The sequence below is a fragment of the Streptomyces vietnamensis genome, from assembly GCF_000830005.1.
Lineage (GTDB): Bacteria > Actinomycetota > Actinomycetes > Streptomycetales > Streptomycetaceae > Streptomyces > Streptomyces vietnamensis.
Genome location: NZ_CP010407.1, coordinates 7,169,612 through 7,630,984, shown reverse-complemented (window position 1 = coordinate 7,630,984; position 461,373 = coordinate 7,169,612). Strand labels below are relative to the sequence as shown.

Sequence of the window (461,373 nt, the reverse complement as noted above, 5' to 3'; positions counted from 1 at the left end):
GGTCGATTCCGTGTTCCTCGACCTGGAAGACCTCGTCGGTCGCTGTCCGGCCCGTGGTCACGGGCGCCGTCTCGTGTTCGAGCACACCGCACTCCTGTCGTGGACGACGCCTGCACGCCGTCTTGAATGCCGTTCTAACTTTTAGAACGGCATTCAAGATGTGCGACGGGTTCAGGCCACGTCAAGACCCTCGGAGGTTGCGGTTAAGGTCGATCTCGCAGACAGCGGAGACGCGACGGACAGAGACGAACGGAACGGGACGGCGGCGGTGGCAGGCGCGGCACGACGGCGGGACGGCAACATCACCCAGGAACGGATGCTGGAGGAGGCCATGGCGGCGATCGCCGAGGACGGCCTCGCCTCCCTCACCATGTCGGCCCTCGCCGAGCGGCTCGGCACCAGCGGCGGCCACATCCTGTACTACTTCGGCAGCAAGGACCTGCTGCTGCTCGCCGCCCTCCGGTGGAGCGAGGCCGCGCTCGCCGAGGAGCGGCGCGCCCTGCTCGCCCGGCGGATCACGGCCGAGCGCAAGCTCGACCTCTTCCTCGAGCTCTACCTCCCGCGCGGCCCGCGCGATCCGCGCTGGACCCTGTGGATCGAGCTCTGGGCCCGCACCCCCGGCAACGCCGCGCTCCGCGAGGCCCAGGCCGAACTGGACACGGGCTGGCAGGAGGACCTGGAGACCCTGCTCACGGCGGGCGCGGCACGCCGGCGCTTCGCCCCGCTGGACGCCGGCGCGCGCGCCTCCGAACTCCTGGCCCTGCTCGACGGGTTGAGCACCCGGGTGGTCCTCGGCCAGGAGCCGGGCCGGGATCCCCGGCCCGCCCTGGAGGCCGCGCGCTCGGCGGCGCGCGCCCTGATCCCCCTCAACGCCGAGGAAAACGAAAGGGAATGACTGGACGTCAGCCCCGGTAGGCCTCCAACAGCCGCAGCCACGCCTCGCTCAGCGTCGGATACGCGGGGACGGCGTGCCACAGGCGGGCGATCGGCACCTCGCCCGTGACGGCGACCGTCGCCGAGTGGAGGAGCTCCCCGATGCCGGGCCCGACGAAGGCGGCGCCGAGCACCACCTCCCGGTCGAGGTCGACGACCATCCGGGCGTGCCCTCGGTACCCCTGGGCGTAGAGGCCGGCCCCGGCGACGGACCGCATGTCGAGGTCCACGGCCCGGACCCGGTACCCGGCGCGCTCCGCCTCGGCGAGGGTGAGTCCGACGGCGGCCGCCTCGGGGTCGCTGAACACGACCTGCGTCACGGCCGCGTGGTCGGCGGTGGCCGCGTGCGCGCCCCACCGCCCGGTGTCCAGGGCGGAGTCGCCGCCCTGCGCGCGGGCGGCGATCGCGGCGCCCGCGATCCGGGCCTGGTACTTGCCCTGGTGGGTCATGAGCGCGCGGTGGTTGACGTCGCCGACGGCGTAGAGCCAGTCGCTTCCGGTGACCCGGAGGCTGTCGTCGACGTCGAGCCAGGAGCCCGGGGCCAGACCGACCGTCTCCAGGCCGATGTCCTCGGTGCGCGGCTTGCGGCCGGTCGCGAACAGCACCTCGTCGCCCTCGACGTGGTCGCCGCCCTCCAGGAGCACGGTGACCGGGCCGGTGCCCCCGTCGCGCACCACCGCGCTCACCGCCGTGTCGGTACGGACGTCAGCGCCGCGCGCGGTGAGCGCGGCGGCCACGTGCTCGCCGAGGAACGGCTCCATGCGCGGCAGCAGCCCCCCGCCCCGTACCAGCAGGGTCACCTTCGCCCCGAGGGCCTGGTACGCGGTGGCCATCTCCACGCCCACCACTCCCCCGCCGACCACGACGAGCCGCTCGGGCACCCGGTCGGAGCTGGTCGCCTCACGGCTGGTCCAGGGATGCGCCGCGGGCAGCCCCGGCAGTTCGGGGAGGAGGGCGCGGGTGCCGGTGCAGACGGCGACCGCGTGCCGGGCGGTCAGCACATGGCGCTCGCCCTCGGGACTGGTGACCTCGACCTTGCGCGGCCCGTGGAGGCGGCCGTGGCCGCGGAAGACCCGTACGTCGATCGAGTCCAGCCAGTCGACCTGGCCCCCGTCCTTCCAGTGGCCGACGACCTTGTCCCGGTGGGCGAAGACCTCCATCGCGTCCAGCGGGCCGTAGACCGACTCGCGCAGACCCGCGACCTTCCGGGCGTCCGAGCGGGCGATCGCGGGACGGAGCAGCGCCTTGCTGGGCATGCACGCCCAGTACGAGCACTCGCCGCCGATCAGCTCGCTCTCGACGATCGCCGCGGTCAGGCCGCCCGCCCGCACCCGGTCGACGACGTTCTCGCCGACCGGGCCCGCGCCGATCACCACGACGTCGTAGGTGTGCTCGTCTTCCACCGTTCGTGTCATGGCTCCCAGTCTGGTGGCAGCGGTGCGGAATAGCGCGGCTCGATACGCCGTTGTGCCGGGCGAGTCCCCGGGGGACCGTGAGGACCACGCCAGGAGACCCGAAAGGTAGGCAGCATGAGCACCGTAGAGCTCACCAAGGACAACTTCGACGAGATCGTGAGCGGGAACGAGTTCGTGCTCATCGATTTCTGGGCTTCGTGGTGCGGTCCCTGCCGTCAGTTCGGCCCGGTCTTCGAGGCGGCGTCCGAGCGGCACCAGGATCTCGTCTTCGCCAAGGTGGACACCGAGGCGCAGCAGGAGCTGGCCGCGGCGTTCGAGATCCGCTCGATCCCGACCCTGATGATCGTCCGCGACAACGTGGCCGTGTTCGCGCAGCCGGGCGCGCTGCCGGAGAACGCCCTGGAGGACGTCATCGGGCAGGCGCGCAAGCTGGACATGGACGAGGTCCGCAAGTCGATCGAGGACGCGCAGGCGAAGTGACCCACGGCGAGAGGGGTACGGGAGGCTCTCCCGTACCCCTCTCGCGTGCTGTCGCGGACTTGCGGGCCGTCAGCGCTCCAGGACCAGCGCCAGGCCCTGGCCGACGCCGATGCAGAGGGCGGCGAGGCCCGTGCCGGAGCCGGCGGCGGCGAGCTGGTGCGCCACCGAGCCGGCCAGTCGGGCGCCGGACGCGCCGAGCGGGTGGCCGATCGCGACCGCTCCGCCGCGAGGATTCACGATGTCGGGGTCCAGTTCCGGCCATTCCGCGAGGCAGCCGAGCGACTGGGCCGCGAAGGCCTCGTTGAGCTCGAAGGTCCTCAGGTCGGCGAAGGAGCGCCCGGCCTTCTCCAGGGCCCGGCGGACCGCCGCGACCGGGCCGAGGCCGAAGAGCTGGGGCTCGATCCCGGTGACCGCGGAGGTGCGGATCCGTGCGAGGGGCTCGCGGCCGGTCTCGCGCAGCCCGTCCTCGTCGACGAGGAGCAGGGCGGCGGCGCCGTCGTTGAGCGGCGAGGAGTTGCCCGGGGTGACGGTGCCGCCCTCGGGGCGGAAGGCCGGCTTGAGCTTGGCGAGGGCCTCCATGGACGTGGAGTCGCGGATGCACTCGTCGCGGGCGAGGTCCACGCCGGGGTACGGGACGACCTCGTCGTCGTAGAGCCCCTTCGCCCAGGCCTCGGCCGCCTTGCGGTGGCTGGCGAGCGCGAAGGCGTCCTGCTGCTCGCGGGTGATGCCGTGCTTGTCGGCGACGAGCTCCGCGCCCTCGCCGAGCGAGACGGTCCACTCGGCGGGCATCTTCGGGTTGGTCATGCGCCAGCCGAGGGTCGTGGAGTGGAGCTGCTGGTGGCCGGCGGGGAAGGCCCGCTCGGGCTTCTGCAGGACCCAGGGGGCGCGGGACATCGACTCGACGCCGCCCGCGATCGCCACGGAGGCGTCGCCGAGGGCGATGGCGCGGGCGGCCTGGATGACGGCTTCGAGGCCGGAGCCGCAGAGGCGGTTGACGGTGACGCCCGGGACGGTGACGGGCAGGCCCGCGAGGAGGACGGCCATCCGCGCGACGTCGCGGTTGTCCTCGCCCGCGCCGTTGGCGTCGCCGAAGTAGACGTCGTCCACGCGCGCGGGGTCGAGCGCGGGCGAGCGGTCGACGAGCGCGCGGACCACGTGAGCCGCGAGGTCGTCGGGACGCACGCCGGCGAGGGCGCCGCCGAACTTCCCGATCGGGGTGCGGACGGCGTCGACGATGTAGACGTCGCGGATGCTCATCGGTTCTCTCCCACGTGACCTGCGGAACGACTCTGTTCGCCTGGTGAATCAATCTTCGCCCGATCGGGCGCGCAGAGTCTCTGCCGGACGGCCCGCCGTGTCAACGGGCCGCTTCGGGACACCGGAGAGGGGGCGGGAGGGTCAGCGGGCAGCGGCGGGGCGGACCAGGGCCGTGAGGCCGTAGTCCAGCTCGCGGCCGTCGACGAGCAGCGCCTCGACGGTGAGCGTCTCGGGGTCGATGTCGGCTCGGATGCCGTGCCCCTCGTAGATCGGGTAGCCCGTCTCGCCGTGCCGCCCGGTGGCCTCGACGACGGCCGAGCGGACGGCGCTGTCCGCGACGGCGGCGCCGCCGCGGTCCTCGACGTGCTCGGGCACCAGCAGGATCTCGAACCGCTTCGGAACTGTGCTCATGCACCGAAGCTAAGCGCTCGGCCGGGCTCCCGCCGGGCGACACCGGGGTGCCACCGGGCTCCTGCCGGGCGGCACCGGGACGCTACCGCGCTCCCGCCGGACTCCCGCCCGGCGACGCCGAGGTGCCACCGGACTCCCGCCGGGCGACGCCGAGGTGCCACCGGCCCCGGCGGGCCGCCCGGTGGGAGTCCGGCGGGGCCGTCAGCTCGATTCCCGCCGGACGACCCGCGAGTCGAGCAGGTCGCGGGAGACCGGCGGGGCGTCCGGTTCCCGTACGGCGCGGTCGACCAGCTCCGCCAGCTCGCGGCCGACCACCATGTCGATCCGTACGGTGGAGAGCCGGGGGCGAAGGAGCCGGCCGAGGAGCAGGTCGTCGGCGCCGATGACGGCGGTCTCCTCGGGCACGGAGATCCCGGCGTCCTGGAGCGACCGCATCAGAAGCATCGCGTACTCGTCGTTGTACGCGAAGACGCCGTCGAGCCCGAGCTCGCGCCACCGCGCGGCGAGCGCGTCGGCCGACTCCTCCTCGTACCGCAGCGGCAGGGGTACGACGGTGGCGCCGGCGGCCTCGGCCGCGCGGCGCGCGCCGTCGAGCCGGGGTCCGGAGAACATGGCGAGGCCCGGCTCCTCGGGGACGATGACGCCGATCCGGCGCCGGCCGGTCTCCAGGAGGTGCTCGGTGGCGACCTCGCCGACCCGGCCCTGGTCCATGACGAAGGCGTGGGTGCCCTCCACGCGCTGGGTGCCGAGAGTGATCACGGCCCGGGCTCCGGACCGCTTGAGGATCTCGACGCCCTGCCCGGTCAGCTCGACCTCGCCGAGGGAGACCACGGCCACCGGCCGCAGCTCGGCCCAGGCGCGGGCGGCCTCCTCGGCCTGGAGGCCGACGCTGCCGTACTGCACGACCGTGTAGTCGAGGCGGCGCAGGGCCCACTGGAAGTCGTTGAAGAACTGGCTGTACAGCGGCCCGACGGGGACGTGGGGGGTCGGGAGCAGCACCATGCGGCTGTGGCCCGCGCGCAGGCTGCGGGCCGCGGCGTGCGGCACGTAGCCCAGCTCCTCGGCCGCCTCGCGCACCCGCTGCCGGGTGGGCTCGCTGATGCGGACGGCCGAGGTGTTGTTCAGGACGTACGAGACGGTGGCCCGGGAGACGCCCGCGAGCCGGGCGACATCGGCGCTGGTCGGGACCGCGCGCCCGGAGGGGCGCTCGGGGGACTGTTCGGTTGGCTGGCTCATCGATCCGGCATCTTTCCAGAAGGATCCGGCGCAGGGTCTGGCGGATGGCCGGATCTGAGTGCTACACAATGCTCACACGTGCCACTGACACGTGTCACCTCCCCCGTTCCATCCGCTTCTCGCCCCCGCATCGGGCGATCTCCTCCAGGAGGGCAAAGTGGCCCTTTCCTCCCCCGCCACCGGCACCGCCGACTCCCCCACGGCCCCCCGGCCGACGCGCGGCCTGCTGCCCCTGCTGCTCGCCGGCAACACCGCGATGTACGCGCTGTACATCGGCGTCCCCGGCATGCTCCTCGCGCTCCAGATCGAGGACATCGACCCCGCCGGCAAGGTGGCGAACTTCGGCCTCGTCTCCGGCATATCCGCGATCTTCGCCACCGTCTTCAACCCGGTCGCGGGCGCCCTCTCGGACCGCTCGGGCCGCCGCAACCCGTGGATCCTCGCCGGCGGGCTGCTCGCCCTCCCCGTGATGCTGCTCCTCGGCAGCGTCCACACGATCCTGCTGGTCACCATCGCCTGGTGTCTGGGGCAGGCCGTCATGAACATCTACCAGGCGGCCCTCACCTCCGTGGTCCCCGACCGGGTCCCGCTCGCCGCGCGCGGCAAGGCCTCGGCCGCCGTCGGTCTCGGCCTCCCCATCGGCTCCACGATCGGCGCCCTCGTCGGCGCGGCCTTCTCCGAGCACTACCGCACCGGCTACCTCGTCTTCGGCGCGATCGTCGCCGCCACCGCCGTCCTGTTCACCACCTGCGCCCGTGAGGAGCGCATGCCCCCGAAGGCGCCGCTGCCGGTCAAGCAGCAGATCGCGGCCTTCGGCAGCGCCCTGAAGAACCACGACTTCCGCTGGGCCTTCATCGGCCGCGCCCTGCTCATCCTCGGCTACTTCGCGGTGAGCGGCTTCCAGCTGTACATCCTCAAGGACCACACCGACCTGCCCGCCGGCCTCAGCGCCGAGGAGGCCGTGGCGATCCTCATGCCGGTCAACTCGGTCGCCATGGTGGTCTCCACCGTGCTCGGCGGCTGGCTCTCGGACCGCTTCGACCGCCGCAAGCTCTTCGTCGGCGCCTCCGCCGTGCTGGCCGCCGTCGCGCTGCTCATCCCGGCCGTCTCGGCGAGCTGGACCGCGATGCTGGCCTTCTCCGTCGTCAACGGCCTCGGCTTCGGCTGCTACATGGCCGTCGACACCGCCCTGGTGACCATGGTGCTGCCCAAGGCCGAGGACGCGGCCCGGGACATGGGCGTCCTCAACGTCGCCAACGCGGGACCGCAGATCGTCGCCCCCTTCGTGGCCTCGCTCGTCGTGTCGGTGAGTGGCGGATACACGGCGCTCTTCCTGGTCGCGGCCGTACTGTCGGTACTCGGCGCGCTGGCCGTGCGCCCCATCCGCAGCGTGCGCTGACCCCGGCTGACCCCGGTAGGCGCCTGCCGCGGCCCCTCCGCGGCGTGCACCGACCCGTGTCGGCGCAGGCCGCAGCCCGTCCATGGCGGGCGCCGGCCCGTGTCGGCGCCCGCCGAGCACCGTCCACGGCGGGCGCCGGCCCCCGTCGGCGCCCGCCCAGTACCGCAGGAAAGGCGGCACCGTGCGCCTGCACACCACCACGTGGGGATCCGGCGACCGGACCGCCCTGCTCGTCCACGGCATCATGGCCGACCACCGCACCTGGCGCCGGGTCGGACCGGCGCTCGCGGAGCGCGGCTACCGGGTGATCGCCGTGGACCTGCGGGGGCACGGGGCGAGCGAGCGGGCCGCGGGCCCGGAGGCGTACCGCCCGGAGGACCATGCCGACGACCTCGTCGCATCCCTGCCCGCCGGCGCGGAGCTGGCGATCGGGCACTCGCTCGGCGGGCTCGTCCTCGCGCAGGCGGTGGAGCGCCTGGCGCCGGCCCGCGCGGTGTACTCCGACCCGGCCTGGCACCTGGCGGCCGGCCCCTGCGGCTACCGGGCCGAGCTCTTCGTCCGGGGCAAGGGGATGACCCGGGAACAGATCAGGGGGTTCAACCCGCACTGGCCGGACGAGGACGTCGACGTCGAGATGGCGTCGGTACGGGACTGGGACGAGCGGAGCGCCCACGGCCTCACGCCCTTCGTGGGAGCCGACCTGTGGCCGCTCCGGCCCGTGGTGCCCTCGCTCGTGACCCTCGCCGATCCGAGCACGCTGGTGCGGCCGGAGGACGCCCGGATGCTGGCGGACCGCGGATTCGAGCTCCGTACGGTGAAGGGGGCGGGGCACACGATCCACCGGGACGACTTCGACGGGTTCATGTCCGCCCTGGACGGCTGGATCTGACGTACCGTTCAGGCATGGACGAAGCGTCGATGGACAGTGCGATGGTGGGACTGCTCGGCCGTGTGACCGGCACCGTCGGCCCCGGCCTCGTCGGCGAGGTGATCGTCCGGATCCGCGGCGGCGCCGAGCACTTCCTCGCGTATCCCGCCTCGCCGAAGGAGCGGATCGAGGTCGGGACGGTCGTGATGGTCATGGAACATCTCCCTCCGCGCACCGTCTATGTCACAGCCGCGTACGACAGTTGACCGAACCGTTGAGTGTGCGCCCGTCACGGGCGCACACTCCCTTCACCGGATCCGCTCGGCTCCGGTGAAGGGGGACCTAGTCCAATGGGCATCGGCATTCTGGCGGGCGTCGTCGTCGGCGCGCTCGTCGTTCTGATCGGTGTGTTCAAACTGATGTGGCGCGTCGCGGAACCCAACGAGGCGCTCATCATCTCCGGCTCCAACCACAAGATGGAGGGCCTCGGCGACGGCATGGGGTTCCGCATCGTCACCGGTCGCGGGACCCTCGTGCTCCCCGGCGTCCAGGCGGTGCGGAAGCTGTCGCTGGACCTCAACGAGACGCAGCTTTCGGTGGAGTGCGTGACGCACCAGGGCATTCCGCTGAAGGTCCGCGGTGTGGTGATCTTCAAGGTCGGTGACGACTTCGTGTCGATCGCCAACGCGGCCCGCCGCTTCCTGGACCAGCAGAAGCTGATGAGCGAGCGGGTGCACATCGTCTTCGCCGGTCATCTCCGCGCCATCGTCGGCGGGTTGACGGTAGAGGACATGATCCGTGACCGGGAGAAGCTGACCGGGCAGGCCCGTTCGGCCTGTGGCACGGAGATGGAGAAGCTCGGCCTGATCGTCGACTCGCTGCAGATCCACGAGATCGAGGACCCCACCGGGTACATCAAGAACCTGGCCGCCCCGCACGCGGCCGCCGTCCAGCGGGACGCGCGGATCGCGCAGGCGGAGGCGAACCGGCGGGCGACCGAGGCCGAGCAGCAGGCCGCGGCGCGCATGTCGGAGGCGACCCGCGACAGCGAGATCCTCCAGGCGGGCTACCAGGCCGAGCGGGACCAGGCCTCCGCCCGGGCCCGGCAGGCCGGCCCGCTCGCCGACGCGGCCTCGCGCCAGGAGGTCGTCGTCCAGGAGACCCGGGTCGCCGAGCTGGAGGGCCTCCGCAAGGAGCAGCAGCTCCAGGCGGAGGTCCGCAAGCCGGCCGACGCCATGGCGTACGAGACCCGGACGCTGGCGGCGGCCGAGCGCGACGCCCGGATCTCGGCCGCCGAGGCCGAGGCGAAGGAGACGGAGCTCGCGAGCGCGGCCAAGGCGACGGCGACCCGGCTCACCGGTGAGGCCGAGGCGGCGGCGCAGCACGCCAAGGGCCTCGCGGTCGCCGAGGCCACGCGCGCGAAGGGCCTGGCGGAGGCCGAGGCGATCAAGGCGCGGGCGGCGGCGCTCGCGGAGAACCAGGAGGCCGTGGTCGCCCAGCAGCTGGCCGAGAAGTGGCCGGAGATCGTCTCCGCGGGCGCCTCCGCCTTCGGGAACGTCGACCAGATGGTGCTGCTCAACGGCGCCGACGGCATGGCGGACGTCTTCGCGAAGGCGCTGACCATGGGCGGGACGGGTCTGGGCCTGGCCCGGCAGCTCCTGGCCACGATGAGCCCGGCGGCGCAGGAGAAGCTGAGCGGGACGGTTCTGCCGGCGCCGCGGGCCGAGGAGAGCGTGGAGATCCCGGTGGGCGACGGTCAGTAACCGCGTACGAGTACGAAGGGCCCGGTGCCGTCACGGCACCGGGCCCTTCCGTGCGATCCGCTCGGCCTAGTTGTGGCCGAACTTGCGTTCCTTGCGGTGGGACGCGTGCTCGACGAGGGACGTCGGTGCCACGTCTCTCGTGGGGGTCGGCGCGCTCTTCTCCTTCGCGGCCGCTTCGGTGCGGTGTTCATGGCCGCCGGTACGGGCTCCCCGGTTCGTCCGGGTCTGTTTCTTGCCCACGATCGTGCCTCCCGTGACGGGTGTCGGACGGTGGTCCGTATGCCCTCAGCCTGGCACGGGGGTGGAAGACCCGCATGTCAGAGCGGGTCACCGAGCACCCGCCGGAAGGCGGCGAGGGTCGGGGTGCCGGTGGAGCGGTCCAGGACGGCGAAGACGATCTCCTCGAAGTGGCCGGCGAAGCGGCCGTCGCCGGTGAGGAGGGCCTTGAAGGTCGCCGCGACCTGGGCCGGGTCGTTCTGGAAGACTCCGCAGCCCCAGGCGCCGAGGACGAGTCGGCGGTATCCGGCCGCGGCTGCGGTCTCCAGGACGCGTTCGGCGCGGGAGGCGAGGGCGGCCGGGACGCGGTCGGCGAGTTCGGGGGTCTGCCGGCGGACGACGCCCGCGTTGGGGGCGGGCGAGGTGAGGAAGCCGACCGTGAAGGGGGCGGCGAGCAGGTCGCCGCGGTCGTCGCGGAAGACAGGGACCCGGGGCGAGTGGATGACCCGGTCGGTGTAGAAGGCGTCCCGCTCGGCCCGGTGGTGGGCGTAGTACTCGGGGGCGCGCAGCAGGGTGGCGTGGAGGGCGGAGGACCGGCAGAGCGCCTCCTCCTGGGCCTGGGCGCCGTTCAGATAGCCGCCGCCCGGATTGCGGGCCGAGGCGAAGTTCAGGACGGCGACCGGGCGGGCGGGGTCGGCCGTGGTCATCCGGCGGGCCGCCGCGAGGCTGCTCTCGGGGGTGACGGTGAGGGTGGGCGTGCGGTCGGTGTCCGGGGTGACCGGGACGGGTTCGGGGCCGTGGAGACGGGTTCCGGCCAGGGCCGCGGCCAGGTCTTCGGTCAGGACGACCGTGCGGCCGTCGGGGGCTCGGTAGTGGCCCGCCGCGACGATCTCCTCGGTCCGCCGCGCGATCTCGCGCAGTCGTGCACTCATGCCTTTCAGCATGATCGTTTCGTACGTGTGGGAACAACGGGTTTTCCGGGGCTGCGGGGGAATCAGGACAAGCGGGGGCACAGGGGGCGCACGCGTGCCGTCCGAGGCGCTCTTGCACGCCGCCCCGTGGTGGCTTTAGGTGGAAGCAGCGGTTCACCCGAGGACCAGGAGGTGCACGGATGTCGCCCAGCGGCATACCGCGTGGCGGCCCCCCTCTCACCGAGGCGGAGGCGGAGGACCTGCTGCGATGTATCTGCTTCAAGACGGGTCCGCCCCGCACGGTGGGGGTGGAGCTGGAGTGGCTCGTGCACGAGCTGCGCGACCCCCGTCTTCCGGTGCGGCCGCCGAGGCTCGCGGCCGCGCTGGACACCGTACGGGCCCTGCCTCTGGTGTCGGCCCTCACGTTCGAACCCGGCGGGCAGCTGGAGCTCAGCTCGCGCCCGGCCGGCTCCCTCATGGAGTGCCTGGACTCGCTCGCCGCCGATCTGGACGCGGTGCGGGGGGCGCTCGGACCGCTCGGCCTGACCCTCAGCGGATACGGGGTGGACCCCTGGCACGCGCCGCGCGGCCGGGTGCTCCACGAGCCGCGGTACGACGCGATGGAGACCGCGCTCGACCGGACCGGGCCCGCCGGGCGGGCGATGATGTGCGACTCGGCGTCGGTGCAGATCTGCCTCGACGCCGGCTTCGAGGAGCCGGGTCCGCTCGGTTACCACCGGCGCTGGCAGCTGGCCCATCTGCTCGGCGCGGTCCTCGTGGCCGCTTTCGCCAACTCCCCCGTGCACGGCGGGCGCCGGACGGGGTGGCGCTCGACCCGGCAGGCGCTGTGGACGGACCTGGACCCGCGGCGGGCGCTCGCGCCGTCGCCGGACGGGGAGCCGCGCGCGGAGTGGGCGGCGCACGTCCTGGACACCCCGGTGATGTGCGTACGGGCCGAGGAGGGTCCGTGGGCGGTGCCGGAGGGGCTGACGTTCCGGGAGTGGCTGCGCACGGGTCTCCCCCGTCCGGCCGACGCCGACGACCTGCGCTATCACATGACGACCCTGTTCCCGCCGGTGCGGCCGCGCGGTCATCTGGAGCTGCGGATGGTGGACGCGCAGCCGGGCCCGGACGGCTGGATGGTGCCGGTGGCGGTGACGACGGCGGTGTTCGACGACCCGGAGGCGGCGGAGACCGTGTACCGGGCGGTGAAGCCGCTCGCGGAGCAGGCGGGCTCCGGTCCCGCCCCGCGCAATCCGCTGTGGCGGGCGGCGGCCCGTGACGGTCTGGCCGATCCCGAGCTGCACGCCGCGGCCCGGGCGGTGTTCTCCGCCGCGCTCGACGCGCTGCCCCGGATCGGGGCGAGCGAGGAGGTGCGGCGGGCGGTCGCCGCCTTCCAGGAACGGTACGTGATCCCCGGGAGCTGCCCGGCCGACAACCTCCAGGTGGTGACGTCATGAGCGGGGTCCCCGACGATCAGGAGTCCATGCGGCGGCGGGCCCTCGACGCCCTCACCACCGCGCGGGACCGCACCGCGCTCCTCACCTCCTGCGTGGAGGACGGTGAACTCACCGCGCAGCACTCGCCGTTGATGTCCCCGCTGGTCTGGGACCTGGCGCACGTCGGCAACCAGGAGGAGCAGTGGCTGTGGCGGGCCGTCGCGGGGCGCGAGGCGCTGCGGCCCGAGATCGACTCCCTGTACGACGCCTTCCAGCACCCGCGCGCCGCCCGCCCGTCGCTGCCGCTGCTCTCGCCGGGCGAGGCACGGGCCTATGCCGGCGACGTACGGACCCGGGTGCTCGACGTCCTGGAGAGCACCCCGCTGGAGGGGCGGCCGCTGCTCGACGCGGGCTTCGCCTTCGGGATGATCGCCCAGCACGAACAGCAGCACGACGAGACGATGCTGATCACCCATCAGCTGCGGACGGGGCCGGCCGCCCTGACCGCTCCCCCGCCGCCGGTCCTGCGGTCGGGTCCGCTGCCCGCCGAAGTCCTCGTCCCCGGCGGCCCGTTCACCATGGGGACCTCGGACGAGCCGTGGGCCCTGGACAACGAACGGCCGGCGCACCACCGTGTCGTCCCCGCCTTCCACATCGACACCGTCCCCGTCACGAACGGCGCCTACCTCGCCTTCATGGCCGACGGCGGCTACACGGACCGGCGTTGGTGGCGGCCGGAGGGCTGGGCGCAGATCCGGGAGCACGACATCGGGGCCCCGCTGTTCTGGCGCCGGGACGGCGGGCAGTGGCTGCGCCGCCGGTTCGGGGTGACGGAGCCGGTGCCCGAGGAGGAGCCGGTCCTGCACGTCAGCTGGTACGAGGCGGATGCCTACGCCCGCTGGGCGGGACGACGGCTCCCGACCGAGGCGGAGTGGGAGAAGGCCGCCCGGCACGACCCGGCCACCGGGCGCTCCCGCCGCTACCCGTGGGGCGACGCCGATCCGGGTCCGGAGCACGCGAACCTCGGGCAGCGGCACCTGCGGCCCGCGGCGGCCGGCAGCTATCCGGCGGGCGCCTCGCCCCTCGGCGTACGGCAGCTGATCGGTGACGTGTGGGAGTGGACGGCCAGCGACTTCCTGCCGTACCCGGGGTTCACGGCCTTCCCGTACAAGGAGTACTCGGAGGTGTTCTTCGGTCCGGAGTACAAGGTGCTGCGGGGCGGTTCGTTCGCGGTGGACCCGGTCGCCTGCCGGGGAACCTTCCGCAACTGGGACCTGCCGGTGCGGCGCCAGATCTTCTCCGGCTTCCGGACGGCGCGCAGTGCGGAGCTCGACTGATGTGCCGTCATCTCGCGTACGTGGGCGGGCCGGTGGCGCTGGGAGAGCTGCTTGTCCGGCCGCCGCACGCCCTCCTTCGCCAGTCCTGGGAGCCCCGTACACAGGACAGCGGCGTGGTGAACGCCGACGGCTTCGGCGTGGGCTGGTACGCCGAGGGGGATCCGGTGCCGGCGCGCTACCGGCGGGCCGGCCCGATCTGGGGCGACCTGTCCTTCGCCGACCTCGCCCGGGTGGTGCGCGCCGGGGCGTTCCTCGGAGCGGTCCGGGGGGCCACGTTCCCCGGCGCCGACGGGGAGGCCGCGGCGGCGCCGTTCACCGCCGGGCCCTGGCTGTTCAGCCACAACGGCGCGGTCGAGGGCTGGCCTGACTCCCTCACCGCGCTCGCCGGGGCGTTGCCGGCCGGGGAGCTGCTGCGTCTGGAGGCGCGCAGCGACTCGGCGCTGCTCTGGGCGCTCGTGCTGCACCGGCTGCGGGCGGGGGACGCGCCGGGGGCGGCGCTCGCCGACACCGTCCGGGAGGTCGCGGCCGCGGCCCCCGGTTCCCGGCTGAACCTGCTGCTCACCGACGGCGACCTGATCGCCGCGACCGCCTGGCGGAACAGCCTCTGGTACCTGCCGGGCCCCGGCCGGGTGGCCGTGGCCTCCGAACCGTACGACGACGATCCGCGCTGGCGGGAGGTGCCCGAGCACACGCTCGTCACCGCCGACCGCGCCGACGTCACCCTCACCCCGCTCAAGGAGCCGTCCGCGTGAGCCCGTTCCAGCTGACCCGTACCCTCGCCGCGGACGCCGCCGGCGCCGATCTCCGCGCCGACGTCCTCCACGGTCTGACCCGCTCCCCCAAGGAGCTGCCGCCCAAGTGGTTCTACGACGCCCGGGGCAGCGAGCTCTTCGAGGAGATCACCCGGCTGCCCGAGTACTACCCCACGCGCGCGGAGCGGGAGATCCTGGCCGCGCGGGCGCCGGAGATCGCCGCCGCGACCGGGGCCCGGACGCTGGTGGAGCTGGGTTCCGGCTCCTCCGAGAAGACCCGGTTCCTGATCGACGCGCTGCTGCCGGACCTGGACGCGTACGTGCCGGTGGACGTGAGCGAGTCCGCGCTGGTCGGGGCGGCCGAGTCGCTGCTCGCGGACCGTCCGGACCTGTGGGTGCACGCGCTCGTCGCCGACTTCACGCGCGGGCTCGCGCTGCCGGGGACGCCGGGGCCGCGCCTGGTGGCCTTCCTCGGGGGCACGATCGGCAATCTGCTCCCCGTCGAGCGGCGGACCTTCCTGCGTTCGGTCCGCGCGATGCTCACGCCGGGCGACGCGCTGCTGCTCGGCACGGACCTGGTGAAGGACGAGGCGACGCTCGTGGCCGCCTACGACGACGCGGCCGGGGTGACGGCCGAGTTCAACAAGAACGTGCTGTCCGTGATCGACCGCGAGCTGGGCGCGGACGCCGATCCGGCCGCCTTCGACCACGTGGCCGTCTGGGACGCCGAGCGGGAGTGGATCGAGATGCGGCTGCGCGCCCGCCGCGCGCTGACCGTGAAGATCCCGGAGCTGGATCTCGTGGTGCCGTTCGCGGCGGGCGAGGAGATGCGGACGGAGGTGTCGGCGAAGTTCCGTCAGGCGGGGGTACGGAAGGAGCTGGAGGCGGCGGACCTGGAACTGTCCCGCTGGTGGACGGACGGCGAGGGCAGGTTCGCACTGTCCTTGGCGACGGCTCGCTGAGGGACGCCCTGCTGAGGGACACCCTGCTGAGGGAGACCCTGCTGAGAAACGCCCTGCCGGGAGACGGCCTGCTGGGCCGCGGCGGCCAGGGCCCGGCGGTCTGAATACCGAATACTGGATATCGGATCCAGTATTCGAATATCGGCGACCATCCGCCGCGCGCTGACGACCCGCCACAAGGACGCTCCGAGCGGATCGTCCCCGACGTACGCGGCGGCCCCGGTGGGCCGGTAGTCGATCCGTACCGGCAGCACGGCGCACCCGGCGTCCAGGGCGGCCTGGAAAGCGGCCGGGCGGAAGCGCCCCCCGGCCCGCCCGCACCAGGTCGAGCCCTCCGGGAAGACGACCACCCGGCCCCCGCCGGCGAGCACCCCGGACATCGCCCGCACGGTGCCGGGCAGGGCCCTGAGCCGGTCGCGGTCGATGAAGAGGGTGCCGCCCAGGGCGGCGAGCGTGCCGAGGACGGGCCAGCGGCGGACCTCCGCCTTGGCCACCATCCGGCCGGGCAGCACGGCCGCGACGAGGGGGATGTCCAGCCAGGAGACGTGGTTGGCGACGACGAGCAGCGGGCCGTCGAGCGCGGCGGCCGTCCCCTCGTACCGCACGCGCACGCCGAAGGCGCGGACCACCGCCCGCACCCAGCTCCGGGCGAGGGCGAGGCGGGCGGCCGCCGGGAGCAGCCCGGCGGCCGGGGCGAGCAGGACGCCGAGGAGGACGGCGCCGATCCCGGCGGTCAGCCGGGCCACGGCGAGGACGGCACCGGCCCGTTCCGTCGGGTGGTCACGGCCGCCGGAAGGGTGGGCGGTGCAGTGGCCCGGGGTGCAGGGCGCCGTGGGAAGCCACGGCGAGAGGGCCGTGGCCCCGGTCACGACGCGGGGACGAGCGAGAGGAAGTGGCGGAGGTAGCGCGGGTTGGTGCGGCGCATCGAGAGGAGGACGTAGAGGTCGGCGGTGCCGAAGTCGGGGTCGTGCGCGGGGGCTCCGCACACCCAGGCGCCGAGCCGCAGATAGCCGCGGAGCAGCGGCGGGAGCTCGGTGCGGCCCTCGGGGCGGGCCACGCCGTCGGGGCTCCACAGCTTGTGCGGGGCGACCCAGTACTCCTCGGGGGCGAGGTGCTTGGCCTTGACGGTGTCCCAGGTGGCGGCGGCGAGGGTGCCGCCGTCGGCGAGCGGGATCGAACAGCAGCCGGCGAGCCAGTTGTGGCCGGTGCGGGTCATGTAGCGGGCGAGGCCGGCCCAGATGAGGGCGATCACGGCGCCGTTGCGGTGGGCGGGGTGGACGCAGGAGCGGCCGACCTCCACCAGGTCGTGCCGGACGGGGGCGAGGCGGGCGAGGTCGAACTCGGTCTCGGAGTAGAGGCGTCCGGCGACGGCGGCCCGGTCGGGCGGCAGGATCCGGTAGGTGCCGACGACCTCGCCGGTGCCCTCCTCCCGGACCAGGAGGTGGTCGCAGTACGCGTCGAAGGCGTCGCCGTCGAGGCCGGGTTCGGGGCCGTCGAGCAGGGCGCCCATCTCACCGGCGAAGACCTGGTGGCGCAGCCGCTGGGCGGCCCGTACGTCCTCCTGGTCCCGGGCGAGACCGACGACGTACCGGGGCGTGGGCTCCCCGGCCGGGGCCTGGGGCTGCGCGGGGACGGCCTGGGGCTGCGCGGGAACGGCGAGCGCGGGCGCCGGCGCGGGGACGGCGAGCGTGCGGGTCGGTGCGGACATGGCGGGCGCCTCCGGCGGACGGAAGGGGAAGGGGCGGGACCGGGCCGCGTGAGCGGTGGCCCGGCCCCTTACTTCTTCCGTCGCCGACTGGATTCGACATGACCGTCCGGGGGCTCGCGGGTGTGCGAACGCTGAATGCTATTCGGCGAGGGTGTCCGTGATCGCGGCCGAGGCCTCCTCGGCGGCCTTCACGGGGTCCTCGCCCTGGAGGACGGCCGTCATGTACGGCTTGATGGGGTTGTCGGCCTCGACGTCCGCCCACTGCGGGGAGTTGGGGGTGGCCCGGCCGCGTGCGGCGCCCTGCGCCATGACGGCGGTGGCCTCCTGGCCGGCGACGACGGAGGCGAGGGCCTTCTTGTTGGGCACGTAGCCCATGGCGCGGGCGAGTTCGGTCTGCCACTTCTCGCCGGCGAGCGCCTTGACGACGTCGAGGGCCGCGCCGCGCCGCGGTGCGTTCTCCGGGATGATGAGGTCGGAGCCGCCGGTGAAGACGGCGCAGGGCTTGCCGGCCTTCTTGCCGGGTATCGGGAAGTAGCCGAGCTTGTCCTTGAGGTCCGGGTTGGCCTTGAGGATGGCGGCGACGGCGCTGGGGGTGGCGATGAGCTGGGCGACGTCGCCCTCGGCGAAGACGTCGGCCTGCGGCGGGGTCTGCTCGTCGGCGTTCTTCGGGCCGGAGCCGAGGGCCTGGAGCTTCTTGTAGAAGGCCATGCCGCGCTGGGCGGCCGGGCTGTCGAGCGCGCCGGTCCACTGGCCGCCCTTGTCGACGGCGAGTTCGCCGCCCTCGTCCCAGATGAAGCCGGAGAGGGTGTACCAGTCCTGTCCGGCGAGGTAGATGCCCTGGGAGCCGTTCTTGTTGAGCTTCTCGGTGTCGTCGAGCCACTCGGCGCGGGTGGCCGGCGGCTTGTCGATGCCGGCGTCCGCGAACAGCTCCTTGTTGTAGATGACGATGCGGTTGGCCGCGTACCAGGGGATGCCGTACTGGGCTCCGCCGATGCTGCCGGGCTCGGCGAGGCCGGGCAGCCAGTCCTCCTTGCCGAGGTCGCGGACCGACTCCAGGGTGAGGTCGAACAGCTTGTCGGTGTCGGCGTACTGGGCGACCTGGGTGTTGCCGACCTCGATGACGTCGGGGCCGCCGGAGCCCTGGATCGCCTCGGTGACCTTCTTGCCGATGCCGGTCCACTCCTGGATGGTGAACTCGAGCTCGACCCCGTCGTGCTCCTGCTCGTACGCCTCGGTGAAGCGCGTGAGGAAGTCCTCGCTGACGCTGTCCCGCATGAGCCAGACGTTCACGGTCTTCGTCCCGCCGTCGCCGCCCGGGAGCATCCCGCAGCCCGCGAGGGCGAGCGCGGTGGCGGCGGCCAGGGGGCAGGCGAGAGGGCGGTTCTTCACGTGGGTCACCTTCTGCTCAGGTCCGGCACGGGGTCGTGCGCAGGGGGACTGACCCGGCGTGGGGGACCGAACGGGGTGTTCGCGCGGGTATGTGGCCTGGATTCTGGTCTGGACCAATGGGATGGTCAAGTCCTTGACGATCCCGCTCCGCACCCGGACGGACGACCCGCTCCGTCACCGTCGGTGGTTACTCGCGGGTTCGTCCGGCCCCGTCGTGTCGCGCGCCGCCGCGCCCTGGGGCACCGTGGAGGGAACGCACCGAGAGGAGTTCGGCCCCCATGTCGAATCACACCTACCGTGTCACCGAGATCGTCGGCACCTCCACCGAGGGCGTCGACCAGGCCATCCGCAACGGCATCGAGCGCGCCTCGCAGACCCTGCGGGGCCTCGACTGGTTCGAGGTGACGCAGGTACGCGGCCACCTCGTCGACGGCGCGATCGAGCACTACCAGGTCGGTCTGAAGGTCGGCTTCCGCCTGGAGGACGAGCAGTGACCCGGTCCTGACCGGTCTCAGGTGCGGCCCTCCGTCTCCTGAGCCTCCCTCAGCACCTCGGAGGGCTCCGCCCAGCGGGCCCGTACGACACGGAAGCCGGCCGCCTCCGCCGCGTCGCACACCGCCAGGTCGTCGTCGACCAGCATCCTGACCGTGCGGTCGGCGGCGAGGCGGCGCAGGATCTCCACCTTGGTCACCCGGGCGGGCCGGAAGTCACGGTTGCGCCGCATGTGGACGGGCCCCTCCGGGAGCCCGTACGCGGCCAGCCACTCCAGGGTCGAGCGGCGGCAGCGCTCGGGCCGCCCGGTGAGGTAGACCACCTCGCACTCCCCGGCCGCCTCACGGCACAGAGCGACGCCCTCCTCCAGCGGCGGATCGTCGGGCGCCGCCGCGAAGAAGGCCTCCCAGTCCTTGGGCCTGCGCTCCAGGAAGTGCTGGCGGTGCGCGGTCGCGGCCAGCGTGTTGTCGAGGTCGAAGACGGCCAGGGGCCTGTTGTCGGATGTCACGGACCCCAGCGTAGGAGCCGCGGGGCGAGGACACCCGGGGGATCACGGGCGGGGAAGCCGGGCCACTGGAAGCCGAGCCGGTGCGGGCGGAACGGGTCGGCCGGGCAGGTGCGGACGCGCATGAGGCCGCGCCCCGAGAAGACACCGACCGGGTCGATCCCCCGCGGGTCGTCCGCCGCGTCGCGGTCCCCGACCGGCACCGGCTCCGCGAGGCGCCGTCGCTCCTCGACGGTGAAGTCCCGCCCCCGGGCCCCGCCCTGGACGCGCCGGCAGAGCCGTACCTCGGACGGCGGGTGCCCCGTGCCCTCGGGGTGTACGGCGGCGCACCGGCCGCCATGGGGCGAAATCGTCATCTAAGATGCAGGGCGGCCGCGGGGCTGCGGCCTGTCGCGGGATGTCGGGCCCGGCGGTCCCCATGACGTCGATCACGAGGATCCCGGGAATCGTGTGACCACCGGCGTGCGTCTCAGTGGTGCGGGAAGCCCAGCCCAGCCCGCCCCGCCCACGAACAGAAGAGCCCCCAGGGAGAAGTGAGGTATGCCGGTGATCTGCGTCGGAGGCATGATCGGAATCGGCAAGACGAGTGTGGCCGAAATCCTCGCCAAGGAGCTGGGCAGCGAAGTCTTCTACGAGAGCGTGGACGACAACCCGATCCTTCCGCTCTTCTACTCGGCGAGCCCCGAGGAGATCCAGGCGAACCGCTACCCCTTCCTGCTCCAGCTCTACTTCCTGCAGACGCGGTTCGCCGCGATCAAGGAGGCGTACAAGCAGGGCGACAACGTGCTCGACCGGTCCATCTACGAGGACTGGTACTTCGCCAAGGTCAATCACGACCTGGGCCGGATCAGCTCCCTCGAGATGCAGGTGTACGAGGGGCTGCTCGACGAGATGATGCGCGAGATCGACGGCCTGCCGTACCGCAAGGCACCCGACCTCATGGTCTACCTCAAGGCGGACTTCGAGACGGTGCTGCACCGCATCGGGCTGCGGGGACGCGACTTCGAGCAGGACGAGAGCCTCGTCGAGTACTACCGGACGCTGTGGTCCGGCTACGACGACTGGGTGCACAAGCACTACTCGGCCAGCGAGGTCCTCGTCATCGACATGAACCGCACGGACGTGGTGAACAACCCCGAGGACGCGGCCCGCGTGGCGCAGCAGGTCAAGGACGCCCTCGCGGCGACCGGACGCCGCGGCTGAGCCCGCGCCCTACGGCCGTCCCCGCGCCGGGGCCCGGCGGGCCCGTACGGTGAGCGCCTGAAGGGGCCAGGCCAGCAGGGTGCCCAGGGGGGCCACCACGAGGGCCAGACCGAGGTGGGCCGCGGCGGGGGGCGGGACGCAGAGCTCGGAGTCCTGGACGAGGCAGCCCAGGAGACTCAGCAGCATGCCGAAGGCCGCCATGCCGAGCAGGCCCGCGCCGAACGCGGCCAGGGCGCCCCGGGCGAGCGGGAGCGGTGCGTGGCCCCCGCCCGCCCAGAGGGCCGCCGCGACCTGGCCGGCGATCAGCACCCCCATCGCCATCAGCTCGGGGGCGGGGACGCCGGTCAGCGCGACCAGCAGCGCCGACACCGCGGAGGCCGGTGCCACCGGGATGCCGAAGCGGACGAGGAAGCCCGGTGGCGGCCCCGGCGGGCCGAATCCGGTGAAGGTGTGCCGGGCACCGGGACGCCACGACACGTACTGCCCGACCAGCGGTACCACCACGGCCGTGAGCATCACCGGCACCACCAGTGACGTGATCCGGTCGAACGCCAGGAAACCCGCGCTGCCGACGAGGACCACCGCGCCCGGCAGCGACGGCGCGATGAACACCGCCGCGTACAGCGTCATCAACGGAAGCGTCAGCAGGAAGTCGACCATCGGCAGCACACCGGCCGCGCCCACCGCGAGAACCGTCCACAGCACCCGTCGCGGACGGCGGCCGCGGGCCAGGACCGGCCCCCAGGCCCCCGCGACGAGCACCAGCCACCGCACGAGGGCCCAGCCGCACAGACCCGTCAGGGCGAGGTACGGGAAGGCCAGCGACGCCCCTTTGCCGCCCACGCTCACCAGGCTGAAGGCCCCCGACGGGGACAGCAGCCGGAACACCCCCAGGCCGAGGCCCAGACCGAGCCCGGCCTGCCGGACCCGTGCCGGGGTGAGGGAGCCCGGGGCGTGCGCCACCGCCTGCCACAGCACCGTCCCCGCCGCGCCCACCATCAGGATCCCGGACAGGACCGTCGCGGCGAGCTCCGTGACCGGTCCCGCCTGGCTGCCGCCGCCGATCGGCCCCAGGCTCACCATGTCGTAGACGAAGGCACCCGCCGCACCGACCGCGCTCATGTCCCAGAAGCCGACCTCGTACAGGACCCGGCGGTCGGTCAGCGCCCGCGCCCGCTGGGCGAGCGGCGGGTGGACGCTCAGCAGACCGGGGCCGACTCCCCCGCTCAGCAGACGGCGTTCGGCCCCCGCGCCCTGCTGCCGGGCGGGCGGGTCGCCGAACAGCCTGCGCAGGCCGTCGGCCGAGCCCTCCCACTCCGCCACCCGCGCGTCGGCGTACAGCTCCCGGCTGCGCAGCACCGCGTTCTTGAGCAGGGTCACCAGTGCGGCGAGCAACGGGACCTGGGCGGCGAACGCCAGGACGGTGCCCGCGAGCGCGCCCCCGAGGAGCAGGGAGGCCGGGGCCGCGACGGCGGCCAGCACCGCCAGTACCGGCATGCTCGCCCGCCACAGGATCAACGTCAGGAAGGCGATGTCCAGGTCCCGGTTGCGGATGTGCGCCAGTTCATGGAGGACGATGCTCCGGAACGCCGCCCGGTCGAGGGAGTACAGGGTGACGAGCCCGCCGCTCAGGGCAACCCGGCGCCGTCCGAGGCGTCCGAAGGCGAGCGCGTGGACCTCCGGGTTCAGCGGTTCGGCGAGGAAGACGACCCGCGCGCGTACGCCCGACTCGCCGAGCAGGCCCGCCAGATACGCGGACAGCTCGGGCATGCCGGTGAGCGGGCGGTAGCCGCGCCGCCGGGTCCGGTGCCGGGGCAGGCCGACGTAGGCGCCGAGGAGGGCGAGGAGCAGGCCGGCCGAGACCCCGGCGGTGACCAGTGGGCTCGCGTCGGCGCGCGGGTCCTGGCAGTCGCCCAGGTCGAGCTCGGTGGGGATGCGGATGTCCGTGGCGGAGCCGCGTTCACGGGCCGCCTCCTCCGTCGCCCGGGCGGAGCATTCCTGGTACCCCTGTATCTCCTCCCACCGCACCGAGGACAGGAGGACGGACGAGGTGCCGTTCACCATGAGGGCCGACACGGTGGCCATCGCGGCGATCAGCAGCGCGAAGCGCACCGACGTGCCGGAGGGAAGCGTGAACGGGCCCGGGCGACCGGGTGCCGCCGGTCCCGGCGTCCGCCGCCTCACCGGACGGCCCCGGCCGGCCCCTCCCCACCCGGCTCGCCGGCCTCCGGCCCCTCCCGGGACAGGGTGGCGAGCTCCGCGACGATCCCGTCCGCGATCGCCTGTGCCTGCGGCTCGGGCACCCGCCACCGGAGCGCCGCCTGCCTGGCCACCTCGCGCAGCCGGGTCAGCTGCTCGGCGGTCAGCCGCTCCACCTCCACGGGCGTGGCGGCCGGTTCGACGGCCCGTCGGGTGCGGCGGCGCAACAGCCTCGGTAACAACCGGCTCCGGGTGGTGTCCACCGCCTGCGCGGTGGACTGCTGCGCGAGGTGGCTGAGGACCTGGGCCGCGGCGGAGAGCGCCGCGGTGCTGATGAGCGCGGCGACCACGTCGAGGCCGATCCCCAGCGGCTCGTCGCGGTGGACCGGCCACAGCCGGTACTTCACGGGCGACCGGTGGAAGGCCTCGGCCGTCATCGGGAACTGGGGCAGCTCGTGCGGTGCCGCCGCCTCCACCGCGCGGCGGGCAAGCCGGGTCGCCGTCCCGGTGTCGTAACGCCCGACGTCGCCGTCCCCGCCCTGGTACTCGTATCCGCGCACGTGGTCGGACACCTCCCCCACCATCCGGCACTTCCGCCAACTCGCCATGATGCCAAAGACGTTGGGGGCGATACGAGGGTGACGCAAGGTGCACCGAACGGATCCGGCCGCCGCCGACCTCCGTGAGGACGACCCGCGGCACGGCCAGGGGCCACGGCCCGGTCCGGGCCGCGAGCGCGCCTGCGCCTACGCGGGCAGCGCGGGGAACACGACCACCGAGCCGTCCTTGTAGCGGGCCATCTCGATCGCCACGTCCGTCGCGCGGCTGTTGACGGTGACGCCGGCGCTCAGCCGGTGAATCCGGTGTGCCGCGCTCATGAGGCGATCGACTTCACCGGTCGTGAAGACGGGCAGCAAACCGTTCGGGCGTGCCGGCTCAAGCGCCGACAGGCGTACCAGGACCTCGGCGATGCCCGACTCCAGTTCGTCGAGGCGCTGCTGATCGCGCTTGAGCGCGCGGGTGAAGCTCTCGAACGGATTGCCAGGATCGCTCTGGGCGTGCTCGACGGCCTGGAGGACGACCACCCGCCGCTTCAGCGCGATGGCCAGGGAAGCGAGTTCGAGGTGGGTGCGGAAGGCGCCACCATGGTCGTCGACGCCGGGGAACGACTTGGTCAACGTGCCGAGTTCGACGGCCTTGCCCTCAGGCAGTCTGTCGAGCGCGCTCTGCCATCGGGCAAGGCGGCGGTCGGCTTTGCCCAGCGCCGTGTTGATGGCATGCACCGCCGAGTCGAGTCCCAGCGAGACACCGATCCTGCCCTGGTCGAGCAGGATGGCAGTGGCTTTGTCGATGGCGTCGCGGCAGCCGTCGAGTTCGCTGTGCTCGTCGTCGAGCTTCTCCTCCTGAAGTTGCTCCAGCAGCTCCGTGATGCGCTCGATGGCCTGCTGGCGCTTGTGGTCGGCGTGCGCGCTCACCCCCACCGCCACGGCCATGAGCACGAGCGGAGCGGCCACGGTGAGCGCCGTGCCGCCGGCGGCCGCGGCACCGGCGGTCGCACCGGCGCCACCGACCGTGCCCGCCGCTGCCGCTCCTCCGACCGGCACGAACCGCGCTTTGGCGGTGATCCTGCCCGTCGAGTTCACGAGCTCACCGAAGATGCCGCCGGCACCCCTCTTCGGCACCATCGGGCGAACGATGCCCTGCCCGAACCGGGTGGCGACCTTCGCCGGGACCACCATGCGATACAGACCCTCGCCGGAAGCGGTCGCCCTGGCCACCGTGAGGGAACTTCGCGCCGATTGCGTGATGAACTGAGACAGGTGCTGCGCCAGGGGACTCGCGACGTCCAGCGGGATGCCACGGCCGCGGTCGATCCTGTCGGGCAGCGGATGCACCTCAAGTGTGGCGATCGGCTCGTCGGCCAGGACGGCCAGCACTCCGCGCAGTTCAGCCAGACGCTCAGCCGTCATCGACTCGCCCGCGGTCAGCCCTGGCATGCGGACATCAGCGGTCGCCAGCGTCCACACGGGTACGGTCGTCATGCGTTCGTCAGCCATCGTCCCCCCTTGTTCTCCGGCAGGAGCCTACGTCGGATTCCGCGTCGGCAACGACGACGGTGTCGACGTCGAGGCCCTTGGCGACGGCGTGGTGGGCGAGGCCGGCGGATCCGGCGGAGCGCAAGGAGAACGGGCGGCCATGTCCAGGACGATCTCGATCGACTCGATCAGCCCAGGAAGCTCAACCGCACCCGACGGTTGGCATTGTCCTTGTTGGTGTGCACCAAACTCCGCCAGGACAACCCTCAGCGTAGCTGTGGAACTTGTCGATGCCGGAGCTTCCCCCGCTGATCGTGATCTCAGGTCGAGGAGTCATGGGCCACGAGGTGGAGGAAACGGTCCGACAGAGCGTGCAGCCACTCGGTCCGTTCCGTGGCGATCTCCTTCAGTCGTGCGCTGTCGCTGCGGGCTACGAGATGGCCCATGTAGCGCTCGTTGAAGCGGGCGTACTCCTGGTGCAGGGTGCGCAGCGCCCGCGCCACCGTGCGCTCAGGTGCGCCGACGAGCCCCGCGAGCGGGGTGGCGTGTTGTTTCCATCGGCCTTCGACGGCCTGGCGGAGCCGGCCGTCGAGGTCGCCGGCCCGCCCGATGGCCCTCAGCAGTTCGCCCGGTTCGAGGCCCAGGGCGTCCGCAAGCAGCAGGGCCTGCCGGTCGGTTCCGCTCCAGAGGTGGTCGCTCTCGGCGCGAGCGTAGTCGTGCACTTCCATGCCGATACGCAGGGCCAGCCGCTCGGCGCTGAATTGCCGGGCCAGGCGATGCTCGCGAAGAGATCTCGGCTTCCGGTCCATGAGCACCGGCACAGGGCACCACAGCGCGCTGGCCAGCGCGAAGAGTTCGGCCTCCGAAGGCGCCACCGCCCCCGACTCCCAGGACACGAGGGCCTCCACCGAGCGGTACAAACCCAACTGCGCCATGCCGACGACGACCTGTTCATGGGTCAGGCCGATACGGAGACGGGCGGCCCGGGCCTGGGCGGGAGAGAACGGAGGGGTGGGCATGTGCAGATCACCTCAGTGAGCGGCTCCGCGGAACACCGGGCTCGGCGGAGCGGGAAGGGGGGTCAGCGGGCCGTAGCGGTCTGCGTACCCGTCCCGTCGTCGTACGCGGCGAGGCCGTCCCAGTCGATGTCCTCCCGCTTCCCGCGACTCTCGAAGACGTGGAAGAACAGGTTCAACAGGACCGCCGTCAACGTGCCGAGCGTGATTCCACTGCCCAGGACGGCCCGCACCTCGGTCGGCATGCGCTCGAAGAAGGGCGCGACGGCCGTCGGGAGCATTGCCGTGCCGAGACTGACGGCCAGGATGATGGCGTTGCGTTCCTCCCGCAGGTCGACCTTGCCGAGGATCTGAATGCCGACGGTGGCCACCATGCCGAACATCGCGACGGCCGCCGCGCCGAGCACGGGGTGGGGGACGGAGGCCACCAGGGCTCCGGCCTTCGGCACCAGGCCGAGAAGGATCATGAAGACGCCGGCCGCGACGACGACGAACCGGCTGGTGACGCGGGAGATGCGCACCAGACCGATGTTCTCCGCGAACGCCACGTACGGGAAGGAGTTGAGCACCCCGCCCAGCACGGTGGCGACGCCGTCGGCGCGCAGCGCGCGGCTGACCGTGTCACCGTCGACCCTCCGTCCGGTGATCTCGCCCATGGCGTACACGTCTCCCGTGGTCTCCACCATGGTGATGAGCATGACGACGACCATCGCCAGCATGGGGAAGACCGAGAAGTGCGGCAGACCGTAGTGGAAGGGAGTGCTGACGCCGAGCCAGTCCGCCTGGTCGACCGCCCCGAGGTCGGCGTCGCCGAGCAGCCAGGCGACGGCGGTTCCTCCCACCAGTCCGAGCAGGATCGCGACGCTGCGCAGGGGCGGCCCGCCGAACCGCATCACCAGCAGGATGAACAGGAGGGTTCCACCCGCGTACGCGAGGTTGACCGGGTCCCCGTAGTGGGGCCCGCCCATGAGCACCGAGCCGCCGCCGACGTCCTGGAGCGCCACCGGGATGAGGACGATGCCGATGACCGTGAGGAGGGTGCCGGTGACGATCGGGGGGAAGTACGTGGTCAGCCGCCCGGCGAAAGGGGCGAAGAGGAAGGCCGCGACTCCACCCGTGATCACGGCGCCGTACACCACGAGGAGGCCGGCGGTGCCGCCGCCCGCACCCTGTCCGATGGCGATCATGGGCGAGACCGCGGTGAAGGTCGCGCCCTGAACGAGCGGCAGCCGGGCTCCGATCCGCCAGAAACCCCACGCCTGGATGATGGTGGCGATCCCGGCAGTGACCAGGTCGGCGTTGATGAGGTAGACGAGCTCCTGCCCGGAAAGGCCGAGGCTGCTGCCGAGGATCACCGGTACGAGCACCGCACCGGCGTAGAAGGCCAGGACGTGCTGGAATCCGTAGAGCGCGAGGGTGGGGAGTGGAAGTACCTCGTCCACCGGGTGCGGGGTGGTGAGGGATCGTCGGCGCGAGGCCTGTGGTGCCATCTCTGCCTTGCCTTGAGGGTAGGTGAATGAGAGGGAGCGCGACGCCGGGTCGCGCAGAGAGCCTCGAAGGAGGGGTCCGGGCGGCCGCGCGGATCAGGCGGTTCACCGGCTGGCGGCACGGGGTTACCGGCGCGGCCAGGCGTCCAGACATGGAGGCGTGAGGGAGCCGGGGCGAAGGGCCCGGGCCAGGCACAGATCCTTGCGGACAGGCAGGACGTCACGCAAGGCAGCAGCCATGGTTTTTTAACCAAAACCCCTCGGTAACTTATGAATCCACGGGCATTTTCCGCATCGAGTGCGGATTTCGTTGCTCCTCGCCAGCCCAAGGATGGCGCGCACCTCTCAGTGGCAGCACCTCTGTACGCACCCTTGACGAGGCTCCGACGCCGCCGGGACCGTCGACCGGACCCTCGTCTGCGTGGACTCGACCACCGTGCGGGCCCACCAGCACGCGGCCGGGGGCCGCAAAGAAGGCCCCGGGAGGGCGAGGCGCTCGGCCGGTCGCGCGGCGGGCTGACCAGCAAGATCCACCTGGCCTGCGACGGTCAGGGCCGGCCGCCGGCTTTCACGCTGACGGGCGGGAACGTGAACGACTGCACCCAGTTCCAGCCGGTCATGGGACGGATCCGCATCGGGCGGCCGGAGCCGGACAGGCCCCGGACCCGGCAACACCTTCTCGGACGGTGACTTCGGCCGCCTCGACACCCTCCTGAAGCAGATCGTCGAGGCGATCGTAGTGCCCGGCGCCACCCACCCGTCCATCGCCGTCACGCTCGACACACCCTGGAACTCGTGCCCGGCACGGTGACCTCCGACCTCGCCGGATCGGCCGTGGACAACGGCGGGTTCATGACCGGCAGCGGCTGGATCACCTTGCCGGCCGGCGACTATCCGGCCGACCCGGGGGCCACCGGGCGCGCGAACTTCGACTTCGTGTCGAAGTACAAGCAGGGCGCGAGCATGCCCACCGGCAGCACCGAGCTCCAGTTCAAGGCACGGGCTGGTGACACGGCCATGCGGACCCGCTCTTCGCCATGGTGGCCAAGGCGTCCCTGAAGGCAGTGGCGTCCCTCATCTCACGGTGACTCTCCACCAGCCACCCCGCTCAAGTGTCCGGTCCAGGAGCAACGGCTCGATCCGCGCCCACTTCGCGCGGGGACGCTGACGATCGGCACGGCTGACACGCCGAGCTTCGGCCTGCCGACAAGGCGGTCTACCTCCGCTTCGGCGAGTCGCTTCTCCAGGAGCGCTCGAAAAGGCGAGTCTGCCGAGGTGCAGGCGGCCGTGTCCAAGGATGTGAGAGGGCGCCGAGAAGCCGACGCCGAGGACATGCTCGAACCGTGCGACCTGAAGGCGCTGCTCGAGTACTTCCGGCAGGACTTCCTGATCCCGCGCGGCACCGACAGCCGAGGCCATCACCGGCGGCGGTCCGGTCGCTGGAAGCTCGCACGGGCTGCTACCCGTCCCGCCAGGCACCCACGGTCCAGAAGACCGCGAAGCCCGTCCACACGATGGCGAACACCCAGATCACGGGGTGGCCGCCGAACAGTGCCATGGAGCCGAGCCAGCCGACCCCAACGGCCACGAACAGCAAGCCGAAGTTGGGGAAGGCGAAGAGGCCGGAGAGCCGCCCGCTCAGCAATGCCCATGCACCGCCCGCCAGGATCAGGCAACCCAACGCGAGCCACGGGAGAACCGCCTGCTGCGAGGAGGGCGCGTAGGAGTCGACGTGGCCGCGAACCCTCAGCTCCACGACGTCCCCCTGCCACAGCCGGACTTCGGCGTGGTCACCCTTCCTGGCGTCGTGGTACGTCTTCGACCCCACGCCCAACCAGGTGGTACTGCCCAGCCGTTGGACCTTCAGGTCGTAATACGTCGTACAGGTCGTACCGCCGCCTCCGCCTCCGGCGGTGGTCACCCCGCCAGCCGTCACCCCGCCGATGGCGCCACCGGCGGTGTTCATACCGCCTCCGGCCGTGATGCCTCCGGTGGTGATGCCTCCCGTCGTGCCGCCGCTCGTGCCGTTGGACGTGCAGCGCTCACCCGTCCGCCGGTCGAGTACCGTGCCCGCTTCGCGCCGCACGCACAGTTCCCCCTCATCCCCGTCCCCGCTCCGGCCCTCGCCCTGGCAGACCGGTGCGTCGCGGTACTCCATGGTCGCTCCGTAGCCTTCAGCGACCTGCTGACCGCAGAGCAGGACTCCCCACCCGGCCGCGAGGACGAGCAGCCCCCGTAACCAGTGGGGCAGCCGCCCGCGGTACCAAGCGTTGCCGTACCCCCTGCTCTTCACCCAGCTGTCATCCCCGTTCGTTGAATTCTCATGCGTCGGCACCGCCACGGAACGTTGCGCAAGAGCCAGAACCGGGCAGGCTGGAATTCCAACCCGCCGCTGTCGGAGCGCCGGGCGTCAGGTCCACGGGCCCGGCGTCTTGCAGGACCCGACCCTGGTGGTCCTGAAGCCCCAGAGTGTCCATGTGGCCGCCGGGGTCCCCGCCGCCACGAGCAGCCATGACCAGCCAAGCGGGTGCCGGGCCGCAAGCGCGGACTGGCGGTGGACGTTCTCGGCCTGGTCATCGCGATCGTCGTTCTCGCCGCGAACACCCACGACAACACCGCGGGCATCAATGTGCGGCGGTCAGGTCACGGAGTAGAAGCGGATGGCGACTTCGGAGTCGTCGCCGCGGGCGAGACCGATGAAGACGGTGCGGGCGAGCCAGAGATGGGCGGAGGCGGCGGTGCGGAAGACGGGGGAGGTTCGGTAGTACACACCTGCCTCGGACACCTGCAGGGCGCCGTCGTACTGGGCGGGGGCCGTGGGGTCGTCCTCGTGGTAGTAACCGCGGTTGGTGATGTCGATGACCGCGCCGTCGTCGGCTTGAAGGAGGTATCGGGCATCGAGCTGGTAGACCCCGCCGCGTCTGTCGCACCAGTCGCCGCCGCCGGCCAGGACAGTGCCGCGCAGGCGGGGGCCATCGACAGTGCCGCCGGAGATGGGGACGTACTCGGTGACTTCGCCTGAACCGTGTCCGATGTGCAGGGAGGGCGCAAGGAAAGCACGGACCTCGAAGGCGAAGTCGAGGGCGGGGGTGAAACCCGGCCCGACGACGGTCTGCGACTCTGGGGCAATCACGGCACTCCGTAAGGCTGCGGGGCTGGCGTGGCGGTGTGGCAGATCGTAGACAGGCCACGCCCAGCCCCGTCAACGGCGTTGACATAGCACTGCTCTGCAGCGTTGCGGCTCAGCGGCCGTCGACCACACAGGGCAGAAGCCTCAGACGTTTCCGCCTCGGGCCGGCGCTCCGCACTTCTTGTTACCCCAGCAGGAGCAGCACCCAGCAGCGCGAGCCACAAGGGGCGCCAACGGCATCAGGTCCTCCCCGGGTTTCGACGCGAATCCCCCGCCCCCTACCCGGACATGACGAAGCCGTCCGCCGGCGTGACCACTCACGCCGACGGACGGCTTCGCAACGACCTCGCCCTGCCGGCCATCGAGGCGGCCCGGAGATCACGGCCTACCGTCCAGCCCCGGAGTATCGACCCGCCGCGCAGTCGACACGACTGACGGGCGCCCCATCGGCTCGGCCCTGCTCAACGATGCCGGAACGCGGCCGTGTGCACGGCGGCCATGTCGGCGGCCTCCCCGCGGCGCAGGTCCACGGCCGGCCGGGTCCCGGCCGCGGCCGGCCCGGTTGGCGACGGTCACGGGGAGTCCCTACGCGCTCAGGCCGATCCGGCGCGGCTGCGCAGCTCCTCGAGACGGCGCAGCGCGGTCTGCCGCTCAGCCTGGAACCGGCCGACTCGTGCCTGGGTGAGGGCGGTCCAGTGGTCGACGGACTCCCGGGCGTGGTCGAGCGCTTCGGCAAGCCGGCCCTGGGCGGCCAGTTCGTCCCGGTCGCGGTCGGCCTCCTCGGCGTGCCGCAGCAGCGCCTGGGTGGGGTCCTCGGTGGAGGTCCGGGTGGCCTCCGCGCGAGCGGCCTGGCGGCGACGGCGCGCGGCGCCGGCGTATCCGGCCAGGGCGATCAGCCCACCGGTGAGGGCGGCGGAGACAAGCTTCATCAACAGATCATCCATGGTCGCAGTATGGTCCGGCGGACCATCACTGTGGAGATTATTTCTAGAAAAATATTTCAGTTCTTCATGTGCCTATACTCCCTCCATGGCAAAGCAGTCCCGTGGCGAGGCCACCGTCGAACGCCTCCTGACCGCGGCACTGGAGGTGTTCGCCGCGTCGGGGCAGGCCGGGTTCACCGTCAACGCGGTGACGAAGGCGAGCGGGGTCAGCCTCGGCAGCCTGTACCACCACTTCGGCAGCTTCGACGGCCTGGCGGCGGCGCTGTACGGGCACTGCCTGGGGCAGACGTACACGGCGGCGCTCGCCACCGTCGATCGCTCCCGGACCGCCCGTACCGGCATCCGGTCGTTCGTGACCACGTACCTGCGCTTCATCCAGGAGAACCCGGCCGTGGCCCGCTACCTGCACGGCTCGGCGTACTCCAGCTATCTGGCCGTCGACGCCGACCGGGCCCGCGGCGTCGAACCGGACCACTTCCCCCGGGTCGCCGACCACCTGCGGCGCTGGGTCGACTCGGGCGACATCGCACCCCTCCCCGGCCCGCTCTTGGAGGTCCTGGTCGTCGGCCCGGTCGCGGTGGCCGCCCACCGCTGGCTCGCCACCCCGGAGGACATCGACCTCAACCAGGCGGCCCGGATTCTCTCGGACCGCATCTGGGCGTCCGTCCGGGCCGAGTAGGCCGCTTCATAGGCCATCGCGCCAGGAGACACGTCAGCGGCCAGCGGCCTCCAGCCGAACGAAGCCGCCCGCGGCGCGGAAGGCAGGAACGGAGCCGTCGACCGCGAAGCCCATAAACGCACAGCGCCCCTGCAGCGCGTAGGTGTCGGCGGACGTGGTCGACCATGAGCGGGCCGCCCTCCTCATGGACAGGGAGCGTACGGTCACCGCACCCCGCCCCGCCCCAGGCCCAGCACCACCGATTAAATTCGGGGCCTCACCTGGACGACGCCGGCAGCCAGCGGACCAGCGTCATGCCGCCAGTCGCATCGCCTCCTGGGCGAGGGCCTGGGTCCTGCCGATCTCAACGACCGGTCGCCTGTAGCTCACGTCGATCCCGGAGCGCGTGGTGAACTCCACCAGTTCGTACCGCAGCGCACCCACGGCCGGAACAGCCACCGCGTCCAGGACGGCAGTCAACGCGGGGAGCTCTGCAGCAAGTTCCCATGACGTCGACACGAGGGGCAACACCCCCAGTTCGGGAAGGTCCGCCAGCCGGAAGCCTATTCGGACCTCCGGCGTCGGCCCGCGCCCTGCCTGGGCTGCCGCCCTTCGGTCAGCCAGGCTCGTCGGACAACCACACAGCGATCCCCGTCCGCCCGCCGGCTCCAAGAACCGAGTTCCGTCGCAGACATGGAAAGTCTCAGCCCAGGAAGCTCAACCGCACCTGACGGTCGGGGTTGTCCTTGTTGGTGTCCGCCGATCTCCGCAAGGACAACCCCGACCTCACTCCCGCGCGCGTACGTTCCAGTGGCGAGGAGCTACCGGGGAATGACTTGCCGTGCCATGCCATCGTCCCGCTCCGGCGTGACCACTGTCTGGATTCTCGTCCTCAATCGGTGCCGACGTCCCGTCCTGATCGGTGAGCTGGTCCACGTCCTCGAACACCATCTCCAGCGCCGCGCGCAAACCCAGCTGTTGACCTTCTCGATACGCCCGTACGTACTCCGTCTCTCCGAGTGCTTGGCGGGCATGGTCCAGGCCTCGCTCACGGTGGGCGGCCATAGCGGCGAATCCGAAGAGCCGAGGAACGCCGGACGGGTGCCAGACGCGATCCGCGGCCCCCAGCACCAGGGCCGCTGAGCGGGCGCCACCGCAGGAAGCAAGTACCCAAGCAAGTGTCTCGCTCAGCGTCGCCTCTCCCATCTGTTCGTCGATCTCCCAGGCGTGCTGGAGCGCGCGTCGGAGCAGACCGAGAGCCTCCTTCGCTCGCCCTGTCTCTCCGTGCTCGATCGCGAGGGCCCACAACAGATAGCAGCGGTGCCAGGTGTCTCCCTGCGCTTCGGACATGTCCAAGGCCTCTTGAAGCAGCGTGGTGGAGCGAGCGTGGTCACCTTGGATGACGGCGGAGAAGCCGAGTTGGGCGATGCACTGCGGTTTCGTCAGCAGCATCACGGACCAGTGCCCCGTCCCCAGTGCGGACAGCGCGTAGCGTGCGCAGCCCTCGGCATCCTCGGCCATCAGCGCCATCAGGCTCCGCAGTTGCAGGAACGCCGCGGTCAGTTCGGCCCCGGCCACCTCGGACGCCGTGACGTCCACATCGGGCACAGCCGCCAAAGCCTGTTCACCCCGGCCGATCATCTCGAGGGTGCTTGTGCGGTCCCCGTGAAGGATCAGCAGAAAGCTGGCAACCCATACGGCCCGGCACCACGTCAGGGTCGTCTCCGGATGGGGTGGGAGCGGGTGCCGCTCGATGATCCTTCGCATCCACTGAGCACCCTCTCCCACATGGCCTGAGGTCAGGCAGTGCAGCCACAGGCCAAGGGACGCACGCAGCACCGTCTCCGCAGGCTCGCCGGCTGCCTGGGGTGACGTCACGATCTGCCGCAAATTCGCGTGCTCGGAGCGTAGGCGCCGCAGCCAGTCGGCCTGTTCGGACGATCCGTAGGCTGCCCCGGCCTGTGCGGCGAGGCCGAGGTACCAGGCGCGATGACGACGCAGTGCGCCCTGCGCCTGACCACTCTCCGCCAGGCGCTCCTGCCCGTAGGCCCGGACGGTCTCGAGCATGTACAGGCGGCTCCGGCCGCCTGTCTCCACCCTCGTGAGCAATGACTTGTCCACGAGCCCGGCCAGGGACTCGAAGACTTCTTCAGGGGTGGCAATGTCCTGCGCTTCGTCTGCCGCGGTGCGCCCGCAGAGTTGCTCGGCATCAGTGAGCAAGACTCCGCCGGAGCACAGGGACAGCTGCTGCCAGGCGGCTCGCTCGGCATCGGTGCACAGCTCGTAGCTCCAGTCGAAGAGCGCGCGCAACGCATGGTGACGAGGGTGAGCCGTACGGTCGCGTCCGCCAGGGCCGAGGAGAGCGAACCGGTGATCCAGCCGTTCGAGGAGCTCGTCGAGAGTCAGCGTGCGCAGCCGACGTGCGGCGATCTCCAGCGCGAGAGGCAGCCCGTCCAGCGTTCGGCATACTTGGGCGAGAACGGTCTGATTCGCCCTCGTCACCCGGAAGCCTGGAGACGCGGCCCTTGCTCGGTCGACGAAAAGGGTGACCGCCGGCGAGGCCGCGCGAAACTCGACCTCGTCACCGGCTTCGCCTCGATGGCCGCCCCCCAGGACGGGCAAGGCCAAGGGCTTCACCTGCAACACATACTCTTCCCCGATATCGAGGGGCTGCCGACTGGTGGTGAGGATGCGGAGCTCCGGCAAGAGCGTGAGCAGGGCGCGGACGGTTTGAGCGCTCGCATCCAGAACGTGCTCACAGTTGTCGAGCAGGAGGAGCACGCTACGCCCCTGTAACGCTCTGGTGAGTTCATCCAGAGGATCCTGCTCGGCTGCGGTCTGCACACCGACCGCCGCGGCGACCGCTGCCGCGACGGCATCGCCGCGGTTGACATCGGCCAGCTCCACGCGGTAGCTGCCATCCTTGAAGCGGCCGGCCACGTGTCGGACAAGTCGTCCGGCCAACCGCGTCTTGCCCACACCGCCGACTCCGGCCAATGTGACCAGTCGGCAGCGTTCGATCATTTCGCTGCCTACCTCGAGTTCGCCCTCGCGGCCCACAAAACTAGTGGCTTCCTCCAGACCCACGTCGCGCGAGTCGAATGACACAGATGTCCGTTCCTTCTCTGGACCGAACATGTCGTGCCGGACTTGCTCCCAGCGCTTTTCCCATGGGTCTGGATCCGCGCCGCAGGCGCGGACGTAGGCCAGCAGCACCTGCAGGGTGGGGAGTCGACGCCCAGCAGCGGCCTGGGAAAGGGTACTGGCCGAGAAATGGGCCATGTCGGCCATCTCCATGTAGGTCAGGCCGGCCCTTTCACGCAGGTCACGCAAACCCAGCGCGAAGCGTTCCAGTGGGCCGGCCTGCGGATCGAGCGGTTGCTCCCGACGTCCCGGCTTTCCTGCCAACTCTGTTCACCTTTCAGGATGTTCAGTTTGATGATTCGTTGATTATGACTGTTCGCACAACGTGGCGATCATCTCGACCGCCCCCGATGCTCGGGGGTGACCGGACGCCCGACAGCGGACCGGAGTGGACCGCAGACGATGCACCGACGGAAAGAGGATTCACCATGTGGAACAAGTGCCAGCGCTGCGATGGCAAGGGGCAGTGCACCACGTGCGACGGAACCGGATACCGCGGCGTGTGGAAGTGCGACAGCTGCCGCGGCAGTGGCGACTGCAAGGCATGCGACGGCCGTGGCTGACCACACGATCGCGCCAGTGTGGCCTGATCCTCCGGTGAGGACTTGTACCTCGCGGCGCGTACTCCCACCACCTCGAACAGGAAGCTGAAATGTGGAAGCGCGTTCTTTGTGGGGCCTTGGTGTGCTTGTCAACGCTGGTTGCCCTGGGGCTCGCAGCCTGGGCGCTTCTGGGAGACCTGGACCAGGCTGATCAGGTGGCTAGTGTCTGCGGAGCAATCGCGGGCGTCATCGCGGCTGTCGTGCCGCTGGTGATCCTCTTGAGGACGCCGAGCACCCCATCCGCGGTAATCACCATGCGCGCCGGACGCGGCTCGCTTCTGGCCCAGGGAAGCATCGAGCGGTCACACGCCCGCGTGCCTCGTGACGGCTCGTCACAGGTCGATGCCGGTGAAGATGTGCACATGGCGGCGGGAGACGGTTCCGTCCTCTCCGGTGCTGGTCTTCGAGACGTAGTAGCGGGAGAGGACGCCATCTCCTCATGACAGGTGCCCGAGACGCTGACGATCCCCTCGACGGGGCACGGCCGTCCGTACCTCCCCCTCCCACTCATCCCCCCTCCACCAGGTTCACTGCGGGCGACGGGGCACTGCTGGCAGGCCACAACATCACGAATCCGAGCACCGGCCCGTCCATCGGCCGGGACAACCGGGGCACCGTCGCCGGCCGGGACATCAACAACACGACCAAGAAGGGAGGGCGCTGGTGGATCCCGCTCATGGTCCTGCTCCTGGCCGGAACGGGTGGGGGCGTGTACTGGGCCACGCAGGGAACCGGAAAATCCGTCCGCGATGTCGGAGCTCAGCCCGGCGAAGCTGGTGTGCGCGACACGTGGACCACCACCTCCGAAGCGGTACGGAGGGGAGATGGGGAGACCGTGTGTGCCCTCATGACGGTGGACTACCGCAAGAAGTTGGAAGACACGGCCCCGGACAAGTGCGCCAAGGCTGTGGGGGAACTCTTCGCCAGCTCGGAGTCCTCGACGCTGGACGAGGCGGCATCCGGCAGTCTCCGAGAGGTGGCGGTGCAGGGGGAATGGGCCGAGGTCGTTCAGGTGCGGCCAGGCGATCCGGAGCCGTCCTACAGCTACATGGAGCGCTTCGGCGACAGATGGCGCTGGTCGCATCGGGTCCTCTTCGCCGAGTTCCACCCCGAGAAGTGTCCACAGGTCACCTGGAACGATTCCGGATCGCAGGATCCCAGGTGCCGCCTGGAATCACTGTTTCCGCCTGACGCGTCCGGGCAGTAACTGCCCGGCGCACCCCGACGTCGCCAGGCTCGGAGAGGGCCTGGCGACGCACACGCAGCTAGGTCACGCCGAGCGCGCGCTACGACCTGATCTACGCCACTTCGAGGGGTTTCCTCTTCCTGGGTGAGCCTGCGGCCATCTTGCCTCGTTCGCCTGCGCACCGGGGTGTTGGACGACGTCTGCTCAAAACAACGATCAGCGGCTTCTGGACCGGATTCTGGATGATCAGCACCGGCGGCTGGCGCCGCAGAAGGGACGGGACGACTTCTTCACATTCTTCGCAGCCGACAAGGCACTGCAGGATTGGGATCTGGACAACGACGAAATCATCGACGGCATAGTCGACGGCGCACACGACTGCGGCATCGACGGCATCTGGTCATTCGTGGACGGCCGCTACGTCACTTCTGACGCCCACCAGTACCTCACTCAGCGTGCCAGCACCATCGAGCTGGTCGTGCTTCAGGTGAAGACCTCGCCCGGCTATCAGGAAACGGTCTTCGAGAAGCTCCACTTCCATCTGCCCACGCTTCTCGACATGAGCCGCGACGAGGACGAGCTGGGCTCTCACACCAATGCGAAACTCCTCGAGCGCACACGACGCTTCCTCCGCGTTCTCGAAGACCTGGCCTCCTCGTTCCCACAGGTGCGGGTCAAGGTGATCTACGCCAGCAAGGCGGCTGAGGGCCCTCGCCCCAACGTGAAGGCGAAGGGAGATCGGCTCCGTCGAGAAATTTCCAAGATCACATCGGACACACAGGCGACGATCGAGTATCTCAACGCGGCAGACCTTCGCGAACGAACCGCCCGTGGCGCGAAGGCGGTGGCGCAGCTCGTCTTCACCGAGACCCCCATGAGCACGTCTCTCGGGGAGGGGTACGTGTGCCTGGCACGGCTCGATGAGTACTACCGCTTCATCGCCTCGGACAACCAGGCCCTCCGACTGGAGCCGTTCGAGTCGAACGTGCGGGACTACGCCGGTTCCACAGCGGTGAACAATGCCATTGGTGAGACTTTGAAGTCGGGCACCGGCGAAGACTTCTGGTGGTTCAACAACGGTGTCACGGTCGTCGCCGACGCAGCGCAGATCGCGGGCAAGAAGATCGTCATCAAGGATCCACAGATCGTCAACGGACTTCAGACGAGTCACGAGGTCTACAGCTTCTTCCAAGCCGGTGGTCATCACCGCGATCGCTCTCTGCTCGTCAAAATCGTGGTCGCACCGGAGAACGGGACGGCTCGCGACAGGATCATCCGGGCCACCAACAGTCAGACCCAGCTGCCGGCCGGTGCGCTGAGGGCCACCGAACCGATTCAGAAGGACATCGAAGAGAGTCTCACGCATGGCGGCGGCGGCTACTACTACGAGCGGCGCGCCAGCTACTACCGCAACCTCGGGTTCCCGCTTGATCAGGTGGTCTCCATGGCGCGGTTGGCACGCGAGTTCACGGCCTTCGCGCTCCGCGAGCCGCACGTCGCGCTCAGGCACTCAGAGGCCTTACTGCTCGAGGACAAGCACTACCACCAGATCTTCTCCTCGAAAGTGGACCTTGACCTCTACCGTCTGTCCCTCGACGTCCACACCCGGATTCGGCAGCACCTGAATGCGTACGCCGAGGATCGCCCCCTTCTCGGGGAGACCATCGAGAACTGGCTCTACCCCTTGCCGCAGTGTCCGCCTACGCGCTCACGCGGCTGCGCCGGCCCACTCCACGTGATCTCCTGAACATCGACCTCGACCACCTCAACACCGAGCTCATGGACCGTCTGACAGGCGTGCTCGACCAGTACTTCAAAACAGCCCTACGCAATAACAAGGCCGGCGGGGTCGACCGGATCGCCCGAAGCCCCGAATTCACCAACCGCATCCGCCAGACGGTCGTGTCCCAAAGTCGCTTCCACATCGAACATGCGTCGAAGGACGTCTGAATCACTCAGCGACAGATGCGTTCCTCGGCGAACACGTCCCCCCGCAGGGTGCCGGGGCGCCGCTGCACCACGCGGCGCCTCCGGTTCGCAGGGGCGGATGCGTCATGCAGCAGCGAGCCGCTACCCGAGGAACGACAACCGCACCTGCCGCTGCGGGTTGTCCCTGTTCGTGTCCACCAACCTCCGTTAGGACAACCACAGGTTAGCCGGATGACTACGTGCCCTGGGATGACCACGGCGGCTAGAACACCAGAAGGTGTTCTACCGCGGCGAGCGGGTGGTGCTGGTCTGGGACGGGCTGTCGGCTCACTGGAGCCGGGTGATGCGGGCCCGGGCCGCCGAACAGGACTGGCTCGCCTGGAGCGATTACCCGCCTACGCACCCGAGCTCCACCCGGTGGAACTGCTGTGGTCCTCGCTCGAGAAACGCGAGCTCGCCAACCTCGCCGGCGACCACCTCGCCGACGTCGCCGAGGCCACCGAAGAGGGCATCCACCGGATCAACCAGAACCGGCAGCCGCCCTGATCCTTCCTCGCTCACACCGGCCTCACCCTCCACCCACCAGCACCACAGACCTAACGAAAAGATCAGTAAGCCACCGCCTGACCAGGCAGCCATCTCGACGTTGTCCCCGCTTTCGGAACCCGAGCTGGCGCAGCGATGCCTCGCACACCTGCCGCACGCAGGCGGTGTCACCGCGGACTGGGGTGGGCACGCCCCCGGGCCCGACTAGGAGCTGTCCGGCCGATCATGTGACTGTGATGGAACATGCATGATGTCGCCCAGGTCCTGGCATCTGCGACGCCACCACGGCCAGGCATTTGGAGTGTGAGGGTCGGGCAGAGTACGTGCCAGGAAGTCGGCGTCGGCTTCTTTGACGGCCGAAGCGATTTCCCGGGCCGCTCGTCTGTCGAGAGCCCCGATGGCTCGCTCTATCAGGAAGCGGTCGTCCCAGATGTCGTAACCGGGCAGATGCGGTTTGGGCAGGTAGAGCGGCCATCCTGAACGGTGCACGAAGCCCCGCCAGCATCGGACGGCGTGTTCGAGCGCTTGGACAGGAAGGCCGCGTTCGGCCTCGAACCGGGCCGCCTGGCGACGCGTATGGGGTGAGAACTGTGAGGACCGGCGCCGGTAGTCCCGAAGATGGGACCGACAGGCAGCGTCCAGACGTAGAGCAGCCGCCGTCTTGCGGGGCATGACTCTTCTTTCGAAGTGGTAATCTCGGCAGGTCACTCTACTGCCTGGTCTTGCGGTGGTTCACGTCCTGAGCCAGATGGCCAGCGCCGCAGCGGTTGCGGTGCCGAGGTAGACATAGCCACGTTTGTCATATCTGGTGGCGACGGCTCTGGCGTGCTTGAGCTTATTGATGGCCCGTTCGACGGTGTTGCGCTTCTTGTACCGCTCTTCGTCGAAGCCGGGTGGCCGTCCGCCGCGTGAGCCTCTGCGCCGGCGGGCGGCCTGGCTGTCGGTCTTCTCCGGGATCGTGTGCCGGATGCCCCGGCGCCGCAGGAAGTTCCGGACGGGCCCGTTGCTGTAAGCCTTGTCGGCGGCAACGCTGTCGGGCTTCTTGCGGGGTCTGCCCGGCCCGAGGCGAGGGATGCGGATCTTCTCCAGCACCGGCTGGAGCTGGGTGCAGTCCGCCCGCTGACCTGGTGTGATGATCAGGGACAGCGGGCGGCAGCGGCCGTCCGCGCTCAGGTGGAGCTTGGTGGTGAATCCGCCGCGCGAGCGGCCCAGGCCCTCACCTCCCGCACCACCTCCACCAGGCGGGCGACGAGGCTCTGCCACGGCGTCTCGTCCTGGTGTTCTGCCAGTTCGGCCCCCTTTGAGCCGGGCGCCGGCGGTGGGTCGGTGCGGGCACCGGCGGCATGCTGATGCGCACGGACGATGGTGGAGTCGACCGCGACGTCCCAGTCGATCTCGCCTGCGGCGTCGGCGGCGGCCTGGACCTGCTGGAGCAGACGCTCCCAGGTGCCGTCGGCCAACCACAGGCGGTGGCGTTCGTAGACGGTCTTCCACGGCCCGAACCGTTCGGGCAGGTCACGCCACTGCACGCCGGTCCGCACTCGGTGCAGAATCCCGTCGATCACCTGCCGGTGGTCCCGCCACCGGCCACAACGCCTGTTACTGACCGGCAGGAACGGCCGCAGCTGTTCCCACTCGGCATCGCTCAGATCACCCCGCCCCATGCTCACATCAACGGCTTGGGCACGCTGGCCGTCACGTGGCCGGCACGACACCTTCGTGCCGGCCACCCTCCGATCTGGAGAGGAAGACCCGACGGGTTGGCAGCTCGATTTCCGTGACGACGACGGCGATCTCCTCTCCGACCTCGAAGTCTTCCACCGGACTCACCGCAGGCCGGCCGTGGACTGCTCTGAAGGGGGCCAGCCCGACAATCCCGTCCCCGAGGTCGACGAAGACGCCGAAGGGAAGCACCTTCTCAACCGTCCCGCAGAGTTCCTGGCCCACTGCTGTGCGGTCGGCGAAATCCTGAAGAGGGTCGGGTTCCAGTGCCTTCAAGGACAGCCTGGCCTCCGCGTTGTAGGTGTCGAACTGGAGGAACTCGCACGAGACACGCTGGCCTACCTGAACGACATCGGTGGCAGCGTCGATGTGCCGCCATGACAGTTCGGGGACGCCGATGAACCCGACACCGGGGAAGAGGGGATGGGCAGGCCCGTCGTCCAGGGCCACGAAAACCCCGAACCGTTCGATCGCCGCGACGGTCCCGGACAGGATGTTGCCGCGGTGCAGGGACTCCAGGAACGCCCAGAGTTCCGGGCTTTCAGACTGCCAATCCATACCGACACCCTGGCATACGAGATCGTGGGCCGACCATGCCCTCGACGAGCTACCCCCTCGCCATGCCTCAGCAGTCGGCACCATGATCGGCCGGACAAGTCCTAGGCGCACCCCGTCCGCTGTTCTCGGGGCGGAGGACGTTCTGTACCGGGGCACACCCCGGGGTTGACGCCTTGCCACCCGCCGAGCAACCCTGGAATGAGAAGAAATCAGTGGTACACAATTAGGTAATGCGGGCGCGGTACTTGACGGGGCCATCCGCCCTCCCAGGACAGCTCAGGCTATGCCCTGATTTTGTGAGAGCACTGCATCGTCCGCGGAAACCGAGCGGAGGCAGAGAATGCCTGGCAAGACCAGTGCATCTCCCCAGCGCTTCGTCGTTGTCTCAGGTGACGGTATTGCGGACTGGGTGATCGCACGCAAGGCAGAAGTCGGGCGTCGTCGCGGGACCGGAAACAAATGGCAGACCCACGAAGCGGAAATCAGCGCGGGAGAACTTCCCGGCGGTGCCCGGCTCCTCGCAGAACTCGTGGAAGCCGTGAGGCCTGCAGATTTCAACGTTCGGACACAACGGTGGCCGGATTCGAGGGAAACTGAGAAACCGAAGCCACAGAACACGAAGCGTCTGGAGAAGGACGAGAAGCCCGAGAATGCCGAGCCTTTTGGTGAAGCAACAAAGATCAGCCACTACTACACCACTCTGGGCCTGTTCCCATTGGACGCTGAAGCGGAGAAGGAAAAGGAGGAGGACGAGAACCCCGTCGGGCGTTGGCGCGTGGCCGAAAATCTCGGAATCACCAAGCAGAGCAGCACGAAGCCTATCGACGTCGACGGCGATGTCAAGGAAGCGGAACTCGTCTTGATCGTCGACTCGGGCCTTGGTTATTGCAACCATCCCGGGAACTTGTTGAGTGCTATCGACAGGAAACGTCCGCCGAGTTCCGACGTAGCACCTTGGATATTGCTTAAGCTGGGCGGCGAAAAGTTCATCCAGATCGGCTCCAACAGCCCTCTGTGGGGGGCGCTGAAAAATCACAAGGACAGGCTCATCGTGGTGACAGCCGCGGATGACCTGCGTCGAAATGCTGGCGTGGAGATCAGTCAGGGAGTCTCTTGGGAGCGCGCTGCGGGCGACTGCACTACCGCTTTGCGTCGGATGCCCCTGCTGATCCAGTGTCGCTACGTGATCGTGTCCTTCGGCCCGGTGGGTGCGCTCCTATTCGATCGCGACGGCGAGGATAGGGGTGGGGGGAGGGTCAGGAACTATCTGCTGCTCTTTGATCCGGCCAGGCTCGAACGGTCGCCGGATTTCTGGGGCCACGGGCAGATGTGGGGTTACACCTCGACGCTCATGGCTGCTCTTGCCAGTGTGCTGATGAACCAAAGTCAGATAGAACCGGATGCAGCACGCATCAAGAGTGGAGTTCAAATCGGGCTGCGGGCCATGCACAGACTCTACGAGTGCGGATTCGGCAAGGCACGACTCACTCCTCCCAAGGCGCCGGATCTGCCGGCTGAGACGGGGCTGCCCGCAAATGCTGCTGCGCCGGTGACAGGAAGTGCTCCGCAGCAGAAGGTGGAACGCTTCAGGCCGGCGTTTCCCGTGAATGATGTCGCATCGGTCATCAAGGACGGATTGGATGAGGGCAAGAGTAAGGATCCGAAGGGCTGGGCGCGTGGCAAGCCTCCCGCCACGTTGGCCGAGGCAGAAGTGGATCCGACGGAGCCCTTCAGTTCATGGTCGATACTTGCCAACAACCATGAACGTCGTCTCCACCAGCTCGCTCGGGACATTGTGCTGAAGGGACCGACTATAGCTCTGGCGGATGTCCCGCGTGGCAAATACGGAGATCTCGTCACGGTGGATCGTGACGAGATAGAAAGCTTCCAGTCGGTCAGAGCGCTGGTCAGGGACTACGCAGAGAAGGGCGGTACCCGCGCACTGCCCCAGCCCAGACAGCGGATTCTGGAACCGCTGTCGATCGCCGTGTTCGGTGCTCCTGGATCCGGAAAATCAACCGCGGTCAGGGAGGTTATCTATTCACTGAAGATTCCGGATATAAGATTCGAGTTCAAAGAGTTCAACCTGTCGCAGTTCCGCGACACGTCCGATATGGAGGACTCGCTGCACCTGGTGCGCGATGACGGACTGAGGGGAGGTATACCGCTAGTTCTTTGGGACGAATTCGACACCTATTTTGAGCGTAAGCTCGGGTGGCTCCGGTATTTTCTCTCACCTATGCAGGATGGAACCTTCCAGCAGGGCCAGGCGGTGCATCCAATAGGGCAGTCAATCTTCGTCTTCGCCGGCGGCATATCCTCCAGTCTGAGCAGTTTTCAGAGTCAGGAAGGATTCACCGAGGCCAAAGGCCCTGACTTCGTGAGCCGGGTTCGTGGTGCCATGGAGCTCAAGGGAATCGACAAAACAGCCGGCGACGAACTGTACATCATCCGGCGTGCTGTTCTGCTCCGTTCCATTTTGGAAAAGGAGACCCAGCTATTCAGGACCCCAGTGGCAGATAACGATGTGATCGACCCGGGTGTGCTCAATGCACTACTGGAGGTCGACTCGTACCGGCACGGCGTTCGATCCATGAAAGCTATTGTGGCCACCAGTTCACTGTCCGGAGAATACTACTTCGGGCGGTCTAATCTCCCAGCGGAGACGCAGCTCAACCTGCATGTGGTGGCCCGAACATTCTATGACGAGATGCGGGATTCCACGTCGGTGAATGTTCCGTTGGGGACCCTTCTCGAAGCGAGTCCGAGTGGCAACGGGAAGGTCAGGAGGTGAGACCGTCTACGCAGGACGCGCTCGGTCACGGTGGCTCCATCTCGGCCAGGGGCGGGCCGGGCCACGCGCGTCCACAAGCGGGACACCGGTGCGGGGTTCGTAAGCCCCTGCGCCGGTCTCCAGTAGCTGGTCCTCACTAAGGATCTTCAGAGTGGTCACCGATCGGGTGACGGTCGAGGCTGGATAGCAGGCGAGGCCTTCGGGCAATGGTTCGAGATGTCTGACGTCTCAACCGCTGCGACCGGAGGCCTCGTTGGTCACCTATCCTGCCGCACTCGACCTGCCGCACGCGCTCGTGGAGTGGGTCACGATGCTGATCGTCACCCGCGAGGGTGACCGCCGCTGCAAACTGCGGCCCTCGCAGCGCGCGGTCATCGCCCTGGTATACCTGCGCGAGCACACCACCTATGCCAAGCTCGCCGCGGGCTTCCGGATCAGCGAGGGCACCGCCCACGCCTACGTACAGAGCGTGATCAAGCTCCTCGCCGCGAGGGCACCGTCCCTGACCCAGGCACTGCGCCGGGCGCGTCCCGCATACGTGTTGGTGGACGGCACCATCGCCGAGTGCGACCGGGTCGGCGATCGCGAACGGGACTACTCGGGCAAGGCCCGTCGGCACGGCGTGAACATCCAGGCCGTCACCGATCCGGCGGGCGAGCTGATCTGGTACTCGCCGGCACTGCCCGGCCGCACCGTCGACATCACCGCCGCCCGCACCCACCGCATCGTCACCGTCTGTGAACGACTGCGGATCCCCGTCCTCGCCGACAAGGCCTACGCAGGGGCCGGCGGAACGTTCCAGGTGCCGTTCAAACGCCACCTCGGACGCCCTCTCACCATGAGACAAGCAGCCGTCAACCGTGCACACGCACGACTCCGCTTCCCTGTCGAGCGGGCCTTCGCCCGCCTCAAGGCCTGGCGGATCTTCCGCAAAGCCCGCATCAGCCCCAACCGACTCACGTCAATCACCAAGGCCGTTCTCACCCTCGAGCGGCGACGCTGAAGATCCTTACTGAACCTCTTTCATCTTGAATAGCCGCAGGTCAGGAGCATATGGACGACCTGGAGGATCGTGCTGATGCGGCGGGTGGAGCATCTGGCTCGCCGTAGCAGTCGCCAGGACCTCAGCTGTACGAAAGCGCCTTCTCCCAGAGTCCTCAGCCGGGCGTGGTCACGGTTGAACTGCTGGTAGTGGGCGGGGTGTTCGTGGTGGTGGTACGGCGTGCGGAACGTGGCGCCGGCGCCCTGATAGGCGCGGTCCGCGAGAACGAGGATCTGCCGGGTCAGGCAGGCCTGGACGATGCCGTGGGCCCGGGCCGCGGTGAGGTCGCGGGTCCGGCCCGGGGTCGCGCGGGAGAACCAGAGCGGTGCGCCAGACGGGCGATGACCTGCACATTCATGCCATGCCTGCGGTGCTTTATCGAGTAGTACGGCTCGTCCGCGCGGATCCGGTCGATGGGGATCAAGGGGCCGTCAATGATGACGTGGGCGCCTTCACCGAGGCCGGTGAGGGCTTCATAAAGGCCGGACGCCCGGGAAGCCAGAACGTCCAAGGTGTCGCCGACGTACCGCCAAGCGGTGGCCTGGGATATCCCGAAGCCGGCTCCGAGCTGCGAGAACGTTTCGTTCTTGCGCAGATGGACAAGGGTGAGCAGTGCCTGTTGGAAGCAGCCGAGCTTGCGTCAGCGTGTGTTGCGGGCCCGGCGGTGTTCGTGAAGCAGCCAGGCAACATGCTCGACGAGCTCATGCGGGACGTCGAGCGTGGCAGGATACGGAACCAACAGGGCCCCTTCGGTCGCCGGTGTGTTGAGTGGAATCACCACGCCAACGACGAGGGGCCCTGTCTCGTCACTACACCCGCTGACTAGCCCATTTCACCCTTCAGCACAGGATGAAAGAGGTTCAGTGACATAGCGGCTCGCGCCTGGCGGACGCTGCGAAGCCTGGACCGCGCCAGGATGCGGTGCCCAGTCGCGCGGGAGATCATGTTGGTGTCCCGATGCATCGCGTCTTGGACGTCAAGGGCCTCTGGGAGAGAACATGTCCCGTCTACTGACGCTTACACTGACGGTGGCCATCGGTGCTGCAGGAGTTGCCTGTGGCACCCAGACCGTCACTGAGAGCCCAGCTACCAGCACGCCTGGACAAACCACCGGGCCTGGACAGCCGACGTCAAAGCCCAGTGCCTCGCCTACGTCAGCCGCGGTCGGCGACACGCTGAATCTCACCGGTTTCACCGGCAAGGCGAAACTCGCCGTCACCGTCGTGAAGGTGGTTGATCCGGCGACCGGCAAGGACACGCGCCCCGGAGCGGGAGAGCGGTACGTCGCCGTGCAGATTCGCCTGCACAACACAGGCGCCGAGGTCTACAGCGACGCACCCGACAACAGCGCCAAGGTCGTCGACGCTCAAGGCCAGCGGTTCAACTCCTGGATCACGGAAACAACTGCGGGCCCGGGCTTCGGCGGGACGGTGACGATCCCTGTTGGCGACACCGCGCTCGGGTACATCACCTTCAAGGTGCCGTCCGACTCCAAGATCACGAAGATCCAGTTCACGATGGAGAGCGGCTTCGCGAACAACACCGGTCAGTGGCACGTGCCATGACCGTTAAGGCTAGGTGTATTGACCCGCAGCGTTGTTGACGCGGGTGATGGGCGGGTGTCCGTCGAGTGCGGTGTGGCAGCGGTGGTGGTTGTAGGTGTGGAGGAAGTCTGCCAGGGCTTCGGTCCGCTCGGTGTTCGAGGTGTAGGGCCGTAGGTAGGCCCACTCGTCGAGGAGGGTGCGGTTGAAGCGTTCGACCTTGCCGTTCGTCTGCGGACGGTAGGGCCGGATCTTCTTGTGGGCGATACCCGCTGCCGTGAGGGTCTGGGTGAAGAGCTTGGACTTGTAGCAGGCGCCGTTGTCGGTCAGGACGCGTTGGACGGTGATGCCGTGGCCGGCGAAGAACGCGTTTGCCCGCTGCCAGAAGGCGATGGCGGTGTGCTGGCGTTCGTCGGGCAGGACCTCGCTGTAGGCCAGGCGGGAGTGGTCGTCGACGGCCGAGTGGATGTAGCTGTAACCGATCACCGGCGTGCAACTCTTGCGCTCGGTGGTGGTGGCCTGACGGTTTCGGTCGCCGGCTGCGCGGCCGACGGTCCGCCATCCGCCGCCGTCGGGGATGTTGCCGAGCTTCTTGATGTCCACGTGGACCAGCTCGCCGGGCCGGTCGCGTTCATAGCGGCGGATCGGCTGACCGGTGGGCCGGTCCAGCCAGGCCAGCCGGTTCAGGCCGTGCCGGACCAGGATCCGGTGCACGGTCGAGGCGGGCATGCCCAGGATCGGGCCGATCCGGGCAGGGCCGAGCTTGCGCTCGGAACGCAGCCGGCAGACCTTCGCCTCGACCACGGTGACGGTCCGGTGCGGGGTGGTGCGGGGACGGCTGGAACGGTCGTGCAGGCCCGCATCACCTTCGGCCCGCCAGCGGCGGACCCATTTGTGGGCCGTGGGACGGGATATGCCCATCTCCGCGGCCACATGCGCGACAGGACGGCCGGCAAGGACACGTTCGACCAGGATCCGCCTGCCGTGAACGGTCAGCCGGGCATTACGGTGGGACACGAAGACCTCCGTGCGGTGAAGCCTAGACACCTCCACCACACCGGAGGTCTTCGCCATGATCAAGACCAGCCAGCGTTAACAACGCTCGTGATCAATACAGCTAGGCCGTGTTTTAGGAACCATTGGGCTGGCTGGTCTGGTTAGTGTCGAGTGCCCATCGACGGGAACGCCTCACGTCTCTGGGAGATGGGCACCCCTCGGCGGCACCTGCGGTCATGCCCCCTGGAAGACCAGGGCCAGTACCTCAGTCAGGCGCCGCTTCAGCCCTTCCGCGTGCGGGGGGTGTACGGGGGCGGGGGCGCCGTCGATCCGGACGCCGGTGTCGGCGAGGAGGTACAGCATCCTGAGTGTGCGCATGGCGTTGGAGGTGTGCGCGGCCACGGTGGGAACGCCGCGCCGGCCGGCGGCGAAGTCCGTCTCAATCGCGTCCAGCCAGCCGGTGGCCTCGGCCTCGGAGAGTTCCGGGCGGGTCAGCGTGCGGGCGATGCCTTGGGCGAGGCGGTCATCTTCCTGCTGGGCGAAGATCTCGTCGGTCGGGGCCACGAGCCGCTCCGCCGCCAGGTCTAGCATCTCCTTCGGGTCGACCTCCGGATGGAGCCCGAAGGCGCCCAGCAGGTCGGCGCCGTGTGCGACGGCGTGGAGCCAGCCGAGTTCGCGGTCGTACCCGCGCAGGTCCGTCTCGGCGGGGAACCAACGCCGGAAGGCGGCGAGCCACGTCGGGTCGAAGTCGCCGCGACCGACGATCATGTCGAGCACGAGCGGGGCGAAGGTACGTGCCTGGATCTCAGGGTCGTCGAACCGGTCGGCCATCACAGTGCCCAGCCGGGTGCGCATCGGCTTGTCGATGACGTCCCGTTGGATCCAGGTGCGCAGCACCACGTAGGGGGCACCGTCGCGGATGTTTGGGTCCGGGTGGCGGAGGGCCTCGGCCAGTTCTGCGGCGAGGGCCGGAAGTTCGGCCGCCGCCGGGGCGGGGCAGTCGTTCTCGTAGAGGTACAGCCAGCGGGCCGCGTCGATGGGAGGCATGTCGTCGGTCTTGGTCACTGCCTCGCCTTCGGGGAGCGTCTCCGACAAGGCAACCGATTATCGGACGGATGCGGGGCGACAGGCGGCCCTGGCTCAGGGTGACCACCTGCCCGTAGCCAGGCCAGTCGGCGACTACGGGACCTCCCCTTGAGTCTGCTGCTCGTTCCCGGTGGCCGGGATGACACGGCCCGACGGCCGGGGTTCACACCCACTGGTTGATCGCCGCGACGTGAACGGCCGCCTCGAAACGCACGGCGAGCTTGTCGTATCTGGTCGCAACAGCCCGGTACTGCTTGAGGCGGCTGATCCCGCACTCCACCGCGTGACGCGCCTTGTAGTCCTGCCGGTCGAAAGCCGGCGGGCGGCCACCTGAGGATCCGAGGCGCTTGCGGTTGCGGATCTGGTCGGCCGGCTCCGGGATCGTGCACCGGACCCCGCGTCTGCGCAGGTAGGCGCGGTTGGCACGCGAGGAATACGCCTTGTCTCCCCGCACCCGCAGCGGTTTGCGTCTGGGGCGCCCACCGCCGGGCCTGGGCACCCGGATGGCTTCGAGGACCGGCTCGAACTGCGGGCTGTCGCCCCGCTGGCCCGCCGTTACCAGCAGCGACAGCGGCTTCTGGCCCTGCTCGCACGCCAGATGGATCTTCGTGGTGAAGCCACCGCGGGACCTGCCCAGCCCATGATCGTCCGGCTCGTGGCCGACCCCGCCGGGCGGTTCCTTCTGCCCAGCGCCGTTGCGGCGGGCACCGGCCGCATGCTGATGGGCCCGGCAGACCGTGGAGTCGACGTTGACTTCCCAGTCGATCAGCCCGAACGAGTCGGCCCTCGCCTGCAACAACGTCAGCAGCCGCGCCCATACGCCCTGGCGCTGCCACCTGCGGAACAGTCCGTAAACGGTCTGCCAGGGCCCGTACTCACACGGCAGGTCACGCCACGGAACACCGGTCCGCACCCGCCACCGCACACCGTCCACCAACATCCGCCGGGACGCCGACCTGCGACTCACACCAGCGGCAGGCAGCAACGACTCCAACACCGACCACTGCTCATCAGACAGATCCCCACGCCCCACACCATGATCATCACAGCGCGAGGCGTGAACCGGAACCCCGACCTAAAACACGGCCTAGGTGTATTGATCACGAGCGTTGTTAACGCTGGCTGGTCTTGATCATGGCGAAGACCTCCGGTGTGGTGGAGGTGTCTAGGCTTCACCGCACGGAGGTCTTCGTGTCCCACCGTAATGCCCGGCTGACCGTTCACGGCAGGCGGATCCTGGTCGAACGTGTCCTTGCCGGCCGTCCTGTCGCGCATGTGGCCGCGGAGATGGGCATATCCCGTCCCACGGCCCACAAATGGGTCCGCCGCTGGCGGGCCGAAGGTGATGCGGGCCTGCACGACCGTTCCAGCCGTCCCCGCACCACCCCGCACCGGACCGTCACCGTGGTCGAGGCGAAGGTCTGCCGGCTGCGTTCCGAGCGCAAGCTCGGCCCTGCCCGGATCGGCCCGATCCTGGGCATGCCCGCCTCGACCGTGCACCGGATCCTGGTCCGGCACGGCCTGAACCGGCTGGCCTGGCTGGACCGGCCCACCGGTCAGCCGATCCGCCGCTATGAACGCGACCGGCCCGGCGAGCTGGTCCACGTGGACATCAAGAAGCTCGGCAACATCCCCGACGGCGGCGGATGGCGGACCGTCGGCCGCGCAGCCGGCGACCGAAACCGTCAGGCCACCACCACCGAGCGCAAGAGTTGCACGCCGGTGATCGGTTACAGCTACATCCACTCGGCCGTCGACGACCACTCCCGCCTGGCCTACAGCGAGGTCCTGCCCGACGAACGCCAGCACACCGCCATCGCCTTCTGGCAGCGGGCAAACGCGTTCTTCGCCGGCCACGGCATCACCGTCCAACGCGTCCTGACCGACAACGGCGCCTGCTACAAGTCCAAGCTCTTCACCCAGACCCTCACGGCAGCGGGTATCGCCCACAAGAAGATCCGGCCCTACCGTCCGCAGACGAACGGCAAGGTCGAACGCTTCAACCGCACCCTCCTCGACGAGTGGGCCTACCTACGGCCCTACACCTCGAACACCGAGCGGACCGAAGCCCTGGCAGACTTCCTCCACACCTACAACCACCACCGCTGCCACACCGCACTCGACGGACACCCGCCCATCACCCGCGTCAACAACGCTGCGGGTCAATACACCTAGGCCCTGCTTCCGCTGCACCCCGGAGGTTGTCTCAGTTGCTAACCCTCGACTCCGCCAACCTCCGTTAGGACAACCCCAGCCTATCCGGATGGCAACGCACGCCGGTCCAGCCGCGGCCGTCACCTCGCGGGGTGACCACCATGGCTGAAGCGTCCGCTCGGTATGCGGTGGCGGGCCGTTCCCAGCCCATCACGCTGGCGTCACGGCTTCCTTGCCGAGCCGGATTACGAGTCGTAGCGTTCGGTCACCACCATCGTCGTCCCTGCGAGTACCGCTCCCACGGGCGCCTCAGCCCACTCGGCGAGCAGCAGCGGCTTCTCGTCCACGGACTTCAGCAAGTGAGTAATCTCCTCGGCGGTCGGCGCGACCGGAAGGGCGCAGCCGACCACGGCGTGGCCTGTCGCGCTGGTGTGGTTCCCGGGCTCCTCGTCGGGATCGTCCGGTACCCAACGGCTGACCTCGATCTCCCACGAAGCCTCGTGGTCGCCTGGTTCCGGAGCTTCGATCGTCAGATAGAAGCCGTCGGAGTCATACGGCTCCACGAAGAGGCGACAGCTGGGGTCATCGAGTGAAGCCCAAACGTCGCCGCCCTGGGAGTGCGCGGTGACCAGCACCCGGAGGGCAGCGACCGCCTTCTCCCGTTCTTCCGAGGTGAATTCCGACTCACGTCGGTCGAGCTGCTCGCGCGTCTCGTCGCTCAGCGTGTCCAGCCCGTCGTCGTACTTCACGAAGGGGTGCCCGAACTCCCAGCAGCGCTCGGTCTCCGGATCCTCCTCCGAGGAAGTTCCCGAGAAGTCCGCGAGTCCTGCCTGCAATCCATGCTTCTCTGCCTCCAGTTCGGATCGGATCGCCCTGCTGACCGTGTCGGGGAGAGCTGCCACGGCACTTTCCAGGTCGGCGAGCGCCTGGTGAAGCCGCAGGCAGACGTACTCGTACCACAGGCTGTGGGCACCGCCGAGAAGAGCGGTGCGGGCGGCAGGGTCGGTCAGCGCGGCGAGGTGCGTACGCGGGTAGTAGCCCACACGCCGTTCCCGGCGGTCGTGGATGCTGACAGGGACGGTGGCGAAGGCGGAAATCCGATTGAGGGCGTCGACGACCGGAACCGCGAGGCGAGGCTCGGCAAGACTCGTCACGGTCTTGGACACGACGCCGTCCGGACCCTCGTAGGTCGCCAGGATCTGAGTCTTTCCACGGGTGGCGTGCTGAGAGTAGATGGTCAAGGAAACGCCTTTCGACTGTCCGGCACACGACGGCCGGACAGAACAAGTGCACAGGAAGCGGGAAGGAGGTGATGGCGAGGGCGCTTTCCGACGCTCCGTACCTCAAGATGATCGGGGGTGGCCCAGGTGCTGTCCCAGGCTCCATTCCTGCCCGCAGGCTAGACGGATGCCCTGCACACCGCAAGTGGGTTGTCGCCCCTGTGCGGCCAGGAAGGACGGCGACGCACCGGAAGGAAACCCCACACTCCCAGGGGACGTCGGGTCCCAGGTCTACCGAGCCGCAGCCCGACGTCTTTCCGGTTCTCGGACAGCCCTGCGCCACCGACGACCCCCGCGCTACGGTCTGCTTGAGATCATCATGGAAGCAGGGGGACATGGCCGGTAACACGGACGAGGACGGCCCAAGCGGTACGTGGGCGCGCGAGCTCTGGCACTACGCGCAGACCGTGCTCAAGGAGTGGCAGTCCACGCAGGTATGGCAACCCGCCCAGCAGTTGCGTGCAGCATCGCACAGCAACGCACGCGACTACGCCGGCCGTTTCCTCCTGGAGCTACTCCAGAACGGCCACGATGCTCACCGCGGAGGCCGGAACGACGGAAGCGTGCACGTCCTGCTCGACGAGGACGAAGGGGCACACGGCACGCTCTATGTGGCCAACGGCGGCACGCCCTTCACCTGGTCCAGCATCCAGGCCGTCTGCAAGCTCGCCCGGAGCGAGAAGACCGTCGGCGAGGGCATCGGGAACAAGGGTGTCGGCTTTCGTAGCATCCTGGAAATCACGGATGCCCCGGAAGTCTACAGCGCCAGCACAACCCGAGAGGGCCCAGCTGTACTGGATGGGTACTGCTTCCGGTTCGCGGTACGGGACGACCTGCGGGTGCTGCTCGGTAACGAGGACCTCGTACGCAAAGCGGAGGAAGAACTCCCGCCCTTCCAGGTCCCCTTCCCTCTCTCGGACGTGCCTCTGACTTGCAAGGAGCTGGCCGCCGACGGTCATGTGACGGCCATCAGGATCCCGCTGCGCAACGAGGCCTCCCGACGCGCGGCCGTCCGGCGCCTCGACGAGCTCGGCGCCGCGAAGGCCCCAGTGATGCTGTTCCTGGACCGGCTCAACCGACTGCTCATCGAACGACGAGGGGGCAAAAATCCCCAGCGTACGGAACTCACCCGGAACGAAGTGCCCTTGGGGACCGTCAGCGTCCGGACCCAGGCACACGTCGCACATGCCGGTGCTGCGCGGACCGTCCCGACCGTCTCCCTTGCCCGTGTCGAACTCGGCTCACTGGGCACATACCTCGTGGCCAGAGGCCGCGTCCCCGTGGCACGGCTGCGCGGCACGATCGAGGCGGCCACCGAGCTCGGGCAGCTAGATGATTCGTGGGGTGACTGGAAGGAACCAGCGGTGGTAGAGGTGGCGTTGCCCCTCGACGGCACCGAGTCGCTGCGCGGTGGCCGGATCTACACCTTCCTCCCGCTGGGCGAGGACGCCGCCGCACCCCTGCGCGGGCACCTCAACGCACCGTTCTTCACGAAGGTGGACCGTACGGCCCTGGACCGGGAGCACCCGCTGAACAGCATGCTGTTCGCGGCGGCCGCCGAGACCTCTCTGGCGGCAGCCTCCGCGCTGCGGGAGCGAGACCGGCCTTCAGACCGCAAGTTGGCGGTCGACCTTGTGACCTGGGAGCACGAGCCGCGCTCCCACAACCTGCTGCGCGAAGCGGCGCATCAGGTGCACGGGGCTGAGTTCGCGGACGTTCCCGTCGTACCACTCCTGAACCGGGAAGCTCCGCACGGTTCCTGGGGCACGCCCCGCGATTCTGTGCTCTGGCCCGACCTCGGACTGTCGGTACTCACAGCCGAGGCGGCCGGGGCGGTCGGCATCGCCGTGGCGGATCCGGCCGTCGGGGCCAAGTCCCTGAAGCGTCTCGCGAGGTTGTGCGATGCGCTCAAGTGCCCCTTGGAGCCCTCGGCACAGCAGCGGGCAGACCACGCCGAGCGGATCGTGGAGGCCCTGCCGCTGCCCGCCCCCGATGCGCCCGTCGACAACTGGAACAGCGTTTACGCCGATCTCGCCCTACTGTTCAAGGACGAGGGCGGAGTACTGCAGGGCAGAAAACTGTTGCTGGCGGACGATGGGAAGCTCCGGCGTGCCAACGGCGGCTCTGCCACGGGCACAAAGGACGGCTCGCGGCGCAAGGCGACCAGGCGGGAGGCCTTTTTCCAGCCGACTCGCGGCGAGACAGCGGGCGACGAGGGCCTGGCCGTGCCCGACGCCTTGAAGAGGCGCATGTTCTATCTACACCCGGGGCTGAACTGGGTGGAGGAGGAAGGCCACGTACGACGCCAGGAAGCTCGGTTGTTCTTGGAACGCTTCAAGCTCGTACGGCGCTTCGACGCCGCCGGCCTGCTCGACCACGTCCGCCGCGCCCTCACCGAGAGCAACTCGGCGCGGCTGCGCGACCAGGCCCTTCGCTTCGTGTTCCGCCTCTACCGGTCGAGGCAATCCGCGCAGTCACTGCAATTGCGTCTGTTGGGGTTGTACGTTCCCTCTGCCGAGGGCCCCGCCATCAAGGCTGCCGGCGCTGCTTTCGGGGCCGGATGGACCGGGACCCACGGCGACGATCTCGCCTCCGTCGTGGCCGAGGGCCGTGAGTCCTCGGCCGGTCTCCGCTTCATGGCAGAGCGACTCCTGGCGCCTCCTGAGGTTTTCCTCAGACGGGGCGAAACCCTAGAGGAGTGGCGGGAGTTCCTCAGCGATCTCGGCGTCACCGACGGACTGCTCCCCGTAGTGTCCTCCGGCGCGGAGACGCAGGCCGAGGGTGGCACGCTCACCACGCTCGGACTGATCAGCATGGCGAAGGTGTCCGAGGAGGTCGCCAATCAGTGGCGGCCGTTCATCGACCGCGCGAAGAGCCGTGTCGCCCATCCGTACACCCCGTATGTGGGAACCCCCGCGTTCCGGCTACCGGGTCAGGACGTCGCCGGGCGGCTGAGCGAACCGGGCAGGATCGCCTATGCACGGCTGGTCCTTCACGGCCTGGCCCGATGGAACAACACTCACCTCACCAGCAACTGGAACCGGGACCGAACTGGCAATAAGGACACGCAGCACGTCCCAACCCCCCTGTCCGCTTTCATCCGTGGCCAGCGCTGGCTCCCGGTGCGAGGCCGTGGCGGAACCATCCGCTTCGTCCGGCCAGACGAAGCGTGGCATGCCCCCTCGACCCTTGAGCAGGAGCCGGCCTTCGCCCCGACCGTCCTGCGGCAGCTCCGCCCCCTGCTGGACGACGATCAGGTCCTACGACGGCTGCGTAACGCCGGGTTGCCGACCTGGGGCGACCACAGGGACAGCGCCAGGCTCATCGCCACCCTGGGCGAGCTGGTGAAAACGGATGCCGTGGACGACGGGGACCGACCCTCCCTTCAGCGGGCCAACGAACGCGCCTGGCAGAACCTGGCCGCACAGATGACCTCGATCGAGCCGCTCATCGGCTCGACCCTGCTCGCAGAGCGGGGTAAGAAGCTCATCGCGGTTGACTTCGCTACGCTCCTCGACGGCTCAGTACGGCTGTACGTCACCGGAGACCGGGACAATCTAAAGGCACGCCTGGCCAGGGAGCTCAAGCTTCCGCTGCTCGTGGTGCCGGGGGCGGCGGCTAAAGTCGCCCGCATCCTCCGTCACCGCTGCCCGAACACGATACGGCATGCCGATGACGCTGATCTGGCGGTCGAAATCGTCAGCACCTCCGGCACTACCGTCGTCGGAGCCTCCGGCTCCACCGAAGGGCTGGGAACGCCGCTCGTCGACGAGCTGCCGTGGCTTCCACTCGCGGTGGGCGCCCTGGTCGACCATCCGCCCCGGGGCGGCCGCCCGACCGACGCCGAGCTCACCGATTTCGTCGCCGCCGTCCGCCGCGTCCGCATCCACCGCTACGTCTCGCTGAAGATCACTCTCGACGGAGCCGACGTGGAACTCCCGGAGCGGCAGGACGGCATGCTCCCCCTACCCGACCCCTCCCATCCGCTGATCCTCACCCCGGACCTGCCCCTTTCCTGGGACTTCGTGGCCCGGATCGGCTACGCGGTCAGCCAGGTCCTGGACCGTCCGGAATACACCGTCCCGCTCAAGCTCGCTGCCCGCGAACTGGAGCGGGGGCACGCATCCCTCGAAGAGCCGACCGAGCGGCAGCTCGCGGCGGTGCTCGATCTCTCCCTCCACCAGGTCAGGGAGACCGCTCACCGCCTCGACGGGTCCCTCGCGGGAGTACTGGAGCGCTGCCACCCCTTCCTCGTACACGCCCTCGGCTCCGACCGGGCCAGGGAGCTGACGGACACGGCTCCGGCCGACGCCCGGGAGTTCCTCGCCCGGCTCGAACCGTACGCAGGCGCACTTCCCCTGCCCGCCGCGCAGCTCATCGGGGCCGCGCGCGACGCGCGAGACATCGACGGCCTCCGGGCCCTGGCCGAAGTCGACTTCGCGGACCTGAACCGCACTCTGGCAGGGCTTGCGCCCCGGTACCGCCCGATCAGCCACGCGGAGGCCCACGACGAGGCTGTACGCCGACACGTGGATTTCGGTCGCGGCATCCTCATCGACCGGCTGCGCTGGGCCCGTCGGGAAGAGTTCGATGCCCGTAGACCCATCGCCGACTGGCCCGCTACCCGCTCCCTGAAATGGATCACGGCTCCGGAAGAGTGGGCACTCACCGTCGACACCGCCGACGACGACCTCCTGCGGGCCCTCGTCGAACAGGCACTCACCGCCCGTCTAGGGGCGCCCGCCCCGACCAAGGGCGAACGGCTTGCCGCCATGGACAGGTTGCGCAGCCACAACCACGCGGTCATCGCCAAGACAACACCCGACCTGATCGCCCTGTTCAAGGCCGCGAAACGGCCGCTACCCGCAGCGCTGGCGAAGGCGGCCGCCGCAGAAGAAGTCACCGCCCTGCTAGACGAGGCGGGCGCACTCGACTTCCGCGAGCTCTCGGCCGACGATGTCGTCGGCTGGCTCGCGGCCCTGGGCCAGTGGCCGGCCGGCATAGCTGCCTCCTCGGAGCCCCAGGCACACGGGCTCACTCCCGCCGATCTGGACCGAGCGCGGAACGCTACCGAGCAGGCCCGCGCCGAACGAGCCAAGCGCAAGCGGATCATCTCTATCGGTGAACAGGACTTCGACATCGAGTCAGGCGACTTCACCGAGCTGGCCTCGGAGCTTCGCCGCGCTCTGGAAGCCGACCCGCCCCCCAGCGGCAGTGCCCGCAGGCGCTGGGCCGCGCTGAAACCGATGCCGCTACGGAGGGCGGCTGGCCCCTCAGGTGGACGGCCGGGCGCGCGCGCCGACGGGGAGCGCGGGTTGTCGTCGGTCCAGCGCTCGGCGATCGGCTTTGTAGGCGAGTGGTACGCGTACCAATGGCTTCGCGAACAGGACCAGGCAACCGACGAGACCAGCTGGGTCTCCGGCAACCGGACCCACGTGTTTCCCGGGCCCGGCGGAGACGACAGCCTCGGCTACGACTTCATGGTCGGCTCCGGCAAGAACCCGCGGTTGTACGAGGTCAAGGCCACCCAGGGCCCGGGCGGACAGATCGAGCTCGGCGAAACCGAGGTACGGGCGGCGCAGAAGTACTCCGGCAGTGACCGCTGGCGGATCCTGGTGGTCACCTCGGTACTGGACGCGGAGCAGCGGCAGGTACGTATGCTGCCGAATCCGTTCAGCGAGCGCGGCCGCGGGCTCTACCGCGAGGAGGGTGGCGCGCTCCGCTTCGCCTACCGGCTGTGAGGTGCAGCCTGTCCATCCCCCACAGCCACTACGCGCCTGGGCCCACCGCATCCATGCACCAGCCGGCACCGCCCGGATCCGAAGCTGATGGCTCTCGACGATCGACCGCGTCCATCCGTCTTCGCCTGACACACATAGATATGGGCAGACATCTAACATGATGAAGGGGCCAGCCCCCAGCACGGGGGATCCCGGCCCGGCCGTGGTGATGCCCTGGTCGACTATGGCCAGCAGAACGACACCAGCCTTACGTGCGACATGCCGCACGGGTCGTCTCGGTTGTTGTCCCGCGACTCCGTCAACCTCCACTAGAACAACCCCGACTCTAGCCGAACCGCCGCAGAGCCATCACTGCGTCCAGGGACCGCCAGCCCCGCACGGCCGGTCGCTGCTGAGCGCAGAGGCGTCAGGGAAGTCTGCAGCCTCGCCGTGCGGCCTGAGCAACGTCATAGGGCGCCAGACCCCACCGGCAAAGGCACCTGTGCGCGGTTCGGTCGAGCACTCTTCCGCCACTCACTGCCCACTGTCAGTGCCCAGGTCTATCGTCATGCGTGATGGTTCAAGAATATGACGGCGTCATGCGTCAGCTGCTCCCGTAACGCGGATGCGCGGGGATCGGAGTGAACGTGGCGGGTGGGGGCGGTGGCCGACTAGAGTCGGACGACCTGGTGCAGGATCGGGAGATCGAGGACGGCCGAGGCGATCGACTCGCCCATGGCCATATCGCAGGACAGCTGCACCACCTGGTGAGCTCCGTTCCGACACCGACGAACATCGCCGTGTGGGGGCCGTGGGGGTCGGGCAAGTCAGGTGTGGCCAACCTCCTCCGAGGTGAGCTGGCCAGGGACCGAGGTGTGCGGTTCGTGCGCTTCGACGCGTTCAAGTACGCGGAGAACCCGCTGCGTAGGAACTTCATCATCGCCGTCGCCACCGCGCTGGGCATCGAGGACCGCAAGTACCACGAAGACCTCTACAGCGGACAGGCCACCGCCAGAATCGAGTTCAGCGGTGGCGCCTTTCTGAAGTTGCTGTGGACCTACGCACGGATGTTTGCGGTGATCGCCAGCGCATCTGTGCTGGTGGTAGCCGTGCTGGCGTGGGTGAGAAGTGGCCCGTTCCAGCAGACGTTCATCGACATGGTCACCGACGTCCTCAAGGCCGGTCTGGCGCCGGCAGCGCTGCTCACGTCCTTGACGGTGCTCGTATCCCGCACGCTCACTCGTGAGCACAAGACCGACGCCGCCGACAGTGACGAGCAGTTCGAGAGGCTCTTCAGCTCGCTGGTGGAGCAATCGAAGGTCAAGCGCCTGGTCGTTTTCGTGGACGAGCTGGACCGCTGCGCTCCCTCGGATGTCGTGGCAACCCTGGACGCGCTGAGGACGTTCCTCGGTGTGGAACGGTGTGTCTTCATCGTGGCGGCTGACCAGCAGGTCCTTGAGGAAGCGCTGACCCGCGCTCTGCAACAGGCAACGCCTGCCGACACGGTGAACCCTTACTACAGCAGCGGAAGCGGTTATCTCGACAAGGTTTTCCCCTACCAGATCAGCCTGCCTCCTCTGTTCGTCGGGCGAGTGACCAGCTTCGCCGCCGGACTTGTCCGCGGGCGCGGTGGGGTGTGGGCGAAGGTGGACGTCGACCTCATCGTCAGCATCCTGATTCCGTCCCACGTCCGCAGCCCTCGCCGGGTGAAGGCCCTGCTCAACGCCTTCGTCCTCACGTACCGTCTGGCTGAGCAGCGAGCGGCGGACGGGCTTCTGGAAACCGATCCGTCTTTGCGCGCGGAAGAGATCGCCCGCCTGGTCTGCCTTCGGGTGGAGTTCCCCTTGTTCGCTCGCGATCTGCTGCTGGATCACCGACTGTGCGAACACGTCGTGCGCTACGCGGATGACGCCGAGGCCGAGCTTGACGGATTCGTCTCTGCCGACGTCGAGGAGGCGGCCAAGGCGTACGCGCGAGCACAGGCCTCCGTCGATGTTCATCTCACTGCTGCCGACGAGCGCGCGGAGGGCCGTGAGGCGGCCCGTACGAATCACGGACGCCAGCTGGTGGCCTACCTCCTCAAGACCCGGAGGATTCCGGGACCGGGACGTGACCTGATCTTCCTCCAGAGCAGCGGCAGCGTCTTCGGCCTGCCGGCCGCCTTGGCCGAGACCATTGAGCAGCACGCGCAGAACGCAGACCTGGTGGCGTTGAAATCCTTGGTGGCCGAACTCGACGTCCGGGACCGGGTGGCCGTTCTCTCCCTCCTGGCCCAACAAGCCAGGGAGGTGATCGGCCTGGAGGGCAGGAACGTTGCGCTGGCCGTCCTGGCCATCTGCTCGGACCCTTCCTTCCCCCTCAACGGCGGAGCGGACGCGGCGCTGGAGAGCATCACCGCCCACCTCGTCGGCTCTCCTCAAGAACTTCCGGCAGATGTGGTGCCCGGGTGCTGGCGGCTGGCCTTGGCCGGGAAGCGGGGGACAGCCACGGACCTGGGCCGGATCGCTCTTCAGCATGCGGAACTCGACGAGGACGTCGATCTCGCGATGCTTCTCCTCGGCCACGCCTCGGCCGCACTGGCGGTGGACGCGGAGCGGGTGCGGCAGCTGCTCTCAGACCACCTCCTGGGCAGCGGAGCCGACGAGGTCGTCGCCATGCTCAAGCAGCTTCCTTTCGGGGAAGCCGAGCGCCTCGTGGAAGCCTGCGCCGAAACCCTGACGATGGAGCTCACCACAGCGATCGAGAACCACGACGCGTGGAAGAGGACGGCTCAGGAACCGGACCCCGCCGTTACTAGCGGGGCGATAGCCACTACCACGCCTGTGGCCGACATGGAGGAGCCCTCGTCACCTGATCCGGCGCTGCGGGCCCTCGCCTCGACACTAGAACATTGGTATGAGGGTGCCCCCGCGGCAGCGCACACCATCGTCCGGATCCTTCTCGGTCTCGGGTCGACGGGTGGCCGGAGTACGGTGGAGGCGAATCTCATGTACGTCCCCGCGGTACGGGATGTGTCCCTGGCCCGGCTCGTTCTCATCAGCGCGAGGCGCCGAGACGTAAAAAGTTGGCCGAAGTGGCTCGGCGTTCTTGCTCCCGGACTCGAACTCGACGCCGTCAAGCCCCAGATCGAATCTATGTACCAGCATTTGTGGAATCTGGCGACGGAGGACGAGTCTCCTCTGGAAGCGGACATCGTCGGCGATGCGGCGGACGCCTTCGTTCGTCTCGTCAACGACAGGCCAGCCTCCCAGCACCCAGACATCGCTGCCATCGTCCTGGCCTCACTCGACGGATTCGCGAAGAGCGATGAGGACGCGGCCGCACGGTCCATCGTCATCGGCGCACTCCATCCCTTGGTGGAGAGCGGGCTGCTCGACCGTCGGGTCATACTTCAGAACGAGAGCGCCTCGGTGGCAGCCACGCTGTCCGAATCCGACACCACTACGCTGCCCCGGGAAGACGGTGAGTTGCTGAACTACCTCGTCGGCACCGTCGTCGAGTGCCTGCGCGACTTCACCACCGCGGCCGAGCACCCGCTATCCCTGGAGCAGGTCACCACGCTCGTGGAGGCCGTGGAGCACTGCGGGTGGCTTCCCGACCCGCAGCGCACCCGGTTGCGCATTCTCTGTTGACTGCACGCCGGCCGGGAGGCCGTGTCACGGATGTCGCTCGACGCGCCCCCGTCCGCGCTGCAGATGGCTTCCTACGCCCGGCGGCATCCCGAACTGGGACCCACCACGGTGGCGGACTGGATCCGTGTGGAGGAGCCGTCTCCCGCAGATCTCCACTCGGCGGCCGCCGCGCTCATCAAGACTTCTCAGTCCTCGGCCATCAGCTCCCTCGCCTCGGCCGTCCGGGACCGTCTCAGTTTGCTTCCCGTCCTCGACCAGGCCGAGTTCTGGCGCGAGCTGATAGGCCGGGCCCGCACGGCCCACCCCATCGATGTCCTGGTCGCCGCCGGCTGGCAGCAACTCCCCGACGCGTACGCCGCTGAACTCCTGTCCGATCGTTACGACACCGCGAGCAACAAGCTCGAACGGCAGGCGGTCCTTGACCTGTGGCACGCTGCGGCCGTCACCGACGATACGGCACGGCGTCTCCTCCTGGACCGTGTTCTCATCCCCATGCTGGGCACCAATCAGACCGCAGCGGACACTGCGCTCTCGTATCTCCCGAGATTGGTCCGGTCGATTCCGGGTGGCAGAAAGAAGGCTCTTCGGCAGGCGGTGGAAGGGAGGTTCACGTCATGGCCCGGCCTGAGAGGGAAGGCGATCACAGCGTTGAAGACAATCGGATACGACACCGAGCGTGTGGGGCTGCTTCGCCGCGAGCGCATCAGCCGGGGCAACGACGACTGAAGACTCGGCTGAGCGCGAGCGTGGGGCCGAGGGCGGCCGCCGACGCTTCCCACAGATGTGTGGTCGTGTCGTCGATGGCCTGGCAGCATGCAGGAAGGGGGTCGGACGGAGACGGCCCGCCCTCGCGGTCAGAGCGACGGAACGGGGACTTCTGCCCAGACGGTCTTGCCTTCGGCCATGTACAGGACACCCTAAGTTACCCGTGTCACTCGCACAGATGTGAAACCCGCGGTCACCTTCGTCGACGGTCTTGGCGTGCCGCAGGTGGGGCTGTGAGGGCTCCGTCGCTCACCTCGCACGTGAGCATGCATCCCCTCCGAGGAGGCGCAGGGTGATCGGCAGGGCGCCGTAGCGGATGGCGTTGGTCACCAGTTCGCTGACGACCAGTGGCACGGCGAACGCCTCGTCGCCCGCCCCTACCCGGTCAGGCGTCGGTCGACTTCGCAGCGTGCCCGTCCCACGGCCACCGGGGACGTCCCACTCGACCAGATCCGTCTGCGGGAGGAGCCGGGTGCGGGCAACGAGGGGGATTTCGTCGTCGGAAGGCAGGGGCCGCCACGTCGTCCGCCATGTGTCAGGGCTGCGGCCGAGGAGGGCGAGGGCAGGAGTCGGACGTTCCGTGATCGGGCCGGTGTGCGGGGATGAACTCACCGAGTACAGGCAGAGGGGGGTGCCAGCCGGCAGTGTGTACTCGGCGCAAGCGAAGGGAAGGCCGCCGTAACCCAGCAGAATTCGTACGGCAGGGGTTCCGACTCGATGGATTCGTCGGCGGAGCGAGCGCCTTGGGGCCGTACGCCTCTATCCAGACGGGAAGCCTGCCGTTCTCGATCCAGGGGATGCGGATCGCGTTCCCGTCGACCTCGGCTCCCGGTCCTCCGCAAGATCACGGATGACCTCGATGGCCTCGCCGAGGCGAGCAAGGGTGTTGAGCCTGCCGCTGGCGACGCGCATGGCGGAATCGCTTGCGGCCGATGCCACAGACGGCCCGGTTGCCGTACACGTCATTGAGGGCGGCAGGGGCGGGCGCCTTCACCACCCAGATACGCGTCCCTGGATCAATCAGCCTCAGGATCGTATGGCGCGCTCCCCAGTTGTCTCAGGTGCTCACCATCGACTCGAGCAGCGTCCAGCGCCCCTTGAGATCTCCGGCTACGTCAACCTAGGGGATTCCCCCGACCGTGGGAATCCCGCCCAGGGCGCACTCACGCTCAACGCCCGCAAGGAGGCGGCTAGGGCCGCCAGGGGCTGCGGAACCTCGTCGGCACCGTGGCCTCAATGGCAACCATCCTGTCAGTCGTGACGCTCTCGCCTACCGCTATTGAGATGCCCTCCGGCCCCAAACGGGATGTCGCTGTAGACGACTACCTGACTGTCGAACTCCTTTGCGCCGGGTTGGCCAAGATCCGGCTCGATCGGCAGCACGCCCTCGAGGGCCACGTACCCGACGGTCGTGACCCGAGCGCGGGGTTGTTGCCTCGTGCATGGCGGACGGGGTTTACCAGGCTGTGGTGGGTGGGCCATCACCAGTCGGTGAATTGGCCGCAGGACGATCTCGATGTGCTTGCCGCGTGTCGACTTCCCCTGGGCGAGTGGCCGGTGCGACTCGCCCTGTCCGGGGCTGACCTTGATCAATCGTTGCTGGAGGGCGACGAGCTGTCGGAGTTCTCCGAGCAAGCATCCGCGCTGGCGGCCAAGACCGACGTGGAGGCCGAACTCGTCGAGAACCAGATCTTCGCCCAGCTGCTCGCGACCGCGCAAGCCAACGGCCGGACCGAGGAGGAGGTGCAGCGGGCCTACGTAGAGCTCCGCCTGATGCACATCCGCAACCCGGTCCTAAGCGATCTTGATGTGCTGCGGCGCGCGCAACAGATGCCAGCTGCCGGCACGAGCGGCGAACCGCACTTCAAGCAGCTGGTCCACACCGCTTATCGGTTTCAGCAGGCGCCCGGGGGCGCCGCGCTACGAGTCTGCGGCTCGTGCGGCAACCCGATGCCCGGCGTGGACCGCTCCTGCCAGGTCCCGGGGTGCCAGGGGAGCGCGGTGCAGAAGAGCTTGCGGACCGTGGAGGGCTATTGGGTTCAACACCGGGCCACTCGTCGTTTCCACCATGACCCGGGTCTGGTCGAAGCCCGAATTTTCGACGCAATCAACACGCTGCCAAAGGATCTCGTGCGCCTGGAGGAGTATCCCGGGCTGGATGCCTGGGACGGTGCCGTGTGGTTCCGCCAGCCCGGCTCTGACCAAGCCGAGTGCTGGCTCTTCGACGCGAAGGACTGCGTCAGCGCGACGCTGCTGGGACGTCGCTTCACCTGCGACCGACGGTTGCGCGCCGTTCACCGCTTTCTTGTCATGGCCAATCACCGAGCCACGCCAGCGTACTTCGCCGACCTCGGCCGTGAGCTCGATGGCCGGGTCAACGGTGTTGAGGTCGTCGACGAGGACACCTTCATCCGCCGGGTCACCAAGCGATCCAGGGAAGTGGGGCAGCACGCGTGAGAGACACCCGAACCTGGATGGGCGGCCTGGTAAAGGAGCTCGGAGACGAGTCCGTCCGTACACTCCTCGGCCCGCTGCTGCCGCGTGAGTTCTGCCAGCTCGAGCTCGGGCTCACGTTCCTGGCCGATCACATGCCGGGACAGGGAGTCGGTGCTCTGTGGCCGGTGCTCTCCACGTACGCCTCCCCCAGACCTGGTCTGGAACGCGAGGTACGGGCGCTCCGGCTGTTGATGGGCGACATGGCTCGCTCCGGACAGTTTCTGCGGACTCTGGATGCGTATGCCCAGCTACCGGCGCAGGTCCGCGGCTTCGAGCGTGGCGAGGCTCCTGGCCGTCAGGTCCGTCCTTCCACTGTGTTCGCCCCGAAATCTTCGCCTTACCTCGTGGGCCGTCACGACACCTATCGTCAGGTCCTGAAGGAGCCGGTGCCGTACAGCACGCAAACACAGCGCCGCCTTGCACCGCCCGGCTCCGTGTGCATCTTCCAGCGCGCAGACGGTTCCACGGAGTCGGTACATCTCCCGGAGTGGATCAATCCGGGCGAGGTTCCGGTGTCGGCCCCACCCGCCACCGGGCGCACCCGGGAGGCATTCTCGTTCACGCGGAGCGAGCTCGTGGAGACCGGGGAGGAGATGGACCGGGGTCTGGAGCATCACCCTCACATCACCAACAGGAACTTCGCCGGTCGTCTCGGCGACCTGGACATGGCGGTCCCGGACGTGGCGACGGGGAAGTTGCGAGATGACTGCACGGACTTCATGGTCAACGGTGTCATGCAGTCGATCGGGCTGATGAACGCCGGCAAGTCGACGCTCTTGGATGGGTTGACCGTGCTCGGTGTGAAGCGCGGGATGCGGGGCGGCTACGTCTTGCCCTCGGTCGGTGAGAGCTTCGCGAAGACGTCGTTCTTCCGGACCCTGGGCATCGATGCCGTGCCGAAGATCGGGCAGCGCGAGCGAATCCGGCACGTCGCTGCGTATTGGCGCAGTCTGCTCCAGGACGGCGAGTCCACGTTTCCGGAGCATCCAGATGCGGCAGCGCGCTTCGCGGTCGATGTATGCCTCCTCGATCCGCTGATCGGGGGTGAGCCGCTGGAGGAGGGGGAACGGCCCTGCCGAAACGCCCTCCAAGTCGTCGGGCAGCGCGGAAAGTGTGACTGCCCGCTTCTGCCGGTCTGTCCTCGGCAGCGTGCCGACAACGAGCTGGGCACCGCGCAGGTGCAGATCACCACGCCGGCAGGCCTTGTATTCTCTCGGGCGACCTGGTCGAACGCCTCAATGAGGGTCGTGGAACGCTTCCAGCACGACCTGGACTTCCTGTATGTCGACGAAGCCGACGACGTACAACGCGCCTTCGACGAGGCGTTCCTGCAGCATGAGGTCCTCACCGCCCCGGACAGCGGCTGGAGCACGCGCACGCGGCACGGCATCGCCGATGGCCTCGACCGCGATTGGCACCGGCCGTTGCAGCACCCGAAGGTCCAGCAGTTCGAGGAGCTCGAACGACGCCACGGACAGGCGCGGGTCCACCTCTACCAACTGCTGGTCGCCCCGGAAGGGGAATCGCTGCGTGCCCTGCTTGCCGAGGGCCCGTTCACCGGCCACTCCCTTCTCTTCCGCCTCACCCGCGACATGTACGGGCTCGGTGAACGCCAGGACTTCCGCCACGACGCCGACGGCGAGGACGCAGCCAAGGAGTTCTTCGAGGAGTTCCTCGCACCACTGGCCTCACAGCCCTTCAGCGAGCCTTCCGAAGGCTTCGCTCCCTTGCTCCACGCGATGACCGCCGCGCATGACACTGGTACCGACCCGAACGGTCTCGCACTCGACTGGCTCCGTGAGCACACCCCCGGAGACAAGGACGAGGACGAGCCAGTCGACATCGATGAGGAGGCCATCACTGGGGACGGCGAGGGCTCTGACGTCGAGCGCGAGCTCACCGATACCGAGGACGAGGCCACCCAGGAGGAGGCTGCACGCGTCCAGCTCCTCCAGGCAGGCATCTGGGCGGCCCGCATCACAGCATCCTTCTTCGAGATGGGCAAGCTCTATCCGGCAGTTGCCGAGGTCTTGCGGCTTCCGGAAGATCTGAGCTTCCTCGGTGAGCAGCCGCCCAAGGATCTTCTCGCCCTCGTGCCCGAACAACCGGCCGGCAATCTCATGGCGCTGCAATGGCAGCCAAACCCGGCTGGCGACAGCGGCGCCCTGCACCTGGTCTGGCTGCGCGGTGTCGGCCGATGGCTGCTCCATCACCTGCACGATCTTCTGGCTCCGGAGGGCATCGACGGCCCTCATGTCATCCTCACCTCGGCGACGTCCTGGATGCCGACGTCTCCCAAGTACCACATCGACCTTCCCGTCTCACTGGTCCTGCGGACCCCGCCCGCCTCCCAAGATGCGCTCCGCGCGAGTCGCATGCACCTGCGGCCAGGACGCGTCGCCGGGGCCGCGCCGGTATTCGTCTCTGGAAGCGGAGGTGACCGAGCTCGTCGAGAGCAGGCCCTGATGCAGGTGACAGCCTCTGTCTGCGTGCCCCGGCCGGGTGCCCCAGAGTCCCTGCTGAACCAGGTACGCCAGCACCTGGCCGCCGACCGGCAGCAAGCCCTGTTCGTGGTGCTCAGCACCCGCGACGCCGAAACCGTCGCCGACTACGTGAACCACAAGACTCCGTACAAAGCTCTTCACGTGGTCCGTGATCACGACGATCCCGGCCCTTACGGACTCATCCGCCGCAGAGTCTCGACCTTCGCGCGCAGCGGCGCGGACATCCTGGTCGCCTCCGAAGGTGCCATCCAGCGCGGTCACAACATCCTCAACGCTCGCGGGGTTGCGGCCCTGGGCGCGATCTTCTACCTCGTTCGCATCCACCCGCCGGCCGACGACCCCTCCTTCGTGCTGTCGCTGCTCGGCGCGGACGCCATGCGCCGCCTCAATAACCCGGCTGACCTCAGCCATCCAGCTCTCGACGCTGTCGACCTGGCTCTGAACCTCCGCCACGGTGCGCGCAGAACGTGGCGCCACTTCGGGCAACCGATTCTTTTCAGCCGGCTCACGGACAAGGCCCACCGGGACGCGTTCACGTCCAACCTGCTCAACTCGACCTACCAGACGAGCGGGCGAGGTATCCGCGGCAACGAGCCGATCCTGATCTACCTCTGCGATGCCGCGTTCGCACCCCGCGCCGCCCAGTTGGACGAGACCGCCGCCGACACCGAGCGGACCAGCGTCCTCGTCGCCGCGCGCACGATGCTGCGTGAACTCCTTACCGAGCCACCCGCCACCGCGGGACCCGAGGAGCGCCTGTCCTACGAACTGGCCCAGGCATGCTGGAGTCTTGCCGGCCACCTCTACGAAACTCTCGACTGGGGACGCTGATGCCCGCCTACCGACACCAGCAAGCTGCCGTGTTTGTCTTCGACGAGCACGCTCATCTGCCCGTTCAGGGGTATACGGCCGCGTGCCCCACCGCGTGGCTCAAGCACCTGGAACCCGCTTGGGCTTCTCTTCCGCGCCGACGCAAGGAGCCCGGGAGCCTTCCGACCAGTTCTCTGAAGCAGATCGTCCAGCTTCTCGACCCGCGGATCAGCTCCATCCATTGGAACCTGCACGAGCCGGAGTACATCCGGGCAACCACCCCCGTCGACATGCCCTTCCACTTCGCTGTTGCCGCTTGGGCGGCCACGGACGTGGCCCCACACCTGCCCGAGAAGGACTGGGCCGAGATTCTCGGCGAGCACCCACTCGTGTGGGAGCCACACGACATCGACCTCGCACAGCACCAGCTCCACCCCAATGGAACCGGGAACCCCGGAGACGCGGTCTTCAGCCTGCTGCCCAGTCTGCTCGCCGAGCGCGTCGCCGCGTCCGGCCTGAATCTGCGCGGTCACGACTACAAGGCGTGGCTCGGCCCCACTCGCAGCGACGGCCGACGCGCGGTCTACCTCGGGCCGCCCGCTACACTCACCGATCGCGACGGCGCGACTGGCCTGTACACCCCATACATCGACTTTCACCTGGAGACGATCCCCGGCGAAGCCCAGGTCCGTGTCCACGCCGACCTCCACATGGCCCGCTTCGCTGCGCTCCCTTCGTCGTACGTACCCCGCCGTGGCGCCCACCCTGCGAGCGTCACCGTGCTGCTGCACGCTGACGCGGGCTTCGTGACCTCGGAGGAACGGCGCATGCTCGTGCAGGCGTCCGCAACCGTCCTGGGGAGCGGGGACGAAGCCCGCTGGAAGTGGTCACCGGGCGTAAGCAAGCTGCTGGCCCTGCTCACACGTCACCGTTACCCCGATCCCGACATTCTCCGCACCGCTCCCGAGACACTCTCCGAAAGCAGCAATGATGCGGTCGCCGCGTTCGCGATTCATAGCAGCGGAATGAAGTACTACCTTCCCGCTGATCCAGAAGCGGACAAGAATGCGCGCCGGCGCACTGCTGGGCACCCTGCAGCACCTGGATACCAGCCCATCGACCACCTTGAGGTGTTCGATGCCCTCGCCCCCGTCCTCGCACCGTTCGGGCTGCTCCCCGCCAGCCCGACGACCAAGGCGAAGACCAAAACGAAGGCCCTCCAGCCAGTCAACACCGCACCTGAGTGCCACTACCAGCTGGAGCACTGGACGGCTTCCCCACGCACGCGGGAGACGCTTCATCTCGCCCTCACTCATAAGCTGGGACTCACGAAACTGGACGGCACCGCAGCGTCGGATTCCCAGATCACCTACGCCGGTCCATTCGTCCTGACCATCCACCACTGTGACCCCGGCGACCTCGTCGGCGGCATCCCCCGGTCCGGCCACGACGAACCATCAGTGCGGCGCACCGAGGACGAGCGAGCCGTCGCTGAACGGGTCCGGCGCATCACCGAGGCATTCCCCAGGCCCGCCGACCTGCGCGCCACGGTCATCGAGTTGGAAGACGACGGCTTCTTCCTGCGTACACGGCAAGGCGATCCCAAGCCTCTCTTGAAGAGGACGCTTCCTGCCCTCGGCCGGCGCGTACAGTGCATGCGTCCCGTGCGCCCGGCCCCGGAGCCTGGCAGCAAGCAGAAACTACTAGAGGGCACGGACCACCGTGTGAGCGACGTCGAGCGAGCGGCGTCCTCCGTTCTCGACGCACTGCGCCAAGTCGGCCACGTCGCCGACATCCCCGCTCCACTCGGCATCACCGACTCCTTCGAGCTCTCCACCGTATGGATGTCGTACGCCCCGGACGGACGGGCCGTCCCCATGCTCATCCGCATGCGTCCGGGACACGACCCGACAGCCCAGCTCATGCCCACCCCAAGCCAGCGCGTCGAACCCGAGATCCCCTTCACCGAGCTGCCCGAAGCACTCACCGCGGGACGCGGTCGTATCCGTCTCGCCAAGAGCTACCGCGCCGTCGCGGACTTCCTCATCCAAGCCCTGGCCCTGGACTCGACCACCGACCGCGTCTTCCTCGCACGCGCCGCCGTCTTGCGCCGCCGCGATCTCTGGCCCTGGCTCCAGGACTCGTACCTGACCCCGAATGCCCTGCACCTGCCTGGCACCGGGTTCGAGAGGCCTGATGCGGTACCCGCACCTCGCAAGCCCGGCGATCACCCCGGCTTGCGGATCATCCGGGTGCGCGAGGCCGATGACAGGGATGCCGTCCCCCACCTCTTCGGCGTCCCGTGGGACGAAGAACGCCAACAGCGCACACCCGGCAGCGGCCGATACTCCGGCCTCGCCCGAGTCAGCGACACCGTCTTCTACGGCATCAACCCTCGCTCGGACCAGAACCAGACACCCCTCGGCATCACGAAGCTCGACCCCACCCAGCTTCAGAACGCCACCTGGTCCGTCAGCAATCCCCGCCCCCTGGAGATCACCACCGCCTTCCTCCAGGACGGCGACGACCCTGCCGAGTTCGCCATGTACGTCCAGGCCCAGCGCCGCTCCTACACCCACACGGCCAACGACACCCAGTGGCCGGCCCTCATGCACCTAGCAGAGCTCATGGACGAGTACCTCGTGTGAGGTGCGTTTCTCCGTTCTTGCAGACGGTCCCGACTACTGGGGGTGATACGCGAGCGGGGTGGAAACGGTCTCCGGGCAGTGGTCGGCCATGGCGTCCCGCTGCTGGCGGACCGCGCACCTCTGGTGGCCGGGCTTTGCTGCACCACTCACAGCGGTCACTTTCGGTCAGCATCCAGCTGCCCGATGTCCTGATCAGGCCGAAAGCTCCTCAAGCTGATCTCATGGCCGATTAGAGTAGTGGCAGATCAGAGCGCCGATCGAGTGAGGCGCGTCGGAGAAGGTGAGTCGGTACGGATGAGCGGGGTGCCCACGCGGATCGGCCGGTACACGGTGGCGCGGGAACTCGGCTCGGGCGGGATGGGTGAGGTCTATCTCGCCTACACGCCGGCAGGTGATCTGGTCGCGGTGAAGGTGATCCGCAACGACAAGCTCGATCCGCTGACGCGTGCGCGCTTCGAGAAGGAGGCGCTGATCGCCCGCACGGTGATCGGCACGAACCGGGTGGCCCGCTTCCTGGACGCGGACCCTTACGCAGACCGGCCGTGGCTGGCCATGGAGTACGTGGCTGGGCGCACGCTGCTGGCCTGCGTGGACAGCGATGGCTTGCTTCCCCTGCCTCTGGTGGCCAGCCTCGGGGCATTGCTCGCCGAGGGCTTGTCGGCAGTCCACTCCGCAGGGCTGCTCCATCGAGACCTGAAGCCGCAGAACGTCATCCTGGGTGATGACGGACCGATGATCATCGACTTCGGGCTGGGCGCGTTCATGGATGCCTCGCAGGAGACGCTGTCGCACAGCGGCATGATCATCGGCACGGTCCGATGCATGCCGCCTGAGCAGGCCGGCGGTCATCCGCAGGTGTCACCTGCAGCGGATGTGTACGCGCTGGGCACGGTCCTGCTGTATGCGGCGGCTCGCCACTATCCGTACGACGGATCACGCTGGGAAGCGATCGCGGCGCAGGTCACCAATGCCGAGATCGCTCCAGACCTCTCTGGTGTGCCTGCGCCGCTGGTGCCTCTGTTGGAGTCGATGCTCGCCCACGCGCCGGAGGAGCGGCCGACTCTGCAGGTGGTCTCCGATGCGTGCGCGAGGGTTCTCTCCGACTCCGGGACGACACCGGCCGCCGCCCGTCTCGCGCTGATCGCCCACACCAACGGGGGCGGGGCTTCGTCGGCGCCGGGTGAGCCACTGACGGTGTCCTTCGAGAAGCTCATCCACGAGCAGGCCGACCGCATCGAGCACGACGAACCGGCAAGCCCGCTCGACGACCCTGCGCGCGTATCGCAGGCCGAAGCAGACGAATCAGAGCCAGATCCGGACGAGCCAGAGGTTCTCCTGCCCGAGCCGGCCCCGGGCTCCAAGACGCGGAACGACCCACCGAAGCCGGGGGCGGCCAGGGGACGCCCCCCTGCATCGAAGCGGATCGCGGACGAACTGCGCGCGTTGTATGCCGCCGATCCCGTTCTGTGACTCCTGCGCTGACAGTGCCAGGTGAGAGTCTTTGTCGGAATGGCGTGCCCGGACGGCGTAGTCCGTTGTTTGCAGGCGCCTGGAGTGTGGGCGGCCCTCGGTGGCCGCTGGTGATGGATCGGAGCGGACGTTGAGCGTCGAGGCGGAAGCCGTGGGCGGCCAGGGCGATGCGGCGTGGGACGCCTGGGTGCCGGAGGATGCTGCGGCTTCGCGGCGAACCACCGGACCCGCCGGCTACGCCCCGGGGTCGCAGGTGCTGATCCGCGACGAGCTGTGGCTCGTCCGGAACTCCAAGGACGTCGGCGAAGACGGGTGGATGGTGGAGGTCACCGGCATCTCGTCCTTCGTGCGCGGCACGGACGCGGTCTTCTACAGCCGGCTCGACGCGATCCAGGTGCTGGACCCGCGGGAGACGCGGCTCGTCCCGGACGACTCACCCAACCACCGGCGAGGCCGCCTGTTCCTTGAAGCGGTGATGCGCAAGACGTTCCTGCCGCAGACCGAGCATGGGCTCGCGCTGGCCGACGGGTTCCTCATGGACCAGCAGGTGCACCAGCTGCGGCCCGCCGAGCTGGCGCTGTCGCTGGAGAAGAACCCGCAGCCGCGGATCCTCATCGCCGACGTGGTGGGTCTGGGCAAGACCCTCGAGATCGGGGTGCTGCTCGCCGAGCTGATCCGGCGCGGGCGCGGTGAGCGCATCCTGGTCGTGACCCCCCAGCATGTGCTGGAGCAGTTCCAGCGGGAGCTGTGGACCCGGTTCGCGATCCCGCTCGTCCGTCTGGACTCCACCGGCATCCAGCGCATCCAGCAGGACATTCCGGCCGGCCGGAACCCGTTCGCGTACTTCAAGCGCGCGATCATCTCCGTGGACACGCTCAAGAGCGACGTCTACGCGCACCACCTCGAGCACACCAACTGGGACGCCGTCGTCATCGACGAGTCCCACAATCTGGTCAACCGGGGGACCAAGAACAACGAGCTCGCCCGCCTCCTGGCCCGGAAGACCGATGCGCTGGTGCTGGCGTCGGCCACGCCCCACAACGGTCGTGCCGAGTCGTTCGCCGAGTTGATCAAGATGCTGGACGAAGCGGCCATCGCCAACCCGTCGAAGTACGAGGTGAAGGACCTCGAGCACCTCTACATCCGGCGTACGAAGACGACGGCGGAGGTCCGCGACTCGCTGAAGGGCTCCTGGGCCGACCGCGGACCGTCCCAGCCGATCCACGTAGCGGCCGGCGAGAAGGAGCTCGCCGTCTTCCAGGAGCTCGCCACGCGCTGGATTCCGGCCGACCCCGACCAGTCTTCGGTCAGTCGGCACCAACTGGTGCCCTACCAGCTCCTGAAATCCTTCCTGTCTTCACACAAGGCGCTGCTGGAGGCCGTGAAGACGCGGCTGGCAACGCTGGACAAGCAACCGGCTGCCGAGTCCGCGAGAGGCGGGCAGCGGACGGCACGCCCGGTCGACCCGACGGTCCGGGAGGCGGCCAGGCAGGCGGAGCGAGCGGCCTTGCTGGACCTCCGGGACGTGGCCGAGCGGATCCAGGACGAGGACTCGGCGAAACTGTCGGCTCTCCTGGACGAGCTGCGCACCATGGGTGTCGGACCCGGCTCGGAGACCCGCGTGGTGGTGTTCTCCGAGCGCATCCCCACACTGAAGTGGCTCGCGGAGGCAGTCCCGACCGCGCTCGGCTTCCCGCGCGGTGCCGGCCCCGACGAGAACAAGCCCTGGCTAGCCTTCGGCGGCGCGGTGCAGGTCATGCACGGGGACGCCACCAGCGACGAGGAGCAGCAGGCCATCGTCGAGAAGTTCGGGCTGCGCGACGACCCCGTACGCATCCTGTTCACCGGCGACGTCGCCTCCGAAGGCGTCAACCTCCACCAACAGTGCCACCGGCTGATCCACTTCGACCTACCGTGGTCCCTGATCCGTATCGAGCAGCGCAACGGCCGTATCGACCGCTACGGCCAGGAGCACCGGCCGGAGTTCCGGGCTCTGATCCTCACCAGCGACCTCCCCTGGCGGACGGACGAGACCAGCGGGGAGCCTCGTACGCTGGACGACCGTCTCGTGGGCGAGAAGCTGCTCAAGCGCGAAGAGGAAGCGCACAAGATCGAGGGATCGGTGGAGGCCGTCACCGGCCTGTACCGGGCCAAGGAGGAGGAGAACCGCCTCACCCAGGACCTGATCGCCGGCCGGACCGTCGAGGAGTCCATCAAGCAGTCCCAGCTGGGAGGTGCCGCGTTCCTCTCCGGACTGCTCGGCCAGGTGGGCGCCGTTCCGGAGCATCCCGAGGTCCGGCGGGCATATGTGCCACGCCTGTTCTCGTCCACCGCTGACTACTTCGACGAGGCACTGCGTCAGGTCTGCCGTCCCAACCCCGAGGACCAGCTCTCGCTGCGCCGCGACGACGACGGCACGATCGCCTTCGAACCCCCGCGCGACTTGCTGTACCGGCTGAAGGCGCTGCCGAAGTCGTACCTCGACGAGCAGCGGATCATGCCCCGGAAGGCCGAGCCGGGACGGATGCGCATCACCTTCTCCAAGGACCTCGCAGACCGGCGTCTGAAGGCAGCCCGCGAGTCGTCCAAGTCGCAGTGGCCGAACGTCTCCTACGTCACCGACGTCCACCCAGTCCTGGACTGGCTGACCGACAAGGTGCTCGTCGAGGTCGGCCGCCACCAGGCCCCCGTCCTCGCCGCATCCGTGGACTCACCGACCTTCCTGGTCCAGGGCATCTGCTCCAACGCGCTGGGCCGGCCCACCATCGTCGAGTGGATGGCCGTCCACGGCGACCCGAACGACCTTCAGGTGACACCTCTGACCCCGGAGGTGCTGGAGGACTACGGCCTGGGTCCGACGATGCCCGGCCGCGCCGCGCCGCACGACCTCGACAGCCTGACGGAGCTCGTCCCCGGCGCCATCAACAGGGCGGAGCAGCACCTCCGAGACCTGAGGGAGGCGTACGGCGAAGAGATCGAGGAGATCCTCGCCCCGTCCCGCAAGCGCGTCGTGCACTGGCAGCAGGAAGCCCTGTTCTCCTCCGACGGGACGGGCAAACGCGGAGTGAACCTCAGCGCCAGCAGGCGCCTGAGCCTGCTCAAGTCCCTGCAGACCACGGGCGAGCCGATGCTGCGTCTGCTCGCCGTCCTGGAACCGCTCAACGCCGCTGAAGGAGGCACCGACCGATGAGCACCGACTTCGACTCCTTCAGCAACCGCGGCGAGTACTTCGCCGCGCACTACTTCGCCGAGCAGCTCGGAACCGACCTGAAGAAGGGCCTGTTCGCCACCTGGGCCCTGCGCGAAGGCGATGAGAACGACCCGCGGAAGACACCTCGGGAGCTGCTCCGCTCGCTGCGCGGCGCCTACCTCTCCGAAGACGTACGCGGCTACTTCGCAGACGCCGCCGAGCGCGACGCCGGGGACGAGATCCGACTCAACACCCACAACAACCCCGAGTGGCGCAAGCACCTCGCCGAGTGGCACCAGACGATCCTGCACGCCCTCGGCTTCGAGGCCACTCCCACCGAGATCACCGTCCACCGTGCCGGACGCGACCACTCCCTGCCTGTGGCCTACCACGGCCACGGGATCATCGCCCTGGATTGCGGCTGGGCCGCCGACAACGACGCCGCCCTCGACGCGACCGGACCGGGCCGACTGCTGCACCCGCTGCGTGTCAGTGCAAGCGAGACGTACGAGACCGGCCAGACCCTGGCGTCCTGGCTGTTCCAGAGCGAACTCGGCGAGGCCGGCGGACCCCGCCCCCGCTTCGTCCTGTTGCTGTGCGGCGGCGTGCTCGTCCTCGCCGACCGCCAGTCCTGGAACGAAGGCCGCTACCTCGCCGTCAACCTCGACGCGGCCCTGGAACGCAACGACCGCACCCAGCAGGGCGAACTCGCCACCATCGCCGCGCTGTTCAGCCTGGACGTGCTCCGGCCCGGCGAGAACGACCAGAGCCGGGCCATCGACGCCCTGCTGAAGTCCTCCGGCGCCAACGCCGCCGGCGTCTCCGGCGAACTGCGCCACGGGCTCCAGCGCTCGGTCGAAATCATCGCCAACGAAGTCCTCGCGCGGATGGCCGAGCCGAAGAACGGCGTCTCCCCGGCCGACATCGAAAGCCCCAAGATTCCCTTCGCCCGGGAACTCACCCGCGAATCCCTCCGCTACCTCTACCGGATCCTGTTCCTCCTCTACGCCGAGGCCCGTCCCGAGCTCGGCATCCTCCCCGCAGACGACGGAAGCTACGAGGCCGGCTACTCCATGGCCCGCCTGCGCGAACTCGTCGAACGCGACGAGGAGCTCGTCGAGGAGGAGGCCCGCAACGGCTTCCACCTGCACGAATCCCTGGACGTCCTCTTCAACAAGGTCAACTTCGGCCACCGTCCGTACGGCACCGAGGACGACGACGACCAGCCCGGCGACGACGAGGAGACCCGCGCGGCCAAGGCCGCCCGCCGCAGCGAGGACCGCGGCCTGCGCTTCGAACCCCTCCGCAGCGAACTCTTCGAGCCCGGCTCCGTACGCCTCATCGGCAGGGGTGTCGTCGACCCCCGCAGCGACGAGGACGACGCCCCGCGCTGGCTCGACCTGCGCCTGCGCAACGCCGCTCTGCACGAGGTACTGCGCCTGCTCACCATGAAAAAGGGCAAGCGCGGCGAGCGGGGCGGTTTCATCTCCTACCGCAACCTCGGCATCAACCAGCTCGGCGCCGTCTACGAGGGCCTGATGTCGTACACCGGCATCATCGCCGAGGAGGAACTGTGCGAGGTCGCCAAGGGCGGCGACCCGGAGAAGGGCTCCTGGCTCATCCCCTCTCACAAGCAGGACCAGTATCCCGACAAGACCCTCGTCCACTACGACGAGGACGACGCGCGCAAGGGTCTGCGCGGCGTCAAGAAGTACGAGCAGGGCTCGTTCGTCTACCGCCTCGCCGGCCGCGACCGCGAGACCTCGGCCTCGTACTACACGCCCGAGTCGCTGACCCAGGTCACGGTCGAGCTCACGCTCAAGCACCGCCTCGACCAGGAGCGCGACGCCGACGACAACGTCATCAAGACCCGCGCGTCGGAGCTGCTCAAGTACAAGATCTGCGAGCCGGCCCTCGGCTCCGGTGCCTTCCTCAACGAGGCGATCAACCAGGTCGCCGAGGAGTACCTGCGCCGCCGACAGGACGAGCTGGGCGTCACCATCCCGACCGCAGACGCCCTCACCGAGAAGCAGAAGGCCAAGGCGTACATCGCTCTGCACAATGCGTACGGCGTCGACCTGAACGCCACTGGTGTCGAGCTCGCCGAGGTGTCGCTCTGGCTCAACACCATGCACCCCGGCATGCGAGCCCCGTGGTTCGGCCTCCACCTGCGCCGAGGAAACAGCCTCATCGGCGCTCGCCGTGCTGTCTACGCGGCGGACGACGTCACCGGCAAGGAATGGCTCAAGGCCAAGGGCGCCCTGGCCCCGGCCCCGCTGCCCTTCCTCAAGGACGGCGAGCCCCAGCCACTGCCCCAGGACGCAGTCCATCAGTTCCTGCTGCCGAGCCCCGGGTGGGCCGCGGTCGCGGGCTCGAAGGAGGCCAAGGAGCTGGCGAAGGAGGGCGTCGAACAGCTCGCGGCTTGGAAGAAGGGCATTCTCCAGCGCCCCAAGCGCAACAAGACCGGCAGGGCGAAGAAGGAGCCGGTGTCTCAGTTCACCCGGCTCCGGGACGCCGCCCGTCGCGTCGAGTTCCTCTGGTCGCTTGTCGTCAAGCGCATGGAGCTCTCCGAGCAGGCGATCGCCCGCCGGATAGACGTCTGGGGCGCTGACTCCACCGACCCCGAGTACGCCTTCCTCCACCGCCCTGACCAGGCGGTTACGAAGGAGCAGGTCCTCGAAGACCTCTTCAACGCCGCGGACACTCCGTACTGGCGCCTGAAGAAGATCATGGACGCCTGGTGCGCGTTGTGGTTCTGGCCCGTCGACAAGGCCGGGCTGCTCGACGGGACGGCCGGGGAGTACTCGGCACGGCTGGAGGTGACGGGAGCGGACAGCCTCAGCCGCCTGCTGGACGGCGCGCCGCTGGTTGCGGAGCCGCCCGCGCCTCCCGCCGATCCGGAACCAGTCGCCGTGCCGACGCCCGCACCCGTTCCGCGGTTCGTCGAGGCGACGGCCCTGTTTGCGTTCGGTCCAGAGCAGACCAGTTTTGCGGACCTTGAGCTGAGTGCCGATGACTCGGTCGTGGAGGTCAAGGAAATCAAGCCGCGGGGAGGGTCCCAGAGCTCAGCGCCGAAGCCGAAGGCCGCGGAGCGGCGGCCGATCGTCCCGCTCAAGGACTTGGACGACTGGCTGGAGTTCCTGGAGGCCATGCTCGGCACGGCCGACGTGCCCGAGGGAACCCTCATCGACAGCTTCAAGGACCTCGAAGCGCTCAAGAGCTTCGAGGAGACGCTGCCAAGCTTCATGGGCATGGACGCTGGCAACCCGGAGGACCGCTTCCCGTGGCTGAGGCGAGCGCGTGATATCGCGGAGGAACAGGGCTTCCTGCACTGGGAACTAGATTTTGCGCTTGTCTTCGCTCAGGCAGGCGGATTCGACCTCCAGGTCGGCAACCCGCCCTGGGTTCAGCCAACATGGGACGAAATTTCCGAATTCGCGGAACTCGACCCGTGGTTCGGAGTTGTGGGTGGCATCTCTCACCCTGAGTACGCTGAACGCCGTTCCCGTCTTGTCGCCGGGTCCAACGCGAAGACAAGTCTCGCCAGACGCAATAGCTTCGCGTCAGCCAACTCCACCTTCCTCGGGTCCGAAACGACGTACCCTGAACTCGCGGCCGAACAGACCGATCTATACCTGGCCTTCATGTGCGCGGCATGGAATCACGCAAACGACAGCGGCATCTCCGGCATGGTGCACTCCGAAACCCATCTCACAAGCACGGGATTCGAGAGGGTACGTGCGGCAGCACTGCATCGTCTGAAGGTCCATTGCCATTTTGTCAACGGCGGAAACTGGGCCTTCCCCGAACCCGTAGACCACAACACACATTTCGGTGTCCATATTTACGGATCAAGTGGCGAGATTTCATTCATTCAGCTGGGAAATCTGTACCACTCCTCCGTCGTCATGGATTCACTCAAGCATGACGGGAACGGCCCGATCCCCGGCATAAGGATTTCCGGCAAGCCTGACTTGCGACCCCATCGAAGCCGCCTCATTCGAGTGAATGATCAGCTACTGGCCGAGTGGCAGGACCTTTCGGATCAGATTGGTGAGCCAATCGGACACACCGTCCTCTTCACCCCGACCACGACAGCCGAGCGCGCGGCGATGTCGGCACTCAGGAGCTACACAAACCGGCTCGGCAAAACGGAATACATCAGTTCTGGATTCCATGAGACGGGCGCTCAAAAGAAGGGCATCATTAAGAAGGGTCATTTTGAGCCTTCCACCTTCCACGAGGCCATCCTCAGCGGGTCTCATATCACCGCCTCAAATCCTTTCTCCAAAGAAAGTCCCAATCTGGGGAGCCACGGAAAGCCAGTCAACCTGGAGACACTCTCCTCAGACGCGATTCCCGCAGTAAATTACCGACGAGCCGCTTCTGAGGCAGATTTCTCCGAATCCCTGCGAAAGTGGAACGATTCGCCCTATTCCGAATACTTCCGTGTCTGTTGGCGTAAGCTGACGCCAAATAATATGGAGAGGTGTCTCAACGTTGCCCTGATCCCGCCTGGCCCAACGCACGTGGACGGTCTTTACTCAATGTCACGCGGGGACGCCCATCTCAACCTACTGACCGTCGGATTCTGGAGCACCCTGCCCGTCGAATACATTCTTCGCCTGACAGGGAAGAAGAATCTACACGACCGAGATGTGCGCAAGATGCCCGTACCTCAGGCAAATCACCCTCTCGCCGAGAAGCTCAGCCTGAGGACGGCCCGGCTCAACTGCCTGACATCCGCGTACTCAGATATTTGGCGAATTGCAGCCAGTCAAAATTGGGCAACGGACCGATGGATCCTGTCAAATCCTCCTCGGGAACCGTTGGGACGCCCCATAGGTGAGTGGTCACGTTCAAGTCCGTTGCGGACGGATCACGGCCGCTGGTGCGCAATGGTCGAACTTGATGCTCTCGTTGCGGTCTGGCTCGGCATGGATGCAGAGTCACTCTGCACGATTTACAAGACCAGATTTCCGGTTCTCTTTGAGCGAGAAGAGAAAATATGGTTCGACGCGCACGGACGGAAGATCGCCGAAGACTACAAGATCTTTGGACATGGCCAAACGAAGGAACACTATGAGCAGCTGCTAACTCACCTTGCAAATCCCGAGATTGCTGCTGCACCCGACGGCTACATTGCACCCTTCTACAAGGCAGATCGAGAGGCGGAAATGCGAGCTGCCCACGCTGTCTTTCAGAAGCAGCTTAATGACGCCGTCGCCCGTGGCGAGTGGGATCCGGAGAAGCAGGAGGTGCCGAAGCCGTGAGGCCGACGCTTCAGGCACGCGGGCTCAAGGAGAGCCTGCTGCAGTATCTGTCGACTACGTACGCGCTCACGGACGAGGGTGCGCGTGAGGCGCTGCACCGGTTCCTCGGGGACGAGACGTCGGGGATGTTCCGGGGCCCGTATCTGCGGATCCGGACCCCGTTCACCGTGGCCGGCGAGGAGTGGCGCAAGCATCTGGAATGGCAGCGGGAGGGCTTCAAGCCGTACGTGCATCAGGCGGTCGCCTTCACGCGACTGACCTCGGCGCATGGCCACACCCCGCAGCCGACGCTGGTCACCACCGGTACCGGTTCCGGTAAGACGGAGTCGTTCCTGTACCCCGTGCTGGACCACTGCCGTCGGGAGCGGGCCGCGGGCAAGACCGGAGTAAAGGCGGTCTTCCTCTACCCGATGAACGCCCTGGCCACCGACCAGGCACAGCGCATCAACGAGCTCCTCACGGAGAACGCCGAACTGGGGAAGCTGTCGGCCGGCCTGTACATCGGTGAGCGCGCGGCGACGCAGTACGAGAAGGTGCGGACCCGGCGCTCGGACATGCAGATGTCCCCGCCGGACATCCTGATAACGAACTACAAGATGCTGGACCTGCTCCTCCAGCGTGCGGACGACGCCCCCCTGTGGCGGGAGTCGGACATCCGCTACGTCGTCGTGGACGAGTTCCACACGTACGACGGCGCTCAGGGCACGGACGTCGGGATGCTGCTGCGTCGTCTGGCCGCCGCCGTGGGGGCGGCAGAGGAAGGCCGCCCGCTTGGGAAGATCTGTCCGGTGGCAACGTCGGCGACGCTCGCTTCCGGTACGGACGAGGATGGCACGGCGCAACTGCTGGAGGTGGCGACCCACGTCTTCGGTACGGAGTTCACGAAGGACTCCATCGTCGGGGAGAACCGGCTCACGGTCGAGGAGTTCATCCCGCTCGGCGAGGTGACCATGCAGCCGATGCCGACGCCCGACGAGCTGCTGGCGCTGCCCGATCCGGCGACCGGCGACGGGGCGCTGCTGGATCTGATCGAGAAGGTGACGGACGTCCGTGACCTCGATCCCTTCGTGCTCGGTGGGAACCTCAAGCGGCATCTGTTCACTCGTGCGGTGATGCAGGCGCTCGGCGGCGGGGTGAAGACCAGCGCCGAGGTGCTGGACGTGATGTGGCGTGCGGGCGCGGCCGGCTGGTCCCAGGCCGTGGCGCGGCAGCCGGAGAAGGCGGCTGAGGCGCTGGCGCGGTTCGTCGCGCTGCTGTCGTACGCGCGTGCCCCTGAGTCTTCCCCCGCTGAGCCCCGGCCCTTCGTGCACGTCGAGGTGCACCAGTGGGCGCGTTCGGTATCGCGACTGCTGCGCGGCGTACTGCCGTGGCCGAAGGCGGAGTTCCGCTGGGACACGGCGGGCGCGGCCGACGCGAGCGCGGCCGACAGCGGCCGTATGGCTCCGGTGACGACGGCGACGTCGGGGCAGAGCGCGAACCTGTTCCTGCCGGCGATCTACTGCCGTGACTGCGGGCGGTCGGGCTGGGCGGTGTTCTCACCGGAGAGCGATGACCACGACGTCCAGTTCGACACGTACAAGATCCGGCGGGCGTCGCTCGGCCAGGACAAGGCCCGGGTGCGGAACCTGATCGCTGCGACGGACCGGGAGGCCCGGGAGGGCTCCGGGGCCGCGTTGCTCACGGCGACCAGTGGCAAGGGAGGCTCGGCCGCATCGCAGGGTGCCGGCGGGCTGCTGATGGTGCTGGACGGCACCCGTAAGCGGCTGCGGCTGCCCGATCCGCTGAACGACTACGACCGGGAGACCAAGGAGCCCCGGCTGACGGCCCGTGACTCGGCATTCGTACTGGTGAACTTCGGGGAGACCGCGAACACCGCGGCCAAGGAGGACTGGTGTCCGGCGTGCGGTGAGCGCAACGCGATCCGCTACCTCGGTACGGGCGCCGCCGCGATGGCCGCGGCGTCCGTCACGCAGCTGTTCACCGGCGGAGAGCTCGACAGGGAGCTCCGCGAGGACAAGACGCTGATGTTCAACGACTCGGTGCAGGATGCCGCGCACCGGGCCGGGTTCGTCGCCAACCGCTCGTACACCTTCTCGCTCCGCGCCCTCCTCACCGATCATCTGCGGCACGATAAGCCGACCGCGCTGAACGATCTGATCGCGAACGTCGTCACCGCCACGACGGACAGGGACACCCTCTCTGCAGTGGTGCCACCGGACCTGCACGGCTTCAAGGGCGTGGACCGACTCCTGTCCGGCCAGGGCCGCGGTGGAGACTTGAAGACGTGGCGGCTGATCGGTCAGCGGCTGGCGTTCGAGGCGCTGATGGAGTTCGGCTTCCGGTCCCGTAACGGCCGTACGCTCGAGCTGACACGGACAGCCGCCGCACAGGTCCGCATCGACGACCCGGCAGCCGTGATCGCGCTGGTCAAGCAGTTGCACGAGGAGTGCGTACAGGACGGGCTGCCGCTGATGGCACAGGACGACGCCCGCTATCTGGCGTTCGTACGCATCTTCCTGGAGCGACTGCGCACCCGCGGTGCGGTCGCACACCGATGGCTGGACAAGTACATCGACGAGGCGGGCACCAGCCGGTACTACATCTGGGGCAAGCGGGCTCCGGGCATGCGGGCCTTCCCGAAGGGCATCGCCGCCCCCGTGTTTCTCCTCGGGCAGCCCAAGAACGGCAGCGAGTTCGACTTCGCGACCGGTCGGCTGTCCTGGTACGAACGGTGGGCCGGGCGGTGCCTGGAGCTGCCGCGCGAACTGGCACCCGAGCTGTGGAGCCGACTGCTGCCCGAACTCGCCTCGATGGGGCTGCTGTCGGTGCGCACCCCGAACGACACCTCGGTGCGGGTGTACGGGCTCAAGCCCGGCAACATCGAGGCCCGGCTGCTGGACGACGAGCAGGTACGGGTCTCGTACGTGAGGTGCCCGGTGTGCTTCTGGGAGCAGACGGTCCACCCGTCCTTGCTGGACCAGTGGCACGGCCAGCCCTGCCCGTCCTACCGGTGCCGCCGAGGTCGCCTGGTGGCTGGCGACCGGCCCGAGGGTCTGGGGATACACCACCGCGACCGCGACTACAGGGATGACTACTACCGTCGGCTCTACCTCGGCGCGGGCACCTATCAGGTGGTCACCGCCGAGCACACGGGCATGCTGACGCGTCACCAGCGCGAGAAGGTCGAGGAGGCGTTCAAGCACGGCAGCGGGTTCAAGGACCCCAACGTGCTGTCCTGCACGCCCACGCTGGAGATGGGTATCGACATCGGCGACCTGTCCGCCGTCGTGCTGGCCGCGCTGCCGCGCCGCCCCGCCTCCTACGCGCAGCAGGTCGGCCGGGCCGGCCGCCGTACCGGAAATGCCTTCCTGCTGACCATCCCCGACCGTCGGCGCCGTGACCTGTACTTCCTCGAGCGGCCGAAGGACCTGATCGCGGGCACGATCGTGCCGCCCGGGTGTTACCTGTCGGCCGTCGAGATCCTGCGGCGCCAGTACCTGGCACATCTGCTCGACCTTGCAGCGGCCGGCCGTCTCGTCCGCACGGACGGCGTCGTGCTGCGCGCACTGCCGCACAAGGCGCCTCGCCTGTTCGGCCCGTCCGGCTATCTGACCGACTTGGTGGAGCTGGCCCTCGATCAGGGCGAGGAGCTGGTCAAGGGGTTCCTGCGGCTGTTCCCGACGGGCGTCAGCGAGCAGGCCAAGGCCGATCTGGAGGCCTTCGCGACGCACGGCCTGCGCAGCACCGTGGAGAAGGCGGAACGCGAGTGGCGACGTGCCGAGGACGCCCTGCGGGCGCGGCTGCGCGAGATCGACGAGGCCCACGGCGAGCTGCACGACAGCGACCCCGACCAGGCGCGCCAGAAAGCAGAACTCGACGCCGAGCGGCGCGGGGTGGGCAGGCAGCTGCTCCACCTGGGCGACATCACGGCGCAGAGCGCCCTGTGTGACCTGGGTCTGCTTCCGAACTACGCCCTCATCGACTCGACGACGACGCTGTCGGCGACCCTGTACGGCGAGGACGGCATCGACCCGAAGACGGACAAGGTGGTGTTCACGTCCGAGACCCTCTCCTACGAGCGTCCCCGCCGCCTCGCGATCCAGGAACTGGCGCCGGGCAACACCTTCTACGTCAACGGCTACCGGCACGAGATCACGGGCTTGGAGCTCGCGACGGGCGGGCGCCAGGAGTGGCGGACATGGCGAGTGTGCCCGGGGTGCGGCTACGTGCGCACCGAGAACGCCACCGACGATCGCTCGCCGTGCCCCCGGTGCAGGACGAGCCAGATCGCCGACGACGGCTCCTGCCTGTTCCAGGTCGTCGAGCCGGCCACCGTGACGTCGCGGGACAAACGTGAGGACGCCCGGATCCGCGACGACAAGGACGACCGCGACCGCCGCTCGTACACCGTCGTGGACGCGGTGGACATCCCCGTCGAGAGGATCGAGCAGGGCCTGTCCTGGCGGCACGACCGGGAGACGTTCGGCGTGGACTACTGCCGGACGGCGATGATCCGCCGGATCAACGTGGGCCCGGTCCGCTACGACGCTCCCGCCCGTGACGACTTCGCCGGCCATCTGGTCCGGCTGAACCCGTTCCACGTGTGCACCGCCTGCGGGGCCGCGAGCGCGGACGGCCGTCCCGTCTTCGATCACGACGCCGATGCCCTGGAATCGGCAGCGGCCCGTGCCCCGCAGCTCAAGCACCACCGCCCGTGGTGCCCGCTGCGCCGCGGCAAGAAGGACGGCGTCACGCAGGAGCAGGTGCTGCTCGCCCACCAGCTGCAGACCGAGGCCCTGCGGATCCTCATCCCGGCCGCGACAGCCGACGTGGACGCACGGGTGCACTCCTTCCGGGCCGCCCTGCGGCTCGGTGTCGACCTGCACTTCGGCGGTGACCCGCAGCACCTGGACACCACGGTGGCCTCCATGCCGGACGTCGCCAGCGGCGAGCGCCGCTGGTTCCTGGTGCTCTTCGACTCCCTCCCGGGCGGTACCGGCTACCTGGACCGGCTCACCGATCGCCATGCCTTCCGGAACACCCTTGCTCGCGCGTACGAACAACTCAAGGCATGTCCGTGCGCGGAAGAGCAGCGGCGCGCCTGCCACCGCTGCCTGCACCGCTACACCCCCGAGCAGTTCCAGGACCTCGTGTCCCGGCAGGCGGCGCTCAGCATGCTGGAGTCGCTGCTGTTCAAGGGAGACGGCGAGGACGGCTGGGACATCAGCGATGTGGAGCACACCGGGCTGGTCGGGCTGGACGCCCAGGTCGAATCCGACCTGGAGGCACGCTTTCTGACCGCCCTGCGGGACTGGGTGAAGGTCACCGACGACGCGGCCCTGGACGAGGACGGCCACGCCAGCGGGCATCTGCGGTTCACCGACGGCTCGGACGTGATGCACTGGAGGCTGACCGCCCAGCGGCAGCTCGAAGGCACCCGGACGGACTTCACCTTCACCCGCGTCGGCGGTCCGGTGCAGAGCGTGCACGTCTATCTGGAGGGTTTCCGCTTCCACGCAAGCCGGGAGCACAACCTCATCGCCAAGAACGCGTCCCAGCGCACCCTGCTCCGTGCCGACGGAAAGATCGTCTTCCAGATCACCTGGGCCGACATCGACCTGTTCGAACAGCGTCCGGGGCGCACCAAGCCCGTCTGGCCGCCGTACCGGGGCACCGCCCAGGAGCAGGCCAAGGCCGCGTACGAGCAGTACGGCGGCAACCGTGCCCACTTCGGCGAAGCGATCTTCGCCAACCCGATCGACACGCTCATCGCCTATCTGCGGGACCCTGATGCGACCCGCTGGACCCGGCGGGCCCGCGCCCTGGTCACTGGGCTCACCGCCGTTCCCGCCACGGCCCCCGTGGCCGCCACTGGCAAGCGCAGTGAGCTCGTCGCCGCGCTGCGCGAGCAGCTCGGCGCCTTCGGAGCCGGCCGACGGGATGACAAGCCGGTCGTATCCGACACTGGCGGCATCGGTCCGGTCCACGTGTTCCGCACCCAGGACGAGCACGGCCTTCCGATCGTGTTCGCGCTGGACGTCGCAGACCCCGACAACCTGCGGTGGACCGCCCTGACGGTCCTCGACGACAGCGACGCCGTCCTCGACACGGACGAGCACAAACTGCGGTGGCGGTCCTGGCTGTACTGGACGAACATCACCCAGTTCCTGTCCCTCGCCGGTGGGGACGGTGTACAGCTCGCGGCCAGTCGCGCCGCAGACTTCGAGGTCGAGGTCCTCGCCGTCTGTGGTGGTCTGGGCGAACTCGACTCACTCTCCGCCGCCCTCGCACCCGTACCCACGCCCGCGCCTGCTGTACGGCCTGTGGTCTCCGAGCCGAGCGTCGACTCGCCGGCCGAAGCCGCCCTTCGTCAGATCATCCGGGACGCGGTCTGGGACGAGGACATCCTGGAGATCCTGCGCGAAGACCCCGACGAGGCACCAGACCTCCTTCGCCTCGCCGAGACACTCGCTGAGCACGGCAAGCAGGCTCCGGTCTTCGGATTCGAACTCGGCAACAGCCGCTGGCAGGCGGACTTCGCCTGGCAGACTCCCAACCTCAAGATCGCAGTCGTCGCCATCCACCAAGGCGACGAGGACGTCGAGTCCCAGCGGCGCGACGCCGCCTACGCCGAGGACGGCTGGACGGTCCGGACCGCCGCTGCATGGATCGACCACCTCGACACCCTGCTCGACCAGCTCCCCGACACGGAAGGCACCATCCGATGACCGCCCGGCTCAGCCTGTACCGCAAGGCCGAACAGGAGCTGTACAAGCTCGACCGCTCGGTCAAGGCCCAGTTCTACGACTTCTGCCACGTCTTCCGGAACAACCCGAACCAGCCGGGCCTGAAGCTGAAGAAGCTCAAGGGCGACTCGCGCATCTGGTCCGCGCGGGTCAACGACTCCTACCGCGCCCTGCTCACCCCGACCGGGGTCGACACGGACGGCACCGAGAGCTGGCTGGTCATCGCCGTCCGCCACCGCAAGGATGTTTACGAAGAGCTCCAGGTCGCGGTCAACCGCGTCACCGGCGAGATCGAGTTCGTCGACCTCGCGGTCGTCGGCGACAGCGCCCTGCGCCGCGTCGGCATCACCCTGACCCCGTCCGAACCGGACCGGACCACGGTGCCGGCCGAGCCCGAGCCGACGCCGCAGCCTCTGCCCACGGCGGAGACCGAGGCTTCTCCCTTGCTCGCCGCGTACGGCGCCGATCAGCTGCGTGAGCTGGGTGTCGCGGACCAGCTGATCGAGCTGGCCCTCGCTGTCACCGACAGCGCCGAGCTGGACCAGCTCGTCGAGGGCGCCCCGCTGCTGTCGAAGGACGTCCTTTACGGCCTCGCCGCCGGTATGTCCATCGACGAGGTCCGCAAGGAAATCACCCAGCCCGTCGAGCTCGGCCACGAGCCCGATCTCGGAGACTTCGCCGCGGCCCTGAGCCGTACCAAGGTCACCGCCGTCGACGATGCCGTGCAGGCGGCCATCGACGAGGGAGACTTCCGGGCCTGGAAGGTGTTCCTCCACCCCACGCAGGAGCGCATCGTCCACCGCCACTACAAGGGCCCTGCTCGCGTCTCCGGCGGGCCCGGCACCGGAAAGACGATCGTCGCCCTGCACCGGGTCAAGCACCTGGCCGAGCAGCTGCCTCCCGGCAGCAACAAGGCGATCTTGCTGACCACGTTCACCAAGAACCTGACCACGGACCTGCGCCTGCGTCTGGCTTCGCTCATCGAGCCCGAACTCCTCGCCCGGGTCGAGATCGCTCACATCGACCAGCTCGCCGCGCGCGTCCTGGGCGAGAACACCGCACCCGGCCGAGGCCGACAGCGTGTCTACGACCACGTGGCGCTGAACGAGATGCGCCAGCTCCTCGCCGAACTCGACGACCGCCGCTGGGAGCCCGAATTCCTCCTGGAGGAGTGGGAGCAGGTCATCCTCGGCCAGTCCGTCCCCACCCGCTCCGCCTACTTCCAGGCCCGCCGTGCCGGGCGGGGCCGCTCGCTGACCCGGCCCGAGCGCAACCACATCTGGAAGCTCATTGAGCAGTTCACCGCCCGCCTCGACAAGCTCGGCGTGGAAACCTGGGGCCAGGCATCGGAACGCGCTGCCCGCTTCGAGATGGAGCGGGCCGCGAAGATCAGGGCGCGGCGCGAGTACAAGGAGGAGGTCGGCGGCAAGGACCTCATCCACCGCGACAACAGTTCCGGCATGCGCTACCTCAACCACCGCTACCGGCACATCGTCGTCGACGAGGCCCAGGACCTCAGCCCCGCACACTGGAAGATGCTCCGTGCCATGGCCGACCCCGACCAGCCCAACGACATGTTCATCGCCGGCGACACCCACCAGCGCATCTACGACCACCAGGTGGCCCTCGGCGCCCTTGGCATCAACATCCGCGGCCGCTCCTCCCGCCTGACCCTCAGCTACCGCACCACGAAGGAGATCCTCACCGAGGCCCTCCGTGTGGTCGACCCCGTGAAGCCCGGGCAGAAGGTGAGCTACGACGACCTGGACGACGGCACCGACAACCTCGCCGGATACCGTTCCGTCCTCCACGGCCCTGCCCCGGCCTTCACCCCGTACGACACCTGGGACGACGAGCTCGCCGGCCTCGCCGCCACCCTGACCACGTGGCGCAAGGAGCTCTCCACCGACGAGAACGGCTCGCCCAGAGACCCGAGCGGCCACATCGCCGTCTGCGTCGCCGACCGTGACATGGTCAGCCAGACCATGTACTACCTCGTCACCAAGGCTGGCATCACCTGCGCCGAACTCACCAAGGAAGGTCCCAAGGGTGACGGCGAGGTCCACGTCGGCACCATGCACCGCTTCAAGGGCCTTGAGTACCAGCGCCTCGCCATCGTGGGCGCCAGTGACGGCATCGTCCCCCGCACCCACGTCATCGACCGCTACCGCACCGAGGACCCGCCCCGCTACGAACGCGAGCAGCGCAAGGCCCGTTCCCTGCTGTTCGTGGCGACTACGCGGGCCCGGGACGCACTGAACATCAGCTGGCACGGCAAGCCCAGCCCCTACCTGCCGGTCTGACACAGATGTCGGCCTCCCTTGTCCTCGGGGAGGCCGACATTCTTCTGCTCGGTGGGATCAGAACTGCGAGAGGGAACTCGCCTCGTACCGCAGCTGATAGGCCCGCACGCCACCGCCGTTCATCCGGTAGATCGTGATCGCGGAGAGGAACTGCTCCTTCACCTCCAGGGTGCGCCGCCGCTCCTTCCCATCGATGTCACTGATCCAGTCCTCCACATGATTCGGCAGTTTGAAGGCAAGCTCGTAAGCACCTTCCTCACCCAGCGGCGACAGCGTCCACTCCGCCGAACCGCCACTGCCGCGTCGACGAATACGCACCGCATGGTCCGGCTGGGCATCCGCGTACGTCGTGAACGCCAGATGATCGCTGGCGGCCAGCGGCAGGATGAACGGTGCCGACGGGAAGCCCAGCAGCAACTCGACACCGCTGTTCTGCTGGAGCGCGGCCGCGAAGCCGGCGATCGCCGCCCCAGCTTCATCCCTGAACCTGCTAGCTGCCGGCGTCGCCGTCGGCAGCAGCCCCGCAGACGCAGTCCAGGTCCCCAGCTCCTTACGCAGCTCCGTACGCACCCACGTCACCGGGAATGTCCCGGACGCCCCAAGGTGGAACTGTGCCTGCTCCAGCGTCCACGCAGTGGTTCCGATCGCCCCGAGCAGCCACGCGAACGAGGCACCCGACAAATCCACCAGCGAGAGCTGGTGCGCCAAGGCGTACTTCTGGGCATCCGCCGTGAACCCACTCGTCGAGAACAGCGCGTACGCGTACTGATACCGCTGCCGCGGCCTTCTGCCGGCATGCACCATGAAGTTCTCGTTCACATCGTGCAGCACACCGTGAGCATTACGCACGATCTCCAGCCCACAGCGCTCCTGGTAGAACTTCGCCTCCAGGAACAGCCGCACCGGCATCGAGAACGCCGGCGTGAACGCGAACTCCCCCAGCGCGTCCACCTGATGCAGCGCACCCCGGCCCCGCACCCGAAGCGTGTTCCCGTCAGTCACCAACTCCTCGGGATCCTGACTCTCGTGCACCAGCAGGCGGTAACCGGAGGAGCGCAGAAGCCATGCCAGCGCCTCCTCCAGCAAATACCCCCGCAGCGCGGCGCCCTTAACCATGGTCAACCCCCTACATCACCAAGCAGGCCCCGCTTGATCATCTCATGGGCCACTCGGCAGACTCCCGGCACCGCTAACCACCGGGCCTTCAGCCAGTACCCCGCCTACGCCGCTCTACCGATACCCAGCGGCGGAATACCCAGAGCCTCCCGCTGATTGGTCTTTGCATAGATCACGGGAGGGGGCGCTGGTGGCCGAGCTGATGTTGTTCCGGCGGGACGCGGACGGGCGGGATGTCGAGCTGTCCGGTTCGACGGTGGCGCTGGAGGTGGAGCTGCAGCGGCGGGTCGAGGCCGGGCTGGAGCAGATGCTCGGCATCCGGTTCGTGGCGTCGGAGTATGCGACTGGTCCGTGGCACCGGGGGCGGATCGACACCCTGGGGCTGGATGAGAACGGCAGCCCGGTGGTGATCGAGTTCAAGAAGGGCTCCGACAGCGGGGTGCTGTCGCAGGCCGTCTCGTACCTGTCCTGGCTGCGTTCGGCGCAGCACGAGTTCGAGGCGCTCGTCCGGAAGGTGCTGGGCGCGGAGGCAGCCGAGTCGATCGACTGGCGCCGTCCGCGGATGGTCTGCATCGCGGCTGGCTTCTCCCACCACGACCGGGTGGCCGTGCAGTGGCTGCCCGAGCGGATCGACCTGGTGCGCTACCGGGTCTTCGAGGGCGGCCTGCTGAGCCTGCTGCTCGTCGACTCCTCGCCCGGCTCACCCAGCGCCGCTTCGTCTCGGCGGAGCCGGGAGCGGGACGCGGTGGCCGACAGCGCGCCGGCGGCCCCGGCGACGCCTTCGCCGGCGGGTGCCAGCCTCGTACCGGAGTCCCTGCGGGACCTGTACGCGGAGCTGGACGAGGCGCTCACGGCGTGGGGCGAGGTGGAGGTGGCGGCGCTGCGGCACTACATCGTCTACCGGCGCCTGGTGAACGTGGCATCGGTGATCTTCCGTCCGAAGCACGAGGCGATCCTGGTCTATCTCAGACTCGACCCGGACTCGGTCGTGCTGGAGGAGGGCTTCACCCGGGACATGCGCGGTGTCGGGCACCTCGGGACGGGGGACCTGGAGGTGCGTCTCGCTTCGGCGGCGGACCTGGAGAAGGCGGCGCCGTTGATCCGGCGGGCGTTCGAGGCAGCCTGACAGAAGCAGAAGGGCGGCTGGAGCATCGGTTTCTCGATGTTCCAGCCGCCCTTCGACGTCTGCGGCCCGCTGGCCCCGGGTCCTTCGTTCTCATGATCACTCCTCCGGACCGGCCAGGGCGAAGTCATCCTGTTCCAGCTCGGCGCGCAGGCGCCGTTCGGCGATGTCGGCGTAGTGCGGGGACAGTTCGACGCCCACGAACTTCCGGCCTTCCCGGAGGGCCGCGACGCCCGTGGACCCGCTTCCGGTGAAGAGGTCGAGGACGGTGCCGCCTTCGGGGCAGACCTGGACGAGCTGCCGCATGATCCCGACGGGCTTCTGGGTGATGTGGACCCGGCCCTTGCGGGGCTGCGAGGCGATGTAGTGGCCGGGGAGGTAGAGGTCGCGGGTGTTGTCGACGGATCCCTTGACACCCCAGACGATGAACTCGGAGTCCTGCTTCGGCGCGCCCTTACGGGGCCGGCTGGCCGGCTTGATCCACGGGAGCGTGCCGCTCCAGGTCCAGCCTGCCATCTGCAGGGCATCGGTCGTGGTCGGTTCCTGGCGCCAGTCGGTGAAGACCATGGCCACCGCGTGCTCGGTGGAGGCCCGGTACGCCTCGGTGAGCAGTTCGGTCAGCCAGGAGCGGTAGGAGCGCTGGTCGCGGTTCTCGCCGGGGAAGTTGGCGAGGTCGTGGGCGCTGTTGCTGGTGACGTACTTGGCGCGCGCGGTCCGTCCGGTGCGTTCCGAGCTCGTACGGCCGCCGGAGTTGTACGGCGGGTCGGTGATCACGGCGTTGACGCTCTCGTCCGGCAGGGACTTCAGCACGGTCAGGGCGTCGCCTCGGTGCAGCGTGTAGCTCACGGGAAGGGCCTCTCTCAGGGCATGGCAGGGCTGGGACCGCTCCGGGCAGCGTTCAACGGCGTTCTTCCGGGGCGGGGTTGTGCCGGAGGTTAGCGGCGATCTCCGGCCGTACCTAACGAGGCGGGCCGCGCTGCGGGCCCCGGTCCGGGAGTCGTTTGGTGCGGCCGGAATCCCTGTCTACTGTCTCGCCGTGTCACCGGGCAGGAGCCTTACTCCACCCTCGCTGACCTGTGCTTATCCGTGCTGTCTCGTTCAGTCGAGCGGTATCGGAGGCACGTTGTCCTCTTCCTTCCCGCACGCCGTCAGGAGCCTCGGTGTACTGCCTGAGATTACGAGCGCGGCTGGCTGCCGCGCGTGACCTGAGACCGGCGTCCGGGAGCTACCAACTCCCCTGACCCGGGACCGCCCGAGCGGCGGATGCACATCGGCGCGGTGCCGGCGGCTTTGCACGAGAAGTCGGCACCGCGCCTCCTACGAACACCGAGGAGCCGCTGCGATGCAGCATGCCCTGATACATCCGCGCCCCGACCCGACGCCGTCACCCGGCCGGCACCGCCGCCTCGGTGAACGGCAGCGGCGATGAAGAAGACCACCGGAGCCGTCGTCGGTCTCTGCGCGACCGCTCCGCTGCTGATGGCCGTTCCGATTCTCGCCATTGGGGCCGGGACCGCCGCGGCCTCCTGCTCGACCGGCGGGGCACAGGATGTGGACACCGCCGCCGTCGCCACCCAGGTGAAGGCCATCCTGGACGGCGGCGACAAGGGCTCGGTCTCCGTGCCGGGCCTGGACGACCCGGCCGAGCAGGTGCCCAACGCCAAGACGATCCAGGCCACCGGCGTCGCGATGAACATCCCGGCCCGCGGGCAGGTCGTGGCCCTGGCGACCGCCCTGCAGGAGAGCGGCCTGCGGAACCTGGCCTACGGCGACCGGGACTCGCTGGGGCTTTTCCAGCAGCGGCCGTCGCAGGGCTGGGGCACGGCGAACGAGATCCTCGACCCGGTGCACGCCTCGACCAAGTTCTACGAGGGGCTGCGGAAGGTCTCGGGCTGGCAGTCCCTGTCGATCACGCAGGCCGCCCAGGCGGTTCAGCGGTCGGGCTTCCCGGAGGCGTACGCGAAGTGGGAGCCGTTGGCCACCGCTCTGCAGAAGGCCATCGAGCCGCTGCTGCCGAAGGCCGGTGGCGCGTCACCGGACCCTTCGCCGTCCGGCTCGGCCGGCACCGGCAGCCCTTCGCCCGGTATCGCGGGCGGTTGCAGTGCCGAGGGGGACGGGACCGACTTCGGCACCATCCCGCCCGGCGCGCTGCCAGCCGAGTACAAGATCCCCGCCGACGCTCCGCCGCAGGTCCAGACGGCGATCCGGTGGGCGCTCGGGCAGCTCGGCACGCCGTACCAGTGGGGCGGGAGCTGCACGAACTCCCACGGCGAGGACGCCATGGGCCGGTGCGACTGCTCCTCTCTGATGCAGCAGGCGTACAAGGCCGCCGGGGTCACCCTGACGCGGACGACGTACACGCAGGTCAAGGAGGGCAAGGCGGTGTCGGTGGATGCCCTTCGGCCGGGTGACCTGCTCTTCACCGAGGGGACGGCCGCCGTACCCGAGCACGTCGGGATGGCCATCGGGCAGGGCTTGATCGTGCACGCCCCGCGCACCGGCGACGTGGTCCGCATCACGACCCTCGCGTCCTGGAAGCCGCGGATTCTCGCGGCCCGCCGAGTCGTCTGACCGGTGTTTTCCCCTCTTCTCCCCTTTTCCTCGCACCGCCGCTTCGCCCCAGCGGGGCTTTGGCGTGCGCGCAATCGAACTGGAGTTCTTCATGTATCTCGCCTACCAGGTCATTCAGCTCGCCTACGATCCCGGGATCAAGCCGAACGAGGGCGGTCTGCCGGGTCTGTCCGTCCTCAAGCAGGTGATGGGCTCCATCAACCTCTTCGGCCTCATCGCCGTGGTCGGCGCCCTCGCCGTCAGCGCGGGTGTCTGGGCCTGGGGCCACCACTCCGGTGGCCACCAGGCGGAGGCCAACGGCAAGAAGGGCGTGCTGGTGAGCGCCGGCGCGGCCCTTCTGCTCGGCGCGGCGAACGGCGTGGTGGCCTTCTTCAGCACGCTGGGGACGCAGGTCCACTGATGGCTCAGCACTCCACCCACCCCGGCGGCGCATCTCGCGTGCGCCGCCGGGCGCTGCTCGGCACCGTCGTCCTGGTGGTGCTCGTCACCCTCGCCGGCCTGGCCGCGTACCTCACCCGCGACGGCAGGGGCCCCGCCGAAACTCCTGCTCCACCACCGAGTTCACCCACGGCTTCCTCCTCACCTGCGTCGCCGTCCGGGCCGCTCACCCGTCCCCGTGCTCTTCCGGTCCCGCCAAAGACCCACGACCCGATCGCGTTCGGGAAGGCAGCCGCAGCCGCGCTGTGGTCCTACGACACCCGTGCGTACTCGCAGCCCGAGCTGCGGAAGGCTCTGCGCGGGTGGCTGACCACAGAGGCGAAGTACGCCGACCCGACCTCGGTCGACAAGGTCGTTCCCTCGGCGGTGCTGTGGAAGGAGATGGCCGCCAACGGCCAGTTCGCCACGGCCAAGGTGTACGAGGGGCACTTCCCGAACGCGTTCACCCGGGCCCTTCAGGAAGATCCCGGGGCGATCACCCAGGCGTACGTGTACGCCGTCACGGTCTCCGGCAAGCAGGCGATCGCCTGGAAGGGCTCGCCCACCGGCGGTGCGGAGAGCCGTGCCACCACGCTCGCGGTCCAGTGCCGGCCCGACCGTCCCTGCGCCCTGGTCGGCGTCATGCCGTCCGTCGCGCCCTGACCCCAGTCCGAGAAAGGAGGTAGCACCATGGGAGTCTGCGACTTCCCGCTGATGGACAAGGTATGCGGTGCCGTCGACTTCGCCACCAACCCCGCCGGAACCGTCACCGACGGCATCGGCGCGTGGATCGCGAAGTCGATGGGCGAACTGGCGGCCAGCGCCGCCGATCTCGCCGCCCAGGCCGTCAACAAAACGACCGCCATCGACCTCAACGCCGGATGGTTCCGGGACAACTACGAGCTCCTGCTGCCCATCGGGCTCGCCCTGACCGTCGGCATCTTCTGTATCCAGCTCATGACCGCGGCCTGGCGACGCGATGAACGCGCTCTTGCTCAGGCTGCGTTCGGCACCATGACCGGCGTCCTCTTCAGCTTCTGCGCCATCGCCTTCACCACCGTCGCCATCACCGTGGTCGACGCGCTGTCCGACGGACTGTTCCAAGCGGCCAACACCTCCGTCGACGACGCGATCCGGCGCGTGGTGAAGGTCAACGAGTTGGGGGCGATGTACGGCCTCGGCTGGGGCGTCCCAGCTCTGGTCGCCCTCGGGTGCGCGATCGGCGCCTTCCTGTACTGGGGCGTCATGGTCGCCCGCAAGGTCGGCGTCCTGATCATGGTCTCGCTCGCCGTGTTCGCCGGTGCCGGCGGCGGCTGGGAGGTGGCCAAGCGGTGGCGGCGCGGTTGGATCGAGGCCACTGCCACCCTGGTCGTCTCCAAGCTGTTGATGACCGTGGTCTTCCTGATTGGCGTCTCCGCCATGGGCAAGTCCGACGCCGGCGACGGGATGTCGGCCCTGTCCGACGCGATGGCGGGCATCGTCGTGATGGTCCTCGTGCTGCTCTGCCCGTACGCGACGTACAAGTTCGTGCACTGGGCCAGCGACGGCGGTGGCCACGACGACCTGCACCGCACCGGCATCGCCGGCATGGCGGTCGCCGCGGGAGCGGCGAAGACCGCGGCCACCCTGGCGATGCGGGCCGGCACCGGTGCTCCCGCTCCCCAGGGGCCGAGCCAGGTCCCCGGTGCGGGCGCCGACGGCGTCGCCTCCGGCATCAATCCCGCCGGCGGCAACCTCAGCAAGGAGGGCATCGACGCCGGTCCGCCCAAGCAGCAGACCCGCTTCCGCTACGGCGAGGACCCGAACGCGACCGGCGACAAGGGCCGTGCCCTCATCCAGCGGCCCGGGATCCCACCGCTGATCACGCGTCCCAGCACGGACGAAACGGAAGGGTCCGAGAGGGTCGTCCACAGCGTCACCGGCACTTCCGGCTATCTCGTCGGCGCCTCAGCGCCGGGCGGCAGCATGACCTCCCTGCCGCCTGTCGGCCCCGCGACTGCGCCGCCGCCCCCTGCGGGACCGTCGGCCACCGGTTCTCCGACGCCGACGAACTGGGTGTTCCCCACCCAGCCGCCGTCGGGTTCCTGACCCATCACACCCGGGGCGGGCCGTACGCCATGGCCCGCCCCGCCCTGACCGACCAGCAGAGGAGTCCCCCCATGACCTCCAGAAGAGCGCCGCGCGCGCCCCGTCCTCCGCCCGCTACCACCGTCTGGAACCACCATGTCCGGCAAGCACCAGGCCCCTACAGCCACCGTGAAGTTCCCCCACCGCAGCAGGCGCGGCATCCTGCTCGGCCTGACCGCCCCGCAGCTGATCGTCGCCGGCCTCACCGGCCTTCTCCTTCTCGCCGTCGTCCTCACCCGCGGCGTGGTCGGCGCCCTCCAACTCATCCCGCTGTGGGCCGTCATCGCCCTGTTCGTCTTCGTCCGCCACCGTGGCCGTGCCTTGGCGGACTGGGCTCCGATCGTCACCCGCTACGTCCTGCGTCGGATGCGCGGCCAGCTCGTCTGGCTCACCCGGCCCTCTCGCCGGCCGACCCGCGAAGGACTCCTCCACCTTCCCGGCACCGCCGCCAGCCTGCGCGTGGTCACCGCCCCCGACGGCCGGTACGGTGCGGTCCACGATCCCCACAGCGGCACGCTGACCGCCGTGGTCAAGGTCTCCTCCCGCGCCTACGCGCTGCTCGACCCGGGCACCCAGCAGGCCAACGTCAACGGCTGGGGACGCGCGCTGGCCGCGCTGGCCCGTACCGGGCAGATCGCCCGCATCCAGGTGATCGAGCGCACCGTCCCGGACTCCGGCGACGCGCTTCGCCGCTACTGGGAAGAGCACGGCCGGCCCCACGCCCCCATGGCTGGCGCGATCTACAGCGAGCTGATCCAGAGCGCGGGCCCGGCGGCGGCACCGCACGAGGCGTATGTCGCGGTGGCGCTGGACACCAAGGCCGCGCGACGGCTGATCAACCAGGCCGGCGGTGGCCTGACCGGTTCCTTCAGCGTTCTGGCGCAGCTGACCTCCACCTTCGACCAGGCCGCGCGGACCGCCGGGCTCAACCCCACCGGCTGGCTCGCCGCCCGCGAGATCGCCGTCGTCGTGCGCACCGCCTACGACCCCAAGGCCCTCACGGCGCTGGACCGGTGGTCCACCGCCGGCCGTCCCGAGGCCGAGCCCGCAGCCGCCGGCCCCGTCGTGGTCGTCGAGAAGGCGGACCACATCGCGACCGACTCGGCCGTCCACGCCACGTACTGGGTGGAGAACTGGCCGAGGACCGAAACATCGGCCGGTTTCCTGCACCAGCTCCTGTTCACCGGCGGCGTCCGGCGCACGCTGTCGCTCTCCTACGAGCCGAAGGGACTGGACGCCGCACTGCGCGACGTCCAGCGCAAGAAGGCCAGCGTGATCGCCGATGCCGCCGAGCGGGCCCGGCGCGGCCAGGTCGACTCCGAGGCGGACTCGATCGAGTACCAGGACATCAAGTCCCGTGAGCGCCAGCTCATTGCGGGCCACGCCGATGTCGCCCTGACCGGGCTGCTGACCGTCTCGGCCGACTCCGAGGAAGAACTCCGCTCCGCGTGCGCGGTCGTGGAGACCGCCGCCGTCGGTGCCCAGCTCGACGTCCGGCCGCTGACCTGGCAGCAGGCCGAAGCGTTCACCGCCGCCGCCCTGCCGCTCGCGCTCGCCGCCTGACGCCGGCCCTTCCCTCCCTTCGAAAGAGCACCCTCATGTCCCGCACCGCCAGCCCGACCGCGCAGGACTTCGTGCCCTTCGCTACCGCCGCGCTCGACTTCCACCGAGCGCTCAACCTCCCCAGCGGCCCGCTCGTCACTAGCCGGGCCGAGCTGGACGCTCTGCACGCGCATCTCGTCTCGGTGCACGGGCTGCTCGACGCCCATGCCGCCCGTACCGGTCAGCTCGTACCGATCGAGGGCGACCAGCTTCGCGCCGCCCGCACCCGGATCTGGCAGGCCGCCGACCACGTCCACGCCGCCTACCACGCGGCTCCCCGGCCGGATTCAGGCGAGGTGCCCGAACCCGAGGCGTGCCAGGCCGGCCTGCCCGAAGGGGCACCGCAGCTGACCGTCTGCCAGCGCCACCAGCGCGCCGCGCACCTGGTCCGCCGCCGTACCACCCCGGCCGACCTGCACGCGCCGTTCACCGGCCTCGTCCGCCGCTGACCCATCACCTGCCTGGAGAAACGTTCATGCCCCGTACCCGCGCCAGCGCCTCTCCCCTGTACGTGCCGCGCAAGGCTCCGCGGGCCCAGCAGAGGGCCGCCCGAGCCGGATTCGCCGAGGCCCGCCGCCAGGCGCGCCTCGCCGGAACACCGCCCAAGCACCGCGCCGAGGAAACCGTCGACCCGGAGCTGCGGCCGACCTACCCGCCGACCGGTCGTCCCGGTCCGGCCTCGGCCCGCGGCGGCAACCTCAGCCTGCCCGCCCACCGGATGACCACCGCCACCGCTTCGGGGGCCTACCCCTTCGTCGCCGAGGGCGGCCTGGGCGCGGAGGGCATCTTCATCGGCCGCGACGTCCACGCCGAAGCCGCCTTCTGCTTCGACCCGTTCTCGCTGTACAGCAGCGGCCGGATCGAAGGCTTCACGAACCCCAACGCGGTCCTCGCCGGGATCATCGGCATGGGCAAGTCCGCGCTGGCGAAGTCCATCGCCACTCGGTCGATCGCCCACGGCTACCGGATCTACATCCCCTGCGACCCCAAGGGCGAGTGGACCGGCGTCGCGCAGGCCCTCGGCGGCTACAGCATCGCCCTGGGCCCCGGCCTCCCTGGCAGGCTGAACCCACTGGACGCCCCGGCCCGGCCCGCCTCCGTCAGCGAGGACGACTGGGCGACCGAGGTCCGAAAGCGCCGCCTGCTGCTCCTGGCCGGCCTGGCGCGCACCGTCCTCAAGCGCGACCTGCTGCCGATGGAGCACACCGCCCTCGACCTCGCCCTCGACCTGGTCGTCGCCGAGGCCGCCGCCCGCGGCACCGTGCCGCTGCTCGGCGAGATCGCGCGCACCCTCGGCTCGCCCGAACGCCTCGACCGCGCCCTCGGCCACCAGACCGGACACCTCGGGTCGGCCGCCCAGGACCTCGCGCACGCCCTGCGCCGCCTGGTGCACGGCGACCTGAGCGGCATGTTCGACGCCCCCTCGACGGTGGCGTTCGATCCGACCGCGCCGATGCTGTCCATCGACCTCTCCCGCCTCGGCGGCTCCGGAGACGACACTGCCTTGGTCTTGGCCATGACCTGCGCCTCAGCATGGATGGAGAGCGCTCTGTCCGATCCGGACGGGGGCCGGCGCTGGGTGATCTACGACGAGGCGTGGCGGCTGATGCGGCACGTCGGCCTGCTCGAACGCATGCAGAGCCAGTGGAAGCTCTCCCGTGGTCTCGGCATCGCGAACTTGATGGTCATCCACCGGCTCAGCGACCTGCTCTCGGCGGGCGATGCCGGTTCACGCGGCCGGGTCCTGGCCGAGGGCCTCCTGGCCGACTGCTCCACCCGCATCATCTACCGCCAGGAGCCCGACCAACTCGACGCCGCCGCTTCCCTGCTCGGCCTGACCGGAGTCGAGACCCAGGCGGTCTCCGCCCTGACCAAGGGCCGGGGCCTGTGGAAGGTCGCCGGCCGGTCCTTCATCACGCAACACATCCTGCACCCGGCCGAACGCGAACTGTTCGACACCGACGCCCGCATGTCGGCATAGGGCCGTCCGGAGGATCGATCATGTCTGCTTCTCCCAGTTCTCCCGGCCTGGCCGAGAATCGGCCAGCGGCGGCCACCGACCGCCTGGAGTGGCGGAGGCACATCCCGGTGCTGGCCTCCGCCGCCGCCGGGATCAGGCAGGCGTCCGACGCCTGGGACGCGGTCTCTGACTCCTTCTGCGACGGCGACGGCTGGCCCGTCGACGAGCAGGGGTACGAGGACGGCAAGGTGAAACGCGACGCCGAGGCGTGGAAACACGTGGAGGTCTTCCTCGCCCACGGTCCCGAGGTCCTAGCCGGCGTCCGCGCCGCCGCCCGTGGTGCCGACTACGTCGAGGGGCCGGTCAGCGAAGACCTGCGCCGGCTGCGCGGGATCGACACCACCCTGGAACGGGCAGGACAACTCCGGCGCGAGTGGGATCAGATCATGGCCCTCATGGACGCCTCGCTCCCCGGCTCCCGGAAGCTCTACGAGAGCCAGGCGGAGGAGGACCGCAACGCCGACGGCTGGCACTACGCCGACGAGTTGTCCATCCGCGGCCCGGCCCTCGTACGGGCCGCCGACTACCTGGCCGGCCGAGCGGACCGCGAACAGTCCTCGCGGACCGAACAGGCACGCGTAGCCCTCGCCCGATCCACCTCCGTGCGGCGCGGGACCCTGCCCGCTTCTCCTCCGGCGCCACCATCACCCGGCCGACCGGTGCCGGGGCGCTCCCGCTGACGGCCGTAGCACCGAGTCCCGGCGGGACCAAACCGTCCGATCAGCAGATCCTCGTGGACCACTGCCCGCCCAGCACCGCATGCCCGCAGCCCGCGCCGCCAACCTGGAACATCCCGCCACGGAGAAAGCCCATGCACCAGGACAACCCCCTGATCACCTTCGAGCGAGCGGGACCACACATCACCGCGTGGACCAGCACCTCCTCCTCACCTGCTGTCTCCGAGGATCCGAAAGAGGATCACGGGTACGGCCACCTCACCGCTCCCCTCCGCCAGCGCGGCTTGGAGGTCACCGTCGAGTACGGCCTGAGCGACTACATCGTCCACGCCGCCCTCCCCGACGGCAGTTCGCTGATCATCTCGCCGCCGCAGGAACCACCCAGCGAGGACCCCGAGTTCCCCGAGAGCTGGACGGCGATCCGCCACCGGGACACCGGGCCCTCGGTGTACGAGGAGATCTACGACTCGGAACCCGGCGGCCCTGACGCCCGGTACGGCGGGAGCGTCCCGAGTCTGCTCGCCGCCGTCGACGCACGCCTGGACCAGCTCGGCGTGCCGCCACGCTCCGAGCAGCAGCGCTCCTCGCGGGCGCACGCCGCGGACACCGTGCTCCGCCGTGCGGGTTTCATCGCCGCCGTCTCATTCGACGGGGAGCGCTACCACCGGCTGCCCACGGCCATGACCGATCCGGCTGAGCAGCGGCGGGCGGTGACCCGGGCTTTCGCCGCGCTGCAGGAAGAGGGCTTCACCGTCCTGTGCGACTCGGACCTGCTCACGTCGAAGGGCCGAAGCCCGGTAGACCGGACCGCCCTGCCGGCCTCTGCTCAGCCACGGGTGAGCGCTGCTCTCGCGCCCTCGCCGTCGGCCGGACCGCGCACGGTCCGCACGTGCCTGGCGACGGCCCCTCCCCCACGTCCCGTGCTTCCACCCGCACGTCCCTCCACCACCCCTGGTCGCTGATCTCTTCCCGTCTCGGAGTACGCCGCATGCCTCTCACCAGCAGAACCGTTCCGGCCCTCGCCCTCCCTCGCCACCGAGCCACCGGATGGATCAGCCGTGTTGCCCACCTCCGCCGAAGAACTGCTCGCCGACGTCACCGTCGGCCGCCACCCCGACTACGGCATCGTCGCCGCGAACCCCAAGAACCTCGCCGCCGGCACCTGGATGCTGAAGCGGCTCGACTTCCGCCCCGTCCTGGGCGAGCCGACCCTGTACGCCCTGACCGACCAGCAGCGTGACGGGCAGGGCCGCGCCACCCGGGCCGTCGCGCTGCTGCGCAACGCCGGCTTCCGGGTCGACACGGACGCCGTGTTCAACCCCTCCCTGGCACCTGTCGCGGGGCCCGTCCCGTCCCGGGCTCCGCACGCCGAGCCCGATGTCGCGTTCGCCGAGCATCCGCAGCTCGGCCTCGTCGCGGCCATCGACAGCCGCGCCTCCGGACTCACCGGACTCGCCTTGGTCGAACACGGCTGGCGGCACGATCCGCGCCTGGACATCTACACACTGCCCGCCGCCATCAGCCGCGACGAAGCCCTGGGAAAGGTCGCCGACGCCACGCTGGCCCTGCACCGTTCCGGTGTCCAGGTCGCTGTGCAGCCCCGCCTCGCCCAGGACGCAGCGGCCCGCCACCGCCCCGCGCCCGCCTCGTCCCGCGACCGCATCCAGGGTGCCAGCGCCCGTAGTTCTCCGATCAGCGCCGCCGCGCTCGCCGCCAGCCCTGCCCTGGCCGATCTCCCGGGCAAGGCGCCGGTGTCGGCTCCCGCCACCTCCGTACCGGCGGCCCGGCCGGTCGACCCGCGCATCGCGTTCACCCGCAACCGCTGACCCAACTCCCGTAAGGAATAACTCCCATGGCCGTGAAGACCATCTGGCCGATCAACCACTCATGCGGCCACAAGGACGACCGTGACCTGTCCAATCGGCCGGCCGACCGCCGCGCGCGCTTCGCCGAGTGGCTCGCCAGCCAAGAGTGCAGCGAGTGCTGGCGCGCTTCCAAGGAGAACAGCGAGCAGGACAAGGCCGCCTGGGTGAAGGCCAAACGTGCCGAAGAGCAGGCCGAGTCCGAAGCCTGGTCGCAGCAGCACCGGATGCCTCCGTTGGAGGGAACCGAGCGCGCCGTCCCCTGGGGTGTGCGCTGCCGCCACCAGATCCTGGCCGCCGCCTACACCGCGCTGGTCGTCGAGGGCGAAACCAGCGAGGCGGAGTGGGAGGAGATCGAGGAGACCGCTCGCACCATCACCCGCGCCGGATGGTGGATCAACCAGCGCTCCTCCGAACCCGACGACCTCACCGAGCTGCTCCAGGCCGCCACTGACGCCGACCGACCCAGCGAGAACCCCTACTTCTAGCCGTCCGGTGCCCCGCTGCTGCGGGGCACCGGTGCATCCTCTCCCGCCAAGGCCAGGGGCCGGGTGAGCAGGGCTTCTGACTTGTTGAATCGACCCCAGATGCTCGGTCTGCAGCCGTAGCGTCCAGGGTGTCGGTCGGCACGGGCCCGCAGTGCTTCTTGCCGCCGCTGGGCTGGCTCTCTGATAGCGTGCCGCCGCCGGCCGACACCCGCGCGGTGTGGCTCGACAGAGGCATGAGGACGACACGGTGACTTCAAGTCAGGATGCCCACCGCGCTCCCTGCCCGCTTCTGTCGAGTGCAAGGACAGCCTGTGATCCTGATCGGTATCGACCCGCACAAGTCCTCCCACACGGCCGTCGCCGTCGACGCCTCCGGCCACCAGCTGGCCAAGCGCCGCTTCGTCGTCAACGCCGGTACGTTCCGCCAGCTCATGGCCTGGTGCGAGCAGTGGCCCGAGCGCCGCTTCGCCGTCGAGGGCGCCGGCGGCCTCGGGCGCTCGCTCGCCCAGCAGCTGGCGGCCGCGGGCGAGCACGTGGTCGACGTGCCGTCCACGCTCTCCGCCCGGGCCCGGATGCTGGCCACCGGCGGCAACCGCAAGACCGACGAGGCCGACGCCCGCCACGTCGCGCACGTCGCTCTGTTTCGCCCCGACCTGCGACAGGTCACACCTGAGGACCAAACCACGATCCTGCGGCTGCTGACCGAGCGCCGCGAAGACCTGGTCCACGAACGCACCCGCGTGCTCAACCGCCTCCATGGCGTCCTGCGTGACCTGCTGCCTGGCGGCGTGGCCACCGGCCTGTCCGCAGACAAGGCCGCCGCTGCGATGAAGAGCATCCGCCCCGTCACCGCCACCGACAACTGCCGCCGCGACATAGCCCGTGACCTGCTGGCCGACCTGCGACGCCTGGACCGGCTGGTGAAGGACAACGAGGTCCAGATGCGCGAGGCGCTGGCCGCGACCCGCACCACGCTCACCCATCTGCCGGGGCTGGGCACCGTGCTGGCCGCCAAGGTTCTCGGACACGTCGGTGACGTCAGCCGCTTCCCGACCGAGCACCACTTCGCCAGCTACACCGGCAGTGCCCCACTGGATGCCTCCAGCGGCAACAACGTCCGCCACCGGCTCAACACCGGCGGAAACCGTGCACTGAACTCGGTCCTGCACACGATCGCGATCTGCCAGATCCGCGACGGCGGCCGCGGCCAGGACTACTACCTGCGCAAGATCGCCGAAGGGAAGACCCCGTCCGAGGCCCGCCGAGCCCTGAAGCGACGGCTGTCCAATGTCGTCTACCGGATCATGAAACGCGACCATCGGAACCAACTCACCCACGCCGCTTGACACACAGAGGCGCTATCAGGGATCCCCGGCCGGGCCAAATCCCGAATCCTGCGGATTCTCTCCCTGTTGGCCCGGTCTCCCGGGCCCTCGTTCCTTCCTTCTCTTTCGAGGTAGCCGCCGTGATCGCCCACCTGCAGCGCGCCAGCGACACCGCCGGCCTGCTCGCGTACCTGTACGGGCCGGGTGAACGCGGTGCCCACGTCAGCCCCCGGCTGATCGCGGGCGAGGGTCACGGGGCGCCGATCGAGCTGCTCGCCGAGCCGGGCTCGCTGCCCTACCTGGCCCATGCTCTCGACGCTCCGGTCGAGCGGCTCGGTGCCCGTGCTCCCGTCCGGCCGACGTGGGTCTGCTCGGTCCGTTCCGATCCTCGCCGACCGGACCTCACCGACGCGCAGTGGGCTGTCGTCGCCCGCCGGTTGGTGTCCGCCGTCGGGATCGCCCCGGAGGGCGATCCGGGTGCCTGCCGGTGGATCGCCCTGCGCAACCAGCCCCGTCAGGTGCACGTCGTGGCCACCCTCGCTCGTGAGGACGGCGGCCTGCACCAGGGCTATCGCGACGCCTTCCGCCTCCAGACCGAGTGCCGCCGCATCGCGGCCGAGCTGGGACACCTGCCCACCGCACCCCATCCGACTTCCCGTGCCCAGGAGACTTTTGTGCCTGCCCCTCTCATCACCATCTCCTCCGAGGCCAGCGGCAGTGTCGTGGCGAAGGGGGCCAATGATGATCTTTCCGCGATGATCCTCAAGCACGCTGGCTTCCGGCAGATCGAGGACTGGCACGGCCGGCGCCACCGGCTTCCCACCACCACCGCGGTCGCCGACCGGGTAGCCATCGCCAGCCACGCGGCCGAGATGCTCCGTGCCGCCCGTTACGGCGTCGATCTCGCTCCTTCCCTGGACGTGGCCCGGATGAGTACTCCGGCGAATCCCCTTGGGCCCTATGCCGCCGGAGCCGCGCTCCTTCAGATCACGGACCGCATCAGGTCTGCCGAGAACGGGGCGGACCTTCGGCAAGCGGTCGACCAGCTCCTTCACCCCGAGCACGGGGCTCTGGAACGTGTCCGGGAAGCGCTGGAGGCGGCGAGCGAACACATCACCGACCTCGACGACGAGGCGTACGCGCTGGCTGACCGGTTCGGCTTCGCGGCGGAGTTCGTCAGCTCGGCACAGTCGGAACTCGTCGACTCGGAGGACGAGCTGCGTCGTGTCGGCGGCCAGTCCCGGGCCGAGGCGCGGACGCGGTCCTCGGATCTGCCTGCTTCCCAAAGCGCGGCGTTGGCCGTGTCGCCTGCGGCGGCCAAGGCAGAGGTCGTCTCGGTCTTCGGTATCGAGTTCACCGATGCCCGTGCGGCCGCACGCCCACCGCGTGCCTCCGGTCCTCGGCGGTGATCGGGTGTTCTCCTCGTCCGCTTCATCCGCTGGCGTGTCGCGTACGCGTTTCATGCGGCGTCACCGCTGGCAGCCCTGCCGCCCTCGAACGGCTCTCGTCCCTCGCCGACAGCCTTCCCTTGCCGGTGACGCCGTGACTCCGCCGCCTCTGCCTTCCGGCACCAGACCCAGGACCGTTCCTGCGGGTGGAGCACGTGTGCCACGTGCTCCACCCGGCCTGGCCAGCCAGCACCACCAACTCACGGAGGAACCGTGCCCGAGTTCTACTCCAGCATCGGCGAGGCCATCGGCGCCGCGATGCAGCACAACATCCGGCTCGCCCACCGCAGCGTGGCACCCAGCTCCGACAAGTCCCTGCTGGTCCGACACCTGCCCAGCGCTTCCGCCGACCCGTACTCCGTCCCCGGGATGATCGCCCGTCTCACCGAGGACGCAACGCCCAATGAGGTGGCGGGGATCATCGAGGAGGTCAACGGTGCGCTGGTCGGGGCTCTGCCTCAGCTGACCGAACTCGTCGCCGCTGCCGCCGACTGGACCCGTGTCCGTCTGGCGTTCGACGACCCGCACCACAACCCCGTCTTCGAGACCTGGACGCGACTGGCCGCCGCCCACGTCATGCTCCAGGACGTTCAGGAGCTGCTGGCAGCCGCCGAGGACGGGATCGCCCCGTGCCCTGCCGAGCGGACCGACCCCCGGTACCACGAGAGGGTCAACGTCCTGCGGACCCGGGAACTGCTCGACGACGTCCTCGGCACCGGCCCGGTCGCCGCAGAGCCTCCCGCCCGCGATCCGAACGCCGACCGCCGTCGTGCCGCCCGTGCTTCCACGCCGCAGACCGGCCCCCGACAACCGTCGTCCCCCGGCACCGAAGAAGTCCCGGCATGTACCCCACCGCTCCGCTTTCCAGAAGGGCCCTCCATGGCCAACCTCGCCGACACCTACGGCACCGACGTCGAGATCTTCCCCTGGGCCGATGGCTTGGTTTGGGCCGACTGCCGGACCGGCCTACCCGAATCGGCCCACCGCGTCCTGCGCTCCTGTGGGTTCGCCGCCCCAGGCGACCCGGGCGATCCCGCCTCCTACAGCCTCGCGTCGCACATCGTCGGCCCGGACCGGCAGCTCGCCTCTTCCTCTGCCGCGAGCATGCTGGCCGACCTGGGGTACCGCGTCGCGATTGACCCGTCCCTGGCCGTCGGCTACACCGGCGAGACCGTCGGTCCCGAGGCCCGACGGCTGGCCGCTGCCCACCAGGTCTCCCCCGTGGCCGCCGAGACCAACACCGGCACCAGCGCCCCGCCGCCCGCCACGCCACCTCCGTCCGCGGCACGTCCCGTCCCCCGCTCCCGATGAAGCGTTCCGTTCGATCCGCAAGGAGTAGGCCCGTGAGCTGCACGAGAGCCGAGCGCGCCCCGCCCCGCTCGCTCACATCCCAAGGAACCGCCCGTGCCTTCCCCGCGTACCAGTGCGCCGTCGACCACCACCGGATCCGACGCGCTCCTCTACCTTCTGTTCGGCGTCCTCGGCGCCGCCATGGCCTTCGGCTCGCTGGCCTGGCTAACCGGCAACCTCACCAACTCCTTCGTCGGAAGCGGCCCGTGGGCCCCGTTCCGTGCCACCGACGCCCTACTGCACCCCGAGGTGCTGTGGCCGACCCTGAGCACCACCGCATTGCTGATCGGCGTCCGCGTCGTCCCCGGCATGCTCACCCTGGCCCTGCTCACCACCGGCCTGGTGCTGTGGCTGCACTGGCACTCCGGTGCCAAAACCGGTCTCGCCCGCAAGGGCGACCTGGCGCCGCTGCTGGACAAGGAGATCACCGCCAAGGCGAAGAGCCTTCGGCCGTCCCTGAGCGGCCGGGAGTGCAAAAGAGGTCGCTCCCGCCGACCGCGGCATCCTGCTCGGCACCCTTGATCCCGGTCGAGCCGATGTCCGTGCTTCCTGGGAGGACGTGATCGTCGCGATCATGGCCCCGCGAAGCGGGAAGACCTCCGGGGTGGCGATCCCCGCGATCCTCGCGGCGCCCGGCCCGGTCCTGCTCACCTCCAACAAGGCCGCGAACGACGCGTTCACCGCCACGGTGGACGCCCGCGCCGAGGTCGGCACGGTCTGGACCCTCGACCCCCAGCAGATCGCCCACCATCCGCGTGAGATGTGGTGGGACATCCTGGCCGACGCCCGCGACCTGGCAGGGGCGAAGCGGCTGGCCGGGCACTTCGTCGCGGCGAGCGTGGACGATTCGAGCGGCTCCGACTTCTGGTCCACCGCCGCGTCCAACACGCTCGGCGCCCTGTTCCTGGCCGCCGCGAGCCACCGGCGGCCGATCACCGACGTGCTGGCCTGGCTCGCCTCCCCCGCCGACCGGACCCCGGTCGACCTGCTCACCGACGCCGGCCACGACGCCGTCGCCGCCCAGCTCCAGGGCACCGTCTCCGGCGCGACCGAAACCCGCGACGGCATCTACGAGACGGCGAGGCAGTACGCGAGCTGTCTGCTCGATCCGCAGGTGGCCGCCTGGGTCACCCCGAGCAAGGACCTCCCCGAGTTCAAGCCCCTCGCCTTCGCCACCTCCCGCGACACGCTGTACCTGCTGAGCAAGGATGGCGGCGGCAGCGCGTCGGCGATCATCGCGGCGGCGGCCGACGCCGTGATGCGCGCGGCCGTGGTCGTCGCCGAGCAATCCGGTGGACGGCTCGACCCGCCCGCCCTGTGCGTCCTCGACGAGGCGGCGAACGTGTGCCGCATCAGCGACCTCCCAGACCTGTACTCGCACTTGGGGAGCCGGGGTGTCATCCCGATGACGATCCTGCAGTCCTACCGGCAGGGCCAGCGATGCTGGGGCGAGGCCGGTATGGACGCCCTCTGGTCCGCCGCCACCGTCAAGATCGTCGGATCGGGCATCGACGACGCCGACTTCGCCGACCGCCTCAGCCGACAGGTCGGCGACCACGACGTCCAGACCGTCTCGGTCTCCACGAGCGAGAGCGGCAAGTCCACCTCGGTGAGCATGCGCACCGAGAGGATCCTGCCGCCCGACGCGATCCGCGCCCTGCCCAAGGGAAGGGTGCTACTGCTGGCCACCGGTCTGCGCATCGCCATGCTCAGCATCCGGCCCTGGTACAAGGAGCCCTCCGCCAAGGTGGTCGGGCCGGCCTCCGCTCGCGCCACGAAGGCGATCACCGAGCGGGCCCTGGCGAAGACCGTCGGCCACGACGACTTCGGGCTGTCGGCATGAGCGCGCCCACGCCGCGTTCCGCGCGGCTCGCGCAGTCGCCGGCCGTCCTGCGCGAGGGCCGATGGTGGCTGGTCGCCGATGCCGGGTCGGTTCCCGTCGCCGATCCCGCGTTCACCACCGTGCTGGACGGCTTCGCCGAGGCGGTGGCCGCCGCCGACCGGGCGGTCGCCGATCTGCGTGCCCGGCCGAGTGAGCCGTCCGCTTCCAACACGCGAGGTCGTCGATGAACCCGCTGCTGAAGGCCGAGCAGGCGGTCCTCGGCGCGGTACTGCTCGACCCCGGCCAGCTCTCGCACCTGGAGTGGCTCGCGCCCGATCACTTCTACCGGCCGGTCCACCAGGCGCTGTTCGCCACGCTGCGCAAGCTCCGAGGCAATGGCCACCCCGCGGTAGAGGGCGAGGGGCCCGTGCCGCTGTCGTGGGTGACCGACGCGGTCGACGAGGCCGGCCTCCATGTCCGGGGATTGACCGCGTCGTACGCCCATCTCCTGGTCTCGGCCTGCCCGCGGCCGGCGCACGCTCCGGTGTACGGCCGCATGGTGCTGGAAGGCGCGATCCACCGCACCGTCACCCAGCACGCGATCCGCCTTCACCAGGAAGCTCGCGCGGGCGCTGTGCGAGGCGAGGTCGAGGGAGCGCTGCACCACGCGGACGTCCTGACGGGGGTACTCACCGATCTCGCCCGGCGGTGGGGCACCGAACCGCGCCCTGTCGCGCCCGCGACATCGCAGACCCCCGACCCGCCTGCCCTTCCGCCGGCTCAGTCCGATCAGGTTGCCGAGGACGAGGAGTTCCTTCTGTCCGTCCTCGTCGAGCGGCCGGAAACCATGGGTGAGGTGGTGGACTGGCTGCGTCCCGGGGATTTCGCCGACCCGGTCCACGGGCAGCTCTACCGGTGCCTCGGGGCGCTGCACCATCGGGGCGAGCCCATCGACCGGATCACCCTGCTCTGGGAGGCCCAGCGGCGCGGCCTGCTGGCCGACGGCACGCTGTCGGAAGACCGGTTCGCCGCTATCTGCGACGGCGTGGGGGCCGGTGACGCCGAGTGGCTCGGCAAGCAGGTGATGCGTTCCTCCCTCACTCGCACCGCAGCCGCCTCCGCCCGCGCCGTCCGCGCCCTAGCCGAGGACGAAGCCTTGGCCCCTGGGCGGCTCATCAACCACGCCCTGCACGCGCTCGGCCCGCTCGACGAGGTCCGCGCCCGTTGGCAAACCGCGACCGGCCGGCCGGCTTCACGGGCGCCAACGACCGCCGCTTCCGCAGGCGGGCCGCCGGCGGCGCGGGTGCACGCGGCTCTCACCCGCAGTACGCCGCGCCCCGCGCCGTCTCCACCGGGCCGGCTCGGCCCCAGGCCCACCCCGACCGCCGCACGCCCGCCCTCGCGCAACCACAGCTGACACACCCTTATCCACCGCTCGTCCTCACGTACAGGAGTTCCTCGTGACCACGAACCCTCTCGCCGATGCTCTGGCCATACGTGCCATGGCGTCGGCCTTCGATGCCCAGCGCGGCAAGCTCCCGGTCCCCGGCGACCCTCACCGCCTTCCCGGCAGCGTCGCCGTCGCCCAGCAGATCTCCGAACTCGGCAAGCTGATCACCGAGCTGGGCGACGAGGTACTGTTCCGCACCGCCAACAGGGACCACAGCTCCCGCACTTCCCTCGCCGTCTCCAGCTTCTCCGTCGCCGTACGACCCGCCGGTGAGGCGGCGGCCGCCCTCGGGGAAGTGGCCCAGCAGCTCGCGTTCCTGGAACGGACCGAGCACCTGCACGACCTACCCGACTCGCGGGATGCCCGGGAGGCGGCGGGGCGGGTGATCGACGAGGCGCTCGGGATGGCAAACACGGCCCTGCGGGAGGCGGCCGACTCCCTGCACGCCGCCTCGACGTCGGTCTCGCCGCCGTCGAGGCGGCTCCGGGCAGCCCTCGGCCGGACCCCCACCCCCGTGTACGAGGCCGTACCGGCTACCCCCGCAGTGCCGGCACCGGCGACGGCTGTCGCGCCCCGGACCGTACGAGGTCGGTAACATGCCCACCACCATCTCCCGCCCTCCGCTGATCGGGTCCCTCTGCTCCGGGTACGGCGGCCTCGACCTGGGGGTGCAGGCCGCTCTCGGCGGCGCGCTTGCCTGGCACGCGGAGGTCGATCCGAACGCCTCTCGCATCCTGACCCGTCACTGGCCCGGCGTCCCCAACCTGGGCGACATCACCACCGTCGACTGGTCCACCGTCCCCCGCGTGTGCGTCCTGACGGCCGGCTTCCCCTGTCAAAGACGTCTCGGTCGCCGGCCGCCGGGCCGGACTCAACTCCCAGACCCGATCGGGGCTGTGGCTGCACGTCGCCCGTGCGGTCGAGGCCCTCCGACCCTGCTTGGTAGTGATCGAGAATGTGCGCGGCCTCCTCACCTCCCCCGCCGGTTCCCCTGGCGACGTGGAACCCTGCCCGTGGTGTCTGGGAGACACCGCAGGTCAGCCTCCTCTGCGGGCACTCGGTGCCGTACTCGGATCCCTGGCCGACCTCCGGTACGACGCGAAATGGCTCGTGCTTCGCGCCTCTGACATCGGAGCCCCGCACCGGCGCGAGCGGACCTTCCTCACGGCCTGGCCCGCCGGAGGCCCTGCTCAAGACGCCGACCAGCAACATCGGCAAGAACGGCGGCTCCCAGCACCCGGCCAAGAGGAAGAGCGGGGGCCACGGTCCGAATCTGGCCGACGAGGTCGAGTGGCTCCTGCTGCCGACCCCGAAGGCGTCGGACGGGCTCAAGGGATCTCCCAACCATCGGCACGGCAATGGGGACATGGCCCTGCCCAGTGCGGCGGCGTCGCTGTTGCCCACACCCCGGGACGGCGACACGGGTACCCTGTGCCGCCGTCCCGGCAAGGGGTGGCGTCCTCCCCTGTCGGCGGTGGTCCTGCCGCTGTGGGCGGAGCCGTCCCCGGAAACCGACGAGTCGAGCGGCGATGGGGACCGTACGCAGCCGCCATCACCCGATGGGAGACGCTCACCCGCCCCGCGCCGGCGCCCACCGACGCGGCCGGTCGGCTCCGTGCCGACTTCGTCGAGTGGATGCAGGGCCTCGACGCCGGCTGGGTCACCGCCACCCCGGGACTCGGACGCCCGGCTCAGCTCACCGCGCTCGGCAACGGCGTCGTTCCCCAACAGGCTGCTCGGGCTCTGCAGTTGCTGGCACCGCCGTTCCCGCGCTGTCCGCGCTGCGCGGCCGGGTAGCGGCTCCCTACCGGGTTTTCCCGGCCGGGCCAAACCGCGGATTCTCCGCATCATGTCGGGCATGTCGCCGTCTCACAGATGGAGCACGCTCTCATGTCCGAAACCAGCCCGACCGCCTCCGCCCCCGGCCCTGAGCCGTTCCGGGTCTCCGACGAGGGCCTCGACGACCTCGCCAGCGCACTCGCCAAGACCATCGCGGAGGTCAGGCGCCAGGGCGTCATCCTCGACCGCCTCGGCTCCGAGCCCGATCCCGTACCTCCTGCCGACCAGCAGACTGACGGCGCTCCGGCAGCCGGGGCGGACGGCCCCAAGAAGGCCGACGGCCCCACCTCGGTGTTCATCCTCGCCCTGGGCGGCGAGGCGTACGCCGTCGAACTCGCGGCCCTCAGCAACTGGGTGAACCACCTCCTCCTGCCGGTGTACGGCCGGGAGATCAGCACAACGCGCCCCTGGTGCGCGCTGTGGCACGAGCACCCGGAGGCCGTCGCCCGGCTGCACGCCCTCTGGCTCGCGTGGCAGCAGCTCACCGACACCGAAGCCGGCCTGGCCGGTCCGTCGACCTGGCACCGCGACCACCTGGACCAGGCGCTGGTACACCTCCGCGCCCCGGACGGTCCGTTCGCAGCGTGCACGACGAGCCCGACTCGCCCCAACCACCGGGTGCTGACCACTCCCGCCCCTCAGCTGCCGGGGATGGCGGCATGAACGACCACTTCGGCTTCGCCTTCGATTTCGACCTCGCCGAACTTGCCCCCGCCGATACCGCGTCCGAGGAGGCGGTGGAGAGGTTCTGGTCCGGTGACCTGACAGCGCTGTCCCAGCACCACACCACGCCCAACGGCTCCCACAGCTTCGTCATCGCCCACGACCAGTCGGCCACGTGGGGAGTACCCGGCGCTCCTCAGGTGATGGCGATCGCCGTCGCCCGGGACCTGAACCGGTTCACGTACGCCCTGGAGACGAGCCACCACGCCACGGTGTCCTTCGCCCAGAACTGGCTGGTCGAACGCGGCTGCCCGCCCGAGAAGATCGCCAAGGTCCGCGACGGCCTATTGAAGCCCGCCGACGACCTCACGGTGTGGGTCGAACGGCAGATCCGCGAGTCGGGCACCCGGTACGAGGTCCTCGACAACCACACCTCGGACTCCGACCCGTGCGAGACGTGGACACTGACGCGCGACTCCCGCGCCAACGAGGCACCGATTCGGGTCTTTCACGAAGAGTGGGACCACGACGCCGGCACGTACACGATGCGCGAGGGCGCCTTCGCCGACGTCGGCGCCGCCCGCGCCTGGCTGGACGACCGCAGCGGTCCGCTGCCGGAACCGCCGGAGTACAGCGATCACAACGGCGCTGTCGTCCGGGCCCGCGTCGCCCGCATCGCCCTCGCCCGGTCGGCCGGGGTCTCCGCGACGCCGAAGGCCAGCATGGACGCCCCCCGTACGCCTCCGGCGGGACCGGTCCAGCGTCCGGTGCAGGGGAGGCTGCTGTGAGCCGCGCCCGCTTCGCCTTCGCCGCACACCCTGACGCCATCGCCGATCTTCGGGAACTTCCCGACCGTATCCGCGACTTGGCGCTGCTGGAACTGCAGAACCTTGTCCACGGAAGTGACGACTGCCTACCGTTGAAGGGCCGCCTCGCCGGCTTCCACAAGGTCTACGTTGACCCCTCCGTCTCCTACCGGATGGTCATCCAGTTCCGCCCGGCCCCGCCGACCTCGAACCACAAGCGCGAGGTCTACCTCGTCGCCGCCGGAAGCCGGAAGGACTACGCGGTCTACCGCTCGGCGCACCTGCGCACCGCCCCTCAGCAGATCACCGAGACGCCCTCCGCCGCCGAGGCCCGCGTCCAGGCCGCTCAGTCCCGTTCCTCCCTCACCGCAAGCCGCCCTACGGCCGCCGCCCCGGTAGCTCCTCCCACAGTGGCTCACTCCACGGCCGCCATTTCCCGAAAGGTCCCCCAGCGATGACCACCGATCGTGCCCCGCTGTCCCGTACCGACCTGGCCGGCCTCCTCACCGGGGCCGCGCAGAGCGTCTCCGGAATCCTCGCTGCCGAGTACCCGACGGCCGCCAGCCGCTCCTACCTGCACCCCGTACTGGGCGCGCTGTCCGCCGGCCCGCACGTGGTGGGCGAACTGACCGACCGGCTCGAAGAGTTCATGGCCGCCGAGCGGCGTCCCGCCACGTCGGCGGGTCTGTTCACCCTGGCCTCCTACGCCTCCGCGCTGGGCTGGTTCACCGAGTCCCTCGCCGAGCTGACCACCGCCGTCGACCAGATCTGCACACGCGTCGGCATCCCCACGGAACCTCGAAATCTGGACTTCTCCGCGACCGAGGACGCCGAGGAGGAAGACGGGTTCGACTTCGCCTTCAGCGCGCTGGAGCTGACGGCGATCCGCACCGCCGCCCAGGCCGCAGGGCTCCCGCCGGGCAACTACGTCGACGTGCTCTCCCAGTCGCTGCTCGCGGCCTCCCGGATCACCGACGCCTGCATGGAGATCTCCAGCGGCCTGATCGAAGACGCCGCGTACGTCCTCGACGAGGCGGCCGACCAGATCTGGACCGGCGGCGAACCAGGAGGACTGCCCACTCTGGTCCGTTCACTGCTCGCCCGGATGGAGGCGGCCGAATGAACCAGCCCCACGTCCCCGCCCGGCCCGTCTTCCCCATCAACTCGTTCGACGCCCAGCGCATCGAGGACGCGTTCGCCCTGATGGGACCGAAGTGGACCACCTGGTCCGTGATGACCCTGGCCCAGGAGGGCCGCCCCATGCGAATACGGGACATCGCCGCCAAGCTCCCCTTCGTCAGCGAGCAGGTGCTCGGCCTGCGGCTGGCCGCCATGCAAACCGGCGGGCTGGTCACCCGAACCGACACCCGCCACGGGGCTCCGTACCGGCTCAGCGCCCTCGGCGAGTCCCTGACGCACGTGCACCGCACGCTGGCCGACTGGTCCCGGATCTACCTGGCGCCCGACGCGACGGCCGAAGCCGAACGCGTCGAGGACGCTGTACGGCGTCTACGACCACGGCATTCCACTGCCCTGATCCAAGTCCTTGCCGACGGCGGCCCGATGCGGTTCGGCCACATCGCCGAGGGCATCGGCCGGGCCGACGCCTTCACCCGGCAGCGCCTCCTCCGGCTCCAGGCCGACGGCCTGGTCACCCGCACGGGACCGCAACACGGCGCCCCCTACACACTGACCGATGCCGGCCAGGAGCTGGGCCCCGTCTACGCGACCGTCGAGCGCTGGAGCGCCCCCTTGTCCACCCGGTGGACCCCGTCGCCCCCTGTCCCCGTCGCGACGACCCAGCGGACCCACTCCACTGTCCCGTTGGGGTCGGACGGCGCCCGAACCGCAGCAGCCCTGCGCCGGAGCGCTGCCGTACCGAGCGCCCTGTTCAGCCACGGCTCCCAGCCGCAACCGCGGGTGCCGACTGCCGTAACCACTCAGTCGGCCCCGGGACGGGTCAGGTAATCCGGGTGGCGCTGAGAACCAGAGGCACCCCGTCATCGCGACGGCGTCCGCGTGCGCCCCGGCCTTTCACCGCGCTGCGCACGCGGGCGCGTTCCTCCTCCCACACGCGCCTGGAGCTTCGACCATGTCCGCCCTTCCCGACCCGTCCCACCACGAAGAGGTACTGGTCAGCCCCATGTATCTCGCCGGCTCCAACGGGACCGGAGACGCCGGCTTCGCCCCCGTGGCCCACTGGCCACACCACTACCTCGACGACGGCCCCTGCCAGCTCCTCGTCACCTCTCCCGACCAGCGGATCCGGATCGGCTGGTTCGGCGACGACTTCGAGCTGTGGAGGATCACCGTGGCCGAGGACGCCGTCGCCACGCCCCGCTGGACGGCGACCTTCAACCACGTCACCCCGGCCGAGATCGTCGCCGGCCTCACCACCGCTCTGGCCCAGGACTACGCCGCATCCGACCCGTACGAGAACAACGGACGCTTCCTCGCGGACCCGTCGTTGTACTGGGCTGATGCCGTCCAGCCGCTGCTCGATGCCGGCTGGCGCCGAGGGGCAGCCAAGTACGGAACCGTCGAGGTCACCGCTCCCGACGGGCTGGCGGGTGTCGAGATCCACACCCTTCGCGGCGGACGGGACGCCGAGGCCGTCGTGCTGTGGGCCGGTCCCCGGGGCTGGGGTACGCGGGCGGAGGTGGTGTTCACGGCCCGCACTCCGTCCCATCTGATCGCCGCGACGGCGGCCGTCATGGCCGGTTCGGCCCCGGTGGTCCGTGAACGGCACATGATCCACCGCGAGATGGAGCCGCTGGTCACGCTGACGCCGGTCGGCCCGGCTGCCGATCCCCGGGGCTCTCGCTCTCCGACTCCGCTCGACGTACGCCGCACCGCTGTCACCGAGGCCGTACGCCGTGCCGCGTGCGTTCCGCGGCCAGCGGCCGACCTCCGCGTGATGGCGGCCCAGAGCCGCACCACGTCCTCGGCGCAGAAGCGGTCGAGCACCCTCGCGCCCACAGCCGCAGCCCGGCCGTCAGCCGCTTCGTCGGCTCCCCGGCACAGCCGCTGACCCCGCCCGGGCCTTCCCGGACGTCCCCTCCGCCCCTCCGGACAACAGGAGTTCCTTCATGCCCGACACCACCGCGCTCGACCAGGCCACTTCCATAATCGAGAAAGCCTGGGGTCAGCCGATCGAGGTCCTGGAAGTCCTCGCGGTCCGTCGCCCCTGCGACGACCCGCTCCTGCGCTCGGCCATGCACATCCGTACGGCCCTGGCCATCACCGACAACGCGGTGTCCGTCCACCAGGACCGTCTGCACGCCCTCACCCGGCCCGGGTACGTGCCGGCCTTCTACGAGCTGGACCGGCTCTCCAGCTCGGCGGCCGACCTTCGCGTCGCGCTCGCGGAGAGCGGTGCGTACGTGCAGGCGGTCCGGCGTGGGGTCGAAGCACGCGAAGCCGCCTCGACCGCGGACCGGGGGCCGGCGGCGAACCTGTCCCGGGCCGCTGTCGCCCGCTCGGGGCTCGCTTCACATGCCCCGGGCCAGGTGCCTGACCAGCCTGTTCCTGCGGCTGCCGTCGGGCCATCGGCGCCCTCATCAGGGCCTCGCCGCTGAACGGTCAGGCGAGGTCCTCGTCGCGGTGGGTGCCCTCGGTGCGGGCGCCCACCGCGCGGGTCAGCTCCTCCACCGTCAGCTCGACGCGCTGGCCTTCCTCGACCCGGTGCTCCACCACCGCGTCCTCGTCCGGCCACCTGTCGGACTGCGCGCCGATGCCCCACTGGCCATCGGCGACCATCGCGATGTCGCCCACGGTCCACGGACGCCCGGCGGCGCGGATCTTGCGCTCCAGCCCGGCCCCGTCCCAATGTATGCCCGGCTCCGTCATCCCTGCTCCCCCTTCGGCTTGCCGCCGTAACTCGGTTACGACAACCCCGGACGTCGGTCCATTCCCGCGCCGACTGCTTCCTGGGCGCCTGGCCGTGGCCAGTTCGCCCACGGCAGACGGGTCATCCCCGGAAACGACTACGGACTTCGTCACACCCCATGTCAACGTACGGGTGTCGGGAAAAACCGTAGGTCAACGAATGGATCGTCCAACCGTGAACGCCTCCGCCACCCTCCTGCCCGCCGTCCTCCGCCCCGCAGTGGAAGACCGCCACTGGCTCTCCTCAGACCACTGGGCGAGCCCGGTGCTCGACCTCCTCCACGCCCTCGGCTGGACGATCGTCGACACCCCGGAGGCCAACGTCCACGCGACGAGCCCAGACGGCCGCGTCTACGTCGGCTGGCTCCCCGAGGGCCCCGCTGCCTGGACGCTGGGCCTCGTCTGGCGGGTCCAGGTGCAGCCCACCGAAGGCGACGCGTGGGTCCAGGAGTTCGGCACCGACACCCCGCCGAGGCGGTGGCCGGATTCCTCGCCGCCCTCGTCGCCCACTCCCCCTGCTGAATCGGTGAGCGGGCGGCACCACCGACCCGGCCCGCTCACCGGCATCCGTTCTCGGGGTCCCGCCACTCCCTGACGCTCCGCCCCGCCCGCCCGTACCGCTTCGGAGGCTTCCTTGCCCCAGTACCTGACCGTCGGCCACCTACTCCGCCAGCTTCAGGACCTCGACCCCGACCTGCCGATCCGCCTCGCTGTCAACCCCGACTTCCCCTTCACCCACTACCTGGCAACCCAGGTCGTCGTCCAGGACGGCAAGGCGTTCATCCCCGACGACGGCCAGGAGGACTACCTCCCCACGTCGGTACGCGACGCCCTCACCTGGTCCTAACCTCTTCCCTGCTCTCCGGAGGCTTCCATCTCGTCACACGCCCTCCCGCTGTACAGCCTCCCCGTACATCCCATGCCGGACGGCGTACGCGGCGCGCTGGTCCAGCGCGTCTCCTCCCGGCACGACGGCTCCCTCGACGTCATGTGGCTCGCCGCCGGAACCCCGAGGCTCCCCCTCGGCCGCATCTGCCTCCGCTGGGAGCCCGCTTCTCGTTCCGGCTGGGACGTGAGTGCCCACCTGGGCCTAGCCAGCACCGAGGCGCACCTCGCCTCCTGGCCAGCCGCCCCGGACGACTGGCCGCGCCTGGTCCGCCCGACCCTCTACGAAGTGACCGGCCTGTGCGCCGCCCTTGCGTTCGCGACCGACGCCCTCGACTTCTCGAACCGCCTCGCCGAAGTCTGAACCGAGAACCTCAGAAGGCCGCCCCTCACCGATCAGGCAGGGGCGGCTTTGCCGTACACCCGGCCACACGTGCGTACGCTCATCCTCGACGACACCGTGCCGGGCCGACGCGCTGGAAGTCGGCCCGTTCCAGGGGCATCTTGACGCACCTCCTCGCCAGCGTCTTCGTGGCGGCCATCGCCGGCACCCTCGCCGCCGTCCAGCACCAACCGGAGCCGTGACCGGTGACGCAAAGCTCGTGGGCTCGCCCCACCGGCAGGTGCCTATCCGCCGCTACGGGGCGGAGGCCGCTTGCGCAGCCACCATTTCCTTCAGGAGTTCTTGGCCGACAGGAAGGCGACTTTGTGCGGGCTTAAGCAGGGCACCCAACATCGCCTCAATGTTCCAGTGCGTCTCAGGCAGCGCGTTGAGCGCCATATCCAATGTGGCGGCAACGTCTTCTGTCTCCAGCGCCTCGAGAAGCGGCTCCTTGGAGCCACTCTGCAGATCGAGAGGGATGACCGTGCCTGGTTCAGATCCGACAAGAATGAACTGAGACCCTTGCAGTGAGTCAAACCCTGCACGCAACTGATCCACATCAGCTGAAGCCAAACCCGGCATTTGCACAGTCACCTTCAGATGCTCCGCAAGGTCGACAACCAATTCCGAATTGCGCGATGCGGACGGAGCGCGATGAAGAAGATTCCACATAGCGTACGCCTGATTTTCTGTCTCAGTAATCGCGAATCTATTCTTCGTGATACGAATGCTGTTCAGGCGGCCAGGATCAGAAGCAATCCTCTCCATCGCATCCAGAATTAGCACTGCTGCAGCTCGCCGCATGGGACCCGAGGTTCGAGCAGTGCCCAGCTGCTCAAATACGGTCTTGCGGAAGGTATCGGAAACGTTCAGAAAACCCTCGGCCAGGCGATTCAAGTGGGACACAGATGGCCTGTTCAGCGCAGTCAGCAGGCACGCCACCAGACCTCGCTCAAAGCTCGGTCGTCCAACTGCGAGATTGTCGTCCAGTATGTCTGCAGCCAAGGATGGCGCGCTCGGAAAGTGGTCCCTCAGGCGGCGAGGCTCTGAGTCGAGCTGCCTCAGCAGATCCAGCACCTGGCGCTCAAAACGATCAGACTGCTTCAGCAGTGCCCCGACTGCAAGCAGCCAAGTGTTGCGCCAGTGTGGGTGATGAGCGATGGCGCGCAGTCGTGAGATGACTTGACTGTCGTCACCTTCGACGATCGCCCGGGCAGCCATGAGCTCCTGCAACGTGCGGATGTCGAATCCAACCCCACTGTCCCGCGGCACCAGCAGTACCAATCTCGTAGTGGCGGCTCCCACGATGGCTGAGGCACGCTCCGTGGCTTCATCCACGTCAAACCCGCGAGCTTCCATGAGCGCTGCAGCCAAGGCATGGAGTGCCGAGTGACTCATGTGTGCGTCGGCGCCGTCTGCCGTCTCAGAAGTCACCTGCAGGCGCAAACCTACCTGCTCATGGAGCTTGTCAATCTGGGTGCTGTTCTGCGACAGAAAACGCGCGTCAGGGATATCCTTTGCGATTTCACGCTCAGAAACAGTTCGGTAATAGAGGTTGAAGAGAGTGAACCGATCAGGCGGCAGAGTCGGATATTTCTCCACGATCAAAGACATGATCGTGACCTGGAGTGGAGTTTCCATCAGCCGTACAGTGAGCTGGTCCCCTGCGGCCTCGCGCATCCGGCCGACAACCTTGAGGCGCATGTCCTCATCCTCGGGGAATCGTTTAGCGATAATCCGCTCGGCGAAGGCTGCGGCCTGCCCTGGAGGGACCCGCTGCAGTTGCAGGTGCCGGAACTGGTCCTCAGGGAAGCGCTCGTCGTAGCCAGTAGGTCGCGTGGTGACCACGACAAGGAGGTCCGCGTTGAGATCTTCAGCATCCGTGAGGAGTTCGTCAACCTTCTCGTAGACAGCGCGGCGGGATACCTGGCTGGGGACCTCGTCGAGACCATCCAGGATCAACGCCCACGGCCAGGCACGCAGCCAGTCGCGCAATTTCGATGGCTGGACGGAATCTACGGTGCGCTTGGAAAGGTGCTGGGCAATCCAGCGCAGCAGGCTGGTGTCTCTGCCAGATCCGAGCTCCTCTGCGTACTTCGCCAAGTCGATGCGAACCGGCCAGCGCCGGTTGGCTGGCACGGCAAGGTTCAGCCGATGCAATGCCTCCCTCGTCCCATCCACGATCGTTTGAGCATTGGGACCAACACTCACATCGGTAAGCATCGCCACCCGGTAGGCCTGAGCGATGAGCTGGCTGAGAGTCGACTTTCCCTGTCCAGGGCCGCCGACTAGTACGGTATGCGGTCGGCTCAGCCCCCCAGGCTGCTGCGGACGCAAGACCAAGTCCCCCACCTCAAGGACATGCTGGACAGCGTTGACAGTGGAGTCCTGATCCGTATCGACCACCGCTGGGAGGTCGATGGCGATGTCGTCGAGCCACAGCTTCGCGTCGCCTGAACCGCCGGCCTGGCCGAGACGAATCCAGCGATCCGCCGCGAGCGACTTAACCAGCTCCTGACGCAAGGGGTCCCGGATGTCTAGACTGCCCAGGCTCACCACGTCGTGGCCAAGCTGCTCCAATACATCACCAGCCGTCAGCAATCCTGGAAACGCCCAACGCACGGCTTGGTTGGCATCGAGCATCGTCCTGATCTGATCAGCATGCCAGATGCGAAAGCCCTTGACTCCGAGACCTTTACTGGAAGCATCACTGAGCTTCGTTTCGAGTAGCTCTGTGACGCGGTCAATTCCCCCAACCTTCGCCACTGCTGACAGATCGATGTTGGTAACGAAGATCAGGTAGTCGGGAAGCCGTTTTCGGGTTCTCTTCTCTGCGGCATCAACCCAACTGGCGATTTCTGCGGTGAGCTGGCCCTGAAGCCAGACCGCGTTGTCATACGGGCTAGGCTTTGGCTTCACCTGGTACTTGGCCTGCAATACCGTGTAGCCAGTCCAGACGTCACGATCGTCGTCTGACGACAGAGCAGTGGCGGACCACTGGATCGTTCCATCGAAAGTCGCTTCGCGACCCCCATCTTTTCCATCGCCAAATACGCTGACACCAGGACCCAGCTCTCGGAGGGCGAGCCCCACCACGAGCTGTTCGAAAGCACGGTCACCAAGCCGGGTCAGGTCATAGTCAGGCATGGGGGCATACTGCCAGAGACACACCCAACTGTCTGAGGTGTACCCGATCTAACGAGCTCGTGCACCCTAAGCTCAGAGCCTGAAGGAGCGCCACCGATACATCGCTGGCGCTCCTCGGCTTTTCGTTGCCTCGCGTGACTACTCCAGGTAGGCGCCGACAAGGACACCGTCGAAGCCGAGCGCAGCGAGACCCTCCTCGACGGTGGGGTAGGTCGTGCCGTACGGGCTGGCGATCAGGGCGTCGAAGTCGGCGCGGCTGATCTCGGGTTCGGGCCACTGGTTACTGCAGCGGCAGCGGATCCAGACGTTGCGGCCGTGGTTGATGAGCAGCCAGTCGCGTCGGGCCCGGCAGGCCGAGCACATGACGGGGATGCCTCCGAGGGCGAGTTCGTGTGGGTGGCTGACGCAGCGGGTCGCGCCGGGGCAGTCGGCCGGCTGTGTCTCGTACTGGAGTTGCAGCAGGGGGTCGGTGCCGGCGGGGACGACGGGCCGCGCGGGTGCCGGCTCCGTGGTGCGGTCGGTGGTTCTGGGCACGAGCGTCATCTCCCGTTCGAGGGCTTCCTGTTTTCATCCGTAACAGCCAGTGAAACAGGCTGTCCATGCATTTCGTGGAGTCCGGTTGGTCGGTGGCCGGCCTTCCGGACGCGCTGATCAGCGGCGTGGTGGTCGGCTGCGCGGGTCGGAGACGGCAGGGCGCGGTGCCACCGTGGGTGCGTTCCGTTTGCTGGTGCGGTTGGCCGGGGTCTTGGTCGGGCGAGTGCCGGCCTGCGGGCGACGGGGAGCTTCGCTCGGGTGGGCGGGGAGCTGGGCGAGGCGGCGCAGGCGCCAGACCAGGACGTCGTTCACGTCCTCGGCGGTGTCGAGTTCGCGCATGTCGATGGCCTGCTGCAGGAGGGCCTCGGGGTCGTGGCCTGCCTGCTCGGCCTGGGCGAGCGTGGCGACCAGGGCGTCGATCTTCGTCGGCATGCCATCTGCTCGTACGCCCTGCTCCGGCAGGGCCGCGCGGAGGGTGGCCTCGTGCGTCCGGCGTTGGGCTTCGGGGAGGGCACGGCCTTGGTCGTGCAGCACCCGCATCGGGGTGGCGGCGGCCTGACGGTATGCGGTGCGCAGGTGCTCGGCGGCCTGTCGGGAAGCGTGGGCCTGCTGGGCGTGACCGCGGGCGGAGTGCCAACGGGCGGCGGCGAGGGTGACCAGGACCAGGGTGGAGAGGAGCATGGCGGTGGTGCCGCCGTCCTCGCCTCGGCCGAGCGAGCCGCCGGCCTGGACGATGCCCCGGGCGGCCGAGCGGAGAGCCCGGGTGTCGGCGCGCTCTGCTCGGACGTGGCTGCGGGTCGCCCGCTCGAAGGCTCGGGCGGCGGCAGCCAGCTCGGCTCGGGTGGCGACCGGGGAAGTCTGGGCGACCGCGTCCAGGAGTTCGCCGACGCCGACGAGCTGGGCTGCGGCGTCATCGTCGTCGCCGTCGAGGAGGACGGCGGCACGCTCGGCGATCCCGGTGGCGCTGCGGCGCTCTCGGGCGGGCGGGGACCAGTCCGGCCGGCCGCCGGCGGCCGAAGGCGTTGCCCGCTCGGCGGTACCGTCGGCGAGCCGGAGGCGGATCTTCGGAAGGGACAGGTCAGGAGCCAGCTTGGAGCCGGGGTACCAGACCGGTTCACCGTGGCGGTTGCGATCGCCGGGCAGGGCCACGTTGTAGCCGAGCGCGTCACCGGAGGGGGCGTGGCGCACTTTCACGCGCAGGCCCGCCTCGCGCAGCCGGGTGAAGAACTCCTTCTCGTCGTCCGCTCCCGCGATAGCCTGGCGGACGGCTTCGCGGAGCGTCTCGCGGGAGGTCTCGGGGCGGCCGGTGCGTTCGGCCTTGAACCTTTCGGCGCTGGTGGGGTTCTTCGCTGCGGTGCCGTCGCCGGCGTTGAGGCGGCGCAGGCCCATCTCCTTCTCGATGCGACGGCATTCGACCTGGGCCTTGTTGAAGTCGTAGTTGAGGCGTGGGTTGCGCAGGTCTCCTCGGACCAGGGTGGCGACGATGTGGATGTGGTCCTCTGCGTGGCGGACGGCGATCCACCGGCAGCCGTCGGGATCGCCGTCCGGGGCAATGCCGGTGGCGTGGACGATGCGCTGGGCGACGGCGTTCCACTCCTCGTCGGAGAGTCGCCGATCGCCGGGGGCGGTCCGGACCGAGCAGTGCCATACATGCTTGGCGGGCGCGCGGTCGCCGGCCTGCTTGACCCGGAGGTCGAGGGCGGCGGTGAGGCGGGCGAGGGTGACTTGCGGGTCGGTGTCGCGGCCGGGGTCGGGGTCGGGGGCGAAGCCGTCCCAGGAGCCGACAAGGTGCGCGTCGGTGTGCTCCTCGCGCCTGCCCGGGCCGTAGAGGTAGACGAGGAGGCCGTGGGTGCGGGAGCCGCGTCCGATGTCGGGAACCATCACAGCCGCCTGGTCACCAGGTCGTTCGCCGCGTCGTCGAGGCGGCCGAGGGACCTGGTCAGAACGCTCAGTGCGTGGTCGAGTTCGCCGGGGCGGGGCTGTCCTCCGGCGTTGTGGACGTAGGCGATCTGGTTGATGTTGTTGCCGATCCGGGCCAGGGCGGTACGCAGGGCGACGAGTTCGTCGATGGCCGTGTCGAGTCGTTCGTTGGTGTGCAGGGCGGTCGAACCGCGGGCGGCGGCGAGGCCGGCGGCTGCGAGGAAGCGGGCGACGGTGACGCCGCGCTGCGCGGCGGCGGCGACGATCTCGGCTTTCTCGGTGTCGGAGAGGCGGGTGGTCGTCTTGCGGGTGCGCTCGCTCGGGTTGCGGCTGCGGCGGCGCGGCTTGCGGTCGGGGAAGGCGGGCGTGCTCGGGCTCAGCTGCTCACGGTGGTCGTCGCGGGCGGCTTCTCCCCCGGTGACCGGCGCCCCCTGGTGCCGGTTGCCCGGCTGGTTCCCAAGCGCCCTCGCTCGGGGACCAGTTGGGCTTCCCCCGCCCTCTGGGGCGGGGGCAAGTGCGTACGACGGGCCGTAGGACCGTCGTACGCGATAGCTTGCTCCGCCAGGAGCCGTCGTGGGGTCACGCTGCTGTCCGGCGGTGGTCACCGCCGGGTCGTCGGTGGTCATCGGCTCGTCTCCGGGTCCTGCTGCTGGATTTCGCGGACGAGGTCCTCGATCCAGTCCATGGCGAGGACCGGGTGGTGGAGGGTCCAGGGGCGATCGTGCTGCTCGCGTTGCACGATCCAGGTGGTGTCGGGGCCGGACTGGGCGCGGTGGAGGTGGCCGCGCTGGTGAAGGACGGTCAGCCAGGAGTCGACTTCGGCGGGAGTGGCCGGGTGGGTGCGCATCGGGTGTTCTCCGCTTCTGCTCTGGAGGGGTGTGGCGCGGGTGTCCGGAGCGGGTGACCGGCTGGGGTGACCGGCTCGGTCACCCGCTCCGAGGTGTCCGGTCAGTTCCGGGTGGAGGTGACCGGCTGTCCGTGCTGGGCGCGGAGCTGGCCCATCAGGGCGGTCAGGGTGTCGCTGGAGAGCGGAATCTGCTGACCGCGGATCGCCTGGGCGACCACCTTGCGGGTCAGCTTGTCCTCCGCCCTGACCGCTGACCGGGCGATCTTCAGCAGTTCCTCGGTGTCCGGGTCGGGCCGTCGGTCACCGGCTGTCCGGGCCTCTCGGTCAGTGACCGGCGGCGGAGTGACCGGCGGGGTGGTGACCGCCGCCGGGCTGTCCTGGTCGCCGGTGACCGGTGCGGTGTCGTCGGGGCGGTCAGTGACCGGCCGAGCCGAGTCCGACTGTCCGGGCAGGTCAGCGGCCCCGTACGACTGGCCTCGGCCATCGGTGACCGGGTTGCTGCTGCCCACCGGGGCCCTGTCCCCGGTCAGTGGCCAGGAGGCAGGAGCCTGCTTGTCCAGGGACAGCGGCGGCCGGCCAGCCAGGGCGGTGACCGGCTGACCTGCCTTGACCTGACCGACCGCCGGCCGGTTCTGACCGACCCGGTCAGTCCGGGTGACCGCGACGGCGTCGTGCCGGTCACCCTGACCCGGGTAACCGGGGTGACCGAGGTCCTCGCGGTCACTGCCCTTGACCGGCCCCCGGGCGATGAGGATGTAGAGGTGGACCGCTCCGGCCAGGGCGAGCGGGGCGATGGTGGACAGCACCGCGACCACCGTGTCGCCGAGCCGAAGGCCGGTGCCGGCGACCGCGTCCTCGTTGAGCCGCACCGCGTGGAGCGCGTTGGCCCAGATGCTGGCGGCCGTGGCCGTGCCGAAGAGCGTCCAGACGTAGAGCCGGGCGCGCAGCGGCGCGTCGCGGAGGACCAGGAGCGCCCGGACGCCGTAGGCGATGAACCCGTCGATCACCAGGGGGAAGAGGTAGGTGAGGAAGCCTCGGATGTGGATGGCAACAGCCATCTGCTGCAGCGCGTCGTACGACAGCGCGCATCCCGCACCGCCGAGGGCGATGACGACCGCTCGGTCCCAGCCGGATATGTGCGCCGTCTTCGGCACGGTCAGGGCATTCACGCCGCCGTCCCGAAGTCGTCGCGACCCAGGCGCTCGATGCCGGCCTCGGACGAGGCGGTGGCCGTCTCGGGTTGATTCAGGTCTCGGTTGCGCAGGGCGCGGCGGAGTTCGCGGTATCGCTTCTGGGCGTGCTCCTCGGTGATCTTGAGGAGCCAGGCCAGGCGCTGCTCGGTCACCCCGTGGCGGTAGGCGGCGCGGATGACCGCGCGGCGCTCGGCCTTGGTGAGGTGGATGTCGCGACCGGCGATGGTGTCGTTGACGCGGCTGTAGTCGAGGCGGTGGGCGATCTTCTCATGCAGAGGTCCGCGCTCCTCCTCGGTCAGTCCGCCTCGTATGCCGTCGGCGTCGCCGGCTTCCAGGGCGGCGTCCAGGCAGACGCGGCGGACCGGGCACTGGCCGCACAGCGCCTTCGCTTCGGTGATCTTGTCGGTCTCATCGGGGTCCGGGAAGAAGATCTCGGGGTCCACCGGGTTGTACTCGGTGCTCTGGCAGACGGCCTGGTCCCGCCAGGTGTGGTCGCCGAGCGACCGGGGTCGGGCAGGGCGGTTCGTCGTGCTGGTCATACGGGTACTCCGATCGCTCTCCGCGCGCAGGGGCGTCGGCGGAGAGGTGCGCTGGGTCAGGGAAGGGCTCGGGGCGGCGCGCAGAAGGCGCGGCCCGGCGTGGCGGCCTGGGGCGGGTCAGGCCGCGAGACGGTGGCGTCTGCGGTCGACCTGCTCGAACTCGACCCGGGTGGTCATCTGTGCGAGCCGGGAGGCGACGCGGTCGCCGAGGTGGGCACGGAGGTCCCTGATCGCCAGGTTGGTGGTGATCAGGGTCGGAAGCTCGTAGTTGTACCGACGGTTGATCAGCCGGTACGTCACTTCCTCGACCCACTCGCTGGCCTTGGCCGCGCCGAGGTCGTCGATGATCAGCAGCGGGTAGCGGCTGACGGTGGCCAGCTCCCGCTCGCTGTCGGCTCCAGGCCGGGGTCGCAGGTCGGCGTACAGGTCGGCGGCGGTGGTCGCGCGCCAGCGCACGCCGACTCCGCTCTGGACCAGCCGCCGGACCGCGCCATACGCCTGGTGTGTCTTGCCCGCGCCGACGACGCCGGCCATCAGCAGGCTGGGTCCGGTGGTGACCTGTCGCCTGGCTCCCTGGTTGGGAGCGACGGCGGCCTCGGCAACAGTCCGGACCCAGGCCAGGACCTGGGGGTGGTCGGCGACGGCGGCCCGGTAGCGCGGGGGCATACCGGCCGACAGGGCCTCCAGCGGGGAGACGGTCTCGAGCTCCTGGGCCGGTGCGGCGCTGGGGTCGATGTTGCGGGCGGCCAGGATCCGGGCCATCCGGTCCAGGGTGCCCTCGCCTAGGGTCTGCGGTTCGCGGTGACGGGTGCGCATCACAGCTCCTCGGCGTAGGCGGCAACGGCGTTGGAGGGGTTGGTCCACGCCTGATGGGCGGGCACGTTAGGCCGGATTCCCGGCCGGGCAAAACTGCCGGGGCGTGCATTCATGGCCTCGTTGACCATGCTGGCCAGCACGCTCGGGTGCTTGGGGTTGGCCGCGAAGTTCGCCAGCCCGGCCCTGATGTGCTCCGGCGCGATGCCCTCACCCAGGAGCTTCTTGGCGATCCGGCCGAGATGTCCGATCACGTCGCTGGGCGGACGCTCGTCGCATGAGGCGACGTACTCGCCGACGAGCTGGTTGGCCGAGACGCCGTCTGCGGGCGCCGTGCGCCCCGTAGGGACAAGAGATCCAGGATCCAAGATCCTAGATCCAGGCGCCGAGCCCTCTCCGATGCTTCGGGGAAGGTTCGGGGAGTCCTCGGGGAATGCCTCCTGACCTGCGCTCTTCGTTCCAGCCCGACTAGGAACGCCGCACGCATTGTCGGCGGCTTCCTGCCGGTCAACGGAGGCCCCACCCGCGTCTCCGGAAGGCGTGGAGGTGGTCTTGGCGGGCAGGTCGAGGGCTCGGGGAGCATTCGGCGAGGTCTCGGCGAGTCCTCGGGGAGTAGCAGACGAACCCTCGGTCCGCTTGGTGCAGGAGCCCTTGCAGGGCGCACACCGGTCGGCAGCCTGGTGCTGCGGGCAGGAGGGCAGGCGCGACTGGCTCGGCTTGTCGATCTTCTGGTGGTCGGACCAGGTCACGATGTGGAGGTACCGACGGCCGTCGCAGCCGGCGTACCGGCAGATCAGGCCGGCGGCCGCGAGCTGGTGGAGGTCGTCTTCGACGTGGACCGAGGTGTGTTCGGCGCGGAGGGGCCAGAGGAGCCCGGCGATGATCGCGGCGTTGTCGCGATGGCGACCGTGGTCGTCGGCCTGGGTGAGCAGTCCGAAGAAGGTCCGCTCGGCCTCGACGCGCACTTCGGCGAGCGACTCGGAGAAGAATGCCTCCGGCTTGATGGTTCGTATCCGCGCCATGTCAGCGGCCCCGAACAGCGGCGGTCAGGCCGCTGCGCGTGAGGGTGGCGTCGGCAAGGTGGAAGGTGTGCGGTCGCGTCGAGTCCCCCCCGGCCAGACCCTCAGGATCCAACGGCCCGCGCCCCTGACGGTGGCGCGGCCCATCTCCGTGATCTTCCTGGTCTCGTCGTTGACGACAGCGTGCTGGTGGGGCCACGTCTGCTTCGGGTCGTTGAGGCTGACCCGGATGGTGGCCGCGCCCGCGATCATGTCCGCGAGCTGGGCGGCGAGGCGGCGCTGGCGGCCAGCGTCCGGGCAGGCCGGGGTTCCGATCGGCATGGCGAGCATGCGATACTCCGTCTTTCGTAGGAGCGCGGTGCGGCGGTTCTCGTGCAAAAGCCCCGCCGCCCGCGTGATGTGTATGGGCACCTCTCGGGGTGCCGATCCGGCGCTTGGGAGTTGGAGCTCCCGGGCGCCGGTTTTCGTCTTACGGCCTAATCGGTTCATGCCTTTCGTCTGCTCGTTGCGTCGCCCCTCCCCGGGTCGCTGCCCGGCGGGGGACGACGAACATATGTAGACACCTGCGGCAAGTCCATCCCCGGCCCCTAACAGCTCGCGCAGGGCTCGCGACGGTCGGTGCTGAGGAAGGCGATCCCCCGACCGGCCGGCAACGACTGGACCGAATCCGACGGCGCGTTGCGCGAGTGGTCACGACAACGCAACGTGCATAGAGGTCCCCCAGGGCTGGCACCATAGAGAGCCGGAGTCCGGCCAGCAGGTGCGATACGGAAACGTACGTCAGTTGCGGAAATGTATCAAGCCTGGGCTACAGTTGCCCCAGAGGCCGCCACCACCAGCCTGATCGCCACCCCGCAGGAGTTCATGTGCCACGTCAGTTCGACGGCAGCCGCGTGCGTGCTGTCCGGCGGGGCAAGGACCTCCATCAGAAGGAATTGGCCGAGATGGTGGGCGTCAGCGCCCCCACGGTCGCGCGGTGGGAGAGCGGCCAGGACTTCCCCAAGGGTGAGAAGCTCCCCGCGATCGCAGCGGCGCTCGGTCAGTCGCTTGATGTCCTTTTCCCTCACGACGGTCCGCCGGACCTGCAGCTCCTGCGCTGCGACGCCGGCCTCAGCGTCGCGCAGGCCGCTGCGATCATCGGCGCGAGCCGCGTGCCGGTGAGCAATGCCGAATCCGGCCGGCGCCGACTCAACGATGCTTACGTGCAGCCGCTCGCAGAGGCGTACGGGGTGACCGAAGAGGAGTTGCTGGCCGCCCAGGATCTCTCGTTCGGGCTTCGCCCCAGGGCCTCGCGTGACGAGCATGCGTCCGCACCCCGCACGGTGGGAGAGAAGATCAACTATCTTCTGCAGCACGGGTACGTTGGTCAGGAAGCGCCCTCCGATGACGAAATTGCGCGGATCGTCAACGAGCACGCGGGCGTGGCGGCCGTCACCGCCGACGACATCGCCGCCCTTCGTGCGGGTGCCACGACGGAGGCTTCTGATGTGGTGCGTGCCGGCCTAGCCGAAGCACTTCAGGTCGACGCGGCCCTCTTCCAGGACGATGCCGAGCTCGACCCCAAGGCCCGCGAATTCCTGGAGGCACTCCTCTTCCTCGGCTCGATTCGCAGGGGGCAGATCCTCGGCCTGGCTGCCCGCGGCAATGGCGGGGGCCTCTCTGCCGAGATGATGGCCAAGATCAACGAGCTCGTCGGAGAGCTGAAGCACAAGCTGCCAGAGGTGCAGGACGGGGAGTGACGGCGTCGCCGAGCACCCCTCACCGGCTTGGTTTTCCGAGGCGCTTCCGCTCCGCCGACTTGGCGTCTGATACGTACCGTCTACAGTGCGTGGACCAGGCCGGTGCGAGCTACTTCGCAGCCGCGTCAATGACCGACAGCAGCGAAGGGACTACGGCGATACCCCTTACCGGGGTATCGCCGTAGTCCCTTCGCTGTTCGTGGTGTTCCTGGTGCTCCAACGCCGAGGGCGGAGGCTTGCTCACCCTCCGCGTCCACTGCTGCCGCGGTGGGCGAGCGCCGACGTTCTGGGCGAGTTTGGTGTACCGAGGTGTGGGAGAGCAGGGTCGGCGGCTCGGCTCCGACATCGAGGACGGTCGGTCGGACCACCGCGCGTCCGACACCGGGCTACGACGCCGCGAGGTCCACGCCGAGCAGTTCGGAGAGAGTGGCCACCGTCTGCCGGGGGTCCTGGTTGTGCACCCCCGCGAGACCGAGCTGTTCTGCGGCCTGGACATACCCTTCGGTGTCGTCGACGAAGACGCACTCCTCGGCGGGCAGATCCATGAGCTTGAGCGTGATCTCGAAGAGCTCGGGGTCAGGCTTACGCAGCAGGTGCTGCTCGGAGATCACCACGACGTCGTACAGCTGCTCAAGCTCGTAGCCGTCGTACAGGTCCCACGGGGCGAGCCCCACGCTGTTGGACAGGATGCCGACCTTGATCCCGGCCCGCCTCGCCGCGGCGGCCGCATTGATCATCAGCGGCTCGGGGCGAAGGTCACCGAAGATGCGGCCCATCAGGTTGTCAGCAGGCACGCCCAGCATCTTGCCGGCGAACTCGTTCCACTCAGTCTGGGAGACCGCTCCGCGCTCGAGATCGCTGGTGATCCGGACGCCCTCCTCGTCCTTGTACAGGGCCGTGAGGCAGGCGCCCTGCGGGAGGCCCTCACGCTGCTCGAACGCGAGCACTGCGGGCAGCAGCGGAGTGGTGAGAACGCCTCCGAAATCGAGGATGAGGCCCGTGCGGCGGTTGGACATGCGAGAACTCCAGATTGCTGAGATTTCGGACACCCATCCAGACCGGATAGCGTCACTGCCCGGCTACATGTGGCGACGGGAGTAGAGGTGCGTCGCAGGCCGGGATGCACTTACGAGGCGGAGCAAGACCTATCAGTCCGCATGACCCACGGTACCAGCCCAGTTCATGCGGCGGACGGTGCCAAATCTCACTCACCGAACCGCAATTCAAGATCGCTATGCAGCCTGGTTTCGCTCGTCGGGAAATCGAGTCCGGACCGAGAAATGAGGCCGTGAAGCCAATAGCAGGCTAACGCCCCGGCTCGGATTCCACCTCTATGGAGTGCAGGAGAAGCTCCCGAGCTTGATCCGTGGTGATGTGCGAGTAGGCCGTACTGACTCGCGCAAGCCACGCCGCTTCACTTTCGGTGTCAACGAACGGTTTCTCTCTCAGAGGGGCAGCGGCGTACGGGTTGGCTTGCGAGCTGTCAGCGGCCTGGAGTGCGGCCTTAATCCAGTACGCTTCCGCAGCCGGCTCAGGGTCGGGGTGCGATGCGGTGATGTCCTCGGCGGCGAACATCAGGTCTCGTGGAGCGTAATAGCGCAGCTTCTCGCAAGCGTCAGCAATGTCCTGCGTCCATCGGTCCAGGCGAACATCGATGGGGACGCGTATGTGCCTGAGTTCAGCGAGGCGCCGCCCTGGCGGATACAGGCTCGTCCCGGGAAACGCATCCACCAGGTCGAACCAGAGCGGGTAAGTCCTATACAGGGTGCGCCAAGTTCTCCACCGGGCCGCCGCAGCGCGGGTAGTGGGAATGCTCGCACCTACGGCAACGATCAGGAAGAGCAGGTCCATCCATATCGCTGTGGCGTCCACAAGGAGCCGGACCGTGGAGGGGCTTAGAGGGAACGCGACCGCAGCCCAAAGGATGGTGATACGCGCCAATGTGTGGGTCAGCCCCATCCACATTGAAATCCCCATCAAGCCCAGCCCGACACGCATGCTCGTGTCCTCGACCCGTCGCGCCGCCCTCGTCCACTGGTAGCCGCAGACTGCGGTCGTGATGAGCGGGAAGAAGTAGAACACGGTCATGTAGACCGCGACCCCCCATTGCCCAGCGTGGTCGATGAGGAAGTCTTGGCTCGGCTTGTCGCGGTCCACCACGATGAAAAACAGGACCGTGAGCAGAATGACGCCTATCGCTCCCGCCCCGTAGGACGCGCGAGCGATCCAGCGGGAGACCGCTACGTGCCGGGGTACGACCGTCTCCGAGCTCTTCCCGTAGCTGGTGGCGACGTAGGTCAGGGCCGCGATGATCGCCGCGGTACTGGCAAAGTGCCTGAGTAGGGCGCTCAGGTCCACTACTGGGATGCGATCCACCGCATCCATTGCCGCTGGCGTGTAGAGCCAGAGAGCTACGGCGAATCCCGCATAACCGCCCCAGAGTGCCCGGCGGTGAGCGTCGGCGTACCGAACTGCGGGGAATCGCCATACGGCGATGAGGGTCATCACAGCCGCAGTAAGGTATTTGATGTAGTCGAACACGGAACCAGTCAGTATCTGAGCCGGCTGCGGCGTTTCGCCGGCCCGGTAGGTCAGTCGGCAGCAGCTCAATCGCCGATAGGTGGACTGCGCGATGTGGCGGAATCCGTGAGGCCGGGAACTGCGCCTCAGTGGTCGCCAGTCGACCGCAGCTAGAGTCGGCGCCGCGGCGGAGCAGCGACTGGGTGGGCAAGTGAATGCTCCAGGAGGCTGACCATGTCATCCCCTGTGAACGATTGACGGCGCGCCAGCCGCTTTATCAATGAAGCCGAAAGCTCGGCCTGCTTTTCCTCGGGGCTGCCAAAATCTACGCGCCCTTGAATCAGGGCCGACGGGAAACGTCGAAGGACTTCCTGACGAATGCGCTCAGGGACGTATCGCTCGATCTCTGCATCCGTCAGGGAGGTCCCGTGGTTCAGCCACTCGTGCGCGAGCTCATGGAGAATGATGTGCTCGGTCTGATTGCGACTTGAACGGCGGCGATAGAGAATGATCGTGGACTCCGGCGCTTTGACGCGGAGACCGCATGCCGTGCCCAGGCCCCCGTCGCTGTCATCCAGTGGCACTAGCCGAATCTGGCGCTCCAACGCGCCCTCCATGTTCCGCACCAGCGCCTCGACGCTGAACGGAGCGGGGATGGGGAGATCGGCGAGCAGGCTCTCACACTCCTTCACGAGGGCGCGCCGTGAAGGGCCCCTACGCCAACGCATCGTCGCTCCATCGAAATGCCACTGAGGTTTCCACTGCCAGCCCGCGAGGCGCTAGTAGCCAGGAGCTTGTGCTTAAGGTGCGCGGTGGTCGGCCGACACACACTGTCTACGCCTAATCGTACAAGGAGAAAAGCGTGATCCGTGCAGGACGGGTTGTTGTGAAGGTCACCCAAGCGCGACAGTCTCACAATCTGGATCCCAAGATCGAAATTGAGTGACGGCACGTTGATTGAATTTTGAATGCCTCTGAGGTGAGGCCGGTCCGTCCTACTTACGCGGTCCAGTCCGGTCGGGGGCGCGTTTAGAGCTCGTAACGCGATCACGTTCGAGCCTTCTTGAGTCGTCTCCAGCAAATGAGGCTGGAGACGATGGAGATGAAGGCGTTGTGGAGTTCACAGCGGCGTTTCCAGCAGGCAGCGAGGCGTTTGAATCGGTGGAAGAGGGCGAAGGTCTGCTCGACGCCGCAACGAAGCGCGCCCAGCCCCTCGATGCTCGGGCGCCCCTGCCGGAGATGACCGGTCCTTGCACAGTTCGCGGCGGTTGAGGTCGGAGTCGTATCCGTTGTCGCCGAGCGATACGGAGTCGGCCCGCGAGCTCAGATCTACGGGCGCACTTGGATCAGCGCGTGAGTACCGCTCGTACGCCAAGCAGCCCCGGACCGTTCGAGGGCTTCCAGCGTTCCCTGCTCCAGGCCGACGATGACATCGGACTTCAAGGTCCGGAGCGCCGCGACGGGCCCAGGGAAGTAGGCCGTTCGCTCGGCGAACGGCACGGTCGGATGCCACAGCTGGTCGCCCACCAGACGGCGGTAGTTGAGGTCGCCTTTCAGGATGGTGAGCGTGTCGCTCGCGAACTCGACGCGAAGGTCCTCGGGCATCTCCTCGTACGGCAGTGGAGCGCAGAAGAACGGGTGGGTGCGGGCCTCCAGGCTCCCCGCGGCCATGGCCTTCCAAAGTCGGCCGCCGATCCGGCGGGCTTCACCGGTCGCCTCGGTGAGGCGACGGAGGCAGTCGACCACGTCCGCGGTCATCGCGTCGGAGACGTAGTACGGGTAGGGCTTGATGTGAAGCACGACCCGTTCGGCGTGCCCGTGTTCGAGGAGGTGGTCGATGAGGACGAGGTCGGGAATCAGCTCACGTCCCGCGTTGTCGGCCACAACGGCGATGGTGCCCGAGGTGCCGGCGGGCAGGAGCTGCCACAACGTGGCACTGTCGTCGGCAACCAGCGCCGCGACCGCGGCGTCAGCCACTGCCGACTTCCCCGCCGTGATGCTGAAGCCGAGGTCCGCGCGGTTGCCCCAGAGCGATGCGTGCAGGAGGGCCGTGGCCCGCTCCTCGGCTGGGATGCTCGCGAGCGTGTCGAGGGCGCGCAGTTCCTCTTCCACCGCGTCGCCTCGCAGTTCGGCCTGTTTGAACGGCGCGAAGGGATCGACCCCTTGCCAAGGGCCGGCATCGAAGTACCCGACCGCGCCGAGGAGCCTGCGATAGAAGTAGCTCTCCGCCCATAGGAACGGAGCGTCGTACCACGAGCGCCCGAAGTACTCCTGTCCCCAGGTCGCCCAGCGCTCGTGGTCGTGGTCCGCGGGGGCGAGTGGTTGGACGACACCGTTGGTGATCTCGTCCAGTAGGGCGTCGAGCGCCTCGTGCTGCCGGAGGCCGTACGGGAAGGCGTCTCGTACCTGCTGGATGAGGGCAGGGTGGCGCTTGGCCAGCACACTCCAGGCAAACGAGCCGGGCTCGTTGCTCAGGATGACCGGCGCGCCAACTGGGACGGCCGCGCGAACAGCCTCTTCGCCCGAGGCTCGCGGGGTCTTCTCTGTCATGGTGTCTACGCCCTTCGCATGTTGCTCACGTGGCCATGATCCCCGTGAGCATGCTCACTGTCAGTCCAGCCCGCCGGTGGCTTCGAGATGAGCGAGGAAGGTGGCCACCAGGCGTGGGCGGGGGACATGCGGGACGAGTGCGTCGGGCAGGTCGGCTTCAAGGCCCCACTCCGTATTGAAGGTGATGCTGCTGCCGTCCGGGACGATGCTGCCCCATAGCCACTTGACGAACTCCGCTGCGGCAAGGGCCGTGCAGTCCTCGACGGCGATGCCTTCCGGGGACAGCTTGGCCATGCCCTCCAGCTCCTCCTCGCCGACCGTGATGCCGAAGTGCATGACGGACCCGCGAACGGGTCCCTCGTCCCCCTCATCGATACGGATGAACGTGTCCGTATTCCGTTCACGCAGTCCGGCCTCGACCCCCTCGTAGGTCAGGCCCCATGTGGAACCCTCGGCGGGTCCGAAGACATACATAGTGCGGAGTTCGGCCAGTTCAGACGCGTCCACGCGCTCGCTCCCTCATCGTGTGCTGCTGGTGGTCAGGGCACGTATCGGGCGTAGCCCTTGACGCCGTAGGCCGCCATCATCACGCGCCAGTAGGCCACGGAATCCGGGTTGTTGGTGACGGTCTCCACGCCCCGCATCTCCTTGTTACGCGGATCATTGAGAGCGGCGTTGTACTTCGTCAGCTCCTTGCGGTCCTTGTCGTACAGGAAGTCCTTCTTGCCGGACCGGTGGCTCGCGCGGAGTTCGTCGAGCGAGCGGTAGCACGGCTTGTTCGGCTTGTTGACGTACTTGGCCTCGATCGCCATGCCGTCGCGGTTCCGGAAGCCGTCGACCATCAGGGTGCTGTTGGGGCTGATGCCGGGTGGGATGGGGACCTCGTACTCGGGGTATCCGGCGACCCGCTTCTGGTAGGCAACCTCGGCGGGCTTCCCGCCAGACACGTCTCCGGCGCGCAGCGAGTTCAGCCATGTCTGGAAGTTCTGCTGCTCAGGGGCGCTGAGGGGTGGGAAGCGCGGATCCGGAGGTGTCGGTGGGGCTATCGGCTGTACGCGAGGTCCGTTCGGCGGCCGGTAGCCCACGGGAACCAGGAGAGGCACCCGGATCAGCGGGGCGAGGAAGGGCGGCAGGGACGGAAGGGGTAGGAATCCGCCCCCGTCCGGCTGCGGCATGGGGACCTTGGCCTGCGAGCTGTCGAGCGCCGGTGGGATGTTCCCCAGGCGCGCGATACGCATGTCGCTGGTGACGAGCTCATGCAGGCCGCCGTCGTGTCCCTCGCCGCCGAACTGCGGTCGTTCCCAGATGGCGAGCGGCTCGCCGAACAGGGGGCTTTCCTCATCCGGGATCTTCTTCAGCGCTGTTTCGATGTGATCCGCGTACGCGTCGCAGGCGTGGGCGATCATCCGGCAGGCGGACGGCAGGTTCGCCATCAGGGTCTCGTCCTCGCCAACCTCGGAGGGAGGTGGCGTCTTGCCGACGAACACGGTGAAGAAGGTCTGGACGGCCGCGGCGGTCTCTCCGAGCTGCTGGGCGGTCGCGGTGCGCCAGGCGCTCTCGGAGTCCCAGTACGCGTCGTCCAGGATGCCCGCCGCCGAACGCCAGGCGTTGGCCGTCTTGCGGAGCTTGTCCCGCTGGCCGTGGAAGCGCGAGCTGAGCAGGTACTGGTCGGTCCAACTGGTCTCGCCGACGACCTCGGGCAGCTCCTCGGCGTTGTGGCGGCCACGAGGGTTGCAGTCAGGCCTCGAGGGCTGGGCGCCGATGTCGGGTGCCACGCTCTGGCCGAGCAGGGAGGCGGCAATCGCGCTCTCCTGCTTGAGGAAGTCCTCGGTGGCCTTGAGCATGGCGCCCGCACCGTTCGCCATCACCTGGTGGGCGAGGCCGGCCGCCTCGAAGACGGTCTTCACCGCCGGCTTGTAGACGGCGGTGAAGGCCCGGCCGGCGTTGTCGTCACCCGCCATCCCGCCATGAGCGCTGAGCTCCGTGAACAGCAGACCCAGCATGTCGTAGATCAGGTCCCGCAGCCGCACCATGGACCACGAGGCGTTGACGTAGTTCCCGACCTTGTGTTGAAGATTCAAGACTCCCCCGTGCCCTCGACCACCAGGCTGTTCGATGGACCGTACACGTTGATGTGGAGAGGAGCTCCACCACGCCGGGCATGCGGACCATCTGTGGCCGGTTCCTGTCGAAGACACGGCCGGTATCACCGCTGGAATCTGATGCGCTGCCAGGCCCCTGGAGCCTCGGTCAGAACGGTACTCGACTGTATGGGTGGCTCCCCCTTGAGCAGGAGCCACCTTGTTTTCATACGCGGCGTGACCGGGCTCACTTTCGCGGCTACGTATCGGACTCGAAGGCTGTCGCGTCGTACTGGTGTGTACAGCCGTTCACCATGCAAGGAGCTGTGAAGTGACGCCTGAACCCGATCTGTCTCCCGCGCTCGACGTGCTGCCGCAATCTCTGCTGGCGGCGGCTCAGGCGGCACGCCGTGAGTTCCTGGTTGCTCTGGAGCCGTTGCGGGGTGAGCTGTTCGGATACTGCCGTCGTCTGACCGGAAGCATGTGGGACGCCGAGGATCTGGTCCAGGAGACACTCACCCGAGCCCTCACGCGCGCTGCGCAGTCCCACCAGCAGGTCGAGCGCCCGATGGCCTGGCTGGTGCGGATCGCCACGAACGCCTATCTCGACCAGGTCCGACGTCCCGCGCCGCTTCTCGTCGAGCCCACCGAGCGTGCAGCACCTGCCCTCGCCGACCCGGCTGAGGTGCGGGACGCGCTTGCGGAGATGACCACGCTATTGGCACCCCAGGAACGTGCGGCTGTGGTTCTCAAGGATATCTTCGACCTGCCCCTGAAGGAGATCGCCGCCATGCTCAGTACCACCGAGGGGGCGGTCAAGGCCGCACTGCATCGTGGCCGCGGACGGCTCACCAACCCGGACCGGGCCACCGCGCTCGCCCGCCGTGCGGCTCCCGACCGCGACACCCTCGACGCTCTTGCGACGGCGTTCACCGCGTACGACCTGGACAGGCTGGCCAAGCTCTTCGTCGAGGACGCGGTCAGTGACGTCATCGGGATGGCCCACGAAGTCGGGCGGGATCAGATCGCCGCTGGCTCGCTGCACCACACACTCCACCTGGAGACGTCCGTCCGATGGCGCGCCGAAGTCCGCGAGCTGGATGGCGAGCCTCTGGTGCTGATGTGGGCCACCCCGACCGACAGCGACGGACCCGAGGCAGTCGAGGACGTCCTGCGCGCGGAAACAGCCGACGAGGGCATCACGCGCCTTCACTGGTACTACTTCTGCCCGGATGTCCTGGCAGAGGTCGGCGACCGACTGGGTGTTCCCTACCGGACCCACGGCCACGGCCTGTAGGCATCAGCTGTCGGCCTGGGATCAGGAATCGCTGCTCGCTCCGCGAAGAGTCGATGCAGACGCTCGGCTGGGATACCCCAGCCGAGCGTTTCACATAGCCGCCCGTTGAGCTCGGCAGAGACGACGCCCAGGTACTCGCGGATGTGCCGGGACGACTCGGTTCCCCTCGGGATGTACTGCCGCGGCAGCCCGTTCGTGTTCTCGTTCGAGCCGCGCTGCCAGAGGTCAGCCGGTCCGCAGGAGTGGCACATTGCCTCTTCTACGAGACCGCCGACCCGCCGCTGGCCTTGACGTCCGCCTGTCGGGTGACTGGCAGTATGGGCGGGTGACTGCTGAGGTATTGGGACGCTGGGTGCCGGACCGTCCCGAGGATGTGGCCACGATCTTCGCCGAGGCGGACTTCCCGTGGTGGATCGCTGGTGGCTACGCGATCGAACTCGCGGTAGGCCACGAATTGCGCGCACACGGTGATCTCGACGTCCTCGTCCTCCGGCGCGACCAAGGCCTCGTGCGGGACCTGCTGGCCGACTGGGACCTGTACGTGGCGGACCCGCCCGGCCAGGGAGAGCTGCGACCATGGCGTCCTGGAGAGGTCCTTCAGCCACCGCTCCACGACATCTGGTGCCGCCACACGCCGAAGGCTCCCTGGTCCGTGCAGCTCATGCTGGACGAGGCCGAGGGCACCCAATGGGTATCGCGGCGTAACCCGGCAATCCGGCTCCCAATCGACCGGCTTGGGCGCACGAGCAAGACGGGCATCCCGTATCTCGTACCCGAGGTCCAGCTCTTCTACAAGGCCAAGGCGACCCGGAACAAGGACGAGGCCGACTTCGAAGCTGTACTGCCGCTGCTCGATGCTCCGGCACGCGCCTGGTTGGCGGGCGCGATCAACGTGATCGTGCCCGACCATCCCTGGCTTCGGCGGCTTCTGCCTGTCGGCTGAACTTGGGCAGAGGAACGTCGCAGAGGTCAGGTTCCGGCGCCGCTTCATCGCAGGCGACGCGCCCTCCGCAACTGGACTTGCCGCTGAGGAGGTAGCTGTTCCTGGTCTCACATCTCATGCTGGCGAAGATGAGGCACAGTCGCCTGCAGCGCATGTGTGGGCCGCATTCCTTCGGACACTCCGTCAGTCGGCGGTCAGCAACGCACCCGTCTCCTCAGCACATCCCCACGAGAGCGTGACGCCGGCGCCTCCGTGCCCGTAGTTGTGCACGACCAGAGTGCCGTCCTCCTGCCGGTCGGCCTCCACACGGACTGTGGCTCGCGTTGGCCGAGCGCCGATCCGGTGCTCCAGAACGCGTGCCTCGGCAAGGCGAGGCTCGACCTTGGCGCAGCGGGCCCGGATGTCGGCCGCCGCGTTGTCGTCGGAGGCGAGGTCGCCCTCACCGTCGACGGCTGTGCCTCCCAGGACGACGGTGTCACCGTGCGGGTAGAAGCACAGCAGATCCGACGAGAGACCTGTGTCCTCGGAGAAGAACTCGGTCAGCCCCGGGTTGGTGACGACGACGTGCTGGCCGCGGATGGGCCGAAGGTCGGGGTCCGGGACCAGGTCCTGGGCACCCAATCCCGCGCAATTGACGATCACGGGGGCCGGACCGGCGTCCGCGAGCGAGGCCAGGCGTCGGCGCTCGACCGTGCCTCCAGCAGCGTCGAGCCGACGCAGGAGGTAGTCGAGGTAAGCGGGCATGTCGATGAGCGGCACGGTGAACCGGTAACCCGCAGTGAAGCCAGTCGGCAGTTCGGCCGGCTCGCACGGCCGGAAGCCGGGCAACGTGGTGGCCCAGTCCGGCGGTGCCTCGGCAGTGCGGGACGCCTCAATGCCGCTGGTGAGCCGGACGCCCGTAGACGGGTCCTCCGCCAGCTTGCGGAAGATCTCCAGGGACCGCTGTCCCCACTGGTCGACCTTGTCCTTCGGTTCGACCAGGTACGGCCCCCACATCGCCCCCGCCGCCAGCGACGTGACGCCTGGCACCTGCTCGGCGATCACGTGCACCGAAGCACCGGCCTCGGCGAGAACGACGGCGGTAGTGAGCCCTGCCACCCCAGCCCCGACAACGACAACGCGTTCCCCTGCGGTCATGATCCTGACCTTAACGGCCAGGTGGCGTCAACGGGGCGTGTTCGGCTAGGGCGTGCTCCAGGGCCGGCAGGAAACTGCGCACGTGGGAGTTGCGCTGTCGACGGCGCAGGTCTGCGGCGAGCTGGTGGAGCAGGGCCGCACTGCGAGGCGACCGCACCACGTCGAGTCGGTCAGCAGCGATCTGGCCGATCTCGCAGGCCGCCTCCAGGTCACCGTGAGCACTGTGTCCCAGGGCCAGCCAAGCCCCCTCGAACAAGGCCCTGCGCTGACTGGGGTCGCCGCGCGGGACGTCGTACGCTCCAGAGCGGAGCATCTCCGAACCCTGAGCGAGGAACCGTCGTCCCCTCGTTCCGCCGCCTGCCTTCAGCTGCGCGCGGCCCATCTGAACGAGGCCGTAACCGGCCTGGCAGTCCAAGTGGTTGTCGGTGAGGAAGTACATCCAGCGAGGCTCCTCCTGGCTACCGTCCCGGCCGGAGATCAGCTCGCGGGCGGCCCCGCGGGTGTGGGCGAAGTCGTTGTCCCGGCCGGCAGCGGCGTACGCGTAGGCGAGCCGCGACAGGACGGATGCCCGGACGACTGGCGGGGCGGCGTCGCTGGCTCGGCGGGCGGCCTCGCCGAGGGCAATGGCATCCGCAGGGTGGCCCCGGCTGGCCGCCTGGAAGGAGAGGTCGCCGAGGATGTGAGCGCACAGGGGCAAGTCGTTCACTTGGTGCGCTGCCCGCAGCGCGGTGGCGAAGTAGCGCTGCGCCAGGCCGTGGTCGGCGGCGTCGAAGGCCATCCAGCCGGCCAGCTGGCCGATCTCGGCGAGCGCACGGATGAGGCGGCTCGCGACGGCGGGAGCATGACCGCCTTCGCGGATCAGCAGCCCGACCGCACGGAACTGGGCACCCACGTAAGGGAGGTGACGTGCCCCTCCGTGTTCGTCGTCGAGCGCGGAGAGCATGGGCAGGTGCTGTTCGACCTGGTCCACAAGCGGATCGGCGCCCACGGACGGCGTGATCCGGGGCGCGTACTGGCCGCGTCCCGCAGTGCCGTCGAGGTACTGGGCGACAATCGCGAGAAGCCCCGCGCCCGAGATCGCGAGGAACCGGCGCCGGTCGACGAGCCCTCCCATCACCCAGTCCTCCACGATCGCCTCCATACCCTGCACGGTCCAGGGCCGTGCGAGATCCGTGTCCGCAGGGACAAGCGCCGAGGAATCGCCCACGCGGCCCTGCCAGAGTTCTGCCACCGAGACAGGTCTACCCAGTTCCTGGGAGAGCACATAGGCGGCCATCATCGGTAACGGCGAGCGCGGTAGTGAGCCGGCGTCCCGCCAGTGGTACGGCGCCGACTCGGCCACCGTCCCCGCTCCGAACACCCTGTTCAGCTTGCGAGCCAGCGCCTTGGGGCTCCATCCGAGTTCATCCAGGCACCCCGCCAGTACGTCGTTGGGTTGCCCTGCTTGCGGTGCCACGTGCGACCACCTCTTGCCCCAGTGGTTCATCCATCACTTCTCGCGCTCCCTCATGGTGACGCCCTCGGACGGCTGATTCACCTCCTTCTCAAGGAAGTTGACCGAGTTGACCCGTTGATCGGGTCCTGCGTCACCCCCCTTCTCCGGTGTTCTTGGATTCCGGCGGAAGGCGCCGCCCTCGGTGCCGACGGAGAAAGAGGTGGGCCTTGAGACACCGCACGAGCACCTCCCCAGGCCGTCTCGGCAGTGTGCTGGACCACGACATCGAGCGTCCGGTCCGAGTCTCGGCGTCCGGGCACGCCGGCGGCGCCGACGCGACCACGCTGATCACGGATCTGCCGTACGGGCCGAAGGCGGCCGAAGTCGCGCGGGAGGCTGTGGCGGTCGCCCTCCACGACGCCGAGGCGGACCTGCTTGATGACGCCCGCCTGATCACGTCGGAGCTCGCGACGAACGCGTTCGCCTCGGGCAGGCCGCCTCTGGTCCTGTGCGTCGACCGCAGGAGTCAGACCGCCGGTGACCTGGAGATCGAGATCACGGTCACCGACGGCGGCTGTTCTGACCCCGCGCCCTGCTCTCCTCCAGCTCCTGAGGAGGAGGCCGAATCGGGACGAGGGCTAGTCATCGTCGAGGCATTGGCCGATGCCTGGTCGCTGACGACCGGTACCCACGGCACCCGTGCCTGGTGCCGACTCAGGCGCGGTTCCCACCACTCGCCCGACGGCACCCATTGATGTCCACGCCCACGACACCCCTTCTTCAAAGGAGGCACCATACGGTGCGCATCGACCATGCCACTCCACCTCCCCCGCCGACGGCCGCCGTACCGGAGGCGGTCCGTCAGCCCCGTGTCGTCGTCGCCCTCCACGAGGGCTTCTACGGTGCGGCGTCGGGCACTGGCTTCAGCAACCGCGCCTTCCTCACGGCCCTCGCCCGCCTGCTGCCTCCGGGCCACCTCTCCGTCATCACCCCGCATGTGTCGGAGACAGCGGGAGCGCACGACCGGCGGTGGGCCGGCGAAGTCCAGCAGATGCTGCGGCAGGCCAGGGCCGACGTCATCACGATCCCAGAGGTCCAGGCGGCGCCGGACTCGATCCACGGCTCCATGCAGCTGTGCGACCTGGCAGGCGAGGCGGCCGTACGTGTCGCCGACCGCGCGAGCCGGTGCCTTCTCATCGGCCTCGACATCCCCTTCCTCGGGCTGGCCCCGTACACGTCGCCGACCACGGACCTGCTGCTCGTTCCCCGCTCCACGACGGCGCTGACGAGGCCCAAGGACATGTCCCGAGTCCGCTGGGAGCGGGACGCCCTGCGGGCGGCGACCGTCCGAGGCGGGCGGATCGGCGCCATCTCCTCCCACATGCGCGGCCACCTCGTCGTCAGTTACACCGTCCCTCGGGGAAGCATCGTCAGCGTCCCGAACGGGCTGATCCGGGAGGAGATGGCCCCGCCTACGAGCGCGCCGCCTCTGCCCTTCAAGGCCCGTGCCGGGTTCCTTCTCGCCATGGGCCGTGCCGTGCCGACGAAGGGTTTCGACGACCTCCTGGAGGCGTTGCGCTTCCTCAAGGAGCGCGGGTTCCGCGCCCCGCACCTGGTCCTGGCGGCGGTGACCTCGGACGAACACGAGCGCCCGACCTCGTACCAGGAGGACCTGGCGGCGCGCATCCGCACGTACGGCCTGGACGCGACCCTGATCACGCGCTTCACCCCCGCAATCCGCGCCTGGCTGCACAATCCGGCCCTGCGCGCGGTCGTCGTTCCCTCGCGGGAGGAGCCCTTCGGTCGCATCCCTCTGGAGGCGTTCGCGGCCGGTGCCGGCCCGGTGGTGGCAACCACGGCCGGCGGGCTGGCCCAGACCGTGGTCGAAGGCGAGACCGGCTTCACCGCCGCACCACGTGACGCCCGGTCCCTGGCCTCCGCGCTCCACCGTGCCCTGACCGTCCTGCCCCGCGAACGCGACCGGCTTCGGAGCGCCGGGGCGGCCCTGGTGCGCTCGCGCCACGACTACGAGGCCAGCATCGGTTCCGTCGTCGAACGCATCGCTCCTTGGGCTCTTGTGCCGACGTCGAGCGCGGTGGGCCGAGCTCGATGAACCGGCCGGTCGTGTTGATCAGTCTGGAGTCCCCTCACTCCTTCTGGCGGCTGTCCGCCGAGCACGAGCAGGCGCTCGCCGCCGCCTTCCCGAACGTCGAGTTCCGTACGGCGACCGAGGAGGCCGTGCCGCACCAGCTGGCCGAGGCGCACGTCTATTTCGGCTGGACGTTCAAGCCGTCGTGGCTGTTCGGCGCGCCTCATCTGAGGTGGATCGCCTCCCCGGCAGCCGGCACCGACCATCTGCCCGTCGCCGAGGCCCACTCCGTCGGGGTGGCTCTGACCCGCTCGTACGGGTTTCACGGCAGGCCCATGGCCGAGCACGCCATGGGGATGGTCCTGGGCTTCTCACGCGGGTTGTTCATGAGCCAGCTCGCCCAGCGGAACCGGACCTGGTGGAAGGACGATCTGGCGGAGGAGTTCTTCGACCTGGCGGGGGCGACGATGACCATCGTCGGCTGCGGCAGTATCGGCGGACACCTCGCTCGTGCGGCCCGCTCCTTCGGGATGGACGTCATCGGCGTACGGCGGACGCCGCCGGTGGCCGCCGATGGCGGGATCAGCTGGATGCACACGTCGGCGGTGCACCAGGCGGTCGCCGCCGCCGACGTGGTGGTCGATCTGCTGCCCGCCACCCGGGCCACGGACCGCTTCTTCGACCACGACCTCTTCACGGCGTTCAAGCCGAAGTCCGTCTTCCTCAACCTCGGCCGCGCGGCGACCGTCGACCAGGCAGCCCTCCTGGCCACGCTCAACACCGGCCACCTTCGCGGCGCCGCCCTGGACGTCTTCGACCCGAAACCACTGCCCGCCCGCCATCCACTGCGGCTCCACCCCCGGGTCGTCCTCACGCCGAAGAGCTCCACGCTCAGCCGCACGTACATGAACGAGGCGGTCGCGTTCTTCGCCGACAACCTGCGCCGCTACCTCACCGGCCAGTCGCTCAACGGTCTGGCCGAGGTGCCCGCTGCCCGCTTTCCCCTCGTAGGAGGCTGACCGATGCCCGCCACACGCCACCGCGACCTGGCCGCCGTCTTCGCCGCGACCGGCCGCAACCACCCCTACCTGGCCTTCACCCTGAACTCGCTCTGCAACCTGGACTGCGTGTTCTGCAAGCCGCGCTGTATGCCGGACTACGGGCACAAGGACCGTCCCCTGACCGTCTCCGACTACGCGGCCATCGCTGCCGAGGCCGGTGCCTGGAAGATCAAGAAGGCGCACTGCTCCGGCGGGGAGCCGACCCTCCGGGCGGACATCCTCGACGTGATCGCGGGCCTGGCCGACGGCCTCGGACCCGACGCCGCGATCGGCATGACCAGCCACGGCAACCTGCGCCGCGGCCTGAGCGTCGAGCAGCTCCACAGCGTCGGCCTGACCTACCTCAACCTCAGCCTCCACAGCCTCGACCCCGACCGATCCGCCGAGATCATGGGCGGCGGCGACCCTCGCATCACCCGGCGCACCCTCGACACCGCCCTCGCACTCGGCCTGCGCGTGAAGATCAACTGCGTTCTCCAGCGCACCTATCTGGACGACGCCTTCGCCGTCGCCGAGCTCGCCCGCGACCTGCCCATCGCCGTCCGGCTGATCGAGCTCCAGAACATCGGCCCCGCGCAGGCGCTCTTCGACACCGAGTTCATCGGCGAGGCGGAGGTCCGCGACCGTCTCCACGAGTGGTTCGCGAACGCCGGCGAGGTCCGCAGGGACGAACTCGGGGTCCGCAGCCCCGGGCAGTACCTCCGCCCGGACGGCTGGGCGGGCTCGATCGGCTTCATCTCCAACTCCAGCTGCGCCACCTGCTCCGACGCCAACCGCATCAAGATCACGCCCACCGGTGTGGCCCGCCCCTGCATCCTCCACAACCGCGACATTCCCCTGAAGCCCCATCTCGCCGAGGGCACCCTCGGCGACGCCTTCGCCTACCTCTTCCAGGCCATGCTCGACCGCAACACCAACGACGCCTGGCAGGGCTTCCACTACGTGGACTACGACCTGCGCTGGGACCGGATGGAGCGCCCCGAAGGCGCCCCGGTCCTGCCCCTGCTCCCGCTCCTGACCACGGACGCGGCCCCGCCCGCCTGCGCCCGCGCCTCCACTGGGGGACGGTGATGGCGGTGATCGAAGCGCCGCCCCTCTACTCGGGGCTCGGAGCGCTGTACGAACGTGAGCTGGACGCCCATGACGTCGGGGCAGTGATGCTCACCCACAAGTGGCAGCCGGCCGACCTGCTGGCTCCCCACTCCGACATCGACGTCCGGGTGCTCCTCCCCCAGGCCCCGGCGGACTGGGAGGAGTGGAACCACCGCCTGGCCGCCGCGCACACCGCCTCGGTCGGCCGGGAGGTCTCCCACCGGCGTCTCCTGGAGCATCCGCCCGGCTTCGCGTTCACCGTGGCCGAGGCGGACGGGCGGCTCGTCTCCGCGCCCGAGCTCGCGACCTGGTCGTTGATCAGCGGGAGTGCGCGGGACTTCCAGCGTTGGAAGTCCCGGGCGCAGATGGCGCCGTGGTGCGAGGTCGACGAGCGCTTCTACCGGGGCATCCTCCAGGGGCGGCTGGGCGGCCGGTACCAGCTGGCGGCGGACAGTACGGACAACGTGGTGGAGGACATCACCGCGTACCGGCGCCACTGCGTGGCCTGGCACTACCTCGCCCCGTGCTGGTTCGCCGCAGCCGCGCTCGCAACACGGACCCGCTGCCCCGGTAAGACGGCCGCCCTCACTCAGTGGCGGCCGGACGGGCTGGACGGATACGCCGAGCTGTTCCTCGGGCACGCCGAAGATCGACCCGATGCCCGTCCGCGGAGTCCGCGTCACCTCCTCCGCACGGCCCACGTCTCCCTGGAGGCGGCCATGCGCCGCGTTCCCGACGCGGGCCCCGTCGGCCAGGGCGAGGAGCACGCCCGTACCGACTGGGTGATGACCTCCGGAATGCTTCGCGTACGCGTCGCCCGCTGGCTGTACTACCTCGACCCGCCGCCCGGCGTGGCAACCGACTATCTGATCCGGCGCGAGGCGAAGGAACTCCGAGCCGCCGCACAGAGCCTGAACGCGCTCGCGGCCGACGAGGCCACTCCCGCCCAGAGACTGGCCGCCCGGATGGTGGTGCTGATCCCCACCGGCCCGACCACCACCGGCACCCTGCGCGCGACCCTCGCGCTCTGGCACCGGCAGAAGTCGACCGTGCAGGACTTCCTCACTCTCACCCCCGGCGATGTCCACCCCTGACACAAGGAGTCCGCCATGCCCGCGCGTGCACCCCTGCCCCGCGCCCTGAAGACGGCCAAGATCAAGATCACGACGAAGTGCAACCGGTCATGCAACTTCTGCATCTTCGCCGACGGCGCCCAGGGCGAGAACATGTCCCTGGAGCTGTTCTCCACCATCCTGGCCAGGCTGGAGACCATCCCGTTCCAGCAGCTGCACATCAACGGCGGCGAGCCCACCGTGCATCGGGACTTCCCCGCCCTCAGCGACGCGGCCCGAACCCGCCTGCCGGACAAGGTCATGGTCCTGGGCACGAACGCCATCACGCTGGCCCGCAACGAGCGGATCATGGAGGCCACGCTCCGCTCGTACGACCAGGTCCTCATCGGCTGTGACGACGAGCACGAGAACTACGACGAGGTCCATGCCGTCGTGCCCCGCTTCCGCGAGGCAGGCAAGACCGTGGTCATCAACAGCGTTCTGGAAGGCATCAGTTCCACCCGCCTCGCACAGCTCGCGAGGCTGTGCGACAGGTACGGCGCCATCCACGTCACCAACCACGTGCACCACGTCGACGTCGGCCAGCCGGCCAACGAGCTGCGCGGCATCTGCGACCGCTACCTCGACCAGCACCTGATGATCGAGATGGATGGGTCCTGCTACCGCTGCTTCAACGCCATGGCGAAGGACGACAGCGAATTCAGCATCTGGGACGAGGACTTCGCGGCCAAGGTGTTCGCGCCCCGAGGTCACCACTTCCGGTTCTGCCTGCGCTGCCACGAGTACACCGACTCCGGCGCCGCCCTCCTCCCCGCCCCGGCCCTCACCGTCTGACCCCAGACCGGAGGTACACCACCATGCCCGCAGTCCTCGGACTGAACTTCCACCACGACACCAGCGCCGCCTTACTCGTCGACGGCCGCCTCTACGCGGCCGAGGAGGAACGCTGGAGCGGCGTCAAGCACAACCACCCCACCCGCAAGGGCACGCTCACCTCCCCGACCCGCGCGCTCCAGTGGTGCCTGGAGGCCGCCGGCCTCGAACCGCAGGACGTCGACGCAGTCTGGGCCGCCTCCATGCGCCCCAATCCCGCCGCCGGCTGGTGGCTGGCCGAGGAGCGAGACGAACTCGCCGCCCTCCTGCCCGCCCCGCTCGGCGAACACCTCCGCCTCCTCTCCCACCACACGGCCCACGTGCTCTCCGGCTACCTGCTCTCCGGCCACGACCACGCTGCCGGCCTCGTCATCGACGCCGGCGGCTCCTCCCTCGGCTCCGACTTCGGCCCGGGCCGGGAGCGCATCACGGGGTACGACCTGCGCCCCGATCGCATCGACCGCCTCCACCAGGGCATGCCGACCGTTGTGCCCAGCCCGGCCGGGCCCCGGCGCGTTCACTCCTCCCTCGGGCACTTCTACCGGAACCTCGCCCGCCGGGTGATCCCGCCCTGCGACGAGCCCGAGGGCAGCACGATGGCGCTCGCGGCCTTCGGCGATCCCCAGCGCTACGGAGCGCAGATCCGCGAGCTGGTCCGGCTCGGCGACGACGGCGAGGTCCGCATCGATCACCCCTGGGGCTCGTCGGACAGCAGCACCCCGCTGCTGCTCGGCGGTCGGGCCTGGACCGCCGACAACGTCGCGCAGCAGCCGGACCACGAGCGGGCCGACCTAGCCGCCGCCGTCCAGGAGGTCTTCGCCGAGTCCGTCGTCCACATCGCCCGCCACCTGCAACGGCTCACCAAGACCTCAACGTTGGTGTTCTCGGGCGGGTGCGCCCTGAACTCCCACCTCAACGGCCAGCTGGCAGCCGAGAGCGGCTTCGACACCCTCTTCGTGGCACCGGCCCCACACGACGCGGGCACTGCCGTGGGTGCCGCGCTCTACGGCTGGCACTACCAGCTCGGGCAGGAGCGCCTCCCGGTGCCGACCGACGCGGCCTGGGGCCCGCACACCGGCGCCCTACCGGCCACTGCGGTGCCGACCGGATACCGCGCGCTGACCGACCTCGGCCCGGGTCTGGCGCCCACGGTGGCCGCGCTCCTCGCGGACCATCACATCGTCGGCTGGGTACAGGGACAGCTTGAGTTCGGGCCGCGAGCCCTCGGCCATCGCTCGATCCTCGCCCACCCCGGCCACATCGCCACGCGCGACCGGCTCAACGCAATCAAGAAGCGAGCCACGTACCGCCCCTTCGCTCCGGCGGTCCTCGCCGAGCACGCCACGGAGTGGTTCATGTCGTCGGGCGACCCCTTCATGAACCGCGTCGCCCGCGTCCGCCGATGCCGAGCGGACCGCATCGCCGCAGTCACCCACCACGACGGCACCGCCCGAGTCCAGTCCGTCGCCCCCGACCACCAGGGCCTGCACGAACTCCTGGAACAGTTCCACGACCGCACCGGACTACCGCTGCTGCTGAACACCTCCTTCAACCGCAAGGGCACCCCGATCCTGCGGACTGCCGAGCAGGCCGTGGCAGCCGCGGCAGACCTCGGCCTCGACGCCCTTGCCGTCGGCGACACCCTGCTCCTCGCCAACCACGTGCCCGACCCTTGTGCCACGGCCCTCCGTACGAGGTGAGGCGGATGAACCCCATCGACCTGGACCACGTCCTGACCGTGCTCGGCGCCGCCGGGTGGAGCACGGACGAGCAGTCCCGTGCCCGCGTCGCCGGCGCCCTCGCGCTAACCGTGTACGACGGCCACACCCGCGACCAGGGCACCCCGTACCTGGAACACCCGCTGGCCGTCGTCACGCTCCTGCGCACCGAGATCAGGGTCAGCCACCCCGAGACCCTGCTCCTCGCCCTCCTCCACGACGCCCTGGAGGTGGCCCCCAAATCGGAGGCGCTGCTCGTCCAGCACCTCGGCGCCCCGTTCACCTGCCGCCTGCGGGCGATGACAGCCGACCACCGCCTCGAACAGCGCCCCAAGGCCGCCGGCGACGAGTCCAGCTGGCGCTTCAAGCAGGCCGCGCTCCCGTCCGCGGACCTCCTCATCCGGCTCGCCGACCGCCTCCACAACCTGCGCGATGTCGCCGCCTCGCCCAACGTCGACAGGCGCCGGCGGTTCCTCCAGAGCCTGCAGGACTTCTACCTCCCGCTCGCCGACGCCGCCTGCGGCCTCAGTCCCCACCTGGCGGCTATGCACGCGCTGCTCCACGCCGAGTACGTCCAACGCCAACAGGAGGTACACCCGTGAAGCGGATCGTCTACTCGATGGAACCGGTCGGCCGGACCGGCGGCCGGGTCTACCTGCGGATGCTCCACGAGGCGACGGCCGACGACGTGGAGTGGCGCACGGTCCCGGACCACAAGCGCACCTACCGCGTCCGCCGCTGGCGCAAGCTCCGCCACCTCGCCCGCCTGGCCCCGACCATCCAGGCGCTCGACAGCACCACCGGTACCTTCGTGTGGGACGACCTGAGCCTGCTGCTCTTCACGCCCGAGATGCGGGCCCGCACGGTGTTCCTCCTGCACCACTACGAGCCCCTGCAGCACGACTCCGCTCCCGTCGAGGCCATGCTCTGGGAACACCTGTTCCGCGCACTGCCCCAGTGCGCCGCCGTGGTCTGCGTCGCCCCGTACTGGGCCGACTTCCTCCAGGCCCGAGGCGTCCGCAACGTCCGGGTGATCTACAACGCCTTCGACATGACGGAGGTCGAACGGGCCCGCGGCTTCGACAGGACCGAGTGCCGCGCCGAGTTCGGTCTGTCGCCGGACGTGATCGGGGTGTATGCGGGCAAGGCTGTGCACTGGAAAGGCACCGAGGAGGTCTCGGCAGCCCTGGCCGACGCGCCCGGGCTGCGGGTGATCACCAGCGGCAGCAACACCATCGGCTTCGACGGCGCCCACTACGACGTGGAACGCGAGCGGTACCTGCGGCTGCTGTGCGCGTGCGACGTCGGCGTCTTCCTCCCTCAGATGCGGGAGGGCTGGAGCCGCTGCGCTGCCGAGGCCCTGCTGCTCGGCTTGCCTTGCCTGATCCGCCCGGTGGCCGGCCTGGGCGACCTCGCCACACTGACCGGCCAGCCGGCCCCGGACATCGGCCGCCTCCCGGCGCAGGTCCGGGAACGCGCGTCGGCGCGCCAGACCGAGGCCAAGGCCGCGTACGAGGCCCTGGCCCGGTTCGATCTGAACTACTTCGGCAACGCCTGGGGCGACCTTCTCGCGAAGGTCGCCTGACCGGCGGCTACGCCTGCGCGGCGGCCAGCTTCTTGGCCGCCGCGTCCAGACGGGCCAGCACACGGTCCCGGCCGAGCAGCTCCATGGACTCGAACAGCGGGAGCCCGATCGTGCGGCCGGTGACCGCGACCCGGATGGGCGCCTGGGCCTTGCCCAGCTTGAGGCCGTGCTTCTCGCCGACGGCGAGCAGGACGGCCTTCAGGTCGTCCGCCTTCCAGTCCGCGACGGTGGCCAGCTCGGCACGGGCGTCGGACAGGATGTCGCCGGCGCCGGCCTTCATCGCCTTGTTCCACGACGCCTCGTCCTCAACCGGCTCGTCGAGGAACAGGAAGTCCACGTAGCTGGTGATCTCCGACAGCAGCGCCAGTCGGGTCTGGGCCAGCGGAGCCGCCACCTCGAAGAGGTCCTTGTCGAACGCCTCCGGGGCCCACGGCGCATACGGGGCGACGAGCCACGGCGCGCAGGCGGCGGCGAACTGCTCCGGGGACAGCGCGCGGATGTAGTCGCCGTTGAACGCCGTCAGCTTCTTCACGTCGAAGAAGGCCGGCGCGGTGTTGACGTCCTCGATCCGGAAGAGCTGCTCCAGCTCCTCGTGCGGCATGATCTCCCGGTCGTCGCCGGGGCCCCAGCCCAGGAGCATGAGGTAGTTCACCATCGCCTCGGGCAGGAAGCCCTCGGCGAGGTAGTCCTCCAGCGCGACCTTGTCGCGGCGCTTCGAGAGCTTCTGTCGCTTCTCGTTCACGATCACCGGCAGGTGCGCCCACACCGGCGGCTTCGCGCCGAGCGCCTCCCACAGCAGCTGCTGCTTCGGCGTGTTCGACAGGTGCTCCTCGCCACGGATGACCTGCGTGATGCCCTCGTCCAGGTCGTCGACGACGTTGGCGATCAGGAAGACGGGGGATCCGTCACCGCGAGCGATCACGAAGTCCTCGATCGCGCTGTTCGGGAACGCCGGCTCTCCGCGGATCAGGTCGACCACGACGGTCTCGCCCTCGTCCGGCGTCCGGAACCGCAGCGCCCGGCCCTCCTCGAAGGCCAGCCCCCGGTCGCGGCAGAAGCCGTCGTACCCGAGGTGATCCGAGCCCGTGCGCTCCTTCAGCTGCTCCCGGGTGCAGTCGCAGTAGTACGCCCGCCCGGCCGCGAACAGCTGCAGACCCGCCTCGCGGTGCCGGTCGGCGTTGTGCGACTGGAAGTACGGCCCCTCGAAGGCCGCGTCCTCACCGTGGATGCCGATCGCCGCGAGCGCGTTGATGATCCCGTCAATCCACTCCGGCTGGTTCCGGGCCGCGTCGGTGTCCTCGATCCGCAGGACGAACGTGCCGCCGGACTGTCGCGCCACAGCCCAGTTGTAGAGAGCGGACCGTGCACCACCGACATGGAACATGCCGGTCGGGGACGGGGCGAAACGAACGCGAACCGGAGCAGTAGACATGCGCTCCAGGGTACCGACGCCGGACACCCCCTCCGGACCACCCCTCCTACCCCCACACCATCGATTTCGAGCCTTCCTCGCCTTCTGCTCGGACGTTCCCTTCCCCACTCACGCGGGTGTCGACCCTTGGCCTAGGGCCATTCGCCCCACCAGGTGACAGCAGCCAGGCCAGTGGTTCCGGGGCCCAAATGATCACAAGAACAACTCACCTGTGTCACCGAACCCTGACTACACGCCAACGTGGTTTGGTCGGGCGCGGCAGGGGAGCACGGACCTACGCAGTGCGCTCGCTCTGCACTATCGCCAGGGCGTCCTCGAAGGTGATCCCAGAGAAGTACTCCTTGTGGATCCGTTGCACGCCGGGCACGGCTGCGATGGCATCCCGGGCGCGGGTCTCCCACAGCCGCGTGGACGGCCACGCCTTGGACACCCAGCCGTCGAAGATGACGACCATGTTCAGCTCGGCTTCATGCTCGTACTCCTTGAGCCGATCAGGGAAGATGCGCTTCTCAACGCGGCCGACCTTGACGTAGGACTGCAAGCCCTCGAAGGAGAGCAGGTACAGACGCTCGCCGGGAGCGTCGAGCGGATTGCCGGAGCGCGTCATCGCGTCGTACGCGGCTTGCATGACGCGCGTGGAGTCCTCGATGTGGGGCACGATGCCCTTCTCGAAGCAGTACCGGAGGTGCTGACGCGACACCCGCAAAGAGATCTCCTCTAGGCGGGGATCGATCAGGTGGTCGTCGTAGATGGCCACAAGCAGATCCCTCCCCGGACCATTCTTCTTACGTACTGCGATCGGGATGATACAGGGCGCACTCGGGGAGGTAGGCGATTTGTCCGGCACTGGTGCCGACCCTTGGTCAGCGCGATCGATCTTCGCGCTCCAACGGTCGCCGGTCAAAGCGCAGTGGCAGTAGATCAACATGCGGTGGCCCAGGGCCCATGCCGGCGCCTCCGGGCTGGTCAGCCCATCGCCGCTGGCCGCCGCTCCCGTCCGGCCGAGCCGGGCACGCGCCCGTACGGTGCCGCGTTGAGGGTGGCGGTACGGAGCTCCCTGTCCCCGCTCCCGCTCGCCCATTCCGTCCGACGTCTTCCGCACAGTGAGACCAGGACCTGGTGGTACGAACCGAAGTTCGACGGGCACCGGCTGTGTCTGGAGCCCCGGCAGAGTCGGTCCGGCTCTACGCTCGCCCCAGACGGGTGGTCACGTCCTCGTCGATAGACCTGACAGTGGCCGACATACAGCTAGCTGCTGCCCGGGACCGTGAGCGGAACCGGCGGATGAGCGCGAGACTGGGCGGGGAGGTGCGCGATGGCCAAGAGCGAGGAAGAGGAGCCCCCGGAGGCGCGGTTCGTTTCCTCTGCAGACGAAGGCCGTGGTACCGAATCTCACCTTCTCACCATGAAGACCTCCACTGGAGACGTCACAGGCCTTCGGACAGGACGCGGCGCCGACGACCGAGACGCCGGTGTCGACATCGAAAGCGACGTGGTCAGCGCCTATACGGCCGGACCAAACCCAGCCAAGGCCGACCGCGAGCGGCGGGCAAGCCAGGTTCTGATTAACCACCTCAATTCCCAGGGCGCTCAATGGAAGCCAGCAGAGATGGCCCCTGAAGGTAGGGATGAAGAGGGAGTGGACTGCACCGCCGACAGCGAGGCTGGCGCGGACAAGTTGCTGATCCAAGTCACGACGGCCGACCGCACGGAGACCTGGAAGCAGCTTGCACAGACCGGTAGCGCCACACATCCGGACACGTCCGTGGGGGATCTTGCGGCGGCGCTCCAGGACGCGATCAAGAGCAAGAGGCATCACCCAAAGCAGGGAATCCACCTAGTGCTGGACGCCACCGACAGCATCAGCTCTGCTCTTCCGGCGGTGACCGAGGCCTTTCGTACCGAGTACGGTCCGTGGGCCCGCACGCTGGGCTACGAAGGCATCTACCTCGCGGGCCCCATGAACCTCATTACACGCCTGGACGAGTAAGCCACCGCAGAGCGACCGCCCCCGATCAGGCCAATCGAGCACTGCCGAGTGGAGCGGGATCGGAACTGACACCTGTCGCGCTCAGGACGCTGACGTGCGAGGTCAATCTTCAATGGCACGAACTGCCGTCCGTCAAGCTTCGATGGCAATCGGTCACAGTTCGATGGCACAGACAGCAGGGCTGGCTTGCGCTGGTAGCAACGCACACCATTCACAAAACCGAACACAGGTGCGAGTACCGGCTCGCGCGCCCTTGCATGGCGCCTCGCGGTCAGGCACGCTGGCGGCACAGTGGGCTTTTGAGCGAGCGTCTGATCCGGGAGGTGACATGGAGGCAATGAGCCCACAGGGCGCATTGTTGGCTCAGTGCATCGCCCGCTTGCCTGAACGTTCGTTGCCGCGGCACGCCTGGGCTGCGGAGGTACTTGTTGAGCAGCTTTGGGCCTGCTCAGTCGGAGCCGGCCACGAAGAGTGGCGCCCGCTTCTGGCCCCGATGATCGCCGACGGAGGCGTTGACGCCCGCCGGGTTCGCGGCGAGGTCTGGCGGCTCGCTCGCAGCGGTGCTCTAGAACCGGCAGGAATCGGGCGCCTGGCGCGATTTACGGTGACTCCGGAGGCTGTCCAGGAGTCCAGGTGCGTGGCACCGATCAACTGTTCGACCAACGAAGTAGTGACACAGGCAGTCGTTCAGCTCACTGCTCGCCTGTTGGCTTCCTCAAAGTAGGCCAGCGCCTTTCCGTCCTGCAGTGTGCCGGCCACCGTCGATGCGCCTACGCGCCGCCACGACGCCTGCTTGCGACGCAGGAGGGTCAGCTCGATCCCGCCATCGGCGGAAGCCGTCGTGACTCGCCAGGTCTCGTCCTTCCACAAATGGCGGGCCTGCCAGGTGCCGGGCTCGGTTTGCTGCCAATCGGCGATCTTGATCGCGGCCAGGGCCGTACTCATGTCGCGAGCGGTCGTAAAGCGCCGCGCAGGGTCTGGGTGGGTGGCCTTTACTACCAGCTGACGGAGTCGTCGGCAGACCCATGCGGGCAGTTTGCGGTCCTCGGCACGCAGCGGCGGGAGGCCCTGCTGAAGCGCGTCGACGACGTCGGTGCGGCTGTAGGAGGCGTAGTCGAACTTCCCTGCCAGTAGTTCGACAAGGACCAGGCCAAGGGAGTAAAGGTCCGACGCTGCGGTGATGCGCGGTCCGATCATGATCTCTGGTGGTGAGTACGGATGCGCCACTGGAATGGGCGGCGTGGATCCATAAGCATCCATCCGGCCTGCGACACCCAGGTCGCCGATCTTGACGAGGTCGGCATCGCCCGTGAGGAACAGGTTGGGGCTCTTAATGTCGCGGTGCAGGATCCTGTGGTGCTCGTGCATCTCGCGCAGCCCCTGGAGCGCTGCCTGGACAATTTGGAGGGATTTTGTAGGCGTGAACGTCTGGCCGGCCTCCAAGGCGTCGGTGATGCTTCCCACCTCGTAGTACGGCATGAGGATCTCGACCACGCGCATCGGTTGCGGGTAGCCGGGAACCCCTGCGACGGCCCGCACGGGCACGATATTGCGATGCTTGATCCTCTCCATGAGCTGAGGCTCGATCAGATCCGCGTCGTCGTGGTACTCGGCAAGGTCGACACATTTGCCGACAAGCCAGGTCCCGAGGTTCTGGTCCCACCACACGTGCACTTCATGGACGCCCAGCGGCATGCTGTGCAGGGACTCGTAGTCCAGGACCAGGCGTCGCTTCTGCTCGGTCACCACTCTGCTCTCCGTTGATCGGGGTGACGCCGGGGCTACTGATCGGCCTGACCGTTTGTCTCGTTCAGCGCGGCGAGGGCCGCGGCGAAGGCATCGCCGCGCCCGGCCCAGTACCTGGGCCGGGCTGAGAGACCCAATTGCGCCAAGTCGACGCTGTCAATCGCGGTGGCCGGCGCGCCGATGAGTTTGCCGATCTTCTCGGTCTTCCACTCCTCGCAGCGGATGCCTTCCTCGTGACAGGCAAGCTGGACTAGTGCTTCCAGGGACGCACGGTCGGCGGCCTGCCGGTAAGCCCACTGCCCGTTCTTGCGGGTGGCCACCAAAATCACCAGGTCGGGCGAAAGACCGTGGATGTCCTGCTTGATGCGACGGTAGGTGTCCGCGATGAGATCAGTCCCCGTCAGCCCGTCCGCCTTGCCCAGACGCTCAGGGGCGCCGGGGATCGGGGAGGTAGCCGGATCGGAACGGAGGGCGCCGTACTGGATGGCGCCGGCGGCAATGGCGATGCCAAGGACTTTCACGTATCCACTGCTTTCAAACGGGACAGGGAGTCGCGGGCAAGTACGATCGTGCGGCAGTGCTAGTGGTTCAGCTACGAACCAGGCGGAGACCGGGCCTGGATGGTGGAGAGCTCTGACCTCCCCCATCGATTCCGACGGGGACGAGCCCGAACACGAAATCGTTCAACTCCGCCTGCGGGATGAACAACTGCCCAGCGATGTCAGCTGGGGTCCGCCGTGAGCCATACGCAGAGCATCAAAGAGTGTGATCACCATGATGCGATGGTAGGCGCCCGTGCCTACAACTGATGCACCTTCGAGCGGGGCTGACCATGGAGCCTGCCGCTGGAGGGCCGGGTATCGCTGGTCACGGCGAATTGGCGCACGTTCCTGACGACGCGCCAGAGTGCCGCGCTGCTCGGCATCTCAAAATCCGCCGCTGACCGCACCATCACCACCTCGGGCCCCTGCTCGCGCTCCAGCCCCGGAAGCGGTTCCGCAATGACACCGTGCTCATTCTGGAGTGGATGGGCTGGCTGCTGGTGCCCACCCGCGACCACACGGTGGCCGAACACTCCAAGAACTGCAGCTACTCGACCAACCACCAAGTCGTCATCGACGCCGACAGCCGACAGCCGACAGGTCGTCGTGATCGGTCGACCGCTCCCCGGCAACCGCAATGGCTGCTAGGCATGGGAGGAATCCGGGGCCGAGGCGGCCGTCTGCAACATCGTGACGATCGCGGACGGCGGCCCCCGCGCCGAACGGCGGCTGCGCTCATACACACCTACTCGAAGATCAGTTACCGGACAAGCCTCAGGGCGCCCGGGTCAGGCGACTCAACCGATCTGGTCGCCGCAGGTCAGGAGTCTGCCTGCAGGCGAGATCGGCTGAGACCGTACACGAGCGATCAGGGCTTGAGGCTGTCTCGCCGACCGCACCGCGATCACTGAAGCCACCCGCTGACGCCAGCCGATCTATGGACCGTCACTTCGTCCTCTCGGACTGCCCCTTGGGTGGCACGAGCGCAAGAACCGCGACCTGATCTCGGCGAGTCGTGCCCGGACGGCCTTTGAGCACGGTGCCCCCCGCGCCAGGGCCTCGGCGTAGTCGCGTTGCGTCCGGTTTGTGATCATCCGAGGCCGAGGAGTGCGAGGGGCCATCGGGGATGGCGGGCGTTGCGTCGCAGGCCCGCGGCGCAACGTTGGAGCACAACGGTCTCTTAAAGCGGGTCGCCGCAACTCCTGCAGGTGTCTTCGCCATCGTCGTACATAACGCCGCAGCAGTACGTGGGGCCGCCGCTGACTTCATAACAAGCGCTGCACATCTGAGACTCGTCGTCCCAGTCAGTCGCGTTCTCGACGGGATCGTCACACCCTGTACAGACAAGCGCTGTCACCGCGCGTCACCCCAGCAATCGGAGGAGGTAAACGGAGAGCAGTAGTCGCTGTCGTGCCGCTCGGAGTAGTCGCTCATGTTGGCTGTCGGCTTACCACAGTTCGGACACGTGGGGTGTTCACCCGGACATGTGCGATTGTTGTGCCCACCGAGTCCACATACCCTGCATGCCATGACGGCAGAGTAGATGAACCTCAGCCGTCGGACCCAAGACTTCGGCAAAGACTGGATGACGTCCGGTTTGTGATCATGCGAGGCCGAGGAACGCGAGGGGTCGGCAGGCGTTGCGTGCGTTGCGGCGGAGGCCAGCGGCCATGTTCTTGACGCCGCCCAGGCGCATAGCGCCGATGGCGAGATCGCGCCAAGTCGCCATCGCCCGGGGTGCATTGCCTGTCCGCAGTTGGGAGGTGTCCTCGGCGAAGGTGGTGTCGCGGACGTGGTGCAGGGCCTCGATCTTCCAGTGGTCCCGGACCAGTTGTGCGAGCCGGGCGGGGCGGCCTGCTCGGCGGTCGGGCTGGTCACCGCGTAGACGGTGGTGATGGTGGTCTTGCTGGTCTTGCGGTCGGTGCGGCGGCGCTTGATCTGGACGGCCTGGCAGGCGCCGGGGAAGAGCAGGTTGTTCACGGTGGCGACCTTGATTCGGCGGATCTCCGCGCGGCCGTGGCCGCCGCCGCGCGTGCGACCCTGGAGCGGGATGTCCTTCCAGGGAAGGGACTTCAGCTGCTTGCGCAGTTTCTTCTGATTGCCCTTGGCGATCGCGATGTAGTGAGCCCGGCGGCCCAGAAGGTAGCCGGCGTGCTCGCGCCGGGTACGCAGTGCGTCGCTGGTGACGACCGTCCCGGCCAGGTCGGCGACGGTGTCCAGCAGCGGCTGGAAGCAGGTGGTCTCGCCGGTCTTCTCGCCGACGTCGAGCTGGGCCAGGACCAGGCCGGTGTTGTGCTCCACCGCCGCAAGAAAGTGGATCCTCCGTCCCCTCGCCCTAGGCCGTGTTTTGAAAGTCGGCTCGGTGTCTCGTCCCGCATCGTGATGATCTCGGTGTGGGGCGAGGGGATCTTTCTGACGGGCAGTGGGCGGTGCTGGAGCCGTTGCTGCCGGTCGCGGTGTTAGGGCGGCCGGCGCTTGGTCGACGGAGGCTGATCGACGGGATCCGCTGGCGGGTGCGGACCGGTGCTCCGTGGCGGGATCTGCCGCAGGAGTACGGGCCGTGGCAGACGGTCTATGGGCTCTTCCGGCACTGGCAACGCGACGGCACTTGGACCGTGCTGCTGACCAGGCTGCAGGCCCGGGCGGACGCGGCCGGGCTGATCACGTGGGAGGTCAACGTCGACTCCACGATCTGCCGAGCCCATCAGCATGCCGCGGGCGCCCGCCGCAACGGCCAGGACCAGAACGAACCGCCGGGCGGAACCCGCACCGAGCCCGATGACCACGGCCTGGGCCGTTCACGGGGAGGCTTCACCACCAAGATCCACCTGGCCTGCGAACAAGGCCAACGGCCGCTGTCCTTGCTGATCACTGCAGGCCAGCGCGGTGACAGCCCTCAGTTCACAGCCGTCCTCGAAGGCATCCGAGTCCCCCGCACCGGACCAGGACGTCCCCGTGTCCGACCGCTGCGAGTGCGAGGCGACAAGGCGTACTCCTCCCGCGCCAACCGGGCCTACCTGCGAAAGCGGGGGATCGCGTGCACGATCCCGGAGCCTGCCGACCAGGCCAGAAACCGCAAACGGCGCGGGAAGGCCGGCGGTCGGCCTCCGGCCTTCGACCGCGAGGACTACAAGGCCCGGCACGCGGTCGAGTGCGGGATCAACCGGCTCAAGCGCAACCGGGCGGTGGCCACCAGGTTCGACAAACTCGCAGTCCGCTTCGAGGCCACCGTCCTGATCGCCGCGATCGGCGAATGGCTTTGACCGGCCCGAACTGTCAGTTCCTCATGCCATGCTGACCGCGACCAGGGTCGACAGGGTGAGGGAGAGGCGACGATGGGGGCTCAGTACTACGGCGCCGACAGCGAGAACGGCGACCGCATCGACGACCCTTCCGAGGACGCGCTGTTCATGATGATCAGCGACCTCAACGACACCGACAACACCTTCGTCGTCATCCAGCCCGACGAGGACGCCCCCGTCTGGTTCGCCTCAGTGGCCGTCCTGGACGAAGGAGGCTACGAGGTCGTCCGCCGCGATGCCAGCCGCCGCGAGCATGAGGTCGCCACTTCGACCAGCATCGGCGACATCGCGCGCGACCTCACCATCTGGATGGCCATCCGGCACTTCCCCGGACGGCCACCCAGACAAGTCCACGACTTCTAAAACACGGCCTAGCCGCGCCGCGCAGGGACTTGCCGTCCACGGACAGTCCGCGCAACCCGGAGCAGGCGGCGCACCGTCGTCTCGGCTAGCACCAGCCGCCTGGGCAGCACCGGATCGGGACGCACACTGAGCCGTTCCAGCACCTGGGGCGGCGCCTCCGCGATCCACTCGCCGACCGCCGGCAGTGAAGTCGCCCCCGCCAGCACCGCGCACGCGGCCAGGGCGAGGACAACGGCGAACGCGTGCCGCACACCGCGAGGGTCCCTTGGGTCCGGCACCTCGGCCGGCCGTTCGAGCAGGTCCGCCACCTCCCCGGGCCCGACGCCGGGCTGCCCGCGGAGCTGGTCAAGGGCAGGCGGAATTGGCAATGATGCGTCGGCAGGCACGGTCCTCCAGGCAGGTCACGGGGCGTAGAGAACTCCATGATCTTGGAAATCCGTGGCTGTCCTGCCTCCGGGACGCCCACCGGTCAACGAACCATCACAAACCGGACCAGGGCTGACTACGCCGAAGCCCTAACCCCCGCGCGGGCAGCATTACGGCCATACGGCCCGCGGAAACGTGGGTCGTCAAATCTTCACGTGCCCAGGCATTTGGCGCGGCCGGAAACATCGACTACAACACAACCCACACCGAAAAGCACGGCCACCGGCCGTGCGAGCAGAGATGGGTGAACAGGTTGGCTCAAATCATCGACAACGGTTCTGCCGTGTCCGGCAAGCGATGGACCGTCCGCTACAGGGAGCCGGGCGGACGCACTGGGCGTCAGCGGGAGAAGTCGTTCTCCCGAAAGAAGGACGCGGTCGACTTCGCTACCAAGATGGAAGGCGACAAGCGCGAGAACATCTACGTCGACCCCGACGCCGGCAAGGTGTCACTTCGCCGGTACGCGGACGACTGGCTCGCGAAGAAGACCGCTTCCGCCGGCACCCTCGAGTCGTACGAGCGCATCGTCCGCCTCCACGTGGTCCCCCACCTGGGGAGCAAGATGATCTCGCAGGTCACCGCAGCGGACATCGAGGGCCTGTACGCACGTTGGCGCCGGGATGGGGCGGCCCTCAACACCATCGAGTCCCGGCACATAGCCCTCTCGGCGCTGTTCTCCCACGCCATGCGCCATAGGCGGATTCCTGTGAATCCCATGACTCAGGCCGAGAAGCTGGAGAACCCTGTCATTCCTGTCGACGACAGGAAACTTCCCAGCTTCGACGAGATAACCGCCATCGCCAAGGAGATCGGACCTCGCCTGTCTCCGGCGATATGGCTCATGACATGTTGCGGACTTCGAATAGGGGAATCCCTGGGAGTCTTCCCGGAGGACATGCGCGACGGCACCCTTCGAATCCGGCGGCAGGTGATTCGCTACAAGGACACCTCCGGAAAGTACACACCGAAATACGCCCCGTTGAAGCATCGGAAAGAAGGCGAGTGGCGCGACATACCCGTGCCTGCTTCCCTTGAGCCGTTCATCGACCGGCTTCCGATCCGCAATGCGAGCGGCGGAATGCCGTATCCCGATCTTCTGCGCAAGTCGTGGGATCGCGCCATCAAGCGGCTCGAGCTTCCCGCATACAACCCGCACGACCTGCGGCATAAATGGACCACCGTGGCCCTGACCAACGGAGTGTCCATTCACGAGGTGTCTCGCTGGCTCGGACATCGGTCGATCAAGGTCACGGTGGACCGGTACGGCCACCTCACGCAGGACGGCCAGGAGCGCTGCCGTCAGGTCGTCGAGACGGCCGTCGGGCCGCACATGCTCACGCCAGGCCGAGCGCCTGCAGCGCGCGGTGCTGACTTGGTGCTGACTTGACCGGCCAGAAGATGTAGCAGACCCCGCCCGTACCGCTTCTGACCTTGCCGTTTGCGTCGTAGCGCTTCGTACGGAGCCAGATGTTCTCCAACACCTGCCGAGGCGCCAGCTGGGATGCGGACGTGTCCACGACCGCATCCCATAGACCGACGGCAGCGAGCGACTCCAGATCACCGCGGCAAGTCCGGTCACCTCTGGCCGCCTCCACACCCGTCAGGAGCCGACCGCCCCCGGTTGAAGGTCGTGACCGACCGACCTCGGGCAAGAGCAGCCTGTGCCACCGACCGACCGAGGAACCACGAACCGCCAAGAACCAAGATGCGCATGCCCTCTACCCTGCCGGCGCCTGCAGCGATCGACACATCAAGCAGCAAGCCTCATCGGGCGGTCACCGCACGGAAGGCTCCGTCCCATCACCATGACCACCTCGACACTCACCCTCGCGGCATCCCGACCCCAGAGCACCCCGGGGGGGTTCGAGATCGTCCGGATCCAATCGGTGGGGCATCGGTGCGCACTCGCATCCCTGCGCCGATAATTGCTCCGTGATGCGCACTCGCAAAGCTCGCTCTCGCGACCCAAAGCTGACGCGCCATCAGGAAAGTCAGCATCAGTACCGCGCGGAACCGCCCCCGAGCGCCACGGGCCGCCAAGATCGACAAACCGGCACACTTGCCCTGAACTGCGAAAACACAGGTCAGCGACCTGCCTGCTAATCTCACCTGGAGGTATCCATGAGGATGCTGATCATCTTCCCTCACACCGGGGAGCTCCCCCTCCCCCATGCACTCCTCAGGCCGCCTCCCAAAGACCGGCGTCCAGGATCCGGGCAGCCTTGGTGATACTGCCCGGCATCAGGTGTCGGTAGGTCCGGTACGTCTCCTCGATGGACTTGTGCCCCATCCACTCCGCCACGTCGGTGATGGGGATGTTGTTGCCGAGGGCGTTCGAGGCGAAGTCGTGCCGAAAGCCATACATCTCCACCCCCTCCTCCGGCGACAGGTCGGCGAAGAGCTTCCTCACCCGGCGCCGCTCCATGCCCTCGGTGAAGTAGCCGCCCGGGCCGCGCAATCGAGAGTGCCCCGGTCGGGAGTGGTGAGCCGTCCGCGGCCCCGGTGCAGCGCGGCCTTGACCGCCCCCTCGGTGGTGCCGAGCATGGCGGCGATCTCCTTCAGCGGCAGGTCGAACACGCCCTTGAGTACGGCAGCGGCACGCTCCTGGGGTGCCAGCAGGGTGGTCACCTCTGCAAGCGCGTCGCGCACTTCGGCAGGATCGGCGAGGACGGGCGCCGCCCGTTCGGCCGGCTCGACGAGGAGCGGGGCGGGGCGGCGGACCTGGTCGAGGTAGGCGTTCGTCGCGATCCGCACCGGCCACGCCATCGGGCGCTCGACCGCCTGGTGGGACTGCGCGGCGCGTGTGAGGGCTCGGGCGAGCGTCTCCTGGGCCAGGTCCTCGGCGTCCCAGACGCTTCCGGTCAGACGACGGCAGTACCGGAACAGCTCGCCCCGCAGCGGCTCCAGAGCAGCCAGGAACTCACGGCGCGCGGCCTGGGCGGCCGCGATCAGGGGCTGCGGCAGTACGTCGAGCGCGGGAGACGGATCGGGGTGGGGCGTCATTTCACGGCTCCTTGCACGGGTGAATGGCTGTACACACCAGTACGACGGGGCAGCCTTCGAGTCCGATACGCAGCCATGGAAGTGAGCCCGATCACGCCTCGTATGAAAGCAAGGTGCCTCCCGCCCCTTCGGGCGAGAGGCACACAGCCGAGTACTTTCCTGACCGTCAATGTGTTGCGATGACCGCTGGAATCCGCCAAGAGTGGCCGGGGTATGTGAGCCGCGGTTGCACATACCTGATCACCGTGCCCGATCGGGTAGTGATCACCCTTGTGGCAATGCTCAGGACGAAACGCGCCGGGAGGGGTCGCTCCGATGCCTCCTCCATCAACCTGTTCACTCCCTTGCCCACCTCCCAGCGGGCCGAGGCCAGCTCGAACACACCGAAGTTCCTGGCGCGAGCAAGCCGCAGCAGAAGTGTGCCGGGTGACTTCAGCCCCCTCTTCGGTACGGGTTCGCACAGCTCCACCTCGATGGAGTCCGTGTCCAGCAGAACTTCGATGCCTGCTGCACCGGCCCGGGGCTGAGCCATAACCTTTCCACCCAGATACGTCGCCAAGTCCTCGGCGGCTGGGCCGTCGTCCATGACGACGACCCAGCCGGTCCGGCTACCGTCCCATCGCCCCAGGTCTGCAGTCGCCATGAGAGAGCCCGAGGGAGAAGGTGTGGCATGTGCCATGAGTTGCTCCTGGAATTCGCCCGGTTTTCAGGCCGAGCGTGCACCAGCGGGCCCGTCTTGGCGGCGCCGGGATCCTCTGGTATCGGAGTCCTCAGCGCTTCGGTGTCCGGTCGCCGTGTTGCTGCGGATCTCGGTCCGGACCGTGCAGGAGTCCAGGGACCCATCGGACAGGAGCCGAGGCCGGGTACACGGTCACCCTGACACAGAAGTCCAGGAGGATCTCTTTGCGGGCCTGGACGTCGGGAGCGTTCGTCCACCGGTCCGCCACGGTCTCTCCGGTGGGGCGCTGCACCATGCCGGGCGGGCGCTGGGGTTCGTTCTCCAGCTCCCTAAGCTCGTGGGAGAGCTCGCTGTACCGCTCGCGGTACCACTGAGCGTCGTCGGGAGCGTCGTAGAGGCCGGCCTCGCGGTCGCTGCGCAGCCGCTTCCGGCTGGCCTCGACCTCGGCGATGCGGTCAGCGACGCCGTTGCCAGCGTCGTAGACCGTCTCCATGATCGCGCCGTGCCCGAACTTCTCCAGGAACCATGCCTCGACCAGGGCGTCCAGGTTGGCGACGCGCATGTTGGGAGCCGGGCGGCAGTGCTGTGCGTTCCTCCAGCCCTTGTTCCGGACGGTGCAGGCGTAACGAGGCGGGGCATCGGCGGACGTCTGGGTGAAGAGACGGTTGTGACACTGGCCGCACACGGCCACTTCCGTCAGAAGGTACGACCGGTTGGACTTACGGCCCCGAAACGGGGTGTCGCGGGCGCATAGGATCTCCTTCAGCGCGTTGTGCGTGGTGCGGTTCCACAACCCCTCGCACAGACGCACCGGTTTCCCTGACCGATCGATGACAGGCTTGCCCTGATGGACGAGGTACCCCATGGCCGCCTCGGACAGCAGCATGTTGCGCAGACTCGTGGGATACCAGGGCCGGCCGGCCGCCGGCTTCCCGTACATGACCGCAAGGTGGTCGACCGGCGCCAGCTCCCCGAGCCGGTTGAGGCGAGCGGCCTCGCTGCTGGGCGACACATTCTCAGGATCGGCCAGGATACGGCTGGCGACGGTTCGCAGGACCTCGGCCGCGTGAGGATGCAGCTCGACACGCTCGACCCGGCCGTTGGGCACGGTGCGCACGTACCGGAAGCCGTAGGAGGGCTTGCCCTTGGGCCGGCCGGCCGCGCGTATCTTCTTGGTGGCGTCACGGTTGCGCCGCTGAATGGCGCGCAGCTCCATCTGTGCGCCCCACGCCTCCATCGTGAAGCGGTTCTCGTCGTTGGGGTCGTCGAGGTTCCAGACGCCCTCGTGTCCGTAGGAGACGAGGAGCTTGCCCTCGTCGCGCATCTTGTAGCCGGTGTTGAGGCAGTCGACCACGTTGCGGCCGAGCCGGTCGACGGCAGCGGCGACGAGCCCGTCGTACTTGCCCCGCTCGTCGCGGAGCCACGGGCCGAGCTTCGGGCGGGTCATCGGATCGGTGGCGCCGGAGACCTCCCAGTCGTCCGCCCAGTCGATGATGTGGCCGCCGACGGCCGCTGCAGCCGTCAGCACGTCCTCCCGCTGCCGCTCGGGCGAGGTCGTGGCAGCCTTGACCCGCGACAGCCTGCGTACGCCGAGCAGGCACTTTCCGCAGCCGTCGTACGGCCGCTCGACTTCGTTCATGGTGGTACCGCGCATCTTTCTCCCGTTTCGCCGGAGCGTAAGGAGAATCGGCGGCCACACCCAGGACGATCTTGATCGCCCCGATCAGCTCAGGAAGCTCAACCGCACTTGACGGTTGGGATTAGAGATGTTGGTGTCCACCAGACACACCGACTGCCAGGTGCCCAAGGCCAGTTCACCGCCGATCACAGGGATCGTCGCATGCGGCGGAACGATGGCCGGCAACACGTGGTCACGGCCGTGGCCCGGGCTTCCATGGCGGTGCTGCCAGCGTTCGTCCGCGGGAAGGAGCTGGTGGAGGGCGGCCAGGAGGTCGCTGTCGCTGCCCGCACCCGTTTCGATCAACGCCACCCCCATGGTCGCGTGCGGTGTGAAGACGTTCAGGAGCCCGTCCCTGCCCTGTGCCACCTCGGCCAGGAAAGAGGAGCACTCCCGGGTCAGGTCGTAGACCGTTTCCGCTGCCCCAGTGGTGATGTCAAGGATCCGGCTCTGGAATTCGTGGCTCATGCCCCCATGGTGGGCGGACGGAGCTTTCCACTCAAACCTCACACGCAGACGACTCGGCAGGGTCTCGGTCACGGTCCGGGATGAAGGGGGCCAGGCGGGGGGCGGAGACCGATCGGGGTGCTTCTCATTCCGCGCTTCCGGGGCCGGCGCCGAGGTACGCCTCCCGCACCGCCGGGTCCGCGTGGATCTCGGCCGCCGTCCCTTCGGCGAGGACCCGGCCGAGGTCGAGGACCACGACGCGCGAGCACAGCTCCATCACGAAGGCCACGTCGTGCTCGACGAGCAGCACCGCGCAGTTCTCCTCGTCGGCCATGTGACGGATGACGGCGGCGAGTCCGCGGCGCTCCTCGGCGGTCGTCCCGGACGCGGGCTCGTCCAGGAGCAGGACCCGGGGCGGGTCGGCGAGCGCGCGGGCCAGTTCGACCATGCGGGCCTGTCCTACGGGCAGGCCGCCCGCGTACGAGTCGGCGAGCGCGTCCAGCCCGCACTCGTGGAGCACGGCGGCGGCCCGTTCCCGGTGGCGGCGCGCCGCGGGCCGTACGCCGCCCCGCCAGTCCTGTGCGACGAGGAGATTGTCCGCGACCGTCAACTGGCCGAAGAGCTGCTGGCGTTGGAAGGTGCGGCGGATGCCGTGCCGGGCCCGCCAGACGGGGGACCGGCGGGTGATGTCCGTACCGTCGTACGCGATCGTTCCCGCGTCCGGCCGCCGCATCCCCGACAGCACGTCGAAGAGCGTCGTCTTGCCCGCGCCGTTCGGCCCGATGAGGCCGCAGATCTCGCCGGGGCCGACGGAGACGGTCACGTCGCGCAGGGCGCGGACGCCGCCGAAGCGGACGTCGATCCCGCTCGCGCGGAGCAGCCTGCGGCTCATCGGTGGACTCCCGTCCCCAGGTAGGCCTCGGCGAGCCGGTCCCGGTCCACCTCGGACCGCGGTCCGGACCAGGCGATCCCGCCCTGTGCGAGGTACGCGACGGTGTCGGCTATGCCGAGCACCTCGGCCGCCTTCTCCTCCACGAGGACCAACGCGGTGCCGTGGTCGCGGAGTTCGGTCAGGAGACGGAAGACCTCGTCCACGACGCGGGGCGCCAGGCCGAGGGACGGTTCGTCGGCGACGAGGACCGCCGGCGGTCGCTGGAGGAGCGGGGCGAGGGCGAGGAGCTGCTGCTCGCCGCCCGACAGGGACCCGGCGGGGACGGTTCGGCGGGCGGCGAGGGCGGGGAAGCGTTCGTACACGGCGTCGCGGTCCTCGGCCTCCGTCAGCTGCAGGGCGAGGTTCTCCTCGATCGAGAGCCCGGCGAAGATCCCCCGCCCCTCGGGGGCCAGCCGCACCCCGCGGCGTGCCCGGGCGACCGCCGCGTCGCGGGTGGCGTCCTCGCCCCGTACCCGTACGAGACCGCGGGCCGGCCGCAGCTGTCCCGCCGCCACCCGGCAGAGGGTGGACTTCCCGGCCCCGTTGGGCCCGAGCAGCACCAGCACCTCGCCGGCGCGCACCACGAGGTCCACGCCGTGCAGCACGGGCGCGCCGCCGTACCCGGCGTGCACGCCGCCGAGCTCGAGCGCGCCCGGCAGCTCGCCGCGCGATTCCGCGGCCGCGCCTCCGACACCGGCGATGAAGGGCCGGGGCTCGGTCGCGCCCGAACCGCCGCGCGATTCCGTGACCGCGCCGGAGGCGTCGACGTGCGGCTTCGTCGTTCGCGCGGTGGTGTCGGTCCCGCCTCGCGAGACGGGGTCGGCCGCCCCTGCCTTCGCCGCGCGCCGCGCGGCCAGCCTCGACGGCAGCGCCGCGCAGTACCCGTCCGGGTCGTTCGCCAGCGCGAGCCCCGCCAGGCCGAAGAGGATCACCGGCAGATGCGCGGACTCCGTGACGTATTCCGTCATCAGGTGCGGGACCACCGCGAAGACGAGCCCCGCCACCACGGCGAACTGCGGTCTGCGCACCCCCGCCGCGACCACGACCGCCAGCCAGACCAGGCCCGTCATCGCCGTGAAGTCCGTGGCCGTGATCCTGGTGTTGTACGAGGCGTAGAGCACTCCCCCGAAGCCCGCGAGGCCCGCCGACACCGTGAAGAGCAGGAGCTTCGTCCGTACCACCGAGACGCCCGACGCCGCGGCGGCCTCCGGGGCCGAGCGGACCGCGAGGACGGCCCGGCCCCAGCGGGAGCCGCGCAGCCGGGTGAGGAGCGCGACGAGCACCCCGCTGAGCAGGACGAGTGCGAGTCCCATCGCCCGGTCGTCGCCGAGGTCCACGGGTCCGGCCACCGGCCGCGGGATCTCCCAGCCGGTGTCGCCGTTGCGCAGCCATCCGAGCTGGAAGAGCACCTGGTCCGCCAGGAAGGCGAGCGCCAGGGTGGCCAGGGCCAGTGTTCTGCCCCCGAGCCGCAGTGCGGGCAGCGCGACCACCGCGCCGAGCAGGGCCGCGGCCGCCGTTCCGACCGCCGCGGCGGCGACGAAGGGCCAGCCGTGGCTCATCAGCAGTCCCGCGACGAGAGCGGCGGCGGTCACGAACGTCGCCTGGGCCAGCGACACCATCGCACCGAGGCCGGTGACCACCGTGAACGACATGAACACGAGCCCGATCGCGAGTCCCTGGGCCAGGATCCCGCTCCAGAAGGGTGTGGTGACGGTGTAGAACGCCGTGCCGAGGAGCACGCCGGCCACCAGCCACGCGCCCCAGCGGCGGCCCCAGCCCTTCCCGGCGAGGTATTCGACGGGCGGTGGGTCCGCGGCCGCCGTGCCCGCCGCCCGGCGACGGCGCCGCCCCAGGAGGACGAGACCGGCGAAGAGGATGAGGAACGGTACGGCCGTGCGGAAGCCGGTGATGTCCTCGGCGAACGACGCGTACCCCGCCACCAGGTTCTGCAGCACCCCGAGCCCGAGGCCGCCGGCGAAGGCGAGCGGCACCGACGCGAAGCGGCCGAGGACCGCGGCGGTGGCCGAGACGAACAGGAACAGCGTGTAGTCGTGCGCGGAGAGCCCGAGGAGCGGGGTGGCGAGGACGCCGGCGAGGCCCGCGAGGCCGGACGACAGCATCCACGCGATCGAGGACAGCCGGTCCGCGCTGATGCCCCGCAGCTCGGTCAGCGCCCGGTCGTCGACCGCCGCCCGCAGCCGCAGGCCGAGCCGGGTGTGCCGCATCAGGGCCCACAGTCCGGCCGCCGCGAGGGCGGTGGCGATCCAGGTGATCAGCTGGTCGGAGTCGATGCCGACCCCGTCGAGCGGCTGCCAGGACACCGCGGGGCTCGGCCCGACGCCCGGCAGCCCGAACTGGTTCTCGGCGGGCTTGACCGGGGCGCCCGCCCGCTCCAGGAGTTCGACCACCCACAGTCCGGCCGCGGGCAGCGCGACGAGCAGGCCGATCGTGGCCACGATCTGCGCCGTCTCGCCGACCCCGGCCAGCTTTCTGAACATCAGCCGGTCAAGGCCCCAGCCGAGGCCGGGCGCCACCACGAACACCAGGAGCAGGGCGGTGGGGACGGCCGGCCAGCCGAAGCCGGAGTGGAGCTCGTAGAAGGCGAGCGCGCAAAGGTAGGCGGTGGCTCCGTGCGCGAAGTTGAAGAGCCCGGAGGCGGAGTAGGACAGGACGAGCCCGGTCGCGAGCAGCGCGTACAGCGCGCCCGAGACCAGCCCGCTCAGGACGAAGCCCAGCAGGTCACCCACGTGACGCGCCCCTCAACCGAAGGGGATCGGCGGATAGCACTTGAACGGCACGGCCACCTCGTACCGCCCGTTCTTCAGCCGGACGAGCGCGCCGCAGCCGAAGCTCTCCTTCTGCCCCTTGGGCTCGGTGCGGTCGCCCACGAGCGTCCCGGTGTCGGAGAAGCCTCGGGCGGCCTTCTGGAAGGAGTCGACGGTGAGGTCCTTGCCGGCCTTCGCGGCGATCGAGAGGAAGAGATCGGCGCTCATGTACCCCGTCATCATGTGCATGTCGAGGGGGACGTCCTTGCCGCCGGCGGCCTTCTTGATGTCGGCCTTGAACTGCCGCATCGCGGGACTGTCCGACTCGAAAGGCTGGAACTGCAGCAGTACGTGCACCCCGTCGAGGGCCTGCTTCGTCGCGTCCTTCGCGAGCAGCCCGGGGTCGTAGTCCGTCGGGTCGGAGATGACGCCCTTGTAGCCGGACCGCTTGAGCGCGGTGAACAGGCCGATGTTGTACGGCGTCTGCATCACGGAGACCACGGCGTCGGGTGCGCGGCCGCCGGGGCCGGAGCGGAGGATCTCCTTGGTGTACGCCGACCAGTCGCTGGGCATCGAGGTCGCGGGCACCACGGCCTTGGCGTACGCGACCCGGAAGCCGGCCGCCTTGAAGCCCTGGGTGAAGGTACGGATGCCGAACTTGCCGGCGTCGCTGTCGCCGGCGATCAGCGCGACCGACTTGCCGTGCGCGCCGCCGAGGACGGTCGCGAGGCCTTCGGGCCAGGTCTGGTTGAGCGTGCCGCCGGGCATCGGGACGAGGCAGCCGTTGAAGCCGTAGAGGTGCGCGGGCCCGCAGAACGAGGGGAGCGTGCCCCAGCCCACCGTCGGGACCTTCTGGGCGTCGAGGAAGTCGGCCCCGGCGAAGGTGACCGAGCTCATCGGGGAGACGGCGAAGACCTTGTCCTGCTGGACGAGCTTGCGGGCCGCGGCCAGGTTCCTGGCGGGGTCCTGGCCGTCGTCCTCGGCCCCGAGGTACTCGATCTTCCGTCCGTTGACCCCGCCCTCGGCGTTGGCCCGGTCGTAGCGGGCGCGGGCGCCGAGGTCGGTGTCCTTCTTGGAGTAGCCGCTGGCGGTCGTCATGGAGACGATGCCGCCGACCTTGATCGTGTCGTCGGTGACTCCGCGTACGGAGGAGGAGGAAGGGGCGCTTCCGCCGGTGGACGCGGAGTTGCAGGCGGTGACGAGGAGCAGGGCGAAGGTGGCGGCGATGACGCGCAACGGTCGAGGCACGGGCGATCCCTCCGTCGGGTGACCGCATTCTGTGACCGGACTGATGAAGCGTCAATAACTGATGCAGCGTCAATTGACGATACGTCAGACCTCGGGCGTCCCCGTGGGGGCCGGGCGGCGGGCGTAGGTGAAGAGGTGGTCCTCGGGCGCCGCGCGGTCGTCGTCCGGGTCGAAGACCGACAGCTCGTGGTGGAGCACGTCGAGGCCGCAGTCCTCCCGCTGGAGGCGCAGGTACTCCTCCACCGAGAAGCTGGAGACCCTGACCGTGCGCTCCATCCAGACGATCTCCACGTCCTCCACGTCCGCGGGCACGGTCGCCGTCACCAGGAAGCCGCCCGGCGCCAGCCAGCCCGCCATGCGCTTCAGGGCGGCGGCCGCCTCCGCCCGGCTCATCATCATCAGCGGGAAGAACGCGCACACCGCGTCGAAGTGGCCCTCCGGCGCGTCGAAGGCGCGCACGTCGCACTGCTCGAAGCGGGCCCCGGGCACCTGCGCGCCCGCGAGGGCGACCATCTCGCCGGACACGTCGATGCCGGTCACCTCGCAGCCGGCGCGCACCAGGAGGTCGGCCACCGGGCGTCCGGTCCCGCTGCCGACGTCGAGGACCCTGGCCCCCGCGCCCAGCCGTGCGGTGAGCCACTCGATCGCCGCCAGCTGGGCCGGCAGCCGGACGAAGGCACGTTCGTACTCGATCCCCAGACCGTCGAACAGCTCCGCCGCCGACACCGGCCGCCCCTTCGTCGCATCGTGGTCCATGCCGCGTTCCCTCCGTCGTGGGTGAGTGATCAGGGTTCGTACCACGGGCAGGCCTACCCGCCCCGAGCTTTCCCGCAACGCGGGCGGAGTGCGGATCGACGGCCTTCCGGACCGTGTGGGCGAGGCCGCGGGCCCCGGCCGAGCACCGTCGCGACCGGGGCCTCGGCCGATCACCGGCGGGGCGGGGGCCTCGGCCGATCACCTCCGCGGCCGGGGCCCCGGCCGATCACCGCCGCAGCCGGGGCCCCGGCCGGCGAGCCCGCCCCGGTCGCCGGAAGGCCGCCGGGGAATCCCTCCCGGCCCCGTGCACGTTGCACCCTCCGTGAGCACCTTCCTCGACGGCGTCCGCTTCTCCGTCCTCGACCGCTCCCGCACCCGGGAGGGCGAGGACGCTCCTCAGGCGCTGCGCGACACCGTGCGCCTCGCCCGGGAGGTGGAGGCCCTCGGTTACCACCGGTTCTGGGTGTCGGAGCACCACGGCGTGCCCGGGGTCGCCGGTTCGGCGCCCACGGTCCTCGCCGCCGCCGTCGCCGCCGCGACCTCCACGGTCCGGGTCGGTACGGGAGGGGTGATGCTCCCGAACCACCGGCCGCTGGTCGTGGCCGAGCAGTTCGGGGTCCTTGAGTCCCTCTTCCCCGGCCGGATCGACATGGGGATCGGCCGTTCGGTGGGGTTCACGGACGGCGTCCGCCGGGCCCTCGGCCGGGCCAAGGAGGAGGCCGACCGGTTCGGGGAGCAGCTCGCCGAGCTCCTCGGCTGGTTCACCGGCGAGCAGACGGCCCACCCGCAGGTGCACGCCCGGCCCGCCGAGGGCCTGCGGGTTCCGCCCTTCGTCCTCGCGACCGGGGAGGGTGCCGGGATCGCCGCGGCGGCCGGGCTGCCCCTGGTCATCGGCGACCTGCGCGGCCGGAACCGGCTCCTCAAGGCCGTCGACACGTACCGCGCCGCCTTCCGACCGTCCCCGTGGGCCGCCGAGCCGTACGTGGTCGTCGCCGGGACGGTCGCGGTGGCCGCCACCGAGGCGGAGGCGCGGCGGCTGCTGATCCCGGAGGCCTGGTCGCTCGCGCACTCGCGCACCCGCGGCACCTTCCCGCCGCTCGCCGCGCCCGAGCGGATCGAGGGGCTGTCGATGACGGAGAAGCAGCGCGGTTTCTACGAGGCGGGGCTCGAAGGGCACGTGTACGGCACTGAGGAGCAGGTGGCCGAGGCGCTTGAGCGGGCGGTGAAGGAGACCGGGGCGCAGGAGGTCCTCGTCACCACGAGCACGTACGATCGGGCGGCGCTGAGCGAGTCGTACCGCCGTCTCGCCCGGGCGGTGGGCCTGACGGCACGGGGCGCCTGACGACGGGGGATCCACCGGTCAACGGTCGACCAGCCGTGGACGCGGGGCCTCACCCGTGGATTCCGCGTCGGTGTCGTCGGTGCCGACCGGGCCGCGGGGAAGCATCCGGTCCAGCCACTTCGGCAGCCACCAGTTGGTCCGGCCGAGGAGTGTCATGGTCGCCGGTACCAGCACCATGCGTACGACCGTGGCGTCGATGAAGATCGCGGTGGCCAGGCCGAGCCCGAACATCTTGGTGGAGGGGTCCTCGGCGACGGCGAAGGACAGGAACACCGCCACCATGATGAGGGCGGCCGAGGTGATGATCCGGGCGGTGCCCGAGATGCCCTCGACGATCGCCGTGCGGTTGTCGCCGGTGCGCAGGTACTCCTCGCGTACGCGGGAGAGGAGGAACACCTCGTAGTCCATCGACAGGCCGAACAGGATCGCGAAGAGGAACATCGGGATGAACGACACGATCGGAACCGTCGCTTCCAGCCCGATGAGTGCGCCTCCCCAGCCCCACTGGAAGACCGCGACCATGATGCCGTAGGCCGCGCCGATGCTCAGGAGGTTCAGCAGTACCGCCTTGAGCGGTACGAGTACCGAGCGGAAGACCAGCATCAGCAGCAGGAACGACATCCCCAGCACGGTGGCGACGAGCACCGGCAGGCGTTGGCTGGTGCGTCGGCCCACATCGGACAGGCTCGCGGCGGCGCCGCCGACGTGGGCCCTGGCCGGGCCGTGCCCGATCGCCGTGGGCAGCACGTCGGTGCGCAGCCGGGCGATGGTGTCGGCCGTGGCCTCGTCCTGAGGGCTGGTGGTCGGGAACACCACGAGGGTCGCGATGCCGGTGGCCCGATCGAGGTGCGTCGGCGCGACGGATGCGATGCCCGGATCCGCCGCGACCGCCCCGACGAGTCGGTCCAGCACGCCCGGATCACCGGCGGGGTCCGCGGCGATGACGAGGGGACCGTTGGTGCCCGGGCCGAACCCCTCGGCGACGAGGTCGTAGGCCCGGCGCTCGGTACGGCTGTGGGGCAGCGAGCCGTCGTCGGGCAGGCCGACGCGCAGGCCGAGCACGGGCAGCGTCGCGGTCAGCAGCAGCCCCGCCGCGCCGACCGCGTACGGCACCGGGTGCCGGCTGACGTGCCCGATCCAGCGGCGCCACCCGGCGGCGGGGACGGCGCCCGCCTCCGTGTCCCGCCGCCGTCCGAATCGGACCAGGCGCCCCGCCCGAAGTGCCCGGCCGATCCGGCCGGCCCGGGCCAGGCGCGGGCCCGCGGCGCCGAGGAAGGCCGGAAGCAGCGTCACCGATGCGAGCACCATGGTCAGGACGACGATCGAGACGGCGAACCCGCCCACCGTCATGAACGGCACGTTCGCGACCGCCAGGCCGAGGATCGACACGACGACGGTGCCGCCGGCGAAGACCACCGGCCGCCCCGCCGTTGCCACCGCCCGTCCGGCCGCCTCGCGGGGATCGAGCCCGCGCGCGAGGTACTCCCGGTGTCTGGCGAGCACGAACAGCGCGTAGTCGATGCCCACTCCGAGCCCGACCATGCTGCCCAGGACCGGTGCGAAGGTCGGGACGTCCGTCACGCCCGCGAGTACCGTCATCGTGGCGACCCCGACGGTCAGCCCGAAGACCGCCATGCCGATCGGCAGCGCGGCGGCGACGAGCGAACCGAACGACAGGAACAGGATCGCGGCCGCGGCGAGGAGGCCGATCAGCTCGCTCACGCCGCCGTCGGGGTCGGAGAAGACGTAGAAGAGGTTCCCGCCCATCTCGATGCGCAGGGGCAGTTCGGCGCGCAGCCGGCCGCCGAGTTCGACGAGGGCGTCGAGGTCTTCGGCCGACAGCCGGCTCTGGTCGGGGTACTGCACCCGGACGACCGCGATCCGCCCGTCGGCCGAGACGAGGCCGCCGCGCACGGCGGTGTCCCCGCCCGCGTCGAGCGCACCCGCCGGGTCGCTCGTGCCGAGCACGTGCGGCAGCCGCTCCACCTCGGTCCGCAGCCGCGTGAGAGCGGTGCGCGCGCCGTCGTCGTCGAAGAACGTCGCACCGTCGTCGAAGGGGGTGACGACCACTTGGGCGGTCATCCCCTCCTGGCCGGTGCCTGCCCGCTCGATCAGTTCCGCGGCCCGCTGGGAGTCCAGTCCCGGAGCGGTCATCGAGTCCGCGGTCCGCCCGCCGAAGGCGACGGCGGCGAGGACGACGAGCGCGGCGGCGATCAGCCATGCCGCGATCACCCGCCAGGGATGACGGGCGGCGCTTGTGCCCAGGCGCAACAGGGCTTTCGAGAGCATCGGTTCCTCCAACCACCTCGTCGGCCGTCCTTGTACGGCCGCCGATGCCGAGGGTCGTCGCCACGGCGCTCCGCGGCATCGGCCCGCGGGCCGCGGATCCGTCGGCCCCGGGGCGGAGTGACGACCCGTACTTTCGGCCGATGCGCGGCACGCCGCGGCCCCTAGGCTGAGAACCGTGCTCCGAGACGACCTGCGAACCCTGTGGACCGAACCCCGGCCGCCCGACGCCCCCGTCCGGGTGTGGCGGGACTGGGCGCTGCTCGCCGCGGGCCTTGCCGGTGTGGTGCTGGAGGCCACCCTGCGCGAGGACGTCGCGTGGCGGCCGGTGGCGGTGGTGTGCGCCGTGTGGCTGTGCCTGCTGCTCCTGTGGCGCCGGACCCGCCCGCTGGCGATGGTGACGCTGGCGTTCGGCTCGGTGGTCCTGCTTCCGGTGGTCTCGCTCGTCGTCGTACCGCGCGAGCCCGTCGGCCTGTACACCAGCGGGGTCGTGCTCGTGCTGGTGTACGCGCTGCCCCGGTGGGGATCGGGACGCGAGATCGTGCTGGGCGGTGCGGTGATCCTCGCGGCCGGCGTGCTGTGTTCCGTCATGGACGAGACCCCGTTCCTCGAGAACGTCGTGGGCCTCGCCTTCCTGCTGCTGCCCGGTGTGGTCGGGGCCGCCGTGCGGTTCCGGGGGACCGCTCGCGAGCGGCAGTTGGAGCAGGTGCGCTCCCGCGAGCGCGAGCAGCTCGCCCGGGAACTGCACGACACGGTGGCCCACCACGTGTCGGCCATGGTGATCATCGCCCAGGCGGGCCGGGTGCTCGCGGGCATCGACCCGTCCGCCGCCGTCGAGGCGCTGGAGGGGGTCGAGGAGGAAGGGGCGCGCACGCTGGAGGAAATGCGCGCCATGGTCGCCGCGCTGCGCGACCGCGGGGTCGGCGCCGAGCTGGCGCCCCCCGCCGGAGTCGCGGATCTGGAGCGCCTGGTGCGCACCCCGGGTGGTCGCCTCAGGGTCGACCTGGGGCTCGACGGCGAACTGGACGCGCTGCCCCCGGCCGTGGACGCGGCCGTCTACCGGATCGTGCAGGAGTCGGTGACCAACGCGCTGCGCCATGCGGTCGACGCGACCGAGCTCGTCGTCCGGGTCACCGCGGAACGGCACACGGTACGCGTGAGCGTGCGCGACAACGGCCGGCGCACCGGCCGGGGCCGCGACGGATACGGACTTACCGGACTGCGCGAGCGCGCGACCCTGCTCGGCGGCACACTACGAGCCGGCCCCGGTACCGACCGGGGCTGGCACGTCGAAGCCGAACTGCCGAGAGCGAGGAGCGAGAGCGGTGCCCATTCGCGTCCTCGTCGCTGACGACCAGACGATCATCCGCACCGGGCTGCGGATCATTCTGAACGCCCAGCCCGGCATCGAGGTGGTCGGCGAGGCCGCCGACGGACGGGAAGCGGTACGTCTGGCCCGCGAACTGCGCCCCGACGTCTGCCTGTTCGACATCCGCATGCCCGTACTCGACGGACTCGAGGCCACCCGGTCGGTCGCCGGCCCGGGCGTCGCCGACCCGCTGGCCGTGGTCGTCATCACCACGTTCGACCTCGACGAGTACGTCTACGGCGCGCTGCGTGCCGGCGCCCGCGGATTCCTCCTCAAGGACACGGGACCGGACCTTCTGGCCCAGGCCGTACGGTCGGCGTCCGACGGTGAGGCGCTCATCGCGCCCAGCGTCACCGTCCGTCTGCTCCAGGCGTTCGCGGACCTGCCCGCCGGGCGGCCCGTGGCCCAGCCGGTCTCCCCCGTCACCGTCCGCGAGGAGCAGGTGCTCCTCGCCGTCGCCCGCGGGCTGACCAACACCGAGATCGCCGATGCACTGCACATCAGCCTCAGCACGGTGAAGACGCATCTGGCCAGCCTGATGGCCAAACTCGGCGCCCGGAACCGGGTCGAGATCGCGATGTGGGCCTACGAGACGCGTCGCATCCTCCCCGGAACCTGAGCCGGGTGCCGGGCCATGTCCCATGGGTCCCCGCCCGGGCATCAGCGCACCGGTCGGCTCACGTCGGCGCGCGCTCCAGGGCCTGTCCGGCCCTGATCCGCCGGACAGGCCCCAGGGTCGACCGGGGACCGAACGGGGCAAACGCGCACCATTCGATAAGGTCGCCGCATGCACGACACGCCCCATGATCCGTACGTCCGCGTCCGAGGCGCCCGCGAGCACAACCTCGCCGGGGTCGACGTCGACATCCCGCGCGACGCGCTCGTCGTGTTCACCGGGGTCTCCGGCTCCGGCAAGTCGTCGCTGGCCTTCGGGACGATCTACGCCGAGGCCCAGCGCCGCTACTTCGAGTCGGTGGCCCCGTACGCGCGGCGGCTGATCCACCAGGTGGGGGCGCCCGCGGTCGGCGAGATCACCGGGCTGCCGCCCGCGGTCTCCCTGGAGCAGCGCCGGTCCTCGCCGAACGCCCGCTCCTCCGTCGGTACGGTGACCACCCTCTCCAACTCCCTGCGGATGCTGTTCTCACGGGCCGGGGACTATCCCGAGGGCGCGGAGAGGCTCGACTCCGACGCCTTCTCCCCCAACACGGCGGCGGGCGCGTGCCCTTCGTGCCACGGCCTCGGGCTGATCCACGACACCAGCGAGGAACTCCTCGTACCCGACCCGGACCTGTCGATCCGCGAGGGTGCGATCGCCGCCTGGCCGGGCGCCTGGCAGGGGAAGAACCTGCGGGACGTCCTCGGCACCCTCGGATACGACGTCGACCGGCCGTGGCGGGAGCTCGACGCGAAGGACCGGGAGTGGATCCTCTTCACGGACGAGCAGCCGGTCGTCACCGTGCACCCGGTGCGGGAGGCGGACCGCATCCAACGCCCGTACCAGGGCACGTACATGAGCGCGCGCCGCTATGTGATGCGTACCTTCTCCGACTCGAAGAGCACGTCCCTGCGCACCAAGGCGGAGCGCTTCCTCACCAGTTCGCCCTGCCCGGCGTGCGGCGGCGGCCGGCTGCGGCCCGAGGCCCTCGCGGTCACCTTCGCCGGCCGGAACGTCGCCGAGCTCGCCGCCCTGCCCCTCACATCTCTGGCCGGTCTGCTCTCGACGGCCGTGGCGACGGCGGCGCAGCCCTCGGAGACGGCGCGGGTCCTCACCGAGGACCTCGTCGCCCGGATCGGCACGGTCACCGAACTCGGCCTCGGCTACCTCAGCCTGGACCGCGCCACCCCCACCCTCTCCAACGGCGAGCTGCAGCGGCTGCGGCTCGCCACCCAGCTGCGCTCCGGCCTCTTCGGCGTGGTGTACGTCCTCGACGAGCCGTCCGCCGGGCTGCACCCGGCCGACACCGAGGCCCTGCTCGTGGTCCTCGACCGGCTCAAGGCCGCCGGGAACTCGGTCTTCGTCGTCGAGCACCACCTCGACGTCGTCCGGCACGCCGACTGGCTCGTGGACGTCGGCCCGCGCGCCGGCGTGCACGGCGGGCGGGTGCTGCACAGCGGCCCGCCGGACGAGCTGGCCGGTGTCGAGGCGTCCGCGACCCGGCGGTTCCTCTTCGACCGGGCGCCCGCGCCCGCGCGGACGGTGCGGGAACCGGCGGGCTGGCTGCGGCCGGGACCGGTCACCCGGCACAACCTGCGGGCGGTGGACACGGCCTTCCCGGTCGGCGTCCTCACCGCCGTGACGGGCGTCTCGGGCTCCGGGAAGTCGACGCTCGTCGACGCGCTGACCGAGGAACTCCCCGGGGTGGGGCGCCTGGTGACGGTGGATCAACGCCCGATCGGCCGTACCCCGCGCTCCAACCTGGCCACGTACACCGGCCTCTTCGACGTCGTGCGCAAGCTCTTCACGGAGACCGAGGAGGCCGGGGCGCGCGGGTACAAGGCGGGCCGCTTCTCCTTCAACGTGCCCGGCGGCCGCTGCGAGACCTGCCAGGGCGAGGGCTTCGTCTCGGTGGAACTCCTCTTCCTGCCCAGTACGTACGCCCCCTGCCCCGACTGCCACGGCGCCCGCTACAACCCCGAGACCCTGGAGGTACGCCTCCGGGGCCTCACGATCGCCGAAGTCCTCGACCTGACCGTCGAGTCGGCGGCCGACTTCTTCGCCGACACCCCCGCGGCGGCCCGCAGCCTGCGCACCCTCCTCGACGTCGGCCTCGGCTACCTCCGCCTCGGCCAGCCGGCCACCGAACTCTCCGGCGGCGAGGCGCAGCGCATCAAACTCGCCTCCGAACTCCAGCGGCCGCGCCGCGCCCACACCCTCTACGTCCTGGACGAGCCGACCACCGGCCTGCACCCGGCCGACGTCGAGGTCCTGATGCGCCAGCTCCACGGCCTCGTGGACGCCGGGCACTCGGTGGTCGTCGTCGAGCACGACATGGACGTCGTCGCCACCGCCGACTGGGTCGTCGACCTCGGCCCCGGCGGCAGCGACCAGGGCGGCCGCGTGGTCGCCGCCGGACCGCCCGCCGAGGTGGCCGCGTCCCGGGAGAGCCGGACGGCCCCGTACCTGGCCAGATCGCTGTACGGCTGACCCGGTACGCTCTCCGGCACACGAGCCGGGGGGACGGGGACGACGTGGCACTGCGGGACAACGATCCGCGCGAGATCGGCGGTTACGTACTCCTGGACCGGCTGGGCTCCGGCGGCATGGGCACGGTCTTCCTGGCCCGGGCCGAGTCGGGGCGGCCGGTGGCGCTGAAGATCGTGCACGAACAGTTCGCCGCGGACGCGGAGTTCCGTACGCGCTTCCGCCAGGAGGTACGGGCGGCGCGCCGGGTCAGCGGCGCGTTCACCGCCCCCGTGGTCGACGCGGACCCGGATGCCGAGCGGCCGTGGATGGCGACGACGTACGTCCCCGGGCGCACCCTCCGGGACCGGGTCGAATCCGAAGGCCCGCTGTCCGGGGCCGAGTTGCGCGCCCTGGCGGTGGGGCTCGTGGAGGCGCTCCGTGAGCTGCACCAGGTGCGGGTGATCCACCGCGACCTCAAGCCCGACAACGTCCTGCTCACGGAGGACGGCCCCCGGGTCATCGACTTCGGCATCTCCCGCGCGCCCGACCACCAGACGCTGACGGTCACCGGCCGCATCCTCGGCACGCCCCCGTACATGTCCCCGGAACAGCTCTCGACCCCGCACCGGGTGACGGCGGCGTCGGACGTCTTCTCGCTGGGCGCGGTGCTCGTGTACGCGACGACGGGTCGCGGCCCGTTCGACGCGGGGAGCCCGTACATGACGGCGTACAACGTGGTCCACGAACCACCGGCGGTGGCGGAACTCTCGGGGACGGTACGGGAGATCGTCCAGTGGTGCCTGTCGAAGGAGCCGAGGGAACGGCCGGGGCCGGAGGATCTGCTGGCGGCGTTCCGGAAGGCCCCGGAGGAGGAGTGGGGCGCTCGGCCGGGCGTTCCCACGGTGCCGGGCTCCGCTTCCCCGGCTCCCGCCACGCGCCACCGGCCCCGCCGCCCGCTCCTGGTGGCCCTGGCGACTGCGGTGGCGTTGGTGGCGGGGACGGGGACCTATGTGGTGTGGCGGGACGACGCCTCGCCGCAGGCCCCGAAGGCGAACGGCCCCTCGGCCCCGGTCACGCCCTCCTCGCAGGCGCCCCGGACGAAGGTGCCCGACGCCGCCACCCTCGCCGCCGCCACCCCGTACAGACCGGTGAGCGGAGGCGACTCCGGCAACTCCGACGCCTACGCGGACTCGCCCGCCCGCCGCCCCAAGGGCTGGCAGCGTTGGACCACGGGCTCCACCCGGGGACCATGCGTCTTCGTCGACGCGTCCCTGGTCTGTACGGCCCCGGCGTCCGCGGGAAGCGGCACGGACGTCGTCCGCATCGACGCGGCCACGGGGAGGACGATCTGGTCGGTCAGGGCCGGTGTGGAGACCGACGGCACACCGGCCGTCGCCGGCACGACCATCGCCGTCTCGACCACTGGCGGGTTCCGGGCCCTCGCCCTCTCCGACGGCCACGTCCTATGGAACCTGCAGGACGAGGACGCCGTCCTCAATCTCACCAGCGACGGCCGGGCCTTCTACGGAACGGCTCAGGACGGCACGGTGCTGGCGGTGAACAGGGCGGACGGCAGGGTGCGCTGGCGACGGCCCGGCATCGCTCAGGGCCTCGCCTATCCGCGCGTTCGCGTCACCGGCAAGCTGGTCCACGTGCTGGCCGGTCGGACCGACTCACCAGACGGAGGCCGTGTCATCAGCCTGCGTGCCTCGGACGGCGCCGACGTCCAGCAGACGAAGCTCGCCCGGTCGTGCACGCCGTGGAGCCTCGCGTTGGCACCGCCGTACCCCGCCGAGGGGGCGGGGCTCATCATCTGCCGCGCTTCGCCCGGCCCCGGATACATCATGCAACTGTTCGGAACGCCTTCTGCCTACCTGGACCTGCCGAACCAGGCCATCGCCGCCCTGACAACCAACGAGCGAAACGCGTACGGCGTGCTCGCGACCCCGGCCGGGGTCAACACCTTCGGGGAGTTCAACGTGCAGGGCCAGGGCACCGTCCTGTGGACGGCCGACCTGGAATTCGGCTGCAACAACCTCGCCCCGGCGCCGGTCGTGACCGGACAGCGCGCCTACGTGGTCTGCGGCGACAGCGGGGCGGTCGTCGACCTCACACAGCACGCTGTGGTGAGCCGATTCCTGCTGCCGGCGCCGGTCTCGCAGTCGGGCGGCACGGACGCTCCATTGATCGTCGCGGGCGGGGTCGTGTACGCCCGGGCCATGACGGGCTGGGCGTCCGTCGACCCCTACGCCACCCCCGCCTGACGGCCCTACCCCTTCACCTTCCTCCGCGCCCGCAGCCACTCCCTGTTCATCGCCGCGATCGACGGCAGCGGAATGCCCTTCGGGCAGGCCGTCGCGCATTCGCCCGTCAGGGTGCAGCCGCCGAAGCCCTCCGCGTCCATCTGGGCCACCATGTCGAGGACCCGGGTCTCGCGTTCCGGGGAGCCCTGGGGCAGGACGTTCAGGTGGTTGATCTTGGCGGAGGTGAAGAGCATCGCCGAGCCGTTCGGGCAGGCCGCCACGCACGCCCCGCAGCCGATGCATTCGGCGTGCTCGAAGGCCGAGTCCGCGTCGGCCTTCGGGACCGGGGTGGCGTGGGCCTCGGGGGCCGCGCCCGTGGGGGCCGTGATGTAGCCGCCGGCCTGGATGACGCGGTCGAAGGCGGAGCGGTCGACGACCAGGTCCTTGACCACCGGGAACGCGGACGCGCGCCACGGTTCGACGTCGATGGTGTCGCCGTCCCGGAAGGAGCGCATGTGCAGCTGGCAGGTGGTCGTGCGCTCCGGCCCGTGCGCGTCGCCGTTGATGACGAGGCTGCACGCGCCGCAGATGCCCTCGCGGCAGTCGTGGTCGAAGGCCACGGGGTCCTCGCCGCGCAGGATGAGGTCCTCGTTGAGGGTGTCGAGCATTTCGAGGAAGGACATGTCGGGCGAGATGCCGTCCACCGCGTAGGTGGCCATGGCGCCCTCGGCGCCGCCGTTCTTCTGGCGCCAGACGCGCAGGTTGAGCCTCATGCGTAGCTCCGCTGGGTGGGGTGGACGTAGTCGAAGGTGAGGTCCTCCCGGTGGAGGACGGGGGCGGAGCCCGTGAACTCCCAGGCCGCCGCGTACGCGAACTCCTCGTCGCGGCGGGCGGCTTCGCCGTCCGGGGTCTGGGACTCCTCCCGGAAGTGGCCGCCGCAGGACTCGGCGCGGTGGAGGGCGTCGAGGCACATGAGCTCGGCGAGCTCCAGGTAGTCGACGATCCGGTTGGCCTTCTCCAGGGACTGGTTGAACTCCTCGCCGGTGCCGGGGACCTTGATCCGCTGCCAGAACTCCTCCCGGAGCAGCGGGATACGGGCGAGCGCCTTCCGCAGGCCCTCCTCGGTGCGGGCCATGCCGCAGTACTCCCACATGAGTTCGCCGAGTTCGCGGTGGAAGGAGTCGGGGGTGCGGTCGCCGTCGACGGAGAGGAGGAGGTGGAGGCGGTCCTCGGTCTCGGCGAGGACCTCGCGGACCGCCGGGTGGTCGTCGGTGACGGGTTCGCTCGACGGGTGGCGGGCCAGGTAGTCGTTGATGGTGGCGGGGAGGACGAAGTAGCCGTCCGCCAGGCCCTGCATCAGCGCGGAGGCGCCGAGCCGGTTGGCCCCGTGGTCGGAGAAGTTGGCCTCGCCGATGGCGAAGAGGCCGGGGACGGTGGTCTGGAGGTCGTAGTCGACCCAGAGTCCGCCCATCGTGTAGTGGACGGCGGGGTAGATCCGCATGGGGACCTCGTACGGGTCCTCCGCGGTGATCCGCGCGTACATGTCGAAGAGGTTGCCGTACTTCGCCTCGACCGCGGCGCGGCCCATCCGGCGGATCGCGTCGGCGAAGTCCAGGTACACGCCCTGTCCGCCGGGGCCGACGCCCCTGCCCTCGTCGCAGACGTTCTTCGCGGCCCGGGAGGCGATGTCACGGGGGACGAGGTTGCCGAAGGAGGGGTAGATCCGCTCCAGGTAGTAGTCGCGCTCGTCCTCGGGGATCTCGGCGGCGGGCCGTGTGTCGCCCTTGGCCTTGGGGACCCAGATGCGGCCGTCGTTGCGGAGCGACTCGCTCATCAGGGTCAGCTTGGACTGGTGGTCGCCGGTGCGCGGGATGCAGGTGGGGTGGATCTGGGTGAAGCAGGGGTTGGCGAAGTACGCGCCGCGCCGGTGGGCCCGCCAGACGGCGGTGGCGTTGGAGTTCATGGCGTTCGTCGACAGGTAGAAGACGTTGCCGTAGCCGCCGCTGGCGAGGACGACGGCGTCCGCGTAGTGGGTGGAGACCTCGCCCGTGATCAGGTCGCGGGCGACGATGCCGCGGGCCCGGCCGTCGACGACGATCAGGTCGAGCATCTCCGTACGGGGGTGCATCTCGACGTTGCCGGCGGCGATCTGCCGGGACAGTGCCTGGTAGGCGCCGAGGAGGAGCTGCTGCCCGGTCTGGCCGCGGGCGTAGAAGGTGCGGGAGACCTGGACGCCGCCGAAGGAGCGGGTGTCGAGGAGGCCGCCGTACTCGCGGGCGAAGGGGACGCCCTGGGCGACGCACTGGTCGATGATCTCGACGGAGATCTGGGCGAGGCGGTGGACGTTGGACTCGCGGGCCCGGAAGTCGCCGCCCTTGACGGTGTCGTAGAAGAGGCGGTGGATGGAGTCGCCGTCGTTGCGGTAGTTCTTGGCGGCGTTGATGCCGCCCTGGGCGGCGATGGAGTGGGCGCGGCGCGGGGAGTCCTGGAAGCAGAACTGGACGACGTGGTAGCCCTGTTCGGCGAGGGTGGCGCCGGCGGAGCCGCCGGCGAGGCCGGTGCCGACGACGATGATCCGGTGCTTGCGGCGGTTGGCGGGGTTGACCAGCTTGGCCTGGAAGCGGCGGGTGTCCCAGCGTTCGGCGATGGGCCCGGCGGGAGCCTTGGTGTCGGTGATCGGCTCACCGGTCGTGTAGTCGAGGTAGCTCATGTCAGCTCACCACTCCGGTCATGACGGCGACGGGGACGGAGACGAAGCCCGCGGTCAGGACGAGCGCGAGGGCGTTGGCCAGGAACTTCAGGGCGCGTTCGCGGCGGGCGTTGCCGAGGCCCAGGGTCTGGGCGGCGCTCCAGAAGCCGTGGCGGACGTGGAGGCCGAGGGCGAGCATGGCGGTGATGTAGACGATGTCGCCGTACCAGGTGGAGAAGGTGTCGACGACGTTCTGGTAGGGCTTGCCCTCCTCGAAGCCGCCGGGGTGGACGGTGCCGGTGGTCAGGTCGAGGAGGTGCCAGACGATGAAGAGGCCGAGGATGATCCCGCCCCAGCGCATGGTGCGGGTGGCGTACGAGGCGCGCTTGCGGCGGTGGACGTACGCGGTGGGGCGGGCCTTCAGGTCGCGCCGGCTGAGCTGGTACGCGGAGACGGCGTGGGCGGCGACGGCGGCGAGGAGCACGATCCTGACCAGCCAGAGGGCCCAGTGGTGGTGCAGGACGGGGGCGCCCATGACGCGCAGCCAGTGGCCGTAGGCGTTGAACTCCTCGGGGCCGAAGAAGACCTTGAGGTTGCCGGCGACGTGGGCGACGAGATAGCCGAGCATGATGAGCCCGCTGACGGCCATGACCGTCTTCTTGCCGATCGTCGACGACCAGAAGCCGCGGGAGGGTGTGGGGGACGGCGGGCGGGAGGTCGTCCGCCCCCTCGTGGGTGCCAGAGCCATGTCCTCGACGCTAGGGCCGAAGGGCCCGAGAGGTCCAAGACATGGTCCGGCTGATCTCCATAGGCTGTTCCTATCCACATCCCCTACGCTGGGAGCATGCAGTTCCAGCAGCTCCACTACTTCGTCGCCGTGGCCGAGACCCGGCACTTCACCCGGGCCGCCGAGCGCGTGCACGTCTCGCAGCCCTCGCTCTCCCAGCAGATCAAGGCCCTGGAACAGGAGCTGGGCGCGGAGCTGTTCAGCCGCGCCCGGGGGAACATCACCCTCACCGACGCGGGCGAGGCCCTGCTGCCGCTCGCGCGGCGGATCCTCGCCGACACGGAGACGGCCCGCCTGGAGGTGCAGGAGCTGGCCCAGCTCAAGCGGGGCCGGGTGCGGCTCGGCGCGACGCCGAGCCTGTGCACGGGGCTCCTGCCGGACGTGCTGCGGGCCTTCCACGACCTGCACCCGGGGATCGAGCTCCTGATCGAGGAGGGCGGCTCGCACGACCTCGTACGGGAGCTGGCGCGCGGGGCGCTCGACCTGGCCCTGGTCGTCCTCCCCCTCCCCTCCCCCTCCCCCGCCCTGACGACGGTCGAGCTGCTCCGCGAGGACCTGGTGGTGGTCTCCGCCGCCTCGGAGCCGGCCCCGCGCCGGCCGGTGCGGATCAAGGACCTGCGGGACCAGCCGCTCGTGATGTTCCGGCACGGCTACGACCTGCGGGAACTGACCGTGGCGGCCTGCCGGGCGGAGGGCTTCGAGCCCACGTTCACGGTGGAGGGCGGGGAGCTGGACGCGGTGCTCGGTTTCGTACGGGCCGGGCTCGGGCTCGCGGTCGTCCCGGCGATGGTGGCGGCGCGCGCGGGCCGGGACCTGCGGGTGACGGCCCTGGCCCGGCCGGGGCTGCGGCGGACGATCGCACTGGCGCACCGCAGCGACGTGGCGCCGCCGAGGGCTGCGAGGGAGCTCCAGAGGCTGCTCATGGCTTCCCGCCGGGGCGTGTGACGGGGCCGCCGTCACCGGTCGGGGGCGCGGGCGTCGGGGCGTGTGACGGGGCCGCCGTCACCGGGCGAGAGACGCGGACGCCGGGGCGTGTGACGCGGCCTGCCGTCACCGGCCGAGGGTGCGCACCAGGGCGACGGCCTCGTCCGTGCGGCCCGCGCCGCAGACGCGGAGGATCTCGGCGAGGGCCCGGGACGCCTCCCCGGCCGGTACGGTGCCGGCGCGGACCTCCTGGGCGAGGTGGAGGACGGCCGAGAGGCGGGCCGCCGCGTCGGGGTTGGCGATCCGGGCGCGCCGGCCCCGCATGACGAGGCTGAGCATGGCGGGTGAGATCCCCAGGGTCTCGGCGAGCCCGGACTGGGTCATTCCGAAGCGGTCGCAGAGGTCCCGGCACAGCTCGCCGAGCGGAGCCCCGTACCACTGGCGCTGGAGTTCCTGGTTGCGGGCGATGGCGGTCGCGTCCATGGGAAGGACGCTAGGCCTCCGAATTGACACTTCTCAAAGGAAGTTTTCATATGTCAATCTCCCCGTCGGAAGGCACGACCTCACCCACCCTCACTGATGGGACGTCACCATGCCCTGGAAGCGCACCACTTCGCTCGTCGCCGTCGCCGCCGTCGCCGTACTCGGACTGACCGCCTGCGGGTCCGACGGCACGGACGCCAAGGCCGGCGCCACCGCCACTGCCACCACCACCCAGGCCCCGGCCGACGGCGCCACGGACTCCCCCACCTCCGACGCGCCCTCCACCGGCGGCGTGAAGAAGCCGGACGACCTGCCCGCCGGCCTGCCGCTGCCCTCCGGGGAGCTGACCGGCGTGACCGGCAGCAAGGGCGCGTACGTCCTGACCTTCAAGACCCAGGACCCGAAGGCCGCCCTCGCCGAGTACCGCAAGGCCCTTGAGGGCGCCCAGTACACGGTGGTGGACATCGCCGGCGTCTTCACCGCCACCTCGGGCAAGACCTCCGTCTCGGTCGCCACCAGCGCCGACACCATCGTCCTGACGCTGGCCACGCTCTGACGCCCGCCCCCCGTTGTGGGCCTGCGCCCCGCCGTTGTGGGCAATCGTTCCGCTGGGGCGGAACGGGTGGGCACAACGGACCCGCGCCCTGCCGGCGCCAGAGGCCCCCGCGCCTGAACCCGCACCGGGTGCGAGCCGCGCTGGTGGTGCGGGTCCAGGCGCGGAACGCGGAGGCGCCGCTAGGGGCGCCGTCCCGTGTGCCCACCCGTCCCGCCCTGCGGGACGATTGCCCACACGGGGGGGGCGGCGAAGGCACCGCCCAGCACGGGTGCGGGCCCACACGGCAGCGGGCGCTGCCCCGCACGGGCGGGGCGGAGGCCCAGCCAGGTGCGGGCCCACTCGGCGGCGGGGCGGCGGTTTCCTCCCCGGGCCCGGGCCTACACCGCGTCCGCCAGGAGCAACGAGTGGATGCGGTCCGGGGCGCCGGGGCGGGCGTAGTACCAGCCCTGGGCCGTGTCGCAGCCCAGCTCCCGGAGCTGGCGGGCCTGGGCGCCCGTCTCCACGCCCTCGACCGTGACCGCGAGTTCCAGGCTGTGGGCCAGCGAGACGATCCCCTCGACGATCTTGAGGTCGACCGGGTCCACCGGGTGCTGCTGCATGCCCCGGGTGAAGGACCGGTCGAGCTTGAGGACGCTCACGGGGAGCCGCCGCAGGTTCGCCAGGTTCGAGTAGCCCGTGCCGAAGTCGTCGAGGGCAATGTCGACGCCCATCTCGGCGAGCTGCCGCAGCGGCTTCAGCAGGTCCTCGTCGGCGCCGATCAGGGCCGACTCCGTCACCTCCAGGCACAGTGCGCCCGGCTCCAGGCCGGAGCGCTCCAGGACGTCGACCGTGTCGGCGACCAGCCGCGGGTGGTGGAGCTGCGTCGGGGAGAGGTTGACGTTGATCCGCAGCGGCCCACCGTCGGAGTGCCGGGCCTGCCAGAAGCGGGCCTGGCGGACGGCCTCCTGGAGCACCCAGCGGCCGAGCGGCACGATGAGCCCGGTGTCCTCGGCGAGCGGGATGAAGCGGTCCGGGCCGAGCACCCCGTGCTGCGGGTGGCACCAGCGGACGAGGGCCTCCGCACCGTGCACGCTGCCGTCGCCGAGGTGGACGAGCGGCTGGTACTCGATGAAGAACTCGCCGCGCTCCAGGGCGGTCGGCAGGGCCGTGGTGAGCCCGTGCCGGGTGATGGCGCGGGCGTCGGCCTCCGGGTCGGCGAGTTCGAAGCGGTTGCCGCCCGCCGACTTGGCCCGGTACATGGTGATGTCCGCGCTGCGGAGCACCTCGGCCGGGGTCCGCTCCCCCGCCGGGCCCTCGACGACGCCGAGGCTGCCGCGCACGGTGAGTTCGCGGCCGTCGATGCGGAGGGGGGTGGCGAGGGCGGCGAGGATGCGGTCGGCGAGTTCGGTGACGTCCCGCTGGCCGTCGGGGGCGGTGGTGAGGGCGACGAACTCGTCGCCGCCGAGCCGGGCGACCATCTCGCCCGCCCCGGTGACGCAGGTCTGGAGCCGGTCGGCGACCTCGACGAGCAGCCGGTCCCCGGTGGAGTGGCCGAGGCTGTCGTTGATGACCTTGAAGCCGTCGAGGTCGAGGTAGCAGAGGCCGAAGCGGGCGTTGTCGCCGGGAGCGAGGGCCTTCTCCAGGCGTTCGAAGAACAGGGTCCGGTTGGGCAGTCCGGTGAGCGCGTCGTGGGTGGCCTCGTACCGCAGGCGCAGGTGGAGCAGGCGCCGTTCGGTGGTGTCCTCCATGAGGGCCAGCTGGTACTGGGGGTTGCCGTCGGCGTCACGGAGGAGCGAGACGGTGAGGTTGGTCCACAGAACCGTTCCGTCACCGCGGTAGTACGGCTTCTCGACGCGGTAGTGCTCGCGCTCGCCGCGGACCAGTTCCTCGTACAGCTTCCAGACGTGGGGCCCGTCCTCCGGGTGCACCCACTCGCTGACCTTCCGGCTGCGCACCTGGCCCTCCATCCCGCCGAACATGCGGGTGAGGGTCTCGTTGACCTCCAGGACGTTGCCGTCGAGGTCGGCGATGCCGATGCCGATCGCCGCCCCGTCGAAGACCGCGCGGAAGCGGCTCTCGGTGGCGTGCAGGGCGATCTCGGCGGCGCTGCGGGCGGCGAGCGCGGAGCGGGCGATGGCCTCCTGCTCGGCGCGGGTCCGCTCGCGCAGGGCCTGCGCGTAGCCGGTGGCCATGGCGTGCTGGAGCCGGGCGCAGCGGGCGCGCAGTTCCTCGGCTGCGAGGTCCGACTCCGTACCGCAGTAGAGCACCAGGTACGAGTCGACGACGCCGAGGCTGCGGCCGAGGGCGTCCGGGTCGGTGCAGTGGGCGTCGACGAGGGCCGCGCCGGTGCGCTGGGCCGGTGCCGTGTCGAAGGGCCGGGCGTGCAGGGCGTCGCACAGGGTGCGGGCCAGCGGCAGCAGGTGCCCCTCGAACTCGGCGCGGGTCAGCGAGGTGGCGGTGACGGGGAAGATCGCCCGGCTCCAGATCGTGACGAACCGCCTGAGTCTGTCCTCCGGGCCGTCGGCTTCGGCGACGGCGCCGGACGGCTGCGACGGGACCTTCACGCCTTGCGCCCCACCCCTGCGAACCCGGAGAAGGCGTACGGATCCTCCTCCTCGGCCGGACTGTCCGGCCGCCAGAGCGGCATGGGGACGAGTCCGGGCTCGATCAGTTCGGTGCCCTCGAAGAAGCGGGTGATCTCGCCGCTGGACCGCATCACCAGGGGGTTGCGGATGTTGCGGTAGACCCCGACGGTGCCGCCGGCCGTCTCCTCGGAGAGCGGGATGCCCTCGTACGAGGCGTGCGTGAGGACGACGAGGCTGCCGGGGGCGAGGGCCTCGACGAGTTCGGCGACGGCCTCGTACGGGCCGTCCTGGTCCTCCAGGAAGTGCAGGACGGCGACGAGGAGCAGGGCCACCGGCCGGTCCAGGTCGAGGAGTCGGGTCACCTCGGGGCTGTACAGGATGTCGGCCGGCTTGCGCAGGTCGGCGGAGACGACGGCCGCGCCGTCGTCTCCCTCCAGGACGGCGCGGCTGTGGGCCACGGCGACGGGGTCGTGGTCGACGTAGACGACCCGGGCGGCGGGGTCGGCGGCCCGGGCGACCTCGTGCACGTTGCCGAAGGTGGGTATGCCGGAGCCGATGTCGAGGAACTGGGTGATGCCGTTGTCGACGGCGTGGCGGACGGCGCGCCGCATGAAGGCACGGTTCGCCTGCATGACCTTGGGCAGGCCAGGCATGAACTCCATGGCCTTGCGCGCCGCTTCCCGGTCCACTTCGAAATTGTGCGAGCCGCCCAGATAGAAGTCGTACATACGGGACACACTCGGTACCGAAATGTCGATACCGGGCGGAGCCCAGGCGGGACGCTCCATCAATGTCTCCAACAAGTCGCCATGGGGGATGCGGCCAGGTGTTCGCGGCCGGTGTTCGAGGTGAGGCTACTGATCACCCGCCGAGAGAGCGAGTAGAAACGGAAATTCGCGGTCCGTTCTTGGTCACACGCCATTGGCACGTGCTCGTGGAACGCAGACTTCACGCCTTCAGGCTGTGCAAATTCACGTGCATATGATCGTGCGTCGGCTCCGGGGACGGTGCCGGACGCGCCCGACGGGGCCCCAGGTCCCGTCCGCACCTCGGCTGTTGCCGCCCTCCGGCCCCGGTCGCCGGTGCAGGATGCCCTGTCGGCCGTCCCGTCCGACAGGGCGACAACCGGACAGTTCTTCCCCCGGAGGCCTGAACGGGCCGTGTCGGCCACCCGTCCGGAATCAACCCGCCCGGCAATACCGGGCATTGCTCCGAATCCGCCTCCGACACCCGGCGAAACGTCAAACCTGCACATCCGGAGATCCCCTCCATCTGGCGAATCCCGGCCGATTCCACCCCGGCGCGCCGCGTCTGTGATCAAGCTCGACGGCGTGTCTCTGTATGGATCATTCCTCGCGCGGCCGCTGGCGGCCCTCGGGCTCGTGTGGCTGCTCGCCGCGCCGGTGCCCGCCGCCGCCGACGCCTGCGCCTACGCCTCGACCGACTCGGGCGGCGTACTCGTCGCGGTGGCGGTCGCCGGTGACGGCCGCCACGACGGCGACGACCACGGGAACGACGACGACCACGGTAAGGACGGGAACGGGAAGGGCGGGAACGGCGGCGGGAAGGGCCACGGCAAGGGCGAGGGCCACAGCAAGGGCAAGGGCCACGAGCACCACGGCAACGGAAAGGGCAAGGGGCACGAGCATCACCACCACCCGAAGCCCTGCCACCCCGAGCCACCCCCGCCGTGCCCCCCGCCCACACCCACGCCCTCCCCCACCCCGACGCCGACCCCGACCCCGACGCCCGAACCGCCGAAGCCCTCCCCGTCCCCGACGCCGCCCCCGAAACCGGAGCCGCCCCGGCCGCCCGCGCCGAAGCCCCGGCCCACGCCGAAGCCCCTGCCGCCCGAACCCGCGCCCCGTCCGGAGCCGCCGTCCCCCGCGCCTCCGAGCACGAGGCCGCCGGAGCCCGCGCCCGCTCCACCGCCTCCGCCGTCCCCGACGCCGCCGCCCACCGTGCGGCCGCCGTCCCCCACCCCCGTGGCGCTGCCCAGCTACCGCCCGGCGACGCACACCAAGAAGCAGGGGGGCACCTCCGTCGTCACCGCGACGCTGATGATCACCGCCCCCGCCGTCCTCGCGACGGCGATCCTGCGCCCCCGTTCCAAGTGACGCGCCGTCCTCCCCATCCACCGACCCTCTGAATCCCGCCGGAGGAATCCATGTCCGAATGGCTTGTTCTCTCCATCGCGATGGCCGCCGCCTGCGCCGTCGTGCTCACCATCGTCGTCATCAACAACCGCCGGATCCCCGAGGACGACGATCCCAGCGAGACCCCGGACGTCATCGAGTACATGACGATGATGATCGGCGTGATCTACGCGATCGTCCTCGGTCTGGCCATCGCCGGCGTCTGGGAGGCCCGGGGGGCCGCCCAGGAGACCGTGCGGCAGGAGGCCCAGGCGATGCACGAGATCTCGGCGCGCGTCGAGGTGTACCCGCAGGACGTCCGCTCCAGGATCCGCGCCGACGTCGACGCGTACGTCTCGTACGTGGTCCACGACGAGTGGACGTACATGTCCGAGCACGGCGAGCTCAGCGACGAGGGCACCGCGCTCCTGGAGAAGGTGCGGCGCAGCGTCACCGACTACCAGCCGGCCAACGACTTCGAGGGCCAGGCGTACCAGCCCCTCGTGGACCAGGTCGGCGTCGCCGACGACGCCCGGAACGCACGCGGGCAGAGCGCGGGGGAGACGATGCCGGGGGTGGTCTGGTTCGGCCTGATCATCGGGGCCCTGGTGACGGTCGGCCTCATCTTCACCCTGCAGATCCGCAGAACGGGCCGGGAGCTGCTGCTCGCCGGGCTCTTCAGCGTGCTGATCGCCTTCCTGCTGTTCCTCATCTGGGACTTCGACGCGCCGTTCGGCCGGGGCATCTCGGCCACCGCCGCGCCGTTCACCGATCTGTTCCCGCAGATCACCCGGTGAGCCGAGCCGTGCGAGTGGGCCGTCCGGGGGACATGGATGCCCCATTCGCACGTCTGGGATCGCGGCTGTGGTAATGCGCTCCTAGCGTTTCGGGCATCGAGGGGCACGGTCCTTCGCGGGAACCCCCTCCCGCGGCTGTCCCTCGAAACCCGGAGGATTCACCATGCGCGCGATACGTGCCGCATCCACTGCCCTGCTGGGGGCGGCCGCCATCGCCCTGGCCGCCCCCGCCGCCCTCGCGGCGGACGGTGCTCCCGCGACGAACCCGCGGGCACCCGGGGCCAAGGCACCGGGCGATTTCGTCGTGTCGCCCTCGGTCGTCGCCCCGGGCGGCCGGCTGACGCTGAGCGCCCCCGGCTGCGCCAGTACGGCGACGGCTTCGGCCGGCATCTTCGACACCGTCACCATCGCACCGGGTGCGACGGCGTCCGCCACCGTGGACGCGGACGCCAAGCGCGGCGCCGTGTACACGGTGCTCTTCAACTGCACGGGTGGCGTGCAGGACACCGTCGCCCTGACGATCAGCGGCACCCCCACCGCCACCCCGACCATCAGCGCCACGATCCTCACTCCCCCGCGCCCCACTCCCCCGCGCGGGGTCATGGGCGGTCTCGGCGGCTCGATGGCCCCCACCTCCACCGAAATCGCCGCCGGCGGGGCGCTGACCCTGGCCGCGGTCGGCGGCACCGCCTACGTGGTGATCCGCCGCCGCTCCCGCGCCGCCCGGCGTCACTGAGCGGGCGTCATGGCCCGGAGCGGTGCACGGCGTCCCCGGACGCCCGTCGCCCCCGGATCCCGGCCGGGACTCGGGGGCGACGGGCACAGCGGGCCGACCGGGAGGTTCGGCCGGTCAGACCCCTGCGCCGGTCAGGCGCCGACGGCGGGCGATGAAGAGTCCGCCGCCGAGCGCGGCCGCCGCGACGAGCGAACCGCCGACGGCCATCTCCGTGGAGCTCGGGGCCATCGAGCCGCCGAGGCCACCCTGCGCGCCCTGGCCGGCGAGGACCCGGAACGACTGGGTGAGCGTACGGCCGTTGCACTGGACGGCCAGGTTGTACTGGCCGGGCGTGGCGTTGTTGAAGATGCGGACGGTGACGGTGGACACGCCGTTGACGGCGGCGGGGAGCGTGGCCGTCGCGAAGGCGTTGGACGTGACCGTGCCACCGGCGCAGCCCCGGACGGTGATCGTGAGGAGCGCGCCCTGGTGGACCGCGAAGGGGGACACGGTGACGCCGTTGGAGTTGTCTCCGCCCCGCTCGGTCTGGAAAGAGTTGACCGTCACGCTGCTGGGCCCGTTGGTGGCGGTGGCGAGGGGGGCCGCGAGTCCGAGCGCCGCGAGCGCGGTCGCCGTCACCGCCAGAGTGCGTGCAGCACGCATGGTTGAACCTCCTGTGGAAGACGCCCCAAAGCGGTGCTCCGGGAGATTCGACGAGTACGCCTTCCATGACGAACCATCACAAGCCGGTGCGAGCCGTGCATGTCGGCGCTGGGCCACCCCGGTGAGGCGACACGCCGGGGACGGGACCCCCTGAGGCGCCGGAAGCGCAGGTCACAGCCTTCTGGGGTGCTTATCTGACGATTACTCGGATGGGTCAGTCCGGCTGTCACCCGCCTGCGCCGGGGTGCGCGACCGCGGCGCACGGCGGGCGAAGGCGCGTGCGCCGGGGCCCGGACACCCGTCCGGCGGCGGCCCCCACCCGTTCGCGCCGTCCGGCGCGACGGCCCGCGCGACCGCCCTTACCGTTCTGACGACGCCGAGAAGGGAGAACCATGCCCCCGAAGGACTTCCGCGTCTTCGAGCGCAGGAGACGCCAACCCTGGGGCGTCCTGGCCCTCGCCATGCTGTCCGGACTCGCGATGATGCGCAACGGGGTGGACGTCCCCCTCGGGCCTCCGCAACCCGCGGCGGCGGCCCGGCCGGTGGCGCGTCCGGTCGCCCCGCCGCCCGCCGCGAGCACCGATCTGGAGACGCTGCCCTACGCCCCGGCGTCCCGGGTCAAGATCCCGGCGATCCAGGTGGCGGCCCCCATCATGGACGTGGGCCTGGACGCGGACGGCTGGGTGGCGGCCCCGCCCCCGGAGGACCCCAACCTCGCCGGCTGGTACCAGAACGGCATCGCCCCCGGCATGCGCGGCACCTCCGTCCTCGTCGGCCACGTCGACAACACGAAGGGCCCGGCGGTCTTCTACGGCCTGGGCTCCCTCCAGAAGGGCCAGCACATCGAGGTCGAGCGGTACGACGGCCGGGTCGCCGTCTTCGAGATCTACGGCGTCGAGGTGTACGCCAAGGACAACTTCCCCGGCGTGCAGGTCTACGCCGACAACGGCGAGCCGGAGCTGCGGGTGATCACCTGCGGCGGCGGGTACACGCGCGCGCGTGGCTACGACGGGAACGTCGTCGTCTACGCGCGCATGGTCGGCTCGCGCTAGGACCTGTCCGGCCGCACGCACGCGTAGGGCCCCGGCACCCGAGGTGCCGGGGCCCTTCCGCCGCGTCCGGGCGGTCGGCGTGCGGACGCGGTTCAGCGCCGGGGGACGGTGATGTGGTAGCCGGCGTCGAGGAGTTCGGGCAGATAGCGGCGGAGCGCGGCCACGCTCTGGGAGCGGTTGCCGCCGGCGTCGTGGGAGAGGACGACGACGCCGGGTGCGGCTCCGTCGAGGACGCGGCGGACGATGGAGTCGGTGCCGGGTTCCTTCCAGTCCAGGGTGTCGACGGTCCAGGCGAGCGGCTCCATGCCGAGTTCGGCGCCGATCTCGAAGGAGAGCCGGTTCCAGGCCCCGTAGGGCGCCCGGTACCAGAGCGGGGGCGTCCCCAGGGTCTTCTCGATGACCTCGCTGGTGGAGCCGAGCTCGTCGCGGATCCGGGAGGGCCGCAGTTTGGGGACGAGGGGGTGGGTCCAGGTGTGGTTGCCGACGACGTGGCCGTCCGCGTCCATCTCCCGCAGCAGGTCCTGGTTCTCCACGGCCATCTCGCCGCAGACGAAGAACATCGCCCGGCAGTCGTAGTGGCGCAGGGTCTCCAGGATGCCGGGGGTGTACCGGGGGTCGGGACCGTCGTCGAAGGTCAGCACCATCGAGCGGCCCACCCCGGACATGCTGAGGAAGGGCCGCTGCCGCACGGGCGGCATCGCGCGCCGGAAGGCCGGGGGCGCATACGCGGTCATGGGCTGGAGCCTATACGCGGACGGGCGCGGACGGGAGGCCTGCGGCCCCGCGGCGGGGCCCACGTGCCCCGCGCCGGACGTGCCCCGGGGAGTGGGGGCGGCGGCGGGCGTCTCGGGCGCGGCGAACCGGTCCGCCGCGAGTGCTCCGACGGTGACGGTGGCCCCGAGGGCGGCGGCGAGGCGCAGCACCCCGCGCCGCCCCGTGAGCATCTGATCCTTTTTCATGACCAATGGTTCGTACGGGCGAGGGTCCGCGCGGCTCCGCGACACCGGCCGCCCGTCCGAAAACACCCGATGAGCCGATAGCCTCGAAGGGTGAGCGAACAACAGCCCGACCGGTTCGAACGCGGCACCGACGGCCCGAAAGTGATCATGGCGGGGATCGACGGCTCCGCCTCCTCCCTGCGTGCCGCGGCGTACGCGGCCGGGCTCGCCCGGCGCCAGAACGCGCTGCTCGCGCTCGTGTACGTGCAGCCGGTGATCCCGGCGGGCGCGGCCCTCGGCGCGCCGGTGGCCGGGGTGACGGAGGAGATCGCGGAGGGCATCGTCGAGGAGATCCGGACCTCCGCGGAGCGGGTGAAGGACCTCTGGCAGGTGCGCTGGGAGTTCCACACGTTCAAGGGCGATGCCTACGCGGGCCTGGTCCAGGCGGCGGAGGAGCTGACGGCGGACGCCGTGGTGGTGGGCGCCTCGGAGTCGGCGGGCCACCGCTTCGTCGGCTCGGTGGCCGTCCGCCTGGTGAAGGCGGGCCGCTGGCCGGTCACCGTCGTGCCGTGACCGGCCCGCCCGCCCGCGAGGCGGGCTAGGGCCTGTCTGACCATCCGCGCCGGATCAGGCTCTAGTTCCCCATCACCAGGCCGTCCTTGTCGGCGCCCCGTCCGAGGACCGCCTGCCGGATCGTCTCGCGGATCTCGGCCTCGCGCGCGTCCCCGTCCTCCGCCGCGCCGAGGCTCACCACGCGGCCGTGCGCGGTGTCGAACCACTGGGGGACGAACTCCGCCTTGGTGACCTCCCAGCGCCCGCCGGCGGTCCTGGGCGGGGCGAAGGTGAAGCGGCCGATGCTGCTCATGTTGCCGCGCGCGTCGTAGGCGCCGTCGTGGTTGATCATGTCGCCGGCGATCTGGTCGCCCATCCCGTAGACGATCCAGGTCCCGTTGACCTTCTCGTACGCCTGCGGGACGTGGGCGTGGGTGCCGATGATCAGGTCGATGTCCGGGCGGCCGCCGCTCTGCGAGGCGGTCAGCGCCCGGCCGAGGGAGAGCTGCCGCTCGTCGGGCTCCGTCTGCCACTCGGTGCCCCAGTGGACGCTGACCACGACGACGTCGGCGCCGGCCGCGCGGGCGGCGCGCGCGTCGGCGATCACCCTGTTCTCGTCGAGCAGCTTGACGGCCCAGGGCTGCCCCTCGGGCAGCGGGTAGCCGTTGGTGTCGTAGGTGTAGGCGAGCTGGGCGACCGTGGCGCCGCCGGCCCTGAGGAGGGTGGGCCGCGCGGCCTCCTCGGCCGTACGGGCGGAGCCGGCGTGCCGGACTCCGGCCTTGTCGAGCGCGTCGAGGGTGCGGCGGAGGCCCGCCGCCCCGTCGTCGAGGGTGTGGTTGGAGGCGGTGGAGCAGGAGTCGTAGCCGGTGGCCCTGAGCGCGGCGGCGATCTCGGGCGGGGATTTGAAGGCGGGATAGCCGGTGTAGGGCCCGCCCTCCTCCCCGTACACGGTCTCCATGTGGCAGATGGCCAGGTCGGCGTGGGAGACGAGGGGCTTGGCACCGGAGAACATGGGGACGAAGTCGTAGCCGGCCTCGTTCGCGGCCTCGGCGGCCCGCTGGATGATCGAGTCGTGCGGGAGGACGTCGCCGGAGGCGACGAGGGTGAAGCCGGTGGGCGCCGAGGCCCCGCCGGCGGCGGCGGAGGGGGCGCCGGAGTCCGCGGCTCCGGTCCGCCCGGTCGTGGCACCCGGGGTGGCGGTGCCGGCGGCCGGGCCGCTCCCGCCGGCGCAGCCGGTCGCCGCCGCGAGCAGGAGCGCGGCGCATACGGCCACCCGCGCGGGTCTGGTGCGTGAGGTCATGGACGGCACTCCACCCGATTCATGTGATGAACATCTGTTCTGACGAATTGATCGCCCGGGAAAGCCGCAGTCAAGGGTCAAGGCCGCACGGGGTGACGAACCCCGCTGAAACGGATGCACCGACTCCGCCCGACCGTTCGCCGTGCCATTCGTCGCTCGGTGCGACCGTTCGTCGCAGACCGTTGTCCGTTCCCTGTCCCTCGCCGTCCGGATGCGCTCGTATACGGCCGACGACGAGCCGCGGGAGAGGCGGGCAGCATGACGACGGCGACGACGGCGAGGACCGACGAACGGACCCTGGAGGAGCTGCAGCGGGACCACGGTCCGGCCCTGCTCACCTTCCTGCTGTCCCTGACCCACGGGGACCGGCAGCGGGCCGAGGACCTCGCCCAGGAGACCCTGGTACGGGCCTGGCTGCACCCCGAGGCCTTCGACGGCCCCTACGCCTCGATGCGCCCCTGGCTCTTCACCGTGGCCCGTCGCCTCGCCATCGACGCCCGCCGCTCACGCCTCGCCCGGCCCGCCGAGATCGGCGACGGCGTCCTCGCGGTGACGCCTGACCCCGTCGACGCCACCGCCTCGGCCGAGGCCGCGCTCGACGTACGGGCGGCCGTACGGGAGCTGAGCCCCGAGCACCGCGCGGTGCTCGTCCGGCTCTACTTCCACGGCCTCACCGTCAGCGAGGCCGCCGTCGAGCTCGGCATCCCCGCCGGGACCGTCAAGTCCCGCTCGCACTACGCGCTGCGGCAGCTCGGCCGCTCCCTGCCCGGCTACCGGCCGCGCGGCCGTCGCCTGAGCCCACGCCAGGGGCCGTTGCCCGAGGCCGTTGCCCGGGCCCGTGCCGGGGCCCCACAATGACGCAGTGACGCTGACACTCACCGCCGCCGAACAGGTCCTCGCCGACAACTTCGCCCCCTGGGTGCTCGATCTGGGACTCACCGTCGAATCCGTCGACACGGTCGACGGATTCGAGGCCGTCCTCCGGCTCCCCTGGTCGGACCGGCTCGCCCGGGAGGGCGGCGGCCTCTCCGGCCAGGCCCTGATGGCGGCCGCCGACACCGCCACGGTGATCGCGGTCGCCGCGGCCCGGGGCGGCTTCGTGCCGATGACCACCGTCCAGCAGTCGATCAGCTTCCAGCGCGCGGTGATCGGCGCCGACGTCCTCGTACGGGCCCGGCTCACCAAGGCGGGGAAGCGGATGGCCTTCGCCGACATCACCATGACGGCCGAGGGCACGGAGGAGACCGCGGCCCACGCGACCGCCGTCTACGCGCTGCTCGGATAGCGCTCTCCCCGGTCCCTCTCCCCCAGTCCCTCTTCCGGCCTCTCCCCGCCTCTCCTCTCACCCTCGACACGCCTGACACCAGGAACCTCACCCGCACCGATCCGGCCGGGAAACGTATCCGAAACCACACGGGCGAGTTGAGCAAAGCGGGACCCGCGGGGGCCCTTCACGGAGGAGGCTCTCCCCCGTGCCCCCGACGTCCGGGGCCCTCCACGTCCGGGAGAAGGTGGGAGCGTTGCTGCCCGAGAGCACGAACGGCGCCGGCGGCACGAGCGGCGGCGGCCTCGCCGTCCCGATGGCCTGGCTGTGCGCCGAGTACCTGGCCGACGGGGTGCTGCGGGCCGCCGCGCTCGTGGCCCCCGGCTCACTGGAGTACCGGGCCGGCCTCCAGGCCCTGGCCCTCACCGTCCACCTCGCGGAGGAACCGGACGGACCGGCCGGCGCGTGGGCCGCCTGCCGCGTCGACGAGTGGCTGCGGCACACCGCGTACGACCGGCCCTGGCCGCCCTGGGTCGAGGAGCGGCTCGCCGCGCGGCAGGCGAGCGGCGGCGAAGGACCCGACCTGGCGCTCGCGCGGACCGCCTGGCGGCAGCTGCGGGACACCTGGATCCGCGCCGCCGACCTCGACGGCCGGACCGACCCGGAGAGCCCGGTCGACGAGACCGAGCAGATCTGGCTGCCCGCCTGGAAGCTGGGCCTCCCGCTCGCGCACCTCTCCCTGCACCTTCGCTGAAGGCGTCTACGGCGCCGAAGGATGCACTCCCGGACGGTACTTGGGGACGCGTACCGTCACCTTCATCCCGGCGCCGACCCCGGTCTCGATGACGAGGCCGTGCTCCGCCCCGTACACCTGGCGCAGCCGCTCGTCCACATTGGACAGGCCGATGCCGGAGCCCGCCGGGTGCTCCCCGCGCAGGACGGCCCGCAGCAGCTCCGGGTCCATGCCGATGCCGTCGTCCTCGACCGTCACCACCGCCTCGGCGCCCGCGTCCCGGGCGGCGATCGTGACCCGGCAGCCCCGCTCCCGGTCCTGGAGGCCGTGCTTGACGGCGTTCTCCACGAGCGGCTGGAGGCACAGGAACGGCAGGGTCACCGGCAGCACTTCGGGGGCGATCTGCAGGGTCACCTTCAGCCGGTCGCCGAAGCGGGCCCCGGCGAGCGCCAAGTACTGCTCGATGGAGCGCAGTTCGTCGGCGAGCTGGGCGAACTCGCCGTGCTTGCGGAAGGAGTAGCGGGTGAAGTCGGCGAACTCCAGGAGGAGTTCCCTGGCCCGCTCCGGGTCGGTGCGGACGAACGAGGCGATGGCGGCGAGGGAGTTGAAGATGAAGTGCGGGGAGATCTGGGCGCGCAGGGCGCGGATCTCCGCCTCCACGATCCGGGTGCGCGAGCGGTCCAGTTCGGCCAGTTCCAGCTGGACGGAGACCCAGCGGGCCACCTCCGTCGCGGCCCGTACGAGCACGGCCGACTCCCGCGAGCCGTAGGCGACGAGCGCGCCGAGGACCCCGTCCTCCCCGGTGAGCGGGGCGATCACCGCCCAGCGCAGCGGGCACGCCGGGTCGTCGCAGCCGCTGTGCGTCGAGCGGCTGCGGCCGGTCGCCAGGGTCTCGGCGGTCTGCTCGGGGACGTGCGCCCGGTGGTGGTCCTCGCCGGGACCGTCCCAGGCGAGGACCGCGCCCCGGTCGGTGAGGCAGAGCGCCTCGGTGCCGAGCAGCGAGCGGAGCGTGCGGGCCGCCTTGCGGGCGGTCTCCTCGGTGAGTCCGGCGCGCAGCGGGGGCGCGGCGAGCGAGGCGGTGTGCAGGGTGTGGAACGTGGCCCGTTCGACGGGGGTGCCGAGGTCGGTGTCGGCGGTACGGCCGCCGCGCCGGGCGGCGAACCGGCCCAGGACGAAGCCCGCGGCGAGCAGCACGGCCCCGGCGGCGGCCGCGGCGGCGAGGGCGATGCCGCTCATCGGCGTGCCTCCTGCGTGGGTACGGTGCCGGTGATCTCCTCCGGGAGGTGGAGCCGGGCGAGGATCGCGGGGGTGCCGGGCGGGATCCGGCGGGGGGTGGCGAGCGAGACGAGCACCATCGTGAGGAAGCCCAGGGGGACCGACCAGACGGCCGGCCAGGCCATCAGGGTGTGCGGCCAGCCCCCGGGGGCGAGTCCGGCACGGGTCGCCATCACGGCCGCGAGGGCGGAGCCGCCGCCGAGCAGGAGCCCCGCCATGGCGCCGGGCGGGGTGAGCCGGCGCCACCAGATCCCGAGGACGAGCAGCGGGCAGAAGGAGGAGGCGGAGACGGCGAAGGCGAGGCCGACGGCGTCGGCGACCGGGACCTTGGAGGCGACCACCCCGACGGCGAGCGGGACGGCGGTGGCGAGCAGGGTCGCGAGACGGAAGTGCCGTACGCCCCGGGAGGACGTCCGCGAGGGCAGGACGTCCTGGGTGAGGACCCCGGCGACCGACATCGTGAGCCCGGAGGCGGTGGAGAGGAAGGCGGCGAACGCGCCGGCCGCGAGGAGCGCCCCGAGGAGGTCGCCGAGGACTCCGCCGAGGATCCGGTCGGGCAGGACGAGGACGGCGGCGTCGGCGGAGCCGGTGAGGGCGAGTTCGGGGGCGTAGATCCGGCCGAGGGCGCCGTACAGGGGCGGCAGCAGGTAGAACGCGCCGACGAGGCCGAGGACGACGAGGGTGGTGCGGCGGGCGGCGCGGCCGTGCGGGCTGGTGTAGAAGCGGACGGCGACGTGCGGCAGGCCCATGGTGCCGAGGAAGGTCGCGAGGATCAGTCCGTACGTGGCGTACAGCTGGTGCCCGTCGCGGCCCCCGGCCAGCGGCTGGGACCAGCCGAGCGGGTCGGAACCGCCGGCGGCCCGCTCGGGCAGCGTCGCCCCCGGAGCGAAGGCGAGCGAGGTGCCGCCCTGGACGTGGTGGGTGCCGGGGGCGAGGGTGACGGTCCGTCCGGTGTGGGCGACGGAGTCGACGCGGCCGGTGACGGTGACCGTGAGCGGGGCGTCGAGCCCGATCCGTACCGTGTCGGCGACCTCGACGACGGTGTGGCCGCGCAGCACGGCGGGGGCGTCGAACCGGGCCCGGGGCGCCCCGTCCCCGTACCAGGCGGCGAGCAGGAAGAGGACGGGGACGAGCAGGGCGGTGAGCTTCAGCCAGTACTGGAAGGCCTGGACGAAGGTGATGCTGCGCATGCCGCCGGCGGCGACGGTGCCGGTCACGACGAGGGCGACGAGCAGCCCGCCGACCCAGTCGGGGGCGCCGGTGAGGATCTCCAGGGTGAGCCCGGCGCCCTGGAGTTGCGGCAGCAGGTACAGCCAGCCGATGCCGACGACGAAGAGGCTGGCGAGCCGCCGGGCCTGCGGGGATTCGAGGCGGGCCTCGGCGAAGTCGGAGAGGGTGTACGCCCCGGAGCGGCGCAGCGGGGCGGCGACGAGGACGAGCAGGACGAGGTATCCGGCCGTGTAGCCGACCGGGTACCAGAGCATCGCGGGGCCCTGGACGAGGACGAGTCCGGCGATGCCGAGGAAGGAGGCGGCGGAGAGGTACTCGCCGCTGATGGCGGCGGCGTTGAGGCCCGGCCGGACGGTCCGCGAGGCGACGTAGAAGTCGGAGGTGGTGCGGGAGATCCGCAGGCCGAGGGCGCCGATGAGGACGGTGGCGAGGACGACGGCGGTGACGGCGGCGACGGCGTAGGTCTGGTTCACGCGAGGCACTTCACCGTTCGACGGAGCCGGTTTCGACGGAGCCGGTTTCGACGGAGCCGGTTTCGACGAGGCCCGTGAAATCGCGCTCGTTGCGCTCGGCCCGGCGGACGTACCAGTGGGCGATCGCCCAGACGACCGGGTACACGCCGAAGCCGAGGGCGGCCCAGACGAACCCCTCGGGCGCGGGCAGCGCGAGCAGCAGCGGCAGCGAGCCGACGAGCAGGGCGAGGGCCCCGAGGGCGGTGAGGGCGGCGCGGAGCTGGCTGCGCATCAGGGAGCGGACGTAGGTGTGCCCGAGGGTGGTCTGCTCGTCGATCTCGGAGCGGGCCGGGGGATGTGGGGGCCGGAGACGGGCCACGGTCCGGTCGCCGACCGCCGAGGCGTAGGTGACGGTCTCGCGCCGGGGTCTGCGCGGGGGGTTGGGCTCCGGCATGGGCGTCCGCTCTCCGACTGTCTCCTCGTGGCTCGTGGAGTGTAGGCGGACGGGATGCGGGGCCGGTAGGGGTACGGGGTTCAGCCCCCGGCCCGACGCATCAGGAGGTCCCGCAGGTGGCGGGCGTGGCGGCGGCTGACGGCGAGATCGGTGTCGCCGATCCGTACCGAGGTGGCGCCGGCGTCGAGCCGCAGCTCGTCGATCCGGCCGAGGGCCACGAGATGGCTGCGGTGGATGCGGACGAAGCCCCGGGCGGCCCACCGCTCTTCGAGCGTGGAGATCGGGATGCGGACGAGGTGGCTGCCGTGGTCGGTGTGGAGGCGGGCGTAGTCGCCGTGGGCCTCGACGTACGCGATCTCGTCGACGGAGACGAAGCGGGTGACGCCGCCGAGTTCGACGGGGATCTGCTCGGGGGCCGCGGGGACCGGCGCGGCGGTGGCGTGGACCAGCTCGTGGACACGGCGGACGGCCTCCGCGAGGCGCTCGCGGCGAACGGGCTTGAGGACGTAGTCGACCGCCTTGAGGTCGAAGGCCTGGAGGGCGAAGCCCTCGTGGGCGGTGACGAAAACGATGTGCGGCGGGCGGGCGAAGCCGGCGAGCAGCCGGGCGACGTCGAGGCCGGTGAGGCCGGGCATGTGGATGTCGAGGAAGACGACGTCGATGCCGTCGTCGCCGTCGGGTCCTGTCTCCAGGGCGCGCCCGATCCTGCGGAGCGCGGCGGTGGCGTCGCCCGCGCCTTCGGCGGTCCGCACGCGGGGGTCGGCGCGCAGCAGGTAGAGCAGCTCGCCGAGGGCGGGCTCCTCGTCGTCGACGGCCAGTACGCGCAGCATGCGGCGGAGTCTATGTGCCCCAGGTGCGCATCGAGGAACGTGCGGCGGACGGGCGTTCCCGGACAGCGCTTAGGGTGTCCGACGTGCGTGTACTGCTCGTCGAGGACGACGAAGACCTCCGGTTCGGGGTGGCCGCCGCATTGCGGGCCGCCGGGCTCGCCGTCGACGAGGCCTCCGATCTGCCCCGGGCCGACGAGGCGCTGTTCGTCACGGCGTACGACTGCGCGGTCTTCGACCGGATGCTGCCGTCCGGGGACGCCGCCGCCTATGTCGACGGGCTGCGGCGCGCGGGCCGCGGCGTGCCCGTGCTGTTCCTGACCGCGCGCGACACCGTGGCGGACCGGGTGGAGGGCTTCGCGAGCGGCGGGGACGACTATCTCGTCAAGCCGTTCGCCGTGCCCGAACTGGTCGCCCGGGTGCGCAGTCTGTGCCGCAGGGCCGCGGTCGTCCGCCCGCCGGTGCACCGCGTCGGCGACCTGGAGATCGACACCGCCCGCCGGCACGTCCGCCGGACCGGGGTGCTGCTCACGCTCACGAGCAGGGAGTTCGCGGTCCTCGAGGTCCTCGCGGCCCGCTCCGACCAGGCGGTCTCCCGCGCCGAGCTGATCGAGAGCTGCTGGGACGAGATGGCCGAACCGCAGTCGAACGTCCTGGAGGTCCTCATATCCCAGCTCCGCCGCAAGCTCGGGGACCCGCCGCTGATCCACACCGTGCGCGGGGTCGGCTCCCGGCTCGCGGCGCCCGACGGCGCGCGGTGAGGCCCGCCCGCTTCCGCAGGGCGCGGACGCTCACGCCGGCGGCCCGGGTGCTGCGGCTGCGCCGGCGGATCAGCCTGCTGTTCGCGCTGACCAGCGCCGTGGGGCTGATCGCGATGGCCGTGCTCGCCGTGCGCAGCGACAGCGGCCGCTGGCGGGAGCAGCTCGACCACACGATGGACGCGGACACCAGCTGGGCCCTCGGGCTCCTGGAGACCGACGAGGACGGGCGGCTCGTCCTGGACGTGCTCGCGGACTCGGTGGACACCGCGTGCCCGCCGCTGACCGTGCTCCTCGTGGCCCCGGACGACCCGGGCGCGTTGACGGTCGAGCACGCGCCGGCGAAGCCGTGTCTGACCGTGGGCCGGGCCGTGGTCCAGGAGGCGGGCCGTGCGGCGGTGCGGGCCGACGGCGTACGGGCCTTCGACGGTCGTACGACGGACGGCGAGCCGGTACGGGTGTTCGCTCAGCCCTTCTACGCGCCGGAGGCGGCGGACGACGCCGGGCCGCAGGGCGTGCTCGTGACCGTGGCCGACGCGAGCGCCCCGCAGGACGACCACCGGCGGCTCGTGTGGCTGGTGACGGGCGGCTGCGCGGTGCTCGTCCTGCTGTCGGCGGCCGTCGGTCACGTCCTGTCGGGGCGGGCGGTCCGGCCCGCGCTCGCCGCGCTCGACCGTCAGGAGGCGTTCCTCGCGGACGCCGCCCACGATCTGCGGACCCCGGCCGCCTCGCTGCGGACGCTCGCCGAGACGGCGCTGCGCGGCGAGACGGACGGCGCGGACGTGCACCAGCGCACGCTGCGCCTGGCGGAGGGGATGGGCCGGCTCGTCGACGGGCTGCTCACCCGGGCCCGCCTCATGTCCGGTACGGCCGCGGTGGCCCGGCAGCCGCTGCGGCTCGACCAGTTGGTGGAGGCGGTCGTCGACGAGGCCCCCACGAAGGGGCACCGCGTCCGGGTCGAGGCGGAGGAGACGGTCGTGGTCGCCGACCCCGATCTCGTACGCCGGGCCGTCGGCAATCTGCTCGACAACGCGCTCGCGCACGGCCACGCGCCGGGCGTCCCGGCGGACGTGCTGATCACGGTGGGCCGCGACGGCGTGCTGACGGTCGAGGACGCGGGCCCCGGCCTGCCTCCGGAGGTCGCGGGCGCCCTGTTCGAGCGGTTCCGCAGCGGGTCGGGGTCCACCGGCCTGGGTCTGTCCATCGCCTCCTGGGTGGCCCACGCGCACGGCGGCACCCTCGCGGCGGAGCGGGGCGAACGCGGCGGGGCCCGGTTCGTCCTGCGACTGCCGACCTCGGACTGACCGTGGGGCCTTCCTCGGTCTGGCCGGGGCTTCGTCCTCGACCGACCGGGGACCCGACCTCGACCAACCCGGGACCCGGCCTTGAGCCGGCCGGGGACCCTACCTCGACCGACCCGGAACCCGACCTCGGGCCGACCCGGAATTTGACCTCGACCGACCCGGGACCCGTCCTCGGACCGACCCAGGACCCGACCTCGACTGACCCGGGACCCGTCCTCGGACCGACCCGGGACCCGGCCTCGACCGACCCGTCCTCAGCAAAACCTCAGCATCCGTCCCCGATCCTTCCCCGGACCGACCATCCAGGGGAGTTCCTCGTGTTCCGCACCACCGCCCGCCGCCGGGCCCTCGTCCTCGCCCTCGCCGTCCTCGGCACCACCTCCCTGGCCGCCTGCACGGCCGGGCCCGGCCGTGACGGGCACCGGCCGGGGGCCTCGGCCGCCCCCGCCGACCCGGCGGCCCGCCCGGACCTGCGGCGCTTCTACGGCCAGAAGCTCGCCTGGCGGCCCTGCGGCGACGTCCAGTGCGCCGAGCTCACCGTCCCAAGGGACTACTCCCGTCCCGGCGACGGCAAGACCTTCGTGCTGCCGGTGGCGAAGGCGGCGACCGCGACCGCCGGCAAGCGCGTCGGCTCGCTCGTCCTGAACCCCGGCGGCCCGGGCGAGCCCGGCGCGAAGCTCGTCGAGGACGGCGTCGCCGACGAGATCGGCAAGGGCGTGCGCGAGCGGTTCGACGTCGTGTCCTTCGACCCGCGCGGTGTCGGCGGGAGCAGGCCCGCCCTGACCTGCCTCACCAAGGACCGGACCGAGGTCGCGGACGAGGCGCCGCTCTACCCCCGTACGGACGCCGAGCGCGCCGAGGCCCTCGCGGACGCGCGGGCGCAGACCGCCGCCTGCCGGAAGGCGAGCGGTCCGCTGCTCGCGCACGTCGGGACGGACGACGCGGCCCGGGACATGGACGTGCTGAGGGCGGCCCTCGGCGAGCGCCGGCTGACGTACGTCGGCTGGTCGTACGGCACGAGCCTGGGCACCTCGTACGCCGAGCAGTTCCCGCGCCGCGTACGGGCGATGGTCCTGGACGGAGCGGTCGACCCGTCCCTGGACTGGCGGCAGCGCGTGCTCGGCCAGTCGACCGGTTTCCGGGACGCGGTCGAGGAGTACGCCGAGTCCTGCGCCGACACGGTGGGCGAGGGCTGCCCCGGCGGGACGCCCGAGGAGATACGCACGCTGATCGACCGGCTCCTCGAACGGACGCGGCGCGAGCCGCTGCCGGTCGACGGCTCCGAGGACGGCCTGGACGCGGCGGGCCTGGTCTCCGCGCTCAGCCTGTCCATGTACACGCCGGAGGCGCAGTGGCAGGGCCTGTCCGAGGCACTGCGCGCGGCGGACGACGGGGACGGTACGAAGCTGGCGGCCCTGGCGGCGGGCGAGGACGAGTCTCCCGACACCGATGCCGGTGCCGACTCCGACACCGACGCCGACTCCGAGGAAACCGCGGAGACGGCGGGCGACGTGCCCGAGGACAACGGCGAAGCCGCCCTCATCGCGATCAACTGCCTCGACGTCCCCCACCCCCGCGACGCACAGGCCTACTGGGACGCACTGGCCCCCGCCGACGAGGCCGCGGGGGTGTACGGCACGTCCGGGGTGACCAGCGAACTGGTCTGCAAGGACTGGCCGGCCGGTACCCAGCGGCCGCACCGGGTGGCCGCGGCGGGCGTTCCGCCGGTGCTCGTCGTGGGCACCTCGGGCGATCCGGCGACGCCGTACGACGAGGCGGTGAGCCTGGCGCGCCAGTTCCCCGGCGGCATGCTGCTGTCCTTCGAGGCCCCCGGCCACACCGGGTACGGCCGTGACGCCTGCGTCGACGAGAAGGTCGAGGCGTACCTGGTCTCGCTCACGAAGGTCCGCCCCGGCACTACGTGCACGCCGTAGCCTCCGGCAGATCGAGCGGATCGAGCAGGTCGAGTTCGGCGGTGAGCGCGGCGGCGAGCGCGTCGAGGTCGGGGACGGCCGCGCCGTCGGCGACGAGGCCGATGTGGACCCGGCCGCCGTACGGGGACATGGCGACGGCGAGGGACTGGCCGCGGGCGAGCGGGGCCATCGGGAAGAGCGCGCGGAGCGGGGCGCCGCCGAGGGAGAGCGCGGAGCGGGGCAGCGGCACCTGGGTGACGAGGAGGTCGAAGAGGAGTCGGGCGGCGCCGGCGGCGAGGGGCGCGCCGAAGCGGTGGGCGAGCGGGTGGAGTTGGTCGGCGAGGAGGGCGACGGCGCCCGCGCCCCGGAAGGGTCCGGCGGCCTTGTTGCGGTCCATGGCGGTCCGGACGGCGGCGAGTCGGGAGGCGGGGTCGGGTTCGGTGACCGGGAGGTCGAGGAGGTAGCCGGAGAGGCTGTTGCCGGGTCCTGCCGGGGCGCCGGGGCGGCGGCGTGAGACCGGGACGAGGGCCCGGGGGTCGGCGCCGGGGAGGGGCAGGCCGCGTCCGTCGAACCAGCGGCGCAGGGCGCCGGCGACGAGGGCGAGGAGGACGTCGTTGGCGGTGCCGCCGGTGGTGCGGCGGATCCGGTGGACGCGGTCGAGGGACAGGGTGGCGGTGGCGATCCGGCGCGTGCCGCTGGAGTCGGCGGCGAGCGGGCCGGTGGGGTGCGGGTCGAGGTGACCGGCGCGGGCGACGGAGGAGCCGACGACCGAGGCGCCGACCTCGACGGCCCGGCCGAGGTCGCCGAGGCGGTCCCGGGCGATGCCGAGGAGACGGCCGGGGCCGGGGAGCCAGGAGCGCGGGGGGACGGGGCGGGTGCGGCCCGCCGGGCGGCGGCCCGCGGCGATCTCGTCGAAGATCCCGGCGCCGATGGCGACGGCCCGCATGCCGTCGGCGAGGGCGTGGTGGAGTTTGACGAGGACGGCGAAGGAGCCGTCGGGGGCGCCGCTGAGCAGGTACATCTCCCAGGGCGGCAGGCCGCGGTCGATGGGGCGTTCCATGAGTTCGGCGGCGAGCCGGGCGGTCTCGGCGGGGAAGTCGGTGCCGGGGAGGGTGATCTCGCGGACGTGCCGGCGCACGTCGAAGTCGGGGTCGGCGCTCCAGGCGGCGCCGCCGACGGGGAACAGGACGTCGCGGACGCGCATCCGGAGCCGGGGGACGGCGGCGGCGCGTCGGGCGAGCAGTCCGAGGAGGTCGGCCGGTGCGTTCCCGGCGGTGGTGGGCGGGGGCCCGAAGTGGGCGAGGGCCCCGAGGTGCAGGGGGTGGTCGGTGGATTCCAGGTGCCAGAAGGCCAGGTCCAGGGGTGCCAGTAGCTCGCTGCTCACAGTGTCCTCTTGTCCGGCGGTGACCTGCGGTGTTCTACGACTTGTCCTACGACGGGTCCTACAACGTGCCCTACGCGGAGAGGGGGGTGGCCGAAGTCAATCCCGTACCATCAGTTACGGTCAAGTACGATCAGTTCACGCTCAGTTAACAAGTTCAATGCTCCACGGTGAATTCGCACCACACGCACTTTCCGCCACCCCGTGGTTCCACGCCCCACGCGTCGGAGAGCCGGTCGACCAGGAGCAGTCCCCGCCCGGACACCCCCGCCTCCCCCGCCTCGCGACGCCGGGGCAGGGCGCTGGACCGGTCCTCCACCTCGACCCGGAGCCTCCGCGGGGGCCCGGTCAGTATCCGCAGGGTCACGATCGCCCCGCCGTCGGTGTGCATCAGGGCGTTGGTCATCAGCTCGTCGGCGACCAGTTCGATCTCGTCGGCGCGCTCCCCCGCACCCCAGGCCCGGACGGCGGCGCGGATCATGTGCCGGGCCGAGCTCAGCGCCTCCGGGTCGTTCTGGGCCACGTGCTGCTGGAAGCGGCCGGTGCCCCGCGGCTGGTACGTGCCGTGGCGGCGCAGCAGCAGGATCGCGACGTCGTCGTCGCCGCCCCGGTCGGCGACCACGTCGCACAGGTGGTCGGCGAGCTGCTGGAGGTCGGCGGGGCCGCGCCGGACGAGCGAGGAGAGCCACTGGAGGCCTTCGTCGAGGTCGGCTCCGGGCTTCTCCACGAGGCCGTCGGTGTAGAGCATCAGCGTCTGGCCGGGGTCCAGTTCCAGGGTGGTCACGGGATAGTCGAGGCGGCCGAACTCCGCGGAGAGCCCGAGCGGCAGCCCGCCTTCGACCGGGAGTCTGCGGCAGCTGCCGTCGAGCTCCCTGATCAGCGGGTCGACGTGGCCGGCGCGTACGACCTGGACGACTCCGGTGCCGAGGTCGACCTCCGCGTAGGTGCAGGTGGCGAAGCGGTCGGTGTCGAGCTCGTGGAGGAAGACGGAGGCCCGGGCCATGACCGTGGCCGGGGGGTGGCCCTCGGCGGCGTAGGCGCGGAGCACGATCCGCAGCTGGCCCATGACGGCCGCCGCGTGGGTGTCGTGCCCCTGTACGTCGCCGATGACGGAGCCGACCCGCCCGCCGGGCAGTGCGATGACGTCGTACCAGTCGCCGCCGATGTCCCGGCCGAGGCGGGCGGAGCGGTAGCGGACGGCCGTCTGGGCGCCGGCCACCTCGGGGATCCGGCGCGGCAGCATCGCCTGCTGGAGCCCTTCGGCGAGGTCGTGCTCCTGCTCGTAGAGCATGGCGCGCTGGAGGCTCTGGGCGATGCTGCTGCCGAGGGCGACGAGCAGGGTCCGTTCGTCCTCGCTGAAGCCGGTCTTGTCGCTGTAGAGCAGGCCGAGCGCGCCGATGGGCCGGGCCTGGGCGATGAGCGGCAGATAGGCGGCGGCTGTGATGCCGAGCCCGCTGATGTGCGGCCACAGGACGGGGAAGGATTCGGCGAAGTCCCGGGCCGATTCGATGAACCGGGGGCGCAGGGTCCGGACGACCTCGCTCATCGGGTACGGCTCGTCCACCCGGGTGAACCGGGTGCCCGGCACGAAGGCACCGTCCGGCCCCTCGGCGACGAGGTGGATGCGCCCTGCTTCGAGGAGCCCCATGACGAGGCTGGCCGCGCCGAAGTGTTCGAGCGCGTGCGAGTCGTTGAGCAGGTCGATGACGTCCTGCACGGTCCGGGCGTAGGCGAGGGCCGCCGTGGTGCCCTCGACGACCCCGGCGCGCTGTCTGCGGCCCTCGTCGAGGCCGAGGCGGGCGGCGGACTCGGTGAGTTCGTGGGTGGCGTCGCGCAGGATGCCGATGATGCGGACGGGCCGGCCGGTGTCGTCGCGGTGGACGAGGCCCTGGGTGTGGGTCCACTGGTGGCGTCCGTCGCGGCGGCGGATGCGGAAGTACGCCCCGTACTGCTCGCTGCCGTCCTTGAGCGCCTGGGCCACGAGGGTGTCGAGCTGACGCCCCTCGTCCGGCAGCACGCGCGGACTGAGGCTCTCGGGCCTGCCGTCGTACTCGGAGCGGTCCATGTCGAAGACGTCGAGGGCGGCGTCGTCCATGATCATGGTCCCGGTGAGCAGGTCCCAGTCGAAGCCGCCCATCCGGAAGGCGGCGCCGTAGTCGGCCAGGATCCGGGCGCCGGACCCCGGCGCCTCCGGTGCACGGCCCGGCCGCGCGATCGCCTTCCCGCCCCCGCTGCCCGCATTCATGGGGCCACGCTAGGCGCAGCCCCGCCGGTGCGCACCAGGAAGATCCGTTTCACCCCTGGAAGGTCTCCGGCTGGTCGGGCACCGGACCGGCCGGGAACAGCTCGTCGGGCGGCAGCTGCCCGTCCGGGGCGGTGGGCTGCTCGCCGGGGGGTTCCGCGAACGGGTCGGGGAAGGGCTCCGTGGACGGGTCGGCGTACGGATCGGTGTACGGGTCGGGGTACGGCTCCGTGGACGGATCGGGGACCGTCGGCGCCGTCGGGTCGGTGCCCGTGCCGCCGGTCCCGGACGGGTCGGGGACGTCGGGGCGCGGGGCCGTGGGGGCCGGCCGGTCCGGGGTGGCCGGCGCCGGCGGTACGGGGGCCGGGGAGGCGGGGTCCGGGGAGGTGCGGTGATCCGGGTCGTTCGGGTCGGGCGTTCCGGGGTCGGCGAGGGCGCACGTGTCGGGGTCGCAGGCCGGCTCCACGTCGGGCTTCCGGTCCTCGTCCCCGTCGGTGCCGGTCCGCCGCTCGATCCAGGTGCTGTCGGTGGTGTTCACGATGACCAGGCCGGTGACGACGGAGGGGGCGGGGCGGACCACGACCACGCGGTCGGGGTCGAAGCCGTCCCACTGGTCGCCCTGGTGGACGCCGCTCCGGTCGGCGGCGGGGCTGCGGAGCGGGTTGCCGCAGGCGCAGCGGACGCGCGGGGAGCCGTACTGGTCGACGAGGACCGACGTGCCGGTCTGCAGGACGGCCTGGAAGGCGTTGGCCCGGCCCTCGCGGTAGCCGTGGTCGGTGACGCGGGTGTCGGCGCGCAGGGCGACCGGGGTGAGCCCGCGGAGCCAGTCGGCGACGTTGGCCTCGGGGATGCCGGCGGCCTCGGCGAAGGCGCGCGCCTTGGTCGGGTCCGCGGTGAGGAGGGCGACCTGCCGTTCGACGTCGCAGCTGCCGATCGCGCGCGTGCCGCCGTAGAGGCCGGGGGTGGAGCCGGTGACCTCGCGGACCTGCTGCGTGCCGTCCTCCGACGGCCGGTGGGAGGCGGAGGGCGGGACGGTGTTGCGGACGGTGGAGGCGGTGAAGGGGTCGGGTCCGTGGGCGCCGAGCGGCTGGAGGAAGACGTCCTGGATGGGGGCGGCGGCCGGTTCGCCGCCGGCGCCTTCCCACACGGAGTCGCAGCCCGTGAGCAGCAGGGCCGGGACGAGCGCCGCGGCCGCGAGGCCGGTTCGCCGCGTCCGGCGGAGGGATGAGCGCACCTGGTTCTCCCGACTTTCTCTCCCCCGGGCCCGGCGCCCGGTTGCGGCCAGTCCCTCATGTCTGTCGCAGTGCGTACGGGCCCGCAAGCGGAGCGCAGCCGACCGGGTCCACCGACCAGGCACTTGAACGCGTTCAAGAAAGGCCCTACGCTCGACTCGTCAGTTGAACGCGTTCAAGTGGGGGGGTGCCGACGTATGACCGCGCTGTCGGTCCTGGTGAGTTCCGTCGTGATGATCGGCATGTTCTGGGTCGTACCGACCGGGCTCGCGCTCCTCGACGGCCCGAGCCCACCGGGACGGGACGCGCTCCGGCGCGCCTGGCCGCTGCTCGCCCTCCCGGGAGCCCTGGCCCTCTGGCTGCCCCGCTCCGGGGTCTCCACCGCGCTCGCCGGCGTCTACGCCCTCGCCACCCTGGCGCTCGCGCTCCAGGCCCCGGCCCGGCTGATGTTGACCCGCTCGCTCCGGCCGAGCGAGATCGCCGTCCTCACCGCCCTGGTGGCGCCCTCCGTCGCCGGCCTGGCGTTCGTCGCCGAGCGGGCCTCGTACCCGCTGTTCGGCTTCGAGCTCGACATCCTCGCGCTGACCGTCCCGCACTTCCACTTCGCGGGCTTCGCCGCCGCCCTGGTCGCCGGACTCGTCAGCCGTACCTCCGACGGACCCGGCGCCCGCTTCGCCGCGCTCAGCGTCCCGGCCGGCACCCTGCTCGTCCTGCTCGGCTACTTCGTCGACGACTGGGCCGAGCTCGCGGGGGCCGTCGTCCTGACGGCCGGCATGGCCGCGGTCTCCGTGCTGACCCTGCGGGAGCGCCGCGAGCTCGCCGCCGACCCGCTCACCCGGGGCCTCCTCGCCGTCTCGGCCCTGGTCCTCGTCGCCACCATGCTGCTCGCGCTCAGCTGGGCGCTCGGCGAGGCGACCGGGCTTCCGCACCTCTCCCTGACCTGGATGGCCGCCACGCACGGCCTGGGCAACGCCCTCGGCTTCGCCGTCTGCGCACTCCTCGCCCGGCGCCGCCTCGCCACGGACCGGACCCCTCCGGCCCTTCTCCCCCGAACGGAGCTTCCGGCATGACCCGCCTCATGAACAGCCTCTCCGGTGCCGGCCACCGCCGCCCGGGCCTCACCTACCGCGAGGTCGGCGCCACCCGCACCCCGGAGGCGCTCCCCGAGCGCTACCACCACCTGCGGCACAGCGCGGTCGTCGGCCACGGCAGGGCCGCCTTCGAGACCGCCGGCGCGGCCGTCACCACCTGGCGGATGCACCGCGCCTCCGGGGCGCGCGTCCGCGCCGACGCCGACCGCGCCGCACCCGGGACGCGCCTGGAGGTGGCGCTGGGCGCGGGCCCGCTGCGGATCGGCGTCCCGTGCGAGGTGATCTGGACGGCGTACGAGGAGGACCGCATCGGCTTCGCCTACGGCACCCTGAGCGGGCACCCGGAGTGCGGCGAGGAGTCCTTCATCGTGACGCTCGACCCCGACGGCACGGTCCGCTTCACGGTCACCGCCTTCAGCAGGCCCGCCGCCTGGTACACCCGGCTCGGCGGGCCGCTGATCCCGGTGCTCCAGCACGCGTACGCGCGCCTCCTCGGCCGGACCCTCGCGCGCCTCGTCAGGACGTGATCCCGGGCCGATACTGGTGGTGATGGAGTGGTTCACCGCACCCGACCAGTGGCTGAGCCGGATCGTCTTCCAGCGGGGCCTCGCCGGGCTGTACTGCGTGGCGTTCCTTTCGGCGGCCTTCCAGTTCCGGGCGCTGATCGGAGAGCACGGCATGCTCCCCGTACCGGAGTACGTGCGCAGGACCCGCCCGCGCCACACCCCCTCGCTCTTCCACTGGCGCTACTCCGACCGCCTCTTCGCGACCGTCTCCTGGTCCGGCTTCGCCCTCGCGCTCGCGCTCGTCGCGGGCGCCGGGGACGCCGTGCCGCTGCCGGTCTCGATGCTCCTGTGGCTGGTGCTCTGGGGTCTCTACCTGTCGATCGTGAACGTGGGACAGACCTGGTACTCCTTCGGCTGGGAGTCGCTGCTCCTGGAGACCGGGATGCTCGCCGTCTTCCTCGGCAACGACGACACGGGCCCGCCCGTCCTCGTGCTGTTCCTGCTGCGCTGGCTGCTCTTCCGGGTCGAGTTCGGTGCCGGGCTCATCAAGATCCGCGGCGATCCCTGCTGGCGGAACCTGACCTGCCTCTACCACCACCACGAGACCCAGCCGATGCCCGGCCCGCTCAGCTGGTTCTTCCACCATCTGCCCCGCCCGCTGCACCGGGTGGAGGTCGCGGCCAACCACTTCGTCCAGTTGTTCGTCCCGTTCCTGCTCTTCGCCCCGCAGCCGGTGGCCACGGTCGCGGCCGGTCTGATGGTGGCGACCCAGCTGTGGCTGGTGCTCTCCGGCAACTTCGCCTGGCTGAACTGGATCACGATCGTGCTCGCGCTGTCCGCCGTGGACGCCTCCCCGGTCGCCGGCGAGCATCCCCAGCCGGATCCGCCGCTCTGGTACGTGGTCGTGGTGGTCGCCTTCACCGCCTTCGTCCTGGTACGGAGCTACCGCCCGGCGCGCAACCTGCTCTCCAAGCACCAGGCCATGAACCGCTCCTACGACCCGTACCACCTGGTCAACAGCTACGGCGCCTTCGGCACCGTCGGCCGGATCCGGGACGAGATCGTCATCGAGGGCACCGAGGACCCGGAGCCGCATCCGGACACGGTGTGGCGGGAGTACGGCTTCAAGGGCAAGCCGGGCGATCCGCGCCGGCTCCCCCGCCAGTTCGCCCCCTACCACCTGCGGCTCGACTGGCTGATGTGGTTCGCCGCGCTGTCCCCCGGGTACGCGCGCGAGTGGTTCGGGCCCTTCGTCGAGCGGCTGCTCGAAGGCGACCGGGACACCCTGCGGCTGCTCGCCCACAACCCGTTCCCGGACGCGCCGCCGGTCCTCGTCCGCGCCCGGCTGTACCGCTACCGGTACACGACCTGGCGCGAGCTGCGGGAGACCGGGGCCTGGTGGCACCGGACGCTGGTACGGGAGTACCTGCCGCCGGTCCGCCTGCGGGAACCCACCGGCACCGCCCGCTGAACGCACCGGTGCCCCCGGGCCGCGGACGGCCGGGGGCACCCGGGGTGAAGCGAGAGGATCAGTCGATGCCGGGCAGGATGTGCGGCTCGGCGAGGTCCTCCTCGTAGCCCGCGAGCCGGATCGGGGCCGCGTGGGCCCACACGTCGAGGCTGCCCAGTTCGCCGTTGCGGCGGGGCCGCTCGGTGCGTTCGGCCGGTCGCGGTTCCTGCTTCGTCAGTTCGGGTGTCACCGCGCACTCCTTTGTGTCGCGTAAGGGTGGGACAAGTGCCGGTTCGGTCGCGGTGGCGCCGTTTTTGGCGGGACCGCGGCCTTGGTGGCAGGCCTGTCCCGGGAAGGCCGTGAGGAATTTGTGTCTCCTCGGTGGCCGACCGTGTGCCTCAGATTAACCAAATGAGCACGCCCGCGCTCTACCGGGCTCCAAAGTGTGATGCGATCGAGTGAACGGAGCCGAAAAAGCGCCCCACCGGGCCGGTGGGGCGCTCTTGTCAGGACCGCGGGACACGCGGTACGGCGGGGTCTACCAGTTGGCGGGCGCGTAGTCCTTCAGGAAGACTCCGTACAGGTCCTCGCCCGCCTCGCCGCGCACGACGGGGTCGTACACGCGGGCCGCGCCGTCGACGAGGTCCAGCGGGGCGTGGAAACCGGCCTCGGCGAGGCGCAGCTTGTCGAAGTGGGGACGCTCGTCGGTGATCCAGCCGGTGTCGACCGAGGTCATGAGGATGCCGTCGGTCTCGAACATCTCCTGGCCGCTGGTCCGCGTCACCATGTTCATCGCGGCCTTCGCGGCGTTCGTGTTCGGGTGTCCCGCGCCCTTGTAGCCGCGGCTGAAGACGCCCTCCATCGCCGACACGTTCACGACGTAGGCACGGCCGCTGGCCGCCTTCTTCGCCGCCTCGGCCATCACCGGCCGCAACTTGCTGATCAGGATGAACGGCGCCGTGTAGTTGCACAGCTGGGTCTCGAGGAGCTCCACCGGGGAGATCTGCTCGATGCTCTGCACCCAGGTGTTGGTCTCGACGACGTCCGGCACGAGGCCGCCCGCGTCGATGGCGGTGCCGTCGAGGTGCTTGGCGAGGCTGGCGTTGCCCGCGACCAGGGCGAGGTCGGCGACCTGCTGCGCCTCCAGGTCCCGCACGCCGGCGGGAAGCTCGGACGAGCCGACGAGCTCGCCGACCGCGCCCGAGTTGAACGCGCCGATGACGTGGTGGGCGGGCAGCTCGCCCGCGGGCAGCGGGGCGTCCTCGCCCTCGACGAGGGCGGCGTAGGCCGAGGGCAGCCGGCGCACGGTCTGCGTCGCGTTGTTGATGAGGATGTCGAGCGGGCCGGCCTCGGTCATCTGGTCGGCGAGCGCGACGGCCTGGGCGGGGTCGCGCAGGTCGATGCCGACGACCTCCAGGCGGTGCATCCAGTCCGCGGAGTCCTCCATCGCCTTGAAGCGGCGGATGGCGTCCTTGGGGAAGCGGGTGGTGATGGTGGTGTGGGCGCCGTCGCGCAGCAGCCGCAGCGCGATGTACATGCCGATCTTGGCCCGGCCGCCGGTGAGCAGCGCGCGCTTGCCGCTGAGGTCGGCGCCGGCGTCGCGCTTGGCCCGGTTCAGCGCCGCGCACGGCTGGCAGAGCTGGTGGTAGAAGTAGTCGACCTCGACGAACCGCGTCTTGCAGACGTAGCAGGAGCGCGGACGCTGGAGTATCCCCGCGATCCGCCCCTCCTCCGTGACGGAGGTGGGCAGCAGGCCCTCGGTCTCGTCGTCGATGCGCTGCGCGGAGCCGGTGGCCGTGGCCTCGGTGACCGCCTTGTCGTTCGCGGTCTTCGCGGCCCGGCGCTCCTGGCGGCGGCGCTGCTTCACCGTCCGGTAGATCCCGGCGGTGGCGCGCCGGACGGTGATCGCGTCAGGGTGGTCGACGTCGATCTTGTCGAGCTCGTCGAGGACGCTCAGGCAGACGGCCAGGCGCTCGGGGTCGATGCCCGGCCCGTATTCCTGGGTTTCTTCGGTCACCGTCATGGCCTTCGGGTTCCTCGTTCGCTCGTGTCGTCGCCGCTCGCGGGCATTCAAAGACCCAACTTTACGGAGCGGGGGGCCGCGCCTCCAAACCCGTTCGGGGGGCGTGGTCGAAGACACAGTCGCCGCACAGCCCGCCGCCCGGGCACCGGTAGTAGAGGCAGCAGCTGGTGCGGCGCAGCCGGGGGCCGCGGACCGTCCCGGCGAGGTCCGGGTGGTCCAGGAGCCCGGAGACGAGGGCGGCGGCCCGCTCGGCCGCCTCCGGACGGCCGTGGGCGCGCGCCCAGCGGATCAGCTCGCGCAGGGCGCCGGCGAGGGCGGAGCCGGCATTGCCCCACAGGAGCCGCGGGGAGATGTTCCCGTCGCGGCGCAGCGCCGCGTGGAGCGGGACGAGATGGGCCTCCTGGACGGCCGCGCGCAGCTCCTCCGCGGTCCCGGGACGGGTCTCGGAGCCGGCCCACCACAGGTCGTCGGGCGCCGTCAGCGTTCCGTCCCAGTACAGCTCGGCGGGGTCGAGGGCGGGAAAGCGGCCGTGGACGGCGGCCGGTCCGAGGGCGGTGGACCAGAGCCGGGCGGCGAGCCCGAGGTGGGCGACGGAGGCTCCGACGCGCCGCTCGGGGGCGCCGGTCCGGGCGGTGACGTGGTCCACGCGCGCGGTGAGGGGGCCGTCCTCCCCCGCGTACAGACGGGAGAGCGGGCGGTGCGCGCCGCCGGTCGCCGGGGCGGTGGTCCGCAGGGCGAAGAAACCACCCGGCGATCCGCCGTCGCCGCTCGCGCCGAGATCCATTTCCGTACGCCCCCCTGCCCCGCGGATCCTGTCGTCGTCCGGCCCCACCGTAACTTCTCCGCAGGCTCTCACCGAGCCGCCCGGACCTGCCGGAAAGGCCGCTTTGCACCCGTTCCGACCTGCACGGGTGTACATCCCGGGGCGTATGCGGGGGCCGCGTACTCCGTCGGCGGTATCCGCGAAGACGTCCCCTGGTACGACGCGCGAACCGGCCGGGAAGAGAGATCGTGGAAGGTATGAGTCCACTCGTGCTGTCCGTCGCCCTGGCCCTGGCCTCCGCGGTCGCCTACGCGGCCGCGGCGATCGTGCAGGAGCGGGTCGCGGCCTCCGCCGCGGGCCCGCGCTACGCGCCGCTGCGCAGCCCGGCCTGGTGGGTGTCCGTCCTGCTCAACGGCGTCGGCGCGACGCTGCACGTCGCCGCCCTGGCGTACGGGCCGCTCAGCCTGGTCCAGCCGCTGGGTGCCCTCACGATCGTCTTCGCGCTGCCCATGGCGGCCCTGTTCGTCGGCCGCAGGGCCGGGCGGCGGGCCTGGCGCGGCGCGCTCATGGCCACGGTGGGCCTCGCCGGCCTCCTCAGCCTCACCAGCGGCACCGAGGCCGGGCCCCTGGCCGACGGGGAGCGGTGGCTGCTCGCGGGAGCCGCCTTCGGCGCGGTGGCGCTCCTGTTCACGGCCGCGCACCTGGTGGGCCGGTCGGTGCTGCGCAGCGTCGTGCTGGCCGCGGCGGCGGGCGTCTCCTTCGGCATGGCCTCGGTCCTCACGAAGTCGGTGGCCGAGGAGTGGACGCCCCGGGCCCCGCTCGCCGAGTGGACGGGGCTGCTCGTCCTCTCCGTGTTCGCGGTGACCGGCCTCCTGCTCTCACAGGCCTCGTACCGGGGTGCGGGGCTCGCCGCCCCGCTGGCCACCGTCACGGTGGTCAACCCGGTGGTCGCCGCGGCGGTGGGCGTGACGCTGTTCGGCGAGGGCTTCCGCTACGGCGCGGCGGGCACCGTCGCCGCGCTGATCTGCGGCGCGGTCGCCGCGGGCGGCCTCGTCCGGCTCACGCTCGACCGCATGACGGCCGCGCCGGAGTCGCCGTCGGTGTCATCGGGCTCGTCGGTGGCGTCAGAGGGAGACTCCCCGCGCCCTGAGGTAGGCCAGGGGGTCGATGTCCGAGCCGTACCCGGGACCCGTCCGAACCTCGAAGTGGAGGTGCGGTCCCGAGCTGTTGCCGGTCGATCCTGAGCGCGCGATGCGCTGACCGGCGTGCACCCGCTGGCCCTCGCGGACGGTGAGCGCGGAGAGGTGCGCGTACTGGCTGTAGCGGCCGTCGTCGTGGCGCAGCACGATCTGGTAGCCGTACGCGCCGCCCCACCCGGCGGAGACGACCCGGCCGCCGGCGACGGCCTTGACCGAGGTGCCGGTGGGCACGGGGAAGTCGACCCCGGTGTGGTAGCCGCTGGCCCAGGAGGAACCGCGGGTGCCGTACCGGGTGCCGATGTCCGCGGAGACGGGCGCGGAGTAGCTGTCGGCGGAGGGCTCGGCGACGGGCCTGGGGGCGGGTTTGTGGCTCGGCTTGGTGTGAGGCTTGCCGTGGGGCTTGGTGGTGGGCTTCGGGGCGGGCTTGTGGGACGGCCCGGCGACCACCGAGGTCTTGGGGGGTGTGGCCTTCGGGGGTACGGCCCTGGGGGGCGCGGCCTTGACCGGCCGGGTGGTCTTCGCGGGCGGGGCGGCCTTCTTCGCGGCCTTCCCAGTCGGCTTCTCCGCCGCCTTCTCCGGCTTCTCCGGCTTCTTCGGCGCCGTGATGCGCAGGGTCAGGCGCTGGCCGGGGAGGATGAGGTCGGGGTCGTCGCCGACGACCGGCCGGTTGGTCTCGTACAGGCGCTGCCAGCCGCCCTTGACGTGCTCGTCGCGGGCGATCTTCGACAGGGAGTCGCCGGGCGTCACCGTGTACATCTCGCGCACGGTGGGCACGGTGGTGGGGCTCGCGTTCCGCGTCGCCTGTTCGGGTAAGAGGCGCTGTCCCGGCAGGGAGGCGGTGCGGACGTCGTTCCCGCCGCGGGTCGGCTCCGGGGTGACGTCCGGCGCCTGCCCGCCGCGGGCGAGCCCCGCGCGGGAGCCGCAGGACGGCCAGGCGCCGGGGCCCTGGCCCTTCAGGACACGTTCGGCGATCGCGATCTGCTGGTCCTTGGAGGCGAGGTCGGCGCGCGGCGCGTAGTGCGTGCCGCCGTACCGCTCCCAGGTGGACTGGCTGAACTGGAGGCCGCCGAAGTAGCCGTTGCCCGTGTTGACGTGCCAGCTGGAGGAGGACTCGCAGGACGCGACCTTCTCCCAGACGTCGAGCGAGGCGGCGTGCGCGGCGCCCGCGCCGATCAGCGGCAGCGCCATGCCGGCGCCTCCCGCCGTGACGGTGAGCGAGGCGCGGTTGATCCGGCTCGGCTGGTGGCGGCGGTGACGTCCGCGTACGGCCATGGGCCCCCCTTGAACACAGCAGCAGCCGTCCAAGTTAGGGGTGGCGCACGCTCCGTGACAAGGGCCGCGCGAAACCTCAAGCGCCTTATGTCACCTCTGCGTTGGTCCCGTTCACCCGCCGGCGGGACCGGGTTCGGGCTGAGGTTCGGGTTCCGGTACGGGCCCGCCCGGCTGGGGCGCGGGAGGGGGCGACGGATCCGGCGGAACCGGCACCGGGTTCGGCGGGGGCACGGGCGGCGGCGAGGGCACCGGCGGCGGGATCGGCGACGGGGGCAGCGGATCGGGGGAAGGGTGGGTCATGACGGACCTCCCGGTCGACGGGGCCTCACGGGGCCCTCTTCCAGAGTGGCCCCGCCGCTTCGGCCCCGCCCGCCGGACCCCGCTCGGCTCAGATCCGGGCGGGCACCGCGTGCGGGCCGCGCACCGTGTCGCTCCCGGGGACGGGCGCGGACGCGTCGGTCCCCAGCTCCACGATGCGGTTGTCGCCGTCGACGTGCACGACGCGCGGCACGAAGGTCCGCGCCTCGGCGTCCTCGACCTGCGCGTAGCTGATGAGGATCACCAGGTCACCGGGGTGCACGAGGTGGGCGGCGGCGCCGTTGATCCCGATGACGCCGGAACCGCGCTCGCCTTCGATGACATAGGTCTCGAGGCGGGCTCCGTTGTCGATGTCGACGATGTGGACCAGCTCGCCGGGCAGCAGGTCGGCCGCCTCCATCAGCTCCGCGTCGACGGTGACCGAACCTACGTAGTGCAGGTCCGCCTGGGTCACGGTGGCGCGATGGATCTTGGACTTGAACAGAGTACGCAGCACTTGGGACTCCTCTAAGACAGCTCCCTGCCTGCTTTCTGCAGGTCAAGGGCGTCCTCGACCTTACACCGGCACCCCCGCCCGATGTTTGTGAGGAACATCGCTCCGGCCGGGCTGGACGGCTTCCTGCCTGGGCTTTCGCCCCAGGTGCGCGCCTGTGGGGCCACCGCTTCGATGCGCCGTACTTCGGGCGAGAAGGAAGGAAGCAGGGGCTGCTCGGCGGCGCCGAGCATGGCGGCCCGGAGAAAACGATCACGTCCGGAACACACGACCGGGAGTCGTGTCGGGCGGGGGCGGACGGGCAGGCACCGTCTCTCCTCGTGATCGCCGTCGCCGCGCACCGGCCACGCCCGGCCGCCCGTCCGGAGGGCCGGGTTCGCCCGCCCGTGCGTGCGATCACGGAGACGGGGTAAGCGCATCTTCCGGAACCACCCGGAGCCGTACGCGCGCGGAAGGAGACGTCATGTGCCCGGGGCCCGGATACAGGCGGGCACCACCGGCCGGGGACGGTGCGGCCGGGGTCCGGCTGCTGTGGGTGCGCCACGCGAAGGCCGTGCGCGAGGACCGGCGGATCGACGCCTTCGACCGCGAGCCGAGCGAGCGAGGCAGGGGCGACGCGCCCCGGACCGGCCGCCGGCCCGCGGGCTCCGGTCTCGAACCCGACTTCGTGCTGTGCTCCCCGTCGCGCAGGACCCGCCGGACCTGGCAACCCGCCGCCTCCGCACCGGAGGACCCGACACCCGTCGTCCACGACGAGCGCCTCTACGAGACGCCGCCCGGCACGCCGGTCTCCGTCCTGGCCGGGCGCGCGTCGCCGCCCGGCCCGGCGGGGACGGAATGCGACACCCCGTTCTGATCCCGTGAGAAAGGAAGAATCATGCCCCTCTCCTTGGCCGCCGCCTCCGGACTCGCCGCCTCCGGATCGTCCTCGCTGTTCCTGGTCCTGGTGGGAGTGGTGCTGGTCGTGGTGCTGATCGCCGCGTTCTGGTGGGGTTCACGGCGCGTCGCCCGCCGACGGCGGGACACCCGTGTCGCCCAGCCGCCGCCCGTGGAGGCGGGGCGGGATTCCTGGTCGACCCCGGAGGAGGGGCCCGAGCGATGAGGAGGGGCACGCACGCCCCGCGACGGAACGGAGACGGAGAGGGACCATGGGCGAGCAGAAGCAGCACAGGACGGACGAGGACCGCGCCGGCCGGCCGCGCACCACGCCTGCCGAGGCGGAGGGAGAGAGCGGTGACGAGGAGGCCCGCAGGGAGGCCGACGAGGCCGTGTCCTCCCGGGGACTGCCCGGCGGCCGGCGCGAGACCGGCGAGCGGCAGGGGGCCACGGGCCGTGAAGCCACCGACCCGGAGGGCGCCGGCGGTCACACCGACAAGCACCAGCGCCCCGGGGTGGGACGCGAGGAGCAGACGCGCGGGCACGACGGCTGACGGCCTCGCGTCCCCGGGTCGGCGGCACATCCGGCACCGCCCCCGTACGCCGGCGCCCCGCGCGGTACATCGCGCGGGGCGCCGGCGTACGGCTGTGAGGGGCGGGCGGGCGTCAGCGATGGCGCAGCCTGCCGAACAGGCGGCGTGCCCGGGCGCGCCTGCGCGGGTCGGCCGCGGCGCGGCGAAGCGACGCCGCCGCGTCACGACCCTGGGGGCTGCGGGCGAATCGCTTGATGCGGTCCAGCAGTGCGGTCATGGGGTTCTCCTCCGATGTCCGTGTCCTGGCACTCCGTGTTGCCCCGGACGGCCGTCTCACACTTCCCCTTTATTGACGACCAGTCAGGACCGTTGTGCGGGAAGGTCGTTCTCATACGGGAGCGGCGCGGTCAGGGCGGCCGTCCGGGCCCCGTCCGCCGCCTGGCCGACGGGTGCGCTGCCCGGCGAGCCGGTCAGGGTGAGCCCGAGTGCGGCGAGGGTCGCCGCCACGACCCGCCCCGGGGCGGGTCGCCCCGGCCGTGCGGCGGAGGGCGTGGGGGCGCGTCCCGCGGTCCGCGGGTCGGTGAGGATCCGGGCGCAGGCGGCGGCGTCCGGGCGGGCCTCGGAGGAGCGGTCGGTCATCGCCGTGAGCAGGCGGGCGAGTTCGGCCGGGAGACCGGCCGGCAGCACCGGCGGGCGGTACAGGTGCGCCAGCGCAGCCTCCAGGGGCGCTCCGCCGTACTCCGCCTCGCCCTTGAGGGTTTCGAGCAGCACCAGGCCGAGGCTGTACACGTCGGCCGCCGGTCCCGTTCCGCGGCCCAGGGCCTGCTCGGGCGCCATGTAGGAGGCGGTGCCGACGAGGGTGCCCTGGGCCTCGGGGGCCTCGTCCGCGGGCTCGACGCGGCGGGAGATGCCGAAGTCCGTGAGATGCGGGGCCTCCGACCGGTCCAGCAGGATGTTCGACGGCTTGACGTCGCGGTGGACGACGCCGTGGGCGTGTACATGGGCGAGGGCCGAGGCCAGGGCCGCCCCGGTCCGGCAGGTCTCGGCGGGCGTGAGGACCCCGCGGGCGATCCGCCGCCGCAGGGTCGTCCCCCGGACGAGCTGCATCACCAGGAACGGACGGCTCCCGGCGCGGCCCGTGTCGTAGAGGGTCACCAGACCGGGATGGTGCATCCGGGCCAGCAACCGGGCCTCCTCGCCGCACTGGGCGTCGGTCCGGCGGGCGCCCGCGGGCCGGTACACCTTCACCGCCACGCGGCGCCGCAGCCGCAGGTCCAGCGCCTCGTACACGTCCGCCGCTCCGCCCCGGCCCAGGAGGCGGTCGAGCCGGTAGCGTCCGGCGACGGTACGGGCCCTCCACGCGACGTCCGGATGTGCGGGCCTTGCTCGGAGCTGCATCGGGGGCTCCCTGCGGGGTGTGGTCGGCCCGCTGCCGACGGGCCGGGAATCGGGCGCGCCGCCCGCCGGTCGTGCACGGGCCCGCGGCTGAACGCGTGCCCCCTCCGTCCATGAACATCCCCCGAAGGACGCCGAGTCGGCGGTTCGCCGTGCCCACGGGCCCGGACCGACCCGTTCCGACCCTCTCCGAGGACGGCGGAATGATCCCCGCAGACCCGGGTACGCGGACGCTGTCCAACCCGCAGGGGAGGAGCAACCAACCATGGGTCTGGGACTGTTCATCATCATGATCGCCGTCGGCGCGATCCTCACGTTCGCGACCGACTGGCATCTCCAAGGGGTCGACCTCGATCTGGTCGGCCTGATCCTCATGGGCGTCGGCCTGCTCGGAACCGCCGTCTACACCAGCGTTCTGCGCCGGCGTCGGATGGTGGTCCCGCCGGTGGCGCCCACGGTCACCGACGACGACCGTCGTGACCTGCTCTGAGGCGGCCCGCGCGTCCGGCGCCGCGCCCTGCACGAACACAGCGACAGAGGAGTGACAGCGATGACCGACCATCTGTGGTCCTTCAGTGCCGAGTCCGGTCACCTGGCGGGTACCGACCTCACCGGGTGGCGCGTCGAGGCCGCCGACGGGCACATCGGCAAGGTGGACAAGCACTCCGACGAGGTGGACGACTCCTACCTCGTCGTCGACACGGGCGTCTGGATCTTCGGCAAGGAGGTGCTCATCCCGGCGCGGGCGGTGACCCGCGTCGACCTGGAGGAGCAGACCCTCCACCTCGCCCTGTCGAAGGAACAGGTCAAGGACTCGCCCGAGTTCGTCTCCGACAAGCACCTGGCGGACCGCCAGTACCGCGAGGAGATCGGCCAGTACTACCGCATGTCCTGGCCCTTCGGGGGAGGCGTGGGCGGCCTCTGACGGCCGCCGGTCCGCCCCGGTCCGCACAGGCTCAGCAGCACGTCCCCGACAGGGAGACGATGCGCCTCCGAAAGAAAGGTGTCGCCATGTCCAAGGTGGAGGAGTCGGTCGAGGTCGAGGTCCCGGTGCGCGCCGCGTACGATCAGTGGACCCAGTTCGAGACGTTCCCGCAATTCATGGACGGCGTGGAACGGATCGAGCAGCGTACGGACACGCTCACCCACTGGGTCACCGAGATCGGCGGTGCGCGGCGCGAGTTCGACGCCGTCATCACCGAGCAGATCCCGGACGAACGCGTCGCGTGGACGACGGTCGAGGGCGAGGCCCGCCAGGCGGGCGTGGTGACGTTCCACCGCCTCGACGAGACCCGGACGAAGGTCATGCTTCAGATGGACTTCGCCCCCGAAGGGCTGACGGAACAGGCGGGCGACAAGCTCGGCTTCGTCAAGCGCAAGGTGGCCGGCGACCTCAAGCGGTTCAAGTCGTTCATCGAGGAGCGCGGTGGCCTCCAGACGGGCGGCTGGCGCGGATCGGTCTGAGGACCCGGCGCCGGCGCGCCCGTGGCGGGGGCCCCGCCCCCTGACCGCGCGCCGGCGAACGCGGCCGCCCCGCTCGGGCCCCCTCCCGATGCGGGGCGGCCCCATGCCCCGGTCGTCCCCCGGCGGGCTGTGCTCCGGCTCGAAACCGAGGGGTGTGAATCCCGATCGGCGGGGCAGGCGGGGGTCGAGCGAGGGACACGCTCGCGCCGGACGATCCACGGTCCCCCCCTGCCGTGGATCGGTGGTGCTCGCGAGTGGCCCGCACCCGTGGAAGGTGCGGGCCACTCGCCTGTCGTCCCGAGCCGCCGTCCCGAACCGCGGCCCCGCGCCACTGCCCCCGGCCGTCGCTCCGAGCCCGTGCCGTGGGGTCGCGGTCCCCGGCTCGTCCGAGGGCCGAGGCGGTTTTTCCGCGTCTTCGGGGGTTTGACCCGGGAAGAGCGGTAAGACGAACTTGTAGGTCACGGAAGCAGGCTGACGGGCAATCGGCCCACGGAACCCACCCGGGAGGCGCTCATGTCGAACCCGACCCGAGCCCTCGGCCGCGTGGCGCCGTGCGCCGCGCCGGTGGGACCGACCGTCCCCGCGCCGGCCGTCCCCCTGCCGGGTGCCCCCGCGAACGGCATCTCCGTACGCGGCGTCCCGGTGCGGGGACTCCCCGCGGGGACGGGGCCACGCCCGCGCGCTCCGGAGGCCGCAGTCCCGTCCGAGGACCCCAGTGCCCCGGGCCGGAGCGGGGAGGGCCGTACGTACGCTCCCGCCGCGACCCCCGGCGCACCGCGCCGACGGGACGGACAGGAGGGGCGGAAGGGGCCGGACGGGCGGACCGACGGCCCCGCCACCGGCGACGGTGGCCATGCGCCCCCGCGCACGGCCGGTACGCCGCGGGCCTGACTCCGCACCGTGCCGCGCCGGACGGAAGCCCCCGCACCACCCGACGGGGGCTTCCGCCGTGAGACGGTGCGGTTCCACTCCCGACCCGTGCCGCTGAGGATCCACGGACGAACGAGACAGCGGTGCACCGGAAGACGACCCGTACCTGCCCTGGCTGGTCTCCGGCGTCCTCGCCCGGTACCTGATCTGCTGGTCCGCCCCGCCCCTGTGGGTCCGCGTCCGCTACGCCGACCGCAGCCGGCCGGGACGGAAGAGGGGGCGGTCCGCCGGTGGGCGGACCGCCCCCTCCTCCGCGAGGACAAGCTTCCGCGAATCCGGCGCTTCACCGCTCAGCGCGCACCGGAGGGCAGGTTCTCCTTGATCTTGGCGATGGCGAAGCCCCACCCCTGCGACACCGTCGGCTTGCCCGGGACGGCCACTTCCGCCGAGTTGGTCAGCACGTCGAGGAGGACCGGGCCGGGCAGGGCGAGCGCCTTGCGCACGGCCTCGTCCAGTTCGCCCGGCGCGGTGACGCGGATGCCGGTCAGCCCGAGCGCCTCGGCCACCGCGGCGAAGTCGGGGTTGTCCAGCACCGTCCCGAACTCGGGAAGCCCCGCCTGCTCCTGCTCCAGCTTGACCATGCCGAGGCGGCGGTTGTCGAAGACGACGAGCTTCACCGGCAGCCGTTCGGAGCGGATCGTCATCAGATCGCCGAGGAGCATGCCGAGGCCGCCGTCGCCGCAGAAGGCCACGACCTGCCGGTCCGGGGCCCACAACTGCGCCCCGATGGCCTGGGGCATGGCGTTGGCCATGGAGCCGAGGTTGTAGGAGCCGATCAGCCGGCGGGTGCCGCGCATGCGCACGAGCCGCGAGAGCCACACGGTGGCCATGCCGGTGTCCGAGGTGAAGATCGCGTCGTCGGCGGCGTGGCGGTCGACGGCCGCCGCGAGGGCCTCGGGACGGATGTCCGCCTCCTGGTTGTCGAACATGGCCCGTACGCGTCCAAGGAGTCGCCTGTCGTGGGCGGGGTCGGCGAGGCCGGCCTGCCCCTCCTGCCAGTCCGCGTACCGTTCGCGGGCCCCGTCGAGGTGGGAACGCGACGTGACGGGCGCCAGCAGCGGCAGCAGGGCCCGCAGCGTCGCGCCCACGTCCCCGGCGAGCCCGACGTCCACCGGGACGCGGCGTCCGAGGTGCTCCTCGCGGGTGTCGATCTGCACGACCCGGCAGTTCTCCGGGTACCAGTCCCGGTAGGGGAAGTCCGTCCCGAGCATGATCAGGGTGTCGCAGGAGTCCATGGCGTGGGCCGCGGCCGGATTGCCGATGAGGCCGGTCTGGCCGACCTCGTACGGGTTGTCGTCCTCGAAGCCCTCCTTGCCCTTCAGGGTCAGCACCATGGGCGCCGAGAGCAGCTCGGCGGCGCGCAGCACCTCCTCGCGGGCCTCCCGGGCGCCGCGGCCGACCAGGAGGGTGACCCGCGAGCCCCGGCCGATCGTCTCGGCCGCCTCGGCGAGCGCGGGGTCGTCGGGGCGCGTGACGGCCGGGCGCGGCAGCGCGAACCGCGTCGGCCGGTCCTCCTCGACCTCCTGGTCACCGAGGTCGCCGGGGACGGTCAGCACCGCCACGCCCCGCCCGGTCACGGCCGCCCGTACCGCGGACTCCAGCAGCCGGGGCATCTGGGAGGGGGAGGTCACGGTGGCCCGGTACACGGCCACGTCCCGGAAGAGGAGGTCGTTGTCGACCTCCTGGAAGTAGTCCCCGCCCATCTCCGACAGCGGCACCTGGCCGCAGATCGCCAGGACCGGCGCCCCGCTCTTGGCCGCGTCGTACAGTCCGTTGAGCAAGTGCACCGAGCCCGGTCCCACCGTGCCCATGCAGACGGCCGGCTCTCCGGAGAGCTGGGCGCGCGCTCCGGCGGCGAAGGCCGCCGCCTCCTCGTGGCGGAAGCCGGTCCAGTCGATGCCCCCGGTGGTCCGGATGGCGTCGGTGATCGGGTTGAGCGCGTCGCCGACCACGCCGAAGACGCGGTCGACGCCGAGGTCCGCGAGCCCGTCGACGATCACCTGTGCGACGGTACGGGGCATGGGGTCTCCTTCCTCTGGGGCTGTCGACCGGTTCACCGGAGGGTGAACCGGTCCGGATGGGCCGCCTTCCAGTCGCCTGCCCAGGTGTCCGGAACCGATGCGGGCGACAGGAGCAGACCGGGTTCGAGCGGCTCGTACAGCTCGGCGTGGGAGCGCACGGCGTCGGGTCCGACCCGGCGCAGCAGCATGCCGGGCCCCAGGTCCCCGGGGCCGTCGGCGCCCATGGCGGCCATGAGCGCGAGGGCGCTTCGGACGGTCGCCTCCTGGAAGCGCCGGACCCGCTCCGCCTTGTCCTGGACGTCGAGGGCGCGGGCGCGCCGGCGGTCCTGGGTGGCCACCCCGACGGGGCAGGTGTTGGTGTGGCAGCGCTGGGCCTGTACGCATCCGAGGGCGAACATCATGGCCCGGGCGGAGTTGGTGTAGTCGGCCCCCTGGATCAGCCGCTTGACGATGTCGCTCCCCGTGGCGACCTTGCCGGAGGCGCCGATCCTGATCCGGTCGCGCAGCCCCGTGCCGACGAGGGCCCGGTGCACCGTGGTCAGGCCCTCGGTGAGGGGCAGGCCGACGGTGTCCGCGAACTCCAGCGGGGCGGCGCCCGTACCGCCCTCCGCCCCGTCGACGACGATGAAGTCGGGCGTGAGGTCCTCCTCCAGCATCGCCTTGCAGACGGCGAGGAAGTCGCGGCGCGCGCCCACGCACAGCTTGAAGCCGACCGGCTTGCCGCCGGAGAGCTCCCGCATCCGGCCGAGGAAGCGCACCAGCTCCCGAGGGGTCCGGTAGACGCGGTGGTACGGCGGGGAGATCACCGTACGGCCCTCGGGGACGCCGCGGACGGCGGCGATCTCCCGGCCGACCTTGGAGCCGGGCAGCACTCCCCCGATGCCGGGCTTCGCGCCCTGGCTGATCTTCAGCAGGACGCAGGCGACCTGGTCGAGCGCGGCCTTCTCGGCGAACAGCCGCGGGTCGAAGCCGCCGTCCTCGGCACGGCAGCCGAAGTACCCGGTCCCGATCTCCCAGACGAGGTCGCCGCCGGGGGCGAGGTGGTGCTCCGACATCCCGCCCTCGCCGGTGTCGTGGGCGAAGCCGCCGCGCCGGGCGCCCTCGTTCAGGGCGCGGATCGCCGGGGCCGACAGGGAGCCGAAGCTCATCGCCGACACGTTGAGCAGGGCCATGTCGTAGGGCCGCGCGCAGTCGGGGCCGCCGATCCGGACCCGGGGCGGCTCGTCCGGCACCGGGCGCGGGGCCATGGAGGGGACCAGGTACTCGGTGCCGGTCCGGCCCAGCTCCAGCTCGGTGCCGAAGGGGTCCTCGGCGTCCGTCCCCTTCGCCCGCTCGTACACGATGGACCGGGTGTCCCGGTCGAAGGGCATGCCGTCGACGTTCCTCTCGACGAAGTACTGCTGCACCTCGGGGCGGATCGCCTCCATCGCGAACCGCAGGTGCCCGAGGAGCGGATAGTTGCGCAGGATCGAGTGGCGCCGCTGGACGACGTCGTACGTCGCGATCGCGGCGAGCAGCAGGGCGGGGCCGGCCGCGCACCACCACCACGGGGACACCAGGACGGCCGCGAGGCCGGTGGCGAGCGCGGCGAGGACGGAACAGACCACGAGCAGTGACGTCACCATGGACGGTCGTCTGTCCCGTACGGGCGCGGTCAAGCACGCGGGGAAGAGGCGCGGGGCGGGGTCGTGATCCACCAGGTTTAGCGTGCGGGACTCCGGCGAGACGGTGCCCATGAGTGCTTCGGAGAACAACGGACGGAACCCCCTCCCCTGGACCGGCCCCTACGCCGTCCCGGACCGCCCCGGCCTGACGCGGGTGGATGACCCCGACGTGGACGAGGCATACGAACCGGCCGTTCTCGCGGGCCTCCGTCTCCTTCCCGCGCCGTCCGCGGAGGCGGCCCGCGGGACCGGGGGCGGCCTGCGGGCCGCCGCGCGCGCCCACCGGACCGTGACGGCCGGTGCCGCGGCCGGCACGGCGGCCGCGCTCGCCCTCGCGTACGGGTGGGGGCGCCGGACCGGACGCCTGGCCGCACGACGCGACCTGGGCCCGGTGGCCCTGTTCTTCGAACGCCGCAGCTGAGCGGGCGGCGCTTCCGCCCCCGCGAGAGGCCGGCGCGCGTGCGCCGTCCGCCGCCCTTTCACCTTCCGTCAGTCACCGTCTTCACGGAGGTCGACCCACATGGTCCCCCTGCTTCTCGTCCTGCTCCTCGCCCTGCTGCTCTTCGGCGCCGGCTTCGCCGTCAAGGCGCTCTGGTGGATCGCCGTCGTCGTGCTCGTCCTGTGGCTGCTGGGCTTCGTGGCCCGGCCGAGGGGCGGCACGAGCCGCTGGTACCGCTGGTAGGCGGTCCCCCGGGCGGACGCGCTCCCGCCCGCGGCGCGGCCGAGCCCGGCACCCTCCTGACGGAGGTGCCGGGCTCGGCCGCGTGCTCAGGCGCTCAGCACCGAGTCGTCCTCGGGGCGCGCGCCCGGCAGACGGTGGCGGGCCGCGATCAGCGCCGCGTCCACGTCCCGCGTACCGGTGGACACGCACAGCGTGTAGGCGAGGTCGTCCATGCGCCGCCGTACTTCTTCGCCGCCGTTCTCGGCCTTGAGCATCTTGAGCGTCTCGTACTGCTCGATGAGCTCGCGCAGGACCGCGGGGTGGGCCATCAGCACGTACTGCTCCCCTCGTCGTCGGGGCGGGGGACCGCCCGGTTCGGGGCGCGTGTACCCCGGTCGCGGCGTCGCACACTCCGTCCCGGGGCCGGGAAGGACGGGTTCCGGCCGGATGACCGGCACCGCCCTCCTGTTGTCGATCACGGAGGGGTAGTGTCGTCATGATTGCCGTACGGCAACGATCGCGGCAGCCGGATCCGACCCTGGGGAACGGTCGGCCGGCGCGCGGCGTGGGCCGGACGGTCCGTGTGCGCACATGGTGGGGAACGAGGATGGGGCATGTCTGAGACGACGACCAGGGGTTCCTCCGGACCGGAGCGGTCCGGGCCGGCCGCGGTGGTCGAGCCTGAACTCCGCCAGCTGCTGGCCGGGCTCACGGCGGTGCGGGACGGCGACTTCGGCACCCGTCTGCCGGACGAGGCCGACGGTCTGATGGGCGAGATCTCCCGGGTGTTCAACGGGATGGTCGACCAGCTCTCCCTGTTCACCTCCGAAGTGACGCGGGTGGCGCGCGAGGTCGGCACGGAGGGGACGCTCGGCGGGCAGGCCGCCGTGCCCGGCGTCTCCGGCACCTGGGCCGATCTGACGGACTCGGTCAACGCGATGGCCGGCAACCTCACCACCCAGGTCCGCGACATCGCCCACGTGGCGACGGCCGTCGCCAAGGGAGATCTCTCCCAGAAGATCGACGTGGACGCGCGCGGCGAGATCCTGGAGCTGAAGAACACCATCAACACGATGGTGGACCAGCTCTCGGCCTTCGCCGACGAGGTCACGCGCATGGCCCGGGACGTGGGCACCGAGGGCATCCTCGGAGGACAGGCCGACGTGAAGGGCGTCTCCGGCACCTGGCGCGATCTGACCGACTCCGTCAACTCGATGGCGGGGAACCTCACCGCCCAGGTCCGGGCGATCGCCCACGTCGCCACCGCCGTCGCGGGCGGCGACCTGTCGAAGAAGGTCGACGTGGACGCCCGGGGCGAGATCCTGGAGCTGAAGACGACCATCAACACGATGGTGGACCAGCTCTCGGCCTTCGCCGACGAGGTGACCCGGGTCGCCCGCGAGGTCGGCACCGAGGGCAACCTCGGCGGCCAGGCCACCGTCCGGGGCGCCTCGGGCACCTGGAAGGACCTCACCGACAACGTCAACGTGATGGCCTCCAACCTCACCGGGCAGGTGCGTTCGATCGCCCAGGTCGCCACCGCCGTGGCCCGCGGCGACCTCTCCCGCCGGATCACCGTGGAGGCCAAGGGCGAGGTCGCCGCCCTCGCCGACACCATCAACACCATGGTGGACACCCTGTCCGCCTTCGCCGACGAGGTGACCCGGGTCGCCCGCGAGGTCGGCACCGAGGGCCGGCTCGGCGGCCAGGCCAGGGTGCCGAACGTGGCCGGGACCTGGAAGGACCTCACCGACAACGTCAACTCCATGGCGAACAACCTGACCGGACAGGTCCGGAACATCGCCCAGGTCACGACCGCCGTCGCCAACGGCGACCTGTCGAAGAAGATCGACGTGGACGCCCGGGGCGAGATCCTGGAGCTGAAGACGACCATCAACACGATGGTCGACCAGCTGTCCTCGTTCGCGGCCGAGGTGACCCGGGTGGCCCGCGAGGTCGGCAGCGAGGGCCGGCTCGGCGGCCAGGCCGAGGTCGAGGGGGTCTCCGGCACCTGGAAGCGGCTGACCGAGAACGTCAACGAGCTGGCGGGCAACCTCACCCGCCAGGTTCGCGCCATCGCCGAGGTCGCGAGCGCCGTCGCCGAGGGCGACCTCACCCGCTCGATCACCGTCGAGGCGTCGGGCGAGGTGGCCGAGCTCAAGGACAACATCAACGCCATGGTGGGCTCGCTGCGCGAGACGACGCGGGCCAACCAGGAGCAGGACTGGCTCAAGTCCAGTCTGGCCCGGATGTCCGCGCTGATGCAGGGCCACCGCGACCTGGCCGTCGTCGCCGAACTCGTCATGGACGAGCTGACCCCGCTCGTGGGCGCCCAGTACGGCGCGTTCTACCTCGCCGAGGAAGGTGCCGACGGCGTCGAGCTGGGCCTCGTCGGCTCCTACGGACGCCCCGCGGGCGACCGGGACCGGGTGCGCTTCCGGCTGGGCGAGTCGCTCGTCGGGCAGGCCGCCCGCAGCCGCCGCACCGTCACCGCCGAGAACGTCCCCGAGGACTACGTCACGATCTCCTCGGGGCTCGGCAGCACGTCCCGGGGCAGCCTCGTGGTGCTGCCGGTCGTCGTCGAGGAGCAGGTGCTCGGCGTCATCGAGCTGATGTCCTTCAGCCCCTTCACCTCCGTGCACCGGGACTTCCTGGAACAGCTCATGGAGACCGTCGGCGTCAACCTGAGCACCATCGTCGCCAACGTCCGCACCGACGAACTCCTGGACGAGTCCCAGCGGCTGGCCGGCGAACTCCGCTCGCGCACCGAGGAACTCCAGGTGCGGCAGGAGGAGCTCCAGCGCTCCAACGCCGAGCTGGAGGAGAAGGCGGCCCTGCTCGCCACGCAGAACCGCGACATCGAGGCCAAGAACCTCCAGATCGAGCAGGCCCGGCAGGAGCTGGAGGACCGCGCCCAGCAGCTCGACCTGGCCTCCACGTACAAGTCGGAGTTCCTGGCCAACATGAGCCACGAACTGCGCACCCCGCTCAACAGCCTGCTGATCCTGGCCCAGTTGCTGGCCCAGAACCCGACCCGCAACCTCACGGCCAAGCAGGTCGAGTACGCCGGCATCATCCACTCGGCCGGATCCGACCTGCTCCAGCTGATCAACGACATCCTCGACCTCTCCAAGGTGGAGGCCGGGAAGATGGACCTCAACCCGGAGCGCGTGCCGCTGCGCAGGCTCCTCGACTACGTCGAGGCCACGTTCCGCCCCCTCACCTCGCAGAAGAGCCTCGCCTTCACGGTCTCCACGGCCGCCGGCGTCCCCGTCGACCTCGTCACCGATGACACGCGGCTCCGGCAGGTGCTGCGCAACCTGCTGTCGAACGCGGTCAAGTTCACCGAGCACGGCAGCGTCGAGCTGCGCATCGAACCGGCGTCGGACGACGAGCTGCCCGTGTCCGTGCACCGCGGCGGCCCAGTCGTCGCCTTCCGCGTCGCCGACACCGGCATCGGCATCGCCCCCGAGAACCTGGAGGCCATCTTCGGCGCCTTCCAGCAGGCCGACGGGACGACCAACCGCAAGTACGGCGGCACCGGCCTGGGCCTCTCCATCAGCCGCGAGATCGCCCATCTCCTCGGCGCCGCCCTCACCGTCACCAGCGTGCCGGGCGAGGGCAGCACCTTCACCCTCTACCTCCCCGTCGCCCGCGCCGACTTCGCCGAGCAGCCCGCCCCCGCCGCCCTGCCGACGGCCTCCCCGGCAGGGCCCGCCGTCCCGGCCCCCGCCCGGGGCGGTGCGCTCGCGCTGCCCGGCGGCGCGGCCGCCCGGCCGCCCCGGCGCCTCCTCGTGATCGAGGAGCGCCCGCGCGGGCTCCTCGCCGTCGTCGCCGAGAACGCGGTCGGCCAGCTCTCGGCCGACGGCGGGCAGACGGGCCGGTCGGACATCGAACTGGTCGCGGTCGTCGGCCCCCAGGAGGCCGCCGCCGCGCTCGCCGCCCAGCCGTTCCACTGCGTCGTGCTCGACGTCGACATGGCGGACGGCGACGCCCTGCGCTTCCTGGACGCCGTGGACGGGGACGAGGCGCTGCGCACCGTCCCCGTCCTCGCCCACAACAACCGCCGGCTCCCCGCCGACGAGGAGGGCGCCCTCCAGGACCTCGCCCGCCGCCGACCGCTGGAACTCCTCTCCAGCCTCGACGAGCTGCGCGAGCGGATCGCCCTGCACCTGTCCGCGGAGCAGCCCGGCGACGTCGTGCCCCTGGTGCGCGGCGACCACCGGGCGCCCGCGCCCCGGGCCGTCGACAGCACCCTGAGCGGCAGGACCGTGCTCGCCGTCGACGACGACGCCCGCAACCTGTACGCCCTCAGCGGCATCCTGGAGCTGCACGGCATCACGGTGCTGCACGCCGAGAACGGGCGGAAGGGCATCGAGACGCTGCTGGCGAACCCGGCCGTCTCCCTCGTCCTGATGGACGTGATGATGCCGGAGATGGACGGCTACACCGCGACCGCGCGGATCAGGGAGCTGCCCCAGTACGCGGACCTGCCCGTGATCGCCGTCACCGCGAAGGCCATGCCGGGCGACCGGGAGAAGAGCCTCGCGTCGGGGGCCAGCGACTACGTCACCAAGCCCGTCGACGCCGACGAACTCATCGCCTGCGTCCGCCGCTGGCTCGACGGAGGGACGGCCTCGTGACCATTCCCCCGCCCTCCGACAGCGGCGTCCCGCACCCCGGCGACGACGTCCCGGCCGTCTCGGACACCGCGGCCGTCGACGGCCGGCTGGCCGCCACGGTGGAACGGCTGCGCGGCGAGGTGCGCGCCGCGCACGCGGCGGCCGAGGGCCGCGCCCTGATCGAACTCGCCAAGGGGGTCATCGTCGAGCGCCTGGGCTGCGGCCCGGCCCAGGCGGCCCGCCAGCTCGCGGAGCTCGCCGACCGGGCCGGACTGTCCCGGCTGGAGCTGGCCGCGGACATCATCAACCAGGCGGCCCGTGACCGGATGGCCGAGGCGACGGACGAGTTCGTGAGAACGGCCGTCGGCGAGCCCCCGGCCACCGCCGCCGCCGCCTCGGTCGCCGTGCGGCTGCGCACGGCGGAGAGCGCGGCGCTCGGCGCCGGCGACACCCAGGCCGTCGCCGAGTCCCTGCTCCGGCACGCCCTCGAACCGCTGGGCGCCGTCGCCGTCGCGATCTGGACCACCGGTCCGGACACCTCGCTGAGCCTGCGCGGGCACGCCGGCTTCGGCCTCGACGAGGCGGCCCGCTGGCACTACGTGCCGCCGGGCGTGACCACCGCGGCCCGCCAGGCGCTCATCGGACGCCGAACCGTCCGCCACGCCTCCCTGGCGGCCTCGGGCATCCCCTCCATCGGCCGCGGGCGCCATCCCGACGGCGGCCGGGTCGTCGTCCCCGCCGGGACCGGCGGCCGCATCCACGGCGTCCTGGAGATCTGCTGGGCCCGCCCGCTCGACCCCCTGCCGCAGGTCGTGGAGCGCCAGATCGAGGCCCTCGCCGAGCTCTGCGCCCACACCCTGGAGACCCTGCCCGAGGCGTCCCCCGGGGGCTTCTCCGTCCCCGACGGCCTCCCGGTCCCCGGCGGGGAGGGGGCGACGGCGCTGGCCGAACTCTCGGACGGGCTCTACGACCCCGCCCTCGTCCTGACCCCCCACCTGGACGAGACGGGGAAGCTCGTCGACTTCCGCATCCGGCACGCCAACGCGCACTTCCAGGATCCGGCCGGACGGCCCCGCGGCTCCGTCGACGGAGCCCTGCTCCTGGAGGCGTACCCGGCGACGGCGGGCGGCAGCGAACTCTTCGAACGGATCGAGCGGGTCTACGCCACGGGGGAGCCGTTCCGCGCCCGCCGGGTCCGGCTCACGGCCCTGGTGGACCAGGTGCCGCTCGCCTCGCTCGCCGACATCAGCATCAGCCGGTACGGCGCGAGCGTCCTGTTCATCTGGCGCGTCGAGGACGAGTCGGCGCGCCTCGCCAGCCTCCTCCAGCACGCCCAGCGCCTCGGCCGGGTCGGTGCCTTCGAGGAGGACCTCGTCACCGGTGACATCACCTGGCACAGCCAGCTGTACGAGCTCTTCGGCCGCAGGACGACGGAGCCGCCGGTCGCCCTGCGCGACCTCGCCGGCCACGTCCACCCCGACGACGCCGACACCGTCCGCCGCTTCCTCCAGAAGGTGCTGCACCAGCGACGGGTGGGCTCCGCCGCCTTCCGCATGCTCCGCCACGACGGCGTCACCCGGCACATCCGGGTGACCGCCGAACCCGCCCCGGGCGGCGACGGCGGTCTCCAGACCGTCCGGGGCGCGTACCAGGACATCTCGGCGCAGCACTGGACCGAGGTCGCCCTCACGGCCACCCGCGACCGGCTGGCGGCGACGGAGGAGGCGGCCGAGGAACGCAACCGGCTCACCCTCCAGCTCCAGCACGCGATCATGCCGCCGGCCATGCCGCCGCTGGACGCGCCGGGGCTCGACGTGGCCGTGCGCTACCGGCCCGCGGAGTCCGGGTCCCTGGTCGGCGGCGACTGGTACGACGCGGTCGTGCTGCCGTCCAAGAAGGTGCTCCTGTGCGTCGGGGACGTCGCCGGCCACGGCGTGGAGGCCGCCACCGGCATGGTGGTGCTGCGCAACGCCCTCCGCGGCCTGGCCGTCACGGGCGCGGGCCCGGGGCAGCTGCTGTCCTGGCTCAACAGCGTCGCCCACCACCTCACCGCCCAGGTGACGGCCACCGCCGTGTGCGGCGTCTACGACCCGGAGAGCCGTACGCTGCGCTGGGCCCGCGCGGGACACCTCCCGCCGGTGCTGGTGCGCGGGGAGGAGGCGCTCGACCTGCCGCTCCTGCGCGGGGTGCTGCTGGGAGCCCTCGCGGAGGCCGAGTACGAGGAGACGGAGCTGCGGCTCGAACCCGGCGACACGGTGCTGATGTACACCGACGGGCTCGTCGAGCGGCGCGACACCGCCGTCCACGATTCCGTCGCCCAGCTGCTCACCGTCGCCCGGCAGCCGTCCGACAGCCTCGAACACCGGCTGGACCAGCTGCTCGCGCGCAGCAAGTCGGACACGGACGACGACACGTGCGTGGTCGGTGTCCAGGTGTTCTGACCCCGCCCGCCCACCCCGAGACCGGCCCCTCCCCCACGGAAAGCAGGAGACATGTCCGAGCGTGAACCGAACCTTGATGTCGACGTCGAGATCCGCGACGACCGCACGGCGGTGCTGACCGTGGCGGGCGAGCTGGACATGGAGACGGCCGACCGGCTCCAGGAGCTGCTGACGGAGCAGTTCGGCCAGGGGCGGCGCCGCCTCGTGCTGGACCTGTCCGCCCTCGACTTCATGGACTCCTCGGGGCTGAACGTCCTGATCCGGGCGGTCAACAAGGCGCGGGAGAGCGACGGCGACCTGTACCTCGCCGCGCCGACCCCGGCCGTGCGCCGCATCCTGGAGATCACCGGCGTGATGACGACCATCCCGCCGCACGACGCCGTGGCGGACGCGCTGGCCGCGGCCGGCGGCACGAGGTAGCGGACGGACGGCACAGTCCCGTGCACAGGAACCGGGCGCAGGGAAGAGGAAGAGGAAGACCGTGCGCGAGATCGCCGAGATCGAGCAGGCGCTCCGCCGGGCGGCCCCCCACCGGCTCGTGGGAGTCGTCGAGGACGCCCTCAGGGAGCACGGGGTGCTGCGGGTGGAGCTCCGCATGGCCGACTACGGCCTGCGGACGCTCCAGCTCGTCGGGCACGTTCCCGGGGCGGACCCGTCGGTGCCGATCCACGACAGTCCCCAGGGGCGCGCCTTCGGCGCCCAGGAGCCGTACGTGGCCCGGGAGTCCGGAGCGCTCCGGCTCCATCTGCCCGTCACGGTCCGCGGGGACCGGCTGGGGGTGCTGACGGCCGAGCTGCCTCCGCGGGCCGACGTCGGGCAGCTGCTGCCGGGGATCGACCAGCTCTGCGAGGCGCTCGGCCACGAGATCCTGGTGGCGGAGCGCGACACGGACCTGTACGTCCTGGCGCGGCGCGCGACCCGGCTCACGCTCGCGGCGGAGATGCAGTGGCAGCTGCTGCCCGGCCGTTCCTGCACCCGTCCCGAGTTCGCCCTGGCCGCCCATCTGGAGCCTGCCTACGCCATCTTCGGCGACAACTACGACTGGTCGGTCTCGGACGGTCGGCTGACGCTGACGGTCACCAACGGCATGGGGGAGGGCATCGAGGCCGCCCTGCTGACGAACCTCGCGATCAACGCGCTCCGCAACGCCCGCCGGGCCGGCCTCCCCCTGGCGGACCAGGCCGCGCTGGCGGACCAGGCCGTGTACGCCCAGTACCGGGGCGAGTCCTTCGTGTCGGTGCTGCTGCTCTGCTTCGACCTGACCACGGGCGAGGTGGAGGCCGTGGACGCCGGTTCGCCCCGGCTGTGGCGGCAGCGGGGACAGGTGGTGGAGTCCGTCGGCTTCGAGGCACAGCTGCCCCTCGGCATGTTCGAGGACACCGTGTACGTACCGGAGCGGTTCTCGGTGCGGCCGGGCGACCGGCTGCTGTTCGGGAGCGACGGCGTGTACGCGGCCGTCTCGCCGGCCGGGGAGAGCTACGGGGACCGGGCACTGGCCCGCGCGCTGCGGGGGACGAGACTGCTGCCACCCACGCACGTGCCGCAGGCGGTGCTCCGGGAGCTCGCCGTCCACCACGGCGGCAGCCCGCTGGAGGACGACGCCCTGGTCGTCTGCCTCGACTGGAACGGCACCGCGTCAACAGTTGCAGTATGACAACTGTATCCTTGGGGCAACACCCGGGCGGTGCCCGGAAGAAGGCGTCGAGGACGACCAGAGGTGGCAATGAGGACATGGGGTGTGCGCCCGGCCGGAGCCGGCGTCGCGCGGGGGTCAGGCCGAACTGACGTCCTTCAGCGGAGTGCGGGCGCGTGACGAGGCGGCCGCTCCGCCCCCTCCCACCGCGTCGTGGAACCCGGTGAGCCCCCGCAGCAGCGCCTTGCGGCTCGTCGGCGACATGTCCGCGATGACCGCGAGCAGGGCCTCCTCGCGCTGGGCCCTGAGGTCCCGCAGGTATGCCTTGCCGTGCGCGGTCAGGTGCAGCTCCAGCTGCCGGCGGCTCACGGGGCTGGGCAGCCGCTGCACGAAGCCCAGCGCCTCCAGCCGGTCGCACATGCGGCTCACCGAGGGCGGGGCGGAGCCGAGCAGCTCCCCCAGGGTGCGCAGGCTGATCCCCTCCTCGCGGTCCAGGCTGTACAGCACGCGCAGCTGACTCGCCGAGACGGGTGTCGACGACACCATGTCCCGGCCGCGCTCCCACAGCACCTCCAGCAACTCGATGAGCTCCCGGGCGGACTCGGCCGTCCGCTGCGGCTCCCGTGGCGGCGGGGCGGGGTTGCTCGTCATGCCTGCCGACCCTCCTCGGACGTCCGGGGCCGGGGACAGCGGCCTTGCGACGGACCGGTCATCTCCACATCTCTCCAGAAGGCGGTACGGATCCGGTGGATCGATACGTGACAGTGGAAGGCGCACTGCGCGGGGCGGCACCACACCTCCTCCTGGACTCCCTCCGTACCAGTCTCGCGCAGCTGTACGCCGCGACCTCCGCCGATCTGCTGCTCATCGACTACGGATGCACGACCCTGCGCCCCGTGGAGCCCGTCCAGGCCCCTGCCGGGATGTCGCACACGCCCGTGGACGCGGGCCCCGCCGGCCGCGTCTTCCGCACCCAGCAACCATATCTTTTCCGTGATGTCGGGCCCACGGCGACCGTTTACCTGCCCGTCACGGTCCGCGGAGAACGGTTCGGCGTCCTGGTCGTCGTCCTGCCCGCCGAGCGCTCCGCGCCGGAGACCGCCGCGAGCCTCGCCCGGGTCGCCGAGACCCTCGGGCACGCCCTGCGCGTCGCCGACCGCCACACCGACCTGTACCGCCGCACCCGCAGGACGCACGCCCTCAGCATCGCGGGGGAAATGCAGTGGGACACCCTGCCGGGCCGGGCCTGCGCCGGACCCGCCTTCGACCTCCACGCCCACTGGGAGCCCGCCTACGCCTCCGGAGGGCACCTCCTCGACTGGAGCGCCACCGAGCGGGACCTCGTGATCGTCGTCGCCGACAGCGCCGGTCCCGGCACCCCGGCCGCCCTGGCGAGCACCCTCGCCCTGATGGCGTTCCGCAACGCCCGGCGGGCCGGGCTCGACCTGGTGGCGCAGGCCAGCCTCACCGACCAGGCGCTCTACGGGCAGTACCGCGGCCGGCACCCGCTCTCCGCCCTGCTGCTCCGGATCGACCTGGCCACCGGCGAGGCCGAGGTGGTGGACGCCGGGTCGCCGACGCTCTGGCGCCTCCGCCCCACCGGGACCGAGCGCATCGACCTGGACCGCCAACTGCCCCTGGGCATGTTCGAGGACACCGTCTACGCTCCCCAGCGCCTGCGCCTCCTGCGCGGCGACCGGCTGGTCTTCGTCGCCCACGGCGCCGGGGAGCCGACGGCCGGCGGCGGGGACAAGGCACCGGACGGTCCCGTCGCCCGCGCCCTCACCCGGGTACGCCACCGGAAGGGCGCGGACGTCCCCCGGGCCGTCGTACGGGCGCTGCGCGACACCCGTCGTGGCGCGTCTGCCCCCGTCCTCGTACTCTGTCTCGACTGGCGCGGCCACGGGGCCGAGACGCCGGACGGGGGACGGCACGGGGGGACCGGGCCGGCATCCCCCTGACGCGCTGCCCTCGGGGTGATCCGCGGGGCGTGCGGTGTGAGAACCGTGAAGAGGGGAAAGGCGGGTACGAGGAGCCCGGCCACCGGCCCAGGACGAGGGGAGTACCAGCGCCATGACGGACGCGATCACCGCGGAGCGCGCGGTCCCGGAGCCCCTGCTGTCCGCGGGCGTCGTCTACGGCGACGCCTCCCGGGGCGGGGCGATCGCGTCGGCGCGTGCCTTCACGGCCGAATTCCTCGCGGCCGCCCCGGCCGTGCTGCGCGGACCGGTCGGCAACGAGCGCGTCGAGCTCGCGCAGCTGGTGGTCAGCGAACTGGTCACCAACGCGATCCGGCACACGGCCGGCCCCTGCCGACTCCTGCTCGAACTGGGCCGCGACGCCCTGGAGATCTCGGTCTTCGACCAGGAGGCCGCCGCTCCCGTACCCCGCGGGCACGACCCCCGCCGCATCGGCCAGCACGGCGTGGAGATCGTCGTCGCCGTCTGCGAGAGCCTGACCGTGGAGCCCGCCCCGGCGGGGAAGCGGGTCCGCGCCCGCCTCTCCCTGCTGCCGGAGCCCGCCGACCCCGCGGAACCGCGGAACCGGCGGGCGCGGTGACGCACCGGCACCACCTCCGGGTCCCCGGACGCCTCCGGGAACGTCCGGGGGCGTGATCCGCGGGCCGGTCACCCGCGGTCGTCCGCCCGTCGGCGTGCCAGGCGTGCCAGGGACCACCGCTGGGCCTCGGTCAGGCCGCCCCACACGCCCGACGGCGGATGCGGCTGCGCCAGGGCCGAGCGCAGGCACGGTTCGCGTACCGGGCAGCGCAGGCAGACCCTCTTGGCCTCCTCCTCCTGCGCGAGCGCGGGAGCCCCGGTCCCCACCGGGAAGAACAGATCGGGGTCGACCTCCTGACAGGCCGCGGCCGCACGCCAGCCTTCCATGTGAGCCTCCTGGCACATGAGTAGGGATTCGTGTCCCGTCCGCCTGACCGCTCGTCCGTCCGTGAAACCCGCGCGGGGCCGCGCCGGGGCGTCACCGGGGACCGCGCCGCGGACCGCGCGGGGCGGGCACGAGGCTCCACCACGTCATCGCCACACCGACACCGAACACCAGGACCAGCAAGACCGGCACGGCGGAATCCTTCCGGGAGCGGACCGCGTTCCGGAATCCGACTGACCCCGAACACCACGTCGAAACTCCCTCCTCCGTCATGAATCCGGAGGACAGGGAAACGTGGAAGGAGACGGTTTCACGGGCGGACAGGACATCGACGGTGACCGGGGGGTCCTCGTCCTCACCGCCACCCGAGGGCCGCTTCCGGTGAAGCACCTGTGCCGGAATCGTGGGGATCGTGCGGGGCCGGGCGGTACGCGTACCGGAAGAGGGGGGTTCACTTGATGTGCGGAGCCCCCTGCGCAAGGGTGGACGGACGAGCTGTCGTCGAGTGGGAAGGTGGCGGGCCACGACGCGCGGGCCACGCTTATGACTGTTTTCGAGGACGAGTCCAGCCGCTCCCGGGAGACCACGGAAGCGGGGAACCCCTGGTGGCGCGGTTCGCCGCACCCTGCGGTGGTGGCCGACCGCGAGGGCGGCGTCGTGGAGTTCAACGCCGCCGCGGCCGACCTCTTCCCGCGACTGGGGGTCGGCAAGGGGCTGGACGAAGCCGTCCCGCGATGGCTCGCCGACGCCCACCGGCGGCTGGCCCGCCCGGCGCGCGCCCCCGCCGCGGCGGCACCCGCCCCGCTGCGCGGCAGCCACGACGGCAGGCTCCTGAGGGCCCACCCCACCGAGTCCGGCCACGGCGACGTGGCTTGGTGGCTGGTCGACGACTCCGACCTGACGGCCGCGCAGGACGCCCTGCGCACCGAACGGGAGCGCCACGCGATCCTGGCCGAGGCCTCCACCCAGCTGCTGGCCTCGCTCAACCCCGACCGCTGCCTGGAGAAGGCGGCCCTGCTCGCCGCCGACCACCTCGGCGACGCGGCCCTCGTGATCTCCCCGCCCGGGATGCGGAACCGCTCCACCGTGGTCACCGCCATGGCCGGGGGCTTCGAGCGGACGCAGCTCACCCTGGACCCGGCCCTCGTACCCGGTCTCGCCGAGGCGCTCCGGGGTTTCCCGCCGGTGCCCGCCCGCTGGATCGACCCGGCCGAACTGCCGTCCTGGGCCGTGCCCGAGGGCTTCGGGGGGACCCCCGGGTCCGTCGCCATCACCCCGCTGCCCGGCCACGGCGCGCCCGCGGGCGTCCTGGTCCTGCTGCGGCGCGGCGGACAGCGGGCCTTCGACGCCTCTGAGGAGCGCTTCGCCCGGCTGTTCGCCGCCCGCGCGGGCGCCGCCCTCTCGGCCGCGCGCCTCTACGCGGAGCAGGCCCGCGTCGCCCGCGCGCTGATCGCCGAACTCCTCCCGCCCCGGCTCCACCACGTCGACGGCGTCGACTTCGCCGGCGGCTACCGCACGTCCCGGGACACCGAGCGGATCGGCGGCGACTTCTACGACGTGCACCCCGGCGCCGACGACGGCCGCGACACGCTCGCCGTCCTGGGCGACGTGTGCGGCAAGGGGCTGGACGCCGCCGTGCTCACGGGCCGGATCCGCAGCACCGTGCAGGCCCTGCTGCCCCTCGCCGGCGACCACCAGGACGTCCTGCGGCTGCTCAACGGCGCCCTGCTGACCGCCCGGCACACCCGCTTCGCCACCCTGGTCCTGGCCTCGGTGCGGCGCACGGGCGGCCGGGTGCGGCTCCGGCTCACCAGCGCCGGCCACCCCCGCCCGCTCGTCCTGCGGGCCACGGGAGAGGTGGAGGAGGCCGACACCGGCGGGACCCTGGTGGGCGCCCTCCCCGTCGTCACCAGCCGGTCCGCGACCGTGGACCTCTCCCCCGGCGAGACCTGTCTGCTCTACACGGACGGGATCACGGAGGCCCGGGGCGGGCCGCTCGGCCCCGCCATGTTCGGCGAGGACCGGCTGCGCTCCGCGCTCTCCGAGTGCGTGGGGCTCCCGGCCGAGGCGGTCGTCGAGCGCGTGCAGATGATCGCCGGGGACTGGGTGGGCGACGGTCCTCACGACGACATGGCGGTCGTCGCCATCACCGCGCCGCACACCACCCGTCCGTCCGCGGTGAACGGCCACACCCGGGACAGGTACACCGCATGAGCACGCGGACCACCACCCCGGCCGGCGTCCTCGCCGCCACCCGCCGACGGCTGTGGGCGGCCCTGGAGACGAGGGACGAACCGGCCGCCACCGCCGACCGCCCTTCCTCGACCGGCTGCTCCTCCTCACCGGCGCCTACGAGCACCTGACGGGCCGGTCCGAGACCGCGGGACCCGGCCGGCACGGCGGAAAGCCCCCCGTCCCGCCGGTCCCTGACGGTCCCTGACGGTCCTTCACGGCCTTCACGGCCTTCACCGAATCGCGACACCATCGACGCATCCACCACGACGGCACGAGGTGTAACAGGGACGGGACGGGACAAGCGGACACCGCACCCGCTCGCTGACAGCCCCTCAGCCGGAGGACCTCATGCCCCAGCCCCCCGTCGCACCGCTCCCCGCACCGCGCGGCCTCATCCAGCCGATGGCCATGGACCTGTTCACCGCGGACGCGGCGGTCCGTATCGACACCACCGTCGGCTACGACTCCCGCGACCCCCATGCCCTGAGCATCGCCTTCCACCTCCTCGGCGAGGACCCGGTGGTGTGGCGCGTCGACCGCGAGATGATCCTCGCCGGATCGCTCGGCCCCACCGGCGACGGCGAGGTCCGGATCCGCCCCACCCCCGACGGCGGGCTCCTGCTCCGGCTCGGGCCGGCGGCAGAGTGCGCCGTCGTCCGCTGCGAGCAGGAGGCGATCGGCCGCTTCGTGCGCGAGACCTTCGTCCTGGTGCCGCAGGGTACGGAGGAACGCCACATCGACTGGGGTCCGCTGCTCGCGTCCCCGGGGCACTGAAGTGCGGCGGGAAGCCGCTACCTCAGCCGGGACGGCCGTGGTCGGCCGGACGGAAACAGGCCGTGACGTCCTTGCCCCGCGGGCAGGGGCGGGTCCGCACGTCGTCGGCGAGGGCGTCGACCAGGAGCAGTCCGCGGCCGCCCAGCGCGCCGTCGTCCGGGCTGCGCTGCTCGGGCACCCGCGGGGAGGCGTCGTGCACGGTGACGTGCAGGCACTCCTCGTCCCAGGTGAGGATCAGCTGCGCGTCGCTGCGGGCGTGCACATGGGCGTTGGTGACGAGTTCGGAGACCGCCAGCACGACGGAGTCCGCCACGCCGGGGGCGGTACGGTCCCAGCCGAGCGCCGCCAGGTGCTCGCGCGTCCAGTCGCGGGCCGTCTTCACGCTGCTGCCCATCGGCAGCGAACGCGCCCAGCCGACGGCCCTCATCGAGGGGTCCCGTGTCATGTCTCTCCTCCTGAGGGTCGGTCAGGGATTCCGTCTGCCCCTCGCACGGCGGGGAAAAACCGACCGGAAACTCATGCGGATTCGACAGGTCTGAACGCGAGAAGTCGGGGTAGGCGGCCAGTCTCGGGCCACGCGTACCCCTGAGGAACACACGTGAAAGGAGACAGGTGTGACGGTCACCACGATGTCGATGGCGGGAGTCGAGTCCGGAACACGGGCGCTGCCGGAGATCGCGGACACGTCGGCGGTCGCACCCAGGGACGCGAGGGCCCTGTCGAAGGTCTTCTTCCAGGAGCTCGCGACGCTGGAGGAGGGGACGCCCGCGTACCAGTACGCGCGGAACACCCTCATCGAGATGAACATGAGCCTGGTCCGCTACGCCGCCGGGCGCTTCCGGCACCGCGCCGACGAGATGGAGGACATCGTCCAGGTCGGCATGATCGGCCTGATCAAGGCGATCGACCGGTTCGAGCTGTCGCGCGAGGTCGAGTTCACCACCTTCGCGGTCCCCTACATCGTCGGCGAGATCAAGCGGTTCTTCCGGGACACCTCCTGGGCGGTGCACGTTCCCCGCAGGCTCCAGGAGGCGCGCGTGGAGCTGGCCAAGGCGACCGAGGAACTCAGCACCCGCCTGGGACGGATGCCGACGGTCAAGGAACTGGCCGAGCTGATGAGCCTCAGCGAGGAGGAGGTCACCGAGGCGCGGCTGGCTTCCAACGGCTACAACTCCTCGTCGCTCGACGCCGCCCTCAACGGCGAGGACGAGGACAACGACGCCTCGCTGGCCGACTTCATCGGCACTGAGGACCCCGCCATGGAGCTGGTGGAGGACTTCCACTCGCTGGCTCCGCTCATCGCCGACCTCGACGAGCGCGACCGCCGGATCATCCACATGCGGTTCGTCGAGGAACTGACCCAGGCTCAGATCGGTGAGCGGCTGGGCTGCTCGCAGATGCACGTCTCGCGGCTCCTCTCGCGCACCGTGAAGCGCCTGCGCGAGGGTCTGCTGGGCACCGGCGCCGGCTGATCCGGCCGTCCCGGACGGCTCCGGGGTTCCCGCACCGGACACGCCTCCGGTGCGGGAACCCCGGAGCCGTTCTCATGCGTAGGGGTGCCTGCCCCGGCCCACGGCCCTCGCGCCCGGGAGGACGCCGGCGGGGTTCACGCGTCGGTTCCCGCGGCCGGGGTGGCCGGAGTGCGGCGCTCCCTCTGGAGCCGGGGCTCGAAGCGGTGCTCCCGGCCGCCGGACGGGGCCGCGACCGCGGTGGCGGTCGGCTGGTGGAAACCGTACAGATGGCCCCGGGCGCGCTCCGCTGTCTCCAGCGCCTTGGACAGCGGGCCCGGGGCTTCGACGGTGGTGGCGTCCGGGGCGGCCCGGTCGTCGTCGTGAGTGCTCGTGGAAGTCTCTTGCCCCGCCGGCGGACCGACACGGGCGCGTCGGTCCGCGTGTCCCCGGACGGGCGGCTTCGGGCCCGGTGGACCCCGGTCAGACGAAGGTCACGGTCACCCGCTCGAAGCCCAGGCCCCGCAGCAGTTCCCGCAGCATCGCGGCGGTGTTCCGTTCCGCCCGGGACGTCAGGTCGGACGCGCGGGCCGCGTCGCCGATGCGCCGGGCGGCGAGAACGTGGACGGCCTGTTCGCTCGCGGGGTTGTCCGAGAAGAGATCCCCGATCCGGTCGAGCAGGCCGCGCTGCTTCGACACCGCGTACGACTTCTCCGGATCGAGCGCCGGGTCGGCCGGCCGGGCGTGCGGCAGCCGTAGGGTGGCCTCGGTCCGGTCGGCGTCGACGGTCACGGCGGCGTCCCCGAGGCCGCCGAAGTCGACGTACGCGGCGACGCCGCCGCTCGCCACGTACAGGGTGCGGGTGCCCCGGATCGCGTCGGGCAGGAACCGCGCGTCGCGCTCCAGGTCGACCACCACCTGGTAGGTCCCCGACGCCCCCTCGCACCGGCTCAGGTCCTGGACGGACTTCAGGACGGCGGGACCGGAGCGGTCCCGCACCTCCGTCCCGAAGACGTCCAGGCCGGGGAGCCGGAGGAACTGGCCGATCAGCATGAGGGCGACGGCGAGCACCAGCAGCACACCGGCGACGATGCGCCACCGGCCCCCGGGGCGCCGCCACGAAGGGCCGGCCGGCTCGGGGCGGTTGTCCGTTTCTCCTTCTCCCATGGAAGCCGGTTGCCCGAGTCCACCGCGCGCACACTCAACTCCCCCGGAAATGATCTGAGTTGTGGCGCAAGGGGGGGTTGTTGCGGAGGTGGGGGCCCGGGGAACCGCGGCGCATGTCGTCCCCGGGCACGGGTACGCGGGGTCCGATCGCACGAGGACACCCAGGGGAGGAGACGGCTCATGTTCGGTCGAAGAGTTCCGAGAAGCGTGCCGAAGGAACGGGACGCCGATGCCGCCGGCGGGGACGGGGGTACGGGGGAAGGCGTGCGGCGCGCGGACGACGCGGCGCGGGCCGCCGGGAGCCCGGAGCCTGCGGACCCCGGCACCGCCGCGCCCCGTACCGAGGCCCCTGTCCCGCGCGGGCCGGGCCGCTTCGTGCGGGCGCTCGTCGCCCTCACGGCCCTCGCCGGCATGGTGGCGTTCGCCGTGGTCCTGGCCCGGCTGACGCTGGAGGCCTCGCCGGCGTCGGTGCCCCTCGCCCACGACAACCTGACGCCCGGGCGCTCGATCGAGGCGTACCTCAGCCGGCCCGCGTTCTTGGACACCGTCAAGCAGCTCGGGGGCAACGTCCTCCTCGGCGTCCCCTTCGGGATCCTGCTGCCGCTGCTGTCCCGCAGGGCCCGCGGCTTCCTCCGGGTCGCGCTCCTCACCGCCGCCACCATGCTGCTCGTGGAACTGGTGCAGGGGGCGCTCGTGACGGGCCGCGCCTTCGACGTCGACGACGTCCTCCTCAACACGACGGGCGCGCTGCTCGGGTACGTGACCGTCGGCCGGCGGCTGGGCCGGGCCGTGCACCCCCGCACCCGCCCCCGCTGGTGGCGGCGCCGGCGTCCGGCCGGCACCTCGGCGTGACGGCCGGGACGAAGGGCTCCGGCATGGGACCGGCCGGGGCGGGTAGCCGTCGGGGCATGGCCGAAGGCAGCGTCCCCGAACGCCGGACCCCCGAGCCCCCGACCCCGGTCCCCGACCCGTCCGGCGCCGAGGGCGCCGGACCGGGCACCGCCGTCGAGGAGCGCGCCCCCGATTCGCCCGCCGACCTCCCCGCGTCCTCCTGGTTCGCGGTGCTGAAGGGGTCGGTGCGCGAGTTCACGGACGACGAGCTCATGGACCGGGCGGCGGCGCTGACGTACTACGGCGTCCTGTCGCTCTTCCCCGCACTGCTCGCCCTGGTCTCGCTGCTCGGGATCGGCGGACGGCGGACCACCGAGCGCGTGACGGAAAGCCTCCGGGAGCTGGCGCCGGGACCGGCCCGCGACGTCCTGGAACAGGCCCTGCAGGCCCTGAGCGGCAGCACCGGCACCGGCGCCTTCGTGGCCGGGGTCGGGCTCCTGGTGGCGCTGTGGTCCTCGTCCGGCTACGTCGGCGCCTTCATGCGCGCCGCGAACCGCGTCCACGACGTCCCCGAGGGCCGCCCCCTGTGGAAGCTGCTGCCGGTCCGGCTCGGCATGACGGCGGCGCTCATGGTGACCGCCGCCGCGGGCGCCCTGCTGCTCGTGCTCAGCGGCGACGCGGCACGCCGGGCCGGAGACGCGCTGGGCGTCGGCGACACCGCCCTGACGATCTGGTGGGTGGCCAGATGGCCCGCCCTCCTCCTGCTCGCCGTGGTCATGATCGCCCTGCTGTACTGGGGGAGCCCGAACGCCAAGGGCCGCGGATGGCGCTGGATCACCCCGGGCAGCGTGCTCGCCCTGCTGATCTGGATGGCCGCCTCGGCGGGCTTCGCGGTGTACGTCTCCGCGTTCGCCTCGTACAACCGGGTCTACGGCACCATGGCCGGCGTCGTCGTCTTCCTCGTCTGGCTGTGGATCGGCAATCTGGCCGTGCTGCTGGGGCTGGAGTTCGACGCCGAGCTGCTGCGCCGGCGCGCGGTGGTCGGCGGCATGCCGCCGGACCGGGAACCGTACGTCAGGCCGCGCGACACCCGGGCGTGGAGCGACGAGGAGCGCCGCGAGGCGGGGCTGCCGGACCGGACGCACCACCACGACGCATGAGGGGCACGACGGACACTGCCGGGAACACCGCCGCTGTGGCCTCCCGGAGCGGCGGTCCGAGAACGAGAGGACCGGACGGCGTGCCGGACCGGTGCCACACAGGGATTCAGGTGATCGCGTATGTGCAGGTGGCTCGCGTACCGGGGGACGCCGGTACTGCTCGAAACGCTCCTCTACCAGCCCGCCCACTCTCTGATCGACCAGAGCCTGCACTCCAAGATGGGCGTGGAGACGACCAACGGCGACGGATTCGGCATCGGCTGGTACTCGGAGCACACCGGCACCCCCGCGCTGCTGCGGGAGATCGGGCCCGCGTGGAACAACCGCAATCTGCGCGAGCTGGCGGACCACGTCGCGTCCCCGCTCTTCTTCGCCCACATCAGGGCCTCGACCGGGACGGCCGTGCAGCAGTCGAACTGCCACCCCTTCCGGCACGGCCGCTGGATGTTCATGCACAACGGCGCCATCGCGGGTTTCCCGCTGCTGCGCCGCGAGCTGACCCTGCTCGTCGATCCCGCGCTCTACGCCGACATCGAGGGCACCACGGACTCCGAGGTCATGTTCTACCTGGCCCTCACCCACGGCCTCGACGACGACCCGCCCGCGGCCGTCGCCAGGATGGCGGGCGTCGTGGAGCGGGTCGGACGCGAGCACGGGGTGGAACACCCCCTCCAGATGACGCTCGCCCTCACCGACGGCGAGCGCGTCTGGGTCTTCCGCTACTCCACCGCCCGGGCGTCCCGCTCGCTCTTCTACAGCAGCCGCGTCGACGCCCTGCGCCGCCTCCACCCCGACGTCGCGTTCCTGCGCGGCGTCTCGGAGGAGACCCGTCTCGTCGTCTCCGAGCCCCTGGGAGATCTGCCGGGCGCCTGGAACGAGGTGCCGGAGAACAGCTACGGCGTCGTACAGCCGGGCGCGGACGAACTCCACCGCTTCGCTCCGGCGGCGGTCTGACCGTACCGCCGGGAAGACGTGTCCGTGGGGCGGCCGGAGCGGCGGCCCGTACACGTACCACCCCGCGGCAGCACGTCGAGCGGGCCGACGGCTGCGCCGGCGGCGGGGAGGACCGGCGCAGAGCGCTTCGCGCCCGGGGGACGGGGGTGTGGTTCGTGGTCGTGCCCGGCGTCCCTGGGGCCGTCGGTGCCTTGCCGCCGGGGCAGGCAGGCACCGGGCGCCGGAGCGCCGGGTGCGGCGGGTGACCGCCGGGCGGGTCGCGCAGCGTCGGCCTGCTCGGTCCGGACGGAGGTCAGGGGCGGGCGATGCCTTCGATCTCGCCGAACCGCTGTTCGTTTCCGGCGGTGTGGGGTGGCCCCCTGGGATCCGCCGCGTTCTTCGCCGATGAGATGCGGACGCCATCCCCTCCGGGCAGAGTGGGGAAGGACCTGTTCGTACCGAGGTGGTCCCCTGTGGTCCCGCGTGCTGGAGACGGGACGGACTGATGCGAGGATTGTCGTGACGTCGGAGTGATCGATGTTCCGCAGACGGCCGACCGACAACAGCGAGGACCTTCTGGTCCGGCTCGGGTCGCTGACCGCCAGGGCGCGGGAGTTGGCCGAGACGCAGCGTTCCCGTGTCGAGCTCGCCGTGGCCCTGCAGCGCGGCATGCTGCCCTCGGACCTGCCCAGGGTTCCGGGCGCCCGGCTGGCCGTCCGCTATGAGCCCGCCAACCACGGGCTCAACGTCGGCGGTGACTGGTACGACGCCTTCTCCCTGCCCGGCGGGCAGATCGGCATGTCCATCGGTGACGTGCAGGGGCACAACATCGAGGCCGCCGCCTTCATGGGACAGGTCCGCGTGGCACTGCGCGCGCTGGCCTCCGTCACCGGAAACCCGGGAGAGCTGCTCGGTCGCACCAACGACCTGCTGATCTCTCTGGGCGCCGACCTCTTCGCCACCTGCACCTTCCTGCGGCTCGACCCCGCTGCCGGCACCCTGGAATGCGCCCGGGCCGGTCACATCCCCCACATCTGGGCCACCACCGACGGCCGCTCCGGCATCGACGACAGCGAGGGCGGGCCTCCGCTCGGTGTGCTCCACGGCGTCGACTACCCGTCCACGCGCCACCGGCTCACCTCCGACGGTGTCTTCGTCCTCCTGACCGACGGGGTCGTGGAGGGGCCCTCGCTCCACGTCGACGAGGGCCTGGAGCGGGTGACGCGGCTCGCCGGGATCACCGCCGTCGCCGGGCTGGACGTCGACGCGCTCGCCACCGCCGTCATGAAACTGGCGGCCACGGTGGGGCACGAGGACGACGCGGCCGTCCTGGTCGTCGGCCATGACGGCGGTCCGGCCCGGTCGGCGGCCGAGGAGTGAGAGGAGGGGGCTCGCCTCGGGCCGGGTCGGTCCTCGGAGCGGGGCGGTCCTCGGAGCGGCCCGGGCCCGTGCCGTACGGCGTCGCCCGACACGCAGGGGCCCTTGCCCGGTCGTGGCGGCCCGGCCGGTGTCTGATGGCTGACGTGTTGGATATTCGGCAGTTCCGGCCCTCTACGGAGGCGGCTCTGATGTCGCTGGCCGTGACGGTTTGCTACTACGCGGCCGGACGACTCGGCCTGATGGGCCGCCTCGTCGTCGAAGGCGTGGTGGTCACCCCCATCTGGCCGCCCACCGGCGTCGCCGTCGCCGCCCTGCTGCTGCTCGGCGCGCGGGTGTGGCCCGGGATCGCCCTCGGCTCCTTCCTCGTCATCGCCTCCCTCACCACTCCGGGGCCCACCACGGTGGTCACCGTGGTGAGCAACACCGTCGCGCCGCTCTGCGCCTTCCTGCTGCTGAGACGGGCCGGCTTCCGGCGCGACATGGCGCGGCTGCGGGACGGACTCTTCCTGGTCTTCCTCGGCGGGTTCGGTGCCATGCTGATCAGCGCGACCGCGGGGGTCGGACTGCAGGTGGCGAAGGGCTCCCTGGACAAGAGCGAGTTCTGGCCCGCCTGGCTGGCCTGGTGGGTGGGCGACACGATGGGGGTGCTGCTCGTCGCCCCGCTCCTGCTCGTCCTCGCGGGGCCGGCCGGACGGTTCCGGGTACGGCGCTGGAAGGAGGCGGCCTTTCTGGGGCTGACGACCCTGGTCCTCATGCCCATGGCCGTGCTCAGCCCGATGAGCATGCTCTTCCTCGTCTTCCCTCTGCTGATCTGGGCAGCGCTCCGCTTTCAGCTCGCCGGAAGCATGCTGTGCGCGCTCTTCGCCTCCGTGCTCACCACCTTCGGGGCGACCTCCGGGCGGGGCGCGTTCCTCCACCTGACGGACGTCGAGGTCATGGCCAAGCTCCAGGCGTTCAACGGTTCCGCCGCCCTGACCGCCCTGCTTCTCGGCTCCGTCATCACCGAGCAGCATGCGACCCGCCGGTCGGTGCGCCGTGCCTGCCAGGAACTGGCGGAGGTCCTGGAGCACCTCGCGGCGGGCGAGCCCTCACCGGGTCCGCCCGGCACCGCCGAGAGCCGGGCGGCCCCGCCCGGCGGGCACCGGGATCCGTGATCCCCGCGCCGGAGCCGGCGCAGGGATCAGGAGTCGTACAACGACTGAAGGCATGGGAACTGTCCGACGCCAACAAGCTGATGCGTGATTGCGTCGGAGATGCACGGCCCTGAGCTGGTGGTTTTGTCAGGTGGTGGTGTTGCGGTCGGAGAGGAGGCCGGCGATGGCCCGGTAGGTGCCGGGGAGGACCTCTCGCCGGTGGGTCCAGCGGGTCAGCTGCTTCCAGCGTTTGTGGTCGGCGAGCGCGTGCTCGACGGTGATGCGTTTCGACGGGTGTCCGTGCCGGGCTTCTTCTCTTTCACGGGCGGTGGCCACGATGAGGCGTTCGCGGTCCGCCCGTTCGCGCTGCTTGCGTTCCTGTACCGACACGATTCGACCCTAGCGCCGCTAGACAATCGAGCGACAGCAGTACTAGCGTTGCCTCGTCACCTAGCGGCGCTAGATCTCGGATTGACACCGCACGGGCTCCCCCAGGAGGCGGGCGTCGGCGGTGCTCTTGAGCGTCCGTCAGACCTCCTCGTGCCACAGGTGGCGAGCGTCGCCGGATCCAGTACGGCGGCGGCCGGCCTCGGCGCCGTGGGACAACCGACAACGAGAGGAAGTAGCGAAGATGACCAAGCTGCAGACCCTGGACCCGAATACGCCGTTGTTCGCGCAGTTCAAGGAGAAGACCGGGCCCATCGTCCTGGCCAACACCTTCTTCGTTCCGGAGGAGAGGACCGAAGCGTTCCTGGCCCTCTTCCGGAGGCAGGCTGAGTTCATGAAGGCTCAGCCGGGATTCGTCTCCCTGCAGATGCACAAGGGAACGGCGGACAGTCGGCTTCTGATGAACGTCGCGGTCTGGGAGTCGACCGAGGCTCTCGCCACGGCGTTCGGCAACCCGGAGTTCCAGCGCATGGCCGCCGAGTTCCCCGACGACATCGTCTCGTACCCGCACATCTTCGAGTCGATCGACGTATGACACAGCAGCCGTAGAGGCGCGACCGCGCTCGTCGGCGATTCCACCCCGCACGCCCCGTCGCCTTCCACGGCCGATGGGGCGTGCCCCTTGCCGCTCTCCACCCTTCCGGCCGACCGCGCCGGCCGCAGGGCCGAGGCGCCCTCCCCCAAGCCGAAGTTGACCGTCGGCCGGCAGACCACCGACCCGCAGAAGGTCAGGATCGGCACGCTCAACTGGCGGCACGGCACGGGGAAAGGGAACGGGCACCGGCCGAACATGGGCCGGTGCCCGTTCCCTCTGCGTCAGTCGTCCGGGCCCTTGAAATCGGGGTCGAGCGCCGGGCCCGTCGGCGGCGGACCCGCGTTGGCCAGTTTCTGGCTCACGTGCTCGGTCCGGATCTGGTCCGTCGTCATCTTCTCCCAGCCCTCGGGAAGCTTCGGGCCTGCCTCGGCGAGCGCCCTCTCCCACTCCGTGACCAGGGCCTGCCGCGTGCGAGGGATCTCGTCGGCCGGCGGTCTGCTGCTGACCGTCACCCCGACGACGGTTCGGTCGGCTCGAACACCGCCACCGTGGCCCCCACGCCCAGCAGGAAGGCTGCTGCCGTGGACAACCACGTCTTGCGACTCATTCCACTTCCCTCTTCCGTACCGATACGGATGTGACGAATGAGCGTACCGGTATGGTCAGTTGACTTCCGGTGTGGTGAAGTGGGCCGTCGCCAGGACGGTTCCGTTCGCGGCCACCAGGCGGGCGCCGCTCAGCGTGCCGGGGTCCACGGGGGACGGGGCTCCCCAGTAGCCGTAACCGGCCCTGAGGGGGAACGAGCCGAGCGGCACGGTGGAGCCGTCGGCCCGCAGCAGGAGGCACCGCACCGGGCCGTCGACCGCCCGTACGTCCCCGAGGTCGACCGACATGTACACCCAGCCGTTCCCGCCCTCGGCGTCCGCCGGGTGCGCGTAGATCCGGCCCACCTCCCGGCCGTCCCCGGCCCGCTCCGGGGAGATCAGGGCCGCCTCCAGGACGTGCGGTCCCGGAGCCACCACCGGGGGCGCGCCCTCCACCACGGTGCCGACCGCCCAGCCGCCGAACCCGAAGGCCAGGGCCGCGGCCACGCCCGCCGCGGCGAGCCGGAAGCGGCGCCACCTCGTGCGGTGCCGTCCCACCGCCGGGGCCGCCGGGGCCGCGGGAGCGGTGGGGGCCGTGGGGGCGGTGGGGGCGGTGGGGGCTGTGGCCATCGCCCGTACCACCCGGCTCTCGAAACCCACCGGCGGCTCCGCCCCCGGCAGCAGCGCGAGCAGCCCGTCCCCGACCGCCGTCAGCCGTTCCACATACGCGCGGCAGTCCGGGCAGCGGTCCAGGTGGGCCACCGCCTCGGCCCGCTCGCGCGCGGGAAGGATCCCGAGCGCCAGCTCGGCGCCCTCCTCGCGCAGCCGCTCGCAGTCCATGCCGCTCACCGCGTCTCCTCGCGCTCCAGGAGCGCCCGCACCTTGATCGTCCCCGCCCTGATCCGGGTCTTCGCCGTGCCCAGAGGGATGCCCTCGAAGGCGGCGACCTCCCGCGCCGTCATCCCGTAGATCCCGGCCATCACGAGGGCCCGCGCCTGTTCCCGGGGCAGCGCCGCCACCGCCCGCCGGACCCGCTCGGCCGCGTCGTCGGCGAGCGCGTGCCGCTCCGGCGTCTCCGAGACGATCCCGACCAGCGTCTCCAGGTCCTCCGGAGCCACCGGGACCGCGCGCCGGGCCCGTACCGCGTCGATCGCCAGGTTGTGGGCGATGGCCGTCAGCCAGGCCCGTACGGAGCCGCGCCGGCCGTCGTACACCTGGGCGTGCCGCCAGGCCCGCTCGAAGGTCTGCTGGGCCACGTCCTCCGCGAGCCGCGGATCACCGACCACGGCGACCGCCACCCCGTAGACGGAGCGCTGGAAACGGCGCACGAACGCCACCGCGATCTCCGGATCGCCCGTGGCGAGTCCGGAGAGCAGTGCCTCGTCGGGAACCCGCTCCAGCGGAAGACCCATGCGTCCCACACCCGTGGTACGTCCGAAGCCCCCGAAGGGATCGTTCGAGCCCATTGCTCCGAGCCCATTGATTGCTCCGAGCGATTGCTCCGAGCCCATTGTCCGCCCGGACCCGCAATCCCGGCGCGGTCCGGCGCCGTACCCCCTGTAGGGACCGAACCGGAGGACCGAACGATGACGAAGACACGTACCCGCGCGCTGCTCGCCCTGCCGGCCGTCGCGCTGGCCGGCCTCCTCGCCGCCTGCGGAGGCGGCGACGGCGGTGGTTCGAGCACCCCGCCCCCCGCCCAGAAGAGCACGGCACCCGCGGGCGCGACCCGGGTGACCGCGGACCTGGCCGACTTCAGGATCACGCTGTCCCGGCAGACCTTCACTCCCGGCACGTACGCCTTCGTCGCGACGAACACCGGGCATCACGACCACGCCCTGGAGGTCGAGGGCCCGGGCGGCGAGAACCGCTCCAGCACCGTCTCGCCGGGCGAGTCCACCACCCTCACGGTAACCCTGAAGGACGGGAAGTACGAGGTCTACTGCCCCGTCGACGGACACAAGGACCTGGGCATGAAGACCGAGATCACGGTGGCCGGCGCCCCCGTCAACAAGCCCGGCACTCCCACTTCTCCCAGCTCTCCCAGCTCTCCCGGCAATGGCTACTGACCGGACCCGCCGCGCCGCCGTGCTCGTGCTGCGGACGGCCGCCGCGGGGCTGACGGCGACGATGGGCGCCATCCACCTCTCGCTGTGGGCCGACGGCTACCGCGACCTGGCCACCGTCGGCGGCCTGTTCCTGCTGAACGGCGTCCTCGGCTGCCTCCTGGCCGTCGCCCTGCTCCTCACCCCGTACCGCTGGCTCGGACCGGTCGCCGCCGCCACCGCGCTGTTCACCGCGGGCACCCTCGGCGCGCTCTTCCTGAGCCTCACGACGGGCCTGTTCGGCTTCGAGGAATCGGCGGACGCGGATCTCGTCCGCCCGACCATCGCGGTCGAGACGGCGGGCGTCCTCGTCCTGACCACCCTGGCGGTGGCCGCGCTCAGCCACCGCCACCACCACCCGCGGGATCGGGACGAGCAGCATGGACGAGTCCCGACTCATAGGCACTGATCACCAGTTGCGCACGGTCGCGCGCCCGCAGCTTGGTCAGCAGCCGGCCGATGTACGTCTTGACGGTGCCGTTGCTGAGGCACAGGTACGCGGCGATGTCGGCGTTGGAGAAGCCGCGTGCCACAAGCAGCAGGACCTCGCGCTCGCGCTCCGTGAGCTCCTCCAGCGAGGAGCTCACCGCACGGTGGGCCCGGGGAAGACGGGCGAACTCGGCGATCAGGCGCCGGGTCACCGAGGGCGCGAGGAGGGACTCCCCGGCGGCGACCGTGCGGATGCCCGCGAGGAGGACCTCGGGGGAGGTGTCCTTGAGGAGGAAACCGGCCGCCCCGGCCCGCAGCGCGCCGTACACGTACTCGTCGAGGTCGAAGGTGGTGAGGACGAGGACGCGCGTCCCGGCCGTCTCGGGGGATCCGGCGATGTGCCGGGTCGCCTCGATGCCGTCCATGCCGGGCATCCTGATGTCCATCAGCACCACGTCCGGGCGCAGTCGCAGCGTGTTCTCGACGGCTTCCGCGCCGGTGCCGGCCTCGCCCACCGTCGTCAGCCCCGGGGCGGTGTCGACGAGCACCCGGAAGCTGCCCCGGAGCAGCGACTGGTCGTCGGCGACGAGTACCCGGATCGGTTCGGTCACGCTGCCGTCTCCTGCCGGCTCGTGGGCGTGTCCTGGGCGGGGTCGGGCGGAAGACGGGCCGACACGGCGAACCCGCCGCCGGGCCTCGGTCCGGCCTCCAGCGTGCCCCCGTACATCGTCACGCGTTCCCGCATCCCCACGAGGTGGCCGCCGGTGAGGTCCGCCCGGCCGGTCACGGCCGCGTTCCCGGCCCCGTCGTCCACCACCTCGATGTGCACGCCTCCGCGTGCGTCCGCCGTGATCGTCACCTGGCACCGCGTTCCGTCGCCGGCGTGCTTGATCACGTTGGTGAACGCCTCCTGCACGATCCGGCAGACGGTCAGTGCCGTCCCCGCGGGGAGGGCGGCGTCCGGTCGGGCACTGAGTCTCGTACGCACTCCCGCCTGCTCGGCACGCCGGACGAGGGACGGCAGGTCGTCGAGGCCGGGCGGGGGAGCCGTCTCCGCCGAGGCGGGGCTCCGCGCGCCCTGTCCCTCGGTGTCGCCGCGCAGCACTCCCAACGTCCCGGGAAGACGGGGTGCGGGACTGTGGTTGCCGGAGTCGTGACGGTCATGGGGTCACGATGCCGCCGCCGTCCGCACCACGTCGTCGGAGCCGGGGCCACACCTGCGGATCGGACCGTGGTCGTACGGCCCTGCTCGGTGTACGCCTCCGGGACCGCCGTTTCAGGCGCTGTTGGCGTCCAGGAGGCGGCGGGTGCGGTCGCTCGCGCCGCTGAGCGTGAGGGGGACGCCGAGGCCGGCGCACATGCGGTGGGCGCGGGCGAGGGCGCTGAGGGTGGCGGGGCTGGGGTCGGCGGCCGGGACCACGATGACCACCCGGACGGGCCGGTGCTCCTGGACGAGGGCCTGGATCTGGAGGGCGGCCGCGGCACGGTTGGTGACGTCCAGGTCGCGGTGGAGCGTCACGTGCAGGGCGTCGTGACGTACGGCGTGGCTGATGAGCAAGGTGTCCCTCCGCGCAGGAGACGAAGAAGGCCCACTGCGGGACGTCGGCGTGGGCGGTTCGTCCGAGGATGTCACGACCGGCGGCCCGATGGCGTTCTCGTGGCGTTCACCGCGCGGAGTGTCCGTCCGCGCGGACCCGGGGGCCGTCCTCGCGGACCCGGGACCGTCCTCACAGACCCGGGACCGTCCTCACAGACCCGGGGCTGTCCTCACAACCCGAGGGCCGTCCTCGCGAACCCAGGGGCCGTCCTCGCGGACCCGAGGGGTTCGCGTACACGAATCGGTGGAGACGCGCTGCCGGTCGTCGTGGGGTTCCTCGGGTACGGCGGCGGGAAAGGCCGGAGCCCGAGCCGCGCAGCGGGCTCGGGCTCCGGCGGGGTGCACGTGAGCCATGCACCGGCGTGCCGCCCGCCTCCCGGACGGGCGTCACGCTCGCTGGTTTCAGTGCCAGTACTTCATGGTCGAACCTCCTCCCCCGCTCGTGGGCGCAGCGTGACCTCGAAGCGGTCGAGACCGCGGAGGGTCAGATTGCGCCGGTGGTCCGGTTCCGCGACGGCCCGTGCGTCCGGGTAGTCCCTGGCCAGGGCCCCGAGGACCGATCCGGCGAGCCGGATCGCCATGGACGCGCCCAGACAGGCATGGGCCCCGCGTCCGAACCCGAGGTGCGGGTTCGGGGCGCGGTCGAGTCGCAGTTCTGTGGGGTGGTCGAACCGCAGCGGGTCGTGGTTGGCCGCGCCCAGGAAGAGCGTGACCGGATCACCCGCCTTGATGGTGACGCCACCCAGTTCGGTGTCGGTGACGCAGACCCGGGCGTCCGCCTGGACGGGTGCGTCGTACCGGATGAGTTCGTCCACGGCCGTGGCCGGGGTCGCCCGGAACGCGTCGAGCGCGCCGGGGGTGGTGAGGAGGGCGGCCGCGGCGTTGCCGAGGAGCCGTGAGGCGGATTCGTAGCCGGCGTGGAGGACGGCGCGCAGACTGTTCCGAAGAACCGTTTCTGCCACGCCGCTGTCCGCCGCGTGCTCGGCGACGTACGCGATGAGCCCTTCCTTGGGCGGATCCGCGAGCCACCCGCCGGCGTACTCCGCGAGCCGCGCCCGGGCCGCGACGGCCGGCTCGTGCTTCTCGGGCCAGAGCCCGGCGTCCATGCCGTCGACGACGGTACGGGACATGGGCACGAACCAGTCGAGCTCGGGCGCCGGGACGCCGAGGAAAGCGGTGACGAAGCGCAGGGCGACCGGTTCGGCGAGCTCTCCGACGAGGTCGAAGGAGGGCCGGTCGGCCAACTCGGCGAGCAGGTCCGCGATTCCGTGCTCCAGGCCGTCGTGCAGGGCCTGGCGGTCCTGGGCGCGGAAGCCGTCGAGCAGCAGGTGCCGGATGGCGGTGTGCTCCGGCGGATCGAGGGTCTGGACGCTCAGCAGGGGCGCGGGGATGTCCTCGCCGGCGCGGCGCCAGTCGGAGGCGAAACGGTTGCTGTCCGTGAGCACCGCGAGGCAGTCGGCGTGGCGGGTCAGGACCCAGGAGCCGAGCAGTTCGTGCCAGAAGACCGGGGTGGTCTCCCGCAGTCGGGCGTAGGCCGGGTAGGGGTTCCGCAGGATCGACGGACGGGCCAGATCCAGAATCGGGTCCACGGCTGCCGCTTGCTCCACGAAACGTCTCCCCCTGCACATCGGGCCTGGTTGAGGCCTTGGTTGCTGACCGAGTCGAGCGTGCGAGACGCCGGATCACCGGTGGGTGGAACGCCTCGCTGGTGCTTCACCGACTGTTGGTCGGTGCTTCTTCGAACATCATCCGAGCCGAGCGCCGGTGACGCTACCACGCAACTGGGGCGGCTGGTATGACTACCTGCCTCAGATCTTTCACAAAGCTTCGGGGAGTTACGGAAGATGACCGGCCAAGACCAGACAATCGTTCACGATGTCCCGGTAAACGTTGCTCAACAGCCCAACCCCTACCCGCTCTTCGAACGCATCCGAGAGCACGGAGTCGTCCAGCGCGTCCGGCTGAATCCCACCCTTGAAGTCTGGATGGTCACCGGCTACGACGAGGCGGTGGCGGCGCTCACCGACCCGCGCCTCAGCAGCAGCCCCGTCGGAGTCAACGGCCTCGAGGAGGAGATGGCCCACCAGGAGCGCACCAACGTCCTGATGGCCAGCATGCTCGTGGCCGACGGCGAGGACCACACCCGGCTGCGCAACCTCGTCTCCAAGGCCTTCACCTTCCGCCGCGTGGAGGCGCTCGCGCCCCGCGTCCAGGCGCACACCGACGCCTTCCTCGACGCGATCGCCCCGCGCGGATCGGCCGACCTGGTCTCCGAGTTCGCCCTGCCGCTGCCGATGGCCGTGCTCAGCGAGCTCATCGGCATCCCGGCCGAGGGGCAGCCCGACTTCGCCCGTCTCGCGGTCGGCCTCATCATGCCGCCCAACACCCCGGAGCGGCTCGCCAAGGGAGCGCGGGCGCGGGCCGAACTCACCGAGTTCTTCGAGCCGTTGATCGCCGCGCGCAAGGCGGACCCGAAGGACGACCTGCTGAGCGCGCTCTGCGCCGCGCAGGCCGAGGAGAAGATCAGCGACCGCGAGCTGACGGCCATGGCCATCCTGCTCACGCTCGCCGGCCACGAGACGACGGCGAGCCTCATCGCGAACGGCGTCCACGCCCTGCTCCGGCACCCGGAGCAGTTCGCCGCGCTGCGCGACGACCCCTCGCTGCTGCCCGGGGCGATCGAGGAACTCCTGCGCTACGAGGGCCCGGTGAGCCGGGGCGTCGCGCGCTTCACGGTCGACGCGTACGAGATCGGCGGGGTCACCGTCCCGCCCGGCGAGATGATCATCATCGGGCTCGCCGCGGCCAACCGCGACCCGGCGCGCTACGACCGTCCCGACATCCTCGACGTGGCCCGCCGCGAAGTCCCGCAACAGCTCGCTTTCGGCCACGGTGTGCACTTCTGCCTGGGCGCTCCGCTGGCCCGCGCGGAGGCCAGGATCGCCATCGGCACCCTGCTGCGGCGCTTCCCCGACCTCCGGCTCGCCGACCCGGACGCGGACCTGAGCCGGCGCGAGGGCATCCTGCGCGGCATGGCGACGCTGCCCGTGACCTTCACCCCGCAGGCGTGAGGGGCGGGACGGTGAAGGCGGCGGAGTTCGACGAGATCGCCCCGGGGTACGACGAGTCGCGCGGCGGTACGGAACGGGCGGCGGGCTTCGCGGGGATGCTCGCGCCGCTGCTCGACCCGGCGCGCCCGGTGCTCGACATCGGTGTGGGCACCGGGATCGTCGCGGCCGAACTGGCCGCGCTCGGGCACACGGTGCACGGCCTCGACCTCTCGCCGGGGATGCTCGCCCGGGCGCGCGCCCGGCTCGGCGCACGGGTCGCGGTGGCCGACGCCTGCCGGCTGCCGGTACGGAGCGGGTCGGTGGACCAGGCGGTCTCGACCTGGCTGCTGCACGCGGGACCGGACAACCGGGCCGTCCTGGCCGAGGTCGCGCGGATCCTGCGGCCGGGCGGGCGCTATCTGGTGATCCCGGCGGGCGGGACGCGCCCGACGGACGACATCGGCGTCCTCGTCGGGGAGTTGGAGGACCGCCTCGATCCGGACGGCAGCCGCCGCGACGGTCCGGAGTGGCTGGCCCCGATCGCCGCGGCGCACGGCCTCGTCTACGAGGGGACGGCGTCGGAGCGCCCCACGTCGTTCGCCGTGTCGCCGCGGGCGATGGCCGAATCGCTGACGCGGGGGCTGTTCACCGGCGCGTGGGCGGTGGGCGGCGAGGCCACGCGTCTGGTCGACGAAACCCGCTCCCGCCTGCTCGCCCTTCCGGACCCGGAGGTTCCCCGCGTCCGGAAGTCGGCGGACGTGGTGCTGACCTTCACCCGACGACCCTGACGAACGGGCCCCGCCGCGGTCCCGCGCCCACGGGGGCGGTGCCCCCCGCCCGGGCGGCGCCCACCCCGTTGTGGGCGACGCCCGTCCGGGGCGGTGCCGTTCGGTTCTGTCAGGCGCGGCCGCGCAGCGCGGTCGCGTAGATCTCGTCCGGGTCCAGGCGGCGCAGCTCCTCGGCGATCAGCTCGGCGGTGGTCCGCACCTTGAGCGCGAGGACCCTGCTGGGCTGGCCGGGGATGGAGAGCCGCGCGACCGGGCCCTCGGGCCGGTCGATGCGGATCTCGCCGTCGGCGGTGCCCATGCGGACGGCCGTGACGACGGGGCCGTCGGTGACGACCCGGTCGACGGGGACGCCGAGCCGGACCTCGAACCAGCGGGCCAGGAGTTCGGCGCTGGGGTTCTCCGCCTCGCTCTCGACGGCGGCGGAGGTGACGGTGAGCGGGGCCTGGTCGAGGGCGGCGGCCAGCATCGAGCGCCACGGGGTGAGCCGGGTCCAGGCGAGGTCGGTGTCGCCGGGGGCGTACGAGGCGGCGCGCTCCTCCAGGGCGGTGAGGGGGTCCTCGACCGCGTACATGTCGGTGATGCGGCGCTGGGCGAGCGAGCCCAGCGGATCCTGGGAGGGCACCTCGGGGGCGTCGACGGGCCACCAGACGACGACGGGCGCGTCGGGCAGGAGCAGCGGCAGGACCACGGAGTCGGCGCGGGTGCCGAGTTCGCCGTACAGCCGGAGCATGACCGTCTCGCCCGAGCCGGCGTCGGTGCCGAGCCGGACCTCGGCGTCGAGCCGGGTCTCGTGCCGCTCGCGGGGGGTGCGGGCGTGGCGCTTGATGACGACGAGGGTCCGGGAGGGATGTTCCCGGGAGGCCTCGTTGGCCGCCTTGACGGAGTCGTAGGCGTTCTCCTCGTCGGTGACGATGACGAGGGTGAGCACGGCGCCGACGGCGGGGGTGCCGACGGCCCTGCGTCCCTGCAGGATCGCCTTGTTGATCTTGCTGGAGTCGGTGTCCGTCAGATCGATCTTCATGTGCGGCGCCCGTCCCTTCCTCTGCGGCGAGCCTAACGCGCCCGCGCGACGGGCGTGTGCGGGTACCCCGGTCCCGGGGCGGGCGGGATCAGGCCGGCTCCGGGGTGTCGGACTCCGCGGACTCCGTGTCGGACTCCGTGTCGGGCTCCGTCGCCTGCTCCTCGGCCCGGCGGGTCAGCACGGCCGCCGTGGCGAGCGCGGTGCCGATGAGGGCGGCGGCCACCACCCAGGGGCGGTCGAGGACGTGTCCGGTGGCGTGGTCGAGGGAGTACCGTCCGGCGCCGGCGATGCCGATCGCGGCGGCGGTGAAGCCGAGGAAGGCCGGGTACTCGTAGCCGCCGGCCATGGCGAAGAAGCCGGCCGGGGCGTGGACGGCGACGGCTCCCGCCATGGCGCCGGCCGCGGCGGCACCGGCGGCCGGAGTGGCGAAGCCGAGGGCGAGGAGTGCTCCGCCGCCCGCTTCGCCGAGCCCCGCGGCGATCGCGCTCTCGCGGCCCGGGTGGAAGCCCATGGCCTCCATCGCCTTGGTGGTGCCCTCCAGACCGCCCCCGCCGAACCAGCCGAAGAGCTTCTGCGTGCCGTGCGCGGCGAGCACGGCACCGGTGCCGACCCTCAGCACGAGCAGCCCGAAATCGCGTCGGTTGAGAGGGGCCATGGGGTTCTCCAGGTGCGGGAGGCGGACGCGTACGCCGTCCACTCTCGTCCCGTCCGCTCCCCGGCGCCCCCCGAACCACACCTTGAATAGTCCACTTGAGTCATGTTTTGCGACGATTGCTCACAGTTGCTTGACTGAGTGGGCTTTTCGTCCCCGAGGGAAGTGGGTACGCATGTCCGCCGAGTCCACCGAGACCGCAGCCCTGCGGGAGAAGGTCCGGGCGCTGATGCCCCGGGCGAAGGAGGACCTCGCCGCGCTGGTAGCAATGCGCTCGGTCGCCGACCCGCGCCAGTTCCCGCCCGAGGAGTGCGCGAAGACCGCCGACTTCCTCGTACGGGCCTTCACGGAGGCCGGGCTGCGGGACATGCGCCGGGTGACGACCCCGGACGGCACGGACGCGGTGGTGGGGCACGCGCCGGGCCCCGAAGGGGCGCCGACGGTGCTGCTCTACTGCCACTACGACGTGCAGCCGCCCCTCGACGACGCCGCCTGGCGGACCCCGCCCTTCGAACTGACCGAGCGCGACGGGCGCTGGTACGGGCGCGGCGCCGCCGACTGCAAGGGCAACATCGCGATGCACCTGACGGCCCTGCGCGCGCTCGGCGGGCCGGAGGGCCGGGGCTTCCCCGTGAACATCAAGTTCGTGGCGGAGGGTTCGGAGGAGCAGGGGACGGGCGGTCTGGAACAGCTCGTGCCGCTGCAGCCCGAACTGTTCTCCGCCGACGCCCTGTTGGTCTGCGACACCGGAAACTTCGCGCTGGGCCTGCCCACCGCCACCACCTCGCTGCGCGGGCTCGCCAACGTCGTCGTGACGGTCTCCACGCTCAAGGGCGAGATGCACTCCGGGATGTTCGGCGGCCCGGCACCCGACGCGCTGGCCGCGCTCGTACGGATCCTCGACAGCCTCCGCGACGAGCACGGCAACACCGCGATCAAGGGGCTTCCCGGCGACGGCTCCTGGGACGGGGTGGACTATCCGGCCGAGCAGATCCGCACCGACGCGGGCGTCCTCGACGGGGTGTCCCTCGTCGGCACGGGTTCGGTCGCCGACGAACTGTGGGCCCGGCCCGCCGTCACCGTCCTCGGCATCGACTGCCCGCCGGTGGTGGGCTCCTCGGCCGCGATCCAGGCGAGGGTACGGGCCAGGGTCAGCCTGCGGGTGCCGCCGGGGACCGACGTGGACGCAGCGCTGCGCGCCCTCACCGACCATCTGGCCTCCGCCGCCCCGTGGGGCGCCCGGGTGGAGGTGGAACCGGAGAGCGCCGGCCGGCCGTTCCGGGCGCGCACCGACGGGCCCGCCTACCGGGCCCTGGGGGCGGCGCTCCGCGAGGCGTACGGGAAGGACATGGTCCAGGCGGGGCAGGGCGGGTCGATCCCGCTGTGCAACGTGCTCGCCGCGCACTTCCCGGAGGCGGAGATCGCCCTGATCGGCGTCGAGGAGCCGGGCTGTCTCATCCACGCGCCGAACGAGAGCGTGGACCCCTCCGAGATCGAGCACATGGCGCTGGCCGAGGCCCTCTTCCTGAGCTCGTACGCCACGCCCCTCTGACCCCACCCCCACCCCCAACGAAAGGACCGGTGCGGTTCCATGACACAGACTCATGAAGATCCCTACGGCGGCCGCCCCACTCGAGGGGACGTGCCACCCGGGCCCGTGGGACTCCTCGCGGGCTTCGCCTGGCAGGCCCTGCTCGTCGCCGGGCTCGTCTCGCTGATCCTCGGCGTCATGGTGCTGGCCTGGCCGGAGGCCACCCTGCGGGTGGTGGGCGTGCTCTTCGGCCTGTATCTGCTGCTCAGCGGCGTGATGCAACTGGTCGCCGCCTTCGGTACGCACGCCACCACGGCACTGCGGGTCATGGCCTTCATCAGCGGCGCGCTGTCCATCCTGCTCGGCCTGTTCTGCTTCCGCGGCGCGACGCAGTCGACCCTGCTGCTCGCGCTGTGGATCGGGATCGGCTGGCTCTTCCGCGGCATCACCCAGACCGTGGCGGCCGCCTCCGACCCGGCGATGCCGGCGCGCGGCTGGCAGATCTTCCTCGGCATCGTCAGCGCGCTCGCCGGAATCGTGCTGATCGTGTCCCCGCTGGAGTCGGCCACGGTGCTCACGGTCCTCGGCGGCATCTGGCTCCTCGTCGTCGGCGTGGTCGAGCTCATCACGGCCTTCATGGTCCGCTCCCGGGCCAAGGACCTCCCGCCGGGCGCCTGAACCCCCCACGCGTCGCCGCCGCCCGCCCGGTCTCCGGGCGGGCGGCGGGCTTCGTTCACCCGTGCGCCGCATTTCGCCGGTCCTTGACCATCGATCCCCCGTGCCGGCGGTCTGGGTGACGGCCTCCTGCGACATCGCGGTCTCGGCGATCGTCTCCGCCTCGATCGCCTGACGGGCAGGGCGTCACGGGGACATGGGCTCGACCTCCAGGAAGCGGCGGCCGCGCGGCCCCTTGTAGAGGAGCGCGTCCCAGCCGAGCCGTTCGAGCGCGGGGACGCAGGCGCCCAGGGCCGCCGCCTCCTCCTGGGCGGCGCCCGCGCCCGGCGGGCCGAGCCACTCCACCACGGCGGTGCCGGGCCGCTCCCCCGCGCTGACCCGGTAGCCGGTGGAGAGCCGTGCTCCGGAGGCGTCGACGGAGGAGGGCGTGATCCCGCCGGACTCCAGGGCGAGGGCCACCGCGCGGACCGGCTGCCGACGCTCCCAGTCGGCGGGCACGGTTCTCGGGTCGCCGCCCTGGCGCAGGGTCAGCCGTCTGATCTGGAGCAGCCCGTCGACGGCGGCGCGGATCTCCCGCGACCGCTGCTCGGCCTCGGCCGGGGGCAGCGACGGCCCGTCGCCCGTGGCCGCCTCGAACACCCCCGAGCCGCTCCCCGCACCGCTCGTCACAGGAGCCGCCGGATGTCGCCGCGGACCCGGTAGAAGCCGCCCGCCGCCGGGTGCAGGGCATCCACCACGTACCGCGCGCCGGGCTCCCGGATCGCCCGCGGGAACTGCACGTTCCACCCGGAGTCGTACCCCGGGGAGACGACCCGCACCCGGGTCCTGCCCGACTCGGTCACGCACTCCACGACCACCGAGCCGGCCGGCGCGTCGCTCACGGTGGTCACCGCGGTGACGGTCGTCGCCGGCTCGTACACCGGCAGGGCGGCGGCGAGCTTGACGTCCCGCGCGACCGGGACCGTGCCCTGCTCGGCGGCCTCGATCGCCGCCTCGCTCGCGTCCACGCAGACCAGCGAACCGTCCGTGGTCACCAGGTAGAGCCGCTCGTCCCGGTACTGCATGGAGAGCGCCGAACCGCCGCCCGTGCCGAGCTTCCACAGCCGGGTGCCGTCCTCCGCGAAGCAGTAGACGGAGGAGGCGGAGTCGGCGGCGAAGACGAACCGGCCGCCGGGCGAGGTGGCGCAGGAGTACACCGGGCTGTCGCAGGCGTACACCGCCTCCACGCGTCCGTCCCTCTTCGCGAGCCGCTGCACCTTCTTGCGGGACGTGCCCGCGTAGACCGAGGTGTCCTCCTGCCAGCCGAAGAGGACCGCTCCCTCGGTCGCGGTGTGCCACAGCTCGCCGCCGCCGTCCGGCGCGTGGGCGGCGACGCCCCGTGTGTCCCCGTAGTAGACGGCGTCGCCGTCGGCGCGGACCATCCAGGCGTGCTCGCCCTGGCCGCCGCGCGCCCACTGGTGCTCGTCCTCGTGGTCGATGACGGTGAGCCGGCCGGAGCGGTCGGCGACGTGCAGGACGCCCTCGTGGATGTCGAGCCAGAAGATGTCGACGTCGGTGGCGATGTCGTACGCGGCGAAGGGGAGCTTGGACGACAGGTCGTACACCTTGCCGTCGTCGCAGCCCGCGTAGATCCAGAAGTCGTCGGCGACCAGGCACTTGACGCCGTCCGGCAGGCTGAATCTGGCCTGCACCTCGCCGGCGCGGTCGAGCGTGAAGACGTCCCCCGCCTGGTTGCCCACCCAGCAGCGCTCCTCGTCGACGTGGATGCCGAAGGCGGCCGAGCCGGTCCGGAAGCGCCACAGGACGGGGGCGACGGCCCGCGCGGTGGAGGGCGCGGAGGTGACCTCGCGGCGCGTCACGGGGCGCGCGGCGCGCTGTCCCCGGACGGCGGGGGCATATCCCTTGCGGACCTTCTCGCCGATCTTCTTCGCCGCCGCGGCCTGGGCCTTCGCCGCCGTCGGGAAGGTGGAGCGCTGGGTCTGGCCGTCCGCGCCGATCCGGCCGTAACGGACCGACACCGCGAGGTCCTCGACGGTCACTTCGTAGAACTTGTGGGCACCGCCGCCGTCCTGCGACAGCTCCAGATAGGTCGTCGTCGTCATGCTGAAAACGGTAGGGGCCACCACTGACAACGGCCTTCGGTGAAGCCTTGGCCAGGGGACCAAAGACCCGGGCATTCGGGACTTTCGTCGCGGCATTCCGGACATTCACCCCTGTGATCATGATGCGTGAAGATCATCCGACGAGCCGTCACCTCGGGTGCGGCCGGAAGGGCCTCATGACCGAGCCACAGAAGCGGCCCCTGCCCGTCCGCGTCCGCCGGAGCACGGACGGCATACCGATGAACGACCTCTTCCGGTCGGCCCCGGCCCGGCCCACCCTGAACCTTCCCCACCTTCCCAAGCCGATCGGGCGAACCGACGACGGGCCCACCCCGACGGTGACCCCGTCCCACAGGCCGCCGCCGCCCGCCGACCCCGACCTGACGGAGCGTCCGGGACCCGCCGTCCCCGGCTGGGTCGCCGTCCTGACCGGGCTCACCGCCCTCGCGGGCGCGGCGGCGGCGCTGTGGCGGGGCCGCCCGCTCCGCACGGTCGAGCTGCCGCCGTGGCAGTGGGCCGCGCTCGCCGGCTGCGTCGTCGTCGCCGTCGTCTCCTTCGGCGGGCTGACCCGGGGCCGGACGGGCTCCGCGTGGGTGCTTTCGCTCTTCGGCCGCTACCGGGGCAGCGTCCGGCGCACCGGCCTCGTCTGGATCAGCCCCTTCGTGCTGCGCCGCCGGATCGACGTACGGCTGCGGCACTGGCGCAGCGAGCCCATCGCCGTCGTCGACGCGGAGGGTTCGGCGCTGCGCGTGGTGGTCCTGGTCGTGTGGTCGGTACGGGACACCGCCCGCGCGCTGCTCGCGGTCGACGACCACCTCGGCTATCTGCGCGAGCAGGTGGAGGCGGCCACCGCGCGCGTGCTGTCGCAGCTGCCGGCGGACGCCTTCCGGGGTGACGCGCCGACCCTGCGGAACGCCGAGGCGGTCGGCGACGCGCTGACCCGGATGCTCGCGGCCGAGTGCCGGCCGGTCGGCATCGCCGTCTTCTCCGCCCAGCCCACCCGCATCGAGTACGCCCCCGAGGTCGCCGCCGCCATGCGCCGCCGCCAGATCGCCGTCCTGGACGCCAAGCACCGGGACTCGGTCCTGACCGGCGTGATCGACGCCGTGGACGACACGGTCACCCGGCTGACCACGCGCGGTCTCGTCGAGCTCGACGACTTCGAACGCCAGGCTCTGGTCAAGGACTTGACCGTGGCCTTCTACACCCGGAGCGGCGGCCCGGCCGAACCGAGCCACCAGGAGTGAGGAGCACCGTGAGCGACACCACCCCCGACCCCGGGTTCGAGGTCCCCGCCTTCGCCGACGAGATGCCCCCGGACTGCGCGTGCGCGGGCTGCGCCGGGGCCGCCCGTGCCGGACGGGCGCCGGGCGGCGGGCAGCGCGCCCTGCACGGGGTGCGCCGCGCGGTCGTCGCGACCGTGGGCGTGGTCGCCCTGACCGGGGCGGGCGCCGGAACGGCCGCCGCCGAACCCGCCCCGGCGCACGCGGGCTTGGACGGCTCCAGGTACTGGTTCCGGAACGCGGCGGGCGAGTGGCGCTGGACCAGCCACCACGCCGTGTACCAGCAGCGCGCCAAGGCCTCGGGCGGCGCGAAACAGCAGCAGACGCACGCCGGCCACGCCGGTGAGCCGGTCTTCCACGGCCGGCAGGGCTGGGACGCACAGTCCCGGGTGTACTGGTACCAGTCACGCGGCCACTGGTACTGGACCAGTCACGCCTGGAAGTACGAGCAGCGGACGGGCCGCCCCGCGCGGCCGTCCGCCCCCGCGCAACCCTCCTCGCGGGGGTGGACGGCGCCGGTCTCCTCGTACGTCTTCACGGGGTACTACGGGCAGCCGGGTTCCTGGTCGAAGGGCTACCACACGGGGCAGGACTTCGCGGTGCCGTCCGGTACGACGGTCCGCGCGGTGGGTCCCGGCCGGGTGGTGACGGCCGGATACGGGCGCTCGTACGGCTACGAGGTGGTGATCCGCCACCCGGACGGCCGCTACACCCAGTACGCCCACCTCTCCCGCATCGACGTGTCGGTGGGGCAGAGCGTGTCGGGCGGGCAGCGGATCGCGCGGTCGGGGGCGACGGGGCGGGTGACGGGCCCGCACCTGCACTTCGAGGCGCGGACCACGCCGTACTTCGGCTCGGACATCGACCCGCTGGCCTATCTGCGCGGCCACGGCGTGTCCGTGTAGAACGAGGCCCTAGGCCTCGACCCGCCCGTTCCCCTTGATCGTGATCCGGCCCTTCCGGATCGTGGCCAGGCGCGGGGCGCAGCCGCGAGGCGTGCCAGGCGCCGAAGGCGCCCGCGACGAGCCCGCCGCCGAGGGCGAGGAGGACGGCGAGACCCACGGTGGTGACGCTGACGGGGGCGGTGAGGGCGATGTCGACCGTCCTGCCGACCGCAGTACGGGCCATGCCGGGGCCGCCGCCGGCGCCGTTGCCGCCGGGGCCGCCGCTTTCGCCCGCCGGGCTGGGCCTGCTGGGCCTGGCCGCGCTGGATCTGACCGCGCTGGATCTGACCGCGCTTGAACTCGCCGTTGATCTTCGGATTGACGAGGCTCAGACCGCCCACGGCCCGGTCGACGCCCTGCTGCTTCGTGACCGTGCCGACGGTGGAGTCGGCGAGGGTCTGGACCATCAGCCGGTCGCTGCTCTGCTCCTTGCCGTCCTCCTTGCCCTGGGCCCGGCTCATGCCGGAGGAGACGGAGTTGACGACGATGACCAGCTCGATGCCGAGCGCGAGCCCGGAGGCGACGACGAGCGCCGCCTTTCTGCGGCGGCGCAGCTCGCGCCGGAGGTAGGTGAAGAACACGGGCGTGAAGGCAGGGGCCGCGCGTGATGAGGGGACAAGGCCCGCGTGAGAGCGGGGGCCCGGCGGGGCGGGGCCGTGAAAACAGTTCGGTGACCGAACTCTTCTGCGCTACGCTCCGCCCATGACGCTTCCGCGCGACTACCGCGGTCAGACCTGCGCCCTCGCCCGCTCGATGGAGATCGTCGGCGAGCGCTGGACGCTGCTGATCCTGCGCGACGCCTTCTACGGGGTCCGCAGGTTCGGCGAGTTCGCCGCGCATCTGGGCGTCCCCCGTGCCGTCCTCACCGACCGGCTCGCCACCCTCACCGAGGCGGGCGTCCTGACGCGCCGCCCCGGGACGGGCACGGGCCGCCGCGAGGTGTACGGGCTCACGCCCAAGGGCGTCGCCCTCTGGCCGGCGGTCCGGGCGCTCACCGTCTGGGGCGAGGAGTTCTACGCGGCGGGGGGCGGCCCGCGCCGCGTCTTCCTGCACGCGGAGGACGAGGCCCTGCTCGAACCGGACGGGCGCTGCACCGGCTGCGGCGCGGCCGTACCCGTCCAGGACGTCCTGGTCGCCCCCGGCCCGGGGCTCGCCCCCGCGGCCCCGGACGACGACCCGGTGACGGCGGCGCTCGCCCGGCCGCACCGGCTGCTCACCCCGCTCCTCACCACCGCGCCCTCGCGGCGCCCCACGAAGGGTTCACCCTGATGAAGATCCTGGTCGTCGGCGCCGGTGCCACCGGTGGCTACTTCGGCGCCCTGCTCGCCCGTGCCGGCGAGGACGTCACCTTCCTGGTCCGCCCGGCCCGGGCGGCCGCGCTGCGCGGGCGCGGGCTGCGGGTCGTGGGCCGGGACGAGGAGTGGACGGTGGAACCCCGCCTCGTCACGGCCGACGAGCTGCGCGAGCCGCATGAGCCGTACGACCTCGTGCTGCTCTCGGTGAAGTCCACGGGCCTCGACCGGGCGATCGAGGACGTCGCGCCGGCCGTCGGACCGGACACCGCCGTCATACCGCTTCTCAACGGCCTCGCCCACATCGACGCCCTCAACGCCCGCTTCGGCGCGCGGGCCGTCCTCGGCGGCGTGGCCAAGGTGGTGACCACCCTCGACGGCACGGGGGACATCCGGCGGCTCGCCCCTCTGGCCCATCTGGCCTTCGGCGAGCAGGACGTGCGGGACGGGACGGTCTCCGCGCGCGTGGAGCGGATCCGCAAGGTCCTCGAAGGTGCGGGGATCGACGCGCCGGTGCCGGCCGACGTCCTCACGGCGATGTGGCACAAGTGGGTGTTCATCACGACGTTCGGCGCGGTGACGAGCCTGATGCGCGGCACGGTCGGCGACGTGTACGACACGCCCGGCGGCCCGGACCTCGGCCCGGCGCTCCTCGACGAGACCGCCGCGGTCGCCGCCGCGGCCGGGCACCCCGTAACGGAGGAGGAGCGGGCGGCGACGCTCGCCGTGGTGTCCGCGTCGGGTTCGCCGATGGTGCCGTCGCTCTACCGCGACCTGGTGGCGGGCCGCCCCACCGAGGTCGAGCACCTCTTCGGCGACCTCACCGCCCGGGCCCGCGCCCTGGGCGTGCCGACCCCGCTGCTCGACCTGGCGACCCTGCACCTGCGCGTCCACCAGCGGCGGGTCGACGGGGCCTGACCCGTCGGCGAGGAGGACCCGCCCTCCCCCGCACGGCGGAGGCGGAGCGGCTCCCGGGCCGATGCCCGGGGGCCGGGCCCGGCGGCAGTCTGGGCTTCATGATGAGACTCAAGGCCCTGCCGGGCGTGCCCCGTTGGGCCGCCATCGCCGCCCACGCCGTACCCCTGGTCGTCCTGCCGTCCGGCCTCTGGCGCATCGCGCTGACGTTCCGCGCGCCGGTGGCCCGGGTCGACGACCCGACCATCGGCCTGGCCGTCTACCAGCTCGGCCTGACCGTCCTCGCCGAACTGCTCGCGTTCCTGACGCTGGGTCTGGTCCGCGAGTGGGGCGAGGTGTTCCCCCGCCGGCTGCCGTTCCTCGGCGGCCGCCCGGTCGCCGCCCGGGGCGCGACGTTCGCCGCGCTGTCCGGGGCGTTCGGACTCACCGCGCTCACCTGCTGGTTCACCTATGTGGCGCTCGCGGACTTCGCCCCGTACTCCCCCAGCCACCTCACCGAAAGCACGCTCCAGAAGACCCTCTTCCTCGTCTGCTACCTCCCGCTCGTGGCCTGGGCCCCACTGCTCACGGCGGTGGCGATCGCGTACCACCGCCGTCGGCGGCTCACGCCCACACGGCCTTGATCACGGCATGGCCCGACAAGGCGGCCCGCCCGTAGAACCCCCGGAGCGACTCGTGGTGTTCGAGGTGCTCCTGCCGGAGGAGCGCGTCGTCGGGTCCGCCGCCCCCGAGTCTCTTACCGACGGCGTTCCACAGCTCGTCGAAGGAGACGCCCGCGAGGAATTCCGCCGCCTGGGACACCTCGGGCGGGTCCATGTACATCATGGGCGGGTCGGTGAGGTCGGCGCCGGGGGTGTGGGCCACGGGGCGGCCGCCGTAGATCGGCAGTGTCCAGGGGCCTTCGCCGCCTGTGCCGGCGACATCGGCCGCGGCGTAGAGGTCGTTGACGAAGCTCCAGGACTTCGCGATCGAGTCGGTGACACCGGCCGCGTACTCCTCGGCATGCCTGTCCCAGGCCTCGGACATGTACGCCGCGAGCCAGGTGTGGTCGTCCTCGATCTCGGATTCCACGACGGCACGGAAATGCAGGTGGATGCTCACCGCTACGAGTCCCCCGGTTCGACGGCCCGCCGGTCGGGCCGAACGAACCGAACGTACGCGACGGCACTGACAACGAGCCGCCTGAGGCGTGCGGCGTCCCCTGGTGCCGGTGACGACGTACGACGACGTACGACCTGGGCCCGGCGATCGACTCAATTCGCCTCTGGTCCGAACCGGCGCCTGTACGCCGACGGCGTGATGCCGGTCTCGCGGCGCATCAGCGCCCGCAGGTGGGCGGCGGTGCCGAGGCCGCTGCACCGCGCGACCACCTCGAACCGGGACTCGCCCCGCTCGATCAGCCGGCATGCCAGGGCCAGCCGTTCGCCCGTGAGCCACGCCAGCGGCGTCGTACCCAGTTGCGCCCGGAAGCGGCGGTGCAGCGTCGCCGGGCTGACCGCCGCCCGCGCCGCGAGGTCGGGCACGGTGAGCGGCGCGTCCAACCGCTCCTGGGCCCAGGCCAGGACGGGTACCAGGGACTCGTCCGGCAGGTCGGGCATGGGGCGCTCCACGAACTGACGCTGTCCGCCGTCCCGGTGGGCCGCGAAGACCAGTCGCCGGCTCACGGAGTTGGCGACCTCGGCGCCGTGGTCGCGGCGCACCACGTGCAGCCCGAGGTCGAGGGCGGCCGTGCTCCCCGCGGCGGTGAGGATGTCGCCGTCGTCCACGAACAGCACGTCCGATTCGAGCCGGACGGAGGGGAAGCGGGCCCGGAAGGAATCCGCCCACTGCCAGTGCGCCGTGGCCCTGCGCCCGTCCAGGACTCCGGCCTCGGCCAGTGTGAAGGCACCGCTGCAGAAGCCGACCAGGCGCGCACCGCGGGTGTGCGCCCGGCGGACGGCATCGAGCACGGCGGGACGGCGGGGCACCTCGATGTCGGGACGGTTGGGGACGATCAGGGTGTCCGCCGTGTCGGCCGCTTCCAGACCGGCGACTCCCGTGAGCGTGAAGAATCCGTCTCTCATCAGGGTGCGGGGCTCGGCGGAACAGAGCCTGAAGTCGTAGAGGTCACGGCCGATCTCCGGTCTGCGCAGACCGAAGACCTCGGTCGCGCAGCCGAGCTCGAAGGGGTTCGAGTTCTCGTCGACGATCACGACGACCCGGTGTGCGTCCGCCGCGTGCTCCACGTGCTCCGCGTGCTCCGCGTGCGAGGATTCTTGCGCCATGTGCGATTCCTAGCACTCACGGCGGCGGTGCGAAACGGCTCAGGATGAGCCCATGAACCCCATGAACAGCGAACCCATCCTCCTCCACAAGGCGCTGGCCTCCTTCGACGCCCTGTGGAGCCCCCGCATCGTCACGCGCGTCAACGACTACGACGTCCGTGTCGCCAAGGTCGAGGGCGAACACGTCTGGCACGTCCACGAGGACACCGACGAGTTCTTCCTGGTGCTCGACGGCGAGCTGCGCATCTCCCTGCGCGAGCCCGACGGGGAGCGCACGGTCCTGCTCCCGCAGGGGGCGGTCTTCACCGTCCCCGCGGGCACGGAGCACAAGCCGCACGCCCCGTCCGGCGCCGCGATCCTCATGTTCGAGCCCACGGGGACACCGACCGTGGGCGACCGCCACGACGAGCTCCCGCCCCACGTGGACGCGACGACCGGCCACCCGCTCGACATCCGCGGCCGCCCGGGGCGCTGATCCACCCGCGTCTGCTCGCCGTACTGGACACACCCATCGCCGCGGTCCCCGACCGGCGCGGTGACGGACCGGGCCGAGCCGCCCCGCGCACGGTCCTGCGACACTACGTACCGCAGCGCCGCCGCCCGACCCGAACCGTCCCCGAGGAATCGTGATGCGTGTCGCCCTCTTCGTCACCTGCGTCAACGACGCCGTCTTCCCTTCCACGGGCGTGGCCACGGTCCGCCTCCTCGAACGGCTCGGCGTGACGGTCGACTTCCCGGCCGCGCAGTCCTGCTGCGGGCAGCCGCAGTTCAACACGGGCTACCGCACGGAGACCGAGCCGCTCGTACGGCGCACGGTCCGGGCCTTCGAGGGGTACGACCACGTCGTCACCCCGTCCGGTTCGTGCGCGGCGATGGTCCGGCACCACTACCCGTCGTTCGGTACGGAGGCCGGGGCGCTGGCGCCGCGCGTGCACGAGCTGACGGAGTTCCTGGTGGACGTGCTCGGCGTGACGGACGTGGGCGCGTACTTCCCGCACCGGGTGACGTACCACCCGTCCTGTCACGGCCTGCGGCTCCTCGGGCTCGGGGAGCGGCCGCGGCGGCTCCTGGAGGCGGTGAAGGGCCTGGAGCTCGTGGAGCTGCCGGGCGCGGAGGAGTGCTGCGGCTTCGGCGGCACCTTCGCGGTGAAGAACCCGGACGTCTCGGCCGCGATGGGCGCCGACAAGATCACGAACGCGCTGTCCACGGGCGCGGAGGTCCTGTGCGGCGCGGACAACTCCTGTCTGCTGCACGTGGGCGGCATGCTGAGACGCCAGGACGCGCCGCTGCGGGCGCTGCACATCGCCGAGATTCTCGCGAGCACGGAAGAGGAGCCCTGGGCATGAGTGACGAGAAGGGGCGCGCGTCAGCGCTCGACGAGGGGCGGTGGTCGGGCGACGGGCGGGCGTTTCTGGGGATGCCGGCCTTCCCCGAGGCCGCGCGGGAGGCCGTGGGCAATCCGACCCTGCGCGCCAACCTGCGGCACGCCACCCACACCATCCGGGACAAGCGGGCGCGGGCGGTGGCCGAGCTGGACGACTGGGCGGCGCTCCGCGAGACCGGCAAGCGGATCAAGGACCGGACGCTCCGTCAGCTCGACACGTACCTCCTCCAGTTGGAGGAGGCGGTGACGGCGGCGGGCGGCACCGTGCACTGGGCGGCCGACGCGGCGGAGGCGAACCGGATCGTCACCGAGCTCGTACGGGCCACCGGAGAGACCGAGGTGGTCAAGGTCAAGTCCATGGCCACCCAGGAGATCGGGCTCAACGAGCACCTGGCGGCCGAGGGCATCGCCGCGTACGAGACGGATCTCGCCGAGCTGATCGTGCAGCTCGGCGACGACCGTCCCTCGCACATCCTGGTCCCGGCGATCCACCGCAACCGCGGCGAGATCCGTGACATCTTCCGGGAGAAGATGGGGAGTTGGGGCCGTCCGGCACCGGAGGGGCTGAGCGATGCGCCCGCCGAGCTCGCGGAGGCGGCCCGGCTGCACCTGCGGGAGAAGTTCCTGCGGGCCAAGGTCGGCATCTCGGGGGCCAACTTCATGGTCGCCGAGACCGGCACGCTCGTCGTCGTCGAGTCCGAGGGCAACGGCCGCATGTGCCTGACCCTGCCCGAGACGCTCATCTCGGTCGTGGGCGTGGAGAAGGTGGTGCCGACCTGGCAGGACCTGGAGGTGTTCCTCCAGACGCTGCCCCGCTCGTCGACGGCCGAGCGGATGAACCCGTACACGAGCATGTGGACCGGCACCACCGACGGCGACGGACCGGGCACCTTCCACCTGGTCCTCCTCGACAACGGCCGCACCGACGCCCTCGCGGACGAGGTGGGGCGGCAGGCGCTGCGCTGCATCCGCTGCTCGGCCTGCCTCAACGTCTGCCCGGTGTACGAGCGGGCCGGCGGTCACGCGTACGGCTCGGTCTACCCCGGTCCGATCGGCGCGATCCTCACCCCGCAGCTCCGGGGCACCGCGAGCGAGGTCGACGCCTCCCTGCCGTACGCCTCCTCGCTGTGCGGCGCCTGCTACGAGGTGTGCCCGGTCGCCATCGACATCCCCGAGGTGCTCGTGCACCTGCGGGGGAAGGTGGCCGAGGAAGGCGGGAAGGGCCACCGCTTGGAGCGGGCCGCGATCAAGGCGTCCACCTGGGTCCTCGACCACCCCGGTGTGCTCGCCACCGGGGAACGGCTCGCGTCCGCCACCCGCAAGCTGCACCCGAAGCGGCTGCCGGGACCGGGCGCCCGTCAGTGGACGGAGAGCCGCGACCTGCCCGAACTGCCCGCCGAACCGTTCCGCGACTGGTGGAGGAAGAACCGGACGTGACCGGCTTCCCCGTACGGAACCTCGTAAGGCTCGCGAGGCTCGCGAACCTCGCGAGGAGAGACCCCGCATGACCCACTCCCCCGCCCGGAACCCCGCCAGGAGGAAGCGCACATGACCGACTCCCGCGCACGGATCCTCGCCCGGATCCGTACCGCCGTCGCGGACGCGCCCGAGGCCGCGCCCGTCGCGCGCGACTACCGGACGAGCCACACCCCGGACGCCCCGGAGGCCCTCCTCGATCTGCTCCACGAGAACCTCGCCGACTACCGGGCCCACGTCCACCGCACCGCGCCGGCCGGCCTCGCCGCGCTCGTCGCGCGGCTCCTCGCGGAGCGCGGCGCGCGCAGTGTCGTCGTACCGCCCGGGCTGCCCGAGGAGTGGCTCGCCGCGACCGAGGCCGCCCGGCGGTTCGACGAGCCCCGGCTGACCCCGTACGAACTGGACGGCACGGACGCCGTGGTGACGGGGTGCGCGGTGGCGATCGCGGAGACCGGCACGATCGTCCTCGACGGCGGTCCGGGCCAGGGCCGCCGGGCGCTCACCCTCGTCCCCGACCTGCACGTGTGCGTGGTGCGGGCCCCTGAGCAGGTGGTGGCCTCGGTGCCGCTCGCGCTCCCCCGGCTCGCCCCGGCGCGCCCGCTGACCTGGATCTCCGGCCCTTCCGCGACGAGCGACATCGAACTCGACCGGGTGGAGGGCGTCCACGGGCCGCGGACCCTGGAGGTCGTCCTGGTGACGGAGCCCTGAGACGGGTCGCTTCAGTCGGTCTCCGGCTCGGCGAGGAGGTCGTCGACGAGGGTGAGGCGCGTCTCGGGGAAGTACTCCGCGATCGCCTCGCGCATCATCGCCTCGCCCTCCGGGTCGGGGGTCCCGCACTTCTCCCGGGTCTCCCGGTCGGGCCAGCGCGCGTACGCCACCCAGGTCCCGTCATCCGCCTTGTGGAGCCGGGAGCCGTAGCTCCCGCACTCCTGGTGGATCGCCACGGTCACCCGGTGCCAGCCGTCGACGAGCAGCTGCTCCTTCCCCGGACGCACCCGCCACCGGTACACCACCGCGAACATCTCTCCGCCCCCCTCGTCACGGTCGGCGGCCTGTGCCACCCCCCGGCAACGACTGAACTACACCGACCAGTTCACCGTCAAGGCGGACGCGTCGTGCCCGTCGGTTCACTGCGTCAGCGTCGTGCTGTCGAAGAGCGTCCCGGTGTCGCTGTACGCGTTGAGCACGAGTTGGGTCGGAGAGACCGAGCACTGCACGTACTCGAAACGCGCCGACCTGTACGCGCTCCAGAACGGCTGGGTCGCCGTGAACTGGTTGAGCCCGTTGCCACCGCCACCGGAGACGACGTACGTCACTCCCGTCGAGTCGATCGCACCCATGCGCAGCGGATGGCTCCGCTCGTAGTTGTGGGAGTTGCCGGAGAGGCAGAGTCTGACCCCGTACTGCTCCAGGAGCGGCACGAGATTGGTGAGGACCGTCGACGAGCTGGAGGTGGTGGTCGTCGAGCTGTAGGGCGGGCGGTGCACGACGCAGATCTTCCACGCCGCCGTCGCGGCGGCGAGATCGGCGTTCACGAACGCGCGCTGCGGGGAGCCGGCCCCCAGGGGCTGCTCGCTGTCGACGACGAGGACGTGCAGGTCGCCCCACCCGTAGCTGTACCAGCGCTGGTTGTTCGGCGACCAGAGGTTCCGCGCCGCCGCGCCGTCGCCGTAGTACTCCTTGTTCCCGTTCGCCGGATAGAGGGTCCGGGTGCGGAGCACCGGGCCGTACTGCTTGTAGAAGCGGTTGTCGAAGTCGGAGTAGAAGTGCGCCGGATCCGGGTCCTGGGCGTCCGGGTACACGTTGTCGCCGAGCGTCTGCACGAACTGGGCCGACGACGCGGCGATCAGGTTGGCGATGCTCGCCTCCTGCGCCGAGCCGCCGCCGAAGTCGCCGACCGCCGCGAAGGTGAAGGCCGTGCCCGCCGCGGGCGCGGTGGTGAAGCTGTTGCCTCCGAGCGTGGCGTTGCCGGACCGCACCTGGTAGACGTACGCGGTTCCGGGCTGGAGTCCGCCGAGCAGCATGGCGTGCTGCAGCCTCGGGGTGGAGTCGTCGACGCTGCCGCTGAACGATCCGATCCCGTAGTCGACCCCGCTGGGAGCCGGAAGGTTGGTCCACCACAGCACGCGTGCGCTCGTCGCGTCGGTCTGGACGACGTAGGGGCCACGGGTGACGAGGACGGTTCCGGCCGCCGGGGTGGAACCGGTCTTCCCCGAGGTGAGTGCGGAGACGTTGCCGGCGGAGTCGACGGCCGCGATCCGGTAGGTGTACGACGTGGAGGGGGAGAGTCCGTTGTCGGAGTACGTCTTGCGCAGCGGCTCCTCCACCGTGGCGATGAGGACGTTGTTGCGGTAGACCTGGTAGCCGGCGACGTCGCTGGAGCTCGACGCCCCCCAGGTGATGTCGAGCCGGCTGTCGGAGTACCGCCGCACCACCACGCTGGTGTTCGACACGGCCGAAGGGGCGCTCGTGTCGCTGGAGGTCTTGGTCGTGACGGCGATGGTGGCCGCCGGGCCGACGTGCCCCGCGACGTCGACGGCGCGGACCGCGAACTGGTAGGCGCGGTTGGCGAACAGCTTGCTCGCGGTGTAGCTGGTGGGTCCGTCGGTCGTCGCGATCTGGACCAGGCTCTCGACCGGCGCCCCGACCGGGCCGCGGAGGATCCGGTAGCCGGTGATCTTGGCGACGCTCGTGGACTTGGTCCAGGTGAGCTTCACGCTCGACGACGTGAGCGAGCTCGACGTGAGGTTGGTCGGCGCCGTCGGCACCGTCGTGGGGTCCTGCACCTGGGTGACCACGACGACGGGGGCCGAGCGCACCGACTCGACCCCGCCGATCACGGTGGTGACCTCGTAGCGGTAGGTCGTCGTCGCCGCCAGCCCGGTGTCCTCCAGCAGGGTGCCCGGCTGATCGGCGATCAGCTGGCCGTCCCGGTAGACCCGGTAGGACTCGGCCCCCGCGACCGCGGTCCACAGCAGGCGTACGGTCGACGAACTCAGCGCTTGACCGGCGAGCAACGCCGGGGGAACCGGATCGTCGGCGGCGCTCGCCACTCGTGGCGAGACGACGACATCGCCGACGTCCAGTACGAGTCCGGCAGCAAGGGCATACGTGACGAAGCTGCGGCGGCTCAGAGCCATGGTCATTTCCTCTCTCGGCCGGCCGGTGTCAACCGCCCTGCACTCACGGTCTCGCCTCGCACACAGCGTGACCGCCGAATGCCCCACAACCTGCCGATTACCCCGAAAGCGGCATGTCGCGGCCCGTCACGCCGCCTCCGGGGTCCGCCTCACGGCCCCTCACGGACGCTCACGGACGCAGGAGGGGAAAGTCGGCCCGGTCCCAGAGCCCGCGGAGGGCGGCGGGCTCGTCCTCCTGCTGTTCCTCCCCGGTCCGCCAGACCATCGCCGGCCCGGTGGCGTCGTCGTACGCCGGCCAGCCCGGCTCTCCACCGGTCGCGAAGTCGGCCCAGGCGCGCACCATCCGGCGGGCCAGTTCGTGGTCGGCGGGGGTGGGGGCGCCGCCGATGAGGAAGGCCACGCACTCCTTGTCGACGTTGCCGAAGGCGAAGGGGATGTCCGCGCAGTGCCAGGCCCGCACGGCCCCGTGCGGGCCGGTGCGCCGGCGGTCGAAGCGCGACAGGAACGCCCGGCCGCCGCCCCGGGCCTGCTGCTCGGCGAGCCGGTTGGCGTACTCGCCGAAGAGGAGGTCGCCGAAGACGGACAGGTAGACGTCGGACAGCGGGGCGTCGGGCAGCGCGGCACGGTAGCCGTCGATCAGGCCGTCGGGGAGACCGAAGTCCTCGGCGAATCGGGAGAGTTGTCCCTCGGTGGTGACCTTCGCGCAGCTGCCCACGGCGTCGAGCAGCCAGTACTCCTCCGTGGTGTGGCAGACGAGCAGGTCCACGTCCCGGCCCGCCCCGGCGGCGAGGCCCGTGAGGGGATCGACGGGCAGGACGTCCCCGTCGAGGACGGGGGCGTAGAGCGAGGGGTCGTAGTGGCGGGATCCGGAGGCGGGGTCGCGCCGGTACGCCTCGACGACCTGGTCGGAGGCGGTGACCAGGGCCTGCGGAGTCGCGGAGGCCAGGCCCTCGGGGGTGGCCGGGCAGCCGGCCGCCGCGGCGATCTCGCGTGTGGTCGCGGCGGCGATGTCGAGGGTGTAGTGGGGGCTGGCGGGGCTGTGGGCGATGGCGCGGTGGAACAGGCCGCGCGCCCGGTCCATCACCATGAGGCAGGCGATCGACGCGGCCCCGGAGGAGTGTCCTGCGACGGTGACGTTGTCGGGGTCGCCGCCGAACGCGGCGATGTTCTCCCGCACCCAGCGCAGGGCGGCGACCTGGTCGAGCAGGCCCCGGTTGTCGGGGTACGACGTCCCTTCGGAGGCCGGGACGTGCCCGAACCCCTCGAAGCCGATGCGGTAGTTGAGGGTGACCACGACCAGGCCGGCGCGGGCGAGGGCGTCGCCGTCGAAGTCGGGCTGGGCCGAGGAGCCGAAGGTGTAGGCGCCGCCGTGGATCCAGACCAGGACCGGCAGGGAGCCGCGGTCCGGAGCCGGGGAGGAGGCCGGGGCCGAGGACGGCGCCGGGGTCCAGACGTTGACGGTGAGGACGTCCTCGTCGCCGGGCGACCATCCGGGCGAGCCGGGCAGCTCCGCCGACTGCGGGGCGACGGGGCCGAAGGCCGTACAGTCCCGTATCCCGCTCCACGCGGCCGCCGGGGCGGGCTCGCGGAAGCGGAGGGCGCCGAACGGCGGTGCGGCGTAGGGGATTCCGAGCACGGCGACCACGCCGTCGGACGCCCGGAAGCCCCGTACCGCACCGCTCGTCGTCTTGAAGATGTCCATGGGGCTCAGCCTGCCATCGCGCCCCCGACCGGCACCAACACCAAGATCAAGACGATTCACGCGCGGTCGATGTCAATCCCCGTCTCAGGGGACGAGGCGGACGACCTGCGGGTCGTGGTCGCTGGCCTGGTCGGCGAACTCGCTGTTGACGTGGACGATGTCGTAGTCGTACGAGGTGAGGGCCGGGCTCGTCAGGATGTGGTCGATGGCCTGCGAGTTGCCCTGGTACACGTAGGTGTAACGCTCCCCGGCCGGGAGGCTGTTGACGAGCGGGGTGAGGACGCCGCCGGAGGTCAGGGTCGTGACCGTGTTGGAGAACTCGAAGTCGTTCAGGTCGCCGAGGACGACGACACGGGCCGAGGGCTGCACGGCGAGGATCTGCTTGACGAAGCCGTTGACCTGCGTGGCCTGCTGGCCACGCTGGGTCTCCGAGGAGCGGGCCGGCGGCTGGAAGCGGGAGTGCAGGGGCTGGTCGCCGCCCTTGGACGTGAAGTGGTTCGCGACCACGAACACGGTCTTGCCCTGGAAGGTGAACTCGCCGACGAGCGGCTTGCGGCTGGCGTTCCAGGCGGAGTCGGACGGGCTGATCCGGCCGGGCGAGACGGACAGGGCGGCGGTGCCGGCGTTGTTCACGACGGAGACGGCGGTGGTGGAGGTGCCGCCGGGGCGGTCGGTGAAGCCGACGCGGGCCGGGTTGTAGAGGAAGCCGACGCGGATGTTGCCGCCGGGCTCGCCGCCGTCCTGGTCGTCGACCGGGTTGATCTGGCGGTACTGGTAGGCGGGGCCGCCCGCGGCCGTGATGGCGGCGATCAGCTTGGCGTAGGTCTGGTCGGCGGCGACGACGCCGTCGTCCGTCGCACCGTTGTTGTCCTGGACCTCCTCCAGGGCCACGACGTCGGGCGAGGCGAGGTTGCGGACGATGCCCGCGGCGAGCCGGTCGAACTTGCTCTGCGGGTCGGTCGGGTCGAGGTTCTCGACGTTGTACGTGGCGACGGCGAGCTCGCCCGCGGTCTGCGCCCGGGTGGTCTCGGGGGCGAGGGCGTTGTCGGTGAGGGTGCCGAGGGTGGTGGCCTGGATGCCGTAGCCGCCGAAGTTGTCGTAGTCGAGCGGTCCCGCGGTCGTGCCGCTGAGCACGTCGCCGACGTCGGCGACCGGGAAGGCGGAGGTCAGCAGGGACTCGACCTTCACCCGGCCGACGTTCTGGGAGGCGTACGAACCGTAGACGGTGCCGCCGCGCGGGGTGGGGTGCTCGGTCGGCTCGGCGGTGACGAAGAGTTCGCTGTAGGGAGTGGTGGCGCCGACGACGCGGGCACCGCTCACCTGGACGCGCATGCCCTCCAGGGACTCGTAGCGGTCGAGGGCGTACGTCGAGGGCGCAAGGGTCAGGCCCTCGATGGAACCGCCCCCGGCGTCGGGCGCGTACGTGTCCGGGATCGAGGCCGCGTCCAGCGTGAAGGCGGCCGGGAGCGCGTTGCCGGTGGAGAGGGTGGAGGTGATCGTCGCGGAGGTCAGCTCGGTGAGCGACTGGCCGCCCTCGGCCGAACCGCCGGGGTAGTACTCGGAGACCGTGCCCCGGACGGTGATCCGGTTGCCGACCTTGGTGGAGGGGGTGGTGGATCCGGTGTAAACGAAGAGGGCTTCGCTGGTGGCGGGGTTGCCGTCGCCGGTCGGATCCTGGATCCAGTATCCACGGGAGGTTCCGGTGGAGCGGATCGCGGTCACGATGCCGGTGACGGTGACCTGCTGGCCGTTGTACGGCGAGAGCCGCTTGGTGCCCTGGACGGCGGCGATCGTGACGGTGGCGGCGTGCGCGGGAAGCGCGAGGAGGCCGGCCGTGAGGGAGCCGACGAGGGCGGTGGCGGCGAGCAGGCCGGTGCGGCGGCCTCGGGCCGCTATGTGACGGGAGGTCATGGGGGTGCCTTTCGCGAGGTGTCGTGGAGGGGTCGCGGAGCACCGCGCCGGGTGTGTGGGGGGACACGCCGTGGCGGCAGGGCAGTTGTAGTGGCGGCGAATGGCGTGGAGGGAACCGGAAGGTGTTCCACGCGTGTCACTTCTACGCGCGTCGCACAGTGTGCCGGTTTTGCCATGTCCCTGTCACTACCTCCTCGCCCGACGCACCGGACCCCCTCCCCCGCACGGGCGAGAGGGGGTCGGTGAGGAGTCGCGGGCGGCGGCCCATGCGATGCGCCCCCGCTCGGCCTCAGCTCAGCCGGGTGTCCGCGTACACGTCCATCGCCCGCTGCTGGTACTCGGCGAGTCCCACGGCGATCCGGTCGAAGTTCTCGCGGAACCGACCGTCCTCGGCATAGGTCTTGGCCAGCCCCCGGTACGCCTCGGCGTTCGGGGTCCAGAAGCGGCAGACGTCCCGGTAGTGGGCGTCCACCTCGGCCTGGACCGCCGGGTCGTCGGCGGGCGTGCCGGCCGCCATGTGCTCCGCGAAGCGGATCATCTGGGCGGTGACCTCGCGCTGCCACTGCTCGGTGGCCTCGGGGGTCAGCCCTTCGACGGCCTGCCGGGACTGCTCGTACGCCTCCGGCCACCGCTCCCGCGTCTCGGCCTCGATCGCCGGGTCGGGCTGGAATCCCTCGAAAAGGTTCTCGGGGCGGTTGATGCTCACCATGTTCTGGTCCTCATTCTGCTGGAGTTCGGCGATGGTGCGGGCGACCGTGCGGGCCAGAGTGCCGAGCCGGTCCTGCTCCGCGAGCAGCCGGGCATGGTGCTCACGGAGAACCGTCACGCGGTCGGCCCCGCTGTCCAGGACCTCCCGGATCTCGCGCAGACCGAGGTCCAGCTCCCTCATGAGCAGGATCTGCTGGAGTCGCAGCAGCTGGGGCTCCTCGTAGTGACGGTGCCCGTCGCTCGCGGTCCACGCGGGTGCCAGGAGGCCGATCTCGTCGTAGTGCCGCAGCGTCCGGGAGGTCACCCCGGACATCCGGGCCACATCCGCGATCGACCAGGCCATGACGGTGTCCTTCCTTCGCCGGGGCCGGCGTGTCCGGCCCCGTTCGAAGACCGTAGGGGTTGCCGCCGCGTCAACCGCAAGTGCGCTCCGGGCGGCGACAGGCCGGGCGGTCCCCTTCTCGGGGGCCGCCCGGCCTCGGCGTACGCGGAGCCCGCTCTCGCGGGGCGGACTGTTATTCGAGGAGTTCCGCGTACGAGCCCATGGCCAGGGCGATGTCCGCCTGGGCCCAGAACCGGTGGTAGGTGAAGACGGGGGCCGTGCCGCCCGCCAGGTAGGCCTCGACCTTCGGCCAGGCCGGGTCGTTCTTGTAGAAGGAGCGGATCGAGGCGAAGGTCGAGGACGAGTTCACCGCGTCGCCGTTCGGCATGACGCCGGTCCAGCCGCTCGGCACGTACACGGGGTCGTCGAAGCGGTTGTAGTCGGCGCGGGTCTCCGGGACGGCGATGCCGAGGGCGTCCCGGTGGTGGTCCCACATGCCGTCGAGGAGGGCCTTGGCGACGCGCTTGGCCTCGGCGTGGCCGGACTTGGCCGCGTAGTAGGTGAGCGTCTTGGCGTAGGCGGCGGCCACGCCGACGTCGTCGGTGTAGTCGGCGACGGTGACGTGCAGTCCGGCGTTGGCTCCGGGGCTCGTCGCGTTCCAGGTGTCGGGCGCGCCGGACCACTGGAGGGTGGAGGGGATGCGGTAGGTGCCGTCCGGGTTGAGCGTGGTCTTCGACAGGGCCCAGCTCACCCATTTGTCGAGGACGGTCTTCGCCTTCGCGTCACCCGTCTGCTGGTAGTACTCGGCGACCCGCTCCATGGACCAGGCCTGGAAGCCGAACCACTGGTTGGACGCGGGGTCGTGGTAGACGGGCTTCTCGTCGTAGTACATGCCGTGGAAGGTGGGGGTGCCGGCCGGCGGGATGGCGTAGCGCCCCTGCCAGCTGTTGGTGGCACCGCCCGCGATGGCGCCCTCGTCCGACTGGAGCCAGCGGTAGAACTCCAGCTGCCGGCCGAGGCTGGTCGCCCAGTCCGCCGCGCCCGTCGCCGACTTGGGCTTGAGCGGGGCGTACGAGCTCAGCGCGTAGGCGGCGAGGGGATTCTGGTAGCCGCTGTGGTTGTGGCTGGAGCCGATGCGCCAGGACCAGCCCGCCGAGGTGTCGGTGGCGCCGCCCCAGGCGTAGTACCAGGACAGCAGGTAGTGGGCGCTGTCCTTGCCGGTGCCGGCCGGGCAGGCGGTCGGCCCGACGCAGTTCCCGACCTTCTTGAAGTACTTGTCGAACATGGCGTACCGCAGGTAGTCGCCCATCTTGGCGGCCTTGCCGACGGTCGTGGCGACCTGGGAGCCCTTGCCCTGCTCCTTGGCCCAGAGGTCGGCCCAGTAGGCGGCCTGGACGGCGCGGGCGTCGGCGTCGGGGGCGTCGGTGAACTTCCACTGCTTGGCGTACGAGGAGTCCCCGGTGAAGAGGTCCAGGTAGCCGTTCTTCCCGCCGTAGGAGAAGTTGTCGCAGGTGGGGTGGGTGACGGTCTCCCAGACGGACTCCTGCGGGCCGCGCTGGAAGGTGTTGATGTACGAGGGACCGGTCGCCGTCGGTCCGGCGGAGCACTTCCCGGGCTCGTTGCCGTAGCCGTAGACGTTGTCGACGTCCTGGATCCAGTGCATCCCGTAGATGTCGTCGGTCCCGTAGGCGCTCTTGAGCTCGGCGGCGATCGGGTCGGAGCCCGAGGTCACCCCGGAGTCGAGCTTCGCCGGGTACTGGGAGGGGAGGTCCCACTCGGGGGCGTACGTCGCCGGCTTGGAGGCGTTGTAGGAGCCGGTGGTGGGCTGGTCGGCGTGGGTGGGGATCATGAACTTCTCCATGGTCTCCCAGGCCCCGTTGAACTTGGTCCAGTCGCCGGTGATCTTGCCGTACATGGCCTGGAGCCAGATGAGGTAGCTGTACGCCTCCGAGGTCGTCTCGTGCCCGTGGTCGGGGGCCTCGACGATCAGGGTCTCGACGGAGTGGTACGGGATGCCCTCGGGCGAGAAGTAGCCGTTGGCCGGGTTGGTGATCTTCCCGTGGAGGTCGAGGAAGCGGGCGTCGTACGTGGAGTTCGCGGCCAGCTGGGCGACGGTGACCTCGGCCTTGGCGTGGCCGGGGGCGGTCGCGGTGAAGACGGCGGAGCCGGTGCCCGTGGCCGCGGCGGCGACGGTCACCTTCTGGGCGGTGTTCCAGTTCGCCGGGGTGAAGGTGAGGGTGGCCGGGCTCGCGGTGAGGTTGGTGTTGCCCGAGGTACGGGCGATGCTCACCGTGACGTTCGAGGTCGGGGCGGTGGAGAGCTTCAGGTCGAAGGTGCCGGTGGAACCCTGGCGTACGCCGAGCTGGGTCGGGGAGGCGACGAGCGCGGGGCCGGCGGCGACGGTGATGCCGACGGGCGCCGACTCGGCGGAGGCGCCGAGGGTGTCGTAGGCCTTGGCGTAGAGGGAGTGGGCGCCGGTGGCGAGACCGGCCGCGCTGTAGGTGAAGGGCGCGGTGGTGTCGGTGCCGAGGAGGGTGGTGTCGCTGTAGAACTCCACCTTGCTCACGGTGGCGCTGTCGGCCGCGGCGGCGGTGGCGGCGAGCGGCACCGCGTCGCCCTCGGTGTAGACGGCCCCGGCGGTCGGGCTGGTCAGGACCGCGACCGGGGGCTGGTGGGCGCCGGCGCACGTGGTGCCGTTCACGGCGAAGCCGGTGGGGGCGGCGTTGGTGCCGCTGTAGGTGAACTGGGCGCCGGTGGTGGTGGCGGCGCCCGCGGCGAGGGTGCCGTTCCAGGACGCGTTGGTCACCGTGACGTTCTTGCCGGACTGCGACCAGACGCCGTTCCAGCCGTTGGCGAGCTTCTGGTCGCCGGCGTAGGAGTACGTCAGCGTCCAGCCGTTCAGGGGCTCGGCGGCCCGGTTGGTGAGGGTGAGTTCGGCCGTGAAGCCCGAACCCCAGTCGTTGGTCTTGTAGTCGACGCTGCACTGGACGGCGGCGGCCTGGGCGGTCGTGGCGCCGACGGCGGTGGCGGCCCCGACGGCCGTGAGGCCGAGGGGGAGGGAGAGGGAGAGGGCCGCGGCCAGGGCGGTCAGCTGCCGTCGTGGTCGCGTTCTCTGTCGGAGACGTGCCATGGGGGTGGTTCTCCTCGCGGCTCGGTGGGGTCGGTGATGCGAAGAGCGAAGGTGCGACAGTCGGACTCTGAACCAGTGGGAGCGCTCCCACTGTGCAGTTGGGGTCCAATGCCGTCAAGGTGTGTGCGGAAGTCGAAGCCAAAAGCCGGGGAATTTACCCAACTCCTCTTTTCCTTGGCATCAGTTGGCGCTACGGTCTGCCCCGACCCAGTGGGAGCGATTCCGTCCGGCCGGCACGCCGTCAGGGGTGTGCCCTCGCTGCGAGGACTCGCTCATGCGACATCCCCCACGTCTTTCCGCGCTGCTCGCAGGAGCGGCGCTCACGGTGGCGAGCACCGCTCTCGCCGTCGTGGGTACGGCCGCCGGAGCCTCGGCCGCACCCGCCTGCACGGTCGAGTACTCGGTCACCGGACAGTGGTCCGGCGGCTTCCAGGGTGCCGTGACCGTCACCAACAACAGTTCCGCGCTGACGAGTTGGAGCCTCGGCTTCGACTTCCCGGCCGGCCAGGTGGTCGGTCAGGGCTGGGGCGGCAAGTGGTCCCAGTCCGAGACGTCGGTCACGGTCGTCAACGAGAGCTGGAACGGCGCGCTCGGCACGGGCGCGAAGGTCTCGGGCGGCTTCATCGCGTCCTGGACGGGAGCCAACACGGCACCCACCGCGTTCACGCTCAACGGCACGCCGTGCAACACGGACGGGCCGACGCCGACGCCGACCCCCACTCCGACCACCCCGACGACCCCGCCCCCCCCCCCCACCACTCCCCCGACGACCCCCACGACCGCTCCCCCGACCACTCCCCCGACCACGCCGCCGACGACACCCCCGACCCCCGTCACCGGCGCACCCGAACTGACCGTCTCCGGCAACAGGTTCACCGACCAGAACGGCGCCACCCGCCGCCTCCTCGGCGTCAACCGCTCCGGCGGCGAGTTCATGTGCGTCCAGGGCTACGGCTTCTTCGACGGTCCCGTCGACGACGCCTCCGTCCGGGCCATCGCCGACTGGAAGGCCAACACGGTCCGCATCCCCCTCAACGAGGAGTGCTGGCTCGGTCTCGATCACATCAAGCCCGAGTACCGCGGCGCGAACTACATCGCCGCGGTCAAGGACCTCGTGGCCAAGGTGCTCGCCCACGGCATGACCCCCGTGGTCGAACTGCACTGGACTCACGGCCAGTACACCGGGAACTCGTCCGGCTGCTCCGACGTGCACGCCTCCTGCCAGAAGCCGATGCCGGACGCCCAGTACACCCCGGCGTTCTGGACCTCGGTCGCGAACACCTTCAAGAACGACAAGCGGGTCGTCTTCGACCTGTTCAACGAGCCCTATCCGGACCGGGCGACCTCCACCGCGGCGCAGGCCTGGTCCTGCTGGCGCGACGGCGGCACCTGCCCCGGCATCGGCTACGAGGTCGCCGGCATGCAGGACCTGGTGGACGCCGTCCGCGCCACGGGGGCGAGGAACCTCGTCCTCGTCCCGGGTCTCGCGTACTCCAACGACCTCAGCCAGTGGCTCGCGTACCGCCCCACGGACCCGGCGGGCAATCTGGCCGCCGCCTGGCACGTCTACAACTTCAACACCTGCGCCGACGAGACGTGCTGGAACACCGCTCTCGCCCCCGTGGCCGCCCAAGTGCCGCTCCTCGCGGGCGAGATCGGCGAGAACACCTGCGGACACGCGTTCGTCGACCGCGTCATGAAGTGGTTCGACGACCGCGGCCTCTCGTACCTGGGCTGGACCTGGAACACCTGGAACTGCAACTCCGGCCCCGCGCTGATCACTTCGTACGACGGAACTCCCACCGCATTCGGCATCGGGCTGCGCGACCACCTGCGCGCCCTCACCCCCTGAGAGGAACCCCCACACCATGAGCCGCACCAGCCGCACCGCCCTCCTGGCGGCACTCGGCCTCGTCACCGCGACCGGAGCCACGGCCACGGTCTTCGGCGCCACCGCCGGCGCAGCCACCCCGGGCTGCAAGGTCGACTACACCATCACCAACCAGTGGAACACCGGCTTCGGCGCCAACGTCGTCGTCACGAACACCGGCGACCCGATGTCCTCCTGGACCCTGGAATGGTCGTACGGCGGAAACCAGCAGGTCACCCAGGGCTGGAACGCCACCATCACCCAGTCCGGGGCCGCCGTCACCGCCAAGAACATGTCCTACAACGGCGCGCTCGCGACCGGTGGTTCGACCTCCTTCGGATTCAACGGCTCCTACAGCGGCACCAATGCCGTCCCGGCGACGTTCAAGCTGAACGGCGTCACCTGCAACACGGCCACGCAGCCGACCACCCCGCCGACCACCCCGCCCACCACTCCCCCGACGACGCCTCCGACCACACCACCCACCACCCCGCCCGCCGGCACCAAGGTGGACAACCCTTACGCCGGCGCCAAGGTGTACGTGAACCCCGAGTGGTCCGCGCATGCGGCGGCCGAGCCGGGCGGCAGCAAGGTCTCCAACCAGCCCACCGGCATCTGGCTGGACCGGATCGCCGCCATCAACGGTTCCGGCACCTCCATGGGCCTGCGCGCCCACCTCGACGAGGCCCTGAAGCAGAAGGGCTCCGGCGAGCTCGTCGTCCAGCTGGTCATCTACGACCTGCCCGGCCGCGACTGCGCCGCCCTCGCCTCCAACGGCGAGCTCGGCCCGACGGAGATCGGCCGCTACAAGACCGAGTACATCGACCCGATCGCCGCGATCCTCGCCGACTCCAAGTACGCGGGCCTGCGGATCGTCACCACGGTCGAGCTCGACTCGCTGCCCAACCTGGTCACCAACGTCTCCGGGCGTCCCACGGCCACCGCCAACTGCGACGTCATGAAGGCGAACGGCAACTACATCACCGGCGTCGGCTACGCGCTCAAGAAGCTCGGCGCGATCGCCAACGTCTACAACTACCTCGACGCCGGCCACCACGGCTGGCTGGGCTGGGACGACAACTTCGGCCCCTCCGCCGAGCTCTTCAAGCAGGCCGCCACGGCGGAGGGCTCGACCCTCTCCAACGTCCACGGCTTCATCGTCAACACCGCCAACTACAGCGCCCTGAAGGAGGACCACTTCACGATCGACGACAGCGTGAACGGCGTCTCCGTGCGCCAGTCCAAGTGGGTCGACTGGAACCGGTACACCGACGAGCTGTCGTACGCCCAGGCCATGCGCGCCAAGCTGGTCTCGCTCGGCTTCGACCCCAACCTCGGCATGCTGATCGACACCTCCCGCAACGGCTGGGGCGGCACCGCGCGGCCCACCGGCCCGGGCGCGACGACCAGCGTCGACACGTACGTGAACGGCGGCCGCTACGACCGGCGCATCAACCCCGGCAACTGGTGCAACCAGTCCGGAGCGGGTCTCGGCGAGCGGCCCCAGGCGGCCCCGGCCACGGGCATCGACGCGTACGTCTGGATGAAGCCCCCGGGCGAGTCCGACGGCGCCTCCAAGGAGGTCCCGAACGACGAGGGCAAGGGCTTCGACCACATGTGCGACCCGACGTACACGGGCAACGTCCGCAACGGGAACAGCATGTCGGGCGCGCTGCCGGACGCCCCGCTCGCGGGCAAGTGGTTCTCGGCCCAGTTCCAGGAGCTCCTGAAGAACGCCCACCCGGCGCTGTAGCACTCGCCGCGGCACGCGTGCCGACGACCCCACGGGATCCGGATCCCGTGGGGTCGTCGGCACGCGTGCCGCCCGAGTGGGTGTGATCGTGGGTGTGAGCTACGAGGGGGCGGCGAGCGCCGCGTCGCGCCAGAAGACGAACAGCTGCTCCGGGTCGCCGGCGTACGACCACGGCACCCGGGTCGCCCGGTTGCCCAGCGTCCGGAAGACGTCGGCCGCCTCCCGCTTCATGCCCGCGCGGACCAGGCCGTGGGCCAGATGGTTGAGGTCGGCGACATCCTGCGCGCATTCCGCCGTCCGGGCACCGATCCACTTCTCCAGGACGACGCGGAGATCCCGCTTGGCGGCCTCGCTGTTCCAGTGATACGTCAGACCGACGGCGGTGCGGCCCTCCGTCTCCACCCGGTGGCGGTACTCCTCCGAGCGCGCCACCAGCGGAAGCACCGCGAGCGGCGAGCCGGCCGGTGCGTAACCCACCACGTCCCAGGCGAAGTTGGCCGCCTGGCCGTGGGACCCGTGCCAGCGGGCGGAGAGGTGGCGCAGCGCCTGGTGATGGCCTTCGCGGTGGTACGGGTCCCGGGCCAGGAGCTCCTTCCACCAGTACCCCATGTCCGGGTGCCCGCCCTCGTACAGCCGGCCGAGGGAGATCAGCGAGACCCAGGGCTGCGGGTCGACGGGGGCCAGCTCGGACGCCTGGAGGCAGAGCCGCGCCACCCGGTCCAGGCCGTCCGCCGGCGGAGAGGCACCGGCGCGCGCGGCGCCGAACATCCGCATCACCTCGGTCTCCGCATACAGCACGGCGGCGTCCGGGTGTCCGGGCTCGGACGCGTGCCAGACGTCCACGGTGCGCCGCCCGGCGGCGGAGTCGGCGAGCAGCCGTACGCGGTGCGAGCGGCGGTCCCAGTCGTCGCGGGGGTGCTCCGCGAGCAGGTCGCGGGCGCCCTCCCAGCGCCCCATCAGCATGTCCTCGCAGCCTTCGGCGAGGGCGCGGTCGCCGAAGGTCCGGTCGTAGCTGGGTCGTCCGGAACTGCGGCGCAGCCAGGCTGACATGGGGGTGCTCCTCGCGGGTCGGTCGGTTCGGAATCCGTCGGAAGCAGTTCGGATCCATCAGAAGCAGTCCGGATCCATCAGAAGCGGTCCGGGATCCGTCGGAAGCGGTTCGGGAGCCGTCAGAAGTCGGAGAGGACGTCGTCCCGCCGCGCGGATCCGGTGAGCGCCGGATCCAGTGCCGGACCCGCGTGGAACTCGCCCCCGGCGTCCGCCTGTCCGGGGTGCGCCGCCAGGGAGGACAGCGGCCTCGGCCGGAAGTACGAACTGCCCTGGAACCACGAGACGAGCACCGGAAGCAGCCCGAACGCCAGGGCGACGAGACCGGTACCGAGCGCCTGCGCGCCGAGTCCGGGGAGCGACTGGGCGAAGATCCAGGCCATGAAGAGTGCTCCGCCGAGCGGCCACAGTCCGATGAAGACCAGATTGCCCAGGGACCTGAACAGGACCTTGCGGTGGGCGACGACGACGGAGAGTCCGGCGAGCGCGTAGTAGAACGCGATGTGCAGGCCGACGCCGCCGACCGCGTTCTCGACGAACTCCGAGCCCGATCCCGCCGTCGTGGAGGCGATGATGAGCACCACCGCGACGGACGCCACGGTGAGGGTGGCCCCCCAGGGGGTCCGCCACTCGGCGTGGATGCGGCCGAAGGCGCGGGGCATCGTGCGGTCGCGGCCCATGGCGAAGAGCGTCCGGGTGGCCTGGATCAGGGTGGTCTCCAGCGTGGCGACGGTCGACAGCATCACCGCCAGGGCGAGCAGCCGGCCGCCCCAGCCCGGCCAGATGGACTCGCCGAGCGCGGAGAGGTACCCGGCCGGGTCGTCCGCGATCGCCGCGGGCCCGAGGACGGAGATCGCGGAGACCGTGAAGAGCACGAAGACAGTGGACGTGAGCACGACGCCGATCAGGCCGCCGAGGCCGGAGGCGCGCCGGCTGTCGCGGGTCTCCTCGCTGAGGTTGCTGGTGACGTCCCAGCCCCAGTAGGTGACTCCGGCGATCAGGGCTCCCGCGACGAAGGTGTGCGAGGCGTCGAAGTGGGCGAAGCCGAGCCAGGAGGGGGAGAACGCGGCGGCCTTCTCGTCCACGAGCAGGCCGGCGACGGCGAAGACCAGCAGCAGCACGAGTTGTACGGCGCCGAGGACGGTACGGGCGAGGCCGCTGATCCGGCTGCCGCGCATGGCCACCAGGGCCATCAGCAGGAACCAGCCGACGCCGATGCCGGTGGCGAGGCCGGTCTCGCGGGCCAGGGCGGGGTCGATGAGCGAGAGCGTCGCGCCGCCGGCCGGCACGGTCGCGGAGACGAGGAAGACCGTGGCCGAGCAGACCACGGCCCAGCCGCTCAGGAATCCGAGGAAGGGATGGAGGGAGCGGGCGACCCAGCTGTACGAGGCGCCCGCGTTGACGTCGAGCCGTCCGAGGTGACGGAAGGCCAGGGCGATGCCCACCATCGGGATCGCGCAGTACAGCAGGACGGCGGGGGCGGCGAAGCCGGCGGCGGCGATGACGAGGGGAACGATTCCGGCCACGGTGTACGCCGGGCCGCACCCCACGATCGCCATCACCACGGAATCGAACGTGCCCAGGGCGTCGGCCCGCAGACCACCGCTCCCCTCGGTACCGGGCCTGTTGCTCAACGGTCGCGCCTCTCCGGAGAAGGAAGGGTGGAGGCTGACCGTCTTCTTTCGGCCAGTTGCACGAGATCTTCCTCAAGCATCCGGAAATACACAAGGGACAGAACGCGATTTCGGTTGATCAAATAGAGATGGAGCGCTGGCTTCCTCCTCTCTAAAGCTTGACAGCTTCGGATTTCGTTGTTTCCAGGCCGTTCAACAACGCCGGTGTATGCCCCTCAGCTCGACTCCCGCACGATCAGCTCCGTGGGCAGGACATGCCGGCGCGGCTCCTCGGGGCCGGTCGTCGCGATGTCCCGGAGCAGCATCCGCGCCATCGTGCGGCCCATCTCCTCGATGGGCTGCCGCACGCTCGTCAGCGGCGGGTCCATGAGCCGGGCGACGGCCGAGTCGTCGACGCCGACGAGGGCCACGTCCTCCGGCACCCGGCGGCCGGCCTCCCGCAGCGCTCCGCGCGCGCCGGCCGCCATCACGTCGGAGGCGGCGAAGACGGCGTCCAGGTCGGGCCTGCGGTCCAGGAGTTCCCGCATGGCGCGCCGGCCGCCCTCCTCGGTGAAGTCTCCGGCCGAGACGAGGCCCTCGTCGGGCGGGAGTCCGGCTTCCGTGAGGCCGGCCCGGTAGCCGCCGAGCCGCGCCCTGGCCACGTACATGTCGAGGGGTCCGGCGACGGTCGCGATGCGGCTCCGGCCGCGCGCCACGAGGTGGGCGACGGCCGCCCGCCCGGCGCCGATGTTGTCGGAGTCGACGTACGGCACGGGCTCGGCCTCCGTGCGGCGGCCGTTCATCACGACCGGGAGGCCGAGGTCCCTGACGCGGTCGGGCAGCGGGTCGCCTCCGTGGACCGAGGCGAGCAGCACGCCGTCGACGCGCTGGGCGGCGAGGTACTGCTCGAAGCGCTGCCGCTCCTGTTCGCTGCGGACCAGGGTGAGCAGCAACTGCTTGTCGTCATCGGCGAGTTCGGCGCTCACCCCGCGGATGAGGTCGAGGAAGTACGGTTCCGCGAAGAGCCGGGCCTCGGCCTCGGGGATGACGAGCGCGATCGCGTCGGTGCGACTGCCGGCCAGGGCGCGGGCGGCCTGGTTGGGTACGTAGCCGAGTTCGGCGACGGCTCGGGCGACGGCCGTTCTGGTCCGCTCGCTCACCCGCGGGGAACCGTTGATCACCCGGGAGACCGTGCCCCGGCCGACCCCGGCCCTGGCCGCGACCTGCTCCAGGGTGGGTCTGCCGCTCTGCCGTCCGTTCACGACTCCCGAACTCCCCTCGTAGGACAACACGCCGCCCACCTGCCCGGACGGATCCCGGGATCTCATGGGAGCGCTCCCAAAATAGTCCACGGCCACCCCGCCGCGCCACGCACCCGCGTTCAGAAGGTGACGGCCCGGAACGCCGCCGAGCCGCGCGAAACCCCCGGAAAACCTTCCGGTAACGAATCCGCGTTCATGTCTTGACACTCGCACCCGCCAGGCAGCAACCTTCCGGCAACGACGTGGGAGCGCTCCCATCAGGGATGCGCACAGCCTTGCATCAGGTCCTGGCGGACACCGCCGAGCCGCGATCGGCCGACCGGGCCCCTGGCACACAGAAGACGCACCAAGAGCACCACCTTTGGACGAGGAGAGTGGAATGCGCACTTCCAGCAGCAGACGCGGGCGCCGTACGGCGATCGCGGCGGTCGCCGTCGTCGTGACCGGCACGACCCTGCTCACCGGTTGCGGCAGCGACGACGACGGCAAGGGCGGCGCGAGCGGCCAGGGCTCCGGGAAGATCACGCTGCGGATCGGGACCTTCGGTTCCTTCGGCTACGACAACAAGACCGGCGCCAAGCTCTACGCCGAGTACGAGCGGCTCCACCCGAACATCAAGATCGAGGAGTCGAACGTCTCCGACGGCCAGAAGTACTGGGACACGCTGAAGCTGCGCCTCGCCCAGAACAGCGGCGTCGCCGACATCCAGGCCGTCGAGGTGGGCTACATCGCCGAGGCGACCGGCACGGCCATGGCGAACAAGTGGGTCGACCTGGGCAAGGAGGGCGGCGCGAACCTCGGCGCCTTCCTCGACTGGAAGGTCAAGCAGGCGACGACGGCCGACGGCAAGGTCATCGGGCTCGGCACCGACATCGGCCCCATGGCCATCTGCTACAACAAGGACCTCTTCGCCAAGGCCAAGCTGCCCACCGACCGCGACGCGGTCGGCAAGCTGTGGGCCGGCGACTGGTCCAAGTTCATCGAGACCGGCGAGAAGTACAAGAAGGCGGCGCCCGCCGGCACCGCCTTCCACGACTCCGCGAGCGGCCTCTTCAACGCCGTCGTCTCCAGCGACCCCGTGCAGTACGCCAACGCGAGCGGCGAGCTCGACTGGGAGAACAGCCCCGGCGTGAAGAAGGCCTGGGAGACCGCCGTGAAGGCGGCCCAGGGCGGACTCACCGCCAAACTGCGGCAGTTCGACGAGAAGGGCACCTGGAACGCGGCCTTCAAGAACTCGAAGTTCGCCACCGTCGCCTGCCCGAGCTGGATGACCGGCATCATCAAGGACCAGGCGGGCCCCGCCAACCAGGGCAAGTGGGACATCGCCGCGCCGCCGGTCGCCGGCAACTGGGGCGGTTCCTTCCTCGCCGTGCCGAAGGCCGGCAAGCACACCAAGGAGGCCGCCGAGCTCGCCGCCTGGCTGACCGCCCCGGCGCAGCACGCCAAGGTGTTCGCGGTGAACGGCAACATCCCCTCGTCCAAGGACACGCTCCTCTCCTCGGCGGTCCAGGAGGCGAAGCTGCCCTACTTCGGCGACACCCCCGTCGGCAAGATCTTCTCCAGCGCGGCGGTCGGCATCACCCCCGCCACCATCAGCCGCTACGACGGCCAGGTGAAGACCTTCCTCACCGACAACGGCATCCTCGACATCGAGCAGCGCGGCACCGACCCGGCCAAGGCCTGGGAGAACGTCAAGAAGCTGGTCGACGACAAGATCGACCAGTAGCGGGGGCGCCCGCCGGTCCGCCGCCGCCTGCCGGGCGGCGGACCGGCACCGTCCGCACCACCGCACGCATCGACCTGGAAGGACGCCCCCGTGGCCACCTCCGTCCGGGCGGAGCGGGACGACTCCCTGCCGCCCGCCGCACCGCCCTCCTCCCCCGGCTCCCGGCGCCGCCGCTCCTCCCCGGGCGGCCTGCGCAGCAGGCTCTACCGCTGGGACATCAAGGCGATCCCGTACGTCTTCATCGCCCCCTTCTTCCTCACCTTCGCGGCCTTCGGCCTCTTCCCGCTGCTCTACACGGGCTGGCTGTCGCTGAACCGGGTCGAGCTCGGCGGCGATCCGACGTGGAAGGGCCTGGAGAACTACACCGACCTCGCGACCAGCGAGTTCTTCTGGAACGCCCTCCTCAACACCTTCACCATCGGGGTGATCTCGACCGTCCCGCAGCTGCTCATGGCCCTGGGCCTGGCACACCTGCTCAACTACAGGCTCCGCGGCCGCGGCTTCTTCCGGGTCGCGATCCTCGCCCCGTACGCCACCTCGATCGCGGCGGCGACCCTGGTCTTCGCCCAGCTGTTCAACACCGACTACGGGATGATCAACGGCCTGCTCGACTGGATCGGCATCGGCCCGGTGGACTGGGAGTCGTCCAAGTGGCCGGCGCAGATCGCGATCTCGGTGATCGTCACCTGGCGCTGGACCGGCTACAACGCGCTGATCTACCTGGCCGCGATGCAGGCCGTGCCGCAGGACCTGTACGAGGCGGCCTCGCTCGACGGGGCCTCGCGGTGGCGGCAGTTCATCAGCGTCACCATTCCGTCGATCCGGCCGACGATCCTCTTCACGATCATCGTCTCCACCATCGGCGCCACCCAGCTGTTCGGCGAGCCGATGCTCTACGGCGGCAGCGTCGGCATCAGCGGCGGCAGCGGCAACCAGTTCCAGACGCTGAGCCTGCTGATGTACGAGAAGGGCTGGGTGACCGGCGCCCTGGGGCAGGCCTCCGCGATCGCCTGGGTCATGCTCCTGCTCCTCCTCCTGATCGGCGGCGTCCAGGCACTCGTCTCCCGCCACAACCGCAAGAAGCTGGGGGGATGACCTCATGGCCCGCACCCTCGAGACACCCGCTCCCGTACGCCGCTTCGGGCAGTCGGCCGGCCGCCAGCACCACGCGGGACCGCTGACCTACGTCCTGCTCGCCGTCGCCGCGTTCGTCTCGCTCTTCCCGCTGTACTGGAACCTGGTCGCCGCCTCCCACACCGGCGAGCGGGTCGTGGAGGCCCCGGCGCCGCTGCTGCCCGGCAAGCGGCTCCTGGACAACCTGACCTTCGCCTGGAACCAGGTCGACATGGGCGAGGCCCTGGTCAACACCACGGTCGTGGCGGGCCTGGTGGCGCTGTCCACCGTGCTGTTCTCCACGCTGGCCGGCTTCGCCTTCGCCAAACTGCCCTTCCGGGGCCGGGGCGTGCTGCTCTCGCTCGTGGTCGCCACGATGACGATCCCGCCGCAGCTCAGCGTGATCCCGCTGTACCAGATCATCACGGACCTCGGCTGGTTCGACCAGCTCCAGTCGGTCGTGCTGCCCTCCCTCGTCGCCGCCTTCGGCGTGTTCTTCATGCGGCAGTTCCTGGTGGAGGCGCTGCCGGTGGAGCTCGTGGAGGCGGCCCGGATGGACGGGGCGCACAGCCTCCGGATCATCTGGCACGTCGTCTTCCCGGTGGCCAGGCCCGCGATGGCCGTGCTCGGCATGCTGGTCTTCGTCCAGGCCTGGAACGACTTCTTCTGGCCGTTCATCGCGCTCACCCCGGACGGCAACCCCACCCTCCAGGTGGCGCTCGCCGGCCTCGGCGCGGGCAACCACAGCGTGAACCAGGCCGTGGTGCTGACCGGCGCCCTGATCTCCACGGTGCCGCTGCTGCTCGTCTTCGCCTTCCTCGGCAAGCACATCGTCGGCGGCATCACGGCCGGCGCCGTCAAGAGCTGATCCTGCAACAGCCGACGAGCCCTCTGTTCTGTTTCTCCGTACCCGTGTTGGGAGACCTCTCCTATGACCGCGCCCGAAACCCGGCCGCTCACCGCCGTCCGCTCGTTCCCCGCCGACTTCCTGTGGGGCACCGCCACCGCCGCGTACCAGATCGAGGGAGCGGCGGCGGAGGACGGCCGTACGCCCTCCATCTGGGACACCTTCTCGCACACCCCCGGCAAGGTCTTCGGCGGCCACACCGGTGACGTGGCCGTCGACCACTACCACCGGTTCCGCGAGGACGTCGGGATCATGGCCGAACTCGGCCTGAACGCCTACCGGTTCTCCGTCTCCTGGTCCCGCGTCCAGCCCACCGGCCGGGGCCCGGCCGTCCAGCGGGGTCTCGACTTCTACCGGCGGCTCGTCGACGAGCTGCTCGCCGCCGGGATCGAGCCGGCCCTGACCCTCTACCACTGGGACCTGCCGCAGGAGTTGGAGGACGCGGGCGGCTGGCCCGAGCGGTCGACCGCCGAGCGGTTCGCCGAGTACGCGGGGATCGTCGCCGACGCCGTCGGTGACCGGGTGAAGCGGTGGACGACGCTCAACGAGCCCTGGTGCAGCGCTTTTCTGGGGTACGGCTCCGGGGTGCACGCCCCGGGCCGCACCGACCCGGTGGCCGCACTGCGCGCCGCCCACCACCTCAACCTCGGGCACGGCCTCGCGGTCCAGGCGCTGCGTGCCGCGCTGCCGGCGGACCGGCAGCTCGCGGTCTCGCTCAACCTGCACGAGATCCGGCCGCTGACCGCTTCGGCCGAGGACCTGGACGCGGCCCGCCGCATCGACGCCGTCGGCAACCGGGTCTGGCTGGGCCCGATGCTGGAGGGCGCCTACCCGGAGGACCTGCTCGCCGACACCGCGCACCTGACCGACTGGTCCTTCGTCCGGGACGGCGACACGGCGACGGCGAACCAGCCGCTGGACCTGCTGGCGATCAACTACTACACGCCGACGGTCGTTTCGCACGTCCCGGAGGGTGCGGAGAAGCCGCAGGACGACGGCCACGGGCACAGCGAGCACTCGCCGTGGCCGGGTGCGGACCGGGTCGCCTTCCACCGGGCGCCGGGCGAGTCGACGGCGATGGGCTGGGCGGTCGACCCGAGCGCGCTGTACGACCTGCTGACCCGGGTCTCCGCCGCATACCCCGAACTCCCGCTGGTGATCAGCGAGAACGGGGCGGCGTACGAGGACGTGGTCGGCCCGGACGGTTCGGTGCACGACCCGGAACGCGCCGCCTATGTGCACGCGCATCTGGAGGCGGTGCACCGGGCGCTGTCGGACGGGGTGGACGTGCGCGGTTACTTCCTCTGGTCGCTGCTCGACAACTTCGAGTGGGCGTACGGCTACGCGAAGCGGTTCGGCGCGGTCCGGGTGGACTACGACACCCTGGAGCGCACGCCGAAGTCCAGCGCCCGCTGGTACGCGCGGGTGGCGCGCTCGGGCGAGCTGCACGCGCCCGACGGGGACTGAGCCGGGACGCGGGGAAGGGCCGTGCCGGTCGCCCGGCACGGCCCTTCCTCACGTGGTGACCGCCTGTCAGATGTCGACGACCCGGTAGCCGATGACGTAGATGCCGCCGGAGCCCTCGACCGTGCGCCACTGGGTCTCGGCGCCGACCTCGCTGCCGGTGACGAGCGTGGCGCCCAGCTTGTCGTCGCTGCTGGTGGAGTCGTAGTCCCACAGGGTCAGGGTGCGGGCCTGCTCCTTGCCGAGGATGAGCGCGGCGTTGCCGTTGCCGTCCTCCATGGAGCGGACGTAACCGGTGCCCATGGTCTGGTACTTGATGCCGTTGCCGGGCCAGACCTTGACGGCGTTGCCGTTGGCGTCGGTGATCTTGAGGTAGGCCTCGTCGTGGTCGCCCTCGCTGTTCTGCTGGCAGTGCAGCTCGAACAGCTCGATCTTCACGTAGTCGATCGGCTCGGCGTGCGCGGTGCCGGCGAAGGCGCCGAGGCTGCCGAGTCCGAGCAGGGCGGTGGCGGCGATTCGTGCGGCTCGGTTCTTGCGCATGGTGTGTGTCCCCCGACACATCGGGTCACTCGCGTGACAGTTGGTTCCGGTCCGCTCGTCTCCGGCGGCCCGGTGTGCCGTTTTCCCCCCGGCACGACACCCACTGTGCCCGGCGGGCCCGCCCCTGCTCTACGCGCGTTCCACTGGGCGGAACACGCCCCGGAAATAGGCGGGACCACAGAGCGGGACCAGAGAGCAGGACTGCAGAGCGGGACTACAGGACGAGGGCGGCGGCCGACGGAACCGGACTTCGCCGGCCGCCGCCCCGGGCCAGCGTGCGGGTGATGGCGGCCCCCGCCTCGGCGACGGCCTGGGCGAGCGCGTCGAGACCGCGGCCCGCCGGGACCATGCCGGCGAGCGCCGCGACCGTACGGCCGTCCGGGGCACGGACCGGCAGCGAGGCGCAGCACACCCCCTCCATCACGTCCTCGCGGTCGAACACCGCCCCGCCCCGACGGGGCCCGCGCAGCGCCTTCCCTGCGGCGGTGTCGAGGTGGAACGCGATGCCGTCCCGTATCGGGAGCAGCGGCTCCAGGTCGCCGGGCACCGAGCTCACCGTGATCGCCATGTCCTCGCGCAGCACGGCGAGGACGACGCTGGCGCCGGTGGTGGCCCGCAGGCGCTGGAGCGGCAGCCGGGCGGCGGGGCGCAGGCCGGGGTGCGGTTCCCAGGCCTGGCCGAGGCGGTAGAGCTGCGGGCCGACCCGGTAGCGGTTGCCCCTGCGTTCGACGGCGCCGACGCCGACCAGCTGGTCGAGCAGCCGGTGGACGCTGCCCTTGGGCACCCCGCAGGCGAGCGCGAGTTCGGTCACGCCGGCCTCGTCGCCGTTCCGGCGCAGGGCGTCGAGCAGCGCGAACGCTCCTTCCAGCACTCCCCTGCCGCGCTCCTGGCGCGCCGGTGCGGCCGTCTCCGCGACGCCGTTCGTTCTCCGTGCGGTCCCGGTGTCCATGATGAGTCCCCCTGACTCCGTACGCCCGGCCGCGGTCCCCCGATGGCGCGGCTGCGGGCACACGCCCCACGATGCCGCAGACCGGACGATTCGGCGAAGGGGCTTGCCCGGCACGTCGTGTCGTGTCGTGTCGTGTCGTGTCATGGCATGTCGCGGTGCCCGCCGGTGCCCAGGTTTTGTCGACACGTCACGTCCCGTCCGGTGTGGGGCCCCGGCGAGGCCACCGTCCGTACCTAAGCTCTGCGTCCATGAACCACCTCCCGCCCCGCGCGCCCCGGTCCCGGATCCGCAGGCGCTTCGGTTACGGCCCGGCGGTGCTCGCCGCGGCCCTGGTCCTCGCCGCTCCCCCCACCCTGTCCGCCGAGCCGGCCTCGTACACGCCGGGTCCCACGGCTCCGCATCACGCCCCTTCGGGCAAGCCGGCGGGTCGCTGGATCCGCGCGGCCGGGGCCCCGCTGACCGTGTTCGCCCACCGGGGCGCCTCGTCCACCGCGCCTGAGAACACCCTGGTCTCCGACGAGGTGGCCCGGCGGGGCGGGGCCAAGTGGATCGAGAACGACGTCCAGCCCAGCAAGGACGGCGTGCCGTACATCCTCCACGACGCGACCGTCGACCGGACGACCGACGGGACGGGCACGCTCCGCTCCCTGACCTCCGCCCAGCTGGACGCCCTCGACGCCGGTTCCTGGTTCGCCCCCGTCTTCGCCGGCACCCGCATCCCGACCCTGGCCGCCCAGTTGGCGGACCTGCGGACGCGCGGCGGCAATCTGCTCCTGGAGATCAAGGGCCGACAGACCGAGGCCGAGGTGGCCCGGATCGTGCAGGAGGTCCGCGACCAGGGCATGACCGACCGGGTCTTCGTCCAGAGCTTCGACGTCACGTCCCTGCGGCTCGCCCACGAGCTGGCGCCGGAGCTGCCGTTGGGTCTGCTGCGCGACAACCTGGACGCCGATCCGGTCGCCGTCGCCGAGGACCTTCACCTGGCCGCGTACAACGTCTCGGACAAGGGGCTCTCCGTGCGTCCGTCCGCCGTCGACGAGCTGCACGCGGCGGGCATCGCCGTGAACGTGTGGACGGTCAACGGCGCGGCCCGCTGGAAGGTCCTCGACGAACTCGGCGTGGACGGCGTCATCACCGACCGCCCGACGGAACTCACGGGCTGGATCGCGGGCCGCCGGGCCTGAGCCCCAGGGCTGTCCGGCCGGCATCGCGGGCCGCCGGGCCTGAGGCACGCAAGGCCGGTCAGGCCGTCCCGGTCAGTTCGGCGAGCAGTCCGGGGTTGACCACCCGGAGGATCGTCGCGATGTCGCCGGGGTCGGCCGCCGGCCACAGGACGGCCCTGGCCGCGCGGTACTTGGCGGCGAGCCGTTCCCGCTGGGCGGGCGGCAGGGCGGCGGCCCGGTCCGCGCGGCTGTTGTGCGCGTTGTCGGCGATCTTCAGGAGGGTGGCGTCGGGGTCCCGCGTGATCAGGCGGAGCTTCTCCTCGTAGGGCGTGTCGGGGTGGTTGGTGACGGCTTCGACGAGGGCGACGACCCGCGCGGGGATCCCGGCGGCGCGCAGCCGCTCCGCCGTCCACTCCGTGTCCTCGATGACGTCGTGCAGCAGACCGGCCATGGCCAGGTGCGGGCCGAGCGGTTCCAGGCCGGCGGCGACGGCGCGGACGTGGGCGATGTAGGGGACGCCGGTCTTGTCGACCTGTCCGGCGTGCGCGTGGTCGGCCAGTGCATCCACTTCGGCGAGAGTTGTCATGCGTCTCATCATCCCTGTCACAGGGTGTTCACACGAACGGCGGAATGCCGTTCGTGGAGCGGCTGGTTGGCCATGGCATGACTCTTGGAGTGACGCTCAGCTCGACCTCCCGGCAGCTTCCGATCGACGAGACGGTGCGGCTCGCGAGGGAGGCGGCCGATGCCGGTCTGCACTCGGCGTGGTTCGGCCAGTCCTTCGCGTACGACTCGCCCTCGCTCGCCGCGATCGTCGGGCGCGAGGTGCCCGGGCTGCAGGTGGGGACGTCCGCGATCCCGGTCTTCGGCCGCCATCCGCTGCTCGTCTCCAGCCAGGCGCAGACCGCCCAGGCCGCCACCGGCGGCCGCTATCACCTCGGGCTCGCCCTCGGCACCCGGCATCTGACCGAGACCGGCTTCGGCCTCCCGTACGAGCGGCCCATCAAGCTGCTCAGGGAGTTCCTCACCGCCCTGCGGCCACTTCTGGAGACGGGCGAGGCCGATTTCCACGGGGAGCTGCTGACCGCGACGACGCCGTACTCGGCGGCCGTGCCGGGGGCTCGGCCTCCGGTGCCGGTCCTGGTGGCCGCGATGGGCCCGCAGGCGCTGCGGGTCAGCGGTGAACTCGCCGACGGCATCCTGCCGTTCCTCGCGGGTCCGCGTGCGCTCGCCGAGCACGTCGTCCCGGCCGTGACCGCGGCGGCGGAGGCTGCGGGCCGGCCCGCGCCCCGGATCGTGGCGCTCGTGCCGGGCGTGGTGACGGCGGACGTCGAGGGCGTACGGGAGAAGGCGGCGGAGGCGCACGCGCTGTACGAGCGGATTCCCTCCTACCAGCGGGTGATCGAGCTCTCGGGCGCCGAGCGGGCCGCCGAACTGGCCCTGATCGGCGACGAGGAGGCCGTCGCCGAAGGGGTGCGGCGCTACCGCGAGGCGGGGGCGACGGAGGTGGTGTTCACGGCGACGGACCTGGGCGGCGAGGACGACCGCCGCCGGACGTGGAAGCTGCTCGGGGAGCTGGCGCGGGGCTGAGCTCCTGGGTGCGTCGCTCCTAGGTGCGTCCCGCGCCCTGGGTCACCGCCTCCTCCTGGAGCGCCTCCTCGCCCTCCGTGTCCAGGTGGGGCAGGAGGCGGTCCAGCCAGCCCGGGGTCCACCAGGCGTGCCGGCCGAGGAGGGTCATCACGGCGGGCACGAGCAGCAGGCGGACCACGGTGGCGTCGATGAGGACGCTGGCGGCGAGGCCGAGGCCGAGCATCTTGACGACGATGTTGTCGGAGACGATGAAGGCCGCGAAGACGCTGACCATGATGAGTGCGGCGCAGGTGATGACCCGTGCGGTGATCTCCAGGGCGTGGGCGACGCTGGCCTTGGAGTCCCCGGTGCGCAGCCAGGCCTCGCGGACGCGGGAGAGCAGGAAGATCTCGTAGTCCATGCTCAGGCCGAAGACGATGGCGAACATCATCATCGGTACGTAGCTCTCGATGGGCACCTTGCCGTTGACCCCGAGGGCGGGTCCGCCCCAGCCCCACTGGAACACGGCGACGACGACGCCGTACGAGGCGGCGATGGAGAGCACGTTGAGCACGGCGGCCTTGACCGCGACCAGGACTCCGCGGAAGACGATGAGGATGACGAGGAAGGCGAGCCCCACGACGACGGCGATGATCAGCGGCAGGCGGCTGGAGACGATGTCGAGGAAGTCGACCTGGGCGGCCGTGTTCCCGGTGACGTAGGTCTGTGCGTCGGTGCCGGTGACGGCCTGCGGGAGGACGTCGTCGACGAGGTGGTTGGTCAGTTCGGTCGTCTTCTCGTCCTGCGGGGAGGCCACGGAGTAGGCGGTGCCGACGAGGACGTCCCCGTCGGGGGTGGTCTGGAGCGGGGTGATGTAGGCGGCGTCCGGGACGCCCGTCAGCGCGTCCTTGAGTTTGGTGCCGAGGTCGGCGCGGTCGGCGGCCGGGACGGCCGACTGGTCGACGACCACCGTGAGCGGCCCGTTCGCGCCGGGGCCGAAGGCCGTGGAGATCAGATCGTAGGCCCGCCGGTCGGTGAAGGACTCGGGGTCGGCGCCGTCGCCGATGTGGCCGAGCTGGATGAACAACAGGGGGAACGCCAGCACCAGGAGGACGAGGACCCCGCCGGTCAGGAACCACCAGGGGCGCCTCTCGACCCGCTGTGCGTACCGGTGCCAGGTGCCGTGCGCGGGCGCTCCGGGTTCGGCGTCGGTCTCCGCGACGGGTTTGCGCACGTGGTACCGGTCGATGCGTCTGCCGACGAGTCCGAGCATGGCCGGGACGAGGGTGAGTGCGGCGATGACGGCGGTGACGACCGTGAAGGCGGCCGCGAGGCCGAGTTTGCCGATGAAGGTGACGCCGGAGACCCAGAGGCCGGACAGGGCGATGATGACGGTGCAGCCGGAGACGAGGACCGCGCGGCCGCTGGTGGTGGTCGCGAGGGCGGCCGCGTCGGCGGGATCGTGGCCGTTCATGAGGTTCTGGCGGTGGCGGGTGATGAGGAACAGCGCGTAGTCGATGCCGACGCCGAGGCCGATCATGGTGGCCAGGGTGGGCGAGACGGTCCCGAAGGTGAAGGCGGCCGCCATCAGGCCGAGCAGGGCGAGACCGCAGACCGCTCCGAGCAGTGCGGTGACCAGGGGCATGACGGCGCCGATCACACTGCCGAAGCCGATGAGGAGGACGACGATCGCGACGGCGAAGCCGATGGCCTCGCTGCTGCGGTCGTCGGCCGTCGGGCGGGCGAGTTCACCGAGCGAACCGCCGTACTCGACGGTGACGCCGGCGTCCCGCAGGGGCTGTACGGCGGCGTCGACGCCGTTCAGGTAGTCGGTGCCCAGTGTGGAGGGGGCCACGCTGAAGCGGACGGTGATGTAGGCGGTCTTGCCGTCCGTGGACAGCGGTCCCACGTTGGGCGTCCCCGCCGGGAGCGGCGGCGGTGTGGTCCCGGGTGGCGGGAGCGGGTTCTGCGCGCCGATGACGTCGGGGAGCTTCGCCAGGGCGGCGACCGCGGAGTTGACCGCGGAGGCCTCCTGCGCAAGGGGTTTGGAAGGGTCGTTCAGGACGACCTGGGCGCTGTATCCGCCGGCCGCGGGGTCGTGGGCCTTGAGGACGTCGAGTCCGTCGGCGGACTGCACCCCGGGAAGCGAGAAGTTGTCCTCGTACTCGCCGCCGACGGCCCGGTCGAGGACCTGGAGTCCTGCGACGGCCGCCAGCCAGAGGGCGATGACGACGATGAAGTGGCGGGCGCACCAGTGACCTGTGCGGTAGAGGACGCCTCTGGACGGTGCTGGCCGGCCTGTGGCCGGGCTTCCTGCGTTCATGGCGTGGCCGTGTCCGGATAGGGAGATCCCCGAGCGGTTCCGGCACCCGCTGCACGCGGGCCTACGCCGTCCATGGTGCGCCTGCGGCGGCGCTCCGGCATCTCGGCGGGAGGACCCCCCGGAACAACGGGTTCAGGTGAGCAGGTGGTGCGTGTGGGAGGAGCGGCGTGCGGCGGCGAGGAGGGCGTGGATGCGGGGGCCGGCCTGGTCCGTCTCCGTGAGGGGGGTGGGGAACGGCAGCCGGGCGTCCTGGTGGTGGCCGGTGCGGTGTTCGAGGCGCAGGGTGATGCCGTACCGGTCCAGGGCGACGGGCAGGGCGCGGGTCAAGTCCCGTTCGGGGCGCGGCCGGACGAGGCGGAGGAGCAGGGGGACGAGTTCGGCGTGGCGGTCGACGAGGTGGGTGAGCATGGTCGCCTCGCGCGTGGCCATGGGGTCGGGTGCGGTGGCCCGGATCTCGTCGAGGGTGACGTACGTGCGTCCTTCGTCGTCCTCGATGAGGGCCTGGCCGAACTCCAGGCAGGTGCTCGTGGTCGCCTCCGAGGTGTACGGGGCGGCAAGGAGGCCGGTCAGGGTGACGCGGGCGCGCAGGCGTCGGCGTACGGGGGTGGGGGCGATGTCGGTGAGTTCGAGGCGGACGGGGATGCGGGCGGTCCGTCCGGTGGGGCAGTCCTCGGAGGGGTCGTGGAGGTGGAGGTGTCCCAGGGGCCCGGTGCCGTCGAGGCGGTGGACCTCCTGGTGGACTCCGTCGGTGACGACGGTCATCGAGTGGGCGGCGGTCAGGATCGACCGGACGCGTTCGGCGGGCGTGGGTCGCGCGGTGTGGGCGCTGAAGGGACGCATGCACGTACTCCCGGGGAGAAGGACGACGGAGACCTGAATACTTAGGCAAGCCTAACCTAACTCACCCTCTCGAAGAGAAGAAGGTCACAGCTGTACGCCCTGCTGTTCCTTTAGCGATCTCCCCTAGCATCCGAGCCATGACGGTCCTGCCTGACGACGGGCTCTCCCTGGCGTCCGAATTCCCAGACGCGCCACACGATCAGTGGCAACACCTCGTGGCGGGTGTCCTGCGCAAGTCGGGCAAGGAGGTCTCCGGCGCCGCCGCCGAGGACGCCCTGTCCACCCTCCTTGAGGACGGCCTCGGCACCCGCCCCCTGTACACCGCGCGCGACACCGCGCCCGACCCCGGCCTCCCCGGCTTCGCGCCCTTCGTGCGCGGCGGGCGGGCCGAGGGCAACACCGTCGGCGGCTGGGACGTGCGCCAGCGGCACCTGACGGCCGACAACGAGGCCGTCCTCGCCGACCTGGAGAACGGCGTCACCTCCCTGTGGCTCGGCGTCGGCGGCACGGGCATCCCGGTGTCCTCGCTCGACGGCGTCCTCGACGGCGTCTACCTCGACCTCGCGCCCGTCGTCCTCGACGCGGGCGACGAGACGGAGGCGGCCGCCGAGCGGCTGCTGCGGCTGTACGAGGAGCGGGGCGTCGCCCCGGAGGCGGCCCGCGGCAGCCTGGGCGCCGACCCGCTGGGCCACGAGGCCCGCACCGGCCGCGCGGCCTACGACCTGGCGTCCGTCGCCGGCCTCGCACGCCGCTGCGCCGACACGTACCCGGGCCTTCGGGCCCTCACCGTGGACGCCCTGCCGTACCACGAGGCCGGCGGCTCGGCCGCGCAGGAGCTCGGCTGCTCCCTCGCGACCGGTGTCGCCTACCTGCGGGGCCTGACCGAGGCCGGACTGAGCGTCACCGAGGCCTGCGGGCAGCTGGAGTTCCGTTACGCCGCCACCGCCGACCAGTTCCTGACGATCGCCAAGCTGCGCGCCGCGCGCCGCCTGTGGGCCCGTGTCGCCGAGGCCTGCGGCGCCCCGGAGGCGGGCGCGCAGCGCCAGCACGCGGTGACCTCGCCGGTGATGATGACGCGCCGCGACCCCTGGGTGAACATGCTGCGCACCACCATCGCGACCCTCGCGGCCGGTGTGGGCGGCGCCGACAGCGTCACCGTGCTGCCCTTCGACGACGCGCTCGGCCTGCCGGACGCGTTCGCCCGCCGGATCGCCCGCAACACCTCCACCGTCCTCATCGAGGAGTCCCACCTGTCCCGGGTCATCGACCCGGCGGGCGGCTCCTGGTACGTGGAGAAGCTCACCGACGAACTCGCGCACGCCGCCTGGGAGTTCTTCCGGACGATCGAGCGGGCGGGCGGCCAGGAGGCCGCGCTGCGCTCCGGCCTGATCGGCGAGCGGCTCGCCGAGACCTGGGCCGCGCGCAGCAGGAAGCTCGCCACCCGCCGCGAACCCATCACCGGCGTCAGCGAGTTCCCGCACCTCGCGGAGAAGCCCGTCGACCGCGCGCCCGCGCCCCAGCCGCTCTCCGGTGGCCTCCCCCGCGTCCGGCGCGACGAGGCGTACGAGGAGCTGCGCGCCCGCTCCGACGCCCACCTCGCGGCGACCGGTGCCCGGCCCCGCGTCTACCTGGCCGCGCTCGGCCCGGCGGCCGCGCACTCGGCCCGGCTCACCTTCGCCGCCAACCTCTTCCAGGCGGGCGGCATCGAGGCCGTCACCGAGGGCACGTTCGAGGAGAGCGGCGCCCGCGAGGCCTGCCTCTGCTCCAACGACGCGCTGTACGAGGAGCAGGCCGAGGCCACCGCCGGGGAGCTGCGCGCGGCCGGGGCCGAGCACGTCCTCCTGGCCGGGCGCCCCGCGTCGTACGCCGGTGTCGACTCGTACGTCTTCGCCGGCTGCGACGCCGTCGCCCTGCTCTCCACCGCCCTCGACCGCATGGGAGTGTCCTGATGTCCATCCCCGATTTCTCCGGGATCGAGCTCGGGGCACAGGCCGCCGGGGGCGGGTCCGACGAGTGGCGCACGGCCGTCGAGAAGGCGGCGGGCGGTGACGACCTGCTGTGGGAGACCCCGGAGGGCATCGCCGTCAAGCCGCTGTACACCGGGCAGGACCTGGAGGGCCTGGACTTCCTGGACACCCGTCCGGGCATGACCCCGTACCTGCGCGGCCCGTACCCGACCATGTACGTCAACCAGCCCTGGACGATCCGTCAGTACGCGGGCTTCTCCACGGCCGAGGAGTCGAACGCCTTCTACCGGCGCAACCTCGCCGCCGGCCAGAAGGGCCTGTCGGTCGCCTTCGACCTGCCGACCCACCGCGGCTACGACAGCGACCACCCGCGCGTCACCGGTGACGTCGGCATGGCCGGCGTGGCCATCGACTCCATCTACGACATGCGGCAGCTGTTCGACGGCATCCCGCTGGACAAGATGTCCGTGTCGATGACGATGAACGGCGCGGTGCTGCCCGTGCTCGCGCTGTACATCGTGGCCGCCGAGGAGCAGGGCGTACCGCCCGAGAAGCTGGCCGGGACCATCCAGAACGACATCCTCAAGGAGTTCATGGTCCGCAACACGTACATCTATCCGCCCGGGCCGTCGATGCGGATCATCTCCGACATCTTCGCGTACACCTCGCAGCGGATGCCGCGCTACAACTCCATCTCCATCTCCGGGTACCACATCCAGGAGGCGGGTGCGACGGCCGACCTGGAGCTGGCGTACACGCTCGCGGACGGTGTGGAGTACATCCGGGCCGGGCGTGAAGCGGGCCTGGACGTGGACGCGTTCGCGCCGCGCCTGTCGTTCTTCTGGGCGATCGGCATGAACTTCTTCATGGAGATCGCGAAGCTGCGCGCGGCCCGGCTGCTCTGGGCGAAGCTGGTCAAGCAGTTCGACCCGCAGAACGCCAAGTCGCTTTCCCTGCGGACCCATTCGCAGACCTCCGGCTGGTCGCTGACCGCGCAGGACGTGTTCAACAACGTCACGCGGACCTGCGTGGAGGCGATGGCCGCGACCCAGGGCCACACCCAGTCGCTGCACACCAACGCCCTCGACGAGGCCCTCGCGCTGCCCACCGACTTCTCGGCGCGCATCGCCCGCAACACGCAGCTGCTCCTCCAGCAGGAGTCCGGCACCTGCCGGACGATCGACCCCTGGGGCGGCAGCGCGTACGTCGAGAAGCTCACCTACGACCTGGCCCGCCGCGCGTGGAAGCACATCCAGGAGGTCGAGCAGGCCGGCGGCATGGCCAAGGCCATCGACGCGGGCATCCCCAAGCTGCGCGTGGAGGAGGCCGCGGCCCGCACCCAGGCCCGCATCGACTCCGGACGGCAGCCGGTGATCGGCGTCAACAAGTACCGGGTGGCGTCCGACGAGCAGATCGAGGTCCTCAAGGTCGACAACTCCTCCGTCCGCGCCCAGCAGATCGAGAAGCTGCGGCGGCTGCGCGAGGAGCGCGACGAGACCGCCTGCCGGGACGCGCTCGACGCGCTCACCCGCGCCGCGGGCGGCGACGGCAACCTCCTGGAGCTCGCCGTGCGCGCGGCCCGCGCGAAGGCCACCGTCGGCGAGATCTCGGAGGCCCTGGAGAAGGTGTACGGCCGTCACGCGGCGCAGATCCGTACGATCTCCGGTGTGTACCGCACCGAGACAGGCGAGTCCCCCTCCGTGGAGCGCACCCGGACCCTGGTCGACGCCTTCGGCGAGGCCGAGGGGCGCCGGCCGCGCATCCTGGTCGCCAAGATGGGCCAGGACGGCCACGACCGGGGCCAGAAGGTGATCGCCACCGCCTTCGCCGACCTGGGCTTCGACGTGGACGTCGGCCCGCTGTTCCAGACCCCGGCCGAGGTGGCGCGTCAGGCCGTCGAGGCGGACGTGCACATCGTCGGGGTCTCGTCGCTGGCCGCGGGGCACCTCACCCTCGTGCCGGCGCTGCGGGAGGAGCTCGCGGCGGAGGGCCGCGAGGACATCATGATCGTGGTCGGCGGCGTCATCCCCCCGCAGGACGTGCCGACGCTCCTGGAGATGGGCGCGGCGGCCGTGTTCCCGCCGGGGACGGTGATCCCCGACGCGGCCCACGACCTGGTGACGCGGCTGGCGGCCGACCTCGGGCACGACCTGTGATCGGTCTCGACACGTATGTGAAGGGCGTGCTCGACGGGAAGCGGGCGGTGATCGCGCGTGCGATCACCCTCGTCGAGTCGACGCGCCCCCAGCACCGTGCGCTCGCGCAGGAGCTCCTCACGGAGCTCCTGCCGCACAGCGGGAAGGCCGTGCGGATCGGGATCAGCGGGGTGCCCGGGGTCGGGAAGTCCACCTTCATCGACGCGTTCGGGACGATGCTGACCGGGCTCGGCCACCGGGTGGCGGTGCTCGCCGTCGACCCGTCGTCGACCCGTACGGGCGGCTCGATCCTCGGCGACAAGACCCGGATGGAGCGGCTGGCCGTCGACCCGGCGGCCTTCGTCCGCCCCTCCCCCAGCGCCGGCACGCTCGGCGGCGTCGCGAAGGCGACGCGGGAGTCGATGGTCGTGATGGAGGCCGCGGGCTACGACGTGGTGCTCGTGGAGACGGTGGGTGTCGGCCAGTCCGAGACCGCCGTCGCCAACATGGTCGACTCGTTCCTGCTGCTCACCTTGGCCCGGACCGGCGATCAGCTCCAGGGCATCAAGAAGGGCGTCCTGGAGCTGGCCGACGTGGTCGCCGTCAACAAGGCGGACGGCCCGCACGAGCGCGACGCCCGCGCCGCCGCGCGTGAGCTGGCGGGCGCGCTGCGGCTGATGCACGGCGCCGACGCGGCCTGGACCCCGCCGGTGCTGAGCTGCAGCGCCCGGGAGTCGGCAGGCCTCGACGAGGTCTGGGACCGTCTGAAGCAGCACCGGGCGCTCCTCGACTCGACCGGCCGCCTCGCGGCCAAGCGCCAGGACCAGCAGGTCGACTGGACGTGGTCGATGGTCCGGGACGAGCTGCTGCGACGGCTGAGCGCCGACCCGGCGGTCCAGGACGTGACGCCCTCCCTGGAGCGGCGGGTCAGGGACGGCGAGCTGACGGCGACCCTGGCCGCCGAGGAGATCCTGAGGGCCTTCGGGGAGCGCAGGGACTGAGCCGGGCATGGAGAAGGGCGCCTGAACGGGGTTTCCCGTCAGGCGCCCTTCTCCGTGCCCGGGCGCAGCCACACTCAGGCGTTGTTCTCCATGCCCGGTCGCAGCCGCGCGAGCAGGCCGTACAGGGTGGCGCTGTCCTCCGCGCCGAGGGTGTCGAGGGCGCCGTGGGTCGCCTGCATCTCCTCGCGGACCCGCCGGATGACCTCCCGGCCCTCGTCGGTCGCCACGACGTTCTTCACGCGCCGGTCGGAGGCGTCGGGCTCGCGGCGCACCAGGCCGCGCCCCTCCAGGCGGTCGATGATCCCGGTGACGTTCGACGCGTCGCAGACGAGCAGGGTCGCGAGGGCGCGCATCGGCAGCGGACCGTTCAGCTGGGCGAGGACCTTGGCCTGCGTGGACGTCAGCCCGTGGTGGGCGGCAGCGGCGGCGAAGTCGCGCCACTGCGCCGTGCCGATGGCGGCGAGGAGCTCGAGCAGCTGGAGCTTGGTGGGCGTCTCGGGGGTCGTCGCGCTCATGGTTCGAGCATACTCACGATCCTTGACATTATCAATTGTTTACTTAAGGACCTCAAGCATTTACTTGACCTCCTCAAGCATCGGGGCCTACCGTCGTCGTATTACTTGATGACATCAAACATCTACGACGTGAAGCACCGAGAAGGTCCCCACACATGAGTCACGAGACCACCCCGCCCGCCGCCGATCCCCGGCGCGAGACGCTCGTCGTCTTCGCGCTGAGCCTCGCCGCCATGGTCGTGTCGATGATGCAGACCCTGCCGGTCCCGATCCTCGGCCTCATCCGCGCCGACCTGGGCACCTCGGCCGCCAACGTCAGCTGGGTCACCACCGCCACCCTGCTCTCCGCCGCCGTCTTCACCCCGCTGCTCGGCCGCTTCGGCGACCAGCACGGCAAGAAGCCCACCCTGGTCGCCGTCCTCGGCGTCATGGTCGCCGGCTCCGTCGTCGCCGCCCTGGCGACCTCGCTCCCCCTGCTGATCCTCGGCCGCGTCCTCCAGGGCGCCGCCACCGCGATCTTCCCGCTCGCCCTGTCCGTGCTGCGCGAGGAGGTCCGCCCGCAGAAGCTGCCCGGCGCGATGTCCCTGGTCAGCGGCACCCTCGCCTTCGGCAGCGGTCTCGCGCTCGTCGCCACCGGCCTGCTCACCTCCGGCTCCGACGCCGACTACCGCAGCGCCTTCTGGATGGCCACCGGCTTCGCCGCGATCGCCCTCCTCGCCGTCGTGTTCCTGGTCCCCGCGACCCGCCACAAGACCGGCGGCCGCACCGACTTCCTCGGCGCGCTCACCCTCGGCGCCACCCTGCTGCTCCTCCTGCTGCCGATCTCGCAGGGCCACGAATGGGGCTGGACCTCCGGCCGCACCCTGGGCAGCTTCGCGGCCGCGGCCGTCATGACCGTCGTCTGGGTCTTCACCGAGCTCAAGGTCCGCGAGCCCCTCGTCGACATGCGGATGTTCGTGCACCGGCCGGTGCTCATGGCCAACCTGGCCGGCATCCTCGTCGGCTTCGGCATGTTCGCGAACTTCCTGGGCGTCTCGTACCTCGTCCAGATGCCCGAGGCCCTCACCGGCTACGGCTTCGGCGCCTCCATCCTCCGCGCCTCCGTGGAGTTCCTGCTGCCCGGCGCGATCGTCTCCCTGCTCGCCTCGCCGATCGGCGGCCGCCTGGTCCGCCACCGCGGCCCGCGCACCGCGCTGACCCTGGCCGCCGCGTTCGGCGCCGTGGGCTTCGGCTGGCTCGCCCTCGACCACGGCCACACCGCGTCGGTGATCGGCGCCGGCGTGATCGTCGGCGCGGCCGTCAGCTTCGGGTACGCGGCCATGCCCGCCGTCATCATGGCGAGCGTCCCGCACCACCAGAGCGGCATCGCCAACGGCATCAACTCGATCTCCCGCTCCACCGGCAGCGCGGTCGGCAGCGCCGTGGTCACCACGATCCTGGCCTCGCAGACGATCGAGCACCTGCCCGCCGGCGTCCCGGCCCTGCCCGCCGAGTCCGGCTTCACCCTCACCTTCTGGATCGGCGCCGCCGCCTTCGCGCTCGTCGCGGTCATCGCCCGCCTCGGCCTGCGGACCGGCCAGGCGCCCCGTACCGAGCGGGTGAGCGCACCGGCCGCCGAGACCGCCGAGGCCTCCGAGAAGGAGACGGCCGCGGCATGACGCGAGGGGCGGGTCCGTCGGAAGACGGACCCGCCCCTCGGCCGTGGGGGTGGGCGGTACGTCAGACGCGGTCGGCCGCGATCAGGACGTACTGGAAGGAGCCGTCCTTGTACGACTCGATGAACGCCTCCTCGATGCCGGTGACCAGCGAGGACGTGGCCCGCAGCTCCCAGTAGGGGAGGGTGTCCGGCGTCAGGTCGATGACGGCCTGCGGGACGAGGCGGTTGTCGGCCATCGCCTTCAGGTACTCACGGCGCGAGTGGATGTTGCACTCGAAGTGCGCGTTGATCTGGGAGACCCACTTCGAGGGCTGGCCGTACTTCGGGTTCCAGCAGCCGGTGATGGTCACGTAGCGGCCACCGACCTTGAGGAACCGGGAGTGCTCGGCGAACAGGTCGTCCAGGTCGACGTACATGCTCGACTCGTTGTTCCACGAGCCGGCGATGCTGCCCTTCTCGAAGGGAGTGTCCAGCATGTTGCAGACCTGCGCGCGGACGTGGCTGTCGATCTCCAGCTCCTTCGCGCGCCTGTTGCCGAACTCGGCCTGCGTGGAGGAGAGGGTGACGCCCTCGACCTTGCAGCCGAAGCGCTGGTGGGCCATGACGCTCGAACCGCCGCGGCCGCAGCCGGCGTCGACGAGGGTGTCCTCGGGGCTGATCGGGCCGAGGTGGTCGAGGAGCACCTCGGCCTGCGCCGACTCCAGGCGGTGCAGCTCGGAGATCAGCTTCTTCTCGTACTCGCTGTCCTCGACGTCCCCGAGGGCGGCGTGGTCCACGGCACCGATGCCGTAGTGGTGGTGGTACAGCCCGTCCACGTCACCCAGGCGCAGGTTCACGGGCCTGGCCTCGGCGTTCCAGTAACGGGCGATGTCTCCCTGGTACGGCGTCGCCGGGGCGGGGACGAACGCGGAGGTGCCGTTGACGGTGGGGAGCTCGGTGTTGGTCACAGATGAAATCCGTTCTTACCAGAAATCGGGCAGGCTGTAGCGGTAGGTGTTGGTCTGGTGCCAGTAGTGGTTGCCGTCGACCCACACGGCCACTCCCTTCAGGAAGCGGAGCACGCTCGGGACGGGGCAGGCGGCGGCCAGTTCGGCGGACGCGGCCTCGAAGTCGCGCATGAGGTCGTTGTGGACCTCGACCGCCTTCAGGTACGCGTCCTTCTCCGAGAGGGACTCCCGGTCGGCGAGCACCACGGGCAGGTTCATGTGCCGGCCGGGGCTGGCGAGTTCCTTGGTGTACGAGTACAGGTCGTTGACGATGGTGCTGGCGTTGCCGGCCAGTGCCAGGACCCGCTGCATCGCCGGCTGGGCGTGCAGATCGGTGGGGAGTTCGTAGCCGCCGACGGTGTCGGTGATGGTGGGACAGGGGCGGAAGTTGTTGAACTGCCGCATCGTGAGGTACTCCCACACCTCCGGCACGTGGTTCGTCTCGTCCCACGCGGCCTCGGCGAGATAGCCCATGTGCAGCCGGGCCATGTCGTGCCGGAACCGGTCGGCCTGGGACGGGGTCGCCAGGCGGACGAAGTACTCCATGGCGGAGCGATAGGCGCGCCGGGGCGCGTCCGCGTGGAGCGATTCCGCCCACTGCGGCTGGTACTCCGCCGTCGAGTGCAGCGGGTCCAGGGCGGTGTGCGCGAGGAGGAGCCGTCCGCCCAGCCCGATGGGCGAACCGCCGAGGTCCTCGCAGTAGCAGTCGTCGACGGCGTTCTCGGCGACCATCAGCCGGGCGGCGACCATGAGGTGCTCGATGCTCGGGGCGTCCGGGTGGCAGGCCACCATGTAGGGCCCGACGCGGAACCCGTCGAAGTCGCCCTCCCAGTCCTCCGGGTAGAGCTGGATCTCGTCGAGCGCCCAGGACTTGATCCGGCGGCTGACCTCCTCCATCCGCACCGGATCGGGCTCCGGCACCGGGTGCCAGTAGAGGCCCGGGATGATCAGCGCGTCCGCCGGCGCCGCGAGGGGCTCCGCCGGGAGCGCCGGGTGTTCTGCCGGGAGCGCCGGGGGTTCCGCACGCGGGACCAGGGACAGCCCCGCCGTACCGAGACCACTGGGACCGCGCAGGACCCACCCCGGATCGGGCTGGGACCGCGTGGTCGCGGGGGCGGGTTCGACGACGGGGGCCGCGGCGGCCCCGACGGCCATCCCGGCAGGGGCCCCGGCGGGGAGCCCAGTGGGGATCCCGGCAGGGGCCTCGGTGGGGGCTCCGGCAGGGGCTTCCGTGGGGAGGGGCTGCGTTTCGGCGGCGATGTGCGGTACGGCGAAGCCGTGGGCCGCGGCGTCGGCGAGGACCCTGGCGGTGAACGAGGCCGCGGCGCCGGGCAGGCTGGACTGCAGAGGGGAAAGCCCGGGATCGGGCATCCGTGACTCCTTGGAGAGGTGGGCGGGCCGTCCCGGATTCCGGGCACGCGGGCCCGGCCCGGATGGTCCGGGTGGAGGTGGCCTGCGGGGAGGGGCCCTAGTCGCGCCGGCGCGCGATCTGCACGTTCTCCAGGACGCCGAGCGCGTTCGGGACCAGGACGGCGGCGGAGTAGTACGTCGTGACGAGGTACGACATGATCGCCTGCTCGCTGATGCCCATGAACCGCACGGACAGGCCCGGCTCGTACTCCTCGGGCAGACCGGTCTGGCGCAGACCGATGACGCCCTGGTTGTCCTCGCCGAGACGCATGGCGAGGATGGAGCTGGTGTTCTCCTTGCTGATGGGGATCTTGTTGCAGGGCAGGATCGGGACCCCGCGCCAGGCCGGGACCTGGTGCCCCTGGAGCTCGATGGTGTTCGGGTAGAGCCCCGCGCGGTTCCACTCGCGCCCGATCGCCGCGATCGTCTTGGGGTGGGCGAGGAAGAGCTTGGTGCTGCGGCGGCGGCAGAGCAGCTCGTCGAGGTCGTCCGGGGTGGGTGGGCCGGAGTGCGGCTGGATCCGCTGCTTGAAGTCGGCGTTGTGGAGCAGGCCGAACTCCGGGTTGTTGATCAGCTCGTACTCCTGGCGCTCGCGCAGCGCCTCGATGGTGAGCCTGAGCTGCTCCTCCGTCTGGTTCATCGGCCCGTTGTAGAGGTCGGCGACCCGGGTGTGGACCTTCAGGACGGTCTGGGCGACGGAGAGTTCGTACTCGCGCGGCTTGAGCTCGTAGTCGACGAAGGCGCCGGGGATCTCGGCCTCGCCCTTGTGGCCGGCCGACATCGCGATCTCGGCCTCGCCGTACTTGTTCTGCCGCTGGTCGGGCAGCGAGCTGAACTCCCGGATGTGGGACTGGAGGCTCGGCGCCGAGTTGAGGATGTTCGCGAAGTCGGCGCGGGAGAGGGAGAGCAGAGTGCCGGAGGTCTCGGCGGTCGCGGTGTAGTCCCAGCCGGCGTCGCCGTCGAGGAGGGCGTTCTCGCCGAAGCGGTCGCCGTCGGCGAGCGTGGCGACCGCGACCTCGTCGCCGTACTTGCCGACGGAGGTCTGGCTGACGCGGCCGTGGGCGATCAGGTGGATCTGGTCGGCGGGCGCCCCGCGCTGGACGAGCACCTCACCGGCGCTGAAGTCGCGCTGGACGCAGCGGTCGGCGAGCGCGTTGAGCACGTCGACGTCCTCGAAGCCGCGCAGCAGGGCGAGTTCGCCGAGCTCGCGGGGGATGACGCGGACGCGGGAGCCGTCCTGGACGAACTCGATGCGTCCGTCGCCGACGGTGTAGCTCAGTCGGCGGTTCACCCGGTAGGCGCCGCCCTTCGTCTCCACCCAGGGGAGCATCCGCAGCAGCCAGCGGGAGCTGATCTCCTGCATCTGCGGAGCGGACTTGGTCGTGGTGGCGAGGTTGCGGGCGGCCGCGGTGCTCAGACTGGACTGCTGGGGCGGTCCCGTCTGTACGTCCGGGCGGTCGTCAACGGTCATCGGGCGAGCTCTCCTTCGCAAGGGCGACTCTCGGCGCACGGGCGCGCCGAAAACCGGTGAAAGAAGATAAAGGGGGGCGAAGATCCGGGAATCCGTCCAGATCTCGGGGAACAGTAACGGCCGCCGAGCCCGCCTCGCTCGATGAGTCCGAGAGCATTACCTCCTTGTGGTGATCTTGCTCGAAACAATGTTTAAGTCGGTGACCAGCAGGTTTCCGGCCAACCGATCGAGAGTCGGCCAACGACGCGCGGAGGACCCGCCCGTTCGGTCGCCCGTTCGGCCCCCGGCTCAGGGGGCCTGCGGGCCCGATCGCGCGCGACTCGTCCGTTCGGATGAAGCGTTCGCCTCCGCGTGCGTCGTGTTGACCGGGGGTCAACGTCCCAGCTGTGCGTCCAGCCACTGGAGGACCTCGGGGGTCACCGGGTCGGTGATGTCGGCGAACTCCTCGTGCTTCTTCAGGAACTTCGCGACGTAGGGGCAGACGGGGACGATCCGCATCCCGGAGGCGCGGACGTCGGTGAGGGCCTGCTCGACGAGGATCGCGGCCAGGCCCTGGCCCGCGTAGGCCTCGTCGACCTCGGTGTGGAAGAAGACCCGTCGGTCGTCGCGGTCGCGGTAGGCGGTCAGGCCGGCGCGCTCGCCGTCGACCAGGATCTCGTACCGGTGCCGGGGGTCCACGCGCCGGACGACGGGGGCGGTGGCGGTCTGCTCGGTCATGGGGAGTGCCTTTCGTGAATGCGTGAATGCGTGAATGCGTGAAGAGGAGGGAGAGGGGTGGGTCAGGTGCGTGCGGGGTTCTTGCGGGGCGCGATCCGGGCGTTGGGCAGGGCGGGGGCCGGGAGGCGGTCGCCGGGGTAGCCCTCGACCTCGCCGAAGCGGTCGGAGGCCTTCTCCCACTCCTCGCGGGCCTCGACGATGTCCTCGTGGCTGCGGCCGATGAAGTTCCACCACATCACGATCTCCTCCTCGAACGGGGTCCCGCCGAGGAGGACCGCGCGGGCGGGGGCGTCCGACTCGTTCACGAGGGTCAGCGAGTCGGCCCCGGTGGGGGCGTACCCCAGTTCGGCCGGGCGCAGAAGCGTTCCGGCCAGGCGGACCTCCCCCGTGTCGACGAGCAGGCCGTGTTCGAAGGCGGGGTCCACGGGGAGGGTGACGGTCGCGCCCGGCTCGATGAGGAGTTCGGCGCCGAGGAGCGGCGTGAAGGTGCGGACCGGGGAGGTCGAGCCGGCGAGCGTCCCGAGGAAGACCCGGAGGTCCGCGCCGTCGACGCGGACGGTCTCCGGGGCGTGGTGCTGGAAGTCCCGGGCGGTGTTCCGGTGCTCCTCGGGGAGGGCCACCCACAGCTGCACGCCGTGCAGGACGGTGGTGCGGGCGGTGGAGACCTCGGTGTGGCTGATGCCGTGGCCGCCCGTCATGAGGTTGAGCTCTCCGGGGCGTACGTACGCGTGGCTGCCCAGGCTGTCGCGGTGCTCGATCTCGCCGCTGAACAGCCAGCTCACGGTCTGCAGTCCGATGTGCGGGTGGGGGGCGACGTCCATGCCGCCGGACTCGGCGACGTCGTCGGGGCCGTAGTGGTCGGCGAAGCACCAGGCCCCGATCAGCGTCCTGGCCCGCTGCGGGAGCGTACGCCGTACGGTCATCGCCCGCGGCCCGCCCAGCGGGACGTCCCGCGAGGTCAGGACCTCGATCTCTATGGTGCTCATTGCCGACCCCTCCATGGAAGTAGTTCCATTTTCAACAATCATGGACGATGATAGCTCCTACGACGGTGACACGCACGGTCGACGGACGAGGTCATCGGGCCTCGGGAAGGAGCGCACGGTGAGCGACACGGCAGGAGCCCCGGCGGACGGGCGGGTCTACGTCGACAAGCAGAGTCCCATGGCCTACCACGCGCTGGTCCAGACGGCCGAGGCCGTGCGCACGACGGCCGCCGCCGCGGGGCTCGACCGCATCCTGGTGGAGCTCGTCAACCTCCGTGTGTCCCAGATCAACGGCTGCGCGTACTGCCTCGACGTGCACACCAGGGCCGCCCTGCGCGCCGGCGAGACGACCCGCCGCCTGGGCGTGCTCGCCGCCTGGCGCGACACCGAGCTCTTCACGGCACGGGAGCGCGCGGCCCTGGCCCTCGCGGAGGCCACCACCGCCCCCGCCGACGTCCTCGCGCAGGAGCGTGCGTACGACACCGCCCGCGGGTCCCTGAACGACGACGAGATCTCGGCGGTCATCTGGGTGGCGATCACCATCAACGCCTTCAACCGGGTCTCGATCCTGAGCAGGCACCCCGTGCGGGAGACGGCCGCCAGGCCCTGACACGGCGAAGGTCCGGCGCCCTCGGGGCACCGGACCTTCGGAGCGGGTCGTATCGGGTCGGTCAGGTGGAGATCTCGGGGAGCAGCCCGGTGGCCGGGGCCGCGAGGTCGGTCAGCTGGCGCAGCTGCCCCAGCTCGTTCACCCGGCTGAGGCCGCTCAGCTGACTGGCCACGCCGGGGAAGCGCCCGCGGGACTCCTCGGGGATGCCGGTCATGGTGAGGGCGTCGAGCTCGCTGACCGGGTTGATCTTGGGGCCGAGCGGTCCGGTGGCTTCGGCGGCGTTCGCGGCGGAGGCCCCGGCGGCGCCGAGACACGAGAACGCGGCGGCGACGGCGAGGATCGAGGAGATGCGTCGTGTTGAGGTCACACCCTCACAACGGGCCGACCTGCCGTGGGACACGGTCGGCCCCCGCTCTCACCGTCCGAACGGGGGTCCCTCCGTACAAGCAGAGGGGCGAGGAAAGCGAAGAGGCTATTTCAAGGGGTTTTGAGAAGGAAGCCTCTTCATGGCCTCGCCCGGGACGACCGTAGCAGTCAGGCGGGGATCAGGTCGCGCAGATTTTCGGGCGTGAGGACGCGCGAGCCCGGCGGCAGGCCGGCGGGCCGCTCCAGACCGATGTACGTGACGGGTCCGTCCGGCGGCGTCGAGCCGTCCCACCAGGTCGTGGCGGTGGCCTCGGGGCCCATCAGGTCGACGAGGTGGCGGACCGTCAGCGGGGTGCGGGCGAGCAGCCCCCGGAGCAGTACCGCCACCGACACCCGGTTCTCCTCGACCCGGTTCGCGGACGGGGCGCCCCGCAGGTACAGGTGCAGCCAGCGTGCGCGCCAGCCGCCGTCCTCGCCGCGTTCGAAGGCGAGCGGCAGCGCGACCCGGCCGGGACCGCGCAGGTCGGACTTCATCCGGACCGTGCGCGGCTCGAACGGGCGGCCCTTCTGCTCGGTCTCGCGCAGCATGAAGCCGAAGAACGACTCCTCGACCTCCTCGAAGTCCTCCCCGGAGTAGAGGTTCACCTGCGGGACGATGTAGCTGCCGCGGACGGCGCCGAGCCGCAGGTCGATGAACTCCGAGGCGCCCTCGGGCGCGTCGGTGATGTCGCCGGAGTGCGCGCCCTCGACGGCGGTGAGGGCCGTGTACGAGAGCCAGGTGACGGTCGCGTAGTCCTCGTCCAGGACCAGCGCCGACAGGTCGTAGTCGGTCCTGCGCGCGGTCTGCTTCCAGTACGTGAAGAAGCGCAGCAGCTCGCCCTCGACGGGCGAGACGGAGCCGCGCGGCAGGACGCCGAGCCCCGCCGCGGTCGCCCGGCCGCTGAGCGGGAGCGCCACGTCCAGGACGGCGGGGTCGACGAGCAGGTGTCCCGGGGCGGGGAGGCGGCGCCGGGTCTCGGCGTCGAGGACGGCGCACAGCCGCTCCCGTACGGCGGGCGGCAGCGGCGGCCGGGTGTCGGCGGTGACCCAGGCGGCGCCGACCCGGTTGACGAAGACCCGCCGCTCCCCCGCCGTCCCCGTGCGGTTCTGGACGTGCTCGCGGAGGGAGAGCACGACGCGGCCGGAGGCATGGGGGACGGCGCTCTCGAACGCGGTGAGGACGGCGTCGAGTTCCTTCCGCCCGTCCGCCGCGCGCAGGAGCCGGTCCAGGGCGCGCAGCAGCCTGCCGGGGGCGGAGGTCAGGAGTTCGGCCGCCCCGATGACGTCGCCGCGGCCGAGGAGTTCCTCGACGCGGCTGTCGAAGGAGGGTGCCTTCTTCTCGCCGCGGGCGACGGCGAAGACCTCGGCCGCGTGCGGCCACCGCGGGTACTCGTGCGGGTGCAGCCGCTCGCCGAGGCGCTTCCACGCCTCGCGGTGCGCGGCGACGTCGGCGAGCTTGGCGGGGGCTTCGGCGACGACGGCGTCGAGGCTGCCGAGCAGGGCGCGGCGGACGGGCCGGGACAGCGCGCGGAACCGGGTCGGCTCGCGCAGACCGACGTCGCCGCCGGAGAGGGCGCAGGCCAGGCGCAGGACGTCGGTGACCGTGTCCAGGAGGAGGTCCGCGCCGGCGTCGAGGCGGGCCCGGTTGACGACGGCGCGGTGCTCCCGGACCGGGATCGCCTCGGGCTGGGGTCCGTCTGCCCGGTGGGCGGCGAGGAGCGCGAGGTCGCGCAGGTGCTCGTCGCCGAGCGGGGTGGTGCTTCCGGCCAGGGACAGATAGAGGGCGGTGGTCTCCTCGTCGGGGGTGCCGCCGGGGTGCAGGACCGTCATGCGGTCGCCCGCCGCGGCGATCAGTTCGTCGTGCGCGGCGAGCATCTGCTCGTACGTGTGGCGGTAGGTGCCGTACGAGGGGAGGGTGAGGAGGTCGAGCACGCCGGCGCGCAGCCGCTCGATCACCCCGGGGCGCACGGTGTCGTCGCCGAGGGCCTCGGCGACGCAGCACCTCCAAAAGTCGAAGGTGTCGGGCACGTTGGCCGGGAAGTCGACGAAGTACACGTTGTGCCGGACGTGGTCGCCGACGATCTCGCGGACGGTGTCGAGGGTGCGGGCGGCGACGGCGAGGACCGTCTCCTCCGGCAGCCGGGACAGCTTTTCGAGCAGCCCGGCCGACAGCTTGAACCCGACCGACATCAGGGCGGCGTCGAACCGCCGCGCCGCGACATCGCCGCGGCCGCCCCCGGCCGTTGCCGTGGGGAGGGGAAGGCGATGGGTGTGCCGGACGACCAGATGTTCGAGAGCGTGGACCATTCGGGCATGCTGCCAGCCCCGCACGGCCCGGTGCATGCGGATTTCGGGCCGTGGGGCAGGCGTACGGGTCTCAGGGGGTCGTCACGACCGGGAAGCTGAAGGCGTGTCCGTTCTCCTTGAGCCACGGCAGCACCTGCCGCAGGGCCGCGACGCTCTGGCTGCGGTCGCCGCCGCCGTCGTGGAAGAGGATCGTGGGCCCGTTGGACAGCTCGTTCTTGACGGTGTTGACGATCGAGGCCGTGCCCGGCTGCTCGAAGTCCTTCGTGTCCACGTTCCAGCCGAGCGGCCGCATCCCCAGGCCGGCGGCGAGGTGCCGGCTGGCCGGGGTGAACGCGCCGCCGGGCGCCCGGTAGTAGTCGATCCTCGCTCCCCCGGACGCGTCGTCGATCATCTTCTTCGCGTCGAGGATCTCCTGCTTCTGGTACGCGAAGGGCTTCTTGTCCATCGTGGTGTCGTGGGACACCGTGTGGTCGCAGAGCTTGTGGCCCTCCGCGACGACCCTCTTGACGATGTCGGGGTGCGCCTTGGCCATCGGGCCGACCATGCAGAACACGGCCTTGACGTCGTTCTGCTTGAGGATGTCGAGCATCTGCGGCGTCCACCGCGGGTCGGGGCCGTCGTCTATCGTGATGTTCACGGCCGAACCCCCCGCCTCGGCGGCGTGCGCGATGCTCTCGGGCACCTTCCGCGGTGTCACCCGGGCCGGTGCCCCGGGCTTCGCGTCGGGCGACTGCGAGGTCGGTGCGCCCCCCATCCCCGCGGCGGCCTCATTGTCCATCAGCGCCGCGGCACCCCATACCGCCAGGCTCAGCCCGACCGCCGAAGCCACCACGGCTATGTGCGCGGTGTACTTGCCCTGCCCCATGGAATCCCCCACTCCCCGTCTGCTGTCCATCTCCCTGGTGAGAGGACGGTACGAGGAGCTGCAAGGTTTCACCGAATCCCGACCAACTGGCGGAACGGGCGGAACACGGCTTCCTGACGGGCGATCGGCTTTCGACGGGCGGGAGGCGGCGCGGGGCGGGTGCCCTGCCGGTGGCGGGCCGGGCGGTCAGTCCTCCAGGGGGCGGGTGGCCGGGCCCTGGAGGACCGTGCCGTCGGAGGCGAAGCGCGAGCCGTGGCAGGGGCACTGCCAGGTCTGCTCGGTCTCGTCGAAGCCCAGTTCGCAGCCCATGTGCGTGCAGCGTCGGCCGTGCCGCAGGCCGGCCGCGTAGTGGCGGGCCACACCGGCCTGCCGGCGGACGACCTCGGGGAGTTCGCGGACGGGCAGGACGCGGCGCGGGTCGAAGAGTTCCGTCCAGGCCGGGCGCGGGGCGCCCGTCAGGTGGGCGGTGAGCAGGCGACCCGCGGCGACGCCGTTGCTGAGGCCCCAGCCGCCGAATCCGGTGGCGACGTACACGTGCTGGGTGTCGGGGTGTTCATGGCCGACGCAGGGCAGTCCGTCGGTCGTGTGGACGTCCTGGGCGGCCCACCGGTGGACCGTCGGCGCGTCGGCGAAGCCCGGCAGCCGGTCGCGCGCCCAGCCCTCCAGGCGGGCGTACCGCTCGGGGACGCCTCCGCTGCCGGGTGTGAACCCCTCTCCCGCGACGATCAGCAGCCGCCGGCCCTCGCCGAGCGGGGCGGTCCGCACCGACCGGACGCCCTGGTCGACCGTCAGGTACATCCCGTACGGGGCCTGGTGCTCCTCCACGGGGGCGGCGACGACCAGCTCGCGGCGTACGGAGAGCCGCATGAGGAGGGTGGTGTGACAGTGGATCGGGAAGTGGGTGGCGAGGACGACGTCCCGGGCGTGGACCGTGCCGCCGCCCTCCAGGGCGAGGCGGCAGTCGGCGCCCTCCTGCAGGCCGGTGACCCGGGTGAACTCGTGGACGCGGCCGCCGAGCGCGACCAGGTCGTCCGCCAGGGCGAGCAGGAAGCGGCGGGGATGGAACTGCGCCTGGTCCTCGACCCGGACGGCGGCGGCGACCGGGTACGGCAGGTCCGTCCGGGTCACCGCCGTGGCCCGCAGGCCCGCCGCGGCGGCGGCCGCCGCCTCCGCCCGGATCGTCCCGGCGCGCGCCTCGTCGAGGGTGTACGTGTACGCGGGCCGGCGCTCGATCTCCGCGTCGATGCCCCGCTCCCCGCAGAAGCGCGACACCTCGCGCAGGGCGTCCTCCTGGGCTGCGGCGTACGCCGCGGCCTCCGCCTCTCCCCGGCCCTCGCGCAGGCGCTCGTAACACAGGCCGTGCAGGGAGGTCAGTTTGCCGGTGGTGTGTCCGGAGACCCCGGCCGCGATCCTGTCCGCTTCGAGGACCACGACGTCGCGCCCGGCGCGGGCGAGCTCGCGGGCGGTGCAGAGTCCGGCGATGCCGGCTCCGACCACGACCACGTCGGCGGTGAGGTCGCCCTCCAGGGGCGGCCGGACGACGCCGGGCGGCGCGGACTCCATCCAGTACGAACGAACGTGCATGATCGCTCCTCTCGGCGGCCGCCCGTGGGGCGACCGTCCGGGGCCGCCGGGCGTACCACGCGGAGTTCCGGCGCGGGAGGCGCGCCGGAACTCCTCGGCGGCGGGTCAGGCGTTCCAGCGCAGGACCGCGCCGAGACCGCCGGCCGGGCCCGTCGTCTCCTCGGGTACCAGGAGGGCTTCGGAGTCGGCGGCGACGCAGGCGCGCAGCAGGGCGTCGTCGGCGCGTGCCTCCTCCGGGCGGCGGATCCCCCAGTTCTTCGCCTCGGTACGGCCCACGGCGATGTCGTACGCGCCGGGGCCGACCCAGACCGGGCGGCCCGCCTCCACGGCGTCGTGCCCGAGCAGCAGGGTGGCGATCCGGTGCTCGCGGACGGCCTCCACCACCGCCGGAACGCCTTCGGCGGCCGGACCGGGGGCGCCGTCCATGGGGCCCGGACGGTGCTCACCGGGCCGTCCGCGTCCTCTGCGGAACTCGTCGAGGGCGCTGCGCACGCGTTCCCGTGCGTACCGTGAACGCGCTTCCTCGATCTCGCGGTCGAGGAGTTCGGCGGACGCTCCGGGGGCCCGGCTGCCGTGCTCGACCTCGACGGCGTTGCTCCGCAGCTGCTGCGGGAGCCGGTCCCGTACCGCCTTGCGCTCGCGGGCGTCGCCGGCCAGGACGAGGAGGGTGCCGGCGTCCGGCGGGCAGCGCCGCACGAGCTCGGCGGCGATGATGTCGGCCGTCTCCTCCCAGGCGTTCTCGACCTTGTTGTTGTAGTGCCATTCGTACCGGTCGGCGGGGAGGCTGCGGTGGCCCCGGCCCTGCCACTGCTTCCCCTCGGCCCGGCCCGTGTCCTCCGTGCCCAGGGGACCGCGCAGTTCGAGGTCGGCGCCGGTGCGGTCGATGAGGGCCACATGGCAGGCCGGTTCGTCGCTCCGCAGGTACAGGAGCGGCGCGATGTGCGGGAGGCTCGACCACGTCGCCTCGACGCCGGGCGGGGCCGCCGTCAGGGGAAGGTCGAGCACGATCTCCCCGGCCGCGGCGAAGAGGGCGCGTCCGGGCGGTGCTCCGGAGGTCGGCTCGGCGCGGAGCCGTTCGGCGACCGCGCCGACGGTGGCCGGATCCGCGCCCTCCTCGACGAGCTGCCGGGCGACGGCGCGGTCACGGAGCTTCTGCATCTGTGCCCCGTCCTCGGTGTCCCGGCGGGTCTCGACGAAGACGGAGGCCCAGGGGCCGGGGCGTTCCAGGAGGGGTTTGAGGAAGTCGAGGTCCATGGTGTCCACCAAGGGAGTGGGAAGCGGATCATGGGAGGCGGTCAGCGGTCGCTGCTCCGTTCCTCGCCCTGTTCGGGCGAACGGCGGGAACCGCTCGTGCCCGGCCGCTCCGCCGGCGGGTGCACCGGGTCGTCGGAGGGGTGGTCCCTCAGCTCCTCCCTGCTCGCGAGCACGCTCGCGCGCTCGGCCACGGGCTCGTTCCTGCGTGCGTCCATCGGTTCGCTCCTCCCGAGAGGTGCGGCATGGGAGGGTGCGCGGTCGGCACGGTCCTGCGGGATCCCGGGCACCCGAAGCGCCTTCAGTGGGCGGCGGCACCGAACTCGGCGTGCTGGGTGCGCAGGGCGAGTTCGGGTTCGGTCCGGGGTGGCCGGCCGATGAAGCGACGCCGCGCCTCGGCGTGTGCCTCCCTCATCAGCGACCGGAACTCCTCGTCGTCGAGTCCTCGGCCCCGTACCTTCCTCCTGTCGTCGGCGTGCCCACGCATGGGATCCGCCTCCCTTCCGGTCGTGCCCCCTCCCGTCGCGACTGCCCGCTGCCGCCGGGCCGAACCGCGTGCGTGCGTTCACAGGGCGTCCGCCGCGGTACGGAGGTCGGCGACGAGTCCCGCGTACATCTCCTGGCGGTCCGGGGCGCGCAGGACGGCCGAGGGGTGGACGGTCGCGAGGACCCGGGTGCCGTCCCCGGCGCCGGGCAGCGGTCTCGGCACGCCCCGGTCCGTGCCGACGCGGAAGTCCGGGCCGAGCAGGGCCCGACCGGCGGTGGCCCCGAGGGCGACGATCAACTCGGGTGAGACCAGGTGGAGTTCGGCCATGAGCCAGGGCCGGCAGGCGCGGGTCTCGCGGAGGGTGGGCGTCTTGTGGATGCGGCGCCCGCGGGTCTCCTCGCGGGTGAACTTGAAGTGCTTGACCGCGTTGGTGACGTACAGGTCCTTCTCGTCGATCCCCGCCTCCGCCAGGGCGCGGTGGAGCAGCCGTCCGGCGGGCCCCACGAAGGGGACGCCCTCGCGGTCCTCCTGGTCGCCCGGTTGCTCGCCGACCAGCATCAGCCGCGCGTCCGGGTCGCCGCGGCCGAAGACGGTCCCGGTCGCGTCGCGGTGGAGGGGGCAGCCCCGGCACTCCGCCGCCGCCCTGCGGTGGGCCGGGAGTCCGCCGCGGCTCGGCAGGTAGGGGGTGGCGTCGTACGCCTCGGGGGAAGCCCCCCGGTCGCCGGTACCGGTCATCACGCACCTCCCGACAGCGGCCCCGCCCGGCCCGTGCCGACGCGTGCCGGTGCCGGTGCCGACGCGTGCCGGTGCCGACGCGTGCCCGGGGGCGTAGCGTGTCCGGTGCGTGCCGCTGACGCGCGGGCGTGTGCCCGCCGGGCGCCGCCCCGAAACGGCCGCGCGGCCGCCGGATGGACGGGATGACGGCCCGCGGCGGTCGGGCGGGCGGCGGCATGGCGGGCCCGGGGGCGGGTAGTCGCGCGCCGAGGCGAGGAGGAGCCCGAGATGAAGATCCTCACGATGGGTGTCGAGGAGGAGTTCGTCCTGGTCGACCGGGCGACGAGGGCCCCGGTCAACCGGGCGCCGGAGGTCATCCGGCGGGCGGGCCGCGAGCTCGGCCCACAGCTCCAGACCGAGTTCTTCAACGCACAGGTCGAGATCTGCACGCGGGCCACGGCGAGCCGCCGGGACCTGCGCGACGAGCTCTCCCGGCTGCGCGCGACGGTGGGCGCGGCGGCCCGGGACGTGCACTGCGTGCCGATCGCCTCCGGCACTCCCGTACTGCCGCCCGAGGAGCCCCTGACGGTGACCGACACCGAGCGGTACCGGCTGATGGCCCGCCGCTTCGCCTCCCTCGTCACCCGCCCGGACGGAATCGCCCGCGACGACGGGCTCGTCTGCGGATGCCACATCCACGTCGGCACCCTCGACCGCGGACGCGCCCTCGCGCTCGCCCAGCACATGCGGCCCTGGCTGCCCGTGCTCCAGGCGCTGGCCGCGAACTCGCCCTACGCCCGCGGGTACGACACCGGCTACCAGAGCCGGCGCGCCGTCGAGCACGCGAGGTGGCCGACCGTCGGCCCGACGCCGATGCTCGACGAGCCCCGGTACCTCGCCCATGTGGCGCGCCTGGTCGAGGACGGGACGCTCCTGGACGACCGCATGGTGTACTGGCACGCCCGGCCCTCGGAGCACGTGCCGACCCTGGAGATCCGGGTCGCCGACACCAACGCCGACCTGGACACGGTGGTGCTGCTCGCGATCCTGGTCCGCGGTCTCGCCGCCACGCTGCTGGACCGCGTCGACGCCCGCGTCCCCCCGCCGCCGGTACCCGACCCGATCCTGCTCCGGGCCCATCGGCTCGCCGCCGTCCAGGGCATCACGGGGAACGGTCTCGATCCGGTCGACGGCCGGGAGCGGCCCGCCGCGGAACTCCTCGAAGCCCTCCTCGTCCTCGCCCAGCCCGGCCTCGACTCCGCCGGCGACACCGACTGGGCCTGGGAGCAGTGGGAGCGGATCCGCGCGGACGGCGGCGGCGCCGCGCGTCAGCGCGCGGTCTTCCTCCGGCACCGCCGGTTCGGCGCGGTGGTCGACGCGCTGGCCGCCGCCACGACGGGGAGCTGACCGGCGTGGGTCACGCCGTCCCGCTCGCCCCGGCGCCCGGCCGCGGGGACTCCGCGGGCACCCTGCGGATGTGCCGTCTTCCCGGCGTGTACGCGCCCCAGGCGGACACCGCGCTCCTGGCGGCCCGGCTGCGGCGCGAGGAGCTGCGGCCCGGGATGCGCTCGCTCGACCTGTGCACGGGCACCGGCGTCCTCGCGGTCCTCGCCGCCCTGCGGGGCGCGCGGGCCACCGCCGTCGACATCTCGCGCGCCGCGATCGCCGCCTCCCGGCTCAACGCGCTGTTGCACGGCTGCCGGATCCGGACGCTGCGCGGCGACCTGGACGCGCCGGTGGCGCGCGAACGCTTCGACCTCGTCACCGTGAACCCGCCCTACGTACCCAGCGAGGACCCGGGGGCTCCCGTGCGCGGCGCGCGGCGGAGCTGGGACGCCGGCACCGACGGCCGGCTGCTCCTGGACCGCGTCTGCGCACGGGCCCCGGGCCTCCTGGCGCCGTCCGGGGTCCTGCTCCTCGTCCAGTCCTCGCTCTCCGGGGTCGCCGCCACCCTCGACGCGCTCGCGCGCGGCGGGCTGCGGGCCCGTGTCGTCGAGCGGCGCACCGAGCCGTTCGGGCCCGTGATGGCGGCCCGGGCGGACTGGTTCGCGGCCCGGGGGCTGATCCCTCCGGGCGCGGGTGCCGAGGAGCTCGTGGTGATCCGCGCCTGCCGGGCGTGATTCGGAACCGGGAGCCGGGGCAGTCGCGACGTACCGACGCGGTCCGAGCCGATGGGTGGTGTGGGTGATGTCTGCTTCCCCGAACGAGAGCGCCCCGCGAGTGAGGGTCCCGGAGGCCGGCGGCGCCGCCGGCCTCGGGAGCGTCCGGCCCCGGACGTCCCCGCCACGGTTCCGTCCGCTCCCCGAGGGTCCGCTGCTCGTGGAGGGACCCGCGGAGATCGTCATGCCGGACGGGTCGGTGATCCTCTGCGAGCGGCCCGTGATGGCGCTCTGCACGTGCCGGCGGAGCCTGCGGGCGCCGTTCTGCGACACGAGCCACCGTCCGCGCCTCCGGGACCCCCGCCCGCGAGGTGCTCGGCGCGCACCGCGGGACCCGGCCGAGGAGGCGGAGACGTCATGACCCTGCTCACTCCGGACGTCGCGGCCCAGCCGGAGGCCCCCGAGGCCCGCGGCGAGGTCTCCCGGGGGGTCCGGAACCGGCTGCTCGGCGGCGGCCCCGGCGATCTGCCCCGGGCCGCCGACATCGCGCGCTGTTCACCGTACGGGGAGGATCTCCAGCTCGCCCTCCACCTCTGCTACGAGCTCTGTTACCGGGGCTTCGCGGGCGTCCCCGACACCCTGGAGTGGGATCCCGACCTGCTCAGGGTCCGGGCCCTGCTCGAGCACCGCTTCGAGAGCGCGCTGCGCCACGACTGCCGCCACCGCCCGAACGTCGACGAGGCGCTGGCCGTCCTGCTCATGGAGCCGGTCGACGGCACGGGCGTCTCCCATTTCCTGATGTCCTCGGGCGAGTCGTGGCACCTGCGCGAGTACGTCGCGCTGCGCTCCGTGCACCAGTTGCGGGAGGCCGATCCGCACCTGTGGGTGGTCCCCCGGCTGCGGGGCCGCGCCAAGGCGGCGATGGTGGCCGTCGAGTACGACGAGTACGGGTGCGGGCGGGCGGAACGGATGCACTCCCGGCTCTACGCGGAGCTGATGGCCGACCTGGGGCTCGACCCCGCCTACGGCCGCCATGTGGACATGGCCGGCGCCGAGGTCCTCGCGGCCTCGAACCTCATGTCGCTGTTCGGCCTGCACCGGAGGCTGCGCGGGGCGCTCGTGGGGCACTTCGCCGCCCTGGAGACGGCCTCGCCGCCCGCCGCCTCCCGCATCGCCGCGGCGATGCGCAGGACCGGCGCGGGACCGGCCGCGGAGCGGTACTACGAGGAGCACGTGGAGGCCGACGCCGTCCACGAGCAGCTCGTGCGCCGCGAGGTCGTCGGCGGCCTCCTCGACGACGAACCGGACCTCGCTCCGGACGTCTCCTTCGGCATCGCCGCGACCTGCCTCCTGGAGGAGCGGCTCGGTGACCGGGTGATGGACGCCTGGTCGCGGGGCGAGAGCGCCCTGCGCGCGCCCCTGCCGCGGCCGTGAGGACCGGCCCGGCCTTCCGGTCCGCCGGTGGTCGGATCCGCCCGTGACAGGTCCGCCGGTGCCAGATCCCCCGGTGCCAGATCCCTCGGTGCCAAGTCCGTCGGTGTCAGGTCCGTGCCGCCCGGGTGCGCAGCGCACGGGCCGTGACCAGTGCCGCACCGGCCGCCGCCGACAGCAGGAGGCGGTGCCGTGCCGCCACGGTGTACGGCGACCGGTCGGCGGCCTCCTGGTCGAAGGAGCCGTGGGTGCCGTAGTCCCGGCCCCGGGGGCCGTCGAGGGGCTCCCACAGGTTGTGCGGGGCCACGGCCCGTGCGCGCTCGTCGGTCTGCTGGGCGTCGTATCCGGTACGGGCGAGGTAGCGGTCCAGGAGGGCGGGGGCGAGCCGGTGCGCGAGCACGGTGCCGGCCGTGGAGGCCCCCACCCGGTACTCCGCGCGGCGCGGATGGCGGGCGGCGTACACCACGGCGCGGGCCGCCACCTCCGGCTGGTAGACCGGCGCCACGGGGCGCGGGCGGCGGGGCAGCCGCGAGAGGGCCCAGGAGAACTGCGGGGTGTTGAGGGCGGGGAGCTGGACGACGGTGACGGCCACGTCGCTGCGCTCGTGCCGGAGCTCCATCCGGACGGCGGCGGTGAAGCCGTTGATCGCGTGCTTGGCCCCGCAGTAGGCCGCCTGGAGGGGTACGGACGCCTCGCCGAGCGCGGAGCCGACCTGGACGACGACTCCGGAGCCGCGCGGGCGCATGCGCCGGAGGGCGGTCCGCGTGCCGTTGACGCAGCCGAGGTAGGTCACCGTGGTGACCCGCGCGTACTCGTCGGCCGTGACGTCCGGGAAGCGGGCGAAGACCGAGGTGAAGGCGGAGTTCACCCAGACGTCGATGGGGCCGAGGACCTTCTCGACGCGTTCGGCGGCCTCCTCCACCCGAGTGGCCAGGGCCATGTCCACCGGTATCACGAGGGCCCGTCCGCCGGCCTCCTCGACCTCGGCCGCCGCGGCGTCCAGACCGCGGCGGCCGCGGGCGAGCAGCGCGACGCTCGCGCCCTGCTCGCCGAAGGCGCGGGCGACGGCGCGGCCCACCCCGGCGCTCGCGCCGGTGACGACGACGGTCCGGCCGGCCATCGGCGGCCGCGCGCGCCGGTGCGCGTGGAGGACGAACAGGCCCTCCACGAAGGTCCCGAGGGCGGGGCCCTCGTGCCGGCGGCGGGGGGCGTGCCGGGCACGTCGCGCGGGCGTCATCGGCGTGCGGGTGTCATCGGCGTGCGGGGACCATCGGTGTGCGGGGATCATCGGTGTGCGGGACTCAGGAGTCCGCGGAGACCGTTCCGACGAGGTCGCCCACCTGCGGGTCGGGCATCGCGCGGGCGACGTCCGCCTGGGCGATGATGCCGACGAGGACGTGGTGGTCGATGACGGGGACCCGCCGGATCCGGTGCTCGCTCATGACGCTCATCACCTGCTCCGCGCTGTCGTCCGCGCCGACGGTGACGATCTCGTCCTGGGCGAGCTCGCCGGCCGTGCACCGCGCCGGGTCCTTGCCCTGGGCGATGCACTTCACGACGATGTCGCGGTCGGTGAGCATGCCCATCAGCTTCTCGTCGGGGCCGCAGATCGGGAGCGCCCCGACGCCGAGGTCGGCCATCTTCCGTGCGGCGTCGACGAGGGTCTCGGACCAGCGGACGCAGGTCGCTTCCGGGGTCATGATGTCTCGTGCGGTGGTCATGGCCATCACCTGTCGTGTCACTCGGGTCGTGGTGCTGTCTCACGGCGCGGCTGCCCGGTTCCGACGCCGTCAATCGCGGACGGGCGGGGGCGGTGCGAGCGGGGCGGGCCCCCGGCGGGAAGGGGATCCGCCGGGGGCCCTGTACGGCCGCGTGTGCGCGTGGCCCGCGGATTCTCGTACGGACCTCGTACAGCCCGCGTGCGCACGAACCGCTCGTTGTCGTACGGTCCCTCCGTCCGGCCTAGGAAGCGCGCCGCTTCGTCGCGTCGCGGGTCTTCTCGGTCGCCTCGTGGACCTTCTCCATGGCCTCGCGGGCCTTGCCCTTCGCCTGGTCGGTCTTGCCCTCCGCCTCCATCCGCCGGTCGCCCGCCGCCTTCCCCACGGCCTCCTTCGCCTTCCCCTTGCCCTTCTCCATCCCACTCTTGCGCATGGGTCGAGCTCCTTCCTCTCTCGTCATGCCGGCTTCCCGCCGCCGTCGAGGACGTCGACGATCGCCGCGGCGAAGGCGTCGAGGTCGGCCGGTCGGCGGGAGGTGATGAGGGGGTGACCCGCCGAGCTGTCGACCACGACCTCCCGGTCCAGCCAGGTTCCGCCCGCGTTCTCCAGATCGGGTCGGAGGGAGGGGTACGAGGTCAGTTCGCGGTCCCGGGCCAGGCCGCTGTCCACGAGGAGCCACGGTCCGTGGCAGATCGCGGCCACCGGTTTTCCGGCCTCGGCGAAGGCGGAGACGAGGCGTCGTGCCTCGTCGTCGGTCCGCAGCCGGTCGGCGTTGAGCGTGCCGCCCGGCACGATCACGGCGTCGAAGCCGTCCGCCGTCGCCCGTTCCAGGGTCGTGTCGGGCTGGACGACGGCGCCGGGGTGCCGGTCGCCGACGAGGGTCCGGACGGGCGCGTCCTCCTGCGCGGCGACGGTGACCCGGGCGCCGTTCTCCCTCAGGGCGTCCACCGGCTTGCGCAGCTCGTCCTGTTCCGTCCCGTAGTTCGTCGTGAGGACGAGCACGTTCTTTCCGTCGAGCTTTCCGTCGGACGACACGATGCGTTTCCTCTCAGACGTCGCTCCCCCGTCACTTCTGCGGCTCACCCGCCTGCGCCGCCTCAAACGTCACAGGTGCCCTCGCATGTTCTCCGGGAAAGGGGGCACGCGCGCTGGTACCGAATTTCCCGAGCCGGAACCAGTCGGCCGGCCGGGCCCCGCAGGCAGCGGAGGTGCAGCCGTGATTCCCCTACTTCTCGTTCTGCTCGTGATCCTGTTGCTGTTCGGCACGGGATTCGCCGTCCATGTGCTCTGGTGGGTCGCCATTGCCGTGCTGGTCCTGTGGCTGCTCGGCTTCCTGATGAGGAGCGGCAGCGGCCGCTGGTACCGCTGGTGAGCGGAGCCGCAGCCCAGAGACGCCACCGCCGCCCCGGATGTTCCGGGGCGGCGGTGCGCGTGTCCGGGCCGGGGCCCGGCTCCTCACCCGTCCGTCCGTGATCGCGCCGCCCGGCGCCGCGCCCAGCGCACGACGAGGGTCAGCAGGGTGACCAGGGTCAGCACCCACACGGCGGCGAACGCCCAGATGAGCGCCCGCGCCTCGGTGGCGACCGCGAGAACGAGCAGGGCGAGGGTCGTGGCGCCGAGCGCCGCGACGCCGAGGAAGGGAAGGTGCCGGCGGGCCCGGGCGATCGAGGGCACGGGCAGGCGCGGGGCCCGTCGCATCGTGCGCAGGCTGCGCGCGAGCGACGCCTCCTGCTGGTTCAGCTGCTCCTCGATCTCCGCCAGAACGCGCCGCTCGTGCGCCGAGAGCCGGGCCTCGTCCATCGCGGACACCTCCTCCCGATCCCTGCGCGCCGACAGGGGCGCGTCGTGTCTCTACGGTTTCCCCGGGGATTCGTGTCAAACCGCCACAAGACGGGCATCCTTTCCTCAGGATGCTCGACCGACGGACCCCCGCCGCCGCTCCGAATACCGCGACGCAGGGCCCATCGCCCCCCGTCGAAGGAGCACGCATGTCCACCGCCGGAGAACGCTCCGACACCACGCTCACCACCGCCGCCGTCCCCGGCCCGGGGCCCGACACCACGGGCGCCACGACCCGGCGGGCGGCACTGGACGGTATCCCCGAGCCGGCCTGCCCGACCGCCGTCTCCACGGACGACGCCCGAACCCTGTCCGTCGCACTGTTCGCACGACTCCGGGCCCTGGAGGAGGGGACCCCCGAGTACGCGTACGTCCGCAACACGCTGATCGAACTCAACCTCAGCCTCGTCAAGTTCGCCGCCCGGAGGTTCCGGAACCGCGCCGAGCCCACCGAGGACATCATCCAGGTCGGCACGATCGGCCTGATCAAGGCCATCGACCGCTTCGACCCCGACCGCACCGTCGACTTCTCCGCCTTCGCCCTCCCCACCATCGTGGGCGAGATGAAGCGGTTCTTCCGGGACACCAGCTGGGCGGTACGGGTTCCCCGCCGGCTCCAGGAGCTGCGGATCGACCTCGCGAAGGCGGCCGACGTCCTGGAACAGCGCCTCGGCCGCCGCCCCACCCGGGCGGAACTGGCCGCGGAGCTGCACCTCACGGAGGAGGAGGTCTCCGAGGGCCAGCTCGCGGCCCACGGTTACGCGGCCCGGTCCCTGGACGTCCCCGCCGGTGACGAGGAGTCCACCCCCGGCGCGGGCGCCCGTCACCTGTCCAGCTCGGAGCCCTCGTACGAGCTGATCGAGTCGCTGACGGCGCTGCGGCCGCTGCTCGCCCGGCTCGACGACCGCGACCGGCGCATCCTGGAGCTCCGCTTCGGCGAAGAGCTCACCCAGGCGGAGATAGGCCACCGGATCGGCCTCTCCCAGATGCACGTCTCGCGCCTCCTCACCCGCATCCTCGGCGAACTCAAGGACGACCTCCTCGGGGAGGGCACCGCGGCGGGCGACTGACCACCGAATCGTCGGGCCGTCCGAGGAGTGGCCGAGGGGATCCGGGGCAGCCGCCACCACGTGGTGAAGCAGCACGGCAACGACGAAGCCGACGGCTCCCAGGAATCGCCCGAGGAGTCGATGGACGAGGTGGCGACCAGGATCCCGGACGAGGTCGGAGAGGCGGGCCGGCGCCTGCGCAGCGGCGCGGCGCGGTTCGGGAAGGATGCACCGACCGACCGGGAGCCGCCGCCCGACGGGGGGAACGAGGCCGGGGCCGACCACACCTAGGGACGTCGCCCGGGGACGGGAGCGGGCGAAAAGGCAGGAACGAGGTAGGAGCTTCCGGCCACGGAGGGATCCGGCGGGAGGGCCCGGAGGCGTCCGGAGCCCGAGATACGCGGAACCGTACGCGAGGAGGCGGGTGAGCCCCATGGAGACTCCGAGCCGGACGGGAGAGGCGAGGACTTCACGGGCGGACCGTCTCCTGGTGGTGAGCCGCCACGGCGGACGTCCCGGGACCGTCGTCCTCGCGCTCGACGGCGAGCTCGACCACGACACGGTGGAACCCCTGCGGAACGCGCTGCGGGAGTACGCGGGGGCCATGCGCGTCGTCGTCGACTGCGCGGGACTGCGGTTCTGCGACTCGACCGGTCTGAACGTGCTCCTGCGGACACGGCTGCGGCTGCTCCCCGAAGGGGGGCACCTGGATCTGGCCGGGCTGCGGCCGCCGGTACGCCGGATCTTCGAGATCACCGGAGCCCTGAAGGTCTTCCGGGCGTACGCCGACGTCGACGCCGCGCTCGCGGACACCGGCGCCGGGGACTGACCACCGGGGAGCCGCCGCACCGCGCGGTTCCCCGGACCGCGGGGGGGTAGCAGCAGCGTATGACCGGCCCACGCGTACGGCGTGCGTCCGCCCGTCTCCGCCGCTATGAGCTGGCAGAGGGTGCCGGAGTGGTGCGCGAGTGCCGTGACCTCGCCCAGCGGGCACTGAGCGAATGGTTCGGGTCCGCCGGACAGCCCGGCCTGATCGCCGTCGAGGACGCCCTGCTGCTGGTCTCCGAGGTCGTCACCAACGCCTTCGTCCACGGAGGCGTCCCGTACGAACTGGGGCTCGACCGCACCGACGGCCGGCTGTGGGTCCAGGTCAGCGACACGAACCCGGTACGGCCCCGGCCCCACGGGCGGCACCACGCCGGCGCCCCCTCCGGACACGGGCTCTACCTGCTCGAACGGCTCGCGGCGGCCTGGGGCTGCGTCCCCCGGGCCCGCGGCAAGGCCGTCTGGTTCGAGGTGGAGGTGACGGGCCGCCCCGACGTGCCCGATGCGACCTAGAGTGGAGTGGTATGCGGGACCCCGTGCACCCCGCGCCCGGGCCCGTGGCACTCACCCTGTGCGAGGTCGTTCATGACAGAGCACGGTTCCACCCCGGACGCGGCGGTACCGCAGACGGAACTCGGCGAGGACGGCCTCGGACAGCTGCTCGCCGGGCTCACCGCCGTACGGGAGGGAGACCTGTCCGTCCGGCTCCCCGTCGCCGCGGACGGCATCCTCGGCGAGATCGCCGGCGTCTACAACGACATGGTCGGCCACCTCTCGCTGGTCACCTCCGAGGTCACCCGGGTCGCCGACGAGGTCGGCGCCCAGGGGCTGCTCGGCGGCCGGATCCGCGAACCCCGGTCGCGCGGGGTGTGGCGCGAGCTGACCTCCGGCGTCAACACGATGGCCGACAACCTCACCTCCCAGGTCCGGTCCATCGCCCAGGTCGCCACGGCCGTCGCCGGTGGAGACCTCACGCGGAAGATCCGGGTGGACGCGAGCGGCGAGATCCTGGAGCTGAAGGAGACCATCAACACGATGGTCGACCGACTGTCCTCGTTCGCCGAGGAGGTCACCCGCGTCGCCCGCGAGGTCGGCACCGAGGGCAAACTCGGCGGCCAGGCCACCGTCCACGGCGTCTCCGGCACCTGGAAGGACCTCACCGACAACGTCAACTCCATGGCCGACAACCTCACCAACCAGGTGCGGAACATCGCCCAGGTCACCACCTCCGTCGCCCAGGGCGATCTGACCAGCCGGATCGACGTCTCGGCGCGCGGCGAGATCCTCGAACTCAAGACCACCATCAACACGATGGTCGACCAGCTGTCCTCGTTCGCCGCCGAGGTCACCCGCGTCGCCCGCGAGGTCGGCACCGAGGGCAAACTCGGCGGCCAGGCCGAGGTGGAGGGCGTCTCCGGCACCTGGAAACGGCTCACCGAGAACGTCAACGAACTCGCCGGGAACCTGACCCGCCAGGTCCGCGCCATCGCCGAGGTCACCAGCGCCGTCGCCGAGGGCGACCTCACCCGCTCGATCACCGTCGACGCCCCCGGCGAGGTCAGGGACCTGCGCGACAACATCAACTCGATGGTCGAGTCGCTGCGCGCCACGACCCGGGCCAACGAGGAGCAGGACTGGCTCCAGACCACCCTCGCCCGGATCACGGGCCTTCTGCAGGGCACCCGGAGCCTGCCCGAGCTCGCCGAGCTGATCATGGCCGAGGTGCCGCCGCTGGTCGGCGCCCAGTACGGGGCCTTCTTCCTCGCCACGGACGGCGAGAAGGGCACCGAGCTCGTCATGACCGCGGCCTACGGCTCCCCCGACGACCCGGACGACCCGCCGCGCCGCTTCCGGCTCGGCCAGTCCCTCGTCGGGCAGGCCGCCCAGGACCGGTGCGCCCTCGTGGTCGAGCACGTGCCCGCCGGATACTCCACCATCGCCTCCGGGGTGGGCTCCGCCGACCCGGGCGTGCTGATCGTCCTGCCCGTCGTGGTCGAGGAACAGGTGCTCGGCGCGGTCGAGTTGGCCTCGCTTCGCCCCTTCACGCCCCTGCGGCGGGAGTTCCTCGACCGGTTCGTGGTCAGCGCGGGGGCCGTGCTCAGTTCGCTCGTCGCCAACCTCCGCACCGACGCGCTGCTCGACCAGTCGCGTCAGCTGGCCGACGAACTCAGGTCACGCACACAGGAGTTGCAGAACCGGCAGCAGGAACTCCAGCGTTCCAACGCCGAGCTGAAGGAGAAGGCGGCGCTTCTGGCCGAGCGCAACAGGGACATCGAGTCGAAGAACCTGGTCATCGAGCAGGCGCGCCAGGAGCTGGAGGCCCGGGCCCAGCAGCTGTCCCGTACCTCCATGTACAAGTCCGAGTTCCTCGCGAACATGAGCCACGAACTGCGCACCCCGCTCAACAGCCTGCTCATCCTCGCGCGGTTGCTCAGCCAGAACGCCGAGGGGAACCTGACGGAGAAGCAGGTCGACTACGCCGAGGTCATCCACTCCGCCGGCTCCGACCTCCTCCAGCTGATCAACGACATCCTCGACCTGTCGAAGGTCGAGGCCGGCAAGATGGAAGTCCGACAGGAGCCGTTCCGCCTGCGTCAGCTGACGGAGTACCTGGAGGTGACCTTCGGCCCGGTCGCCGACGAGCGGCACCTGCAGTTCACCGTCACCCTGGCGGACGACCTGCCCGAGACGCTGACCGGCGACGAGGCACGCATCCGCCAGATCCTGCGCAACCTCCTGTCCAACGCGCTGAAGTTCACCGACGAGGGCGGGGTGTCGCTCACCGTCGAGCTCGCGTCCTCCGCCGAGACGCCGCCGAGCCTGGCCGGGACCGGGCCCGTCCTGGCCTTCCGGGTCACCGACACCGGCATCGGCATCCCCGCCGAACAGCTCCGGCACGTCTTCCAGGCCTTCCAGCAGGGCGACGGCACGGCCGCCCGGCGCTACGGGGGCACCGGTCTCGGACTGTCGATCAGCCGGGAGGTGGCGGGCCTCCTCGGCGGGACCATCCAGGCGCGGAGCATCGCGGGCCACGGCAGCACCTTCACGTTCTACCTGCCGGTGCCGCTGCCCGCGGAGCTCGCCGCGCCCGGTACGGCCTCCACCGCCCGGCCCCGGACCGCCGTCGGCCCCTCCTCCGCAGGCCGGCCGAACGGGGCCGGACCACCGGACGGGCTCGCGGGCCGGACGGTCCTCGTGGTGGACGACGACCCCCGCAACGTGTTCGCCCTCACCGAGGTCCTCGAGGGGAACGGGCTGCGCGTCCTCACGGCCGACGGCGGCCGTGCCGGTCTCGACGCGCTCGCCGCGCACGACGAGATCGCGCTCGTGCTGATGGACATCATGATGGCCGGGATGGACGGCTACTCGGCCATCAAGGCCATCAGACGGCTGCCGGACCGTGCGGATCTCCCCGTCATCGTGGTCACCGCGAAGGCGATGCCCGGCGACCGCGCCCGGGCCCTGGCGGCGGGTGCCGACGACTACGTGGCGAAGCCGGTCGACGAGGCGGAACTGACCGACAAGATCCGTTCCTGGCTCGCCGACTGAGCGGTTCAGTCGGTTGAGCGGTTCAGCCGACCGAGCGGTTCGGCCGGCTGAGCGGTTCAGTCGGTTGAGCGGTTTCGGTCCACCGGCGGCCGGCCCCGGACCCGTACGGCGACGATGCTGGTGTCGTCGTCGGTGTCCCCGGCCGCCGCGCCGAGCAGGGAGTCGACGAGCGTGTCCGGCGCGTGGCCCGCGAGCCGCTCCGCGTCGGCGGCGAGCCGTGCCACGCCCTCGTCGAGGCCGTCGTGGCGGCGCTCGATCAGCCCGTCGGTGTACAGCAGCAGGGTGTCCCCGGGACGCAGCCCGATCCGCTGCTCGCGGTAGGAGTAGCCGGGCACCGCGCCGAGCAGGAGGTCCTGGGGCGGTTCGAGCAGCCGCGCCCTGCCGTCCCTGAGCAGCACCATCGGCAGGTGTCCGGCGCTCGTCCAGAGCAGACCGCGGTCCTCGGGGTCGTACAGGGCGCAGACGGAGGTCGCCGTGATGCCGCCGCCCGTGCGCAGGGTCACCTCGTTGAGCCACTCCATCAGCCGTCGGGGCGAGTGGCCGGTGAAGGCGAGCGCCCGCTGGGCGTTGCGGAGCGCCACCATGCCGGTGACGGCGTCGATGCCGTGTCCCGCGATGTCGCCGACGGCGACGAGGATCCTGCCGCTCGGCAGCGCGAGCACGTCGTACCAGTCGCCGCCGACCCGGTACTCCGCCGCCGCCGGCCGGTACCGGGCGGCCACCACCAGGTCCCCGGGCATCTCCTGGAGTCCGGGCACCTCGGGCACGATCGCCTGCTGGAGCTGGAGCGCCAGCTGGTGGCGCAGCTCCGCCTGGTCGTGCAGCGCGGTGAGGTGGTTGAAGGTCGCGGTCAGCGCGGCCTCGGTCCTGCGGCTGTCCGACACGTCCTGGTACACCCCGGCGAGGCCGGTGACGGTCCCCTCCGCGATCAGCGGCTCGGCCGCCACGCGCACATGGCGCACGGTCCCGTCGGGGAGCACGATCCGCAGGACCGTCTGCCCGCCCGTCTGCCGTTCGGTCACGGTCGTCACCAGGTCGGCGAGGGCGTCCCGGTCGTCCGGGCGCACCCGCTCGCGCAGCTCGGCGAGCGGGACCGGCGGCTCGTCCGGCGCCATGCCGAAGATGCCGTACGCCTCCGGTGACCACACCGTCCCGCCGCCGGTCAGGCTGTCCTGGAAGGGGGCCACGTTCTGCAGCCGGGAGACCGCCCGGGCCGCGGCGAGGCCGGTGGCGCCCACGGTGTGCCACATCACCACGGCGTGGCCTCCGCCGGCCGGCAGCACGCGCACGTCGAGGAGCGGCGGCGGATCCCCGGGGCCCGCGGACGCCGGCAGCCGGGCGGCCCGCTGGGTGCGCCCGGTGCCGGCGGCGCGCCGTGCCATCCGCGCGAGGTCGGCGTGGACGAGGGGGAAGGCGCGGGCCAGGGAGGCGCCTCCCCCGGGGGAGACGCCTCCGAGCGCGGCGGCCGCCTCGTCGTTGAGGTGCTCCACGGCCGGCTCCCCCGACGTGCTGGGCACGGCGAGCAGCATCGCCGGCTGCGCGAGGGAGTCGAGTACGTCGACGAGGACGGGGACGGCGGCCGGCGCCGAGCCCGCGGCGTCGAGCACCGTGCCCGCCACCTCCATGAGACCGGTGACGACCCGGCGTGCCGTGCCGTCGAGCGCCGTCGGGCCCGGCCAGCCGACGAGCGCGACTCCGACGGTCGTGTCGCGCCGGCGCAGCGGGAGCAGGGCGCGGGCGGCGCGGGCGGCGGGTCCCGGGAGGGGATCGCCGGGGGGCGGCCCGCCCTCCAGCCAGACCGGTGCGTTCTCGGCGAGGACGGTGCGGAACGGCTCGGGGGCGGCGGGCGGGATCCACTGCCAGGCGGCGGCCTCGGCGGCTCCCACCCCCGCGCAGCCGGCGAGCCGCAGACAGTCGCGGTCGACGCGGTGCCACAGCCAGAGGCTCTCCGCCCCGAGCGGGGCGAGTCCCTCGCCCAGGAGGGTCCGGGCCGCCTCGCCGACCGTGTCGGCGGCCTCCGCCGCCGCTGCCGTGCGGCGGGCCCTGCGGGCCTCGCCGGGGTGCCCGGAGGGCGCGTGTCCGGGCTCGGGGCCGTCGTTCTCCGCGCCGCCGCTCTCCGGGGGGACGGTGACGGCGGGCCCGCCGTCGCCGGCGGCGGCGTTCACGATGTCCGCGGCGAGGTCCTCCGGGGACAGGCCGGTCGCGTGCGCGAGGGCGGAGAGGTACTCGGCGGCTTCGGAGGGGGGCAGCCGCAGCTGTGCGGCGAGCACACCGGCGGCGAGGTCCAGCAGATGGCGTCGGGCGAGCCTGTCGCGCAGCCAGCGGTTCTCGGCGGCGAGCTCGGCGAAGCCACGTTCCGCGCGGGCGACGGACGGGGGCCCGGCGGAGTCTGCAGAACCTGTCAAGTCGACCTCCGTCCCGCCTCGAGCGGACGTCCGGAGCCCGTGTGGGACCCGATCCGGATTTTACTCGCCCGCGCCCGCCCGCGACCGCTCGCGGCCGGTGGCCCGGGCGGCGAGGGCCTCGCCGAGCCGGCCGCGCGGCAGGGAGGGACGGCCCGTGCCCCGGCACTCGCGGCCTTGCGGCCTCGCCGTACGCCCCGGCCTTCTCCACGGTCCCACCGGCCCGACGGTCGGCCGGCCCGCTCGCCCGACGGTCGGCCGGCCCGCTCACCCGTCGGCCGGCCGGCCCGCCCGTCAGTCGGCCGGCCCGCTCACCCGTCGGCCGGCCGGCCGTCAGTCGGCCGGCTCCTCCGGAGCGGGGTGCTCGGGATGGACCGTGCCCTCGCGCACCCGGCCCCGGGGGCCCGTGCCGGCCACGTCGGTGTCCGGCGGGCCGCCCTTCCCGGCCTCCTCGGGGAGGGGAACGGCCAGCGGGTCCTCGCCCGTGGCCTGCTGGTCCTCGGGATCCCGGGGCAGCGGCTCGTCCGGGCGTCGTGGGTTCTTCCGCTCGCTCATCCTGATCACCTTCCGTCGAACCCGTCCTCTCCCCCGCCGCTGAGCGGCAGGAGCGCGATGCACTCGGCGTCGATCCGGTCGGCGACCTCCGTCAGCGAGCAGACCAGCGCCTCGACCGTCTCCGGTTCGAGGCCCGAGTCGTAGTCGTCGGCCGATTCCAGCCAGCGGGAAGCGAGTTGCCGCAGGAGGAGGGTCACCTCGTCGGCGGGGAGCAGGAGGGGACCACCGGGGACGTGGACGAGGGACATCGACGCGTTCATGGGAACCGACCTCCGCGGTACGGGACGGGCGTCAGGGAGTCGTCTCCGCGGAGCCCGCCTCTTCCATGGTGTCCTCGCGGACGATGACGACGGGGCAGTGCGCGTGCACGGCGCACTGCTGGCTGACCGAGCCCAGGAGGAGGCTCGCGAAGCCGCCCCGGCCCCGGCTGCCGACGACGAGCAGGTCGGCGCCCTCCGACGCCTCGATCAGCACCTCGGCGGGGTTGCCCCGGACGACGTGCTGTTCGAGGGGCGGTACCTCGCCGCTCCGGGAGAGCACGGAGCCGAGTTCCTCGGACAGGGCCTTCGTGGCCTGTTCCGCGTCGAACGCGGCGTCCACGGGTGGCGCGGACCATCCCGTCGCGCCGGGCACGTCGTAGACGCCCACGACGTCCAGGGTCGCGCCTGTCTGCCGTGCCTGCCGGACCGCCCACCGCAGCGCCGCGTACGACGCCGGGGAGCCGTCGACACCCACGACCACATGGGATCTGCCGTCATTAAAGTTCATGATCGCGCCCCTTCTCCCCCCTTCTCCCCCCTCCCGATCGACTACCCGGTGCCCCGTCCCGTACGCGTGAGTGCCGGACGCGCGGGTAGACGCGGCCCAAGGAGGGTGGGTCGGCCGAGGAACGCGCCGGAGGCGGGGGAGGTCAGCGGAAGGACGTACGGCCATGCTGTTCCTGCTGGGTCTGCTGCTTCTCGGGACGACGGGCGCCGCACGGGCCCGGCGCCGCCGCGCGTACGGGTCGGCGGCGCCGCGGTTCCGTGAGCGGGGTGGCGAGGCGTACGAGGGGCAGGACGCCGCGCCGCGTACGGAGGGCGACGCCGCGGCCGTCGCCGGGCGGCGCCCGCACCATCGCTTCCGCTTCGGGCACTGACGGCCCGCGGAGGAGGCTGCGGTGGGCACCGCCGAGGTGATCGCGCGGCTGCTGCGCGCGTACGGGCGGACCTACGCCGACGAGGCCGGGATCACCCTGCGGGACGAGCCCGCCCCGCTGTACCGGCTCCTGGTCCTCACCGTCCTGTGCTCGGTCCGGATCAGGGCCGACATCGCCACCGCCGCCGCGCGCGAGCTGTTCGCCGCGGGGCTGCGGACCCCCCGCGCCATGGCGGACTCCTCCTGGCAGGCACGCGTGGACGCCCTCGGGCGGGCGCACTACGTCCGGTACGACGAGAGCACGGCCACCGCCCTGGGCGACGGCGCGGCGCTGGTCCTCGACCGCTACCACGGCGATCTGCGGGAGCTCCGCGAGCAGGCCTCCGGCGAGCCGGAGAAGCTCCGCGAGCTGCTCCGGGAGGTGCCCAGGATCGGCCCGGTGGGCGCCGGCATCTTCTGCCGCGAGGTACAGGCCGTCTGGCCCGAACTGCGCCCGTACTTCGACGAACGCGCCCTCGCGGCCGCCGCCGCCCTCGCCCTCCCGCACACCCCGGCGGGCCTCGCCCGCCACGTCCCGCCGAAGGACCTCGCCCGCCTGGCGGCCGCCCTCGTGCGCGCCGACCCGAAGGGGGAGGCGGCGGCGGACCTCCGCGCCGCGTGAGGCCCGCGCGCCCGGTCGGAAAGGAATCGGTCATGACCGCTCCACCCCTCACCCCCACCACCCTCGGCCCGCACAGCGACCTCTCCCGGGTCTTCGAGCTCGCCCAGCAGCTCCGGGTGGACTCGGTGCGCGCCAGTACGGCCGCGGGCTCCGGGCACCCCACCTCCAGCCTGTCGGCGGCCGACCTGATGGCGGTCCTGATGGCCCGCCACCTCCGGTACGACTGGGCGGCGCCCGACAACCCGGCCGGCGACCACCTGGTCTTCTCCAAGGGGCACGCCTCGCCCCTGCTGTACGCGATGTTCAAGGCGGCCGGGGCGATCGGCGACGAGGAGCTGATGACGACGTACCGCCGCTCCGGCCACCGCCTCCAGGGCCATCCCACGCCCGAGCTGCCCTGGGTGGACGTGGCCACCGGTTCCCTCGGCCAGGGCATCGGCTACGCCGTCGGGATCGCCCTCGCGGTCCGGGACCTGGAGCGGCGGTCCTCCCGGGTGTGGGTGCTGTGCGGGGACAGCGAGACGGCCGAGGGCTCCGTGTGGGAGGCCTTCGACAAGGCCGGACACCACCGGCTCGGCAACCTCACCGTCCTGCTCGACGTGAACCGTCTCGGCCAGAGCGGGCCCACCGAGCTGGAGTGGGACACCGAGGCGTACGCCCGCCGCGTCGAGGCGTTCGGGTGCCGGGCCATCGAGGTCGACGGCCATGACCTCGAAGCGATCGACCTGGCCCTGACGACGGCCGCGGACGGCCGGGAGCCCACCGTCGTCGTCGCCAGGACCGTCAAGGGCCGTGGCGTGGCGGAGGTGGCCGACAAGGACGGCTGGCACGGCAAGGCGCTGTCCGAGGACCAGGCCGAGCGCGCGGTCGCCGAACTCGGCGGCGTACGCGACCTGCGGGTGCGCGGCCCGCGTCCGCCCGACGAGCAGGCCACCCACCCCCACGCCCGGCAGGCCGGCCACGTCGAGCTGCCCCGGTACGAGGTCGGCGACGAGGTCGCCACCCGGGTGGCCTTCGGTGCCGCGCTGGCCGCCCTCGGTGCCCGGCCGGAGGTCGTCGTCCTCGACGCCGAGGTCGGCAACTCGACCCATGCCGAGGACTTCGGGAAGGCGCACCCGGAGCGGTACTTCCAGACGTACATCGCCGAGCAGCAGATGATCGCGGACGCGGTCGGCATGGCGGTGCGCGGCTTCCGTCCGTACGCCGCGACCTTCGCCGCCTTCCTCAGCCGCGCGCACGACTTCATCCGGATGGCCGCCGTCTCGCGGATCACGATGGCCCTGTGCGGGACGCACTGCGGGGTCGAGATCGGGGCGGACGGCCCTTCGCAGATGGGTCTGGAGGACCTCGCCATGATGCGGGCCGTCCTCGGGTCCACCGTGCTGTACCCCTCCGACGCCACTTCAGCGGCCGCCCTGACCGCGGCCATGGCCGATCTGGACGGGATCTCCTACCTGCGGGCCACCCGCGGGGCCTATCCGGTGCTCTACGACGGTGACGAGACGTTCCCCGTCGGCGGGTCGAAGACCCTGCGGCAGAGCCCGGACGACCGGGTCACGCTCGTCGGTGCCGGTGTCACCCTGCACGAGTGCCTGGCGGCCGCCGAGGAGCTGGCCGCCGAGGGCGTACGGGCCCGGGTCGTCGACCTGTACTCGGTCAAGCCCGTCGACGTGGGCACCCTCAGGCGCGCGGCCCTGGAGACCGGCGCCGTCCTCGTCGTCGAGGACCACCACGCCGAGGGCGGGCTCGGCGAGGCCGTCCTGTCGGCCCTCGCGGCGGACGCCGGGCGGCCCGCCTTCCCCCACCTCTCCTTCGGCCATCTCGCCGTCACGGAGCTGCCCGGCTCCGGCACCACCGAGGAGCTCCTGGACGCGTGCGGCATCTCCCGTACGCACATCGTCCGGGCCGCCCGGGCGCTGATCGTGCGATAGGGGCGGGAGACGGGAGAGAAGACGGGAGAAGCGAGAGAAGCCCGGCTGCCCTCTGATGTGAAAGTCCCTCCTTCCGATGATTTCTGTCGGTTGGCCGGGCCCTGCGTGTTATCGCCTCCGCGCGGGTCGCCGTAGGCGACCATGACGGACGCCGAAACCGTCACAGATGAGCGGAAGAAGGACCCACGTGCCCGGCAGCGACAGCGAGAACCCGGCGATCGCCTCCCCCACCCCCACCGAGACCCGGCCCATGACCAACATGGACTGGTGGCCGAACCAGCTGGACCTCCAGGTCCTCCATCAGCATTCGCCCCTGTCCGATCCGATGGGCGAGGACTTCGACTACGCGAAGGAGTTCGCCGGCCTCGACGTCGAGGCGCTGAAGCGGGACGTCATCGCGCTCATGACGGACTCCCAGGAGTGGTGGCCCGCCGACTACGGCCACTACGGGCCCCTCTTCATCCGGATGAGCTGGCACGCGGCGGGCACGTACCGCATCGCCGACGGCCGGGGCGGCGGCGGTCAGGGTGCCCAGCGGTTCGCCCCGCTCAACAGCTGGCCGGACAACGCGAGCCTCGACAAGGCGCGCCGGCTGCTCTGGCCGGTCAAGCAGAAGTACGGGCGGAAGATCTCCTGGGCCGATCTGCTGGTCTTCGCCGGCAACTGCGCCATGGAGTCCATGGGGTTCAAGACCTTCGGGTTCGGCTTCGGCCGCCCGGACATCTGGGAGCCCGAGGAGATCTACTGGGGCCCCGAGGACACCTGGCTCGGCGACGAGCGCTACAGCGGCGACCGGCAGCTCACCGGCCCCTTCGGGGCCGTGCAGATGGGCCTGATCTACGTCAACCCGGAGGGCCCCAACGGCAACCCGGATCCGCTCGCCGCCGCCCGGGACATCCGGGAGACGTTCGGGCGCATGGCGATGAACGACGAGGAGACGGTCGCGCTGATCGTCGGCGGCCACACGTTCGGCAAGTGCCACGGCGCGGTCGACCCGCAGTACGTCGGCCCGGAGCCCGAGGCCGCCCCCATGGAGCAGCAGGGCCTCGGCTGGCGGAACTCGTACGGCACCGGCACGGGCGACGACGCGATCACCAGCGGCCTCGAAGGGGCGTGGACCAATGAGCCGACGAAGTGGGACAACGGCTATCTGGACAACCTGTTCCGGTACGAGTGGGAACTGACCACCAGCCCCGCCGGCGCCCAGCAGTGGACGCCGAAGGACCCGTCGGCGAAGGACACCGTGCCCGACGCGCACGACCCGTCGAAGCGGCACGCCCCGATGATGCTGACGACGGACCTCTCGCTGCGGCTCGACCCGGTCTACGCGCCGATCGCGAAGCGCTTCCACGAGAACCCGGACCAGCTCGCGGACGCGTTCGCCAAGGCCTGGTACAAGCTGCTGCACCGCGACATGGGCCCGCTCTCGCGCTACCTCGGGCCGTGGATCCCCGAGCCGCAGCTCTGGCAGGACCCCGTCCCCGCGGTCGACCACCCGCTGGTCGGCGAGGCGGACATCACGGCCCTCAAGGCGAGGATCCTCGACTCGGGGCTCTCCGTCTCGCAGCTGGTCACCACCGCCTGGGCGTCGGCCGCGAGCTTCCGCGGCACCGACAAGCGCGGCGGCGCGAACGGGGCGCGGATCCGGCTCTCCCCGCAGAAGGACTGGGAGGTCAACGACCTGCCCGAGGTGGCCCGGACGGTCGAGACCCTCGACGGGATCCGCGCGGACTTCGAGGGCGCCGGCGGGGCCCGCATCTCGCTCGCGGACCTCATCGTCCTCGGCGGGTGCGCGGCCGTCGAGCGGGCCGCGAAGAACGCCGGGTACGACATCACGGTCCCGTTCGCGCCGGGGCGCACGGACGCCTCGCAGGAGCAGACCGACGTGGAGGCGTTCGCGGTGCTCGAACCCCGGGCGGACGGGTTCCGCAACTACCTCCGGGCGGGCGAGAAGCTGTCCCCGGAGACCCTGCTGCTCGACCGCGCCAGCCTGCTGACGCTGACCGCGCCCGAGATGACGGTGCTCGTCGGCGGCATGCGGGTGCTCGGCACCGGGTTCCGGCAGTCTCCGCACGGGGCCTTCACCGACCGACCGGAGTCGCTGACCAACGACTTCTTCGTCCGGCTCCTCGACATGGGCACGGAGTGGAAGACGTCGACGGCCGACGAGAACGTCTTCGAGGGCCGCGACCGCGCCACGGGCGAGGTCCGGTGGACCGCCACCCCGGTCGACCTCGTCTTCGGTTCGCACTCCCAGCTGCGGGCCCTCGCCGAGGTGTACGCGTCGGCCGACGCGGGTGAGAAGTTCGCGCGTGACTTCGCGGCCGCGTGGGACAAGGTGATGAACCTGGACCGGTTCGACCTGCGCTGAGCACGGAGAGGGGCCGGCCGGCTCGTCCGGCCGGCCCCTCTGCGTACCCGTCCGGAGCCTGGTGGTGTCGACACCAGGAGCGGCACACACTGCCCGGGGCCGCCGCGTCCTGCCACCGTGGTCGCCATGACCCAGCGCACCACTCTGATCACCGGCGTCACCCAGGGCATGGGACGCGCGCTCGCGCTCGACCTGGCCCCCCTCGGCGGCACCCTCCTCCTGCACGGCCGGAACGCCGAACGACTCGACGCCGTGGCCGCCGAGGCCCGGGCCGCCGGCCCCGGCACCACGGTCCGTACGTACCTCGCCGACCTCTCCGACCTCGACCAGGTGCACGCGATGGCCGCCCGGATCCGGGCTGCGGAGCCGCACCTCGACGGCCTGATCCACAACGCGGTGGCCGGGGGCGGCGCGCAGCCGCTCGTCCGGGAGTTCAGCAGCCAGGGCCACGAACTCCGCTTCGCCGTCAACCACTTGGCACCGTACGCGCTCACCCGCGCCCTGCTCCCGCTGCTCACCGCCTCCGCTCCGGCGCGGGTCGTCAACGTCGCCTCGATCGGCCAGGAGGCCATCGACTTCGACGACGTGATGCTGGAGCGGGACTACGAGGGCCTGCGGGCCTACTGCAAGAGCAAGCTGGCCATGATCATGGCGACCTTCGAGCTGGGCGCCGAGCTCGAAGGCACCGGAGTCACGGTGAACGCCCTCCACCCGGCCCATCTGATGGACACGTCCGGCGTTCGCACGTACGGCCTCACGCCCGTCACCACCACGGAGGAGGGCGTCCGCCCGACCGTACGCCTGCTCCTGGACCCGGAGCTCGCCACCGTCACGGGCCGCTACTTCGACCGGTTCACCGAGGCGCGGGCCCACGAGCAGGCGTACGACACCGGGGCGCGCGAGCGTCTGATGAAGCTGACGCACGAACTGGTGGGAACGGCCTGAGCGGCCACTCGTCCGGGGGACCGACTGGCGGGTCGTCCACACGCGAAGGGTTCCGCCGTCGATCATGAACGGCGGTACGTCCCCGTGCGTGAAGGAAGATCCGGCATGTCGCTCCCCCAGGCCGCACCCCAGGCCCCCACAACCCCGAAGGCCCGCATCTACGCGATGCTGGACACGGACGGGGACGGAGTCGCCTCGAAGCACGACTACTTCGTCCGCATCGAGCGCGCCCAGAAGGCGACCGGCCGCGCCGACGACGACCCGCTCGTCATCGCCGCGCGCGCCACGGGCGAACGCGCCTGGGCCGCGATGGACGCCAACGGCGACGGCGTGATGACGTACGAGGAGTACATCGCCTGGGTGGACGCGGAGAAGTTCGACAACATCTGCCAGTACGCCCTGGGCGCCCTGTTCGACCTCGCCGACGACGACCAGGACGGCGCCCTGGACCGGCCGCAGTTCACGATGCTGCGCCAGGCCCTGGGCAACCGCGCCGACAACGCCGACGCGGCCTTCGACGCGCTGGACGGCGACGGGGACGGACGCGTCGGCCGCGCGGAGTACCTGGCGTCGATCCGCGCGTACGTCACGGGCGACGAGTCCCCCATGGGAGCCGCCCTGTACTGAGCACTGTCACCCCCTTGGACCGCGTGCCGCGCCGCGCCGGGCGCGGGACAGCAGACTCGCTCACGGTGATACCCCCCACTCAAGGAGCCTGCATGTCCCCGCTCGCCTCCTCCCGGCGTGCCGCCGGCGCCCTCGCCCTCCTCATCGCCGCCGCGGCCGCGACCGCCCCCTCCGCGACCGCCGCCGAGAGCAGCCACGGCGCCAAGCCGACCGTCGTCCTGGTGCACGGCGCGTTCGCGGACGCCTCCGGCTGGAACGCCGTCGCCGAGGACCTCCGGCGCCAGGGCTACGAGGTCGTCGCGCCCGCCAACCCGCTGCGCGGCCTGAGCAACGACTCCACCTACACCGCCAGCGTCCTGAAGAGCATCGAGGGCCCCGTCGTCCTGGTCGGGCACTCGTACGGCGGGGCCGTCATCAGCAGCGCCGCGGCGGGCACCCCGAACGTGAAGGCGCTCGTCTACGTCGCCGCGTTCATGCCCGACACGGGCGAGTCGCCCGCCGAGCTGTCCGCCAAGTTCGCGGGCAGCGAGCTCGGGACGGCCGTGCGCCCCGTCCCGTACACCGACAACGCGGGCAGCGGCATCGACCTGTACATCCAGAACGACAAGTTCCGCAGCGTCTTCGCCGCCGATCTGCCCGAGCGGCAGACGCGGCTCATGGCGGTCGAGCAGCGCCCGATCACGGCCGCGGGCTTCGCCGAGAAGGCCCGGGCGGCGGCGTGGAAGACGATCCCGTCCTGGTTCCTCGTGGCCCGGCAGGACAAGGCGATCGCCCCGGACCTGGAGCGCTTCGAGGCCGAGCGGGCGGGCTCACGCACCGTGGAGATCGACTCCTCGCACGTCGCCATGATGTCCCACCCCAGGACGGTCGTCGGCCTCATCGACGAGGCCGCCGAAGCCACCTGCTGAAGCCGAGGGAAGAAGAGCCATGAGCGACAAGCCCACCATCGTCCTGGTCCACGGATTCTGGGGCGGAGCCGCCCACTGGGCCAACGTCATCGTCGAGCTGAACAGGCGCGGTTACGACAAGATCCGCGCCGTCGAGAACCCGCTCACGTCCCTCGCCGACGACGCCGAGCGCACCCGCAAGATGGTCAAGCAGGTCGACGGCCCGGTCGTCCTCGTCGGCCACTCGTACGGCGGCGCCGTCATCACCGAGGCCGGCGACCTGCCGAACGTCACCGCCCTCGTCTACATCGCGGCCTTCGCGCCCGACGCCGGCGAGAGCCCGGGCCGGATCAGCCAGGAGAAGCCGCCGGCCGCCTTCGACAACATCGCGCCGGACTCAGACGGCTACCTCTGGATCAAGCCCGAGAAGTTCCGCGAGAGTTTCGCGCAGGACCTGTCCGAGGACGACGCCCTCGTCATGGCCGTCACCCAGAAGGCCCCGCTCGCCTCCACCTTCGGCGACGACGTCACCGCACCCGCCTGGCGGAACAAGCCCTGCTGGTACCAGGTCTCCACCCAGGACCGCATGATCCACCCCGACAACGAACGCCGCATGGCCCAGCGCATGAACCCCCGCAAGACCGTCGAACTCGACGCGAGTCACGCCTCCTTGGCCTCCCAGCCCAAGGCCGTCGTCGACCTGATCGAGGACGCCGTGAACGGGACCACCGGCTGACCGGATCCCCTCGCGGACACCCACGTCGCCGCCGCCGCGTTCCCCCGCGTCGGCGGCGTCGGCCCGCTCGACGGCTCGTCGGCCCGACCTGACGGACCGCCGGCCCGGCCTGACGGCTCGTCGGCCCGGCCTGACGGGTGATGTTCGTGCGGGTCGGCGGCGTCCCGGCCGCCGTACCGGCCCTCCCGGCCAATACTCCGGCCATGAGACCACCCCGCCCCACCCCCGGGTCGCGCCGCGCCGCGGCCGCCGCCCTCGCCGCGCTCCTCGCCCTCGGCGCCCCGGCCACCGCGTCCGGCAGCGGCCCGGCGGGCGAGCCCGGTCGTCACCGGCCCTGTGTCGCCTCGCGGCTGCCCGACCGCGGCCCGGCGCGCGACGTCCTGCGGATCGCCGAGCAGGCCAAGGCCGACCTGGGCCTCAAGTCCGTGATCCTGCGGGTCACCGTCGACGGCCGCGAGGTCGTCACCACCGCGCTCGGCGAGTCGATGACGGGAGTGCCGGCCACGCCCGCCATGCACTTCCGGAACGGCAACATCGCGATCGCCTACATGGGGACGGCGCTGCTGCGCCTCGTCGACCAGGGCAGGGTGCGCCTCGACGACCCCGTCGGGCGCTGGCTGCCGGACCTCGAGGACGGCGACAGGATCACCCTGCGCATGCTGGCCGCCTCCACCACCGGTCTCGTCGACTACGTCCGCCTGCCCGCGTTCCAGCGGGCCGTCGTCGCGGACCCGTTCCGCCAGTGGACGGCCGAGGAGGTCGTGCGGCTCTCGACGAGCCAGGACCGCTGGTACGAGCCGGGCACCAACTGGAGCTACTCGCACGCCAACTTCGTCCTGCTCGGCGCCGCCCTGGAGAAGATCACCGGGACCCGTCTCGACGTCCTGCTCCAGCGGCAGGTCCTGGGCCCGCTCGGACTGCGCGAGACCAGTAACAGCTTCACCCCCGAGATCCCCGAACCCGTCCTGCACGCCTTCACCTCGGACCGGGGGACGTACGAGGAGTCCACCTTCTGGAACCCCTCGTGGACCACCGCCCCCGGCGCGGTGGAGACCACCGACATCTGCGACCTGGCGAGCTCGGCCGCCGGCATCGGCTCGGGTCGGCTGCTCTCCCCCGCCTCGTACCGGGAGCTGCTCAACCCGGGGACGGTCGGCCTGGGCCACGCCACCCACACGTGCCCGGCGACGGTCTGCATCACGCAGACGAAGGCCACCCACTACGGCCTGGGGCTGCTCGTCCTGGGCGACTGGGTGTCCCAGCACCCGCTGTTCTTCGGCTACTCGGCGTCCCAGGCGTACCTGCCGTCGGAGCGCCTGTCCATCGCGGTCTCGACCACGAACGACCCGGACGCCGCGGCCGGCCACACGGCCCATCTGATCGCCCAGCGCATCGCCGCCGCGCTGGCCCCGGCGCACCCGATCCCCGACTTCGGCTGATCCGGAAGCGCGGGGCACTCCCCCTCAGACCGTCGCCGAGTCCCCGTCCGGCGCGTGCCCGGCGGCCTCGGCGGCGGTGTAGGAGGAGGCGAAGGTGAACGCGCGCGGGGACGGCCCGTGCGCCCGCAGGTCCGCGAGGCGTTCCAGGGCCTCGCCGACGGTCGGGACGTGACCGGCGGGGACCCACCAGAGCACCAGGTGCGCCTCGACGTGCCGGTGGAACCAGTCACGGCGCCGCCGCATCACCTCCAGGTGCCCGCTGCGGTACGCGAAGTCCCACAGCGCCTCCTGGGTCTCCCACACCGACAGGTTGACGATGACGTCCTCGCCCAGCGGGCGCAGTCCGGTGGCGTCGGCCTCTCCGTCCTCCACGAGCCGCCACACGAAGCCGGGGGCGTCGTCGGCGGCGGCGTTGACCGGGTCGAGCATCTCGACGAAGTGCGCCACGCGCGGGTCGTCGATGGGGAAGCGGAGCCTGGCGACGTTGAGTTGGGCGAGGTGGCGGGCGTGCGGGGATGCGGTCATGGCCTCATCCCAGCACGACCCGCTTTTCTATGTCAATCAGCATTGTTTTTAGAAGCTTCGACCACCACGCAGCACTCCCCGGGCCGGGCGTCCATGCGGGCACGGACCGGCCCGCCCTCCCCGAGCAGCCCTTCGAGGAGGGCGAGGTTCATGCCGCAGACGAGCGGCGGAAAGCTCTCGGCGACGGCGTGGAAGGGGCAGTTGCCCATCCGGACGGCGCCGTCCTCCAGGTACGGCTCGTAGCCGCGGGCCGCCAGCGCCTCCACGGCCTCTTCGAGCCCGCCGCAAGGCCCCGCCGGACCGCGCAGCGCCTCGCCCCGGCGGCGCGCCGCCGCGCAGAGCCCGGCGTCGAGGCCGGCCTCCTCGGCCGCCTCGGCGAGCAGCTCGGCGGCGGTGCGGTAGTCGCGGGCGGGCAGCGACACCGACCGCTCGCCCCGCGCCCGCGTGTACACCTTTGCGGGACGGCCCGCCCCCGGCCCGGAGCGCCCCGAAAGACGGCGGCTGCCGCTCTCCAGGAGTCCGGCCCCGGTGAGCTTGTCCAGGTGGTGCGCGGCGAGCGTGCGCGCCACCCCGGCCGCCTCCGCGGCCTCGTTGCGGCCGACCTCGCGGCCTTGTGCCACCACGTACTCGTACAGGCGGCGCCGTACAGGATCCTGCAGCACCGCGATCGCGTCGATGTCCTCCACGAGCCCATTCTAGGAACAATGCGGATTGGCGATAGAAGGTACGCTTCCCCGCACGAGGACCGCCGGACGACCGGGAGCGCGTGATGACGGAAGCGACGGAGCCGGACTCGCGGCCGCGACTGCGGAGGCAGCCGCAGCAGGCGCGCAGCCGGGCCCGGGTCGAGGCCATCCTCGGCGCGGCCGACCGGATCCTCTCCCAGGAGGGGTACGAGGCGCTGACGATGCGGCGGATCGCCGAGGGCGCGGGCGTCCCGGTCGGCAGCATCTACCAGTTCTATCCCGACAAGGGCGCGGTGGTGGACGCGCTCGGGCGGCGGTACCTGGAGGCCTTCAAGGCCGCCATCGACGAGCTCGTCGAGCGGGCCGTCGCCGGTGGACTGACCGACCTGGTGGGCACGATGGTCGACGTCTACAGCGAGCTGTTCCGGTCCCAGCCGGGCGGCATGGCGCTGTGGGCCGGACGGCACCTCAGTTCCGAGCTCGCCCGGGCCGACGAGGCGAGCAACGCGCTCATCGCCGAGGGGCTGCAGCGCATCGTGGAGCACCTGACCGGCGGGCCCGGCGGCGAGCGGGCGCGCCGGGCGACGCGGATGGTGGTGTGGGCCGCCAACGCCGTGCTGCACGAGGTCTTCAAGGGCGGGGGCGAACCGGACCTGGAGACCGTGGACGAGCTGAAGCGGATGCTGGACGGCTACTGGGAGGACCTGCGGGACCGACTGACGGCCGCACAAGGGTGAATCCGATCGCGTCCCACCCATAGAACGTGAACAAGTGTTCATGTTACGGTGCGGCCCACCTCGGACGGCGAGCCCAGCAGTGAAGGCGGTGCCCGTGACAACCAGCCCCACCGATCCCACCCGAATCCCCCGGCTCCCGGCCGGCTTCGTCTGGGGCGCCTCGACCGCCGCGTACCAGATCGAGGGCGCGGCCGACGAGGACGGCAAGGGCGCGTCGATCTGGGACACCTTCGTACGGCGCCCCGGGACCGTCCGCGACGGTCACACCGGTGACGTCGCCTGCGACCACTACCACCGCCTCGACGAGGACGTCGCGCTGATGCGCCGGCTCGGGCTCGACGCGTACCGCTTCTCGGTGTCCTGGCCGCGCGTCCTGCCGACCGGCGCGGGCAAGGTCGAGCCGCGCGGCCTCGACTTCTACGACCGGCTCGTCGACGCGCTGCTCGACGCCGGGATCGAGCCCACGCCCACCCTCTTCCACTGGGACCTGCCGCAGGCCCTGGAGGACGAGGGCGGATGGCTGAACCGCGACACCGCGCACCGGTTCGCCGAGTACGCGGCGGTGACGGCCGAGCGGCTCGGCGACCGGGTCAAGCGGTGGATCACCCTCAACGAGCCCTTCGTGCACATGTCCTTCGGCTACGGCTTCGGCGTCCACGCCCCGGGCCGCGCCCTGATGCTGGACGCGCTGCCGGTCGCGCACCACCAGCTGCTCGGCCACGGCCTGGCGACCGCGGCGCTGCGGGCCGCCGTCCCGGACGCCCAGGTCCTGATCGCCAACAACTGCACGCCCGTACGGCTGCGCCCGGACGCCCGGTCGGACGGGGACGCGGCGGCGGCCTCGGCGTACGACGTCCTGCACAACCGCCTCTTCAACGACCCGGTCCTCCTCGGGAGCCACCCCGACCTCTCGGCGTACGGCATGACCGACCCGAGCTGGGGAGGCGTGGTCCGCGACGGCGACCTCGCCACCATCGCCGCGCCACTGGACGGCCTCGGGATCAACTACTACAACCCGACCTGGGTGACCGCCCCGGCCGATCCCGCCGCGGGCCTGCCCTTCGACCTGACGGAACCTCAGGAGACGTACCGGCGCACCGCGTTCGACTGGCCGGTCGTCCCCGACGGGCTCACGGAGCTGCTCACCGGCCTCAAGGCCCGCTACGGCGACGCCCTTCCGCCGGTGTGGATCACCGAGAGCGGCTGCTCGCAGCCGGCCGGCACGGACGACCGGGAGCGCATCGACTACCTCGACGGGCACATCACCGCGGTCGCGGACGCCGTGGCCCGAGGGGTGGACGTGCGCGGCTACTTCACCTGGTCGCTGCTCGACAACTTCGAGTGGGCCGAGGGCTACCACCAGCGTTTCGGTCTGGTCGAGGTCGACTTCGCCACCCTGCGCCGCACACCCCGGGCGAGCTTCGACTGGTACCGCGCCCTGATCGCCGCGCAGCGGGCCTGAGCGACGAAGCCACCGTGGCCCACGCTCCGGAAGAAGCCGCCGAGGACGTCGCCGTCTTCGCCGAGCCCACCGTCCCGGTCAAGGCCGGGTGGACGGCGAGCCTCTCGCTCTCCACCCTCGCCGTCTTCATGGCGTTCATGACGCCCATTCAGATCCTGCTGCCGCTCCAGCTGGAGCAGATCGACCCGCACGACAAGAACACCGCGCTGTCGCTCGTCACCGGCCTCGGCGCGCTCGTCGCGGTGCTCGCCAACCCGATCGCCGGCGCGTGGTCGGACCGGACGACGAGCCGGTTCGGCCGCCGCCGGCCCTGGATCCTCGGCGGCGCGCTCGCCGGGGCGGCGGGCCTCGCGATCACCGCCTCCCAGCACACCGTGGCGGGGGTCGCCGTCGGCTGGTGCCTCGCGCAGGCGGGCCTCAACGCGATGCTGGCCGGTGTCACCACCCCGATCGCCGACCGCGTGCCGCTCACCCAGCGCGCGGTGGTCTCCGGCTGGACCGGCCTCATGCAGTCCATCGGCCTGGTCCTCGGCGCGCTGATCACCACCCTCCTGGTCACCGGCGTCCGGTCCGGCTACGTCACGCTCGCCGTCCTCACCGTCGCACTCGCCCTGCCCTTCGTCCTGCGCCAGACCGAACCGGCCCTGCCCCGGGAGCTGCGCCCCGCCTTCGAGGCCCGCGCCTTCGCCCGCTCGTTCTGGGTGAGCCCCCGGCGGCACCCGGACTTCGGCTGGGCGTGGCTCACCCGGTTCCTGATCAACCTCGGCAACGCCCTCGGCACCCTCTACCTGTTCTACTTCCTCGCCGACGCCGTCCACTACGGCGACCCCGGCACCGGCGTGCTGATCCTGACGGTGGTCTATACCCTCTGCGCCGCGCTCACGGCCGTCCCCGTGGGCGTGCTGTCCGACCGCGCCGGACGCCGCAAGGGCTTCGTCGTCCTGTGTTCGCTGGTCATGGCCGCCGCCGCGCTGCTGCTCGCCCTGCTCCACACCTGGCCGTCCGCCCTCGCCGCCGCGGCCGTCCTCGGCGCGGGGTACGGCGTCTACCTCGCCGTCGACCAGGCCCTGGTCACCCAGGTCCTGCCCGAGGCCGCCGACCGCGCCAAGGACCTGGGCGTCATCAACATCGCCAACTCCGGCCCCCAGGTCCTCGCGCCCGCCCTCGCCTCGCCGGTCATCGCCCACCTCGGCGGCTACACCGGCCTGTACGCCACGGCGGCCCTGGTCATCCTGGCCGGCGGCCTCCTCGTCCACCGCATCCGAGGCGTGGCCTGACACCGCCCCGCACGCGGGCCCCGTCCCACTCCCTGAAATTGTGCATTCAGAGCCTTGCTCACTGTTGACCTCTATGCGAGATTCGGCGCACCGCAGTGCGACTCGACGACTGCGGTACGTCCGGACACACAGGAATCGCCGCAGGGAGGGGTCGCAACATGCCGGTCCAACTGGAGAGGCGCACCATCGAGGTCGTTCCCGACGCGGAACGGCACGGCACGCCGCGCAGTCAGTTCACGCTGTGGTTCGGCGCGAACATGCAGATCACCGCGATCGTCGACGGCGCACTGTCCGTCGTCTTCGGCGCCGACGCGCTGTGGGCGATACCCGCGCTGCTCATCGGCAACGTGCTCGGCGGCATCGTGATGGCGCTGCACTCGGCGCAGGGCCCGCGGCTCGGCGTACCGCAGATGATCTCCAGCCGCGCGCAGTTCGGCGTCCACGGCGCCGTCCTGCCGCTGCTGCTTGTGATCCTCATGTACCTCGGCTTCGCCGCGACCGGCAGCGTGCTGGCCGGCCAGGCGCTGGCCGAGCTGCTGCACATCGACAACACGCAGGTCGGCATCCTCGTCTTCGGCGTGCTGACCGCCGTGGTCGCCGTCACCGGCTACCGGCTCATCCACGCCGCCGGCCGCGTCGCCACCGTCGTCGGCGTGCTCGGCCTGGGCTATCTCCTCGTACGGGTGTTCACCCAGTACGACGTCGGCGCGCACGTCGGGGACAAGGGCTTCGAGACGGCGACCTTCCTGCTCGCCGTCGGACTCGGCGCCGGATGGCAGCTGACCTTCGGCCCGTACGTCGCCGACTACTCGCGCTACCTGCCGCGCGACACCAGCACGCGTGCGACGTTCTGGTCGACGTTCGCCGGTTCCGTCATCGGCTCCCAGTGGGCCATGACGCTCGGCGCGCTCACCGCGGCCGTCGCGGGCAAGGCCTTCCTCACCGACCAGGTGGGCTTCCTCGGCGACCTGGCCGGACCCGCGGCCCTCGCCTTCCTGATCTACCTGGTGATCGTCGTCGGCAAGCTGACCGTCAACTGCCTCAACGCGTACGGCGGTTTCATGTCGATCCTCACCACCGTCACCGCCTTCGACGGCCGCTCGCGGATCTCGGCCGCCGCCCGCGCCGCCTACATCGTCGGCTTCACCGCGGTGTCGATCGGCATCGCGCTCGCCGCCAGCGCCGACTTCCTGAACAACTTCAAGAACTTCGTGCTCCTGATCCTGATGGTGTTCACCCCGTGGAGCGCGATCAACCTGGTCGACTACTACCTGGTCTCCCGGGAACGCGTCGACATCCCCGCCCTGTACGACCCCGCCGGCCGCTACGGGCGCTGGAACGTCACCGCGCTGAGCTGCTACGTCGTGGGCATCGCCGTACAGATCCCGTTCCTGGCCACCAAGCTGTACACCGGCGCGATCACCAAGAAGCTCGACGGCGCCGACATCTCGTGGATCGTCGGCCTGGTCGTCACCGGGGCCGTGTACTGGCTGTGGGTGCGGCGCACCGCCGACCCGCCGGCCGAGACCATCCACCCGGCCACCGCCGAGGACGACGACCGTACGACGGCCCCCGTCGGCTGACCCGTACTCACCCCACGGGCACGGCGCGGTCACCCTCAGGAGTGATACATCGAGCGATCGATCTGCGGCGACAAACCACGAGTGAGCGGGCCGAGGAGCGCTGCCGGGCCCGTTCGCGCCGAGTCCGTATGCACCATCCCAAGTGGCAGGCGGCCCGACGGCAGCTGACGGTGAGCCATGTCGCCGCGTATCGAGAGCCGACAGAGGGTCAGCTGACGCGGCGTACGGAAGGAAGTTCAGCGATGCGCTCTGCCCGCATTCTCTTCGCCGCGGCCGCCACCGCCGGCACCCTGGCGCTCGCCGCACCCGGCGCCTACGCGATCACCGCAGGTGACTGGGACGGCTCCTCCCACAGCGACAGCTCCTCCCACAGCGACAGCTCTTCCCACAGCCAGGAGAGCGACCACGACAAGGGGAGCGACCACGACAAGGGTGACCACGAGAAGGGTGACCACGAGAAGCCGAAGGGCGGCATGCACACCGGCTCCGGCGCCCTGTCCCTCGTCAGCGGCGACGACTGGTCCAAGGAGCACGACAAGGGCGACAAGGGGGACAAGGGCGACAAGACCGAGAAGGAGCACGACAAGGGCGGCCAGTACGAGAAGGGTGACCACGAGAAGCCGAAGGGCGGCATGCACACCGGCTCCGGCGCCCTGTCCCTCGTGAACTCCGACGACTGGACCAAGGACAAGGACAAGGACGCGGAGAAGGACAAGCAGAAGGACTGGACGAAGGACAAGTCGGAGGACGAGAGCGGCTACAAGTCGGAGAAGCCGAAGGGCGGCATGCACACGGGCGGAGGCGGCCTCGCGAGCAGCACCACGAACGTGACCGGCGCGGCCCTGGTCGTGGGCGGTCTCGCCGCGTTCGTCCTCCACCGCCGCAGGAAGGCCGCCGGCGCGGCTGCGTGAGGAAGCACGGACGCGGGGGTCGCCTCCTGGACGGCGGCCCCCGCGTCCGGCCCCCACGCCTCCGTACCCCGATCCCGGATCTTCCGCCCCAGTCCGAAGGAGCCCCTGGTGACGACCCGACCGGATCCCGCTGACGCGGGAGCGCCCCGGCGTATCCCTCGGTGGGTGGTCCCCGCCGTGTTCTGGACGCTGGTTCTTGCCGTGCTTCTCCTCGTCCTCCGGCCGGGCATGTCCGACCAGGACACGGAGGCGCCGGCCCGACCCGCGGCCGCCGCCGAGTCCGGTCGCGCTTCGACCCCCGTCCCGTCCTCCCTCCCCGGCTCGGCGCGCCATGCCCCGCCGAGCGCCGTCCCGGCGGCCGGTCCGTCGATGCCGAGGTCGGCCCCCACCCGTCTGAGGATTCCCCGGATCGGAGTGGACGCGCCCTTCACCGACCTGAAGATCGGCCCCTCCGGTGCGCTCGAACCGCCGCCGGCCGACGACACGAACCTGGTGGGCTGGCAGGCGTCCGGCATCTCCCCCGGTGAAGTGGGGACCTCGATCATCGCGGGCCACCTGGACACGGCCACCGCCCCCGCCGTCTTCGCCCGGCTCGACGAGCTCAAGGCCGGAGACACCTTCGAGGTGAGTCGCGCCGACGGGACCACCGCCACCTTCCTCATCGATTCCGTGGAGCAGTTCGACAAGGACGACTTCCCGGATCGGCGCGTCTACGAGGACACCCCCGACGCACTCGTCCGGCTCATCACCTGCGCGGGCCCCTACGACCGCAAGGCGAAGGACTACACCGAGAACCTCGTCGTCTTCGCCCACCTGGAGCCCACCCGCTGACCCGGCGCCGGCCCGGCGCCCGCGTCCGGCCCGCGCCCCACCTCCGGCCTCGCGCCCCGCGCCCCACGCCCCACGCCCGCCCCACGCCCCACGCCCGGCCCGCGCTCGCGCCCGGCCCGCCCCCGGTCCCGGGGGTTCAGAGGGCGACAGTGGCCCGCACCAGCGTTCCCTCGGCGGAGCCGAGCACCGACGTGGTCGAGGAATACGCCTCGACCAGAGCGAGGCCCCGGCCGAACGAGGCGTCCATGTCCGCGTCCTCGCACCGCGGTTCCGTACGCGGCTGCCAGCGGCCCCCGTCACGCACCGCGACGGTCACGAAGGCGTCGTCCGCCTCGAACATCACCGCGAGGTCGGGACTGCCGCTGTGCAGGACCACGTTGGTGGCCAGCTCGGTGACGATCACGGTGAGCGCTTCCTCCGCCGCCTCGGACAGCCGCCGATGGCGGGCCACCGATCGCGCCAGCCGGCGCAGGAGCGGCACCGAACAGGGCGTCGCCGCCACCACACTCACGGCCAGCAGCCGCCCGGTACCGGAAGGCGCCGTCGGCGCGAGTTCGCGCCGCGGCGCCTCGACGGTGCCCCGGGGCGCCCTGACGGGGCTCGAACGGGTCATGCCTCTCACGCCGGACTCCTGCCTGCGCGGCCGATCTCATCGGAAGCGGGCCCCGTCGCACCCGACGGCCGAGGGGCCTTACCGCGTCCACGCTGCCCGCGGACCGGGGCACGCGGCAATCAGGGCAGACTGAGTACGGATACCCAAACAATTGGGCGAAGGTCCTGAAGACAGGGTGACGCGTCATGTCCGACACCGCCGGAACCGCCGACGAGGCCGAGGTCGCACTCCGTGGCAGGCTCATGGCGGCGCTCTCCCCCGAGGCGCCCGGCCGCCCCCTGTTGATCCTGGTCGAGGGCCCCGCCGGCACCGGCAAGAGCCGCCTGGTGGAACGGCTCCGGGAGGCCGCGCCCGACACGGCCCGCCGCGTGGTGCTCGGCGAGCCCATACCCGTCGACCGGCCGGTTCTGCTCGTCGTCGAGGACGTGCACCGGGCGTCCGCCGAGCACGTCGCCGCTCTCCACGCCCTGCTGTCCGACCCGCCCGCACGCCTGGTGTGCCTCCTCAGCTGTCGCCCGGAGGAGCTGCCCGTACCGGGGATGGTCCTCGGGCCGGACACGGAGTTCCCGGCGCGTCTCACGGTGGTACGGCACGTCGTCGGCCCGCTGGACCTCGCCGCCGTGCGTCGGACGGCCGTGGACGCACTCGGCGCGGACCGGTGTCCGGCCGGCCTCGCCGAGGCCCTGCACCACGCCTCCGGCGGTGTCGCCCAGACCGTCGCCGATCTGCTGGACCTGCTGGCCGCCCGGGGCCCGGCCGCGGGGCAGCCGCGCCCCGCCGAGGTGGCCGAGCTCGGCACACCACCCCGTCTCGCGGCCCTCATGCTGCGCCGCGTGCTCTCCGTGCCCGAGGAGCAGCGCCCGATCGTGCTCGCCGCCGCCGTCCTCGACGAGCCCGCGACCGCCGGGGAACTCGCCGCGGTGGCCGGGCTCGCCACGGCGCCGGGCCGGGACGCGCTGCTCACCGCCCTGCACCGGGCCGCGCTCGACCCCCGGGGCGAGGGCCGGTACGGCTTCTCCTCACCGCTCGCCGCCGACACCGTCCGCCGCTGGACGCCCGGCCCCGTCCTGGAACTGCTGCACCGGAGGGCCGCGCGTCTGCTGGCCACGCGCCAGCCGGTCCCCTGGGAACGGCTCGCCGGCCACCGCCGTGCGTGCGGCGACGAGCGGGGATGGCTCGTCGCCGTCGAGCGCGCCGCCCAGCGGTTCGAGGAGGACGGTGAGCAGCAGCGCGCCGCGCGCCTGCTGGAATCGGCGCTCGCGACCGGTCCGGTCCCCCCGCACGCCCGCCCCCGGCTCGCCACGCTCCTCGCCCGCTGCGCCGTGGTGGGCCTGCGTTCCGACCAGACGCACGACGTACTGCGGCACATCGTGGCCGATGCCGGCCTTCCGCCGGCCGTCCGCGGTGAGATCCGTCTGGACCTCGGTCTCCTGCTGTGCAACCAGATGGGCCAGGTCGTCGAGGGGAGGGCCGAGCTCGCCCGCGCGGTGGACGACCTCGCCGGCCGGCCGGTGCCCCTGGCCCGGGCGATGGCGGCACTCGCCATGCCGTACGGGCCGGACGCGCCGTTCGCCGAGAACATCGCCTGGATCGAGCGGGCCGTGAAGGTCGCCGCCGAGTCGGGGGACCCCGTCATCCAGGCCGCCGTCGCGGCCAACCACGTGAGCGTCCTGCTGAACACCGGCGATCCGGCCGCCTGGTCGCTCATCGACGGCCTCCCGCGGGACAGCGAGCTCGTCGGGTGCCGGCAGCACGCGGCCCGCGGACTGTGCAACGCCGCCGACGCGTCGGTGTGGCTCGGCCACTACGAGAGGTCGCGTGACCTGCTCGCCGAGGGCGTGGCCCTCGCGGCCCGCAGCGGCGCCGCGTACGCCGAGCAGACCGGGCACGGCTGCACCCTCGTCCTGGACTGGGCGACCGGTCACTGGCCGGGGCTCGCCGGCCGGGCCCGCACCTTCGTCGACGAGGCCGGCACCATGCCCTACCTCGTCGCCGACGCGCGGCTGGTCCTCGGCCTGCTCGCCCTCACCCGCGGTGAGTGGGCCGACGCCGTCGACCACCTCACCGGGCCGGGGGCCGCCGACCTGGACAGCGGCCCGGTCCCCATCTCGGCGGCGGCCTCCGGCGCCCTGATCAGGCTCGCACTCGCCCATGAGGACATCGACGGTGCCGCCTCCGAGGCCGCTGCCGCGTGGGGTCGGCTGCGCACCAAGGGGATCTGGCCCTGGGCCGCCGAGCTGGCCCCCTGGGCGGTCGAGGCGACCGTGCGCGCGGGAGCCGTGGACACGGCCCGCGAGATGGCCGCCGAGTTCGCGGGCGGTCTGGACGGCAAGGACGCCCCGTCGGCGGCCGCCGCCCTCGAATGGACCCGCGGCGTCCTCGCCGAACGGACGGGGAGGGCGGCCGAGGCCAAGGCCTGCTACGAGAGGAGCGCCGCCGCCTACCAGGCCATCCGCCGGCCCTATCAAGCAGCCCTCACCCGCGTGGGCGCCGCCCGCTGCGCCCTCGCCCATGACGGCGACAGCGGCTCCGCCGTCGCCGTGCTCGCCGACTGCGCCACGGCCTTCGACGCGCTCGGCGCGACCTGGGACGCCGCGCGCACCCGCTCCGAGCTGCGCCACCTCCGTCCCGTCGCGGAGCCCCGCTCGCCCGGCCGTCCCCGGTACGGCGACCTGCTGTCCCCCCGCGAGGCGGAGGTCGCCGAACTCGCGGCGGCCGGCATGACCAACCGGGAGATCGCCACCACCCTCCATCTGTCCCCGCGGACGGTCGAGCAGCACGTGGCCCGCGCCATCCAGAAAAGCGGCGCGCGCTCGCGGCAGGGGCTCGGGCGGGCGCTCAAGGGGGCCGGGAATTGATTGCGTATCCGTGATGATGCGGTTCCGGACAGACCGGGAGCTGCTTTAGCGCCATGATCGTCTCGGGCGGCGCCGCACTCACACCCCGTGCGGCGCCGCAACGGGCTTGTCCTCCGCACCGATTCCGCCTGCCTTCGCGCACCTCCTGCGGGCCGGGCTCGGCGGTCAGCCGGACGCGGGGGTCCCGGTCGGTTCGAGGAGGCGCCGCCGGAAGAGGTCGAGGACCTGGTCGAGTGCCTGACGGGTGGGCTGGCCGGGTTCGTCGACGAGGTGCTCCGTCAGGACGGAGTGGGGCGGCATCAGGCCGTCGGGGTTGGCCGCGTCGTCGTCGAGCTCCACACCGACGAAGGCGTCCCCCAACTGCTCGCGCAGGTGGGCGAATCGCGCTCCGGGGGCGAGGCGGTCGCCGCGGAAGCGCAGCCCGAGGACGGTCAGGCCTTCGGCGCAGCGCCGCCGGACGGTCCGCAGGTCCTCGGGTGAGATGTCGATCGAGCGGCGGTTGCGGTCCGTCACGGCCAGCGGGAGGGACGGCTGGCAGAGCACGGGCGCGAGGAGGCGCTCGTCCGTCGCCATGGCCAGGGCGAAACCGCCGGTCAGGCACATCCCCAGGGCACCGACGCCCGGGCCGCCGCACCGTTCGTGCTCCTGGGCGGCCAGGGCACGCAGCCAGTCCACGACCGGAGAGGTCCGGCCCGCGGCGAGCAGGGTGAACTCCCGGCTGACACACACCTGGACGGCCGCGCGCAGGCCGGTGCCCGCGGCCCCCGCCCACCCGTGCGCCTTCGGGTCGGGATCGCGCCCCGCGGTGCCGAACAGGTCGGGCAGGACGACGGTGCAGCCGATGTCCCGGACCCGGCGCGCGAACCGGGCGACCTTCGGGGTGATGCCCGGGATCTCGGCCATGACGATCACGGCCGGGCCGGTGCCGGAGCGCAGCACCCGGTGCGTACTCCCCCGGTGCGTGAAGCGTTCACGGGTGAAATCCGACAAGGCGTCGTCGGGCACGTGTCCTCCAGTTCCCGGAAGGGGATCGCCGTCCGTGCGGGCATGCCGGCACGCGACACGTTACCCGCCGGTAGCCGCCCCCACCCCTTTCGAACGGGCGGAGTTCGTCGGCGGGCGATTGTGACGTGCGCCTTGCAGTCACATGACAGGCACCTGCGAATACTTCCCACGGTGCGGATCATGACAACAAAATGACTCGAAGTCGGGATCGCCCTCCTCCGATTCAGAGGCATTCAGAGGCATCGAGCCCGCATCGCACCGCGAGCGCAGCGCCGCCCGGATCGGCTGCGCCTTTCCACCCCCCTCAGAAAGCACGTCGAGCATGCCCAGAACCGGCACACCCCCGCCGGCCCTCCGTACGGCCCACACCGCCGCACCTCGTACCGCCGCCCTCACTCCGGCGCGCGGGAAGGCGGGGTCGTGCTCCGTCACGTGATGCGCAAGACGGCCGGCTGGCTGGCCATGATCGTGGTCGCCACCAACGTCACGTACGTACTCGCCGCCTGGTTCCTCGACCCGAGGTCCAACTACAAGGACACCCGCCCGGTCCGCACCGAGGCGGAGATCGACCAGGCCCTGGCGCCCTACAACCTCGACCCCCGGGTGCCGCTGGTGGACCGGTGGTGGCACTGGTTCAGCGACGTGGTGCTGCACTTCGACTGGGGGAAGTCCCCGGTCGGGGCCTCGGTCAACGGCGAGATCGGTTTCCGGGTGCTGGTCAGCGGCCAGCTGGTCACCGCCGCCACCCTCCTGTCGGTGCTCGTCGGTGTCGGTCTGAGCGTGTCCACCGCGTCCCGGCAGTACGGCTGGTGGGACCGGATCACGCAGCTGGTGTCGGTGTTCCTGTTCAACATCCCCACCGCCGTCGCCGCGTTGGCCGTCGTCCTCCTCGGGATCTGGCTCAACCAGAGCCTCGGGCTGCGCTTCCTGTACGTCGCGGGCGAGAAGTCCCCGACCGTCGAGGGCCTGCTGCCCACGGTGGTCGACCGGGTGCAGCACCTCGTCCTGCCGACGCTGAGCCTGACGCTCCTCGGGTACGTGGGCTATCACCTGACCCAGCGCACGCTGCTGCTCGACGCCATCGGCTCGGACTACGTGCGCACCGCGCGCGCCACCGGCCTCACCCGCGCCCAGGCGATCCGCCGCCACGCGCTGCGCGCCTCGCTGATCCCGACCGCCACCTCCGTGGCCTTCGGCATCCCCGCCGTCTTCACGGGCGCGGTCATCACCGAGACCGTCTTCGGCTGGAACGGCATGGGCCAGTACTTCATCCAGACCATCGGCAAGAACGACGTGCACGGCACCGTCGCGGTGGCGGCGTTCGGCGCGGCCATGACCGCGATCGGCGCGATCCTCGCCGACATCGCCGTCGTCCTCCTCGACCCACGGGTGCGGGTGAGCTGACGTGACGCTGTACCTGCGGCGCTTCGGCCGCAATCGCGGGGCCCTGCTCGGCGTGGCGCTCTTCGTGCTCCTGGTGCTGTTCAGTGTGCTCGGCGGCCTGTTCTCGCCCTTCGCGTACACCGACGCGGACTTCACCGCGCTCACCCAACCGCCGGGCGCGGCCCACTGGTTCGGCACCAACCAGGGCGGGAACGACGTGTACGCCGAGGCCGTGCACGGTCTGCGGCGTTCGCTGGTGATCGCCGTCAGCGTGTCGGTGCTGACGATCGTCCTCGCCGCGTTGATCGGCGCGGGAGCCGCGTACCTCGGCGGCAGGGTGGAGAAGCTGACCCTGGCGGTCATCCACTTCCTGCTCGTGGTCCCGTCGTTCCTGATCCTCGCCCTCGTCTCGCACCGGCTCGCCGGCGACTGGCGGGTGCTGATCCTCGTACTCACCGTCTTCGGCTGGATGACGACCGCCCGCGTCGTCTGGTCGCTGTCCACGTCGCTGCGCGAACGCGACTACGTGCTGGCCGCCGAGTTCATGGGAGTACGGCCGTGGCGGATCGTGCTGCGGCACATCATCCCCAACCTGGGCTCCCTCCTCGTGGTCAACCTGACCCTCGGGATCGTCGCCACCGTCCTCAGCGAGACGGCCCTGTCGTTCCTCGGTTTCGGCGTCCAGACCCCCGACGTGTCGCTGGGCACCATGCTCGCCGACGGCTCCGGCACCATCACCAGCGCCCCGTGGCTGTTCGCGTTCCCCGCCGGCCTCGTCGTGCTGCTCACGGTGTCGATGACGCTCGTCGGCGACGGGCTGCGGGACGCCCTCGACCCCACCTCCGTATCGGCGGCCTCGGGAGGCGCACGATGACGTTCACCCTTCCTCCTGCTCCTGCCCCCGAGTCGCCCTCGCGCGACACCGCGCTGACGCCCGTCCTGTCGGTGCGGGACCTGCGGATCTCCTTCCCGTCCGAGACGGGACCCGTCGAGGCGGTGCGCGGGGTCAGCTTCGACGTGCTGCCCGGCCGGACCCTCGGCATCGTCGGCGAGTCCGGGTCGGGCAAGTCCGCGACCGCGATGGGCATCATGGGGCTGCTGCCGCCGACCGCCCGGGTGTCGGGCGAGGTGCTGCTCGGCGGCCGCGACCTCGTCGGTCTGGACGACCGCCGGCTGTCCCGGGTGCGCGGCAAGGAGATCGGCATGGTCTTCCAGGACCCGCTGTCCGCGCTGACCCCGATCCACTCGGTCGGCCGGCTCCTCTCCGACGCGCTGCGCGTGCACCAGGACCTCACGAAGCAGGCGGCGTGGAACCGTGCGGTCGAACTGCTCGACCTGGTCGGCATACCCGAACCGCGGCGCAGGGCACGGTCGTTCCCGCACGAGTTCTCCGGCGGGATGCGCCAGCGCGTCGTCATCGCCCTGGCCATGGCGAACGCGCCGTCCGTCATCGTGGCCGACGAGCCCACCACCGCCCTCGACGTGACCGTGCAGGCCCAGATCCTGGACGTGTTGCGGACCGCGCAGGCCGAGACCGGCGCGGGGGTCGTGCTGATCACGCACGACCTCGGTGTCGTCGCCGGATACGCCGACGAGGTCGCCGTGATGTACGCCGGGCGGATCGTGGAACGGGCGGGCGCCGACGAGCTGTTCCGGCGGCCCACCATGCCGTACACGATCGGCCTGCTCGGCGCGGTGCCCCGCCCCGACGCCCCGAAGGACCGCCCGCTGGTGCCGATCGGGGGCGAACCCCCGTCGCCGGCGTCGCTTCCGACCGGCTGTCCCTTCGCGGACCGGTGCCCCGCCGTGCTCGACGCCTGCCGTACGCGGGAACCGGCGGCGACACCCGTCGCCGGGCACGGGGACGTCGCCTGCCTGCGCGCGGACGAGATCGCCGACGGCCGGCTGACGGCGGAGGCGCTGTTCCCCGCGCCGGAGGCCCCGGACACCCCGGAGGCCCCTCCCGGGGAGGTCGTCCTGCGGGTGTCGGGCCTCGGCAAGACCTTCCCCGTCACCAAGGGCGCGTTCCTCAAGCGCCGCGTCGGCACGCTCCACGCGGTCAGCGACGTCGACTTCGAGCTGCGGGCCGGCGAAACCCTGGGCCTAGTGGGCGAGTCCGGCAGCGGCAAGACCACCACGCTCCTGGAGATCCTGCGGCTCAGGCCGCCGGAGAGCGGCCGGATCGAGATCGCGGGCACGGACGTCGCCGACCTCGGCTCGGGCTCCCGTTCCCGTTCCCGCTCCGGCTCCGGCTCCGACTCCGGCTCCGGCTCCGCCGAGCGGCTGCGGGAGCTCCGCGGCGCGGTGCAGATCGTCATGCAGGACCCCATGGGGTCCCTCGACCCGCGGCTCCCGGTCTTCCAGCTGCTCGCCGAACCGCTGCAAGCGGTCGGCGTCGACCGGACGGCGATCCGGGCCCGGGTGGCCGAACTCCTGGGCATGGTCGGTCTCGACGCCTCGATGGCGGACCGCTTCCCCGGGGCCCTCTCCGGCGGGCAGCGCCAGCGCGTCGGCATCGCCCGCGCCCTGGCGACCCGACCCCGGATCGTGGTCCTGGACGAGCCCGTCTCGGCCCTGGACGTGTCCGTGCAGGCGGGCGTCGTCAACCTGCTCGCCCGACTGGGGCGCGAACTCGGCCTGGCGTACCTGGTCGTCGCGCACGACCTGGCCGTGATGCGGCACTTCGCCGACCGCATCGCGGTCATGTACCTCGGGCACATCGTCGAGACCGGCAGCACCGAGGCACTCTTCGCGAACCCCCGGCACCCGTACACCGAGGCCCTGCTCTCGGCCATCCCGGTGCCCGACCCGCGGCACGAGCGCTCCCGCGAGCGGATCGTGCTCGAAGGCGACCAGCCGAGCGCGTCGAACCTCCCCCAGGGCTGCGTCTTCGTCGACCGCTGCCCGCTGTACCGGCTGCTCGACGACGGGCTGCGGGAGCGATGCCGTACGCAACGGCCCGCCCTGGGCCCGGCGGCACCCGGCACCGGCCACCGCCACGCCTGCCACGCCCGCTGACATCGGGCCCCATCACGCCGACACCGCACCCCATGGTGTCGCCCCCCATGAAGGAATGAGGATCCACTCCGCCATGCGATCGAGCATGCGATCGAGCATCGCCGTCCCCGCAGCCGCCCTCACCGCGGCCCTCACGCTCGCCGTCTCGGCCTGCAGCGCCTCCGGGCCCGGCACGCCGGGCGCCGGAAAGGCCTCCGAGAAGGGCGCGGCCCCCGCCGCGGCCTCGGCGAAGGTCGACTACAACCCCCAGCCCTACGACAGCGTCAAGGAGGGCGGCACCTACACCACCGCCGGCACCATCGACGACCAGGGCAACCCGTTCAACGCCAACGCCACGCTCACCGCCAAGCGCGTCTGGTTCTGGTACAACCCGGACGTCATCACGTACTCCCCCACCGGCGAGACGCAGTACAACCCCGACTACCTCGCCGACGTCAAGGTGAGCGTCACCGGCGGGAACCAGCGAGTGGTCCTCACCCTCAACCCCAAGGCCACCTACAACGACGGCACCCCGATCGACTGGACGGCCGTCAGGGCGACCTGGCAGGCCAACAACGGCGCCGACAAGAAGTACAACGCCACCGACACCGAGGGCTACAGCCACATCACCTCGGTCACCCGCGGCAAGGACGACAAGCAGGCGGTCATCGACTTCAAGGGCGTCGCCCCCTGGTGGTCGAGCCTGTTCACCACGTTCCTGCACCCCAAGGCCGCCACCGTCGCCGGATACAACGAGGCCTACGTCAAGAAGGTCCACCCCGAGTGGGGCGCGGGCCCGTACACCGTCGGGAAGTTCGACGCCAAGGGCGGCGACCTCACCTTCGTGCGCAACCCCAAGTGGTGGGGCAGGAAGGGCAGGCTCGACAAGCGCGTCTACGTCAACCTGGAGTCGGACGCCGCGGCCAACGCCTTCAAGAACGGCCAGATCGACTACACCTCCGCCGGCGACGCCGAGGGCCTGAAGCGGCTCTCCGGCGTCCAGGGCACCGAGATCCGCCAGGGCGGCAGCCCGTTCGCGTACTCCTTCTACGTCAACGCCAAATCGCCCCACCTGCAGGACATACAGGTGCGCAAGGCGCTCCTGGAGAGCATCGACCGGACCCAGATCGCCAAGATCCAGTTCCAGGGCCTCGGCGACTACAGCGAGCCCCTGCCCGGCTCCCTGCTGCTCTTCAGCTTCCAGAAGGGCTACTCCGACAACGTCGGCGCCGTGATCAAGCACGACCCGGAGGGCGCCAGGAAGACCCTGGACGCCGCGGGCTGGAAGCCCGGCGCCGACGGCATCCGGGAGAAGGACGGCAAGAAGCTCACCGTCACCTACACCCTGCGCGGCGACGACCCGCTGGAGAAGGCCACCGCCGGCGCCCTCGTGCAGATGCTCAAGCCGGTCGGCATCCAGGTGGACCTCAAGAACTCCACCGAGGCCGACTTCGCCAAGATCCTCACCGACCGCAGCTTCGACATCTTCCTCGTCGGCAACCGCGCCGGGGACCCGTTCGGCACCCGCTACCTGTGCGAGTTCTACTGCACCGACAGCGCCTCCAACATCGTGAGCATCGGCTCCCCCGCACTCGACAAGGAGATCCACGCCGTCTCCGCGATCGCCGACCCCACCCGGCAGACGACCGAGGCCAACGCCGTCGAGCGCAAGGCGCTGGCACAGTACGGCTACCTGCCCCTGTTCAGCGGCCCGTCCATCTACGGCGTCAAGAACGGCCTGGCCAACGTCGGCGCCACCATCTTCGGCACGCCCCTGCCCGAAACGGTGGGCTGGCAGAAGTAAACCTCTCCTGCGTCTTCGGCCTGTGCCCCCGGATCAGTCCGGGGGCACAGGCCGAAGGTGTGTCGGTCGACTCGGGAGTGCCGGTTTCCTGGGCTGGTGGGCGGACACGTGTGGGGCGGTGCCCGGTAGTCCGAGCACCGCCCCTCATCCACCCGTGTTCACCGCCGTACGGCTCAGGCCTTGACGTTCACCCCCGCCCAGGCGGCGTCCACGGCCCGGACCTCGGCGCTGCCCGCGCCGTAGAGGTCGGCGGCCGCCTTCAGGGTGCCCTCACGGGCGCCGTGGTAGTCGGTGGTGGAGGTGAAGTACGTGGTCAGCGCCTTGTACCAGATCTGCACGGCCTTGTCGCGGCCGATGCCGGTGACCGTGGAACCGTCGACGGTCGGGCTGTCGTAGTGCACGCCGTTGATGTCCTTCGCGCCGCTGCCCTCGGACAGCAGGTAGAAGAAGTGGTTGGCGACACCGGAGGAGTAGTGCACGTTGAGGTTGCCGACGCCGGCGCTCCAGTAGTCGGCCGAGCCGCGGCCGTCCTTGCTGGGCTGGTCCTGGTAGCGCAGCGGCTTGCCGTTGCCGAAGATGTCGATCTTCTCGCCGAGCAGGTAGTCGCCCGGGTCCTGGGCGTTGTTCGCGTTCCACTCCACCGCGGTGCCGAAGATGTCCGAGGTGGCCTCGTTCAGGCCGCCGGACTCGCCGGAGTACTGCAGACCGGCGGTGGCGGAGGTGACTCCGTGGCTGAACTCGTGGCCGGCCACGTCGAGCTGGGTCAGCGGGTGCTGGTTGTTCGCGCCGTCGCCGTAGGTGATGGTGAAGGACTGGTCGTCCCAGAAGGCGTTCTGGTAGGCGTTGCCGTAGTGGACCCGGGAGACCGGGGCCCGGCCGTCGTTCTTGATGCCGTTGCGGTGCAGGACGTCCTTGTAGAAGTCCCAGGTCTTGGCGGCGCCGTAGGCGGCGTCGACGGCGGCGGTCTGGTTGTTGCCGGGGGTGCCGTCGCCCCAGACGTTGTCCGCGTCGCTGAACAGGACGCCCTTGCCGCCCGTCCGGTGCTGGAAGTCGACGGTGCTGGAGCCGCCGCGCACGGTGTCGACGAGGTCGAAGCCCTTCGACGACGTGGTGGTGTTGACGTTGACGGTGCCGCTGTACTGGCTGGCGCCGGTGCCGACCGCGCCGACCTGGGGGCTGCCCGGCTTGGCGGCCGCGGAGCCGCCCCTGGCGGTGATGCCGTCGGCTATGTCGTCGATCAGCTGCTGCTCGTACAGCTTCTTGCCGGTGTCGGCGTCGGTGACGACGCGCAGCAGGCTCGGCGTGACGCCGTCGTCCTGGGTGCCGCTGACGACGGTCTCGTAGGCGAGGACGGGCTTGCCGTCGGCGGCCCAGATGACCTTGCGGGGGGCTTCGCCGGTGGCGGCACCCGCGGTCCGCGCGACCTTGGCGGCCTTGACCGCGGCGGACTTGGCGGCGGTCGGGGTCTGCTTCGGGGTGAGCGAGGCGACCTTGATGGCGGCCTTGACGGCCTTGGTGACGTCCTTGACGGCGCCGTCGGCGGCGCGGTGGACGATGAGGTCGCCGCCGAGGACGGGGAGGCCGGCGTAGGTGCGCTCGTAGCGGGTGTGGACCGTGCCGTCGGCGTCCTTGACGACGTCCTTGACGACCAGCTTCTCCTTGGCGCCGAGGCCGAGCGACGAGGCGGTGGCCGCGGGGGACGTGTCGCCGGAGGGCTTCGGGGCGGCACCCGCCGACGCGGTGGCGGCGCCGGCGGCGATCAGGGTGCCGGTGAGGACGACGGCGCCGGAGGTGAGGGCGAGACGTCGCGCCGTGCCGCCTGTGGGGGAAAGCGAGGACATGTGGTTTCTCCAAAGAGTCATGGGGAGTTGGGCGGGATCGCCGCCCACCCGTTCAAGGAGGACTGCCTTGATGGGCAGGGACACTCGCAGCCCGTCGCGCACATGTCACGTGACATAAAAGGGGGTCCGGGTACTCGTGCCGGATTTGCCCCCTTGCTCTTCATGGGAACGACAAGGCCCCGACACGCACCGACACGGATGACACAGACATCCGCAACACTCGTGAAAAAGTCCTACGGCGTGCCGGGGAGCCGGACCGTGGCGACGAGGCCACCGGCGGGGCGGGGGGCGAGGTCGAGGGTGCCGTCGTGGGCGCGGACGATGCTGTGCACGATGGCCAGGCCGAGGCCGACACCGGCGTGCTCGTCGGTGCGGGCCCGTTGCGTTCCGCGCTGGAAGGGTTCGGTGAGGGTCGGCACCAGTTCCGGTGGGAGTGGATGCCCCGTGTTCTCGACCCGCACCACGCTCGCCCCGCCCCGGGCTTCGGTGTGGACCGTCACGGTGCCACCGGCGGGGAGGTTGTGGACGACGGCGTTCTGGACGAGGTTCGTCACCATCCGCAGCAGGAGCTCCGCGGAGCCGCCGGTCCGTGCCGCTCCGCCGGTGACGTCGAGCGTGATCCCTCGCTGTTCGGCGAGGGGAAGGAGGGTTTCGGCGGCCTCTTCGGCGACGAGGGAGAGGTCGACGCTCTCGCGGTGGATGTTCCCCCGGTCGCTGCGGCTGAGCAACAGGAGGGCCTCGGTGAGGTCGATCGCGCGCGTGTTCACCACCTGCAGGCGTTCCAGGAGTTCGTCCCGGTCCCGCGTGGGGTCCCTGCGGGCGACGTCGAGCAGTGTCTGCGAGATGGCCAGCGGGGTGCGCAGTTCGTGGGAGGCGTTCGCGGCGAACCGTTGCTGCTCGGCGACGTGCGACTCGAGTTGTTCGAGCATGGTGTCGAACGCGTCGGAGAGTTCACGGAACTCGTCCTGCCGGCCTTTCATACGGATCCGGTGGGACAGCGATCCCTCCCCGGCCGCCCGTGCCGCGGCCGTGATCCGGGTGAGCGGTGCGAGCATCCGGCCGGCGAGGAACCATCCCCCGACGAGGCCGAGGACGAGCAGGACGGCCATCGCCACGGCCGCGGCGGGGGCGAAGGTGTGCACGAGGAGGTAGCGGTTGGGCGAGATCCCGAGAAGGCCCTGCGGCTTGTCGGGTACGTAGCGCAGCAGGAACCCCCACACCACGGCCAGCAGGAGGGCGCCGGCGACGGCGAGGAACCCGGCGTAGCTGAGGGTGAGTTTCAGTCGGACGCTGAGCCCTGGGCGTCTAGGCATGCGTACTGCCGCCGTGGACGGAGTCCGGACCGGTGTCGATGCGGTAGCCGACACCCGGCACCGTGGCGATGATCCAGGGTTCACCGAGCCGTTTCCGCAGTGCGGAGACGGTGATGCGCACGGCGTTGGTGAACGGGTCGGCGTTCCCGTCCCAGGCCCGCTCGAGGAGCTCTTCGGCGCTGACGACCCCGCCGTCGGCGGCGACGAGGACGTCGAGGACGGCGAACTGCTTGCGGGTGAGCGCGACGTAGCGTCCGTCGCGGAAGACCTCCCGGCGGAAGGGGTCGATCCGCAGGCCGGCGATCTCACGGACCGGGGGCCTGGCGTACGCGCGCCTGCGGTCGAGCGCCCTCAGCCGCAGGACGAGCTCCCGCATCTCGAAGGGCTTGGTGAGGTAGTCGTCGGCGCCGAGCCCGAACCCGGACGCCTTGTCGTCGATCCGGTCGGCGGCGGTGAGCATGAGGATCGGGATGCCGCTGCCGGAGGCGACGATGCGCCGGGCGACCTCGTCGCCGGAGGGGCCGGGGATGTCGCGGTCGAGGACCGCGAGGTCGTAGGAGTGGACGCCGAGCAGCTCCAGGGCGGTGTCGCCGTCGCCCGCGATGTCGGCGGCGATCGCCTCGAGACGGAGGCCGTCACGGACGGCTTCGGCCAGGTAGGGCTCGTCCTCCACGATCAGTACGCGCATGCCCGAAGCCTAAGCACCACGGCATGCGGCCGGCGTGTACGGGGACGTGCGCGAGAGCGTGTACGGGGGCGTGTACAGAGACATGTACGAGGACGCGTACGCACCGGACACCCGGCTCAGCCCGCCGGTGCCGGCGCGGGGCGGGGCCGGTCCGACGGCTCCGTCGCCGCACTGCGCCACCAGCGGCGCGAGGCCAGTGCGGCCAGCAGGGCGCCGGCGGCGTTGACCAGTACGTCGTCCACGGAGGACACCCGGTCGAGGCGGAGGACGTACTGCGCGGTCTCGACCAGGACCGAGCAGCCCGCCCCGAGCGCCAGGACCCGCGGCACGGACGCCACCGCCGCGAACCGCATCGGGGCGAAGAACCCCAGCGCCGCGAAGACCAGCAGGTTGCCGACGATCCCGAGCGCCCCCATGGTGGCCAGGTCCCGCAGCGGGACCAGGCTCACCCGGCCGGGGACGACACCGGCCCCGGCGCCCGGCATCAGGGTCAGCCACAGGAACGGCACCGTCCCGTGGACCATGCCCACCTCGGCCAGCGACCTCCGCCACGCCCACGGGACGCCGTCGGCGCGCCGACGGTGCGCCAGCGCCCACACCACCAGTAGGGCCAGCGGCAGCGCGACCAGCGTCATGAGCACCACGCCGTTGAACGTGTCGAAGCAACCGTGCCACCGCCCGGCCATGCACCTCGGGGCGGACATCAGGAGCGGCCCCCGCAGGACGAACGCGGCGCCCGCCGCACCGAGGACCGTCAGGGCGAGGACCGCGATCCCGCGCGAGCGGCGGGGCGGCACCGGCAGGGATGCGTCGTGGTTCATACCCCCAAGGGGAACCGGAGGGCCGTTGCGGCGGCGTATGCGATTTTCGATACGCCCGCGATACACGCCCTCGCATCGGGGAACCGGCGCGAGCCGGAGGGCGGCGGCCTTCCCGGCGGCACGGTGCCGCGCCTGGCCGTGGACGGTGACGCGGCGGTACGGGCGAGCCCGTACCGCCGCGGAGACGAGCGGGGTGCCGTGCCGTCAGGAGACGGTGATGAACCGGGCGACGCTCGGCACCCCGTGGGCGTCGAGGGCGAAGAGCATGTAGGTGCCCGGCAGGACCACGCCCTTGTCGGCCGGGACGGACACCGTGTACGCCCCGGTCCCCGTGGCCGTGGAGGCCAGCGGGACCCGCCGCTGGTCGTTGTCCGTGGAGTGGGTCGCGGCCGCGGCCCGCATCAGGACGAAGGAGGCCACCGGCCCCCCGGTGGTGACGGTGAGCGAGGTGCCGGCGGCGGCCCGGGGCGGTACGCCGCCGGTGATGACGGGACGCGGCTTGGGCGAGCCGTCCTCGTTGAGGAGGTACGGCGGGGTGAACACGGCTCCGTCGGCGTGGTTGGTGGCGCAGTCGCCGCACAGGCCGCCGCCGCCGGAGAAGATCCGCCCGTCGGGCAGCAGGTTCGCCACGCTGTGGTAGTTGCGCGGGACGGCCATGCTGGCGAGCGGGGTGAAGCGTCCGGTCGCCGGGTCCCACAGCTCGGGGGTCAGCACGGACGTGGCGTCGCTGAACGGCACGGGGTACGCCTGCCCGCCGAACACGGCGACCTTGCCGTCGGGCAGGACGACGCTGTTGCCGAAGGCGCGGGCGTGGCCCATGTCGCCCGTGCGCGCGGCCTCGGCCCGATCGCCGTCGATGCTCACGGTGTACGCGCGCCGGGTGGCGGGCTTGTTCTCGTACGCGGGCGAGCCGCCCAGGGTGAGCAGTTTGCCGATGTCGTACGCGACGGCGTTGCCGGTCATGGCGTCCTGGCTGTCGCCCCGGGGGCCGGCGGAGGTGATGCTCCCGTTCCCGCCGGTGGTGATCCAGTTCATCTGCTTGCTCGGGCCCAGCTGGAGCACCTTGCCGCCCGAGGTGGCGTACAGCCACATGTGGTTGTCGGCGCGGTAGGCGCCGCGCGGGTCGGCCGTCATCGCCGGGACGGCGGGGACGCCGGGGAGCTTGCGCCAGGTGCCGGTGTCCGGGGACCAGACCTCGCCGGACTTGTCGCCCGCGGTTCCGCTCCAGGATCCGCCGAGGACGAAGGCCTCGCCGGTGGAGAGCAGGGTCATGGCCTGGTAGCCGCGGGCGATGTTCATGTCGCCGGTCGCGGACCAGGCGTCGGTGGCCGGGTCGTAGATGCTCGCCTTCTCCGCGTTGCTGCCGCCGGTGACCAGGACCCGGCCGTCGGCGAGCATCGCTATGCCCGGGCAGAACATGTCGTGGCCGGTGTTGTCGATGCGGCGCTGGGTGACCCTGCCCGTCTTCAGGTCCAGGATCGCGGTCTGGGTGTAGCCGTTGCTGCCGCCGAAGCGGTCGATCGCGTACGCCGACCAGGCCAGGAGTTTGTCGCCCGGCAGGACGGCGGTGGCCACCGGCACCAGGGGGAAGCCGGTGATGCGGCTCCAGGATCCGTGGGCGGCCGGGTTGGCCGGTCCGCTCAGGCGTATCTCGGCGGCGGAGGTCCAGGGCCCGCGGTTGCCGGCCTCGCCGGTCACGGTCAGGCGTATGAAACGGGCGTTGCTCACGCGGGTGAAGGTGGCGGTCTTGACGGTGTCGTCGTCGCGCCAGGTGCCCGAGGCGACCGGTGCGCCGAAGGTGGTGCCGTCGGTGCTGGTGGTGACGGTGTACGCGCCCGCGCGGCCGTTGGGGCCGTCCTTGCGGGGCTGGTAGACCAGGGCGGAGACGGCCGTCGTGCGGTGTGTGTCGACGGTGATGCTGTGCGGCAGCGGTGCCGCGGTCCCGGAGTACCTGCTGTGCCAGATGGTGGCGGCGTCGCCGTCGAGGACGTTGGCCGCGCGGCCGTTCTCCTTGACGGTCTCCTCGTCGCTCGCGGTGGCGGTCCATCCGGTCCGGGGCAGGTCGACGGTGGCTGCCGGGGTTCCGGGGTCGCCGAGGAGGTCGATCTCCGAGGCGGAGGTCCACGGACCGCGGTTGCCGGCCTCGGTGACGGCGGTGAGCCGGACGAACCGGGCGCCCTGCGGGGCGAATCCGAGGGTCTTGGCGGCGGTGTCGTCCGCGAGGGTGCCGGTGGCGACCGGACTGCCCCAGTTCTGGCCGTCGGCGCTCACGTGGATGCGGTACTCACCGACGCGCCCGTTGGCCCCGGTGGCGCGGGGCTTGTAGACGAGCGCCGAGACCACCGCCGTGCGGTGCATGTCGACGGTGATGCTGTGCGGGAGCGGGGCGGGGGTGCCCGTCCACTTGCTGTGCCAGATGGTGGCCGTGCTGCCGTCGAGGACGTTGGCCGCGCGGCCGTTCTCGCCGACGGTCTCCTCGTCGCTCGCGGTGGCGGTCCATCCGGTCCGGTCGAGCACGGGGGCCATCGGCTCCATGGCGTTCGCCGGTGCCACGCCGTGGTGCGGCGCCGGCGGAGGCGTCGGGCCGGCCCCCGCCGCCCTCGTGCTCGCCACTCCGAGCCAGGGGGTGAGCCCGACGAGCAGCGAGCCGAGGGCGAAGGCGACGAGCAGGGGGGAGCGCCGGAATGCTCCGGCAAGGGCTCGGATGCGTCTGGACTGCAATCGGACCTCCTGGGCGAACCGTGAACCGCTGCGGACCCCAAGAACATAAGTCAGACCGGATCAACTCGACCGCGAAACAGGGGAGTTGGCGCGAACCCACGCCAACCGGACGCGGAGCCCCCTCCTCCATGCGTTTCACCGGCCCAGTACGTCCCGCAACTGAGCACGCCCCGTGATGCCGAGCTTCGGGAAGATCTTGTGCAGGTGGAAGCCGATGGTGCGAGGGGACAGGTAGAGCCGGGCGCCGATGTCGCGGTTCGTCAGGCCCTCGGCCGCCAGTTGGGCGATCTGCAGCTCCTGCGGCGTCAGGCCGGCCACGGCCTCCGGGGCGGTGGAGTCCGTCACGGTGACACCCGCCGCGCGGAGTTCGGCGGTGGCACGCTCGGTCCACGGGCGGGCGTCGAGCCGTTCGAAGACCTCCAGGGCGGCCGCGAGCAGCGGACGTGCCTCCGCCGCACGGCGGCGGCGTCGCAGCCATTCGGCGAAGTCCAGCTGGGCGAGGGCGCGTTCGAAGGGCCAGCGGGCGCCCGCGGGGTCGGCGAGGGCCGCGAGGAAGTGCGGCTCGGCGTCGTCCGGTGGGCTCAGGAGGGCCGTGGCGCGGTGCACGATCGCGTCCAGGCGGCTGGAGCGGGGCGTGCCCAGGATGTCCTCGACCGCGCGGAGCACGGCGCGGGCGTCGTCCGCCTGGCCGACGCGCACGGCGGCCGCGGCGAGGTCGGCGAGGTGGTGGAGGGAGGCGTGGTGGTGCACGGGGGCGGGAGTGGAATCCTGGGTGAAGACGCGGCGGAGGTGCTCGTACGCCGCCCCGTGGTCTCCCTCCGCGAGCGCCGCCATGCCGAGGGCCTGGCAGTGACGGACGTACAGGCTGCGGGACTTGCGCAGTTCGATGCCGCGGACGGCCTCGGCGGCCCGCTCCCGGGCGCCGGTGTGGTCGCCGCGGAGGGCGCGCAGCGTGGCCTGGAGGATCGGTGCGCCCACGGCGACGTTGTCCGCCCCCGCTTCCGCGGCCAGGGAGAACGCCTCCTCGGCGGCTGATCCGGCGGCCGTCCATGCTCCGCTGTCGAAGAGGGCGAGGGCGAGGGCCTGGGTGACCGTGCAGTTGGTGCCGGCCGTGGCGGCCGGGCGGAAGTGGTCCATGGCCCGGCCGAGGAGCCGTATGGACAGGTCGGTCTCGTCCAGGATCCACGCGGTGGCGCCGAGCATGATGAGTTCGCCGAGCATGGTGGGATCCAGAACCGGACCCTCCTCCCACGAGGAACCCGCCAGGTCGCGCAGGCGCCGCAGCAGCGTCTCCCGGTCGGTGAAGGGGTGGGCGACCGCGTCTGCCCAGAGCCGGCCGCTCCGGTCCGGCTGCGGGGGGATCAGATCACCGACGCGCTGCAGTTCGGCGCGGTTCGCGGGGTCACCGGAGTTGTAGGCGGGGGTCGCCGCCGTCGCCAGCGCGTCCAGTGCCAGAGCGGGCGCGGCGGTGGCCATGGTTTCGGCCACGGGCAGCAGGAATCCGAGGGCGTCCTGATGGCGGAGCGTGACGGCCAGCGACCAGCCTCCGCACAGGGACGCCTCGGCGAGCAGCTTGGGATCGTGCGTCAGGGTGCCCACGCGGGCCGCGATCTCGCCCACCCACTGGGGGTACCCGGCGTACATGGCGGCGACGGCGGCGGCGAGCAGACGTCCGGCGCGGCGCTCCGTGTCCGGGGTGAGTTCGGCCGACCGTTCGAGGGCGGTGGCCGCGGCCGCGTATCCGCCGCGGCGCCGGGAGCGCTCGGCGCTCTGCGCCAGGGCGTCGGCGACCTCCTCGTCCGGGCCGAACGCCGCCGCGGCCAGGTGCCAGGCGCGGCGGTCGGGTTCGTGGGCGAACGCGGCGGCGAGCGCCAGATGGGCCTCACGGCGGTCGGCGAAGGACGCGGCCTGGTGGACCGCGAAGCGGATCAGCGGGTGGCGCAGCCGGACCTCGCCGTTCTCGACGCGTACGAGCCCGGCCTCCTCGGCGGGCCGCCAGACCTCGGGGTCGTCCAGGCCCGGGACGGCGTGCAGGACGTCGGAGAGCCGGTCCGTGCCGGCGGCCGCCGCCAGGAGCAGCGCATGGCGGGTCTCCTGCGGAAGTCCGGGCAGGTCGGCCGCGAACAGGCGCTCGAGGCGGGTGGTGAGCGGGAGGGCCTCGATCGCGCCGGGACGCTGGAGGCCCGGTCCCTTGGCGAACGCCCGCGCGAGTTCGATGAGGGCGAGCGGGTTCCCGGCGGCCTGTTCGATGATCTGGGCGCGGGCCTTGCCGCGCGGCGGATTCGGCTGCTCGTCGAGGAGGAGACCCGCCTCCGCCCCGTCGAGGGGGCCGGTCGCCAGATGGGGGAAGTCGCGGTCGAAGCGCGCCGGCACCGACTCCTCCCGTGCCGCGAGCAGCAGGGCCATCCGCTCGCCCTCCAGCCGCCTCGCGACGAACGCCAGCACGTCCAGGGAGCCGACGTCCAGCCACTGGGCGTCGTCGACGACGATGAGCAGGGGCCGTTCCGTCGCCGCCTCCGAGAGGAGGGTGAGCACGCCGGACCTGATGACGAGCGGCTCGGGTATCTGCCCGCCGTCGCCGGCGCCGTCGTCCATGCCGAACGCGTGCCGCAGGGCGTCGCGCTGACGTGCCGGCAGCCGGTCGATGTCGCGGAGCACGGGGCTCAGCAGCTGGTGGACTCCCGCGAAGTCGAGGCCCTGCTCGCCCTCGCAGCCGCGGACCCGGAGCACCCGCCTGCCGCGGACCGCGGCCACGTCGACGGCGTGGTCCAGCAGGGTGGTCTTGCCGGCGCCCGGCTCACCGGTCAGTACGAGCACCTTCGGGCCGGGACCGTCCGCGGCCTCGACCAGTCTGCCGATCCACTCCAGCTCGCGGGCCCTGCCCCGGATGCCCCGCGTGCGTGCCTCGACGGCGCCGACGTCCATGCTCTCCCTCGTCCGCCTCACGGCCGCCCCGGACCGCCCAGTGGAGCGAGGCCGGCCGCGAACTCCCTGTTCACAGCGTTGACACCATCCTGCCAGGCCCTCTTCCGGCATGACTGGTCACATGACAGAAGCGGCCCGCTCCCCCTCCTGACAGCATCCCGGCAGGGGCGTGGACGAGCCGCCCCGCTCGGGGAGTCGGAGTGCGATGACGGAGTTCGAAGCGGGACGCGCGGCGGTGCCGATCGGCCGTGACGAGGAGATCGGCCTGATCCGGCGCTGCCTCGACGTACGTTCCGGGCCGCGGGCTCTGCTCGTGCTCGGGGAGACCGGCACCGGCAGGTCGCGGCTGCTGCGGTTCGCCGAGGAGACGGCCGCGGCGAGCGGGGCCCCGGTCCTCGCGGCGCGGGGCTGGGGCGGGGAGGAGCCGGCGCCCTTCACCTCGCTGCACCGGCTGTTGCTGCCGGTCCTGGACGTGCCGGACCTGTTCCCGGAGGACCGGTGGCCCGTGCTCCGTACCGCCTTCGAACCGGGCGCGGGAGCCGGGCCGCAGGAGCGGCGTGCGCTCGGTGCCGTCACGCTCGCGGTGTTGACCCGACTCGCACGGACGAACCCGGTGCTGGTGGCGGTGGACGACGCCGAGGACTGCGACGACGCCTCCTTGGACGTCCTGTTCTCCGTACGGCGGCAGCTCACGAGCCAGGCGGTGACGATGCTCTTCACCGCGCGCGGCGAGGCTCCCCCGCCCGGCTTCCCTGCCGATCTTCCCGCCCTGCGGCTCGGCCCGTTGTCCCCCGCGGCGGCGGCCCGGCTCCTGGACGCGCAGCCGGACGCGCCTCGGGGGCGGCTCCGACTGGAGCTGTTGCGGAAGGCGGAGGGCAATCCGCTGGCTGTCGTCGAGCTGAACCGCGCCAAGCGCGTCGGCGCCGGGCCGGTCCCGGCCCCGGGGGCGCTCGCCTCGCGTCTGGACGCCCTCCCTCAGGACACACAGCGCGCGCTGCTCCATGCCTCTGCCGCACTGCGGGAGGAGGAACTCCCCGTGCTGATGGGTTCCTTGGGCACCGACGACCTCACCGTGTGGACCCCGGCGGAGGAAGCCGGTCTGATCAGCATCGCCGACGGCCGACTCGCGTTCGGTCATCCGCTGACGCGTGCGGCGGCGTTCCACCGGCAGCCCGCGAAGCTGCGGCAGCGCGCCCATCGGGACCTGGCGGCGGCAGCGGGCCAGAGTCCGGCGTACCGGGCCTGGCATCTGGCCGCGGCCTCGATCGGCCCCGACGAGGCGGTGGCCTCCGCCCTGGAGCGGGTGACCGCCGTCCACGCCCTGCACGGCGGAGACCGCTTCGCCGCGACGAAGGCGCTGGAGCGGGCGGCGCGGCTCAGCAGGAGCGACGAGGACCGGGCCCGCCGCCTCGCCGCGGCCATGGCGGCGGCGAGTGATCTCGGCGATCCCGAGTGGGTCCGCGACCTGTACACGGAGTTCTCCCGGGTCAACCGCGACCCGGACCTGCGGTGCGTCGCCGCCTGCGCCATGGCCGGCGCACTGGCCCTGCTCTCGTTCCAGCGGGAGGCGTTCGGGCTCCTTCTGGACACGTGGCGGCACTCTCCCCCGCGTACCGCCGCCGCGTCCTTCGCGCTCACCGCGCTCGCGGCGGCGATCGCGCACCAGTCCGGTCTGCCGGAGCACCGGGAGGAGTTGCCGCGCCTGCTCGACCGCGCGAGGCAGGTGGCCCGGGAGGCGCCCGAGGCGCGGGACGACCGTGCCGGGCGCTCCGGTCCCGTCACGCCCGCCGGACTCGCCGAGCCCGTGGACCGGGGCTGCGTCGCCGGGCTCACCGGCCCCGGAGTGCCGGCGGCCCTGGAAGCGTACGTGTCCGCGTCCATCGACGCCCACGACGGCAGCGCGGCCCGCCGGGCGCCCGTCGCGCCGCCCGGACCGCTCGACGGCCCGGCTCCCCTGCCCCGTCTCCTCGCCGACGCCTCGGTGGCGTACCACCGCGACGAGTCGGAGCTGTGCGCGGAGCTGTACCGGCAGGCGAGCACCTCGCAGGGTGCCTGCGGGGCGTGGGGCTCGCGCGTGTGGGCGCTGGCGAACCATGTGGACACCCTCATCGCGATGGGCCGATGGCCGGAGGCCCAGGCCCTGATCGACGAAGGGCGCTCCGACGCCGTCGTGCACCGGTTGACCCGCGTCGGCCTGGACCTCGAGGCGCTGGAGGTGACGCTGCGCGCGCTGCGCGGTGACAGCCTGCCGGACATCCCGTTCACCAGCCCCCACTGGCGCTCCGTCAACCTCGGTGAGAACCAGGCCACTCGGGCCAGGATGCTGCGCGCCGGCGGCCTCCACGCACTGGCCCTGGGGGACGCGCAGCGGGCGTTCCACCACTTCAGGGCTCTGTTCGGCGAGGACGGAGCGCCGATCGCCCCCTTCCTGCCCCCACGGTCGATCAGCGAACTGGCGGCCGCCGCGCAGCGCGCCGGCCGGAGGGAGGAGGCGGCGCGGGTCCTCGGCGCGGTGCGGGCGGCTCTCGGCGAGCGGCCGACGACCCGCATGACGCTCCTGCTGCACCATGCGGCCGCCCTCGTCGACGAGGAAGCGGATCCCGAGCACCACTTCCGGCTGGCTCTGGTCAACCCCGACGCGGACACCTGGCCGATGGAGCGGGCGCAGGCCCGTCTGCACTACGCGATCTGGCTGCGCAGGCGCCGAAGGCCCCTGGAGGCCCGCGCCCAGCTGGCCGCGGTCCTCGAGGTGGCGGTGCGGCTCGACGCCCGGGCGCTCGCGGACGCGGCCCGCGGCGAGCTGCGCGCGACGGGTGCCGCCGACGTCTCCGCGTCCGTCTCCGGCGCCGCCGAACGGATGGCCGAGCTGACGGCCCAACAGCAGCAGATAGCGCGGCTCGCCGCGGGCGGTCTGTCGAACCGCGAGATCGGCGAGCGGCTGTTCCTCTCGCCGCGTACGGTGGGCTCGCACCTCTACAACGTCTATCCCAAGCTCGGCATCAGCAGTCGCCATCAACTCCGGGACCTCCTGCACGACGACTGACGTGCGACGAACGATCCCCCAGAGAGGCCCGAACGAGAGGCGGAACGCATGCGGCCTGACCCCGAGTGGGAGGCGCGCGCCGGACAACCGTCGCCCGTGGTGCTCGATCCTCTGGTGCGGCGCCTCCTCGACGCCTCGGCGGCACCGCCGTTCCTCCACGAGCTGGAACCGGAGACCGCCCGTCAGGCGCTGCGGGAGTCCCAGGGCGACCGGATCGACGACTTCGACGTGGACGCCTCCTTCCACGCGGCGCCCGTGGGGCCCACCGGTCTGGTCGGCTTCTGGATCTTCCGGCCCACCGGCGTGGTGGGCCGGCCCCCCGTCATGCTCTACGTCCACGGCGGCCGTTGGATGCTGGGCGACGCCCAGACGCACGCGTGGCTCGTCAGCGAGCTGGTGCGCCAGGCGGGCGTCGCGGCCGTCGTTCCCGAGTACAGTCGCGCGCCCGAGAGCCGCTATCCGGTCGCCCTCGAGGAGTGCTACGCCCTGCTGACCTGGGTGTTCGGGCAGGCCGAACCGCTCGGACTCGACACCGACCGGCTCGCCGTCGCCGGCGACTGCGCGGGGGCCACCCTGGCCACGGCGCTCACCCTCCTCGCGCGGGCGCGCGGGGGGCCGGGGATCCGCGCCCAGTTGTTGTACTACCCCCTGACCGACGCCCGTTGCGACAGCCCGTCGCAGCGGCGGTTCGCGACGGGATACCTGCTCACCCGGGAGGCCGTGCGGTCCTACTGGCGACAGTACGTGGTCGATCCCCGGCAGCGCGAAGAGCCGACCGCGTCCCCGCTGCGGGCGAGTACGGCCGCGCTGACGGGGCTGCCGCCGGCGCTGGTCGTCACCGCGGAGGCCGATGCGACCCGGGACGAGGCGGAGGAGTACGCGGACCGGCTGCGCCGGGCCGGTGTCGCCGCGACCGCTGCACGGTTCCAGGGCACGGTCCACGACTTCGTCTCCCTGACCGCGCTGCGCGACAGCCCGTCGACGCGGGCCGCGGTCCGGCTCGGTGCCGTGTTCCTGCGCGACCACCTGCGGTGAGGGCGGCCGCGGGACGCCGTGCCGGCTCCTGGCGCGCCTGAGGGGAGCGGGCCGGGGGCCGCCGGACGAGTCGGGTACGGGACAGGGCACCAGTCGAGCGACTGATGGCATCGGGGGCGGGCGCTCCGAGGATGGACCTCGTTCCCGACGCTCTTAGGAGAGCGTCCGCCCGACCATGCCGGAGGGGTCGCGATGTCCGTCGTCCTGTCCACACTGTCGCTCTCGCCGTCCGAGCGGGCGGACTACTGGCACAGCGTGGTCTCCGACACCTTCGTTCCGCTGGACGTCGTGCTGCACGAGCGCGAACCCTCGGTGGGGACGATCGCCACCGATCGGCTCGGGCCCCTCCAGTTCTCGGTGGTCGAGGCCGGCCCGCAGACGGTGTCGCGGCACGCCGCCTTGATCTCCCGGGGCGGAGGGGAGTATGTGACCGTCACTCTCCAGCACCGGGGAACGGGACGGCTCACCCAGGACGGGATCGAGGCCCTCGTCCTGCCCGGCACCTTCACCTGTTCCGACGCCGGCCGGCCGTACCGGAGGGAGCAGCCGGACGACTTCCGTTTCACGGCGATCCGGGTGCCGAAGAGTGCGCTGGGCGTGTCGGACGCCGACCTGCGGGCCGTCACCGGGACCGTGTTCGACGGTCGCGGCGGCACGTCCGGAGTGGTCGCCGGATATCTCGAACATCTGGCGGACCGGGCCGCCGGGTTCGATCCGTACACGGGTCGGCAACTCGCGATGACCGCCGCGGATCTGCTGACGGTGCTGGTGCGTGAGCGTCAGGGCCGGTTGAACCCCCATGCGTCGGAGGTGGCCCGCGGCATGCTGGTGCGCGTCAAGGAGTACATCCTGCGGCACCTGGCCGACCCCGACCTCTCTCCGGAGAGGATCGCGGCCGCGCACCACATGTCCGTCCGGTATCTGCACAAGCTCTTCCAGCCGGAAGGGACCACGGTGAGCCGTTGGATCCATCGCGAGCGCCTGGAGAGGTGCCGACGGGAGCTGTCCCGGTCGTCGCGGACGGCACCTGCCGTGTCGGCGGTGGCCCAGCGCTGGGGGTTCGCGAACCCGTCCCACTTCAGTCGTGCCTTCCGCACCGCGTACGGGATGTCGCCCCGGGAATGGCAGTCGAGCACGCGCGCCGCGTGAACGGGTGCGCGTGCTCGGGAACGCGGGCACGGCATGGCCGTGCGCAGGTGCGGGATTCCGCGGGTGACGCCGGGGGCTCCGGCGTCACCCGGCGGGTCGACGGTGTGACGTCACTTCGCCAGGAAGGCGAGGAGGGCGGTGTTGACCTCCTCCGCGTGCGTCCACAGCAGGCCGTGCGGGGCGCCCTCGATCTCGACGTAGTCGGCGGAGGGAAGCGCCTTGTGGAAGGGGCGCGCGGTGCCCTCGGCGGGCAGGATGCGGTCGGCCGTGCCGTGCAGGATCAGGGCGGGCACGTCGACGGACGGGATGTCGGCGCGGAAGTCGGTGTACCAGGTCGACGGCGCGGCGGACGCGGCGAAGAAGCCGCCGCCGGCAGCGGTGTTCCAGCTGTTGCGGACCGCTTCCTCGCTGATCCGGCTGCCCAGGTTCTCGTCGAGGTTGTAGAAGTCGTTGAAGAAGGCGGTGTAGTAGGCGTAGCGGTCGGCCTTGACGGCGGCGACGATTCCGTCGAAGAACTCCTTCGGGGCGACGCCTTCCGGGTTGTCGTCGGTCTTGAGCAGGCAGGGCTCGAGGGAGGCCAGGAAGGCGACCTTGGCGACGCGGGCGGAGCCGTACGTGGACACGTACCGGGCGACCTCGCCGGTGCCCATGGAGAAGCCGACGAGGACGGCGTCGTTCAGGTCGAGGGTCTCCATCACGGTGTTGAGGTCGGCCGCGAAGGTGTCGTAGTCGTAGCCGGTCGTCGGCTGGGAGGACTGCCCGAATCCGCGCCGGTCGTACGTGATCACGCGGTAGCCGGCGTCGAGCAGCGCGGCGCTCTGCCGCTCCCAGGAGTGGCCGTCGAGCGGGAAGCCGTGGATGAGGACGACCGGCCGGCCCGTGCCGTGGTCCTCGTAGTAGAGGTCGATGGCGGTGGTGTTCTCCTGGCCCACGGTGATGTACGGCATGGGACGTCTCCTCGATACGAAGTGGCTGGTCCGCGCCTCGGTTCGGAGCGGAATGCCGTCACGCTACGGCCGGGGAAGCGCCGCCGGTTGTCGCGCCGCGCACGCCGACTTGCCCGTGAGCGCAGTGTTCCGCCGCACGGCACCGGTGGAGCCCGCCGGCTGCGGAAGTTCCTGCCTGTGGTTCTGCCTGGAGACGGGGACGGCCCGCTGTTTGGCTGTTCGGTGCGGGCGGGATCCCGGGACTCGCGCCCGTCGCCCCCGGAGTCACTCCCCTGAGCGGAGAGCAATGTGAGCTTGGTGTTGACGACCGCCTCCGTTCCGGACGGGGACAAGGTCGCGTACTGGAACGACGCGGTGAGCAGGACGCTGGTGCCGATGAAGGTGACCCCTCGGGGCGATGGGCCGTTCGAGGGCCGGATCGCCACCGACCGCCTCGGGTATCTCCAGGTCTCCACCCTCGAGGCCGACGCGGGGCGGGTCAGCCGCACGCCGGATCTGATCGCCGGGTCGTCCGAGGCGCTGGTGGCGGTCGGCGTCCAGACATCCGGCACGGCCACCTTCGTCCAGGACGGCCGGCGGGCCGAGGTGAGTGAAGGCGACCTGGTCGTGTACGACACGACCCGGCCGTACTCCTTCGACTATCCGCAGCGGTTCTCCACGCACGTCTTCCAGCTTCCGCGCCGCGCGCTGGGCATGCCGGACAGTGACATCCGGCAGGTCACGGGCAACGCCATCGGCACCGGGGACGGCTTCGGCGCGATGCTGCTCCCCTTCCTGGCCACCCTGGCCTCCTCCCCGGCCGACGGCTACCCGCCGGCCGTCGCGAACCGGCTGGCCGGCAACGTCGTCGACCTGTTCGCCACCCTGATCGCGGAGCGGGCCCACCCGGGCGGCACGGAGGCGGACGCCCCGAGCCATCTGGTGCTGCGCATCCACGACCACATCAACCGGAACCTGGGCGACCCGGACCTGTCGCCGGAGCGCATCGCCCGGGCGCACCGGATCTCCGTCCGGTACCTGCACCGGTTGTTCGAGGGCGAGGGGACGACGGTGGGGCAGCTCATCCGGCAACGGCGCCTGGAGGAGTGCGGCCGCGAACTGGCCCGTCGTGGCAGCGCGGCCCCCACCGTGTCCGCCGTGGCCCAGAGGTGGGGCTTCGTCAACCCCGCCCACTTCAGCCGCGCCTTCCGCGCCGCATACGGTGTCACCCCCCGTGAGTGGCGCAACCTGCGCACCACCCATGAACACCTCGGTTCGCTTCAGGCCCTCTCGGCAGGAGACCGTGTGTGACCGCCTTCGTCCCTCCGTCCGCTCGGCGCCCGGTCCTGGACCACCCCACCCGGGCATTCGTGGCCCGGCACACCTGCCCGCCGTCGCCGCACGACCCGGACCTGGAACAGGCCCGACTGGACCTCGCACGTCTCCAGCGGAAGGACGCCCCCGACCCCCTGCACGAGGAAGCCACCTCCACGGAGTGGTTCGCCCTGCCGGGCGGGCCGACCGGACACGTACGCGTGCAGGTGGTCAGGCCCGCCGACAGCGTCGGCGAGATCCCCGTCGTGCTGTTCCTGCACGGTCTGGGCTGGTGCCTGGGCGATGCCGGCACCCATGAGCGTCTGCTGCGCGCGTTCGCCCTCGGTACGGACTCGGCCGTGGTCTTCGTCGAGTACGAGCGCGCCCCCGAGGCGCGGTATCCGATCGCCGTCGAGCAGTGCTACGCAGCGGCGAAGTGGATCTGCGAGCGAGGCGGCGAAATCGGCCTCGACGGAAGCCGGATGGCCGCTGTGGGCGACTCGTCGGGCGGCAACCTGGTGGCGGCACTCACCCTGCTCGCCAAGGAGCGCGGCGGGGTGCGGATGCTCCAGCAGGTGCTGCTCTGCCCGGTCACCGACGCCGACTTCGACACCCCCTCGTACGAGGAGTTCGCCGAGGGCTACTTCCTCGGCCGCGAGACCATGCGCTGGTTCTGGGACCAGTACCTGCCCGACGTACGGCAGCGGAGCCAGGCCACGGCGTCACCGCTGCGGGCCTCCCTGGAGCAGCTCGCCGGACTCCCCCCGGCGCTGGTGGTCACCAGCGAGGCCGACGTGGTGCGCGACGAGGGCGAGTCGTACGCGGCGAAGCTCCGGGCGGCCGGCGTGCCCGTGGTGTCCGTGCGCTACCAGGGGACGATCCACGGGTTCATGGTGCTCGATCCACTGCGCGATACGGACGCCGCCCGCGCCGCCCTCGTCCAGGCCCTCGACACCGTGCACGTCGCCCTGCACCGGTTCCGCGGCTGAGCCCTCCGCCCCGGAACCGGCGCACCCGCACCCCTCATTCGGCGGGGAGCGAGTCCAGGAGCTCCTGTGCGGTCTTCAGGTCCTTGCTGTCGATCGCGTCGCCGAAGGCCAGGGCCTGACGGAGGCGGACGCGGGCTTCCTCGGCTTCTCCCAGTTCGATCAGGGCCTCTCCGAGGTGCACCAGCGTGCTGCCCTCGATGTGGGGAATGCCGATACGGGCGGACTGGACCATGGCGTCGCGGTAATGGTCGGCGGCCTCGCGCCATCGCCGCAGGACGGCGTAGCCGCGACCGAGCGCGCGGGTCGTGTTGGCACGGTAGATGTCGGCGAGGTGCCCGCTCACCGGGCAGTCGGGCGCGTCCAGGAAGCTGATGATGCGCTGGTGCTGGATCCGGGCCTCCTCGCCACGGCCGAGCAGGCCCAGGGAGGTTCCGTGGGTGAACACGGCACCCAGCCAGCCCTCGCGGTCTTCGGTCTCCTCGTAGAGTCCTATGGCGGCGAGCGACGTGTCGGCCGCCTCCTGGATCTGACCGAGCTCCGATCGGGCCCATGCCGCCAGCGTCAGTGCCGATGCCTGCTGGGGGACGTTCTTGGCGCGGCGGGCGCAGTCCAGCGCTTCGCGGGCCCGCTCGACGGCCTCTCCGTACCGGGATTCGCAGGAGAGGGACCAGGAGTACGTGTTGAGGTGGAAGGCCTGCATGTACGGGTCGTCCAATGCCGTGGCGGCCTCGCCGGCCAGGCGGAAGACCTCGGGCCAGTGTCCCCAGTGGACCCACAGGTCGCAGAACCATTCCATGGCATGAGCGGTCTCCACGACCTGGGTGTGCTCGCCCCTGTGGGCGGCGTCGCGCAGCGCGGCGAGCCAGGAGGGGGCTTCGCTCTGGAGCCAGGCGCGGGCCTCCTCGGCGCTCTCCAGCGGGACCAGGCCCTGCCAGGAGGACGGCGGAGCCCCGTACTTGGGCTTGAACCAGCGGCCGGCGACCACGGCCGTGTCCAGCAGCCAGGTGCGCAGTCGGTCGCCGGCCGCTTCCCGCTCTCCGGGTTCCTCCTCACGGGACAGCCGGGCGCGGGCGAACAGCCGTATCAGGTCGTGCAGTTGAAAGCGTCCGGTGAAGGTGGCCTGCAGCAGTCCGGCCTCGATCAGCTCCTCCATCACGTCCTCGGCCTCGAAGACGCCCGTCGCGGTCAGGGCCGCGCCGTAGGCAGCGGTCATGTCCGGCCCCGGAACCAGACTCAGCAGCCGCAGCATCCGTGCGGCCTGGCCGGTCAGCTGACGGTAGGACAGCTCGAAGGCCGCCTCCACCCGCACGTCTCCGGCGGCGAGCGCGCCCAGTCGGCGTTCTTCGTCGGCCAGGCGCCGGACCAGGTGGTCGACAGTCCATCCGGAGCGGACCGTCAACCAGTTGCCGGCGACTCGCAGGGCCAACGGCAGTCGCCCGCACAGCTCCGCCACCTGCGCCACGGCAGCGGCTTCCGCGTCCGCCCGTTCCTCGCCCAGGATCCGGCGCAGCAGACCGACCGCCTCGTCCTGCGCCATCTCCGACAGCGGCAGGCGGCCGACGTCCTCAAGGCCGGTCAACGGCCGCCGGCTGGTGACCAGTACCAGACTCCTCCCGCCCGCAGGCAGCAGCGCGCGGACCTGCCCCTCGTCGCGGGCGTTGTCCAGCACCACCAGACACCGGCGATCGCCCAACAGCGCCCTCAGCAGCCCCGCGCGGCCCTGTGCATCCTCCTTCGCCAGCCGACGGTCCGACACGCCCAGGGCCTTGAGCAGCTTCAGCAGCGCCTCGCCCGTGTCCACGGGGCCGTCCACCCCGTGCAGGTCCACCACGAAGCACCCGTCGGGGAACTCCGCCGCCAGATCCGCTGCCGTCTTCAGCGCCAGGGTCGTCTTCCCGCACCCCGGAGGACCCGAGACGACCCACACCGACACCTCCCCGCCGGCACGGGCCCGCTCCGCCGCCTCGCGGAGCAGTGCCAGCTCCGGTTCGCGCCCCGTGAAGTCACCCACCGATCGGGGCGGCACGGCCGTCCCCGCCACCGCGACCGCGCGCGTCGGACGCGCCGCCCGCGCCGTGGCCAGCAGCGCCTCCTGCTCCACGCCCGTGAGGCCGAGTCCCTCCGCCAGCGCCACCACCGTGCGCCGCTGCGGAACCCTGCTGCGCCCCCGTTCCATGTCGCCGATGGCCCGGACGCTCACACCCGACGCCTCGGCCAGCTCCTCCATCGTCAAACGGCCTCGCTGCCGCAGACCACGCAGAACGGCCCCGAAGGACTCATCCCCGTCCACAACTCCTCTTTCCTCCCCGCCCCGAGGAAAGAATACGGTGTGTCCGTTCGGGCGAAGCCGCAGGCCAGTGGCGTGAAACGCCGTCCAGGGCCCACCCCGGAGGGTGGGCCCTGGACGGCCCCGAGCCGGGCCTCGGTCAGTGGGCGGTGGACCGGACCGCGTCCTGGACGAGCTCGGCCACGGCCTTGGGCCGGGAGAGCATGACGAGGTGCGAGGAGTCGACCTCGACGGTCGTCATGCCGGCCCGCTCGTAGCCGTAGCGCTCCACATCGGGGTTGATGGTCCGGTCGGAGGTGGCGACCAGGCCCCACGAGGGCTTGCTCTTCCACGCCGCGACCGGCGCCGTCTCCGTGAAGGCCCGTGCGGCCAGGGGCCGCTGGGAGACGGCGAGCACGGCGGCGAGCTCGGGGTCGACGTCCGCCGCGAACAGGGCGGGGAACTTCTCGACCTCGACCGAGACGTCGGTGCCCGTCTCGGTGGAGCCGGGCACGGGGAACGGGGTGTGGACGAGCGCGTCGGCGAGGCCGGAGTCGGGGAAGCGGCCCTGCAGCTCGCCCAGGCTCTCGCCCTCCTCCAGCGCGTAGCCCGCGAGGTAGACCAGCGCCCGGACGTTGTCCTCCGCGCCGGCGAGGGTGATGACGGCGCCGCCGTAGGAGTGCCCGACGAGGATCACGGGGCCGTCGACGGCGCGTACCACCGAGGCGATGTACGCGGCGTCGTCGACGAGGCTGCGGTTGGGCACCGCCGGAGCCACCACCTTCAGGCCGGCGGCGGTCAGTTCGGGGATGACGCGGGCGAAGCTGGAGGCGTCGGCGAAGGCGCCGTGGACGAGCACGACGGTGGGGCGGGCATGGCGGGGCATGGGGGAACTCCTCGGTGTGTGGCTGGGGTTGTCGGGGGCGGGCTCGTGGCGCTTCAGAGGCCGAACCGGGCGCGGCGGGCCTCGGGCACCAGCTCGGTGTACTCGGGGTGCTTGCCGATCCACCCCCGGATGAAGGGGCAGTACGGCAGGACGCGCAGTCCGCGGGTCCGGGCGTCGTCGAGGGCACCCCGGGCGAGCAGCCCGCCCAGGCCCTGACCGGCGAACCGGGGGTCGATCTCGGTGTGGATGAAGGCGATCTCGCCCTCCGAGAGGTGGTACTCGGCGAAGCCCGCGGTCTCGGTGCCGTCGTCGCCGGCGAGGATCTCGTACCGGGACTTCTCGGGTCGGTCCGTCACCTGCGGTTCCATGGGTGCTCCTGTGTGGTCGTGGTGCGACCGGGTCGGGGGGCGGCGGGGTCGGCGGGGTCGGTGGGGCGGGTCAGAGCGTGCGGCGCACGCCCGCCTGGCGTTCCAGGTTGCGGAGCTGGACGGTCAGGTCGCCTTCGACGGCGTGGTGGGCGGGGCCGCTGCGGCCGATCGGCAGGACCTCCTCGCTGCGCATGTCCTCCAGCATCAGGGCGAACGCCGTGTACATCGCGACGAGCGCCACCACGAGGCCGAGCGCACCGGACGTGCGCGTCAGCCATTCGGCGCCGGTGATGCCCCCGAGGCCGGTGGCCGCCCAGCGGGGCAGGGATACCACCAGCACGAACCACAGCGCACGCTTGGGCCGGGTCACGGCGGTCATCAGCGCCCCGAAGCAGAGGAGTGCCAGGTTGAACACGCCGAGGACCTGAAGGCCGTCGGCCGCGCCGCTGAGCATGATGAGCGAGTAGGGCAGCCAGCTGCCGGCGAACACCGCCATCAGCGTCGCCGCGATCACGTCACGGGCGCCAAAGGCCAGGACGCTCACCAGGAGTTGGAGGGCGAAGGCCGGCAGCACCGTGAGGGCGACGGCGCCACGGGCCGCCTCGTCGAAGAGCCCGAGCTGCAGGCAGCCCGTCATCACGGAGGCGATGGCTATCGTGAAGAAGCCGAGCGGCATGGGCGAGGCGATGGGGCGCAGGGTGATCCGGGTCATCGACCGGAGGTCCGGTTCGAAGCGGCGCCCCTGGGGCGCGTCCGGCGGGGTGGCCTGGGCGCCGCCGTCGGCGGCGGGGGAGGCTGTGCTCATCGTGTGGATCTCTCTCAGTGCTCGAAGCAGGGGTCGACGAACGACGGCCGCGTGTCGGGAACGGTGCCGCGCCCGACGCGCCACCGGCGGTGCTGCTCGGACTCGGCGACGGCCTCGGCCACGAGCGACGCCTGGCGGGCGCCCCCCTGACCCGACTGGTATCCGCCGAAGTGGGCCACCGGGCTCCACTCCGGGCTGATCGGCGGAACGGCCTCGTCGAGTCCCTCGTACTCCGCGCTCGCGTAGACGATCCGGCCGCCGACGACCGTGAGCACGGACTCGATGTCGGGGATGACGTCCTCGGGCACGGTCAGGAAGTCGTCGGACAGGATCGCGAGGTCGCCGTACCAGCCTTCCCGCAGGCTTCCCTTGACGTCCTGTTCGCCGGTGAGCCGGGCTCCCCCACGGGTGTAGAGGTCGAGGGCGGCCTCCCGGTCGATCAGGTTCCCGGCCGGGGAGAGCGCGGTGCCGCCGACGGTCCTGCCGGTCACCAGCCAGTGGAGTGCGACCCAGGGGTTGTACGAGGAGACGCGGGTGGCGTCGGTTCCGGCGGCGACGGTCAGGCCCCGGTCGAGCATGGCGCGGACCGGCGGGGCGTGGGCGGCTGCCTCGGCGCCGTAGCGGTCGCGGAAGGCGGTGCCCTGGAAGGACATGCGGTTCTGGACGGACAGGGCGCCGCCGAGGGCGGCGATCCGGTCCAGGCTGTCGGCCGAGACGGTCTCCGCGTGGTCGAAGAGCCAGCGGTTGCCACCGGGGAAGAGGCCTTCCGCCGCGAGCTTCTCGAAGACGGCGAGGTCGCGGCGGATCGTCTCGTCGTACGTGGCGTGGAGCCGGAAGCCCCAGCCGTTCTCCATCAGGAGCCGGACGGCCTGTTCGAACTCGGGCTCGTACCCGCCGAGTTCGGGACGGGGTTCGGAGAAGTTCTCGAAGTCGGCGGCGGCCCAGGTCAGGTTCTCGCCCGCGCCGTTCAGCCGGAGCCACTCGTCCCCGTCCCCGGGCTTCACCATCTCGGTCCAGCGCTTCAGATCGGCGAGCTCCTGCCCGGCCGTCTGCGGGAAGAGGTGGTAGGCGATCCGCAGGGACAGCTCGCCCGACCGGGCGAGGTCGGCGACCGTGGCGTAGTTGTCGGGGAAGTTCTGGAACCCGCCCGCGGCGTCGACCGCCGAGGTCAGCCCGAAGCGGTTCAGTTCGCGCAGGAAGTGCCGCGTCGACGTCCGCTTGTCGGCCTCGTCGAGGGCCGGCGCCTTGGCCAGGGTCGAGTACAGGATGAGCGCGCCCGGGGCGGCGAGGAGCACCCCGTTGGGTTCGCCGTCCCGGCCCCTGACGATCTGGCCGCCGCGCGGATCGGGGGTGTCGCGGGTGAATCCGGCGGCCTTGACGGCGGCCCGGTTCATCAGCGCCGACTGGTAGAGGTGCAGGACGAAGACGGGGGTGTCGGGTGCGGCGGCGTTCAGCTCGGCGACGGTCGGCATCCGGCGCTCGGCGAACTGCTCGGCGGTCCAGCCGCCGACGACGCGGATCCACTGCCCCTTGGGGGTGCGGCCGGCCTGGTCGCGCAGCATGGCCAGCGCGTGGCGCAGGCTGCGGACGCCGTCCCAGCGCAGCTCCAGGACGTAGTTCAGGCCGCCCCTGATGACGTGCAGGTGCGAGTCGTTCAGGCCGGGGACCACCCGGCGGCCGAGGGCGTCTACGACCTTCGTCCCCGGGCCGACGAGGTGGGCGAGGTCGTGGTCGTCGCCGAGGGCGGCGACCCGGCCGTCGCGGATCGCGACGGCGCGGGCCTCGGGGCGGGCGGGGTCTCCGGTGAACACCTTGGCGTTGCGGACGAGGAGGTCGGCCGGTACGGATTCCTGCCGCGGGGCGGGAACGAGGCCCGCCACGGGCATGCTCGTCGACGGCCCGGTCATGCGAGGGCCTTGCGGAGGGTGTCGGTGGCGAGACCGATGGCGAGTTCGGCGGCCTGCGTCTCGCGCAGCGCGTTCAGCATCACGAAGTCGTGGATGGCTCCCTGGACGCGCAGGGCGGTGACGGGGACGCCGGCGGCGCGGAGCTTCGCCGCGTACGCCTCGCCCTCGTCGCGCAGCACGTCGGCCTCGGCGGTGATGACCAGGGCCGGGGGCAGGCCGGTGAGCTGCTCGGTGGTGGCGCGCAGCGGCGAGGCGGTGATCTGCGCGCGCTCGGCCTCCTCGGTCGTGTACTGGTCCCAGAACCACTTCATGGCATCGCGGCGCAGGAAGTAGCCCTCGGCGAAGGCGTGGTACGAGTCGGTGTCGAAGCTCGCGTCGGTGACCGGGTAGAAGAGGACCTGGTGGGTCAGGCGGACGTCGCCGCGCTGCTTGGCCATGAGGGTGAGGGCGGCGGTCATGTTCCCGCCGACGGAGTCGCCCGCGACGGCGATCCGGGTGCCGTCGAGGTCCTTGTGGTGTCCCTCGCGGGCGACCCACTGGGCGACGGTGTAGTTCTGCTCGACGGCGACGGGGTAGCGGGCCTCGGGCGAGAGGTCGTACTCGGGGAAGAGTACGGCCGCCCCCGTGCCGACGGCGAGTTCGCGGACGAGCCGGTCGTGGGTGTGGGCGTTGCCGAAGACCCAGCCGGCGCCGTGGATGTAGAGGACGACGGGGAGGAGACCGGTGGCGCCGAGCGGGCGGACGATCCGGGCACGGACGTCGCCGGTCGGGCCGCCGTGGACGGTGACCCACTCCTCGTCGACGGCGGGCAGGGGGACGCCTTCGCCGTTCTGGACGTCGTCCACGGCCTTGCGGCCGTCTGCGACCGGGATCTGGTGGAGGAACGGCGGCTGGGCGGTGGCCTCGGCGAAGGCCCGGGCGGCGGGTTCGAGGGTCGGTGTGTTCGACATGGGGGTTCTCCTTGGTAGGACGTGCGGAGGCTCAGCGGGTGGCGCGCGCGGCGTCGAGGATCACGTCGGTGGCCACGGCCGGGCGGGAGACGGGCACGGCGTGCGGCGGTGACCTCAGAGGCCGTACGCCTCGAGGAGGCGCAGCCAGATCTCGCTGACCGTGGGAAAGGCGGGTACGGCGTGCCACAGGCGTTCCAGTGGGACTTCACCCACGATGGCGACGGTGGCCGTGTGGATGAGTTCGGTCGCCATCGGGCCGGTCAGCGTGCAGCCGACGACGACTCCCCGCGTCTCGTCGACGACGAGCTTGGCGTGACCGCGATAACCGTCCGCGTGCAGCGCGGCTCCCGCGACGTCGTCGATGCGGTACTCCACCGCCCGTACCGCGATGCCCGCCTCGCGTGCGGAGCGTTCGGTGAGACCGACGCTCGCGACCTCGGGATGCGTGAAGACGGCCTGCGGGACGGCGAAACGGTCGGCCTCCGCGCTCCACGCCTGCAGGCCTCCGGTGACGGCAGGGCGGCCGGCGGCGCGCTCGGCGATCGCCGCCGCGCAGGCACGGGCCTGGTACTTGGCCATGTGGGTCAACGGCGCACGGTGGTTCACGTCGCCGACGGCGTAGAGCCAGTCGCCGTCGAGGGCGGTGACCCGGCAGGTGTCGTCGACGGGAAGCCGGTCTCCGGCCGCCAGTCCGACGGTCTCCAGGCCGAGACCTGCGGTGCGCGGGCGCCTGCCGACGGCGGCGAGCACCTCGTCACAGGCGAGGGTGGCGCCGTCGTCGGTCTCCACGGTCACGGTACGGGTGGTCGCGTCACGGGCGACCCGGGTGGCCGAGACCCCGAAGCGGATCGTGACGCCCGAGCCGGTCAGACCACGGGTGACCTCTTCTCCGGCACACGGCTCCCAGCCGGTGAGGAGGGCCTGGTCGCGGACGAGCAGGGTGACGGAGGAACCGAGCGAGCGCCACGCGGTGGCCATCTCGCAGGCCACCACTCCCCCGCCGATGACGACGAGCCGCTCGGGCACCGCGTCGGCGGTGGTGGCCTGCCGGCTGGTCCACGCGCCGATGCGGTCGAGCCCTTCGACCGGCGGCAACACGGGTTCCGTGCCGGGACCGAGGACGACCGCGAGCCCGGCCCGCAGGGTGCGGACCGTGCCGTCGGCCCCGGTCACGTCCACCCGGCGCTCTCCGGCGAGCCGGCCGTGCCCCCGTACGAGGGCGATGCCGGCGCCGTGCAGCCAGTCGGCCTGACCGGTGTCGTCGCCGCGAGCGGTGAAGCGGTCCCGGCGGGCCAGGACGTGCGCCGGGTCGACTGCCGCCGTGACCGTCTGCCGGGCCCCCTCGACCGACCGCGCGGCCGCGCGGGCCGCGCCGGGACGCAGGAGCGCCTTGCTCGGCACGCACGCGCGGTAGGAGCACTCGCCGCCGACCTCCTCGGCCTCGACGACGACGGCGGTCAGTCCGGAGCGGACGACCCGGTCGGCGACGACCTCGCCGGCCGGGCCGGCGCCGACCACGACGACGTCGTACGTGTCCATCAGCCGCGCACCAGAGGGGTGTCCACGAGGTGCTCGGCCAGGAACCAGACCTGCGCCTCGCCGGTACGGATGACGTCGGAGACGAGCAGGTCGGTGCTGCCCTCGTCGCCCTCCTTCGAAAGCCGGGCGGCGGCGTCCCGGGCGTCGATCAGGATCCGCTCGTGCGCGTCGAGGAGCCTCGACAGCATGACGGGCACCTCCTCGACACCGTCCGGCGGCCGGGGGATCGCCGTCAGCTCCGCGACGTGGCGCGGGTCCCCGACGGCGACGCCGCCGAGGCTCTGGACCCGCTCGGCCAGCGCGTCCACGATGGCCAGCTGGGCCTCCGCGTGCTTGTCCAGCATCAGGTGGAGCGAGTAGAAGGTCGCCCCGCGCATGAGCCAGTGGTGCTTCTTGTAGAGGGCGTAGAGGATCTGCGTGTCGGCGAGGACGCGGTTGAGCCGCTGGCAGGCGTACATGCGGGTGTCGTGACCGAGGCCGATCGGCAGCTGCTTGAGCGTGCCGAACGCCTGGGTCTCGGCGCCCTTCTGGTGCAGCAGCGGCTGGCCGCCGCCTCGCGTGGGTGTGGTGGTGTCCATCAAGTGCTCCTGGTCGACTGGTCGACTGGTCGGGAAGAGAGGGAGGGCCCGGCCGCCCGGTCAGGGGTGCCCGGCCGCCCGGTCGGGGGTGCTCGACCGCCCGGTCAGGGGCGCTCGGGCAGCCGGACAGGGGCGCTCGGGCGGCCGGACCCGGTCTGCGCGGCTCGCGCTCAGTGCTCGCCGGGAGCGGCGGTCCGGTGCAGGACGAGCCGGGTGAGCAGCCCGCTGCCGAGACCGGCCACGAGCGCGAGCGCGGCCCACCACAACGGGTACGGCGTGAGGCCGAGGACCGCGTCGAGGGACCAGGCGCCGGGTCCGGTGGCGGCGAGGGCGGCGGCGGTGCCGATGAGGACGAGCGGGTACTCGTATCCGTCGTTCTGCACCCAGAGCCCGTGGGGCCGTTTCACCGTGAGCGCGACCGTCATGACCCCGATGGCCCCGGTCGCGGCGAGCGGGGTCAGGAAGCCGACGGCGAGCAGCAGACCCGAGCCGATCTGGCCGCCGCCCGCCGCCAGGGCGGTGAGGGCACCGCCCCGGAAGCCGTCGGCGCGGAACTCCTCCGTGCCGCCCTGAAGTCCCTTGCCGCCCAGGTGTGAACTGACCTTCTGCACGCCGTGCCCCGCGACGAGCAGTCCCACCAGCAGACGCAGGATCAGAATGCCGGTGTCCACCGAGGTCAGCCGGCCGCGTGCGCGCCGATGACGCTCTGCGCGTACACGACGCCCAGGCCGTACGCGCCCGCGTGGGCCTTGACGATCTCCATGACGTCGGCGTACGTCTCCTGGCGCGCCCAGTCCCGCTGCAGCTCCAGGAGGACCTGCACCCAGGTCACCGGGACCGCGCCGGCGGCCACCATCCGCTGCAGCGCGTGCTCGTGGGCGGCCGGGGTGACGCCGCCGGAGGCGTCGGCGACGACGTACACCTCGTATCCCTGCCCGAGGGCGGAGAGCGCGGGCAGCACCAGGCAGACCTCGGTCCACAGGCCCGACAGGATGATCTTCTTGCGCCCGGTCGCCTTGACCGCCGCCACGAGCGCCTCGTCCTCCCAGGCGTTCATGGTCGTGCGGTCGATGACCTCGTGCTTCGGGAAGACCTCGGCGAGCTGCGGCAGCAGGGGCCCGGAGAACGACTCGGCGGCGACGGTGGTCAGGACGACCGGCACGTCGAACGCCTTCGCCGCCTTGGCGAGACCCACGGTGTTGTTGATGATCGCGGCGCGGTCGCCGCTCCCGGTGCCGAAGAACATCTGCGGCTGGTGGTCCACGAAGAGCATGACCGAGTTGTCGGGCGTGAGGAGGTCCACGCTGGGGGCGGCCTGCACCTTGGTGATGTCGAACATGAGGGGTCCTCTCCAAGCAGTCGGTACGGTGCCGTCCGCGTTCCGCGGCTCGGCACACCCGAAAACTAAGACCGGCCCGACCGACCGACTTTCCTCTCCGTGCCCAGGAGCTGGCACGACAGCGCACTGCGTCAAGCGCCCGCAGACCCTCCGGACAGCGAGGACCGGCGCCGGACGCGCGGGCCGAAGGCCGCTCTCCCGTCACCTCGCCGCAGTCGACGAGATGGCCGAGCGCTTCGTCCAGGACATCTCCCGCCGAGTACCGGGCGAAGAAGGACCGGATCCGCGCCGACAACCGAGGCCGGCCGGGCCTCAGTCCGAGAGGCGGAACCTGAGCCGGCAGATCACGGCGTCCGTGTCGCGTCGGACGGCGTGGGCGACGACCGCACCCCGCTGGTTCTGGAGCAGCCGCTGCCACACGTGCTCGGGCTCGGCCTCCGGGACGAGCACGGTGACCCGGGTGTCCAGGTGGGCCGCGGCGATGTCCCGCACGTATGCCGTGATCGGCCGGCCGAGGGAACGCCGCTCGGAGGGCAGCCGTACGAGCTCGATGCCGGGGTTCCAGAGCGCCCAGTCCCGTTCCAGGGCCTCGGTCTGGGCCTGGTCCTCCGGGTCGGGGTGGCAGACGGTGACCGCGCGGACCTCGTCGCCGAGCGACACGGCGGCGGTCAGGGCCTCGCTGGTGAGGCGGGTCAGGGAGGACACCGGCACGAGGACCAGGGAGCGGGCGCGCCGCGGCGGTTCGGGGATCTTCCCGACGCCGAGGCGCGCGTCGATCCGCCCGTACGCGCGGTGGACGGTCTCGAAGAGGGCGACGAACAGCGGCAGGGCGATCACGATCAGCCAGGCCCCGTCGTGGAACTTGGCGGCGGTGACGACGACCGCCGACACGCCCGTGAGCAGCGCGCCGAGGCCGTTGAGCGCGGCCTTGGCCCACTGCCGGGTCGCCCGCCAGTGCAGGACCATCCCGGTCTGGGCGATGGTGAAGCCGACGAAGACGCCGATCGCGAAGAGCGGGACGAGGGTGTTGGTGTCGCCTCCCGAGAAGACGAGCAGCAGGGCGGAGACGCCCGCCAGCCAGACGACGCCGTGGCGGTGGACCTGGCGGTCGGCCTTGAGGCCGAAGACGTGCGGGACGTAGTCGTCCCGGGCCAGCAGTTTCAGCAGGACCGGCAGGCCGCCGAACGAGGTGTTCGCGGACAGGGCCAGGAGCACCATGGTCGCGAACTGGACGACGTAGAAGGCCCAGTTGTGGCCGAGGGAGGCGTCGGCGAGCTGGGCGAGGACGGTGACGCCCTCGACCGGCTGGAGGCCGAAGCGGGAGATCAGTACGGACAGACCGATCAGCATCACGCCGAGCAGCACGCCCAGCGCGACCTCCGCCCGCATCGCCCGGCGGGCGGCCGGGACGCGGAAGGACGGCACCGCGTTGGCGATGGCCTCGACGCCGGTCAGCGCCGAACAGCCCGAGGCGAAGGCCCTGAGGAGGAGCAGCGCGCCGACGGTGGTGGCGTTGTCCGCCAGGACCGAGGCGTGTCCGACGGAGGCCTCGGTGGAGACCGGGGCGTCGCGGAAGAGGCCGACGGCGATCAGGACCAGGATCGCGCCGACGAACACGGCGGTCGGGACGATGAAGGCGCGGGCCGAGTCGACGATGCCGCGCAGGTTCACCGCCGTGATCAGGACGAGGACGGCCAGGCAGATCCACAGTCGGTCGCCGTACAGCCCGGGGAAGGCGGAGGTGAGGGCGGCGACACCGGCCGTCACGGCCACGGCCACGTTCAGCACGTAGTCCAGGACCAGGGACGCGGCGGCCACCAGGCTGGTACGGCGGCCGAGGTGGGTCCTGGCCACGGCGTAGGAACCGCCGCCGTCCGGGAAGGCGGCGATGACCTGCCGGTACGAGGCGACCAGGACGGCCAGGAGACCGGCGATGGCCAGGGTCACCGGGACCGTGAAGCCGAGTCCGTATCCGCCTGCGGCCGCAAGGACGAGCACGATGGCCTCGGGCCCGTACGCCACCGACGCCATCGCGTCGAGCGACAGCGCGGCGAGTCCGGTGACGGCCGTCAGCTTGTGCCGCGCGCCGGTATCAGGAGGCTCTTCGGCGCAGGCTACGGCGTCCTTCTCAGTGGTCGGAGCGGTCATGGGGGGCAGACTCCTTCGGTGCTCATGTCCGCTCAGCGTGAGCCCGGTCGGGACGGCCTCCGACGTTCCTGGCGGGTTCTTTACGCCCGGATGCCCTCTCTTCACGCGTTCCTAGCTCGCGCCGACGCTCGCGCCGACGGCGGAGAGGCGCCCGATCGGCCCGCCTCGCGATCTCGGCGTAGGAGAGGCCGGTGGCGAGTCCGGCGGTGATGCGTTCACGGTCCTGCTGGGTCAGGCGTCCTCCCGGCAACCCGCGAGTATTGCCTTCGCCGCCATTCATTGCAACGCACCGTTGCATTCAATCTCAGCGTCATTGCATCAATTCCCTATCTCTCACCTGCAAAAACATGCTCGACTGATTGACGTCACCATGAACGCAACGTAGCTTTCAATCAATCCCGAACACGTCATATCGCGAGATGAGGACAAGTCATGAGCGACTCCCTCCACACCGTCACGACGCTGCCGACGGAGCGCCGGTCCGGCTGCCCCTTCGACCCGCCCGCCGAGCTGATCGACGCCCGGAGCCACGGCCCCATCAGCCACTACACCCACCCCGGCGGCAAACCCGGTCGGCTGATCACCGGATACGACACGGTGCGAGCGGTCCTGGCCGACCCGAGGTTCAGCTCGCGCAAGGACCTCATGAACGTCGTCGACTTCCAGCTCCCCCCGGCGCCGCCCGGCGAGTTCCTCCTCATGGACGAGCCCGAGCACAGCCGCTACCGCAAGCCCCTGGTCGGCAAGTTCACCGTGCGGCGGATGCGGATGCTCACCGAACGGATCGAGCAGATCACCGCCGACTGTCTGGACGCCATGGAGGAGACCGGGCCGCCGGCCGACCTGGTGACCGCGTTCGCCAAGCCCATCCCCACCATCGTCATCTGCGAGATCCTGGGCGTGCCCTACGCGGACCGGGCGTCCTTCCAGGAGCAGATCGACACGTTCATGGGCGGAGAGGTCAGCGACGAGGAGCTGATCGCCGCCTACACCGCGACCCAGGAATACCTCGCGCAGCTGGTGGCGGCCAAGCGCGCCCACCCCACCGACGACATCCTCAGCGAACTCACCGACAGCGACCTGACCGACGAGGAGCTGAGGGGGATCAGCCTCATCCTCCTGGCGGCCGGATTCGACACCACCGCGAACATGCTGTCCCTCGGCACCTTCGCCCTGCTGCAGAACCCGGACCAACTGGCCGCGCTGCGCGCCGATCCCGCGCTCACCGACGGGGCCGTGGAGGAACTGCTGCGGTATCTGAGCGTCGCCAAGACCTTCCACCGGACGGCGCTGGAGGACGTCGAGCTGGACGGCCACACCATCGAGGCCGGCACGACGGTCCTCCTCTCGTACAACACCGCCAACCGCGACCCCGACCGCTTCGCCGACCCCCACACGCTCGACCTCAGCAGGCAGGCCGCCGGACACCTGGCCTTCAGCCACGGCATCCACCAGTGCCTCGGGCAGCAGCTGGCCCGGGTCGAAATGCGGGTCGCCTTCCGCGCGTTGGTCGACCGCTTCCCCACCCTGCGCCTGGCCGTACCGGCCGAGGACGTCGCCCTGCGCCCGGAGACCGCGGACATCTACGGGGTGAAGAGCCTCCCGGTCACCTGGGACGCCGAATGAGCGCGCCCCGCCTGAGCGTCGACCGCGAGCGCTGCATCGGCGCCGGCATGTGCGCCATGACCGCCCCCGACGTCTTCGACCAGGACCCCGACGACGGCCTCGTACTCCTCCTGCACGCCGAACCGCCCGCCGCCCACCGCGCGGCCGCCCGGATGGCCGCCGGAGTCTGCCCCTCCGGGGCGATCACCCTCCACGAGCCGGAACCCGACGACAGGATGTGAACCTGCGACCCACCGAATGGGGTCTCCCCTGCTCGGGGGAAGGTGGACAAGCACGCGAAGCTCCCGGCAGACACGGGTGATCTTGGTAGAGACCCCGTCCACCAGGAGCTTCGCCGCGGGGCCCGGGACCTCACCGCCGTCCGCGACCTGGACCCCGCGCTCCAGGACTTCGCCACCTGGCTCGCCGCCCACCCTGGAAGGCACCGACAAGCGGCCGATCGAGCTGCTCTTCCACGAGATGCTCGAGCGCGGCGTCCACATCGGGAAGAGCGGTTTCGTCACCCTGTCCCTGCCCCGGAGACCGGAGACCGACGAGCGGTTCCTGACCGCTCTCCTGACCGCTCTGGAGAGCTCGATGCGCGTCGTCGCCGGGGAAGCCCTCCAGGAGCCGTCGTCCGGATCGGCCGCACCATACTGAGGGCATGATCATGAACCGCCATGCCCGTCCGAGCACGGACGCCATGCTCGAGGACCTGCGCACCCTGGTCGAGGTCGAGTCCCCCTCGCGGGACCTCGACGCCATCCACGCATCCGCCGCCGCGGTCGCCGCGGTCATCGAGGAGAGACTCGGCGGGCAGGCCGTGCTGATCGACGGTCCCGTCGGCCCCCATGTCCACTGGAGCGGCGGCGGATCGCCCCAGGTGCTCGTGCTCGGTCACCACGACACCGTCTTCCCCCTGGGCACCCTGGAGCGGCGTCCCTTCCGGGTGGAGGACGGGCGGGTGCTCGGCCCCGGGGTCTTCGACATGCTCGGAGGGCTCGTCCAGGCCATCCACGGACTGTCCGCGCTGGACGACCTGACCGGGGTGGAGATCCTGGTGACGGCGGACGAGGAGGTCGGCTCGGCGTCCTCGCGCGCGCTGATCGAGGAACGGGCCCGCGCCTGCGGCCACGTCCTGGTCTTCGAAGGGGCGGCCGACGGCGGAGGGCTCAAGACCGCGCGGAAGGGATGCGGCACGTTCGAGGTGTGCGTCACCGGACGCGCGTCGCACGCCGGTCTCGAGCCCGAGGCCGGCGTCAACGCCCTGGTCGAGGCCGCCCACCAGGTGGTGGCCATCCAGGCGCTGAGCCGTCCCGAGATCGGCACGACCGTGTCCCCCACCGTGGCGTCCGCGGGGACCTCCGACAACGTCATTCCCGCGCAGGCCACGGTGTGGGTCGACGTACGCGTCGAGTCGAACGAGGAGAAGGACCGTGTCGAGGCGGCGTTCGCAGGGCTGACCCCCCGTCTGGAGGGGGCCGCCCTCACCGTCCGCGGAGGCGTGAACCGGCCGCCGATGCCGGAGTCGGCGTCCCGGGCGCTCTTCGAGCTGGCGCGCGAACTGCAGCCGGGGATCGAGGGTGTGGCCGTCGGCGGCGGCAGCGACGGCAACTTCACGGGCGCGCTCGGCATCCCCACCCTCGACGGTCTGGGGGCCGTGGGCGGTGGCGCCCACGCCGACCACGAGTTCCTGCTCGTCGACACGATGGAGGAGCGGGCGAACCTGGTCACCGGCCTGGTCGAGGCGATCCGGAACCGTCGGACGGCATAGCCGACGGCTCCTCCGTTGCCGATGCCGAAGGCATCAAGCGCGTCGCCAAGCGGATCGCGGACACCAAGAAGGACGGCCATCAGGTCGTCGTCGTGGTCTCCGCGATGGGCGACACGACGGACGAGCTGATCGATCTCGCCGAGCAGGTATCCCCGATGCCTGCCGCCCACCCCGGTGGGTAGCGACCGGCGCGTCTTGACCTGGTCCGGGAACGAACGCCCTGTAGGCATTGCCCGCTCGTCCATGGGGGGGGTCAGAGGCCGAGGTCGCGACCGATGAGCTCCTTCATGATTTCGTTGGAGCCGGCCCAGATCTTGGTGACGCGGGCGTCCCTCCAGGCCCGGGCCACGCGGTATTCGCGCATGTAGCCATAGCCGCCGTGAAGTTGGACGCAGGCATCGAGCACTTCGCTCTGCGCCTGCGCCGTCCACCACTTGGCCTTCGCGGCGTCGACGGCGGTGAGTTCGCCCGCCGCGTGCGCGATGTCGGTGACGGCCGCGCCGATCCGTTCCTGCGGCAGCCGCTCCATGACGTGGGCGAAGCCGCGGTCGATCTCGCCGAGCACGTTCTCGACCGGGACGCGGACGTCGTCGAAGAACAGCTCCGCCGTGTCGGACTCGGCCTGGCCCACCTTGTCGAGCTTTCGGCCGCGGTGGAAGCCGGGCAGGTCCGAGGTGACGACGAACAAGGTGATGCCCTGATGTGCGGGCCGCGCAGCAGGATCTCGCCGTCGTCGGCGATCCGTACCTCGCAGCCGGGCATCGGCGGTCCTACGGTGCCGATCCGCAGGGAGTGCGGCGCGTTGATGGTGCCGAGGGCGCCCGACTCGGTCAGGCCGTAGCCCTCCAGTACGGGTATGCCCGCCGCCTGGAAGAACTCCAGGATCTGCCGAAGATGCTCGTGCTCGAATCCTGTCCTGGTGCGTGCGGGCGGGACGGGTGGCATGGCCGGGGTCAGCCGCCTACGGCGTGCTGGTGACGCTGGTAGAGCACCAGGGCCTGGGCGGTGGGGTCCTGCGCGGTCCACAGGACCCGGCCGATCAGCAGGGTGTGATCGTGCACGGTGGGCGCCTGGTCGAGGCGGCACACCACGGTTGCGGCGGTGGCCGCCAGGACCGGGCAGCCCTGCTCGTCCCGGTGGGGGACGCCGTCGAAACGTTCCGCCGCGGGAAGCCGGGCGAAACGGTGCATCAAATCCCTTTGCTGCCAGCTGAGGATGTTGACCGCGAAGCCGCCGTACGTGAGGGCCTGCCGTACGGTGCGGCCGCTGGTGGCGAGCGAGACGAGCACCGAGGGCGGTTCGGTGGACAAGGAGAGCACCGCGTTGGCGGTGCAGCCGACCGGGCCGTCGGGTCCGGCGGTGGTGATGACCGCGACGCCGGTGGCGAGCTGCGCCATGGCGGAGCGGAACTCCTCACGGCCGGGCAGCGCGGTGGGGGTGGTGGGCGCGGTCACGTCACCGGGTTCCTTCCGGGAGGCGGGTGCGGGGGGTGCCGGTGGCGGGCGGGCCCTCGGGGGTGGGGCGGGGCGGGCCGGACACGGCTGGGCGGGCGGTGTTCAGGGTGGCCTGGACGGCCTTGCGGTCGGTCTTTCCGTTGAGGTTGAGGGGCAGTTCGCGCCACTTCGCGGTGGTGGCGTCGACGGCCCGGCGTTCCCCGGCCGGCCACTGGTACGTCTCGTCCACCGGGGTGGGCACGGGGAAGCCGAAGGCCAGGGCGTTGCGCGCGCGGTGCACCTCCGACAGTCCCCGGGGGAAGGCCGGCAGGGCCGTAAGCTCGGCTGCGGAGAGCTCTCCGGCGAACGGCTCTTGGTGTCCGCCGCCGCTGAACAGGGCGGTGAAGCCGTCCACCACGTGCCGTCCCCCGTCGGGCGTACGGCCGTCCACGAGGATCAGGTGGGGAGCGTGGGCGTCCGCCTCCCCGGACAGCCAGGGCAGCGCGCCGCTGTCGGCGACCACCGGCGCCCGGCCGTGGCCGGCCGGTTCGGCGGCGATGCCGGTGAGGGCCGCCTCGGCGTCGGGGGCGCCCCGGTACGCGAGCCTGCGCCCGCCGGGCAGGTTGTTCGGGGCGCGGTCGTGGTGCGAGAAGCAGCCGGTGGCCGGGTCGACCGCGCGCCGCACTGAGCGGGCGGTCAGACCGGCGCGGGCGGGGGCCCGCGTGGCCAGGTGGCCGGCGAGGTTCTCCGTGGAGCAGCTCGGTCCCCGGCTGGTGGGACGGGTGACATCGGTACGCATCGGTTCCTCCGCAGGACGGGCGTGGTGGTCAGGACGTTCGGGACGCCGAGTCCCGGCCGCTGCGGGGGGCTTCCGCCGGGCGCGTGGGGTGTGCCTCGGGCGGTCCGAAGGCGCAGGCCAGGGCGACTGGTTCGGCGTCGGCCGCCTCGTGCCAGGGCGGTCGTCGCCAGTGCAGCGCCCCCGAGGTGCCGGCCTGGCTGCCCGGGTCGACGCGCACCCGCCAGGGCGCGCCGGACAGGCCGGTGCCGCGCGCCTTCACGCACGCCTCCTGGACGCTCCAGATCCGGGCGAAGGCGAGGGCGGCCCGCTCGGGCGGCAGGTCCGCCAGGTGTGCCGCCGTCCCGGGTGCGCAGCAGCGGCGCAGCAGGGCGGCCAGGGGAGGCCGGGGCACCTGAGCGTCGACGCCGACGTCCAGTCCGGTGGCCACGGCGGCGGCCGCATAGGGGCCGCTGTGCGAGATGCTCACCCCGGTGTCCGGGGAACCGGGCAGCCGGGGCCGGCCGGCCGGCTCGGGGACCACCGGGGCGCGGGCGTCCTCCTCGCCGGCCGCCTCGGCGAGCAGCAGCCGCAGCAGTGCCCGGCCGGCCAGGTGCTCGCGGGCCCGCCGGGCCGCCATGCCGGCGGCCGAACGGTACTCCTCGGGGCGCAGCCGCCACACGGCCGCGGGCGTCGCCAGCACGGCGTCCACGGGTGCCAGGGCGACGACGACGCCGGGAGCCGGCGTCCACAGGCGGGCCCAGGGCGCACCGGGCGGGCCGACGGATCGGGCGCCCGACTGGCGCCGGGCGGGGGGCGCGGCGGCCGACGGGAGAGGGACGGTGTCAGGCAAGGGTGGGCTCCTGGTCCAGCGGGCTGAGCGAGCCGTTGGCCAGATGCAGCCGGTCGTTGCCGTGGTTCGGCGAGGCAGACCGCGGATCGCGCAGGACGCGCTCCAGGCCGAGCGGCTGGTGGCGCAGGTAGCCGTGGCGCAGCCCGATCGGCTCGATCAGCTCGTCCACGGCAGCCGGGCACTGCTCGGATGCTGTCACCTTCAGAGCGTTGACGGGCAACTGCCAGGACGGGCCGCCCCGTTCCCGCTCGGGCAGTGACACGTATGCGTCAGCGACGTGGCTGAGCATCGCCTGCACGGTGTCGATGCGCCGGCGGGCCCGGGACAGCCGGGTCGGCAGCAGCTCGCTCCTGAGGTTGCGGCGGCGTTCCTCGGGGCTGCGCAGCGGCCGCAGGATACGGGAAAGGGCCCCGGCCGCGGCGCCCAGCCGGCAGGCGCTCCAGCCGAGGTGGGCCAGGAGCGCGAAGTCGTGCAGGGTGAAAGCGTCCTCGGCCACCGGTCCCGGAGCCGCGCCGGTCATTCGGCGTTCAGCCGGTCGCGCTCCACGGCCTCGTAGAGGGCCCTGATGTTGGAGCTGCCGAAACCGCGGGAGCCGCGTCGCTGGATGAGTTCGTAGAAGAGGGTGTTGCGCTCGTAGGGCGAGCGGCTGAACAGCTGGAGCAGATGGCCCCATTCGTCCCGGTCGGCGAGAACGTGGGCGGCCCGCAGGGAATCGATCTCCGAGTGCAGCCCATCGTGCCGTTCGAGGAGCATGTCGTAGTAACTGGCAGGCGTGTTCAGGAACTCCACGCCCCGGCCACGGAACGCGTGCACGGTGGGCACGATGTCGTCGACGAGGAACGCCAGGTGCTGGACGCCCGGGCCCGCGTTGCGTTCCAGGTAGGCGTCGAGCTGTCCGGACCCCAGGCGGGGGTCCGGCGCGACGAGGGTGAAGGTGACACGGCCCGACGCGCTGCGGACGACGATGGAGTCCATGGCCTGTCCTCCGACGTCCACGTACTCCGAGGAGTAGCGGGAGAACCCGAAGGCGTCCCGGTAGAGGTCGGCGTACTCCTCCAGGGTGCCGCCCTCCAGGCAGACGGCGACGTGGTCGAGCAGGCGGATGGGGTCAGGGCGGGACTGCCGTGTGCCCGGGGCGGGCTCGGGTATCCAGGGACGGTCGTCGGGCAGGACCGGACCGGCGTTTTCGGCTGCGGGCAGCAGGGTGTGGCAGACGTCCCCGAATCCCGAGACCACCGTGCGGCCTCTCGTTCCCGGCGTGACGATCCTCGCGCCGGCCGCCGCTGCCGCCTCCCGGGTACGTACGACGTCGTCGCAGCGCAGGGCGATGTCCGCGACGCCGTCACCATGGGCGTCCAGGAACTTCCAGGTCGCCGGGCCCGAGGAGACGACGAGGCGTACGTCTCCCTGCCGCAGGAACACCGAGCTTCGTTCGGGCTCCGTGGACCTGGCCACCTGACTGAAACCCATCGCCCCCTGGAAATAGTCGACGGTGTCCTGTTCATCGCTGGTGAGCAGTTCGACATGGGCGATCTCGCGCACTGCCATTTTGAGAACCCTCTCGAAAGCAGAATGGCCAGGAACGGCCCGCCCGAGCAGCGGTCATTCCTGTGCCGTGAAATCAATCGGAGCGGCTTCGTCCCTCGTGCTCGGCGGATCGGACCGGCGGTCGACAGTAAAATACGGCGCGCATCCGGGTCTCAATTGACCGAAGAATGGGATCGCCCAAGAGCGAATACCCGACCACTATCTCGGGAGTGGCGCCGTTAATCAACGGCGTGGGCGGCCGACGACTCCCGGCCGGCCGCCGGCGCTCGGCGCGCGCTGCCCCGTTGACGCGCTCCTCCAGTTCCTGCGCAGAAGCGCTCCACTTCCCGGCGTACCGGTGCGCGAGTTGCGCGATGAGGGCGCGCCGGTGCGGTGGCACCGCGGCGATGAGCCGGGACCGGCCGGGTGGTGCTTCGGTCCGGCCGGCGGCAGGCCGGACGCGAGGCGTCTGCGGACATCGCTCACGGTCGCCGGGGAGAGCCCGACCGGTGCGGCGATGTGGCGCAGCGAGGCGTCGGGGCGCTCGGCGATGAGTTCCGCCGCCCGCGGCCGGGCCTTGGCGGCGTCCAGGGAGCGCATCCGGCCGTCCCGGCCGCGTCTGGCGTTCAACTGCGGCCGGCCCCCACTTGAACGAGCGCGCAGCGCGGCCACCGCCTTGGCGCTGAGACCCGATACGCAGGCGATCGCCCGGTCCGACAGGTGCGGATGCGAGGCGACGATCCTCTTCGCCGCGATCCACCGGGTCGAGCCGCCGCTGTCAGCCGGTTGAGCTCAGCCCTCGACCCAGCCGTGCTTCTTGACGAACGCGGTCAGCTCTCGTCTGATCTCGACAATCTGAGCAGCAGTCAGCGACGGCGTGCGGAGCAGGAGTTCAGTCAGTTCCACGGTGAACTCGTCCTCACCCACGACGTCGTCGATAACGTTGTCTCCCGCCGAGTTCCTTGCCACCGGAACAGGCGATTCGGCCCCCTCGGCCAGCCGCACCGAGGACGCCTTCGGCCCCCTGTCACCGACGTCGACATCGAATTCCACCGCGAGGCCGGACCTCAGGTAGGCCTCGGGAATGAGGAGGTCGTTGGCGTGCAGGAAGACGTCCTCCTCACCGTTGTCCGGGGCGATGAACCCATAGCCTCGAGCGCCGTCGAACCTCACCACACGACCGGCGACCACACCAACCTCCGAGAAGTCGTCTCTGTATGCCACAACAGCGGAGCGCACCGATCCCGTCACTCTCCCGCGGCGGGACGGCGGGCCGACTGCACCTTCTCGTCGAGCTTCTGGGCGAACTCCAGCCACGTCTCCGCGTACTGCCGGGCGAGGTTCACCACCAGCGCACCGCAGTGCGGTGGGACCGCGGCGGTGAGTTCTAAGCGCTGGCGCATTCCGATGGCGTTCTGGCGCAGCAGGCGCAGCAGGGTCCTGCCCTCCTCCTTGTGCCGCAGGGAGGGGTCGCGCAGCAGCTTCTCCAGCACGGTGATGGGATCGGCGTCGAGCAGTTCCTCCTTGCGCTCGCCGCGCAGCCTTCGCACCCGCGTGGATACGTCGGTCGCCTTGCCCCCCTGCGCCGGCTGCTCGCCGGAGACCACCGGGGGCTCGCCGGCCCGCAGGCGCCTGCGGACGTCGCTGACCGTCGCCGGGGAGATCCCCGCCAGCCGCGCGATCTCCCGCAGTGAGGCATCCGGTCGCTCGGCGATCAGTTCCGCCGCCCGTCTGCGTCCTTCATCACTGTTGAGCGGGCGGACCTTGCCGTCCCTGCCGACCCTGGCGTGCAGCTGCACCACCCCGTCGGCCTGGCGGCGGATCCCGGCCACCATCTTGGCACCCAGGCCCGCGGCACGTGCGATGGCCCGATCGGACAGGTGCGGGTGCGAGGCGACGATCTTGGCCGCAGCGGCCCGACGGTCGGCCTGCGACAGTGGAAGACCATGCGCCACGTTCGCCCGTACCGCATGCAGGAACGCGTCCTCGGTGCTGCCCTCGAAAAATTCCACACTGATCATCTGGTCGCCTCGGACGAAGGCGGCCATCAGACGGTGCATTCCGTCGATCACCCGCATGGTGCGGCGGTCGACGAGGATGGGCGGAAGAGCGTCTTCGATTTCGGCGAGGCGAGCGACGTGTTCCGTGTCCGGCCCTTCGGACCGGGGCGACATACCGGGAAGCAGGGTCGATATGGGTACGTGCTCGGGGCTTGGACGCTCCCGAGGCGACGGTGATCCGGACTCCGACGTTCCGGATCCATCGCCACCGGTGCCCGTGCCGTGGGCATCGGCGGCCGATGGAGGGTTGACGACAGCGTGAAGGACTCTGGCTGGAACTGGCTGATGCAATCTACTCACCCCGTTGGTTGACTGCTCAAGACCTGACACTCGCGGGATCTCAGGGCAGGGGAATTCCACCTCACCGCCGGGCCACGCCGTCCCGACCATCGACAGTAAGCACTGGATCGGCCGTGAGGATCAGACGAAACAAAGGGTTCCGGCCACATTGTGCTTGAGCAGGAAACCACTCATGATGCAGGTCAAAGCGACAAGAATCGACCTGGCGGATACCCCGTCCGGGCCTGACGCCCGGGACCACCAGCACCTTTCACCGAGATCCTCGCCCCCGCCCCGCTCTACAATGTTGCCGGTTGGTTACCAGCAATGATCACGTGTACCGCGTGTCATTGTCGAGCCCTCAACGATTCAGTTTGCACGGTGGGCCCGTCGGAATCTCACAGGTTTTGAACAGGTACTTTCCCTCGCACGCCAGGGAACGAGTGAGGCTGCTGACGATGTCCGGCTCGCATCGGCCCCCTGCGCGCACACGGCGTCCACCCCGTCCGTGGACCGGTGCCGTTTCATCCCGTCGACGTACGCCCGTGGGCCGAGACCCTCACTAAGGATCTTCAGAGTGGTCACCGATCGGGTGACGGCCACGGGCGGATAGCAGACGAGGCCTTCGGGCAATGGTTCGAGATGTCTGACGTCTCAACCGCTGCGACCGGAGGCCTCGTTGGTCACCTATCCTGCCGCACTCGACCTGCCGCACGCGCTCGTGGAGTGGGTCACGATGCTGATCGTCACCCGCGAGGGTGACCGCCGCTGCAAACTGCGGCCCTCGCAACGCGCCGTCATCGCCCTGGTCTACCTGCGCGAGCACACCACCTACGCGAAGCTCGCCGCGGGCTTCCGCATCAGCGAAGGCACCGCCCACGCCTACGTACAGAGCGTGATCAGACTCCTCGCCTCGAGAGCACCGTCCCTGGCCCAGGCATTGCGCCGCGCCCGTCCCAAGTACGTCCTGCTCGACGGCACCATCGCCGAGTGCGACCGGGTCGGCGACCACGAACGGGACTACTCGGGCAAGGCCCGACGGCACGGCGTGAACATCCAGGCCGTCACCGACCCGGCGGGCGAACTGATCTGGTACTCACCCGCGCTGCCCGGCCGCACGGTCGACATCACCGCCGCCCGCACCCACCGCGTCGTCACCGTCTGTGAACGGCTCAGGATTCCCGTCCTCGCCGACAAGGCCTACGCCGGTGCCGGCGGAACCTTCCAGGTGCCGTTCAAACGCCACCTCGGACGCCCCCTCACGCCCAGACAGGCTGCCGTCAACCGTGCACACGCACGGCTCCGCTTCCCCGTCGAGCGGGCCTTCGCCCGCCTCAAGGCCTGGCGGATCTTTCGCAAAGCCCGCATCAGCCCCAACCGGCTCACGTCAATCACCAAGGCCGTCCTCACCCTGGAGAGACAGCGCTGAAGATCCTTACTGAATGCGCCACCCCTGGGAGTGGAGCGCGTCCTCCAGAGCAGGTGCGGCTCGCTGGTCGACGCTCAGCCGGACGACGCCGGTGAGGCGGCCCGTGGAGTGTTCCAGATGGATGTCCTCGATGTTGACGCCGGATCGGTCGGCGTCGGCGAACAGCCGGGCCAGCTGGCCGGGTTGGTCGCCCACCATCACTCCGAGCGTCCGGTAGCGGGCGGGCCGGATGCCGTGCTTGCCGGCGATGCGCCGACGGCCCGACCTGCCCTGGCGCAGCAGGGCGTCGACGCACTGTCGGCCGGCATCGCGTTTGGCCTCGTCCGTGGCCGCCATGGCGCGCAGGGCGGCCACGGCGTCCCCCAGGTCGGAGCCCAGTTCTTCCAGGATGTCGGCGACGACACCCGCGTTGGCCGAGAGGATGTCGACCCACAGGTCCGGGTCACCGCCCGCGATCCGGGTGAGGTCCCGCACGCCCGGCCCGGCGAGGCTCACCGCCCGTTCCCCCGCCTTCGCAAGGCGTTTGGCGACCAGCGCCGCCACGACGTGCGGAGCGTGGGAGACGAGGCCGACCGCACGGTCGTGCTCGGCGGCCGCCATCACGACGGGGGTGCCCCCGCAGGTCGCCACCAGCTCCAGGGCGGTGTTGAGCGTCTCCGTGCCGGTGTCCGGCGTCGGTGTGAGCACCCAGGTGCAGCCTTCGAACAGGTCGGCGCGGGCGGCTGTGGGTCCGCTGACTTCTCCGCCGGCCATGGGATGACCGCCGATGTAGCGGGCGGTGTCGCAGCCGAGCACGACGACGTCCTCCCGCGGCTCCGCCTTGACGCTCGCCACGTCGGTGTAGTGGCGGGCGATCCCGGCCGCCTGGGCGTCGGCCAGGACGCTGCCGACCAGGGCGGGAGGCACCGCCAGCACGGCCAGGTCGACAGCCGCGGTCGGGGCCTCCACGGTCCCGGCGCCCAGGGAGGCGGCGATGCCGGCCGCCTCGGGATCCGCGTCCCTCAGGTGCACCGTCACGCCCCGGGCGCTGAGCGCGAGCGCGACGGATGTTCCGATGAGTCCGGTGCCGACCACAACTGCGGAGCGCATGACGGCTACTTCCTTCTCCGGCGGTCCGGTGTCCGGTGTCCGGTGTCAAAGGCGGCGGGCGGGATCATCCGGCGGTCAGCCGGTGATGGTTCCCCGCTTTCCGCGGGGCCGGGACCTGTGCGGCATCGCCGCCGGACCCGCCCCGCTGGACGAGTTCGATGGAGAGGGCGCCGCTCAGGCGGGGAGGGCGTGCGGCGGCGATGTCATCGACCAGGAAGGACAGCTGCCGCACGCCGGGCCTGTCATCGTCCCCCGCGTGTGAGGTGGACTCCCCGGTCAGAGGGCGTGGTTGGTGCCGGAAGAGGGTGAGGGTCGTGCCGCCGTCGGCGCTGTCCAGGAGGACGGCCGACGGTTCCTGTGCAGCCCCGGACGCGTTTCCCGGCCGCTGCCGGACGAACCCCAAGGCGTCCACGTAGAGGGGGAGGTAGATCTCCGGATCCGGCCCGTCGACCGCGATGCTCACCCGGTCGAGCCGCCCGTTCCCTTCGGCCGACGGCCCGAGACCCTGGGGCAGTTCGACCCAGCGGTGGCCCGCCGGCAGCAGGTTCGCGGTCCGCGTGGCCGGCAGCAGGGTGTGGGTGAGCCCACCGGCCCCGGACAGGATCGGGTTGCCGCGTGTGGAACCGGTCAGGCCGGCGCCGACCCGCACGGCCCGCTGCGCCGTCGCCGTGACATCGGCACAGAGCAGGGCGATGTCCGCGACGCCCTCCCCGTGCGTGTCCAGGAACTTCCAGGTCGCGGGACCCGAAGTGATGACGAGGTGGGCGGCGCCCTGCCGAAGCAGCAGGGAACTGCGGTCCGGCGCCACCGAGTCCGCCACGCAGGTGAAGCCCAGCGAGACGAAGGAGTGGGCGGTCTGCTGCTTGTCCTTGGCGTACAGCTCGACGTAGGCGATGTCGCGCGCTGCCATGCCTGTCCTTCCTGCGAGCGGTGGGGCGGAGGCCGGCGGGCCGGGCGCTCCGGGGGATCCGCTGTTCAACTGTGGCCGTGCGGCAGTTGAACAGGCGGCACGAGATCGGGTTGGGGCACCCCGGCCACGACGTCGGTGTCCTCGGGCGCCTGCTCGGCGAACTGGGTGCGGTACAGGTCGGCGTACAGCCCGCCCTGGCCGATCAGCTCCGCGTGGGTTCCGCGCTCACGGATCCGGCCCGCCTCGACCACGAGGATCTGATCGGCCTCGCGGATGGTGGACAGGCGGTGGGCGATCACGAGTGACGTACGGCCGGCCAGGGCGGTCTTCAGAGCTCGCTGGATGGCGGCCTCCGACTCGGAGTCGAGATGGGCGGTGGCCTCGTCGAGGACGACGACGGGCGGTGCCTTCAGCAGCAGCCGGGCGAGGGCGATGCGCTGCTTCTCCCCGCCGGACAGCCGGTACCCCCGGTCGCCGACCACGGTGTCGAGGCCGTCGGGGAGCGCCTGGACGGCGTCCCAGATCAGGGCCGCCCGGCACGCCTCCGTCAGGTCCTTCTCGTCGGCGTCGGGCCGGGCGTAGAGCAGATTGGCGCGCAGTGTGTCGTGGAAGAGGTGTGCGTCCTGGGTGACCACGCCGACGGTGTCCCGCAGCGACTGGAGGGTCAGGTCGCGGATGTCGTGGCCGCCGATGCGCACCCGGCCCTCGTTGGGGTCGTAGAGGCGCGGCACCAGGTGGGTGATGGTGGTCTTGCCCGCTCCTGACGGGCCGACCAGGGCGGTGAGCTTGCCGGCAGGAGCGCGGAAGGTCAGTCCGTCCAGGGTGAGGACGTTGTCGGCGCGTTCCGGCCTGCGCAGCGCGATGGTCTCCAGGGAGGCGAGGGAGACCTCCTTCGCGACGGGATACCGGAACGAGACGTGGTCGAACTCGATGTCGGGCGCGGAAGCGGCGGCGGGCAGCGCGCGCGCCGTGGGGCTTTGACTGACGATGGGCTTCAGATCCAGCACCTCGAACACCCGGTCGAAGCTGACCAGGGCGATCATCGCGGTCGACTGCAGGGTCGTCAGCTGGTTGATCGGCCCGTACAGCCGAAGCAGCAGCGTCACCATGGCCACCAGGGTGCCGATCTCCAGCGCCCCGTCGATGGTGAGGGCGCCTCCGAGGCCGTAGACAAGAGCCGTGGTCATGGCGGTGAGGACGCCGACGATGATGAACAGGAGCCGCCCCCACACCACGCCGACCGCGGCGACGTCCCGCACCCGGGCGGCCTTGCCCGCGAACATCGCCTCCTCGTCCGTCGAGCGGCCGTAGAGCTTGGCGAGCATCGCCCCGGAGACGTTGAAGCGCTCGTTCATCATCGAGCTCATCTCGGCGTCGAGCTGCATCGTCTCCCGGGTGAGCCGTTGCAGGCGGCGGGCGATGAGCCGAACCGGCACGAGGAAGAGCGGAATCAGCACCAGCGCGGCGACGGTGATCTGCCACGACAGGTAGAACATCGCACCGAGCACGAGGACCAGCGTCAGGAGCGTGGAGACCGACTGGGAGAGCAATGTGGTGACCGCTTGCCGGGCACCGATGACGTCGGCGTTGAGCCGGCTGACCAGCGCACCGGTCTGTGCCCGGGTGAAGAAGGCCAGGGGCTGCTCCTGCACATGGGCGAAGACCTGGGTGCGCAGCTCGTAGACGATGCCCTCGCCGACCCGGCCCGAGCACCAGCTCTGGACGTACACCGCCGCGGCGTCGACCAGCGCCAGTCCGGCGACCGCCAGGCACAGCCCCACCACGACCGAACGGTCCCTCGGCCCAATGCCGTCGTCGATGATCATTTTCAATATCAGCGGGGTGGCGACCGCGTTGCCCGCGTTGACGACCGTGGTCAGCATCAGCAGCAGCAGCGGCCAACGGAACTTCTTCGTATACGGAATGATCCGGCGCACCGTACCCGGCCTGACCCCTTGCCGGATGATCGAATCATCCTCCAGCTGCAGTCCTGCCGGGCCCAGTGCCGGGCTTCCGCCGCCCATCATCGACACGGACATCCGCCTCGTTTCTCATGCAGCCGCGCATGGCGCGCCGCCGCGTGCTCAGTACTTGTCGAAGAACTCGATGACGGCCGCGTTGACCTCGTACGGGCGTTCCAGGTAGCCCAGGTGGCCGCAGTCCGGTATCTCCACGAAGTCGCAGCCGGGGATGGCGTCGGCCACCTCGGCGACCAGGTGGGGCGGGCTGATCAGGTCGTCGGCGAACGCGACGGCCCGGCACGGTTCAGGGCCGGTGTCTGGTGCAGGGTCCACACCCGGCCCGAGGCCGAGGACCCCATGATCAGCAGGACGGGCACACCGCTCCCCGACCGCTGGTAGGAGAGCCGGATGCCGTTGGTGCTCACGAATGGCATGACGAGCCCCTTCTCGTAGGGGGCGACACACACGCCCCGCGCGGCACGGGAGCGGTCCCGGGTGGCCGCTTCGCCGGTGACCTCGTTCCAGCTCTGCTTCCAGGACAGGCTGTGGTGCGCGACTCACCCCTGCTGCGCCGCTGCTCACGATGGCATCGCAGCGCTGCGGCGATCAAGCGTCGCCGACCGCGGACACCCGCCCCGCGGGTGTCCAACCGCCGCGGGGACGCAGTTGAGCACACACCGGGCGTGACCTGGTTCCCGCGCTCGGCAGCATGCTGCTCGTCGACCTGCGCCCCAAGCACATCGACGCCTGGATGAGCACGCAACTCGCCGCCGGCCGCGGGCGCACCACCGTTCACCACGCGGCGGCCATGCCGCGAGGCGCCCTGAACCACGCGGTGCGGACGTGACGGCTGCGCTACAACCCGGCCAGGCACTCCGTACCCGCCGAACCCCGCGCCGCCGTACGCCTCTGCTGGACCCCCGAGGAGGCCGCGGCGTTCCTGCGGCACAACGCGGAGCACTATGTGGAGCTGCGCAAGGAACCAGAGCCGGCTTTTTGCGAGAAAGACAGCGGTATCACCGGGACTCCTCCTGCTTGCGCATCGGTCGCAGCGCGGGCCTGGCCTTCTTCGGGCCGGCGGTCTGGTCGACAAGCCAGGCGGCGAGCCCGTACTCGGCCTGCATCCACGCCAACCGGTTCACGATCCCGCGTGCGGTGCCGGTGCGGGTGGGCGTCACGAGGTTTCGGGCCCTGCGGTCAACCGCCGTACCGCCGGTTCGAGTTCGGCGTGCAGGGCAGTGATCTCGCCGGCCAGGAAGCGGTCGCGCATCGCGGCGCGCTGGATCTTGCCACTGGTGGTGCGGTCGACGCTGCCGCGCCGCACCAGCAGGACGTTGCGGACCGGCGCACCGGTGGCGGCGGTGAGGCGGCGGATGACGGCTGCCGCGGCGGCGCGCAGTTCCTCGGCCGATACGGTCGGGCTGACCTCGTGCACCAGCACGATCCGCTCGTCGGGTGCCTGGACGCCGAAGGCGGCGCCGACGAACCTCTCCAGCGCGGGGTGGGCGGCGCGCGCCTCGTGTTCGAGGTCGTGCGGGTAGAAGTTGCGGCCGTGGACGATCATCACCTCCTTGAGCCGACCGGTGATGAACAGTTCGCCGTCCACCAGGGCACCCAGGTCGCCGGTGCGCAGCCAGCCGGGTTCGGCGTCGTCAGCACCGGCGGGGCGGGCGTGGAAGGCACGGGCGGTGAGGTCGGGCTTGCCCCAGTAGCCGCGGCCGACGCTGTCGCCGCGCAGCCAGATCTCGCCGACCTCGCCGGCGGACAGGGGGCGCAGGGTGGCGGGGTCGACGACGAGGGCGTCGAAGGCCTCGGGGCGTCCGACGCCGGTGATCTCCTTGCTGCGGCCGTCACGGGCGGGAACCAGCGCGGGGTGGTCCGCGTCAGCGAGGCGCTGGGCGTCGACGACCAGGACGGTCGGCGGGAGCTGCATGGGGGTGCCGCTGGCGTAGACGGTGACCTCGGCCATGCCGTAGCCGGCCGCGACGGCTTCGGGACGCAGGCCGATCTGCGCGAATCGCTTGGTGAACGCGGCGATGGTGGGGGCATGGATCGGCTCGGAACCGTTGATCAGGAAGCGCAGCGGTGACAGGTCGAGCCCTTCGAGGTGTTCGTCCTTGATGAGGCGCAGCGCGATGCCGTACGCGAAGTTGGGGGCGGAGGTGGCGGTGGTCCGGAGTTCGCTCATCATCCGGAACCACTCGACGGGCCTGCGGGCGAACACCGTCGGCGGCATCAGGACCGATGTGGCGCCGCAGAAGAGTGCGCCGCTGAGCTGAACGAAGAGACCGAAGTCGTGGTGCAGCGGCATCCAGCTGCCGAACGAGTCGTCACCGTTCAGGCCCACGACGGAGTACTGGGCCTCGAGGTTCGCCAGGACGTTCCCGTGAGCGAGCATCACGCCCTTCGGGGTGCCGGTGGAGCCGGAGCTGTACTGGAGGACGGCGAGCGAGTCGTGGTCGGTGTGGCGGCCGCGGAGCGCCGCTGGAGATGCCTCACCGGCCGGCACGGGGGCGGCGGCCCGGACGGGGACGCGACCCAGGCCCTGCGCGTGGAAGCGCTCGGCGAGCGTGTCGAGGTCCCCGGCGTCGGCGAACACCAGTCCCGGGGTGCAGTCCGCGGCGATCGCGGCGACGCGCTGGGCGGCGCTGCTGGAGCCGGTCACCGGCGGGGCGGGCACGGCGACGAGACCGGACAGCAGGCAGGCGAGGTAGAGCTCGACGAACTCGGTGCCGGTGGGCAGCGCGATGAGGACGCGCTCGCCAGGGGCCAGGTGCTGCGCCAGGTCGGCGGCGCGCAGGCCGGCTCGGCGGGCGAGTTCGGCGTAGCTGAGGCTTTCGTGCGCGGCCTCGGCGGAGCCGCGGTAGATGGTGACCGCGGTCTTGTCGGGGTGTTGGGCGACGCTCGCGGCGAACGCGTCGCCGAGGTTCCGGTAGCCGGTCAGCTCGAAAGCCATTGCTTCCCCTTGGGCTTGGCGCTGCGTCGATCTGGTCGGCGCGCGGACATGCACGGCGGCGCGCGGACATGCACGGCGGCGCGCGCCGCACGGCTGAGTGGTGTCGTTCTCGACTGTCGCGATCAGGCGGTTCGGCCGCGGCTCTGCCCGCGGTTCCTCGATCCGGTCCAGGCGTCCTGACGTCCAGGCGTCCTGACGTCCTGGCATCCGGCCTCGCTGAACTCCGTCGGTTCCTGGCGGCGCAGACCACTATGCCCCAGCCGCCGGCGATGGTGCGGGCGTTCAACCCGGTGCAAATGATCAGCACGGGTGTTCAACCATCGCCGTGCGCCAGTTGGACGAGAACCGGCGGAGGTGGAGGCCGCGCCCCCGGGACGGGGGTTTTCCGGGAGCGCGGCGGTCTCACACCAGGCGACGGGACGGGAAAGCGGTCCGCGGCCCGGTCGGCTGGTCGGCTGTTCGGTGAGGCAGTCCCGGTAGATGGCGGCGGCGCAGGCCATCAGGCCGGGCGTCAATGTCCTGAAGGGCCTTCAGGCCGACGGCAGTTCGGCGACCAGGCCGGTCAGGTGAACGGTCAGAGCCGCAACCGTGTCGACGTCCCACACCAGGGTCGGCTCCACGGTCACACCCAACTTGTCCTCGATGTCCCCGCACAACGCGAAGGCGTACACCGACTCCAGCCCGTACTCGGCGAGCGAGACACCCGGATCGATCTCCCCCACCGCCGTCTCCAGGTAATAGGACACCCGCTCCATCAACCACCGCTCGATGTCCTCACCCGACACCCGCACATCCACTGTCCGATCAGTCATCGAAGTCCCTCTCTCATCAGATATATGGTGAAAACTCGGTTCATGGTCCACGGCCCCCGGATGCGTGGGACCGCGAGATGGAGCAGTGCCTGCTCGAACCGGCGCTTCGCGCCGTACTGGCCAGAACTCCGCCGTAATGCCGGACCCCTGCTGTCGGGCTGCCTCAGCAGGCCGGCCCGACAGCAGGGGCGCCACTCCTTCATCGCCTCGATCAGGCTCCTGGACGGGACTCCACCGCCAAGCCGTGTCAGGCCACCCGCACCAGCCTCCAGGTGCCCAAGGGCCCCAGTTTCACCATGTCGCCTCGCTTCACTATGGTGCAGGCCCGCACGACTGATCAATCCTTGATGCTCACCGCGGCCACCGTTCAACTGCGTTGGCGCGCCGGTTGAACGACGCCGAACATTCGCCCCGGTCCATTGGCACGGCCGACCCTCCCGGCAGGCGGCCGAACCGAACCTGTGCGTCCGACTGTGGCGCCCCGCAGGTTGAACAACTCGACGCCCGACCTCCCAACCACCAAGGAGACATCCCCCATGAGCGTTCAGCAGGGCTGGGCACCGCAACAGTTCACGCCCGAGAGCACCGGCGCCAGCGCGACCACCCGGGGACTGATGGAGTACCTCGACTCGGTCGCCGTCGGCGAACTGCTGGACCGTCACCAGGCCCTGCTGTTCCGGGGTTTCGACGTCACCGAGGCGGGCTTGGCGGACGTGATGCCCGCCCTGCTGCCCGAGCGCCTCGCGTACGTGCACGGCAACACGCCCAGGACCAAGGTCTCCGACAACGTCTACACCTCGACGGAGTACCCGCCCGAGTACGCGATCTCCATGCACAGCGAGCTTTCCTACGCCCACGCCTGGCCCTCCCGGCTGCTCTTCTGCTGCGTACAGCCGGCTACCACGGGAGGCGCCACTCCCCTGCTGGACGGCGCCTCCTGGCTGGCGGCACTCGACGAACGGATCCGTGCGGACTTCGGCGGCGGCGTCTGCTACCGGCAGTACCTGCACGGTGGCAGGGGCTTCGGCAAGAGCTGGCAGGCGACGTTCGAGACGGACGACCGGGCGGAGGTCGAGAAGCTGCTGGCCGAGGCGGGCGTGAGCTGGGAGTGGACCGCCGGCAATGCGCTGCGGACGCGTCAGGTCCGGCCCTCGACGCTCCGGCACCCGGTCACCGGTGAGGAGGTCTGGTTCAACCAGGCGGACCAATGGCACCCCGCGACGCTGGGCGAGGAGACCATGCGCGAGCTCGCGGCCATCGTCCCCGCGGACGAGCTGCCGCAGTCGGTGACCTTCGCCGATGGCTCCCCCATCCCCGACGAGTACGTGCTCGAGATCCGCGAGAAGGGGCTGGCGCTGGCCGTTGACGTCGACTGGCGGCAGGGCGACGTCCTGGTCATCGACAACGTCGCCGTCGCACACGGGCGCAGGGCGTTCGCCGGAAGCCGCCGGGTCCTGGTCGCCATGTCGCGCTGAGAGCACCGGGCAGAACGCGGGAGCCCTGGTCCGCAGCCGATGGACCAGGGCTCCCGGTTCGGTCGGTGGCGACCGGGGCGTCACTCGGGCGGCGGGACGATCTTCGCCTCATGGGCGGCGATGGCGCGCTGCACCCGGCCGCGTGCATCGAGTCAGCCCGTTGAACGGAGTCAGCCCGTTGAACGCCTTAACGTGGCGCAACCGATCCTCCTATCATCCAACCGGTCCACGGAACTGGAAAGGACCTGATCCAATGTCACATACGCTGGAATGGCAGGTAGTTGAGGGCAAGCCGGCCATAACGCAGGTCGCCGGTCTCACCGGGATGACACAGGTCCGCGCGTGGCTCGAGGATGTCCGTCCGCAACTGACCGCGGCTCTGCGGGAATACGGCGCGATCTACCTGCGCGGCCTGCCGATGGCGACCATCGAGGACTTCGCGCAGATCCGAGACGTGCTCATCAGCGAGCGGACGCCGTACCGGGAGAAGACCACTCCCCGCAGTCGGCTCGGCGACGACGTCTTCTCTTCGACGGACCTCCCGGCCGCGCAGTCGATCCGGATGCACAACGAGAACAGCTACACGCTGACCTTCCCCGGCCGGCTGTTGTTCGGCTGCCTGGTCGCACCGTCGCAGGGCGGGGCGACACCCGTCGCGGACTGCCGGAAGGTCCTCGACGCGCTCCCCGATCAGGTGGTCGAGAAGATCCGGACCGCCGGGTGGCGACTCTCGCGCAGCTACTCCGAGCACATTTCCACCGACTGGCAGACCGCGTTCGCCACCGATGACGTGGACGAGGTCGCGCGCTACTGCGCGGACAACCTCATCGGCCACCAGTGGTACGACGACGGCACCCTGAAGACGAGCCAGATCCGTCCCGGCATCATCACCCACCCGTCGAGTGGCGAGGAGGTGTGGTTCAACCACCTGCTCTTCTGGAACGAGTGGGCGCTGGAGGAGGACCTGCGGGAGGCGCTGGTCGATGAGTTCGGACGCGACGGTCTTCCGTTCAACACCGAGTTCGGTGACGGGGACGCGCTGAGCAACGAGGACCTCCAGGCCATCCAGGCGGCCTATGACGCGGCCACGGTGCGCGAGACCTGGCAGCCGGGCGACGTGATGCTGGTCGACAACATCCTGACCGCACACGGCCGGGATCCGTTCCGTGGCGACCGGAAGATCGTGGTGGCCATGGGCGACCCGGTCGAGCTCTCCGAGTGCCGGCCGACCGTGGAGCCCGCGCCCGCGTTCGCCTGAACCTGACCGGCGCCGTCAGACCGGGTCGGTCCGATGGCCGCGCCATGCCCCATTCCTGTGCACAAGGAGCTCGTTCTCGTGACTGACCTCGCCCAGAAGCCGGTTGACCTGGTAACACGCTTCCGCGCTGCCGCACAGCACGCCCCGGACCGGATCGCCGTACGGGGCACGGACGGTGAGCTCACCTTCGCCGAGCTCGACCGGCGAACCGCACAGCTCGCCGGTGCCCTGGCCTCCCGTGGCATCGGCGTCGGCGACCTGGTGGGGGTCAGCCTGCCGCGCACCACCCAGCTGGTCGTATCGCTGCTCGCGGTGTGGCGGGCGGGTGCGGCCTACCTCCCGCTGGACCCCCGCTACCCGGTCGAGCGCCTGGAGTTCATGGCCAAGGACGCCGGCATCCGGGTACTGGTGGGGGCGCCGAGCCACGCCCTGTGGGCATCCGGCCTCGACGTCGTCGCCCCGGACTCCGTGGCCGACGACCCCGAAGCCGCCGACTCGAAGCCGGTGGCCGCCAATCCGCTCGACCCGGCGTACGTGATCTACACCTCGGGCTCAACCGGTCGGCCCAAGGGCGTCCAGGTCGGACGGGGATCCGTCGCAGACCTGGTCACGGCCCTGGAGCGGGCCGGCGTCTACGCCGAAGAGCCGCGGGTCGTCGGCTGGAACGCCAGCGTCTCCTTCGATTCCTCGGTGAAGCAGTGGGCGCGGATCTGCCGCGGCGACACCATCGCCATCCTCGACGAGGACCAGCGCACCGATCCCGTCCAGCTCCGGACCCTGCTCGACGCGTACGGCATCCAGGACCTCGACCTCACCCCCTCCCTCTGGGAGCTGGTGCGAACCTGCCTGCTGGACAGCGGTGCCGACGGCCCGCTGCCGCGTCTGTTCATGGGCGGGGAGCCGGTGCCGGAGCGGACCTGGGAGGAGATGTCCAAGGCGACCGCGAACGGGCTGCTCGAAGCGGTGAACCTCTACGGTCCGACCGAGTGCACCGTGGACGCCACCAGTGCCTGGATCACCGGTGGGGAAGCGCACATCGGCCACCCGCTGCCGGGCACCCGGGCGTACGTGGTCGGCGACGACCTCCGGCAGGTGACCGCTCCCGGTGAGACGGGCGAGCTGTACTTGGCGGGCGAGGGCCTGGCCCTGGGCTACCTCAACCGGTCGGCCCTGACCGCCGAGCGCTTCGTCGCCGACCCGTTCGCCGCGAACGGCGACGGGCCTTCCCTGCCCGGCGGCGGGCAAGGAGCGAGGATGTACCGCACCGGAGACCAGGTCCGCCTGCGAGCCGACGGTTCGCTGGACTTCATCGGCCGGGTCGACCGCCAGGTCAAGATCCGCGGCTACCGGATCGAACTCGGCGAGGTCGAGGCCGCGGTCTCCTCGCACCCCCGGGTGACCACCGCCGTGCTGACCGGCTACCGGGACCCCGCGCTCGGCGACCGGTTGGTGGCCTACTACGTCGCCGCCGAGCCGCCGACCGGCGCGGAGTTGCGCGACCACTGCGCCGCAGCGCTCCCCGAGTTCATGGTCCCTTCGGTCTTCGTGGCGGTCGACGCCATTCCGCTGACCGTCAACGGCAAGGTCGACTGGGAGGCACTGCCCGCGCCGCATGCGGCACCCGTCGAGCAGTTCGTCGAGCCCCGGGGAACGGTCGAGAAGCTGCTCGCCGAGGTCTGGTCGGAGGTCCTGGGCCGGGACCGGATCAGCGCCGACGACAACTTCTTCGCCCTGGGCGGCCACTCGCTCGTCGCGCTGCGCGTCATCAGCCGGCTGAAGCGCGAGCTCGGCCTCGCCGTGCGGACCAAAGAGGTGTACCAGCACCCGCAGCTGCGCGAACTGGCCGGGTACGTCGAGGCCAAGCTCGCCGCGGCTCCCGAGACCCCCTGACCCCTCACATCACAAGGATTCCCGCCCATGGCTACCGCCCAGGACCTCATCGTCGTCCGATCCCGCCGAACCGAGAACGCCGCCCGCACCCTGATCTGCCTCGGCTTCTGCGGCGGCGGCACCGGGCAGTACCACCAGTGGGGCGGCATGCTCCCGGCGGACGTCGACCTCGCCGCCATCTGCTACCCGGGCCGGGAAGGCCGTTTCATGGAGGACTTCGCCCAGACCTGGGACGCCCTCGCCGACGACACGACCCAGGCCGTGCTCTCCGCCGCCGCCGAGGGCCCCTATGTGCTCTTCGGTCACAGCATGGGCGGCTGGATGGCCTTCGACGTCACCGTGCGCATCGAGCGGCTCGGCGGCCCCGCGCCCGAGGCGCTCGTGGTGTCCTCCGCCAACGCGGCCGACCGCGGACTGACCGCCCAGGACGGGTCCCCGACCCAGCAGGACACCGACGAGCAGCTGCTCGGCTGGATGACCATGCACGGGATGTTGCCCGAGCACGTCGTCAACGACCCGGACCTGCGGGAACTCGCGGTCGAGCTGATGCGGGCCGACGTCCGGGTCCGGGACACCTTCCGCTACGTTCCCGGCTCGAAGGTCAGTGTGCCGCTGCAGGTCCTGACCGGCGAGACGGACACGGTGATCGAGCCCAACGCCGGCGAGTACTGGCGGCACCTCACGACCGGTGACTTCCGGCACGACGCCCTGCCCGGCGGCCACTTCTACACGCCGGAGGTCTGGAGTCGGATTCCGACCTACATCCCGGCCCTCTCCGGGGCGTTCAGCTCCCGCTGACGCCCCCGGGGACTCTCGGACCGACAGCGCGGGTGCCGAGGCTGTGTCACAGCCTCGGCACCCGCGCTTCGGCGTTCCCGCCGGCCCCGAGCCCCGGCATCCCGCTCTCCAGGGGATCAGCTCGTTTCGCTTCGCGTCGGCCATGACCGGCCGCCTGTCGGTGAGGACGGCAAGGGGAAACGGGAGGGCCGCCACCCGCGGTGCGGATGACGGCCCTCCCCTTCGCTTGCGGCGCGCCTACCGCTGCGCCCGTAGGAGACCGCTACGACCGGCCCGAGCCCAGCCACCCCTCGACGGCGGCCCACACCTGGCCCAGCGCCTGAGGCCGCATCATGTCGGCGTGCGTGAAGGGAAGGCTCACCTCGGTGACCTCCCCGGAGACGTACGGCTCCCACTGCTGCGCCCACGGCACATCGGTCGCCTTGTCCGCCGTCGCGACCACCATCAGGGCATCCCCGCGGAACCGACCGGTCCGGTGCTCCGCCAACAGCCGGCTGTTGTTCTCGAAGACGCGCATGATGCGGATCAGCTCCTCGTCCGAGATCCCACCGAGGACAGCGCCCATGTCCGCCCGGAGCTCCCGGAGCCTCTGGGCGCCCACGGCGTTCTCGCCGTCCGCCGACGAGCTCGCCGGGTCGTCGGACCGGTCCGCCTCCCCAGCGTTGCGGGATGCCTCGCCGACCGCGGCGGGATCCGCGTCCTGCTCCGCCGGGTAGGCGTCCAGCATGACCAGCGCGGCCACCTGCTCACCCGCCGCCTGGAGTTGCACCGCGATCTCATGCGCCACCGTCCCCCCGAAGGAGTAACCCACCAGGTGGTAGGGGCCGCTCGGCTGCACGGAACGAATCTGCTCGATGTACGCCGCGGCCATCTCCACGGCACAGGCTGCGAGTTCACTCGTGCCGTCGAGCCCGTCGGCCTGCAGCCCGTAGAGCGGATGTTCCTGCGAGATGTACCGGGCCAGCGGCAGGTAGCACCAGCTCGCCCCGCTTCCGGGATGCACGAAGAAGAACGGCGACTTGCTGCCGCTCGGCCGGATGGAAAGCATGCCGCCGAGCGCGTCCTTGACCGACGACAAGGACATCCTGCTGAGCAGTCCCGCCGCAGTCGGGTTGGTGATCACGTCGCGCACCGACACCGACACACCGCGCGACCGCAGCTCCTCCACCAGCGACACCGCCAGCAGTGAGTGCCCACCCAGGGCGAAGAAGTCGTCGTCGAGCCCGACGCTCTCCAGCCCCAGCAGCTTCGCGAACGCCTCGCACACGGTCTGTTCGAGGGCACTGAGCGAGCCGCCGCCGTCGGGAGCCTTCGCACTCACGGCATGCTGCGGGGCCGGCAGGGCCTTGCGGTCCAGCTTGCCGTTCACGGTCAGCGGCAGCGCGTCCAGCACCACCACCGCCGACGGAACCATGTAGGACGGCAACCGCTCGGCAACGAACGCACGGACGGAAGAGGCGAGTTCGGCATTGTCGCCGCCTGCCATGACACGTTCGATCACCGTGGCCTGCGCCACCAGCGGGTGCCCGGCCACCACCGACTCCACCTCGGCCGGCTCCACCCGGAACCCACGGATCTTCACCTGCTCATCCACACGCCCCGCGAACACCAGCCGGCCGTCCGCCGACCACTTCACACGGTCACCCGTGCGATACAACCGACCACCCACCGCACCGAACGGATCCGCCACGAACCGCTCACCCGTCAGCCCCGGACGGTTCAGATAACCACGCGCCAACCCCGCACCCGCGACATACAACTCACCCGCCACACCCACCGGCACCGGAACCAAGCACTCGTCCAGCACATACACCCGGGTACCGTCCAACGGCCCACCGATCGGCAGCACCTCACCCAGCACCTCCGGCGAACCCACCTCGTACTGGGTGGCACACAGCGTCACCTCCGTCGGCCCGTACAGGTGCCGCACCACCACACCCGCACTGGCCTCCAGCACACGCCGCACCGCCCCCACCGGCACCACATCACCACCGGTCAACACCTCACGCACACCCGCGAAACACCCCGGATCCTGCTCCGCGACCACCCGGAACAGCCCCGCCGTCACATGCACGTGCGACACCGCACAGTCGACCAGCAGCTTCCGCAGCACCACCGCATCCACCGCACCCGCCGGCGCCACCACCACCGCCGCACCCGACAGCAACGCCACCCACACCTCGTACGAAGAGGCATCGAAGGCATGCGGAGCCTGGAACAACACCCGGTCCCCCGACCCCACACCCCAGTGCGAAGCCGACACCAACTCCACCAGATCCCGCTGCGTGGTCACCACACCCTTGGGCACACCCGTCGAACCCGAGGTGTACATCACATACACCGGGCACTCCAGACCCACCCCGACGCCGGTCACCCGAGCCGACCCGGCCGGCAGCCGCTCACCGTCGACCACCAGCACCGGCGCCTCCACCGACCCCGGCACCCGCCAGGCGGCATCCCGCGTGGTCAGCACACACACCGGCGCCGCGTCATCCAGCACATAGGCGATCCGCTCCGACGGAGACTCCCCATCCACCGGCAGATACGCACCACCCGCCTTCACCACCGCCAGCAACGCCACCAGCAGCTCCACCGAGCGGTCCATCACCACACCCACCAGCGACTCCGCGCCGACCCCGTGATCCCGCAACACACCCGCCAACGCGGCAGCCCGCACATCCAACTCCGCATACGTCAGCTCGATGCCCTCGGCCACCACCGCCACCGCATCCGGCGTCCGCGCCACCTGCCCGGCGAACACCTCCGCCACCGACAGCACAGGAGCAGCAACACCCGTGTCGTTCCACTCCTCCAGGAGCAGGCGACGCTCATCCGCGCCCATCACGTCCACGGCGCTCAACCGCGTCCCCGGCTGCGCCGTCACCGTCTCCAGAACCTGGAGCAGCCGGCCCGCGATCCGCCGCACGGTCTCCGCATCGAACAGGTCCGCCGCCGCCAGGAGCACACCCCGCAAGCCGGCCGGCGCGCCGTCGGCGTCGAACGCCTCGCTCAGGTTCAGGTCCAGGTCGAACTTGCCGTGCACCAGACCGCCCGACATCCCTTCGGCGCGCAGACCGGGCAGCTCCAGCCGTGCCGACTGGTTGTTCTGCAGGGCGAGCACGACCTGGAACAGCGGCTGGCGTGCCGCCGACCGGGCCGGCGACAACTCCTCCACCAGCCGCTCGAACGGCACGTCCTGATGCTCGAACGCGCGCAGGCTGGTCTCCCGGACCCGCTCCAGCAGCTCGTCGAAGGTCGGGTCACCGGACAGGTCGGTCCGGATCACCAGGGTGTTGACGAAGAACCCGACCAGATCATTGAGCGCCTCGTCGGTGCGCCCGGCGACCGGCGACCCGATCGGGATGTCCACCCCCGCCCCCAGGCGGTTCAACGTCACCGCCAACGCCGCCTGCAGCACCATGAACAGGGTCGCCCCCCGCTCCCGGGCCAGCGCCGCCAGTCGCTGGTGCATCTGTGCGGAGACGGCCAGCTCCACGCTCTCACCGCGGTGCGAAGCCGTCGCCGGGCGTTGGCGGTCCACCGGCAGCTCCAACTCCTCCGGGGCCCCGGCCAACGCCTCGCGCCAGTACGCCACCTGCCCGGACAGCACACTGCCCGGATCGTCCTCGCTCCCGAGCAGCTCCCGCTGCCACAGCGCATAGTCCGCGTACTGCACCGGCAGCGCCGCCCAGTCGGGCATCCGGCCCTCCAGCCGAGCGGTATACGCCACCGACAGGTCCCGCGCCAACGGCGCCGTCGACCAGCCGTCCCCGGCAATGTGGTGAACCACCACCACCAGCACGTGATCGGCCTCGCCGAGGGCGAACAGCGTCGCCCGAAGCGGGATCTCCGACGTCAGGTCGAACCCATGCCCGACCGCCTCCGTCACCGCCGCATCCAGCTCCTGCGGGGCCACCTCGACCACCGACAGCTCGAAGCCGCACTCCTCCAGCGACAGCACCCGCTGGAACGGCCCGCCATCCGCCAGCGGCAGGACCGTGCGCAGCACCTCGTGCCGCCCGATCACGTCCCGCAGCGCCTCGGCCATGGCCCTGCGGTCCAGCTCCCCGGTCAACCGCAGCGCCATCGGAATGTTGTAGGTCGCGCTCGGACCCTCCAGCTGCCCCAGGAACCACAGCCGGCGCTGCGCGAACGACAGCGGCACCCGCTCCGGACGTTCCGCCGGCACCAGCGCCGCACGGCCCTCGCCGGCCTCACCCTTCCACGCCGCGAGCGCGGCCGGCGTCGGACGTTCGAACAGCACCCGGAGGGGCAGCTCCACGCCCAGCACCGCGCGCATCCGGCTCACCAACCGCATCGCCGACAGCGAATGACCACCCAGCGCGAAGAAGTCGTCCTTCACACCGACCCGGTCAAGTCCCAGCACCTGCGCGAACGCCTGGCACAGCCACTCCTCCTGCACCGTCGCCGGTGCCCGACCCGCACCCGCCGCATGCCCCGGTTCGGGCAGGGCCTTGCGGTCCACCTTGCCGTTGACGGTCAGCGGCAGCGCGTCCATGCCCACGGCCGCGCCACGGCGGGCCGGTTCCTCGCCCTTGCCGTCGGCGGTCGGCACCACGTAGGCCACCAGGCGCTTGTCACCCGGCACGTCCTCACGCACCACCACGGCCGCCTGCGTGACCTGCGGGTGCCCGATCACGACCGACTCGATCTCACCCGGCTCGATCCGGAAGCCGCGGATCTTCACCTGCTGATCGGCCCGGCCGGCGTACTCCAGCTCGCCGTCGGCGTTCCACCGCGCCAGGTCTCCGGTGCGGTACAGCCGGCCACCCGCGGGCCCGTACGGGTCGGCGACGAACCGCTCGGCCGTCAGCCCCGCACGGCCCAGGTAGCCGCGGGCCAGCCCCGCGCCCGCCACATACAGCTCGCCCGCCACACCCACCGGCACCGGGCGCAGCGCGGCGTCCAGCACGTAGGCGCGCATGTTGTCGAGCGGGCGCCCGATCGGCAGCGCGCCCTCGCCGTCCACCGCGGTGTGCGTGGCGACGAACGTGGTGGCCTCGGTCGGCCCGTACCCGTTCACCACCACGATGTCCGGGCAGGCCGCCCGCACCCGGGCCACGGCCACCGGCGACAGCACGTCACCACCGGCCCACACCTCACGCACCCCGGCCAGACACCCCGGGTCCTCCTCCGCCACCAGGGCGAACAGCCCCGCCGTCAGCCACAGCGCCGTGACCCCGTAGGCACCGACCGCCTTGGCGAAAGCAGCCGTTGAGACATCCCCGGGGGCCATCACCACGACCCGGCGCCCGGTCAGCAGCGGGACCCACAGCTCCATCGTCGACGCGTCGAAGGAGTGCGGCGAGTGCAGCAACACCCGCTCCATCGCCGCGCCCGCGAACCGCCGGTCCCGCGCCAGCGCGGCCACGTCCGCATGCGTCACCGCCACGCCCTTGGGGCGACCGGTCGAGCCGGAGGTGTACATCACGTACGCCAACTGGCGCGGGGAGAACGGAACGTCGACCGACTCGGCAGTCGTCGCGTCGACCGTCAGTACGGTCAGGCCCAACTCCTCGGCCTGCTCCCGCAGTCCAGCATCGGTGAGCACCACCTTCGCGCCCGTCTCGGACACGATCGCCTGCCGATGCGCCAACGGATAGCGGCTGTCCAGCGGCACATAGCACCCGCCCGCCTTCACCACCGCGAGCAGCGCCACCACCAGGTCCGCCGAGCGCTCCATCAGCACCGCGACACCCGACTCCGCGCGCACACCGTGCTCGACCAGGCGCCGCGCCACGGCATTCGCCCGCGCGTCCAGCTCCGCATACGTCAGCTCGAGGCCCTCGGCCACCACCGCCACCGCATCCGGCGTCCGCGCCACCTGCGCGGCGAACAGCTCCGGCAGCGTCGACGGCTCGACCTCGACCGCCGTGTCGTTCCAGCCCGTCAGGACGAGCTCGCGCTCCTCCTCGGTCATCAACTCGACGTAGATGATCGGGCGTTCCGGTGCCGCCAGCAGCTCACGCAGTACCCGGACGAAGCCGTTGCCGATCCGCTCGGCGGTCTGCTCGTCGAACAGGTCGCGGGCGAAGACCACGCCGGCCGTCAGGCCGGCGGGGGCGCCTGCCGTGCCGAACTTCTCGGAGAAGGTGAAGTTGAGGTCGAACTTGGCCGGGGCCGGCCTGGCGGCCACCGGCTTGGCGGTGAGGCCCGGGAGGCCCAGCACGGGCTGGGCGTTGTTCTGCAAGGAGAGCATCACCTGAAAGAGCGGGTGACGGGACATCGACCGGGCCGGCGACAACTCCTCCACCAGCCGCTCGAACGGCACGTCCTGATGCTCGAACGCACGCAGGCTGGTCTCACGCACCCGGCCCAGCAGCTCGATGAAGCTCGGCGCGCCGGCCAAGTCGGTCCGCAGAACCAGGGTGTTGACGAAGAAGCCCACCAGGTCGTTGAGGCCCTCGTCCATCCGGCCGGCGACCGCGGTGCCGATCGGGATGTCGGTGCCGGCGCCGAACCCGGACAGCAGCACGGCGAGCGCCGCCTGCAGCACCATGAACGGGGTGCAGCCCTCGGCGCGGGCCAGTTCGGTTATCCCCCGGTGGAGTTCGGCGGGCACCTGGAACTCCACGGTGCCGCCGTGGTGGCCGGCGACGGGCGGGCGGGGCCGGTCGAAGGGCAGCGCGAGCTCCTCGGGCAGCTCGGCCAGCGCCTGCCGCCAGTAGGAGAGTTGATCGTTGAGCAGACTCTCCGGGTCGTCCTCCTCGCCGAGCAGCTCGCGCTGCCAGAGCGCGTAGTCGGCGTACTGGCCGGGCAGTTCGTCCCAGTCGGGCTCGGTGCCGGCCAGGCGGGCCCGGTAGGCGCTGGAGACGTCGCGGGCGAGCGGGCCCATCGACCAGCCGTCGCCGGCGATGTGGTGCACCACCAGCAGCAGCACGTGCTCGGCCTCGCCGCGCGAGAACAGCCAGGCGCGCAGCGGGATGTCCTCGGCGAGGCGGAAGACGCAGCCGGCTGCGCCGGCCAGTTCGGCGGTCAACTCCGGCTCGGTCATGGCGGTGGCGTCGACCACGGTCAGCAGCGAGCCCACCGACTCGGCGTCCCGGATGTTCTGCCACGGCTTCCCGGAGACCGCCGGGAACACCGTCCTCAGCACCTCGTGGCGGGTCACCACGTCGTGCAGGGCGCCGTCCAGCGCCGCGATGTCGAGGGTGCCGGTGAGCCGCAGGCCCATCGGGATGTTGTAGGTGGCGTTCGGGCCCTCCAGCTCGCTCAGGAACCAGAGCCGCTGCTGGGCGAAGGAAACCGGGATCACCGTTCAGGACTCCTTGTTCGCGCGCATTGCCCGGAACGCGGGCCGTGCCTTCTTGTTCGCCGATTCGAGCAGCTTTGCCACGCCGGCGACCGTCGGTGCCTCGAAGAGGGCCTGGATGGGCAGTTCCACGTCGAGTGCTTTCCGGATCCGGCTGGCCAGTCGCACCGCCAGCAGCGAGTGACCGCCCAGGGCGAAGAAGTCGTCGTCGAGCCCGACCGATGCGACCTCCACCCCCAGCACCTGCGCGAACGCCTCGCAGAGCTGCTGTTCGCGTGGCGTGGTCGGGGGCCGGTGGGTGGCCGCAGGGCCCAGGTCGGGGGCCGGCAGGGCCTTGCGGTCCACCTTGCCGTTGACGGTCAGCGGCAGCGCGTCCATGACCACGACCGCGGCCGGGACCATGTACTGCGGCAACCACTCGGCCGCGAAAGCAGCCACCCCGGCGGCCAGTTCCCCGCCCGTACCGTCAACGGCCGGCACCACGTAGGCCACCAGGCGCTTGTCACCCGGCACGTCCTCACGCACCACCACGGCCGCCTGCGCGACCTGCGGGTGCCCGACCACGACCGACTCGACCTCACCCGGCTCGATCCGGAAACCACGGATCTTCACCTGCTCGTCCGCACGGCCCGCGAACACCAACTGCCCCTCAGCCGTCCACCGCGCCCGGTCGCCCGTGCGGTAGAACCGCTCGCCCGGCGCACCGAACGGGTTCGCCACGAACCGCTCCCCGGTCAGCCCCGCACGGCCCAGGTAGCCGCGGGCCAGCCCCGCGCCCGCAACGTACAGCTCGCCCGCCACACCCACCGGTACGGGCTGCAGCGACTCGTCCAGCACGTACACCCGGGTGTTGACCACCGGCGTGCCGATCGCCACCACCGACGACGCCGGATCGCACTGCCACAACGTGGCATCCACCGTCGTCTCCGTCGGGCCGTAGGAGTTGAACATCCTGCGACCCTCGGCCCAGCGCGCCATCACCTCCGGCGGACACGCCTCACCCGCCGTCACCACCACCACGCCGCGATCCACCGAACCCGCGTCCAGCGTCGCCAACACCGCCGGCGGCAACGTCACATGCGTCACCCCCTGCTCCGCCAGGAACACCGGCAACGCCTCACCCAGGCGCCGGTCCTGCGGAATGACCACCAGCGCGGCACCCGTCAGCAACGCCATGAACCACTCCCACCCGAAGGTGTCGAAACCCGCCGAGGCGAACTGCCCCACCCGCGAACCAGCACCGACCCCCAACCACCGCACATGACCCGCCACCTGGTGCGCCACACCCGCATGCGACACCAGGACACCCTTCGGACGCCCCGTCGACCCCGACGTGTAGATCACATACGCCGGATGCGCCGCAAGCAGCGGCAACCGACGCTCCGCGTCCGTCACCCCCTCACCCGAGAACCCGGCCAGCTCCGCAACCGTCGCAGCATCGTCCAGGACCACCACCGGCACCGACCCCGCCAGCATCCCGGCCGTAGCCCGGCTCGCAACAGCCAGCACCGAAGCGGCGTCCCGCACCATGTACGCGATCCGCTCCGCCGGATATCCCGGATCCACCGGCATGTACGCGCCGCCCGCCTTCGCCACCGCGAGCAACGAGACCATCAGGTCCACGCCGCGCTCCATCAGCACGGCGACCACCGACTCCGGGCCCACACCACGCTCGATCAGCAGCCGCGCCAGCCGGTTCGCCCGCGCGTCCAGCTCCGCGTACGACACCTCGACACCGTCAGCCACCACCGCCACCGCAGCCGGAGCCAGCCGCACCCGCTCTTCGAACAACCCCGGCAACGTCGACGACGCCACCTCGACCGCCGTGTCGTTCCACTCCTCCAGGAGCAGGCGACGCTCAGCCGGATCGAGCACATTCACCGCCGCGAACCGCGTCTGCGGAGCCTCCTCCAGGATGGCCGTCAGGTTCGTGACGGCGGCCTGCAGCAGCGCGCAGATCCGCTCCGCATCGGCCGGTGCCACCGCTTTGGCGGTCAGGAAGAAGCCACTCCCCATGTCGTCGACGGCCACGCTCACGGGATAGTTGGTGGGGTCGCTCGCGGCCAGCACCCCGACGCCCTCAAGGCTGGGGCCACTGCCCTGTGCGGCGGCCTCGCTGTGCCGGTAGTTGAAGATCGAGGTGAACAGCGGGCTGCCGCCCGTCACCCCGCTCGCCTGCTGCGCCAGCGAAAGCGGCGCGTGCTCGTGCACCAGCAGCTCGGCCAACTGGCCCCGCATGCCGTCCAGCGCCTCACCCGCACTCTGCGCGTCCACCCGCACGCGCACCGGCAGGGTGTTCATGAACAGACCCGGCACCCGGTCCGAACCGGCGCCCGCGTTCATCCGGCCGAACAGCACCGTACCGAACACCACATCGTCACGGCCCGACAGCGATGCCAGCACCCGCGCCCACGCCAGGTGGAACACCGTGGCCGGGCTCACGCCCTGCCGCCGCGCCACCTCACGCACCCGGCCGGCCACCTCGGCATCGAGGGGAACCTGGCAGTGCATCGCAGCGGTGCCGTCACCGTGCACGTCCAGCAACCCGAACGGCGCCGTCGTCTCGGTGACGTCCCCGAGCAGCTCGGTGAAGTACCGCTCGTGCTCCTCACGCGGGACGCCCAGGCGGGCCTGCGCCACGAAGTCGCGGAACGGCAGCGGCTCCGGCAGCGTGTCGGCACGGCCGGACACGAATGCCCGGAGCTCCTCGAGCAGCACGTCCCGTGAGGTGTGGTCCCCCACCAGGTGGTGCATTCGCAGCAGTGCCAGCCAGCGGTCACCGCCGGGCTCCGCCGCGATGTGGACCGTCATCAGGGGCGCCCGGGTCAGATCCATCCACGATCCGCCGACGGCTGCCAGCTGCTCCACCGGATCGGGACCCTGCGGGTCCAGCACGACCTCCTGGACCGGCAGCTCCACCCGACGCAACACCACCTGCACCGGCTCGCGCAGCCCCTCCCACACGAACGCCGTGCGGTAGACGTCGTGCCGGTCGATCACCTCCCGCAGCCCGTCCAGGAACGCGTCCACCCGCTCCCGCGAGTCGAACCCCAACACCGACGGCCGCATGTAGACATCCGCCTCGGCACCCTGATCCGCCATCAGATGATGGAAGAGCATGCCCTCCTGGAGCGGGGCCAGCGGGTAGACGTCGGCCACATTGGCCGCACCGCCCTCGACCGTGGCCACGACCGACTCGATCTCCGCCTCGGTGAGCTCCACCATCGACAGCATCTCCGGCGTGATCCCGACGGCACCCTCGGGAATCAGGTTCGGCGGAACCACCACCTGGACCGGCCCGGCAGCGCCGGCCAGCTCGGCCGGCGTGGGGTTGCGCAGCAGGGTGCGGATGGAGACCGACACACCTCGGACCCGCAGGTACTCCACCAGCGACACCGCCAGCAGGGAGTGACCCCCCAGGGCGAAGAAGTTGTCCTCCACGCCGACGCTCTCCAGCCCCAGGGCGTGTGCGAACGCGGCGCACAGGATCTCCTCCTGCACCGTCGCCGGCCCACGGCCCACCCGGACGTCCTCATCCGCGGTGCCGGAGTCGTCCGGTGCGGGCAGGGCCGCGAGGTCCAGCGCCCCGTCCGACGTCAGCGGCAGCGTGTCCAGCACCACCACGGAGGGCACCAGCTGCTCCGCCAGGCGGTTGCCGGCGAGCTGCCGCACCGCGTCCGCCAACGCTGCGTGATCAGCGCCGGAGTCGGCGGGTACGACATAAGCGACCAGGCTCCCGCCGCCTCCCGTCCCGGATGCCTGGCCGTCGTCCGCATCGTGCTCGCGCTCGATGACCGCCAGCTGAGCCAAGCCGGGCTGCGTGGCCAGCACGGTCTGCACCTGACGCGCGGTTCGCCCGGGCGTCAGGATCCGCTCCTGCTCGTCCTCACCCAGCACGGCCACCGCCGCAAGCCGGGTCCGCGGCTCGGCCGTGACCGTCTCAAGGACGCGAACCAGCCAGACCGCGATCCGCTCGGCCGTGTCCGCGTCGAACAGGTCGGCTGCCGCAACCATGACACCACGCAGGCCCGCCGGAGCGCCCTGGGCGTCGAAGACCTCCCCGAGCGACATGCTCAGGTCGAACTTCGCCAACCCCGTTCCGGCGGCCTGCCGGCCGACCCGCAGCCCCGGCAGCTCCAGCTGCTCCAGCTCGGACCGGCCATCGCCGGAGGCCGCGGCGGTGTTCTGCAGGGTGAGCATGACCTGGAACAGCGGGTGACTGGCCAGCGAACGTGCCGGCGCCAACTCCTCCACCAGCTTCTCGAACGGCACATCCTGGTTCTCGTAGGCGCGCAGGCCCGTCTCCCGGACCCGCTCGACCACCTCACCGAAGGTCGGGTCGCCGGACAGGTCGGTACGGATCACCAACGTGTTGACGAAGAACCCGACCAGGTCGTTGAGCGCCTCGTCGGTGCGCCCGGCGATCGCCGCACCGATCGGGATGTCCGTGCCCGCACCGATCCGGTTCAGGGTGACCGCCAACGCCGCCTGCAGCACCATGAACAAGGTCGCCCCCTGCTCCCGGGCCACCGACAGCAGGCCCTCGTGCAGCCCTGCGGGGATCTCCAGCCCCACCGTGTGACCGCGGTGGGTGGGTGCCGCGGGCCGCGCCAGGTCAGTGGGCAGGACGAGCTCCTCCGGGACCCCGGCCAACGCCTCGCGCCAGTACGCCACCTGCCCGGACAGCACACTGCCCGGATCGTCCTCGCTCCCGAGCAGCTCCCGCTGCCACAACGCATAGTCCGCGTACTGCACCGGAAGCGCCGCCCAGTCCGGCATCCGACCCGCGGCCCGCGCCGCATAGGCCACCGACAGGTCCCGCGCCAACGGCGCCGTCGACCAGCCGTCCCCGGCGACGTGGTGGACCACCACCACCAGCACGTGATCGGCCTCGCCGAGCGCGAACAGCGTCGCCCGAAACGGGATCTCCGACGTCAGGTCGAACCCATGCCCGACCGCCTCCGCCACCGCCGCATCCAGCTCCCGCGGGGCCACCTCGACCACCGACAGCTCGAAGCCGCACTCCTCCAGCGACAGCACCCGCTGGAACGGCTCACCGTCCGCCGCCGGCAGGACCGTGCGCAGCACCTCGTGCCGCCCGATCACGTCCCGCAGCGCCTCGGCCATGGCCCTGCGGTCCAGCTCCCCGGTCAACCGCAGCGCCATCGGAATGTTGTAGGTCGCGCTCGGACCCTCCAGCTGCCCCAGGAACCACAGCCGGCGCTGCGCGAACGACAGCGGCACCCGCTCCGGACGCACCACCGGCACCAGCGCCGCACGGCCTTCGCCGGCCTCACCCATCCACGCCGCGACCGCGGCCGGCGTCGGACGCTCGTACAGCATCCGCAGGGGCAGCTCCACGCCCAGCACCGTGCGCACCCGGATCACCAGCTTCATCGCCAGCAGCGAATGACCACCCAGCGCGAAGAAGTCGTCCTCCACACCGACCGCGGGCAGCCTCAGCACCTGCGCGAACGCCTGGCACAGCAGCTCCTCCTGCACCGTCGCCGGTGCCCGACCGGCGCCGGCCAGGCCGGTGTAGTCCGGGGCGGGCAGGGCCTTGCGGTCCACCTTGCCGTTCGCCGTCAGAGGCATTTCCTCCAACACCACCACAGCCGACGGAACCATGTACTCCGGCAGGCTGCGGGCGAGGTGGGCCCGCAGGTCCGCCGCGTCCACCTGCACTCCGGCCCGGGGCACGACGTACCCGGCAAGCCGCTGATCCCCCGCACCGCTCCCGTTGACCGTCACCGCCGCCTGCGCCACCAGCTCGTGACGCTCCAGCGCAGCCTCGATCTCACCCAGTTCGATCCGGAAGCCACGCACCTTGACCTGCGTGTCGACCCGGCCCAGGCACTCCAGCGTCCCGTCCTCGCGCCAGCGGGCCAGGTCGCCCGTGCGGTACATCCGCTCGCCCCTCGGCCCGAACGGCGCGGCGGTGAACCGCTCAGCGCTCAAGCCGGGACGGCCCAGGTACCCCCGAGCCAACTGCGCGCCCGCCAGGTACAACTCGCCCGCCACACCTGCCGGGACCGGCTGCAGGAACCCGTCCAGCACGTAGGCGCGCATGTTGGCGAACGGACGCCCGATGGTCACCGGACCCTCGCCGACCTCGGCCGAGGTCGCCCAGACCGTGGCCTCCGTCGGACCGTACAGGTTCACCGCCCACAGGCCCAGCTCCCGCACCCGGCCCGCCAACTCCTCGGACAGCGCCTCGCCGCCGATCAGCACCCGCACCCCGCGCGGCCAGTCAGCCTCAGCGGACAGCAGAGTCCGCCACAGCGACGGAACAGCCTGAACGGCAGTCACCCCGCCCGCGTCGACCAACTCCCGCAACGCCGCCGCATCACGTACCGTCTCCCGCTCGGCAAGCACCACAGCCGCCCCGCACACCAACGGCAGGAACAACTCCAGCGCCGCGATGTCGAAAGACACCGTCGTCACGGCCAGCAGACGGTCGCCGGCTCCCAACGGAACCCGCTGCCCGGCCGCCCGCAAATGGTTCACCAGTGCCTGGTGAGTGACCACGACCCCCTTGGGGCGCCCGGTCGAACCCGACGTGTGAATCACATACACCGGGTGGGCCGGCAGCAGCGGCACCTCCAGATCGGCATCCGTCAGCTGCGCCTCCTCGAAGCCCGAGCACTCGGCGCGCAGTTCGGCGGAGTCCAGCACCAGCACCGGCCCGTCAACCGAGTCCGGCAGCACCCGTGCACACCGCTCCGTCGTCAGGACACACACCGGCGCCGCGTCATCCAGCACATAGGCGATCCGCTCCGCCGGATACTCCGGATCCACCGGCAGGTACGCGCCCCCTGCCTTCGCCACCGCCAGCAGCGACACCACCAGCTCCACGCCGCGCTCCATCAGCACCGCGACCACCGACTCCGGGCCCACACCACGCCCGATCAGCAGCCGCGCCAGCCGGTTCGCCCGCGCGTCCAGCTCCGCGTACGACAGCTCGACGCCCTCGAAGGCCAGCGCCACCGCATCCGGCGTACGCGCCACCTGCCCGGCGAACAGCTCCGGCAGCGTCGACGGCTCGACCTCGACCGCCGTGTCGTTCCACTCCTCGACAACCTGACGGCGCTCAGCCTCACCCAGCACGTCGAGCGCCGCGAACCGCGACTGCGGAGCCTCCTCCAAGACGGCCGTCAGGTTCGTGACGGCGGCCTGCAGCAGCGCGCAGATCCGCTCCGCATCGGCCGGTGCCACCGCTTCGACGATCAGGCTGAAGCCACTCCCGAGGTCGTCGACGGACACGCTCACGGGGTAGTTGGTGTGGTCGCTCACGGTCAGCAGCCCGACGCCCTCGAGGCGGGGACCGGTCCCCGTCGCCGGTGCCTGGCCGTGGCGGTAGTTGAGGATCGAGGTGAACAGCGGGCTGCCGCCCGTCACCCCGCTCGCCTGCTGCGCCAGCGAAAGCGGCGCGTGCTCGTGCACCAGCAGCTCGGCCAACTGGCCCCGCATGCCGTCCAGCGCCTCACCCGCACTCTGCGCGTCCACCCGCACGCGCACCGGCAGGGTGTTCATGAACAGACCCGGCACCCGGTCCGAACCGGCACCCGCGTTCATCCGGCCGAACAGCACCGTACCGAACACCACGTCCTCACGACCGCTCACCGCGGCCAGCACCCGCGCCCACGCCAGGTGGAACACCGTGGCCGGACTCACGCCCTGCCGCCGCGCCACCTCACGCACCCGGCCGGCCACCTCGGCATCGAGGGGAACCTGGCAGCGCACCGCGGCGGTGCCGTCACCGTGCAGATCCAGCACGCCGAACGGCGCCGTCGTCTCGGTGACGTCCCCGAGCAGCTCGGTGAAGTACCGCTCGTGCTCCTCGCGCGGGACGCCCAGGCGAGCCTGCGCCACGAAGTCGCGGAACGGCAGCGGCTCCGGCAGCGTGTCGGCACGGCCGGACACGAACGCCCGCACCTCCCCGAACAGCACGTCCAGCGAGGTGTGGTCCTGCACCATGTGGTGGGTTCGCAGCAGTGCCAGCCAGCGGTCACCGCCGGGTTCCGCCGCGATGTGGACCGTCATCAGGGGTGCCCGGGTCAGATCCATCCACGATCCGGCAACAGCCTTCAGCTGCTCCACCGGGTCGGGGCCCTGCGGGTCCAGCACGACCTCCTGGACCGGCAGCTCCACCCGACGCGACACCACCTGCACCGGCTCGGCCAGGTCCTCCCACACGAACGCCGTGCGGCAGATGTCATGCCGGTCGATCACCCACTGCAGTGCCTCCAGGAACGCGTCCACCCGCTCCCGCGAGTCGAATTCCAGCACCGACGGCAGTACGTAGACATCCGTCCCGGCGTCCTGATCCGCCATCAGGTGGTGGAAGAGGAGGCCCTCCTGGAGCGGGGCGAGCGGGTAGACGTCGGCCACATTGGCCGCGCCGCCCTCGACCGTGGCCACGACCGACTCGATCTCCGTCTCGGTGAGCTCCACCATCGACAGCATCTCCGGCGTGATCCCGACGGCACCCTCGGGAATCAGGTTCGGCGGAACCACCACCTGGACCGGCCCGGCAGCGCCGGCCAGCCCGGCCGGCGTCGGCGTCTGGAACAGGGCCTTCACCGAGACAGAGACACCCCGCGCACGGAGGTTCGCCACCAGGGAGACCACAAGGAGCGAGTGACCGCCCAGGGCGAAGAAGTCGTCATCGACACCGACCCGGTCGAGTCCCAGGACCTCGGCGAACGCCTGGCACAGCAGCTCCTCCTGCACCGTCGCCGGCGCCCGACCTTCACCCGCCGCATACTCCGGTGCGGGCAGGGCCTTGCGGTCCACCTTGCCGTTCACCGTCAGCGGCAGCTCCTCCAGCACCACCACCGCCGACGGAACCATGTACTGCGGCAATCGCTCACCGGCGAACTGCCTCAGGCTGGTTACGAGTTCATCCGCACCGGCGTCGACGTCGGTCGGAACCGCGTACGCGACCAGGCGCTTGTCGCCCGGCACGTCCTCACGGACCAGCACCACGGCCTGCTCCAGGCCGGGATGCCCGGCCAGGACGGCCTGCACCTCGCCCGGCTCGATCCGGAAGCCGCGGATCTTCACCTGCTCGTCCGCACGACCCGCGTACTCCAGCTCGCCGTCGGCGTTCCACCGCGCCAGGTCTCCGGTGCGGTACAGCCGGCCACCCGCCGGCCCGTACGGGTCGGCGACGAACCGCTCGGCCGTCAGCCCCGCACGGCCCAGGTAGCCGCGGGCCAGCCCCGCGCCCGCCACATACAGCTCGCCCGCCACACCCACCGGCACCGGGCGCAGCGCGGCGTCCAGCACGTAGGCGCGCATGTTGTCGAGCGGGCGCCCGATCGGCAGCGCGCCCTCGCCGTCCACCGCGGTGTGCGTGGCGACGAACGTGGTGGCCTCGGTCGGCCCGTACCCGTTCACCACCACGATGTCCGGGCAGGCCGCCCGCACCCGGGCCACGGCCACCGGCGACAGCACGTCACCACCGGCCCACACCTCACGCACCCCGGCCAGACACCCCGGGTCCTCCTCCGCCACCAGGGCGAACAGCCCCGCCGTCAGCCACAGCGCCGTGACCCCGAACGAGGAGACCACCTCGGCGAGCGAGACCGCCGTGACATCACCGGCCGGCATCACCACGACCCGGCGCCCGGTCAGCAGCGGGACCCACAGCTCCATCGTCGACGCGTCGAAGGAGTACGGCGAGTGCAGCAGCACCCGCTCCATCGCCGCGCCCGCGAACCGCCGGTCCCGCGCCAGCGCCGCCACGTCCGCATGCGTCACCGCCACGCCCTTGGGGCGACCGGTCGAGCCGGAGGTGTACATCACATAGGCCAGCCCCTCCACGTCACAGGAGATCTCCAGCGGCTCCGCAGCGCCCACACCGGAAACCTCCAGCACCGCCAGGCCCAGCTCGGCCGCCTGGCCCCGCAGCTCGGCATCGGTGAGGACGACCGAGGCACCCGTCTCCCCGACGATCGTCCGACGGTGCGCCAGCGGATACCGGGCGTCCAGCGGAACGTAGTAACCGCCCGCCTTCACCACCGCGAGCAGCGCCACCACCAGGTCCGCCGAGCGCTCCATCAGCACCGCGACACCCGACTCCGCGCGCACACCGTGCTCGACCAGGCGCCGCGCCACGGCATTCGCCCGCGCGTCCAGCTCCGCATACGTCAGCTCGAGGCCCTCGGCCACCACCGCCACCGCATCCGGCGTCCGCGCCACCTGCGCCGCGAACAGCTCCGGCAGCGTCGACGGCTCGACCCCGACCGCCGTGTCGTTCCACTCCTCCAGGAGCAGGCGACGCTCAGCCGGGTCGAGCACATTCACCGCCGACAATCGCGTCTGCGGCTCAGCGACGACCGTCTCGACGACCCGCAGCAGCCAACCCGCGAAACGCTCCGCCGTCCCCGCATCGAACAGATCCGCAGCCGCGATCAGCCTTCCCCGGATGCCCGCCGACTTGCCCTGCGCGTCGAAGACCTCACCAAGACTCACTTCCAGGTCGAACTTCGACGCCCCCAGACCCGCTGACGACGCCAGATCCGAAGGCAGCGAGCCCGCCCCCGACAGATCCAACGCCGCCGAAGCCGTGTTCTGCACCGTGAGCATGACCTGGAAGAGCGGGTTCCGGGCCATCGACCGGGTCGGTGACAGCTCCTCGACCAGCTTCTCGAACGGCACGTCCTGGTGTGCGAACGCGTGCAGGCTGGTCTCCCGGACCCGCTCCAGCACCTCGTCGAAGGTCGGGTCACCGGACAGGTCCGTGCGCATCACCAACGTGTTCACGAAGAACCCGACCAGGTCCTCCAAGGCCTTCTCGGTGCGTCCGGCGATCGCCGCCCCGATCGGGATGTCGTTCCCCGCACCCAACCGGTTGAGGGTGACCGCCAGCGCGGCCTGCACCACCATGAACAGGGTCACCCCCCGCTCCCTGGTCACCTTCACCAGCCGCTCGTGCACGTCGGCCGGCAGCTCGACCGCCACCGCATGGCCCTGATGACTGGCCACGGCGGGACGGGGCCGATCGGTCGGCAGCTCCAGTTCGGCCGGCGCCCCGGCCAGCGTCTTGCGCCAGTACGCCAGCTGCCGGGAGAGCACGCTGTCCGGGTTCTGCTCGTCGCCGAGCAGCTCCCGCTGCCACAGCACGTAGTCCGCGTACTGCACCGGCAGCGGCTCCCACTCCGGTGCCCGACCCGCGGCCCGCGCCGCATACGCCACCGACAGGTCCCGCGCCAACGGCGCCGTCGACCAGCCGTCCCCGGCGATGTGGTGAACCACCACCACCAGCACGTGCTCGTCCTGGCTCACCGTGAACAGCGTTGCGCGCAAGGGGATTTCGGCGGACAGATCGAACGCGTACGCGACCGCCCCGCTCACGGCGCTGGGCAGCGACTCCTGGGAAACCGCCTCGACCGCAAGCTCGAACCCGCTGTCCTCAACCTTGAGGACCCGCTGGTACGGCTCCCCGTTCTCGGCCAGGAAGACCGTGCGCAGCACCTCGTGCCGCCCCACCACGTCCCGCAACGCCTCGGCGAGGGCTTCCCGATCCACATCCCCGGTCAGCCGCAGTGCCATCGGAATGTTGTAGGTCGCGCTCGGACCCTCCAACTGACTCAGGAACCACAGCCGACGCTGCGCAAACGACAACGGAATCATCAGTAGTCCTCCTGCTTACGCATCGGCCGCAGAGTGGGCCTGGTCATGCTCTGGGTCTTGATCTGACTGGCGGGCCGGCCGACGAGGGCCTCCCGATCCACATCCCCGGTCAGTCGCAGTGCCATCGGAATGTCGTAGGTCGCACTCGGACCCTCCGACTGACTCGGGAACCACGGCCGACGCCGCGCAGACGACAACGGAATCATCAGTGGTCCTCCTGCTTGCGCATCGGCCGCAGAGTGGGCCTGGCCGTGCTCTGGGTCTCGTTCTGACCGGCGAGCCAGCCGGCGAGCCTTTCCGGCGTCCGTGCCTCGAACACCGCCCGGATCGGCAGTTCGGCCCGGAGTGACTCCCGCACCTCACTGACCAGCCGGGTCGCCAGCAGGGAGTGGCCACCCAAAGCGAAGAAGTCGTCCTCCACGCCGACCCGGTCGAGCCCCAGGACCTGGGCGAACGCCTGGCACAGCAGCTCCTCCTGCGCCGTGGCCGGTGCCCGGCCCGCGCCGGCGGCGTACTCGGGGGCGGGCAGGGCCTTGCGGTCCACCTTGCCGTTGACGGTCAGCGGCAGCGCGTCCAGCACCACCACCGCCGACGGAACCATGTAGGACGGCAACCGCCCAGCCACGAACTCGCGGACGGTGGTGGCCAGTTCGGTGCTGTCGCCGTCCCCGACGACGTACGCGACCAGGCGCTTGTCACCCGGCACGTCCTCACGTGCGATCACCGTGGCCTGCGCCACCTGCGGGTGCCCGGCCACCACCGACTCCACCTCGGCCGGCTCCACCCGGAACCCACGGATCTTCACCTGCTCATCCACACGCCCCGCGAACACCAGCCGGCCGTCCGCCGACCACTTCACACGGTCACCCGTGCGATACAACCGACCACCCACCGCACCGAACGGATCCGCCACGAACCGCTCACCCGTCAGCCCCGGACGGTTCAGATAACCACGCGCCAACCCCGCACCCGCGACATACAACTCACCCGCCACACCCACCGGCACCGGAACCAAGCACTCGTCCAGCACATACACCCGGGTACCGTCCAACGGCCCACCGATCGGCAGCACCTCACCCAGCACCTCCGGCGAACCCACCTCGTACTGGGTGGCACACAGCGTCACCTCCGTCGGCCCGTACAGGTGCCGCACCACCACACCCGCACTGGCCTCCAGCACACGCCGCACCGCCCCCACCGGCACCACATCACCACCGGTCAACACCTCACGCACACCCGCGAAACACCCCGGATCCTGCTCCGCGACCACCCGGAACAGCCCCGCCGTCACATGCACGTGCGACACCGCACAGTCGACCAGCAGCTTCCGCAGCACCACCGCATCCACCGCACCCGCCGGCGCCACCACCACCGCCGCACCCGACAGCAACGCCACCCACACCTCGTACGAAGAGGCATCGAAGGCATGCGGAGCCTGGAACAACACCCGGTCCCCCGACCCCACACCCCAGTGCGAAGCCGACACCAACTCCACCAGATCCCGCTGCGTGGTCACCACACCCTTGGGCACACCCGTCGAACCCGAGGTGTACATCACATACACCGGACACTCCAGACCCACCCCGACGCCGGTCACCCGCGCCGACCCGGCCGGCAGCCGCTCACCGTCGACCACCAGCACCGGCACCTCCACCGACCCCGGCACCCGCGAAGCGGCATCCCGCGTGGTCAGCACACACACCGGCGCCGCGTCATCCAGCACATAGGCGATCCGCTCCGACGGAGACTCCACATCCACCGGCAGATACGCACCACCCGCCTTCACCACCGCCAGCAACGCCACCAGCAGCTCCACCGAGCGGTCCATCACCACACCCACCAGCGACTCCGCGCCGACCCCGTGATCCCGCAACACACCCGCCAACGCGGCAGCCCGCACATCCAACTCCGCGTACGACAGCTCGATGCCCTCGGCCACCACCGCCACCGCATCCGGCGTCCGCGCCACCTGCCCGGCGAACACCTCCGCCACCGACAGCACAGGAGCAGCAACACCCGTGTCGTTCCAGCCGGTCAGCAGCCGCTCCCGCTCCGCCTCACCGAGGACGCCGACCTCTCCCAGCCGCGTCTGCTCCGGGGCATCCTCCAGGGCCGCGACCAGATTGCGCAGGCAGGTGTGCAACAGCGACCCCACCTGCTGCGGGTCGATCGAAGCCACCGCGTCGACGGTCAGGCCGAACCTCGTCTGATCGTCGTCGACGGCAATGCTCAGGGGGTAGTTGGTCAGGTCCCGCGTGGAGAGCACGCCGACGCCCTCGAAGCCGGAGTCGAAGTTCCGCGCGGCGGCCTGATTGTGCCGGTAGTTGAAGATCGAGGTGAACAGCGGGCTGCCGCCCGTCATCCCGCTCGCCTGCTGCGCCAGCGAAAGCGGCGCGTGCTCGTGCACCAGCAGCCCCGCCAACTGGTGCCGCATCCCGGACAGCGCCCCGCCCACGCTCTGTCCGTCCAACCGCACGCGCACCGGCAGCGTGTTGAGGAACAGACCCGGCACCCGATCGGCACCTGCCCCGGAGTTCATCCGGCCGAACAGCACCGTGCCGAACACCACGTCGTCACGGCCGCTGACCACACCCAGCACCCGCGCCCACGCCAGGTGGAAGACGGTGGCCGCACTGACGCCCTCGCGTCGCGCCACCTCACGAAGGCGGCAGGACAGTTCATCGTCCACCACGAGGCGTGCCTGGTGGGTGGTACTGCCGTCGCCGTACGCGTCCAGCACACCGAACGGCGCCGTCGTCTCGGTGACGTCCCCGAGCACCTCCGCGAAGTACCGCTCGTGCTCCTCGCGCGGGACGCCCAGGCGGGCCTGCGCCACGAAGTCGCGGAACGGCAGCGGCTCCGGCAACGCGTCGCCCCGACCGGACATGAACGCCCGAAGCTCCCCGAACAGCACGTCCACCGAGGTGTGGTCCTGCACCAGGTGGTGGGTTCGCAGCAGTGCCAGCCAGCGGTCACCGCCGGGCTCCGCCGCGATGTGGACCGTCATCAGGGGCGCCCGGGTCAGATCCATCCACGATCCGCCGACGGCTGCCAGCTGCTCCACCGGGTCGGGGCCCTGCGGGTCCAGCACGACCTCCTGGACCGGCAGCTCCACCCGACGCGACACCACCTGCACCGGCTCGCGCAGCCCCTCCCACACGAACGCCGTGCGGTACACGTCATGCCGGTCGATCACCCACTGCAGCGCCTCCAGGAACGCGTCCACCCGCTCCCGCGAGTCGAATCCCAGCACCGACGGCCGCATGTAGACATCCGCCTCGGCGCCCTGATCCGCCATCAGGTGGTGGAAGAGCATGCCCTCCTGGAGCGGGGCCAGCGGGTAGACGTCGGCCACATTGGCCGCACCGCCCTCGACCGTGGCCACGATCCGCTCGATCTCGGTGGCGTCCAATTCCACCAGGGGCAGCATCTCCGGCGTGATCTCCCGCGCGTCGACGGGAATGGTGTTCGCCGGCACCACGACCCCCTCGGAGGCCTGTGCGGCTGCCAGCCCGGCCACCGTCGGCGTCTCGAAAAGCGCCCGCACCGCCACGGACACACCCCGCACTCGCAGACGTTCCACCAGGGCCACCGCCAGCAGCGAATGGCCGCCCAGCGTGAAGAAGTCGTCATCGACCCCGACCGCCGGCAAGCCGAGGACCTCGGCGAACGCCTCGCAGAGGATCTCCTCCCGCACACTGGCCGGCGCACGGCCCCCACCCGTCGTGTGCTGCGGAACGGGCAGGGCCTTGCGGTCCAGCTTGCCGTTGACCGTCACCGGCAGCGCGTCCAGCACCACCACCGCCGACGGAACCATGTAGGACGGCAACCGCTCACCCGCGAACTCCCGCAGCAGGGACACGAGTTCGTCCGACGGCGTGTCCGAGCCGGCCGGAACGGCGTACGCCACCAGGCGGATGTCACCCGGGACGTCCTCGCGAGCGACAACCGCGACCTGGGCCACGGCAGGGTGGGCGGCCAGGACGGCCTGGACCTCGCCGGGCTCGATCCGGAAGCCGCGGATCTTCACCTGCTCGTCCGCACGGCCCAGATACACCAGCTGACCGTCGGCGTTCCAGCGGACCCGGTCACCCGTGCGGTACATCCTCCCGCTCTCGGCGAACGGGCAGGCCACGAACCGCTCCGCGGTCAGACCGGCACGCCCCACATACCCGCGCGCCAGCTGCACACCCTCCAGGTACAACTCACCCTCGGCACCCACCGGCACCGGGGACAGCGAAGCGTCCAGCACGTACACCCGGGTGTTGGCCACCGGCCCACCGATCGGCACCACCGCACCGTCGCCGACGGCACAGCGCGCGGCCGTGACGTCGACGGACGCCTCCGTGGGCCCATACAGGTTGAACAGCGGTACGCCGTCCAGCAGTTCGAGGAACCGGTCCCGCAACGGCGCCGGCAGCGCCTCACCACTGCAGAACACCGCCCGCAGCCCCGTGCAGTCGGCGGCCGCCGGCTCGCGCAGGAACGTCTCCAGCATCGACGGCACGAAGTGCGTCACCGTGATGTCCTGACGCTGGATCAACTCGGCCAGGTAGGCGGGCTCCCGGTGCCCACCCGGACGGGCGAGCACCAGCGCCGCGCCCTGCACCAGCGGCCAGAAGAACTCCCACACGCTGACGTCGAACCCGAACGGCGTCTTCTGCAGCACCCGGTCCCCGGCCGACAGCCCGGACAGCTCCTGCATCCACGCCAGACGGTTCACGATCCCCGCATGCGGCACCGCAACGCCCTTCGGACGCCCGGTGGAGCCCGACGTGAAGATCACGTACGCCGGATGCGCAGGCAGGACCCCCACCACGGGAGCCTGCGCCGACAGACCCGCCAGCTCCGCGACCACCGCGGGATCGTCCACTGCGACCCGGGCCACGCCATCCGGCACCACCCCGGTCAGGGCGGTGGTGCCGAGCACGCACACCGGCCCGGCATCGGCGAGGACGGCCTCGATACGGCCGGCCGGATACTCCGGATCCACCGGCAGGTACGCGCCACCGGCCTTCAGCACCGCCAGCAGCGACACCACCAGCTCCACGCCGCGCTCCATCAGCACCGCGACCACCGACTCCGGGCCCACACCACGCCCGATCAGCAACCGCGCCAGCCGGTTCGCCCGCGCGTCCAGCTCCGCGTACGACACCTCGACGCCCTCGAAGGCCAGCGCCACCGCATCCGGCGTCCGCGCCACCTGCCCGGCGAACAGCTCCGGCAGCGTCGACGGCTCGACCTCGACCGCCGTGTCGTTCCACTCCTCGACCACCAGTCGGCGCTCATCCGCACCCAGCACGTCGAGCGCCGCGAACCGCGCCTGCGGATCCTCCTCCAACGCGGTCACGAGCTGGAGGAGGCAGGTGTGCAGCATCGTGCCCACCTGCTCCGCATCGGCCGGCGCCACCGCGTCGATGGTCAGGCTGAACCCGTTCCCGTCGTCATCGACATTCGCGACCAGGGGGTAGTTGGTGCGCCCTTCGGCGGCAAGGATCCGCACTTCCTCCAACCCGGTGCCCAGACCCGTGCCGAGCTCCGTCGCACCGCCGCGGCCGTTGCGGTAGTTGAAGAGGGCGGTGAACAGCGGGCTGCCGCCCGCCACACCGCTCGCCTGCTGCGCGAGCACCAGCGGCGCGTGCTCGTGCACCAGCAGCTCGGCCAACTGCTGCCGCATCCCGGCCAGCGCCTCGCCCACGGCGGAGGTGCCGACCCGCACCCGCACCGGGAGCGTGTTGAGGCACGGACCCTGGAGCCGGTCGGCACCCGCCCCGGCGTTCATCCGGCCGAACAGCACCGTGCCGAACACCACGTCCTCACGACCGCTCACCGCGGCCAGCACCCGCGCCCACGCCAGGTGGAACACCGTCGCCGGACTCACGGCCATCCGGCGCGCGATCGCCCGCAGTCGAAGCGTGAGCTCAGCCTCCACCGAGGAACGCACCGATACTGCGGTCGTGCCGTCTCCGTGCACGTCCAGCAGGCCGAACGGGGCGGTGGTCTCGGTGACGTCGCCCAGCAGCCCGGCGAAGTACCGCTCGTGCTCCTCGCGCGGCACACCGAGGCGGGCCTGGACGACGAAGTCGCGGAACGGCAGCCCCTTGGACAGCGACTCGCCCCGCCCCGTCAAGAAGGCACGCACCTCCCCCAGCAGCGCGTCCGTCGTCGTGTCGTCCCTCACCAGGTGGTGGACGCGCAGCAGGGCCAGCCAGCCGTCGCCATTCGGTTCGGCGGCGATGTGCACGTCCATCAGCGGGGCACGGTCCAGTTCCATCCAGGCGCCGCCGATGGACAGCAACTGCTCCGCCGCGTCCGCACCCTGCGGGTCCAGCACGACTTCCCGGACCGGCAGTTCGGCGTGTCGGGCCACGACCTGGACCGGCTCGCGCAGGCCCTCCCACACGATCGCCGTGCGGTA

The 461,373-nt window shown here is 71.3% G+C and carries 380 protein-coding genes and 19 pseudogenes (2 of these 399 only partly in view); 203 read left to right on the top strand and 196 right to left on the bottom strand.

Annotated elements, in window-relative coordinates; all coding sequences use genetic code 11:
* On the bottom strand, window positions 1–85 hold the 5' portion of the coding sequence (locus SVTN_RS34105) for a purine-cytosine permease family protein (RefSeq protein WP_041132550.1). The gene continues 1,319 nt to the left of window position 1, outside the view; 85 of the gene's 1,404 nt are visible here — the first part of the coding sequence; it begins with the start codon at window positions 83–85; its stop codon lies off the left edge, out of view.
* Window positions 86–268: 183 nt separating this feature from the next.
* Here SVTN_RS34105 and SVTN_RS34100 point away from each other — a divergent pair, with 183 nt between their 5' ends.
* Complete coding sequence (locus tag SVTN_RS34100; RefSeq protein WP_041132549.1) at window positions 269–895, top strand: TetR/AcrR family transcriptional regulator; 627 nt, start codon at window positions 269–271, stop codon at window positions 893–895.
* Between the two features lie 7 nt (window positions 896–902).
* Here the strand turns inward: SVTN_RS34100 and SVTN_RS34095 are convergent, their stop codons facing one another.
* Entirely contained in the window at window positions 903–2,348 is a 1,446-nt protein-coding gene (locus SVTN_RS34095; protein ID WP_167352223.1) for a dihydrolipoyl dehydrogenase family protein, read from the bottom strand.
* A gap of 114 nt (window positions 2,349–2,462) precedes the next feature.
* Here SVTN_RS34095 and trxA point away from each other — a divergent pair, with 114 nt between their 5' ends.
* On the top strand, window positions 2,463–2,828 hold the full coding sequence (trxA, locus tag SVTN_RS34090; RefSeq protein ID WP_041132548.1) for a thioredoxin: 366 nt from the start codon (window positions 2,463–2,465) through the stop codon (window positions 2,826–2,828).
* 69 nt (window positions 2,829–2,897) lie between these two features.
* Here trxA and SVTN_RS34085 read toward each other — a convergent pair whose 3' ends face one another.
* The 3 genes from SVTN_RS34085 to SVTN_RS34075 all read right to left on the bottom strand — a co-directional run bounded on the left by SVTN_RS34085 (window position 2,898) and on the right by SVTN_RS34075 (window position 5,732).
* Window positions 2,898–4,085: a thiolase family protein gene (locus tag SVTN_RS34085; protein ID WP_041132547.1), complete on the bottom strand. Its 1,188-nt coding sequence runs from the start codon at window positions 4,083–4,085 to the stop codon at window positions 2,898–2,900.
* Window positions 4,086–4,226: 141 nt separating this feature from the next.
* Complete coding sequence (locus SVTN_RS34080; RefSeq protein WP_041132546.1) at window positions 4,227–4,496, bottom strand: hypothetical protein; 270 nt, start codon at window positions 4,494–4,496, stop codon at window positions 4,227–4,229.
* 201 nt (window positions 4,497–4,697) lie between these two features.
* On the bottom strand, window positions 4,698–5,732 hold the full coding sequence (locus SVTN_RS34075) for a LacI family DNA-binding transcriptional regulator (protein ID WP_041132545.1): 1,035 nt from the start codon (window positions 5,730–5,732) through the stop codon (window positions 4,698–4,700).
* 157 nt (window positions 5,733–5,889) lie between these two features.
* Here SVTN_RS34075 and SVTN_RS34070 point away from each other — a divergent pair, with 157 nt between their 5' ends.
* The 4 genes from SVTN_RS34070 (at window position 5,890) to SVTN_RS34055 (ending at window position 9,762) form a co-directional block, all read left to right on the top strand.
* Window positions 5,890–7,131 (top strand): MFS transporter, encoded by a 1,242-nt coding sequence (locus tag SVTN_RS34070; RefSeq protein WP_041132544.1) that lies wholly within the window; start codon window positions 5,890–5,892, stop codon window positions 7,129–7,131.
* Window positions 7,132–7,312: 181 nt separating this feature from the next.
* Window positions 7,313–8,020 carry an alpha/beta fold hydrolase gene (locus SVTN_RS34065; protein WP_041132543.1) on the top strand — a complete coding sequence of 236 codons (708 nt, stop codon included), beginning with the start codon at window positions 7,313–7,315 and terminating at the stop codon, window positions 8,018–8,020.
* Between the two features lie 14 nt (window positions 8,021–8,034).
* Window positions 8,035–8,265 (top strand): hypothetical protein, encoded by a 231-nt coding sequence (locus SVTN_RS34060; RefSeq protein ID WP_041132542.1) that lies wholly within the window; start codon window positions 8,035–8,037, stop codon window positions 8,263–8,265.
* Between the two features lie 84 nt (window positions 8,266–8,349).
* Window positions 8,350–9,762, top strand: a complete 1,413-nt coding sequence (locus tag SVTN_RS34055) for an SPFH domain-containing protein (protein WP_041132541.1) — start codon at window positions 8,350–8,352, stop codon at window positions 9,760–9,762.
* 66 nt (window positions 9,763–9,828) lie between these two features.
* Here SVTN_RS34055 and SVTN_RS44895 read toward each other — a convergent pair whose 3' ends face one another.
* Window positions 9,829–10,002 carry a hypothetical protein gene (locus SVTN_RS44895; RefSeq protein WP_167352222.1) on the bottom strand — a complete coding sequence of 58 codons (174 nt, stop codon included), beginning with the start codon at window positions 10,000–10,002 and terminating at the stop codon, window positions 9,829–9,831.
* Window positions 10,003–10,079: 77 nt separating this feature from the next.
* Entirely contained in the window at window positions 10,080–10,910 is an 831-nt protein-coding gene (locus tag SVTN_RS34050; RefSeq protein WP_041134526.1) for a TIGR02452 family protein, read from the bottom strand.
* 179 nt (window positions 10,911–11,089) lie between these two features.
* On the opposite strand from SVTN_RS34050, the gene egtA reads away from it, so the two are divergent.
* From egtA to egtD, 4 genes are read left to right on the top strand one after another with little or no spacing between them, the layout of a single operon-like run.
* Window positions 11,090–12,349 (top strand): ergothioneine biosynthesis glutamate--cysteine ligase EgtA, encoded by a 1,260-nt coding sequence (gene egtA, locus SVTN_RS34045; RefSeq protein WP_041132540.1) that lies wholly within the window; start codon window positions 11,090–11,092, stop codon window positions 12,347–12,349.
* The gene (gene egtB / locus SVTN_RS34040) at window positions 12,346–13,665 is read left to right on the top strand and encodes an ergothioneine biosynthesis protein EgtB (RefSeq protein WP_041132539.1); all 1,320 of its coding nucleotides are present in this window, start codon (window positions 12,346–12,348) and stop codon (window positions 13,663–13,665) included. Before egtA ends, egtB begins: the two co-directional genes overlap by 4 nt.
* Complete coding sequence (gene egtC / locus SVTN_RS34035; protein ID WP_041132538.1) at window positions 13,665–14,417, top strand: ergothioneine biosynthesis protein EgtC; 753 nt, start codon at window positions 13,665–13,667, stop codon at window positions 14,415–14,417. Before egtB ends, egtC begins: the two co-directional genes overlap by 1 nt.
* Window positions 14,414–15,379, top strand: coding sequence for an L-histidine N(alpha)-methyltransferase (egtD, locus tag SVTN_RS34030; protein ID WP_041132537.1), 966 nt, complete (start codon window positions 14,414–14,416; stop codon window positions 15,377–15,379). The genes egtC and egtD overlap by 4 nt, the downstream gene beginning before the upstream one ends.
* Here egtD and SVTN_RS34025 read toward each other — a convergent pair.
* The 3 genes from SVTN_RS34025 to SVTN_RS34015 form a co-directional block, all read right to left on the bottom strand.
* Window positions 15,274–16,248 carry a lysophospholipid acyltransferase family protein gene (locus tag SVTN_RS34025; protein WP_041132536.1) on the bottom strand — a complete coding sequence of 325 codons (975 nt, stop codon included), beginning with the start codon at window positions 16,246–16,248 and terminating at the stop codon, window positions 15,274–15,276. The two genes, egtD and SVTN_RS34025, sit on opposite strands and share 106 nt — an antisense overlap.
* Complete coding sequence (locus SVTN_RS34020; protein WP_041132535.1) at window positions 16,245–17,087, bottom strand: GNAT family N-acetyltransferase; 843 nt, start codon at window positions 17,085–17,087, stop codon at window positions 16,245–16,247. The genes SVTN_RS34025 and SVTN_RS34020 overlap by 4 nt, the downstream gene beginning before the upstream one ends.
* Before the next feature lie 138 nt (window positions 17,088–17,225).
* Window positions 17,226–18,476 (bottom strand): extracellular solute-binding protein, encoded by a 1,251-nt coding sequence (locus SVTN_RS34015; protein WP_041132534.1) that lies wholly within the window; start codon window positions 18,474–18,476, stop codon window positions 17,226–17,228.
* A 278-nt stretch (window positions 18,477–18,754) separates the two neighbouring features.
* Between SVTN_RS34015 and SVTN_RS34010 the strand changes: the two genes are divergently transcribed.
* Window positions 18,755–18,970: a dodecin gene (locus tag SVTN_RS34010; RefSeq protein ID WP_041132533.1), complete on the top strand. Its 216-nt coding sequence runs from the start codon at window positions 18,755–18,757 to the stop codon at window positions 18,968–18,970.
* A gap of 17 nt (window positions 18,971–18,987) precedes the next feature.
* Here SVTN_RS34010 and SVTN_RS34005 read toward each other — a convergent pair whose 3' ends face one another.
* Window positions 18,988–19,476: a phosphatase domain-containing protein gene (locus tag SVTN_RS34005; protein ID WP_041132532.1), complete on the bottom strand. Its 489-nt coding sequence runs from the start codon at window positions 19,474–19,476 to the stop codon at window positions 18,988–18,990.
* Window positions 19,473–19,829, bottom strand: coding sequence for a hypothetical protein (locus SVTN_RS34000; RefSeq protein ID WP_041132531.1), 357 nt, complete (start codon window positions 19,827–19,829; stop codon window positions 19,473–19,475). The genes SVTN_RS34005 and SVTN_RS34000 overlap by 4 nt, the downstream gene beginning before the upstream one ends.
* A gap of 184 nt (window positions 19,830–20,013) precedes the next feature.
* Here SVTN_RS34000 and SVTN_RS33995 point away from each other — a divergent pair, with 184 nt between their 5' ends.
* On the top strand, window positions 20,014–20,676 hold the full coding sequence (locus SVTN_RS33995; protein ID WP_041132530.1) for a deoxynucleoside kinase: 663 nt from the start codon (window positions 20,014–20,016) through the stop codon (window positions 20,674–20,676).
* A 9-nt stretch (window positions 20,677–20,685) separates the two neighbouring features.
* Here SVTN_RS33995 and SVTN_RS33990 read toward each other — a convergent pair whose 3' ends face one another.
* The 5 genes from SVTN_RS33990 to SVTN_RS33970 all read right to left on the bottom strand — a co-directional run bounded on the left by SVTN_RS33990 (window position 20,686) and on the right by SVTN_RS33970 (window position 27,417).
* On the bottom strand, window positions 20,686–22,788 hold the full coding sequence (locus SVTN_RS33990; RefSeq protein ID WP_041132529.1) for a M48 family metallopeptidase: 2,103 nt from the start codon (window positions 22,786–22,788) through the stop codon (window positions 20,686–20,688).
* Between the two features lie 68 nt (window positions 22,789–22,856).
* Window positions 22,857–23,447: a hypothetical protein gene (locus SVTN_RS33985; protein WP_159026544.1), complete on the bottom strand. Its 591-nt coding sequence runs from the start codon at window positions 23,445–23,447 to the stop codon at window positions 22,857–22,859.
* A 174-nt stretch (window positions 23,448–23,621) separates the two neighbouring features.
* Complete coding sequence (locus SVTN_RS33980) at window positions 23,622–24,932, bottom strand: hypothetical protein (protein WP_041132527.1); 1,311 nt, start codon at window positions 24,930–24,932, stop codon at window positions 23,622–23,624.
* A 299-nt stretch (window positions 24,933–25,231) separates the two neighbouring features.
* Window positions 25,232–25,930: a helix-turn-helix domain-containing protein gene (locus SVTN_RS33975; RefSeq protein WP_041132526.1), complete on the bottom strand. Its 699-nt coding sequence runs from the start codon at window positions 25,928–25,930 to the stop codon at window positions 25,232–25,234.
* Window positions 25,931–25,992: 62 nt separating this feature from the next.
* Window positions 25,993–27,417 (bottom strand): nucleobase:cation symporter-2 family protein, encoded by a 1,425-nt coding sequence (locus SVTN_RS33970; RefSeq protein WP_052499450.1) that lies wholly within the window; start codon window positions 27,415–27,417, stop codon window positions 25,993–25,995.
* Window positions 27,418–27,835: 418 nt separating this feature from the next.
* On the opposite strand from SVTN_RS33970, the pseudogene SVTN_RS45870 reads away from it, so the two are divergent.
* Both SVTN_RS45870 and SVTN_RS33965 read left to right on the top strand, forming a co-directional pair.
* Window positions 27,836–28,020, top strand: a pseudogene (locus tag SVTN_RS45870) (transposase); the annotation flags it as partial.
* Between the two features lie 189 nt (window positions 28,021–28,209).
* Window positions 28,210–28,473 carry a hypothetical protein gene (locus SVTN_RS33965; protein ID WP_041132525.1) on the top strand — a complete coding sequence of 88 codons (264 nt, stop codon included), beginning with the start codon at window positions 28,210–28,212 and terminating at the stop codon, window positions 28,471–28,473.
* Between the two features lie 400 nt (window positions 28,474–28,873).
* On the opposite strand, the gene SVTN_RS45865 is transcribed toward SVTN_RS33965, so the two are convergent.
* Window positions 28,874–29,707 carry a hypothetical protein gene (locus SVTN_RS45865; protein ID WP_245727742.1) on the bottom strand — a complete coding sequence of 278 codons (834 nt, stop codon included), beginning with the start codon at window positions 29,705–29,707 and terminating at the stop codon, window positions 28,874–28,876.
* A gap of 139 nt (window positions 29,708–29,846) precedes the next feature.
* Here SVTN_RS45865 and SVTN_RS45860 point away from each other — a divergent pair.
* A pseudogene (locus SVTN_RS45860) lies at window positions 29,847–30,040 on the top strand (IS5/IS1182 family transposase); the annotation flags it as partial.
* A gap of 12 nt (window positions 30,041–30,052) precedes the next feature.
* Here the strand turns inward: SVTN_RS45860 and SVTN_RS33955 are convergent.
* Both SVTN_RS33955 and SVTN_RS33950 read right to left on the bottom strand, forming a co-directional pair.
* On the bottom strand, window positions 30,053–30,547 hold the full coding sequence (locus SVTN_RS33955) for a DUF3237 domain-containing protein (protein ID WP_245727740.1): 495 nt from the start codon (window positions 30,545–30,547) through the stop codon (window positions 30,053–30,055).
* Window positions 30,548–31,137: 590 nt separating this feature from the next.
* Window positions 31,138–31,473: a hypothetical protein gene (locus SVTN_RS33950; protein ID WP_052499449.1), complete on the bottom strand. Its 336-nt coding sequence runs from the start codon at window positions 31,471–31,473 to the stop codon at window positions 31,138–31,140.
* A gap of 100 nt (window positions 31,474–31,573) precedes the next feature.
* Between SVTN_RS33950 and SVTN_RS33945 the strand changes: the two genes are divergently transcribed.
* Complete coding sequence (locus SVTN_RS33945; protein ID WP_041132523.1) at window positions 31,574–32,167, top strand: TetR/AcrR family transcriptional regulator; 594 nt, start codon at window positions 31,574–31,576, stop codon at window positions 32,165–32,167.
* A gap of 291 nt (window positions 32,168–32,458) precedes the next feature.
* Here SVTN_RS33945 and SVTN_RS41240 read toward each other — a convergent pair whose 3' ends face one another.
* Together SVTN_RS41240 and SVTN_RS33935 are read right to left on the bottom strand one after the other, a co-directional pair.
* A complete protein-coding gene (locus SVTN_RS41240) occupies window positions 32,459–32,626 on the bottom strand; it encodes a hypothetical protein (RefSeq protein ID WP_159026543.1) in 168 nt (55 codons plus the stop codon).
* 306 nt (window positions 32,627–32,932) lie between these two features.
* Complete coding sequence (locus SVTN_RS33935) at window positions 32,933–35,554, bottom strand: ATP-binding protein (protein ID WP_078908613.1); 2,622 nt, start codon at window positions 35,552–35,554, stop codon at window positions 32,933–32,935.
* Window positions 35,555–36,568: 1,014 nt separating this feature from the next.
* Between SVTN_RS33935 and SVTN_RS33930 the strand changes: the two genes are divergently transcribed.
* From SVTN_RS33930 to SVTN_RS46260, 4 genes are all read left to right on the top strand, one after another.
* Window positions 36,569–37,099, top strand: a complete 531-nt coding sequence (locus SVTN_RS33930) for a hypothetical protein (RefSeq protein ID WP_041132521.1) — start codon at window positions 36,569–36,571, stop codon at window positions 37,097–37,099.
* Between the two features lie 385 nt (window positions 37,100–37,484).
* Entirely contained in the window at window positions 37,485–38,825 is a 1,341-nt protein-coding gene (locus SVTN_RS33925; RefSeq protein WP_245727739.1) for an AIPR family protein, read from the top strand.
* Window positions 38,771–39,028: a hypothetical protein gene (locus tag SVTN_RS45855; protein ID WP_245727738.1), complete on the top strand. Its 258-nt coding sequence runs from the start codon at window positions 38,771–38,773 to the stop codon at window positions 39,026–39,028. The genes SVTN_RS33925 and SVTN_RS45855 overlap by 55 nt, the downstream gene beginning before the upstream one ends.
* Window positions 39,029–39,424: 396 nt before the next feature.
* Window positions 39,425–39,553, top strand: a complete 129-nt coding sequence (locus SVTN_RS46260) for a hypothetical protein (RefSeq protein WP_281192589.1) — start codon at window positions 39,425–39,427, stop codon at window positions 39,551–39,553.
* A gap of 732 nt (window positions 39,554–40,285) precedes the next feature.
* On the opposite strand, the pseudogene SVTN_RS42665 reads toward SVTN_RS46260, so the two are convergent.
* Window positions 40,286–41,217 (bottom strand): annotated as a pseudogene (locus SVTN_RS42665) (IS5 family transposase).
* Window positions 41,218–41,248: 31 nt separating this feature from the next.
* A complete protein-coding gene (locus SVTN_RS33905; protein ID WP_041132519.1) occupies window positions 41,249–41,833 on the bottom strand; it encodes a S1 RNA-binding domain-containing protein in 585 nt (194 codons plus the stop codon).
* A gap of 340 nt (window positions 41,834–42,173) precedes the next feature.
* Here SVTN_RS33905 and SVTN_RS44475 point away from each other — a divergent pair, with 340 nt between their 5' ends.
* On the top strand, window positions 42,174–44,627 hold the full coding sequence (locus SVTN_RS44475) for a P-loop NTPase family protein (RefSeq protein WP_159026542.1): 2,454 nt from the start codon (window positions 42,174–42,176) through the stop codon (window positions 44,625–44,627).
* A 253-nt stretch (window positions 44,628–44,880) separates the two neighbouring features.
* Window positions 44,881–45,630: an IS5/IS1182 family transposase gene (locus tag SVTN_RS33890; RefSeq protein ID WP_041127278.1), complete on the top strand. Its 750-nt coding sequence runs from the start codon at window positions 44,881–44,883 to the stop codon at window positions 45,628–45,630.
* Between the two features lie 20 nt (window positions 45,631–45,650).
* Here SVTN_RS33890 and SVTN_RS42660 read toward each other — a convergent pair.
* Window positions 45,651–46,450, bottom strand: a pseudogene (locus SVTN_RS42660) (transposase family protein).
* 217 nt (window positions 46,451–46,667) lie between these two features.
* Between SVTN_RS42660 and SVTN_RS33880 the strand changes: the two are divergent.
* Window positions 46,668–47,234, top strand: coding sequence for a DUF4352 domain-containing protein (locus SVTN_RS33880; RefSeq protein WP_063782296.1), 567 nt, complete (start codon window positions 46,668–46,670; stop codon window positions 47,232–47,234).
* Window positions 47,235–47,243: 9 nt separating this feature from the next.
* Here SVTN_RS33880 and SVTN_RS33875 read toward each other — a convergent pair whose 3' ends face one another.
* The 3 genes from SVTN_RS33875 to SVTN_RS33865 all read right to left on the bottom strand — a co-directional run bounded on the left by SVTN_RS33875 (window position 47,244) and on the right by SVTN_RS33865 (window position 50,325).
* Window positions 47,244–48,227, bottom strand: coding sequence for an IS481 family transposase (locus SVTN_RS33875; protein WP_041132515.1), 984 nt, complete (start codon window positions 48,225–48,227; stop codon window positions 47,244–47,246).
* A gap of 213 nt (window positions 48,228–48,440) precedes the next feature.
* The gene (locus SVTN_RS33870) at window positions 48,441–49,271 is read right to left on the bottom strand and encodes a DUF2785 domain-containing protein (RefSeq protein ID WP_218922694.1); all 831 of its coding nucleotides are present in this window, start codon (window positions 49,269–49,271) and stop codon (window positions 48,441–48,443) included.
* Window positions 49,272–49,455: 184 nt separating this feature from the next.
* On the bottom strand, window positions 49,456–50,325 hold the full coding sequence (locus SVTN_RS33865) for an IS5 family transposase (RefSeq protein ID WP_041132516.1): 870 nt from the start codon (window positions 50,323–50,325) through the stop codon (window positions 49,456–49,458).
* A gap of 158 nt (window positions 50,326–50,483) precedes the next feature.
* Between SVTN_RS33865 and SVTN_RS33860 the strand changes: the two genes are divergently transcribed.
* Window positions 50,484–51,467, top strand: coding sequence for an IS481 family transposase (locus SVTN_RS33860; protein ID WP_041132515.1), 984 nt, complete (start codon window positions 50,484–50,486; stop codon window positions 51,465–51,467).
* A gap of 224 nt (window positions 51,468–51,691) precedes the next feature.
* On the opposite strand, the gene SVTN_RS33855 is transcribed toward SVTN_RS33860, so the two are convergent.
* On the bottom strand, window positions 51,692–52,687 hold the full coding sequence (locus tag SVTN_RS33855) for a hypothetical protein (RefSeq protein ID WP_041132514.1): 996 nt from the start codon (window positions 52,685–52,687) through the stop codon (window positions 51,692–51,694).
* Window positions 52,688–53,061: 374 nt separating this feature from the next.
* Here SVTN_RS33855 and SVTN_RS33850 point away from each other — a divergent pair, with 374 nt between their 5' ends.
* The 3 genes from SVTN_RS33850 to SVTN_RS33840 all read left to right on the top strand — a co-directional run bounded on the left by SVTN_RS33850 (window position 53,062) and on the right by SVTN_RS33840 (window position 62,804).
* Complete coding sequence (locus tag SVTN_RS33850) at window positions 53,062–58,467, top strand: sacsin N-terminal ATP-binding-like domain-containing protein (protein ID WP_041132513.1); 5,406 nt, start codon at window positions 53,062–53,064, stop codon at window positions 58,465–58,467.
* A gap of 746 nt (window positions 58,468–59,213) precedes the next feature.
* Window positions 59,214–62,078, top strand: a complete 2,865-nt coding sequence (locus SVTN_RS33845) for a P-loop NTPase fold protein (protein WP_342669713.1) — start codon at window positions 59,214–59,216, stop codon at window positions 62,076–62,078.
* Window positions 62,079–62,108: 30 nt separating this feature from the next.
* Window positions 62,109–62,804 (top strand): hypothetical protein, encoded by a 696-nt coding sequence (locus SVTN_RS33840; RefSeq protein WP_041132511.1) that lies wholly within the window; start codon window positions 62,109–62,111, stop codon window positions 62,802–62,804.
* A gap of 772 nt (window positions 62,805–63,576) precedes the next feature.
* Here the strand turns inward: SVTN_RS33840 and SVTN_RS45850 are convergent.
* Window positions 63,577–63,861, bottom strand: a pseudogene (locus tag SVTN_RS45850) (LLM class flavin-dependent oxidoreductase); the annotation flags it as partial.
* Between the two features lie 218 nt (window positions 63,862–64,079).
* On the opposite strand from SVTN_RS45850, the gene SVTN_RS33835 reads away from it, so the two are divergent.
* From SVTN_RS33835 to SVTN_RS33800, 8 genes are all read left to right on the top strand, one after another.
* On the top strand, window positions 64,080–65,300 hold the full coding sequence (locus SVTN_RS33835; protein WP_041132510.1) for a restriction endonuclease-related protein: 1,221 nt from the start codon (window positions 64,080–64,082) through the stop codon (window positions 65,298–65,300).
* A complete protein-coding gene (locus SVTN_RS33830; RefSeq protein WP_159026540.1) occupies window positions 65,297–68,674 on the top strand; it encodes a pPIWI_RE_Z domain-containing protein in 3,378 nt (1,125 codons plus the stop codon). The genes SVTN_RS33835 and SVTN_RS33830 overlap by 4 nt, the downstream gene beginning before the upstream one ends.
* Entirely contained in the window at window positions 68,674–71,301 is a 2,628-nt protein-coding gene (locus SVTN_RS33825) for a pPIWI_RE module domain-containing protein (RefSeq protein ID WP_041132508.1), read from the top strand. The genes SVTN_RS33830 and SVTN_RS33825 overlap by 1 nt, the downstream gene beginning before the upstream one ends.
* A 294-nt stretch (window positions 71,302–71,595) precedes the next feature.
* The gene (locus SVTN_RS33820) at window positions 71,596–72,771 is read left to right on the top strand and encodes a serine/threonine-protein kinase (protein WP_041132507.1); all 1,176 of its coding nucleotides are present in this window, start codon (window positions 71,596–71,598) and stop codon (window positions 72,769–72,771) included.
* A gap of 130 nt (window positions 72,772–72,901) precedes the next feature.
* The gene (locus SVTN_RS46255) at window positions 72,902–75,961 is read left to right on the top strand and encodes an SNF2-related protein (protein WP_281192588.1); all 3,060 of its coding nucleotides are present in this window, start codon (window positions 72,902–72,904) and stop codon (window positions 75,959–75,961) included.
* The gene (locus tag SVTN_RS33810) at window positions 75,958–81,234 is read left to right on the top strand and encodes a hypothetical protein (RefSeq protein ID WP_041132506.1); all 5,277 of its coding nucleotides are present in this window, start codon (window positions 75,958–75,960) and stop codon (window positions 81,232–81,234) included. Before SVTN_RS46255 ends, SVTN_RS33810 begins: the two co-directional genes overlap by 4 nt.
* Window positions 81,231–87,962: a DEAD/DEAH box helicase gene (locus SVTN_RS33805; RefSeq protein ID WP_041132505.1), complete on the top strand. Its 6,732-nt coding sequence runs from the start codon at window positions 81,231–81,233 to the stop codon at window positions 87,960–87,962. The genes SVTN_RS33810 and SVTN_RS33805 overlap by 4 nt, the downstream gene beginning before the upstream one ends.
* Window positions 87,959–90,283, top strand: coding sequence for a UvrD-helicase domain-containing protein (locus tag SVTN_RS33800; protein WP_041132504.1), 2,325 nt, complete (start codon window positions 87,959–87,961; stop codon window positions 90,281–90,283). Before SVTN_RS33805 ends, SVTN_RS33800 begins: the two co-directional genes overlap by 4 nt.
* Window positions 90,284–90,340: 57 nt before the next feature.
* On the opposite strand, the gene SVTN_RS33795 is transcribed toward SVTN_RS33800, so the two are convergent.
* Entirely contained in the window at window positions 90,341–91,399 is a 1,059-nt protein-coding gene (locus SVTN_RS33795; RefSeq protein WP_041134516.1) for a PDDEXK family nuclease, read from the bottom strand.
* A gap of 190 nt (window positions 91,400–91,589) precedes the next feature.
* Here SVTN_RS33795 and SVTN_RS33790 point away from each other — a divergent pair, with 190 nt between their 5' ends.
* A complete protein-coding gene (locus SVTN_RS33790; RefSeq protein ID WP_041132503.1) occupies window positions 91,590–92,525 on the top strand; it encodes a DUF5655 domain-containing protein in 936 nt (311 codons plus the stop codon).
* A gap of 96 nt (window positions 92,526–92,621) precedes the next feature.
* Here SVTN_RS33790 and SVTN_RS33785 read toward each other — a convergent pair whose 3' ends face one another.
* Entirely contained in the window at window positions 92,622–93,368 is a 747-nt protein-coding gene (locus SVTN_RS33785; RefSeq protein WP_041132502.1) for a DNA-methyltransferase, read from the bottom strand.
* Between the two features lie 579 nt (window positions 93,369–93,947).
* On the opposite strand from SVTN_RS33785, the gene SVTN_RS33780 reads away from it, so the two are divergent.
* The 27 genes and pseudogenes from SVTN_RS33780 (at window position 93,948) to SVTN_RS33650 (ending at window position 118,567) form a co-directional block, all read left to right on the top strand.
* Window positions 93,948–95,093, top strand: a complete 1,146-nt coding sequence (locus SVTN_RS33780; protein WP_041132501.1) for a C40 family peptidase — start codon at window positions 93,948–93,950, stop codon at window positions 95,091–95,093.
* Window positions 95,094–95,184: 91 nt separating this feature from the next.
* A complete protein-coding gene (locus SVTN_RS33775) occupies window positions 95,185–95,493 on the top strand; it encodes a DUF6112 family protein (RefSeq protein WP_041134515.1) in 309 nt (102 codons plus the stop codon).
* Window positions 95,493–96,173 (top strand): hypothetical protein, encoded by a 681-nt coding sequence (locus SVTN_RS33770; RefSeq protein ID WP_041132500.1) that lies wholly within the window; start codon window positions 95,493–95,495, stop codon window positions 96,171–96,173. The genes SVTN_RS33775 and SVTN_RS33770 overlap by 1 nt, the downstream gene beginning before the upstream one ends.
* Window positions 96,174–96,200: 27 nt before the next feature.
* Window positions 96,201–97,598 carry an SCO6881 family protein gene (locus SVTN_RS33765; protein WP_041132499.1) on the top strand — a complete coding sequence of 466 codons (1,398 nt, stop codon included), beginning with the start codon at window positions 96,201–96,203 and terminating at the stop codon, window positions 97,596–97,598.
* A 135-nt stretch (window positions 97,599–97,733) separates the two neighbouring features.
* Window positions 97,734–99,200, top strand: coding sequence for an SCO6880 family protein (locus SVTN_RS33760; protein ID WP_041132498.1), 1,467 nt, complete (start codon window positions 97,734–97,736; stop codon window positions 99,198–99,200).
* Window positions 99,201–99,235: 35 nt separating this feature from the next.
* Window positions 99,236–99,688, top strand: a complete 453-nt coding sequence (locus tag SVTN_RS33755) for a DUF6238 family protein (RefSeq protein WP_041132497.1) — start codon at window positions 99,236–99,238, stop codon at window positions 99,686–99,688.
* Between the two features lie 26 nt (window positions 99,689–99,714).
* The gene (locus SVTN_RS33750) at window positions 99,715–101,220 is read left to right on the top strand and encodes an ATP-binding protein (protein ID WP_041132496.1); all 1,506 of its coding nucleotides are present in this window, start codon (window positions 99,715–99,717) and stop codon (window positions 101,218–101,220) included.
* A gap of 83 nt (window positions 101,221–101,303) precedes the next feature.
* Window positions 101,304–101,939 carry a hypothetical protein gene (locus SVTN_RS33745; RefSeq protein WP_041134514.1) on the top strand — a complete coding sequence of 212 codons (636 nt, stop codon included), beginning with the start codon at window positions 101,304–101,306 and terminating at the stop codon, window positions 101,937–101,939.
* Between the two features lie 131 nt (window positions 101,940–102,070).
* A complete protein-coding gene (locus SVTN_RS45835; protein WP_245727736.1) occupies window positions 102,071–102,898 on the top strand; it encodes a hypothetical protein in 828 nt (275 codons plus the stop codon).
* A gap of 96 nt (window positions 102,899–102,994) precedes the next feature.
* Window positions 102,995–103,762: a hypothetical protein gene (locus SVTN_RS33735; RefSeq protein ID WP_245727735.1), complete on the top strand. Its 768-nt coding sequence runs from the start codon at window positions 102,995–102,997 to the stop codon at window positions 103,760–103,762.
* Window positions 103,763–103,788: 26 nt separating this feature from the next.
* The gene (locus SVTN_RS33730) at window positions 103,789–104,286 is read left to right on the top strand and encodes a hypothetical protein (RefSeq protein ID WP_041132494.1); all 498 of its coding nucleotides are present in this window, start codon (window positions 103,789–103,791) and stop codon (window positions 104,284–104,286) included.
* Between the two features lie 311 nt (window positions 104,287–104,597).
* A complete protein-coding gene (locus SVTN_RS33725) occupies window positions 104,598–105,632 on the top strand; it encodes an IS110 family RNA-guided transposase (RefSeq protein ID WP_041132493.1) in 1,035 nt (344 codons plus the stop codon).
* A gap of 119 nt (window positions 105,633–105,751) precedes the next feature.
* Window positions 105,752–107,020, top strand: a complete 1,269-nt coding sequence (locus SVTN_RS45830) for a hypothetical protein (protein ID WP_245727734.1) — start codon at window positions 105,752–105,754, stop codon at window positions 107,018–107,020.
* Between the two features lie 252 nt (window positions 107,021–107,272).
* Window positions 107,273–108,370, top strand: coding sequence for a hypothetical protein (locus SVTN_RS33715; RefSeq protein WP_041132492.1), 1,098 nt, complete (start codon window positions 107,273–107,275; stop codon window positions 108,368–108,370).
* 93 nt (window positions 108,371–108,463) lie between these two features.
* Window positions 108,464–110,252 (top strand): annotated as a pseudogene (locus SVTN_RS33705) (type IV secretory system conjugative DNA transfer family protein).
* Window positions 110,249–110,479, top strand: coding sequence for a hypothetical protein (locus SVTN_RS33700; RefSeq protein WP_041132489.1), 231 nt, complete (start codon window positions 110,249–110,251; stop codon window positions 110,477–110,479). Before SVTN_RS33705 ends, SVTN_RS33700 begins: the two are co-directional and overlap by 4 nt.
* The gene (locus tag SVTN_RS33695; protein ID WP_041132488.1) at window positions 110,476–111,648 is read left to right on the top strand and encodes a DnaB-like helicase N-terminal domain-containing protein; all 1,173 of its coding nucleotides are present in this window, start codon (window positions 110,476–110,478) and stop codon (window positions 111,646–111,648) included. The genes SVTN_RS33700 and SVTN_RS33695 overlap by 4 nt, the downstream gene beginning before the upstream one ends.
* Window positions 111,649–111,691: 43 nt before the next feature.
* Window positions 111,692–112,276, top strand: a complete 585-nt coding sequence (locus SVTN_RS33690; protein WP_041132487.1) for a hypothetical protein — start codon at window positions 111,692–111,694, stop codon at window positions 112,274–112,276.
* A gap of 1 nt (window position 112,277) precedes the next feature.
* Window positions 112,278–112,460, top strand: a pseudogene (locus SVTN_RS45825) (DNA cytosine methyltransferase); the annotation flags it as partial.
* Window positions 112,461–112,575: 115 nt separating this feature from the next.
* Complete coding sequence (locus SVTN_RS43400) at window positions 112,576–113,478, top strand: DNA cytosine methyltransferase (protein ID WP_425429065.1); 903 nt, start codon at window positions 112,576–112,578, stop codon at window positions 113,476–113,478.
* A gap of 93 nt (window positions 113,479–113,571) precedes the next feature.
* A complete protein-coding gene (locus SVTN_RS33680; RefSeq protein WP_041132486.1) occupies window positions 113,572–114,183 on the top strand; it encodes a DUF4913 domain-containing protein in 612 nt (203 codons plus the stop codon).
* Window positions 114,180–114,971 (top strand): hypothetical protein, encoded by a 792-nt coding sequence (locus SVTN_RS33675; RefSeq protein ID WP_041132485.1) that lies wholly within the window; start codon window positions 114,180–114,182, stop codon window positions 114,969–114,971. Before SVTN_RS33680 ends, SVTN_RS33675 begins: the two co-directional genes overlap by 4 nt.
* Window positions 114,968–115,447 (top strand): hypothetical protein, encoded by a 480-nt coding sequence (locus SVTN_RS33670; RefSeq protein WP_041132484.1) that lies wholly within the window; start codon window positions 114,968–114,970, stop codon window positions 115,445–115,447. Before SVTN_RS33675 ends, SVTN_RS33670 begins: the two co-directional genes overlap by 4 nt.
* Window positions 115,444–116,112: a hypothetical protein gene (locus SVTN_RS33665; RefSeq protein WP_041132483.1), complete on the top strand. Its 669-nt coding sequence runs from the start codon at window positions 115,444–115,446 to the stop codon at window positions 116,110–116,112. The genes SVTN_RS33670 and SVTN_RS33665 overlap by 4 nt, the downstream gene beginning before the upstream one ends.
* Window positions 116,109–116,957 (top strand): winged helix-turn-helix transcriptional regulator, encoded by an 849-nt coding sequence (locus SVTN_RS33660; RefSeq protein ID WP_041132482.1) that lies wholly within the window; start codon window positions 116,109–116,111, stop codon window positions 116,955–116,957. Before SVTN_RS33665 ends, SVTN_RS33660 begins: the two co-directional genes overlap by 4 nt.
* 124 nt (window positions 116,958–117,081) lie before the next feature.
* Complete coding sequence (locus tag SVTN_RS33655) at window positions 117,082–118,020, top strand: SPDY domain-containing protein (RefSeq protein WP_041132481.1); 939 nt, start codon at window positions 117,082–117,084, stop codon at window positions 118,018–118,020.
* A 58-nt stretch (window positions 118,021–118,078) separates the two neighbouring features.
* Window positions 118,079–118,567, top strand: a complete 489-nt coding sequence (locus SVTN_RS33650) for a hypothetical protein (RefSeq protein ID WP_041132480.1) — start codon at window positions 118,079–118,081, stop codon at window positions 118,565–118,567.
* Window positions 118,568–118,571: 4 nt separating this feature from the next.
* Here SVTN_RS33650 and SVTN_RS33645 read toward each other — a convergent pair whose 3' ends face one another.
* The gene (locus SVTN_RS33645) at window positions 118,572–118,838 is read right to left on the bottom strand and encodes a hypothetical protein (RefSeq protein WP_041132479.1); all 267 of its coding nucleotides are present in this window, start codon (window positions 118,836–118,838) and stop codon (window positions 118,572–118,574) included.
* 214 nt (window positions 118,839–119,052) lie between these two features.
* Here SVTN_RS33645 and SVTN_RS33640 point away from each other — a divergent pair, with 214 nt between their 5' ends.
* From SVTN_RS33640 to SVTN_RS33630, 3 genes are all read left to right on the top strand, one after another.
* On the top strand, window positions 119,053–119,472 hold the full coding sequence (locus SVTN_RS33640; protein WP_245727733.1) for a DUF317 domain-containing protein: 420 nt from the start codon (window positions 119,053–119,055) through the stop codon (window positions 119,470–119,472).
* A gap of 39 nt (window positions 119,473–119,511) precedes the next feature.
* Complete coding sequence (locus tag SVTN_RS33635) at window positions 119,512–119,724, top strand: hypothetical protein (RefSeq protein WP_041132478.1); 213 nt, start codon at window positions 119,512–119,514, stop codon at window positions 119,722–119,724.
* A 72-nt stretch (window positions 119,725–119,796) separates the two neighbouring features.
* The gene (locus tag SVTN_RS33630) at window positions 119,797–120,126 is read left to right on the top strand and encodes a hypothetical protein (RefSeq protein WP_041132477.1); all 330 of its coding nucleotides are present in this window, start codon (window positions 119,797–119,799) and stop codon (window positions 120,124–120,126) included.
* 273 nt (window positions 120,127–120,399) lie between these two features.
* On the opposite strand, the gene SVTN_RS33625 is transcribed toward SVTN_RS33630, so the two are convergent.
* The 10 genes from SVTN_RS33625 to SVTN_RS33580 all read right to left on the bottom strand — a co-directional run bounded on the left by SVTN_RS33625 (window position 120,400) and on the right by SVTN_RS33580 (window position 130,486).
* The gene (locus SVTN_RS33625) at window positions 120,400–123,291 is read right to left on the bottom strand and encodes an NACHT domain-containing protein (protein ID WP_159026539.1); all 2,892 of its coding nucleotides are present in this window, start codon (window positions 123,289–123,291) and stop codon (window positions 120,400–120,402) included.
* Window positions 123,292–123,429: 138 nt separating this feature from the next.
* Window positions 123,430–123,834 (bottom strand): hypothetical protein, encoded by a 405-nt coding sequence (locus tag SVTN_RS33620; protein WP_041132475.1) that lies wholly within the window; start codon window positions 123,832–123,834, stop codon window positions 123,430–123,432.
* 108 nt (window positions 123,835–123,942) lie between these two features.
* Window positions 123,943–125,706 carry a relaxase/mobilization nuclease domain-containing protein gene (locus SVTN_RS33615; RefSeq protein ID WP_041132474.1) on the bottom strand — a complete coding sequence of 588 codons (1,764 nt, stop codon included), beginning with the start codon at window positions 125,704–125,706 and terminating at the stop codon, window positions 123,943–123,945.
* The gene (locus SVTN_RS33610) at window positions 125,706–126,371 is read right to left on the bottom strand and encodes a plasmid mobilization protein (protein ID WP_041132473.1); all 666 of its coding nucleotides are present in this window, start codon (window positions 126,369–126,371) and stop codon (window positions 125,706–125,708) included. Before SVTN_RS33610 ends, SVTN_RS33615 begins: the two co-directional genes overlap by 1 nt.
* The gene (locus SVTN_RS33605; protein WP_041132472.1) at window positions 126,368–126,592 is read right to left on the bottom strand and encodes a hypothetical protein; all 225 of its coding nucleotides are present in this window, start codon (window positions 126,590–126,592) and stop codon (window positions 126,368–126,370) included. The genes SVTN_RS33610 and SVTN_RS33605 overlap by 4 nt, the downstream gene beginning before the upstream one ends.
* Window positions 126,593–126,693: 101 nt before the next feature.
* Window positions 126,694–127,761 (bottom strand): DUF2637 domain-containing protein, encoded by a 1,068-nt coding sequence (locus SVTN_RS33600; protein ID WP_041132471.1) that lies wholly within the window; start codon window positions 127,759–127,761, stop codon window positions 126,694–126,696.
* Window positions 127,758–128,324 (bottom strand): WhiB family transcriptional regulator, encoded by a 567-nt coding sequence (locus SVTN_RS33595; protein ID WP_041132470.1) that lies wholly within the window; start codon window positions 128,322–128,324, stop codon window positions 127,758–127,760. The genes SVTN_RS33600 and SVTN_RS33595 overlap by 4 nt, the downstream gene beginning before the upstream one ends.
* Before the next feature lie 117 nt (window positions 128,325–128,441).
* Window positions 128,442–129,140 (bottom strand): ATP-binding protein, encoded by a 699-nt coding sequence (locus tag SVTN_RS33590; RefSeq protein ID WP_041132469.1) that lies wholly within the window; start codon window positions 129,138–129,140, stop codon window positions 128,442–128,444.
* Complete coding sequence (locus SVTN_RS33585) at window positions 129,140–130,159, bottom strand: hypothetical protein (protein WP_041132468.1); 1,020 nt, start codon at window positions 130,157–130,159, stop codon at window positions 129,140–129,142. The genes SVTN_RS33590 and SVTN_RS33585 overlap by 1 nt, the downstream gene beginning before the upstream one ends.
* A 24-nt stretch (window positions 130,160–130,183) precedes the next feature.
* Window positions 130,184–130,486 (bottom strand): transcriptional regulator, encoded by a 303-nt coding sequence (locus tag SVTN_RS33580; RefSeq protein ID WP_245727732.1) that lies wholly within the window; start codon window positions 130,484–130,486, stop codon window positions 130,184–130,186.
* 536 nt (window positions 130,487–131,022) lie between these two features.
* On the opposite strand from SVTN_RS33580, the gene SVTN_RS33575 reads away from it, so the two are divergent.
* Window positions 131,023–131,895 (top strand): helix-turn-helix domain-containing protein, encoded by an 873-nt coding sequence (locus SVTN_RS33575; protein ID WP_041132467.1) that lies wholly within the window; start codon window positions 131,023–131,025, stop codon window positions 131,893–131,895.
* 386 nt (window positions 131,896–132,281) lie between these two features.
* On the opposite strand, the gene SVTN_RS33570 is transcribed toward SVTN_RS33575, so the two are convergent.
* The 6 genes from SVTN_RS33570 to SVTN_RS45820 form a co-directional block, all read right to left on the bottom strand.
* Window positions 132,282–132,911: an HAD-IA family hydrolase gene (locus tag SVTN_RS33570; protein WP_041132466.1), complete on the bottom strand. Its 630-nt coding sequence runs from the start codon at window positions 132,909–132,911 to the stop codon at window positions 132,282–132,284.
* Between the two features lie 289 nt (window positions 132,912–133,200).
* Window positions 133,201–134,436, bottom strand: coding sequence for an MAB_1171c family putative transporter (locus SVTN_RS33565; RefSeq protein WP_041132465.1), 1,236 nt, complete (start codon window positions 134,434–134,436; stop codon window positions 133,201–133,203).
* Window positions 134,437–134,585: 149 nt separating this feature from the next.
* The gene (locus SVTN_RS33560; protein WP_052499443.1) at window positions 134,586–135,107 is read right to left on the bottom strand and encodes a hypothetical protein; all 522 of its coding nucleotides are present in this window, start codon (window positions 135,105–135,107) and stop codon (window positions 134,586–134,588) included.
* Window positions 135,108–135,744: 637 nt separating this feature from the next.
* Window positions 135,745–136,965 carry a damage-control phosphatase ARMT1 family protein gene (locus tag SVTN_RS33555; RefSeq protein ID WP_041132463.1) on the bottom strand — a complete coding sequence of 407 codons (1,221 nt, stop codon included), beginning with the start codon at window positions 136,963–136,965 and terminating at the stop codon, window positions 135,745–135,747.
* A gap of 60 nt (window positions 136,966–137,025) precedes the next feature.
* Window positions 137,026–137,472, bottom strand: coding sequence for a hypothetical protein (locus tag SVTN_RS33550; RefSeq protein ID WP_041132462.1), 447 nt, complete (start codon window positions 137,470–137,472; stop codon window positions 137,026–137,028).
* 32 nt (window positions 137,473–137,504) lie between these two features.
* Window positions 137,505–139,046 carry a restriction endonuclease fold toxin-2 domain-containing protein gene (locus SVTN_RS45820; RefSeq protein ID WP_245727731.1) on the bottom strand — a complete coding sequence of 514 codons (1,542 nt, stop codon included), beginning with the start codon at window positions 139,044–139,046 and terminating at the stop codon, window positions 137,505–137,507.
* A gap of 331 nt (window positions 139,047–139,377) precedes the next feature.
* On the opposite strand from SVTN_RS45820, the gene SVTN_RS33540 reads away from it, so the two are divergent.
* Complete coding sequence (locus SVTN_RS33540; RefSeq protein WP_159026538.1) at window positions 139,378–140,343, top strand: sigma-70 family RNA polymerase sigma factor; 966 nt, start codon at window positions 139,378–139,380, stop codon at window positions 140,341–140,343.
* Between the two features lie 41 nt (window positions 140,344–140,384).
* On the opposite strand, the pseudogene SVTN_RS45815 reads toward SVTN_RS33540, so the two are convergent.
* Window positions 140,385–140,582 (bottom strand): annotated as a pseudogene (locus SVTN_RS45815) (IS30 family transposase); the annotation flags it as partial.
* Window positions 140,583–140,668: 86 nt separating this feature from the next.
* Between SVTN_RS45815 and SVTN_RS33535 the strand changes: the two are divergent.
* Window positions 140,669–141,286 carry a nucleotidyltransferase domain-containing protein gene (locus SVTN_RS33535; RefSeq protein ID WP_052499442.1) on the top strand — a complete coding sequence of 206 codons (618 nt, stop codon included), beginning with the start codon at window positions 140,669–140,671 and terminating at the stop codon, window positions 141,284–141,286.
* Between the two features lie 183 nt (window positions 141,287–141,469).
* On the opposite strand, the gene SVTN_RS33530 is transcribed toward SVTN_RS33535, so the two are convergent.
* Together SVTN_RS33530 and SVTN_RS33525 are read right to left on the bottom strand one after the other, a co-directional pair.
* Window positions 141,470–142,423, bottom strand: a complete 954-nt coding sequence (locus SVTN_RS33530) for an FAD-dependent oxidoreductase (RefSeq protein ID WP_041132461.1) — start codon at window positions 142,421–142,423, stop codon at window positions 141,470–141,472.
* A gap of 10 nt (window positions 142,424–142,433) precedes the next feature.
* On the bottom strand, window positions 142,434–143,879 hold the full coding sequence (locus SVTN_RS33525) for an NsdA family TPR-like regulatory protein (protein WP_041134508.1): 1,446 nt from the start codon (window positions 143,877–143,879) through the stop codon (window positions 142,434–142,436).
* 248 nt (window positions 143,880–144,127) lie between these two features.
* On the opposite strand from SVTN_RS33525, the gene SVTN_RS33520 reads away from it, so the two are divergent.
* The 9 genes from SVTN_RS33520 to SVTN_RS33480 are packed head-to-tail and all read left to right on the top strand — an operon-like array spanning window position 144,128 to window position 153,349.
* Window positions 144,128–144,613, top strand: a complete 486-nt coding sequence (locus SVTN_RS33520) for an ATP-binding protein (protein ID WP_041132460.1) — start codon at window positions 144,128–144,130, stop codon at window positions 144,611–144,613.
* A 44-nt stretch (window positions 144,614–144,657) separates the two neighbouring features.
* A complete protein-coding gene (locus SVTN_RS33515) occupies window positions 144,658–145,971 on the top strand; it encodes a glycosyltransferase family 4 protein (protein ID WP_041132459.1) in 1,314 nt (437 codons plus the stop codon).
* Window positions 145,968–146,966: a D-2-hydroxyacid dehydrogenase gene (locus SVTN_RS33510; protein ID WP_041132458.1), complete on the top strand. Its 999-nt coding sequence runs from the start codon at window positions 145,968–145,970 to the stop codon at window positions 146,964–146,966. Before SVTN_RS33515 ends, SVTN_RS33510 begins: the two co-directional genes overlap by 4 nt.
* A gap of 3 nt (window positions 146,967–146,969) precedes the next feature.
* Window positions 146,970–148,079, top strand: a complete 1,110-nt coding sequence (locus SVTN_RS33505) for a radical SAM protein (RefSeq protein WP_041132457.1) — start codon at window positions 146,970–146,972, stop codon at window positions 148,077–148,079.
* Window positions 148,079–149,194, top strand: a complete 1,116-nt coding sequence (locus tag SVTN_RS33500; protein ID WP_041132456.1) for a hypothetical protein — start codon at window positions 148,079–148,081, stop codon at window positions 149,192–149,194. The genes SVTN_RS33505 and SVTN_RS33500 overlap by 1 nt, the downstream gene beginning before the upstream one ends.
* A 15-nt stretch (window positions 149,195–149,209) precedes the next feature.
* Window positions 149,210–150,007: a radical SAM protein gene (locus SVTN_RS33495; RefSeq protein ID WP_041132455.1), complete on the top strand. Its 798-nt coding sequence runs from the start codon at window positions 149,210–149,212 to the stop codon at window positions 150,005–150,007.
* Window positions 150,008–150,030: 23 nt separating this feature from the next.
* Window positions 150,031–151,746: a carbamoyltransferase C-terminal domain-containing protein gene (locus SVTN_RS33490; RefSeq protein ID WP_041132454.1), complete on the top strand. Its 1,716-nt coding sequence runs from the start codon at window positions 150,031–150,033 to the stop codon at window positions 151,744–151,746.
* Between the two features lie 5 nt (window positions 151,747–151,751).
* The gene (locus SVTN_RS33485) at window positions 151,752–152,366 is read left to right on the top strand and encodes an HD domain-containing protein (RefSeq protein ID WP_041132453.1); all 615 of its coding nucleotides are present in this window, start codon (window positions 151,752–151,754) and stop codon (window positions 152,364–152,366) included.
* The gene (locus tag SVTN_RS33480; protein ID WP_041132452.1) at window positions 152,363–153,349 is read left to right on the top strand and encodes a glycosyltransferase; all 987 of its coding nucleotides are present in this window, start codon (window positions 152,363–152,365) and stop codon (window positions 153,347–153,349) included. The genes SVTN_RS33485 and SVTN_RS33480 overlap by 4 nt, the downstream gene beginning before the upstream one ends.
* A gap of 7 nt (window positions 153,350–153,356) precedes the next feature.
* On the opposite strand, the gene gltX is transcribed toward SVTN_RS33480, so the two are convergent.
* Together gltX and SVTN_RS33470 are read right to left on the bottom strand one after the other, a co-directional pair.
* Entirely contained in the window at window positions 153,357–154,733 is a 1,377-nt protein-coding gene (gene gltX, locus SVTN_RS33475) for a glutamate--tRNA ligase (protein WP_245727974.1), read from the bottom strand.
* A gap of 322 nt (window positions 154,734–155,055) precedes the next feature.
* Complete coding sequence (locus tag SVTN_RS33470; protein WP_041132450.1) at window positions 155,056–155,538, bottom strand: hypothetical protein; 483 nt, start codon at window positions 155,536–155,538, stop codon at window positions 155,056–155,058.
* Between the two features lie 558 nt (window positions 155,539–156,096).
* Between SVTN_RS33470 and SVTN_RS44470 the strand changes: the two genes are divergently transcribed.
* Entirely contained in the window at window positions 156,097–156,771 is a 675-nt protein-coding gene (locus SVTN_RS44470) for a hypothetical protein (RefSeq protein ID WP_159026537.1), read from the top strand.
* A 687-nt stretch (window positions 156,772–157,458) separates the two neighbouring features.
* Here the strand turns inward: SVTN_RS44470 and SVTN_RS33460 are convergent.
* Window positions 157,459–158,517: a protein kinase domain-containing protein gene (locus SVTN_RS33460; RefSeq protein ID WP_052499440.1), complete on the bottom strand. Its 1,059-nt coding sequence runs from the start codon at window positions 158,515–158,517 to the stop codon at window positions 157,459–157,461.
* A 35-nt stretch (window positions 158,518–158,552) separates the two neighbouring features.
* Window positions 158,553–159,038 carry a hypothetical protein gene (locus SVTN_RS33455; RefSeq protein WP_041132448.1) on the bottom strand — a complete coding sequence of 162 codons (486 nt, stop codon included), beginning with the start codon at window positions 159,036–159,038 and terminating at the stop codon, window positions 158,553–158,555.
* 309 nt (window positions 159,039–159,347) lie between these two features.
* On the opposite strand from SVTN_RS33455, the pseudogene SVTN_RS42635 reads away from it, so the two are divergent.
* Window positions 159,348–159,770 (top strand): annotated as a pseudogene (locus SVTN_RS42635) (helix-turn-helix domain-containing protein); the annotation flags it as partial.
* Window positions 159,771–161,117: 1,347 nt separating this feature from the next.
* Here SVTN_RS42635 and SVTN_RS46690 read toward each other — a convergent pair.
* A pseudogene (locus tag SVTN_RS46690) lies at window positions 161,118–161,360 on the bottom strand (transposase); the annotation flags it as partial.
* Between the two features lie 92 nt (window positions 161,361–161,452).
* On the opposite strand from SVTN_RS46690, the gene SVTN_RS33440 reads away from it, so the two are divergent.
* Both SVTN_RS33440 and SVTN_RS33435 read left to right on the top strand, forming a co-directional pair.
* A complete protein-coding gene (locus tag SVTN_RS33440; RefSeq protein WP_041132445.1) occupies window positions 161,453–162,322 on the top strand; it encodes an IS5 family transposase in 870 nt (289 codons plus the stop codon).
* Between the two features lie 72 nt (window positions 162,323–162,394).
* The gene (locus tag SVTN_RS33435; protein ID WP_041132444.1) at window positions 162,395–162,724 is read left to right on the top strand and encodes a hypothetical protein; all 330 of its coding nucleotides are present in this window, start codon (window positions 162,395–162,397) and stop codon (window positions 162,722–162,724) included.
* Between the two features lie 8 nt (window positions 162,725–162,732).
* On the opposite strand, the gene SVTN_RS45810 is transcribed toward SVTN_RS33435, so the two are convergent.
* Complete coding sequence (locus tag SVTN_RS45810; protein WP_245727729.1) at window positions 162,733–162,975, bottom strand: transposase family protein; 243 nt, start codon at window positions 162,973–162,975, stop codon at window positions 162,733–162,735.
* Window positions 162,976–163,433: 458 nt separating this feature from the next.
* Here SVTN_RS45810 and SVTN_RS33425 point away from each other — a divergent pair, with 458 nt between their 5' ends.
* Window positions 163,434–164,537, top strand: coding sequence for a tyrosine-type recombinase/integrase (locus tag SVTN_RS33425; RefSeq protein ID WP_041132442.1), 1,104 nt, complete (start codon window positions 163,434–163,436; stop codon window positions 164,535–164,537).
* On the opposite strand, the pseudogene SVTN_RS45805 reads toward SVTN_RS33425, so the two are convergent.
* From SVTN_RS45805 to SVTN_RS33380, 10 genes and pseudogenes are all read right to left on the bottom strand, one after another.
* Window positions 164,485–164,637, bottom strand: a pseudogene (locus SVTN_RS45805) (peptidase C39 family protein); the annotation flags it as partial. The gene SVTN_RS33425 and the pseudogene SVTN_RS45805 overlap by 53 nt on opposite strands.
* A 692-nt stretch (window positions 164,638–165,329) precedes the next feature.
* The gene (locus tag SVTN_RS46450) at window positions 165,330–165,560 is read right to left on the bottom strand and encodes a tyrosine-type recombinase/integrase (protein ID WP_342669695.1); all 231 of its coding nucleotides are present in this window, start codon (window positions 165,558–165,560) and stop codon (window positions 165,330–165,332) included.
* Window positions 165,557–166,153: a sigma-70 family RNA polymerase sigma factor gene (locus SVTN_RS33415; RefSeq protein ID WP_052499438.1), complete on the bottom strand. Its 597-nt coding sequence runs from the start codon at window positions 166,151–166,153 to the stop codon at window positions 165,557–165,559. Before SVTN_RS33415 ends, SVTN_RS46450 begins: the two co-directional genes overlap by 4 nt.
* Before the next feature lie 166 nt (window positions 166,154–166,319).
* Window positions 166,320–166,832, bottom strand: a complete 513-nt coding sequence (locus tag SVTN_RS44465; RefSeq protein WP_159026536.1) for a hypothetical protein — start codon at window positions 166,830–166,832, stop codon at window positions 166,320–166,322.
* Window positions 166,833–166,923: 91 nt separating this feature from the next.
* A complete protein-coding gene (locus tag SVTN_RS33405; RefSeq protein ID WP_245727728.1) occupies window positions 166,924–168,471 on the bottom strand; it encodes a recombinase family protein in 1,548 nt (515 codons plus the stop codon).
* Between the two features lie 84 nt (window positions 168,472–168,555).
* The gene (locus SVTN_RS33400; RefSeq protein ID WP_041132438.1) at window positions 168,556–168,978 is read right to left on the bottom strand and encodes a YjbQ family protein; all 423 of its coding nucleotides are present in this window, start codon (window positions 168,976–168,978) and stop codon (window positions 168,556–168,558) included.
* 124 nt (window positions 168,979–169,102) lie between these two features.
* Window positions 169,103–169,849 (bottom strand): ABC transporter ATP-binding protein, encoded by a 747-nt coding sequence (locus SVTN_RS33395; RefSeq protein ID WP_041132437.1) that lies wholly within the window; start codon window positions 169,847–169,849, stop codon window positions 169,103–169,105.
* Window positions 169,846–172,635, bottom strand: coding sequence for an ABC transporter permease subunit (locus SVTN_RS33390; protein ID WP_041132436.1), 2,790 nt, complete (start codon window positions 172,633–172,635; stop codon window positions 169,846–169,848). Before SVTN_RS33390 ends, SVTN_RS33395 begins: the two co-directional genes overlap by 4 nt.
* Before the next feature lie 12 nt (window positions 172,636–172,647).
* Complete coding sequence (locus tag SVTN_RS33385) at window positions 172,648–173,901, bottom strand: ABC transporter substrate-binding protein (RefSeq protein WP_041132435.1); 1,254 nt, start codon at window positions 173,899–173,901, stop codon at window positions 172,648–172,650.
* Between the two features lie 84 nt (window positions 173,902–173,985).
* Window positions 173,986–174,657 (bottom strand): class I SAM-dependent methyltransferase, encoded by a 672-nt coding sequence (locus SVTN_RS33380; RefSeq protein WP_041132434.1) that lies wholly within the window; start codon window positions 174,655–174,657, stop codon window positions 173,986–173,988.
* A 322-nt stretch (window positions 174,658–174,979) separates the two neighbouring features.
* On the opposite strand from SVTN_RS33380, the gene SVTN_RS33375 reads away from it, so the two are divergent.
* Complete coding sequence (locus tag SVTN_RS33375; protein ID WP_041132433.1) at window positions 174,980–175,999, top strand: MsnO8 family LLM class oxidoreductase; 1,020 nt, start codon at window positions 174,980–174,982, stop codon at window positions 175,997–175,999.
* Window positions 176,000–176,017: 18 nt separating this feature from the next.
* Here the strand turns inward: SVTN_RS33375 and SVTN_RS33370 are convergent, their stop codons facing one another.
* Window positions 176,018–178,288: an MMPL family transporter gene (locus SVTN_RS33370; RefSeq protein WP_041132432.1), complete on the bottom strand. Its 2,271-nt coding sequence runs from the start codon at window positions 178,286–178,288 to the stop codon at window positions 176,018–176,020.
* A gap of 175 nt (window positions 178,289–178,463) precedes the next feature.
* Between SVTN_RS33370 and SVTN_RS33365 the strand changes: the two genes are divergently transcribed.
* The 4 genes from SVTN_RS33365 (at window position 178,464) to SVTN_RS41230 (ending at window position 185,042) form a co-directional block, all read left to right on the top strand.
* Window positions 178,464–179,636, top strand: coding sequence for a sensor histidine kinase (locus tag SVTN_RS33365; protein ID WP_041132431.1), 1,173 nt, complete (start codon window positions 178,464–178,466; stop codon window positions 179,634–179,636).
* Entirely contained in the window at window positions 179,611–180,273 is a 663-nt protein-coding gene (locus SVTN_RS33360) for a response regulator (RefSeq protein ID WP_041132430.1), read from the top strand. Before SVTN_RS33365 ends, SVTN_RS33360 begins: the two co-directional genes overlap by 26 nt.
* Before the next feature lie 168 nt (window positions 180,274–180,441).
* A complete protein-coding gene (locus SVTN_RS33355; protein WP_041132429.1) occupies window positions 180,442–182,799 on the top strand; it encodes an ATP-binding cassette domain-containing protein in 2,358 nt (785 codons plus the stop codon).
* Between the two features lie 44 nt (window positions 182,800–182,843).
* Window positions 182,844–185,042: a protein kinase domain-containing protein gene (locus tag SVTN_RS41230; RefSeq protein WP_052499437.1), complete on the top strand. Its 2,199-nt coding sequence runs from the start codon at window positions 182,844–182,846 to the stop codon at window positions 185,040–185,042.
* 5 nt (window positions 185,043–185,047) lie between these two features.
* On the opposite strand, the gene SVTN_RS33345 is transcribed toward SVTN_RS41230, so the two are convergent.
* The 3 genes from SVTN_RS33345 to SVTN_RS33335 are packed head-to-tail and all read right to left on the bottom strand — an operon-like array spanning window position 185,048 to window position 188,458.
* Complete coding sequence (locus SVTN_RS33345) at window positions 185,048–185,794, bottom strand: succinate dehydrogenase/fumarate reductase iron-sulfur subunit (RefSeq protein WP_041132428.1); 747 nt, start codon at window positions 185,792–185,794, stop codon at window positions 185,048–185,050.
* Window positions 185,791–187,731 (bottom strand): fumarate reductase/succinate dehydrogenase flavoprotein subunit, encoded by a 1,941-nt coding sequence (locus tag SVTN_RS33340; protein ID WP_041132427.1) that lies wholly within the window; start codon window positions 187,729–187,731, stop codon window positions 185,791–185,793. The genes SVTN_RS33345 and SVTN_RS33340 overlap by 4 nt, the downstream gene beginning before the upstream one ends.
* A gap of 1 nt (window position 187,732) precedes the next feature.
* Entirely contained in the window at window positions 187,733–188,458 is a 726-nt protein-coding gene (locus SVTN_RS33335) for a succinate dehydrogenase (RefSeq protein WP_078908604.1), read from the bottom strand.
* Between the two features lie 96 nt (window positions 188,459–188,554).
* Between SVTN_RS33335 and SVTN_RS33330 the strand changes: the two genes are divergently transcribed.
* A complete protein-coding gene (locus tag SVTN_RS33330; protein WP_041132425.1) occupies window positions 188,555–189,442 on the top strand; it encodes a LysR family transcriptional regulator in 888 nt (295 codons plus the stop codon).
* 105 nt (window positions 189,443–189,547) lie between these two features.
* Here the strand turns inward: SVTN_RS33330 and SVTN_RS33325 are convergent, their stop codons facing one another.
* On the bottom strand, window positions 189,548–189,904 hold the full coding sequence (locus tag SVTN_RS33325) for a helix-turn-helix domain-containing protein (protein ID WP_052499436.1): 357 nt from the start codon (window positions 189,902–189,904) through the stop codon (window positions 189,548–189,550).
* Window positions 189,905–190,013: 109 nt separating this feature from the next.
* On the opposite strand from SVTN_RS33325, the gene SVTN_RS33320 reads away from it, so the two are divergent.
* Window positions 190,014–190,460 (top strand): hypothetical protein, encoded by a 447-nt coding sequence (locus SVTN_RS33320; protein WP_041132424.1) that lies wholly within the window; start codon window positions 190,014–190,016, stop codon window positions 190,458–190,460.
* Window positions 190,461–190,837: 377 nt separating this feature from the next.
* Here the strand turns inward: SVTN_RS33320 and SVTN_RS33315 are convergent, their stop codons facing one another.
* Together SVTN_RS33315 and SVTN_RS33310 are read right to left on the bottom strand one after the other, a co-directional pair.
* Window positions 190,838–193,003, bottom strand: coding sequence for a putative bifunctional diguanylate cyclase/phosphodiesterase (locus SVTN_RS33315; RefSeq protein ID WP_041132423.1), 2,166 nt, complete (start codon window positions 193,001–193,003; stop codon window positions 190,838–190,840).
* Window positions 193,000–193,812, bottom strand: a complete 813-nt coding sequence (locus SVTN_RS33310; RefSeq protein WP_041132422.1) for an SAM-dependent methyltransferase — start codon at window positions 193,810–193,812, stop codon at window positions 193,000–193,002. Before SVTN_RS33310 ends, SVTN_RS33315 begins: the two co-directional genes overlap by 4 nt.
* A 543-nt stretch (window positions 193,813–194,355) precedes the next feature.
* Between SVTN_RS33310 and SVTN_RS45020 the strand changes: the two genes are divergently transcribed.
* The 3 genes from SVTN_RS45020 to SVTN_RS33295 all read left to right on the top strand — a co-directional run bounded on the left by SVTN_RS45020 (window position 194,356) and on the right by SVTN_RS33295 (window position 196,692).
* A complete protein-coding gene (locus SVTN_RS45020) occupies window positions 194,356–195,141 on the top strand; it encodes a hypothetical protein (RefSeq protein WP_041134503.1) in 786 nt (261 codons plus the stop codon).
* A 50-nt stretch (window positions 195,142–195,191) separates the two neighbouring features.
* Window positions 195,192–195,956 (top strand): bestrophin-like domain, encoded by a 765-nt coding sequence (locus tag SVTN_RS33300; RefSeq protein ID WP_041132421.1) that lies wholly within the window; start codon window positions 195,192–195,194, stop codon window positions 195,954–195,956.
* A 163-nt stretch (window positions 195,957–196,119) separates the two neighbouring features.
* Window positions 196,120–196,692: a hypothetical protein gene (locus SVTN_RS33295; RefSeq protein WP_041132420.1), complete on the top strand. Its 573-nt coding sequence runs from the start codon at window positions 196,120–196,122 to the stop codon at window positions 196,690–196,692.
* Between the two features lie 114 nt (window positions 196,693–196,806).
* On the opposite strand, the gene SVTN_RS33290 is transcribed toward SVTN_RS33295, so the two are convergent.
* Window positions 196,807–197,334, bottom strand: a complete 528-nt coding sequence (locus tag SVTN_RS33290) for a hypothetical protein (protein WP_041132419.1) — start codon at window positions 197,332–197,334, stop codon at window positions 196,807–196,809.
* Between the two features lie 392 nt (window positions 197,335–197,726).
* On the opposite strand from SVTN_RS33290, the gene SVTN_RS33285 reads away from it, so the two are divergent.
* Window positions 197,727–198,386 carry a class F sortase gene (locus SVTN_RS33285; RefSeq protein WP_041132418.1) on the top strand — a complete coding sequence of 220 codons (660 nt, stop codon included), beginning with the start codon at window positions 197,727–197,729 and terminating at the stop codon, window positions 198,384–198,386.
* Between the two features lie 92 nt (window positions 198,387–198,478).
* Here the strand turns inward: SVTN_RS33285 and SVTN_RS33280 are convergent, their stop codons facing one another.
* Window positions 198,479–199,345, bottom strand: a complete 867-nt coding sequence (locus SVTN_RS33280) for a polysaccharide deacetylase family protein (RefSeq protein ID WP_052499434.1) — start codon at window positions 199,343–199,345, stop codon at window positions 198,479–198,481.
* 90 nt (window positions 199,346–199,435) lie between these two features.
* Between SVTN_RS33280 and SVTN_RS33275 the strand changes: the two genes are divergently transcribed.
* Entirely contained in the window at window positions 199,436–199,897 is a 462-nt protein-coding gene (locus SVTN_RS33275) for a universal stress protein (RefSeq protein ID WP_041132416.1), read from the top strand.
* Window positions 199,898–199,958: 61 nt separating this feature from the next.
* On the opposite strand, the gene SVTN_RS33270 is transcribed toward SVTN_RS33275, so the two are convergent.
* On the bottom strand, window positions 199,959–201,176 hold the full coding sequence (locus SVTN_RS33270) for a CapA family protein (RefSeq protein WP_041132415.1): 1,218 nt from the start codon (window positions 201,174–201,176) through the stop codon (window positions 199,959–199,961).
* A 258-nt stretch (window positions 201,177–201,434) separates the two neighbouring features.
* Here SVTN_RS33270 and SVTN_RS33265 point away from each other — a divergent pair, with 258 nt between their 5' ends.
* The 3 genes from SVTN_RS33265 to SVTN_RS33255 all read left to right on the top strand — a co-directional run bounded on the left by SVTN_RS33265 (window position 201,435) and on the right by SVTN_RS33255 (window position 203,194).
* Window positions 201,435–202,034: a sigma-70 family RNA polymerase sigma factor gene (locus tag SVTN_RS33265; protein WP_041132414.1), complete on the top strand. Its 600-nt coding sequence runs from the start codon at window positions 201,435–201,437 to the stop codon at window positions 202,032–202,034.
* Window positions 202,035–202,038: 4 nt separating this feature from the next.
* Window positions 202,039–202,461 carry a PaaI family thioesterase gene (locus SVTN_RS33260; protein ID WP_041132413.1) on the top strand — a complete coding sequence of 141 codons (423 nt, stop codon included), beginning with the start codon at window positions 202,039–202,041 and terminating at the stop codon, window positions 202,459–202,461.
* Window positions 202,462–202,756: 295 nt separating this feature from the next.
* Complete coding sequence (locus tag SVTN_RS33255) at window positions 202,757–203,194, top strand: hypothetical protein (RefSeq protein WP_425429064.1); 438 nt, start codon at window positions 202,757–202,759, stop codon at window positions 203,192–203,194.
* A 6-nt stretch (window positions 203,195–203,200) separates the two neighbouring features.
* Here SVTN_RS33255 and SVTN_RS33250 read toward each other — a convergent pair whose 3' ends face one another.
* From SVTN_RS33250 to SVTN_RS33235, 4 genes are all read right to left on the bottom strand, one after another.
* Window positions 203,201–204,409, bottom strand: a complete 1,209-nt coding sequence (locus SVTN_RS33250; RefSeq protein ID WP_041132412.1) for a histidine kinase — start codon at window positions 204,407–204,409, stop codon at window positions 203,201–203,203.
* Window positions 204,406–206,151 (bottom strand): sodium/solute symporter, encoded by a 1,746-nt coding sequence (locus SVTN_RS33245; protein ID WP_041132411.1) that lies wholly within the window; start codon window positions 206,149–206,151, stop codon window positions 204,406–204,408. Before SVTN_RS33245 ends, SVTN_RS33250 begins: the two co-directional genes overlap by 4 nt.
* 10 nt (window positions 206,152–206,161) lie before the next feature.
* Window positions 206,162–206,584: a DUF485 domain-containing protein gene (locus SVTN_RS33240; protein ID WP_174518308.1), complete on the bottom strand. Its 423-nt coding sequence runs from the start codon at window positions 206,582–206,584 to the stop codon at window positions 206,162–206,164.
* An 80-nt stretch (window positions 206,585–206,664) separates the two neighbouring features.
* Window positions 206,665–207,414, bottom strand: a complete 750-nt coding sequence (locus SVTN_RS33235; RefSeq protein ID WP_041132410.1) for a LytR/AlgR family response regulator transcription factor — start codon at window positions 207,412–207,414, stop codon at window positions 206,665–206,667.
* Window positions 207,415–207,497: 83 nt separating this feature from the next.
* Between SVTN_RS33235 and SVTN_RS33230 the strand changes: the two genes are divergently transcribed.
* The 3 genes from SVTN_RS33230 (at window position 207,498) to SVTN_RS33220 (ending at window position 211,407) form a co-directional block, all read left to right on the top strand.
* Entirely contained in the window at window positions 207,498–208,172 is a 675-nt protein-coding gene (locus SVTN_RS33230) for a response regulator transcription factor (RefSeq protein WP_041134500.1), read from the top strand.
* On the top strand, window positions 208,169–209,473 hold the full coding sequence (locus tag SVTN_RS33225) for a sensor histidine kinase (RefSeq protein WP_041132409.1): 1,305 nt from the start codon (window positions 208,169–208,171) through the stop codon (window positions 209,471–209,473). Before SVTN_RS33230 ends, SVTN_RS33225 begins: the two co-directional genes overlap by 4 nt.
* Window positions 209,474–209,790: 317 nt before the next feature.
* Window positions 209,791–211,407, top strand: a complete 1,617-nt coding sequence (locus SVTN_RS33220; RefSeq protein ID WP_041132408.1) for an alpha/beta hydrolase — start codon at window positions 209,791–209,793, stop codon at window positions 211,405–211,407.
* On the opposite strand, the gene SVTN_RS33215 is transcribed toward SVTN_RS33220, so the two are convergent.
* From SVTN_RS33215 to SVTN_RS46250, 3 genes are all read right to left on the bottom strand, one after another.
* A complete protein-coding gene (locus SVTN_RS33215; RefSeq protein WP_041132407.1) occupies window positions 211,391–212,770 on the bottom strand; it encodes a wax ester/triacylglycerol synthase family O-acyltransferase in 1,380 nt (459 codons plus the stop codon). The genes SVTN_RS33220 and SVTN_RS33215 overlap by 17 nt on opposite strands.
* A gap of 154 nt (window positions 212,771–212,924) precedes the next feature.
* The gene (locus tag SVTN_RS33210; protein ID WP_041132406.1) at window positions 212,925–215,012 is read right to left on the bottom strand and encodes a SpoIIE family protein phosphatase; all 2,088 of its coding nucleotides are present in this window, start codon (window positions 215,010–215,012) and stop codon (window positions 212,925–212,927) included.
* A gap of 49 nt (window positions 215,013–215,061) precedes the next feature.
* Window positions 215,062–216,243 carry a DUF6777 domain-containing protein gene (locus tag SVTN_RS46250; protein WP_041132405.1) on the bottom strand — a complete coding sequence of 394 codons (1,182 nt, stop codon included), beginning with the start codon at window positions 216,241–216,243 and terminating at the stop codon, window positions 215,062–215,064.
* A 204-nt stretch (window positions 216,244–216,447) separates the two neighbouring features.
* Here SVTN_RS46250 and SVTN_RS33200 point away from each other — a divergent pair, with 204 nt between their 5' ends.
* The 3 genes from SVTN_RS33200 to SVTN_RS33190 are packed head-to-tail and all read left to right on the top strand — an operon-like array spanning window position 216,448 to window position 219,309.
* A complete protein-coding gene (locus tag SVTN_RS33200; protein ID WP_041134499.1) occupies window positions 216,448–217,311 on the top strand; it encodes a YndJ family protein in 864 nt (287 codons plus the stop codon).
* Window positions 217,308–217,859, top strand: a complete 552-nt coding sequence (locus SVTN_RS33195; protein ID WP_041132404.1) for a DUF1990 domain-containing protein — start codon at window positions 217,308–217,310, stop codon at window positions 217,857–217,859. The genes SVTN_RS33200 and SVTN_RS33195 overlap by 4 nt, the downstream gene beginning before the upstream one ends.
* A 22-nt stretch (window positions 217,860–217,881) precedes the next feature.
* On the top strand, window positions 217,882–219,309 hold the full coding sequence (locus SVTN_RS33190; protein ID WP_041132403.1) for a lipase maturation factor family protein: 1,428 nt from the start codon (window positions 217,882–217,884) through the stop codon (window positions 219,307–219,309).
* 58 nt (window positions 219,310–219,367) lie between these two features.
* Here the strand turns inward: SVTN_RS33190 and SVTN_RS44890 are convergent, their stop codons facing one another.
* The 3 genes from SVTN_RS44890 to SVTN_RS33180 all read right to left on the bottom strand — a co-directional run bounded on the left by SVTN_RS44890 (window position 219,368) and on the right by SVTN_RS33180 (window position 222,095).
* Window positions 219,368–219,538 carry a hypothetical protein gene (locus SVTN_RS44890; RefSeq protein ID WP_167352221.1) on the bottom strand — a complete coding sequence of 57 codons (171 nt, stop codon included), beginning with the start codon at window positions 219,536–219,538 and terminating at the stop codon, window positions 219,368–219,370.
* Between the two features lie 288 nt (window positions 219,539–219,826).
* Window positions 219,827–221,311 (bottom strand): SDR family NAD(P)-dependent oxidoreductase, encoded by a 1,485-nt coding sequence (locus tag SVTN_RS33185; protein ID WP_041132402.1) that lies wholly within the window; start codon window positions 221,309–221,311, stop codon window positions 219,827–219,829.
* A 61-nt stretch (window positions 221,312–221,372) separates the two neighbouring features.
* The gene (locus tag SVTN_RS33180; RefSeq protein WP_041132401.1) at window positions 221,373–222,095 is read right to left on the bottom strand and encodes a (2Fe-2S)-binding protein; all 723 of its coding nucleotides are present in this window, start codon (window positions 222,093–222,095) and stop codon (window positions 221,373–221,375) included.
* A 236-nt stretch (window positions 222,096–222,331) separates the two neighbouring features.
* Here SVTN_RS33180 and SVTN_RS42620 point away from each other — a divergent pair, with 236 nt between their 5' ends.
* Entirely contained in the window at window positions 222,332–223,318 is a 987-nt protein-coding gene (locus SVTN_RS42620) for a DMT family transporter (protein WP_159026535.1), read from the top strand.
* On the opposite strand, the gene SVTN_RS33170 is transcribed toward SVTN_RS42620, so the two are convergent.
* A complete protein-coding gene (locus tag SVTN_RS33170) occupies window positions 223,199–224,545 on the bottom strand; it encodes a transglycosylase family protein (RefSeq protein ID WP_041132400.1) in 1,347 nt (448 codons plus the stop codon). The two genes, SVTN_RS42620 and SVTN_RS33170, sit on opposite strands and share 120 nt — an antisense overlap.
* 388 nt (window positions 224,546–224,933) lie before the next feature.
* Complete coding sequence (gene panD, locus SVTN_RS33165) at window positions 224,934–225,359, bottom strand: aspartate 1-decarboxylase (RefSeq protein ID WP_041132399.1); 426 nt, start codon at window positions 225,357–225,359, stop codon at window positions 224,934–224,936.
* 460 nt (window positions 225,360–225,819) lie between these two features.
* Between panD and SVTN_RS33160 the strand changes: the two genes are divergently transcribed.
* The 3 genes from SVTN_RS33160 to SVTN_RS33150 are packed head-to-tail and all read left to right on the top strand — an operon-like array spanning window position 225,820 to window position 226,786.
* On the top strand, window positions 225,820–226,212 hold the full coding sequence (locus SVTN_RS33160) for a SixA phosphatase family protein (RefSeq protein ID WP_107072775.1): 393 nt from the start codon (window positions 225,820–225,822) through the stop codon (window positions 226,210–226,212).
* A gap of 21 nt (window positions 226,213–226,233) precedes the next feature.
* Window positions 226,234–226,458 (top strand): DUF6479 family protein, encoded by a 225-nt coding sequence (locus tag SVTN_RS33155; protein ID WP_041132398.1) that lies wholly within the window; start codon window positions 226,234–226,236, stop codon window positions 226,456–226,458.
* Between the two features lie 46 nt (window positions 226,459–226,504).
* A complete protein-coding gene (locus tag SVTN_RS33150; RefSeq protein ID WP_041132397.1) occupies window positions 226,505–226,786 on the top strand; it encodes a hypothetical protein in 282 nt (93 codons plus the stop codon).
* A 112-nt stretch (window positions 226,787–226,898) separates the two neighbouring features.
* Here the strand turns inward: SVTN_RS33150 and SVTN_RS44885 are convergent, their stop codons facing one another.
* Both SVTN_RS44885 and SVTN_RS33145 read right to left on the bottom strand, forming a co-directional pair.
* A complete protein-coding gene (locus SVTN_RS44885; RefSeq protein WP_167352220.1) occupies window positions 226,899–227,042 on the bottom strand; it encodes a hypothetical protein in 144 nt (47 codons plus the stop codon).
* Window positions 227,043–227,125: 83 nt separating this feature from the next.
* Window positions 227,126–228,163 (bottom strand): serine/threonine-protein kinase, encoded by a 1,038-nt coding sequence (locus tag SVTN_RS33145; RefSeq protein ID WP_041132396.1) that lies wholly within the window; start codon window positions 228,161–228,163, stop codon window positions 227,126–227,128.
* Window positions 228,164–228,425: 262 nt separating this feature from the next.
* On the opposite strand from SVTN_RS33145, the gene SVTN_RS33140 reads away from it, so the two are divergent.
* The 3 genes from SVTN_RS33140 to SVTN_RS33130 all read left to right on the top strand — a co-directional run bounded on the left by SVTN_RS33140 (window position 228,426) and on the right by SVTN_RS33130 (window position 229,624).
* On the top strand, window positions 228,426–228,650 hold the full coding sequence (locus SVTN_RS33140) for a DUF6458 family protein (protein WP_041132395.1): 225 nt from the start codon (window positions 228,426–228,428) through the stop codon (window positions 228,648–228,650).
* A gap of 60 nt (window positions 228,651–228,710) precedes the next feature.
* Window positions 228,711–229,085, top strand: coding sequence for a ribosome maturation factor RimM (locus SVTN_RS33135; RefSeq protein WP_041132394.1), 375 nt, complete (start codon window positions 228,711–228,713; stop codon window positions 229,083–229,085).
* Window positions 229,086–229,171: 86 nt separating this feature from the next.
* Window positions 229,172–229,624 carry an SRPBCC family protein gene (locus tag SVTN_RS33130; protein ID WP_041132393.1) on the top strand — a complete coding sequence of 151 codons (453 nt, stop codon included), beginning with the start codon at window positions 229,172–229,174 and terminating at the stop codon, window positions 229,622–229,624.
* Window positions 229,625–230,844: 1,220 nt separating this feature from the next.
* On the opposite strand, the gene SVTN_RS33125 is transcribed toward SVTN_RS33130, so the two are convergent.
* A complete protein-coding gene (locus SVTN_RS33125; RefSeq protein WP_041132392.1) occupies window positions 230,845–232,575 on the bottom strand; it encodes a thiamine pyrophosphate-dependent enzyme in 1,731 nt (576 codons plus the stop codon).
* Window positions 232,576–232,607: 32 nt separating this feature from the next.
* Window positions 232,608–234,200 carry an FMN-binding glutamate synthase family protein gene (locus SVTN_RS33120; RefSeq protein WP_041132391.1) on the bottom strand — a complete coding sequence of 531 codons (1,593 nt, stop codon included), beginning with the start codon at window positions 234,198–234,200 and terminating at the stop codon, window positions 232,608–232,610.
* A gap of 109 nt (window positions 234,201–234,309) precedes the next feature.
* Here SVTN_RS33120 and SVTN_RS33115 point away from each other — a divergent pair, with 109 nt between their 5' ends.
* Together SVTN_RS33115 and SVTN_RS33110 are read left to right on the top strand one after the other, a co-directional pair.
* Window positions 234,310–234,660 carry a hypothetical protein gene (locus SVTN_RS33115; RefSeq protein WP_159026534.1) on the top strand — a complete coding sequence of 117 codons (351 nt, stop codon included), beginning with the start codon at window positions 234,310–234,312 and terminating at the stop codon, window positions 234,658–234,660.
* Between the two features lie 99 nt (window positions 234,661–234,759).
* The gene (locus tag SVTN_RS33110) at window positions 234,760–234,921 is read left to right on the top strand and encodes a DUF5670 family protein (RefSeq protein ID WP_041132389.1); all 162 of its coding nucleotides are present in this window, start codon (window positions 234,760–234,762) and stop codon (window positions 234,919–234,921) included.
* Window positions 234,922–235,007: 86 nt separating this feature from the next.
* Here SVTN_RS33110 and SVTN_RS33105 read toward each other — a convergent pair whose 3' ends face one another.
* A complete protein-coding gene (locus SVTN_RS33105; RefSeq protein WP_041132388.1) occupies window positions 235,008–235,235 on the bottom strand; it encodes a DUF5133 domain-containing protein in 228 nt (75 codons plus the stop codon).
* Between the two features lie 279 nt (window positions 235,236–235,514).
* Between SVTN_RS33105 and SVTN_RS33100 the strand changes: the two genes are divergently transcribed.
* The 4 genes from SVTN_RS33100 (at window position 235,515) to SVTN_RS33085 (ending at window position 243,617) form a co-directional block, all read left to right on the top strand.
* Window positions 235,515–239,543 (top strand): HAMP domain-containing protein, encoded by a 4,029-nt coding sequence (locus tag SVTN_RS33100; RefSeq protein WP_041132387.1) that lies wholly within the window; start codon window positions 235,515–235,517, stop codon window positions 239,541–239,543.
* The gene (locus SVTN_RS33095) at window positions 239,540–241,963 is read left to right on the top strand and encodes a SpoIIE family protein phosphatase (RefSeq protein WP_245727727.1); all 2,424 of its coding nucleotides are present in this window, start codon (window positions 239,540–239,542) and stop codon (window positions 241,961–241,963) included. Before SVTN_RS33100 ends, SVTN_RS33095 begins: the two co-directional genes overlap by 4 nt.
* 51 nt (window positions 241,964–242,014) lie before the next feature.
* Window positions 242,015–242,383: an STAS domain-containing protein gene (locus SVTN_RS33090; protein WP_041132385.1), complete on the top strand. Its 369-nt coding sequence runs from the start codon at window positions 242,015–242,017 to the stop codon at window positions 242,381–242,383.
* 61 nt (window positions 242,384–242,444) lie between these two features.
* Window positions 242,445–243,617 (top strand): PP2C family protein-serine/threonine phosphatase, encoded by a 1,173-nt coding sequence (locus SVTN_RS33085; protein ID WP_041132384.1) that lies wholly within the window; start codon window positions 242,445–242,447, stop codon window positions 243,615–243,617.
* Between the two features lie 117 nt (window positions 243,618–243,734).
* Here the strand turns inward: SVTN_RS33085 and SVTN_RS33080 are convergent, their stop codons facing one another.
* On the bottom strand, window positions 243,735–244,247 hold the full coding sequence (locus SVTN_RS33080) for a MarR family winged helix-turn-helix transcriptional regulator (protein ID WP_041132383.1): 513 nt from the start codon (window positions 244,245–244,247) through the stop codon (window positions 243,735–243,737).
* Window positions 244,248–244,354: 107 nt separating this feature from the next.
* Here SVTN_RS33080 and SVTN_RS33075 point away from each other — a divergent pair, with 107 nt between their 5' ends.
* Together SVTN_RS33075 and SVTN_RS33070 are read left to right on the top strand one after the other, a co-directional pair.
* Window positions 244,355–245,557: a PP2C family protein-serine/threonine phosphatase gene (locus SVTN_RS33075; protein WP_245727726.1), complete on the top strand. Its 1,203-nt coding sequence runs from the start codon at window positions 244,355–244,357 to the stop codon at window positions 245,555–245,557.
* Window positions 245,558–245,669: 112 nt separating this feature from the next.
* Entirely contained in the window at window positions 245,670–246,155 is a 486-nt protein-coding gene (locus tag SVTN_RS33070; RefSeq protein WP_052499431.1) for an ATP-binding protein, read from the top strand.
* Between the two features lie 68 nt (window positions 246,156–246,223).
* Here the strand turns inward: SVTN_RS33070 and SVTN_RS33065 are convergent, their stop codons facing one another.
* Entirely contained in the window at window positions 246,224–246,481 is a 258-nt protein-coding gene (locus SVTN_RS33065; protein ID WP_041132382.1) for a WhiB family transcriptional regulator, read from the bottom strand.
* A gap of 541 nt (window positions 246,482–247,022) precedes the next feature.
* Here SVTN_RS33065 and SVTN_RS33060 point away from each other — a divergent pair.
* The 3 genes from SVTN_RS33060 to SVTN_RS33055 all read left to right on the top strand — a co-directional run bounded on the left by SVTN_RS33060 (window position 247,023) and on the right by SVTN_RS33055 (window position 249,488).
* The gene (locus SVTN_RS33060) at window positions 247,023–248,693 is read left to right on the top strand and encodes a PP2C family protein-serine/threonine phosphatase (protein WP_041132381.1); all 1,671 of its coding nucleotides are present in this window, start codon (window positions 247,023–247,025) and stop codon (window positions 248,691–248,693) included.
* A complete protein-coding gene (locus SVTN_RS44455; protein WP_159026533.1) occupies window positions 248,690–248,842 on the top strand; it encodes a hypothetical protein in 153 nt (50 codons plus the stop codon). The genes SVTN_RS33060 and SVTN_RS44455 overlap by 4 nt, the downstream gene beginning before the upstream one ends.
* A gap of 220 nt (window positions 248,843–249,062) precedes the next feature.
* Window positions 249,063–249,488, top strand: a complete 426-nt coding sequence (locus SVTN_RS33055; RefSeq protein WP_052499430.1) for an SsgA family sporulation/cell division regulator — start codon at window positions 249,063–249,065, stop codon at window positions 249,486–249,488.
* Window positions 249,489–249,510: 22 nt separating this feature from the next.
* Here the strand turns inward: SVTN_RS33055 and SVTN_RS33050 are convergent, their stop codons facing one another.
* Window positions 249,511–249,933 (bottom strand): ATP-binding protein, encoded by a 423-nt coding sequence (locus SVTN_RS33050; protein ID WP_041132380.1) that lies wholly within the window; start codon window positions 249,931–249,933, stop codon window positions 249,511–249,513.
* 184 nt (window positions 249,934–250,117) lie between these two features.
* Here SVTN_RS33050 and SVTN_RS33045 point away from each other — a divergent pair, with 184 nt between their 5' ends.
* Window positions 250,118–250,960 (top strand): RNA polymerase sigma factor SigF, encoded by an 843-nt coding sequence (locus SVTN_RS33045; RefSeq protein WP_041134493.1) that lies wholly within the window; start codon window positions 250,118–250,120, stop codon window positions 250,958–250,960.
* A 459-nt stretch (window positions 250,961–251,419) separates the two neighbouring features.
* Here the strand turns inward: SVTN_RS33045 and SVTN_RS33040 are convergent, their stop codons facing one another.
* Complete coding sequence (locus SVTN_RS33040; protein WP_052499429.1) at window positions 251,420–252,103, bottom strand: DUF4230 domain-containing protein; 684 nt, start codon at window positions 252,101–252,103, stop codon at window positions 251,420–251,422.
* Window positions 252,104–252,310: 207 nt separating this feature from the next.
* On the opposite strand from SVTN_RS33040, the gene SVTN_RS33035 reads away from it, so the two are divergent.
* From SVTN_RS33035 to SVTN_RS33015, 5 genes are all read left to right on the top strand, one after another.
* On the top strand, window positions 252,311–252,955 hold the full coding sequence (locus tag SVTN_RS33035) for a VanZ family protein (protein WP_245727724.1): 645 nt from the start codon (window positions 252,311–252,313) through the stop codon (window positions 252,953–252,955).
* A 56-nt stretch (window positions 252,956–253,011) separates the two neighbouring features.
* A complete protein-coding gene (locus tag SVTN_RS33030; RefSeq protein ID WP_052499764.1) occupies window positions 253,012–254,094 on the top strand; it encodes a YihY/virulence factor BrkB family protein in 1,083 nt (360 codons plus the stop codon).
* Window positions 254,095–254,214: 120 nt separating this feature from the next.
* A complete protein-coding gene (locus tag SVTN_RS33025; RefSeq protein ID WP_041132379.1) occupies window positions 254,215–255,048 on the top strand; it encodes a class II glutamine amidotransferase in 834 nt (277 codons plus the stop codon).
* Window positions 255,049–255,564: 516 nt separating this feature from the next.
* Window positions 255,565–256,407, top strand: a complete 843-nt coding sequence (locus SVTN_RS33020; RefSeq protein WP_041132378.1) for a PP2C family protein-serine/threonine phosphatase — start codon at window positions 255,565–255,567, stop codon at window positions 256,405–256,407.
* Window positions 256,408–256,541: 134 nt separating this feature from the next.
* On the top strand, window positions 256,542–257,561 hold the full coding sequence (locus SVTN_RS33015) for an MASE1 domain-containing protein (protein ID WP_041132377.1): 1,020 nt from the start codon (window positions 256,542–256,544) through the stop codon (window positions 257,559–257,561).
* Window positions 257,562–257,687: 126 nt separating this feature from the next.
* Here SVTN_RS33015 and SVTN_RS33010 read toward each other — a convergent pair.
* Window positions 257,688–257,852 (bottom strand): annotated as a pseudogene (locus SVTN_RS33010) (transposase family protein); the annotation flags it as partial.
* Window positions 257,850–257,930, bottom strand: a pseudogene (locus tag SVTN_RS45015) (TetR family transcriptional regulator); the annotation flags it as partial. The pseudogenes SVTN_RS33010 and SVTN_RS45015, both read right to left, overlap by 3 nt.
* A 241-nt stretch (window positions 257,931–258,171) precedes the next feature.
* Here SVTN_RS45015 and SVTN_RS33005 point away from each other — a divergent pair.
* Window positions 258,172–258,522 carry an antibiotic biosynthesis monooxygenase family protein gene (locus tag SVTN_RS33005; RefSeq protein WP_041132375.1) on the top strand — a complete coding sequence of 117 codons (351 nt, stop codon included), beginning with the start codon at window positions 258,172–258,174 and terminating at the stop codon, window positions 258,520–258,522.
* Between the two features lie 281 nt (window positions 258,523–258,803).
* On the opposite strand, the gene SVTN_RS33000 is transcribed toward SVTN_RS33005, so the two are convergent.
* From SVTN_RS33000 to SVTN_RS32990, 3 genes are all read right to left on the bottom strand, one after another.
* Window positions 258,804–259,034, bottom strand: a complete 231-nt coding sequence (locus SVTN_RS33000) for a hypothetical protein (protein WP_041132374.1) — start codon at window positions 259,032–259,034, stop codon at window positions 258,804–258,806.
* Window positions 259,035–259,184: 150 nt separating this feature from the next.
* On the bottom strand, window positions 259,185–259,946 hold the full coding sequence (locus tag SVTN_RS43380) for an anti-sigma factor family protein (RefSeq protein WP_041134489.1): 762 nt from the start codon (window positions 259,944–259,946) through the stop codon (window positions 259,185–259,187).
* A 5-nt stretch (window positions 259,947–259,951) separates the two neighbouring features.
* Complete coding sequence (locus tag SVTN_RS32990; RefSeq protein WP_041134488.1) at window positions 259,952–260,518, bottom strand: RNA polymerase sigma factor; 567 nt, start codon at window positions 260,516–260,518, stop codon at window positions 259,952–259,954.
* A gap of 174 nt (window positions 260,519–260,692) precedes the next feature.
* Between SVTN_RS32990 and SVTN_RS32985 the strand changes: the two genes are divergently transcribed.
* Together SVTN_RS32985 and SVTN_RS32980 are read left to right on the top strand one after the other, a co-directional pair.
* A complete protein-coding gene (locus SVTN_RS32985) occupies window positions 260,693–261,175 on the top strand; it encodes a plastocyanin/azurin family copper-binding protein (RefSeq protein ID WP_041132373.1) in 483 nt (160 codons plus the stop codon).
* Window positions 261,165–261,620, top strand: coding sequence for a hypothetical protein (locus SVTN_RS32980; protein ID WP_159026532.1), 456 nt, complete (start codon window positions 261,165–261,167; stop codon window positions 261,618–261,620). Before SVTN_RS32985 ends, SVTN_RS32980 begins: the two co-directional genes overlap by 11 nt.
* On the opposite strand, the gene SVTN_RS32975 is transcribed toward SVTN_RS32980, so the two are convergent.
* The 4 genes from SVTN_RS32975 to SVTN_RS32960 all read right to left on the bottom strand — a co-directional run bounded on the left by SVTN_RS32975 (window position 261,550) and on the right by SVTN_RS32960 (window position 264,826).
* Window positions 261,550–262,251 carry a response regulator transcription factor gene (locus SVTN_RS32975; protein ID WP_041132372.1) on the bottom strand — a complete coding sequence of 234 codons (702 nt, stop codon included), beginning with the start codon at window positions 262,249–262,251 and terminating at the stop codon, window positions 261,550–261,552. The two genes, SVTN_RS32980 and SVTN_RS32975, sit on opposite strands and share 71 nt — an antisense overlap.
* A complete protein-coding gene (locus SVTN_RS32970) occupies window positions 262,248–262,745 on the bottom strand; it encodes a sensor histidine kinase (RefSeq protein WP_174518307.1) in 498 nt (165 codons plus the stop codon). Before SVTN_RS32970 ends, SVTN_RS32975 begins: the two co-directional genes overlap by 4 nt.
* Window positions 262,746–262,916: 171 nt before the next feature.
* Complete coding sequence (locus tag SVTN_RS32965; RefSeq protein ID WP_041132370.1) at window positions 262,917–263,198, bottom strand: hypothetical protein; 282 nt, start codon at window positions 263,196–263,198, stop codon at window positions 262,917–262,919.
* A gap of 455 nt (window positions 263,199–263,653) precedes the next feature.
* Complete coding sequence (locus SVTN_RS32960; RefSeq protein ID WP_052499426.1) at window positions 263,654–264,826, bottom strand: cytochrome P450; 1,173 nt, start codon at window positions 264,824–264,826, stop codon at window positions 263,654–263,656.
* Window positions 264,827–265,222: 396 nt separating this feature from the next.
* Here SVTN_RS32960 and SVTN_RS32955 point away from each other — a divergent pair, with 396 nt between their 5' ends.
* Both SVTN_RS32955 and SVTN_RS32950 read left to right on the top strand, forming a co-directional pair.
* The gene (locus SVTN_RS32955) at window positions 265,223–266,308 is read left to right on the top strand and encodes a cytochrome P450 family protein (RefSeq protein WP_245727721.1); all 1,086 of its coding nucleotides are present in this window, start codon (window positions 265,223–265,225) and stop codon (window positions 266,306–266,308) included.
* The gene (locus SVTN_RS32950) at window positions 266,305–267,075 is read left to right on the top strand and encodes a class I SAM-dependent methyltransferase (protein WP_159026531.1); all 771 of its coding nucleotides are present in this window, start codon (window positions 266,305–266,307) and stop codon (window positions 267,073–267,075) included. Before SVTN_RS32955 ends, SVTN_RS32950 begins: the two co-directional genes overlap by 4 nt.
* A gap of 109 nt (window positions 267,076–267,184) precedes the next feature.
* Here SVTN_RS32950 and opcA read toward each other — a convergent pair whose 3' ends face one another.
* Both opcA and SVTN_RS32940 read right to left on the bottom strand, forming a co-directional pair.
* The gene (gene opcA / locus SVTN_RS32945) at window positions 267,185–268,096 is read right to left on the bottom strand and encodes a glucose-6-phosphate dehydrogenase assembly protein OpcA (protein ID WP_041132367.1); all 912 of its coding nucleotides are present in this window, start codon (window positions 268,094–268,096) and stop codon (window positions 267,185–267,187) included.
* Window positions 268,097–268,184: 88 nt separating this feature from the next.
* Window positions 268,185–268,751 (bottom strand): DoxX family membrane protein, encoded by a 567-nt coding sequence (locus tag SVTN_RS32940; protein ID WP_041134486.1) that lies wholly within the window; start codon window positions 268,749–268,751, stop codon window positions 268,185–268,187.
* A 172-nt stretch (window positions 268,752–268,923) separates the two neighbouring features.
* On the opposite strand from SVTN_RS32940, the gene SVTN_RS32935 reads away from it, so the two are divergent.
* Both SVTN_RS32935 and SVTN_RS32930 read left to right on the top strand, forming a co-directional pair.
* Window positions 268,924–270,300 carry a dipeptidase gene (locus SVTN_RS32935; protein WP_041132366.1) on the top strand — a complete coding sequence of 459 codons (1,377 nt, stop codon included), beginning with the start codon at window positions 268,924–268,926 and terminating at the stop codon, window positions 270,298–270,300.
* A gap of 39 nt (window positions 270,301–270,339) precedes the next feature.
* Entirely contained in the window at window positions 270,340–270,957 is a 618-nt protein-coding gene (locus SVTN_RS32930) for an HdeD family acid-resistance protein (protein WP_041132365.1), read from the top strand.
* A 183-nt stretch (window positions 270,958–271,140) separates the two neighbouring features.
* Here SVTN_RS32930 and SVTN_RS32925 read toward each other — a convergent pair whose 3' ends face one another.
* On the bottom strand, window positions 271,141–271,593 hold the full coding sequence (locus tag SVTN_RS32925) for a hypothetical protein (RefSeq protein ID WP_245727720.1): 453 nt from the start codon (window positions 271,591–271,593) through the stop codon (window positions 271,141–271,143).
* Window positions 271,594–271,619: 26 nt separating this feature from the next.
* Entirely contained in the window at window positions 271,620–273,056 is a 1,437-nt protein-coding gene (locus tag SVTN_RS32920; protein ID WP_041132363.1) for a WGR domain-containing protein, read from the bottom strand.
* A gap of 176 nt (window positions 273,057–273,232) precedes the next feature.
* On the opposite strand from SVTN_RS32920, the gene SVTN_RS32915 reads away from it, so the two are divergent.
* Window positions 273,233–274,303 carry an SPFH domain-containing protein gene (locus SVTN_RS32915; RefSeq protein ID WP_245727719.1) on the top strand — a complete coding sequence of 357 codons (1,071 nt, stop codon included), beginning with the start codon at window positions 273,233–273,235 and terminating at the stop codon, window positions 274,301–274,303.
* Window positions 274,304–274,311: 8 nt separating this feature from the next.
* Window positions 274,312–275,244, top strand: a complete 933-nt coding sequence (locus SVTN_RS46445; protein WP_052499425.1) for a peptidoglycan DD-metalloendopeptidase family protein — start codon at window positions 274,312–274,314, stop codon at window positions 275,242–275,244.
* A 202-nt stretch (window positions 275,245–275,446) separates the two neighbouring features.
* Here the strand turns inward: SVTN_RS46445 and SVTN_RS46685 are convergent.
* Window positions 275,447–275,864 (bottom strand): annotated as a pseudogene (locus SVTN_RS46685) (ABC transporter permease); the annotation flags it as partial.
* A gap of 121 nt (window positions 275,865–275,985) precedes the next feature.
* On the opposite strand from SVTN_RS46685, the gene SVTN_RS32900 reads away from it, so the two are divergent.
* From SVTN_RS32900 to SVTN_RS32890, 3 genes are all read left to right on the top strand, one after another.
* Window positions 275,986–276,552, top strand: coding sequence for a winged helix-turn-helix transcriptional regulator (locus tag SVTN_RS32900; protein ID WP_041132361.1), 567 nt, complete (start codon window positions 275,986–275,988; stop codon window positions 276,550–276,552).
* Window positions 276,552–277,493, top strand: a complete 942-nt coding sequence (locus SVTN_RS32895; protein ID WP_041132360.1) for a ketopantoate reductase family protein — start codon at window positions 276,552–276,554, stop codon at window positions 277,491–277,493. The genes SVTN_RS32900 and SVTN_RS32895 overlap by 1 nt, the downstream gene beginning before the upstream one ends.
* Before the next feature lie 98 nt (window positions 277,494–277,591).
* Entirely contained in the window at window positions 277,592–278,113 is a 522-nt protein-coding gene (locus SVTN_RS32890) for a hypothetical protein (RefSeq protein WP_041132359.1), read from the top strand.
* Here SVTN_RS32890 and SVTN_RS32885 read toward each other — a convergent pair.
* Both SVTN_RS32885 and SVTN_RS32880 read right to left on the bottom strand, forming a co-directional pair.
* On the bottom strand, window positions 278,094–278,561 hold the full coding sequence (locus tag SVTN_RS32885) for a DUF1877 family protein (protein WP_245727718.1): 468 nt from the start codon (window positions 278,559–278,561) through the stop codon (window positions 278,094–278,096). The two genes, SVTN_RS32890 and SVTN_RS32885, sit on opposite strands and share 20 nt — an antisense overlap.
* 182 nt (window positions 278,562–278,743) lie before the next feature.
* Window positions 278,744–279,754 carry a GlxA family transcriptional regulator gene (locus SVTN_RS32880; protein WP_041132357.1) on the bottom strand — a complete coding sequence of 337 codons (1,011 nt, stop codon included), beginning with the start codon at window positions 279,752–279,754 and terminating at the stop codon, window positions 278,744–278,746.
* Window positions 279,755–279,815: 61 nt separating this feature from the next.
* Here SVTN_RS32880 and SVTN_RS32875 point away from each other — a divergent pair, with 61 nt between their 5' ends.
* The 4 genes from SVTN_RS32875 to SVTN_RS32860 all read left to right on the top strand — a co-directional run bounded on the left by SVTN_RS32875 (window position 279,816) and on the right by SVTN_RS32860 (window position 283,322).
* On the top strand, window positions 279,816–280,229 hold the full coding sequence (locus tag SVTN_RS32875) for a cupin domain-containing protein (RefSeq protein ID WP_041134484.1): 414 nt from the start codon (window positions 279,816–279,818) through the stop codon (window positions 280,227–280,229).
* A 154-nt stretch (window positions 280,230–280,383) separates the two neighbouring features.
* Window positions 280,384–281,100 carry a (Fe-S)-binding protein gene (locus SVTN_RS32870; protein WP_041132356.1) on the top strand — a complete coding sequence of 239 codons (717 nt, stop codon included), beginning with the start codon at window positions 280,384–280,386 and terminating at the stop codon, window positions 281,098–281,100.
* 71 nt (window positions 281,101–281,171) lie between these two features.
* Window positions 281,172–282,575, top strand: a complete 1,404-nt coding sequence (locus SVTN_RS32865; RefSeq protein ID WP_041132355.1) for a LutB/LldF family L-lactate oxidation iron-sulfur protein — start codon at window positions 281,172–281,174, stop codon at window positions 282,573–282,575.
* 111 nt (window positions 282,576–282,686) lie between these two features.
* Window positions 282,687–283,322 carry a LutC/YkgG family protein gene (locus SVTN_RS32860; protein ID WP_041132354.1) on the top strand — a complete coding sequence of 212 codons (636 nt, stop codon included), beginning with the start codon at window positions 282,687–282,689 and terminating at the stop codon, window positions 283,320–283,322.
* A gap of 11 nt (window positions 283,323–283,333) precedes the next feature.
* Here SVTN_RS32860 and SVTN_RS32855 read toward each other — a convergent pair whose 3' ends face one another.
* The 6 genes from SVTN_RS32855 to SVTN_RS32830 form a co-directional block, all read right to left on the bottom strand.
* Entirely contained in the window at window positions 283,334–283,636 is a 303-nt protein-coding gene (locus SVTN_RS32855) for an antibiotic biosynthesis monooxygenase (RefSeq protein ID WP_041134483.1), read from the bottom strand.
* A gap of 105 nt (window positions 283,637–283,741) precedes the next feature.
* On the bottom strand, window positions 283,742–285,754 hold the full coding sequence (locus SVTN_RS32850) for a fibronectin type III domain-containing protein (protein ID WP_159026530.1): 2,013 nt from the start codon (window positions 285,752–285,754) through the stop codon (window positions 283,742–283,744).
* Window positions 285,755–285,923: 169 nt separating this feature from the next.
* Window positions 285,924–287,456: a carboxylesterase/lipase family protein gene (locus tag SVTN_RS32845; RefSeq protein ID WP_041132352.1), complete on the bottom strand. Its 1,533-nt coding sequence runs from the start codon at window positions 287,454–287,456 to the stop codon at window positions 285,924–285,926.
* An 84-nt stretch (window positions 287,457–287,540) separates the two neighbouring features.
* On the bottom strand, window positions 287,541–289,367 hold the full coding sequence (locus SVTN_RS32840) for an endonuclease/exonuclease/phosphatase family protein (protein ID WP_041132351.1): 1,827 nt from the start codon (window positions 289,365–289,367) through the stop codon (window positions 287,541–287,543).
* Between the two features lie 289 nt (window positions 289,368–289,656).
* The gene (locus tag SVTN_RS32835; RefSeq protein ID WP_041132350.1) at window positions 289,657–290,418 is read right to left on the bottom strand and encodes a MerR family transcriptional regulator; all 762 of its coding nucleotides are present in this window, start codon (window positions 290,416–290,418) and stop codon (window positions 289,657–289,659) included.
* Window positions 290,419–290,590: 172 nt separating this feature from the next.
* Window positions 290,591–293,527, bottom strand: coding sequence for a glycoside hydrolase family 48 protein (locus tag SVTN_RS32830; protein ID WP_041132349.1), 2,937 nt, complete (start codon window positions 293,525–293,527; stop codon window positions 290,591–290,593).
* A gap of 274 nt (window positions 293,528–293,801) precedes the next feature.
* On the opposite strand from SVTN_RS32830, the gene SVTN_RS32825 reads away from it, so the two are divergent.
* Complete coding sequence (locus tag SVTN_RS32825) at window positions 293,802–295,379, top strand: cellulase family glycosylhydrolase (protein ID WP_078908599.1); 1,578 nt, start codon at window positions 293,802–293,804, stop codon at window positions 295,377–295,379.
* A 16-nt stretch (window positions 295,380–295,395) separates the two neighbouring features.
* Entirely contained in the window at window positions 295,396–297,150 is a 1,755-nt protein-coding gene (locus SVTN_RS32820; protein ID WP_041132348.1) for a glycoside hydrolase family 6 protein, read from the top strand.
* A gap of 99 nt (window positions 297,151–297,249) precedes the next feature.
* Here SVTN_RS32820 and SVTN_RS32815 read toward each other — a convergent pair whose 3' ends face one another.
* From SVTN_RS32815 to SVTN_RS32805, 3 genes are all read right to left on the bottom strand, one after another.
* Complete coding sequence (locus SVTN_RS32815; RefSeq protein ID WP_041132347.1) at window positions 297,250–298,200, bottom strand: hypothetical protein; 951 nt, start codon at window positions 298,198–298,200, stop codon at window positions 297,250–297,252.
* A gap of 119 nt (window positions 298,201–298,319) precedes the next feature.
* Window positions 298,320–299,831 carry an APC family permease gene (locus SVTN_RS32810; protein ID WP_063782295.1) on the bottom strand — a complete coding sequence of 504 codons (1,512 nt, stop codon included), beginning with the start codon at window positions 299,829–299,831 and terminating at the stop codon, window positions 298,320–298,322.
* A gap of 215 nt (window positions 299,832–300,046) precedes the next feature.
* Window positions 300,047–301,072, bottom strand: a complete 1,026-nt coding sequence (locus SVTN_RS32805; RefSeq protein WP_041132346.1) for a LacI family DNA-binding transcriptional regulator — start codon at window positions 301,070–301,072, stop codon at window positions 300,047–300,049.
* Between the two features lie 379 nt (window positions 301,073–301,451).
* Here SVTN_RS32805 and SVTN_RS32800 point away from each other — a divergent pair, with 379 nt between their 5' ends.
* From SVTN_RS32800 to SVTN_RS32785, 4 genes are all read left to right on the top strand, one after another.
* The gene (locus SVTN_RS32800; protein WP_041132345.1) at window positions 301,452–302,798 is read left to right on the top strand and encodes an ABC transporter substrate-binding protein; all 1,347 of its coding nucleotides are present in this window, start codon (window positions 301,452–301,454) and stop codon (window positions 302,796–302,798) included.
* A gap of 90 nt (window positions 302,799–302,888) precedes the next feature.
* Window positions 302,889–303,893, top strand: a complete 1,005-nt coding sequence (locus tag SVTN_RS32795; RefSeq protein WP_041132344.1) for a carbohydrate ABC transporter permease — start codon at window positions 302,889–302,891, stop codon at window positions 303,891–303,893.
* Window positions 303,894–303,897: 4 nt separating this feature from the next.
* Window positions 303,898–304,779, top strand: a complete 882-nt coding sequence (locus tag SVTN_RS32790; RefSeq protein ID WP_041132343.1) for a carbohydrate ABC transporter permease — start codon at window positions 303,898–303,900, stop codon at window positions 304,777–304,779.
* Window positions 304,780–304,842: 63 nt separating this feature from the next.
* Window positions 304,843–306,285: a GH1 family beta-glucosidase gene (locus tag SVTN_RS32785; protein WP_041132342.1), complete on the top strand. Its 1,443-nt coding sequence runs from the start codon at window positions 304,843–304,845 to the stop codon at window positions 306,283–306,285.
* A 66-nt stretch (window positions 306,286–306,351) separates the two neighbouring features.
* Here the strand turns inward: SVTN_RS32785 and SVTN_RS32780 are convergent, their stop codons facing one another.
* Window positions 306,352–306,822, bottom strand: coding sequence for a hypothetical protein (locus tag SVTN_RS32780; protein ID WP_041132341.1), 471 nt, complete (start codon window positions 306,820–306,822; stop codon window positions 306,352–306,354).
* 214 nt (window positions 306,823–307,036) lie between these two features.
* Window positions 307,037–307,771: an IclR family transcriptional regulator gene (locus tag SVTN_RS32775; RefSeq protein WP_041132340.1), complete on the bottom strand. Its 735-nt coding sequence runs from the start codon at window positions 307,769–307,771 to the stop codon at window positions 307,037–307,039.
* Between the two features lie 248 nt (window positions 307,772–308,019).
* On the opposite strand from SVTN_RS32775, the gene SVTN_RS32770 reads away from it, so the two are divergent.
* Window positions 308,020–308,955, top strand: a complete 936-nt coding sequence (locus tag SVTN_RS32770) for a glycerophosphodiester phosphodiesterase (protein WP_041132339.1) — start codon at window positions 308,020–308,022, stop codon at window positions 308,953–308,955.
* Between the two features lie 58 nt (window positions 308,956–309,013).
* Here SVTN_RS32770 and SVTN_RS32765 read toward each other — a convergent pair whose 3' ends face one another.
* A complete protein-coding gene (locus SVTN_RS32765; protein ID WP_041132338.1) occupies window positions 309,014–309,520 on the bottom strand; it encodes an HD domain-containing protein in 507 nt (168 codons plus the stop codon).
* A 77-nt stretch (window positions 309,521–309,597) separates the two neighbouring features.
* Between SVTN_RS32765 and SVTN_RS32760 the strand changes: the two genes are divergently transcribed.
* The gene (locus tag SVTN_RS32760) at window positions 309,598–310,524 is read left to right on the top strand and encodes an LLM class F420-dependent oxidoreductase (protein ID WP_041132337.1); all 927 of its coding nucleotides are present in this window, start codon (window positions 309,598–309,600) and stop codon (window positions 310,522–310,524) included.
* A 19-nt stretch (window positions 310,525–310,543) separates the two neighbouring features.
* On the opposite strand, the gene SVTN_RS32755 is transcribed toward SVTN_RS32760, so the two are convergent.
* Entirely contained in the window at window positions 310,544–312,826 is a 2,283-nt protein-coding gene (locus SVTN_RS32755; RefSeq protein WP_041132336.1) for an MMPL family transporter, read from the bottom strand.
* A gap of 132 nt (window positions 312,827–312,958) precedes the next feature.
* On the bottom strand, window positions 312,959–313,666 hold the full coding sequence (locus SVTN_RS32750) for a DUF2470 domain-containing protein (protein ID WP_041132335.1): 708 nt from the start codon (window positions 313,664–313,666) through the stop codon (window positions 312,959–312,961).
* A gap of 137 nt (window positions 313,667–313,803) precedes the next feature.
* Here SVTN_RS32750 and SVTN_RS32745 point away from each other — a divergent pair, with 137 nt between their 5' ends.
* From SVTN_RS32745 to meaB, 3 genes are read left to right on the top strand one after another with little or no spacing between them, the layout of a single operon-like run.
* The gene (locus tag SVTN_RS32745) at window positions 313,804–315,615 is read left to right on the top strand and encodes a methylmalonyl-CoA mutase family protein (protein WP_041132334.1); all 1,812 of its coding nucleotides are present in this window, start codon (window positions 313,804–313,806) and stop codon (window positions 315,613–315,615) included.
* Window positions 315,615–317,789, top strand: coding sequence for a methylmalonyl-CoA mutase (scpA, locus tag SVTN_RS32740; protein WP_041132333.1), 2,175 nt, complete (start codon window positions 315,615–315,617; stop codon window positions 317,787–317,789). Before SVTN_RS32745 ends, scpA begins: the two co-directional genes overlap by 1 nt.
* Entirely contained in the window at window positions 317,786–318,769 is a 984-nt protein-coding gene (gene meaB / locus SVTN_RS32735; RefSeq protein WP_041132332.1) for a methylmalonyl Co-A mutase-associated GTPase MeaB, read from the top strand. The genes scpA and meaB overlap by 4 nt, the downstream gene beginning before the upstream one ends.
* 74 nt (window positions 318,770–318,843) lie before the next feature.
* On the opposite strand, the gene SVTN_RS32730 is transcribed toward meaB, so the two are convergent.
* Entirely contained in the window at window positions 318,844–319,284 is a 441-nt protein-coding gene (locus SVTN_RS32730) for a MarR family winged helix-turn-helix transcriptional regulator (RefSeq protein WP_041132331.1), read from the bottom strand.
* Window positions 319,285–319,439: 155 nt separating this feature from the next.
* On the opposite strand from SVTN_RS32730, the gene SVTN_RS32725 reads away from it, so the two are divergent.
* Window positions 319,440–320,942 carry an MFS transporter gene (locus tag SVTN_RS32725; RefSeq protein ID WP_041132330.1) on the top strand — a complete coding sequence of 501 codons (1,503 nt, stop codon included), beginning with the start codon at window positions 319,440–319,442 and terminating at the stop codon, window positions 320,940–320,942.
* 61 nt (window positions 320,943–321,003) lie between these two features.
* On the opposite strand, the gene SVTN_RS32720 is transcribed toward SVTN_RS32725, so the two are convergent.
* The 5 genes from SVTN_RS32720 to SVTN_RS32700 form a co-directional block, all read right to left on the bottom strand.
* On the bottom strand, window positions 321,004–321,888 hold the full coding sequence (locus SVTN_RS32720) for a geranyl diphosphate 2-C-methyltransferase (RefSeq protein ID WP_041132329.1): 885 nt from the start codon (window positions 321,886–321,888) through the stop codon (window positions 321,004–321,006).
* A 15-nt stretch (window positions 321,889–321,903) separates the two neighbouring features.
* On the bottom strand, window positions 321,904–323,298 hold the full coding sequence (locus tag SVTN_RS32715) for a family 2 encapsulin nanocompartment cargo protein terpene cyclase (protein ID WP_041132328.1): 1,395 nt from the start codon (window positions 323,296–323,298) through the stop codon (window positions 321,904–321,906).
* Between the two features lie 97 nt (window positions 323,299–323,395).
* Window positions 323,396–324,808: a family 2B encapsulin nanocompartment shell protein gene (locus SVTN_RS32710; protein ID WP_041132327.1), complete on the bottom strand. Its 1,413-nt coding sequence runs from the start codon at window positions 324,806–324,808 to the stop codon at window positions 323,396–323,398.
* 372 nt (window positions 324,809–325,180) lie between these two features.
* A complete protein-coding gene (locus tag SVTN_RS32705) occupies window positions 325,181–325,525 on the bottom strand; it encodes a GNAT family N-acetyltransferase (RefSeq protein ID WP_041132326.1) in 345 nt (114 codons plus the stop codon).
* A 62-nt stretch (window positions 325,526–325,587) separates the two neighbouring features.
* Complete coding sequence (locus SVTN_RS32700; protein WP_041132325.1) at window positions 325,588–326,511, bottom strand: pirin family protein; 924 nt, start codon at window positions 326,509–326,511, stop codon at window positions 325,588–325,590.
* Between the two features lie 178 nt (window positions 326,512–326,689).
* Between SVTN_RS32700 and SVTN_RS32695 the strand changes: the two genes are divergently transcribed.
* Window positions 326,690–327,121: a carboxymuconolactone decarboxylase family protein gene (locus tag SVTN_RS32695; RefSeq protein WP_052499763.1), complete on the top strand. Its 432-nt coding sequence runs from the start codon at window positions 326,690–326,692 to the stop codon at window positions 327,119–327,121.
* Between the two features lie 61 nt (window positions 327,122–327,182).
* On the opposite strand, the gene SVTN_RS32690 is transcribed toward SVTN_RS32695, so the two are convergent.
* From SVTN_RS32690 to SVTN_RS32660, 8 genes are all read right to left on the bottom strand, one after another.
* Window positions 327,183–327,488 carry a hypothetical protein gene (locus tag SVTN_RS32690; protein ID WP_041132323.1) on the bottom strand — a complete coding sequence of 102 codons (306 nt, stop codon included), beginning with the start codon at window positions 327,486–327,488 and terminating at the stop codon, window positions 327,183–327,185.
* A 167-nt stretch (window positions 327,489–327,655) separates the two neighbouring features.
* The gene (locus tag SVTN_RS32685; protein WP_041132322.1) at window positions 327,656–329,833 is read right to left on the bottom strand and encodes a TerD family protein; all 2,178 of its coding nucleotides are present in this window, start codon (window positions 329,831–329,833) and stop codon (window positions 327,656–327,658) included.
* Between the two features lie 70 nt (window positions 329,834–329,903).
* Entirely contained in the window at window positions 329,904–330,698 is a 795-nt protein-coding gene (locus tag SVTN_RS32680) for a polysaccharide deacetylase family protein (protein ID WP_041132321.1), read from the bottom strand.
* Between the two features lie 186 nt (window positions 330,699–330,884).
* Entirely contained in the window at window positions 330,885–332,282 is a 1,398-nt protein-coding gene (locus tag SVTN_RS32675) for an FAD-dependent oxidoreductase (RefSeq protein WP_041132320.1), read from the bottom strand.
* Window positions 332,283–332,387: 105 nt separating this feature from the next.
* Window positions 332,388–333,536, bottom strand: coding sequence for a baeRF2 domain-containing protein (locus SVTN_RS32670; protein ID WP_041132319.1), 1,149 nt, complete (start codon window positions 333,534–333,536; stop codon window positions 332,388–332,390).
* Between the two features lie 41 nt (window positions 333,537–333,577).
* Window positions 333,578–333,751, bottom strand: coding sequence for a hypothetical protein (locus SVTN_RS44450; RefSeq protein WP_159026529.1), 174 nt, complete (start codon window positions 333,749–333,751; stop codon window positions 333,578–333,580).
* Window positions 333,752–333,834: 83 nt separating this feature from the next.
* Entirely contained in the window at window positions 333,835–334,020 is a 186-nt protein-coding gene (locus SVTN_RS32665) for a hypothetical protein (RefSeq protein WP_041132318.1), read from the bottom strand.
* 78 nt (window positions 334,021–334,098) lie between these two features.
* On the bottom strand, window positions 334,099–334,755 hold the full coding sequence (locus SVTN_RS32660) for a UdgX family uracil-DNA binding protein (RefSeq protein ID WP_041132317.1): 657 nt from the start codon (window positions 334,753–334,755) through the stop codon (window positions 334,099–334,101).
* 267 nt (window positions 334,756–335,022) lie between these two features.
* On the opposite strand from SVTN_RS32660, the gene SVTN_RS32655 reads away from it, so the two are divergent.
* From SVTN_RS32655 to SVTN_RS32640, 4 genes are all read left to right on the top strand, one after another.
* Window positions 335,023–336,141 carry a carboxylate-amine ligase gene (locus SVTN_RS32655; protein WP_041132316.1) on the top strand — a complete coding sequence of 373 codons (1,119 nt, stop codon included), beginning with the start codon at window positions 335,023–335,025 and terminating at the stop codon, window positions 336,139–336,141.
* Window positions 336,142–336,146: 5 nt separating this feature from the next.
* Window positions 336,147–336,854, top strand: coding sequence for a HemK2/MTQ2 family protein methyltransferase (locus tag SVTN_RS32650; RefSeq protein WP_425429029.1), 708 nt, complete (start codon window positions 336,147–336,149; stop codon window positions 336,852–336,854).
* Between the two features lie 67 nt (window positions 336,855–336,921).
* Complete coding sequence (locus tag SVTN_RS46440) at window positions 336,922–337,254, top strand: CDGSH iron-sulfur domain-containing protein (protein ID WP_078908596.1); 333 nt, start codon at window positions 336,922–336,924, stop codon at window positions 337,252–337,254.
* Complete coding sequence (locus SVTN_RS32640) at window positions 337,251–338,267, top strand: iron-containing redox enzyme family protein (protein ID WP_041132315.1); 1,017 nt, start codon at window positions 337,251–337,253, stop codon at window positions 338,265–338,267. Before SVTN_RS46440 ends, SVTN_RS32640 begins: the two co-directional genes overlap by 4 nt.
* A 106-nt stretch (window positions 338,268–338,373) precedes the next feature.
* On the opposite strand, the gene SVTN_RS32635 is transcribed toward SVTN_RS32640, so the two are convergent.
* The 4 genes from SVTN_RS32635 to SVTN_RS32620 form a co-directional block, all read right to left on the bottom strand.
* The gene (locus tag SVTN_RS32635) at window positions 338,374–339,384 is read right to left on the bottom strand and encodes an SDR family oxidoreductase (protein ID WP_041134478.1); all 1,011 of its coding nucleotides are present in this window, start codon (window positions 339,382–339,384) and stop codon (window positions 338,374–338,376) included.
* A 181-nt stretch (window positions 339,385–339,565) separates the two neighbouring features.
* On the bottom strand, window positions 339,566–339,985 hold the full coding sequence (locus tag SVTN_RS32630) for a CBS domain-containing protein (RefSeq protein ID WP_041132314.1): 420 nt from the start codon (window positions 339,983–339,985) through the stop codon (window positions 339,566–339,568).
* A gap of 241 nt (window positions 339,986–340,226) precedes the next feature.
* Window positions 340,227–340,415 carry a CsbD family protein gene (locus tag SVTN_RS32625; RefSeq protein ID WP_041132313.1) on the bottom strand — a complete coding sequence of 63 codons (189 nt, stop codon included), beginning with the start codon at window positions 340,413–340,415 and terminating at the stop codon, window positions 340,227–340,229.
* Window positions 340,416–340,438: 23 nt separating this feature from the next.
* A complete protein-coding gene (locus tag SVTN_RS32620; RefSeq protein ID WP_041132312.1) occupies window positions 340,439–341,017 on the bottom strand; it encodes a type 1 glutamine amidotransferase domain-containing protein in 579 nt (192 codons plus the stop codon).
* 181 nt (window positions 341,018–341,198) lie between these two features.
* Here SVTN_RS32620 and SVTN_RS32615 point away from each other — a divergent pair, with 181 nt between their 5' ends.
* Window positions 341,199–341,354, top strand: a complete 156-nt coding sequence (locus SVTN_RS32615) for a hypothetical protein (protein ID WP_041132311.1) — start codon at window positions 341,199–341,201, stop codon at window positions 341,352–341,354.
* Window positions 341,355–341,437: 83 nt separating this feature from the next.
* On the opposite strand, the gene SVTN_RS32610 is transcribed toward SVTN_RS32615, so the two are convergent.
* Window positions 341,438–341,782: a DUF3040 domain-containing protein gene (locus SVTN_RS32610; protein ID WP_052499423.1), complete on the bottom strand. Its 345-nt coding sequence runs from the start codon at window positions 341,780–341,782 to the stop codon at window positions 341,438–341,440.
* Between the two features lie 188 nt (window positions 341,783–341,970).
* Between SVTN_RS32610 and SVTN_RS32605 the strand changes: the two genes are divergently transcribed.
* The 5 genes from SVTN_RS32605 (at window position 341,971) to SVTN_RS32585 (ending at window position 347,244) form a co-directional block, all read left to right on the top strand.
* Window positions 341,971–342,891, top strand: a complete 921-nt coding sequence (locus SVTN_RS32605) for a SigB/SigF/SigG family RNA polymerase sigma factor (protein ID WP_041132310.1) — start codon at window positions 341,971–341,973, stop codon at window positions 342,889–342,891.
* 27 nt (window positions 342,892–342,918) lie between these two features.
* On the top strand, window positions 342,919–343,161 hold the full coding sequence (locus SVTN_RS43375) for a hypothetical protein (RefSeq protein ID WP_041132309.1): 243 nt from the start codon (window positions 342,919–342,921) through the stop codon (window positions 343,159–343,161).
* Window positions 343,162–343,303: 142 nt separating this feature from the next.
* A complete protein-coding gene (locus tag SVTN_RS32595; RefSeq protein ID WP_041132308.1) occupies window positions 343,304–343,699 on the top strand; it encodes an STAS domain-containing protein in 396 nt (131 codons plus the stop codon).
* Between the two features lie 59 nt (window positions 343,700–343,758).
* The gene (locus tag SVTN_RS32590; protein WP_041132307.1) at window positions 343,759–344,208 is read left to right on the top strand and encodes an ATP-binding protein; all 450 of its coding nucleotides are present in this window, start codon (window positions 343,759–343,761) and stop codon (window positions 344,206–344,208) included.
* A 72-nt stretch (window positions 344,209–344,280) separates the two neighbouring features.
* A complete protein-coding gene (locus SVTN_RS32585) occupies window positions 344,281–347,244 on the top strand; it encodes a hybrid sensor histidine kinase/response regulator (protein ID WP_041132306.1) in 2,964 nt (987 codons plus the stop codon).
* Between the two features lie 56 nt (window positions 347,245–347,300).
* Here SVTN_RS32585 and SVTN_RS32580 read toward each other — a convergent pair whose 3' ends face one another.
* The 4 genes from SVTN_RS32580 to SVTN_RS32565 form a co-directional block, all read right to left on the bottom strand.
* The gene (locus tag SVTN_RS32580; protein ID WP_041132305.1) at window positions 347,301–349,649 is read right to left on the bottom strand and encodes a SpoIIE family protein phosphatase; all 2,349 of its coding nucleotides are present in this window, start codon (window positions 349,647–349,649) and stop codon (window positions 347,301–347,303) included.
* Window positions 349,650–349,979: 330 nt separating this feature from the next.
* Window positions 349,980–350,201 (bottom strand): hypothetical protein, encoded by a 222-nt coding sequence (locus SVTN_RS32575; RefSeq protein ID WP_041132304.1) that lies wholly within the window; start codon window positions 350,199–350,201, stop codon window positions 349,980–349,982.
* Window positions 350,202–350,206: 5 nt separating this feature from the next.
* The gene (locus SVTN_RS32570) at window positions 350,207–350,461 is read right to left on the bottom strand and encodes a DUF6213 family protein (RefSeq protein ID WP_041132303.1); all 255 of its coding nucleotides are present in this window, start codon (window positions 350,459–350,461) and stop codon (window positions 350,207–350,209) included.
* 31 nt (window positions 350,462–350,492) lie between these two features.
* Window positions 350,493–350,969: a universal stress protein gene (locus SVTN_RS32565; protein ID WP_174518305.1), complete on the bottom strand. Its 477-nt coding sequence runs from the start codon at window positions 350,967–350,969 to the stop codon at window positions 350,493–350,495.
* Between the two features lie 163 nt (window positions 350,970–351,132).
* Here SVTN_RS32565 and SVTN_RS32560 point away from each other — a divergent pair, with 163 nt between their 5' ends.
* The 9 genes from SVTN_RS32560 (at window position 351,133) to SVTN_RS32520 (ending at window position 360,935) form a co-directional block, all read left to right on the top strand.
* Window positions 351,133–351,339 carry a hypothetical protein gene (locus SVTN_RS32560; protein WP_041132301.1) on the top strand — a complete coding sequence of 69 codons (207 nt, stop codon included), beginning with the start codon at window positions 351,133–351,135 and terminating at the stop codon, window positions 351,337–351,339.
* A gap of 21 nt (window positions 351,340–351,360) precedes the next feature.
* Window positions 351,361–351,999: an endonuclease gene (locus tag SVTN_RS32555; RefSeq protein WP_041132300.1), complete on the top strand. Its 639-nt coding sequence runs from the start codon at window positions 351,361–351,363 to the stop codon at window positions 351,997–351,999.
* A 32-nt stretch (window positions 352,000–352,031) separates the two neighbouring features.
* Window positions 352,032–353,930 (top strand): transketolase, encoded by a 1,899-nt coding sequence (locus SVTN_RS32550; RefSeq protein ID WP_041132299.1) that lies wholly within the window; start codon window positions 352,032–352,034, stop codon window positions 353,928–353,930.
* 187 nt (window positions 353,931–354,117) lie between these two features.
* Window positions 354,118–356,301, top strand: coding sequence for a catalase/peroxidase HPI (gene katG / locus SVTN_RS32545; RefSeq protein ID WP_099055249.1), 2,184 nt, complete (start codon window positions 354,118–354,120; stop codon window positions 356,299–356,301).
* 126 nt (window positions 356,302–356,427) lie between these two features.
* On the top strand, window positions 356,428–357,246 hold the full coding sequence (locus tag SVTN_RS32540; protein ID WP_041132297.1) for an SDR family NAD(P)-dependent oxidoreductase: 819 nt from the start codon (window positions 356,428–356,430) through the stop codon (window positions 357,244–357,246).
* A 105-nt stretch (window positions 357,247–357,351) separates the two neighbouring features.
* Window positions 357,352–357,873 carry an EF-hand domain-containing protein gene (locus SVTN_RS32535; RefSeq protein WP_041132296.1) on the top strand — a complete coding sequence of 174 codons (522 nt, stop codon included), beginning with the start codon at window positions 357,352–357,354 and terminating at the stop codon, window positions 357,871–357,873.
* A 92-nt stretch (window positions 357,874–357,965) separates the two neighbouring features.
* Window positions 357,966–358,781: an alpha/beta hydrolase gene (locus tag SVTN_RS32530; protein ID WP_041132295.1), complete on the top strand. Its 816-nt coding sequence runs from the start codon at window positions 357,966–357,968 to the stop codon at window positions 358,779–358,781.
* A gap of 19 nt (window positions 358,782–358,800) precedes the next feature.
* The gene (locus tag SVTN_RS32525) at window positions 358,801–359,496 is read left to right on the top strand and encodes an alpha/beta hydrolase (protein WP_041132294.1); all 696 of its coding nucleotides are present in this window, start codon (window positions 358,801–358,803) and stop codon (window positions 359,494–359,496) included.
* Window positions 359,497–359,699: 203 nt separating this feature from the next.
* Window positions 359,700–360,935 (top strand): serine hydrolase domain-containing protein, encoded by a 1,236-nt coding sequence (locus SVTN_RS32520; protein ID WP_078908825.1) that lies wholly within the window; start codon window positions 359,700–359,702, stop codon window positions 360,933–360,935.
* A 24-nt stretch (window positions 360,936–360,959) separates the two neighbouring features.
* Here the strand turns inward: SVTN_RS32520 and SVTN_RS32515 are convergent, their stop codons facing one another.
* Together SVTN_RS32515 and SVTN_RS32510 are read right to left on the bottom strand one after the other, a co-directional pair.
* Entirely contained in the window at window positions 360,960–361,460 is a 501-nt protein-coding gene (locus SVTN_RS32515) for a DUF3291 domain-containing protein (RefSeq protein WP_041132292.1), read from the bottom strand.
* Between the two features lie 32 nt (window positions 361,461–361,492).
* Complete coding sequence (locus SVTN_RS32510; protein WP_041132291.1) at window positions 361,493–362,146, bottom strand: helix-turn-helix transcriptional regulator; 654 nt, start codon at window positions 362,144–362,146, stop codon at window positions 361,493–361,495.
* An 83-nt stretch (window positions 362,147–362,229) separates the two neighbouring features.
* Here SVTN_RS32510 and SVTN_RS32505 point away from each other — a divergent pair, with 83 nt between their 5' ends.
* The 6 genes from SVTN_RS32505 (at window position 362,230) to SVTN_RS32480 (ending at window position 368,947) form a co-directional block, all read left to right on the top strand.
* Window positions 362,230–362,883, top strand: coding sequence for a TetR/AcrR family transcriptional regulator (locus tag SVTN_RS32505; RefSeq protein ID WP_041132290.1), 654 nt, complete (start codon window positions 362,230–362,232; stop codon window positions 362,881–362,883).
* Between the two features lie 88 nt (window positions 362,884–362,971).
* On the top strand, window positions 362,972–364,345 hold the full coding sequence (locus SVTN_RS32500; RefSeq protein ID WP_078908824.1) for a GH1 family beta-glucosidase: 1,374 nt from the start codon (window positions 362,972–362,974) through the stop codon (window positions 364,343–364,345).
* A gap of 14 nt (window positions 364,346–364,359) precedes the next feature.
* Entirely contained in the window at window positions 364,360–365,622 is a 1,263-nt protein-coding gene (locus tag SVTN_RS32495; RefSeq protein WP_041132289.1) for an MFS transporter, read from the top strand.
* Window positions 365,623–365,780: 158 nt separating this feature from the next.
* The gene (locus SVTN_RS32490; RefSeq protein ID WP_041132288.1) at window positions 365,781–367,205 is read left to right on the top strand and encodes a purine-cytosine permease family protein; all 1,425 of its coding nucleotides are present in this window, start codon (window positions 365,781–365,783) and stop codon (window positions 367,203–367,205) included.
* A 242-nt stretch (window positions 367,206–367,447) separates the two neighbouring features.
* The gene (locus SVTN_RS32485; RefSeq protein ID WP_041132287.1) at window positions 367,448–368,116 is read left to right on the top strand and encodes a hypothetical protein; all 669 of its coding nucleotides are present in this window, start codon (window positions 367,448–367,450) and stop codon (window positions 368,114–368,116) included.
* Between the two features lie 165 nt (window positions 368,117–368,281).
* A complete protein-coding gene (locus SVTN_RS32480; protein ID WP_245727717.1) occupies window positions 368,282–368,947 on the top strand; it encodes a class F sortase in 666 nt (221 codons plus the stop codon).
* A 136-nt stretch (window positions 368,948–369,083) separates the two neighbouring features.
* Here the strand turns inward: SVTN_RS32480 and SVTN_RS32475 are convergent, their stop codons facing one another.
* Entirely contained in the window at window positions 369,084–369,560 is a 477-nt protein-coding gene (locus tag SVTN_RS32475; RefSeq protein WP_078908594.1) for an ATP-binding protein, read from the bottom strand.
* A gap of 185 nt (window positions 369,561–369,745) precedes the next feature.
* Here SVTN_RS32475 and SVTN_RS32470 point away from each other — a divergent pair, with 185 nt between their 5' ends.
* Window positions 369,746–372,418: an ATP-binding protein gene (locus SVTN_RS32470; RefSeq protein ID WP_052499422.1), complete on the top strand. Its 2,673-nt coding sequence runs from the start codon at window positions 369,746–369,748 to the stop codon at window positions 372,416–372,418.
* A gap of 165 nt (window positions 372,419–372,583) precedes the next feature.
* Here SVTN_RS32470 and SVTN_RS32465 read toward each other — a convergent pair whose 3' ends face one another.
* Window positions 372,584–373,423, bottom strand: a complete 840-nt coding sequence (locus tag SVTN_RS32465) for a dienelactone hydrolase family protein (RefSeq protein WP_041132286.1) — start codon at window positions 373,421–373,423, stop codon at window positions 372,584–372,586.
* Between the two features lie 420 nt (window positions 373,424–373,843).
* Between SVTN_RS32465 and SVTN_RS32460 the strand changes: the two genes are divergently transcribed.
* The 4 genes from SVTN_RS32460 to SVTN_RS32445 all read left to right on the top strand — a co-directional run bounded on the left by SVTN_RS32460 (window position 373,844) and on the right by SVTN_RS32445 (window position 379,607).
* Complete coding sequence (locus SVTN_RS32460; RefSeq protein ID WP_041132285.1) at window positions 373,844–374,827, top strand: ABC transporter permease; 984 nt, start codon at window positions 373,844–373,846, stop codon at window positions 374,825–374,827.
* Window position 374,828: 1 nt separating this feature from the next.
* The gene (locus SVTN_RS32455; protein ID WP_041132284.1) at window positions 374,829–375,680 is read left to right on the top strand and encodes an ABC transporter permease; all 852 of its coding nucleotides are present in this window, start codon (window positions 374,829–374,831) and stop codon (window positions 375,678–375,680) included.
* On the top strand, window positions 375,677–377,824 hold the full coding sequence (locus tag SVTN_RS32450) for a dipeptide ABC transporter ATP-binding protein (protein WP_078908593.1): 2,148 nt from the start codon (window positions 375,677–375,679) through the stop codon (window positions 377,822–377,824). The genes SVTN_RS32455 and SVTN_RS32450 overlap by 4 nt, the downstream gene beginning before the upstream one ends.
* 85 nt (window positions 377,825–377,909) lie before the next feature.
* Window positions 377,910–379,607, top strand: coding sequence for an ABC transporter family substrate-binding protein (locus SVTN_RS32445; RefSeq protein ID WP_041132283.1), 1,698 nt, complete (start codon window positions 377,910–377,912; stop codon window positions 379,605–379,607).
* Window positions 379,608–379,780: 173 nt separating this feature from the next.
* On the opposite strand, the gene SVTN_RS32440 is transcribed toward SVTN_RS32445, so the two are convergent.
* From SVTN_RS32440 to SVTN_RS32415, 6 genes are all read right to left on the bottom strand, one after another.
* Complete coding sequence (locus tag SVTN_RS32440; RefSeq protein WP_245727715.1) at window positions 379,781–381,448, bottom strand: M4 family metallopeptidase; 1,668 nt, start codon at window positions 381,446–381,448, stop codon at window positions 379,781–379,783.
* 233 nt (window positions 381,449–381,681) lie between these two features.
* Window positions 381,682–382,761: a sensor histidine kinase gene (locus tag SVTN_RS32435; protein ID WP_041132282.1), complete on the bottom strand. Its 1,080-nt coding sequence runs from the start codon at window positions 382,759–382,761 to the stop codon at window positions 381,682–381,684.
* Window positions 382,754–383,449, bottom strand: a complete 696-nt coding sequence (locus SVTN_RS32430) for a response regulator transcription factor (protein ID WP_041132281.1) — start codon at window positions 383,447–383,449, stop codon at window positions 382,754–382,756. The genes SVTN_RS32435 and SVTN_RS32430 overlap by 8 nt, the downstream gene beginning before the upstream one ends.
* Window positions 383,450–383,565: 116 nt before the next feature.
* The gene (locus SVTN_RS32425) at window positions 383,566–384,270 is read right to left on the bottom strand and encodes a VanZ family protein (RefSeq protein ID WP_041132280.1); all 705 of its coding nucleotides are present in this window, start codon (window positions 384,268–384,270) and stop codon (window positions 383,566–383,568) included.
* Between the two features lie 204 nt (window positions 384,271–384,474).
* On the bottom strand, window positions 384,475–386,991 hold the full coding sequence (locus SVTN_RS32420; protein ID WP_245727713.1) for a galactose oxidase family protein: 2,517 nt from the start codon (window positions 386,989–386,991) through the stop codon (window positions 384,475–384,477).
* Window positions 386,992–387,126: 135 nt separating this feature from the next.
* Complete coding sequence (locus SVTN_RS32415; protein WP_041132279.1) at window positions 387,127–389,916, bottom strand: AAA family ATPase; 2,790 nt, start codon at window positions 389,914–389,916, stop codon at window positions 387,127–387,129.
* A gap of 205 nt (window positions 389,917–390,121) precedes the next feature.
* On the opposite strand from SVTN_RS32415, the gene SVTN_RS32410 reads away from it, so the two are divergent.
* The 3 genes from SVTN_RS32410 (at window position 390,122) to SVTN_RS32400 (ending at window position 395,143) form a co-directional block, all read left to right on the top strand.
* The gene (locus SVTN_RS32410) at window positions 390,122–392,959 is read left to right on the top strand and encodes a helix-turn-helix transcriptional regulator (protein WP_078908590.1); all 2,838 of its coding nucleotides are present in this window, start codon (window positions 390,122–390,124) and stop codon (window positions 392,957–392,959) included.
* A 48-nt stretch (window positions 392,960–393,007) separates the two neighbouring features.
* A complete protein-coding gene (locus tag SVTN_RS32405) occupies window positions 393,008–393,994 on the top strand; it encodes an alpha/beta hydrolase (protein ID WP_078908589.1) in 987 nt (328 codons plus the stop codon).
* A 192-nt stretch (window positions 393,995–394,186) separates the two neighbouring features.
* On the top strand, window positions 394,187–395,143 hold the full coding sequence (locus SVTN_RS32400) for an AraC-like ligand-binding domain-containing protein (RefSeq protein WP_041132278.1): 957 nt from the start codon (window positions 394,187–394,189) through the stop codon (window positions 395,141–395,143).
* A 110-nt stretch (window positions 395,144–395,253) separates the two neighbouring features.
* Here SVTN_RS32400 and SVTN_RS32395 read toward each other — a convergent pair whose 3' ends face one another.
* Window positions 395,254–396,090, bottom strand: a complete 837-nt coding sequence (locus tag SVTN_RS32395) for an alpha/beta fold hydrolase (RefSeq protein ID WP_041132277.1) — start codon at window positions 396,088–396,090, stop codon at window positions 395,254–395,256.
* A 288-nt stretch (window positions 396,091–396,378) separates the two neighbouring features.
* Here SVTN_RS32395 and SVTN_RS32390 point away from each other — a divergent pair, with 288 nt between their 5' ends.
* Together SVTN_RS32390 and SVTN_RS32385 are read left to right on the top strand one after the other, a co-directional pair.
* A complete protein-coding gene (locus tag SVTN_RS32390) occupies window positions 396,379–397,380 on the top strand; it encodes an AraC-like ligand-binding domain-containing protein (RefSeq protein ID WP_052499420.1) in 1,002 nt (333 codons plus the stop codon).
* Window positions 397,377–398,372, top strand: a complete 996-nt coding sequence (locus SVTN_RS32385) for an alpha/beta hydrolase (protein WP_041132276.1) — start codon at window positions 397,377–397,379, stop codon at window positions 398,370–398,372. The genes SVTN_RS32390 and SVTN_RS32385 overlap by 4 nt, the downstream gene beginning before the upstream one ends.
* A gap of 34 nt (window positions 398,373–398,406) precedes the next feature.
* Here the strand turns inward: SVTN_RS32385 and SVTN_RS32380 are convergent, their stop codons facing one another.
* The 12 genes from SVTN_RS32380 to SVTN_RS46680 all read right to left on the bottom strand — a co-directional run bounded on the left by SVTN_RS32380 (window position 398,407) and on the right by SVTN_RS46680 (window position 411,438).
* On the bottom strand, window positions 398,407–400,662 hold the full coding sequence (locus tag SVTN_RS32380; protein WP_041132275.1) for a helix-turn-helix domain-containing protein: 2,256 nt from the start codon (window positions 400,660–400,662) through the stop codon (window positions 398,407–398,409).
* 136 nt (window positions 400,663–400,798) lie between these two features.
* Window positions 400,799–401,524, bottom strand: coding sequence for an alpha/beta fold hydrolase (locus SVTN_RS32375; RefSeq protein ID WP_041132274.1), 726 nt, complete (start codon window positions 401,522–401,524; stop codon window positions 400,799–400,801).
* Between the two features lie 53 nt (window positions 401,525–401,577).
* A complete protein-coding gene (locus tag SVTN_RS32370) occupies window positions 401,578–401,892 on the bottom strand; it encodes a GNAT family N-acetyltransferase (RefSeq protein ID WP_041132273.1) in 315 nt (104 codons plus the stop codon).
* A gap of 70 nt (window positions 401,893–401,962) precedes the next feature.
* Window positions 401,963–402,697, bottom strand: a complete 735-nt coding sequence (locus SVTN_RS32365) for a GPR1/FUN34/YaaH family transporter (protein ID WP_041132272.1) — start codon at window positions 402,695–402,697, stop codon at window positions 401,963–401,965.
* 14 nt (window positions 402,698–402,711) lie between these two features.
* The gene (locus SVTN_RS32360; RefSeq protein ID WP_041132271.1) at window positions 402,712–404,604 is read right to left on the bottom strand and encodes an amidohydrolase; all 1,893 of its coding nucleotides are present in this window, start codon (window positions 404,602–404,604) and stop codon (window positions 402,712–402,714) included.
* Window positions 404,601–405,554, bottom strand: coding sequence for an alpha/beta hydrolase (locus tag SVTN_RS32355; RefSeq protein WP_041132270.1), 954 nt, complete (start codon window positions 405,552–405,554; stop codon window positions 404,601–404,603). The genes SVTN_RS32360 and SVTN_RS32355 overlap by 4 nt, the downstream gene beginning before the upstream one ends.
* Before the next feature lie 114 nt (window positions 405,555–405,668).
* The gene (locus tag SVTN_RS32350; RefSeq protein WP_041132269.1) at window positions 405,669–407,093 is read right to left on the bottom strand and encodes a dihydrolipoyl dehydrogenase family protein; all 1,425 of its coding nucleotides are present in this window, start codon (window positions 407,091–407,093) and stop codon (window positions 405,669–405,671) included.
* Window positions 407,093–407,671, bottom strand: a complete 579-nt coding sequence (locus SVTN_RS32345; protein ID WP_041132268.1) for a Dps family protein — start codon at window positions 407,669–407,671, stop codon at window positions 407,093–407,095. The genes SVTN_RS32350 and SVTN_RS32345 overlap by 1 nt, the downstream gene beginning before the upstream one ends.
* Window positions 407,672–407,841: 170 nt before the next feature.
* Window positions 407,842–408,342 (bottom strand): DoxX family protein, encoded by a 501-nt coding sequence (locus SVTN_RS32340; RefSeq protein ID WP_041132267.1) that lies wholly within the window; start codon window positions 408,340–408,342, stop codon window positions 407,842–407,844.
* Between the two features lie 5 nt (window positions 408,343–408,347).
* Window positions 408,348–409,010, bottom strand: coding sequence for a hydrolase (locus tag SVTN_RS32335; protein ID WP_041132266.1), 663 nt, complete (start codon window positions 409,008–409,010; stop codon window positions 408,348–408,350).
* A 312-nt stretch (window positions 409,011–409,322) separates the two neighbouring features.
* On the bottom strand, window positions 409,323–411,158 hold the full coding sequence (locus SVTN_RS32330) for an APC family permease (protein ID WP_041132265.1): 1,836 nt from the start codon (window positions 411,156–411,158) through the stop codon (window positions 409,323–409,325).
* 22 nt (window positions 411,159–411,180) lie between these two features.
* Window positions 411,181–411,438, bottom strand: coding sequence for a helix-turn-helix domain-containing protein (locus SVTN_RS46680; RefSeq protein WP_425429028.1), 258 nt, complete (start codon window positions 411,436–411,438; stop codon window positions 411,181–411,183).
* A gap of 152 nt (window positions 411,439–411,590) precedes the next feature.
* Here SVTN_RS46680 and SVTN_RS32325 point away from each other — a divergent pair, with 152 nt between their 5' ends.
* The 5 genes and pseudogenes from SVTN_RS32325 to SVTN_RS42575 all read left to right on the top strand — a co-directional run.
* On the top strand, window positions 411,591–412,784 hold the full coding sequence (locus tag SVTN_RS32325) for a cytochrome P450 (RefSeq protein WP_041132264.1): 1,194 nt from the start codon (window positions 411,591–411,593) through the stop codon (window positions 412,782–412,784).
* Complete coding sequence (locus tag SVTN_RS32320) at window positions 412,781–413,005, top strand: ferredoxin (protein ID WP_041132263.1); 225 nt, start codon at window positions 412,781–412,783, stop codon at window positions 413,003–413,005. Before SVTN_RS32325 ends, SVTN_RS32320 begins: the two co-directional genes overlap by 4 nt.
* A gap of 82 nt (window positions 413,006–413,087) precedes the next feature.
* Window positions 413,088–413,423, top strand: coding sequence for a hypothetical protein (locus SVTN_RS32315; RefSeq protein ID WP_159026527.1), 336 nt, complete (start codon window positions 413,088–413,090; stop codon window positions 413,421–413,423).
* Window positions 413,424–413,427: 4 nt separating this feature from the next.
* Window positions 413,428–414,537: a M20 family metallopeptidase gene (locus tag SVTN_RS32310; protein ID WP_041132261.1), complete on the top strand. Its 1,110-nt coding sequence runs from the start codon at window positions 413,428–413,430 to the stop codon at window positions 414,535–414,537.
* Window positions 414,534–414,701: pseudogene (locus SVTN_RS42575) on the top strand (amino acid kinase family protein); the annotation flags it as partial. The gene SVTN_RS32310 and the pseudogene SVTN_RS42575, both read left to right, overlap by 4 nt.
* Window positions 414,702–414,790: 89 nt before the next feature.
* Here the strand turns inward: SVTN_RS42575 and SVTN_RS32305 are convergent.
* The 10 genes and pseudogenes from SVTN_RS32305 to SVTN_RS32265 form a co-directional block, all read right to left on the bottom strand.
* Window positions 414,791–415,234: pseudogene (locus tag SVTN_RS32305) on the bottom strand (acyl-CoA dehydrogenase family protein); the annotation flags it as partial.
* A 2-nt stretch (window positions 415,235–415,236) separates the two neighbouring features.
* Window positions 415,237–415,413: pseudogene (locus SVTN_RS45775) on the bottom strand (AMP-binding protein); the annotation flags it as partial.
* Between the two features lie 77 nt (window positions 415,414–415,490).
* Entirely contained in the window at window positions 415,491–415,991 is a 501-nt protein-coding gene (locus SVTN_RS32300; RefSeq protein WP_218922693.1) for a flavin reductase family protein, read from the bottom strand.
* 1 nt (window position 415,992) lies between these two features.
* Window positions 415,993–416,769, bottom strand: a complete 777-nt coding sequence (locus SVTN_RS41220) for a hypothetical protein (RefSeq protein ID WP_052499418.1) — start codon at window positions 416,767–416,769, stop codon at window positions 415,993–415,995.
* A 28-nt stretch (window positions 416,770–416,797) separates the two neighbouring features.
* Window positions 416,798–417,598, bottom strand: a complete 801-nt coding sequence (locus SVTN_RS32290; RefSeq protein WP_159026526.1) for a 4'-phosphopantetheinyl transferase family protein — start codon at window positions 417,596–417,598, stop codon at window positions 416,798–416,800.
* Complete coding sequence (locus tag SVTN_RS32285; protein ID WP_159026525.1) at window positions 417,591–418,094, bottom strand: acyl-CoA dehydrogenase family protein; 504 nt, start codon at window positions 418,092–418,094, stop codon at window positions 417,591–417,593. Before SVTN_RS32285 ends, SVTN_RS32290 begins: the two co-directional genes overlap by 8 nt.
* Before the next feature lie 20 nt (window positions 418,095–418,114).
* The gene (gene hppD / locus SVTN_RS32280; protein ID WP_041132260.1) at window positions 418,115–419,146 is read right to left on the bottom strand and encodes a 4-hydroxyphenylpyruvate dioxygenase; all 1,032 of its coding nucleotides are present in this window, start codon (window positions 419,144–419,146) and stop codon (window positions 418,115–418,117) included.
* 222 nt (window positions 419,147–419,368) lie between these two features.
* Complete coding sequence (locus SVTN_RS44445; protein WP_159026524.1) at window positions 419,369–419,755, bottom strand: hypothetical protein; 387 nt, start codon at window positions 419,753–419,755, stop codon at window positions 419,369–419,371.
* Between the two features lie 162 nt (window positions 419,756–419,917).
* Window positions 419,918–420,316: a cold-shock protein gene (locus tag SVTN_RS32270; RefSeq protein ID WP_078908823.1), complete on the bottom strand. Its 399-nt coding sequence runs from the start codon at window positions 420,314–420,316 to the stop codon at window positions 419,918–419,920.
* Window positions 420,317–420,372: 56 nt separating this feature from the next.
* A complete protein-coding gene (locus tag SVTN_RS32265) occupies window positions 420,373–421,203 on the bottom strand; it encodes a helix-turn-helix domain-containing protein (RefSeq protein WP_245727711.1) in 831 nt (276 codons plus the stop codon).
* Window positions 421,204–422,143: 940 nt separating this feature from the next.
* Between SVTN_RS32265 and SVTN_RS32260 the strand changes: the two genes are divergently transcribed.
* Complete coding sequence (locus tag SVTN_RS32260) at window positions 422,144–422,893, top strand: IS5/IS1182 family transposase (RefSeq protein ID WP_041132257.1); 750 nt, start codon at window positions 422,144–422,146, stop codon at window positions 422,891–422,893.
* Window positions 422,894–422,899: 6 nt separating this feature from the next.
* On the opposite strand, the gene SVTN_RS32255 is transcribed toward SVTN_RS32260, so the two are convergent.
* From SVTN_RS32255 to SVTN_RS44650, 5 genes are all read right to left on the bottom strand, one after another.
* Window positions 422,900–423,982 (bottom strand): prephenate dehydrogenase, encoded by a 1,083-nt coding sequence (locus SVTN_RS32255; protein ID WP_041132256.1) that lies wholly within the window; start codon window positions 423,980–423,982, stop codon window positions 422,900–422,902.
* A gap of 64 nt (window positions 423,983–424,046) precedes the next feature.
* A complete protein-coding gene (locus SVTN_RS32250; RefSeq protein ID WP_052499414.1) occupies window positions 424,047–424,892 on the bottom strand; it encodes a VOC family protein in 846 nt (281 codons plus the stop codon).
* 65 nt (window positions 424,893–424,957) lie between these two features.
* Window positions 424,958–426,829 (bottom strand): ABC transporter ATP-binding protein, encoded by a 1,872-nt coding sequence (locus tag SVTN_RS32245; protein WP_245727709.1) that lies wholly within the window; start codon window positions 426,827–426,829, stop codon window positions 424,958–424,960.
* Window positions 426,830–426,976: 147 nt separating this feature from the next.
* Complete coding sequence (locus SVTN_RS32240; RefSeq protein ID WP_218922692.1) at window positions 426,977–427,096, bottom strand: alpha/beta fold hydrolase; 120 nt, start codon at window positions 427,094–427,096, stop codon at window positions 426,977–426,979.
* A gap of 26 nt (window positions 427,097–427,122) precedes the next feature.
* On the bottom strand, window positions 427,123–427,287 hold the full coding sequence (locus tag SVTN_RS44650; protein ID WP_162494303.1) for an alpha/beta fold hydrolase: 165 nt from the start codon (window positions 427,285–427,287) through the stop codon (window positions 427,123–427,125).
* Window positions 427,288–427,562: 275 nt separating this feature from the next.
* Here SVTN_RS44650 and SVTN_RS44440 point away from each other — a divergent pair, with 275 nt between their 5' ends.
* Window positions 427,563–427,700: a hypothetical protein gene (locus tag SVTN_RS44440; protein ID WP_159026523.1), complete on the top strand. Its 138-nt coding sequence runs from the start codon at window positions 427,563–427,565 to the stop codon at window positions 427,698–427,700.
* Between the two features lie 169 nt (window positions 427,701–427,869).
* Here SVTN_RS44440 and SVTN_RS44435 read toward each other — a convergent pair whose 3' ends face one another.
* The 3 genes from SVTN_RS44435 to SVTN_RS32230 form a co-directional block, all read right to left on the bottom strand.
* The gene (locus SVTN_RS44435) at window positions 427,870–428,031 is read right to left on the bottom strand and encodes a hypothetical protein (protein WP_159026522.1); all 162 of its coding nucleotides are present in this window, start codon (window positions 428,029–428,031) and stop codon (window positions 427,870–427,872) included.
* Window positions 428,028–429,809, bottom strand: coding sequence for a fatty acyl-AMP ligase (locus SVTN_RS32235; protein ID WP_041132254.1), 1,782 nt, complete (start codon window positions 429,807–429,809; stop codon window positions 428,028–428,030). Before SVTN_RS32235 ends, SVTN_RS44435 begins: the two co-directional genes overlap by 4 nt.
* A gap of 530 nt (window positions 429,810–430,339) precedes the next feature.
* Window positions 430,340–430,621: an acyl carrier protein gene (locus tag SVTN_RS32230; RefSeq protein WP_041132253.1), complete on the bottom strand. Its 282-nt coding sequence runs from the start codon at window positions 430,619–430,621 to the stop codon at window positions 430,340–430,342.
* Window positions 430,622–431,157: 536 nt separating this feature from the next.
* Here SVTN_RS32230 and SVTN_RS32225 point away from each other — a divergent pair.
* The 4 genes from SVTN_RS32225 (at window position 431,158) to SVTN_RS32210 (ending at window position 436,042) form a co-directional block, all read left to right on the top strand.
* Window positions 431,158–432,096, top strand: a complete 939-nt coding sequence (locus SVTN_RS32225) for a TauD/TfdA family dioxygenase (RefSeq protein WP_041132252.1) — start codon at window positions 431,158–431,160, stop codon at window positions 432,094–432,096.
* A gap of 253 nt (window positions 432,097–432,349) precedes the next feature.
* A complete protein-coding gene (locus tag SVTN_RS32220) occupies window positions 432,350–433,354 on the top strand; it encodes a TauD/TfdA family dioxygenase (RefSeq protein ID WP_041132251.1) in 1,005 nt (334 codons plus the stop codon).
* 78 nt (window positions 433,355–433,432) lie between these two features.
* Entirely contained in the window at window positions 433,433–435,244 is a 1,812-nt protein-coding gene (locus SVTN_RS32215) for a non-ribosomal peptide synthetase (protein ID WP_041134458.1), read from the top strand.
* A 27-nt stretch (window positions 435,245–435,271) separates the two neighbouring features.
* Window positions 435,272–436,042 carry a thioesterase II family protein gene (locus SVTN_RS32210; protein WP_041132250.1) on the top strand — a complete coding sequence of 257 codons (771 nt, stop codon included), beginning with the start codon at window positions 435,272–435,274 and terminating at the stop codon, window positions 436,040–436,042.
* A gap of 262 nt (window positions 436,043–436,304) precedes the next feature.
* On the opposite strand, the pseudogene SVTN_RS41215 reads toward SVTN_RS32210, so the two are convergent.
* From SVTN_RS41215 to SVTN_RS32200, 3 genes and pseudogenes are all read right to left on the bottom strand, one after another.
* Window positions 436,305–443,312 (bottom strand): annotated as a pseudogene (locus SVTN_RS41215) (amino acid adenylation domain-containing protein); the annotation flags it as partial.
* A gap of 84 nt (window positions 443,313–443,396) precedes the next feature.
* A pseudogene (locus tag SVTN_RS41210) lies at window positions 443,397–454,952 on the bottom strand (amino acid adenylation domain-containing protein); the annotation flags it as partial.
* Between the two features lie 208 nt (window positions 454,953–455,160).
* Window positions 455,161–461,373, bottom strand: the end of a protein-coding gene (locus SVTN_RS32200; protein ID WP_078908586.1) for a non-ribosomal peptide synthetase. Its footprint extends 9,888 nt past the window's final position; the window shows 6,213 of its 16,101 coding nt (coding positions 9,889–16,101); the start codon falls outside the window, past its right edge; its stop codon occupies window positions 455,161–455,163.

Coding starts and splice junctions, on each gene's coding strand:
- SVTN_RS32325 (WP_041132264.1), top strand. CDS start 411,591: ATGAGCGACTCCCTCCACACCGTCACGACGCTGCCGACGGAGCGCCGG.
- SVTN_RS33285 (WP_041132418.1), top strand. CDS start 197,727: ATGCCCCCGAAGGACTTCCGCGTCTTCGAGCGCAGGAGACGCCAACCC.
- SVTN_RS33145 (WP_041132396.1), bottom strand. CDS start 228,163: ATGCAGCTCCGAGCAAGGCCCGCACATCCGGACGTCGCGTGGAGGGCC.
- SVTN_RS33820 (WP_041132507.1), top strand. CDS start 71,596: ATGAGCGGGGTGCCCACGCGGATCGGCCGGTACACGGTGGCGCGGGAA.
- SVTN_RS32855 (WP_041134483.1), bottom strand. CDS start 283,636: ATGTTCGCGGTGGTGTACCGGTGGCGGGTGCGTCCGGGGAAGGAGCAG.
- SVTN_RS32560 (WP_041132301.1), top strand. CDS start 351,133: ATGCTGTTCCTGCTGGGTCTGCTGCTTCTCGGGACGACGGGCGCCGCA.
- SVTN_RS32930 (WP_041132365.1), top strand. CDS start 270,340: ATGACACAGACTCATGAAGATCCCTACGGCGGCCGCCCCACTCGAGGG.
- SVTN_RS32785 (WP_041132342.1), top strand. CDS start 304,843: ATGACCGCGCCCGAAACCCGGCCGCTCACCGCCGTCCGCTCGTTCCCC.
- SVTN_RS33755 (WP_041132497.1), top strand. CDS start 99,236: ATGTCCCGCACCGCCAGCCCGACCGCGCAGGACTTCGTGCCCTTCGCT.
- SVTN_RS32310 (WP_041132261.1), top strand. CDS start 413,428: ATGATCATGAACCGCCATGCCCGTCCGAGCACGGACGCCATGCTCGAG.
- SVTN_RS33435 (WP_041132444.1), top strand. CDS start 162,395: ATGGGGGCTCAGTACTACGGCGCCGACAGCGAGAACGGCGACCGCATC.
- SVTN_RS33765 (WP_041132499.1), top strand. CDS start 96,201: ATGGGAGTCTGCGACTTCCCGCTGATGGACAAGGTATGCGGTGCCGTC.
- SVTN_RS32790 (WP_041132343.1), top strand. CDS start 303,898: ATGGCCCGCACCCTCGAGACACCCGCTCCCGTACGCCGCTTCGGGCAG.
- SVTN_RS32675 (WP_041132320.1), bottom strand. CDS start 332,282: ATGCACGTTCGTTCGTACTGGATGGAGTCCGCGCCGCCCGGCGTCGTC.
- SVTN_RS32695 (WP_052499763.1), top strand. CDS start 326,690: ATGGCCTACCACGCGCTGGTCCAGACGGCCGAGGCCGTGCGCACGACG.
- SVTN_RS44465 (WP_159026536.1), bottom strand. CDS start 166,832: ATGGCACATGCCACACCTTCTCCCTCGGGCTCTCTCATGGCGACTGCA.
- SVTN_RS33030 (WP_052499764.1), top strand. CDS start 253,012: ATGGCCGAAGGCAGCGTCCCCGAACGCCGGACCCCCGAGCCCCCGACC.
- SVTN_RS33380 (WP_041132434.1), bottom strand. CDS start 174,657: ATGGACCACGATGCGACGAAGGGGCGGCCGGTGTCGGCGGCGGAGCTG.
- SVTN_RS33335 (WP_078908604.1), bottom strand. CDS start 188,458: ATGGCTCTGGCACCCACGAGGGGGCGGACGACCTCCCGCCCGCCGTCC.
- SVTN_RS33135 (WP_041132394.1), top strand. CDS start 228,711: ATGACCGACCATCTGTGGTCCTTCAGTGCCGAGTCCGGTCACCTGGCG.
- trxA (WP_041132548.1), top strand. CDS start 2,463: ATGAGCACCGTAGAGCTCACCAAGGACAACTTCGACGAGATCGTGAGC.
- SVTN_RS32730 (WP_041132331.1), bottom strand. CDS start 319,284: ATGAGCGCGACGACCCCCGAGACGCCCACCAAGCTCCAGCTGCTCGAG.
- SVTN_RS33070 (WP_052499431.1), top strand. CDS start 245,670: ATGACGGACGCGATCACCGCGGAGCGCGCGGTCCCGGAGCCCCTGCTG.
- SVTN_RS33795 (WP_041134516.1), bottom strand. CDS start 91,399: ATGGTTAAGGGCGCCGCGCTGCGGGGGTATTTGCTGGAGGAGGCGCTG.
- SVTN_RS33185 (WP_041132402.1), bottom strand. CDS start 221,311: ATGACGGTGACCGAAGAAACCCAGGAATACGGGCCGGGCATCGACCCC.
- SVTN_RS32375 (WP_041132274.1), bottom strand. CDS start 401,524: ATGCCCCGCCATGCCCGCCCCACCGTCGTGCTCGTCCACGGCGCCTTC.
- SVTN_RS32575 (WP_041132304.1), bottom strand. CDS start 350,201: ATGAGCGAGCGGAAGAACCCACGACGCCCGGACGAGCCGCTGCCCCGG.
- SVTN_RS32520 (WP_078908825.1), top strand. CDS start 359,700: ATGAGACCACCCCGCCCCACCCCCGGGTCGCGCCGCGCCGCGGCCGCC.
- hppD (WP_041132260.1), bottom strand. CDS start 419,146: ATGGCAGTGCGCGAGATCGCCCATGTCGAACTGCTCACCAGCGATGAA.
- SVTN_RS33125 (WP_041132392.1), bottom strand. CDS start 232,575: ATGCCCCGTACCGTCGCACAGGTGATCGTCGACGGGCTCGCGGACCTC.
- SVTN_RS33485 (WP_041132453.1), top strand. CDS start 151,752: ATGAACCCCATCGACCTGGACCACGTCCTGACCGTGCTCGGCGCCGCC.
- SVTN_RS32540 (WP_041132297.1), top strand. CDS start 356,428: ATGACCCAGCGCACCACTCTGATCACCGGCGTCACCCAGGGCATGGGA.
- SVTN_RS32680 (WP_041132321.1), bottom strand. CDS start 330,698: ATGGGGCAGGGCAAGTACACCGCGCACATAGCCGTGGTGGCTTCGGCG.
- SVTN_RS33040 (WP_052499429.1), bottom strand. CDS start 252,103: ATGGGAGAAGGAGAAACGGACAACCGCCCCGAGCCGGCCGGCCCTTCG.
- SVTN_RS33505 (WP_041132457.1), top strand. CDS start 146,970: ATGCCCGCCACACGCCACCGCGACCTGGCCGCCGTCTTCGCCGCGACC.
- SVTN_RS32210 (WP_041132250.1), top strand. CDS start 435,272: ATGGCTACCGCCCAGGACCTCATCGTCGTCCGATCCCGCCGAACCGAG.
- SVTN_RS33295 (WP_041132420.1), top strand. CDS start 196,120: ATGCGCGCGATACGTGCCGCATCCACTGCCCTGCTGGGGGCGGCCGCC.
- SVTN_RS33110 (WP_041132389.1), top strand. CDS start 234,760: ATGGTCCCCCTGCTTCTCGTCCTGCTCCTCGCCCTGCTGCTCTTCGGC.
- SVTN_RS32850 (WP_159026530.1), bottom strand. CDS start 285,754: ATGGCTCTGAGCCGCCGCAGCTTCGTCACGTATGCCCTTGCTGCCGGA.
- SVTN_RS34050 (WP_041134526.1), bottom strand. CDS start 10,910: ATGAGTGCACGACTGCGCGAGATCGCGCGGCGGACCGAGGAGATCGTC.
- SVTN_RS32845 (WP_041132352.1), bottom strand. CDS start 287,456: ATGGACATCTTCAAGACGACGAGCGGTGCGGTACGGGGCTTCCGGGCG.
- SVTN_RS33050 (WP_041132380.1), bottom strand. CDS start 249,933: ATGACACGGGACCCCTCGATGAGGGCCGTCGGCTGGGCGCGTTCGCTG.
- SVTN_RS32865 (WP_041132355.1), top strand. CDS start 281,172: ATGCCGGCCTTCCCCGAGGCCGCGCGGGAGGCCGTGGGCAATCCGACC.
- SVTN_RS32955 (WP_245727721.1), top strand. CDS start 265,223: ATGGTCACCGGCTACGACGAGGCGGTGGCGGCGCTCACCGACCCGCGC.
- SVTN_RS33210 (WP_041132406.1), bottom strand. CDS start 215,012: ATGAATGCGGGCAGCGGGGGCGGGAAGGCGATCGCGCGGCCGGGCCGT.
- SVTN_RS33730 (WP_041132494.1), top strand. CDS start 103,789: ATGGCCGTGAAGACCATCTGGCCGATCAACCACTCATGCGGCCACAAG.
- SVTN_RS33500 (WP_041132456.1), top strand. CDS start 148,079: ATGGCGGTGATCGAAGCGCCGCCCCTCTACTCGGGGCTCGGAGCGCTG.
- SVTN_RS34060 (WP_041132542.1), top strand. CDS start 8,035: ATGGACGAAGCGTCGATGGACAGTGCGATGGTGGGACTGCTCGGCCGT.
- SVTN_RS33120 (WP_041132391.1), bottom strand. CDS start 234,200: ATGGTGACGTCACTGCTCGTGGTCTGTTCCGTCCTCGCCGCGCTCGCC.
- SVTN_RS44455 (WP_159026533.1), top strand. CDS start 248,690: ATGAGCACGCGGACCACCACCCCGGCCGGCGTCCTCGCCGCCACCCGC.
- SVTN_RS32445 (WP_041132283.1), top strand. CDS start 377,910: ATGCGATCGAGCATCGCCGTCCCCGCAGCCGCCCTCACCGCGGCCCTC.
- SVTN_RS32490 (WP_041132288.1), top strand. CDS start 365,781: ATGCCGGTCCAACTGGAGAGGCGCACCATCGAGGTCGTTCCCGACGCG.
- SVTN_RS32640 (WP_041132315.1), top strand. CDS start 337,251: ATGACCCTGCTCACTCCGGACGTCGCGGCCCAGCCGGAGGCCCCCGAG.
- SVTN_RS32470 (WP_052499422.1), top strand. CDS start 369,746: ATGTCCGACACCGCCGGAACCGCCGACGAGGCCGAGGTCGCACTCCGT.
- SVTN_RS32525 (WP_041132294.1), top strand. CDS start 358,801: ATGAGCGACAAGCCCACCATCGTCCTGGTCCACGGATTCTGGGGCGGA.
- SVTN_RS45835 (WP_245727736.1), top strand. CDS start 102,071: ATGCACCAGGACAACCCCCTGATCACCTTCGAGCGAGCGGGACCACAC.
- SVTN_RS32625 (WP_041132313.1), bottom strand. CDS start 340,415: ATGCGCAAGAGTGGGATGGAGAAGGGCAAGGGGAAGGCGAAGGAGGCC.
- SVTN_RS32610 (WP_052499423.1), bottom strand. CDS start 341,782: ATGGACGAGGCCCGGCTCTCGGCGCACGAGCGGCGCGTTCTGGCGGAG.
- SVTN_RS33585 (WP_041132468.1), bottom strand. CDS start 130,159: ATGGCGCGGATACGAACCATCAAGCCGGAGGCATTCTTCTCCGAGTCG.
- SVTN_RS32755 (WP_041132336.1), bottom strand. CDS start 312,826: ATGAACGCAGGAAGCCCGGCCACAGGCCGGCCAGCACCGTCCAGAGGC.
- SVTN_RS32670 (WP_041132319.1), bottom strand. CDS start 333,536: ATGGACCTCGACTTCCTCAAACCCCTCCTGGAACGCCCCGGCCCCTGG.
- SVTN_RS33115 (WP_159026534.1), top strand. CDS start 234,310: ATGAGTGCTTCGGAGAACAACGGACGGAACCCCCTCCCCTGGACCGGC.
- SVTN_RS33280 (WP_052499434.1), bottom strand. CDS start 199,345: ATGAAAAAGGATCAGATGCTCACGGGGCGGCGCGGGGTGCTGCGCCTC.
- SVTN_RS46440 (WP_078908596.1), top strand. CDS start 336,922: ATGTCTGCTTCCCCGAACGAGAGCGCCCCGCGAGTGAGGGTCCCGGAG.
- SVTN_RS32335 (WP_041132266.1), bottom strand. CDS start 409,010: ATGTTCGACATCACCAAGGTGCAGGCCGCCCCCAGCGTGGACCTCCTC.
- SVTN_RS33510 (WP_041132458.1), top strand. CDS start 145,968: ATGAACCGGCCGGTCGTGTTGATCAGTCTGGAGTCCCCTCACTCCTTC.
- SVTN_RS32265 (WP_245727711.1), bottom strand. CDS start 421,203: ATGCGGGTGATCGACGGAATGCACCGTCTGATGGCCGCCTTCGTCCGA.
- SVTN_RS33100 (WP_041132387.1), top strand. CDS start 235,515: ATGTCTGAGACGACGACCAGGGGTTCCTCCGGACCGGAGCGGTCCGGG.
- SVTN_RS33290 (WP_041132419.1), bottom strand. CDS start 197,334: ATGCGTGCTGCACGCACTCTGGCGGTGACGGCGACCGCGCTCGCGGCG.
- SVTN_RS32475 (WP_078908594.1), bottom strand. CDS start 369,560: ATGACCCGTTCGAGCCCCGTCAGGGCGCCCCGGGGCACCGTCGAGGCG.
- SVTN_RS33250 (WP_041132412.1), bottom strand. CDS start 204,409: ATGAGCGGCATCGCCCTCGCCGCCGCGGCCGCCGCCGGGGCCGTGCTG.
- SVTN_RS32725 (WP_041132330.1), top strand. CDS start 319,440: ATGAGTCACGAGACCACCCCGCCCGCCGCCGATCCCCGGCGCGAGACG.
- SVTN_RS32780 (WP_041132341.1), bottom strand. CDS start 306,822: ATGCGCAAGAACCGAGCCGCACGAATCGCCGCCACCGCCCTGCTCGGA.
- SVTN_RS32985 (WP_041132373.1), top strand. CDS start 260,693: ATGACGAAGACACGTACCCGCGCGCTGCTCGCCCTGCCGGCCGTCGCG.
- SVTN_RS33945 (WP_041132523.1), top strand. CDS start 31,574: ATGGCAAAGCAGTCCCGTGGCGAGGCCACCGTCGAACGCCTCCTGACC.
- SVTN_RS32535 (WP_041132296.1), top strand. CDS start 357,352: ATGTCGCTCCCCCAGGCCGCACCCCAGGCCCCCACAACCCCGAAGGCC.
- SVTN_RS33320 (WP_041132424.1), top strand. CDS start 190,014: ATGCCCTGGAAGCGCACCACTTCGCTCGTCGCCGTCGCCGCCGTCGCC.
- egtA (WP_041132540.1), top strand. CDS start 11,090: ATGTCGCCCAGCGGCATACCGCGTGGCGGCCCCCCTCTCACCGAGGCG.
- SVTN_RS32485 (WP_041132287.1), top strand. CDS start 367,448: ATGCGCTCTGCCCGCATTCTCTTCGCCGCGGCCGCCACCGCCGGCACC.
- SVTN_RS33930 (WP_041132521.1), top strand. CDS start 36,569: ATGGTCCTGCTCCTGGCCGGAACGGGTGGGGGCGTGTACTGGGCCACG.
- SVTN_RS34010 (WP_041132533.1), top strand. CDS start 18,755: ATGTCGAATCACACCTACCGTGTCACCGAGATCGTCGGCACCTCCACC.
- SVTN_RS33810 (WP_041132506.1), top strand. CDS start 75,958: ATGAGCACCGACTTCGACTCCTTCAGCAACCGCGGCGAGTACTTCGCC.
- SVTN_RS33170 (WP_041132400.1), bottom strand. CDS start 224,545: ATGGCCGTACGCGGACGTCACCGCCGCCACCAGCCGAGCCGGATCAAC.
- SVTN_RS32770 (WP_041132339.1), top strand. CDS start 308,020: ATGAACCACCTCCCGCCCCGCGCGCCCCGGTCCCGGATCCGCAGGCGC.
- SVTN_RS32760 (WP_041132337.1), top strand. CDS start 309,598: ATGACTCTTGGAGTGACGCTCAGCTCGACCTCCCGGCAGCTTCCGATC.
- SVTN_RS33015 (WP_041132377.1), top strand. CDS start 256,542: ATGGCTGACGTGTTGGATATTCGGCAGTTCCGGCCCTCTACGGAGGCG.
- SVTN_RS33665 (WP_041132483.1), top strand. CDS start 115,444: ATGACCACCGATCGTGCCCCGCTGTCCCGTACCGACCTGGCCGGCCTC.
- SVTN_RS44450 (WP_159026529.1), bottom strand. CDS start 333,751: ATGGACGCACGCAGGAACGAGCCCGTGGCCGAGCGCGCGAGCGTGCTC.
- SVTN_RS32635 (WP_041134478.1), bottom strand. CDS start 339,384: ATGGCCGGCCGGACCGTCGTCGTCACCGGCGCGAGCGCCGGGGTGGGC.
- SVTN_RS33340 (WP_041132427.1), bottom strand. CDS start 187,731: ATGAGCTACCTCGACTACACGACCGGTGAGCCGATCACCGACACCAAG.
- SVTN_RS33140 (WP_041132395.1), top strand. CDS start 228,426: ATGGGTCTGGGACTGTTCATCATCATGATCGCCGTCGGCGCGATCCTC.
- SVTN_RS33530 (WP_041132461.1), bottom strand. CDS start 142,423: ATGACCGCAGGGGAACGCGTTGTCGTTGTCGGGGCTGGGGTGGCAGGG.
- SVTN_RS33880 (WP_063782296.1), top strand. CDS start 46,668: ATGTCCCGTCTACTGACGCTTACACTGACGGTGGCCATCGGTGCTGCA.
- SVTN_RS34000 (WP_041132531.1), bottom strand. CDS start 19,829: ATGACGATTTCGCCCCATGGCGGCCGGTGCGCCGCCGTACACCCCGAG.
- SVTN_RS42620 (WP_159026535.1), top strand. CDS start 222,332: ATGAGTCCACTCGTGCTGTCCGTCGCCCTGGCCCTGGCCTCCGCGGTC.
- SVTN_RS33615 (WP_041132474.1), bottom strand. CDS start 125,706: ATGGTTCCCGACATCGGACGCGGCTCCCGCACCCACGGCCTCCTCGTC.
- SVTN_RS33675 (WP_041132485.1), top strand. CDS start 114,180: ATGAACGACCACTTCGGCTTCGCCTTCGATTTCGACCTCGCCGAACTT.
- SVTN_RS33595 (WP_041132470.1), bottom strand. CDS start 128,324: ATGACCAGCACGACGAACCGCCCTGCCCGACCCCGGTCGCTCGGCGAC.
- SVTN_RS33080 (WP_041132383.1), bottom strand. CDS start 244,247: ATGACGAGCAACCCCGCCCCGCCGCCACGGGAGCCGCAGCGGACGGCC.
- SVTN_RS32330 (WP_041132265.1), bottom strand. CDS start 411,158: ATGACCGCTCCGACCACTGAGAAGGACGCCGTAGCCTGCGCCGAAGAG.
- SVTN_RS32530 (WP_041132295.1), top strand. CDS start 357,966: ATGTCCCCGCTCGCCTCCTCCCGGCGTGCCGCCGGCGCCCTCGCCCTC.
- SVTN_RS33180 (WP_041132401.1), bottom strand. CDS start 222,095: ATGGATCTCGGCGCGAGCGGCGACGGCGGATCGCCGGGTGGTTTCTTC.
- SVTN_RS32665 (WP_041132318.1), bottom strand. CDS start 334,020: ATGCGTGGGCACGCCGACGACAGGAGGAAGGTACGGGGCCGAGGACTC.
- SVTN_RS33355 (WP_041132429.1), top strand. CDS start 180,442: ATGCACGACACGCCCCATGATCCGTACGTCCGCGTCCGAGGCGCCCGC.
- SVTN_RS44440 (WP_159026523.1), top strand. CDS start 427,563: ATGCTGCTCGTCGACCTGCGCCCCAAGCACATCGACGCCTGGATGAGC.
- SVTN_RS33005 (WP_041132375.1), top strand. CDS start 258,172: ATGACCAAGCTGCAGACCCTGGACCCGAATACGCCGTTGTTCGCGCAG.
- SVTN_RS33300 (WP_041132421.1), top strand. CDS start 195,192: ATGTCCGAATGGCTTGTTCTCTCCATCGCGATGGCCGCCGCCTGCGCC.
- SVTN_RS32405 (WP_078908589.1), top strand. CDS start 393,008: ATGCGGCCTGACCCCGAGTGGGAGGCGCGCGCCGGACAACCGTCGCCC.
- SVTN_RS33780 (WP_041132501.1), top strand. CDS start 93,948: ATGAAGAAGACCACCGGAGCCGTCGTCGGTCTCTGCGCGACCGCTCCG.
- SVTN_RS33570 (WP_041132466.1), bottom strand. CDS start 132,911: ATGTCCAACCGCCGCACGGGCCTCATCCTCGATTTCGGAGGCGTTCTC.
- SVTN_RS32255 (WP_041132256.1), bottom strand. CDS start 423,982: ATGCGCTCCGCAGTTGTGGTCGGCACCGGACTCATCGGAACATCCGTC.
- SVTN_RS32230 (WP_041132253.1), bottom strand. CDS start 430,621: ATGACTGATCGGACAGTGGATGTGCGGGTGTCGGGTGAGGACATCGAG.
- SVTN_RS34085 (WP_041132547.1), bottom strand. CDS start 4,085: ATGAGCATCCGCGACGTCTACATCGTCGACGCCGTCCGCACCCCGATC.
- SVTN_RS32355 (WP_041132270.1), bottom strand. CDS start 405,554: ATGTCGAACACACCGACCCTCGAACCCGCCGCCCGGGCCTTCGCCGAG.
- SVTN_RS32880 (WP_041132357.1), bottom strand. CDS start 279,754: ATGGCGCAAGAATCCTCGCACGCGGAGCACGCGGAGCACGTGGAGCAC.
- SVTN_RS33660 (WP_041132482.1), top strand. CDS start 116,109: ATGAACCAGCCCCACGTCCCCGCCCGGCCCGTCTTCCCCATCAACTCG.
- SVTN_RS32870 (WP_041132356.1), top strand. CDS start 280,384: ATGCGTGTCGCCCTCTTCGTCACCTGCGTCAACGACGCCGTCTTCCCT.
- SVTN_RS33760 (WP_041132498.1), top strand. CDS start 97,734: ATGTCCGGCAAGCACCAGGCCCCTACAGCCACCGTGAAGTTCCCCCAC.
- SVTN_RS33060 (WP_041132381.1), top strand. CDS start 247,023: ATGACTGTTTTCGAGGACGAGTCCAGCCGCTCCCGGGAGACCACGGAA.
- SVTN_RS32860 (WP_041132354.1), top strand. CDS start 282,687: ATGACCGACTCCCGCGCACGGATCCTCGCCCGGATCCGTACCGCCGTC.
- SVTN_RS33995 (WP_041132530.1), top strand. CDS start 20,014: ATGCCGGTGATCTGCGTCGGAGGCATGATCGGAATCGGCAAGACGAGT.
- SVTN_RS32370 (WP_041132273.1), bottom strand. CDS start 401,892: ATGGAACCGCAGGTGACGGACCGACCCGAGAAGTCCCGGTACGAGATC.
- SVTN_RS32395 (WP_041132277.1), bottom strand. CDS start 396,090: ATGCCGTACATCACCGTGGGCCAGGAGAACACCACCGCCATCGACCTC.
- SVTN_RS33370 (WP_041132432.1), bottom strand. CDS start 178,288: ATGCTCTCGAAAGCCCTGTTGCGCCTGGGCACAAGCGCCGCCCGTCAT.
- SVTN_RS32250 (WP_052499414.1), bottom strand. CDS start 424,892: ATGGCAGCGCGCGACATCGCCTACGTCGAGCTGTACGCCAAGGACAAG.
- SVTN_RS32435 (WP_041132282.1), bottom strand. CDS start 382,761: ATGCCTAGACGCCCAGGGCTCAGCGTCCGACTGAAACTCACCCTCAGC.
- SVTN_RS32570 (WP_041132303.1), bottom strand. CDS start 350,461: ATGAACGCGTCGATGTCCCTCGTCCACGTCCCCGGTGGTCCCCTCCTG.
- opcA (WP_041132367.1), bottom strand. CDS start 268,096: ATGAAGATCGATCTGACGGACACCGACTCCAGCAAGATCAACAAGGCG.
- SVTN_RS32235 (WP_041132254.1), bottom strand. CDS start 429,809: ATGGCTTTCGAGCTGACCGGCTACCGGAACCTCGGCGACGCGTTCGCC.
- SVTN_RS44650 (WP_162494303.1), bottom strand. CDS start 427,287: ATGCCATTCGTGAGCACCAACGGCATCCGGCTCTCCTACCAGCGGTCG.
- SVTN_RS32225 (WP_041132252.1), top strand. CDS start 431,158: ATGAGCGTTCAGCAGGGCTGGGCACCGCAACAGTTCACGCCCGAGAGC.
- SVTN_RS32350 (WP_041132269.1), bottom strand. CDS start 407,093: ATGGACACGTACGACGTCGTCGTGGTCGGCGCCGGCCCGGCCGGCGAG.
- scpA (WP_041132333.1), top strand. CDS start 315,615: ATGTCCATCCCCGATTTCTCCGGGATCGAGCTCGGGGCACAGGCCGCC.
- SVTN_RS32705 (WP_041132326.1), bottom strand. CDS start 325,525: ATGACCGAGCAGACCGCCACCGCCCCCGTCGTCCGGCGCGTGGACCCC.
- SVTN_RS33055 (WP_052499430.1), top strand. CDS start 249,063: ATGCCCCAGCCCCCCGTCGCACCGCTCCCCGCACCGCGCGGCCTCATC.
- SVTN_RS32360 (WP_041132271.1), bottom strand. CDS start 404,604: ATGACCGGGCCGTCGACGAGCATGCCCGTGGCGGGCCTCGTTCCCGCC.
- SVTN_RS33775 (WP_041134515.1), top strand. CDS start 95,185: ATGTATCTCGCCTACCAGGTCATTCAGCTCGCCTACGATCCCGGGATC.
- SVTN_RS34020 (WP_041132535.1), bottom strand. CDS start 17,087: ATGTCCGCACCGACCCGCACGCTCGCCGTCCCCGCGCCGGCGCCCGCG.
- SVTN_RS32585 (WP_041132306.1), top strand. CDS start 344,281: ATGACAGAGCACGGTTCCACCCCGGACGCGGCGGTACCGCAGACGGAA.
- SVTN_RS32515 (WP_041132292.1), bottom strand. CDS start 361,460: ATGACCGCATCCCCGCACGCCCGCCACCTCGCCCAACTCAACGTCGCC.
- SVTN_RS32605 (WP_041132310.1), top strand. CDS start 341,971: ATGTCCACCGCCGGAGAACGCTCCGACACCACGCTCACCACCGCCGCC.
- SVTN_RS32685 (WP_041132322.1), bottom strand. CDS start 329,833: ATGGTCCACGCTCTCGAACATCTGGTCGTCCGGCACACCCATCGCCTT.
- SVTN_RS44885 (WP_167352220.1), bottom strand. CDS start 227,042: ATGACCGCACTGCTGGACCGCATCAAGCGATTCGCCCGCAGCCCCCAG.
- SVTN_RS33025 (WP_041132379.1), top strand. CDS start 254,215: ATGTGCAGGTGGCTCGCGTACCGGGGGACGCCGGTACTGCTCGAAACG.
- SVTN_RS33325 (WP_052499436.1), bottom strand. CDS start 189,904: ATGGACGCGACCGCCATCGCCCGCAACCAGGAACTCCAGCGCCAGTGG.
- SVTN_RS32745 (WP_041132334.1), top strand. CDS start 313,804: ATGACGGTCCTGCCTGACGACGGGCTCTCCCTGGCGTCCGAATTCCCA.
- SVTN_RS33680 (WP_041132486.1), top strand. CDS start 113,572: ATGTCCGAAACCAGCCCGACCGCCTCCGCCCCCGGCCCTGAGCCGTTC.
- SVTN_RS33980 (WP_041132527.1), bottom strand. CDS start 24,932: ATGGCTGACGAACGCATGACGACCGTACCCGTGTGGACGCTGGCGACC.
- SVTN_RS32655 (WP_041132316.1), top strand. CDS start 335,023: ATGAAGATCCTCACGATGGGTGTCGAGGAGGAGTTCGTCCTGGTCGAC.
- SVTN_RS33020 (WP_041132378.1), top strand. CDS start 255,565: ATGTTCCGCAGACGGCCGACCGACAACAGCGAGGACCTTCTGGTCCGG.
- SVTN_RS32415 (WP_041132279.1), bottom strand. CDS start 389,916: ATGGACGTCGGCGCCGTCGAGGCACGCACGCGGGGCATCCGGGGCAGG.
- SVTN_RS33645 (WP_041132479.1), bottom strand. CDS start 118,838: ATGACGGAGCCGGGCATACATTGGGACGGGGCCGGGCTGGAGCGCAAG.
- SVTN_RS32775 (WP_041132340.1), bottom strand. CDS start 307,771: ATGGACACCGGGACCGCACGGAGAACGAACGGCGTCGCGGAGACGGCC.
- SVTN_RS32875 (WP_041134484.1), top strand. CDS start 279,816: ATGAACAGCGAACCCATCCTCCTCCACAAGGCGCTGGCCTCCTTCGAC.
- SVTN_RS33825 (WP_041132508.1), top strand. CDS start 68,674: ATGCCCGCCTACCGACACCAGCAAGCTGCCGTGTTTGTCTTCGACGAG.
- SVTN_RS33270 (WP_041132415.1), bottom strand. CDS start 201,176: ATGACCTCACGCACCAGACCCGCGCGGGTGGCCGTATGCGCCGCGCTC.
- SVTN_RS33345 (WP_041132428.1), bottom strand. CDS start 185,794: ATGAGGCTCAACCTGCGCGTCTGGCGCCAGAAGAACGGCGGCGCCGAG.
- SVTN_RS32920 (WP_041132363.1), bottom strand. CDS start 273,056: ATGACGACGACGACCTATCTGGAGCTGTCGCAGGACGGCGGCGGTGCC.
- SVTN_RS32440 (WP_245727715.1), bottom strand. CDS start 381,448: ATGTCCTCGCTTTCCCCCACAGGCGGCACGGCGCGACGTCTCGCCCTC.
- SVTN_RS33835 (WP_041132510.1), top strand. CDS start 64,080: ATGGCAACCATCCTGTCAGTCGTGACGCTCTCGCCTACCGCTATTGAG.
- SVTN_RS33630 (WP_041132477.1), top strand. CDS start 119,797: ATGCCGGACGGCGTACGCGGCGCGCTGGTCCAGCGCGTCTCCTCCCGG.
- SVTN_RS34055 (WP_041132541.1), top strand. CDS start 8,350: ATGGGCATCGGCATTCTGGCGGGCGTCGTCGTCGGCGCGCTCGTCGTT.
- SVTN_RS33310 (WP_041132422.1), bottom strand. CDS start 193,812: ATGGAGCGTCCCGCCTGGGCTCCGCCCGGTATCGACATTTCGGTACCG.
- SVTN_RS32710 (WP_041132327.1), bottom strand. CDS start 324,808: ATGACCGTTGACGACCGCCCGGACGTACAGACGGGACCGCCCCAGCAG.
- SVTN_RS32820 (WP_041132348.1), top strand. CDS start 295,396: ATGAGCCGCACCAGCCGCACCGCCCTCCTGGCGGCACTCGGCCTCGTC.
- SVTN_RS32765 (WP_041132338.1), bottom strand. CDS start 309,520: ATGACAACTCTCGCCGAAGTGGATGCACTGGCCGACCACGCGCACGCC.
- SVTN_RS33330 (WP_041132425.1), top strand. CDS start 188,555: ATGCAGTTCCAGCAGCTCCACTACTTCGTCGCCGTGGCCGAGACCCGG.
- SVTN_RS33950 (WP_052499449.1), bottom strand. CDS start 31,473: ATGAAGCTTGTCTCCGCCGCCCTCACCGGTGGGCTGATCGCCCTGGCC.
- SVTN_RS32660 (WP_041132317.1), bottom strand. CDS start 334,755: ATGACCGGTACCGGCGACCGGGGGGCTTCCCCCGAGGCGTACGACGCC.
- SVTN_RS32835 (WP_041132350.1), bottom strand. CDS start 290,418: ATGGCCTGGTCGATCGCGGATGTGGCCCGGATGTCCGGGGTGACCTCC.
- SVTN_RS32565 (WP_174518305.1), bottom strand. CDS start 350,969: ATGAACTTTAATGACGGCAGATCCCATGTGGTCGTGGGTGTCGACGGC.
- SVTN_RS32980 (WP_159026532.1), top strand. CDS start 261,165: ATGGCTACTGACCGGACCCGCCGCGCCGCCGTGCTCGTGCTGCGGACG.
- SVTN_RS32830 (WP_041132349.1), bottom strand. CDS start 293,527: ATGGCACGTCTCCGACAGAGAACGCGACCACGACGGCAGCTGACCGCC.
- SVTN_RS32815 (WP_041132347.1), bottom strand. CDS start 298,200: ATGTCAGCCTGGCTGCGCCGCAGTTCCGGACGACCCAGCTACGACCGG.
- SVTN_RS33415 (WP_052499438.1), bottom strand. CDS start 166,153: ATGACGCCCCACCCCGATCCGTCTCCCGCGCTCGACGTACTGCCGCAG.
- SVTN_RS32900 (WP_041132361.1), top strand. CDS start 275,986: ATGACGCTTCCGCGCGACTACCGCGGTCAGACCTGCGCCCTCGCCCGC.
- SVTN_RS33255 (WP_425429064.1), top strand. CDS start 202,757: ATGGCCTGGCTGTGCGCCGAGTACCTGGCCGACGGGGTGCTGCGGGCC.
- SVTN_RS32430 (WP_041132281.1), bottom strand. CDS start 383,449: ATGCGCGTACTGATCGTGGAGGACGAGCCCTACCTGGCCGAAGCCGTC.
- SVTN_RS33405 (WP_245727728.1), bottom strand. CDS start 168,471: ATGAACGAAGTCGAGCGGCCGTACGACGGCTGCGGAAAGTGCCTGCTC.
- SVTN_RS32750 (WP_041132335.1), bottom strand. CDS start 313,666: ATGCGTCCCTTCAGCGCCCACACCGCGCGACCCACGCCCGCCGAACGC.
- SVTN_RS32320 (WP_041132263.1), top strand. CDS start 412,781: ATGAGCGCGCCCCGCCTGAGCGTCGACCGCGAGCGCTGCATCGGCGCC.
- SVTN_RS33840 (WP_041132511.1), top strand. CDS start 62,109: ATGTCGCTCGACGCGCCCCCGTCCGCGCTGCAGATGGCTTCCTACGCC.
- SVTN_RS32630 (WP_041132314.1), bottom strand. CDS start 339,985: ATGACCACCGCACGAGACATCATGACCCCGGAAGCGACCTGCGTCCGC.
- SVTN_RS33750 (WP_041132496.1), top strand. CDS start 99,715: ATGCCCCGTACCCGCGCCAGCGCCTCTCCCCTGTACGTGCCGCGCAAG.
- SVTN_RS46680 (WP_425429028.1), bottom strand. CDS start 411,438: ATGAATGGCGGCGAAGGCAATACTCGCGGGTTGCCGGGAGGACGCCTG.
- SVTN_RS33160 (WP_107072775.1), top strand. CDS start 225,820: ATGTGCCCGGGGCCCGGATACAGGCGGGCACCACCGGCCGGGGACGGT.
- SVTN_RS44470 (WP_159026537.1), top strand. CDS start 156,097: ATGGCCAAGAGCGAGGAAGAGGAGCCCCCGGAGGCGCGGTTCGTTTCC.
- SVTN_RS43380 (WP_041134489.1), bottom strand. CDS start 259,946: ATGGACTGCGAGCGGCTGCGCGAGGAGGGCGCCGAGCTGGCGCTCGGG.
- SVTN_RS32800 (WP_041132345.1), top strand. CDS start 301,452: ATGCGCACTTCCAGCAGCAGACGCGGGCGCCGTACGGCGATCGCGGCG.
- SVTN_RS33905 (WP_041132519.1), bottom strand. CDS start 41,833: ATGGATTGGCAGTCTGAAAGCCCGGAACTCTGGGCGTTCCTGGAGTCC.
- SVTN_RS32345 (WP_041132268.1), bottom strand. CDS start 407,671: ATGGACACCACCACACCCACGCGAGGCGGCGGCCAGCCGCTGCTGCAC.
- SVTN_RS32700 (WP_041132325.1), bottom strand. CDS start 326,511: ATGAGCACCATAGAGATCGAGGTCCTGACCTCGCGGGACGTCCCGCTG.
- SVTN_RS33195 (WP_041132404.1), top strand. CDS start 217,308: ATGACCCGCCTCATGAACAGCCTCTCCGGTGCCGGCCACCGCCGCCCG.
- egtB (WP_041132539.1), top strand. CDS start 12,346: ATGAGCGGGGTCCCCGACGATCAGGAGTCCATGCGGCGGCGGGCCCTC.
- SVTN_RS34095 (WP_167352223.1), bottom strand. CDS start 2,348: ATGACACGAACGGTGGAAGACGAGCACACCTACGACGTCGTGGTGATC.
- SVTN_RS32410 (WP_078908590.1), top strand. CDS start 390,122: ATGACGGAGTTCGAAGCGGGACGCGCGGCGGTGCCGATCGGCCGTGAC.
- SVTN_RS32840 (WP_041132351.1), bottom strand. CDS start 289,367: ATGACCTCCCGTCACATAGCGGCCCGAGGCCGCCGCACCGGCCTGCTC.
- SVTN_RS33850 (WP_041132513.1), top strand. CDS start 53,062: ATGGCCGGTAACACGGACGAGGACGGCCCAAGCGGTACGTGGGCGCGC.
- SVTN_RS32990 (WP_041134488.1), bottom strand. CDS start 260,518: ATGGGTCTTCCGCTGGAGCGGGTTCCCGACGAGGCACTGCTCTCCGGA.
- SVTN_RS32595 (WP_041132308.1), top strand. CDS start 343,304: ATGGAGACTCCGAGCCGGACGGGAGAGGCGAGGACTTCACGGGCGGAC.
- gltX (WP_245727974.1), bottom strand. CDS start 154,733: ATGTTCCATGTCGGTGGTGCACGGTCCGCTCTCTACAACTGGGCTGTG.
- SVTN_RS41220 (WP_052499418.1), bottom strand. CDS start 416,769: ATGCGTACCGATGTCACCCGTCCCACCAGCCGGGGACCGAGCTGCTCC.
- SVTN_RS34075 (WP_041132545.1), bottom strand. CDS start 5,732: ATGAGCCAGCCAACCGAACAGTCCCCCGAGCGCCCCTCCGGGCGCGCG.
- SVTN_RS32890 (WP_041132359.1), top strand. CDS start 277,592: ATGATGAGACTCAAGGCCCTGCCGGGCGTGCCCCGTTGGGCCGCCATC.
- SVTN_RS32505 (WP_041132290.1), top strand. CDS start 362,230: ATGACGGAAGCGACGGAGCCGGACTCGCGGCCGCGACTGCGGAGGCAG.
- egtC (WP_041132538.1), top strand. CDS start 13,665: ATGTGCCGTCATCTCGCGTACGTGGGCGGGCCGGTGGCGCTGGGAGAG.
- SVTN_RS33580 (WP_245727732.1), bottom strand. CDS start 130,486: ATGCTCGCCATGCCGATCGGAACCCCGGCCTGCCCGGACGCTGGCCGC.
- SVTN_RS33490 (WP_041132454.1), top strand. CDS start 150,031: ATGCCCGCAGTCCTCGGACTGAACTTCCACCACGACACCAGCGCCGCC.
- SVTN_RS32590 (WP_041132307.1), top strand. CDS start 343,759: ATGACCGGCCCACGCGTACGGCGTGCGTCCGCCCGTCTCCGCCGCTAT.
- SVTN_RS33150 (WP_041132397.1), top strand. CDS start 226,505: ATGGGCGAGCAGAAGCAGCACAGGACGGACGAGGACCGCGCCGGCCGG.
- SVTN_RS32935 (WP_041132366.1), top strand. CDS start 268,924: ATGTCCGCCGAGTCCACCGAGACCGCAGCCCTGCGGGAGAAGGTCCGG.
- SVTN_RS33605 (WP_041132472.1), bottom strand. CDS start 126,592: ATGCGCACCCACCCGGCCACTCCCGCCGAAGTCGACTCCTGGCTGACC.
- SVTN_RS32365 (WP_041132272.1), bottom strand. CDS start 402,697: ATGAGCACAGCCTCCCCCGCCGCCGACGGCGGCGCCCAGGCCACCCCG.
- SVTN_RS33555 (WP_041132463.1), bottom strand. CDS start 136,965: ATGACAGAGAAGACCCCGCGAGCCTCGGGCGAAGAGGCTGTTCGCGCG.
- SVTN_RS32715 (WP_041132328.1), bottom strand. CDS start 323,298: ATGCCCGATCCCGGGCTTTCCCCTCTGCAGTCCAGCCTGCCCGGCGCC.
- SVTN_RS33495 (WP_041132455.1), top strand. CDS start 149,210: ATGCCCGCGCGTGCACCCCTGCCCCGCGCCCTGAAGACGGCCAAGATC.
- SVTN_RS33975 (WP_041132526.1), bottom strand. CDS start 25,930: ATGCCCACCCCTCCGTTCTCTCCCGCCCAGGCCCGGGCCGCCCGTCTC.
- SVTN_RS32450 (WP_078908593.1), top strand. CDS start 375,677: ATGACGTTCACCCTTCCTCCTGCTCCTGCCCCCGAGTCGCCCTCGCGC.
- SVTN_RS33620 (WP_041132475.1), bottom strand. CDS start 123,834: ATGACGCTCGTGCCCAGAACCACCGACCGCACCACGGAGCCGGCACCC.
- SVTN_RS33265 (WP_041132414.1), top strand. CDS start 201,435: ATGACGACGGCGACGACGGCGAGGACCGACGAACGGACCCTGGAGGAG.
- SVTN_RS33770 (WP_041132500.1), top strand. CDS start 95,493: ATGGCTCAGCACTCCACCCACCCCGGCGGCGCATCTCGCGTGCGCCGC.
- SVTN_RS33045 (WP_041134493.1), top strand. CDS start 250,118: ATGTCGATGGCGGGAGTCGAGTCCGGAACACGGGCGCTGCCGGAGATC.
- SVTN_RS33650 (WP_041132480.1), top strand. CDS start 118,079: ATGCCCGACACCACCGCGCTCGACCAGGCCACTTCCATAATCGAGAAA.
- SVTN_RS33625 (WP_159026539.1), bottom strand. CDS start 123,291: ATGCCTGACTATGACCTGACCCGGCTTGGTGACCGTGCTTTCGAACAG.
- SVTN_RS33610 (WP_041132473.1), bottom strand. CDS start 126,371: ATGACCACCGACGACCCGGCGGTGACCACCGCCGGACAGCAGCGTGAC.
- SVTN_RS32400 (WP_041132278.1), top strand. CDS start 394,187: ATGTCCGTCGTCCTGTCCACACTGTCGCTCTCGCCGTCCGAGCGGGCG.
- SVTN_RS33655 (WP_041132481.1), top strand. CDS start 117,082: ATGTCCGCCCTTCCCGACCCGTCCCACCACGAAGAGGTACTGGTCAGC.
- SVTN_RS33700 (WP_041132489.1), top strand. CDS start 110,249: ATGAGCGCGCCCACGCCGCGTTCCGCGCGGCTCGCGCAGTCGCCGGCC.
- SVTN_RS34080 (WP_041132546.1), bottom strand. CDS start 4,496: ATGAGCACAGTTCCGAAGCGGTTCGAGATCCTGCTGGTGCCCGAGCAC.
- SVTN_RS33970 (WP_052499450.1), bottom strand. CDS start 27,417: ATGGCACCACAGGCCTCGCGCCGACGATCCCTCACCACCCCGCACCCG.
- SVTN_RS32425 (WP_041132280.1), bottom strand. CDS start 384,270: ATGAACCACGACGCATCCCTGCCGGTGCCGCCCCGCCGCTCGCGCGGG.
- SVTN_RS33065 (WP_041132382.1), bottom strand. CDS start 246,481: ATGGAAGGCTGGCGTGCGGCCGCGGCCTGTCAGGAGGTCGACCCCGAT.
- SVTN_RS32220 (WP_041132251.1), top strand. CDS start 432,350: ATGTCACATACGCTGGAATGGCAGGTAGTTGAGGGCAAGCCGGCCATA.
- SVTN_RS33395 (WP_041132437.1), bottom strand. CDS start 169,849: ATGAGCCGCAGGCTGCTCCGCGCGAGCGGGATCGACGTCCGCTTCGGC.
- SVTN_RS33590 (WP_041132469.1), bottom strand. CDS start 129,140: ATGCGCACCCGTCACCGCGAACCGCAGACCCTAGGCGAGGGCACCCTG.
- SVTN_RS33235 (WP_041132410.1), bottom strand. CDS start 207,414: ATGCTGCGCGTACTGGCCGTCGACGACGAGGAGCCCGCCCTCGGCGAG.
- SVTN_RS33155 (WP_041132398.1), top strand. CDS start 226,234: ATGCCCCTCTCCTTGGCCGCCGCCTCCGGACTCGCCGCCTCCGGATCG.
- SVTN_RS32915 (WP_245727719.1), top strand. CDS start 273,233: ATGACCGAGCCACAGAAGCGGCCCCTGCCCGTCCGCGTCCGCCGGAGC.
- SVTN_RS33190 (WP_041132403.1), top strand. CDS start 217,882: ATGGAGTGGTTCACCGCACCCGACCAGTGGCTGAGCCGGATCGTCTTC.
- SVTN_RS33695 (WP_041132488.1), top strand. CDS start 110,476: ATGAACCCGCTGCTGAAGGCCGAGCAGGCGGTCCTCGGCGCGGTACTG.
- SVTN_RS33800 (WP_041132504.1), top strand. CDS start 87,959: ATGACCGCCCGGCTCAGCCTGTACCGCAAGGCCGAACAGGAGCTGTAC.
- SVTN_RS32940 (WP_041134486.1), bottom strand. CDS start 268,751: ATGGCCCCTCTCAACCGACGCGATTTCGGGCTGCTCGTGCTGAGGGTC.
- SVTN_RS33130 (WP_041132393.1), top strand. CDS start 229,172: ATGTCCAAGGTGGAGGAGTCGGTCGAGGTCGAGGTCCCGGTGCGCGCC.
- SVTN_RS32825 (WP_078908599.1), top strand. CDS start 293,802: ATGCGACATCCCCCACGTCTTTCCGCGCTGCTCGCAGGAGCGGCGCTC.
- SVTN_RS33240 (WP_174518308.1), bottom strand. CDS start 206,584: ATGCCGGAGCCCAACCCCCCGCGCAGACCCCGGCGCGAGACCGTCACC.
- SVTN_RS32550 (WP_041132299.1), top strand. CDS start 352,032: ATGACCGCTCCACCCCTCACCCCCACCACCCTCGGCCCGCACAGCGAC.
- SVTN_RS33400 (WP_041132438.1), bottom strand. CDS start 168,978: ATGAGCCACGAATTCCAGAGCCGGATCCTTGACATCACCACTGGGGCA.
- SVTN_RS44475 (WP_159026542.1), top strand. CDS start 42,174: ATGCCTGGCAAGACCAGTGCATCTCCCCAGCGCTTCGTCGTTGTCTCA.
- SVTN_RS33090 (WP_041132385.1), top strand. CDS start 242,015: ATGTCCGAGCGTGAACCGAACCTTGATGTCGACGTCGAGATCCGCGAC.
- SVTN_RS32895 (WP_041132360.1), top strand. CDS start 276,552: ATGAAGATCCTGGTCGTCGGCGCCGGTGCCACCGGTGGCTACTTCGGC.